The sequence below is a fragment of the Streptomyces sp. CS113 genome (assembly GCF_002188365.1).
GTDB lineage: Bacteria > Actinomycetota > Actinomycetes > Streptomycetales > Streptomycetaceae > Streptomyces > Streptomyces tendae.
Genome location: NZ_KZ195574.1, coordinates 5588849 through 6050221, shown reverse-complemented (window position 1 = coordinate 6050221; position 461373 = coordinate 5588849). Strand labels below are relative to the sequence as shown.

Below are 461373 nucleotides of genomic sequence, written 5' to 3'. Positions count from 1 at the left end.
CGCCCCGCAGGAGTCCGAGGAAGACGGCCAGGACCCCGGCTCGGGCTCTCCGCTGCGCCGCGGCGACCAGGGCCCGGAGGTCGTGGAGCTTCAGCAGCGCCTGGCCGAGTTGGAGTTCTACCGGGGCGACTTCAACGGCAACTACAACCGCCAGGTCGAGGACGCGGTCCGGCACTACCAGTGGTACCGCGGCATCTACTCCGACGGGGTCGGCGTCTACGGCCCGGACACCCGCCGCAGGCTGGAGTCGGAGACCCGGGAGCCGTAGGGGCGGCGGGCCGCTCGGCGGCCGGCGTCAGCCGATGTGCAGGCGCAGGGTGCCGTCCGGGCCGGCCTCGACCCGGACCCGCGTCAGGTCCTCGACGACCACGTCCGGCCCGTGGAACCCGGCGCGCGGTCCGACCCCCACGACCCGCATCCCGGCGGCGCGCGCGGCCGCGATGCCCGCGCCGGAGTCCTCGAAGGCGATGCAGTCGGCGGGGGCGATGCCCAGCTCGGCGGCGCCCTTGAGGAAGCCCTCCGGGTCGGGCTTGCTCGCGCCGACCGACTCGGCGGTGACCCGGACGTCCGGCTGGTCGAGCCCGGCTGCGGCCATCCGCGCGGTGGACAGGGCCACGTCGGCCGAGGTCACCAGGGCGTGCGGCAGGCCGCGCAGCGAGGCGAGGAAGTCCGAAGCGCCGGGGATCGCGACGACGCCCTCGGTGTCGGCGGTCTCCTCCGCGAGCATGCGCGCGTTGTCGGCGTGGTTCTGCTCCATGGGCCGGTCCGGCAGCAGCAGCGCCATCGAGGCGTAGCCCTGCCGTCCGTGGACGACCTTCATGACCTCGTCGCCGTCCAGCCCGTGCCGGTCGGCCCAGCGCCGCCAGACGCGCTCGACGGCGGCGTCCGAGTTGACGAGGGTGCCGTCCATGTCGAGCAGCAGGGCACGGGCGGGCAGAACGGTGCTGGCGGTGGCCGTCATCGGCAGACTCCAAGGCGCGAGGCGGAAACAAGGCGGCCCCGCCCGCCGGTCAGGGAGAACGGGCGGGAGCCACTTTGTTCACCCACGGTACAAAACAGACCGGGGTTCGCGCCACCGGCGCACCTCACTGGCGCCCACCTGCGCACGCCACCGGCCCCGCCAGAACCCGGCGCCCAGCCCCGGTCCGGTCCGGCACAGGCCCAGGCCAGGGCCCAGGCCAGGGCCCAGGCCCCGGCGACCGACGCTCAGCCGGCGATCGCCTCCCACAGGCTCCACACACCGAGGCCCAGCATGAGCACCGCCGCGATCTTCGTGATCAGCCCCAGCGGCACCCGCTTCATCAGGGCCTTCCCGCCGACGATGCCGAGCCCGGCCACCGCCCACAGCGCGAGCACCGCGCCGAGACCGACGGAGAGCGGGTCGTCGTAGCGGGCCGCGAGGTTGGCCGTCATGATCTGCGTCAGGTCACCGAACTCGGCGACCAGGATGAGCATGAACCCGGCCCCGGCGACCTTCCAGAAGGACTGGTCCTCCGGCTTGCGGATCTCCTCGTCCTCGTCGTCCTTCTTCACCAGGAGCACGGCGGCGCCGCCCAGGAACAGCACCCCGGTCACCGCGTGCACGATCTGCTGGGGCAGCAGCGTCAGCACGCTGCCGGCCGCGACCGCGAGCACCACGTGCAGCAGGAAGGCGGCTGCCACCCCCGCGAAGACGTACGAGGCGCGGTAGCGGGTGCCGAGGACGAGGCCGGCGAGGGCGGTCTTGTCCGGCAGTTCGGCGAGGAAGACGACACCGAAGACGACGGCCGTCACGGTCAGGCTGATCAAGATTCCTCAATCGGTCGGGGCCACCCCGCCGAAAGTGCTGATTCGCGCGGCTTTCACGATCTCCGCGACGTGCGACACCTCGGCACGGCAGCACACGGTCCACCCCTGCCGTACGACACGGGCGTGCACTGCTTGCCGAAGGTCTCGCTGGCCTGCCCCGCTTGCGAGGCCTGCCTCCGGGCGCCGGCTCAGACGAGCTGAGCAGTATGTCGACGGTCCGGCGAAGAGCTACTCCCCTTCTGCGCCGTCCATAGTACGCGAGCCCCCGGGCGGGGCCGAGGGCCGAAAGTCCCGGCCCGGCTCCCGTCACGAGTCTCGCCGCGCTTCTAGACGTGCCATGCACACGTCACTAACTTCTTACCGACCGCACACCCGTGCGCCATGCGGCGTCGCGAGCATTCCCCTGCCCGCGTCCCAACGCCCCCACACTCACAGGGAGTTCGCATGCCGAAGTTCTACGCGCGTCGACGTCTCGGTTTCCTCGCCGCGTTCACCGGGCTCATAGCCTCCGCCGGGCTCCTCAACGGCCCGGCCGCCTCCGCCGCCCTCCCCACCCCCGTCAGCGCGGCCACCGCCCGCACCTACCTCGCCTCCCTCACGGTGGCCACCGAGGACCGCACCGGCTACGACCGCGACCTCTTCCCGCACTGGATCACCCAGTCCGGCACCTGCAACACCCGCGAGACGATCCTCAAGCGCGACGGCACGAACGTCGTCACCGACTCCGCCTGCGCCGCCACCAGCGGCAGCTGGTACTCCCCCTACGACGGCGCCACCTGGTCCGCCTCCTCCGACGTCGACATCGACCACCTGGTGCCGCTCGCCGAGGCCTGGGACTCCGGCGCCGACTCCTGGACCACCTCGCGCCGGCAGTCCTTCGCCAACGACCTGACCCGGCCCCAGCTCCTCGCGGTCACCGACAACGTCAACCAGTCCAAGGGCGACCAGGACCCGGCCACCTGGATGCCCTCGCGCAGCGCCTACCGCTGCACGTACGTGCGTGCCTGGGTGCAGGTGAAGTACTACTACGACCTCTCGGTCGACTCGGCGGAGAAGTCCGCCCTACAGGGCTACCTCGCGAACTGCTGACGCCCGTCCACCGACCGCCCCACAGCCCCTTCCGCCGTCCGTTCGGCCGCCCGTTCCGGCGGCCGTTCGGCGCGGAACCTCCCCGCCGGCCTCCGTCGTTCCGTACCGTACGGGGCGACGGAGGAGAGGATCATCGTGACGGAACTGCGCCTGGGACCACTGCTGAGGTACACCGACGGTTCCCGCGCGACCGTCTGGGTCGAGACGAACGGCCCCTGCACGGCCGAGGTGCGCTGCGCCGACGGCGCCCGGGGCACGGCCCGCAGCTTCCTGATCGCGGGCCACCACTACGCCCTGGTCCAGGTCGACGGCCTGACGCCCGGCACGGCGACGGAGTACGAGGTGCTCCTCGACGGGACCGGCGTGTGGCCGCCGCCCGACTCCCGCTTCCCGCCCTCGGTGATCGCCACGCCCACGGACGACGACGGCATGCGCGTCGCCTTCGGCTCCTGCCGCTGGGCGGCGCCGCCCGCCGGCGGCAAGGACCGCGTGGGGCCGGACGCGCTGGACACCCTCTCCGCCCGCGTCGCGGCCGATCCCGGCGGCGCCCGGCCCGACGTGCTGCTGCTGCTCGGCGACCAGGTGTACGCCGACGAGATCTCCGACGCCACCCGCCAGTGGATCGCCGGCCGGCGTGACCTGGACGCGGGCCCCGGCGACCAGGTCGCGGACTACGAGGAGTACACCCGCCTCTACTACGAGTCCTGGCTCGACCCCGAGGTGCGCTGGCTGCTGTCCACCGTCCCCAGCTGCATGATCTTCGACGACCACGACGTCATCGACGACTGGAACACCTCCGCCGCCTGGCTCGCCGACATGCGGGCCACCGACTGGTGGCAGGAGCGGGTGCTGAGCGGGCTGATGTCGTACTGGGTGTACCAGCAGCTGGGCAACCTGTCCCCGGACGAACTGGCCGCCGACCCGCTCTACACGGCCGTCCGCGAGGCGCCCGACGGCACCGACACCCTGCGGGACTTCGCCGCCCGGGCCGACGCCGATCCCGCCTCCGTCCGCTGGAGCTACCGGCGCGACTTCGGGCGTATACGCGTGCTGATGGTCGACTCCCGCGCGGCCCGCGTCCTGGAGGAGGACCGCCGCACGATGCTCGACCCCGGCGAGGCCGCGTGGCTGCGCGAACAGGTGCTGGACGGGCGGGGCGAGAGCGGGCGCCGGGGCGAGGAGGGGCGTCCGGGCGATGAGGGAGGCGAGAGCGGAGACAGGGAGGGCGACGACGGCAAGAGCGGCGGCAGCGAGGGCGGCGACGGTCGCGGTGCCTACGACCACCTGCTGATCGGCACCTCCCTGCCCTGGCTGCTGCCCCACCTGGTGCACGACGTGGAGGCGTGGAACGCCGCGATGTGCGGCGGTGAACGGGGCCCGCGCTGGGCGCGGCTCGGGGAACGGATCCGGCGCGGGGCCGACCTGGAGCACTGGTCCGCGTTCCCCTCGTCCTTCGACGCCCTCGGCGACCTGATCGCCGAGGCCGGTACCGGGCCGGGGGCGCCCGCGACCGTGAGCGTGCTGTCGGGCGACGTCCACCACGCCTACGTGGCCGAGCCGTCGTGGCCGGGGCGGACACCCGACGCGCGGGTGGCGCAGCTGACCTGCTCCCCCGTCCACAACTCCGTGCCGCTCTCGATCCGCCTCGGCTTCCGCTTCGGCTGGAGCGCCCCGGCGCGCGCCCTCGGGCGACGCATCGCCCGGCACGGACGCTGCACGCCCCCGGCGGTGGGCTGGCGCAGGACGGGCGGGCCCTGGTTCGGCAACCAGATCATGACGCTGACCCTGCGGGGTCGGTCGGCGCGACTGCGCCTGGAACAGGCCCGGGCGAATCGCGACGGGACGACCGTCCTGCGGAAGGTGACGGACCGGGAGTTGGCGTAGACGCACCCGGGCCCCGCAGCGGCCCCCGCGGGCGAGACGCCGCGGTCCGCACGGGGTGAGGCGCCTCGGTCCGCATGGGGCCGGGGCGGTCCGCATGAGGCCGGGGCGGTGCGGGGTATGAATTGAGTCACGTCGGAGGACTGTGCCGCGAGTGTGGGAGCGCTCCCACCTGGCCCGGCGACAGCAGCGGGCGGGTGACTGCACGTCAGGCTATGGCTAAATGTTGAACTTGCAAGCATTCATTAGGCTCACCTAACGTGGGCCGCCCACTCGGTTCCGTCCCCCACCGGCCCGCCCCGGCCGGCCGACCGAAGGAGCACTCACCCATGCCCGGACGCCTCAACAGCGCCACCGCCCAGCCGTACGTACTCGGCCTGTTCCGCATGGTCGTCGGCCTCCTCTTCGCCTGCCACGGCGCCGCCTCGCTCTTCGGCGTCCTCGGTGGCGCGGCGGGGGGCGGCACGATCGACGCGGGCACCTGGCCGGGCTGGTACGCGGCCGTGATCCAGCTGGTCGGCGGCGGCCTCGTCCTGCTGGGCCTCGGCACCCGAGCCGCTGCGGTCGTCTCTTCCGGCTCCATGGCCTACGCGTACTTCAAGGTGCACCAGCCGGGTGCCCTGTGGCCGATGGAGAACGGCGGCGAGGCCTCCGTCATGTTCTGCTGGGCCTTCCTGCTGCTCGCCTTCACCGGTTCCGGTGCCTTCGGCCTGGACCGGCTCCTCGCCCGGCGCACGTCCGAGCAGGAACAGTCCGCCCCGGAGCCGCAGACGCCGGTCGCGGCCTGACCCGACCGCGTGTGAACGCCGGGCGTCGATCACACAAGCCCCCTGTGAACCCTCTGTCACACCCCGGGCGTACGCTGTATGGCTGTCATCGGCCGCTCCTGCCGTCCCCGCGTCTCGCGGCATGGCCCGGCCCACGGGGGAGTAACGGGGAGTTGTGGTGGTCGAAGGTCTGGGAAGCATTGGGTCGCTGGTCAGCAGCCCATGGATCTATGCGCTGGTGGCCGTCTCGGTGCTCCTCGACATCTTCCTGCCGGTGCTGCCCAGCGGTGTCCTCGTGATCACGGCGGCGACCGCGGCGGCGGCGGGTTCGGGAGCGGCGGCCGCCGGGCGGGTTCCGCAGGACGTGCCCGACATCGTCGTCCTCACGCTCTGCGCGGCGACCGCCTCCGTCGTCGGCGACTTTGCCGTGTACCGCCTCGCCTGGCGCGGCGGGGCACGGCTGGACCGCGCGATCGCCCGTTCCCGGCGGCTGACCTCCGCGCAGGAACGTCTCGGCGGCGCCCTGGCCCGCGGCGGCGGCGCCCTCGTCGTCCTGGCCCGGTTCGCCCCGGCCGGTCGCTCGGTCGTCTCACTCGTCGCCGGGGCGGCACATCGCCGCGTCCGCGAGTTCCTCCCCTGGTCGGCGCTGGCCGGGCTGGCCTGGGCCGCGTACAGCGTCGCCCTCGGCTACTTCGGCGGCCAGTGGCTGGGCGCGACCTGGCTGGCGACGGGGGTGTCGCTCGTGGCGCTGTTCGGCGCGGGGGCGGGCGCGGCGTACCTGATGCGCAGGCAGCCCAGGGCGACGGAGGCCTCGTAACGCCGCCGTCCTCCTGAGGACGGCGGTCCCGCCGCGCGGTTCGGCCGCGTGAGGACGGAAGTCGCGCGGCGCCGTTCGGCCGCGTCAGGACGGGAGTCCCGCGGCGCCGTTCGCCCCGTGAAGGCGGCGTGGCATCGCCGAGCGGCGTCAGGAGGCGCGTCGCGCTCCGGCGCCTCCCCGTATCTCCAGGCTCGCGAGCAGCTCGGCGGTGGCCTGGGCGACGGCCTCGACGGCGTCGTCGAAGACCTCCCGGTTGTGCGCGGCGGGCACGCGGAAACCGGAGACCTTCCGTACGTACTGAAGGGCGGCGGCCCTGATCTCGTCCTCGGTGGCCTCCTCGGCCAGCACGGGCGGACGCAGGGTCTTGATGCTGCGGCACATGACGTCAGTCTCCCCTCTCCAGGTCCACCCGCCAGTCGTTCGACCGGATCCAGTGGCCCTTCGGATACTCGAAGTCGACCTGCCCGAGGAGCGTGAACCCGGCCCCTCGGCAGACCGCGTTGGAGGCGGCGTGCTCGACACTCGGGAACGCGTGCAGATACCGGTGGGACGCGGCCGCGCGCGCCGCCCCGCTCACGGCGCGGGCCGCCCGCACGGCCAGCCCCCGCCCCTGGAACTCCGGCAGCACGCCCCACCCCGTCTCCCAGACCTCGGTGTCACGCCAGGCCCGCTGCCAGTACCCGACGCTGCCGACGGTCTCGCCGCCGTCCGCCAGCGTGACCCGGTACATCTGCCCGTCCCCCGGCTCCAGGTACCGCCGGTGCCGGGCCAGGAGCCGCTCCTCGCTCTCCGGACCGCCGAGATGCGCGGTCATCTCCGGGCTGTTGGTCCTGCGCAGCAGCCAGAGGTCCCCCTCCGCCCAGGGGACCAGGCACACCTGCTCCCCGCCCGCCGCGATCCGCTCGTCCACGCCGTCCATGTCTTTCACGGTAGGGCAGGGGTCTGACAGTGGGGCCGGACCGCGGGAGGGGCTGGGGAGGCGCTGGACCGGGGGGCCACCCTTTCGCGTGAACCACTGAAGGGAACGCGCGCCTCAAAATCGAACAGGCGTATCATTGGCATGTGGCTACGACCTATGATTTCCCCAGTGACCTCCTCGCCGGTCAGGAGGAACTGCATCAGGTCCGGGCCGAGCTGTCGGCCCTGCTGAAGAGACTTCCCTGGTCTGTCGAACCGCTCGACGGATTCAGCGACGACAACGGCTGGCGGAAGGTCGAACGCCCGGCCTCGCCCGGCTGGTCGGAGGACGAGCAGGCCGAGGTCGAGAAGCTCCGCCGGCGCGAGCGCGAGCTGGCCGTCTTCGTCAGCACCCACCGCTACTGGTCGGAGACGACCGGCCCCGACCAGGTGAGCGCCCGGTCCGCGCTGAAGCACACCGCAGAGACCCCGCTCCCGGAGTCACCGCCCGGGGACGCCTGAGCGACGTGGGCGTCCCCCGGGGGCGGGACTCGTGAGCACGGCCGAGGGCCTGGTCTCTACGGGATCTCTCTACCGGATCACTTCGTGCCGAGGAGCTTGTTCATCTCCGTGATCTCGGCGTTCTGCGCGGTGACGATGTCGTCGGCCAGCGCCTTGGCCGGCGCGTAGCGGCCCTCGGCCTTCTCGGTCCCGGCCATCTCGACGGCCCCCTCGTGGTGCTCGACCATCATGGTCAGGAACATCGTGTCGAACGCCCGGCCCGAAACCTTCTCCAGCTCCGCCATGTCCTGGCCGTCCATCATCCCGGGCATGCCCGCGTGCCCCGAGTGGTCCATGCCGGGCATCGGCTCCGTCGCCCCCGCCGAGGCGTTCGAGGCCGCGGGCTCCGGGACTTCCTCGCCCCAGGCCGTCAGCCAGCCGGTCATGGTCGTGATCTCTGGGTCCTGCGCCTTCTCGATGCGGGCGGCGAGGTCCTCGACCTCGGCCGACGCCGACCGGTCCGCGGCCAGCCGCGCCATCTCGAGCGCCTGCCGGTGGTGCGGGATCATGCCCTGCGCGAACGCGACGTCCTGCGAGTTGTGCGCCTTCTCGCCGGTCTCGTTCCCGGAGCTGCTTCCGGCGCCGGCGTCGGCGCTCGCGGACGCGGAGCCGTGCGGGCCCTGGTGAGCGCCGCCGCCACTGTCGTCGCCGTTGCCGCCTCCGCAGGCGGCGAGGAGGAAGGCGGCGGTGGCCGTCGCCGCCACCAGGGCGGTACGGCGCGTGAGGGTACGGATGCTGTTCATGCGTGGACTCCTGCTGTGAAGGGATGGACATGCCGGTGCACCGCGCGGCGCTCGGGCAGCGCGGATGCGGGGCGGTGTCTAGATCCGCAGGAGCTGGAGTTCGGCGAGGGAGGGCGGTGCCCGCGCCCCGTCCGGGGCGTCGACGGCGTGCACGCGTACGGTCCCCTCGCACCCGACGACGGGGACGGGGTCGGGAACGGGCGCCGGCAGCACCGGTCCGTCACCCACCGCGCCGGACGCGCACATCGCGTCGGCGTGCCGGAGATGACCGCCGCCGCAGGAACCGTCGCCCTGCGGGCACCCGGCGTGTGCCTCGCCGCTGTGGGCCGCGCCGCCGTGCGCGACGCCCGCGGCCACCGGTGCGGACGACGCCGACGATGGCGACGATGCCGACGGCTCAGTCTGCGCCGCCGACGCGTGCGGGTGCCCGGCGGAGTGCTCCGGAAGGCCTCCGGCCGGCGCCAGCCCGTGCATGCCGAAGAGTCCGGCGAGCAGTCCGAGCACGCACACGGCCAGCCGCCACCGCACGGGCGGTGGCGGGACGTGCTGCTCGGTACCCCTCACGGACCTCATCCTAGGGAGACCGGGAACGACCGCACGCGTAAGGCCCCCGGAGAGTCTCCGGGGGCCTTGCGCACCGACGACGGTGCCGGTCCTGGTGGGCGCGGACGGTTTCGAACCGCCGACATCCTGCTTGTAAGGCAGGCGCTCTACCCCTGAGCTACGCACCCAGGACGAGTCGACAGCCTACATGGCCCGGGGCGCCGCCCGGCAAACGCGTTCCCGCAGTGACCCGGCAGACGGAACGGCGGCGCGACGGCGGCATGGCGGGGGCATGGTGGCGGCATGGCAGGGGCTCGGCGGGGCATGGCGGCCCCCGGGGGTTAACCCCACCCTGGATCCGGTGGCGGTCCGGATCCCGCCGGGGGCGCGTGCTCCGTACGGTCGAAGAGCCTCGCCGAGCTGGTCTCCGCACACCGCGGAAGGCCCCCGGACGCGGCACCTCGTCGTCCGTTCCAGGGGGAGACCGCCATGCCCGCCCGTACCGTTCCCGTCCGCGCGTTCGCCGCCGTCGGTGCCGTCGCCGTTCTCGTCGCGGGCCTGAGCGCCTGCGCCTCCGCCTCGGACGACAAGGACCCCGAGCACCGGTCGTTCGACCTCCAGGGCCGCACGCTCACCGTCGACACCGACGACTCCGAGCTGGAGATCGTCGCCTCGGACGACCACGCCGCCGGGAAGATCGAGGTGACGCGGTGGTTCTCCGGCTCGGTCGCGGTGGGCTCGGACCCCGAGGTGACCTGGAAGATGGACGGCGACCGGCTGGTGCTGCGGATGCACTGCTCCGGTGTGGTCGCCGACTGCGCGGCCAAGCACCGCGTAGAGGTGCCGCGCGGCATCGCCGTCAACGTGAAGGACGGGGACGGCAGCGTGCGGGCGAGCGGGTTCGAGGACCCGCTGAACATCCGTACCGGCGACGGCTCCGTGCACGTCACCGACTCCTCCGGGCCGCTGGAACTGCGCACCGACGACGGTTCCGTCCGCGCCTCGGTCTCCTCCCGCCAGGTGCGGGCGCACACCGGCGACGGCTCGGTCCGGCTGGAACTCGGCGCCGTCCCGGACCAGGTGGAGTCCCGCACCGGCGACGGCTCCGTGACGATCTCGCTGCCCCGGGCCGCATACAAGGTGTCCACCGACACCGGTGACGGCTCGGTCGACGTGTCCGTGCCCACCGACGACACCAGCGCGCACGTCGTCGACGCCCGGTCCGGTGACGGCAAAATCACCGTCCGAACCGCGAACTGACCACCCCGTGTGTTCGTCCCTTACGGGTGGGAGAATGTACCCGGGCAGGACGGACGACACGGGAGAGTGATGTGACGGCGACGCCATCGCAGCCGTACTCGCCGATGGTGGCGCGCGCACGACGCCTGCCCGACCGCTCCCGTCGGAGCCGGACGCGCGCGGTCCGTGACACCCTCACCCTGATGGGCCTGCCCCTGCTCGCCGTGTCGGTGCTGCCCGCGGCGTTCGCCGGGGGCGGTACCCGGCGGTGGTTCGGCGGGCGGGCCGAGAGCCAGCGGGCCGAGGCCCAGACCGCCAAGGACGACGCGGCCGCCGCCTTCTACGAGCTGGACACCGCCCAGCGTGACCTGCGGATCTCCATAGAGACGATCGCGGCCGTCGACTCCTCCCCCGCCGCCCGGCGCGCGGTCTCCGACTTCGAGGCCCTCGGCCGGCGCATCGACGAGGTCAGCCACCAGTACATCGGCGCCGTCGACGCCCACGACCTGGACCGGGACGACCTGGAGGCGTCGGCCGCCTCCCGCGCCCGCACCGAACTGACCGCCGCCAAGACCGAGCTGGGCCGGGTCAAGCAGGAACTGGACCGCTTCGCCGAAGGCCTCGGCCCCCTCCTCGGCAAGGCCGAGACCCAGCTGGCCCGGCTGGCACCCGCCGTCGAGCGCGCCCGGCAGGCCCTGCTCGCCGCGTCCAACGCCCTGGACGCCGCACGCGGCTCCGGCCTGAAGGCGGACGACCTCGCCACCCGTCTCGCCACCCTCGGCCCGGAGCTGACCCGGCTGAACCAGGGCGCGGGACAGCACGGGGTGCCCCAGACGCTCGAACGGGCCGAACGGGTCACCCGCGAGGCCGAGGCGGTCCGCGCCGAGGCGGAACGGCTGCCCGAGCGCGCCGCCGAGATCGGCCACCGCCTGGTCTCCCTGCGCACCCGCGCCCAGGCACTGACCACCCGCACCGAACAGGTCGAGCCGGTGCTGAGCGAGCTGCGGCGCCGCTTCACCGCCGCCTGCTGGCAGGACCTCCAGCACGTGCCGGACCACGCGACCGAGTCGGTCCGGCAGGCCGAGCGGAAACTGGCCGAGGCGCAGACCGCCCGCGACGAACAGCGCTGGCCCGACGCCACCGCCCTGCTGTCGACGGTACGAGCGCTGCTGAACTCGACCGACGAGGCAGTCTCCGCGGCCGGCGACCGGCTGCGGCAGCTCAACGCCGTGCAGAAGGACCCGCGGCAGGAGATCGAGCGCACCCGCTTCGCGATCCGCGACGCCCAGCGCCTGGCCATGGCCGGCCGCAACACCCCCGAGCCCCGTCACGCGCGCCCCCTGGACGAGGCCGTGGCCCGGCTGGAACGGGCGGTCGCCACGCTGGAGGGCCGGCACCCCGACTACTGGCACTTCCTGACGGAGACGGACGCGGTCCGGGAGACGGTGGCCCACGTGGTCGCGCAGATCCGCGAGGAGCGCGGCGCCGGTCACTGATCTCCGGGGTCGGCCGACCGGGTCCGCCGGTGGGTGATGCCGGTTAATCTGTGCGCATGCCTCGCTACGAGTACCGCTGCCGCAGCTGCGGCGACACCTTCGAACTGAGCCGTCCCATGGCCGAGTCCGCCGCTCCGGCCGCCTGCCCCGCGGGCCACGACGACACGGTGAAGCTGCTGTCGACGGTCGCGGTCGGCGGCTCGTCCTCCGCACCGGCACCGTCGTCGGGCGGCGGTGGTGGCGGGGGTTGCTGCGGCGGCGGCTGCTGCGGCTGAGGCCGGCCCGCTCCCGTCAGCTCCCCAGATAGCGCAGCACGGCCAGCACCCTGCGTGAATAGCCCTCCCCTCCGGTCAGCTCCAGCTTGTCGAAGATCGCGTTGGTGTGCTTTTCCACCGCGCTCTGCGAGATGTGCAGCCGACGGGCGATCGCGGCGTTGGTGTGGCCCTGCGCCATCTCGCCCAGCACGTCCCTCTCCCGCACGGTGAGCCGGGCGAGCAGGTCGGTGTGTGCCGTGCGGCCGAGCAGCTGGCGGACCACCTCCGGGTCGAACGCGGCACGTCCGGCGGCGACCCGCTCCAGTGCGTCCAGGAACTCGTCGACCTGGACCACCCGGTCCTTGAGCAGGTATCCGACCCCTCCCGTCTCCGCCGTGAGCAGCTCGGTCGCGTACCGCTTCTCCACGTACTGCGACAGGACCAGCACTCCGACCTCCGGCCACCGCTCGCGTATCTCCAGGGCGGCGCGCAGGCCCTCGTCCGTGTGCGTGGGCGGCATCCGGACGTCGGCGACGACCACGTCCGGCGGGTCCTCGGCGACCGCCTTCAGCAGCAGCTCGCCGTTGCCGACGGCCGCGAGGACCTGGTGGCCCTCCTCCGCCAGCAGCCGCACCAGCCCCTCCCTCAGCAGGGTCGAGTCCTCGGCGAGGATCAGCCGCATGGCAGCTCCGCGGCGACGAGGGTCGGCCCGCCGGGCGGGCTGACCACGCTGAGGCTGCCGTCGAGGGCGGCGACGCGCCGGGCGAGCCCGAACAGTCCGCTGCCCGCGGCGTTCGCCCCGCCGCAGCCGTCGTCCCGCACGCTCACGTACATCCGTCTCTCCTCTGCTGTGACCGCGACGCTTATACGGGTCGGCGCCGCGTGCTTGACCGCGTTCGTGACCGCCTCGCAGACCACGAAGTACGCGACGGTCGCGACGGCCTGCCCGGGCTCCTCGGCGAGGTCGTACTCCACCCCCACCGGTACGGACGCCCGCTCGGCCACCGTCTCCAGCGCCGCGCGCAGCCCCGCCTCGTCCAGCGTGGTCGGGTAGATCCGCCAGGCCACCTCGCGCAGCTCGTCCAGGGCACGGCGACTCTCGTCGTGGGCCTGGCCCAGCAGCCGGTCCCGGCGGGCGGCGTCCTGACTGCGGCGGGCCCGGCCGAGCAGCATGCCGAGGGCCACGAGGCGCTGCTGCACACCGTCGTGCAGGTCACGCTCGATGCGGCGCCGTTCGTCGTTCACGGCGTCGACGACCGCGGCGCGGCTGGCGGACAGCTCGGCGATCCGTCGCTCCAGCTCCTCCTGGTGGCGGGGGCCGAGGAAGTGCCGCGCCAGCTGCCCCTCCAGTCCGGCCACGCCGAATATTCCCTGTACGGCGAGGAACACGAGGAAGAAGCCGCCCAGACTGCCCAGGACCATCGAACCGGGGTTGCGTATGCCGTCCACCAGGAACCAGCCGTACAGCCCGAAGGTGCCGTATGCCAGGCCGACGGCGGCCGTCAGCATCACGACCCCGCCCAGGACACCCAGGGTCCAGCGGCAGGCGACGTACCGCAGTGCCCGCACGTCCTCGTACGCGGGCGTGACGCGGAGGCCGAGCCACATCCGCAGCCGGACCCGCTCCAGCTCCGCCAGGATCCGCGCGCCCGCGAGGACCGGGCGCAGTACGGCACGGCGCCCTGCCGACCAGGCCGCCACCGGGAGCAGGGCCACGCCGGCCACCAGGGCGAAGAGCAGCTCGACGGCGGCCGCGGCGGTCCCGATGATGAGGCCCACCCCGCACCGCATTGCACGTCGCGCCATATTTCGCATGATCGCGAGGCTAGTCGGGCGCGGTGGCCGCGCACACTGCGGAAAACCGCAATTCCCGCCTGCGGTGTACCGCAGGCGATCATGCGGTCTTCCTCAGGGTCCCTTCAGCCGCGATTTCCTAGCGTGGTCGTCATGACAGCCATCGCAGCGCAGCCGGCCGCGGACAGCGGTGCGGCACCGCAGTGGATCAACGACCTCATGGACGCCCTCGGCGCACCCGGCGCCGGTCTCGCCATCGCTCTGGAGAATCTTTTTCCTCCCCTGCCGAGCGAGGTGATCCTGCCGCTCGCCGGGTTCGCCGCGAGCTCCGGCCGGATGAACCTGATCGCCGTCCTGCTGTGGACGACGGCGGGTTCGGTGATCGGCGCGCTCGCCCTCTACGGGATCGGCGCCCTGCTCGGCCGGGACCGCACGGTGGCGATAGCGGGGAAGCTGCCGCTGGTGAAGGTGTCCGACATAGAGAAGACGGAGGCGTGGTTCCTCCGGCATGGGACCAAGGCGGTGTTCTTCGGCCGGATGATCCCCATCTTCCGCAGCCTGATCTCGGTGCCGGCGGGCGTGGAGCGGATGCGGCTGCCCGTCTTCCTCGCCCTGACGACGCTCGGCAGTGCCATCTGGAACACCGTGTTCGTACTCGCGGGGTACGCACTGGGGGACAACTGGTCGGAGGTTTCGGGCATCGCCTCCACGTACTCGAAGGTGATCCTCGCGGCGGCCGCCCTGGCGCTGGTGGTCTTCATCGGCCTGCGTCTGCTGCGGCCGGGCGCCGGCCACCGGCGGCGGGGCCGCGGGCAGGAGGGGCAACAGGACATACGGCCGCCGGCCGACGACGACGGCCACCCCGGCCCCGGCAGCCGTCCCGGAGGCGGTGCCGGGGACCCGGACGGCGAATTCAGCGAGTCGGCCCCGCCGCACGCAGGAACTCGCGGAGGATCCGCTCCCCGGCCAGGACGCCGCGCTCGGGCAAGGCGCTGATCGTCGGGGCCGTCCATCCGGAGTCGGCCAGTTCGCCGTGGCCCGGGCGCCAGCCGCGGTCGGCGGCGAGGAGCAGGTCGGCGTCGAGGAGCGAGTCGCCGGCGGCGAGGGTGAGTTCGGCCCCGGTGCGGCGTGCGACCTCGCGCACTGCGGCGCTCTTGGTGAGCGGCTTGGGGACGGCGTAGATCTTGCGGCCCTGAAGGGAGACGGTCCAACCGCGGTTCTCGGCCCACACGGCGAGTTCCTTCACCCAGTCCTCGGGCAGCAGCTCGCGTTCGACGACCAGGTAGGCGAAGAGGTCCTCGGCGACCCGGTGCTTGCGCACCCACAGCGGGTCGGCGCTGTTCATCAGGTGGTCGCGGACCTCGGCCAGGGAGGCGCATTCGTCGGCCAGCCGTGCGGTCACCCGGGCGTGCCAGCCGGGGTCGGAGACGCCGTCCACCAGCAGGTGGCCGCCGTTGGCGCAGATCGCGTACTTCGGCGGCGGTCCGGGGAGGTTGATCCGCTGGTACTGCTTGCGGGTCCGGGTGGTGGTCGGCACGAAGACCGCCGAGTCACCGAGGTCCGTCAGCAGCTGGGCGGCCGTCTCGGTCAGGTAGGAGAGGGGTCTGCTCTCGTAGACCTCCACGCACAGCAGGCGGGGTGCCCTCAGATCGGGCATGGTCAGTCCGAGCGCGGCGGCGGAGTAGATGAGCGTGCGGTCGAGGTCGCTGGCGACGAGCACCGTCATCAGAGCGTCACCGCCTTGCCGTCGGCGCCGGTGGCGCCCCGCGTGTACTGGGGGTGGATCAGACCGACGCAGGTGTACGGGAGGTCGGCGACCTCCTCCACCGGTACGCCCCGCTGTTCGGCCAGCAGGCGGACGTGGTCCAGGTCGGCGCCGGCCCCGGCCCGGGCCAGGACCTTCCACGGGACGCGGCGCAGCATCACCCGCGTGGTCTCGCCGACGCCGGGCTTGACGAGGTTCACGTCGTGGATGCCGTACTCCTCGCTGATGCGCTCGACGGCGGCCCAGCCTTCCCAGGTGGGGGCGCGGTCGGCGGAGAGGAGGTCCTTCGCCTGGGCGTCGACCGCTTCCGTGACCTCGGGGAAGCAGGCGGAGACGGCGTCGAGGAAGGCCGGTGACAGATCGGCGCCCGCGAGTTCGCGGTAGAACTTCGCGCCGTGGAAGTCGTGCGGGCCGACCAGGTCGGCGCGGAGCACGGTGCGGGATATCAGTCCGGAGACGGTGGAGTTGAGGCAGGCGGAGGGGATGAGGAAGTCGTCACGGGTGCCGTAGGTGCGTACGCAGGAGCCGGGGTCGGCCAGGACGGCGATCTCCGGGTCGAAGCCGGTGATGCCGTCGGAGTCCTCGAAGGCGCGGAGGGCGGCCGCGAGTTCGCGGGTGATGGCGCCCTTGCCGGTCCAGCCGTCGACGAAGACGACGTCGGCGGGGTCGTGGTGCTCGGCCAGCCAGCGCAGCGCGTTGGCGTCGATGCCGCGGCCCCGGACGATCGACACGGCGTAGTGAGGGAGGTCGAGACCATGGCGGAACTGCGCCCAGCGGCGCATCAGAACACCGACGGGTGTGCCCGCGCGGGCGAGGGAGACCAGGACGGGGCGGGGCGACCGTTCGGCGAGGACGATCTCGGTGACGGCGCCGACGGCGCGCGCCAGCCGCGCGGCGGAGGTCTTGAGCGCCGCGTGGAACAGCTGCTGGTACTGATCGCTGGGCTGGTACTCCACGGGCAGCGACTCGGCGTAGTGCGCGCCGCCGCTCTGGATCGCCTCCTCGCGTTCCTCGGTCGGCGCCTCCAGCGTCACGTCCGAGAGGTCCTGGAGCAGCCAGCCGACCTCGTCGGGCGCGTACGAGGAGAAGTCGGGGCCGCGCAGGGGCTCGGGCAGCATGGAGGGCCTTTCGGGGGCGTGCGGGGAGCGTGGGACGTACGAGGGGACGACCGCGAGCAGGACGTGCGGGACGTGGGCGGCGAGCCGGGCCGTCAGTCCGTCCGGGGCGTGCAGCGCGGGGGTGTCGGCGGCGGAGTCGACGACGGCGACGACGGCGTCGAAGCCCGCACCCGCGACGTTGTAGGCGTAGCGCTCGCCGGGGCCGTCGGCGGGGTCGTCGTGCGCGGGGAAGACCAGGCGGGTGCGTATGGCGTAGCCGGGGTCGTCGACGGCGAGGACGGGAGAGCGGGTGGTGGTGGAGTAGCGCACGGCGACGTCACCGCGGACGGTCTGCTCCAGCGCCTGGGCCAGGCGGAGCGGGGCGTACATGAGTTCCTCGAAGCCGAGGACGAGGACACGGCGGGCGCCGGCGGGCAGCGCCTCGGCGATCCGTGCGGCCATCGCGGGCAGGGCGGCCTCCAGTCGGGCCCGGTGGGCCGGGGTGAAGCCGTGCCGTCCGCCGTCGGGCACGTCGTGGGGCCAATGCAGCTCGACGCGCCGCACGGTTCCGGACGGCGCGGCGACCGGGACCCGGCCGGCCGGACCGGTGGCCGGGGCCGTGGTGGGTTCCGTGGTCGCCTCCGCGGCCGCCGTCTCGTGGCGGGCGACCAGTTCCTGGCCCTTCTCCAGCACGCCGGGGGGCAGTTGGACGGTGCCGGAGGCGGTGGTCACCAGGTCCACGCGGGCACCGATCTCGCGGGCGAAGTCGTCCAGCCGGCCGGCGTCCGCGGGCGAGCGCATGTCGACCAGGGCCACCACGACGTACCGCTTGCGGGGATAGCGCTCGTGCAGGGCGCGGACGGTGTTGAGCACCGTGTTGCCGGTGGAGAACTCGTCGTCGACGAGGACCAGCGGTCCGTCCCCGGCCAGCAGCGCGGGGTCCTCCGGCAGCAGGAGGTGGGAGGTGGCGTGCGAGTGGGACTCCTCGAAGCCGCCCGCCCGGGCGACCGTGGCGACCGGACGGCGGGTGGAGTGCAGGTAGGGGGCGGAGTCCAGGCCGTCGGCGACGGAGTGGCCGAGTCCGGTGGCCGTCTCCGCGTAGCCGAGGACGACCGCGCGTGCGGCCGCTTCGGCACCGAGCAGGTCGCGGACGCGCCGGCCGAGGGCGACGCCGTGGCCGTGGACGACGGAGGGCGACTGCGGGACGTGTTTGCCGAGCACGTTGGAGACGAGGAGGTGCGCCCGCTTGGGGTTGCGGCGCAGGGCGAGCCCCAGCAGGCCGGTCAGCGCCTCGTCGCCGGTGAGTGCGACGCCGAGCCGCTCGGCGACCCAGCGGCCGGACCATGTCCCGGCGTGTTCTTCGGCGTGCCCCTCGGCGTGCGCCCTCTCGGTCATGTACTCGTGCCTCCCGTTGTCCGCCGCGGCCCGGGCCCCGGCGTCGGTGATGGATCGCTTGCGTCCGGTCGTCCGGTGTTCAGTCGGCCAGGCCGGCGGCGAGCAGTTCCACGAAGCCGATGTCCTCGTTCGCCACCCCGAAGATCTCGGCGCGCAGCAGGGTTCGCTCGGCCCAGGCGCGGTGGGGCTTCACCTCGTTCATCTTGTTCGTGTAGGCCGACCTCATCACACCTCCGCCGCATCGTTCGGGCCGCAGGATGTCCTGGGCGTCGCTGAACTCCTCGTGGCTGACCACGGACAGCGCGTGCACGGGGAGCACGTGCGAGGGGTGGATGCAGGTCTTGCCCAGCAGGCCGTTGGCCCGGTCCAGGGAGATCTCGCGCAGCAGACCGTCCATGGAGTGCTCGATGAGCTTCTGGCGCAGTTCGACGGCCTGTCCCTCGAGGAAGGGGCTCTGCCGCAGTTGCGGTTTGAACATCCTCTCCTGGACGCGGAAGTACTCCCAGACGGGTCCGGTCACCGTGAACCCGGTGCCGTCGGCGCGGGCGAGCATGTTGACCACGTCGGCGATCACGGAGGCGACGATCTGGACGTCGTAGGCCGTCATGTCGGGGCCCCTGCGCAGCCCGTAGGAGGAGCAGAAGTCGGTCACGCCGAGCCGCAGGGCGAGCACCCGGTCCCGGTACTTGTCGACCGCGCGGAAGATGCCCTCCAGCGTCTGCACCCGGGACTCCCGGTACAGCAGGTCGGGGGACTCGAGCACGGGCATGGCGAAGAGCCTGCGGCCGCTGGTGGCCTCGGCGGCGGTGAGCGCCTCCAGGAAGGGGATGCCGCGTTCCTCGGTGAACTTCGGCAGCACGAACCCGGACAGCAGCCGGACGGCGGGGCCGAGGCGCTGTACGAGGTCGGGGATCTGCTCGGGGGTGCGGACCCGGATGAACAGCAGCGGGGCGTCGTCGGAACGTTTCTCCAGGTCCGTGAGCTGACGGACGAGGTTCGCCTCGCCGACGGGTACGTCGGCGTCGTCGATCGAGTCCTCCAGGCAGAGCACCATCGACACCAGGCCGCGCGCGCCCTGCTTCAGGATGTCGTCGGCGAGGCTCGGCCGGGTGGCGGGGCTGTAGAGCGTGGCTCCCAGGGCCGCGGACAGCAGCCTGGCCGGCGAGTCCGCCGTGAAGGAGCAGGGTTCCTGATGAAAGAGACGCTTCCGCACATCAGGGGCTATCTGTCCGAAATGACGCATGTAATCTCCTCCCCCGTGCTGTCTGGACGACGTGGAATCGTCGAAAGGTGGCCGGTAATAGTACGTAGGTATCCATGTCGGAGGTTCCCACCGGGCATGAATTCCAGGTAACCCGGCCGTGTCGGCGTCGGCGACCCGGGGCGGGCGCACACCGGCCGAGTACCCGCCCCCGCGTTGTCGTGACCAGGACCGAGAGGGCAGGATGACGGCATGACGCACGCGATGCTGAAGGGGTCGAACGTCCCGCTGCAAGCCACCACGGTACGCGCCGTGCTGCGCTGGACTCCCGGGCAGGGGGTTCCCGACGTCGACGCCTCGGCGCTGCTGCTGGGGCCGGACGACCGTGTGCGTTCCGACGAGGACTTCGTCTTCTACAACCAGCCACGGCACCCTTCCGGTCAGGTCTGGCGGCTCGGCAAGAAGCGGGTCGCCGAGGGTCTCACCGACACCATCCAGACGGACCTCTCCGGTGTCGAGCCCTCGGTGGGACGGATCCTGCTGGTCGCTTCCGCGGACGGCGTGGCCTTCGACCGCGTCCGGTCGCTGCGCATCCTGCTGCACGACGCCGCGGCCGACGCGGAACCGCTGGCGTACTTCGACGTCACACCGGAGACCGGCCAGGAGACGGCGCTGATCTGCGGGGAGCTGTACCGGCGCGGGGACGGCTGGAAGTTCCGGGCGCTGGGTGAGGGCTACTCCAACGGGCTCAAGGGCCTGGCGACCGACTTCGGCATCTCGGTGGACGAGTCGGAGGGGGCGGGCGACCCCATGGCGGCCCCTCGGTCCGAACCGGCCCCGTCGGTCCCCGCCAACCCGACCGCGCCCTCCGCGCCGTCCCAGGCCACGCCCGACCAGCCCACGCCCGCCCAGTCCATGCCCGCCCCGCAGGGCGTCGGCCCCGACCACCCGACGGCCGTGCAGCCGCTCCCGGAGGCCTCGCGGCCACTGCCGCCGGAGCAGCCCACCGGCGTACCGGCGCAGCCCGCGTACGGGTATCCGCAGCAGCCGCCGACCACTCAGCCCGCCTACGGCTACCCCCAGCCGGCCGCCGGCCGGCCCGGGTACGGGTATCCGCAGGCGCCCGCGGCGGCGGGGGTCACCGGGGCCCAGTCCGGCTACGGCTATCCGCAGCCGGTCACCGGGGCACCCGATCCGGACTTCCGGCTGCCGCCGCAGGGGCCGCAGTTCCTCGGCCGGTAGCCGCCACGGACCGCCCCCGGCCGTAGGAGGCCCGGCGGTCCTGACCGGTCCGGCCGACGGGGCCCGCCGGGCACGGGCTCATCGCTCCGCCTTGCTCTTGTGCCCCCGGCCCCATTGCAGGCCCCAGCCGTACAGCCGGTCCAGCTCGCCCTGGAAGCCGTACACGAACTTCACCTCGCGGCGGACGAGGATCTCGTCCTTGACGTTCTCGATCATCACCACGGCGCAAGACCGGGCCTGGGGGTGTCGTTCGTCGAGGCCGATCTCAATGCGCGGACCGTTGCTCGGGTAGAGCGTGACGATGGCGTGCGTCCGGTCGAAGGCGGGGGTCTGGTCGTAGATGTAGGCGAACACCAGTAGCCGCTTGATGGCGTCCTTGTGGTCGAGGTTGACGTAGATCGTCTCGCCGGAGGCCGACCCGAAGCGGTCGTCGCCGCTGAGCTTGACGTAGGGCGGGGCGTTCACGTCGCCCAGGAAGCCGCCGAGCGGCTGGACCACGCCGCGGGTGCCGTCCTTCAGTTCGTAGAGGCAGCCGAGGTCGAGGTCCACGTTGACCATGCTCTGGCTGTGGCCGACGACCTCGGGGGGCTTGAGCGCCTTGAAGGGGTGCCGCAGCAGGCTCTCCCGCTGGGTGCCCCCGATGTCCGAGGACCGCATGCGCCAGGCCAGGTTGATGCGCAGATTGCCGGTCGCCGCGCCCTGCTTGGTCAGGGAGACCTGGCTGTGCCGTTTGGTCAGCTGTATGGAGTTGGTCGCCGCGCTGCCCGAGTCGAACTCGGACTCGCGGCCGCGCCACAGCCCGTCCAAGAAGCCCATTCCCGCCCCACCTTCACATCACCGCCGACGGGGCGGCCCCGAGGAGTCGTCCTCGTCGGCCGCCCCGCTCAGAGCGTTCCTCGTCCGGGCCGGGTTCACACCAGGGGTGTGGGCGCACCGGGGGCGCACCCCGGCCCGGGACCTGGGGTTTCACACCCCGGAGGAGACCTCGGCCTTCTCCTGGTCGCCGTCGCCGCCGGCCGCGGCGAGGCGCTTGTTGCGGCGCACCGAGGACCAGAAGGACCAGGCGATGAGGGCGACGCCGACGAGGCCGGTGATGACCTCGTGGATCTCGTACTGGATGGTGACCAGCAGGATGATGGACAGGGCGCCGATGGCGTAGTGGGCGCCGTGCTCCAGGTAGACGTAGTCGTCGAGGGTGCCCTGGCGGACCAGGTAGACCGTGAGCGAACGGACGTACATGGCGCCGATGCCCAGGCCCAGGGCCATCAGGACGATGTCGTTGGTGATGGCGAAGGCGCCGATCACACCGTCGAAGGAGAAGGAGGCGTCCAGAACCTCCAGGTAGAGGAACATGAAGAACGCCGCCTTGCCGGCCAGCTTGACGGCCGACTTGGGCTTGCCCGTGCGCTCGGCCTCTTCCTCGGCCTCGTGCTCGCGTTCCTCCTCCTCTTCGAGTTTGTCCTCGAAGTAGCCGGAGAGACCACCGACGATCATGTACGTGATCAGGCCCGCGATGCCCGCCAGCAGGACGGTCTCCGCCTTGTCGACATGGGCGCCGCCGTGCTGGTGGGCGTGGGCGCCGAAGGTGATCGCGGAGATCAGCAGCACGATCAGGGCGATGCAGACCGACAGCATGTCGACCTTGCCGAGCTTGGCCAGCGGACGCTCCAGCCAGGCCAGCCACTTGATGTCCCGGTCCTCGAAGATGAAGTCGAGGAAGATCATGAGAAGGAACATGCCACCGAACGCGGCGATCGACGGATGGGCGTCCGTCACCAGCTCCTGATAGCGGTCCTTGTCCGTGAGCGCGAGGTCGACGGCCTCGATGGGTCCCAGCTGGGCGCTGATCGCCACGATCACGACCGGGAAGACCAGGCGCATGCCGAACACGGCGATGAGGATGCCGATGGTGAGGAAGATCTTCTGCCAGAAGGCATTCATCTTCTTCAGGATCCCGGCGTTGACCACCGCGTTGTCGAAGGACAGTGAGATCTCCAGGATGGAGAGGATCGCCACGATGCCGAAGGCGGTCCACCCCCCGTAGAAGACCGCCGCGACCAGGCCGAGCGCGGTGACCGCGAACGACCAGCCGAAGGTTTTCAGAAGCACTGGCTACCCAATCGTGTGTGTACGGGGCTCCCCCGCGCCGTACTCGGCTTTACGAAACGTTGACTCCGAAGTCTAGAGCGATACCGCGAAGCCCCGACGCGTACCCCTGCCCCACTGCACGGAACTTCCACTCGCCCTGGTAGCGGTAGAGCTCGCCGAAGATCATCGCGGTCTCCGTGGAGGCGTCCTCGCTGAGGTCGTAGCGGGCCAGCTCCTGGCCGTCGGCCTGGTTGACGACCCGGATGAAGGCGTTGCTGACCTGACCGAAGGTCTGGCCGCGCTCGTCGGCCATGTGGATCGAGACCGGGAAGACGATCTTGTCGCAGTGGGCCGGCACCTGGGAGAGGTCGACCAGCAGCGACTCGTCGTCGCCGTCGCCCTCGCCGGTGAGGTTGTCGCCGGTGTGCTCGATCGAGCCGTCCGGGCTCTTGAGCTGGTTGTAGAAGACGAACCACTCGTCGCCGAGCACCCGGCCGCTGCTGCACACGAGTGCGCTCGCGTCGAGGTCGAAGGGTGCTCCGGTGGTGGAACGCGCGTCCCAGCCGAGTCCGACCAGTACCTGTGTCAGGTTCGGTGCGGCCTTGGACAGGGAGACGTTGCCGCCCTTGGCAAGCGTGACGCCCATGGTGACGGTCCCCTCCCCGGGTGATGGTTCTTGGGTTTCCTGCGCGTCCGGCGCCGCACGTAAACCGTGCGGCGCCGGACGTGTCGAGACCGTGGCCCCGCCGGACGGCCGGGGCGCTCGCCCCGGCCCTCCGGTCGATCGGTCACCGGGACGCTCAGACGTTCACGCCGAAGTCCTGGGCGATGCCGCGCAGGCCCGAGGCGTAGCCCTGGCCGATGGCGCGGAACTTCCACTCCGCGCCGTGGCGGTACAGCTCACCGAAGACCATGGCGGTCTCCGTGGAGGCGTCCTCGCTCAGGTCGTAGCGGGCGATCTCGGCCTCGCCGGCCTGGTTGACGACGCGGATGAACGCGTTGCGGACCTGGCCGAAGGACTGCTGGCGGTTCTCGGCGTCGTAGATCGAGACCGGGAAGACGATCTTCTCGATGTCGGCGGGGACGGTAGCGAGATTGATCTTGATCTGCTCGTCGTCACCCTCGCCCTCACCCGTGATGTTGTCGCCGGTGTGCTCGACCGAGCCGTCCGGGCTCTTCAGGTTGTTGAAGAAGATGAAGTGCGCGTCGCTGGCGACCTTGCCGCCGCTGTTCAGCAGCAGCGCGCTGGCGTCGAGGTCGAAGTCGGTGCCGGTCGTGGTGCGGATGTCCCACCCCAGACCGACGATGACCGCGGTCAGGCCGGGGGCCTCCTTGGTCAGCGAAACGTTGCCGCCCTTGCTGAGGCTGACTCCCACGAGTCCTCCATTGGTGTCCAGGGGCGGGGTGCCCCGTAGTGCGTGGATATCGGATCAACGAGTCGATCCTAGTGACGGGTTCCCGCGCCCCGAAGTCCCCGGAGCCGACAAATCACGTGGTGTCGACGTGTGGCGTCGCCACGCGGTACCCGGCGTCGCCACGCGGTGCCGACCGGCGGGCGCCGGTCACAGGGCGTCGAGGGCCTTCACGTACTCGGTCAGGTCGCGGGCATCCGGCAGACCGTTGCGCACGGTCCAGCGCACGACGCCCTCCTGGTCGATCACGAAGGTGCCGCGGACGGCACAACCCTTGTCCTCGTCGAAGACGCCGTAGGCGCGCGAGACGTTGCCGTGCGGCCAGAAGTCGGACAGCAGCGGGTACTCCAGGCCCTCCTGCTCGGCGAAGACGCGCAGGGTGTGGATGGAGTCGTTGGAGACGGCGAGCACCTGGGTGTCCCGGTCGGAGAACTGCGGCAGGTTGTCGCGCACCTCGCACAGCTCGCCCGTGCACACACCGGTGAAGGCGAAGGGGTAGAAGATCAGCACGACGTTCCGGCGGCCGCGGAACTCGGACAGCCGGACGGTCGCGCCGTGGTTGTCCTTGAGTTCGAAGTCGGGGGCCTTGTCGCCGACCTGGATCGCCATGTCCCGTTCGTCCCTTCCGCAGGAGGTTCTCCGTCAGTGATGCGCTGGGAACACCCTACGCAGGGAAGGTCGCGGACCCGCGGACGGACCGACAGCGGCCGGCCCGTCCGGGGCCCGGATGTCACGGAGCCCGGCGGGCTACCGCTTGGACTTGGCGGCCTTGGGCGTCGCCAGCCGGCTGCCGCTCCAGTCCTTGCCGACGCTGACGCTCTTGGACGCCGTCAGTCCGGCGGTCGTCGAGGCTTCCGAGATGTCACTGGCCTCGACGTACCCGTCACGGCCGGTCTTCGGCGTGAGAAGGAGGATCGACCCGCCCTCTTCGATGTACGTGGTGGCATCCACCAGCGCATCCGTCAGGTCGCCGTCGTCGTCACGGAACCACAGCACGACGGCATCGGCCACGTCCTCGTAGTCCTCGTCCATCAGTTCGCCCTCGACGGCACCCTCAATGGCCTCGCGGAGCTCCTGGTCGACGTCGTCGTCGTAGCCGATCTCCTGGACCACCTGCCCGGGCTGGAAACCCAGCCTGGCGGCAGGGTTCGTCCGCTCCTCCGCGTGGTCCGCGGTCGCGCTCACGGGTTGCCTCCTGATCATGTTTCGGTAGATGTCTTCAGCCACGCGCGTGCGCGAAGCTTGGCCGTAGTCCACACGGGCGGGACGGATCGCGCAAGTACCCGGCGTCTGGGACCGCCGAAACGGTGACGATCCCGGCCGTGTCGCCGCAACTCCAGCCATGCCGTCCAGCCCGAAGGTGACGTACACCACACCTATCTGCCCCGTTTGCGTATTTGGGAACCATGTGTGGGTACGAGACTCGAATGAACGTGCCCCCGATCCTCACGGGAGAACCGGTTACCCCACGGTACAGATGACGATCGCCCCCGCGAGGTCCACGATGGGGAACCAGCGGGGGATTCGGCGCAGACACCGAAAAGGCACCCGGAAAAAACGCCCGGAAAAACGGCCCTCCGACAGCGAAGGAACAGCGTGGCTTCCGCATCCGATCGCAATGATCGCAGTCCGATCATCATTGGCGGCCTCCCGAGTCAGGTTCCTGACTTCGATCCCGAGGAAACCCAGGAGTGGCTCGACTCCCTCGACGCCGCCGTCGACGCGCGCGGCCGGGAGCGGGCCCGCTACCTGATGCTGCGACTGATCGAGCGGGCCCGCGAGAAGCGCGTGGCCGTGCCCGAGATGCGCAGCACGGACTACGTCAACACCATCCCGACCAAGAGCGAGCCGTTCTTCCCGGGCAACGAGGAGATCGAACGCAAGATCCTCAACGCCACCCGCTGGAACGCGGCGGTGATGGTCTCGCGCGCGCAGCGGCCCGGTATCGGCGTCGGCGGCCACATCGCGACCTTCGCCTCCTCCGCCTCCCTGTACGACGTGGGCTTCAACCACTTCTTTCGGGGCAAGGACGAGGGCGACGGCGGCGACCAGGTCTTCTTCCAGGGGCACGCCTCGCCGGGCATCTACGCGCGCGCGTACCTGCTGGACCGGCTCAGCGAGGAGCACCTGGACGGCTTCCGCCAGGAGAAGTCCAAGGCGCCGCACGCGCTGTCCTCGTACCCCCATCCGCGGTCGATGCCGGACTTCTGGGAGTTCCCCACGGTCTCGATGGGCCTCGGCCCGATCGGGGCGATCTTCCAGGCGCGGATGAACCGCTACATGCACGCGCGCGGGATCGCGGACACCTCCAAGTCGCACGTCTGGGCCTTCCTCGGCGACGGCGAGATGGACGAGCCCGAGTCGCTGGGCCAGCTCTCCATCGCCGCCCGCGAGGGCCTGGACAACCTGACCTTCGTGGTCAACTGCAACCTCCAGCGCCTGGACGGCCCGGTGCGCGGCAACGGCAAGATCATCCAGGAGCTGGAGTCGGTCTTCCGGGGTGCCGGCTGGAACGTGATCAAGCTGGTGTGGGACCGCACCTGGGACCCGCTGCTCGCCCAGGACCGCGACGGTGTGCTGGTCAACCGCATGAACACCACCCCGGACGGCCAGTTCCAGACGTACGCCACCGAGTCCGGCGCCTACATCCGCGACCACTTCTTCGGCGACGACCACCGGCTGCGCGCGATGGTCGAGAACATGACCGACGACCAGATCCTGCACCTGGGCCGCGGCGGTCACGACCACCGCAAGATCTACGCGGCGTACAAGGCGGCGCTGGAGCACAAGGGCCAGCCGACGGTCATCCTGGCCAAGACCATCAAGGGCTGGACGCTGGGCCCGAACTTCGAGGGCCGCAACGCCACGCACCAGATGAAGAAGCTGACGGTCGACGACCTGAAGCGCTTCCGCGACCGGCTGCACCTGCCGATCTCCGACAAGGAGCTGGAGTCCGGTCCGCCGCCGTACTACCACCCGGGCCGGGACACCGAGGAGATGCAGTACATGCACGACCGGCGCCTGGGCTGCGGCGGGTACGTGCCGACCCGGGTCGTGCGGTCGAAGCCGCTCGCACTGCCGGACGACAAGACGTACGCGACCGTGAAGAAGGGGTCGGGCCAGCAGTCCATCGCGACGACGATGGCTTTTGTGCGCCTGCTCAAGGACCTCATGCGGGACAAGGAGATCGGCAAGCGTTTCGTGCTGATCGCGCCGGACGAGTACCGCACGTTCGGTATGGACTCGTTCTTCCCTAGTGCGAAGATCTACAACCCGCTCGGCCAGCAGTACGAGTCGGTGGACCGCGATCTGCTGCTGGCCTACAAGGAGGCGCCGAACGGGCAGATGCTGCACGACGGCATCTCGGAGGCGGGCTGCACGGCCTCGCTGATCGCGGCCGGATCGGCGTACGCCACCCACGGCGAGCCGCTCATCCCGGTCTACGTCTTCTACTCGATGTTCGGTTTCCAGCGCACCGGCGACCAGTTCTGGCAGATGGGCGACCAGCTGGCGCGCGGTTTCGTCCTGGGCGCGACCGCCGGCCGTACGACCCTGACCGGTGAGGGCCTCCAGCACGCGGACGGCCACTCGCAGCTGCTGGCCTCGACCAACCCGGCGTGCGTGGCGTACGACCCCGCCTTCGGGTTCGAGATCGCGCACATCGTCAAGGACGGGCTGCGCCGGATGTACGGCGGGGACGAGCGGCACCCGCACGGCGAGGACGTCTTCTACTACCTCACCGTCTACAACGAGCCCATCCGGCACCCGGCCGAGCCCGAGAACGTGGACGTCGAGGGCATCCTCAAGGGCGTGTACCGCTTCAGCGAGGGCACGGGCGGCTCGATCCCGGCGCAGATCATGGCCTCGGGCGTGGCCGTGCCGTGGGCCGTCGAGGCGCAGCGCGTCCTCGCCGAGGAGTGGAACGTGCGCGCCGACGTCTGGTCGGCGACCTCCTGGAACGAGCTGCGGCGCGATGCGGTGGCCTGCGAGGAGCACAACCTGCTGCATCCCGAGGAGGAGCAGCAGGTGCCGTACGTGACCCGCAAGCTGGCGGGCGCGCAGGGGCCGTTCGTGGCGGTGTCCGACTGGATGCGGTCGGTGCCGGACCAGATCGCGCGGTGGGTGCCGGGGACGTACCAGTCGCTGGGCGCGGACGGGTTCGGCTTCGCGGACACGCGCGGGGCGGCGCGGCGGTTCTTCCACATCGACGCGGAGTCGATCGTGGTGGGCGTGCTGAGCGAGCTGGCACGGGAGGGGAAGGTCGACCGGTCGGTGCTGAAGCAGGCGATCGACCGGTACCGGCTGCTCGACGTGACGGCGGCGGACCCGGGAGTGGCCGGCGGGGACGCGTAGGGCGGCCCCGGCCGGGGCGGCACACGGCTCACCCCCGTCCGTAACGGGCGGGGGTGGGAACATCCGGGCGAAGGGTGACGCCGCGCCACGGCTGTGAGGTGCCGTTGCCCGGAGTCGTCGCTCCTACGAGCCGGACGGGTGCCGAAAGCCGGGGCCCCTCGCGGGTGTCGCGCGATCCGGCCCGGTCCGTGACCACGTCCGGCCACGTGAGCGGGGGCGCCTGCGCGATCCGTTTCCGAAGCTCGTCATCATCAACTCCGTGGGCTTCCTGTGGACTCCGAGAACTCCGTGGATCTCCTCTGGAGTCCGAGAACTCCGTGGGCTCCCTGTGGAGTTCGGGTACCCCCGTGCGGAGTGTCATGCCTGCTTCGAACGTGCTGCCTGCGCGCCGCCCCCCTCCGGCAGCGCGCCGCAGCCTCGTGCCCTCCGTGCCCTGCGGAGGACTTGACCCACTGTGAGCTGCGAGGTCCGGCGGAGGGGAGGGTTCGCGGCCCTGTCACCCTGATGGACGAAACGGGTGACGGGGCCGGAGAACTCCCGGGCGGGGATCAGATGTGGCCCACGCCCGCGCCCGCCTCGGCATTCTCGCCGCGCTTGGTGAGGAAGGCGACGAACACCGCCACGACCGCGACCCCGGCGGCGACCAGCGAGGCCAGGCTCATGCCGGAGATGAAGGTGTCGTGGGCGACGTCGGTGATCTTCCCGGCGACCTCGGCGGGGGTGCCCGGCGCGACCGGCGGGACACCGACCCGGACCGCCTCGGAGGCCTGGTCCGCCTGTTCCGGCGTCAGCTCGGGCAGTCCGGCGTCTTTCCAGTTGCCGGCCAGGTCGCTGTCGACCTTGGAGGCCATCACGGCGCCCAGCACGGCGGTGCCGAGGCTGCCGCCGATCTGCATCGCCGCCTGCTGGAGACCGCCGGCCACGCCGGACAGCTCCATCGGGGCGTTGCCGACGATGACCTCGGTGGCGCCGACCATGACGGGCGCGAGGCCGAGGCCGAGGAGGGCGAACCAGATCGACATCAGTCCGCTGCCGGTGTCCGTCTCCAGCGTGGAGATGCCGAACATGGCGACGGCGGTGCACACCATGCCGCCGGCCAGCGGGATGCGCGGGCCGACCTTGGTGATCATCGCGCCGGCCAGCGGCGAGGCGACGATCATCATGCCGGTGAGCGGCAGCAGGTGCAGACCGGCGTCGACCGGGCTCATGCCGTGGACGTTTTGCAGGTAGAAGGTGACGAAGAACAGGCCGCCCATGAAGGCGATGGCCATCAGCACCATCAGGACCACACCCGCCGACAGCGGCACCGAGCGGAACATCGCCAGCGGGATCAGCGGCTCCTTCACCTTGGTCTCCCACACGGAGAACAGGACGAAGCCCACCACCGAGCCGCCTATGTACACCCAGGTCTGGCCGGAGCCCCAGCCCCACTCGGGGGCCTTGATCAGTGCCCAGACGAGGGCGAACATCGAGACCGACAGCAGCACGATGCCGAGCACGTCGAAGGAGCGCGGCGCGTTCTCGGCCCGGTGGTCCAGCAGGATCATGACGCCGAGCACGACGGCGACGATGCCCACCGGCACGTTGATGAAGAACACGGACTGCCAGTTGACGTGCTCGACCAGCACGCCGCCGAGGATCGGGCCGCCCGCGGTGGAGGCGCCGATGACCATGCCCCAGATGCCGATGGCCATGTTGAGCTTCTCGGCCGGGAAGGTGGCCCGCAGCAGGCCGAGCGCGGCCGGCATCAGCAGCGCGCCGAACAGGCCCTGGAAGACCCGGAAGACGATGACCGCGGCGATGCTGCCGGACAGTCCGATGGCGCCGGAGGAGACCGCGAAGCCCGCCACGCCGATGAGGAAGGTCTGCCGGTGGCCGAAGCGGTCACCGAGCTTGCCCGCGGTGATCAGGGCGACCGCGAGCGCGAGGAAGTAGGCGTTGGTGATCCACTGGACGTCCGCGAGGCTGGCGTCCAGGTCGTCCTGGATGGCCGGGTTGGCGATCGCCACGATGGTGCCGTCCAGGGCCACCATCATGACCCCGACCGCGACGGTGACGAGGGTGACCCACGGATGGCCGCGCCATCCCTTGGCGGGCGCTGAACCCGCCGGGGTGCCGTCACCCGGTCCCGGCTTGTCGATGGTGGTCTGACTAGTCATACCGCCGAGGCTAATGACAGCCGCTGACAGTTGACAAACCAATTCACGAGTCAGTAACTGACATGACATCCCCCAGATAGCCTGAACAGGGGAAACCGTTCGAAGGAGACGACTTTTGAAGGTGGCCGGCACGTCGGCGCCCCCGGAGACCGCACCCGCGGCCTCCCGCCCCGGCCTGCGTGAACTCAAGAAGCAGCGCACCCGGGACCTGCTGCTGCGCTCCGCCCTCGGACTGTTCACCGAGCGCGGTTACGAGGAGACGACCGTCGACGACATCGCCGAGGCCGCCGACGTCTCGCAGCGGACCTTCTTCCGCTACTTCGCCTCCAAGGAGGACGCGGCGTTCTTCGTGTCGCGGCTCGCGGAGTCCCACTTCGTCGAGGCCGTGCACGCGCGGCCGCCCGAGGAGGCGCCCCTGGACGCGCTGCGCCTGGCCCTCGTGGAGAGCTGGAGCACCATCGGCGAGGCCGTCGAGCAGCTGGTCCCGCTCGAACTGCACATGCGTTTCTACCGGGTGATCGAGTCGACGCCCGCACTGCTCGCCGCACATCTGCGGCGGGCGACGGAGCTGGAGGAGGAGATCGCCCGCGTCGTCGCCGGCCGCGAGGGTCTCGACCTGGACACGGATCCGCGGCCGCGGGTGGTCGTGGCCGTCTTCGGAGCGGTGATGCGGGTGACCGAACGGATCTGGTCGGCGCGCGACGACGCCAGCCTGGCGGCCCTGCGGGACCTGACGGCCGATTACCTCGATCACGTGGCGCCCGCGCTCACGGGGAACTGGCGTCGCCCCGAAACGTGATCCGTGTCACTGGATTCACGCGAGACCCGCCCGTTCTCCTAGTGTGTCCTCCCAGTGACTTCCTTCGACACCTCCCCGCAGCTGAACGTCTGGCGCGCCCTGCTCGCCCTGGCCGTGGTGTTCGTGATGCTGGCGACCACCGGCTGGACCGCCCTGCGCAACCAGCGGGGCCCCACGGCACTCGAAGCGTCGGTCACGGCCTGGGAGCACGGCCGGATCGACGGACGGCGGCTGCCCGACGCCCAGGCGGCACCCGCCCGGCTGGCCCGCTTCTTCGCCTCGCTCACCGCATGGCAGCGCACCAGCCTGGCCCACCGGTATCCCCTGGCCGTCGGCAACATGAACGGCGCCCCCGTCCAACTGCGCTACCTCGCCAACCGCTCCGCGCTGCACAAGGCGCGGTCGGTGGAGCGCGCCCGCACGCACGACAAGCGCCTCTCCCCCGCCGGGCAGCGCGAGGCAGGCCGGCGGATGCGCAACTACGAGGCGCTGCTGGAACCCGGACGGCACGTCCTCGCCTTCGACCCGGCGGGTTCGGGCAGGGTCGCCGAGGTGTACGGGAACCTGAACCGCGCCGACCGCGTGTCCGTCGTCGTGCCCGGCGTGGACACCGAACTGCTCACCTTCCAGCGCACCGACCGCAAGAAGTACGCGGCGCCGGCCGGCATGGCCAAGTCGCTGTACGCGGCCGAGCGCGCGGCCAGCCCCGGCACCGACACGGCCGTGATCGCCTGGGCCGACTACACCTCCCCCAGCGGTCTCGGCATGGAGGCGGCCACCGCGAACCGCGCCGAGCACGGGGCGGCGCGGCTGAACGCGCTGCTGCGGGCGCTGCCGGGCCGGTCCCCGGTCTCGCTCTTCTGCCACAGCTACGGCTCGGTGGTGTGCGGCCTCGCCGCCCACACGCTGCCCGGCCGGGTCAGTGACATAGCGGTGGCCGGCAGTCCCGGCATGCGGGCCGAGAACGCCTCCCACCTGGACACCTCCGCCCGGGTGTGGGCGATGCGGGACGCCGACGACTGGATCCAGGACGTGCCGTACCTGGAGGTCGGTGGCCTCGGGCACGGCGCCGATCCGGTGTCCGCCGGCTTCGGGGCGCGGGTGCTGTCCGCGCGGGACGCCCAGGGGCACAGCGGCTACTTCGTGCCCGGTACGGACAGCCTGCGGAACTTCGCGGGGATCGGGGTTGGCGCATACCGCACGGTGGCCTGCGCCGACGAAGCCGACACATGCCGGGCGGGTTTGTCCGCGGCGACGGCGGCCGGACGCGCGTAGAGGCGCAGAAACTCCGGTTTGCGCGGGGAGGGGACGGGAAGGCTCGTGCCGCATACGATGAGCCGCATGGGTGACGTACTGGCCGGATTTCATGCCGCCTGGGAGTTCGAGTCCGACTCCGTGCTCATCCGCTACGAACGGGGGATTCGAACACCCAAGCTGTTCCAGGCCCTGGGGGAACGCCGTGTGCCCCTGGAGGCCATCGAGGGCGTGACGCTCACGCCCGGCAGGCGCGGCACCGTCGTGCTGCGCGTCGAACCGCGCGCGGGCGCCGATCCGCTGATCGAGGCGGCGGCCGGACAGCTGAAGGAGGGCGGCGACCCCTACCGGCTGGTGCTGCCCGCCGAACGGGAGACGCTCGCCGAGTACTACGCCGACGAGCTGCGGGCGATGCTGACCGGCTCCGGCAGGACCGAGCGCTACCTGGTGGCACCGCCCGAGGCGCCACTGCACTTCAAGGCGTACGACGGGAAGGCGTCCTTCGACGGGACGGCGGTGTCCTTCCGGTGGTCCTGGACGGGCGCGTCGTCGGCGAAGTGGAAGGCCGGCGACCAGAGCTTCCCGGTCGCCGACCTGGGCGGGGTGGAGTGGCGCTCCCCCGAGGCGTTCGAGGGGTACCTGCGGCTGCTGCCGCGCGACGCCGACGCGGCGGCGGCCCCCGCCGGGTCCGTCGCTCCCGGCGCGCCGGCCGTTCCCCAGGCCGACCAGGATCCCGCGGCGGTCGTGTTCGGGCTCGGGTACGGGCCGGTGCACGAGTCACTGCCGTTCGCGGCGGCGGTGCTGGCGGCGGTGCGGGAGCGGGGCGCGAGCGCCCCGGTGCCGGTCCCCGTGCCGGCGCCCCGGCGGGACCCGGCGGACATCGCCGAGCGGATCCGGCACCTGGGGGAGCTGCACCAGCAGGGGCTGGTGACGGACGAGGAGTTCTCCTCGAAGAAGGCGGAGCTGCTGGCGGAGCTCTAGCGTCTGCCGGGTTCTGTCTCGTTTTCGGGTGCGGCCGCGTCGTGGCTGGTCGCGCCCACGCGGCGGAGCCGCGAAGCGAAACAGCCCCGCGCCCTTGAAGGGCGCGTCCCCTGGGGTGCTTCGCTACTCCCGGCCGGCTGACGTGAACGTCATGTCCGCGTACCGGTCGCCCGCGACCTTGTCCGCGATCGGCTCCAGCAGGGACAGCTCGTCCTCCGTCAGGACGATCCGCGTCGCCGCCGTGTTCTCCTCCACCCGGGCCGGCTTCCGGGTGCCCGGGATCGGGATCACCGGCAGGCCGTGGACCCGGGCCCGCTGCTGGACCCAGGCCAGGGCGATCTGGCCGAGGGTGGCGCCGTGCGCCTCGGCCACCGTGCGGACCGGGGCGAGGAGGGCGGCGTTGGCGGCCGCGTTGTCGCCGGTGAAGCGGGGCTGCTGACGGCGGAAGTCGTCCGGCGTGAGGTCCTGGTCGGCGTCGGCGAAGGAGCCGGTGAGGAAGCCCCGGCCGAGCGGCGAGTACGGGACGAGGGCGACGCCCAGTTCGCGGGCGGCGGGTACGACGCCGGCCTCGATGTCCCGGCTGAACAGCGACCATTCCGACTGCACGGCGGCGATCGGGTGCACCATCCGCGCGGCCCGCAGCTCCTCGCCCGTCACCTCGCTCAGCCCGAGGTGCTTGACCTTGCCCTCGCGCACCAGGTCGGCCATGACGCCGACGGTCTCCTCGATCGGCACGTTCACGTCGCGCCGGTGCATGTAGTAGAGGTCGATCACGTCGAGGTCCAGGCGGCGCAGGCTCGCCTCGACGGCCTCGCGGATGTACGGCGCGTCGTTGCGGATGATCCGCCGGGTCGGCTCGTCCGGCGGGATCGACAGCGCGAACTTGGTCGCGACGACGACCTCCTCGCGGTGGGCCCTGAAGAACGGCGCCAGGAACCGCTCGTTCTCGCCCGCGCCGTACGCGTCGGCCGTGTCGTAGAGCGTCACACCCAGCTCCAGCGCGCGCTCCAGGGTCGCCCGCGAGGCGTCGGTGTCCGTGGGGCCGTAGGCGAAGCTCATGCCCATGCAGCCCAGGCCCTGGACCCCCACCTCGGGGCCGCCCGTGCCGAGCCGGGCCGTCGGCATGCTGCTGTCGGTCATCGGGTTCCCTCCGTGTCACGGGGGCGTCCGGCGTCCCCGTAGAAGCTGATCTTCCGGTCGAGTACGGCGACGGTGTCCTGGAGTTCGGCGATCCGCGTCAGTACGTCGCGCCGGGTGGACTCCAGTAGTTCCCGTCGGTCGGAGTAGGTGCCCTCGCCCTCGCGGACCAGCTCCGCGTACCGCACCATGTCGGCGACCGGCATGCCGGTCATGCGCAGTTTGCCGACGAAGTCGAGCCAGTCCAGGTCGCGGTTGCTGTACCGGCGCTGCCCGGTGTGCGAGCGGTCGATGTGGGACATCAGGCCGATCCGCTCGTACCAGCGCAGCGTGTGGGCCGTCAGGCCGGTGAAGGCGACGACCTCGCTGATGGTGTAGCGGTCCTGCCCGTCGGGGCGCGGGTGGCGCCGGGGCGGGGCCGAGCAGATGTCCGTTCTCGTGGCGTTGCTGGTGGCGTTCGGACCGAGGGTCCCGGCCGTGGTCTGCATCACCGTCATGCCCTCAACGCTATGACCTTGGAGTGCGCTCCAGGCAAGCGCGTACGGCGGGAAATCCACAGGACACGCCGGCTGGCCGGTCACTAGCGTGCGGGCATGAGCCTCGTACGCCGTGCCGTGGTCGAAGACGCGCAGGAAGTGCTCCGCCTGCGACAGGTGATGATCGATTCCGTGCACCCCGGTGCTTCCACCGAGTGGCAGGCGGGGTCCCTGTCCGCCCTGCGGAGCAGACTGGCGGATCCGGAGGGGAGCTTCGCGGCGTTCGTGGTCGACCACCCCGAGCGGCCGGACGCGCTGGCGGCCCTGGTGGTGGGGACGCTGGAGTACCGGATCGGCGGGCCGGGCAGGCCGGGCGGGCTGCTCGGGTACGTGTTCAGCGTCGCCACCGATCCGGACGCCCGGCGCCGCGGGTACGCGCGGGCGTGCATGGACGAGCTGCTGGAGTGGTTCCGCGAGCGGGGCGCCGGGCACGTCATGCTCACGGCCTCCCCCGACGCCGAGCCCCTGTACGCGTCGATGGGCTTCACCCGCGACACGACCCCCTCGATGCGGCTGTATCTCTGAGCCGCTTAGGCTCGACGCCATGTCCTTGAACAGCCTCGCGTCGATCGAGAACTGGCCGGTCCCCACCGCGGCGGCGGGCGTCGTACGGGCCGACGGCACGGTCCTCGGCACCCACGGCCCGGCCGCGCACCGCTTCCCGCTCGCCTCGGTCACCAAGCCGCTCGCGGCCTACGCGGCGCTCGTGGCCTACGAGGAGGGCGCGATCGAGCTGGACGAGCCCGCCGGGCCGCCCGGGGCGACGGTCCGCCACCTGCTCGCGCACACCTCGGGGCTCGCCTTCGACGAGCACCGGGTGACCTCCGCGCCCGGGGAGCGGCGGCTGTACTCCAACGCCGGTTTCGAGCAGCTCGGCGACCACATCGCGAAGGCGGCGGACATGCCGTTCGCCGAGTACGCCCGGCAGGCGGTGCTGGAGCCGCTGGGCATGACGTCCACCACCCTGGAGGGCTCCCCGGCGAAGGACGGCGTGTCCACCGTCGAGGACCTGCTCCGCTTCGCCGCCGAGGTGCAGGCGCCCCGGCTGCTGGACCCGCGCACGGTCGCCGCGGCGATGACGGTCCAGTACCCGGGCACGAAGGGCGTGCTGCCGGGCTACGGCCACCAGAACCCCAACGACTGGGGCCTCGGCTTCGAGATCCGCGACTCCAAGTCCCCGCACTGGACGGGCTCCGCCTCCTCCCCGCGCACCTTCGGCCACTTCGGCCAGTCCGGCACCTTCCTCTGGATCGACCCGGACGCGGGCCTCGCCTGCGCGGCCCTCGCCGACCGTGCCTTCGGCCCCTGGGCGGTCGAGGCCTGGCCGCCCTTCACGGACGGGGTGCTCGCCGAGGCCCGGAGCCGGGCCTAGGGGTGTCGTTTGGATCTTGCCGGGGTCCAAACGACACCCCCTAGGCCATCTCCCACAGCAGCACCTCGGCCCGCGTCACCGCCACCGCGTCCAGCCCTTCGGCGGCCGTGACGCGGGCCGCGTCGCCCGCGCCCAGCTCCTCGTCGCCGAGGCGTACCGCGCCGCGCACCACATGGACGTACACGTACGCCCCGTCCGGCACCGCCGTCCGCTCCCCCGCGCTCAGACGGCGCACGTGGAGCATCGCGCCCGCCTCCGGCACCGCGTACGGGGTGGAGTCGGCGATGCCGCGGACGATCTCGTAGGCGGGTTCGCCGCCGGGCTCGTGCGGGGCCAGCCACATCTGCACGAAGGTGAGGGGGACGGCGGCGTCGTTGCGTTCGACGTGGCGGACGCCGCCCGCCGCGCTGAGGCGTTGCACGTCCCCGGCGCGGACCACCGTCTCGTGGCCCGTGCTGTCGCGGTGGGTCAGCTCGCCCGCCACGACCCAGGTGACGATCTCGGTGTGGCTGTGCGGGTGCTCGTCGAAGCCGGCGCCGGGGGCCAGACGCTCCTCGTTGCAGGCGAGCAGGGCGCCGAAGCGGAGGTTGTCGGGGTCGTAGTGGGGGCCGAAGGAGAAGGCGTGGCGGGAGGCGATGCCCGCGGCCTCGTCGCCCCCGGGGTAGCGCTCGTCGGCGCGGCGTACGTCCATCACGTCGTTCACCGTAGCCCCGGCGGCACACCCGCCCGGCCCGATAAGGCAGTCTTGTCCCCGTGCCCGAACCCGAAACCGGCAAGCCCGACGCCCCCGCCCAGCCCGCCCACCCGCATACCGCGACGCTGAAGCGGCTGGAGCAGTCCTCCGGATCCCTCGCCGCGCAGGCCATCGCACGCATGGACGAGACGCTGCCGTGGTACCGGGCGATGCCACCGGAGAACCGTTCCTGGATCGGGCTGGTCGCCCAGGCCGGCATCGCCGCGTTCACCGAGTGGTTCCGGCGGCCGGACGCGCCCCAGGCCATCTCCACCGACGTCTTCGGCACCGCGCCGCGCGAGCTGACCCGGGCGATCACCCTGCGGCAGACCGTGGAGATGGTGCGGACCACCATCGAGGTGATGGAGTCCGCGATCGACGAGGTCGCCGCGCCCGGTGACGAGCGGGTGCTGCGCGAGGCGCTGCTCGTGTACGCCCGGGAGATCGCCTTCGCGACCGCCCAGGTGTACGCGCAGGCCGCCGAGGCACGCGGTGCCTGGGACGCGCGCCTGGAGTCGCTGGTGGTGAACGCCGTCCTCAGCGGGGAGGCCGACGAGGGGGCCGTGTCGCGGGCCGCCGCCCTCGGGTGGAACTCGCCGGAGCATGTGTGCGTCGTGCTGGGCACCGCGCCCGACGGGGACTCCGAGCTGACCGTGGAGGCCATCCGGCGGGCGGCCCGGCACGCCAAGCTCCAGGTGCTGACCGGGGTGCTCGGGGACCGGCTGGTGGTGATCGCCGGAGGCCGCAACGACCCGCTGGCGGTGGCGAAGTCGCTGATCGGGCCGTTCGCGCAGGGGCCGGTCGTCGCCGGGCCCGTGGTGCCGGACCTGCTGGCCGCGACCCGGTCCGCGCAGGCCGCCGCGGCCGGGCTCAAGGCGTGCACCGCCTGGCAGGACGCGCCGCGTCCGGTACTCGCCGACGATCTGCTGCCGGAGCGCGCGATCGCCTCCGACCCCTCGGCCCGTGAGCAACTGGTGGAGGAGATCTACAGACCGTTGGAGGAAGCGGGAGCGGCGCTCCTCGAGACGCTCAGCGTCTATCTCGAACAGGCGAGCAGTCTGGAGGGCGCCGCCCGGATGCTCTTCGTTCACCCGAACACCGTGCGCTACCGGCTCCGACGTGTGACTGACGTCACCGGATGGTCACCCTCTGATGTACGGTCTGCGTTCACACTGCGGATCGCGCTCATCCTGGGGCGTCTGGCCGACGGAGATCCGCAGCTCTAAGATTTTGTGCAGGGTCCACAAAACCCGCCCCTGTTCTTCGTCCCTGTCCCCACGGGCGGTCATGGCCGTCCTCAAGAGAGAGTGTGAGAGTGCTCGTACTCGTCGCTCCCGGCCAGGGCGCCCAGACGCCCGGCTTCCTGACTGACTGGCTCGCCCTCCCCGGTGCCGCCGACCGCGTCGCCGCGTGGTCGGACGCCATCGGACTCGATCTCGCCCACTTCGGCACCAAGGCCGACGCGGACGAGATCCGAGACACGTCGGTGGCCCAGCCGCTGCTGGTCGCCGCCGGAATCCTGTCCGCCGCGGCACTCGGTGACATTGCCGACATCGCGCCCGGCGCGGTCGCGGGTCACAGCGTCGGCGAGATCACCGCCTCCGTCTTCGCGGGCGTTCTCGACGACACCGCCGCGCTGTCCCTCGTGCGCCGTCGCGGCCTGGCCATGGCCGAGGCCGCCGCGGTCACCGAGACGGGCATGTCGGCGCTGCTCGGGGGCGACCCCGAGGTGAGCGTCGCGCACCTGGAGAAGCTCGGCCTGACCCCGGCGAACGTGAACGGCGCCGGTCAGATCGTGGCGGCGGGCACCATGGAGCAACTGGCCGCGCTGAACGAGGACAAGCCCGAGGGTGTCCGCAAGGTCGTCCCGCTGAAGGTGGCCGGCGCGTTCCACACCCGCCACATGGCCCCCGCGGTGGACAAGCTCGCCGAGGCCGCGAAGGCCCTGACGCCGGCCGACCCGAAGGTGACGTACGTCTCCAACAAGGACGGGCGGGCCGTCGCCTCCGGTACCGAGGTGCTGGACCGGCTGGTCGGCCAGGTCGCCAACCCGGTGCGCTGGGACCTGTGCATGGAGACGTTCAAGGAGCTGGGCGTCACCGCGATCATCGAGGTGTGTCCGGGCGGCACGCTGACCGGGCTGGCCAAGCGGGCCCTGCCCGGCGTGCGGACGCTGGCCCTGAAGACCCCCGACAACCTCGACGCGGCCCGCGAGCTCGTCGCCGAGCACACCCAGGCCTGACAAGGAGCGCGAGAGCATGTCGAAGATCAAGCCCAGCAAGGGCGCCCCGTACGCGCGCATCCTCGGCGTCGGCGGATACCGTCCGACCCGGGTGGTGCCGAACGAGGTGATCCTCGAGAAGATCGACTCGTCCGACGAGTGGATCCGCTCGCGCTCCGGCATCGAGACCCGGCACTGGGCCGGGCCCGAGGAGACCGTCGCCGCGATGTCGGTGGAGGCCTCCGGCAAGGCCCTCGCGGACGCCGGGGTCGACGCCTCGCGGATCGGTGCCGTGGTCGTCTCGACCGTGTCGCACTTCAGCCAGACCCCGGCCATCGCCACCGAGATCGCCGACCGCCTCGGCACGGACAAGGCCGCGGCCTTCGACATCTCGGCCGGCTGCGCGGGCTTCGGCTACGGCCTGACCCTGGCCAAGGGCATGGTCGTCGAGGGCTCGGCGGAGTACGTGCTGGTCATCGGCGTGGAGCGGCTGTCCGACCTGACCGACCTGGAGGACCGGGCCACGGCGTTCCTGTTCGGGGACGGCGCGGGCGCGGTCGTCGTCGGCCCGTCCAAGGAGCCGGCGATCGGCCCGACGGTCTGGGGCTCGGAGGGCGACAAGGCCGAAACGATCAAGCAGACGGTCCCGTGGGACCGTTTCCGGGTCGGCGACATCTCCGCGCTGCCCCTCGACTCCGAGGGCAACGTCAAGTTTCCGGCGATCACGCAGGAGGGCCAGGCGGTGTTCCGCTGGGCCGTGTTCGAGATGGCGAAGGTCGCGCAGCAGGCGCTGGACGCGGCCGGGATCAGCCCGGACGACCTGGACGTCTTCATCCCGCACCAGGCCAACGTGCGGATCATCGACTCGATGGTGAAGACGCTGAAGCTGCCGGATCACGTCACGGTCGCACGTGACATCCGCACCACGGGCAACACCTCGGCCGCCTCGATTCCGCTCGCGATGGAGCGGCTCCTGGCGACCGGCGACGCGAAGAGCGGCGACACCGCACTCGTCATCGGCTTCGGGGCGGGTCTCGTCTACGCCGCGACGGTCGTTACCCTCCCCTAGGCACTCCGTGCCGGATCATGCGGTCCGGAACGGAGAGCAGCAACACCCGCCGCCGACGCGGCGGGCCGCCACACCCTCTGGACAACAAAGAAGGAGCGCCATCATGGCCGCCACTCAGGAAGAGATCGTCGCCGGTCTCGCGGAGATCGTGAACGAGATCGCCGGCATCCCGGTTGAGGACGTCCAGCTGGACAAGTCCTTCACCGACGACCTGGACGTCGACTCGCTGTCCATGGTCGAGGTCGTCGTCGCCGCCGAAGAGCGCTTCGACGTCAAGATCCCGGACGAGGACGTCAAGAACCTCAAGACGGTCGGCGACGCGACGAAGTACATCCTCGACCACCAGGCCTGATCCGCCGATACTCGGGCATACCCCGAGTATCCGGGCAGACTGCCCCGCCACCCGGCGGTGGCGCCGTACGAATCCGTATCCCGTTGGAGAAAGAATTCCCGTGAGCTCGACCAATCGCACCGTGGTCGTCACCGGTATCGGCGCAACCACACCGCTGGGTGGCGACGCAGCCTCGACCTGGGAGGGCCTGGTCGCCGGCAAGTCCGGAGCCAAGCCCCTGGAGCAGGAGTGGGCCGCCGACCAGGCGGTCCGCATCGCCGCGCCGGCCGCCGTGGACCCCTCCGAGGTCATCCCGCGGCCGCAGGCCCGCCGACTGGACCGCTCGGCGCAGTTCGCGCTGATCGCGGCGCAGGAGGCCTGGAAGGACGCCGGGTACGTCGGCAAGGCGGGCGAGAGCCCCGCCGAGGACGGCGCGGCCCACGTCGACCCCGACCGGCTCGGTGCGGTCATCGCCTCCGGCATCGGCGGTGTGACCACGCTGCTCGGCCAGTACGACGTGCTGAAGGAGAAGGGCGTCCGCCGCGTCTCCCCGCACACCGTCCCCATGCTGATGCCGAACGGCCCCTCGGCCAACGTGGGCCTGGCCGTGGGCGCCCGCGCGGGCGTGCACACGCCGGTCTCGGCCTGCGCCTCGGGCGCCGAGGCCATCGGCTACGCCATCGAGATGATCCGCACCGGCCGCGCCGACGTCGTCGTCGCGGGTGGCACGGAGGCGGCGATCCACCCGCTGCCCATCGCCGCGTTCGGCAACATGATGGCGATGTCCAAGAACAACGACGACCCGCAGGGTGCCTCGCGCCCCTTCGACACGGCGCGCGACGGCTTCGTCCTCGGCGAGGGTGCCGGCGTCCTGGTCCTGGAGTCCGCCGAGCACGCCGCCGCGCGCGGTGCCCGGGTCTACGCGGAGGCGGTCGGTCAGGGCATCTCCGCCGACAGCCACGACATCGTGCAGCCGGAGCCGGAGGGCCGCGGCATCTCCGCCGCCCTGCAAAACCTGCTGGACGGCAACGACCTGGACCCGGCCGAGATCGTGCACGTCAACGCGCACGCCACCTCGACGCCCGCCGGTGACATCGCCGAGCTGAAGGCGCTGCGCAAGGTCCTCGGCGACGACGTCGACCACATGGCGGTCTCCGGCACCAAGTCGATGACCGGTCACCTCCTCGGTGGCGCGGGCGGCGTGGAGTCCGTGGCGACCGTGCTCGCGCTGTACCACCGGCTGGCGCCGCCGACCATCAACGTCGAGAACCTCGACCCGGAGGCCGAGGCCAACGCGGACATCGTCCGCGGCGAGGCCCGGAAGCTGCCGGTCGAGGGCCGTATCGCCGCGCTGAACGACTCGTTCGGCTTCGGCGGGCACAACGTGGTCCTCGCGTTCCGGTCGGTCTGAGCGACCGCCGTACGTACCTGACACACAGGTGAAGGGCCCCACCGGTCGGTGGGGCCCTTCACCTGTGCGCGGGGCGGGTCACACCACCTGGTGCAGCCAGCGGACCGGGGCGCCCTCGCCCGCGTGCCGGAAGGGCTCCAGCTCGTCGTCCCAGGGCTTGCCGAGGAGCTTGGCGAGGTCGGACTCCAGGTCCGTCTCGCCGCGCTGGGAGCGGACCAGAGCGGCGCGCAGCCGGTCCTCGGGGATCATGATGTCGCCGTGGATGCCGGTGACGGCGTGGAAGATACCGAGGTCGGGGGTGCAGCTGTAGCGCTCGCCCTCGGCGTTCGCGGAGGGTTCCGCGGTGACCTCGAAGCGGAGCAGCTGCCAGCCGCGCAGTGCGGAGGCCAGCTTGGAGGCGATGCCGGGCTGCCCCTGCCAGGAGAACTCCGAGCGCCAGGTGCCGGGTGCTGCGGGCTGCCGGATCCAGTCCAGGCCCACGCGTGTGCCGAGCACCCCGGCGATGGCCCACTCGACGTGCGGGCAGAGCGCGCGCGGCGCGGAGTGCACGTACAGGACTCCACGTGTCGTCACCGGAACCTCCGGGCTGAGCGGGACATCTCGGAACGGGTGGAACGGGTGCTACGGCCGTGACCGTGCGGGTCACGTTGATGGCGAGGCTACCGTGCGACGGGGCAAGGAGTGTGACGTACCGTCGGTCCCGCCGCCGACAAACCTCCGCCATTCACCCGGCAGGACGCTTGTACGGGTGTGAGCCGTTGCATCGCCGCCCTCGGGAACCCTCGCGCGGTGTCATGGGTTGAGCACGGTGGAGGCACGAGGCGAGGGGTGGGACCGGTATGGGTCGAGGGACGGACCAGCGGACGCGGTACGGCCGTCGCCGGGCGCGTGCCGCGCTCGCCGCCCTGACCGCCGCCGTCCTGGGCGTGGGTCTGGCGGGCTGCGACGCCGTGGACGGCGACTCCCCCGCTCCTTCCGGCAGCTCGTCGAAGCCGACGAGGACGGCGCCCGCCTGGGACACCAGCCCGGCATCCGTCGCCGCCGTGGGCGACTCCATCACGCGCGGCTTCGACGCCTGCGCGGTGCTGTCCGACTGCCCGGAGGTGTCGTGGGCGACCGGCAGCAGCGCGAAGGTCGACTCGCTGGCCGTACGGCTGCTGGGGAAGGCGGACGCGGCCGAGCACAGCTGGAACTACGCGGTGACCGGGGCCCGGATGGCGGACCTGACCGCTCAGGTAACGCGGGCGGCGAAGCGCGAGCCGGAGCTGGTGGCGGTGATGGCCGGGGCGAACGACGCGTGCCGGTCGACGACCTCGGCGATGACGCCGGTGGCGGACTTCCGGGCGCAGTTCGAGGAGGCGATGGCCACCCTGCGCAAGAAGCTCCCCAAGGCGCAGGTGTACGTGTCGAGCATCCCGGACCTCAAGCGGCTGTGGTCCCAGGGGCGCACCAACCCCCTGGGCAAGCAGGTGTGGAAGCTGGGCATCTGCCCGTCGATGCTGGGCGACGCCGACTCCCTGGACTCGGCGGCGACCCTGCGGCGCAACACGGTGCGGGACCGGGTGGAGGACTACAACGAGGTGCTGCGGGAGGTCTGCGCGAAGGACCGGCGGTGCCGCACCGACGACGGCGCGGTGCACGAGTTCCGGTTCGGCACGGACCAGTTGAGCCACTGGGACTGGTTCCACCCGAGTGTGGACGGTCAGGCCCGGCTGGCGGAGATCGCCCACCGCGCGGTCACCGCGAAGAGTCCCTGACCCGGCCGCTGACCTGGGCGTGTCCTAGAGTTCCGCACATGAGCGAACTCTTCGGCACACTTTCCGACGGCACCCCGGTACACCGCTGGACCCTGGAGCGGGCCGGCGTGCGGGTCCGGGTCCTGTCGTACGGCGGGATCGTGCAGTCGGCCGAGGTCCCGGACCGGGACGGGAACACCGCCGACGTGGTGCTGGGGTTCGCGGACCTGGACGGCTATGTGACGCACCCGGAGCCCTACCTCGGCGCGCTGGTCGGGCGGTACGCCAACCGGATCGCGGGCGGGCGCTTCCCGCTGGACGGCCGGACGTACACGCTGGCGCCCAACGAGGGGCCCAACACGCTGCATGGCGGCGCGCGGGGCTTCGACAAGCGTGTGTGGGACGTGGCGGCGGTCGAGGAGGGCGTCCGGCTGAGCCGGGTCTCCCCGCACGGCGAGGAGGGCTTCCCGGGGCGCGTGGAGATGTCGGTGACGTACACGCTGGACGGGGCGGGCGCCCTGCGGATCGCGTACGAGGCGGTCACGGACGCGCCGACCGTGCTGAACCCGACGAACCACAGCTACTTCAACCTGGGCGGCTCCGGGCACGCGGGCGGGCACGAACTGCGGCTGGCCGCCTCCCGGATCACGCCGGTCGACGCCGGCCTGATCCCGACGGGCGCCCTGGACGACGTGACGGACACGCGCTTCGACTTCCGGCGGGCGCGCAAGGTCGGCTCGGGCTACGACCACAACTTCGTCCTCGACAAGGGCGTGACCGCCGCCGCCGAGGAGGTCGCCGAGCTGTACGACCCGGCGTCGGGGCGGGTGCTCACGGTGGCGACGACCGAGCCGGGGCTCCAGCTGTACACCGCCGACCACCTGGGCGAGCCCTTCGCCCCCGGTGACGGGATCGCGCTGGAGACCCAGCACTTCCCCGACTCCCCGAACCGGCCCGGCTTCCCGAGCACGGTGCTGCGGCCGGGCGAGGTGTTCCGTTCGGAGACGGTGTACGGCTTCTCGGTGCGCCGGTAGGTCGCCCCGGGGGCGAGAGGGGGCTGAGCCCCGGCCCGGCCGTCAGGTCCCGGGCCGGGGCTGTTCACGGGGGCGCGCTCGCGGGCGTCCCGGGTCAGACGTTAATCGCCGGGGTGGTCCGGCGGTCCGCGATCGGGTGTCCGCTCAGGAGTTCGTACGAACCCTTCACAAACGGCTACGAGTCGGTCGGTCACGCGCCATGGCGCGTACCCCTTGCGTCACGCGATACTGCCGCCGTCCGGCAGCGCACCCCACAGCGACGGAAGGACCTGGACTCCCTTGAGACCCCTACGTGTTCGGATCGGCGTACTCGGACTGGCCCTGGTGGCGGGACTCGCGGCCCCCACGGCGGCGACGGCGGCACCTCGGGCGGGCAGCGCCGCCCCCGCACCGACCGTCGAGGAGCTGCGGCTCGACGGGGACGTGCCCCGGGAGATCCTGCGGCGTTCCGGGTTCGCCGCGGTGGCACCGGCGTTCGCCCGGGGGCTCGGGCGCACCGGCTCCTACCGCGAGGCGCGTGCCGTGGTGGCGCGCGAGGGCGCGGCGCTGTGGCGGCGGGCGGTGGACCGGGTGCAGGGCCGCGGGCCGGCCCGCGGGGACCTCAGCCGCGACGACGACCGGCCGCTGTACTGGGCGCGGCTCGGGATGACACGCGAACTGCGCGCCTGGGAGCCCGGCTTCGGGCTGAGCGAGCGGCAGCGGGCCGCGCTGCTGACGGAGCTGGAGCGCACCTCGCGCGGTCAGACCGACCTCCGTCTGCCGCGCGGTGGGCACGGTGGGCACGGCAAGGGGGTGAAGCGGGTGCTGCTCACCGGCTTCGACCCCTTCACGCTGGACCGGGACATCCGGATCTCCAACCCGTCCGGCGCCGTCGCGCTCGCCCTGGACGGCACGGTGATCGACACGCCGGACGGTCCCGCCCGGGTGGAGACGGCCGTGTTCCCGGTGCGCTGGGCGGACTTCGGGCAGGGCACGATGGAGCGGGCGCTGCGGCCGTATCTGCCGCGGGTCGACCTGTTCACCACCGTCAGCCAGGGCCGGGTGGGGCGGTTCGACGTGGAGCGGACCAACGGGGCCTGGCGGGGCGGCTTCCCGGACAACGCCAACGTCTCCCGCACGGAGACGGTCCCGGTGACCGACCCGGCCTCGCAGCCGCAGTGGACGACGACCACGCTGCCGTACGCGGCGATCACGGCCGCGGACACGGGCCGCTTCCCCGTGTACGACAACACGAGCGTGACGGAGATCCCCGCGGGAGCCACCGAGGCGGTCGTACGGCCGGACGGGCCCACACCCGGTTCGACGGCCCGGGAGGGCGGCGGCGGGAACTACCTCTCCAACGAGATCGCCTACCGCGCGACGCTGCTGCGCGACCGGCTCGGGCTGCACGGCACGCTGCCGGGCGGGCACGTGCACACGCCGGTGCTGCAATTCGGCGCCGGGAACACCGATCCCGCGACGGGGGCGGTCACCGACCCGGAGTTCGTGCGCAACCGGCTGGACATCGTGGCGCAGACGCGGGCGATCGTGGGCGTGGCGGTCAGTGCCGCGGGGACTGACCGGGGCTGACCGCCGGGTCGGCCAGGCCGTCTTCGGACGGGTCGCCGGCGCCGTCGCGAATCTCCTCGCCCAGCAGTTCCCGGGCGAGGAGCGTGGCACCGGCGACCGCGCCCGGCATCAGGAACACCGCGACGAACGGCACCAGGAAGGAGACGCCCAGCGGGGTACCGAAGCCCCAGACCAGCATCCGGCGGGACCGCAGCAGGGCGAGGCGGTCGCGCAGTTCGACGCCGCGGCGCTGGAGGGCGACGGAGGCCAGTTCCTCCGTGAGGAAGAATCCGGTGACGAAGAACCCGACCACCGGGACCACGGTCTGGCCGACGACCGGGATGAAGCCGAGCGCGAAGAGCAGCACGCCCCAGAGCGCGGCGCGGACCAGGATCCGCAGGCTGTCGCGGCCGGAGATCCACAGCTCGCGCCAGAGCGGCAGGTGGGACGCGGGCGCCGTGCCGTCCGGGGAGACGTCGCGGTCGACGCGCTCGGAGAGGGCCTCGTAGAAGGGCTGGCCGACCAGCAGGGTGACCGCGGTGAAGGTGAGCACGGCCAGGAGCAGGGCGAGGGCGAAGAGCACGGCGGTGAGGAAACCGCGGAAGAGCCCGAGCCAGGGACTCGACCAGTCGTCGGCGAAGGGGGTCGCCCAGCCGACGAAGTCCTCGCCCCACAGCGCGAGCGCGACCAGCACGCCGATGTAGAGGACCAGGGTGATCAGGCCCGGGACGAGCCCGAAGCCGTAGCTCCGGCCGTGCCGGGCCACCCAGCGCTGGCCCTTCAGAAGGTGGCCGAATCCCGCCCCAAGATCACGCATGGGCGGCACTCTACCGGTCGGCGTGCCGGACCGTTTCCGGTCCCGGCACGGCCCCGGTCAGACGAGCGTCACGGTGATGTTGCCGCGGGTCGCCTTGGAGTACGGGCAGACCTGGTGGGCCTTCTCGACCAGCGACCGCGCGGTGGCGGCGTCGACGGACGGGATCGCCGCGGAGATCTCGACGATGATCCCGAAGCCGTCGTCGTTCTTGCCGATGCCGACCTTCGCGGTGACGGTGGAACCGGAGATGTCGGCACCCTCCTGGCGGGCCACGACGCCGAGCGCGCCCTGGAAGCAGGCGCTGTACCCGGCGGCGAACAGCTGCTCCGGGTTGGTGCCGGCGCCGTTGCCGCCCATCTCCTTGGGCGGGTTCACGACGACGTCGAGCTTGCCGTCGTCGGTGGCCACCCGGCCGTCGCGGCCGTTCTCGGCGGTGGCGACGGCGGTGTAGAGGACTTCGGACTGCTGGATGGGCATACGGGTGTCTTCCTCCTCGGTCCGCCGTGACTCGCGCCCACGATCACGACGGATTTCGGAAAGACGCTACCGCATGCCGGAATCTTCGGGAAGTCAGAGCTTGACGATCATCTTCCCGGTGTTGTCGCCGCGCAGGACCCCGAGGAAGGCCTCCAGGTTGTTCTCGATGCCCTCGACGACCGTCTCGCGGTACTTCAGCGCGCCGGAGCGGACCCAGGGACCGACCTCCTCGACGAACTGCGGCTGGAGGTCGTAGTGGTCGCCGACCAGGAAGCCCTCGATGCGGCCGCGGGTCTGGATGAGGCGGGCGAGGTTCTTCGGGCCGGGCGCGGGCTCGGTGTTGTTGTAGACGGAGATCGCGCCGCAGATGGCGATGCGGCCGTTCAGGTTGAGGGAGCCGATGGCGGCCTCCAGGTGGTCGCCGCCGACGTTGTCGAAGTAGACGTCGACGCCGTCCGGGGCGGCGGCGCGCAGCTGCTCGCTCACCGGGCCCTTCTTGTAGTTGAAGGCGGCGTCGAAGCCGTACTCGTCGAGGAGCAGCTTGACCTTCTCGTCCGAGCCTGCCGAGCCGATCACCCGCGAGGCGCCCTTGAGCTTCGCGAGCTGCCCCACCTGGCTGCCGACGGCACCCGCGGCGCCCGAGACGAAGACGGAGTCGCCCTCCTTGAACGCGGCGGTGCGCAGCAGACCGGCGTACGCGGTGAGCCCCGTCATGCCGAGCACGCCCAGGTACGTCGACAGGGGCGCCGCGTCCGGGTCCACCTTGACGGCGTTCTTCGCGTCCACGGCGGCATACTCGCGCCAGCCGAAGAAGTGCAGGACGTGGTCGCCGACGGCGATGCCCTCGGCGTTCGAGGCGACGACCTCGCCGACCGCGCCGCCCAGCATGGGCTTGCCCAGCTCGTAGGGGGCGGCGTAGGACTTGGCGGCGCTCATACGGCCGCGCATGTACGGGTCGACGGAGACGTACAGGTTGCGCACCAGCACCTGCCCGTCGCCCGGGGTGGGGACCTCCGCCTCGACGAGCGCGAAGTCCTCGGGCTTGGGCCAGCCGACCGGGCGGGTGACCAGGTGCCATTCGCGGTTGACGGCGGGGAGGGCGGGGGAGTCGGTCATGGGGCACCTTTCCTGGGGCTTGCTCGGGGGTTTGCCTGCCGAGAATGTTTCATGCTCTGAAACAACCATGCGGCTGAACATTTCAGCTTGTCAAACAAATGGGTACCCTGGATTCCATGGCCACACCACGCGACACGACCCGCCGCCCCGACGCTCTCACCCTGGAAGTCGTCGAGCTGATCGGCGAGGTCGTGGCCCGCTTCCACGCCGACTACGAGGAGGCGGCGGCGGAGCGCGCGCTGACCGGGGCCCAGGCCAAGCTGCTGAGCCTGCTGTCGCTGGAGCCGCTGCCGATGCGGAAGCTGGCCCAGAAGCTGAAGTGCGAGCCGTCGAACGTCACGGGGATCGTGGACCGGCTGGAGGCGCGGGGGCTGGTCGAGCGCCGGCCCGACCCGGGCGACCGCCGGGTGAAGGTCGCGGCGGCGACGGAGGAGGGGCGCCGGGTGGCCCGGGGGTTGCGGGAGTCGCTGCGGTTCGCGCGCGAGCCGCTGGCGGGGCTGTCGGAGGGGGAGCGGGTGGCGCTGCGGGACGCGCTGGTGACGATGCTGCGGGACGACTGAACCGGCGGACGCGTCGCGGGGCGGACGCGTCACGGGGCAGTCCCGCCCCGGGGCGGTGCCCCCGACGGGGACGCGGCGGCACCGCCCGGGGAGCGTCGGGTGGAAGAACCGCTAGGCCGAAGGGCCGTCCGGGGCCGGGGTGGGTACGGCCTCCGCCGCGGGGGCCGGGACGCTCCCGGTGGTGGGCCGTGCCTCGCGCCACGGCAGGAGCGGCGCGCTGGCCACGCACAGCAGGCCGGCGACGAGCAGGGCCCCGCGCACCCCTGCCGCGGCGGCCAGGAGTCCACCGGCGAACATGAAGGCGGCCTGGCAGGTCTTGGCGCCGACGGACCAGGAGGTCGCGACGCGGGCCATGAAGGCGTCCGGCGTGGCCGCCATGCGGTACGTGGCGAACGACGGGTTGAAGACCCCGGCCGAGAAGAGCAGACCGAAGTCGACGGCCACGACGACGAGCAGGCCGAGGGCGCCGGAGGGCACCAGCGGCATGAGGATCACCCAGAACGAGCGCGCGACGCCGGAGAGCAGCAGCACGCGGCGCTCGCCGAAGCGCCGGGTGAGCAGCGGGGTCAGGCGGGCGCCCAGCACGCCGCCCAGACAGGGCGCTCCCAGGGCGAGGCCGTACTGCCACGGTGCCAGGCCGAGGTCGTCCAGCATGAGGACGGCCATCAGCGGCGAGGTCATCATGATGGACCCGCCGAAGAGCAGGGAGTTGAAGAAGAGCGGCCGCAGTCCCGGGTGCCGCAGGAGGTACTGCCACCCGGCGGCGATGTCACGTCCCGGGTGAGCGGTGCCGGCGCGTACCGGGGGCGCGGGTTCGGGCTGCCGGATGCGCCGGATGCCGAGCGCCGACCCGAGGAAGGAGAGCGCGTCGACCACCAGCGTGGCGGCCGCGCCCAGGGCCCCGATCAGCAGCCCGCCGACGGGCGGGCCCGCGCTGACGCTGATCCATCTGGTCGTCTCGAACGCGCTGTTGGCGCGGAGCCGGTGCTCGGGCAGGACGAGCGCCTTCAGATGCGCCCCGCTCGCCGCGTCGAACGCGACGGCCGCCGCCGTCTGGAGGACGCCGACGACGCACAGGTGGGCGAAGGTGAGCCGGTCGAAGGCCATGGCGACCGGGACGCTCGCCAGCACCGCGCAGCGGAGCAGGTCGGTGGCGATCATGACCGGCCGCTTGTACCGGTGCTCGATCCGCACGCCGAGCGGCAGGGCGATCACCCCGCTGGCCACCGCGGACAACGCGGCGAGCACGGAGACCTCCAGCGCCGAGCAGTCCAGTACCAGGAGGGCGATCAGCGGCAGCGCCCCCATGCCGACGGCACTGCCCACCGCGCTGACGGCGAAGGCGCCCCACAGTCGCCGGAAGTCCTCTCCCAGCGCGCTCCGCCGTACCAATCGAACCCCCTGGGGTATGAGGCCGCTCAGCGTAGCGACTCGGGCTTTCGCCCCACGACGCGTTCAGGCCGCCGTCGGTGGATCGGAGGCCCGGCACGGCGGGCTCAGGTGCACCACCACAGGAAGCGGTCGCAGGTTTCCGTCGGGGTCGGGTCGGGGGACTCCGGCGGGGCGGGGGTCGTCGCCGGGGGTGGGTCGTCGCTGGACTCGGGGGGCGACGGGTCCGGGTCCGCGGGGTCGGCCGGGTCCGGGGGCTGGGGGCGGGAGGCCGACGGTGGGGCGGAGTCGGTCGCCGTCCCGGACTCCGTCGTCTTCGGGGAGGACGACGGGGACGCCGACACCGTTGTCGACGCGGACGCGTCGGGGGGCGGTGTGGCCGAGGTCGCGGTCGTTCCCGCGGGGTCGTCGACCGGGACCGCCGACGCCTCGCCCACCTCGCGGGTCGCCTCGCCGTCCGTCGTCTCGCCGGCCGCTGCCGCCGGTTTCTCCGGGGAGTGCGGGGCGTCCGTGCCGAGTTCGGCGAGGCTCAGTCCCCCGGCCGCCAGGACGAAGCCCGCGGCGACGAGCAGGGTCCGGCGGCGGCGCCTGCGGTGTGCGGCGGCCTTGCGGTCGCGGCGGCTGGACCGGGCGCCGGGGGTGGCGTCGTCCGCGCCGTCGTCGGGGTCCTCGTCGGGCGCCGCCGCCTCGGCCGCGAGGGGCGGCGGGGTGTGCTCACCCACCGTCAGGTGAGGGTCGGAGGCGCTCGGTTCGTGGGCGGGCGTGCCGCACCCCGGGCAGGCGAGGGCGCCGTTGAGGTGCCGTCGGCACGGGTGGCAGTAGTCCATGACGCGGGAAGGTTAAGTTCCGGGACGGGCGCGTTCCTAGAGGCCACTGTGAAAGTTGTGTGGGGAAGCACTTCGCCGACGCCTCTCCCCCGCCTCGAAACTGCCGAAACCGTTATGGGTCCGACCCATTGACACTCCCCGCACCCCGTCCTTACTGTCACGCCAGCATTTCGAACGAGTGACGAAATATCGAACAGAGTGAAGGGCAGCCGCCGTGCGCATCACCGGAATCAGCACACACGTGGTCGGGACGCCGTGGCGCAACCTGACCTACGTCCAGGTGCACACCGACGAGGGCGTCACCGGAGTCGGCGAGACCCGGATGCTGGGGCACACCGACGCCCTCCTCGGCTACCTGAAGGAGGCCGAGGCCAACCACATTCTCGGTTCCGACCCGTTCGCTGTCGAGGACCTGGTCCGCCGCATGAAGTACGGCGACTACGGCCGCGCGGGCGAGATCGTGATGTCCGGCATCGCGGTCGTCGAGATGGCGTGCTGGGACATCAAGGGCAAGGCCCTCGGGGTCCCCGTGTGGCAGCTGCTGGGCGGGAAGGTCACCGACAGGGTCAAGGCGTACGCCAACGGGTGGTACACCACCGAGCGGACGCCGGAGGCCTACCACAAGGCCGCGCAGGGGGTCATGGAGCGCGGGTACCGGGCGCTGAAGATCGACCCGTTCGGTACCGGGCACTTCGAGCTGGACCAGCAGCAGACGAACTACGCGGTCTCCCTGATCGAGGCCGTGCGGGACGCCATCGGGCCCGACGCCGAGCTGATGCTGGAGATGCACGGCCGGTTCTCGCCCTCCACCGCCGTCCGGCTCGCGCGGGAACTCGCGCCGTTCAAGCCGGCCTGGCTGGAGGAGCCGGTCCCGCCGGAGAACCTCAAGGCGCTGAAGAAGGTCGCCGAGAAGGTGGAGATCCCGGTCGCCACCGGTGAGCGCATCCACGACCGGATCGAGTTCCGCGAGCTGTTCGAGGACCAGTCGGTGGACGTCATCCAGCCCGACGTCGGCCACATCGGCGGTATTTGGGAGACCAGGAAGCTGGCCGCGACCGCCGAGACGCACTACACGCTCATCGCCCCGCACAACGTCGGCGGCTCCGTGCTCACCGCGGCCTCCCTCCAGGTCGGGTTCACCTCGCCGAACTTCAAGATCCTCGAGCACTTCAACGACTTCGCGGACGCGGAGATCAAGAAGGTCGTGAAGGGCGCGCCGCAGGTGGACCCGGAGGACGGGTGCTTCCACCTCTCCGACGCGCCCGGTCTCGGCGTCGAGCTGGACACCGACGCGGCGGCCGAGTTCCCGCAGCAGCAGGCCCGGTTCGACCTGTGGGCCGAGGGCTGGGAGCAGCGCAAGCCCAAGGCGGGCGGGGCATGAGCGGCGCCGTCGTCGTCGAGGCGCCGGGCGAGCACCGGCTCGTGCCGCACGAGCCGCGTGAACCGGGGCCGGGCGAGGCGCTGGTGCGGGTGCACGCCGCCGGGATCTGCGGCAGCGACCGCGAGGTCTACCAGGGCAACCGGCCCGAGGGATACGTGCGTTACCCGCTCACCCCCGGGCACGAGTGGTCCGGGACCGTGGAGCGGGTCGGTGCCGGGGTGCCGCAGGCGCTGGCCGGCCGGAAGGTCGTGGGCGAGGGGTTCCGCAACTGCCAGGTGTGCGACCGCTGTCACGCGGGCGAGACGACGCTGTGCACGGCCGGGTACGAGGAGACCGGGTTCACCCAGCCGGGCGCCATGGCGCCGACGCTGACGCTGCCCGCCCGACTGCTGCACGCCCTGCCCGACGACGCCGACCTCACCGCCGCCGCCCTGCTGGAGCCCGCGGCCTGCATCGCCGCCGCCGCGCTGAAGGCGAACGCCCGGCCCGGCGAGCGGGTCGCCGTGGTCGGCACGGGCACGCTCGGCATGTTCGCCGTGCAGTTCCTGCGCGCCGCCTCCCCCGCCGAGCTGCTGGTCGTCGGCACGCGCGGGGACCGGGAGGCGCTGTCGCGGCGGTTCGGCGCGACCGACTTCAGGACCAAGGACCGGCCGCTGCCGGACGACTTCGACGTCGTGATCGAGACCGCCGGGTCCGCGGACGCCGCGCGCACGGCCGCCGCGCTGCTGCGCCGCGGCGGGCGCCTGGTGCTGACCGGCATCCCGGCGCCGGGCGCCGACGGCCTCGACCCGACCGACCTGGTCGTACGGCAGCTGGAGGTGCACACGGTCTTCGGGGCGCCGCCGGACGCCTGGGCGCACACGGTGCGGGTCTTCGCGGCCGGGCTGCTCGATCCGCGGCCGCTGGTGACGCACGAACTGCCGCTCGCCGACTTCTCGGAGGCCATCGAGCTGGTGGGTTCCGGCGACCCGAAGGTCGGCAAGGTGCTGCTGCGCCCGGACGCCCTGCCCTGAGCCGTACGCCGGTGCGGGGGCGACCTGACGGCCTCCGCACCGGCGTACACCCAACGCAACGGACGTCGCACGCCCGGGCCGGCCACGCCCACGGCCGCGAACTTCGTCCGACATATCGAACACTAAGGAACGCTTGTGACCGACGCTTCCGCCACGGCCGCCGCACGCAGGCCCGGTGAGCAGGCCCTCACCGCCCTCGGCCTGGCCGCGCCCGCTCCCGACCCCACCGACGTCTCGCCGCACTCCTTCCCGGGCGGCGGCCGCTGGCGCACCGAGATCCCGTCCTGCGAGGGTCCGGAGGCGCTGGGGGTGGTGCTCAAGGAATCCTCGCGGCTCGACGTGCCGATCCACCGGATCAGCCAGGGCAGCGGGGTGTGGATGCTGACCGACGCCGAGATCACCGAGATGGTCGAGGCCACAGCCGAACGCGACATCGAGCTCTGCCTGTTCACCGGCCCGCGCGGCACCTGGGACATCGGCGGCTCCACCCGGACCGACTCGGGCGGCGCGGGCCTGAGGGCGCGCGGCCACGCCGCGGTCGCCGGGTGCGTCGAGGACGCGGTGCGGGCGAGCGAGCTGGGCGTCAAGTGCCTCCTCGTCGCCGACGAGGGCGTGCTGTGGACGCTGCACCGGGCCCGCGCCGCCGGCATCCTGCCCGCCGACACCACGCTGAAGCTCTCCGCGCTCGTCGGTCCGGTCAACCCGGCCTCGTACGCGGTGTACGAGCGGCTCGGCGCCGACTCCATCAACGTGCCCAGCGACCTGACGCCGGAGCACCTGACCGAAATACGTCGGGTTTCGGCCGCGCCGATGGACATGTACATCGAGGCTCCCGACGACCTCGGCGGCTACGTCCGCATGTACGAGGTCGCCGAACTGATCCGGCGCGGCGCGCCGCTGTACCTGAAGTTCGGCCTGTCCAAGGCGCCCGGGATCTATCCGTACGGCCACCACCTGCGGGAACTGACGCTGGCCACCGCGAAGGAGCGGGTGCGGCGCGGCCGGCTCGCCCTCGACCTGCTCGCCCGGCACGGTGCGGACGGCGACATGGCGCCGCTCGGCACCCGGCTGCCGGGTCCGCTCAACCGGTTCGAGATCTCGTCATAACGTTCCGGAAACTCCCTTCTCAAAAGACGACACGACCGCGCACAATCCCACACACCTGCCTCGCCGACCCAGCCCTCACCTCAAGGATGATGACCATGCGCAACCGCAGAGCCGCACTCGCCGCGATAGCCTCCGCCGCCTCGCTCGCCCTCACCCTGACCGCCTGCGGCCAGAGCGGCGAGGGCGGCAGCGAGGAGGACAAGTCGGGCAGCGACGGCGCCACCGTCGGCATCGCGATGCCGACCAAGTCCTCCGAGCGCTGGATCACCGACGGCGCCAACGTCGAGAAGGAACTGAAGGCCAAGGGCTTCAAGACCAAGCTGGTCTTCGGCGAGGACGACCCGGACCAGCAGGTCTCGCAGATCGAGAACATGATCACGCAGGGCGTGGACGCGCTGATCGTGGCCGCGATCGACAACAAGTCCCTCGGCAACGTCATGCAGCAGGCCAAGGACGCCGACATCCCGGTCATCTCCTACGACCGGCTGATCCTCGGCACGGAGAACGTCGACTACTACGCCTCGTTCGACAACGAGAAGGTCGGCGAGCTGCAAGGCGGCTACATCGTCGACAAGCTCGGCCTGAAGGCGGGCAAGAAGGGCCCCTTCAACATCGAGCTGTTCGCCGGCTCCAACGACGACAACAACACCCGGTACTTCTTCAACGGCGCGATGAAGGTCCTGAAGCCGTACATGGACAAGGGCCAGCTGGTCGTCCGCTCCAAGCAGACCGACCTCAACCAGGTCACCACCCTGCGCTGGGACGGCGGCACCGCCCAGAAGCGCATGGACGACCTGCTCACCTCCAGCTACCGCAGCGCCCGGGTCGACGCGGTGCTCTCGCCCTACGACGGCATCTCCATCGGCATCCTGTCCGCCCTGAAGTCGGACGGCTACGGCTCCGGCAGCAAGGCCATGCCGGTCGTCACCGGCCAGGACGCCGAGATCGCCTCGGTGAAGTCGATCAAGGCGGGCCAGCAGACCCAGACCGTCTTCAAGGACCTGCGCGAGCTCGCCAAGGTCGCCGCGAACATGGTCGACGCGGTCCTGGACGACAAGAAGCCCGAGGTCAACGACACCAAGTCGTACGACAACGGTGCCAAGGTCGTCCCCGCCTACCTGCTCCAGCCGGTCAGCGTCGACAAGAGCAACTGGGAGAAGGTCCTCGTCGACGGCGGCTACTACTCCGCGGACAAGCTCAACTAACCGGGCCCCCTCAAGGATTGGAAGGCACGACCATGGCGGGACCCGTCCTGGAAATGCGCTCGATCGTCAAGACCTTTCCCGGTGTCAAAGCGCTGTCGGACGTCACGCTGACCGTTCGCCAGGGCGAGGTCCACGCCATCTGCGGGGAGAACGGCGCCGGCAAGTCCACCCTGATGAAGGTGCTCTCCGGAGTACATCCGCACGGCAGTTACGAAGGTGACGTCCTCTTCGAGGGCGAGACCTGCCGGTTCAAGGACATCCGGGCGAGCGAGCAGCACGGCATCGTGATCATCCACCAGGAGCTGGCCCTGGTGCCGTACCTGTCGATCGCGGAGAACATCTTCCTCGGCAACGAGCACGCCAAGCGCGGACTGATCAACTGGAACGACACCCTCAGGCACGCCACCGAACTGCTGCGCCGGGTCGGTCTCGACGAGCACCCCGAGACCCGCGTCGCCGACATCGGCGTGGGCAAGCAGCAGCTGGTGGAGATCGCCAAGGCGCTGTCGAAGAAGGTGAAGCTGCTCATCCTCGACGAGCCCACGGCGGCGCTCAACGACGAGGACAGCGGCAAACTCCTCGACCTGATCCTTCAGTTGAAGGAGCAGGGCATCACCTCGATCATCATCTCGCACAAGCTGAACGAGATCCGCCGGGTCGCCGACTCGGTCACGATCATCCGCGACGGGCGCTCCATCGAGACGCTCGACGTGAAGGCCGCGGAGACGACCGAGGACCGGATCATCAGCGGGATGGTCGGCCGCGACCTGGAGAACCGCTTCCCGGAGCGGACCCCGCACCAGCCCGAGGAGGGCACGGCCCCGGCCCTGGAGATCCGCAACTGGACCGTGCACCACCCCATCGACCAGCAGCGCAAGGTCGTCGACGACGTCTCGATCGAGGTGCGGCGCGGCGAGATCGTCGGCATCGCCGGACTCATGGGCGCCGGCCGCACCGAACTGGCGATGAGCGTCTTCGGCCGCACCTACGGCCGGCACGCGGGCGGCACGGTGCTCAGGGACGGCAGGGAGATCCGTACGAAGACCGTCCCCGAGGCGGTCGGGCACGGGATCGCCTACGTCACCGAGGACCGCAAGCACTACGGCCTCAACCTCATCGACACCATCAACCGGAACATCTCGCTCACCGCGCTGGGCAAGGTCTCCAAGCGGGGCGTGGTCGACGAGCACGGCGAGCGGCAGGTCGCCGAGGACTACCGCAAGTCGATGAACATCAAGGCGCCGACCGTCTTCGAGCCGGTCGGCAAGCTGTCCGGCGGGAACCAGCAGAAGGTCGTCCTCAGCAAATGGATCTTCGCGGGTCCCGAGGTGCTGATCCTGGACGAGCCCACCCGCGGCATCGACGTGGGCGCCAAGTACGAGATCTACACGGTCATCGACCGCCTGGCGGCCGAGGGCAAGGCGGTCGTGTTCATCTCGTCCGAACTGCCGGAGCTGCTCGGCATGTGCGACCGCATCTACACGATGGCCGCGGGGCGGCTGACCGGTGAGTTCTCGCGGGCCGAGGCCTCACAGGAAGCGCTGATGCGGCAGATGACGAAGGACAAGATGGACCGGAAGGACGAAGAGGTAAGCCGATGAGCACCGACGTGACCGCCAAGACCCCGGCACCGGCGCCGCCCGGCGATGAGGGTTCGGCCTCCGGCGGCGGACTGCTGCACCTGATGCTCGACGGCATGCGCCGCAACATGCGCCAGTACGGCATGCTGATGGCCCTCGGCCTGATCGTGGTGCTGTTCGCGGTGTGGTCCGACGGCGACCTGCTGCTGCCGCGCAACGTCTCCAACCTGGTGTTGCAGAACAGCTACATCCTGATCCTCGCGATCGGCATGATGCTCGTCATCATCGCGGGCCACATCGACCTGTCGGTGGGCTCACTGACCGCCTTCGTCGGCGCGACGGCCGCCGTCCTGATGGTCAACCACGACCTGCCCTGGCCGGTGGCGGTGATCCTCTGCCTGGCCATCGGTGCCGCCGCCGGCGCCGTACAGGGCTTCTTCATCGCCTACCTCGGCATACCGTCGTTCATCGTGACCCTCGCGGGCATGCTGCTCTTCCGCGGTCTGACGGAGATCTTCCTCAAGGGCCAGACCCTCGGCCCGTTCCCGAAGGACCTCCAGAAGATCGCCAACGGCTTCCTGCCCGAGGTCGGCCCGAACACCAACTACCACAACCTCACCCTGCTGCTGGGCTTCGCCCTGATCGCCTTCGTGGTCTACCAGGAGGTCCGCGACCGCAAGCGGCAGCAGGAGTTCGCCCTCGAGGTGCCGCCGCTCAACCTGTTCCTGCTCAAGCTGGTCGCGCTGATCGCCGCGGTCCTCGTGGTCACGCTGCTGCTGGCCAGCTACAAGGGCGCCCCGATCGTGCTGCTCATCCTGGGCGTGCTGGTGGTCGGCTTCGGCTACCTGATGCGCAACGCGATCATCGGCCGCCACATCTACGCCATCGGCGGCAACCTGCCGGCGGCCAAGCTGTCGGGCGTGAAGGACAAGAAGGTCACCTTCCTGGTCTTCCTGAACATGGGCATGCTCGCGGCCCTGGCGGGTCTGGTCTTCGCCGCCCGCTTCAACGCGGCCTCGCCCAAGGCGGGCCTCAACTTCGAGCTGGAGGCCATCGCCGCCTCGTTCATCGGCGGCGCGTCGATGAGCGGCGGCGTCGGCACGGTCCTCGGCGCGATCATCGGCGGTCTGGTCCTGGGCGTGCTGAACAACGGCATGAACCTCGTCGGCATCGGCACCGACTGGCAGCAGGTCATCAAGGGCGCGGTGCTGCTGGCGGCGGTCGGGTTCGACGTGTGGAACAAGCGCAGGGTCGGTTCGTAACGGATCTCGGGCCCCGCCACTCACGGCGGGGCCCGCTTCTTCTCACGGAAGTACAGGAGCCGCACGTATGGAACTGAGCAGACGAACGGTCATCGCGTCGGCGGCGGCGGCCGGGGTGGCCGCCACCGCGGTCGGCGGCACGGCGCACGCGTCGGGAGGCAGGAAACCCGTGAAGGAACTCTTCGGCAAACTGGCCGACGGAACGAAGGTGTACCGCTGGTCGCTGGAGAACGGCGGCACGCGGATGAAGGTGCTGTCGTACGGCGGCGTCGTGCAGTCGCTGGAGATCCCGGACCGCCGGGGCCGCTACGCCAACGTGTCGCTGGGCTTCGACAACCTCGACGACTACGTCGCCCGCAGCCCGCACTTCGGCGCCCTGATCGGGCGGTACGGCAACCGCATCGCCAAGGGCCGCTTCACCCTGGACGGCAAGGAGTACCAGCTCTCCGTCAACGACGGGGAGAACTCCCTGCACGGCGGCGCCCTGGGCTTCGACTACCGGGTGTGGGACGTCGAGCCCTTCACCCACGGCTCGGACACCGGCCTGGTGCTCCACTACACCAGCGTCGACGGCGAGATGGGCTACCCGGGCACGCTCCGGGCGAAGGTGACGTACACCCTCACCCGGCGCGGCGACTGGCGCATCGACTACGAGGCCACCACCGACAAGGCCACCGTCGTCAACCTCACCAGCCACGTCTACTGGAACCTGGCCGGCGAGGGCAGCGGCACGATCGAGGACCACGAGCTGTCGATCGCCGCCTCCCGCTACACGCCCACCGACGCGGGTCTGATCCCCACCGGCGAGCTGGCCCGGGTCTCCGGCACGCCCTTCGACTTCCGGCGCTCCAAGCCGATCGGCCGGGACATCCGGGACGCCCACCCGCAGCTGGTCACCGCCAAGGGCTTCGACCACAACTGGGTGCTCGACAAGGGCATCACCGACCGCCCCGAGCACATCGCCACCCTGCGCGAGAACGCCTCCGGCCGCACCCTGCGCATCGCCACCGACCAGCCCGGGCTCCAGTTCTACTCGGGCAACTTCCTCGACGGCACCCTGACCGGCACCGGCGGCTCCCTCTACCGCCAGGGCGACGCCCTGTGCCTGGAGACGCAGCACTACCCGGACTCGCCGAACCAGCCGTCGTTCCCGTCGACGGTGCTGCGGCCCGGCGAGACGTACCGGACGTCGACGGTGCACTCGTTCGACGCCTAGGCGACGGCGGGGCGCGGGCACACTTTCTTCACACGTGTTGAACGGTGCCCCGTCCGCCTCCGTATACGAGGGCGGCCCGTGTCCCCCGCACGGGCCGCCCACTTACGGAGGTCCACTTGTCCGGCAACGTCACCTCGTTGTTCCGCAGCACCGCGGCGCACAGCCCCTCGATGGCGGCGCTGGCGCGGGAGAGCGGCGAGGCGGCGGGGGCGGGACCGGTGGACTTCTGCATCCCCTGCAACCCGTACTTCCCCACCCCGGCGATGTTCGAGGAGATGGCCGCCCGGCTGCGCGACATCGTCACGTACTACCCGAGCAGCGCCGACACCATCACCGCCGAGCTGTGCAGTCTGCTCCAGCTCCCGCCGCAGTGCGTGGCGATGGGCAACGGCTCCACCGAGCTGATCACCTGGATCGACCACCTGCTGGTCCGGGAGTCCCTCGCCGTCCCCGTCCCCACCTTCGGCCGCTGGACCGACCAGCCCATGGAGACCGGCAAGCGGGTCGACATGTTCCCGCTCCAGGAGGCCGGCGGCTTCGCCCTCGACCTCGCCCGGTACGCCGAGTTCGTCCGGGCCAGGGGCACCCGGGCCGTGGTCGTCTGCAACCCCAACAACCCCGACGGCGGCTATCTGCACAAGCAGGCGCTGGTGCAGTTCATGGACGCGATGGCCGACCGGGACCTCGTCGTGATCGACGAGTCCTTCCTGGAGTTCGCCGACGCGGAGGCCGAACCCAGCGTGGTGCAGGAGGCGATGCTGCGGCCCAACGTCGTCGTGCTGCGCAGCCTCGGCAAGAACTTCGGACTGCACGGCATCCGCTTCGGCTACCTCGTCGCCAACCCCGCGCTCGCGGGCCGGGTGCGCGCCATGCTGCCCAAGTGGAACCTCAACTCCTTCGCGGAGCACGTGGTGTTCATGCTGCGCGACCACGGCCCCGAGTACGCGCGGAGCCTGCACCAGGTGCGCCGCGACCGCCTGGAGATGGCCGCCCAGCTGTCCGCGCTGCCCGGCCTGACCGTCTACCCCTCCCAGGGCAACTTCCTCTTCGTGCGGCTTCCGGTCGGCGCGGAGGGCACCGCCGTGCGCGACCGCATGCTCACCGAGCACCGGGTGCTGGTCCGGGAGTGCGGCAACAAGATCGGTTCGTCCAGCCGCTTCCTGCGTCTCGTGGTGCGCCCCCAGGCGGACGTGCGTCGCCTGGTGTCCGGCCTGGAACAGGTGCTCTACGGGGCCGGGAGGGGAGCCGCCGTGCCCGGGCCGGCCACCGGTACCGGCTACAGCTCGGGCACGGCGGCGGTGGACCGCCTGATGTACGAGACCAACGGCTCCGGCATGCGCGCGATCACCGCCCAGACCGCCGGTGCCGGTGCCCCGGGGCTCGCCGCCACTCCGTCCCCCGGCACCGGCACCGGCACGGGTACCGGGGTTCCGCTCCCCGCCGCGGTGCCCGTCGCGGTGCCCGGCGGTGTGCCCGTCGGGGTGCCCGTCGCTCCGGCGGCGGCCACCGTGCCCGGCCCGCCGCCGGTGCCGCAGCCGGTGCCGGTGCCCCAGCCGGTGCCGTACCCCGGGCCGGTGCCGGTCCCCCACCCGGCACCGGTCCCGCAGCCCGCGCCCGCGCCGGTTCCGGCGCCCGCCGCGGCCGCCGCGTATCCACCGCCCGTCGGCCCCACCCCGCCCGGCGTCCCGGCCCGCGGGGGCCTCACCGCCGCCCAGGTCCGGGGCACCAACGGTCTGGAGTCGGTCCCGGCCACGGGCTGGCCGAACGCGGCGGGCATGGGCCAGGCGGGCTGATCCCGCCGGGCTCCCCTACCCGGCCGCGGCGGCCTGGGTGTCCGACGGCGTCGGGCAGGGCGAGCCCGTCGGGGAGGCCGTGGGGTCGGCAGAGGCGGACGGGGATTCCGGTGCCGTGGCGCAGTCGTCCGTCGGGGTCGGCGACGGGTCCGGGCCGGTCGGGTCCGGCGAGGGGTCCGGGGACTCGGTGGGCGGCGCGGAGGTGCCCGGGTGCGTCGGGAGCGACGGCGACGAGGACGGGTCCGGTGCCGTGGACGGCACGGGGCGGGACGGGGACGGCCCGGGGGTGCCCGGCGTGGTGCCCGGGTCCGGGCCGATGTCGATGCCGTCCTGGCCGCCTCCGCCGCCGTTCCCGCCGCCGTTGCCGCCACCGCCTCCGCTGCCTCCGCTGCCTCCGTCGACGGGCTCGGTCGCCGGGGTGTCGCCGCCCGCGCCGGGGCTCTTCGGGACGACGCCCTTGCCGTCGGGGACGGGGTGGACTCCCCGGCTGTAGAACTCCAGCCAGTGCCGGACCAGTTCGAGGTAGGTCCGGGAGTTGTTGTAGCTGAGGACCGCTCGGTCCAGGTCCGCCGCCCGGCCCAGGTCCCGGTCGCCGGCGCACAGGTAGTGCCCGGCCGCCAGCGCCGCGTCGAAGATGTTGTTCGGGTCGGCGCGGCCGTCCCGGTTGCCGTCGGCGCCCCAGCGGGCCCAGGTGGAGGGCAGGAACTGCATCGGGCCCACCGCCCGGTCGTACACCGTGTCGCCGTCGTGGGCGCCGCCGTCGGTGTCCCGGATCAGGGCGAAGCCCCGGCCGTTGAGGGGCGGTCCGGTGATACGGCCGAGGGTCGTGCCGTTCCGGTCCACCGCGCCGCCGCGTGCCTGGCCGGACTCGACCTTGCCGATCGCCGCGAGCAGTTCCCAGGGCAGCCGGCAGCCCGGGTCCGTCCCGCCGACGGCGGTCTCGGCGGCACGGTAGGCGCGCAGCACGGTGGCCGGGATGCCCGACTGGGCGCGGATCTCCGGCCCGAGCGCGGGCGAGACCGCCGGTCCGCCCTCACGTGTCCTCAGGGGCGGGAGTTCGGTGTGGTAGGAGCCGTCACCCGGCGGGGCGAGTGCGGCGAACGGGCCGTCCGTCGTCGGCAGGCTCAGGTCGTCGGCCGCCGGCCCGGCGTGGGTGTCCTCCGGGTCGCCGGTGAGGCCGGGGGCCTGGGACGCGGTGAGGGCCGCCATGGCCGCCACCGCGAGGGCGGTCGTGCGCAGTCCCTTGCGGGCCCGCCCGCGGTACAGGCGTCGGGCACGGCGTACGGACATGGTCGTCACTCCTGTCGGATCCGTCGGGGATGCGGGGGCGGGGGGCGCTCGTGCGGTCGGTCGTGCGGGCGGTCGTGCGGGCGGTCGGTCGTGCGGGGGGGGCGCGGTCGTGCGGTTCAGCGGCCGAAGGTGTCCAGGGCGGAGACCCGCCAGCGTCCGTCGCGGTGCACGACGTCGACGGCGAGCATGGCCGCCGCGTACACGCCCTCGTCCTGGGCGGCCGCCCCGTCCGCCGTGCTCTTCTTGTCCGCCGCGGCCTTCTTCCCGGTGGTGGCGACGCTGCTCTGGTCGGCGTAGACGAGGACCCGGGCCCGGTCGCCGTCGATCCGTTCGACCGCGCTCTCGGTGACCGTCGTGGTGATCACCGCCTTCTGCTCGTCGGCCCGGGCGCGGACGTCGGCGAGCAGGTCGCGGTGCTGGTCGACGGCCTTGCCCGTCAGGAGGTCCTTGGCCGCCTCGTCGAGGGCGCCGGGGTCCGCGTGGTCGTAGGAGAAGAGCCGGTCGACGGCCTTGGCCACCTGTCCCTTGATCTCGCTGGTGCGGGCGAGGTCGGTCAGCGCGGTGTTGCTCCGCGCGGGCTCGGACCTGAGCCCCTCCGCCTTCGCGTGCGCCCAGCCCGCGAAGCCGCCGAGGAGCACCGTGAGCGCGCAGAGCAGCGCGAGGAGCGGGGGGCGGCGGCGCGGCCCGGCCCCGGTGGCCTTCGGGGCCGCCCCGTCCGTGGCCGGATCGGCGGTGGCGGTCTCCGTGGGCTCCAGTACGGCGGTGGCGCCGCGCTTACCGGTGCCCAGTGGCGTGTCCTCGGTGCGTTCCGGGTGCCCGGCGGAGGCGGCGGCGGGCCGGGTCTCACGGGCCTGGCGGCGCCGCTGGCGGTTGATGTGGTGACGGGTCGTCGACATGGTGCGGTGTCCTCCTTGCTGCGGCCGGCTTCGCGGTACGGAACCCGGTCAGCCGGTCGATGTGCCGCCGACGGGTGCCTGTCCCAGGGCGCTCAGCTTCCACCGGCCGCCGGTCCGGGTGAGTTCGCCGAGCATGCGGCTGTCCTTGTCGCTCTTCGCCCCGTCGGCCGCCTTGACGGTGACGCGCAGGGCGACCAGCACCCGGGCGCGTCCGGCGCGGTCGTCGAGTTCGGTGACCGCGCCGGACAGCACCCGGGCGGTGCTCACCGTCTTGGCCTCCTTCACCTGGGCGGCGAACTCGTCGCGTCCGGAGGCGAGTTGTTCGTGCAGTTCGCCGGTGGTCGACGATTCCCACAGGTCCAGGCCGCGGTTCAGTTCGCGGTGGTCGAGCGTGTTGAGGTTCTGCACGGCCTGCTCACCGGCGGAGAGTGCCGCGTCCCGCTGGGCGGCGTAGGCGGCCTGCTCGTCGTGGGCCGCGCCGTACCAGTCCTGACCGGCCCAGGCGGCGAACCCGCCCGCCACGAGGGTGAGGGCGAGGGCCAGGGCCGCCAGCGGCCGGGAACGGCCGGCGTCGAGGAGGCGGACCGCGCGTTTCATGGGTGCTCCAGTCTCCCGCGCATGCTCAGCGGGCCTTGATGTCGACGATCCGCCACCGGTCGCCGTCGAGCCGTGCCGTGACGGTGAGTTGGGCCGCCGCGGTGGTGGCCTCGGCGGCGCCCTTGCCCTTTCCGTCGCCGCGGTGGGAGGTCTGGTCGAGGAAGACCAGCAGGCGGGCCCGGTCGCCTTCGAGTTCGATCACTCCGGTGCGGACGGCCCGGGTGCTCAGGGTGACGCGCTGCTCGGTGAGGTCGTCGCGGACCCGGGCGAAGAGGGTCTCGTACTGGCGGGCGGCGCGGCCGTCGAGGACGGTGCGTGCGGAGCGTTCGGCGGCCGCGGTGCCGTCCGGCGTGTAGGAGAAGATCCGGGCGAGGGCGTCGCCGACGTCGCCCGCGACGCGGGTGGTGGCCTCGGTGTCGGTCAGCGCGCGGTTCTGGGCGGGTGCGGCCGACCGCACTTGGTGGGCCGCGTAGAAGAACCCGCAGCCACCGAGGACGAGGACCGCGGCGGTCCCGGCCAGGACCGCCTTCCGCAGGCGCCCGTACGACACGCCCTTCGCGTCGGCCGCGTCGGGCGCGTCCCCGGCGTCCCGGCCGGGCGCGTCCCGCTCCGGCGCGTCCCGGTCAGCCGCGTCCCCGCCGAGCGCGTCCCCGCCGGGCGGGTCCGCGAGGGGCGGGGCCGGGTCCGTGTCGGGCTCCGGTGGAGGGGGTCTGCGCAGCAGCCACGTCGGTGTCATCACTCCTCGCCCTTCCCTTCCGCCACCGGTACGGCGCTCAGTGCCCGCACCTTCCACTCCCCCTCGCCCGTGCGGGCCAGGACCGCCTCCAGGCGTTTGCGGTCGGTGGACGGCTTCTTCGCCCCGGCCGGGGTGACCTGGACGCGTACGGTGGCGATGAGCTTGGCCGTGCCGGACCGGGTGTCGAGGGCGGTGACGGCGGCGTCGGTGACGGTGCCGCGCGCCGAGGTTCCGGCCGCCGCCTCGGTGTCGCCGAGTTCCTCGCGCAGCGGCCCGGTGGAGACGGCACGCCAGTCCCGGATGCTCCGCTCCGCCCGCTGCCGGGTGGAGGCGTCGAGGGTGGTGAGCACGGCGATGCCGTCCCGCCCGTCGGCGAGTGCCTCGTCCCGTTCCCGGCCGTGGGCGAGCGCGTCGTCGGTGCGGGCCTGCGCGTACGTCCACGCGCCGGTGCCGCAGACGCCGAGGGCCAGCACGAGCCCCGCCGCGGTGAGGATCCCGGCCCGCCTCATCGCGTGCTCCCGGTGGCCGGGGCGAGGAGGCCGGTCAGGCCGGCCGGTGCCTCACCGCTCTGTCCCGGCAGGGCGAGCGCGCCGGGGAGGGCCGCCGGGGTGCCGTCCTCGACCGGGGTGGTCCGGCCGCCGCTGCCGGAGGGCAGGGAGCCCGGTCTGGCCGGGTCGGGCACCGCGCCGCCCTTCGGGGCGTTGGCCGAGCCGCGCACGTTCTTCCCGCTCGACGCCGGGGCGGTGCAGGCCGCGCCGGTGTTGAGGGCGGGGGCGGTGCCGAGGTCGAGGCCGTTGCGGTAGCGCGTGGCGCCGTAGCCGTCGGTGCAGGGCAGGGGGCTGAAGAAGGTGACGGCCAGGCCGAGGTTCAGCTTGCCCCCGTCGACGGCGCTGGCGCCCGCGGCGACGGCCGCCGGGTACTTCACCAGCAGCTCCTCGATGCCGCGCTGCCGGGTGACGGCGACCTCGGAGGTGGTGAGGAGGTTGGCGAGGACGACGCCGAGGCTGGGGTCGAGGTCCCGCAGCAGGCCGCTGACCTGGGTGGCGGCCTCGGGGGTGACCGCGAGCAGGCGGCGCAGGTCGGCGTCGGAGCCCTTGAGTGCGGCGGCCAGGTCCTTGGCCCCGACGGCGAAGTCGCGGATGGCCTGCGCCTCCTCGGCCTGGGTGCGCAGGACGGTCTCGCCGTCGTTGATGAGGAGGGTGGTGGACGGCAGGGCGCGGTCGGCCGCCTCGACGAAGTCGCTGCCGCTGTCGAGCAGCACCTGGAGGTCGTCGCCGTGGCCTTCGAAGGCCTTGCCGAACTCGTCGACGACCGTGCGCAGATCCTCCAGCGGGACCGAGCTGACGAGGTCGTCGACGCTGGTGAGGACGTCGGTGACGGGTGCGGGCACCTCGGTGTCGGCCTGTTCGATGCGGGTGCCGTCGGCGAGGTAGGGCGAGCCGTCGCTCTCCGGCCGCAGGTCGATGTACTGCTCGCCGACGGCGGACAGCCCGGCGACCACGGCCTTGGTGTCGGCGGGGATGCGGGGCGCGGACTTCTTGATGCGCAGCTCCGCGACGACGCCCTCGGCGGTGAGGCCGATCGGCCCGACGCGGCCCACCGAGACGCCCCGGTAGGTGACGTCGGAGTGGGTGAACAGGCCGCCGGTGCGCGGGAGTCGGACGTCCACGGTGTAGTAGTCGGCGACGCCGACGTACCGGCCGAGGTCGGCGTAGCGGATGCCGAGGTAGGACAGGGCGAGGACGGCGATGAGGAGGAAGGCGAGGTTCTTCAGCCGTACGGCCAGGGTGATCACCCGCGGTCACCCCCGGACTCGGACACGGAGGGCAGCGGCAGCGGAGCTGAGGACCGCTTCTTCGCCGGCGTGTTCTCGGGCACCAGCGGCGGGATCACCTGGGTGCCCGGCTGGGCGACGATGCCGAGGTACGCGTTGAGGTAGTCGCCCTTCACCCCGCGCAGCACCTCGTCGGTGAACGGGTACGTCAGCAGCACCTGGAGCGAGTCGGGCAGGTCCGTGCCCGCGTCGGCGAGCGCCTTCAGCGTCGGCGCGACGGCCTTGAGGTCGGCGATCATGTCGTCCTTGCTCGCGTTGATGGTGGAGACGGCGACGCCGGACAGCGTGTCCAGGGAGCGCAGCATGGTCAGCAGGGAGCCGCGCTGTTTCTCCAGGGTCTTCAGTCCGGGCGAGAGGTCGGTGAGGACGGTGCCGACGTCGTCCTTGCGGGTGGCGAGGGTCGAGGAGAGCCGGTTGACGGCGTCGAGGGCGTCGGTGATGTCTCCGCGGTGGTCGTCGAGGTCGCCGACCAGCGTGTTGACCCGCTTCAGCAGGGAGCGGACCTCGGGTTCGCGGCCGCCGAGCGCGGCGTTGAGTTCCCGGGTGATGGTCTTGAGCTGGTTGACGCCGCCACCGTTGAGGAGCAGGGAGAGCGCGCCGAACACCTCCTCGACCTCGGTGTTGCGGCTGGTGCGGGCCAGCGGGATGACGCTGCCGTCCGTCAGCCGGCCGGTGCCGGTCTCCTTGGCGGGCGCGACGAGCTGCACGTACTTCTCGCCCAGCAGGCTGGACTGTTCGAGCCGTGCGGTGGCGTCGGCGGGCAGCCGCACGTCGCCGTTGATCTCCATGGTGACGCGGGCCGACCAGTCGTCCTCGCCGAGTTCGATGCCGGTGATCCGGCCGACGGCGACGTCGTTGACCCGGACCGCGGCGTGCGGGACGAGGCTGAGCACGTCCTGGAGTTCCGCGGTGACGGTGTAGGGGTGGTCGCCGAGGTCGGCGCCGCCGGGCAGCGGCAGGTCCTCGATGCCGTCGAAGCCGCTCGGTACGACGGTGACCCCGCCGAGGGTCAGGGCGAGGGCGAGACCGAGGGCGACCAGCCCGCCGGCGGTGAGGCCCGCGGCCCGGCCCGCGCCGATCCTGCCGCGCCTCATCGCCCGTCCCCCTTCTCCTCGCCGGGCGCGTCGCCCGAGGCACCGCCGGATGCGTCGCCGGTCGCACCGGCCACGGGCAGCGGCAGCAGCGGGCCGCCCATGCTGATCTCGTTGAGGTTGCCGCGGCCGTCGAGGGTGCGGGTGTCGGGGTTGTAGGCGTTCACGACGTTGCCCGCGGCCAGCGGTGCCACGTCCAGTGCCTCGGCCAGCGAGGCCCGTTGCTCGACCAGGGTCTGCGTGAGGGGGACGAGCCGGTCGACGTTCTTCTTCAGCTCGCCCCGGTTGTCCTCGATGAAGGTCTTCACCTGGCCGAGGGCCTTGCCGAGTTCCTCCAGCGCGCCGGTGAGGTCGTCCTTGTTGTCGGCGAAGAAGCTGACGACCTCGTCCAGGCGTTCCTGCGCGGTGCGCACGTCGGTGTCCTTGTTCTTGAGCATGGTGGTGAAGGTCTGGAGGCTGGAGAGCGTCTTGAACAGGTCGCCGCTGCTGCCGTCGAGGGTCTTGGCGGCCTTGCCGAACTCCTCCACGCTGTCGCCGATGGCCTCGCCGTTGCCGTCGAGGTTGTCGGCGCCGGTCCTCAGCAGCTCGGACAGGGCGCCGTCGGCGTTGGCGCCGTCCGGGCCGAGGGCATCGCCGAGTTCGGTGATCGAGGCGTAGATCTGGTCGATCTCGACGGGGACATGGGTGCGGGAGACGGGCAGGACGGCGCCGTCGGCGAGGGCGGGGCCCGTGCGGTAGGCGGGGGTGAGCTGCACATAGCGGTCGGCGACGACGCTGGGCGCGACGACGACGGCCCGCGCGTCCTCGGGGACCTTGATCCCCTCGTCCAGGCGCAGGCCGACGCGGACCCGGGTGCCCTCGGGGTCCACCGACTCCACCTCGCCGACCCGTACCCCGAGGATGCGCAGGTCGGACCCGGCGTAGACGCCGATGGCGCGGTCGAAGTAGGCGGTGACGCGGGTGCCGTCGGCTGCGAGGACCCGGGCGGCGACCAGGCCGCCGGCGGCGAGCACCACGAGGGCGAGCACTCCGGTGAGGATCTTTCGGCGTCGGGTCATCACGCACCGCTCCCCTGGGCCGCCGCGGGCTGTTCCGGCGGCAGGCATCCGGTCTCGGGCTGGGAGGTCGCGGGCAGGTAGTCGCGGGGCACGACGCCGCAGAGGTAGCTGTCGAACCAGCGGCCGTTGCCCAGGGTGTTGCCGACCAGGCGGTAGTACGGGCCGACCAGCGCGAGGGTCTCGCCGAGCTGGGTGTTGTTCTTCTCCAGGACGCTGGTGACGCGGCCGAGCGCCTTGAGGGTGGGGCCGAGCTGCTTCTCGTTGTCCTTGACGAGGCCGCCGAGTTCGGTGCCGAGGTCCTGGCTGCCCTTGAGCAGGGCGCTGATGGCGGTGCGGCGGTCGCGGAGTTCGCCGAGCAGCGGGCCGCCGTCCTCGATGAGGGTCTCGAAACCGGACTTGTTGTTCTCCAGCGTCTTGGTGAACTCGGCGCTGCCCTTGAGGAGTTCGGAGAGCTTCGCGTCCCGTTTGGAGATCGACTCGGACAGGTCGGACAGGCCGGTGGCCGCCTTGCGCACGTGCGGCGGGGAGTCCTTGAAGGTGTCGGAGATGGTCTCGAAGCTCTCCGCGAGTTTCCCGGTGTCGATGTCGTCGACGGTGCCGCTGAGGTCCTGGAAGGCCTGGGTCACGTCGTAGGGGGAGGTGGTGCGGGCGAGCGGGATGCGGCTGCCGGGGTCCTGCCGGCCGGAGCCGAGCGGGTCGAGCGCCAGGTACTTGTCGCCGAGGACGGTCTTGATGGCGATGGCGGCGGTCGTCCGGTCGCCGAGCCAGGCGTCCTCGACCTCGAAGGTGACCTTGACCTTGGCGCCGTCGAGCGCGACGCCGGTGACCTGGCCGACCTTGACACCGGCGATGCGCACCTCGTCGCCCTCGTCCAGGCCGGCGGCCTCGGAGAAGTCGGCGCTGTAGGCGGTGCCGCCGCCGAACGGCAGCCGGTCGACGTGGTAGGCGAGGAGGGCGATCAGGGTGAGGACGAGCAGTCCGGCGACGCCGACGGCGACCGGGTTGCGCTCCTTGACCGGCTTGAACAGCGGCTTCCCGCGGGGGCGCTTCATCCGCGGCACCTCGATTCGGTGATCGCGATGCCGGTCGGCGGCTTCGAGCCGTCGGAGGTGGTCACTCCGCTCACGCGTGCCTCGCAGAGGTAGAGGTTGAACCACGATCCGTAGGAGGACAGCCGGGTCAGGGCGGACATCTTGGCCGGGGTCTTCGCCAGGAAGTCCTCGATCTGCGGGGTGTGTTCGCCGAGGTTGGCGGAGAGCCGGCCCAGTTCCCGGATGTCCTTCTTGAGGGGGGCGCGTCCGTCCTCCAGGAGGTCCGCGGTGACGGTGGTCAGGTCGCCCATGGCGGCGACGGCCTCGCCGAGGGGTTTGCGGTCCTGGTTGAAGCCGCTGACGAGTTTCTGGAGGGTGACGACGAGGTCGTCGAAGCCGTCCTCGCGCTCGTTGAGGGTGTCCAGGACGGTGGTGAGGTTCTCCACGACCTGGCCGATCACCTTGTCCTTGGCGGCGACGGTCGTGCCCAGCGAGCCGATGTGCCGGATCAGGCTGTCGACGGTGGCGCCCTCGCCCTGGAGCACCTGCACGATCGATCCGGCGAGTTCGTTGACGTCCTTCGGGGAGAGGCCCTCGAACAGCGGCTTGAAGCCGTTGAAGAGCAGGGTCAGGTCGAGCGCGGGCGTGGTGCGGTCCAGGGGGACGGTGCCGCCGTCCGGGAGGGTGCCGGTGAGGTCGCCGCTGCCGCGTTCGAGGGAGACGTAGCGCTGGCCGACCATGTTGAGGTACTTCACGGCGGCGGTGGTCGAGCGGGGCAGCCTGCGGTCGTCGCGGACGGTGAAGGTGACCTGGGCGGTGCGCCGGTGCACCACGCGTACGTCGGTCACCTCGCCGACCGTCACCCCGGAGATCCGCACGCTGTCGCCGTCGGTGAGCCCGGTGACGTCGGTGAACAGCGCCTTGTAGGTGCCGGTGCCGGGGCCGGAGTCGACACTGGTGCCGGCGACGCTCAGGCCGAGCACGGTGGTGGCGAGGGCGGTGACCACCACGAAGACGAGGGACTTGACCAGCGGTCCGGTCAGCGGACGGCGCCGGGTGTGCGCGTGGTCGGCGCCGGTCATCGCAGGGTCACCTCCGTACCGCGGTAGACGGGGCCGACGAGCAGGCTGCTCCAGTCGGGCAGGTCGCCGGGGCTCTTCTCGGCGGCGGGGGCGAGGAGTTCGTTGACGAGGTCGTTCTCCTGCGGGGAGTTGGCGGGCCCGAGGTCCTGCTCGGCCGCGGGGGTGGCGGCCCGCGCGGTGGGCCGGGGCAGGGTGCCGAGATAGGGCACGGAGGGGCAGCGGGGGCCGCCGCCGGAGTCGTACACCGGGGTGTCGCGACCGGGGCGGTAGGCGCCGCGCGAGGCGACGGTGGTGACGTCGACGTGGATGCCGGGCCGGTCGGTGCCCTTGCCGAGCGCCTTGTCCATGGCGGGCACGAAGTCGGCGAGGGTGCGCAGGGTGCACGGGAAGGCCGAAGAGTACTCGGCGAGCAGTTCCAGGGTGGGGCGGCTGGTGTCGCCGAGCCGGATGATGTTGTCCCTGTTCTTGCGCAGGAAGGCCGTCACGTCCTCGGCCGTCCGGGTCGTGGCACCGAGGGTGGCGGCGAGTTCCGCCTCCTGCTCGGCGAGGGTGCCGCTGGTGGTGGTGAAGTCGGTGAGCGCCGTGATGATGTCGGGCGCCGCGTCCGCGTAGACATGGCTGACCTTCACGAGTTCCTTGAGGTCGCGGTTGAGGGCGGGCAGGTTGGGGTTGAACTCGGCCAGGTGCTCGTCCAGCAGGGTGAGTGTGTCGCCGAGCCGTTCGCCGCGCCCTTCGAGGGCCTGCGAGACGGCGGACAGGGTCGCGGAGAGCTTCTGCGGCTGGACGGCGGTGAGCATCGGCAGGACGTCGTCGAGCACCTGCTGGAGTTCGATGGCGTTCGCGGACCGGTCCTGGGGGACGACGGCTCCGGCGGCCAGCGGCTCGGGCGAGGGGTCCGCGGGCGGTACGAGGGCCACGAACCGCTCGCCGAACAGGGTGGTGGGCAGCATCTGCGCGCGGACGTCGGACGGTACGTCGTCCAGCGCGCCGGGCTTCAGGGCGAGGGTGAGCCGGGCGCCGTCGCCGGTGGCGTCGATGGCGCGGACCTCGCCGACGACGACGCCGCGCAGTTTCACCTCGGCGCCCGGGTGCATCTGGTTGCCGGCGCTGCCGGTCTCGACGACCACGGGGTCGGAGTCGGTAAACCTCTTGTCGTAGACGGCGACGGCCAGCCAGATCAGCAGGGCGGGCACCAGCACGAACACGATTCCGGCGAGCCGGCGGCGCAGTGTGTGTCCATCCGGTCGGCTCATCTCACCCCGCCACCTTCACGGTCGTGGTCGCGCCCCACAGGGCCAGCGACAGGAAGAAGTCGGTGACGCTGATCAGCACGATGGCGTTGCGCACGGACCGGCCGACGGCGACGCCGACTCCGGCGGGGCCGCCGGAGGCGCGGTAGCCGTAGTAGCAGTGGGCGACGATCACCATCACGCTGAAGATCAGCACCTTCAGGACGGAGAGCAGCACGTCCGTCGGGGACAGGAAGAGGTTGAAGTAGTGGTCGTACGTCCCCCGGGACTGGCCGTTGAACAGGACGGTCACGTAGCGGGAGGCGAGGAAGGAGGAGAGCAGCCCGATGGCGTAGAGCGGGATGATGGCGACGACGCCGGCGATGATGCGGGTGGTGACGAGGTACGGCATGGAGCGGATGCCCATGCCCTCCAGGGCGTCGACCTCCTCGTTGATGCGCATGGCGCCGAGCTGGGCGGTGAAGCCCGCCCCGACGGTCGCGGACAGGGCGAGTCCGGCGACCAGGGGGGCGATCTCGCGGGTGTTGAAGTAGGCGGAGACGAAGCCGGTGAACGCGGCGGTGCCGATCTGGTCGAGGGCCGCGTAGCCCTGGAGTCCGACGACGGTCCCGGTGAAGAGCGTCATCGCGATCATCACGCCGATGGTGCCGCCGATGACGCCCAGGCCGCCGGAGCCGAAGGCCACCTCGGCCAGCAGCCGCTGCACCTCCTTGAGGTAGCGGCGCAGGGTCCGCGGGATCCACAGCAGGGCCCGTACGTAAAAGAGGAGTTGGTCGCCGGAGCGGTCGAGCCAGACGAGTGGGGAGGCCATCGGTCCTCAGCCTCCCTTCGGCGGGACGATCTGGAGGTAGACGGCCGTCATCACCATGTTGACGAAGAAGAGCAGCAGGAAGGTGATGACGACGGACTGGTTGACGGCGTCGCCGACGCCCTTGGGGCCGCCGCGCGGGTTGAGGCCCCGGTAGGCGGCGACGATGCCCGCGATGAACCCGAAGACCAGCGCCTTGAGTTCGCTGACGTAGAGGTCGGGCAGCTGGGCGAGGGCGGAGAAGCTGGAGAGGTAGGCGCCGGGGGTTCCGCCCTGCATGATGACGTTGAAGAAGTAGCCGCCGAGGATGCCGACGACGGAGACCAGGCCGTTGAGCAGGACCGCGACGCCCATGGCGGCCAGCACCCGGGGCACGACCAGGCGCTGCACCGGCGATACGCCCATGACCTCCATCGCGTCGAGTTCCTCGCGGATCTTGCGGGAGCCGAGGTCGGCGCAGATCGCCGAGCCGCCGGCGCCGGCGATGAGCAGGGCGACGATGAGCGGGCTGGCCTGCTGGACGACGGCGAGGACGCTGGCGCCGCCGGTGAACGACTGGGCGCCCAGCTGCTCGGTCAGGGAGCCGACCTGGAGGGCGATGACGGCGCCGAACGGGATCGAGACCAGGGCGGCGGGCAGGATGGTGACGCTGGCGACGAACCAGAACTGCTCGACGAACTCGCGGAACTGGAAGGGTCTTCGGAAGACGGCCCGGACGACTTCGGCGGCGAGTGCGAAGAGCCGTCCGGTCTGCCGCAGGGCGCCGGTGATCACGCGCCGCTCCCGGCGGCGGGCATCGGCAGCGTGGCGGCCTCGGAGTTCTTGGCGTAGGTGTCCCGGATGGCGGACCGCGCGGCGGGCGGCAGTGTGTCGATCATGTCCAGGACGCGCCGGCGTCGGCGGGCCACGGCCTGGCGCGGCGGCAGGCCGGGCGAGGGCTCCAGCTGCGGCACGATCACCCGGGGCGCGGCGGGGGCCGCGGGGGCGGCGTCCGCCTCGGCGGCGAGGGTGGCCGCGTCCTTCTCCTCGGACATCCCGATGGGTCCCTCGCGCCGGCCGCCGAGGAACTGGGACACGACCGGCTCGTCACTGGTGAGCAGGACCTCGCGCGGGCCGAAGGTGACGAGTTGGCGCAGGAAGAGCATCCCCATGTTGTCGGGCACGGTGGCGGCGATGTCGAGGTTGTGGGTGACGATCAGCATCGTCGCGTCGAGCTGCGCGTTCAGGTCGATCAGCAGCTGGGAGATGTAGGCGGTGCGGACCGGGTCGAGCCCGGAGTCCGGTTCGTCGCACAGGATGATCTGCGGGTCGAGGACGAGCGCGCGGGCCAGTCCGGCCCGCTTGCGCATGCCTCCGCTGATCTCTCCCGGCAGCTTTCCCTCCGCGCCCAGCAGCCCGACGACCTCGATCCGCTCCATGACGATGCGGCGGATCTCCGACTCCTTCTTGCGGGTGTGCTCGCGCAGCGGGAAGGCGATGTTGTCGAAAAGGGACATGGACCCGAAGAGGGCGCCGTCCTGGAACATGAGACCGAACAGTTTACGGGTCTCGTAGATGTCTCTTTCCGGACTGTTCACCATGTCCACCCCGTTGATGAGGACACGGCCCTTCTCGGGTTTGAGCAGCCCTATGAGCGACTTCAGGAAAACGGTCTTACCGGTTCCGGACGGGCCCAGCATGACGCTGACCTCTCCGGCCGGAAGAGTGAGTGACACGTCCCGCCAGATGCTCTGCTTACCGAAGGACTTGGTCAGGCCCTCGACCACCACTTCGATTCCCATATCACCTCCAGCGGACGCCAATCGGATACGCGCTGCGGGCCCGCACGTTAAGTCGGCCCCGAGCGCACTGACAACGGGTGCGGCACGGATCTCCGGCGCCCCCGCCGAACTTGTCACCGCGCTGACAACCCGCCCGGCCCGTACTTGTCTCCGGGGAGACAGGGCAGGGTCTCGCGGTTCCGGGGGGTGTGGATTCCGCGGGACCCCGACGGCGGACACCCTCTCCCGACGGGAGGACGGGCCGGAACGTGTCCGCCATGGCTCCGGCCGACGGGGGCCACCGACCTGGAACCGAGCACCGCACCGGCACGTTACGGCCGAGTAACCTCGGCGGGCAACACCGGAATCGGAGATTTCCGCGATACCGGCCCCGGCCCTCCGGAACCTGTCAGGGAAGACACAAGAACCACCCGGGAACTTGTCATCGAGTGAGCACGGGAACCCCGGCGCGTGCGACGCTCACGGGGCGGCGGCGGCACGGGGCGGACGTTTCGACCTTGGCAGCAGGTGACTAAGCCGAATCGCGTTTCACTCACCCCGGAAACAGCTTGTTCCACTTTTCAAAGAATCATGGACTTCCGCATTGTTCGGCTATGTTTCCGGCGAGTAACGTCACGGCGCAATGCAGGTCAACCCTCAAGGAGACCGAGTCATGAAGAAGAGCATCAGAAGGTCGGCCCTCGTGGTGTGTGCGGCCGCGTCGGCGCTCGGCCTCGCCGCCGCCCCGTCCTCGGCGGTGCCCTCCACGGTGTGGACGGTCAACCCCTCGCCGGCCGCCTTCAAGGCCGTGAACGTCGGCAACATCGTGCTCACCGCCACCATCCCCATGACGTGCACGACCTCGACCGCGGCCGGGACGATGGCGAGCGCCACCGGCAACCCCGGGGACGTCGCCGACATCACCACCATGAACTTCGGCGCGTCCGGCTCGCCGTGCACCAGCGTCCTGGGCAACGTCACCACCACGTCGGTCACCCCCTGGGACGTCGTCGCGGTGGACTACAACGCCTCCACCGGTGTCACCACGGGCTACGTCGGCAACGTCAAGGCCAACGTGACCGCCGGAGCCTGCAAGTTCACCGTGACGGGCAAGGCCTCGGCCACCTACACCAACTCCACCGGTGTCCTGGCGGTCAACAGCACCGCCGGTGAACTGGCGGTCAGCAACCCCGTCAACTGCGGTGCGATCGTCACGACCGCCACCAAGCCCACCTTCAAGGGCAACTACGCCGTCACGGTGGCGAGCACCGGCGCCATCCCCACCATCGTCGGCTCCAACCCGTAGGCCGCCGACCGGTCCCGTCCGCCCGGCCGGCACCCCGGCCGGGCGTTCGCAGGCCCCGCGCCCCGCGCCCCGTGCCCGAGCAGACCGGCGCCTTGTCCGAGCCATCCGAGCGGAGTCGCATGAAAGCCAAGCCAGCCGCCGCCCCGCGGCCGTCCCGGGCCCGTGCCCGCACCACGTCGATCGCCGCGTTCGTCGTGCTCGCCGCCCTGGTCCCGACCACGGCCACCGCCTCGGGCACCCAGGAGGTCGAGGCCGAGCTCCCCTACGTCTGCGCCCTCCCCTCGGGGCAACTGCCCGCGACGGTCCGGGTCTCGGCGGAGTTCCCGGAGCGGGCCGAGGCGGGCGAGGCGTTCACGCCGTCCGACGTCACCACCACCGTGGAACTCCCGGCGGAGGCGGTCGCGGACCTCACCGCGCAGGGCGCGGCCGAGGTACGGGCGGCCACCCGGCTCGCCGTCGGCGTCGCCCAGAACGCGGCCACGGCCACGGCGACCTGGCGGGGCGGGTCCGAACCGGTCGCGCTGCCCGGATCGGGGCCGCTGACGCTGGTCGCGCGGGGCGACGTGCCCTCGGTGGCCGGCCGGAGCGACGGCGACCTGACGTTCTCCGCGGGTGCCCTCGCGATCGACCTGGCGCTCGGGGCGGCCGACCCGGCCGCCGCGGACCCCGGCTCGCTGACCGTCGACTGCGCCCTCGCCGAGGACGCGCCCGGCCAGGGGCTGCTGGCCACCGTGCCGGTCGGCACGGACGAACAGGCACCGAGCGGTTCGCCGTCCTCCTCGGGGCCGGCCGAGTCCTCCGGGGCGCCGGACGACGACGGACAGCCGGACGGGCCGGGGGACGGGCGGCCGGAGCGGCAGTCCGAGCGCTCGCCGAAGGTGCTGGAGAACACCCCCGGCGCCGCCGCCGACCGCGACGACGTCCCGCCGTGCCGCTACGACGAGCAGCACCCGCCCACGGACGTGTCGCTCAACGCCTACGTCACCGGCTACGCCAACGTGAAGAAGATGAAGGGCGCCGCCTACCTCCCGCCGTCCTGCGTGCTGATCGAGCAGGGACTGCCCGTGCCGGGTCCGCCCGACCCGGAGTACCTGATCTTCGACACCCTGTCGTACGCGAACTTCCACTACCGGGAGCGCAAGCAGACACCGCCCTTCGAAGCGACCTTCCTGTCCTTCGACTTCGCCCCGGTGAAGGCCACCATGGTGCTGGAGCAGACGGCTCCCCTGCGGATCGACTCGCGCATGAAGATACGGCTCTCCGACTTCACCACGATCACCGACACCTACGTCCGGGCCCCGCTGGTCCTGCACGTCCTGGACCTCGAGGTCAACGGAACACCCCTGGACGTCGGTTCGGAATGCCGGACCGAGACGTCCCTCACCTCCGAGGACCCGGACCCCGCGAACTTCCCCGGTGACCACCTGGTGCTGTACGGCCGGGGCGAGCAGCTCATCGGCCTGCCGGCCACCGGCTACCTGCTCCTGAGCGGCGGTGCCCTGTCCGGCGAGGCGACCATCCCCGCCTTCACCGGCTGCGGCAGCGACGGTGAGGACCTCGACCGCCTGCTCACCGCCTCCGTCTCGGGTCCGGGCAACCACATCAAGCAGGTCCAGGGCCAGACGTGCGCGATCGCCGCCCCCGTCTTCCCGAGCCCTGAGAACGAAGGCCAGTGCACCGAGGACCTCCAGCCCTACGAGATCCCCGTCGCCGAGCGCTGATCCCCGTCCCACACCTCCACGGAAGGCCACCACCATGTCCCGGATCTCCACCCGCACCCGGCTCGCCACCGTGTCCGCGCTGACCGCGCTCGGCGCCTTCGCCTCGCTGGGCTCGGCGACCGCGGCCGATCCCGCGCTGAACGGCGAGTGGGCGCCCTTCACCCGCTGCCCCGTGGACGCCCCGGCGATGCTGGCGGCCGACGGCTTCGAGAAGACCCCGCAGTGTGTGGTGTCCACCTCGGCGAGCGGCACCATCAAGCTGGGCGACACCACCGTGACGACCGGCAGGACCAACCTCCAGATGGGCATCGTCCAGAACGCGGACGGCACCAGCAGGGTGGTCGCCCCCGCCTCCGGCGCGCTGGTCGCCGAGCCCGCCACGGTGCCCGGCGGGCTGCTCGGCCTGATGTGCCCGAGCGACATATTCGTCATCACGGGCATCTGCGAGTCGCTGGAGAACTCCAGCCTCAACAAGATCACCGCGACCATGGAGTCGGTCGGCGCACCGTACGCCTTCGACCAGACCGCGGGTGTCCTCACCGATCTGCCCATCGTCGCGCTGCCGGTCCGCATCCACCTGGAGAACCCGCTGCTGGGCGACAAGTGCTACATCGGGACGGCCGCCAACCCGATCGTGCTGCGCCCGGAGAACCGCACCTTCCCCGAGTTCGGCATGACCTTCTACCAGGGTGACGGCACCGAGGACGCGGCCGGCGAGATGAGCCGGATCAACCTCACCGGCGCCACCCAGAACGACAGCACCTTCGCGGTGCCCGGCGCCACCGGCTGCGGCCTGAACGTCGGTCTGATCAACCTCGCGGTGAACGCGAAGACCGGGCTGCCCTCCGCCGCCGGCCACAACAGCGTCACGCTCAACGACACCCGGACCCACCTCACCGGACTCAACGCGCCCGGCACCGTCGTCCCCGACGCCGGCAAGGTGCTGGCCGAGAACTGGCACTCCGCCGTCAAGTAACAGGCGCGGGCCCACACAACGATGGCACGTTTCCTCCCCAAGAGATGTACATCACACCGAAGTTGATTTACCGTCTGCTTGCCAGACCGGTGAACGCTTCGGACCGGTCCAGGCTCCGCCCGCCGAGGGCGGGGCCCGGTCGGCCCATCCCCACCGGACATGTCGACGGCAAGGGATCACTCATGCCCTCAATCGCGCGTCCCTCGGTGCTCGGTGAACCGCTCGACCCTCTCCCCAAGAAGTTCGCGTCCTTCATGCGCCCCCTCCTGCCGGGGCTGCTGAACGAGATACGCACCGAGGTCACCCGCAGCTACCCGGTGTACGGCCGGCTGCTCAACGGCCCGGACGGGGACGCGATCCGCCAGGGGGTCGAACAGGCCCTCACCGCCTTCGTGGACCGGGTGGCCGACCCCTCCAGCAGCTCGGAGCTGCGGGACGAACTGCTGCGCAGGTTCGGCCGGGTGGAGGCCTACGAGGGCCGCGACCTCGAAGTCCTCCAGGGCGCCTACCGGCTAGGCGCCCGCATCGCGCTGCGCCGGGCCAAGACCCTGGGACGGCAGTACAGCCTCTCCCCCTCGCTGATCCTCGCCTTCGCCGACGCCCTGTTCGCCTACGTCGAGGAACTGGAGGCGATCACCCGCGAGGGGTACGCCGAGGTCCGGGAGCGGGCCGCCTCCGAGGAGTCCGCGTTACGAAGACAGTTACTGCACTTCCTGCTGGCCGCCTCCCCGCTGCCCCGGACGGCCGTCTCCGAACTGTGCAAGGCCGCCGCGTGGGAGCTGCCCCGGTCCTGCTTCCTCGTCGCCCTGCGGTCTCCGGCGCCGGAGCACATCCAGGCGGGACTCGACCGGGACGTCCTCGCCGACCTGGACATCCCGCAGCCGCACCTGCTGGTGCCCGGTGACCTCACCCCCGCCCGCCTGGACATGCTCCGCACCGCCCTGGCCGGCACCCGCGCCGCGCTGGGCCTGACCGTGCCGATCACCCAGGCCGCCGACTCCGTCCGCTGGGCCCGCCGGGTGTTGCAGCTCGTCGACGACGATGTCGTGCCCGACGCCCCACTGGTCCGCTGCGAGGACCACCTGACGACCCTGTGGCTGCTGTCCGACCCCGCCCTGGTCGACCGGATCGCGGCCCGTGAACTGGCCCCGCTCGACGAGTTGCCCGCCAGGCGCCGCGACCGCCTGGTGGAGACCCTGCGCGTGCACGTGTCCACCCGGGCGCCCGCGGAGCAGGTCGGCGAGATGCTGGGCGTGCACGCGCAGACCGTCCGCTACCGGCTGCGGACGCTGGACACCCACCTGGGCGACCGGCTCGCCGACCCCGACCACCGCTTCGCCATCGAGGTGGCCCTGCGCTCGCTCCATCTGCGGGGCCACGACGACCCGGAGTGACGGCTGCGGCCGGCGTGCGCGCGGGCACCGGCGTGCGGCTCAGTACGCGACGGGCCAGCCGCTGCTCCAGTCCAGCAGGTTGATGCCGAGCTTGGGGGTGCCGTTGTCGTTGCCGTCGTAGTAGTGGTAGACGATCAGGTCGCCGTCCACGTCGTTCATGATCGACTGACCGCCGGGGCCGATGACGCTGCCGTGCGACTCCAGGACCGGCGTCCCGCCGCCCGCCGTCATCGAGACGCCGCTGCGGTCGCGGTAGGGCCCGGTGACGCTCGGCGCCCGGCCGACCTTGACCTTGTAGGTGGAGCCGGTGCCGGCGCAGCAGGTGTCGTACGAGGCGAAGAGGTAGTAGTACCCGTTCCGCTTGACGACGTACGGCGCCTCGACGGCCTTGGTGCCCGTCGGCCGGGAGGCGAGAGAGCGGCGGGCGGTGTCGGAGGCGAGCTGCTTGCCGGTGGCCGGGTCGATCCGGATCATCTTGATGCCGGTCCACCAGCTGCCGAAGGACAGCCACCAGGTGCCGTCGTCGTCGACGAAGAGGTTCGGGTCGATGGCGTTGTAGTCGCTTGCGGAGTTCGACGTGTAGACGATGCCGTAGTCGCTCCAGCTGCCCGGCGCCCCGGTGGTGGAGCCCGCGAGTCCGATGGCGGAGGTGTTGGAGCCGAAGGACGAGACGGAGTAGTACATCAGGTACTTCCCGCCGTGGTACGAGATGTCCGGCGCCCATGCCTCCGGGACGGACGAGTAGCGGGACCACCAGCCGGGCCGGGAGCCGAAGGCGTCGGCGCCCGCGGCGAAGGCGGTGCGGTCCGAGGACGACTTGCCGCTGATGCCGCCGCCGGTGGCGTAGAGCCGGTACTGCCCGGACGGGGTGCGGATCATCGTCGGGTCGTGGGTGACGACGGAGCCGGTGACCCGGCCGGGGTTCGGGTAGGCCGACGCCGTGGAGGGGACGAGGGCGAGCAGGGCGGCGGTGGGGAGGGCGAGGAGTGCGGTTCGTCTGCGACGCATGGGGGGCTCCTGTTCCACATCTCGTGTTCTGTATGTCGAACAACGGTCGTGTTGTCGGACGTTGCGCAGTGACGGAACCTAGAGTCGAAGCGCTTGCGCGTCAATGTCCTTGGCACCAGCGGCAGTTGCTGTCCGGAAAACGCCGGCTGGAGCCCCGTCGTGGCCGGCGACTACGTCGCTCCCGCGCGCGGAGCGCACATATGCCACCGGCTTGGCCCAGGGTGAAGTGAACACGTGTGCCTGTGATCGCTGGTCGGGGTGGCGGTCGCGAGTTCGTCGGGTGTGTGTGCGGCTGTCGTACGTATGGTCCTTCGCAGGGTTCGGGACAGCACGGTGTCCTGGCTGCGGCAGTGAAGGGGGCGACATGGCGCAGGTGAGGGCGGAGGGCGGTCATGCCCGGTACACCTATCGGTTGCGGGTGTCGTCCACGGCTCAGGCCCTGCTGGCCGCCGAGTGGGGCCGGTGCCGCTGGGTGTGGAACGAGTGCGTCGCCAAGTCCAGGGCCGTGCACCTGCACAACAGGGCCACCGGTGAGAAGACCATGTGCGGTCCGGCCCGACTGGACAGGATGCTGACCGAGGCCCGCGCCCGGACGCCGTGGCTGCGGGAGGGCTCCTGCGTTCCCCAGCAGCAGATCATCCGCGACTTCGGCCGCTCCCGCGCCAAAGCCCAGCGGGACATCGCCGGGCGTCTGCCCGTGGCGCGCCGGGCCGGGATGCCAACGTGGAAGACACGGCGTGAGGCGTCGGCGACCCTGAACTACACGCGGCGCGGGTTCCAGCTGAAGGATGGCCGACTGCACCTGGCAGGCGGCATCGTCCTGAACGTGGTGTGGTCGCGGGAGCTGCCCGACGAGCCGTCCTCCGTACGCGTGTACCAGGACAACCTCGGGCACTGGTACTGCTCCTTCGTCGTCCCCGCCCAGGTCCAGCCCCTGCCCGCGACGGGGCGCGTCCTCGGCGTCGACTGGGGTGTGAAGGAGACCGCGACCACCACGTCCGACGCGCACGACCTGCCGCACCCCGCGCACGGTGGGAAGGCGCGGGAGAGGCTGACCCGGTACGACCGGATGATGGCCCGCCGCAGGCCGAAGAAGGGAACCCCCGCATCGAGGGGCTACCGGACGGCGATGAAGCTGCGGGCGAAGGCGTACAAGAAGGTCGCCCGACAACGTGCGGACACCGGCCGCAAGTGGGCCAAGAAGGTCGTCCGCGACCACGATGTGGTCGCGGTCGAGGACTTCCGCCCGAAGTTCCTGACCAGGACAAACATGGCCCGCAAGGCCGCGGACGCCGCCATCGGCGCCACCAAGACGGCTCTGATCGAGATGGGCCGCAAACACGGGCGGGACATCCGCCTGGTCCACCCCGCGTACACCACGATGGACTGCGCGCAGTGCGGAGCGAGAGCCAAGCACGCCCTGCCGCTGGGTGAACGCACCCACACCTGCACCGCGTGCGGAACCACAGCCCCACGGGACAAGAACTCCGCACGCGTCATGCTCGTCCGGGCTGGTCTCAACCCGGCTGGTGCCGATGGTGGAAGACCTCCTGGAGCGCCGCTCCAGGAGGCAGCCTGAGCCAGGAATCCCCTCCCCCAGGGAGGGGAGGGTTCAAACCGGCCGGTTCCCACCAGGCCACGGCCTACGGGTTCTCCCAGGCCGCCGGTTCCGCCGCCAGCTCCCGCACCGGGTCCGGCAGCGCGTCCGCCGCGAGGTCCGCGACCGTCACGCCCTCCAGGATCCTGCGCACATTGGCGCGCAGCGCCACCCACAGCGGCAGCAGCGGTCCCGCCGTGCCCGTGTACACCAGCGCCGTCGGCCGCTCCCCGCGCACGGAGACGATCGGGCCGTCCACCGCCCGGATCACGTCCGCCACCGTGATGGCCGACGCCCCGCGCGCCAGCCGGTACCCGCCGCCCCCGCCGCGCCGGCTCTCCACCACGCCGCCGCGCCTGAGGTCCCCGAGGATCCCCTCCAGAAATTTGTGCGGAATGTCCTGTGCGGCGGCCACGTCCTCCGCCCTGACCGGGCAATCGTCCTGCCGGACGGCCAGTTCCACCACCGCCCGCACCGCGTAGTCCGCACGCGCCGAGATCCTCATGCCGACCATTGTGGCGCGCGCTGGGACAATGGCCCGGCACAGGCGTCCCGCACGACTGGCGGGACCAGAGGTACGCGCGCAACAGGAGAGGCTCCCTTGGAGCTCAGCAGGCCCAGCAAGCTCGGCAGACGAGCGTTCAGCGCCCTCGCGGGCACCACCGTCCTCGGTCTCGCGCTGGGCGGCAGCGTGAGCAGCGCGGCGCTGCCCGCCTCCGGCGCTCCGGGCCCCGTGCCCACCGGGCCGCCGCCCGGTCCGCCCGGCGCCGACGGCCGGCGCCACCGGGTCGGCCTGGACCGGTACTCCCTGCTGGTGGACGGCAGGCGGCTGGTCCTGTGGTCCGGCGAGCTGCACCCCTTCCGGCTGCCGAGCCCGTCCCTGTGGCGGGACGTGCTCCAGAAGATGCGGGCGTACGGCCACAACGCGGTCAGCGTGCGCCTCGCCTGGAACCAGCACTCCCCCGCCCCCGGCCGGTACGACTTCACCGGCGTCCGCGACCTCGGCCTGTTCCTGCGCACGGCCGCCGAGTGCGGTCTGTACGTCGTCCTGCACCCCGGCCCCCGCATCGGCGCCGGCGTGGACGCCGGGGGCCTGCCCGGCTGGCTGACGACGGTCGACGGACGGGCCGGGACCACCGATCCCGCCTATCTGCGCCACGCCGACGAGTGGCTGGGCCGGGTCAACGAGATCGCCGCCCGGCACCAGTTCACCCGGGGCACCGGCACCGTGCTGCTCTACCGGGCCGACACCCCCGGGCGCGCCGACCTGGACCACCTGCGCGCGCGGCTCCGCGCCGACGGCATCGAGGTGCCGCTGCTGCACGCCGACTCCCCGCTGGCCTGGGAGGAACCGGAGGGGGCCCGGGACGCCGCCGAGGCCCGGCGGGTCCACTTCGACCGCCTGGCGCACGGGAGCACGCTGCACAACGTCCGCATGGCGTTCGGCGGCACCTCGTGGGGGTGGCTGCCCGCGCCGTCGGCGCCCTCCCCGACGTACGACCCCACCGCGGCGATCGACGAGGCTCGCCGGCCGACGGACAAGCTCGCGCCGCTCCACCAGCTCGGTCAACTCCTGCGCCACGTGCCCGACTTCGCGCGGATGACCGAGGCTTCGGCGGTGCGGGCCGCGGACGCCCGGATCCGGGTGCGGCACCTGGCCAACCCGGACACCGGCGCGCACGCCTACGTCCTGCGCAACGACTCCGCCGCCGACGTCACCTCGACGGTGCCGATGGGCGGGAGCGACGTGGAGGTCACCGTCCCCGCCCGGGACGCCAAGCTGCTCGCCACCGGCCTCCACCTGGGCTCGGGGCGCAGGCTCGCGTACGCCACCGTGCAGCCCATGCTGTCGCTGAGCGTCGGGAAGCTGGACGTCGCCGCGTTCGTCGGGCGCGCGGGCGAGACGGCGCACCTGGTCCTCGACTGTCCCCACGAGCCGTGGCCGACCCGGCTGGACGAGGAGGCCGCCTGGACCTTCGACCACGGCAAGCTGCACGTGATGGTGCCGCTGAAGGAGGACCGCCTGACCCGGCTGCGGGTGCGCAGCGGCGAGACCGACCGCACCCTGCTCCTCCTCTTCGCCGACGACGCCGCCTCGCTGCGGCTGTGGCCGTACGAGACCCCGTCGGGCCGGGTCCTGGTGCGCGGCCCCGAGTTGCTGCGCGAGGCCGCGCTGGACGGTCCCGTGATCCGGCTGACCGGCGACACGGTCGACGAGCGCGAACTGGAGGTGTGGGCACCGCCCGGCATCACCGACGTCACCTGGAACGGCGAGCGGGTGCAGTCGGGCCTCGGCCGCGCCCTGAGCCTGATGACCGTGTGGCCGCTGCCCGGCGTGCCCGACCTGGTCCTGCCCGCGCTCGACGGCTGGCGGCGGCGCACGGAGAACTTCGAGGTCCGGCCCGACTACGGCGACGAGGGCTGGACGGTCGCCGACCGGCGCACGTCGCTCAGCACGACCCCGGTCCCCGACGGGCAGCCGGTGCTCTTCGCCGACGACTACGGCTTCCACTACGGCGACGTCTGGTACCGCGGCCGGCTCACCGGCGCCGCGGGCCTGGAGTCGGTGTCCCTGTCGTACCGCACGGGCGCGCACGGCCTGCTGATGGCCTGGCTGGACGGGGAGCCGCTGGGCAGCCACCGGCCGGGCGGGGCGGACGACGGGCAGGGCACCTGGGCGGCCACGGCGGACTTCCGGCTGCCGCGGGCCCTGCGCGCAGGGGGCAACGAGGACGGTGAACCCGTTCTGTCCGTCCTGGTCCGGCGCACCCAGCACGGGCAGGACGCGTACCGGGCGGCCCGCGGTCTGGCCTCGGCCCGCTTCGAGGGTGCCGCGCCCGACGTCCGCTGGCGGATCATCGGGGCGGCCGCGCCCGACCCGGTGCGCGGCCCGCTCAACCACGGCGGCCTGTACGGGGAGCGCCACGGCTGGCACCTGCCGGGGTACGACGACGGCGCGTGGGAGCCGGGGTCCCCGGCGGCCGCCTCGGCCGCGGACCGGCGCCAGGGCGTGACCTGGTACCGGACCACGTTCCGGCTGGACGTCCCGCCCCGGACCGACGCCTCCATCGGGCTGGTCGTCGGCGGCACCCGGGCCCGCGACGTGCGCGTCCAGGTCTTCCTGAACGGCTGGAACATGGGCGAGTACGTGGGCGGCGGCACGGGCGCCCCGCACACCTTCGTCCTCCCGAACGGCATCCTGCGCACCCGCGCCGCCGCCAACACCCTGGCCCTCGCGGTCCTGACCGACGGCGGTACGGCGCCGGACCCGGGCCCGGTCCGCCTGGACCTGCTGGGCAGCGCGGCCGGAGGCGTCGCGGTGAGGCCCGTCCCCTCCCCCGGCCGGCGCCGCGGCTGAACCGGGCCCGCCACCGAATGCGGCTCAGCGCAGCCGGATCACGTTCCAGGACAGCGGCTCCAGGGCGGCGGTGAGCCTGCCGTCCTCCAGGGCCGTGCCGGTCACCGGGTGCGGGGCGACGCGCTCGGGGTCGGCGAGGGTGTTGCGGGCGTCGGGGTCGGCGTCCGCGAGGGCGCTGTGCTCGACGACCTCCGTCAGGTGCAGGCCGCCGAGGGCGACCTCCAGCGGGAGGGCCTCGGTGCGGGAGCGGTTGACGGCGAAGACGGTGACCGAGCCGTCCTCGGCGCGCACGGCGGTGGCGTGCAGCAGGTCGGCCTCGCCGTACTTCGCGGTGTCGTACGTCGGGGAGTCCACACGGACGTCGAGGACCTCGCCGCGGCCGTACTTCGAGGCCTGGGAGAAGGGGAAGAACGTCGTCTGGCGCCAGGCCGGGCCGCCCGGCTCGGTCATGATCGGGGCGATGACGTTGACGAGCTGGGCGAGGCAGGCCACGGTGACGCGGTCGGCGTGCCGCAGCAGGGCGATCAGGAGCGAGCCGAAGACGACCGCGTCCAGGACGCTGTAGTTGTCCTCGAGGATGCGGGGCGCCTCCGGCCAGTCCAGGACGCTCACCTGGGCCTCGGTCCGGCTCATGTACCAGACGTTCCACTCGTCGAAGGAGAGGTTGATCCTCTTCTTGGACTTGAGGCGGGCGCCGACGTGGTCGCAGGTGGCGACGACGTTCTCGATGAAGGACTCCATGTCCACGGCGGAGGCGAGGAAGGAGTCGACGTCGCCGTCGTGCGGCTCGTAGTAGGCGTGCAGGGAGATGTGGTCGACCAGGTCGTAGGTCTCCTCCAGGACGGTCGCCTCCCAGGTGGCGAAGGTCTCCATCGCCTGGCTCGACGAACCGCAGGCGACGAGTTCGACGTCCGGGTCGATCTGGCGCATGGCGCGGGCGGTCTCGGCGGCGACGCGGCCGTACTCCTCGGCGGTCTTGTGGCCGGTCTGCCAGGGGCCGTCCATCTCGTTGCCGAGGCACCACAGCCGGATGCCGAAGGGGTCCTTGTCGCCGTGCTCGGCGCGCAGGTCGGACAGGGCCGTGCCGGCGGGGTGGTTGGCGTACTCCTGGAGTTCCAGGGCCTCCGCCACGCCCCGCGTGCCGAGGTTGACGGCCATCATGGGTTCGGCCTGGGGGCCGATCTTCTTCAGGAAGGCGATGTACTCCGAGAGGCCGAAGCGGTTGGTCTCGGTGGAGCGCCAGGCGAGGTCGAGGCGGCGCGGGCGGTCCTCCACCGGGCCGACCGAGTCCTCCCACTTGTAGCCGGAGACGAAGTTGCCGCCGGGGTAGCGGACGGCGGTGACGCCGAGTTCCCGGACCAGCTCCAGCACGTCCTGGCGCAGGCCGTCGGCGTCCGCGGCGGGGTGGCCGGGTTCGAAGACGCCGGTGTACACGCAGCGTCCGAGGTGTTCGACGAAGGAGCCGAAGAGGCGGGGGTTGACGGCGCCGACGGTGAAGGCGGGGTCGAGGGTGAAGCGGGCGGTACGCATCTTTTCCTTTCGGGACTTCGGGACCTTGGAACTTCGGGACTGAGTGGGGCGCTACTGGCCGGCGAGACCCGTGTGCGCCACGCCCGCCACGATCTGGCGCTGGAAGAAGACGAAGACGACGATCAGCGGCAGGCCGGCCATCAGGCCGCCGGCCATGAGCTGGGCCCACTGGATGCCGTAGGAGTTCATGACGGTCGCGATGCCGTTGGGCATGGTCATCAGGTCGGGGTTGTTGGTGACCATGTAGGGCCACAGGAAGTTGTTCCAGGAGCTGATGAAGGTGAAGATGCCGACCGCCGCGAGCGACGGGCGGGACAGCGGCACGATGATCGTGAAGAAGACCCGCCAGCGGCCCGCGCCGTCGATGAACGCGGCCTCCTCCAGCTCGCGCGGGATGCCCTGGAAGAACTTGTAGAGGATGTAGACCATCGCGGCGGGCGCGCACTGCGGCAGGATCATGCCCCAGTAGGTGTCGACCATCCCCATCTGCTGGACGGTGGTGAACAGCGGGACGCCGAGCACGGCCGGGGAGACCATGAGGCCCGTCATCACCACGCCCATCAGGACGCCCTTGCCGCGGAACTCGGTGCGGGCGAAGCCGTATCCGGCGAGCGCGGCGACCAGCAGCACGATCGCCGTCACGCACACCGACACGACCAGCGAGTTGACGAACCAGTTGGTGATGTTGCCGGTCTCGAAGAGGGCCTTCCAGGCCTGGCCGGTCCAGTCGTGCGGCAGCCAGTGCGTGGGCACCTCGACCGCCTCGGTCTCCGACTTGAGCGAGGTGAACAGGGCCCAGACGAGCGGGGCGAGGAACACCGCGGCGACGGCGGTGCCGAGGAGCGTGAGCACGATCTGGCCGGGGGTCCAGCTCCGGCGGGGGCGGGTGCGGATCCGCGGTGCGGCGGTGGTCATCGGCCGCCCTCCTCACGGTTGCGCAGCAGCCACATCCGGGCGAGGGCGACGGCCGCGATGAGCACGAAGAAGATGATGGAGATCGCGGAGGCGTAGCCCACGCGGTAGCTGGTGAAGCCCTGTTCGAGCGTGTACTGCACGAAGGTGCGGGTCGAGTCCTCCGGGCCGGGCCCGAAGTCCTGCATGACGACGGCCTGGTCGAAGACCTGGAGGGAGGCGAGGATCTGGAGGGCGACGACGAGACCGGTGATGTGGCGCAGCATCGGCAGGGTGATGCGGACCGTGCGGTGCCAGGCGTTCGCGCCGTCCAGCTTGGCGGCCTCGTAGAGGTGGGCGGGGATGCCCTGGAGCGCGGCGAGGTAGAGCAGGAAGCTGAAGCCGACGGTCCACCACAGGGTGGTGATGACGACCGCGAGCATGGCGTACGACTTGTCGGTCAGCCACGGTGTTTCGAGGCCGAAGACGTGGTTGACCATGCCGGTGCCGGGGTTGAACAGCCACTGCCACAGGTTGGCGGCGACGGTGGACGGCAGCAGGAACGGCAGGAAGAAGCAGAGCCGCCACAGCCACTTGCCGCGCTCGATGTGGTGGGCCAGCATCGCGAGCAGGAAGGCGAGGACGGTGATGCAGGGCACGACGAGCAGCGTGAAGTACGCGCTGTGCCCGAGCGCGTCCCACATCAGGGGGTCCTTCAGGGCCTCGCGGTAATTGTCGAGGCCGACGAAGCGCGCGCTGTCGCCGGAGATGTTGGCGTCGGTGAAGCTGAGGTAGAGGCCGCGCAGCAGGGGCCAGACCACGAAGAGGGCGAAGAGCGCGAGGAACGGGGCGACGAACCAGCCGCCGTGCTGGAAGCCCTGCCCGCGGCGGATGCCCACGCCCGCGGCCGCGGTCTTCGCCCGCGCCGGGCGGATGATCGTTTCAGCGCTGGTGGCGGTCATGCGCCGGCCCTTCCCTGTGCGGCGGTACGGCCGTCCATGGGGTTCTTCCTGGCGAGCAGTTCGGTGAGCGTGCCCTTCATCCGGCGGGCGGCGGCCTCGGGCTTCGCGGAGCCCGTCGTCGAGGAGACGACCACCGGGCCGACCCGCTGGGCGAGGATGCCGGTGGAGCCGGCGAACCACACCTTGGGCTCGGTGGCCTGGTGGTCCATGGCCGAGACGTACTCGTTCTGCGGCTTCAGCTTCCGGTACGCGGCCGTGGACAGCGTCGGCGTGTAGGCGGGGATGTGGCCGCCGGCCGCCCACTGCCGGGCGTGCTGGACGACGTAGGCGGCGAGCCGGTGCGCGCCCTCGTTGGCGGCGCCGCCGCGGCCGGCCTGGTGCGGCAGGACGAAGGAGTGGGACTCGGCGTGGGTGGCCCGCCTGCCGAAGACGGGCGGCAGCGGGGTGGCGCCGTAGTCGAGCTTCGCGGTGTCGAAGACCGGCACGGACCAGTTGCCCTCCCAGGCGAAGGGGGAGCCGTTGACGAACTGCTCGGCGCCCGCGGTGCCGCCGAAGGAGGGGTTGGCGTAGCCGTCGGCGACGTGCTTGCGCAGGAACTCCAGGACCTGGACGGCCTTGTCGGTGTCGAAGGTGACCTCGGTCTTCGCGTCGTTGAACCAGGTGCCGCCGAGCTGGGTGTAGAAGGCGACGAAGAACCACCACTGGAAGTTCTGGTCGTTGTGCCACAGGCCGATGGTCTGCAACCCCTTCGCGGTGGCCTTCCTGGCCTCCTTGAGCACGTCGAACCACTCGTCGGCGGAGGTGACGGGGACCATCCGGCCGTCGTCGCCGAGCAGGCCCGCCTTCTTCAGTACGTCCTTGCGGTAGAAGCAGAGCTGGACGTGGATGTCGAGCGGCAGCGCGTAGAGCTTGCCGTCGACGACGGCGCGCTTCCACAGCTCCGGGTTGAAGTCCTGCTCGCGCACGCCGTACTCGGCGAGCAGCGCGGGGTCCCACGGGTCGAGGAGGCGGCCGGGCGAGAAGCCGGTGACCCGGCCGAGGTGCATGACGCCGAGGTCGGGTGCGCGGTTGCCGGCGGCGGCCATGGCGAGCTTGGTGTAGAAGGGGCTGCCCCACTGGAGGGTGGAGTCCTTCACGTCGATGCCGGGGTGGTCCTTACGGAAGGAGTCCAGCATCGCGATCATGTTGTAGCCGTCGCCGCCGCTGAAGAGGTTCCAGTAGCTCACCCGGGTGTCCGCGCCGGAGGCGAGCGCGTCGGCGCCGGTGCCGAGCGCCGCGAAGCCGAAGCTGCCCGCGACCGTCAGACCGCCGGCCGCGGCCAGAAAGTGCCTGCGATTCAGGCCAGGTCGTCCCATACCTTGCCCCATTCGTGTTCGATATCTCGAATGTCGCTCGTAACTTCGAACGGGAAACGTAGGTGGGAAGCGCTTGCGCGTCAATGGTTCGGGCAAGATCTCGGACGGGACTTTCCCGAAGGGCGCGGAGACGGCCTCCAACCTGCCGTGGAACTGGCCCCCGGGGCATGCGTCTTGGCATATTGCAGGGGTGACCGGAGGACGGCCTGGGGGACGAGGAGACAGCGGTGCGGACCAGGAAGGAGATGCGTCGTCTCGCTGACGCCCTCATCGACCCCATCCAGGTGGCCGTACCGGCCGACCCCGAGGTGCTGTTCGAGGCGCTCGTCGCCTCCGTCAGCGCGTGGCGGGGACGGGAGGTGCTCGTGCACCGGGCGGCCTTCCCGCCGCACACCGCGAGCGGGCTGTGGCTCGAGCGCGAGAGCCACGACGACGTGGTGGTGGACGAACGCGCGGCCGTCTGGCACCAGATCGTGATCCTGTGCCACGAGGTGTGGCACATGAACCGCCGCCGGGCCGAGGGCACGGCGGAGGCGGACGGCGGGACGGGCGACCGGTCCCGGCCGGTGGCGGCGCGCACCGACTTCTCCCTGGCCGAGGAGCAGGAGGCGGACCGCTTCGGCATGCTGATGGGCAGTCGGCTGCGCACCTGGCTGAACGCCTCGACCGACTCGGTGTTCGCGGCCGAGAGCGGCGGCCCGGCCAGCCCGCAGAGCCTCGCCGGCCGCATCGGCGCAGCGCTCAACTACCGCGGGACGGCCCGATGAACAGCCTGATCAACTACGTGAGCTGCGGGGCCCTCTGGCTCGGCCTCGCGGTGAAGGCGCCCGACCTGCTGCGGCACCGGCGCGACCCGTACCTGAGAGCCATCTGCGCGGTGCTGGGACTGGCCGGGCTCTGCTTCCTGCTCGGGGCGCCGCCGACGGTCGGAGCGGTCAACCGGCTCAGCGGCGTGCCCAATCTCGCGGCGCCGCTCACCTACGCGGCGATCACCGGGTACTGCGCCGCCTCGCAGGTCCTGGTCGTCCACTGGCGCGGCGGGCCCCGGGTGCGGCGCACCGCACGCCGGTGGACGCTCGCCTACGCCGCCGTGGTCCTCGGCATCGCGGTGACCTTCGCGCTCGGCGACGCGCCCGTGGAGCGCCGCGTCGATCTGGACACCTACTACGCGACGACCCCGTTCATCGGCCAGATGATCCTGCTGTACCTGCTGGCGCACCTGACCGCGGTGTCCGTCACCACGGTGTCCGCGCTGCGCTGGGCCCGGCAGGTGCGCGGCGCGCTGCGGGCGGGGCTGACGCTGCTCGGGGCGGGTGCGCTGTGCGGCGCCGGTTACAGCCTGGCCAAGCTCGTCGCGGTGACCGCCCGCTGGTCCGGGCACGACTGGTCGGCGCTCGACACCGCCGTCTCCCCGGTCGCCGCCGGTCTCGGGGCCCTGCTGATCGTCGTCGGCGTGCTGGTGCCGCTGGTGGCGCCGCGGGTGTCGGAGTGGCGTCGGGCGGCACGCGCGTACGCCCGGCTCGGGCCGCTGGAGCGGGCCCTGGACGACCTGCTCGTCCGCCGGGCGCTGCGGCTGCCGCGCCCGCGGTTCGCCTCCCCCGCCACCCTCCTGATGTGGCGCCGGACGAGTATCCACAACGCACTCGGTCACCTGGACGCGTACGGCGACCGGGACCTGTACGACCGGACCCGCGCCGACGCCCTGGCGGCCACGGGGGATCCCGGACTGGCCGGGGCGCGGGCCTGGGCCGCGGTGATCCTCGACGCGCTGCGGCAGGAGGCCGCTGCCGGGACGGTGCCGCCACCGGTCCCCGGGTCCGGACCCCCGCCCGCCCCGTCCCCGGACCCCGCGACCCTCGCGAGGATCGCGGACGTGCTCGCCGGGGCCGAGCGGGCACCGGCCGCGTGCGCCGTGCCGCGCCGCAGGACCACGGCGGGCACGGCGTGACGGGCGACGGGTCCGCGGGCGGTCGCGGCGGCGGCCGGCCCGGCCGCGGCGCAGGAGCCCCGCACGTGAGGAGTGGTCGGACGTGAGTCTCGTCGTCTACCTGGCGGCCCTGGTGTTCGGCATGACCTCCGTCCTGCTGTTCCGCCGTCCGCGCACCGCCGTGAGCAATCCGCTGACCCTGTCCACGTGCGTGGCGATCGTCCTCGGTGCCCTGGTCTTCGTGTGCGCGGCCCCGGCCACCCTCGGCACCGTCAACGACCTCACCGGTGTCCCCAACTTCGGCGCCCCGCTGACCTACGGCATGCTCTCCGCGTACAGCTGCGCCGTGCTGGTGCTGCTGATCAACTGGCGGGGCGGCCCCCGGCCGGTGGTGCGGCGCGCGGTGCTGCGCAGCATCGCCGCCTACGGTCTGCTGGTGGTCGCCATCGTCGTGCTGTTCCTGCTCGCCGACGCGGACACCGAGCGGCTGACCGACCTCGACACGTACTACGCGGGCACCCCGTTCATGCGGGAGATGATCCTCCTCTACCTGCTCGGGCACAGCGCGGCGATGCTGGTGATGTGCGCCGTCTGCGTCAAGTGGAGCCGCGAGGTGGACGGTCTGCTGCGGGTGGGGCTGCGGCTCATCGTGCTCGGCGGGCTGCTGGACCTGATGGGGTTCCAGCTCACCAAGTACACGGCCGTGGCGGCGCGGTGGGCCGGTCACGACCTCGACTTCCTGTCCACCACGGTGGCACCGCCGATGGCGTCGCTGGCGGCGCTGGTGTGTTCCGTGGGGTTCGCCCTGCCCAGGCTGCTGCCGTCCGTGCTCGCCCACTGGCGGGGGCTGGACGACTACCGGCGGCTGGGCCCGCTGTGGTCGCTGGTGAAGTCGGCGTCCACGGCTCCCGGGCAGCCGTCCGCGTGGTGGCAGCTCCCCCGGGCCCGGCTCCAGTGGCGTGAGGTCTCCATCCACGACGCCCTGCTCACCCTGGCGCCGTACTTCGACCACCGGGTCCGCGAGCGGGCCCGGGAGGCCGCCCTGCGGGCGGGCCGCTCCGCCCACGAGGCCCGGCTGGCGGCGGAGGCGGCGATGCTCGCGGACGCCGCGCGCCGGGCCGCCGCCCACGAGGAACCGCCCGAGGCCACCGGTTCCTACCGGCTGCACGCCACCGAGGTGCCCGGCCCGAGCGGGCTGGTGGAACTGTCCCAGGCGCTGGAGCGCCCGCCCGGCCGTGCCGCCGCCCCCGGCGGCACGAACCCGTCGTCCCTGACCGGAACCCTGAACGAACCCGAGGAGCCCCATGTCGCGTAGAGCTGTCGTCGTCGGTGCCGGACTCGCCGGGATGCTGGCCGCGGCCGTCCTGGCCGACGCGGGCGTGGCGGAGGTCGTCGTGCTGGACCGCGACGAGCTGCCCGACGGTCCCCGTCAGCGCCGCGGGCTGCCCCAGGGGCGCCACGCCCACCTGCTCATGACGGGCGGGCTGAGGGCGATGGAGGAGATCGTGCCCGGTGTGGGCAAGCGGCTGCTCGCCGCCGGGGCCCACGAGATATCCCTCAGCTCGGGCGTGCTGGCCCGCGCCCCCGAGGGCTGGCTGCGCCGGTGGCGGCGCGAGGGGCCCGTCATGCTCACCTGCACCCGGGCCCTGGTGGACTGGACGGTACGGGCCGCGGTGCTCGAACACCCGCGGGTCGAGGTGCGCCGGGCGGCCGCGGTCGGCCTGACCGGGTCCGCGGGGCGAGTGCGGGGCGTGCGGGTCTCGGGGCCCGACGGGGAGGCGGACCTGGAGGCGGACCTGGTCGTCGACGCGAGCGGACGCGGTACGCGGATCGTCACCTGGCTGGCGGGGCTCGGGCTGTCCGGCGTCCGGACCCGGACCGTGGACTCGGGGCTGGTCAACGCTTCGCGCGTGTACCGGGTACCGGCCGGGGCGGAGCGGTTCCCGCTGACGATCGTGCAGGCCGACCCGTACGTGTCCCGGCCGGGCCGGAGCGCCATGGTCATGCCGGTCGAGGGGGACCGCTGGCTGGTCAGCTGCGGCGGCACGCGCGGGGGCGAGCCGCCGGCCGACGCCGAGGGCTTCCTGCGGTACACGCTCGACCTGCCGGACCCGATCGTCGGCCGGCTGATCTCCGGCGCCGAACCGCTCACCGACGTGCACGTGAGCCGGTCCACCAGCAACGTGCGGCACTACCTGGACAAGGCACCGCACTGGCCGGAGGGCCTGGTGGTCCTCGGCGACGCGCTCGGCACCTTCAACCCGGCCTACGGGCAGGGCATGTCGGTGGCCGCCTTCGGCGCCCGCGTCCTGGGCCGGGAGCTGGCGCGGGCCGACGGTCCCGACGCGCCCGGCCTGGCCCGACGGGTGCTGCGGGGCGCGGCGCGTCCGGTGGACGCGGCCTGGGCGATGGCCGTCGGGCAGGACGTCCTCTACCCGGCCACGCGCGGCGGGCGGCCGGGGATCGCCGACCGTGCGGTGACGGCGTACACGCGGCGCATGACCAGGGCGGCAGCCGGTTCCTTCGCGGCGGCCTCGGCGATCTGGGACGTCACCAGCATGCGCACCCCGCCGACCCGGATGTTCCACCCCGCCGCGGCCCTGGCCGCCCTCACCGGCTCTCCGCTGCCCGCACTGACGGGCCCCCCGCTGACCCCCGCCGAGCGCGAGGTGCTCGACGGCCTCGACCGCACGGGGGCGTGAGCGGGCCGGCCGGGGCCCTCACCCCGCGAAGGCCGGCTGCGCCACCCCGCGCCCCGCCCCCGGCACCACCAGCAGCGAGCCCGCCAGGGGGTGCGGGGCCGGCAGGCCGACGCGGGCCGTGGTGACGTACAGGTCGGTGAGGTCCGGGCCACCGAAGGCGCAGGCCGTGACGCGGGGGACGGGGAGGGTGATCACCCGGTCCAGGTCGCCGGAGGGGGTGTAGCGGCGTACCGCGCCGCCGTCCCACAGGGCGGTCCACACGCAGCCGTCGGCGTCGACGCACAGACCGTCGGGGAAGCCCGCGCCCTCCTCGATCACGGCCAGCGGACGGCGGCCGGTGACCCGGCCGTCCGCGGTGACGTCGAAGACGTCGATACGGCGGGTCGGGGTGTCGGCGTAGTACATCAGCGTGCCGTCGGGGCTCCAGCCGGTGCCGTTGCTCACCGTCACGTCGTCGAGCACGGTCTCGGCGGTGCCGTCGCCGGCGAACCGGGTCAGCGTGCCGCCGCCCGGTGCCTCGTCGTAGCGCATGGTGCCCGCCCACAGGCTGCCGTCGGGGGCGACGGCGGCGTCGTTGCCGCGGCGGCCGGGGACGGGCTCCCGGTGCAGCCAGCGGAAGGTGTCGTCGGGGTCGACCAGGCCGATCCCGTCCCGCAGGTTGAGGACCAGGCCGCCGCCCGCGCGGGGCTTGACGGCGCCCACGTGCTGGTCGGTGTGGCGCAGCGTGCGCCGTCCGGTGGCCGGGTCGTAGGTGTGCACGCGGGAGTTCAGGATGTCGAGCCACAGGAGGCGGCCCGTCGCCGGGTCCCAGGTGGGGCCCTCGCCAAGGGTCGCCTCCGCGTGGACGGCCACTTCGAAGGCCGTGCCGGTCGCCGTCATGCCGCACTCCTGTGGCCGAGCCGCTCGGAGAGGTCGGCGGCGCCCTTGACGGCCAGCTGCTCCAGTTCGGCGCGGCGTTCCTCGCTCCAGCGGATCATAGGCACCGAGATCGACAGCGCGGCGACGACGCGGCCGGTGCGGTCGCGGACCGGGGCGGCGACACAGGAGACGTCCGGGTTGGACTCGCGGCTCTCCACGGCGGTGCCGCGCTCGCGGATCGCGGCCAGGGCCTCGCGCAGGGCGGCCGGGTCGGTGATGCTGTTCGGGGTCATCGCGGTCAGCTCGGCGCCGTCCGGGAAGCGCGCGGCGACCTCCGGCTCGGGCAGCGAGGCCAGCAGCATCTTGCCGACGGACGTGCAGTGCGCGGGCAGCCGCCGTCCGGCCGCGGAGACCATGCGCACCGCGTGCGTGGAGTCGACCTTGGCGATGTAGATGACGTCGGTGTCCTCCAGGATCGCCACGTGCACCGTCTCGTCGCAGGTCTCGGCGACGGTCCGGGCGACCTGCTGGCCCTCGGCGGCGAGGTCGAGGTGCTCGGCGTAGCGGGCGCCGAGCTGGTACGGCCGCACACCGAGCCGGTACCGTCCGGACTGCCCGGGGACGGGGACGATGTACTTGCGGGCGGCGAGCGTGGTGACCAGCTCGTGCACGGTGGTGCGCGGCAGCTGGAGCCTGCGCACGATGTCGGGGGCGGAGAGCGTGCCGTCCCCGTCGAGGAAGAGCTCCAGTATGTCGAGAGCCCGGGTCACGGCCGGCACGAGGCGTCCCATGTCCAGCCCCCTCCCTGAGTGTGTTCGAGATTTCAACAGGCGGTCGGAATAGCGAACACAGGCTACTCATATCGCGTTTGCCTGGGCAATGGCCGGGTGATGATGGGTGCCATGCCGACCGGAAAGCAACCCGCAGCTCCGTTCACCCCGCGCGACTTCCAGCTCGTCCTGCTGCGCCGCATGGCCGACCACAATCCCGGCCCGGTGGAGGACGCCCGCCGCGAGCTGGGTGCGTCGGCCGCTCAGCTGCGCGAGGCCAACCGGCGCTGGCAGGCGATGCTCCGCTCACCCCGGTCCCGCTCGGCCGCCGCCCGCTACCGCTCCGTCCTGGGCGAACCGGAGTCGGTGGCGCCGCGCCGGATCGGCGACCTGGAGTGCGAGGCCCGGCAGTGGGCGCTGCCCCTGTGGCCCACGCTGCGTTTCGAGGTGCTCGTCGCGGACAAGGGCGTCGTCTGGAACGAGTGGCTGGTGCGCGCCCCCGGCGCCAAGGGACCCGAGCTGCGCACCCTGGACGACCTCACGCCCTGGTCGTGCACGGTGGACGAGGCGGCCCGCGCCTTCGCCCCCGCCCGGCCACTCCAGGGCTCGGCCCCGACCCGGTGGGGGCTGGCCTTCACCGCCCCGGACCGGGACGGCGTACGGCACGAGGTGGTCGCGGAGTTCACCTGGGGCCTGCTCCAGCGCACGGCGGTCGGCGCATAGCGAAGGCCCCGGTCAGCGTTCGTCCTCCGGGTCCCAGTCCAGCAGCCGGACCTTGGCGACCGTACGGACGTGGCGGCGCATCGCGGTCGCGGCCTGCCGGGGCTGCCGGGCGGCCACGGCGTCCAGGATCGCCTGGTGCTGGGCCAGGGAGCGGCCGGGGCGGCCGGGCTGGCGCAGCGACTCGGTGCGGCTCTCGGCGATCTGGTGGGCGATGGAGCGCATGAACTCGGCGAGCAGGCTGCTGTGCGCCGCCGCCGTCACCGCCGCATGGAACAGCCGGTCCCCCTCGACACCGTGCCCGCCCCCGTCGATCTCCTCGGCCATCACGTCCAGCGCGGCCCGCATCGCGGCGAGGTCGTCCTCCGTGCGGCGCTCGGCGGCCAGTTCGGCGAGCTTGGTCTCCAGCGCCTCGCGGGCCTCCAGGACGTCCGGGAGGCGCCGGCGGCGTTCGACCATCGCCTCGACCGGTTCGACGTCGAGGCTGTCGCGGACCAGATAGGTCCCGCCGCCGTGCCGTGCCTCCACCAGGCCCTGGACCTCCAGGACCACGATCGCCTGCTTCACCGAGGCGCGGCTGACGCCGAGGCGCTGGGCGAGGTCCCGTTCGGGCGGAAGCCGGTCGCCGGCCCGCAGGCCGCCGTCCGTGACGTACTGGCGCAGCCGCTCCAGCACCTGTTCGTACAGGCGCTGCTTGGTCATGGGCCGCAGGGCGTCGGTCATGAGATCCCCCTCCCGACGGGAGCGTAGCACCGGGCGGGGAGGTGGCCCGGTGGCCGAGTGGCTGGACCAATTATTGCGCGACCCCTTGACGGGACCCCGGGCCGGGCCCACGCTGACCAGCCAACCGCAGCACTCCAAGTGGCTCAGCCACTCGACCACTCATACAGACAGTCAGGTCAGCACTCGGGAGCCCCCGCATGTCCCCCGAACTCATCTCGATCCTCGTCCTCGTCGTGGTGTTCGTCATCGCCACCACCCGCTCCGTCAACATGGGCGCGCTCGCCTTCGCCGCCGCGTTCGGGGTGGGCACGCTCGTCGCCGACCTCGACGCGGACGGCATCTTCGCCGGTTTCCCCGGCGACCTGTTCGTCGTCCTCGTGGGCGTCACCTACCTGTTCGCCATCGCCCGGGCCAACGGCACCACCGACTGGCTGGTGCACGCGGCCGTCCGGCTGGTGCGGGGGCGGGTCGCGCTGATCCCGTGGGTGATGTTCGCGCTCACCGGCGCGCTCACGGCGATCGGGGCGGTCAGTCCGGCCGCGGTCGCGATCGTCGCGCCGGTCGCCCTGAGCTTCGCCACCCGGTACTCGATCAGCCCGCTGCTCATGGGCACGATGGTGGTGCACGGCGCGCAGGCCGGCGGGTTCTCGCCGATCAGCATCTACGGCTCGATCGTCAACGGCATCGTGGAGCGCGAGAAGCTCCCCGGCAGCGAGATCGGCCTCTTCCTCGCCTCGCTGGTCGCCAACCTCCTCATCGCGGCCGTGCTGTTCGCGGTGCTCGGCGGGCGGAAGCTGTGGGCGCGCGGGGCGGTGGCACCGGAGGACGGCGGCGTCCCCGGGAAGGGCGCGGCAGCCGCCGGGACGGGCAGCGGCTCGGGGGCCGACACCGGCACGGGCGGCACGGGCACCGATACGGGCGGCGGGGGCACCGGCACCGGTACCGGCGGCACCGCCCCCGCCGCCGTGGCCGTCCGCCCCGAGCAGGAGACCGGCGGTGCCGAGGGCACCGGCATCCGGCTCAACCCCGCCCGGATCGCCACCCTCGCCGCTCTGGTGGCCCTGGTCGTGGCCGTCCTCGGCTTCGACCTGGACGCGGGTCTGACCGCGGTCACCCTCGCCGTCGTACTGAGCACCGCCTGGCCGGACGACAGCCGCCGCGCCGTCGGCGAGATCGCCTGGTCCACGGTGCTGCTGATCTGCGGTGTCCTCACCTACGTCGGCGTACTGGAGGAGATGGGCACCATCACCTGGGCCGGTGAGGGCGTCGGCGGCATCGGCGTCCCGCTGCTGGCCGCCGTACTGCTCTGCTACATCGGCGCCGTCGTCTCGGCCTTCGCCTCCTCCGTGGGCATCATGGGCGCGCTGATCCCGCTGGCGGTGCCGTTCCTCGCGCAGGGCGAGATCGGGGCGGTCGGCATGGTGGCGGCGCTCGCGGTGTCGGCGACGGTGGTGGACGTCAGCCCGTTCTCGACCAACGGCGCGCTGGTCCTGGCCGCGGCCCCGGACGTGGACCGCGACCGCTTCTTCCGGCAACTGATGATCTACGGCGGGATCGTGGTGGCCGCCGTGCCGGTGCTGGCCTGGCTGGTGCTGGTCGTGCCCGGATTCGGGTAGCCCCGCCTCGCGGATCCGGCGCGATCCGGCGCGATCCGCCGCGATCCGCCGCGATCCGCCGCGATCCGCCGCGATCCGGCAGCCTTGAACGACAGCACTCGGGCAGCACCCTTCGGGCGACCGCTCTCGGGCAACAGCTCTCGGGCAGCAGCCATCGGGCAACAGCTAAAGGAGTACGACGCGTGTCCTCTCTCTTCCCGGCCCTCTCCCCGGCCCCGACCGGCGCTCCGGCCGGCCGGCCCGCCCTGCGGTTCGGCGAGCGCTCCCTGACGTACGCGGAACTCGCCGCCGCGGCGGGCGCCACGGCCGGGAGGATCGGCGGCGCCGGCCGGGTCGCGGTGTGGGCCACCCCGGCGCTGGAGACCGCCGTCGCCGTGGTCGCGGCGCTGCTGGCCGGGGTCGCGGCCGTGCCGCTCAACCCGAAGTCGGGCGACAAGGAACTCGCGCACATCCTCACGGACAGCGCGCCCTCCCTGGTCCTGGCGCCCCCGGGCGCCGAACTCCCGCCCGCGCTCGGCACCCTGGAGCGCGTCGACGTCGACGCGGCGGCCCGCGGGGCCGTCCCCGAGGACCGCGCCGAGGAGGACGACCCCGCGCTCGTCGTCTACACCTCCGGCACCACCGGACCGCCCAAGGGCGCCGTCATCCCCCGGCGGGCGCTCGCGACGACCCTGGACGCGCTCGCCGACGCGTGGCAGTGGACCGGCGACGACGTGCTGGTGCAGGGGCTGCCGCTGTTCCACGTGCACGGGCTGGTCCTCGGCGTCCTCGGCCCGCTGCGCCGGGGCGGGTCCGTGCGGCACCTGGGCCGGTTCTCCACCGAGGGCGCGGCGCGGGAGCTGAACGACGGCGCGACCATGCTGTTCGGCGTGCCGACGATGTACCACCGGATCGCCGAGACGCTCCCCGGCGACCCGGAGCTGGCGAAGGCCCTCGCCGGGGCGAGGCTGCTGGTGTCGGGGTCGGCCGCGCTGCCGGTGCACGACCACGAGCGCATCGCCGCCGCTACCGGCCGCCGGGTGATCGAGCGGTACGGCATGACCGAGACGCTGATGAACACCAGTGTGCGGGCCGACGGCGAGCCGCGCGCCGGGACGGTGGGCGTGCCGCTGCCCGGCGTGGAACTGCGGCTGGTGGAGGAGGACGGCACGCCGATCGCGGAGCCGGACGGGGAGAGCGTCGGCGAGATCCAGGTGCGCGGCCCGAACCTGTTCACGGAGTACCTCAACCGCCCCGACGCCACCGCCGCCGCCTTCACCCCGGACGGCTTCTTCCGCACCGGCGACATGGCAGTGCGCGACCCCGACGGCTACGTCCGCATCGTCGGCCGCAAGGCCACCGACCTGATCAAGAGCGGCGGGTACAAGATCGGGGCCGGGGAGATCGAGAACGCGCTGCTCGAACACCCGGGGGTGCGGGAGGCCGCGGTCACCGGGGAGCCCGACCCGGACCTCGGGGAGCGCATCGTGGCCTGGATCGTCCCGGCCGACCCCGCCGCGCCGCCCGCCCTCGGCACGCTGGCCGACCACGTCGCCGGACGGCTCGCCCCGCACAAGCGGCCCCGCGTGGTGCGCTACCTCGACGCGCTGCCCCGCAACGACATGGGGAAGATCATGAAGCGGGCGCTGGACCATGACTGAGCGCCGCACCGCGCGGGAGTTCCTCACCCTGGTGACCGACGACTCCACCTTCGCCGAACTCCCCCACCAGGACGGCCCGTGGACGCCCGACGGCCCCCTCGGCTGGCCCGGCTACGACGCCTCGCGGGCCCGCGCCGCCGAGCGCACCGGCGAGGCGGAGTCCGTCGTCTGCGGCACCGGCCGCGTCGAGGGCACCCGGGCCGTGCTCGTCTCCTTCGAGTTCGGCTTCCTCGGCGGCTCGCTGGGTCACCGCACCGGCGACCGGCTGGCGGCGGCGTACACGTACGCCCGTGAACACCGGCTGCCGGTGGTGCCGTTGGTCGCGACCGGCGGCAGCCGGATGCAGGAGGGGATGCTCGCGCTGACCCAGCTCCAGCGGGTGGCCCGGCAGTCGGCGCTCACCCGGGCGGCCGGTCTGGCGCAGATCGCGGTGGTGCGGGACCCGGCGACCGGCGGCGGCTGGGCGACGCTGGGCGCGGGCGCCGACGTCGTCCTCGCCCTGCCCGGCGCGCAGGTCGGCTTCGCGGGCTCGCGGGTCCGGCCGCCGGACGCGGACCCGGCGGCGTACACGGCCGAGGCGCAGGTGGCGGCGGGCAGCGCGGACGCCGTCGTGCCGCCCGGGGAGCTGCGCGCCACGCTGGGGCGGTGGCTGCGGCTGCTGACGGCGCCGTCCGGGGACCCGGCGCCGGTGCCGGAGCCGCTGGGCGACCGGGACCTGCCGGTCAGCGGCTGGGAGGCGGTGCGGCGGGCCCGCGCTCCCGGACGCCCGCGCGCCGGGGCGTACCTGGACGCCTACTTCACCGAGCGCGTCTCCCTGTCCGGCGACCGCTGCGGCGGCCGGGACCCGGAGGGCATGCTCTGCGGCTTCGGCGCGCACGCGGGGCGCACGGTCGCGTACGCCGCCCAGACGGGCACGGCGACCCGGCCGGCCGGGTACCGCACCGCCACCCGGCTGATCCGCCTCGCGGACCGGCTCGGCATCCCGGTGCTGACCCTGGTGGACACACCGGGCGCGGCCAACGACGCGGCGGCGGAGCGGGACGGGGCGGGTCCGGCGATCGCGGACCTGTTCGGCGCCGTCGCCTCGGTGCGCACCCCGGTCACCACGCTGGTGATCGGCGAGGGCGGTTCGGGCGGGGCGCTGGCCCTGGCGGCGCCCGGCAGCACCTGGGCGACGCCGGACAGCTACTTCTCCGTCATCGCGCCGGAGCACGCGTCGGCGATCCTGAAGCGCCCGCCGACGGAGGCGGAGGCGACGGCCGGTCAACTGCGGCTGCGACCGCAGGACTTGGCCGCGCTTGGCGTGATCCGAACAAGCGAGCAGGTGTTCCCTGGAACAGGTGATCGTCGCTCTGAGGAGCGCATGTGACTGAAGGGACCAACGATACTTACGGTGTGCAAGCAACGGGCTGCAGACCGTAGTTGAGGCACATGTCCCGAGTAGTCCCAGCGGGGCCCGGCGGGTCCCGCACCTGAACAGCGCAAGGAGCTGCACGATCATGAACCTTCTCACCGACATCCTCGCCGGCCTCGTCCACTTCGTCGGCTGGCTGGTCTGACGGTCCGAGAAACCGACGGCGCCGCCTCCCCGTCCCAGGGAGGCGGCGCCGTCCGCGTGCGTGCGAGCGTGCGTGCGTGCATGCGTGCGAGCGGCTGGGGCCTACCGCACGGCCACCGCCCGTACGATCTCCTGCGTGACCGAGCCGCCCCGGTCGTCGCGCGCCGAGGCCCGCAGCGAGACGTGCTCCGCGTCCCGCGGCACGCTCAGCGTCCCGTACCAGGACGCCTCCCCGCCGCCGTCACCGCCGCGCAGCCGGACCTGGTGCCAGCTCTTCCCGTCGTCGTACGACACGTCGAGCTTCCCGCCGCCGATCGTCCCGGTGTCCGGGGCGCCCGCCACGTACCCGGCGCCGAGCCCGATCCGCAGCTTCTTCCCGCCGCGCACCTTCCCCGCGAGGTCGGTGTCCACGTCGAAGGAGAGGTTGATCAGCGGCAGGTAGGTCCACCGGTCCTGCGGTGTGGCCGCCGACCGGAAGGTCCACTCCGCGTGGCCCTTCGTCGCCGTCGGCCAGCGGGCGGCGTCCAGCGCGGTGTCGGTGACGAGCCGGTACGTGTGCTCGTCGGCGGGCATGTCCCACGCGTAGGCGGTGGAACCCGTGCGCTCGTCGACCGGTTCGCCGTCCCGGTACACCGCCGTGGTCTGCGACATGCCGCTGCCCTCGCTCCACACGTCGCCGAAGCCGGTGTGGTCGGGTCCCGAGTCGCCCCAGCCGGGGGCGTTGAACTGGAGCTGGTTCCCGGCGCGCTGCTGTCCCCAGCCGAGCCCGGTGCCGAGGTAGGGGTGCCACACCGGCTTGAACCAGTTCAGCTCCGCGTGCGAGCCGCCCCGGTGGTCGGACAGTCCGCCGCGCTCCTCCAGTGCCCCGTCGGCGCTGGTCACGGTCTCGTGCCAGAGCTGGCCGGGTCCGGTGGACACGTACTCGGTGCGCTCGGCCGGGTAGTCGATCCGCTCCCGGAAACCGAGGCCGATCGGGAAGGTGCCGGTGATCGAGTACCGGAACTCGCCGCCGCTCGACGGCTTGTCGCCGTGGTACTTGGCGTGCAGCACGGCGAGGTCGCGGTGGCCCGGTTCGTAGGTGAGGTCCCGGTCGGGCACGGCGCCCTCGTGTCCTTCGGACAGGTCGTACACGTAGGGCGTGTTGCGGGTGCCGGTCATGTCGACCCGGCCGGCCCGCCGCAGCCGTTGCGCGTCGGCCGCGGAGACCGTGGCGATCTGGAGCGGCCGGTCGGCGTTGTCGTCGGTGCCCCAGTACGACATCAGCCGTCCGGGGGCGTCGTCGGTCACGAACAGCGCCTTGGCGCCGGCGTCCTGCGCGGCCCGGGCGAGCGCGGTCGGTTCGGTCCCCCCGGTAAGCCGGGCGAGGACCGCCTTGCCGCGCACGCCGTCCGGGAAGGGCCCGTCACCGACGTCACCGACGTCGACCAGGGGCAGCCGGGTGCGGCCCTCGAGGAGGGTGCCGCCGGACTGGACGGTGGCCTCGCCGATCCCCTTCACCTCGAGCAGCGGCTTGCCGAGCCGCCACACGGTCCGGTACTCGAAGCCGCCCTCGGTGACCTTCTCGGTGGGCGCGGCGAAGACGCTGTCGTACGTCAGCGGCACCTGGACGGCGCCGAACAGGTCGGAGCCGTTCGCGCTGCGGTCGTACTCCATGAGCAGCTGGCGGGTCTCGGTGCGCCTGCGGACGTCGGCGTCGACCTCGCGCAGCTCGCGGCCGTCCAGGGTGATCTCGCGGTCCCGGTCGACGACGACCTCGGGGGCGGCGAGGAAGCCCAGGCCGAGGGAGTCGGCGCCGTGACTGCCGCGTACGTCGAGGAAGGACGCCAGGCTGTACGTCCCGGGCTCGAGCCGCAGTTCCAGGGTGCCGGACTCCCCGACGTGGGCCGGGTAGGGGTCGACGCCCCCGGTGAGCCGCTGGACGGTCAGGTCGGCCGGGGTCGCGGCGCCGGAGCGGTCCTTGACGTGCACGGTGAGCGTGTACCGCTCGCCCTCCTTGACCAGCCCGAACGCGGTGTGCGCGAGGGGCTTCCCGCTCGCGTCGGCCGCCACGACCTGCCCGCTCGTGTTGCCGACCGGCGCCTTGGACCCGTCCCCGGTGACCGTGGTCGAGGCGGTGCCGTGCGCGGGCACGGTGAGGGAGGTTTCGGCGAGGGTGGCGACTCCCTCGGGGGCGCCCCGCACCGACAGCTTCAGCTCGACGTCCGCGTCGGAGGAGTTAGTGTAGGCGACGGTCCTGGTGACCGGCTCGTTGGCGTCGTACGGCCAGGAGTAGAAGCCGAGGTCGGCACTGCCGGTGGCGGTGACGCCGGCGTCGACCGCGTCGGGCACGCTGACCCGGCCCGCGCCCAACTGGTAGACGGAGGCGTCCAGTTCCTTCGAGGTGGACATCAGCGCGTCCTTGAGCCGCGCGCCGGTCCAGTCCGGATGCTCCTCGGCGAGCAGGGCGGCGGCCCCGGCTATGTGCGGCGTCGCCATCGACGTACCGTCCATGCTGGTGTAGTCGCCGCTGCCCTCGGCCAGCCGGGAGCGGGCGGCGAGGATGCCGACGCCCGGGGCCGACAGGTCGGGCTTGAGCGCGTTGTCCCCGTACCGGGGTCCGGCGCTGGTGAACCAGGCGGCCTGGTCGGCGGAGTCGACGGCGCCCACGGTGAGGGCGGCGTCGGCCGCGCCGGGCGAGCCCACGGAGGACGGGGTTCCGGTGTTCCCGGCCGCGATCACGAACAGGGCGCCGGTCTCGCGGGACAGGGTGTTGACGGCCTCGGCCATCGGGTCGGTGCCGTCGCTGGGTTCGGTGGAGCCGAGGCTCATGGAGACGATGTCGGCGTCCACGTCCCGTGCGGCCCACTCCATGCCCGCGATGATCTCCGACTCGCTGCCGAAGCCCTCGTCGTCGAGGACCTTGCCGACGGCGAGCGTGGCGCCGGGCGCGACGCCCTTCTCCTTGCCGTCGGAGGCCGCGCCGCTGCCGCCCACGGTGGAGGTGACGTGCGTGCCGTGGCCGTGCCGGTCGGCGACCTCCTCACCGGGGATGAAGCTCTTGCTCTGCGCGATCCGGCCCGCGAGGTCGGGGTGCCCGGCGTCCACGCCGCTGTCCAGCACGGCCACGGTGACGCCCTTGCCGGTCAGCCCGGCCTCCCAGGCCTGCGGCGTGCCGATCTGCGCGTTGGACTCGGCCATGTCCGCGGTGACCCGTCCGTCGAGCCACACACCGTCGACACCGGCGCCGCCACGGGTGAATTCCCGCCAGAATTCCCGTCCCTTGTCGGCCTCGACGGCGGCCCCGCGCACGCTGGGCAGCGACCGGGTCCGCTCGGCGCCCCGCGGGGTGGCGGCCCGCGCGCCCTTGCCGTAGGTCACGATCAGCGGCAGCGCGCCGGTCTCGCCGTCGGCGAGCCCCTGCTTCAGCAACTCCCCCACGTCGAAGAGCCGTTGGTCGAGGCTGCCGTCGCGCAGGTACGGCAGGGCCTCGTCCGGCACGACGGTGGTCCGGCCGCCGGAGCTGCTGGTGCGCACGGCGCCGGTGGCGCCCTCGGGCCGCTCGACGGTGACGGTCTTCCGGCCGCCGCCGAGGTCGGTGACGGTCACCCGGTCGCCGGTGACGAGGGTGACGGTGCGGGCCGCGTCGGCCGCACCGGCCGTACGGGCGGCCGCCGTGCGGGCATGCGCCGGGTCCGGGGGCGGGTCCTGCGCCGCGGCCGCCGTCCCGGCCGGCAGCAGCGCGATCACGAGCCCCGCCGACAGGAGGGCCGCCCCACGTCTGACTGGTCCTGTGCTCATCCACGTCTCTCTTCGTGTCGTCCTAGAGTGCTGTGACGAGTGCTGTGAGCAGTCTCAGGGGGCTTGTGGGACACAGGAGTTGACCGGGGGCGGCGGTTAGTCGCCTTGGCGGGTTTCCGCCAGCGGCCGAACGGACCGGTGGCCGGGGACGGGACACGGCCGAGTACCGTCCGTCACAATGGTGCTGCGCACGGACACGTACGGCACACGGGGAGCGAGCGACGTCATGGACGAGTTGGTCGAGTTCACGACCGAGGACGGCGTGCGGGTGGTCGTCGAGGGCGTCGAGGACGAGGACGGCGCGCGGCTGGTCTCGCGCGGCGACGGCCCGGCCCGCGCGGCCCGCACCTTCGAGGACTCCCTGGACGGGGTGCGCGCGGCGGCCGCGTCCGCGCTGCGGGTCTTCCGGGACGGCTCGCTCAGACCCGACGCCGTGGAGCTGGAGTTCGGGGTCAAGCTGAGCGCGGAGGCCGGCGCGGTCATCGCGAAGGGCTCGGCGGAGGGCCATCTGGTGGTGCGGCTGAGCTGGTCGCCCGAGCCGTCCCCGACGCGTCCCGAACCGCGGCCGCCCCTCGCGCGCCCCGAACCGCAGCCGTCCCCGGCGCGTCCCCAGGCCCCGGACGCCGCCGCGCTGTCATGAGCGGTGCCGCGTGGCACGCCCGCGTCGAGTGCGGCAAGGAGGTGGGCGCCGGATTCCTGGTCTCCGCCCGCCGGTTGCTCACCTGTGCCCATGTCGTCCGGTGGGCCGACCGCGCGCCGGTGACGGTGACCTTCCCGGGGCACCGCGAGCTGGGCGAGCTGTCCGGCACGGTCGCCGTGCACGGCGGCTGGCGGGACGGCGCCGCCGACCTCGGCGACCTGGCCGTACTGGAACTGGACCGGGACGTGCCGCTCGCCCCGGCCGTCTTCGCCCGGCCCGGCACCGAGCGGACCGCGCCCGTGCCCGAGCTGATCGCCTACGGCTTCCCCAAGGGGTACGACGAGGGCATGCTCGCCTCCTACCGGGCCCTGCCGGGGCCGCTCATCTCCGGCGAATGGGTCCAGTTGGAGGCGCTCACGGCGCACGGGCAGCCGCTGGCCGCCGGGTTCAGCGGCGCGGCGCTGGCGCTGGCCGACGGCACGGTCGTCGGCATGGTCTCGGCCGTCGCCGGCGCCCGGGACGTGCGCGTCGGCCGGATGCTGCCCGTCGAGGTGATGGCGCGCTACTGGCCGGAGCTGGGCGAGCTGGTCCCCACCCCCGGGCACCGGGCGGACGCCCGCAGGCGGCTGTACGCGCTGGTGCGCCGGGCCGAGGAGAGCGGCCCGGACTGCGACCCGAGCCGGCTGTACCTCTCCGCCATGGACGACTTCGACCCGCCGCTGCCGCAGGGCGGTTTCGCCTCCCTGCGGGAGGCCGCCGCATACGTGCAGTGGGAGGTGCCGGACCCGGCGGCCGTGGCCCGGTTCGCCGACCGGCTGGCACAGCGGCTGGACGCCCCGCCGCCGCGCCCCGCGAGCTGGTCCCCGATCGTCGTGGAGATCGACCGCAGCGGTGCCGGTGCCGACCAGGTCACCGTGGAGGTCTCCGCCTACCGGGACGGGCAGCGCCGCCCGGTGGGCTCGCGCCGGCTGGCCCGCGGCGCGGTGCGCTCCTTCGTCCAGGAACGCATCGACGAGGCGTTCACCCAGCTCGATCCCGGCGCCGACGAGCTGCTCGCCTTCGTGCTGCCGCGCGAGTGGCTGAACGAGCCGGTGGCGCACTGGGAGTGCGGCGCGGACGACTCCACGCCGCTGGGCTGCGCCTACCCGCTCGTGGTGACCGACCGGTACCGCCACCGCAGCGGACGCCTGCGCCACCAGCTGCGGAAGAAGTGGCACCGGCTCGGATCCGGTCCGGGCGGCAGGCTGCACCGCGTGGACTGCGACACCCGGGAGCGGCCGGCCGGACTGCGCAAGCGCCTGCGCGACGAGGCGGAACTGGCCGGTTTCGCCACCCCGCCCTCGGCCGTGCCGGAGTACTTCGAGGTCGGCCTCAACCTCCCGGTCCCCGTGCTGCTGTGGCCGCGCCGGGACTGCCCCGGCGACGAGGGACCCGACGGCCGCTGCGCCGGCACGGCATTCCTCGACCGGCTGGCGGAGTCCGTGGCGGGCGTGCCACCGGCCGAACTCCCGCGCCTGGTCATGGAGTTGCGGGAGACGGCGGACGCGTCGGACGACCCGGAGGAGCACTGGGCACGCGACGTCCAGCTCCTGTGGGACGACCCCCGCTGCTTCGCCGAACCGTCCGCCCTGCTCCACTCCCCGGTCGGCTGACCGCCCGCCCCGCCCCCACACCGACCCCGATGCCGCACCCCGACCGCGACGAACCGCCCGCCGGACCGAACGACCGGCCGACCGCCGGACCCGACGACCTGCCGACCGCCGGACCCAATGACCTGCCGACCGCCGGACCGCATGACCCACCGACCGCCGGACCGACCGCCCGACCGGCCCCGTACAGACCGACGTACGGACCGCCATACCGACCGCCGAACCGACCGCCGAACCGACCGCCGAACCGACCGCCCGGAGAGAAGAACCCATGCCCCTGTGGCCCGTCTACACCGGCGCGCCTGCCCCCCACGACGGCATCACCCGGCTGCCTCCGCCCCCGCCCTGGCGGGCCTTCGACGGCGGTCCGGTGCTCGATCCGCCGGACGCAGACGGCGACCCGGCGGCCGCCTCGCCCGACCGCGCCCACCGGGCCGCGACCTACCAGGCCACCGAGGACACGGTGCAGCTGGTCAACGCGGCCCTGTACCTGCGGCGTCCGCTGCTGGTCACCGGGCCGCCCGGCACCGGGAAGTCGTCGCTCGCCTACGCGGTCGCCCGTGAGCTGCGGCTCGGCCCGGTCCTCAGGTGGAACATCACCAGCCGCAGCACCCTGGGCGACGGCCTGTACACCTACGACCCGCTCTCCCGCCTGTACGCGGCGCGCCACATCCCGCAGCCGTCCGGCGCCTCCGCCGACGCCCCCGCCGCCGCCACGGGTGTCGAGGACCATCTGCGCCTGGGCCCGCTCGGCACCGCCCTGCTGCCGTACGCGCGACCGCGTGCCCTGCTCATCGACGAGATCGACAAGAGCGATCTCGACCTGCCGAACGACCTGCTGCACGTCCTGGAGGAGGGCCAGTACGAGATCCCCGAACTCGTCCGGGCCTCCCGGGACACCCCCGGCGGCCACGCCGAGGTCCTGGTCGACGGTGCCGACCAGCGGGTGCCGGTGGAGCGCGGCCGGGTCCGCTGCCACGCCTTCCCGTTCGTCGTGCTGACCAGCAACGGCGAGCGCGAGTTCCCGCCCGCCTTCCTGCGCCGCTGCGTCTCGCTGCGGCTGCGGCAGCCCGACGACGACCACCTCGCCGAGATCGTCCGCGCCCACCTGGGCGAGCCCGACGGATACGCGCGACAGCTGATCCACCGGTTCCTGTCCCGGGTGGGCAGCGGGGAACTGGCCACGGACCAGCTGCTCAACGCCATCTACCTGGCCCGTTCCTCCGGTCTGGGCGCCGACTCCCTGGACGGGCTGGCCGAGCAGCTGATGCCGTACCTCGGCCGGTCCGCACAGCCCGACGCCTTCTGATGCCCACCGACCGGCCCGGCGCACCGGACCCCCCGCCCCTGCCCCGCCTCGCCGACATCCTCGGCCGGGCGGCGGGCACCGGTGCCCGGCCGACCCCGCTGGAGCTGGCCGAACTCCTCTGGCTGGCCGGGCAGATGGAGCCGGCGGCGGACCCGCCGGACGGCCCGGGGCCCGGGCGGCGGGCCGCCGAGCCGCCACCGGGCCCCGAAGACGGCCCGGACGAGCACCCGGAGCAGGACCGCGGAGGCGACCGGCGACAGCACCGGGAACCGGGCCGGGGGCGGCGCGAGCAGCGGGCCGGGGACGGCGACCGGGAGCCAGGGCCGGGGCAGCGGCCCCGGTACGACCTGCCCGGCGGGCCCGCCCCCTCCGCCGCGGCCCCCCGCACCCCCTTGCGCCTGCCGTCCCCGGCCCCCGCCCCGGGCACCTCGGCGGCGCAGCCGCACAGCGCGCTGCTCGCACCGGCCCCGCCGATGCTGCGCCGCACGCTGGCGTTGCAGCGTTCCCTGCGCCCGCTGAAGCGCCGCAGCGACGCGCCCGTCGGCCACGAGGTGGACGAGTCCGCGACCGCCGACCGCATCGCGCGCCTCGGCGCCGGACCCGAGTGGTGGCTGCCGGTGCTGCGCCCCGTACGGGAGCGGTGGCTGCGGCTGCACCTGGTGCACGACGCGGGTCCCACGATGCCCGTCTGGCAGCCCCTCGTCCGCGAACTGCACGCCGCGCTCGCCCAGTCGGGCGTCTTCCGCACCGTCGCCCTGCACCGCGCGGAGGCCGACGGCACCGTCCGCGGGGACGGGGCCCAGATCCCCGCCGACGGCCGTACGGTGATGCTGCTGATCAGCGACTGCATGGGACCGCAGTGGCGCGAGGGCCCGGCCGGCACCCGGTGGTTCGGCACGCTGCGCCGCTGGGCGCGCCGCACGCCCCTGGCCGTTCTCCAGCCGCTGCCCGAGCAGTTGTGGCGGGACACCGCGCTGCCGCCGGTGCCGGGCCTGCTGTCCGCCCCGCACCGGGCCGCGCCCAGCGCCTCGCTCGCCTTCACGCCGTACGACACCGCCGCGCCCCGGGCCCCCGAGGGCGCGGCCCATGTCCCCGTGCTGGAGCCGGGGCCCGAGTGGCTGGCGAACTGGGCGGCGCTGGTGGCGAGTCCGGGCGGCAGGCCCTACCCGGGCGCGGCCGCCGCGCTGCACCGTCCGCTGCCGGCCGACGCCGACGACCGCACCGACCTCGCGCGGCTGTCGGCCGAGGAACTCGTCCTGCGCTTTCGCGCGGGCGCCTCCCCGCAGGCCTACCGGCTGGCCGGGCACCTCGCGCTGGGACGCCCCGACCTGCCGGTGATGCGGCTGGTGCAGGCCGCGGTCGAACCGGACCCGCGGCCCCAGCACCTGGCCGAGGTCATCCTCGGCGGACTGCTCACCACGGTCCCCGGGCCGCTGGGCTCCTACGCCTTCCGCCCCGGCGTGCGCGAGCTGCTGCTGCGCGGGCTGCCCCGCACCGCCCGCGACCGCACCCACGAACTGCTGCTGCGCACCGGCGGCCTGATCGACGAACGGGCGGGGCGCTCGCCCGGCGAGTTCCGGGCGCTGATCCCGTCCCGGGAGGGCACCGAGCGGGCCGACGCGAACGAGTCGTTCGCGGCGATCAGCGAGGAGAGCGCCCGGCAGCTGACGGTGCGGGAGCGGCCCGCCGTCCCGTCGCCCTTCCCGCCCGCCCTGGGCTCCCGCTACCGGCCCACGCGCCGGCTCACCCCGGCCGGGAGGATCTGGCTGGCCGAGGACACCGGTCCGCAAGGGACCGCGTCCGGCCCGACGGCGACCAGGGGGACGGTGGCGATCCGGCTGCACGGCGCGGACCCCGACCCGGCCTCGCGCCGTGCGTTCCTGCGGGACGCCGGGCGCCTGACGCGGCTCTCCCACCCGAACCTGGTGACCGTCCTGGACGCCGGCGTGGAGGACGACGTCCCGTACGTCGTCATGGAGCACCTCGACGGCATAGCGCTGAGCGCCCTGACCCGGTCCGAGGACCGGCGGCTTCCGGTGCCGCTGACGGTGTCAGTGGGGGCGCAGCTGGCACGGGCGCTCACCGCCCTGCACGGGGCGGGGGTCGCGCACGGCGGCCTGAAGGCGTCCCGGGTGGTCCTCCTGCCGGACGGCACGGTCCGGCTCAGCCTCTTCGAACCGGGGCTGGCCGCGGGCCCGGCGGGACGCTCCGCGGACCTGCGCGCCCTGTGCGACCTCCTGCTGCGGCTGACGTCGGGGGCCTCGCGCCTGACCGTCCCGATCGACTCCCGCCGCCTGGACCGGCTGCCCCGCGCGCTGCGCATCCACTACGCGCACGCCTTCGACCAGCTGATGTCGCCCTCGTCGGCGACGCAGGCCCGCGGTCTCGAACTGCTCGCGGACCCGCACCTGCTCACCCGGGCGCAGGAGGCGTACGAACCGCGCCGGTACCGCGCCCTGGGCCCGCTGAAGGTCGGTCTCCCGGACGGTTCGGCCCGCCCCGGCCCCGACGTGCGCGCGCTGCTCGCGATGCTGCTGCTCAAGCACGGCCGCACGGTGACGCACGAGGAGCTGCGGTGGGGGCTGTGGGACCCGGGCGACGAGCCCCGCAACCCGCGGGCCGAGGTGGCCCGGCTGGCGGCGCGTCTCGCGGACGTCCTGGGCCCGGGCGTCCTCGCGACGTCCGCCCACGGCTACGCCCTGCACACCAGCGCCGACGAGCTGGACCTGGTGCGCTGCGACGAGCTGGTGCGGCACGCCGACGCGGCCGGTCTGCGGGACGCGCTCGCCGAGGCCCACGGCCTGGTGACCGAGGCGCTGGCGCTGTGGCACGGGGCCGAGCCCCTGGCGGACGTGCCCGGCCCCGCCGCGCGCACCGCCCGCACCCGCCTGGTGCGGCTGCGGCTCGCCCTGCACACCAGGCGCGCCGAGCTGGACCTGGCCCTCGGCGAGTACGACCGGGCCGCCACCGACCTGGCCCTCCTGCTGCGGGACCACCCGCACCGGGAGGACTTCCGGCGCCTGTACCTGATCGCGCTGCGCCGCCAGGGCCGGGGCGAGGAGGCGCTGGAGGTGTACGAGGAGTACGAGCTGTCCGGCGGGCGCAGTCCGGCCCTGACCGCGCTGGGCCGGGAGCTGCGCGAGGAGCACGCCGCACCGGCGGACGACGCGCCGTGGGCGGAGTACGAGGAGCCGGACGGCCCCGGGTCGGTGGTGTCCGCGCCGGACGAGTTGCCGGAGGGTCCCTTCCCGACCGAGGACGACCTCTGGACGCCCCTGCTGGACGACGAGGCCGGGCACGGCAGGGCACCGTCCCCGGCGGAGCTGGACGAGAGGGAGGAACGGGAAGCGAACCGGGCCGCGCTGCGTGAGGCGCTGCGGGACGAGGGGCTGGCACCGGAACCGGAACTGGACGAGGAACCGGACCCGGACGAACCGGACCCGGACGAACCGGACCCGGAGGAGCCGGACCCCGACTTCGACACCGGCCTGCGCACCTGCGTCCGGTTCTCCTTCGCCGACCGCCCGGCGGACCCGCGCCCCCCGGCGGCCCTGCACGGCGTGGTCGCGGACCTGCTGGCGGACAGCGGCTTGGACGGCGCCTCCTACGAACTCCTGGACGACCGCGGCGGCCTGCTGGTGCTGCTGGCACCGCGTGCGGAGGCCGCGCCGCTGCTGAGGGCGACCGTGACGGGCCTGCCCGGGCCGGCGGCGCGCGTGGCCGGCCCGCGGCTGCGGGTGGAGTTCTGGCAGGTGGCGTTCGGGCTGGACGGCTCCGGGGAGCAGTCGCTGGGCCGCGCCGACGCCGAGTCGGTCGGCGCGGTCCTGGACGCCTCCCCCGCGCGGGCGGTCGTCGCCCTCTCCGACACCTTCTACTACGACGAGGTGTGCGAGGAGGGACAGGACGGGCCCGCGTTCCCGCCGGACCTCTTCCGGCCGCTGCCCGGCGGCACCGGCTGGTACCGCCTGGTCGGCGATGCCGGGACCGCGGAGGTGCGGACGGCCGCCGGGAAGCGCTGAGCGCGTCGCGCGCCCCCCGTTCAGCGGCCCCCCGCCCGGCCCCCTCCAGCGGGCGCCCGCCCGCGCCGGCGCGCACGATCGGAGCCTGAAGGCCGTCCACCGGGCGGTCCCGCACGGTCCGCGCTCTCGGGAGGATTCGCCATGACCGCCAGTACTGCCAATACCGCCAGTCTGGAGGCGCTGCGCCGCTGCCACTTCGCCGTCGACCTGGGCGCGGCGCGGACCCGCGTCTACGTGAAGGGGGCCGGGCTCGTCGTCGACCAGCCGTCCGCCGCGGCGGTCAACACCCGCACGGGCGCGCTCATCGCGGTCGGCGAGTTCGCGGAGAAGATGACCGGCCGCACCCCCGGCTACATCCGCGTCGTACGGCCCGTCTCCGGCGGCACGGTGGTCGACATCGAGATGGCCCAGCGCATGCTGCGCCACCTGCTCGACGACCGGATCCGCCGCGCCCTGCGCCGCAAGCCCCGGCTGCGGGCCGCCGTCTGCACGCCGCACGACGCCGACCCGCTCTCCCAGCGCGCGGCGATCGAGACGCTGGTCGGGCTCGGCGCACGCCGGGTGGAGCTGGTCGACACGCTCATCGCGGCGGCGGTCGGCTGCGGACTGCCGGTGGAGCAGCCCGAGGCAACCATGATCATGGTGTGCGGCGCGCACGCCACACAGGTCGCGGTGCTCTCCCTCGGCTCGATCGTGACCGCCGAGCGCATCCCGGTGGGCGGTGAGGCCGTGGACCACGCGATCGTGCAGCTGCTGCGCCACCAGCACGAGCTGGTGCTGCCCAGCCAGTCCGTGCGCCCGCTGCAACTCGCGCTGTCCGGCAACGGGCTGACCCCGCAAGGGCCGTCGACCACCGAGATCCACGGCCGGGACGTCGCGACCGGGCTGGCCCGCAGTGTGCGGGTGGACACCGCCACGGTGCGCAACGCCATCCAGACGCCGCTGACGGCCGTGCTCGACGGCATCGGCAAGGTGCTGCGGGACTGCCCGCCGGACCTGGTCGCGGACCTCGCCGACCGCGGGATCATGATGGTCGGCGGGAGCGCGCTGCTGCCGGGCTTCGACCAGATGCTGCGCCAGGCCACCGGCATGCCGGTGCACATCGCGGAGCGGCCCGACGTGTGCGCGGTCCAGGGCCTCGGCAGCATGCTGGAGGGCCGGGTCGAGCCGCTCGTCCTGCACCCGACGACCGCCGACTCCGACTCCCACGCCGACTGACCCGCCCCGGGGACCCGAGGGAGCCGGACGCATGACCGCGCGGCCCGCGCCCCGGCTGACCCGCCTCTTGGAAGCCCTCCTGGGCGTCGGCACCGCCCTCGATCTGCGGGACGTCCTGGAGCACATCGTGGACGGCGCCGCCGAACTGACCGGCGCCGGCCGCGCGGCCCTGGTCGTCGCGGACCCCGGCGAGAGCGGCCTCGCCGAGATCCGCACCCCGGGCCCCGATCCGGTACCCGGGACGGCGCCCCTGCTGCGGGTGCCGATCCATGTACGGGACGAGGAATTCGGCGAGCTGCGGCTGACCGGGCGGCCCGGGGCGGCCCCGTTCACCGTCGAGGACGAGCAGCTGCTGCGGGTCCTGGCCACCCAGGCCGGTGTCTCGATCGGCAACGCCCGGCTGTACGAGACGGCCCGGCAGCGCGAGCGCTGGATCGAGGGCGCGGCGGCCGTCACCACCGCGCTGCTCACCGAGGAGGGCGCCGGTGACGCGCTGACCACGGTGGCCGAACGGGCCCGGCTGCTCGCCGGCGCCTCCGCGGGCGTCATCCTGCACCCGACCGCCGAGGGCGGCATGGCGATCGTGACCGCCTCGTCGCCCGACGACCCGGACGGCATGCTCGGCGCGACCATCACGCCGGGCAGCCCCGTACTGGAACAGCTCCTGGGCGGCGAGCCGGTGTTCATCGAGGACTCGGCGTCCGACCCCCGGATGACGACGCACGTACGGCACCGGTTCGGGCCGAGCATGATGCTGCCCCTCCAGGCGGGCGGGCGGCTCATCGGCACCCTCGCCCTGCCCCGCCGGCGCGGCGGGCCCCCGTACACGGACCTGGAACGGCTGCTCGCGACCCAGTTCGCCTCGCAGGCGGCGCTCGCCCTCGCCCTGGCCGACGCCCGGCGCGGCCGGGAGCGGCTGGCGGTCTACGAGGACCGTGACCGCATCGCCCGCGACCTGCACGACCTGGTGGTGCAGCGGCTGTTCGCCACCGGCATGATGCTGGAGTCCACCCGGCGCCGCCCGGGCGCCGACGACGTCCGCGACCTCCTCGGCCGCGCGGTGGACGAGCTGCGCTCCACGGTCCGCGAGGTCCGCACCACCATCTTCGCGCTCCAGCAGCCCCCGGCCGACCCGCCGACCGGACTGCGCGGCCGGGTGCTGCGCGAGACGGCGTCCGCCGCCGCCCGGCTCGGTTTCGCGCCGTCCACGCACTTCGCGGGCGCCGTCGACACCCGGGTGCCCGACCGGGTCGCCGACCGCCTCCTGACCGCCCTCCGCGACGCCCTGGCCGACGCGTCGGCGCGCCCGGGCGTCTCCCGCGTCGAGGTCGCCGTGGAGACGCCCGCCAGGTCGCCGGCGGGCCGCGACGGGGTACGTCTGAGGGTCGTCGACGACGGCGAGGGCGGCCCGGAGGAGGGGCGCGGGACGACGGTCACCTGGTGGGCACCGCTCTAGCGGACGCGGGGTGCCGGTCTCCCGGACGGGGTACCCGGGCCGTGACCGCCCGGCAGGAGGAGGTACCACGATGAGCGAGCCGACCCCGTCCCAGGCCGAGGGCGAACGCGACGACGAACCGGACACCCCGGACGTCCCGCACACCACTCCCTCCCAGGCCGAGGGCGAACGCGACGACGCAGTCGAGAGCGTCGAGGAGGAGCCGGAAGGCCGGTGACACGTCTCACCCGCACACGCGGGCGGCCCGCCACCGCCGGGCCAGTTGTTCAGCCGCCCGAAACGGGCTGCTGAACAACTCGGGACCCGCTCGAATCGACAGCGCAGGCCCTTCAGATCGCTCGGCGGCGAAACGATCGGGGCGGGCGCTTGTGTGGGCGGGGCAACGCGTACCGACCCCGTGTTGCGAGCGGCCCCCCGCGCCGCCCGTCCCACGGGAGGAAGACGTATGGCGGACGGCAGCCGGACGCCGGCATGGTGACGCATCCGCTGACGTACGACCCGGTGGTCGAGGCCCGGACGCTGCCGCGGGTCCGCCCGCCGGGTGCCCTGCGGACGCCGCCGCCGGGCAGGGCGCTGGTGCTGGTCCCGGACGCCGGGCCGCTGCGCACGGTCCGCCCGGGGGAGCCGGTGCCCGAACTCCGGGCGGGCGTGTACCGGCGGATGTTCCTGGTGGACACGACGGCGCACCGGCTCGTTCTCGATCTGCGGCCGGCCGGACGGGGGGCGTCCGCTCCGTTCCACTGCCGGGTGGAGCTGATGTGCCGGGTGGCCGACCCCGGCGCCGTGGTGGCGCGGGGCATTCGCGACATGAGCGCCGCCTGGGACGGACCTCTGCGCGCACGGCTGCGGGACATCGCGCGCGGACATGGCACCGGCCCGCACCGGAACGTACAGGACGCGTTGAACGCCGCCCTGCGGGACTTCACCGGGGACGCGGACGTCCGGCTGTACGGAGCCCGGGCCGAGCTGCTCCCCCGCCGGGAGCCGTCCGCCGGCGCCGGGGGAAGCCGCGTGCGCGGACTGCCGCGCCCCGGCCCCGCCGCGGCGCCGGGGCTCGACGGACCCCGCCTGCTTCCGGGCGAGGTGGTGGCCCGCGAGGAGGAGCCGCTGCCGCCGCCCCGGCCGACCCGGCCACCGGACGTGCCGCCACCCAGACCGACCCGGCCACCGGAGGCGCCGACGCCCCCGCCACCCCCTCCGTCCGCGCCAACCGCGCCACCTCCGCCGTCCGCGCCGTTCGCGCCGTCCGCGCCGTCCTCGCCCGAGCGTCGGGTGAGCAGGGTGCGGGGCGCCGGAACGGCGGACGGTGGGCGCCGCGACGGATCACACGACGGCCGCCGCGACGGCCGACGCGACAGACGACGTGACGGACGGGGCGGTGGACGAACGTGATCATTCCGCCCAGGCCCGCCCTCCCGCCGGGCAGCCCTCGCTCCCGGCCCGGCCATCTGACCTGGTCGGCCGCCGACGGCAGGCTCCAGGCCCTCGTCGTGTGGACGGAACGCCACCCTGGCCACGGCGAGGACGCCGAACCGCTCGCGGTGTACCACCTGCCCACCGCGAACGGGTTGCTGGCCGTCTTCGACGGCTCGGGCGGCTCCGGAGCGGCCCCTGCCTGGCGCGCACCCGACGGCGCGACGTACACCAGCGCCTGGGCCGGTGCCCGGGTCGCCCGGCTTGCCACGGAGTGCTGGTTCCAGCACGTCCCGGCCCTGGGAGCGGAGGACTCCCTGCCGCACCTGAAGCGCTGGCTGCGGACCATGCTGCACGCGGCTCCGACCGGAGCACGGAGCAAGATCACCGGGTCCATGCGCCGCGTCCTGCCCACGACGCTGGCCGCGGTCCGGTACCGGGCCCACGGCGAGGGCGTCCACTGGCAGGCGATCTGGGCCGGCGACTCCCGGGCGTACGCCCTGCTGCCCGCCGGCGGTCTGCACGCGCTCACCCGCGACGACACCCGGGAGACCGACGCGCTCGCGCAGCTCCGGCAGGACCCGCCGATGACGAACGTGATCTGCGCGGACCGCGACTTCACCCTCTCCGCCCACGGCGGCGAGTTCCGCGAGCCGTGCGTCCTGCTGGCCGCCACCGACGGATTCTTCGGCTACGTGCACACGCCCGCGCAGTTCGAGTGCGTCCTGCTCGACACGCTCGGGCGGGCCCGGGACATGGGGGACTGGGCCGGGCTGCTGCGCCGGGCCATCCAGCCGGCCACGGGGGACGACGCGTCGCTCTCGCTCGCGGCCCTCGGCTTCGAGGGCTTCGGACAGCTGCGCGAGGCCTTCGCCGAGCGGCACGCGGACGTCGTACGCGGCGGGTACCTGGACGTCCCGCGGGACGGCGGTCCGCAGGCGGTGCGCGGCTGGCAGGACCGGACCTGGGGGACGTACCGGCCCTCGTACGAGAAGTTCATGCCGGAGGTGCGGGAGTGAGGCCGGGAGATGTCATCGGGGGGTACCGGGTCGTCACCGAGCCGACCAACGCGGACGGCGGCAAATGCGTGTGGGCCTTCGCCGAGAAGGACGGCAAGGAGTACTTCCTCAAGCGCTTCCTGGAACCCAAGCGCCCCCGCGAGGGCTCCGCGGGCAGCGCCGCGAGCCGGCGCATCCGGCTGGAGACGTGCCGGGAGTTCGAGGAACGGCACCGGAGCATCATGAAGCTGCTGCGTCCCGACGCCGGCGGCGCGGGCAACCTGGTCCTCGCCACGGACTTCTTCCACGCGGGCAGCACCTACTACAAGGTGACCGAACGCATCGACACCGCCGGCCTGGAGGACCCGCACTCCCTCGGCCCGAAGCAGAAGGCGGTCCTGCTGAGGACGCTGGCGACCAGCCTGCGGCTGCTGCACGACATCGACGTGGTGCACGGCGATCTGAAGACGGCCAACGTGCTGGTCCAGAAGCGGAAGGCCGCCGCGTTCCACACGGCCAAGCTCATCGACTTCGACGACTCGTACCTCTCCGGCCGCCCTCCGGCCCGCGAGGAGATCGCGGGAGACTCGCTGTACGGCGCACCGGAGTGGCGGCGCTATGTGCGGGGCGACGAGTCCGTACAGGCCCGGGACCTGACGACGGCCGTGGACGTGTTCGCGCTGGGCCTGCTGACGCACCTCTATCTGACCGGCTCGCTGCCCGCGTACCCCGGCCGCTACGGGTCCCCGGCGGACGCGGTGAACGCGGCCGGCCCCCTGGTCGCCGACGAACGGCTCGGCACTCCGACGCAGGCCCTGATCGCGGCCATGACCTCGGCCGACCCGGGGGCCCGGCCCACCGTCGCCGCGTTCCTGGAGGCGTTGAAGGACGCCGGGCTGTGCACCCTCCACAGCACCCCGCAGCCACGCCCGGCCGCCTCCGTCCCGGGCGGGGAGCACGCCGGTCCCACGGCGTCCGACGGACCCCGCCGGAGCCGGGTGCAGTTCAACCCGCCGGACCGCTCCGTACGCCGGCCGCCGACGGTGGCGGACGACGCGCCGAGGAAGTCCAGGGTCAGGATCAATCTCGGCCGCCACCGGGACGACCTCCCCGGCCCCCGCCCCGCCCCGTAACCACCCCCTACCTCCCTACCCCCCTGCGAATCCGAGGAGCAACGCGTGAGCGCGGAGATCGAGAAGTACCACGGCAACCTGAAGTACGCCGTCGACATCGTGATGTGCATCGACGCCACGGGCAGCATGTATCCCGTCCTGGACATCGTGAAGAACAACTCGCTCCGGTTCCATCAGCGGCTGAACGAGGTGATGGCGAGGAAGAGCAAGGAGATCAGCCAGCTGCGGCTGCGGATCATCGCCTTCCGGGACTTCGGGGACGACCCCTCCGACGCGATCGAGCAGACGGAGTTCCTGCGCCTGCCCCAGCAGGTGGCGGAGTTCGAGAACTTCGTACGGAACCTGGAGGCGGGCGGCGGCGGGGACATCCCCGAGTCCGGTCTCGAGGCGCTGGCCCTGGCCATCAACTCCCCCTGGGAGACCGGGCTCGACCGGCGGCGTCACGTCATCGTCATGTTCACCGACGCTCCCGCGCACCCGCTCGGCACGGTGGGGGTCGGCGCGCAGACGTATCCGCGGAACATCCCGCGCTCCATGGACGAGCTCTTCGAGCAGTGGGGATACGCCCGCAGCCAGACGGCCGTGATGGAGCAGTCGGCGAAGCGGCTCGTCCTCTTCGCTCCCGAGGAGGAGCCCTGGCAGGAGGCGATCGGGGAGGAGTGGGACCTCACGCTGCACTTCCCCTCCAGGGCCGGGGAGGGACTGGAGGAGTTCGAGATGGACGAGATCATCGAGACGATCGCGAACAGCCTGTGAGTTTCCGGCTGCGGGGCGACGGCGTCCGGCTGGACTTCGACGGGCGGCGGTGGCTGGTCTTCTCCTGGAGCCGACGGGACGGCGCGGCGGGCGGCGTCGCGGGCGGTGTCGCGGGCGGCATCGCCGGCGGTGTCGGCGGCCGCCTGTACGTGGAGCCCGCGTCTTGTCTCTCGGTCGCGGGCCGGCTGTCGGACCACGACGGAAGCCTGCGGCTGACGTTCCGGTTCCGGCCCTCGGGAGCGAGCGTCGGCGACGTCGCGGCGGAGATCGTCGTGGGCGCCGACCAGGCGGAGCCGGCCTGGCAGTTCGTGCAGTGGTTCGCCCACACGTACCGCGTCGAGGACGTCTCCGCCTCCTGGTGGGACGACGCCGAGCCGTCCGCCGGCGAGCCGGAGCGGAGCCGGGACTGGCTCAGCGCGCCCGTCTCACCGGCGACGCGCGACCTGTTCCGCTCGGTCATGGCTCGCCTGACCGTCGCGGACGCGTGACTTCGGGGAGGCAGGGTGGCCGGGCCGACCTGGCGGTGCGCGGACTGCGACACCTACAACGACGCCGCGCTGCGGGTGTGCCACGTCTGTGAGACGCCGCGCGCGGCGATACGCCGGGACGCTCCCGAGCCGTCCTCCGCGAAGAGGGCCGCACCGAGGAAGCCCGCCGGCGCGAAGAAGGCCGTACCGGCGAAGAGGGGCGGCGGCGCAAAGAAGTCCGCACCGAAGAAGACCACGGCCGCCAAGAAGCCGGCCCCGGCGAAGAAGTCCGCTCCCGCCAAGAAGTCCGCCACCGCCAAGCGGGCGCCCCTCACGGAGCTGCCCGTCACGGGCGGCAGGAGAACGCCGCCTCACCTGCGCCGGGACGTGACCGGCACGGGCAGCCCGACCGTGCCGGGACTCGCGTGGGAGTGCCCCCTCTGCGCGTACCGCGTGGTCGACGCCATGAGGTGCGACAGGTGCGGCACGCGTTGGTCGGTCACCGCCAGGTCCTTGCACGAGGCGGCCCTCGCGGCAAGCGGTCCCGTCCCGGTCAGGACACCCCCCAGGGAAGCGACCCGCGGGGAGATGGTGGCGGGGTGCGGCTGCCTGCTGTTCCTCGCGGCGGTCGTCATCACCCCGATCGTCCTGCTGATCCTCAACTGGTCGGCCGTGACCTCGTTCGTGACCGGCGCCGACTCCTCGAAGCCCTCCCCGGCGCCCTCGGCGAGCGGCCCCTGCCCGAAGCCGATGGCCGAGATGTTGCCGGCGGGGACCGGGGCGCGGCTCGTCGCCGCCTACAGCAGGGACGACCTGGAGGAGCGGTACGCCTTCTGCCGGACCACGGCGGGGAAGGTCTTCTACTTCGCCAGGATGAAGGACGGCGAACCGTACGGCGACCCCACGGAAGCGAGGAAGTCCGAGAACGGCTACGTGGTGGATTTCGTGCCGCAGGGGACCAGTTACCACTTCCGCGACGGCGAAGTGGCGGCCTACGACGAGGACGGCAAGGAGATCTGGACGGGAGAGCTCGTCCCCGAGGCGACCGCCGACTGACGGTCGGGGTACTTCACGGTGTCAGGAAAATCTCGCACTGCCAAAGGTACTTGCCGCGTGGATAGCGTCATGGCCGGCGACGGGGCAGCGGCTCCGCGCCACCCCCACCACCAGCGCGGGCCATGGATGCACGCCGCAAGAACGCAAGGAGAAGGTGCGTGTTTGAACGCATAGCCGAACTGGCGGTCCGCCGGTCCCGGCTGGTACTCGTCGTCGCGGCCGTGGCCGTGGTCCTCATGGGAGCTCTGGGCGCCGGCGCGTTCGGCAAACTCCTGCCCGGCGGCTTCGACGACCCGTCCTCCCAGTCCAGCAGGGCCACAACGGTCATCACCGACAAGTTCGGCGGCGAGTCGAACCTGGTCCTGCTGGTCAGTGCCCCCGAGGGCGGCGTCGACGGCGCGAGTGCCCGGCGGCAGGGCGAGGACCTGGCGGCCGGTCTCCGGAAGGAGGAGACGGTCGCCAACGTGATCTCGTACTGGGACACGGGCAACCCGGAACTGCGCTCCGAGGACGGCGGGCAGGCGATGGTGCTCGCCCATGTGAAGGGCGGTGACACCAAGGAGCGCGAGAACGCCAAGGAGATCATCGACGAGTACACCGGCGCGCGGGACGGCGGGCTCACCGTCGAGGCCGGCGGCACCGCGGCCGTGGGCGACGACATGGGAACGTACTCCGGCGAGGACCTCGTCCTCGCCGAGTCGATCGCCCTGCCGCTGACCCTCCTGCTGCTCCTGTTCGTCTTCGGCAGTGTGGTGTCGGCCCTGCTGCCGCTGGCCGTCGGGCTCATCGCGATCGTGGGGACGTTCGCGGAGCTCTTCCTCCTCGGCAGCGTCACCAGCATCTCCGTCACCGCCACCAATCTGACCACCGCCCTGGGCCTCGGTCTCGGCATCGACTACGCGCTGCTGATGGTCAGCCGGTTCCGCGAACAGCTCGCGAAGGGCGCGAGCGTGGAGGACGCGGTCCGGCACACCGTGCACACCGCGGGCCGCACGGTCGCCTTCTCCGCCGCCACGGTGGCGGTCGCGCTGGCGGCGCTGCTGGTGTTCCCGCAGTACTTCCTGCGCTCGTTCGGGTACGCCGGTGTCGGTGTGGTCGCCATCGCCGCCGTCAGCACCCTGTTCGTGATGCCGGCCCTGCTCAACGTCCTGGGGCACCGGGTCAACAAGGGCCGGCTGCCGTGGGCGGGGAAGGCGGAGCGGCGGGACGACTCCCGGGTGCCCTTCTGGGGGCGGCTGGCCCGCACGGCCCTGCGGCGTCCCGCGCTCACCGCGCTGCCGGTGCTCGCGGTGCTGCTGCTGGCGGCGAGCCCGCTGCTGGGCATCTCCATCGGCATCGCGGACGAGCGCTCACTGCCCGAGGACGCGGGAAGCCGCCAGGTCTCGGCCCAGTTGGCGCAGAACTTCCACGGCAGCGACGCGGCGGCCGTCCACGTGGTCATGGACGTGTCCGTGGACCCGGCACCGCTCGGCTCGTACGCGGGCAGGCTCTCGCGGCTCGACGGCGTCGTCCGCGTCGAGGCGTCCACCGGGACCTACACCGGCGGGCAGGCCGCGGCGCCCGGTCCGCGCAACGCCGCGCTCGGTCGCCCCGAGGCGCAGCGGATCAACGTGGTGAGCGATCTCGCGCCGATGTCGGACGCGGCCCAGGACCTGGTCAGGGACGTACGGGCGGTCGCGGCGCCCGAGGGGACGGACCCCCTGGTGGGCGGCAGGGACGCCGCGCTGGTCGACTCCAAGGACTCCATCACCGGCCTGATTCCGCTCGCCGGGGGCCTGATCGCGCTCACCACCTTCGTCCTGCTGTTCCTGTTCACCGGCAGCGTGGTGCAGCCACTGCGGGCGCTGGTGCTCAACATCGTCAGTCTGGGAGCGGCCCTGGGCGTCATGACGTGGATGTTCCAGGACGGACACTTCTCCGGCCTGTTCGGCTTCACGCCGCAGCCGATGGAGGTGTCGATGACGCTGCTGATGTTCTGCATCGCCTTCGGCCTCTCGATGGACTACGAGGTGTTCGTCACCAGCCGCATCAAGGAGCTGCACGACCAGGGCGCGGACAACGGGACCGCGGTGGTCGACGGGCTCGGGCACACGGGACGCATCGTCAGCGCGGCGGCCTGCCTGCTGGCGGTGAGCTTCTTCGCCTTCGGAACCGCCGGGATCAGCTACATGCAGATGTTCGGTCTGGGCAGCGGACTGGCCATCCTCATCGACGCCGTCGCCGTCCGGGGCGTGCTCGTGCCCGCCGCGATGCGCCTGCTCGGCCGTTCGGCCTGGTACGCCCCGCCGTTCCTGCGGAAGGTCCACGACCGCTTCGGCCTCAGCGAGGCCGGCCACGCGCCGGCGCCCGCGCCGGAGCGCACGTACGAGAAGGACCCGACGGGCGTCTGACCGCGCGGGACACCCCGGGCACGGCAGCGTCGCCGAACGCGGCGCGGCCGTGCCCGGGGTGTCCCGACTCAGTAGTCGCGCCACTCGTCCTGCACGTATTCGAGCACCGCGGGATCCATCAGGGTGCTCGGCCGTACGTCGGTGCGGCGGCGGTCGACGGGGAACACGGTGGCCGCCTTCAGCACCGCCCCGTCCAGGTAGCGCAGCTTCGGCGTGTCCGGGGCGAGCCGCAGCGGCGGGGCCTCGGTTCCGGGGCGGGCGAGGACGAAGCCCCAGTTGCCGAAGCTCGGCACGTCGATCTGGAACTCCGTCGTCGCGTACCCGGCGGTCTCGATGGTCTTCGCGATCGACCAGTAGGTCTTGGGGGCGAAGAACGGCGATCCGCTCTGCACCATGACCTGGCCGTGCGGCGCCAGCACCCGGCGGAGCAGATCGTAGAACTCCACCGAGTACAGCTTCGCCAGCGACGCCGAGTCCGGGTCCGGGAAGTCGATGATCACCGTGTCGTACTGCTGCCGGGCCTCGCGCAGCCAGGTGAAGGCGTCCGCGTTGACGACCTTGGCCCGCGGATCGTCCAGCGCACCGTGATTGAGCTTGCGCAGCGGCTCGAAGGTGCGCGCCAACCGGGTCATCGCCGGGTCCAGTTCGACCAGGGTGACGTGCCGCACGCCCTCGTGGCGCAGCACCTCGCGCAGCGCGAGCCCGTCCCCGCCGCCCATGACCAGCACGTCGGAGTGGGGGCCGGACAGCGCGGGGTGGACCAGCGACTCGTGGTAGCGGTACTCGTCGACCGAGCTGAACTGGAGGTCGCCGTTGAGGAAGAGCCGTACGTCGGGCTCCCCGGTGAAGGCGGTGGAGCGGGTGACCACGATGTCCTGGTACTGCGTGGTCTCGGAGTGGATGATCGGGTCCGCGTACATGTGCTGGCGCGCCGTCACCTCCAGGTCGTCCGCCAGCACATACGTCGTACCGAGCGCGGCGAGCACCACGGTGACGCCGGCCAGCAGCCCGGCCTTGACCAGCCGGCCGGTCTGGCGGCGGAAGATGAACACCACCACGATGACCCCGGCGACCGCGTTGACCACGCCGACCACCAGCGCGCCCTTCAACTGGCCGAAGGTCGGCAGCAGGAACAGCGGGAAGCACAGGCCGCCGACGAGGGCGCCGATGTAGTCGACGGCGAACATGTCGGCGACGGCGCTGCTCGCCTCCTGGGTGCGGATGCGCTGGAGCAGCGTCATCAGCAGCGGGATCTCGGCGCCGATGAGCAGGCCCACCACCAGGGACACCACGATCATCGCGGGCATGTAGAGCTGGAGCCAGGCGAAGGCCGCGTACAGCATCAGGACGGACAGGCCACCGACCAGCGCGAGTACTCCCTCCACCACCGCGAAGGCGACGACGGGGCGGTGGCGCAGCGGTTTGGCGGCCAGCGAGCCCACGCCCATGGCGAAGACCATCACGGAGATGACCACGGAGGTCTGGAGCACCGAGTTGCCGATGAGGTAGCTGCCCAGCGCGGTCAGGGCCAGTTCGTAGACGAGGCCGCAGGCGGCGCAGAGGAAGACGGCGAGCAGCAGCAGGAACCGGGCCCCCCGGGTGTGCTGGCCGGCCGGGGGGCTCGGGGGCGCCGCGACGGCGCGGTCGTCCAGGGCGGAACTCATGGGGGGTGGCCTCGCGGTGGTCCTGGGAGGTGGTGGTCGGTAGCCCTAGGAGAGGGCCGCGCCGACCATGGCGGCGGTGCCCAGGTACATGCCGGCCTGGACCCAGGCGGCGGGGTGCGGCCGGTGGTCGTCGCCGTCGTCGAGGGCCACCGCGCCCATCTGGCCCGGCGTCAGCAGGCCGATGACGATGCCGACCAGCGTCATCACCAGCACCCCGGCCAGACCGTAGAGGAGCGTGCTGAACAGGCCGTATCCCAGGCCCTCTTCGGACTCGCTGGCCTGGATGGCCGACATGATGACCAGCCCGACGGCGACGGACTGGCTGCCGAGGAGCACGGCCGCGCCGCGGTTGCGGTCCCGCCACACCACGTGGAAGAGCTTGCCGGGCGTGACGAGGTCGAGGGCGCCGAAGCCGACGGCCATCACGGCGAGGCCCACGACCCCGTAGAGCAGGGCCTGCCCGGCCGACTCGAAGATCTCGGTCACTGCGTTGCCTTTCTGGAGGGCGTCGTCAGATGCGGGGAGGGGCGCCGGACGTCACTTGCCGGAGCCGGGGCCGCCGCCGCGGAAGCTGCTCGGGTTGGGCCAGTAGGTGAGGTGCTGGTGATGCCGGCGGTAGCCGTTGCGGTAGTCCTCGATCTCGATCGTGCTGCCGTTGCGGTACGGCGAGACGGTGACCATGTCGTCGCCGTAGCGCAGGAACTCCTTGCCGTCGCCGGACGCCCGGTCGAGGGCGTCGCGGTGGCCGTCGATCGCGTCGGCGACCTTGGCCGGCGAGCTGTCCCGGTCGAGCCATCCGCTCCCGCCGGCGGAGTACGTCTTGCCGATCCAGCTGCGCGGGACGCCGTCCTCCCCGTCGCTGGAGCAGGCGGAGAGCAGGACCGTGACCAGCACGGCCGCCACCGCCCCGGGAAGGATTCGGGCGCTGTTCATCGAGCCTCCAGCCGGCTGTGCGTCGATACGATGTGCCCGTCCTGCGGGTAGCTGTGCCAGGTGCGCCAGGCCAGCCCCGGGCCGGATCCCTCGTCGCACGCCTCGACGACCACCGCCGTCACCGCTTCCGGGGACCCGGGGAAGACCCCGCTCAGGCTGTGTTCCGCCTCGTCGGCGCGGCTCAGGGCGTCCGCGACCCGGGTGCTGAACTCCCCGGGGCCCAGGCATTCCGTGACGGCGCTGAAGTCGTACGTCCACCCCGCGGGCCGCCGGGTGAGCGTCGTCGGCAGTCCCCTGACCGCCTCGGGCAGGCACGCCACGGTCTCCCGCACCGGGCCCGCGAAGACCTGGTGGGACGCGCCGAGCAGCCTCAGTCGCACGGCGAGCCCGCCCACGGACACCTCGCGTTCGGCAAGCGCCGGCAGTTCGGTCAGGTCCAGGGAGAAGCAGAGCTGATCCGCGGCCGTATCCAGGAAGGCAGCTTGCAGAGATACGGCGTGCATGCGGCCCCCCGGTCCGATAGTGCTACGAGCGGCGCCGAGTATGACACATGCGTCAGCGATGACTGGAAGGCGGCCCTGGATCAGTCCCGGGTTCGTGCTTACAAGAGCGATTCATCCCTTACGTGCGGCATTTTCGGGCTCGTCAATAATCTGGCTAGGGAGGGAAAGCTCTCGGACGAGCAGGAGACCTTCCGCCACGACAACAACAGTTGGTACGACGCCGCGTACGCCGATCCCTCGACCGTCGACCCCCACGTCTACGACGACGAGATCAACCCTGGCGCGGCGGCATGGTTCAAGCCGTCCGCCACTCATCTCCTCGCTCGCGTCTCCGGCTACCTGGAGATCCTGTCCTCGCACGGTGTCGACTGCCGGGCTCTGCGTTCCGCGGGGCTGGAGCGCGCCCGCGAGGGATACAGCGTCGTACTGGGTGTCGAGACGAGTGAGGGGACGCCCCGTGACCGGGCCACACGCGTCCGTCGGCGCAGCGCGAAGAAGTGGCCGAAGGTGATCTCCTCCTCCCCGTCGGCACCAAAGCGGCAGACGTCCGACGTACCGGACTTCTCGACGGACGGGGCCTGGCTGGAATGCCAATGCGGGGCCGAAACCAACCGTCAGCCCCCAGCGAGGATTCAGTAGGTTGGTGCGGTGAGCGATCAACGGATTCTTGAGATGGCCTGGCGGCGCCTCACGATCTGGCTGGAGGCGAACGCCCCGGTCTCCTATGCCTCCCTACTGCCGCCTGTTCCGGAGCAGGCGATTGAGGCTGCCGACGACCGGCTGAGGCAGCATGTCGGCTTCGGGCTTCCCGCTGAGCTTGGCGCTCTCTGGCGGCTGTGTGGCGGTGTGGAACACCAGTACATCGAGGCCAATGAAGCAGAGGGCGAGGTTGGCTCGGGGGCGTTCCTGCCTGGCGGAATTCTGCTCGGCCCAGCTGAAGCTCTCAGGGCACGGCTGCCCGAGACCGGCCGCGGCGACTCGTGGGGCGCCCCGGTAGTGCCGTGGCTGACCGGCGACGAAGCCGGTCCCGAGTCCGGGCACTACGTGGGCGCGGTCGGCGTAGGCCGCTGGTCGATGCCGGACAACCTGGCCTGCGACAAGCCGGGCCATCCGTCGATCGCCGCCTATCTCGATGCCGTGCACCGCACGCTCACCGATGGGCCGGCCGATGCCATGGGCCCGGATGTGCCCGGCCTGGTGTGGGGCTGCCTGCTCTGGGACGACCCCGAGGCGCCTCTGCTGGACGATGCGCTGGAGCACTGGCACCCCGTCCATTGACCCCTGCGCCCGGGGCCCGCCTGGCCGGCGGACCCCGGGCAGCGGCGCCGTGGCTACGGCTTCTTCATCTCGCAGACGAGGCTCGCCGCGCCGGTGTTGCAGCCCCCGAACCACAGCCGCCCGGGATCGACGGCGAACGCGTCGCCGTCGATGACGCGCATCCGGGCCAGGAACTCATTGCCGTACTTGTTCATCGCGCCCTGGTTGACGTACCCGGACATCGAGGAACGGCCGCACTTCTCGCTGAATGTCGGTGCGTCGTAGCGGGTGTCGTCCAGGAGGTGTTCACTGCCGTCGTCGGCCTTGGCCGCCACGGTCTGGATGCACTCGCCGCCTCCGGCCTTGCCGGCAGGGTTCAGGCCGCCGGCGGCAGCGGGCAGTCCGACGGTCTCGTATGCCGAGGCGAACGGCACCTCGTCACAGTTCACCTTGTCCGGATTCGGCAGGGGAACCTGCGGACGGAACTCCGGGTGCAGGAAGGTCTTCGGATGAGGCACGAATCCCTTGGTCGGGACGTACCCGTCGGTTCGGCTGCCTCCGTAGTAGCCGCAGACCCGGGCACGGATCTTCTTCTTGGTCCACGTGGAGTTCACACGGCCGTTGTCCGCGTCGGGACGGTAGTGCATCGGCTCGGCGATCGTCCCCAAGCCCTTGACACCGGACTTGTTCTGCACCATCCACAGGTGAGCCGCTGCGGCCGGGTAACGGGCGGCATCCATCTGGTACTCGGGAACGTACTGCGTCAGCACACATCCCGGATCGCCGTAGGATGCGACCTTGTCGCAGCGCACATCGATGCCGGGTGAGCGGGCATCGCCGGCGTCGATGTCGTCGTCCTTGCCTTCGACCGGCACGTACTCGCTCTCCGGGTTGTAGACGAACCAGACCGGCAGCTCCCTGGACAAGCCGGCGTCGGTGGGGCCGACGCCGTCCGTGGAGCCGTCCCACTTGTGCGAGGCGGTACCCGTTGCCATGTGGGAGTCGACCGGGCTACTGTCGCCGCCACCCTCCCAGCTGAGGTCGCCGTAGAAGTCGAAGTTCCGCACGTCCCGGCCGTCAGTGGCGCCTTCGCACGCGCCGCTGAAGCACATCGAGTCGATGTGGGCGATGGGGTTGCCGTCACCGAACAGTACCGACCTGTCGTCCCCGGGGAAGTCGTTGTAGACCGGGTTCATCTGGATCCACGTCTTGATCGTCCCGTCGTGCGGGTCGGTCTTGACCTGGAAAGCGATCTCGAAACTGGCATGGTACTCAGCGGTCTTGACGCCGTGGAGGTAGTACTCCTTCCCATAGTCCAGGTCGTAGAAGACGCATGCTTCGTTACGGGTGATCAGCGACTTCTGGGCCTCGCCGGACAACGACGGCTGGCACCAGGAGCCGGTGACGATCGGATCGGGGTAGGTCGGGGCCCGCATTTTGTTCCGCTCGGCCAGTTCCTTCGCGGCCTTACGGGTTCCTTCGAGCGATCGCTCGTCCTTCGGAGTGATGGTGACCGTCTCACCGCCCTTGCTCACGGTCCGGGACGAGCTGCCCTGTTTCCAGTCCGCGTCCGGGTGGCGTTGCGGTTCGTTGAGGTACGCGGCGGCGTCGGAGTTGAGGTCCGGCTGCGGCAACTTGATGTCGATCTTCTGTGCGCGGTTGTAATCCCGATTCCCGGCGGTAAACCCGTAGTCCCTGATCGGGCCCACGTTGCCGGCCCGGTCCACGGTGCGCGTCTGTGTCACATGGTTGCCGTCCGCAGCCGGGGTTGCGGTGTATGAGGCTTCCGGTGCTAGGGCCCTGGCTGTAGGCGTGGTGGTGCGTACCGATGCCCAGCCGTGGTCCTCCGGGTCGTCCTCGTACGGGTCGAGGCGGTACTGCACCTCGTACGGGGACGCGTCGCCGGTCGTGACGTCGAAGGTGCCCGCGATGCCGGCGCCGCCGCCGCCCCAGTTCTCCGGGTAGGTGGCGGAGGTGATCGAGGCCGGCTCGCCGGGTGCGGTGGTGTCGACGACGAACTGGGTCCACCCGGACCAGCTCAGGTTGTAGTGGGTGCCGTCGTAGGGGTTGGTGCGGAACTTGTAGGTCCTTCCGTCCTTGAGCTGGCCAGCCGGTACGGTGACGGACGCCGGCTTGCCCGAGGCGACGAAGGCGGAGACGAGCAGGCCCTCCCCCGCCGGCGTGGCGATCGGGGTGTCGGTGGCGGCGTCGTAGACCTGGAAGGTGCCGTTGACGGTGTCACCGTCCGGGTCGGTGAAGGTGTCCCGCAGGGTCGGGGTGGTGGTGTTCACGGCCCACACCCCCGCGTACGACCGGAACGGGCCGCCCGCCTGTCGGTTCGTGCCGTCGGAGGGACGGTAGTTGTACGTCACCGACAGCTTGGGCTGATTGGCCGTGGCGTTCGCGGAGTTGACCCGCTTCCACGCGTCGACCGAGTCGGTGGCGGCGCGCAGGCCCATGTGACCGCGGGTGGCCTTGGCCGAGGCCCAGGTCTGCACGAGGGTGTCGACATCGGCGTTGATCCAGCCGTCCGGCTGCGTGGCCGCGCAGGACGGGTTGCCCTTGGTCTCGGTGGAGGAGTGGTACTGGTCGTTCCACGCGGGCTGGGCCGTCCACCGCGAGGACGTCGAGGGCGCGCCGGTGTCCCATACGGTCCAACCCTGGGCGGCGCAGTCGGTGTCGCCAGAGTGGAAGTTGTACAGCGCCAGGTTGGTGTCGACGATCAGCGCGTCCTGGATCGGCGTGGTGTTCCACGTGATGAAGGAGCGGGCAGTGCGCGGGGTGCCGTTGGCGTTGGTGGTGCCGGGGTTGCCGAAGTCGAGTTCGACATCGGTGGACCAGTCGACGGTCTCACCCTGCTGCACGTAGGTGTCGAAGGTGTTGGTCAGCGCGGAGGTGGACGGGTCGACGGTGACCGGGTACTGGGTGTCCGGGTCGGCGAGGAAACCGGCGTCCGGGGAGACGACCAGGTCGATCTCGCCGTTGCCCTTGTCGACGACCTCCATGTCGACACGGACCCGGTTGGTGTGCTCGCCGGACCTCTTGTCGACGGCGGAGTCCCACATCACCGGGGCGGGCATCACTGCGCGCCCGGCGCCGGTGGCAGCGTCGGTAAAGGTGACCGAGCCGTCGTTGTTCGCCTTCGCCTTCAGGCCCTTCGCCTTGACGGGGAGGGTGTAGGAGTAGGCGCCGGAGGGCCGCTCTCCGATCTCCACGAACTGCTCGAACCCGGTACGGGTGGCCTCGACGATGACATCGGCGCCGGGCACCGCGTTCTCGTAACGGGCGCGGGGACCGTCCAGCTCGGGCTCCGGCAGACCTCCCTTCCACCCCAGCGTCACCTGGTCGTCCCCGGTACCGAGGGTGACCAGGTCCCGGGCGGTGCCGTCCTGCGCGGCGCGCAGCGACTTGGGCAACGTGCCGCCCTTGCCGCCCAGCCGCAGACCGTTCGGATGCGCCTTGGCGGTGATGGTGCCGTCAGCGGCCTTGGTGAGGGTGGCGTCGACCTTCCGCCACGCGCCGTCCTGCCAGGTCCGCTCCGGACCGGCGGTCAGCTCGGAGGTCAGTGTGCCGTCCGGGTTGGCCACCGTGTAAGTGGTCGCCGACGTCTCGTCGGTGACGACGGTCTTCTTCCCGGTCCGCTCCGCCTCGGCCAGCGCCCACGCCCGCGAGCCCTTGGCGTGCGTGGCAGCCCAGGCCCGGTCCGACGCCTCGATGTCCGCCTTCGAGGGTTCTACGCCACCGACCGAGGATTCCCCGTCACCCGGGGTGGGGGCCGCGACGGCCTGCCCGGTCAGGGCGATACCGGCCTGCGCGGTCAGCAGTAGAGCGGCGATCGCCGCCACGTGTCCGAGGCGTCTGGGTCTTGGCCCCGAGCGGGATCTCTGGTGTTGTTGCACGGTGTACCGCGTCCTCCCTATGGAACTCCTGTGCGAAGAAGTGCACGAGGAGGGACTCTAGGAAGGGAGATCCACTCGGTGAATGAACTATCCAGCCGAGTAAGATCACGCCAAAATCGGCGGCGCTGGAACGGCGGAGCCGCCAAGAGTCCGCCGCCTCAAACGTAAGCAGCATCACAAGGCTCGCCTCTTCCCGACCCGCTCGTCGCCAAGGCTTGGCCCGTCCCGCCACCAGTCCGGCTTGCCACCTGCCTACAGCGGCCGCACCCTGCCCTATTCGGCCAAACCGCTCCGGGACACGCCATCCGCAACCGGTGCGAACCCGCCACAGCACCCCATCGAAACCGCCCGGATCTGGGACGCCCGCCCGGGCGCGCTGCGGTTGTTGCTGCGTGTCCACCCGGACTACGTGCGAATCCGGCCTTCTTGCCCAGGGTCCCGGCGAAGTCGTCTTGTAGCCCTGTGGCGTGGGGTTCTATGGGTGGACGGGGATGCGCGGACGTGTTCCGGTCCGGTTGGATGGAGGTTCCTGCGCCGTACCGTCCGACCAGGGGATCACGCCCCCGCTATGTCGTCGTCTCGCATCGCCGCGCCTGTTCGCACGCCTGTCGCAGTTCACGAGCTCCTCGTCCAGTTACTCGGCCGGATCCCTGATCCACACCGTGGCGGTGTGCGGTGGCGGCCGGAGCACGCGGGTTCACCGCGGACGCGGACCGCCTCGATGCGGTGCTGGGCGCCTGGGCGGTGACCAGAACCGCGCTCGTCGCGGACCGCAGGGTGATCGCCATCGAGGCAAGACCGTCGGGGGCGCACGCGACGGCGGCTCCTGCGCCCCGCACCTGGTCGCCGCCCTCCGATCAGAAGTCGTTGTTCGCACAGCTCAAGTCGCTTCCCTGCACGTCGGTACCCGCTGTCACCAGGACGGACCAAGGACACGGACGCCGCGTCACCCGCACGATCAAGGTCGACGACGTGCCGGCGTGGGTCGAGTTCAGCGGAGCCGTACAAGTCGCCCAACTGCGGCGTACCGCCACCAGGATGGGCCGACGGACCGTCGAGACCGTCTATCTGATCACCGGCGCGGACGCGGCCGCCGCCTCGCCGGTAGTCCTGGCCGCATGGGTGCAGTCGTACTGGCAGATCGAGAACCGCCTGCTCGTCGTCGCCCTCCTCGCCTTCCTCAACTGACCGCGGCCCCGCTCTCCCGCTGAGAGGGCGGGACGTCGACGGCCGACGGCTCGGACCAGCGAACGTCAGTGGACTCCTCGGACACGGTCAGCCGGCCGCCGACCGGACGGGCCAGGAAGCGGATGGAGAACTCCTGCCGTACCTCGCCGTCGTCGTAGGCGAAGACATGCCGGGGGTTCGAGTACGTGCCGACGATCCCGACCACTTCGACGTCGAGGCCGGTCTCCTCCCGGGTCTCCCGGACTGCGCACTCGGGGCGTGGGACACCCAAGGAGTGCCGACGTGCCACACGCTACCGCCCCGGTGGACCTCCAGACGATGCGCGAGACAGCCGCTCTGTTGCTCGCCCCTGACGCGGAGCCGCCGTCCCCGGAAGAGCTGAAGAAGCTGCATCAGATGCTCGATGGCATGGCACACGTGGCCATCCCCGAGAACGAGGTGGCAAGTGGCGGCCTCCCCAAGGACGACATCCCTCGTGCCTGCGCTCTGGCCTGCGTCGGAGAGGCCCGCATGCGCCTCCGGCTCCCGCCCGGCGAGACGTTCGAGCGTCAGTTGGCCCTCACGACGAAGCTCGCCTGCTCGGTTCGCGCGCTGGCCGACCACTGCCAGACCCTGGGCTGCGCCTCGTGAGCCTCAACGACTGGCCGGTGCCGCCGCCCTTCCTGTGGGCGGGCGAGCAGTGCTCGGAACTGCTGTGGCTGTGCGCGTCGGCGTACACCGCCGACGAGAGCGACCCAGGCCGGGACCACGCGGCGCGACTCCAGGTGACCCTGAGCCGTCATGTGGCGGACGAACACCCCGCGGACGTGCCCGAGCCGCACACCGACGACTGCCCGCAGCGCGAGAGCTACTCCCGTCGCGCTGATGTCCGTGACGAGAAGCTGTGGGCCGAACACCGCGCGCGGGGTCTGTTCCTGCCGCCCGTCGCCGCACGGCTGCTGTAGGCCCCCCAGATTCCCCGCCCCCTTCCGGAGGGCGGGCCACGCCTCCAACCGGAGGCGACGTCCACAACAAGGGGAAGAAGTGACCCTCGCGTTGGAGCATCCCGTGGGCACCACGGACCCCGCCGCCCTCGTCGGCCCCAAGGTGACCGACCGACTCGCCCGCCGCACGACGCCCCTCGTGCAGGACTCCAGCCGTCCGGTGTCACAGCCGGGCGGCTGGCCCTATGAGCGGAGCACCACGTGACAGACACGGCGATCGCGCTCGGCCACTGCGCGGTCGGTGTCGACGTGTCGCCGAAGCAGCTGGCCGCCGCACGCGAGCGGTGGGGTCAGGCGCCGGGGCTGGACCTGCGCCAGGTGGAGGCCGCCAACTTCCTGCGGGAGGACCGAGACGGCTTCGACGCCGTGTACTCGGTGTATGGCGCGGTCTGGTTCACCGACCCGGCTCGGTTGCTGCCTGCGATCCGTGAGCGGCTGCACCCGGGGGTCGGCTGGTGTTCTCCCAGCGCCCGCCAGCAGAGGGCCAGCCAACGATCTCCGTGGAGGTCGGAGGACCCTTGCCAGAGGTGGGTTTCAGCTCGCGCCGCAGGTGAGAACGTTCCTGCGGCCAGGCGCACGAGTGGGGCGGGTGGGACTCGAACCCACGGCCGACGGATTATGAGTCCGCTGCTCTAACCGGCTGAGCTACCGCCCCATAGCGGCGTGTCGCGTACAGGTGTGCGCGCCGTCTGCCGCAGCATAGCCGCTCATACGATCTCCTGCCTCGGATGGTCGGCTTCCACGGCTGCCTTCATGACCTTGAAGACTCCGCAGCGTGCCGCATGGTTCCCGGGACTTGAGAACACGTGAGGGGCACATGAAAAAGGACCCCGAAGGGTCCTCGTTCACGGTGCTCCCCCGACTGGACTCGAACCAGTAACCTGCCGGTTAACAGCCGGCTGCTCTGCCAATTGAGCTACGGAGGACCGAGCTCCCCGGACTGGACTCGAACCAGTAACCTGCCGGTTAACAGCCGGCTGCTCTGCCAATTGAGCTACCGAGGAATGTCGGTGTCGCATCGAACGCGTCTGCCTGGGTATTCGCCAGGGGGCGCGCGCTCGCTGCGACACATACATTAGCGCAAGCAGGGGGGTGCTCCGCCAATCGGTACTCGCCAGCACCCCCGGAGCCAGTGAAGGGAAGGGTGGCCGCCATGCGATACCGGCTCACGTTCGTCGTCGGACTAGCGGTGGGTTACGTGCTCGGCACGAAGGCCGGGCGGGAGCGTTACGAGCAGTTGCGGAAGTCCGCACAGCAGGTCGCGCAGAACCCGGCCGTGCGCAACACCGCGGAGTCCGCGGCCCAGCAGGGCAGGCACTTCGCCGACAAGGCGTACCACGTGGTGAGCGACAAGGTCGGCGACCGGATGCCCGACTCGGTGGCCCACCGGGTCCGCTCGCTGCGGGAGCGCGGCAGCAACGGCAGCGGTCCGGACGACTGGGGCACGAGCAACACCTGAGGCCCCCGGGCGGTACGGGCACCGCCCCCGGTGCGGCAGAATTTCGGGTATGGGGATAGTCGCCGGGTTGGACAGTTCGCCCGATTTCACTCGTATCGTCGTCTGCGATTCGGACACGGGTGCCGTGCTGCGCCAGGGCTACGCGCCGCACCCGCTGGAGAGCCCCGAGGGCGGGGGCCGGCCCGCAGACGTCGATCCGCAGGCCTGGCTGCTGTCCCTCGGGGAGGCGGCCGGCGGCGGGCTCCTCGAGGGAGTGCAGGCCATCGGCGTGTCGGCGCAGGCCAACTCGGTCGTGCCGCTGGACGCGCAGGGCAACACCGTGCGCCCGGCCATGGTCGGCGGCGACAAGCGCTCCCAGGTGGCGGCGGCCGACCTGATCGACGCGCTCGGCGGGCGTGAGGCGTGGGCGCAGGCGGTGGGCTCGGTGCCGCAGACCGGGCAGGCGGTGACCAAGCTGCGCTGGCTGGCGCGGACCGAGCCGGACGCCGCCGCGCGGACCGCCGTACTGCTCCAGGCCCACGACTGGCTGGTGTGGCAACTGCTCGGGCGGCCCGCCCGGCGGACCACCGACCGGGGCGGGGCCTCGGGCACCGGCTACTGGTCGGCGGCGACCGGCGGTTACCGGCCGGACCTGGTGGAGCTGGCGCTCGGGCACCAGGCGATGCTGCCGGAGGTGATCGGCCCGGCCGACGCGGCCGGCACCACGCCGGAAGGGCTGCTGATCTCCGCCGGCACCGGGGAGACCCAGGCCGCCGCCTTCGGGCTCGGGATCGGGCTGGGCGACGCGGTGGTGTCGCTGGGCGCGTCCGGGTCCGTGATGGCCGTCCACCCGGAGGCGCTCGTCGACCAGTACGGAATGATCACCTCCCTCGCCGACGCCACCGGTATGCACCTGCCGGTCGTCACCACCCTGAACGCCGTACGGGCCCTGCGCGGCACCGCCGAACTGCTCGGGGTGCCGGACCTGGAGAGCCTGTCCGAGCTGGCGATGAAGTCCACGCCGGGATCGCACGGGCTGGTGCTGCTCCCCTATCTGGAGGGCGAGCGGACCCCGAACCTGCCGCACACCGCCGGGACCCTGGCCGGCCTGCGGCGCGAGTCGATGCGGCCCGAGCACCTGGCGCGGGCCGCGTTCGAGGGGATGCTGTGCGGTCTCGCCGACGCCCTGGACGTGCTGCGCGGGCGGGGCGTCGACGTGCGGCGGGTGTTCCTGCTGGGCGCGGCGGCCGAGCTGCCGGCCGTGCAGGCGGCGGCACCGGCGCTGTTCGGGACGCAGGTCGTGGTGCCCCAGCCGGCGGACTACGCGGCGATCGGCTCGGCCCGCCAGGCGGCCTGGGCGCTGGGCGTCTCCCAGGGCACGCTGGACCCGCGCACTCCCCCGGTCTGGCAGGGCCCGGTGGCGCAGGTCCTGGAGCCGGGCGAGGAGCTGGCGGTGGGGCAGGCGGTGCGCCAGCAGTACGTGTCGGTGCGCGAGCAGACGCACCCGGGCGCGCTGTGAAGCGGAGGCTTACCGCCCGTAGGCCGGAATTTGCCGTGCTCTTGGGTTAATCGGTTGAGGTAACGCGGGTGGAGTGCCCGACGATAGGGGCCAGGGGCAACCAACCGCGGCCCCTGTCGCCGACTCCGAGAGACTCAGTGTGCTCATACGACTACTGCGGACCTATCTCAGGCCCTACAAGAAGCCCATCGCCCTGCTGGTGGCGCTGCAATTCCTGCAAACCTGTGCCTCCCTCTACCTGCCGACGCTGAACGCGGACATCATCGACGACGGCGTCGTGAAGGGTGACTCGGGCTACATCCTGAGCTACGGCGCCCTGATGATCGGCATCTCGCTGGCCCAGGTGGTCTGCAACATCGGCGCCGTCTTCTACGGCGCGCGCACCGCGGCCGCCCTCGGCCGGGACGTGCGCGGTGCCGTCTTCGACCGGGTGCAGTCCTTCTCGGCGCGCGAGGTGGGCCACTTCGGCGCCCCCTCGCTGATCACCCGGACCACCAACGACGTGCAGCAGGTCCAGATGCTGGCCCTGATGACGTTCACGCTGATGGTGTCGGCGCCGATCATGTGTGTGGGCGGCATCGTGATGGCGCTCGGTCTGGACGTGCCGCTGTCCGGGGTGCTGCTCGGGGTGGTACCGGTGCTGGCGGTCTGCGTCACGCTGATCGTGCGGAAGCTGCGCCCGCTGTTCCGGAAGATGCAGGTGCGCCTCGACACGGTGAACCGGGTGCTGCGCGAGCAGATCACCGGCAACCGCGTCATCCGCGCCTTCGTGCGCGACGAGTACGAACAGCAGCGCTTCCGGAAGGCCAACACCGAGCTGACCGACGTGGCCCTCGGCACCGGCAACCTGCTGGCGCTGATGTTCCCGGTGGTCATGACGGTGGTGAACCTGTCGTCGATCGCGGTGGTGTGGTTCGGCGCCCACCGGATCGACAGCGGCGGGATGCAGATCGGCGACCTGACGGCGTTCCTCGCCTACCTGATGCAGATCGTCATGTCCGTGATGATGGCCACCTTCATGTTCATGATGATCCCGCGCGCGGAGGTCTGCGCCGAGCGCATCCAGGAGGTCCTGGGGACCGAGAGCAGCGTGGTGCCGCCGGTGGCTCCGGTCACCGAGCTGCGCCGGCACGGGCACCTGGAGATCCGGGAGGCGGGCTTCCGTTACCCGGGGGCCGAGGAGCCGGTGCTCAGGCACATCGATCTGACGGCGAAGCCGGGCGAGACGACCGCCGTCATCGGCTCGACCGGCAGCGGCAAGTCGACCCTGCTGGGCCTGGTCCCCCGGCTCTTCGACGCCACCGACGGGGAGGTCCTGGTCAACGGGGTGGACGTGCGGACCGTGGACCCGAAGACGCTGGCCAAGGTGGTGAGCCTGGTGCCGCAGAAGCCGTACCTCTTCGCCGGCACCGTCGCGACCAACCTGCGCTACGGCAATCCGGACGCCACGGACGAGGAGCTGTGGCACGCGCTGGCGGTGGCGCAGGCCAAGGAGTTCGTCTCCGAGCTGGAGGGCGGGCTCGACGCGCCGATCGCGCAGGGCGGCACCAACGTGTCGGGCGGTCAGCGCCAGCGGCTCGCGATCGCCCGGACGCTGGTCCAGCGCCCGGAGATCTACCTCTTCGACGACTCCTTCTCCGCCCTCGACTACGCCACCGACGCGGCGCTGCGGGCCGAGCTGGCCCAGGAGACCGCCGAGGCGACGGTGGTGATCGTGGCGCAGCGGGTGGCGACCATCCGGGACGCGGACCGGATCGTCGTGCTGGACGAGGGACGGGTCGTCGGCGTGGGCCGGCACCACGAGCTGATGGCGGACAACGAGACCTACCGGGAGATCGTGCTCTCCCAGCTGACGGAAGCGGAGGCTGCCTGATGGCCGGGCCTGCGGGTCGCATGATGGCCGGGGGCGGCCCCGACCAGCGATCGATGGACTTCAAGGGGTCGGGCAAACGGCTCGTCGCCCAGTTCCGGCCGGAGCGGGCGACGCTGTTCACGCTGCTGGCGTGCGTGGTCGTCAGCGTCGGCCTCAACGTGGTCGGGCCGAAGATCCTCGGCCGGGCCACCGACCTGGTCTTCGCGGGCATCGTCGGGCGGGACATGCCGTCCGGGGCCACGAAGGAGCAGGTCCTCGCCTCCATGCGGGAGCGCGGTGACGGCAAGGTCGCCGACATGCTGCGCGGCACGGACTTCACCCCGGGCCGGGGCATCGACTTCGGCGCGGTCGGCGAGGTGCTGCTGATCGCGCTGGCGACGTTCGCGGTGGCGGGACTGCTGATGGCGGTGGCCACCCGGCTGGTGAACCGGGCGGTGAACCGGACGATGTTCCGGCTGCGCGAGGACGTGCAGACGAAGCTGTCCCGGCTGCCGCTGTCCTACTTCGACAAGCGCCAGCGCGGCGAGGTGCTCAGCCGCGCCACCAACGACATCGACAACATCGGGCAGACGCTCCAGCAGTCGATGGGCCAGCTGATCAACTCGCTGCTCACCATCATCGGCGTGCTGGCGATGATGTTCTACGTCTCCTGGATCCTGGCGCTGGTCGCGCTGGTGACCGTGCCGCTGTCGTTCGTGGTGGCCACGCGGGTGGGCAAGCGGTCGCAGCCGCAGTTCGTGCAGCAGTGGCGCTCCACGGGGCAGTTGAACGCCCACATCGAGGAGATGTACACCGGGCACGCGCTGGTGAAGGTGTTCGGGCGGCAGGAGGAGTCGGCGAAGCAGTTCGCCGAGCAGAACGACGCACTGTACGAGGCCGGGTTCAAGGCGCAGTTCAACAGCGGGATCATGCAGCCGCTGATGATGTTCGTGTCCAACCTGAACTACGTGCTGGTCGCGGTGGTCGGCGGCCTGCGGGTGGCCTCGGGCCAGCTGTCCATCGGCGACGTGCAGGCCTTCATCCAGTACTCCCGGCAGTTCTCGATGCCGCTGACGCAGGTCGCGTCGATGGCGAACCTGGTGCAGTCGGGCGTGGCGTCGGCGGAGCGGATCTTCGAGCTGCTGGACGCCGAGGAGCAGTCGGCGGACCCGATCCCGGGCGCCCGGCCCGAGGACCTGCGCGGCCGGGTGGAGCTGGAGCACGTGTCCTTCCGCTACGACCCGGAGAAACCGCTGATCGAGGACCTGTCCCTGGCGGTGGAGCCGGGCCACACGGTCGCGATCGTCGGTCCGACGGGCGCGGGCAAGACCACGCTGGTCAACCTGCTGATGCGGTTCTACGAGGTGTCCGGCGGCCGGATCACCCTGGACGGCGTCGACATCGCCAAGATGTCCCGGGACGAGCTGCGGGCCGGCATCGGCATGGTCCTCCAGGACACCTGGCTGTTCGGCGGCACCATCGCGGAGAACATCGCCTACGGGGCGTCGCGCGAGGTCACCCGCGGGGAGATCGAGGAGGCCGCGCGGGCCGCGCACGCCGACCGGTTCGTACGGACGCTGCCCGACGGCTACGACACGGTGATCGACGACGAGGGCACGGGGGTGAGCGCGGGTGAGAAGCAGCTGATCACCATCGCGCGGGCGTTCCTGTCCGACCCGGTGATCCTGGTGCTCGACGAGGCGACGTCGTCCGTGGACACCCGGACGGAGGTGCTGATCCAGAAGGCGATGGCGAAGCTGGCGCACGGGCGGACGTCGTTCGTGATCGCGCACCGGCTGTCGACGATCCGGGACGCGGACACGATTCTGGTGATGGAGGACGGGGCGATCGTGGAGCAGGGGGCGCACGCGGAGCTGCTGGCCTCGGACGGGGCGTATGCGCGGCTGTACAAGGCGCAGTTCGCGGAGGCGGTGGCCGAGGTGGGGTGAAGACGGGGTGAGGGGTCAGTCCAGGTAGCCCCTCAGCTGGTCCGCGTAGGCGTGGTCGCGGAGTTTGTTGAGGGTTTTGGACTCGATCTGGCGGATGCGTTCGCGGGTGACGCCGAAGAGGCGGCCTATCTCCTCCAGGGTGCGGGGGCGGCCGTCGGCCAGGCCGTAGCGGAGCTGGACGACCTTGCGTTCGCGTTCGCCGAGGGTGGAGAGCACCGCCTCCAGGTGCTGGCGCAGCAGCAGGAAGGCGGCCGACTCGACGGGGCTGGCGGCGTCGCCGTCCTCGATGAGGTCGCCGAGGGCGACGTCGTCCTCCTCGCCGACCGGGGCGTGCAACGACACCGGCTCCTGCGCCAGGCGCAGCACCTCGCCGACCCGCTCGGGCGCCAGGTCCAGGTGGGCGGCGACCTCCTGCGGGGTCGGCTCGTAGCCCCGTTCCTGGAGCATCCGGCGCTGGACGCGGACCACCCGGTTGATCAGCTCCACGACGTGGACCGGGACGCGGATGGTGCGGGCCTGGTCGGCCAGGGCTCGGGACATGGCCTGGCGGATCCACCAGGTGGCGTAGGTGGAGAACTTGTAGCCCCGGGCGTAGTCGAACTTCTCGACCGCCCGGATCAGGCCCAGGTTCCCCTCCTGGACCAGGTCCAGCATGGTCAGCCCGCGGCCGACGTACCGTTTGGCCACCGACACCACGAGCCGCAGGTTGGCCTCGATCAGGCGGCGCTTGGCGAGGCGGCCCAGGACGACGAGCCGGTCCAGGTCGAGGGCGAGGCGGCTGTCCAGGTCGGGGGTGTGCCGCAGCTTCTCCTCGGCGAACAGCCCGGCCTCCACCCGCCGGGCGAGGTCGACCTCCTCGGCCGCGGACAGCAGCGGGATCCGCCCGATCTCGCGCAGGTACTGCCGGAACAGGTCGGAGGAGGGCCCGCCGGACTCGGTACGGGTGGGCGGCGGCGGTTCGGGAGGCTCGGGAACGTCCCCGGGGACGCCGGGGTGGTGCCCGGCCGCCCCGGCACCGGGCTGCGCGGGCATCGCGACGAGCACACCGCGCTCGGCGTCGGGCTCCGCGGCGCCGGTACCGGTGTCGTTCTGGGTGAGCGTCTGGGTCTGCACGGGGGCGACCTCCAGGATGGACGCGGCCGGCGGGGGCCGGCGGCGGTACGTCGGGGGCGGAGCCGGCTCGCTCGCCGCCGTCCGCCTCGCACGCGTGCACTCAGGTACCGCCCCCAGTGTGGGGTACGACACATCGCCGCCACGAGGGGCGTGCGGTGACTTTTTGCGTCCGGGCCGTGACCGAGGGGTTACTCCCGGGAAACCGGGATGCCGAGCGGCACCCGGCTCTGACACGATCCCGGGATGTCCGCCTCCCTGTACGAGACCCACATAACGGTGCGCTGCCCGGAGCCCGGCGAGGCCGAGCGGCTCGGCCGCTGGGCCGGGGCGGCCGGGCTGAAGCTGACGCACATCGTGCTCGCCCGGGGGCGGACGCCGTACCAGCCGATGCTGACGCTGCGGGGTTCGCGGACCTACGCGCAGGAGGCGGCGCGCGCCGACTCGACGGTGGAGCGGCTGCGGGCGGACGGCTTCCGGCCGGTCCGCGTCAAGATCGAGTCGTCGCCGTGGGCCGCCGAGGTGCCGCGCCTGCCGTGCTCGGACGGCCGGTACTTCGAGCACCACGTCAAGCTGCTGCTGGCGGCCGGCACGGACCCGGCGGCGCTGGCGGAGCGCGTGGTGCCGCACGGCGCCCACCTGTCGTGGAACGCCCGGCGGGTGCGCGACGACGCCACCCACGAGCGGTTCGTCACCCAGCGCTGCCACGGGGTGGACGCCGAGGGGGCGGGTCGCGCGCTGGACGGACTGCTGGACGCGCTGGCGCCGCTGCGGGTGCTGGAGGTGGAGCGGGAGTTCGTCCTCTACGACAGCGATGTGTCGGTGGACGAGGGCTGGCTGGTCGAGGGCCGGCTGGACGAGGGCCGTCCGGCGGGGCGGCCGGAGGGGGTACGGCGATGAGCAGGCAGGCGTGGCAGGGCTTCGGCTGGGCGAACGACAGGGTCCCGCGGGCGCCCCTGGACGACGAGACCCGGCGGGCCGAGCAGCTGCCCAGGACGCTGCTGCCGGTGCCGGGGGACGACGTGACCCAGCGGCCGGTGTTCGACCCGGCGCTGAAGCAGCACAGGAACGCCTACCGGGCCACCGATCCGAGCTTCACGGACCCGGAGCGGGGCACCGCGTGGCGGGCGGCCCGACGGCGCGCCCTGGACCGGGTGCTGGGCGCCGTCGCGGACTCGGAGTGGGTGGACTCGCTGGTGCTGCGCGGCAGCATGCTCATGTCGACGTGGTTCGAGGCGCAGGCCCGGGAGCCCGGTGACCTGGACTTCGTGGTGGTCCCCCAGTCCTGGCGGATCGACGACCGCCGCACCGAGCGGATGCTGACGGCGCTCGCCGAGGCGGCCGGGGCCCGGGCCGGCACCGGGGCCGACGAGGTGCCGGTCGGCATCTCGGCCCAGGGCGCCGTGGTCGAGGACATCTGGACCTACGACCGGGTGCCGGGCCTGCGCATGGTGCTGCCCTGGGGAGCGCCGGGGCTGCCGGGCGGGCACGTCCAGCTCGACTTCGTGTTCGGGGAGCGGCTTCCGGAGCCGCCCGAGCCGGTGGAGCTGTCGGGCGGGGCGATGCTGTACGCCGCGACGCCGGGTCTGTCGCTCGCCTGGAAGCTGATGTGGCTGATCAACGACATGCACGGGCAGGGCAAGGACCTGTACGACGCCGTGCTGCTGGCCGAGCGGCATCCACTGAGCCGTGACCTGCTGCACGAGGTGTTCCGGCTGTCGGGCGAGTGGCCGTACCACCGCGAGCACATCCTTCTGGAGGACGTGGTGGAGGCGGCCGGGTACGTGGAGTGGAACCACTTCGTCACCGAGTACCCGCGGTTCCGGGACCGCGAGGACGAGTTCGCCGAGCGGCTGGTACGGGCGGTGACTCCGGCGTTCGGCCGGGAGGGCGGCTGATCCCGCCGCCGCGTCTCACAGCGCGGCGGCGCCGTGTTCGCGCAGGTTCTGGTCGTACTGCTGGAGGATCCACAGCTCGTTCTGCACGGCGGCCAGTTCGGCGGGGTCGCCGTGGCCGGAGAGGCGGGTGAGGCGGCCGGTGATGTCGCGGATGCGGCGCTCGACGGCGCGGCGGCGGACGGTGACCAGCTGGGCGCCCGCGTACACCTCGTCGACGCCCTTCACACCGCGGTGGAGCATGATCGCCTCGACCGCGAGTTCGGTGACCATGGCGCGGACGGCGTCGTCGGGGGCGGCCTCGCGGACCCGGACCAGGTAGTCCTGCGGGTCCTGGACGCCGAACTCGGCGCCGCCCGCTTCCATGATCGCCTCGCGTACGGCGGCGTAGGGCGGGGCGGTGAACTCGTCGACGCCGTACGCGTCGAAGGCCGGGGAGACCAGCTCGGGGCGCTGGAGGGCGAGCTTGAGCAGCTCGCGCTCGGTGGCGAAGACCGGGTTGCGGAGGTTGAGGGCGGGGCCCCGGGGGGAGGTCCGGGCGGGTCCGGCCTGCTGCTGCGGGCCGCCGCCGCGCTGCCGCTGGTCGGGGGCGGGGCCCTTGCCGCCGCGGTCGCGGGCCCAGCGGGCGAGCTGGGCGATCCGCTTGACGACGAACTGGGTGTCGAGGATGCCGAGCATCCCGGCGAGCTGCACGGCGACCTCGTGCTGGGCGCCGCTGTTCTTGATCCGGGCGACGACCGGGGCGGCCTCGTCCAGGGCCGACGCGCGGCCGGCCGGGGTGTCCAGGTCGTAGCGGGCCACGATCTGGCGCAGGGCGAACTCGAAGAGCGGGGTGCGCGGCTCGACCAGGTCGGCGACGGCGTCGTCGCCCTTGGCCAGGCGCAGGTCGCAGGGGTCCATGCCGTCGGGGGCGACGGCGATGTAGGTCTCGGCGGCGAACTTCTGGTCGTCCTCGAAGGCGCGCAGGGCCGCCTTCTGGCCGGCCGCGTCGCCGTCGAAGGTGAAGATCACGCGGGCCGAGCCGTTGTCCATGAGGAGCCGGCGCAGGATCTTGATGTGGTCGCCGCCGAAGGCGGTGCCGCAGGTGGCGATGGCGGTGGTGACCCCGGCGAGGTGGCAGGCCATGACGTCGGTGTAGCCCTCGACGACCACGGCGCGGGACGCCTTCGCGATGTCCTTCTTGGCGAGGTCGATGCCGTAGAGGACCTGGGACTTCTTGTAGATCGCGGTGTCGGGGGTGTTCAGGTACTTGGGGCCGTTGTCCGACTCGTAGAGCTTGCGGGCGCCGAAGCCGACGACGTCGCCGCCGATGTCGCGGATGGGCCACATCAGCCGGCCGCGGAAGCGGTCGATGGGGCCGCGGCGGCCCTCCTGGGAGAGGCCGGAGAGCAGCAGCTCCTTGTCGCTGAAGCCCTTGCCGCGCAGGAAGCGGGTGAGGTGGTCCCAGCCCTGGGGGCTGTAGCCGACGCCGAAGTGCTCGGCGGCGGCCTGGTCGAAGCCGCGGTCGGCGAGGAAGGCGCGGCCGGTGTCCGCCTCGGACCCGGTCGCCAGCTGCTCCGCGTACCACTGGGCGGCGATCTTGTGGGCCTCGACCAGGCGGATGCGCTCGCCGCGCTGGTGGGAGGGGTTGTACCCGCCCTCCTCGTAGCGCAGGGTGATGCCGGCCTGGCCGGCCAGGCGCTCGACCGCCTCCGAGAAGGTGAGGTGGTCGATCTTCATCACGAACGTGATGGTGTCGCCGCCCTCCTGGCAGCCGAAGCAGTGGAAGAACCCCTTGCTCGGACTGACCTGGAAGGACGGCGACTTCTCGTCGTGGAAGGGGCACAGCCCCTTCAGATTGCCGCCCCCGGCGCCTCGCAGCTGGAGGTACTCCGAGACGACGGCGTCGATCGGGACCGCGTCCCGTACCGCCTTCACGTCCTCGTCGTTGATCCGTCCTGCCACGCGTGAAGTCTACGGGGGCGGACCGACAGCTATGCGACGAGGCTTTCGAGCGATACGTGCGGGTTCGCCAGGGCCTCCGTGTCCACCCGGGTCTTCGCGCGGATCAGCTGCTGGATCGGCTCCGTGACGTCCCACACGTTGACGTTCATCCCGGCCAGCACCCGGCCCTCCTTCACCCAGAAGGCGATGAACTCGCGCTTCGCCGCGTCCCCGCGGATCACCACCTGGTCGTACGACCCGGCCGGCGCCCAGCCGGAGTACTCCATGCCCAGGTCGTACTGGTCGGTGAAGAAGTAGGGCACGCGGTCGTGGGCGAGGCCCTTGCCAAGCATCGCGCGGGCGGCGGCCGGGCCGCCGTTGAGGGCGTTGGCCCAGTGCTCCACGCGCAGGCTGGTGTCGAAGAGGGCGTGGTGGAAGGAGGCCACGTCGCCCGCCGCGTAGACGTCGGGGTCACAGGTGCGCAGGTGGTCGTCGACGACGATGCCGCCGCCCTGGGCCCGGTCGGCGATCTCCAGCCCGGCCGCCTGGGCGAGCGCGGTGCGCGGGGCGGCGCCGATCGCGGCGAGCACGTCGTGCGCGGGGTGCTCCTCGCCGTCGTCGGTGCGGGCGGCCAGCACCATGCCGTCCTGGCCGACGATCTCGGTCAGCCGCACGCCGAAGCGGAAGCGGACCCCGTGCGCCTCGTGCAGCTCGGCGAAGACGGCGCCCAGCTCGGGTCCGAGGACGCCGTGCAGCGGGGTCGGGGACGGCTCGATGACGGTGACCTCCGCCCCGTACTCGCGGGCCGCGGCCGCGACCTCCAGGCCGATCCAGCCCGCGCCGGCGATCACGAGGTGCCCGTTGTCCCGGCCGAGGGAGGCGAGGACGCCCTTGAGCCGCTCGGCGTGGGCCAGGCGGCGCAGGTGGTGGACGCCCGCGAGGCCGGTGCCGGGGACGTCCAGCCGGCGGGGCTCGGCGCCGGTCGCGATGAGCAGCTTGTCGTACCTGACGTGGGTGCCGTCGTCGCCGTAGTGCACGGTCTTGGCGGCGCGGTCGATCGCGACGACGGTCTGGCCGAGGTGCAGCTCGATGTCGTGCCGCGCGTACCAGGCGGGTTCGTGCACGAAGACGCTGTCGCGCTCCTCCTTGCCCAGGAGGTAGCCCTTGGACAGCGGCGGGCGCTCGTAGGGGTGGTCGCGTTCGTCGCAGACGAGGATCACCCGGCCGGTGAAGCCCTCCGTGCGGAGTGTCTCGGCCGCCTTCGCTCCCGCCAGGCCGCCTCCGACGATGACGAATGTCTGATCCGCGTCGACCACTTGTTTGCCTCCTCGTCAGGGTGCCGCCACATGCGAGCGTCCCGCACGCGGCGTGGTGCGGGAAGGGGGAACGACCCGATCAGGCCACGACCTGCCGCGTTCCGACCGCCCGAGTGCCGCTTTTCGGGCGATCGGGGCGCCGCCGGCTCCCGCCCGTCCCGCCGACCAGTCTCATGGATGCCCCGTCAGGCGGGCGTGAAGCGAGCGGGCCGAGGTGTCGGTGAGGGAGGCGATCTGGTCGACGATCACCCGTTTGCGGGCCCGGTCGTCGGCGGCCGCGTCGAACAGGGCACGGAACTGGGGGTCGAGCCCGTCGGGTGCGCGGGCGGTCAGCGCCTCGGCCAGCTCCGCGACGACGATCCGCTGGTCGGCGCGGAGCCGCTCCTGCTCGGTGCGCTGCATGACGTAGCGGACGGCGACCGCCTTCAGGACGGCGCACTCCATGCGGGTCTCGCGGGGCACGACCAGCTCGGCGGTGTACCGGGTGAGCCGCCCGCCGCCGTACGCCGCCCGGGTGGCGGCCTCGGCCGCCAGGCAGAAGCGGCCGATCAGCTGACTGGTGGCGTCCTTCAGCCGCGCCTGCGCGACCGCCGAGCCGTCGTAGCCGTGCGGCCACCAGTCCTGGGCGAGGAGCCGGTCGAGGGCGGCGGCGAGTTCGGCGTGGTCGGTGCCGGCGGGGACGTACCGTCCGACGGCCACCTGGAAGACCGCCTCGCGTTCGGGGTCGGCCAGCAGGCAGTTCGGGTCGATGTGCCCGGCGTGCAGGCCGTCCTCGACGTCGTGCACCGAGTACGCCACGTCGTCGGCCCAGTCCATGACCTGCGCCTCGAAGCAGGTGCGGGCGCCGGGGGCGTCCTCGCGGAGCCAGGCGAAGACGGGCCGGTCGTCGTCGTACACGCCGAACTTGGGCGAGGCCGGGTCGCTGGGGTGGGCGCCGCGCGGCCAGGGGTACTTGGTGGCCGCGTCGAGGGTGGCGCGGGTCAGGTTGAGGCCGACGGGGCCGCGCTCGGTGAACCGCTTGGGCTCGATGCGGGTGAGCAGCCGGAGTGACTGGGCGTTGCCCTCGAAGCCGCCGCAGTCCTCGGCGAAGGTGTTGAGGGCCTGTTCGCCGTTGTGCCCGAAGGGCGGGTGGCCCAGGTCGTGGGCGAGGCAGGCCGCCTCGACGAGGTCGGGGTCGCAGCCGAGGGCGGCGCCCAGCTCCCGGCCGACCTGGGCGCACTCCAGGGAGTGGGTGAGGCGGGTGCGGGGGCTGGCGTCCCAGACGGGGCTGCCCTCCCCCGGCGCGACGACCTGGGTCTTCCCGGCGAGGCGGCGCAGGGCGCCGGAGTGCAGGATGCGGGCGCGGTCGCGCTGGAAGGCGGTGCGGCCGGGGCGTTTGTCGGGTTCGGGGGCGTAGCGGGCCACTGACGTGGGGTCGTACGGGGTGGGGGGTGCGGTGCCTTCCATGTCATGAACAGTAAGGGGAAGGTGTGACAGGTGGGGGGCCTACTCGTCTGCCGGGTGCGGTTATCGGGCGAGTGCGGGTTCGGTTGTGGCCGGTCGCGCCCACGCGGCGGAGCCGCAGGTCGACTCGCCCCGCGCCCCTTTGACCGCGTTGAACTCGCCGCCTCCGTCAAGTGCCCGGTCATAGCGGTGCAGCAGCAAGTGGGCCATCGACGGGTGGGTGCCCAGGGGCTCGGAGGCGATCCACGGGGCCGCTGCCGCGCACTCGGTCGCGAAGCGGCCCGGGGCGGTGAAGCAGGCGGCGACGGCCACCCGTCGGTAGCCCCGAGCCGTCAAGGTGCGCACGGCCTCCGGGACCGTCGGGGCCGCCGCCGAGGCGTACGCGGGGACGACCGGGACGCCGAGGCGGGCGGCGAGGAGCGCTGCCGTGCGGGCCGTGTCCGCGCGGGACTCCGGGTCCCGGGAGCCCGCCGAGGCGAGGACGACGGCGTGGTCCGGGCCCGCGTGGGTGGGCCAGCCGGCCTCCGTGAGGCGGGCGTGCAGGGCGTCCACCAGGAGGGGGTGCGGGCCGAGCGGGGCGGCCACGCGGGTGCGGGCCGGGGAGAGCGCGGCCGTCTCCGGGATGTCCCGCTTGACGTGGTGGCCGCGGCTGAGCAGGAGCGGGACGAGGACCGCAGTCCCGTCGCCGAGGCCGGCGAGCGTGTCCGGCAGCAGGGGCGCGTTCAGCTCGACGTGGCCCAGGTGCACCGGCAGGGCGGGGCGCAGGGCGCGGACCCGGTCGAGGAGGGCCCGTACGGTGCTGAGCGCGCGCGGGTCGCGGCTGCCGTGCGCGACGACGACCAGGGCGGGGGCGCCCCCGGTGGCCGCCGCGGTCCTGTTGCTCGTCACTGTCGTCACTGTCGTCGCCGTCATGCACCGAGGGTGGCGGCCGGAGATTGCCTCCCCGTTGCGTCGGTGTCACGGGGATTTTCCGTCGGTCCACCCGGCGCGGGACCGTCCGTGTGAGCGGGCGGTGAACCGGACGGCCGCCCCGGACGTCCCTGGTGGCAGGAACCGACCGGGGAGGGGACCGTCCGCATGCGCCGCTGGAGGCTTCGCAGACCGCGTCTTCCGCGCACCCGCAAGGGCCGGCGGCGGCTGCTGCGGGTGGTGGTGGCCGGGTGCGTGCTGGCCCTGCTGCCGAGCGCCTGGCTGCGGGTGGTGACGGACGACCGGCTGCGCACCGTCGCCGACGTGCCGCGCACCGAGGTCGCCGTCGTCTTCGGGGCCGGGCTGTGGGACGGGGAGCCGTCGCCGTACCTCGCGCACCGGCTGGACGCGGCGGCGCGGCTGTACCGGGCGGGGCGGATCGAGGTGGTGCTGGTGACCGGGGACAACAGCCGCGAGGAGTACGACGAGCCGGACGCCATGCGCGCCTACCTGGTCCGGCACGGTGTCCCGGACGGGCGGATCGTCAGCGACTACGCGGGCTTCGACACCTGGGACTCCTGCGTTCGGGCGAAGCGGATCTTCGGCGTCGACCGGGCGGTGCTGATCAGCCAGGGCTTCCACATCCGCCGGGCGGTCGCCCTGTGCCAGGAGGCGGGGGTGGTCTCGTACGGCGTCGGGGTCGACGACGAGCACGACGTGACCTGGTACTACGGGGGCGCCCGGGAGATCCTCGCCGCGGGCAAGGCGGCGCTGGACGCGCTCTTCGAGCCGGACCCGCACTTCCTCGGGCCGAGGGAGCCGGGGGTGGCGCGGGCCCTGGCCGACGCCGGATGACGCGTCCCTCACCGCGGCCCGGCGGCGGCGGGGAGGTCGCCGTCCCCGCCGCGTAACAGGGCGCCGCCCGGTCGCGTAACACGGAAGCCGCAGGCTGGGCGGCATGCAGAGCACCGGCACGCGGAACCCCGCCACCACCCCCACGCACTGCCCGTACTGCGCTTTGCAGTGCGGGATGAACTTGACGCCGGTCGAGGGCGGGACCGTCGAGGTCTCCGAGCGCGCGGACTTCCCGGTGAACCGGGGCGCGCTGTGCGGCAAGGGCCGTGCGGCGGCGGCGGTGCTGGCGCCGGGGGCGCGGCTGACCTCGCCGCTGGTGCGCTCGGGCGACGGCGCGCTGGTGCCGGCCGGCTGGGAGGAGGCGCTGGACCGGATCGCCGGGAACCTGGAGCGCACACGGGCGCGGTACGGCGCGGACGCGCTCGGGGTGTTCGGCGGCGGCGGGCTGACCAACGAGAAGGCGTACGCGCTGGGCAAGTTCGCCCGGGTGGTGCTGGGCACCTCGCAGATCGACTACAACGGGCGGTTCTGCATGTCGTCGGCCGCGGCGGCCGGGACACGGGCCTTCGGGCTCGACCGGGGGCTGCCGTTCCCGCTGGAGGACATCCCGCGGACCGGGTGCGTGATCCTCGTCGGGTCGAACCCGGCGGAGACGATGCCGCCGTCCCTGCGCTACTTCACCGAGCTGCGGGAGAACGGCGGCACCCTGATCGTCGTCGACCCGCGCCGGACGAAGACCGCCGAACAGGCCGACCTGCACCTCGCGCCCCGGCCCGGGACCGACCTCGCGCTCGCGCTGGGCATGCTGCACCTGGTGGTCGCCGAGGGGCGGGTCGACGCGGCGTACGTCGAGGAGCGCACGTCCGGCTGGGAGGAGGCGCGGGCGGCGGCGATGGCGCACTGGCCGGAGTACGTGGAGCGGATCACGGGGGTGTCCGTTCCCGAACTGCGGGAGGCGGTACGGCTGTTCTGCGCGCCCGAGGCGGCGATGGTGCTCACCGCGCGCGGCCCCGAGCAGCAGGCCAAGGGCACGGACACGGTGGGCGCGTGGATCAACCTGTGCCTGGCGACCGGGCGGGCCGGGCGGCCGCTGTCCGGGTACGGCTGTCTGACCGGGCAGGGCAACGGGCAGGGCGGGCGCGAACACGGGCAGAAGGCCGACCAGTTGCCGGGCTACCGCAAGCTGACCGACCCGGCGGCGCGCCGGCACGTCGCCGAAGTGTGGGGCGTGGACCCCGACGCGCTGCCGGGGCCGGGGCGCAGCGCGTACGAGCTGCTGGACGCGCTGGGCACGGACGTCAGGTCGCTGCTGGTGATGGGGTCCAACCCGGTGGTGTCGGCACCTCGCGCCGCGCACGTCGAGGAGCGGCTGCGGTCGCTGGACTTCCTGGCCGTGTGCGACGTGGTGCTCTCCGAGACGGCGGAACTCGCGGACGTCGTCCTGCCGGTGACGCAGTGGGCGGAGGAGACGGGGACCACGACGAGCCTGGAGGGCCGGGTGCTGCTGCGGCGGCGCGCGCTCACGCCGCCGGACGGGGTCCGAAGCGACCTGGACGTGCTGCACGGGCTGGCCGGGCGGCTCGGCGTGGAGAAGGGGTTCCCGACCGATCCCGAGGAGGTCTTCGAGGAGCTGCGCCGGGCGAGCGCGGGCGGCCCGGCGGACTACTCCGGAATCGACTACCGCCGCCTGACCGAGGAGAACGGCGTCTTCTGGCCCTGCCCGGCGCCAACCGGGGCCGACGCCACGGACGCCGCCGACGCCGACACCGACAGGGAGGCCCGCACCGGCAGGGACACCCCCACCGGCAACGACACCGGCACAGGCAGCGGCGGCGGCACCGGCGCGGGCGCCGAGGCCGGCCTGCCCACCGCGCCCCACCCCGGCACCCCCCGTCTCTTCCTCGACCGCTTCGCCACCGACGACGGCCGGGCCCGCTTCGTGCCCGTGGCGCACCGGCCGAGCGCCGAGGAACCGGACGACGAGTACCCCGTGCTCCTGACCACGGGCCGGGTCGTGGCGCAGTACCAGTCCGGGGCGCAGACCCGGCGGGTGCCCGAGCTGAACGCCGCCGCGCCGGGCCCGTTCGTGGAACTGCACCCGCGGCTCGCGGCACGGCTGGGGGCGGCCGAGGGCGACCCGCTGGCGGTGGTGTCCCGGCGGGGGCGGGCGGTGGCGCCGGCCCGCATCACCACCGGCATCCGGCCCGACACCGTGTTCATGCCGTTCCACTGGCCGGGCGAGGGCCGCGCCAACACGCTGACCAACCCCGCCCTGGACCCGACCTCGCGGATGCCGGAGTTCAAGGTGTGCGCGGTGCGGGTGGAAACGGTGACGTCCTAGCGGCGTCATCCTCTCCCCTCATGATCTCCACGCGAGCGCTATGGACATGTCATGTCCAGGATTCTTGAATCCGAGTCAGCACCAGCGCCCGCAGGCGCGCCGAGAGCGCGCCCGTCCCGAGGAGATCGATGAGCCGAATACGGCACGTCAGAGGTTCCCGTCTCGTCCTGGCCGGTACCGCCGCCACCACCGCGACCCTGCTGATCGCCGCCCTCGCCCCCGGCGCCGCGGCCGCCGGCCGCCCGACCCCGGCCACGGCCCTGGACCACGCGGCGGCGGCCCTGTCGGACCACGCCGCCGCCCTGGGTCTGACGGACGCCCAGGACACCGAGGTCCGCGACGTCGTCGTCGACGAGGACGGCACCCAGCACGTCCGCTACGACCGCACCTATCGCGAAATCCCGGTCCTCGGCGGTGACTTCGTCGTCCACCTCGCCCCCGACGGCGGCTTCCGGGGCGCCGACCGCGCGACGAGGGCGCCGCTCTCGCTGCCCACCGTCACCCCGAGGCTGTCGGCGCCCGGGGCCGCCGACCTGGCCGCGAACGCGCTGCGCGCCGCCAGCCCGGGCGAGTTGCTGAAGAAGCTCACTGCCAAACCCGAGCTGGTCGTCGACGCCCTGCACGGCGCCCCGAAGCTGGCCTGGCGGACCGACGCGGCGGCGCTGGACTCCCTCGGCAACCCGGTCGCGCGCACCGTGCTGACCGACGCGGGCACGGGCGCCCGTATCGACGCCTGGGACACCATCGAGTCGGCGTCCGGCGACGGCGCGTCGCTGTACGGCGGCACGGTGCCGCTGGAGACGACGCCGTCCGGTTCGGCGTACCGGCTCGAGGACCCGACGCGCGGCGGCACGTACACGGGTGACGCGGAGAACCGGACCGACCTGTGCTTCCTCACCCTCTGCCTGGTGCGGGCGCCCGCGACGCCGTTCACCGACGCCGACAACCACTGGGGCACCGGGAAGGCGGACGACCGCGCCTCGGCCGCGGTGGACGCGCAGTACGGCACCGACGCCACCTGGGACTACTACGAGGACGTCCACGGGCGCAGCGGCATCGCGGGCGACGGCAAGGGCTCGTACAACCGCGTGCACTACGGCACCCGGTACAACAACGCCTTCTGGGACGACGGCTGCTTCTGCATGACGTACGGCGACGGTGACGGGACGACCTTCGGGCCGCTGGTCTCGCTGGACGTCGCCGCGCACGAGATGTCGCACGGGGTGACGTCGAAGACGGCGGCGCTGACGTACTCGGGCGAGTCCGGCGGCCTGAACGAGGCGACCTCCGACGTCTTCGGCACGCTCGTGGAGTGGCACGCGGACAACTCCGCCGACCCCGGGGACTACCTGATCGGCGAGAAGGTCGTCCGGGACGGATTCGGCCGCGACGCCCTGCGCTACATGGACCGGCCGAGCCGGGACGGCAGCTCGGCCGACTGCTGGAGCACCGCGGTGGGCGACATGGACGTCCACTACTCCTCCGGCGTCGCCAACCACTTCGCCTACCTGCTGGCCGAGGGCAGCGGTGCGCGGACCGTGGGCGGCGTGGCCTACTCCTCCCCGACCTGCGACGGCTCCACGGTCTCCGGCATCGGCCGGGACAAGCTGGGCGACATCTGGTACCGGGCGCTGACGGTGTACATGACCTCGTCCACCGACTACGCGGGCGCCCGCGCCGCCACCCTGCGCGCGGCCGGTGACCTGTACGGCGCCGACAGCGCCGAGTACGCCGCGGTCGGCGCGGCGTGGAGCGCGGTGGCCGTGGGCTGACCCCCGGCCGTCCGGCGCCCGTCCCCACCGCGCTCGCTTACGCTTGCGGCGAGAGCACGGACGAGGGGACGGAACCCGATGAGCCTGAGGCAGTTCGAGTACGCCCTGGCCGTCGCCGAGGAGGGCTCGGTGACGGCCGCGGCCGAGGCGCTGCGCGTCGCCCAGCCCTCGGTGTCCCAGCAGATCCGCGGGCTGGAGCGGGACCTGGGCGTGGAGCTGTTCTCCCGCACCCCGACCGGCCTGGTGCCCACGGTGGCCGGCCGCGCCTTCCTGCGGGACGCGGAGATCGCGGTGAACGCGGCGCGCCGGGCACGGGCGACGGCGCGGGCCGGCTCCGAGGAGCTGGCGGGCGAGCTGGTCGTCGCGGTGCAGATGGGCCTGGGCACCCGGCAGCTGCCGGGCGCCCTGAGCGCGCTGCGCCGCCGCTTCCCGCGCCTGGAGGTCACCGTCTTCGAGGAGCCGAACCCCACCGAGCTGGAGCGGCTGGCGCGCGGGGGCGTGATCGATCTCGCCCTCATGGCCGGGCCCTGCGACGAGGGCCTGTACGACGGCCACCACCTCGGTGACGAGGAGTTCGTCGTGGTGCTGGCGGCCGGGCACCCGCAGCTCGCCGCGGACCGGGTCGCGCTGCGGGACCTGGAGCACGAGCCGTGGGTGCGCTTCGATCCCGCCAGCGCGCTCGACGGCGTCCTGGTGGAGGTGCTGCGGGAGAACGGGCTGGCCCCGACCACGGTCGCCCGCCTCTCCCAGACCGCGACGGCCGTGCGCTGGGCGGCCCAGGGGCTCGGGGTGACGTTCGTCCCGGCCTCCGCGGTGCCCCCCGGTCACGAGCACCTGGTGCGCCCGGTGTCCCCGGCCGTGTCCCAGCCCGTCGTCGCCGCGGTCCGGCCCGGCGCGGGCCCCGCGGAGACGGCGCTGCTGGAGTTCCTGCGCCAGGAGACCTGGTACCGGTTCGCTCAGAGCTGGGTGGCGCCGCCGTCCACGGCCAGCTCGGCGCCGGTCGTGTAGGTGGCGTCGAAGGCGAGGAAGGCGGCGGCCCGGGCGATCTCCTCGGGGGTGCCGAAGCGCCGCATGGGGTTGTCCGCGACCCGTTCCGCCTTGAACCGCTCGGCCTCCTCGGCGGTCATCACCGCGTCCAGGGCTCCGGTGTCGACGGGGCCGGGACTGACCGCGTTGACCCGGATGCCGCGGGGCAGCAGCTCGCGGGAGAAGCTGCGGGCCATCGAGCGCAGCGCCGCCTTCCCGGCCGCGTAGACGCTGGTGTCCGCCAGCCCGATGACGTTGGCGACCGAGGTGGTGAGGACGACGCCGGCGCCCGTGCTCAGCAGCGGGGCGAGCTTCTGCACGGTGAACCAGGCGCCCTTGACGTTGATCGCGAACAGCTCGTCGTAGGCCTCCTCGGTCGTCGACTCGAGCGGCGTGAGGGTCGCGACGCCGGCGTTGACGAACAGGGCGTCGACGGTGCCGAGTTCGGCCTTCACCCGGTCGGCGAGCGCGTCCAGGTCCGGCAGTGCGGCCACGTCGCCGCGGACGGCCACCGCGTTGTCGCCGAGCCGCTCCAGCGCGGCGTCGAGCGTGGCCTGCGAACGGCCGGTGATCACGACGCGGGCTCCGTCGGCCACCAGCAGCTCCGCCATCGCGAGACCCATTCCACTGCCGCCACCCGTGATCACGGCGTTCTTGTTGCTGTACCTACCCATTTCCGGACCCCTTTTTCGCAGACTTTTCCAGCTTCATTTTTTCGGGGTATCACCCCTGGAATGTCAGCCCCTGGGATATTCCCCGCCGTCCACCGCGAGGCTGGTTCCGGTCACCCAGCCCGCGCGGTCGGACACCAGGAACAGCACCGCGTGGGCGATGTCCTCGGGCGAGCCGTCGCGCCCCAGCGGGGCGGTGCCGCTCGGAGCCGGTCCGGCGTCGAGACGCGCCCAGTGCTCCCGGGTCTCCTCGCCGCCGGGGGTGGAGGTCCGGCCGGGGCTGACGGTGTTGACCCGGACGCCGGAGGGGGCCAGCGTCGCGGCCAGTCCGGTGCTGTAGTTGTCCAGCGCCGCCTTCGCCGCCTGGTAGTGCAGGAACGGGGGCGCGGGGGGCGCGACCGCGGCCGAGGAGATGTGCACGATCGCCCCCGAACGCCGTTCCCGCATGCCGGGCACCAGCAGCGAGTTCAGCCGGACCGCCGCGAGGAGGTTGAGGTTCAGGGTGTCCAGCCACTCCTCGTCGGGGATGACCAGGCCGTCCTTGTGGGGCCGCGCCCCGCCCGCGTTGTGGACCAGGATGTCGACCCCGCCGAGCGCGTCGTGCGCGGCCCCGGCGAGCGCCTCGGCCCCGGCGAGGGTCCGCACGTCCGCCTGCACGAAGCGCGCCCCCTCCGGCGCCGGACCCGTCGCCGACCTGGCGGTCGTGATCACCTCGGCGCCGGCGTCCAGGAGCCCGCGGACGATCGCCGCTCCGATTCCCCGCGTACCGCCGGTGACCAGCGCCCGCTTTCCCGCAAGCTCCCCGTTTCCCGCGAGTCCCCTGTTTTCCGACGCGTTTTCCTGCCCGGCCATGGCCTTTTCCCTTTCGCCTTCGCATGATGACTCCCACACGGTAGGCCCGGAAATCGAAGGGGAGCAAAGACGAAAATGCAGCGGCTGCCATAGGAAGCTCCTATGGCAGCCGGGCGGCGTTCCCGTGGGCGATCGTGGCGTCTCACATGCCGTCGTAGGGGCGCTTCTCCTTCGCCTCCCGCAGGGCCCGGCCCCACCACACCAGCTGGTCGAGCATCGTCTTGGCCGCCGCGTCCGGACCGGACGGGTCCTTGAGCCTGCCCTCGTCGTCGAAGGACGCGCCGGCGTTGTGGAAGGAGACGGTGTCGCGGACGGTGACGGCGTGCAGTTCCGCGAAGACCTGGCGCAGGTGCTCGGCGGCCCGCAGGCCGCCGGCCAGACCGCCGTAGGAGACCAGGCCGACGGGCTTGGCCCGCCACTCGGTGAAGTGCCAGTCGATGACGTTCTTCAGACCCGCCGGGAAGGAGTGGTTGTACTCGGGGGTCAGCACGACGAACGCGTCGGCGTCCGCCAGTTTCGGGGTGACCTCCGCCAGCGCGGCGGTCGCTTCCGGGGTCGGGGCGAGGGTCGTGGGCAGCTCGGTTCCGGCGACGTCCACCACTTCGGGGACCAGGTCGTCGTGGGCCCGGAGGTGGTCCAGGAGCCAGTCGGCGACGACGGGGCCGAAGCGGCCGTGGCGGTTGCTGCCGACGAGCAGGGTGACGCGGAGCGGTGCGGTCGTCGTGTTCACGGTGGTCGTGGTGTTCATCGTGTTCATGCGGGAGAGCCTGGTACCTCAAGTTTGCTCGAGGTCAAGCCGCCTCGCTCCCGGGTCCGTTCGGCGGCACCGGTCACCCGTTCACACCCGCCCGGGGGGCGGGCCGGGGCCGGTGCCACTTTCCTCGGTAGGGCAGGGGCCACCGAAGAGCTCAAAGGAGCACCGATGCGACGTACCGCCCGCCTGCTGACCGGTACCGCGCTCGCCGCCGCGGCCGTCGGTCTGACCACCGCGGCCGCCGCGGCCCCGGTGTACGCCGGGGATGCCGTCGCCACCGGCGGCCTGACGGTGTATCCGTCCTCGGTCGTGCCGGGCGAGCGGGCCGTGGTGACGACCGCGGTGTGCGGAGAGGGCGGCTCGGCGGCGGGTGACGCCAGCGCGGTCGGCGCGGGCGCGTTCCCGCTGGCACCCGGCACCGGTGAGGGCGGGGCGACGGGGCACTTCGAGGTGCCGCCGAGCGCCCAGCCGGGGACGTACGAGATCGTCGCGACCTGCGGGGACGACCAGCGGCGGGTGACGGGCGACCTGGTGGTCACGCTGACCTCGGCCGCCGAGCAGGTGTACCCCAGAGGAAGCGTGAAGACGGGGGTCGGCGGCGCTCTTGGCCCCGACCCCGTGCAGACCGCGGCCGGCGTGGCGGCTCTCGCCGTCGCCGCCGCGGGCGGTACCTGGCTCCTGCATCGCCGGGCGAGAGGCGACGGGATCTGACGGGCACCCTCCGCTGCCCGTCCGCCGGTACCGCACTTCCCCACCCCCTCCGGGTCCGACGCCCCTCGCGGCCCGGAGGGGGCCGGGGGTCCCAGGGATCCGAGGGAGAGGGGACGTCATGCGCAGGGTCAAGGACACCGCGATAGCGGCCGTCACCGCGGTCGCCCTCTGTTCGGGGGCGTGGCTGCTGCTCGGCGGCGAGCACCCCGACGCCCCGCCGCAGCCGTCGGCCGCGCAGGCAGGCACTGCCGGCCAGGCCGACCGGGGTGACCGGGGCGACCGGGGCGCCGCCGCACCCGCGCTGCCGCCCTCCCCGCCGGACCGCGTCCGCATCCCGGCGATCGGCGTGGACGCCCCGCTGACGGGCCTGGGCCTGACCGGCACGGGCAGCCTGGACGTGCCGCCCGCCGAGCGGAAGAACCTCGCCGGCTGGTACGAGGCCGGCACCACCCCGGGCGAGACGGGCACCGCGATCGTCGCCGGGCACGTCGACAACGCCGAGGGGCCCGCCGTCTTCTACCGCCTCGGCGCCCTGGAGAAGGGCGCCCGGATCGAGATCGACCGGCGCGACGGAGGTATCGCGGTCTTCACCGTGGACGCGGTGGAGGTCTACGCCGCCGACGCCTTCCCCGACGAGAAGGTCTACGGCGCCGCCGACCGCCCCGAACTGCGCGTCATCACCTGCGGCGGCCCCTACTCACGCAGTACCGGGTACCAGGGCAACGTGGTCGTCTTCGCCCACCTGACCGGGAGCCGGTGACGGGTCCAGCACGTGCGCCCTTCCCCACGCGCCGAGCGGCACCAGCGCCTCGTTGAGCGCGACGCCCCGGGCGGTCAGCGAGTACTCCACGCGGGGCGGCACCTCGCCGTACTCCTCGCGGTGCACGATGCCGTCGGCCTCCAGCTCCCGCAGCTGCGCGGCGAGCACCTTCTCGGTGACGCCCGGCAGTGCGCGGCGCAGCGCGCCGAAGCGGTGCATCCCCTCGCCGAGCGCCCACAGGATCAGTACCTTCCACCTCCCGCCGATCACGTCGATCGCCGCGTCGACGCCGCAGTGGTACGCCCCCGGCCGCCGTGCCGTCCCCATATCCGTCTCCCCGTCCCTGCCCGCTGCCTGCACGCTATGGCCGGGGTAACCGCCCACTCGCAAGTACGTACTTGAGCGGCCGGCCGCCCCGGCGGAGCCTGATCACCATGACTGACACAACAGCTGACGCCCGTATTCCGCTCACCGTCCTCGGCGCCGGCGCCATGGGCACCGCCCTCGTCCGCGCCTGGCTCGCCGCGGGCCACCCCGTGACCGTCTGGAACCGCACCCCCGCCCGCGCCGAGGCCCTCGCCGCGCAGGGGGCGACGGTCGCGGGGAGCGCCGCCGAGGCGGTGTCCGCAAGCCGTCTCGTCATCGCCTGCCTACTCGACGACGCCTCGGTCGGCGCGGCCCTCGACGGGGCCGACCTGACCGGACGGGACCTGGTGAACCTCACCACCGGGACGCCCGCCGAGGGCCGCGCCCGCGCCGTGTGGGCGACGGAGCGCGGGGCCCGCTTCCTGGGCGGCGGGATCATGGCCGTACCACCGATGATCGGGTCCCCCGAGTCCGGCGGACACGTCCTCTACAGCGGCTCCGCCGATCTGTTCGAGGAGCACCGGGAGACACTCGCCGTGCCGGCCGGCACGCGCTTCGTCGGTACGGACCCGGGGTTCGCGGCGCTGCACGACGTGGCGCTGCTGAGCGCGATGTACGGCATGTTCGCGGGCATGGCGCACGCCTTCGCGCTGATCGGCCCGGAGGACGTCGACCCGAGGGACTTCGCGCCGCTGCTGGTGTCGTGGCTCGGCGCGATGTCCGGTTCGGCGCACCAGGCCGCCGAGCACCTGGCGAGCGGCGACTACGGCAAGGGCGTCGTCTCCAACCTGGCGATGCAGGTGGCGGGAAGCGCGACGCTGCTGCGCACGGCGGAGGAGCAGCAGGTGAGCACGGAGCTGCTGACGCCGTACCTGGCCCTGATGGAGCGGCGGCTCGCCGAGGGGCACGGGGAGGAGGACACGACCGGTGTGGTGGAACTGCTGAACCTGCGCCGGGCCGCGACGGACCGCCCTTAGGGCCTGTCTGACAATTCCCGTCTGACAGGCCCTAGGCCACCCACTGTTCCCACGCCAGGTTCGCCACCAGGGCGAAGACGACCGTCAGCAGGACGACGCGGACGAAGCCGCTGCCCTTCTTGAGGGCGGTGTGGGCGCCGAACATGCCGCCGGCCAGGTTGAAGACGGCCATCAGGACGGCCAGCTGCCACAGCACCGCCCCCTGCCAGGCGAAGGTGGCGAGGGCGCCCGCGTTGGTGCAGCAGTTGACGATCTTGGCGGTGGCGGAGGCAGTCACCAGGTCCAGGTGGAGCAGGGCGGTGAGGGCCAGGACCAGGAAGGTTCCGGTGCCGGGCCCGATGAGGCCGTCGTAGAAGCCGATGCCGAGGCCCGCGAGACCGATCGCGGCGAGGATCTGCCGGCGGGTGGCCGGGCCGGTGGCGGGCGCGGTGCCGAAGGCGGGGCGCAGGATCACGAAGGCCGCGACCGCGAGCAGCACCACCATGATCACCGGTTTCAGGACCTCGGTGCTCATCCCGGCGGCGAAGAAGGCGCCGCCCGAGGACCCGGCCAGCGCCGCCAGGCCGATGCGTACGGCGGTGCGCACGTCCACCGGCGCCTTGCGGGCGTACGTCACCGCCGCGCCCGTGGTGCCGACGATGGCGACGGCCTTGTTGGTGCCGAGCGCGTGCGCGGCCGGGGTGCCGGCGGGCAGGCCGAGCAGGAGCGCCGGGAGGAGCAGCAGGCCGCCCCCGCCGACCACGGCGTCGATCCAGCCGGCCGCGAGTGCGGCGAGGCAGAGCAGGACGACCGTGGTCAGCGATATGTCGGGCATGATCGCGACCCTATGGACGGGATGGATGTGCCGTCCATGGAGATGAGGGACTTCTGAGGTTCACGCCCGGTTCAGGCCCCGGCGTCGACGACGGCACGGACCACGGCGGCGACCTCCGCGCGCTCGGTGGGCCGCGGGTCGACGGAGTTGTGGATGGAGAATCCCTCGACCAGCGCGTCCAGGGCCCGTGCGGTGAGCGGGTCGAAGTGCCTGGCCAGGGAGGACCGGCTGGCCTGCATCCAGGAGCGCATGACGGCGCGCACCTCGGGATGGCGGGTGGCGAAGGCGTAGAGCTCGTAGCTGAGCAGGAGGTTGCGGTCGGTCCCCCAGACCTTGCCGCAGATGATCTCGACGACCGCCTCCTCGGCCTCCTGCCGGGTCCGCGCGGCCTCCAGAAGGGCGCCGTAACGGGTGGAGACGGTCTCCGCGAGCCGGGTGAAGGCGGCGGTCAGCAGGTGCTGCATGTCGTCGAAGTAGTAGGTGAGTGACCCGAGCGGCACGCCCGCCGCCTCCGCGATCTTGCGGAAGGTCACCTTGATGGCGCCGTGCTCCGCGACCACGTCGAGCGCGGCGTCGAGGATGCGTTCGCGGCGCCGGGGGTCGTTGGGGCCACGAGTGCTGCCTGTCATCGCCGTTGTCCGCCCTTGTCTGCTCGGCCTGTTCGGTGTGCTCGGCCTGTTCGGTGTGCTCGGCCTGTTCGGTCTGCTCGGCCTGCTCTGTCTGCGCTGTCTGCGCTGTCTGCGCTGTCTTCTCGGTCGTCGATCCAGTGTGTACATTTGTGCATACTCGGTGGGCGCCGCGGGACCGTCGCCCGTCCGTCCCTCATTGTCTCCAACACCGGCGGAGCCCTTCCTTGACAGACCGTGCCGTGCGCCGTCGCCGCCGGGCGCTGTACCTCTTCTTCTTCCTCAACGGCATCGCCATGTCCTCATGGATCACGCGCACCCCGGACGTCCGTGACGGGCTCGGCCTGTCCACCGGGCAGATGGGGCTGGTGCTGTTCGGTCTGTCCGTCGGCTCGATGGCCGGCATCCTCTGCTCCGGCCGTTTCGTGTCGCGGTTCGGGACCAGGCCCGTGACGGCGTTCGGCACCCTGTGCGTCGTCGCGAGCGTGGTCGTCGTCGGCGCGGGCAGCGGCATCGGCTCCGCGCCCCTGGTCACCGCGGGGCTGTGCCTCTTCGGCGTGGGCGTCGGGTCGGGCGAGGTCGCGATCAACGTGGACGGTGCCGACGTGGAGCGGATCACCGGCAGGCCGGTGCTGCCCACGCTGCACGGGTGCTTCAGCCTGGGCACCGTCATCGGCGGCCTGGCCGGCATGGCGGCCACCGCCGCGGCGTTCCCCGCCCACTGGCACCTCCTGGCGGTGGCCGCGGTGACGGCCGCGATCTTCGGGTACGCCATCGGTGCCGTCCCCGCCGGGACCGGGGTCAGGGCCGCGGCGCCCGCTGCGGACTCCACGCGGCCCGCGGCCCCGCAGGTGTGGCGGGACCGGCGGCTCCTGATGATCGGGGCCATCGTCCTGGCCATGGCCCTCGCCGAGGGCGCCGCCAACGACTGGCTGCCGCTGCTCATGGTCGACGGTCACGGTCTCGACGCCGCCGTCGGCTCGCTCGTCTTCGTGGGGTTCGCCGCCGCGATGACCCTGGGACGCTTCGGCGGCACCTTCTTCCTCGATCGGTACAGCCGGGCCGCCGTCGTGCGGGCCAGCGCGGTCTCCGGGGCCATCGGTCTCTGCCTGGTCATCTTCTCCGACAACGCCGTCGTGGCCGCGGCCGCCGTCCTGTTCTGGGGACTGGGCGCGTCCCTGGGCTTCCCGGTGGCCCTGTCGGCGGCGGGCGACTCGGGGCCCGACGAGACCGCCCGGGTCGGCCTGGTGGCGACCATCGGCTACATCGCGTTCCTGGTCGGGCCACCCACCCTCGGCTTCCTGGGCGACCACTACGGACTGCGTCCGGCGATGCTCGTGGTCCTGGCGTTCGTCGCCACGGCCGTCCTCGCGGCCCCCGCCGCCGGTACCCGCGCCTCCGCTCACCGCACGTCCGGTCCCGCCCCCGCCGCACCCGCCGTGGAGCGGCAGGAGCAGCGCGCCGAAGGATGACCGCCCGGCCGGCGCCCGTCGGCGACGCCCGGCGCCCGAGCCCCTCACACGGGCCGGCCGGCCCCGCTGAGGGCAGCGTTCCCCGTGGGAAACAGAGGGGATGCGGCCGGGTAACACCCGCACCGCACGCTCGGTGCCATGACCTCGAAAACGCGTGTGGTGGTGATCGGCGCCGGACTCGCGGGCGTGACGCTCGCCCGGCGGCTCGGTGAGCTGGGCACGCCCGCGCTGACGCTCGGCGACGAGGAGCACCGCCCGTACAACCGGGTACTGCTCGCCGAGGTGCTGGCCGGACGGTACGGCGCCGAGGTGATCGCCCTGCCGTCGCCCGCCGGGCTGCTGCGCGGCCGGGTCACCGGCATCGACCGGGCGGGGCGGACGGTGCGCTGCGCCGACGGGTCGGTGATCGCCTACGACACGCTGGTCCTGGCCACCGGCTCCAACGCCGTGCTGCCGCCCCTGCGCGGTCTGTTCACCCCGGACCGCGTGCTGCCCGAGGGCGTGCACGCCTTCCGGACGATGGACGACTGCCTCGGGTTGTCGAAGGCGGTGCGGCCGGGGGCCAGGGCCGTCGTCATCGGCGGCGGGCTGCTCGGCGTGTCCGCCGCCCGCGCGCTGGCCGTCCGGGGTGCCCAGGTCGTCCTCGCCCAGCAGTCCGAGCGGCTGATGGAGCGGCAGCTCGACCCGGCGGCCTCCGCGCTGGTCCGGCGGCACCTGGAGGGCCTCGGCGTGGAGGTGCACACCGAGTGCCGGGTACGGGACGTGCGCAGCGTCGGCGGGGCGGTGCGGTCCGTGGAGATGGGCGACGGGTACGCCCTCGGCGCCGACCTGGTGGTCCTCGCCTGCGGGGTCCGGCCACGGGTCGGGCTCGCCCGGGAGGCGGGCCTGGAGATCGGCAAGGGCGTCCTCGTCGACGACGAGCTGCGCACCTCGGACCCGCACGTCCGCGCCGTCGGCGACTGCGCCCAGCACGCCGGCCGCGTGTACGGGCTGGCCGCGCCCGCCCTGGAACAGGCGCAGGTGCTGGCCGAACTGCTCGCCGGCGACGGCACCGCCCGTTACCACGGCACCCGCTCACTGACCCGGCTCACCCTTGCCGGGGCCGGCGGCTCCTTCGACCCCTTCGACCTCGCCGCGTTCGGCGAGACCGACCCCCGCCCCGGTGACGACGTCGTGCAGCTCGCCGACGCCACCCGGGGCACCTACCGCAAGGTCGTCGTCCGTGACGACCGGCTGGTCGGCGGGGTCCTGGTCGGCGAACTCGGCACCGTCGGCGCGCTGGCGCGCGCCTGGGAGGGAGCAGAGCCGCTCCCCTCCGACGGCGGCCCCCTGCTCCACCTGCTCACCCAAGACGGAGGCTCCTGATGACCGCCACCCCGGGGAACCCCCCGACGATCGTTCTGGTCGGCCACGGCATGGTCGGCCAGCGCTTCCTGGAGGCCCTCGCCGAGCGCGGCCTGACCGGCACGCACCGCGTGGTCGTGCTGTGCGAGGAGCCGCGCCCCGCCTACGACCGCGTCCAGCTCACCTCGTACTTCTCGGGGAGGACCCCCGAGGACCTGTCGATGACCGACCCGGCCTTCATCGCGGAGCACGGCATCGAGCTGCGCGTCGGGGACCCGGCGGAGACGATCGACCGGGAGGCGCGCAGGGTGACCGCCCGCTCGGGGCTGGTCGTCGAGTACGACACCCTCGTCCTGGCCACCGGCTCCTACCCGTTCGTCCCGCCGGTGCCCGGCAAGGACGCCGAGGGCTGCTTCGTCTACCGCACGATCGAGGACCTGCTCGCCATCGAGGAGTACGCGAAAACGCGGGCGACGACCGGCGCCGTGGTCGGCGGCGGGCTGCTCGGCCTGGAGGCGGCCGGCGCGCTCAAGGGCCTCGGACTCACCTCGCACATCGTGGAGTTCGCGCCCCGCCTGATGCCCGTCCAGGTCGACGAGGGCGGCGGCGCGGCGCTGCTGCGGACCATCGAGGAGATGGGCCTGTCCGTCCACACGGGCGTCGGCACCCAGGAGATCGTGACCGGCGACGACGGCGCCGTCACCGGCATGAAGCTGTCCGACGGCTCCGAACTCGCCACCGACCTGGTGGTGTTCAGCGCCGGTGTCCGCCCCCGCGACCAGCTGGCCCGGGACTGCGGGCTGGCGGTCGGCGAGCGCGGCGGCATCGCGGTCGACGAGCGGTGCCGCACGGTCACCGATCCGCACGTGTTCGCGATCGGCGAGTGCGCGCTGGCGGCCGACGGCCGGGTGTACGGGCTGGTGGCGCCCGGATACGAGCAGGCCGCGACGGCGGCCGCCACCATCGCCGCCGAGGACGCCTCCTTCACCGGCGCCGACCTGTCCACCAAGCTGAAGCTGCTCGGTGTGGACGTGGCGTCCTTCGGCGACGCGCACGGCACCGCCGAGGACTGCCTGGACGTCGTCTACTCCGACTCCCGCGCCGGCCTGTACAAGAAGCTGGTCGTCGGCCGCGACGGCACGCTGCTCGGCGGCGTCCTGGTCGGCGACGCGGAGGCGTACGGCACCCTGCGCGCCTTCACCGGTTCCATCCCGCCGGTCTCCCCCGAGTCCCTGGTGCTGCCCGCCGGTGCCGGGGCCCCGGCGCAGCTCGGCCCGGCCGCGCTGCCCGACGACGCGGTGATCTGCTCCTGCCACAACGTCACCAAGGGCACGGTCCGCGGCGCGGTGACCGAGCACTCCTGCACCACCGTGCCCGAGGTGAAGAAGTGCACCCGGGCCGGCACCGGCTGCGGCTCCTGCGTCAAGGTGCTCGGCCAGCTGGTCACCGCCGAGCTGGAGGCGAGCGGCGTCGAGGTCGACAAGGGCCTGTGCGGCTGCTTCGCGCAGACCCGCGAGGAGCTGTACGAGATCGTCCGGGCCCTGCGGATCACCTCCTACCGTGAGCTGCTCGACCGGCACGGCCGGGACGGCGCCCGGGGCGGCGAGGGCTGCGAGGTGTGCAAGCCGGCGGTCGGCTCGGTCATCGCCTCGCTGGCCCCGGCGATCGGCGCGAGCGGTTACGTCCTGGACGGCGAGCAGGCGGCGCTCCAGGACACCAACGACCACTTCCTCGCCAACCTCCAGCGCAACGGCTCCTACTCCGTCGTGCCGCGCATCCCGGGCGGTGAGATCGCGCCGGAGAAGCTGATCGTCATCGGCGAGATCGCCCGGGACTTCGGGCTCTACACGAAGATCACCGGCGGCCAGCGCATCGACATGTTCGGCGCCCGCGTCGAGCAGCTGCCGCTGATCTGGGCGCGGCTGGTGGACGCCGGCTTCGAGTCGGGGCACGCGTACGGGAAGTCGCTGCGCACGGTGAAGTCCTGCGTGGGGCAGACCTGGTGCCGCTACGGCGTGCAGGACTCGGTGCGGATGGCGATCGACCTGGAGCTGCGCTACCGGGGCCTGCGCTCCCCGCACAAGCTCAAGTCGGCGGTCTCCGGGTGCGCCCGGGAGTGCGCCGAGGCCCAGTCGAAGGACTTCGGCGTGATCGCCACCGCCAACGGCTGGAACCTGTACGTCGGCGGCAACGGCGGCGCCACCCCGCGCCACGCGGACCTGCTCGCGCAGGACCTCTCCGACGCCGAACTGGTCCGCCTGATCGACCGGTTCCTGATGTTCTACATCCGCACCGCCGACAAGCTGGAGCGCACCTCCACCTGGCTGGAGCGCCTCCCCGGCGGCCTGGACCACGTACGGGACGTCGTCGTGCACGACTCGCTCGGCATCTGCGACGAGCTGGAGTCCCTGATGCGGGCCCACGTCGCGCACTACCGCGACGAGTGGGCCGAGACGGTCAACGACCCGGAGAAGCTGGCCCGGTTCGTGTCCTTCGTGAACGCCCCCGACACCCCCGACCCGGTCGTGGGCTTCGTGCCCGAGCGCGACCAGCTGAAGCCCGACCTGCCGCTGCTGGACATCGGCCTGCGGCGCCCCTCGCAAGACGACCTCCTGGAAGGAAGCACCCGGCGATGACCCTGGCACCCGAGACGCTCGTTCCCGAGACGGCCGGCCTCACGGTCCGGCTGCGGCTGGCGGACGGCTGGTTCGCGGCCTGCGACCTCGGCGCCCTGCTCCCGGGCCGCGGCGTGGCGGCCCTGCTCCCGGACGGCGGCCAGGTGGCCCTGTTCCGCGACCGGGACGGCGGGCTGTACGCCATCGACAACCGCGACCCGTTCACCGGCGCGGCCGTCCTCTCCCGCGGCCTGACCGGCACCCACCGGGGCCGCCCGTTCGTCGCCTCCCCGCTGCTCAAGCAGCGCTTCGACCTCACGACCGGCGAGTGCCTGGACGACGCGGCGGTGCGGGTCGAGACGTACGAGGTGAAGGCCGCCTGATCCATCCTTCTTGACTGATCGTTTCAGATAAGCCTAGGCTGCGGAGCGTGGCCAGGACCAAGGAGTTCGATCCGGACGCCGCGCTGCGGGCAGCCCTGGAGCTGTTCTGGCGGCGCGGCTACGAGGCGACGTCGATGTCCGACCTCGTCGAGCACCTCGGCGTCGGGCGCGCCAGCATCTACGCGACCTTCGGCAACAAGCGCGAGCTGTACCTGAAGGCGCTGGCGCATTACGAGCAGGGGCTGCTCCCGGACCTGCTGGCGGACCTGTCCCGGCCGGGCCCCGCCCTGCCGGGCGTGCGGTCCCTGGTGCGGCGCTACGCCGCGGAGGCGAGTGCCGACGACTCGCGGCTGCACGGCTGTTTCGTCACCAACACCGCCGCCGAGCTGGCCCCGCACGACGCGGACGCCGCCCGGCGGGTCGAGCGGAACTGGGACCAGCTGGAGACCGTGCTGCACACGGCGCTGGCCCGGGCCCGCGCCGAGGGCGACCTGCCCGCCGGGCGCGATCCGCTGGCCCTCGCCCGGATGCTGCTGGTGCTGCTCCAGGGCATGCGGGTGGTCGGCAAGGCCTCGCCGGACCCGGCCAGGATGCGGGACGCGGCGGAACAGGCGCTCGCACTGCTCGACTGAGACCCGGACGCACCCCTCTGCGGAGGGGTGTTTTCACGGCCAGATACTGAACCGGTCGGTCAAGAAAAACGTTCAAGAGCTTCGTTGAAGAAGTTCGGTCAGGAAAAGGGGAGATTCATGACCACCCAGCGCTTCACCGGCAGGACCGCCCTCGTCACCGGCGCGGGCTCCGGCATCGGACGGGCCGTCGCCCTGGCCCTGGCCGCCGAGGGCGCGCACGTCGTCGTCGCCGGGCGCGCCCGGGGACCGCTCGACGAGACGGCCGCCCTGATCGAGGAGGCGGGCGGCAAGGCGCTGGCCGTCACCGCCGACGTCACCCGGCGCGAGGACGTGGACGCCCTGGTGGCCGCGGCGGTGGACCACTTCGGTTCCCTCGACGTGGCCGTGAACAACGCGGGCGTCTTCCGCGGCGGGGTGCCCGTCGCCGACCTGCCCGAGGAGGACTGGCACGCGCAGCTCGACATCAACGTCACCGGCGTGTTCCTCGCCCTGCGGGCGGAGGTCCGGCACATGCGCGCCCAGCCGGGGGGCGGCACGATCGTGAACATCGCCTCCACCTTCGGGGCGCACAAGCGCAGCCCCGGCGCCGCGGCCTACGCGGCGACCAAGGCGGCCGTCTCGGCCCTCACCCGGGGCGCCGCCCTGGACCACATCGGGGACGGGGTCCGCATCAACGCCGTCAGCCCCGGCGCCACGGCGACCTCCATGTCCCTGCGGCCGGGCGAGTCGGAGGCCGGGCGGGCCGAGCGGATGCGGGAGGAGACGCCGCTCGGCCGGGTCTCGGCGGTGGCGGAGGTCGCGGCGGCCGTGCTGTACCTGGCGTCGGACGACGCGGCGTCGGTGGTGGGCACCGACCTGGTGGTGGACGGCGGCCAAACGGCCTGACCCGCGGCGCGGGCCCCGCGCGGCGGCCGTCACTCGGCGGCCCCCGCGCGGGCCGGCCCCGGAGCCGCTCAGGGCAGCAGCGCCTCGTAGATGACGCCGGTCAGCCGCTCGGAGGCGGCCCACAGCCGCTCCCCCATCGCGTCGTCGGTGGTCCAGGACGCCCGCCGGGACGGTGCGGGCGATCCGCGCCACATCGCGAAGGACGGGCCGGTGAAGGAGTCGGAGGGCACGCCGGGCGCGGTCGCCGCGTACAGGACGGGCAGCGCGCCGTCCTCGGCGGACTGGGCGACGACCCGGCTCCCGAGCCGCGCCAGCCGCTCGGCGAGGCGGCGCCCCTCGGCCCGGGGCCCGGCCGCGTGGAGCCCGGTCTCGGCGTATCCGGGGTGGGCGGCGACCGCGCGGACGTCCGAGGCGCCCTCCCGGGCCGCGAGCCGGCGCGCCAGTTCGTGGGTGAAGAGCAGGTTGGCGGACTTCGAGCGGGCGTAGGCGGTCCAGCGCCCGTACCGGCGCACGTTGTTGAGGTCGCGCGGATCGACGTTGGCCAGCAGGTGCAGGAGGCTGGAGACGGTCACGATCCGGGCGCCGGGCGCGGCCAGCAGGGAGGGCAGCAGCAGCCCGGTGAGCGCGAAGTGCCCCAGGTGGTTGACGCCGAACTGGGTCTCGAAGCCGTCCGTCGTCGTGCTGTGCGGCAGCGCCATCACCCCGGCGTTGTTGACGAGGAGATCCACCCGCTCGTACGGCAGCCCGTAGGCGAACTCCCGGACCGAGGCCAGGTCCCCGAGGTCCAGCCGCGCCGGTTCCACGGCGGCGGCGGGCACCTCGCCGAGCAGGCGCTCCACGGCCGCCCTCCCCCGCTCCTCGCTGCGGCAGGCGAGCACCACGGACGCCCCCTTGCGCGCCAGCTCCCGGGCGATCACGTAGCCGAGGCCGCCGTTGGCCCCGGTGACGACGGCGACGCGCCCGTCCAGGTCGGGGATGTCGCCCGTGTTCCAGCCGGTCATCCGCGGCTCCTTCGCTGGTCCGGACCCGTCTCACCGTACGCGCCCGGCGGCCCTGAGCGGAGAGCTACCGTCCAGTCACGTCACGTTCCCATCACGAGTCCTCCATATCCCCACCACATCTCGGCCACCTCAATAGCTTCGTCACCTCATATCCGCCCATCCACACCATTCCCGGGACTCTCGATGAAGCTGCTCCGCAAGCCCGCCGCCGTGACCGTCGCCGCACTGGCCCTGGCCGCCCTGCCGGCCGCCGCCGCCCAGGCGCACGACGGCGCCCACCCCTTCAAGAACTGCACCGAGGCGTACGAGAACGGCTACTCCAACATCAAGGAGGGCGACGAGCACTACGGCGAGCACCTGGACCGCGACCAGGACGGCGTGGGCTGCGACAAGCCGCCGGCCGGCTTCGTGCCCGCGAGCGACAAGGACACCGACGACGACGCGGGCGCCGGGAGCGGCAAGGACTCCGGGAGCGAGCAGGGCGGCGGGGACGAGGCCGCCGGGCAGCAGGGCACCGACCTGGCCGAGACCGGCGGCGACGACAGCACGCCGTACCTCGCGGCGGCCGGCGGGGCCGTCGTGCTCGCGGGCGGCGGACTGCTGCTGGCCGCACGTCGGCGCCGGGGCGACGGCGCGGCCTGACCCGGCCCGCGCCGCGCTCCCGACCCGCGATCCCGGCCCGCGCCGCGATCCCGGCGCACCCCCGGAGCCCCGTCCGCTCAGCGGCGGGGCTCCGGCGGCTTGAGGCTGAAGGCGGCGCTGCTCAGCCAGCGCCGTGCGGCCCGGGCCACCGGGCGCTCCACGAACCGCTGCACGACGTAGGAGAGCGCGACCAGGGCGGCGACGGTGACGCAGACCACCACCCACGGGTGGGCCCGGTCGCCGAAGCGGTGCAGGACGTTGACGCCGATGGCGTCGTGCAGCAGGTACAGCGGGAAGGTCAGCGTGCCCGCGACGGTCAGCCCGCGCCAGCGCAGGCGGCTGGTCCAGCCGAGCGCGACGGCGGCGATCAGCAGGAAGAACACCGTGATCACCACGACCAGCCAGGCGCGCTCCGGCTGCCAGGAGTCCCAGTTGAGGCGGCCCCCGTCGGGCGTCAGCAGGTAGTGCAGCGCCACCAGCCACGACATGGCGACGATCCCCCACAGCAGCGGGGTCGGCCGGTAGCGGTACATCAGGTAGAAGGCCATGCCCGCGATGAAGTACGGCGCGGACGGCGGGTTCGCCAGCAGCGTGAGCAGGTGGATGTCGGCACTGGGGGCCAGCACCGCGGCGACCGTCCACAGGCCGCAGTAGATCACCACGCGCTGGTAGGTCAGGCCCTTCCACACCACCACCGCGAAGGTGAGGTAGAAGCACAGCTCGGGCCAGAGCGTCCAGTAGACGGAGTCGAGGTGCTCCACCCCGAGCGGGGTCTGGAGCATCGTCAGGTTGGCGAAGAGCACGCGCGGGTGCGGGTGTCCGAACGGGTTGTCGGCGAAGTAGATCACGCAGGCCGTGATCGCGATGGCCGCCCAGTACATCGGGTAGAGCCGGGTGACGCGGGAGATGAAGAAGTCGCGCGGGGTGCGGCCCCAGGCGCTCATGCAGATGACGAAACCGCTGATCAGGAAGAAGAGTTCGACGCCGAGCCGGCCGTAGGCGAAGTAGCCGTGGGCCTCGGGGAAGACGTCCTCGACGGGGCGGTCCCAGATGGTCTGCATCGTCGAGGGCGCCTGGCCGACGAAGTGGAAGAAGACCACGGACAGGGCGGCCAGGAAACGCAGTCCGTCCAGGGCCGCGAGCCGGTTCCTGCGGACGGGGGGTCCGGCCTCGGGGACCCGTTCCCGCGGCCCGCCGCGGGGGCCGGGCACCGCGTCGGCGGCTCTGCCCCCGGTCCCGTCCCCGGTTCCGTCACGGGTGATCGTGCCGACCGGTTCTCTGTGATCCGTCTGCGTCATCCAACCACCGTTCCGGCTGCCGGCCACTGTCCGCTGCCAGGGCCCTCCCACTCTGCTGACAGCTTGCTGCTGCTCCATACACAGGAATTCACACCGTTGAACGTGTCACAAAAGGCGGCACCCCCGCACGGGTGCCGCCTTTTCTGGTGGACCGGAGCCGCCGCCGATCGGTGAGGGTGGTCGGGTGACAGACGGCGGCTCCGGGGCCTTTGCCCCCTTTCGGGGGTTACCGGTGGTCGCTGCCCTTCGACCGCGACGCCGCCCGGCCCGCCTCCAGGCGCGCCACCGGGATCCGGAAGGGGGAGCAGGAGACGTAGTCCAGACCCACCTCGTGGAAGAAGTGGACCGACTCCGGGTCGCCGCCGTGCTCGCCGCAGACACCGAGCTTCAGGTCGGGACGCGTGGCGCGGCCGGCCTGCGCGGCGGCGGCGACCAGGGAGCCGACGCCGTCCTTGTCGATGGTCTCGAACGGGGAGACGCCGAAGATGCCCTTCTCCAGGTAGGCCGTGAAGAAGCTGGCCTCGACGTCGTCGCGGCTGAAGCCCCACACGGTCTGGGTCAGGTCGTTGGTGCCGAAGGAGAAGAACTCCGCGGCCTCGGCGATCTGGCCGGCGGTCAGCGCGGCGCGCGGCAGCTCGATCATGGTGCCGATCGACAGCTTGAGCTTGGCGCCGGTGGCCGCCTCGACCTCGGCGATGACCTGGTCGGCCTCCTCGCGGACGATCTCCAGCTCCTGGACGGTGCCGACCAGCGGGATCATGATCTCGGCGCGCGGGTCGCCCTTGGCGGCCTTGCGCTCGGCGGCGGCCTCGGCGATGGCGCGGACCTGCATGGTGAACAGGCCGGGGATGACCAGTCCGAGGCGCACCCCGCGCAGGCCCAGCATCGGGTTCTGCTCGTGCAGCCGGTGCACGGCCTGGAGCAGGCGCAGCTCGTTCTCGTGCGGCTCCTGGCGGGACTCGGCGAGCGCCACGCGCACCGACAGCTCGGTGATGTCGGGCAGGAACTCGTGCAGCGGCGGGTCGAGGAGGCGGACGGTGACCGGGAGGCCGTCCATCGACTCGAAGAGCTGGACGAAGTCCTGCTTCTGGAGCGGCAGCAGCTCCTTCAGGGACTCCTCGCGCACCGCCTCGGTGTCGGCCAGGATCAGCCGCTCGACCAGCTCGCGCCGGTCGCCGAGGAACATGTGCTCGGTGCGGCACAGGCCGATGCCCTGGGCGCCGAACCGGCGGGCGCGCAGCGCGTCCTCGGCGTTGTCGGCGTTGGCGCGCACCCGCAGCCGGCGCTTGCGGTCGGCGAAGGCCATGATCCGGTGCACGGCCTCGACCAGCTCGTCGGCGTCCTCGGCGCCCGCGTGCATGCGGCCCTCGAAGTACTCGACGACCGGGGAGGGCACGACCGGCACTTCGCCGAGGTAGACCTTGCCGGAGGAGCCGTCGATGGAGACGACGTCGCCCTCCTCGACGACGTGCCCGCCGGGCACGGTCATCCGGCGGCGCTTGGTGTCGACCTCCAGCTCCTCGGCGCCGCAGACACAGGTCTTGCCCATGCCGCGCGCGACCACGGCCGCGTGGGAGGTCTTGCCGCCGCGCGAGGTCAGGATGCCCTCGGCGGCGATCATGCCGTCCAGGTCGTCCGGGTTGGTCTCGCGGCGGATCAGGATGACCTTCTCGCCGGACCGGGACCACTTGACGGCGGTGTACGAGTCGAAGACGGCCTTGCCGACCGCGGCGCCCGGCGAGGCGGCGATGCCCCGGCCGACCTGCTCGACCTTCGCCTCGTCGTCGAAGCGGGGGAACATCAGCTGGGCGAGCTGGGCGCCGTTGACCCGCTGGAGGGCCTCGGCCTCGTCGATCAGGCCCTGGTCGACGAGCTGGGTGGCGATGCGGAAGGCGGCGCCCGCGGTGCGCTTGCCGACGCGGGTCTGGAGCATCCACAGCTGGCCGCGCTCGATGGTGAACTCGATGTCGCACAGGTCCAGGTAGTGGTTCTCCAGCGTCTCCATGATCTGCATCAGCTGGTCGTACGACTTCTTGTCGATCCGCTCCAGCTCCGCCAGCGCGACGGTGTTGCGGATGCCGGCGACGACGTCCTCACCCTGGGCGTTCTGGAGGTAGTCGCCGTAGACGCCCTGGTGGCCGCTGGCGGGGTCGCGCGTGAAGGCGACACCCGTGCCGGAGTCGGGGCCGAGGTTGCCGAAGACCATCGAGCAGACGTTGACGGCGGTGCCGAGATCGTGCGGGATGCGCTCCTGGCGGCGGTAGAGCTTGGCGCGCTCGCCGTTCCAGGACTCGAAGACCGCCTTGATGGCGAGGTCCATCTGCTCGCGCGGGTCCTGCGGGAAGTCCCGGCCGGCCTCGGTCTTGACGATCTTCTTGAACTTGGTGACGAGCTTCTTGAGGTCGGCGGCCTCCAGCTCGGTGTCGACCGCGACCTTCTTGGCCGTCTTGGCCGCCTCCAGCGCCTCCTCGAAGAGGTCGCCGTCGACGCCGAGGACGGTCTTGCCGAACATCTGGATCAGGCGGCGGTAGGAGTCCCACGCGAAGCGGTCGTCGCCGGCCTGCTTGGCCAGGCCCTGCACCGACTTGTCGGAGAGGCCGATGTTGAGGACGGTGTCCATCATGCCGGGCATGGAGAACTTGGCCCCGGAGCGCACCGACACGAGGAGGGGGTCGTCGGCCTGGCCGAGCTTCTTGCCCATCTTCGCCTCGAGGGCGTCGAGGTGCGCACTCACCTCGTCACGCAGTGCCGCGGGCTCCTCGCCGCTGTCGAGGTAGGTCTTGCAGGCCTCGGTGGTGATCGTGAAGCCGGGCGGGACCGGGAGACCCAGGTTGGTCATCTCGGCGAGGTTGGCACCCTTGCCGCCGAGGAGGTCCTTGAGGTCCTTGTTGCCCTCGGTGAAGTCGTAAACGAACTTCGCTGCGTTCGCTACCTGGGGATCTTTGTTTTCCGACACGGGTCTCGACTCCTCGAGGACGCGGTGGCTGCCCTGACGGCGAGGAATGTACCCAGATCAAAGGCACCTGGGTACGTCCACTTGCGCGTCATGCGCCCGTAACCACTCGTCCGCCAGCGGATCGAAAGTCAAGGCTTGGCAAGCGACCGACCGCTTGTGTTTTCACTTCTTGAACGCGCTGACTCTCGTACGCGCACTTTGTCGCTCACATGAGCGCCATTCTCCACGTATGAGTTCGCTCGCTGAACGATCAACGCGTGGCACTCAGTGCCACACCTTGGAGAAGTGGAGTCGCCCACAATCCGCTCATCTGAGCGCAGCTCTTATCAGAGGTGGCGAGAATCACGCTCCCACAGGCCGCCGGATTTCACCATGCGGACCGGCGGACGGACCCGGTGAACGGACGGCCCGCGGCGGACGTACGAGAGTCCGGCGGGTCCCGGCCCCCTCGCCGGGGCCCGCCCTCCACCGGGTTTCGTACGGAAGGACCTTCGGGTGCCCGTCATCACGCCTTTTCGCCGGCCGCCGCGGCTCCCGGACGACGCTCCCGACGACCCCGGCACCCCCGGCGCGGCCGGTCCCGCCCCGCTGGAGGCGCTCAGGGCCCGGCTCGCCCACTGGCGCTCGTGGCGCACCCGGCGCCCGCGCGCCGCGCTCGCCGTCCGCCGGGTCACGACGGCCTTTTCGGCCATTCTGGTTCTCGGCGCCCTCCTGCTGCCCAACACCCTCGTCGCCCTGGAGCCCAACCGCTTCGCGCGGCTCCCGGGGGAGGCGGTCGTCGCGGCGGTGCTGCTGCTCTGCCTGCCGCGTGTGCCGCGCCTGGTGGCGGCGGCGCTGTTCGGCACCGCCCTCGGGGCGCTGACCGTGCTGAACCTGCTCGACATGGGCTTCACCGAGTACCTGGGCCGCAGTTTCAACCTGGTCCTGGACTGGGGCCTGCTGGACGACGCGCAGTCCTTCGTGGCGGACTCGATGGGCGGGGCGGCGGCGACCTGGGCCGCGGTGGGCGCCGTCGTGCTGGCGGTCCTGCTGCTGGTGCTCATGGCGCTGGCGGCGGTCCGGCTCGGCGAGCTGCTCGCCGCGCACCGGGAGCGGGCGGCCCGGGGCGCGCTGATGGCGGCCACCGTGTGGATGACCTCCGCGGCGCTGGGCGTGCAGACCTTCGGCGTACCGGTCGCCACCACGAGCGCCTCCAAGGCGGCCCGGGCCCAGGCGCACCGGGTGGTGGACACGCTGCGGGACGAGGCGGCCTTCGCGAAGGAGGCGAAGGCGGACCGCTTCGGCGCCACGCCCGGCGACCAGCTGGTGCCGGACCTGCGCGGCAAGGACATGATCTTCACGTTCATCGAGAGCTACGGCCGCAGCGCGATCGAGGACCCGGTGATGGCACCGGGTGTCGGCCGGACGCTGGACGCGAGCACCGCGTCGCTCGCGAAGGCGGGCTTCCACGCCCGCAGCGGCTGGCTGACGTCGGCGACCTACGGCGGCAGCAGCTGGCTCGGCCACTCCACCTTCCTGTCCGGCCTGTGGGTGGACAACCAGCAGCGCTACCGCACCGTCACGTCCGGCGACCACCTCACCCTCACCAAGGCGTTCGCGAAGACCGGGGACTGGGACACGGTCGGGGTCATGCCCGGGGTGCAGAAGGCCTGGCCGGAGGCGGACTGGTACGGCCTGGACAAGGTGTACGACGCCTTCGACGTGGGCTACCGGGGGCCCAAGTTCAGCTGGTCCACGATGCCCGACCAGTACGCGCTGGAGGCGTTCCAGCGCCTGGAGCACGGCAGGAAGCGCGACCGGCCGCTGATGGCGGAGGTCATCCTCACCTCCAGCCACCAGCCCTGGGCGCCGATCCCGCGGATGGTCGGCTGGGACGAGGTCGGCGACGGGTCGGTGTACGACGGCATCGAGGCGTCGGGCGTCAAGGCGTCCGACGTCATCACGGACTCCACCCGCTCCAAGGAGGAGTACGGCAGGTCGATCCAGTACTCGGTCACCAGCCTCACCCAGTGGCTGGAGCGCTACGGCACCGACGACACCGTCCTGGTCTTCCTCGGCGACCACCAGCCGCTGGCCCGCGTCAGCGGCGACGGCGCGAGCCGGGACGTCCCGGTGTCGATCGTCGCCAAGGACCCGAAGGTGCTCGACGCGATCGACGACTGGGACTGGACGGAGGGCCTCGAACCGGCGAAGGACGCCCCGGTGTGGCGGATGAGTTCCTTCCGGGAACGCTTCCTGACGGCGTACGGCTCGGTCCCGCACCCCACCGGGGCCGGGGACTGATCGGCGGCCGTCAGCCGCCGGAGGTGTCCAGCTCCGCGTCCTCGCCGATGCCCGCGCAGTCGTAGGGGTCCTTCAGCCAGCCGTCCGGGAGGACCACCCGGTTGTTGCCGGAGGTGCGGCCGCGGGGGCCGTCGGCGCCGGTGGGCCAGGGCTGGTCGAGGTCCAGCTCGTCCAGTCCGGCGCGCAGCGCTGCCAGCGAGGAGGTGATCGCGAGCCGCTTGCGCATCTCGGAGCCGACGGCGAAGCCCTTGAGGTACCAGGCGACGTGCTTGCGGAAGTCGATGACGCCGCGCGCCTCGTCGCCGATCCACTCCCCCAGCAGCGTGGCGTGCCGCACCATCACGTCGGCGACCTCGCGCAGGGTGGGCCGTACGAAGGAGTCGGTGCGGCCCTCGAAGGCGGCGACCAGGTCGGCGAAGAGCCACGGCCGCCCGAGGCACCCGCGCCCGACCACGACGCCGTCGCAGCCGGTCTCCCGCACCATGCGCAGCGCGTCCTCGGCGCACCAGATGTCGCCGTTGCCGAGGACGGGGATCTCCGGGACGTGCTCCTTGAGGCGGGCGATGGCGTCCCAGTCGGCGGTGCCGCCGTAGTGCTGGGCGGTGGTGCGCCCGTGCAGCGCGATCGCGCTCACGCCCTCCTCGACGGCGATGCGGCCGGCGTCCAGGTAGGTGAGGTGGTCGTCGTCGATGCCCTTGCGCATCTTCATGGTGACGGGCAGGTCACCGGCGCCGGTGACGGCCTCGCGGACGATGGCGCGCAGCAGGTTCCGCTTGTACGGCAGCGCCGAGCCGCCGCCCTTGCGGGTCACCTTCGGCACCGGGCAGCCGAAGTTCAGGTCGATGTGGTCGGCCAGGTCCTCCTCCGCGATCATGCGGACGGCCTTGCCGACGGTCACCGGGTCGACGCCGTACAGCTGGATCGAGCGCGGGGTCTCGGTCGCGTCGAAGTGGATCAGCTGCATGGTCTTCTCGTTGCGCTCGACCAGCGCCCGGGTGGTGATCATCTCGCTCACGAACAGGCCCTTGCCCCCGCTGAACTCCCTGCACAGGGTGCGGAAGGGCGCGTTGGTGATCCCGGCCATCGGGGCCAGCACCACGGGCGGCGCGACGGTGTGCGGGCCGATCCGCAGGGGCGCGGCGGTGCGGTCGGGGGCGGGCGTGGTGAGCGTGGACATTCCCCCATTGTCACGCACGCGGGGAGATCATGTATCAGTCATTAGTTAGTCGCACTATCGAAATGCGCGTACGATGGAGTTCATGCCCGAGCTGACCCATCGCCGCCGCATGCTCGTGCTCGCCATCTGCTGCATGAGCCTGCTGATCGTGAGTATCGACAACACGATCCTCAACGTCGCCCTCCCCTCCATGCAGCGCGACCTGCACGCGAGCACCTCAGGCCTCCAGTGGGCGATCGACGCGTACACGCTGGTGCTGGCCGCGCTGCTGATGCTGTCCGGCTCCACGGCCGACCGGATCGGCCGCAAACGGGTCTTCATGACCGGTCTGGTGCTCTTCACCCTCGGCTCGCTGCTGTGCTCGCTGGCCCCGGACCTGTCTTCGCTCATCGTCTTCCGGATGATGCAGGCGGTGGGCGGTTCGATGCTCAACCCGGTGGCGATGTCGATCATCACCAACACCTTCACCGACCCGCGCGAGCGCGCCCGCGCGATCGGTGTCTGGGGCGCGGTGGTCGGCATATCCATGGCCGCGGGGCCGCTGGTGGGCGGGGTGCTCGTGGAGTCCGTCGGCTGGCGCTCGATCTTCTGGGTCAACCTGCCGGTGGGCCTGGCCGCCCTCCTGCTCACCCTCCGCTTCGTCCCCGAGTCCCGCGCGCCGAAGGCCCGTCGGCCCGATCCGCTGGGCCAGCTGATGGTGATCGTGCTGTTCGGTTCCCTGACGTACGCGATCATCGAGGCGCCGAACGCCGGGTTCACGACCGTGCTGCCCTTCGCGGTGCTGGCCCTCGCCGCGCTGATCGGCCTCCTCGTCCACGAGCCCCGTCGCACCGACCCCCTGGTCGAGCTGCGCTTCTTCCGGTCGGCGCCGTTCAGCGGGGCCACGGTGATCGCGGTCAGCGCCTTCGCCGCGCTGGGCGGCTTCCTGTTCCTGTCCACGCTCTACCTCCAGAACGTGCGCGGACTGAGCGCCCTGGAGGCCGGCCTGTGGATGCTGCCGATGGCCGTGCCGACCTTCCTGTGCGCCCCGCTCTCCGGGCGCCTGGTCGGCAGCCGGGGACCGCGCCTGCCCCTGCTGATCGCGGGCGGCGCGCTGACCGTGAGCGGCACGCTGTTCGCCGCCTTCGAGGCGGAGACCTCCGACGTCACGCTCTTCGTCGGCTACGTCCTGTTCGGCATCGGCTTCGGCTTCGTCAACGCGCCCATCACCAACACCGCGGTCTCCGGCATGCCCCGCGCCCAGGCCGGGGTCGCGGCGGCCGTCGCCTCCACCAGCCGCCAGCTGGGCCAGACGCTCGGCGTGGCGGTGGTCGGCGCGGTCCTGGCGGCGGGCGTGAACGCCTCGTCGTACCGCGACACCTTCGTCTCCGCCGCCCGCCCCGGCTGGTGGATCCTGGCCGCCTGCGGCCTCGCGGTCCTCGTCCTGGGCGCCGTCACGAGCGGCCGCTGGGCCCGCGGCACGGCGGAACGGACGGCCGAGCGCCTGGAGTCGCCGGAGGTGCGGGAGGCGGCGCGGACGGGGGCGTGACGGCTCCTCAGACGTAGTCGAAGTACCGGTCGGCCCAGACCGCCCGCATGTCGCCGTCCTCGTCGTCCTCGCCGTCCTCGCCGTCCTCGCCGTCCTCGTCGTCCTCGTCGTCCCCGCCGCCGTACCCGAGCGCCGCGAGTGTCTCCACGAAGAGCCGTCCGTGACCGCGAACCTTCCGTACGCACTGGTGTCCTGATACCGGCCGACGCTGCCGGACGGCCCGAACCGCCGCTCCAGGGCGCCCGTGAGGAGGGCGAAGCGGCGGGCGGTGGCCTTCGCGTCGAAGTCCCGGGGCCGTTCCCGGTGGTCCGGGTCGTCGTGTTCGCTCAGCAGCGTCCGGATCTCGTCCAGGGGGAGCACGCACACGCCTTTCGGCCGACGACGGCGGACCCGCGCATCATCCCGTCGCGCCCTGCTGCCCCGCACCCGGTTTCGGCACCGGCAGCCGCTCCGCCACCTTCGGCCAGTACTTCACGATCGCGTCCTCCACGCCCGGCAGCGCCCGCTGGCCCGCCAGGGCCAGCGCGATCGCCGCGGCCACGCCCGTCCACGCGACCGGGCCCAGCGGGGTGCAGCCGAAGAGGCGGCTGGCGCCCGGGGTCTGGACGAGGGCGACCAGGGCGGCGGCCGAGCCGAGGGACGTGACCTGCACCAGGCGGCTGTCGCGGCGGTCGGCGAGGGTCTGGGCGAGCTGCGTGCCGACGACGGCGCACAGGGCCATGGTCGTCGAGCGGCGCCGCGTACCCGGCGTGAAGCGGCCGAGCAGCCAGGCCGCGGTCGCCCCGAGCGCCGTGGTCAGGGCCCGGTGCCGGATCTGCCGGATGAGGGGCTCGCCCAGCACCGCCGTGCCGAGCGGCGCGCCCGCGTCGGCGGCCTCCTGCTCCGGGTCGCCGGTCTTCGTCACCGCGACGGCCATCGCGGGGAACAGGTCGGTGAAGAGGTTGACCAGCAGCATCTGGCGGGTGGACAGCGGGGCGGCGCCGCCCAGCACCGTGCCGAGGATGCCGAAGCCGACCTCGCCCGCGTTGCCGCCGATCAGGATGGCGATGGCGTCGGCGACGCTGTGCCACAGCGCCCGGCCCTCCCGCACCGCCTCCACCAGGACCAGCAGGTCGTCGCCGGTCACCACCAGGTCGGCGGCGTTGCGGGCGGCGGCCGAGCCGCGGGCGCTGATGCCGACGCCGATGTCGGCGGCCCGGATCGCGGCGGCGTCGTTGGCTCCGTCGCCGACCATGCCGACGACCCGCCCGGCGTCCCGCAGCGACTCGACGACCTGGAGTTTCTGCTCGGGCGCCACCCGGGCCACCACGTCCGCGTCGCGCAGCATCCGGGAGCGGACGGTGCGGTCGGCGGCGGCGAGTTCGTCGCCGGTGACCACGACCGCGTCCTCGGGCCAGCCCAGGTCGACGGCGATGGCGTGGGCGGTCTGCGGATGGTCGCCGGTCAGCACCACGGGCCGTACGCCCGCCTCGCGCAGCCCGCGCACCAGCGCCGGGGAGGTCTCGCGGGGCACGTCGGCGAGCGCCAGCAGTCCGGTGAACTCCAGCTTCGACGGCGGCTGTTCGAGCACGTCGGCGGCCTTCTCGCCCCTCGCCAGGGGCCGCCGCGCCACGGCGATGATGCGCAGTCCGTCGCGGGCGAGGCGCTGCGCCACCTCGGCGGTGTGCGCGGGCAGGTCGGCGCAGGCGGGCAGCACCGTCTCCGGGGCGCCCTTGACCACCAGCGCGGCGGGGCCGGTGCCGCCCTCGCGTCCGACGGCTGCGGCGTAGCCCCGGGAGGTCTCGAAGGGCAGGCCCTCCTCCTGCGTCCAGCCGGGGTCGTCCCCGGCCGCGTCCAGGACGGCCTCGTCGGTGGCGTGGGTGGGCCGGGCGCCGTCGCCGTTCAGCCGGGGGCAGGCGCGGGCGGCGGTCCGGACGGCGTCGGCGGTCTCCGGGTCGCCCACCCGGCGGACGGTGCCGTCGGGGCCCGCGACCCGCGACAGCCGCAGCCTGTTCTCGGTGAGGGTGCCCGTCTTGTCGAAGCAGACGGTGTCCATCCGGCCGAGCGCCTCCAGGGTGCGCGGGGTGCGCACGAGGACGCCCCGGCGGCTGAGCCGGCGGGCCGCCGCGAGCTGGGCCACGGTCGCCACCAGCGGCAGTCCCTCGGGGACCGCGGCCACCGCCACCGACACGCCGCCGGCGACGGCCTGCCGGATCGGCGCCCCGCGCAGCAGCGACAGCCCGGTCACCGCGGCGCCGCCCGCCAGGGTCAGCGGCAGCGCCTTGCGGGTCAGCTCCTGGAGCCTGGCCTGCACCCCGGCCGCCGACGGCGTACGGGCCGCCAGCGCGACCGCCCGCGCCGCCTCGGTGTGGTCGCCGGTGTCGACGACGACGGCCCGGGCCCGCCCGGCCACCACGGTGGTGCCCTCGAAGACCATGCAGTACCGCTCGGCGACGGGGGCGCGGGGGGCCGGGTCCACGCACTTGTCCACCGGCAGCGACTCACCGGTCAGTGCGGACTCGTCCACCTCCAGGCCGTCCTCCCACAGCAGCCGGGCGTCGGCGGGCACCACGTCGTCCGCCTTCAGTTCGATCACGTGACCGGGGTGCAGCTTGGCCGCGTCCACGATCCGCGGCTCGCCCTGCCCCTGGGTCCCCCCGGCACCCTCCGCACGGTCTCCGACCGGCACCGAAACCCCGCCGGTCCGCGACGGGCCTTCCCCGGCCGGGACCGAGGGCCCGCCGCCGTCCGGTCCGGGCCGCGTGCCGTCCGGACCGGGCCGCGTGCCGTCCGCCGGGGCTCCGCCGTCGCCGGGCCGCCCCGGTCCGGGACTCTCCGCCAGGCGGGCCTTCTGCTTCTGCTCCGCCAGCAGCCCGGACAGCGCCCGTTCGGCGCGCAGCCGCTGGAAGCCGCCGACCAGGGCGTTCAGGTCGAGGGCGCCGACGACGAGCAGCGCGTCCACGACCGACCCGAGGATGGCGGATGCGGCGGAGCCGACCGCGAGCACCGGGGTGAGCGGGTCGTCCAGCTCCCCGCGTACGGCGCGGGCCAACTGCCACGACCAGCGGACCGGCGCCAGCACGGGCACCCGGCCCGCCCGGTCGGCGGCCGCGCGCAGCCGGGCGGTGGCCTGTTCCACGACGGTCGGCTCGGGCTCGCGCTCCCGCTCGAGACGCTCCCGTACGTCGTCCGGGTCGAGCGCGTGCCACGCCACCCGGGCCCGGGGGTGCGGGGCGCGGGCCATCGCCACGCCGATCGCGGCCCGCGTCCCGGACAGCAGGGCCAGCGCCGCGCTCGCGTCCACCGGCGCGTGCCGCATTCCCAGCAGCGACGACACGCCGCCCCGGCTCCTGCCGCGCGCCTCGCCGACCGCCACCAGCAGCCCGGACAGCGCGGCACCCGACCTGGCCAGCGTCTGCGACCGGCGCCCGACCGCGCGGGACACCGGTACCGCCCGCAGCACCCGCCACACGTCGGCGAGCCCCTGCGGTGCGAGGACGTCCGCGCCCCAGGCCACCGGGCAGTCCGCGTCGGCCAGCGCGACGGCCACGTCCCCGGCGAGCAGCCCGGCCGAGACGGAGCCGTCGTCGCCGGGCAGCGGCCGTACGACGGTGATGACGCCGCCCTCGGCGCGCAGTTCGGCCACCACGTCCGCGAGCGGGCGGCGGGCGCCGACGACCTGGTCGGCGAGGCCGGTGAAGTCGGCCAGCGCCGGGTCCTCGACCATGACCACGCGCAGTCCCGCCCGCCGCGCCGCGTCCAGCACGTCCTCGGTCCACGGGTCGGCGCCCGCGTCCGGCACCCGCAGCGCGCTGGGGTGCAGCACGACCGTGCGGGCCATCTCCAGCTGCCGCAGCCGCCCGGGGTCGCGCACGAGCACACCGGTGCGGGACAGCGCGGCGCTCAGTACGGCGTGGAAGGCGGCGGGCCCGTAGCGCGCGGCCTTCGGCGAACCGGCGAGTACCGCCTCCGCCGCCTCGGCCAGGTCGTGCTTGACCAGCAGGGTCGCGGCGGCGCCCGCCACACTGCCCGCGGAGGCGTGGGCGGCGTAGTCCTGGGCCGGGGAGGTGCGCGGCTCCGGACGCAGGGCGGGTACGGCGGGCAGGCTGACCCGGCCGGGGACGCAGAGCTGGTCGTGCACGACCTCGAAGGCGGCTCCCCGGGCCACCGCCTCCGTCAACTGGCAGACGCGCAGCGCCCCGTCGAGCACCAGCGAGGTGGGGCTCTGCCCGGCGCCGTGGACGGCGGCGTTGGCGGCGGCCAGCGCCACGTCCATGCGGTGGTCGCCGAGCCGCTCGCGCAGCCAGGCCCGGAAGGCCGGGTTCTCGCGCAGCAGCGTCGCGACGGCGGTGACCAGGCGGGGCGAGGGCGGCAGCCGCAGCCGCGCACCGGTCACGGCGGCGGCGATGCCCAGCACGTCGGCACCGAGCACGGCCGCCGCGACCCGCACGGGGGCCGGGTCGCCGGGGTGGTCGGGCTCGTCCACCGGGTCGGCCGCCGGGCCGTCCGAGGCGGCGAGGTCGGTCTGGTCCACGCGGGTGAGGCCGTGGCGTTCGGCGAGTTCGGCGGCGTGGTCCACGACGCGGTCGGTGAGCGTGTCCTCGGTCGCGGTCACCACCAGCCGGGCCAGGCCGGTGTCCCAATAGGCGAGCAGGACGTCCGGGTGCTCGGCCAGTGCCGCCGCCACCCGGCGCGCCACCCGCTCCGTACCGCCCGCCCGGCGCACCCGCTCCGTGGCGGCCGGGCGCAGCGCGAGGTGCGCCCGGGGTCCGGCCCGCCAGTCCCGTGCTCCGCCGGGCAGCGCCGCGCGGGCCACGCGGGCCGCCCGGGCCGCGAAGTCGGCGCCGCGCACCCCGGCCCGCGCGGTGCCCGCCGCCGCACCGGCCGCGGCGCCCACGGCGGGCGCGGTGCCGCGCGCGAGGAGCCGGGGGCCGGCCAGCACCAGCCCCGTGACGGCGTCCTGGGAACGCGTCAGCAGTCCACCGACCATGGCGCTCCCTCAGCCAGACGTACGGCTGCGCGACGCGGCGGCCGTCTTGCGGGTACGGCTCCCCCGGGAGGCGGAGGGCCGACTGGAGGACGCCTTGCTCCCCGACTGGCTCTTGGCCCGAGTGGGGGAGGCGGTCTTCTTCGCGGTGGCCTTCGTCGCGGTGGTCTTCTTCGCGGCGGTCTTCTTCGCCGTGGTCGTCTTCTTCGCGGCGGACTTCTTCGCGGCGGTGGACTTGGCTGCCGTCGACTTGGCTGCCGTCGACTTGGCGGCGGTCTTCTTGGCGCCGCCGGTCCGCTTCGCCGCGGCCGTCCTGGAGGTGCCGGCCGCCTTGGCCGTACCCGCCGTACCCGCCGTACCCGCCGTACCCGACTTCCCCGTACCCGACTTCGCCGTATCCGTCTGCCCCGCCCCCGCGGTACCGCCCTTGCCCGCGCTCCCGTTCCCGTTCCCGTTCCGGTCCTGTCCGCGCTGCTGCGTCAGCCAGGCCACCGCCGCCCCGGTGACCGCCACCGGCCACTCCACCAGACCGGCGACGCCGAGCACCCCGGCGCCCGTGTAGACGAGCACGCGCCGCCCGCGCGGCGACACCGCCCCGATCCGGTCCAGCGCACCTTCGGCGGCCCTGCCCACCGTCTCGGCACCCGGCACCTTCCGCACCGCCGAAGCGGCCGCGTGCAACGGCCGCGGAAGTGTCCGCGCCGACTTCTGCTCAGCCATGACTCTTCGTCCTCGCCCTGTCCGTGCTGTGGGAACCCGCGGCCCCCGGGCCGTGGAAACCCCGGGAACATCACCTTCCGCATATCTCCGGGTTCCCGCACCTCGGGCACTCATCCGGACGAAGTCGGCCCGCGCTCCAGAGCGATCGCGTGCAGCCTCTCCAGCCGCTCCCGGGACACCTCGTCGGCCGGTGCGTACGTCACCATCCGGGGCCCGGCCTCCGGTCCGAGCCACAGGTCGGTGTGGTCGACGCGGATCCGCCCGACGTACCGGTTGACGAACTCCTTGCACTTGCTGCGGTGCGCGACGACCTCGTGCCGCTCCCAGACCTCGCGGAAGTCCGGCGACTGCGTGCGCAGCCGCTTGAGCAGCATCTTCCAGGCGGGCTCGGCGAGATGACCGGCCATGGTGGCGCGGAACCGGGCCGCCATCAGCCGCTGGGTCTCCTCCAGGTGCACGATCGAGGAGCGCCAGTCCTCGTGGGTGAAGGAGAGGACCATGCAGTTGCGGTCCTCGGGCGGCACCGCCTCCAGGTCGCACAGCAGCAGCCCGTACGTCCGGTTGTGGGCGAGGATGTCGTACCGGCTGTTCTGCACACAGGCGGGATACGGCTCGAACTGCTCCAGCAGGGCGCGCACCCCCGGGGTGATGGCCGGGCACACCTGCGCGGGCGTCGGGTCGACGGCCCCCGCCAGCCGGAAGAGGTGGGCGCGCTCGGAGGGGTCGAGCAGCAGCGCGCGGGCGAGGGCGTCGAGGACCTGCACGGAGACCTGGATGTCCCGGGCCTGCTCCAGCCAGGTGTACCAGGTGACGCCGACGGCCGAGAGCTGGGCGACCTCCTCGCGCCGCAGCCCCGGGGTACGGCGCCGGCGTCCGCGGGGCAGCCCGACCTGCTCGGGCGCGATGCGCTCGCGGCGGCTGCGCAGGAAGGCGGCCAGCTCGTGCCGCCGGATCTCCGAGCCGGTGTCCCTGGGCGGGGTCTGGACGGCCGTCTCCCGACCCGTCATCGTCGTCATGCCTCCAGGATGCCGCGCCCGGCAACCTGTTGCCGGGTACTTCTACTACCAGCATAAGAAGACTCTGGTACCACCCTGGAAACGGTCGCAGGCTCGACCACGTGACCGAAACCATCACTTCACGTCCCGTCCGAACGGGCACCCCGGACGCGCCGCCCGCACTCGGCGGCCTCGGACTCTTCACGGTGCTGCTGGGTGCGGCACTCCCGCTCGTCGACTTCTTCATCGTCAACGTCGCCCTGCCCACCATCGGCGCGGACCTCTCCGCGGGCGAGGCGGTCCTGGAACTGGTCGTCGCCGGATACGGGGTCGCGTACGCCGTCCTGCTGGTCCTCGGCGGCCGGCTCGGCGACCTGCTCGGCCGGCGCCGCCTGTTCCTGGGCGGCATGGCGGCCTTCGGGCTGACCTCGCTGGCCTGCGGGCTCGCGCCGGACGCCTGGTCGCTGGTGGCCGCGCGGGTGGCGCAGGGCGCCTCGGCCGCCGCGATGCTGCCGCAGGTGCTGGCGACCATCCAGGCGACCACGACCGGTCCCCGGCGCGCGAAGGCCATGAGCCTGTACGGGGCGACGGCCGGCCTGTCGATGGTGGCCGGGCAGATCCTGGGCGGCGTCCTGGTGGCCGCCGACATCGCCGGCACCGGCTGGCGTTCCGTCTTCCTGGTGAACGTGCCGGTCGTCCTCGTGGGCCTGTTCCTCGCGGCCCGCGCGGTCCCGGAGACCCGCTCCGCGCGCCCCGAGCCGGTGGACCTCCCCGGCACCTTCCTGCTGGCCGCCTCGATCCTGACCCTGCTGGTCCCGCTGACCGAGGGCCGGGCGGCGGGCTGGCCGCTGTGGACGTGGCTGTCGCTGGCGGCGTTCCCGTTCGCGGCGGCGGCGTTCTACGCGGTGGAGCGCCGGGCGGACCGCGCGGGCCGTACACCGCTGGTCCCGCCGAGCCTGTTCGCGATCGTCTCGCTGCGCCGCGGCCTGCTGCTGATCGTGCCGTTCTCGATCGGCTTCAGCGGCTTCATGTTCGTCATCGCGGTGGCGTTGCAGCAGGGCGCGGGCCTGGGCCCGGTGGCCGCGGGGCTCGCCCTGGCCCCGCTCGCGGTGGTGTTCTTCCTCTTCTCGCTCGCCGGCCCCCGCCTGGTCGCCCGCTACGGCACCCGTGTCGTACCCGTCGGCGCCGCCCTCCAGGGGGTGGGCCTGGTCCTGATGACACTGGCCGCGTGGCGTTCCTGGCCCGACCTCGGCCTGGTCGAACTCCTGCCGGGCGCGGCGGTCGCGGGCGCGGGCCAGGCACTTCAGCTCCCGGTCGTCCTCCGGTTGGTCCTCTCGGAGGTGCCCGCCGAACGCGCCGGCGTGGGGGGTGGCGTCATGGTCACCACCCAGCAGTCGTCACTGGCCCTGGGCGTGGCCACCCTGGGCACCCTGTTCCTGTCGCTGACCCCGGGGATGGGCATGCGGGACGCCCTGGTGACCACGCTGCTGGTCCAGCTCGCCGGGGTGGCGCTGACGGGCCTGCTGAGCCTGCGCCTCCCCCGGACGATCGCCTGACGACCGCCCGATCCGCACCTCCACACCCGTCACTTGGTCCAGACCTCTTGACGAAAGGTCTGGACCACAGCACTGTCATGCCTACGACACAAGATGACTCTCCCTCACCGACCCCCACCGGGAGGCCCGGCATGATCCGCCGCACAATCCGTCTACTGGCCGCCGCACTGGCGGCCACCGTTCTGTTCCCCCTGGGAGTCGCCACCGCGTCGGCGGCTCCCGAGGGCACCGCCCCCGACGGCGCGGCCGCAGACACCTGCGCCGTGAAGTCGAAGCCCGCCGGCAAGGTCCTCCAGGGCTACTGGGAGAACTGGGACGGAGCCGCCAACGGCGTCCATCCGCCCTTCGGCTGGACCCCGATCACCAACCCCCAGATCGCCGCCCACGGCTACAACGTGCTCAACGCGGCCTTCCCGGTGATCCTCTCCGACGGGACGGCCCTGTGGGAGGACGGCATGGACACCGGCGTGAAGGTGGCGACGCCCGCCGAGATGTGCGCGGCCAAGGCGTCCGGGCAGACGCTGCTGCTCTCCATCGGCGGCGCGACGGCCGGCATCGACCTCAACTCGACCGCGGTCGCGGACCGTTTCGTCGACACGATCGTGCCGATCCTGAAGAAGTACAACTTCGACGGCATCGACATAGACATCGAGACCGGCCTGACCGGCAGCGGCAACATCAACCAGCTCTCCGCCTCCCAGTCCAACCTGATCCGCATCATCGACGGCGTCCTGGCCCGCATGCCCTCGAACTTCGGCCTCACGATGGCCCCGGAGACGGCGTACGTCACCGGCGGCAGCGTCGTCTACGGCTCGATCTGGGGCGCGTACCTGCCGATCATCAAGAAGTACGCGGACAACGGCCGCCTGTGGTGGCTGAACATGCAGTACTACAACGGCAGCATGTACGGCTGTTCCGGCGACTCCTACGCGGCCGGCACCGTGCAGGGCTTCACCGCCCAGACCGACTGCCTGGACAAGGGCCTGGTCATCCAGGGCACCACGATCCGGGTGCCCTACGACAAGCAGGTCCCGGGCCTGCCCGCCCAGCCCGGCGCGGGCGGCGGCCACATGTCCCCGTCCCTGGTCTCCCAGGCCTGGAACCACTACAACGGCGCCCTCAAGGGCCTGATGACCTGGTCCCTCAACTGGGACGGCTCGAAGAACTGGACCTTCGGGAACAACGTGAAGGCACTCCAGGGCCGCTGAGCCGGGGGCTGAACCTGTAATCCAGGCCCCTGAACGCCGAAACGCCCACCCCCCTCCCGACCGAGTCGGGTGGTGGGTGGGCACAGGCCCCGGGGGTCCAGGGGGCGGAGCCCCCTGGTACCTCAACGCAAACGGACGTTCAGCACCCAACCAGCCGAGACGCGAGGTACCCCTCGATCTGGTCCAGTGACACGCGCTCCTGCTTCATCGTGTCCCGCTCGCGCACGGTCACCGCGTTGTCGTCCAGCGTGTCGAAGTCGACGGTCACGCAGAACGGCGTCCCGATCTCGTCCTGACGCCGGTACCGCCGCCCGATCGCACCCGCGTCGTCGAACTCGATGTTCCAGTGCTGCCGCAGCGCCTGCGCCAGCCCCTTCGCCTTCGGCGACAGGTCGGGGTTGCGGGACAGCGGCAGCACGGCGACCTTCACCGGCGACAGCCGCGGGTCGAGCCGCAGCACGGTCCGCTTCTCCAGCTTGCCCTTGGCGTTCGGCGCCTCGTCCTCGATGTACGCGTCGAGCAGGAAGGCGAGCATCGCGCGCCCGACACCGGCCGCCGGCTCGATGACGTACGGCGTCCAGCGCTCCTGGGCCTCCTGGTCGTAGTAGGAGAGGTCCTGGCCGGAGGCCTTGGCGTGCGAGGAGAGGTCGTAGTCGGTGCGGTTGGCGACACCCTCCAGCTCGCCCCACTCACTGCCGCCGAAGGAGAAGCGGTACTCGATGTCGGCGGTGCGCTTGGAGTAGTGGGAGAGCTTCTCCGCGGGGTGCTCGTACCACCGCATGTTCTCCTCGCGCAGGCCGAGACCGGTGTACCAGTTCCAGCGCTGCTCCATCCAGTACTCCTGCCACTTCTCGTCCTCGCCCGGCTTGACGAAGAACTCCATCTCCATCTGCTCGAACTCGCGGGTGCGGAAGATGAAGTTGCCGGGCGTGATCTCGTTGCGGAAGGACTTGCCCATCTGGGCGATGCCGAACGGCGGCTTGCGGCGCGAAGTGGTCTGCACCTGGGCGAAGTTGGTGAAGATGCCCTGGGCGGTCTCGGGCCGCAGGTAGGCGACGGAGCCGCTGTCCTGGGTCGGGCCGAGGTGGGTGGAGAGCAGACCGGAGAACTGCTTGGGCTCGGTGAAGGTGCCCTTGTTGCCGCAGTTGGGGCAGTTGAGGTCGGCCAGGCCGTTCTCCGGGGCGTGGCCCTTCTTCTCCTCGTACGCCTCCTCCAGGTGGTCCGCGCGGAACCGCTTGTGGCAGGAGGTGCACTCGGTCAGCGGGTCCGTGAAGGTGGCGACGTGACCGGAGGCCACCCAGACCTCGGGGGCCAGGATCACGGAGGAGTCGAGACCGACGACGTCCTCGCGCGAGGTGACCATGTAGCGCCACCACTGGCGCTTGAGGTTCTCCTTGAGCTCGACACCCAGCGGACCGTAGTCCCAGGCGGCGCGCTGACCGCCGTAGATCTCACTGCACGGGAATACGAAGCCACGGCGCTTGCTCAGGCTGACGATGGTGTCGATCTTGTCGGCGGCCACGGTGCTCTCTTCATTACGACGACGGGCGACGAAGCGAGATGCTTCCAGAGAATGCTTCAGGTTACCGGCGTGGGTCGCCCCACGGCCAAATCGGGGCCTCCCAGCTGCGGAATCGCACGCTTGTTGACAACGGTTTCCATATTTGTTGAAAATGGGTGTCATGAACGTACGACGACGCCGCATATCCGGCATAGCAGTCACCGCGGCCACCGCCCTCGGCCTCGGGACCCTCTCCGCCTGCTCCAGCGACAGCTCGGCAGCGGGCAATACCGACAAGTTCGACGTCGTCGCGTCGTTCTACCCGATGGAGTACCTCGCCGAGCAGATCGGCGGGGACCACGTGAACGTCACCACGCTCACCGAGCCCGGCCAGGAGCCGCACGACCTGGAGCTGAGCGCCAAGCAGACCGCCCAGATGGGCGAGGCGGACGCGGTGCTCTACCTCAAGTCCCTCCAGCCCGCCGTGGACGAGGCCATCGCCCAGTCCGACGTGAAGACGAAGATCGACGCGGCCACGCTGACGAAGCTCGAGGACCACGGCGACGTGGAGCACGACCACGGCCACGGCGGCGAGGAGCACGCCGACGAGCACGCCGAGGAGGAGCACGCCGAGGGCGGCGAGCACGCGCTCGACCCGCACGTCTGGCTGGACCCGGTGAAGTACGCCGAGATCGCCCAGGGTGTCGCCGAGTCCTTCGAGAAGGCCGACCCGGACCACGCGGACGACTACCGCAAGAACGCCGAGGCGCTGGCGAAGAAGCTGGGCGGCCTCGACACGGCGTACAAGGACGGGCTGAAGAACACGGCCACCAAGGTCTTCTTCACCAACCACGCCGCCTTCGGCTACCTCGCCGAGCGCTACGGCCTCACCCAGGAGGCCATCAACGGCCTCGACCCGGAGAGCGAGCCCAGCCCCGCCCGGATCAAGGAGCTCCAGCAGGAGGCCAAGGCCGACGGCGTCACCACCGTCTTCTACGAGACACTGGTGTCCGACAAGACCGCGAAGACCCTCGCCAAGGACGCGGGCCTGAAGACGGACGTCCTCGATCCGCTGGAGGGCATCACCGACAAGTCCAAGGGCGAGGACTACGTCGGGGTCATGGAGGCCAACCTCAAGGCGCTGGAAACCGCCCTCGGCGCCAAGTAGGCAGCCCGGCCGGGCAGCCCGACCGGGCGGCCCGGCCCGTTCGATCGTTACGGAGGACATCGTGAGCGACGAGTCCGTCATATCCCTGCGCGGCGTCCGCGCCGAGCTGGGCTCACGCCCCGTCCTGCGCGGCATCGACCTCACCGTGCGGCGCGGCCAGGTGGTCGCGCTGCTCGGCGCCAACGGCTCGGGCAAGTCCACGGCCGTGCGCACGATCATCGGCCAGGTGCCGGTGACGGACGGGGAGATCGAGCTGTTCGGCACCCCCAGGCGCCGCTTCCGCGACTGGGCGCGCGTGGGCTACGTCCCGCAGCGCACCACGGCCGCGGGCGGCGTCCCCGCCACGGTGACCGAGGTGGTCTCCTCGGGCCGGCTCTCCCGGGCCCGCTTCGGCGTCCTGCGCAAAGCGGACCACGAGGCCGTACGCCGCGCCCTCGACCTGGTCGGCATGGCGGACCGCGCCAAGGACTCGGTGAACGCCCTCTCCGGCGGCCAGCACCAGCGCGTGCTGATCGCCCGCGCGCTCGCCGCCGAGCCCGAACTGCTGATCATGGACGAGCCGATGGCGGGCGTCGACCTGGCCAGCCAGGAGGTGCTGGCGGAAACCCTGCGGGGGCAGGTCGCGGCCGGCACCACCGTCCTCCTGGTCCTGCACGAGCTGGGCCCGCTGGAGCCGCTGATCGACCGGGCCGTGGTGCTCCGCGACGGCTGCGTCCTGCACGACGGCCCGCCGCCCGAGGCGGTCGGCCAGCACGCGCTGCCCGGCCACGACCACGTCCACCCGCACGCACCGGCGGGCGCCGAACCGATCCGCACCGGCCTGCTGAGCTGAGAAGGCGACGACCATGGAAATCCTGAACTACGCCTTCATGCAGCGGGCGCTGCTCGCCGCCGTCCTGGTCGGCATCACCGCCCCGGCCATCGGCATCTACCTGGTCCAGCGCCGTCAGGCCCTGATGGGCGACGGCATCGGCCACGTGGCGATGACCGGCGTCGGCCTCGGCTTCCTGCTCTCCTGGTCCCCGGTGTGGATGGCGACCCTGGTCTCCGTCCTCGGCGCGGTCCTCATGGAGCTGATCCGCTGGTACGGCAAGACCCGCGGCGACATCGCCCTCGCCATGCTCTTCTACGGCGGCATGGCGGGCGGCGTGATGTTCATCAACCTCGCGCCGGGCGGTTCCAACGCCAACCTCACCTCGTACCTCTTCGGCTCCCTGTCGACGGTCTCCGAGTCCGACGTCACCGCGATCTGCGTGCTGGCCGCCTTCGTGGTCCTCGTCACCGTGGGGCTGCGCCGCCAGCTGTTCGCCGTCAGCCAGGACGAGGAGTTCGCCCGGGTCACCGGCCTGCCGGTGCGCGTGCTGAACCTGCTGACGGCCGTGACGGCGGCGGTCACGGTGACCGTCGCGATGCGCGTCGTCGGCCTGCTCCTGGTCTCCGCGCTGATGGTGGTCCCGGTGGCCGCCGCCCAGCAGCTCACCCGCAGCTTCGCCGCCACCTTCGCGATCTCCGTCGCGCTCGGTGTGAGCGTGACCATCGGCGGCACGGTCACCTCGTACTACCAGGACGTGCCGCCCGGCGCGACGATCGTGCTGCTCACCATCGGCGCGTTCATCCTGCTGAGCCTGCTGGCCGCGCCGCTGGCCAGGCGACGCGCGCGGGCACTCGCCGCCGCGCGGCCCGCCGAGGATCCGGCGGAGTGCAAGATTCCGGCCACCAGGGGGGCCGCCGACGAGGTCGGCGTCTGACCGCGGGCCGACCGGGCTGGCACAATGGCCCGGCAAGCCGCGAAGACGTGAGGAGGAATCCAGTGACCACCGCTGGACCGCCCGTGAAGGGCCGCGCCACCCGGCAGCGGGCTGCCGTGTCGGCCGCCCTTCAGGAGGTCGAGGAGTTCCGCAGCGCACAGGAACTCCACGACATGCTCAAGCACAAGGGCGACGCGGTCGGGCTCACCACCGTCTACCGCACCCTTCAGTCCCTCGCCGACGCCGGCGAGGTCGACGTCCTGCGCACCGCCGAGGGCGAGTCCGTCTACCGGCGCTGCTCCACCGGCGACCATCACCACCACCTGGTCTGCCGCGCCTGCGGCAAGGCCGTCGAGGTGGAGGGCCCCGCCGTCGAGAAGTGGGCCGAGGCCATCGCCGCGGAGCACGGCTACGTCAACGTCGCGCACACGGTGGAGATCTTCGGCACCTGCGCCGACTGCGCGGTGGCCTCCGGCGGTTGAGCGGGGTGGGGCCGGGGCTGCGCCCCGGGCCCCTGTATCGGCCTGAACGGCCTCGTCCTCAAACGCCGGACGGGCTGGATTTGCCTTCCATGGCCAGGAGCTCCTCGTTGGGGATGGCGCCGCCGAAGCGGCGGTCCCGGGAGGCGAACTCCAGACAGGCCCGCCACAGGTCGCGCCGGTCGAAGTCGGGCCACAGGACGTCCTGGAAGACCATCTCCGCGTACGCGCTCTGCCAGAGCAGGTAGTTCGACGTCCGCTGCTCGCCGCTCGGCCGCAGGAACAGGTCCACGTCCGGCATGTCCGGGTAGTACAGGTACTTCGCGAGCGTCTTCTCGTTCACCTTCGACGGGTCGAGCTTCCCGGCCCGCACGTCCTCGGCGAGGGCCTGCGCCGCGTCGGCGATCTCGGCCCGCCCGCCGTAGTTCATGCAGAAGTACAGCGTGAGCCGGTCGTTGTCCTTGGTCTGCTCCTGCGCGACCTGGAGCTCCTTGGCCACCGACTTCCACAGCTTGGGCATCCGCCCCGCCCAGCGCACCCGCACCCCCAGCTCGTCGAGGGTGTCGCGGGACTTGCGGATGAAGTCGCGGTTGAAGTTCATCAGGAAGCGCACCTCTTCCGGCGAGCGCTTCCAGTTCTCGGTGGAGAAGGCGTACAGGGAGATGTTCCCCACGCCCATCTCGATCGCGCCCTGGAGCACGTCCATGACCTGCTCGGCGCCGACCTTGTGCCCCTCGGTGCGCGGCAACCCGCGCTCCTTGGCCCACCGGCCGTTGCCGTCCATGACGATCGCCACATGCTCCGGGACCAGCTCACCGAGCTTCGGGGGCCGCGCGCCGGAGGGGTGCGGCTCCGGCGTCCTGTACTCCCGGCGCTGCCGCCCCAGAATCCCGCGTACGGCCATCTCAGTTCTCTCCTACTTCTACTTCTCGACGTACCGCAGGGAGCGAAGTCCCCGCTCCAGGTGCCAGTGCAGGTAGGCGGAGACCAGTCCGCTCCCCTCCCGCACGTACCGCGGCTCGGCCGCGTCCGCCGTGCCCCAGTCTCCCGCAAGCAGCGCCCCGAGCAGTTCCAGGGCCTGCGGTGAGGGTACGACGCTGCCGGGCACGCGGCAGTCGACGCAGACGGAGCCGCCCGAGCCGACCGAGAAGAACCGGTTCGGACCGGGCAGACCGCACTTCGCGCAGTCCCCGAAGGTCGGGGCGTACCCGTTCACGGCCAGCGAGCGCAGCAGGAACGCGTCCAGCACCAGGTTCGGCGCGTGCTCGCCCCGGGCGAGGGTCCTGAGCGCGCCGACCAGCAGCAGGTACTGCTGCACCGCCGGCTCGCCCTCGTGGTCGGTGAACCGCTCGGCCGTCTCCAGCATGGCGGTCCCCGCGGTGTACCGCGCGTAGTCGGTCACGATCCCGCCACCGTACGGCGCGATCGTCTCGCTCTGCGTGCACAGCGGCAGCCCGCGCCCGACCAGCTCGCTGTTCTTCGAGAAGAACTGCACGTCCACGTGCGAGAACGGCTCCAGCCGCGCGCCGAACTTCGACTTCGTGCGCCGCACCCCGCGCGCCACGGCGCGTACGCGCCCGTGACCGCGCGTGAGCAGGGTGATGATCCGGTCCGCCTCACCCAGCTTCTGGGTGCGCAGCACGATGCCGTCGTCGCGGAACAGACTCATGCCGCCCATTCTCGCGCATGCTTCAAGGCACCTCGCCACGGCTCCGGGCGTTGGTGTACGCCGTCGCCGCGCTGAGCCGCTCCGACGCGGTGGCGTGGCGTACGTCACCCGGCTCGGCGTCCCACTCCCGCCCCCCGCCGTACGGCCGCATCTGCACGTACGGCCCCTCGTGCCCCATGACGACCCCGACCCGTCCGCTGCGGGTGTCCACGGCGTAGACCCCGACGGGCGGTGTCGTCGTCATCGCAGCACCGCCGCGAGGCGCTGCGCGGTCTCGACGGAACACCGGCCCAATTCGACGAGTGGGCAGGGTGCCTCCCGCGCAAGACTCACCGGGTCGAGCCCGAGTGAGGGCAGAACAATTCCTGCCTCCGCGAGCGCCGCGCGCAATTCTTTCACCGTGTCCTCCGCTCCTTCGACGCAGAGCGCCGAGTGCCGTGCTTCCATCGCGTTCCCTTTCCTTTACGGTTTCACTCTTCGTGTCCCCAGAATGCCGTGACGTGCCTACACTCGGCAGGAGTACGTGCACTACAAGTGCGGGTCAGCGCATGGGGGTTGGTTATGGCCAATGGTTCACGGCAGGCCGCGTGGGAGTTCTTCGGAGCGGAACTCAAACGTCGGCGGGAGGACGCCGGAATCACGCAAGTTGAGCTGGGAGCACGGGTTTTCGTCTCCGGTGGCTACATCGGCCAGTTCGAACAGGCAATTAGGAAACCACAGTTGGATGTGGCCCAGCGGATCGACCAGACACTACAAACCGACGGTATTTTCGAGCGACTGTGCCGGAAGCTCATTGATGATCCCCGGTATGCGGATTACTTCGCCGGGGTGGTCGAGCTGGAGCGGCTGGCGTCGGCGGTCTGCGACTTCGAGCCGACCGTGATTCCCGGGCTCCTCCAGACACCCGGCTATGCCAGGGCGCTCACCCTGGCCACACACCCCTTCTCGGCCGACGCGTTCGTCGAGGACAGGGTCGCGGCCCGCATGGAGCGGTCGCAAATCCTCGGCGACGCTACACGCCCCGTGTATTGGGCGGTGGTGCACGAGACCGTGCTCCGACTTCCGGTCGGCGGTCCTGAAGTGGCGGCGGCGGCGCTGGAGCACATGAGCGTGCTGGCCGCCGAACGCCAGGTACTGCTCCAGGTCTTACCCTTCTCGGCGGGCGCCCCTGCCAACAGTGGGTCCCTCAGGCTCATGGAGTTCGAGGACGCCCCGCCAACCGCCTATACAGAGACGTCGTTTTCAGGGAGCCTGCTGGACGATCCGGCGGTGGTGCACCGTGCCCGCCGAGCCTACGATCTGATCAGGGGCGCCGCACTGTCGCCGGAGACGTCCCTCGCCCTGGTCCGATCGGCGGCTGAGGAATTCAGACGATGCGCGAGTACGACCTGAGCTACGCCCGCTGGCGCAAGAGCACGTACAGCAACGGTGACGGCGGCAACTGCCTCGAAGTCACCGACGGAGTCCCCGGTGTCATACCCGTCCGGGACAGCAAGGTGGCCGACGGTCCCGTGATCGTCGTCGGGTCGGCGGCCTGGACGGAGTTCGTCCGCACCGTTGTTCAGTCCCGCCGAGCGGGTGTCTGAACAACTCGTCCGGCGCTTGAGTGGCCCCATGCTCACGCGCCGATCCGCCCTCGCCCTGTCCGCAGCCGCCACGACGCTTCTGACGCTGTCCGCCTGCGGCGGCGATGACGGGGAAGCCGCCGACCGGAAACCGACCCGGGCCGCTTCCTCCGCCCCGGCGGGCTCGGGGCAGCCGTCGGCGGCCGCCTCCTCGGCCGAGCCCGCGACCCCGGCGCAGCTGCTGCCGGCCTACCGGATCGCCTACGGCATGAGCAGCTCCCCGATGTGCAGCCACGTCGCCTGGGACGACCCGGGGTGCGGGAAGGACCTGACCGCCGCCGGGGAGCTCGCCGGTGCCATGGCCGAGAGCGTCAAACGGGACTTCCCGGACGGTCAGTACACGGACGTCGAGGACTCCGCGGGGCAGGTGGTGAAGGCGGTGAACACCGTCCGCAAGCTCGGCTGCTACGGCATGGGTTCCACACCGCCCAAGACCGACTCGGCCAAGCTGCGGGAGCTGTGCCCGTCCATGAGCACCATCGCCTCCCTCGCCTGGCTCAACTTCGAGAGCAACGTGACCCTCCCCTAGTCCGCACGACGCTCTCCCTAGGGGGCAACCCCCCGTAAATATCGGGATGTTGCCCGGATGTGGTGCCGCCCGGGCTTCCGCGAGGCTCCTCGCATGACGCAGCGCAAGCGAAGCAGAAGCATCCGCAACGCCGCCATCGTCGGCGTGTCCACCGCCCTCCTCGGCGTCACCGCGCCGGTGACCGCCTCCGCGGCGGCCGGGAGCACACCCGATGCCCTCACCTGGTCCGCCTGCGAGGGCACGGGGCTCGACCCCCGGCAGGAGTGCGCCACCCTCGACGTGCCGATGGACTACGCCGATCCCGACGGCCCCCGTATCGAGATGGCCGTCTCCCGCATCCCCGCCGAGAAGCCGGACGCCCGGCGCGGGGCCCTGCTGCTCATCGCCGGCGGGCCGGGCGGGTCGAGCCTCAACGACCCGTCGGGGAAGGGGCGGAAGCTCCCCCAGGATGTCCGCGACACCCACGACCTCATCGGGTTCGCACCGCGCGGCCTCGCGCCGTCCACTCCCGCCGACTGCGGGCTGGAGTACGGCGACCTAGCCACCTCCAGGCTGCGCCCCTGGCCCGCCCCCGACGGTTCGGTGGACGGGAACATGACCACCGCCCGGCGAATGGCCGACGCCTGTGCGCGCAACGGCGGCGAGCTGATCAAACACCTCAGCACCGCCAACGAGGCCCGCGACATCGACCGTCTCCGGGCCGCGCTCGGCGAGCGGAGGATCTCGGCGTGGGGAGTGTCGTACGGGACGTACGTCGGGTCCGTGTACGCGCAGTTGTTCCCGCACCGCACCGACCGGATCGTGCTGGACAGCGTCGACAACCCGGACCCGGCTCTGGTCAACCGTGCCTGGCTCGCGGCGCACGAGCGGGGCGTCGAGGACACCTTCCCGCACTTCGCCGCGTGGGCGTCGCAGCCCGGCAACCCGGACCGTGTGGCGGACCGGGCCGCCGACGTGCGGCCGCTGTTCCTGCGGCTCGCCGCCCGGCTCGACCGGGAGCCGATCCCGTGGCCCGGCGCCAATCCCGAGGAGCTGAACGGCAACGTGCTGCGCCAGACCATGCTGGACAGCTTCGCCGCCCCCAGCCGCTACCCGACGCTCGCCCGGCTGATGCGGGCCGCGGCCGAGGGCACCGTGCCGCCCGCGCCCCAGGCGCCGCCCGAGGCCGTGCTCCAGAACGTCGCCGCCGTGGGCGCCGGGGTGCTCTGCAACGACGTGGCATGGCCCAAGGGCCAGGCCGGATACGAGAAGGACGTCGCCGAGAGCCGCGCCAAGTACCCGCTCACCGCCGGGATGCCCCGCAACGCGATGCTCTGCGCGGCCTGGCCGTACCCGCCGCGTGAGGCACCGGTGCGGATCACCGACCGGGGGCCGTCCAACGTACTGCTCGTGCAGAACGAGCGGGACGTCAACACCCCGCTCGCCGGCGCGCTGCGGATGCGCGAGGCCCTCGGTCGCCGCGCCGTCATGGTGACCGTGGACTCCACCGGCCACGACGCCTACCTGGCCAACGGCAACGCCTGCGGGGACGCCACGGTCTCCCGCTTCCTGGCGACCGGGCAGCGGCCGGGCTCGGACGTCTACTGCGACTGAGACGTCTGCTGCGGCTGACCCGCGCCCGGCGTCACCAGGCCCGACTCGTAGGCCACGATCACGAGTTGGGCCCGGTCCCGTGCTTCCAGCTTGCCCATGATGCGGCTGACGTGGGTCTTCGCGGTGAGCGGGCTCAGGCCCAGGGCCTCGGCGATCTCCGTGTTGTTGAGGCCCCGGGCCACCAGGGTGAGGACCTGGCGTTCCCGCTCCGACAGGCAGTCGGGGCCCGATCCGGGCGGGTGGAGGGCCGACGGGCTGCGCAGGAAGCGCTCGATCAGGCGGGCCGTCGGGCCGGGTGAGAGAAGGGCGTCGCCCGCCGTCACCGTGCGGATGGCGTCCAGGAGTTCGGCCGGCTTCGTGTCCTTGACCAGGAATCCGGAGGCGCCCGCGTGGAGCGCCTCGACGATGTTCTCGTCGGTGTCGTAGGTGGTGAGGACCAGCACGCGGACCCCGGCGAGGTCCTCGTCGGCGGCGATCAGCCGGGTCGCCTCGATGCCGTCCAGGTCGGGCATGCGTACGTCCATGACGACCAGGTCGGCGCGCCGGGCGCGGGCCAGCTCCACGGCCTCGCGGCCGGTGCCGGCCTCGCCGACCACCTCCATGTCGGGGGCCGACGCCACCAGCAGGGCGAACGCCGCCCGGACGAGGTTCTGGTCGTCCGCCAGCAGCACGCGTATCGTCATCCGGTCTTCTCCGAGGTGATCGTCGTGGTCGTCGTCAGGGACGCGGCGGGCGTGGGCAGTACGGCCGTCACCTCGAAGCCGTCGGTGTCCTCGCGCGGTCCGGCGTCGAGTGTGCCACCGACGCTGCGGGCCCGCTCCCGCATGCCGACGAGGCCGAAGCCGGGGGTGCCCGCCGGGTCGGGTCCGGTGCCGTCGTCGGTGACGGACAGGCGCAGGACGCCCGGCCCGGCGTGCACCTCGACGAGGACGGACGGTTGTGGCCCCGCGTGCCGCACGACGTTGGTCAGCGCCTCCTGCGTGATGCGGTAGACGGCGGCGCCGACCGCGGGCGGTACCTCGTCGGCGTCCACCGACAGGTCCACGTGCGCTCCGGCGAGCCGGGCGCTCTCCGCCAGGTCGGACAGGCCGCGCAGTCCGGGCAGCGGGCCGCGGGCGTCGGGGACGGCGGCGGCGTCCTGCGCCCTGAGCACTTCGAGGGTGGTGCGCAGTTCGCCGCGCGCCGAGCGGCAGGTCTCGGCGATGTCGTCGAGCGCCTCGGCGACGGCCGCCCGGTCCAGGCGTTCGGGGTCGGCGGTCAGCACGTGGGCGGCGACCGAGGTCTGCACCCCGATGAGGGTGATGCTGTGCGCCAGCAGGTCGTGCAGGTCCCGGGCGACCCGCAGGCGCTCCTCGGCGACGCGCCGCCGGGCCTCCTCCTCGCGGGTGCGTTCGGCGCGTTCGGCGCGTTCCACGATGGAGGCGACGTACTGGCGGTAGTAGCGGACGTCGATGCCGCAGAAGAGGATGGCGATGACCCAGCCGGAGATGCGGATCAGTTCGAGGGCCTGGTGGGTGTTGACGGTGAGCATGATGCTCACCGAGACGGTGAGGACCGCGATGCCGGTCAGGATGGTGCGCAGGGGGCGGCCGGTGACGGCCAGCGTGTAGAGCGCCACGTAGGAGGCGGGGCCCACGGCGGCGTGGTTGTTGTCCAGCGCGTGGTAGGGCGCGACCAGGGCCACCAGCGCGGCGAGGACCAGCAGCGGGTGGCGCCGCCGCCACACGATCGGGAGGTGCGCGGCGGCCAGCAGCGTCCAGCCGAGCGCGTCCGGGCGGCGGCCCTCGTCGGTGAACAGCGCCAGGCAGACGGCGACGCCGAGGAGCACCGCGGCCAGTACGGCGTCGTTGCGGGTGCCGTGGGCGGCGGTGAGGGGATCACGGTTGATGACCGCCATGATCCGCTCGCCGATCCGGGGACGGGACCTTGCCTCGGTGGGTGCCTGCACGCGTCCATACTCCGCGACGGACGCGCCCCTCCGGGAGGGGAGGGGCGCGTTCCGGTGGCCGGGCACCTCAGACACCGACGGGCTCCCGCGCGTCGTCCGGCGCGGAACGGCCGGGCTCCCGGGACAGCCGCCCCGGCCACCACACCCGGCGCCGCAGCGCGACACTGGCGCTGGTGACCAGGTAGGTGCGGACGAGGAAGGTGTCGAGCAGGACACCGACCGCGATGACGAAGCCCAGCTCGACCAGCTGCACCATCGGCATGCTGGTGAGCACGGCGAAGGTGGCCGCGAGGACCAGCCCGGCCGAGGCGATGACGCCGCCCGTGGTGCGCAGCGCGGACAGGGCGGCCTCGGTGGGCTGGGCGCCGTTCAGGGACTCCTCGCGCATCCGGTGCATCAGGAAGATGCCGTAGTCGACGCCGAGGGCGACCAGGAAGACGAAGGAGAGCAGGCCGAGCCCGGGGTCGGTGCCCTCGAAGCCGAAGAGGGGCTCGAAGACGAGGCCGCCGATGCCGAGGGCCGCTCCCCACACGGCGACGACGGCGGCGACCAGGATCAGCGGCGCGACCAGCGAGCGCAGCAGCACCGTGAGGATCAGCAGGACCGACAGGAGCACGATCGGTACGACGATGACGGTGTCCCGGGCGTTGGTGTCCTCCAGGTCGATCTGCTGGGCACTGGGGCCGCCGACGTAGGAGCCGTCGAGCTTGTCGCGCAGGGCCTCGATGGTGGCGGTCTCGGCGGCCGACTGGGGCGGTGCGGTGGCCAGGACGGTCAGCTCGGTCCAGCCGCCGCCGCTGCGCCCGGCCTCGGCGCTCTCGACGCCCTTGGTCGCGCGGATCTCGGTGAGCGCGGCCTCGGCGCGGCCGGTGGGGCTGATGACACTGATCGGCTGGGTGCCGGATTCCGGGTAGGCGTCGGCGAGGGTCTCCATCGCGGCGATCGCGTCGGGGCGGGTGGTGAAGGAGTCCTCCTGCTTGAGGTTGCCGGACAGGGCGAAGGTGCCCAGCGCGAGTGCGCCGAGCAGGACGGCGCCGCCCACCAGGACGGTGCGGGGCCGGCGTTCGGCGGAGCCGCCCATCGCGGTGAACAGCGAGCGGCGGGCCTTGGGCGTGCTGCCGTAGCGGGGCACCAGCGGCCAGAAGACCCGGCGGCCCAGCAGCACCAGCAGCGCGGGCAGCAGGGTCAGCATGGCGGCCAGCGCGCACAGCACGCCGACGGTGCCGAGCGGCCCCATGCCGCGGCTGGAGTTGAGGTCGGCGGCGAGCAGGCACAGGAGGCCGGCGGCGACGGTGCCGGAGGAGGCGAGCACGGCGGGCCCGCAGCCGCGCAGGGCGGCGAGCATCGCGTCGTACGGCCGCTCGATGCGGCGCAGTTCCTCGCGGTAGCGGGAGACCAGCAGCAGCGCGTAGTCGGTGCCGACGCCGAAGACGAGGATCGTCATGATGCCGCTGCTCTGGCCGGAGACGGCGGTGCCGAAGGTCTGGTTGAGGCCGTAGGCGACGCCCATGGAGAGGTAGTCGGCGAGTCCGGCGACGGCGAGCGGGACGAGCCACAGGAAGGGGCTGCGGTAGATGAGGATCAGCAGGAGCGCGACCACGGCCGCGGTGGTGTAGAGCAGGGGGCCGTCGAGGGAGTTGTAGACCTCGGAGGCGTCGGTGGCGAGCGCGCCGGAGCCGCCGACCTCGACGCCGAGCCCGTCGCCCCCTCGGGCGATGTCCCGTACGTCGTTGACGAGTGCGTCGCGGGCCTTCTCGTCCGTGCCGGGCTCGGTGGAGGCCACCGGGTACATGAGGGTGGTGCCGTCCTTGGACGGGATGCCCTGCGGGCGGCCGGTGAGTTCGTGCGCGGCGGCGATCTCGGCGACCTGCCCGGCGGCGGTCTCCCGGTCGGCGGCGGTCAGGCCGGTGTCGCGGTGGTAGACGAGGACCATCTCGGTGGCCTCGCCGCCCGGCAGCCGCTCCTGGATCTTGGCGACCTGCGTCGAGTCGGCGCTCGCGGGCAGGTAGTCGACGGCCCGGTCGCGCTGCACGTCGCCGAGTTTCGCCGCGAACGGCGAGGCGATCGCCAGCACGGCGATCCACAGTGCGAGCACCAGCCAGGGCACGGCCCGCCGCCGCCCCGCTCCTGTCGTTGTGGCCCCCATCTGGCGGGCCTCCCTCCGGTGGGTGTCTGGGTGTGTCTCCAGACTTCCGGCGGCGGGGTGCCGGCGCGTCGGGCGTAAGGGCGAGCCTCGGGCTACTGCCCGGGGAGACGTGGGGCCGTCGTTACTCCCCGGGGAGTACGGCGGCCCTCAGGCCCGGTCGACCATCCAGTTGCCGTCCTCCTCGTCGTCGACGCGCACCTCCAGTTCGCGCAGGCCCATGCCCGCGTCCCAGAGTTCCCTGAAGCGCTTGAGCCGGTCCCGTACGTAGTCCTGGCGCGCGGTGAGCCGGGTGCGCACGTTGACGTCCCGCAGGTCCTGCTCGATCTCGAACGACACCTCCTCGTCGTAGAGGATGAAGTCGTTGGTGGTGCCGCGCTGGAGGTGCGGGGGCAGTTCCGGCAGGACCGCGGCGCGGACGTCGATGCGGCGCAGTTCCTGCTCCTCGCACAGCCGCAGCAGCCGGTCGTCCAGTTCGCGGGCGCTCTCCAGCAGGAACAGGCGGCGTACCGCGACGCCCTGTTCGTCGATGGCCGCCTGCTGGGCGTCGAGGTAGCGCCCGGCGGGCTCGCTGTTCCAGAACTGCCGGTCGACGGAGGTGCTGGTGGCGAGGATGGAGTGCTCGGCGGCCTTGGTGAGGGTGAGCATCCAGTCGTGGTTCTCGCCGGGGCACTCGGCGCTCAGGTTGGTGAGGTCCGCCATGTGGCCGACCACCCGGGACATCTCCATGTGCACGAACGTGTGCAGGATGGAGGGGCTGGGCAGCAGGACGTCGGCGAAGCCCTTGGCCAGGTCGGGCACGCTGTCGATGCGGACCGGGTCCAGTGTGCGGGCGGCCTCGGCGGTCCGGTGGTCGACCTGGCTGACGTGCGTCTCGACGAGTTGCTTGACGTCCTCGGTGTGCCGGGTCAGGCCCGACTTCAGCTCGGTGTCGTACCGGCGGAGTCCGTCGCGTACGGCGGCGGTGTTCTCGGCGAGGGCGTCCTCCACCCGGCGGGTGTGCTCGTCCAGCCGGGTGTGCTCCGCCGGCCGGTCCGGTGCCGGGCGCGGGGCCAGGCCGAGGACGTACTGGACGGCCAGCGCGGCGGCGGCGCACAGCACGGCGGCCACGAACTGCCGCACGGTGCCATCGTCCGGGTCGAGGAGGGCCGCGACGCTCCAGAAGAGGCCGCCGACGACCAGGGCGACCAGCAGCATGCGGGCCCAGGGGGACTCCCCCCTCGGGTCGATCGGGTTGGTCGTGCGGGGCGTGTCGTCGGGTCGGGGTGACGGTGCCGTGCTCATCTCGCTCTCTCCCCCCGTTGGGATACGCGTCGGATCGTGCGGGGATGTGCGTGCGGTGACGGGCGTGCGGTGCTGCGCGTGCCGGACGGCGGGCCGCGGTCAGGGAGCCGGTTCCACCTCCCGGTGGGCTGCGGGAATGGCGTGCAGGGTGAGCTGGTCGCGGATGCGCTGCACCAGGGCCTGCCACTGCCGGGTGAAGCCGGGGCGCTCCTCCAGCGGGTCCCACAGCGCGGCCAGTTCGCGGCCGACCCGGGCGCCGGGCATCCACAGGTGCAGCAGATGGTCGACGGCCGGGCGCAGCGTCCGCACGACCGTGCCGGCGTCCTGGGCGGCCGAGGCGCCGAGACGGAGGCCGTCGAGCATGCGGACGACGGTGGTGAGCAGCCAGTCGTGCAGGGCGAGGTCGTCGCAGAGCGCGGCCAGTTCGGCGCCGGTGGTGTCCTCGGGCACGCGCAGGCGTACGGTGCGCAGTTCGTCCTCGGCGAGGGTGAACCGTTCCAGCGAGGGGCCCTCGCCGGGGGCGGCGGGCAGCGCCGCCCAGCGCAGCCGGGTGGGCCGGGAGCGGAACGGCGGGCGCTGGTCCAGCAGGGGGTGGCGCAGCACCCGGGTGAGCAGGCCGTCGGCGATGAGTCCGACGTCGAGGTCGCCGTGGCGGGGGCCGCCGAGGACGCCCTGGGCGACCGCCTCGTGCGGGAGCTTGCCGAGCGGTTCGACGACTCCGGGCCGCACCAGGTACTCGCCCCAGGGCCGCCGCTGGTCGGGGCCGGTGCCGGGCAGGCGGCAGTGCGCGGAGGTCTGGAGCACACGGCCCTCGGTGAGCGCGGCGTGCGCGGTGACGGTGCCGACGGCGCGGACGCGGGCGCCGTTGGCGCTGGGCAGCGGGCAGTCGACGCCGGTGAGGGTCTCGGGGGAACGCGCGTAGAGGCCGGGGCGCTCGGAGAGCAGGACGCGTTCGTCGGCGCGCAGGCCGAGGAGCTGGGCGGCGGAACGGATGTCGAGGGCCTGCCGGGCGGGCAGCAGACAGGTGCGGATCTCGCCGCAGGCGAGGACGGCGGGCGGGGTGCTCTGCCGCGGCGCCATGTCAGGGCCCCGAGTAGTACACGTAGGAGATGCGGTCGGCGACCGAGTCGGGGACGGCCATGCGTTCCTTCCCGGAGCGGTCGGCGACCTGCGCCAGTGCACCCGGGTCGACCTCGATCTGGTCGAGGATCACGCGGACGGCGTGCTCGACGGGCAGGAACCGGGTGGGCAGGACGGAGCAGGTGCGGTAGGCGGCGAAGGGGTCCGCGCGCTCGTTGAGCCTCAGCAGGGTGGGCAGCTCGTCCCACGTGTCGGGGAAGCCGCCGGCGGTGTGCGGCTGGGGGGCGAGGACCGCCTCGCCCTCGCTGCGCAGGAGTCCGAGGCGGGCGAGCTGCCACACGGCGGCGAGGAAGGGGCAGGACCACAGGCGCTGCCCGTCGGCGTCGTCGCTCCACAGCTCGACGTCGAGGAAGACGGAGTGGCGGCGGGCGGCGGTCTCGTGCGGGGGCTGCCAGACCACGGCCCGCTTCATGGCCTGCGGGGCGCGGGCGACGGGGCTGCGTTCGCCGTTGGCGAGCCAGCCGGTCTGCGCGGCCGGCGGCCGCAGGCCGTAGCTGCCGGGCGGCGGCGACTCGACGATGCGGGCGGCGACCGCCTCGGCGACGGGCACCTTGCCGGTGACGGCGCAGCCGGACTCGCGGGCCAGGTAGTCGACGGTCAGTCCGGCCCGCTCCGCCTCCGCGAGGAGCATGGGGACCACCTCGGCGGGGGTGGAGAAGCGGGTGAAGTAGTCGTCGATGAGGAAGCAGGTGCTGATCCGGGGCCGTTTGCCGCCGGCCCGGGCGGTGGCGGCGGTGCGGGCCGCCTCCACCCAGGGCCGTACTTCGGCGAAGTGCGCGCGCAGCCGTTCGGGTCCGGCCTCGAAGTCCTCCATGTAGAGGTGGCCCAGCTCCACGGAGAGGTGGGCCAGCGGCACCGACTGGGTGCGCGGCTCGGCGGCGGTCTCGCGGAACACGGGCTCCGTCACAGCCGCCCCCAGTGGGTGTCGTCCGTCAGGCGCCGGGCGATCTCCTCCAGCGCCTCCAGGGTCTCCTTGTTCGCTATCTGGGTGGAGAGGACGTCTTCCTCGGTGATGAGCTGCTCCTGCCACTGGAGGATGGGTTCCAGCGGCACGATGCCGAGGACGACGCTGTCGCCGATGCGCTGTTCGGCGGCGAGCCGGCGCAGCGCCTCGTCGCACGCCTGCATCCAGGTGGCCTGGGCGGTCGAACCCTGGGCCCACAGGGGCGACTCGGGGTCGGGCACGGCGGCCCGCACGAAGCGGATCGCGGCGCGCAGGTCGTCCTCGTCGTGACCGCGCTCGACACCGCCGCCGATGATGCCGTGCTCGGCGTGCACGAGTCCGGAGGCGGCGATGACGTGCTGGCGGGTCCAGCGGTGGAAGACCAGCCAGCGGAAGGGGATGTTGCGCATCCGGGGATGGGCGGTGGCGTCGAGGACCATGTCCACGGCGTAGCTGCGGCCGGCGCTGAGGTCGACGAAGGTGACGTCGAACTCGTTGTTGAGCTTGAGCAGCAGGTCGACGCAGCGCTCCAGGGCCTCCTCGCCGGTGGCGAACTCGCCGCCGCCCGCGTCGCCCGGGAACAGCACCAGGCGGCCGGACTGGTTGGGGCGGGCGCGCAGCAGGGGGTGCTCGGTCTGCCGCCAGACGTCGATGCGGACCGGTTCGGCGGTCTCGCCCTCCAGGTAGGAGTGCAGGCCGTGTTCCTCGGTGCCGCGCATGGCGCCGGGCACGTCGAAGACGGCGGCGGCGGTGGGCGAGCCGAAGTCGAAGTCGACGTAGGCGACGTGGTCACCGGTGAGTGCGCGCTGGTAGGCCAGGTTGGCACTGGTCACCGAGCGTCCCGTGCCTCCCTTGTCGGAGGCGGCGAAGACCAGCACGCTCACACCTCCTGGGCGGCGGCGCCCCTGGCCTGGGCCAGGGTGTCGAGTTCCTGGAGCACGGGCAGGGCCAGGGCGAACGCGGTCGCGGGCCGTTCGTCCACCATGCCGCGGGCGTGGTCGAGGCGGCTCTCGATACTTCGCATGGCCCTGGCTCTGCTGCCGTCGGCGGCGGCGGGTGCCTCCAGCTGCTCCTTGCCGAACAGGTGGGTGGCCTCGCTGAGCAGTTCCCGGGCCAGTTCGGCCAGGTCGGGGCTGCGGATGGGCTCCTGCTCGTACAGGATGCGGGCGGCGACGAGGCACTCGGTGACGCGCTCGGTGATGCTCCAGGACATGCGCAGTCCGGCGTCCTGGGCCTCGGGGTAGACGGCCTGGATGTTGTCCCAGAGGCCGGCGCCCTCCTCCTCGTCGATGCGCCGCTTCCACAGGTGCTCGAAGGACTGCTCGGCGAGGCGGAGCAGGCGGTCCTGGGCGCCGATGTTCCGGGAGAGTTCGGCGAGCTGGATGATCCGCTTGAGGAGCTGGGCGGAGAAGTCGGTCATCCGCCACAGGAGTTGGCCGCCGGCGCGTTCGGATCCGGCGAGCGGCATGGTGACGCCGGGGGTGTGCAGCAGCAGGGTCGGGTCGTTCTTGGTCATGCGGCTGGTGACCCGGCCCCGGTCGGCGAGGCGCTCCATGATGGCGACGGTGCGGGTGAGGTCGTCGTCGGTGGCCTTCCGGCGGACCAGGTCGTGGACGAGGATGGCCGCGACGGTCAGCGAGAAGTACTCGGACTCCAGGCGCAGGCCGGTGGTCTGCCAGGGCAGGTCCTCCAGGGGCCAGCGCTCGCCGCCGAAGCGGGCGATCGCGGACCAGTACTGCTGGCTCAGCTCCCAGCGCAGGCGCAGCATCTCGGCGAGTTTCTGCTGGTCCTCGTCGAGCAGGCCGAGGGTGAGGGTGCGGTCGGAGAAGAGGTCCTGGATGCCGTCGAGGGCGACGACGGTGAAGTACACGTAGGGCAGCCGGTCGGCGATGCCGTCGGGCTGGCCGGGGACGTCGACGGTCAGGTCGGTGATCTTCGGGGCGTCCTTGACGATGCCCCAGGCCCAGCCGCACTCGAAGAGCTGGCTCTCGTCGCGGATGCCCTCGTCGACCTGGATGCCCCGGGAGAGGCTCTCGATGATGGTGGCGCGCAGCGGGCGTAACCGGCGGGAGAACTGCTGGAGGACGATCCGGTCGGACTGCCCGCCCTGGCCGATGACCTGGATCAGCCGCTTGCCCTGCTCCGACTCGGCGTCGAAGACGTTCACGGAGAAGGACCGCAGCAGGCTGACCATCGCGGAGGTCAGCCGGGCGTTGGTGGCCTCCCGCAGCTCGGCGATGGCCCTGAGGACCTCGGGCCGGGTGGTGGTGCCCTCGTAGACCTTGAGGAAGCCGAGGGTCGCCAGGCAGAGCGTGACGGACATGGAGTAGGAGTCGACCACGCCCAGCTGGCGCTGTTCGTGGCTGACCGTGCCGCCGGACTCGGAGGGCCGGAAGTAGTGGCCGCCGGAGAAGGTGGGGCTGTCGTCCGTGCCGGTGTGGGTGCGCATGAACTGGGTCAGCGCGGCGATCAGGTTGGGCGGGATCTCCAGCCGGCTGCCGACCCGGTCGAGGGCGCGCAGGACGTCACGTTCGGTGGTGTCCGGCTGGTCGAGCCGGAAGGCGGGGACCTCGGTGGCCGGATACAGCAGGCAGAGCAGGCGTTCGGCGTCGGCGACGCTGCTCAGTCCGTCGGTGTCCCCCCGGACGAGCTTCCCGTCGTCGAACGAATGACGGGCCATGGCCTGCCAGATGTCCAGCAGGTGCTGCCGTGGCTTGATCTGCATCCCCGCACCCCTCGTACAGAACTCGTTGCCCGGTGTTCGGCACGTCCCCGTCGCGATGGTCCCCGTTGAGCATGTCCCCGTTCCTACGGGGCGGCAATCGCCGAATTGCGCCGTCCCAGGGCGAGGAGCATGCCTTCGTGCCCCGGCCGCACCGAGTGGTGCAGATCGTGGATCTCCAGCTCCCCGGTGAACGACTCCAGGCTCAGTCGGACCGTTTCCTCGTTCACCCGGTAGGCCGGGTAGTCGTGGGCGCCGACGCGGTAGCCGACGGACTCCTTCATGAAGGCGGCGGCGAACGGCGCGCCCTGGTCGAGGGCGTTCATGAAGCAGCGCACGCCCCGGTGGAACTCCTCGGGCGCCTCGGACATGGAGTCGGCGACGAAGAACATGGTCCCCAGGGACCAGCGCCGGTCCCCGCCCTCCAGGTCGAACAGGTTGCCGCGCTCCACGCGGACGATCTCGCCGACCCGTGGCCTGGGCTCCACCGCGGCGTAGGCGGGAACCTTGCGCAGCTCGTCCCAGAAGGGGTCCCAGGCGATGTCGTACCCGGCCGGGGAGACCTGCTTCTCCAGGTATTCGACGTTCGGGCGGGCGTATTCCAGCAGGAGCAGCTTCTCGCACCAGGGGAGCATGGACAGGGCCGGGTACAGGTTGGCCCCGGCGCCGACGTCGATGCCGCGCGCGGAGCGCGGGGGGGCTCCCTCGAAGCAGCGGGTGAAGTAGTCGCGCATCAACCGGACGATCAGCAGGTCCACTTCGAGTGGCGTCCGGTAGTTGTTGTCGACGTACACCTCTGGATCGAACTTCGACCAAGGCGCGTCGGCGTTGCGATCCATAGTCGTCACCCTGCCACGTTCCATTCGATTTTGGACAAACCCCCACTACCGTTCACAGTAAGTGACCCGACCACTACGGAACAGTGGGGGAATACGCCATCCTCTTCCGCCCGGCGCACGTCGGGCGCATGGTCGCACACCCGAACTCGCCCTTGCATGCGGGAAGTTGGACGCTCACTCTAGCCAGAAGCAGACACTGGCCGCCACATGAGTCCTTCACTCGACCGTGTGCGGCCCGGATGCCCACGAGTTGACGCAGTCTGATCAGGGGGTTGCATGACCGCCGAACCGCTGGAACGTTCCCTCGACCACCACGACCAGCTCACCCGCCCCGGCCTGCCACCGGACGACCTGCCACTGGACCTGCGCACGGCACGGGAGTCCGACCTGCCGGAACTGCGGCGGCTGGACGAGGAGGTCTTCCAGGATTTCGCCTATCCCGGGTTCCTGCTGCGCCAGCTCTTCGACATGTACGAGGAGCACTTCCTCGTCCTCGACGACGGCACGGGCCGGCTGCGCGGCTACGTGCTGGCGGCCACCCGGACGCTCGGCACGGACAGCTGGATACTCGGGCTGTGCGTGACCCTGGACCGGCGCCGCCACGGGCTGGGCCGGGAGCTGATGAGGGAGGTGCTGAGCCGGTTGCGCCGGGACGGCATACAGGTGGTCCGCCTCACCGTGGAGCCCGCCAACCTCGCCGCCATCTTCCTCTACCGCTCCCTGGGCTTCCGCCCCGAGGAGCCCGACGGCGGCCTGCGTCCGGACTACTTCGGACCGGGCATGCACCGCCAGATCATGCGCCTGGATCTCGCGCCGGACCAGGGCCTGCCCTAGGAGCGCGTGCCCGCCGAATCCAGGAGGCGGGCGACGTCGTCGGAGCAGAGGGTCAGGGCCGCGCCGACGGTGGCCAGGGCGTCGCGCTCGGCGGGGGTGTAGGGGCCGTCGGCCAGGGCGATGCGGGCACCCTGGAGCAGGATCGACTCGCGGCCGACGGCGGCGAGGTGCGGTGCCAGCGGGTCGAGCGCCTCGTGCAGTTCTATCGCCAGGCCCGGCACGCAGGGTTCGCCGCGGACCCGGCCGGTGTCCGCCTCCAGTGCCTCGACCAGCGCGTTCAGCTGGTCCTCGGTGCAGTCCTCGAAGCCGGCCGCGCGCACCGCGACGGTCGCGGTCTCCAGCGAGGTGCGGGAGCAGGTGCCGCCCGCGGTGAGGACCGCCAGGGCGACGGTGTGCACGGCGTCGCGGAGCATCGCGGAGAAGCGCGTGGTGGTCGGGTGGTCGAGGACGTCGGTGCCGTAGTGGCGGCGGCAGGCCGCGCACTCGACGGTCGGCGCGGACTCGCCGCGGGGCAGGACGGGCACACCGAGCAGGGTGAAGCGGCGGCGGCCGGTGAGCCGCGCGTAGTTGCGGTCGCCGCCGCAGCCGGGGCAGAAGAACTCGCCGTCGCCGACGGGCGTCCACGCGGTGCGGGTGCCCAGGATGCGTGGCAGCCGGGCAGCTCGTCCGTTCGGTCCCCGTCCAGGCAGCACGTCGCACCTCCATAACGGCGCGACAGCATCGTCGCGCTGGCGTGATGTTAGCCACATCACCGACGTGGAGTCAGTACCCAGGACGAGACCTTCCGTGACCATCACAGATATATGGCCGGTATATGACGGGGTCCCGCCCACCGGTTTCCGGCGGGCGGGACCTCAAACCGCTGATTCGGCTGGTCAGCGAGTCGCGCGGTTGACGGCGGAGACGACGGCCTTCAGCGAGGCGCGCGTGGTGTTCGCGTCGATTCCGATGCCCCACAGCACCTTGTCGCCGATGGCGCACTCGATGTAGGAGGCGGCCTGCGCGGAGGCCCCCTCGCTCATCGTGTGCTCCTGGTAGTCCAGCAGCCGTACGTCGATGCCGACGCCCTGGAGCGCGTGGAAGAACGCCGAGATCGGGCCGTTGCCGGTGCCGACCAGGGTGGTCTCCGCACCGTCGACCGTGGCGTCGACGGTGAGGGTGTCGACGCCGTCGCGGTCGGTGGTGGTCTGCCCGTTGGCCACCTGGATGCGGCCCCAGGGGTTGTCCGGGTTGGGCAGGTACTCGTCCTGGAAGACGTCCCAGATCGCGGTCGGGGTGATCTCGCCGCCCTCGGCGTCGGTCTTGGCCTGGATGAGCTTCGAGAACTCGATCTGCATCCGGCGCGGCAGGTCCAGGCTGTGGTCGTTCTTCAGGACGTAGGCGATGCCGCCCTTGCCGGACTGCGAGTTGACGCGGATGACCGCCTCGTAGGAGCGGCCGACGTCCTTGGGGTCGATGGGCAGGTACGGCACGGCCCACTCGATGTCGTCGACGGTGACGCCCTTGGCCTTGGCGTCGGCCTCCATGGCGTCGAAGCCCTTCTTGATGGCGTCCTGGTGGGAGCCGGAGAAGGACGTGTAGACCAGGTCGCCCACGTACGGGTGGCGCGGGTGGACCTCCATCTGGTTGCAGTACTCCCACGTGCGACGGATCTCGTCGATGTCGGAGAAGTCGATCTGCGGGTCGACGCCCTGGGAGAACAGGTTCATGCCCAGGGTGACCAGGTCGACGTTGCCGGTGCGCTCGCCCTGCCCGAACAGGCAGCCCTCGACGCGGTCGGCGCCGGCCATCAGCGCCAGCTCGGCCGCCGCCACCGCCGTACCGCGGTCGTTGTGCGGGTGGACGGACAGGCAGACGTGCTCGCGGCGGGACAGGTTGCGGCCCATCCACTCGAAGCGGTCGGCGTGCGTGGACGGCGTCGAACGCTCCACCGTGGCGGGCAGGTTGAGGATGATCTCGCGGCCGGGGCCGGGCTGGTAGGTGTCCATCACCGCCTCGCAGACCTCCAGGGCGAAGTCCAGCTCGGTGTCGGTGAAGATCTCCGGGCTGTACTGGTAGCCGAACTCGGTCTCGGGGCCCAGCAGTTTCTCGGCGTACTCCATGACCAGGCGGGTGCCGTCGACCGCGATCTGCTTGATGTCGTCCCTCGAGGCGCGGAAGACGACCCGGCGGAAGACCGGGGCGGTCGCGTTGTACAGGTGGACGGTGGCCCGCTTGGCGCCCTTCAGGGACTCCACCGTGCGCTCGATCAGGTCCTCGCGGGCCTGGGTCAGTACGGAGATGGTGACGTCGTCCGGGATGGCGCCGGGCTCCTCGATGATGGAGCGCACGAAGTCGAAGTCGGTCTGGCCGGAGGCCGGGAAGCCGACCTCGATCTCCTTGTAGCCCATCTTGACCAGCAGGTCGAACATGGCGCGCTTGCGGACCGGCGACATGGGGTCGATCAGGGCCTGGTTGCCGTCGCGCAGGTCGGTCGAGAGCCAGCGGGGAGCGGTGGTGATCCGCTGGTCCGGCCAGGTGCGGTCGGCGATGCCGACCTGGTCGTAGCCGCGGTACTTGCCGGTCGGCATGGGGCTGGGCTGCTGGCGGTTGGCCATGATGGCGTGGGCTCCTCGTGATGTCCGCGGATCTCGGCGGTGTCCGCGTCGTCCGCGTGTCCGGAAGGACGGCCGACGGCACCACCAAGCTCCGCGGGGAGGGAGTCGGCCTCTACAGGCCCTCGCCGCGGCAGCTAAGGAGAAGCAGCCCGAATCGCATGATGCCCAGCACCTTAGCCGAGTCACGCGGGTCACGCGGGTCCGTATCAGTATGCGGGACCGAGGGGGCAAGCGGGACAAAAAGTGCCGTATACCACTCCCGGCCGGGCCGCGGGGACACCTTGGCGCCCCTGTGCATCAATCGTGGTTGCGGGTGGTGACAGTGCGGTCACGCAGTGCGAGAGTGCCGGACATGACGACATACGGGGGCTTCCGGCCCGTCTTCTGCACCATCGTCCCGCCCCACGTCCTCGACCGGCTCGCCCGGAACGCGGACCCGGTGCTGGCCGGGCCCGCCCGCCGCACCCTCCAGCGCGACGCCCTGGAGCGCACCCGCCGCGGCCTGACCACGGTCATCGGCGCGCCCTCGGTGGCCCCGCGCGCGGGTGCCGAGCCCGAGAAGCCGCAGCGCACGATCTACGACGCCCGGCACGGCACCGACCTGCCCGGCCGCGAGGTGCGCGGCGAGGGCGAGGAGCCCGGCCAGGACGCCACCGTCAACCGTGCCTACGCGGGTCTGGGCGCCACCTTCGAGCACTACCTCACGGTGTACCGGCGCAACTCCATCGACGGTCAGGGCCTGCCGCTGGACGCGACCGTGCACTACGACCGCGAGTACAACAACGCCTTCTGGAACGGCGAGCAGATGGTCTTCGGCGACGGGGACGGGGAGATCTTCCTCGACTTCACCATCGCCCTGGACGTGATCGGCCACGAGCTGACCCACGGCGTCACCCAGCACACCGCCAACCTGACCTACTACGGCCAGCCCGGCGCCCTGAACGAGTCGGTGTCGGACGTCTTCGGCTCCCTCATCAAGCAGTACTCGCTCGGCCAGACCGCCGCGGACGCCGACTGGCTGATCGGCGCCGGGCTGCTCACCCCGCGCGTCACGGGCGAGGCGCTGCGTTCCATGAAGGCGCCGGGCACGGCCTACGACGACGACGTGCTCGGCAAGGACCCGCAGCCCGCGACGATGGACGACTTCGTGCGCACCGGCCGCGACAACGGCGGTGTGCACATCAACTCCGGCATCCCCAATCACGCCTTCTACCTGCTCGCCACCGCGCTCGGCGGGCACGCCTGGGAGCGGGCCGGGCAGATCTGGTACGACGTGCTGACCGGCGGCGAGCTGGCCGAGGACGCGCTGTTCGCGGACTTCGCGGCGCTGACGCTGAAGGCCGCCCGGGAGCGCTACGGCGACGGGGACGAACTGGAGGCGGTCGGCAAGGCCTGGGAGCAGGTCGGGGTGCGGACGCCGTAGTTCCGTACTAGACACGGGTCCATGCGGATTCAGGTGAGGCGCACAGGAGGCTTCGCGGGCATCGAACGCCACGCGGAGGTCGAGACCGGGGGACGCCCCGACGCGGACGAGTGGCACGCCCTGGCCGAACGGGCGGTCGCCGACGGCCGGACCACCCCGCCGGTCGGGGTGCCGGACGGGTTCAGCTACCAGCTCACCGTGGACGGGAGGACCGTGTACGCCGCCGACCCGCGGCTGACGGAGGAGCAGCGCGCGCTGATCTCCCGGGTGCTGAAGGAGGGTGCGTAGGCCGGCCGAGTCGGTTGTCGCGCACGGGCGTTGACTTCCGTTACCGGGGGTACGGATGATCCGCGCATGGCGACTGACGCGATGCCGTCGAACCCGATGCCGTCCAACCCGATGCCGCGGTTCCCGGACGGCTTCCTGTGGGGCGTGTCCACGTCCGCGCACCAGATCGAGGGCGCGGCCGGGCTGCGGGCGCCGTCCGTGTGGGACGCCTTCACGGCCGAGCCCGGCCGGGTGAAGGACGGCTCGACGGCGGCGGTGGCCTGCGACCACTACCACCGCTACCGCGAGGACGTGGCCCTGCTCGCGGACCTCGGCGTGGACGCCTACCGCTTCTCGGTCTCCTGGCCCCGGGTGGACTCCCCCGGCGGCCTGGACTTCTACGACCGCCTGGTGGACGAGCTGTGCGCGGCGGGCGTGCGCCCGGTCCCGACGCTCTTCCACTGGGACCTGCCGGCGGGTCTGGACTGGCTGGAGCGGGACACGGCCGCCCGGTTCGCGCAGTACGTGTCGGTCGTCGCGGGGCGCCTCGGCGACCGGGTCGGCAAGTGGATCACCCTCAACGAGCCCGCCGAGCACACCCTCCTCGGCCACGCCCTGGGCATCCACGCCCCCGGCCGCGAGCTGCTGTTCGACGCCCTCCCGGCCGCCCACCACCAGCTCCTGGCGCACGGCCTGGCCGTACGGGCGCTGCGCGCGGCGGGCGCGACGGACGTCGGGATCGCCAACTCGCACGGCCCAACCTGGCCCGCCTCGGACGACCCGGCCGACCGGGAGGCGGCGGAGTTCTACGACCTCCTGCTGAACCGGATGTTCGCCGACCCGCTCCTGACCGGGCGGTACCCGGAGGGCATCGGCGAGCTCATGCCCGGTTCCGCCGAACGGGTCGCGGCCGACCTGGAGATCATCGCCGAGCCGCTGGACTGGTACGGCGTGAACTACTACGCGCCGACCCGGGTGGGCGCCCCGCGGGGCGCGGAGATCGAGTTCGGCGGGGTGACGCTCCCGGCCGAACTGCCCTTCTCGGTGCGCGAGATCGACGGCAGGCCGCTCACGGACTTCGGCTGGCCCGTGGTCCCGGAGGGGCTGACGGAGCTGCTCACCGGTTTCCGCGACCGCTACGGCGACCGGCTCCCACCGGTCGTGATCACCGAGAACGGCTGCTCCTACGAGGGCCTCGACGACCGGGACCGCATCACCTACCTCGACGGGCACGTGCGCGCCCTGCACCGGGCGATCGAGGCGGGTGTCGACGTGCGCGGTTACTTCGTGTGGTCGCTCCTGGACAATTTCGAGTGGGCCGAGGGGTACGCCCGCCGCTTCGGACTGGTCCACGTGGACTTCGAGACGCTCCGGCGCACGCCCAAGGCGTCGTACGGCTGGTTCCGGGATCTGCTCCGCGGGCAGCGGCGGGTACCGGTCGGATAAACCCCTCGGTGCTGTCGGCGGGGAGTCGTACGCTGGAGGCAGCAGACACACCCGTCACGCGGCGACGCCGCAGAGGAGGACGAGCAGGCCTAGAGCGCCGGCCCATGACTCAGACACCCTCAGCCCACACCCCCGCGCAGGGGCAGGCGAGCGCACGGATCAGCGTCCCCGCCCAGCACCCCATGGTGACCGTACTGGGCTCCGGAGACTCCCTCCTGCGCGTGATCGAGAAGGCCTTCCCGGCGGCCGACATCCATGTCCGGGGCAATGAGATCAGCGCCGTCGGCGACACCCATGAGGTCGCCCTCGTACAGCGCGTGTTCGACGAGATGATGCTGGTGCTGCGCACCGGACAGCCGATGACGGAGGACGCAGTGGAACGCTCGATCGCCATGCTCAAGGCGAGCGAGAACGGGGAGAGCGACGGCCAGGAGACCCCGGCCGAGGTGCTCACGCAGAACATCCTGTCCTCGCGCGGCCGCACGATCCGCCCCAAGACGCTCAACCAGAAGCGGTACGTCGACGCGATCGACAAGCACACCATCGTCTTCGGCATCGGCCCCGCGGGCACCGGCAAGACCTACCTGGCGATGGCCAAGGCGGTGCAGGCCCTCCAGTCCAAGCAGGTCAACCGCATCATCCTGACCCGCCCGGCGGTCGAGGCCGGTGAGCGGCTCGGCTTCCTGCCGGGCACGCTCTACGAGAAGATCGACCCGTATCTGCGCCCGCTGTACGACGCGCTGCACGACATGCTCGACCCCGACTCGATCCCGCGGCTGATGGCGGCGGGCACGATCGAGGTCGCGCCGCTGGCGTACATGCGCGGCCGCACGCTGAACGACGCCTTCATCATCCTGGACGAGGCCCAGAACACCAGCCCCGAGCAGATGAAGATGTTCCTCACCCGGCTCGGCTTCGAGTCGAAGATCGTGATCACGGGTGACGTGACCCAGGTCGACCTGCCGGGCGGCACGAAGTCGGGTCTGCGGCAGGTGCAGGAGATCCTGGAGGGCGTCGAGGACGTCCACTTCTCCCGGCTCACGTCGCACGACGTCGTCCGGCACAAGCTGGTGGGCCGTATCGTCGACGCCTACGAGCAGTACGACAGCAGGAACGGCACCGAGAACGGCGGCCACAACGGCGGCCGGACACCGAGACACGGTGCCAAGGCCAAGGGGAAGTAGACCAGCACGACCATGTCGATCGACGTCAACAACGAGTCCGGAACCGAGGTCGACGAGCAGGCGATCCTCGACATCGCCCGCTATGCGCTCGCGCGGATGCGCATCCACCCGCTCTCCGAGCTCTCGGTGATCGTCGTGGACGCCGGCGCCATGGAGCAGCTGCACATCCAGTGGATGGACCTGCCGGGGCCCACCGACGTGATGTCCTTCCCGATGGACGAGCTGCGTCCGCCGTCCAAGGACGAGGAGGAGGCTCCGCAGGGGCTGCTCGGCGACATCGTGCTCTGCCCGGAGGTGGCCGCCAAGCAGGGCGCCGAGGCGCCGACGGAGCACTCCATGGACGAGGAGCTCCAGCTCCTGACCGTCCACGGGGTGCTGCACCTGCTCGGGTACGACCACGAGGAGCCGGACGAGAAGGCCGAGATGTTCGGTCTTCAGGCCGCGATCGTGGACGGCTGGCGTGCGGAGCGGGGCCTGACCGGCCCCTCCCCGGCCCCGACGGTCTCATGAGCCTCCCGCTCGTCGCCGGTGCCGTCGCCCTGGTGGTGGTCGCCTGGCTGGCCGCGTGCGCGGAGGCGGGGCTCGCCAGGGTCTCCAGCTTCCGCGCCGAGGAGGCGGTGCGGTCCGGGCGCCGGGGCGGCGAGAAGCTCGCCCAGGTCGCCGCGGACCCGACGCGCTACCTCAACGTGGCGCTGCTGGTCCGCGTCGCCTGCGAGATGGCGGCCGCCGCGCTGGTCACGTACGCCTGCCTGCGGGAGTTCGCGCACACCACCGAGGCCCTGCTCATCGCGATCGCGGTGATGGTGCTCGTCTCCTACGTCGCCGTCGGGGTGTCCCCGCGCACCATCGGGCGCCAGCACCCGCTGAACACGGCGACCGCGGCGGCGTACGTGCTGCTGCCGCTGGCCCGGATCATGGGCCCGATCCCCTCGCTGCTCATCCTCATCGGCAACGCGCTCACGCCCGGCAAGGGCTTCCGCCGCGGCCCCTTCGCCTCGGAGGCGGAGCTGCGGGCGCTGGTGGACTACGCCGAGAAGGAGTCCCTGATCGAGGCCGAGGAGCGCCGCATGGTGCACTCGGTGTTCGAGCTGGGCGACACCCTCGTGCGGGAGGTCATGGTGCCGCGCACCGACCTCGTCGTCATCGAGCGCTACAAGACCATCCGGCAGGCCCTCACCCTCGCCCTGCGCTCCGGTTTCTCCCGGATACCGGTGACCGGCGACAGCGAGGACGACGTCGTCGGCATCGTCTACCTGAAGGACCTGGTCCGCAGGACGCACATCAGCCGGGACGCGGAGAGCGACCTGGTCTCCACCGCGATGCGCCCGGCGTCCTTCGTGCCGGACACCAAGAACGCCGGTGACCTGCTGCGCGAGATGCAGAAGGAACGCAACCACGTCGCCGTCGTCATCGACGAGTACGGCGGCACGGCCGGCATCGTCACCATCGAGGACATCCTGGAGGAGATCGTCGGCGAGATCACCGACGAGTACGACCGGGAGCTGCCGCCGGTGGAGGTGCTGGGCGGGGACCGCTTCCGGGTCACCGCGCGCCTGGACATCGGCGACCTGGGCGAGCTGTACGGCCTGGACGAGTACGACGACGAGGACGTGGAGACGGTGGGCGGTCTGCTCGCCAAGGCGCTGGGCCGGGTCCCGATCGCCGGGGCCTCGTCGATCGTCGAGCTGCCCGACGGCCGGGAGCTGCGGCTGACGGCGGAGGCCGCGGCCGGCCGCCGGAACAAGATCGTGACGGTGCTGGTGGAGCCGGTGACCGCGGCGAAGCCGGCCGAGGAGGCGGTGCCGGAATGACCCCCGGGGAGCTGCGCGACTTCTGCCTGTCCTTCAACGCGGCGGTGGAGGACTTCCCCTTCAGTCCGGAGATCTCGGTCTTCAAGGTGCTGGGGAAGATGTTCGCGCTCACCTCCCTGGACGGGCGGCCGCTCACGGTCAACCTCAAGTGCGATCCGGACGACGCGCTCCGGCTGCGCGCCGACCACCCGGGGCTGATCGTTCCCGGGTGGCACATGAACAAGCGGCACTGGAACACGGTGACGGTGGGCGCCGGGCCGGACGCGGCACGGCTCCCGGACCGTGTCGTCCGGGAGCTCGTGGAGGACTCGTACGACCTCGTCGTCGCGGGACTGCCGCGTGCCGAACGGCTCCGTCTCGACCGCCCCTGAGGGCCGGCGCGGGGCGATGTACCCGGTGGCGGGGTGAGCGGTCCGGCACCCGGCGGGGCTCCGTATGCTCACCCCATGACCACCGAGACTCCCGGCCTCGACCCCGAGGACCGCAAGATCGTCACCCTCGCCCGCTCGGCCCGCGCCCGCAACGGCGTGCCCGAGGGCGCGGCCGTACGCGACGAGACCGGCCGCACGTACGTCGCCGGGACCGTCGACCTGGACTCCCTCAAGCTCAGCGCCCTGCGTACGGCGGTGGCGATGGCGGTGGCGTCCGGCGCGAAGTCGCTGGAGGCGGCGGCCGTGGTGACGGAGGCTGAGTCGGCGTCGGAGGAGGACCGGGCGGCGGTACGGGACCTGGGCGGGGCGGGGACGCCGGTCCTGGTGGCCGCGCCGGACGGCACGGTCCGCGCCACGGTGAGCGCGGGCTGACCGCCGCGGGCCCGGCGGACGACCACGGTGGTGCGGCGGGGCTCCGGGGATCAGGGACAATGGGCGCCATGAGCGTTCGTACCCAGTCATCCGAAGAACCGGCCGAGGCTGTTCACCGGGCCGGCTTCGCCTGCTTCGTGGGCCGTCCCAACGCGGGCAAGTCCACCCTCACGAACGCTCTGGTCGGGAAGAAGGTGGCGATCACCTCGAACCGCCCGCAGACCACCCGGCACACGGTGCGGGGCATCGTGCACCGCGAGGACGCGCAGCTGATCCTGGTGGACACCCCGGGGCTGCACAAGCCGCGCACGCTGCTGGGCGAGCGGCTGAACGACGTGGTGCGCACCACGTGGGCCGAGGTGGACGTGATCGGCTTCTGCCTGCCGGCGAACGAGAAGCTGGGTCCCGGTGACCGCTTCATCGCCAAGGAGCTGGCGGGGATCCGGAAGGCCCCGAAGGTCGCGATCGTCACCAAGACCGACCTGGTGGACTCCAAGACGCTGGCCGAGCAGCTGATCGCGGTCGACCAGCTGGGCAAGGAGCTGGGGTTCACCTGGGCGGAGATCGTCCCGGTGTCCGCCACGGCGAACCAGCAGGTGGACCTGCTCGCCGACCTCCTCACCCCGCTGCTGCCCGAGGGCCCGGCGCTCTACCCCGAGGGCGACCTGACGGACGAACCGGAGCAGGTCATGGTCGCCGAGCTGATCCGGGAGGCCGCGCTGGAGGGCGTGAGGGACGAGCTGCCGCACTCCATCGCGGTGGTCGTCGAGGAGATGCTCCCGCGCGAGGACCGCCCCGCGGACAAGCCGCTCCTGGACATCCACGCCAACGTCTACATCGAGCGCCCCAGCCAGAAGGGCATCATCATCGGCCCCAAGGGCAAGCGCCTGAAGGACGTCGGCATCAAGTCCCGCAAGCAGATCGAGGCGCTCCTCGGTACCCCGGTCTTCCTCGACCTGCACGTCAAGGTCGCCAAGGACTGGCAGCGCGACCCGAAGCAGCTGCGGCGCCTCGGGTTCTGAGCCGCCCCGGCGGCTCCCGCCGTCAGGGCGTCGGAGGGCGGAAGCCGACGGTGGGGACCGCGCGGCGCAGCGGCCACGGGGCCACCAGGTCGTCCGGGACCAGGCCGGCCAGGAACGCGTAGCGGCTGAGGGCGGCCGGGTCCTGGTCCTCCAGCGACTGGACCTTGCGCCACCAGGTCGCGATCTCGCCCCAGCCGGGCGCCGACAGCGAGCCGCCGAACTCCTGGACGGAGAGGGCGGCGGTCAGTCCGGCGAAGGCCAGGCGGTCGGCGAGCGGCCAGCCGGCCAGGGTGCCGGTGACGAAGCCGGCCACGAACACGTCCCCGGCGCCGGTCGGGTCCAGGGCCTCGACCTCGATGGCCGGGACCTCGGCGCTCTCCCCCGTGCGCCGGTCCACCGCGTAGGCGCCGTCCGCGCCGAGGGTGACCACGGCGAGCGGCACGTGCTCGGTCAGGGCGTGCGCGGCGGCGCGGGGGCAGGTGGCGCCGGTGTAGCGCATGGCCTCCTCCGCGTTGGGCAGGAAGGCCTCGCAGTGCGCCAGGTCGGGCAGCGCGGCCAGGTCCCAGGCGCCGGTGTCGTCCCAGCCGACGTCGGCGAAGACCCGGGTGCCGCGGGCGGCGGCCCGGGCGATCCACGGGGCTGCGGCCCCGGGCGCGAGGGAGGCGACGGCGGCGCGGGCGCCGGGCGGGCAGTCGGGGGACGGTTCCTCGGGCGGCGGCTCGTGGCCGTGGGAGACCATCGTGCGCTCCCCCTCGTACGCCATGGAGACCGTCACCGGCGAGTGCCAGCCGGGCACGGTGCGCGAGGGGGCCAGGTCGATGCCCTCGCCCCGGGACAGGGCGTCCCAGCAGTAGTCGCCGTAGTGGTCGTCGCCGAACGCGGCGGCCAGCGAGGTGCGCAGGCCGAGGCGGGCCAGCGCGGTCGCCATGTTGGCGATGCCGCCCGGGCTGGAACCCATCCCCCTTGCCCAGGACTCGGTCCCGCGCACCGGGGCGGAGTCGAGCCCGGTGAAGATCACGTCGAGGAAGACCGTACCGGTCAGATACACGTCCCAGGGCGGGTCCTGGGGGGTGCGCAGGGCGGCCAGGGGATCGACCTGGGGGTGGCGGTGCGATCCCTCGGGCGGGACGTGGCGGTGCGTTCGCTCGTCGGCCGGCATGACCGGAACGTCGGTCGCGTCGGGCACGTCGGTGGACACGGTGGACGCTGTCACGGTGCGCTCCCTGGCATGGTGCGGACCCCGCCAGTGTGCACCACGCCACCGACAGTGCGGTGGCGCCGGCCGCGTGGCGCCGGCCGCGTGGCGTCGGACCGTCACCGGCCCGGTGCCGCCGCGTGGCGTCCGGCCCTCGCCGGTCCCCGTGCTGCCGCGTGGCGTCCGGCCCTCGCCGGTCCCCGTGCCGCCGCGTGGCGTCCGGCCCTCGCCGGTCCCCGGTGCCGCCGCCCGACGTCGGACTGTCGCCGGTCCCGGGTGCCGCCGCGTGGGGTCAGGCCGTGGCAGGGCCCGAGTGCGCGGTCCGGGCGGCGCCCGGGGTGGTCTCCGGCGCGGGGGACGCAGCCGCCCTGGCCGGCCGGGCGCGGACCCGGTCGTTGCGTCCGCCGCCGCGCACCAGCAGCACGCTCAGCGCGGCCAGGAAGCCGACGACGGTCAGCCCGACCAGGCCGCCCTTGGTCGAGCCGGTCGTGTCCTCGATGATGCCGAAGGCGGTGGGGGCGACGAACCCGCCGAGGTTGCCGATGGAGTTGATCAGCGCGATGCCGGGGGCCGCGGCGCGGGCGTCGAGATAGCTCTGCGGGATGGTCCAGAAGACCGGGGAGGCCGGTTTGAAACCCATCGCGGCCAGGCACAGCGCGCCGAGCCCGACCCAGGGCGAGACGAACACGGCCAGCAGGGTGCCGCAGCCGCCGAGCAGGAGCAGGACCACCAGCACGGGCCGGCGCTTGCCGATGCGGTCGGAGACCCGGCCGCTGACGAACAGGGCGGCCAGCGCGCACAGCCACGGCACGGCGGTCAGCAGCCCCACCTGGAAGTCGCTCACCCCGCCGATGTCGTCCACGATCGACGGCAGCCAGAAGGTCACCGCGTACAGGGCGACGTTGATGGCGAAGTAGATCCACAGGAAGAGCAGCATCTGGGGGTCGGCGAGCAGCTTCCAGCGGGAGACCCTGGCCGCCTTTCCGCCGCGCCGCGCGTCCCGTGCGTCCTGCTCGGCGTCGATGGCCGCGACGAGGCCGGACTTCTCCTCGTCGGTCAGCCACGTCGCCTGCTCGACGCCCGAGTCGAGGAAGCGGTAGACGACGAAGCCGAGGACGACGGAGAAGACACCCTCGATGAAGAACATCCACTGCCAGCCCGCGTGGCCCCAGATCCCGTGCATCTCCATCAGCGCGCCGGAGACGGGCCCGACGATGACGGTGGCGGTGCCGGAACCCATCAGGAAGATCGAGGTGGCCCGGCCCCGGTGGGAGTCGGGGAGCCAGCGGCTGAAGTAGTAGATGACGGCCGGGAAGAAGCCCGCCTCGGCGACGCCGAGCAGGAAGCGCAGGGCGTAGAACATCTCCACGCTGTCGACGAAGGCCATCGCGGTGGCGACGACACCCCAGCTGATCATGATGCGGGTGAGCCACACCTTGGGCCCGAACCGCTCCATCAGCATGTTGGAGGGGACTTCGAAGATGGCGTACGCGATGAAGAAGATGCCGGCGCCGAGGCCGAACGCGGCGGCCGACAGGCCGACGTCGGCGCGGAGTTCGTCCTGGGCGAAGCCCAGGTTGACGCGGTCCATGTAGTTCGCCACGAACATGACGAAGAAGAGGGGGACCACGCGGCGGAAGATCTTGCGGACGGCGGACTGTACGGCGGGGGAATGCACCTCGGGGACTTCAGCGGACACGAGCGGCTCCGGTCGTGGCAGGGAGGGGGGAGGGGAACGGCTTCACCAACGCGGAACGGACGGGGTGACCCACTCCGGGTCGGCGACCCGCATCGCCGCCGCGTCGTCGCGGTCGCGGAGCGTGCCGTCGTCGTCGAGCCAGCGCCGGTGCAGGAACGCCAGGCGCTCGCGGTCGAGTTCGACGCCGAGGCCGGGGGCGTCGGAGACGGCGACCTTGCCGCCGTCGAAGGTGAGCCGTTCGGTGAGCACGTCCTCGGACTGCCAGGGGTAGTGGGAGTCGCAGGCGTGGTGGAGGTCGGGCACGGTGGCCGCGACGTGGGTCATGGCGGCGAGGCTGATGCCCAGGTGGGTGTTGGAGTGCATGGAGACGCCGACGCCGAAGGTGCGGCAGACGGCGGCCAGTTGCTGGGTGTTGCGCAGTCCGCCCCAGTAGTGGTGGTCGGAGAGCACGACCTGTACGGCGCCCTTGGTGAACGCCTCCTGGATCTCGGCGAACGTGGTCACGCACATGTTGGTCGCGAGCGGCACGCCGGTTCGCGCGGCGACCTCGGCCATCGCCGGGGTGCCGAGCGCGGGGTCCTCCAGGTACTCCAGGACGTCCCCGAGTTCCGCCGCGACCTTCAGGGAGGTCTCCACCGACCAGGCGCCGTTGGGGTCCAGGCGCAGGGGGTGCCCGGGGAACGCCTCGGCGAGGGCCTTGACCGCGGCGATCTCCTCGTCCGGGGGGAAGACGCCGCCCTTGAGCTTGAAGGAGGTGAAGCCGTACCGCTCGGTGAAGGCGCGGGCCTGGGCGACGACGCCGGCCGGGTCGACGGCGGCGCCCCAGTCGTCCTTCTCGCTCGCCACGCCCTCGGGGTGGTCGGACCACTTGTAGAAGAGGTAGGCGCTGTACTCGACGGCGTCGCGGACCTTGCCGCCGAGCAGCGCGTGCACGGGCAGCCCGAGCGCCTTGCCGAGGGCGTCGAGGCAGGCGACCTCAAAGCCGGAGACGACGGACAGGCGCAGCTTGTCGGCGGTCTGGACGCCGCGCAGCCCGCCGACGTCGACCTGTCCGGAGACCCGGGAGGAGTCGACGGCGACCTCGTCGGCGAGGGTGAACAGGCCGTTCAGGTCGGATACCTGACGGCCCACCAGCTTGTCGGCGAACGGACGGGCCAGCTCGAGGTACTTGGCGTCGCCGTAGGTCTCGCCGACGCCGGTGACGCCGTCGGCGGTCTCCACCTCGACGATCAGGCGGGGGGTGTAGGGCTGGTGCACGCCCTGGGTGTTGAGCAGGGGCGGGTCGGCGACCAGGATCGGCGTCAGGCGGACGGCCGTGATGGTGAGGTCGCGGGTCACAGGGCGGCTCCTACGAGGTCGAGTCCGGTGGTGAGCAGGGTCTTGAGGGCGGCGAGGTCGCCGGGCGACGGGTCGGTGAGGGGAGCGCGGACGGGGCCGACGGGGCAGCCGCGCAGCCGGGCCGCCGCCTTCACCAGGGACACGGCGTAGCCGGGGACGCGGTCGCGCAGTTCGACGAGCGGGACGTAGAAGTCGCGCAGCAGCTTGTCGACCGTGCCGGTGTCGCCGCCGCGCAGGGCGGCGAGGAAGGCGTTCGCGATCTCGGGCGCGAAGGCGTGCACGGCGGAGGAGTAGGCCGGGACGCCGACGGCGGCGTAGGCGCGGGCCTGGACCTCGGCGGTGGCGGCGCCGTTGAAGAACAGGAAGTCGTCGGGCGCGGCGAGGACCGTGCGCTGGAGGCGGTCGAGGTCGCTGTGGCCGTCCTTGAGGCCGATCACGCCGGGGACGCGGGCGAGGCGCCGGACGGACTCGGCGGTGTAGGCGACCTGGCCGCGCTGGTAGGCGATGAGCGGGAGCCGGGTGCCCGCGGCGATCCGCTCCACCTGGGCGACCAGTCCGTCCTGCGGGGCGGCGGTGAGGTAGTGCGGCATGACGAGGAGGGCGTCGGCCCCGGCCTCCTCGGCGACGCGGGCGAACCGCAGGGCCTGCGCCCAGCCGTAGCCGGTTCCGGCGACGACCGGCACGCTCCCGGCCGTCTCCTCGACGGCGATGGCGACCGCCTGCCGGTACTCGTCCTCGTCCAGGGAGAAGAACTCGCCGGTGCCGCAGGCGGGGAAGAGGGCTCCGGGACCGGCGGCGAGCCGTTCGGCGACGTAGGCCCGGTATCCGTCGGCGTCGAAGGAGCCGTCCTCGTGGAAGCTGGTCAGCGGGAAGGACAGCACGCTCGCCGTCATGCCTTCGCGCAGCCGCCGGACGACGGCCGCCCGACCGGTGTCGGGGTCGGGGCCGGGGTCGGGGCCGGGGCCCGCACTCGTCATCTCCATCAACTCTCACTGTCTCCGTATGTAGATGGCGTCTACGTATGGAGATGGAGATTAGAGAGGTGACCGTCGGGCGTCAATGGGTCGTGGGCATCCGTTTACGATCGGCCCATGTCGGAGAGTGGGGACGCGACGCCGGGCGGCGTCCGCGAGGTGAAGTCCGCGGCGCGCACGGTGGAGCTGCTGGAGGTGCTGGCCGCCCGCGGGGACCGCCCGGCCCGGCTCCAGGAGCTGGCGGACGGGCTGGGTGTGCCGCGCAGTTCGATGTACGCGCTGCTGCAAACCCTGATCTCGCGCGGCTGGGTCCGCACCGACGTCACCGGCTCGCTCTACGGCATCGGCATCCACGCCCTGCTCACCGGCACCAGCTATCTGGACTCCGACCCCCGGGTGCGGGCGGTGCGGCCGTATCTCGACGAGGCGTCCGAGGCGCTGGGCGAGACCATCCACCTGGGGCGGCTGGACGGGCACGACGTGGCGTACCTGGCCACCCGGGAGTCGCACGAGTACCTGCGCACGATCAGCCGGGTGGGACGCCGGCTGCCCGCCCACGTGGGCGCCCTCGGCAAGGCGCTGCTGGCGGAGCGGCCGGACGCGGACCTGCCCGAGGGGCCGTACGAAGTGTTCACCCCGAACACGCACACCAGCAGGGAGGCCCTGGCGGCCGATCTCGCCCGGACCAGGGAGCGCGGGTACTCCGTCGACCGCGAGGAGGGCGTGGCCGGCATCGTCGGTTTCGGCTTCGCGCTGCGCTACGACGTCCCGGCGCTGGACGCGGTCAGCTGCTCGGTGCCGGTGGCCCGGCTGACGCCGGATCACGAGGCGCGGATCGTGGCGGTGATGCGGGAGACCAGGGCCAAACTGGAGGCGACGGTTCCGTCCGGAGGCGGCTCGGTCCACTGGCGATAGCGCCCGCTGCTACCCAGCTTCCAAACCCCCAAACAGGTATGTGACCTAGATCACACCGACTCGCCTGTTTCGGGGCTCCTTCCGCTTGATACAAATTGCCCGCGCGCCCCTCTCGGTCGACGGTCGTCGCTCCCTCCCTTCCCACCGTCCTTTCGCATGCCCTGGGAACGCCCGTGTTCGCCCCCCGCACCACCCCCTGGCCCCTCGTCGCCCTTTTCACGGCCGGGTACCTGCCTCCGTACCTGCTGCCCACCACCGTCGGCAGACTCGACACCAGTCTTCCGCTGTCCACCACGCAGGCGGGCGCCGTCGGCAGCGCGCTGCTGCTGAGTTCGGCGACCGCGGGCTTCCTGCTGGCCTCCCGGGTGCAGCGCCTCGGCGCCCGGACACTGGCCCGGCTCGGCCTCGCGCTCGCCGTCCTCGGCTACGGCGCCGCCGCACTCACCACCGCCGTCCCGGCCGTCGTCGTCGGCGCGGTCGTGGGCGGCTTCGGATCGGGCACGGCCATGACGGTCGCCGCCACCCGGATCGCCGCCGAGAAGGACCCCCACCGCGCCTCCACGGCGGGCCTGCTGAGCGTGTCCGCGCTGGCCGGCGCGGTGTACCTGACGGTGCCGCACCTCGGCCGGGCGCACGGGCTGCCGCTGGCCGCGATCGCCCTGACGGCGCTGGCGGTGTGGCCGCTGACCGGCCGCCTGCCGGGCGCGGCGGCCGACACCCCGGCCGCACCCGGCACCGTCACCGCCCCGCTCCCCCACCGCCGTTCGGGACTGGTCCTGGCCGTCACGGTGCTGTGCTGGTCCCTGGCCCAGAACTCCCTGTGGGGCGTCAGCGGCCGGATCGGGCTGACGCAGGCCGGGCTGGGCGACGCCGCCCTCGGGGTCGTGTTCGCCGTCGCGCTGGGCGCGGGCCTGGTGGGCGTGCTGGTGGCGGGTGCGCTCGGGCCGCGGCTGGGCCGGGCGATGCCCGTCGGCGCCGGCACGGTGCTCATCGCGGGCTGCATCGCGGTGAGCGCGTCGGCGACGACCCCGACGGCCTTCGCGACCGGCGAGATCGCCTGGAACACCGTCTACCCGGTCGTGCTGTCGTACCTGATCGGCCTCGCCGCCTCGCTCGACGCACGCGGCCGGTGGGCGGTGCTCGTCGGCTCGGCGTCCTCGCTGGGCACCGCGGCCGGGCCGCTGGCCGGCAGCGTCCTGTCCGCGCAGGCCGGTTACGCGGGCATGGGGATGATCCTGGCCGCCGGGCTGCTGCTGGTCGCCGCACCGCTGACCGCGGTCGCGCTGCACACCGCGGGCCGCCCGCTGCTGCCCGGTGCGATCCGCCGCCGCGGCGGCACCCCGGCCGCGCTGGTCGCCGCCGCTACGGGCACGCCGAGCGGTGCGGTGCCCGAGGTCGGTGCCGTGGAGCAGCCGGTCGTGGAGATCGACGTGGAGGCCCCGGCGGTGGCCGTCCAGGGCGCCTACGACACGGCGGGACCCCGGCAGGCGGTGGCCGCGCCGGGGTCCGGGACGGGCTGAGCCCTACGCGGCGCAGCCGCTACGCGGCGGGGAACTCGTACGCCTCGACCTCCGCGAGGTACCGCGCGCGCAGTTCCTCGTCGTCCTCCAGGAAGGAGGCGAGGAACGAGTTGCGGGCCAGCTCCCGCAGCCGCTCCCCGGTCAGGCCGAGGGCCTGGCGCACGGCGTCGAAGTTGTCGCCCGCGTAGCCGCCGAAGTAGGCCGGGTCGTCGGAGTTCACCGTGCACATCAGGCCCGCGTCGAGCATCGCGGGCAGCGGGTGGTCGGCGAGGGTGTCGACCGTGCGCAGCCGCACGTTGGACAGCGGGCACAGGGTGAGCGGGACGCGTTCGCGCACCAGCCGCTCGACCAGCGCCGGGTCCTCCACCGAGCGCAGTCCGTGGTCGATCCGCTCGACGCCGAGGACGTCGAGGGCCTCGACGACGTACGCGGGCGGCCCCTCCTCGCCGGCGTGCGCGACCCGGCGCAGGCCGAGGGCGGCGGCGGCCTCGTACACCTCGCGGAACTTCACCGGCGGGTGGCCGACCTCGGCGGAGTCGAGGCCGACGCCGGTGATGCGCTCGAGGTACGGCCCCGCCGCGTCCAGCGTCCGCATCGCCGACTCGGCGGACTCGTCGCGCAGGAAGCAGAGGATCAGCCGGGTGGAGACGCCGTGGTTCTCCCGACTGGCGCCCAGTGCCCGCCACAGCCCCTCCACCACGGTGCCCATCTCCACGCCCCGGGCGAGGTGGGCCTGCGGGTCGAAGAAGATCTCGGCGTGCCGGACGCCCTGGGCGGCGGCGCGGGCGAGGTAGGCGTTGGCCAGGTCCTCGAAGTCCCGCTCGGTGCGCAGGACGGCCATCAGCTCGTAGTACAGGTTCAGGAAGGACTGGAGGTCCGCGAAGCGGTACGCCTCGCGCAGCGCCTCCTCGTCCGCGTACGGCAGGGACACGCCGTTGCGGGCGGCCAGCGCGAAGGCCAGCTCGGGCTCCAGAGTGCCTTCGATGTGGAGGTGCAGTTCAGCTTTGGGCAGGGGCATCAGAGCATCGTACGGCGGTTTCACCGACGTTTCGGAACCGGTACGCGGGTGAGGTCGCGGGCCACGGTCAGCTCGCCCGCGTAACCGGCCGCGCGTGCCTGCCGTTCGAACTCCTCGGGGTCGGAGTAGCGCTGGCTGAAGTGGGTGAGCACCAGGTGCCGTACGCCCGCGTCCCGGGCCACCCCGGCGGCCTGGCCGGCGGTGAGGTGGCCGTGGTCGGTGGCGAGGGTCTCGTCCTCGTCGAGGAAGGTGGACTCGATGACCAGCAGGTCGCATCCCTCGGCGAGCGCGTGCACGCCCTCGCAGAGCCGGGTGTCCATGACGAACGCGAACCGCTGGCCGCGGCGGACCTCGCTGACCTCGTCCAGCGGGACGCCGTGCAGCGAGCCGTCGCGCTGGATGCGGCCGACGTCGGGGCCCTTGATGCCGTGCGCGGCCAGGCGGTCGGGCAGCATGCGGCGGCCGTCGGGCTCGGTGAGCCGGTAGCCGTACGACTCGACGGGGTGCGACAGCTTGCGGGCGTCCAGGGTGTAGGCCGGGGTGACCGCGAGGGGGCCGTCGGCGTCGACCGGGGCCTCGGTGAGGGCGACGGTCTCGCGGTAGGCGGTGGCGTACCGCAGGCGCTCGAAGAACCGCTGCCCGGAGCGCGGGTAGTGGGCGGTGATCTCGTGCGGGACCCGGTCCAGGTTGATGCGCTGGATCACCCCGGCGAGGCCCAGGCTGTGGTCGCCGTGGAAGTGCGTGACGCAGATCCGGTGCAGGTCGTGGGCGGCGACCCCGGCGCGCAGCATCTGGCGCTGCGTGCCCTCGCCGGGGTCGAACAGGATGCCCTCGCCGTCCCAGCGGAGCAGGTAGCCGTTGTGGTTGCGGTGCCGGGTCGGGACCTGGCTGGCGGTGCCGAGGACGACGAGTTCGCGTACGGACATGGTGGGTGGCGGTCCGGTCCTGCCCGGGTTATCCGGGGGGCCATTCGAGGCCGCGGCCGCCGAGTACGTGGGCGTGCGCGTGCCAGACGGTCTGCCCGGCGCCGCTGCCGGTGTTGAAGACGGTGCGGTAGCTGTCCAGCTTCTCGTCGTCGGCGACGGCCTGGGTCTCGCGCAGCACGTCGGCGGCGAGCTGCGGGGCCTCGGCGGCGAGGGCGGCGGCGTCCTTGTGGTGTGCCTTGGGGATCACCAGGACGTGGGTGGGGGCCTGGGGGTTGATGTCCCGGAACGCGACGGTCGTCTCCGTCTCGCGGACGATCGTCGCGGGAATCTGCCCTGCGACGATCTTGCAGAACAGACAGTCGTCCTGGGGTTCGCCAGCCACTTGGCTCTCCTCACGCCGGTGATCTTCTGAGGGCATGGTATCCGCCGTAGCTGCGGGCAGTCGTGCCGCTGGGGCGACGGGGGTCCCCCCTCTCGAGCGAAGCCGAGAGGGGGGAGGGTGGGCGCTGGGGGTACCTCCCAGGCCGTTCAGGCACTGGGGGAGGCACCCCGCTGCGCCGGGCCGCGACACCCGCCTCCGGCCGACTACGGCAGGCTCGGCGGCGTCTTCGCCGGAGTCTCCTCCAGCGCCGCCAGCGCCAGCGCGATCGCCTCGTCCAGCTGGGGATCGCGGCCCGCCGCGTGGTCCTGCGGGCGTTGGGGGACCTCGACGTCGGGGTCGACGCCGTGGTTCTCCACGCCCCAGCCGTACCCCTCCAGCCAGAACGCGTACTTCGGCTGCGTGATCAGCGTCCCGTCCACCAGCCGGTAGCGGCTGTCGATGCCGATGACGCCGCCCCAGGTGCGCACGCCGACGACCGGGCCGATGCCGAGCGCCTTGATCGCGGCGTTGACGATGTCGCCGTCCGAGCCGGAGAACTCGTTGGCGACCGCGACGACCGGCCCGCGCGGCGCGTCCTGCGGGTAGCTGGTCGGCCGCATGCCGCGCGGCAGGTCCCAGCCCACGATGCGCCGGGCCAGCTTCTCCACCACGAGCTGGGAGGTGTGCCCGCCGCGGTTCTCGCGGACGTCGACGACCAGGCCCTCCCGGGCCACCTCGACGCGCAGGTCGCGGTGGATCTGGGCCCAGCCGGGCGCCTGCATGTCGGGGACGTGCAGGTAGCCGAGCCGGCCGCCGGACTTGTCGTGGACGTAGGCGCGCCGGTCGGCGACCCAGGCGTGGTAGCGCAGCGGCTCCTCGTCGGCGAGCGGGACGACGACGGCGTGCCGCACCTCGCCGCCGCCGGACGGCGAGACGGTCAGCTCGACCGGCTTGCCCGCCGTACCGACGAGCAGCGGGCCGGGACCGGTGACCGGGTCCACGGCCTGCCCCGCGACCGCGACGATCGCGTCCCCGGCGCGCACCGCGACCCCGGGCGCGGCGAGCGGGGAGCGGGCGTCGGGGTCGGAGGTCTCGGACGGCAGGACCCGGTCGACGCGCCAGGTGCCGTCCTCGTGGCGGGAGAGGTCGGCGCCGAGCAGCCCCTGCCGCGCTCCGGAGCCGTGGCCGCCGCGCGGGGTGACGTAGGCGTGCGAGGTGCCGAGCTCGCCGTGCACCTCCCACAGCAGGTCCACCAGGTCGTCGTGGGTGGCGACGCGGTCCAGGACGGGCCGGTAGCGGTCCAGGACGCCGTCCCAGTCGACGCCGTTCATGTCGGCCCGCCAGAAGTGGTCCCGCATGATGCGGCCGGTCTCCTCGAACATCTGCCGCCACTCGGCGGCCGGTTCGACTCGCTGGCGGACCCGGGCCAGGTCGACGGTGACGTTGGTGTCGCTGTCCTCGTCGCCGGAGGCCCGCCGGTCGCTGGGCACGACCTTGAGCCGGCCGTCGGTCCACAGCAGCACCCGCTTGCCGTCGCCGCTGACCTCGTAGTGGTCGGCGTCGCCGCCGAGGTGCTCGACGCGCTGCTGGGCGAGGTCGTAGCGCTCCAGCTCGGTGTTGGGGTCGGGGTCCTCCGGGGTGGCGCGGGAGGCGCCGAGGACGCCGGTGAGCGGGTGGCGCAGCCACAGGACGCCGTCCTTGGCGGCGCGCAGCCGGGAGTAGCGGGCGGCCTCGACCGGGAAGGGCACGATGCGGTCGGCGAGGCCCTCGATGTCGATCCGGGTGGTGGGGGTGCCCTCGCTGTCGGGGGTCTCCTCGCGGTCCGGCGTCTCGAAGGGGCGGCCGTGCCGCTGCGGGCCGAACGGCGAGGGCGTGGTCGCGGCGAGGGTGATCAGGTAGGGCCGGGCGCCCTCGACGAAGGCCAGGTCGAAGACGTGCTCGTCGTAGACCGGGTCGAAGGAGCGGGTGGAGAGGAACGCGAGGTGCTTGCCGTCCAGGGTGAAGGCCGGCGAGTAGTCCTTGAAGCGCAGCGGCGTCGCCTCGCTCACCGACAGGTCGGTGGTGTTGGCGAGCTTGAGCTGGCGCAGCGGCTCCGGACCCGGGTGCGACCAGGCGAGCCAGGCCGAGTCCGGCGAGAAGACCAGGCCGGACGCGTCGCCGTCCTCGCTGCGGTCGACCTCCCGGACCTCGCCGCTCTCGCGCTCGACGAGCAGGATCCGTCCGTCGTGCGAGGCGACGGCGACACGGCTGCCGTCGGGGGCCGCGGCGAGGTTCAGCACCCGGCCGAGCTGTCCGGCGGCCAGGCGCCGCGCGGTGGCGCCGGGGGCGAGCCCGGTGGCGGGCGCGAACTCCAGGGCGTCGTCGCCCTCGGCGTCCGTCACCCACACCACCCACTCCTCGCCCTCGGCGCGGAAGCTGCGCGGCAGCCGGTTGCGCACACCGGGGGTGGCCGCGAGCGCGCGGGCGGGCCCGGAGCGGTGGGTGACCCAGTGCACGCCGCCGCGTACGGCGACGGCGCTGCCGCGCGCGGTGTGGTCGGGGGACGCGGAGCCGAACCAGCGGCCGGCGTTAACCGGGTAGGGCTGGAGGTCGACGCGGGCGCCGCCGAGCCGGATGTCCAGGCGGCGCGGCTCGGCGCCGTCGAGGTCGTCCAGCGTCCACAGTTCACCGGCGGACGAGTAGACGACGCGGGTGCCGTCGGTGGCGGCGTGCCGGGCGTAGAAGCTGTCGAGGGGCGTGTGCCGGCGCAGGTCGTCGCCGTCGGCGAGGGAGGAGTAGAGGGCGCCGGTGCCCTCGTGGTCGGAGAGGAAGGCGATGCGGTCGCCGACCCAGAAGGGGTACTCGATGTTGCCGTCGAGGTCGGCGTGCAGGCGGACGAACTCGCCGTCGTCCTCGCGGTCGATCCACAGCTTGCCCGCGGTGCCGCCCCGGTAGCGCTTCCACCAGGCGGCCTCGCGGCCCATCGGGGCGGACAGCAGCACGGTGTGCGGGCCCTGGGCGACGTCGCCGACGGGGCCGTAGGGCAGGGTGGTCGCGGGTCCGCCGTCGAGCGGGACGGCGCGGGCCCAGCTGCGGCGCAGGCTGGCCTGGCCGTAGGTGCTGAGGGCGAGGACGCGGCCGTCGGCGGTCCAGCCGCGTACCTGGGTCCTGATGCTGCCCCAGTGGGTGAGGCGCTTGGCCGGGCCGCCGTCGACGGGCGCGGCGTGCACCTCGGGCGCGCCGTCACGGGTGGAGGTCCAGGCGACCGTGGTGCCGTCGGGCGAGATGCGCGGGTGGTTCACCGGCACGTTGTCGGCGCTGACCCGCCAGGCGCGGCCGCCGTCGAGCGGGGCGAGCCACACGTCGTCCTCGGCGGTGAAGGCGACCAACTCGCCGTGCGGGTGCGGAAAGCGGAGGTAGGCAGGCGCTGCGGGCTGAGTCACCCCCATACCCTATGCAGGGGCGCCGCCCGCCGACAGAGGTTTGGATCACTTCCCGGCCGCGGACCCCGTCCGGCTACTTGCCCTCCACCGGCCGGCAGTGCGGGTCGTCCGGGCACCAGATGGTCCGGGTGACGGTCACGGTGGGCCCCGGCCCGTTCTGGGAGGGCCGGTTGGCGGGCGGCGCGCTGGTGGCGTCGCAGTCGCCCAGCCCCTTGACCCGGAACCACTCCTTGCCGTCCACCTTCGCGGTCAGGTTCCCGCGCACGCAGGCGCCGTTGACGACCTTGGTGACCTTGCCGTCGACGGTGATGTCCTGGCCGGTGTCCGTCCTGCCCTCGCAGTCGACGGAAGCGACAGCTTCCTCGGTGGCCGAGGCGGTGGTGCCCTTGTCCCCGAAGGAGGCGGTGCAGGTGAGCCATTGCACCTTCGCCTTCTGCCGCTCCAGTTCCCGGGTGACGGTCTGGTCGGTCGTGTACGCCACCGAAGCGGAGCTGAGCCCGCCCGGGTCGCACGCGACGAGACCGCCGACGGCGACGGCCGAGCCGACAGCCACCGGAATCATGCGCCGAATCCGTCTCAAAGCCCCCATGGAGGGCAGCCTGCCACCGCACCGGGACCGGCGGTAGGGCGCATACGGCCACTCCTCACTACCGTGGGCGCCATGGGCGACGACCGCAGGCAGCGCAGGCTCGTGGTGGACGAACGCACCACCTGGCTGTGGAGCCACCGGCAGAAACGCGGGCGCGACGGCGTCTGGCGGGACGCGCTCACGCTGTACCGGGACGGCGTCCGGGTCCGGTTCGTCTTCCGCGCGGGCGCGCCCGGCTCGGGCCGGTGGACCACGGAGGGCGGCTCCTGGTACGAGGGCTGCGTGGGCGACGGCCGCGGCCACCTGCTCAACCTGCGCGAACCCGGTGTCGTACGGGCGCTGGTGGAGGAGGCCGGGCGGCGCGGGCTGCTGCCCGGGCGCGGGGACGGAGACGGCGAAGGGCGCGGGGACGGGGAAGGGGCAGGGCCGGTGGAACTGGACGGCTGGGACCTGTTCCCGGCCGTGGCCGCCGCCGTCGACGGCTGACCGGGCGGGGTCAGGACCAGCGGCCGGTGCGGGCCAGGAGCACGGCGGTCGCGGCGGTGCCCGCGGTGGAGGTGCGCAGGACGCTGCGGCCCAGCCGGTAGGGCGCCGCGCCGGCCTTGGCGAACAGGGCCAACTCGTCCGGGGACACCCCGCCTTCGGGGCCGACCACCAGCACGATGTCGCCGGAGGAGGGAAGTCCGGCGTCGGACAGGGGGACGTCGCCGCTCTCGTGGAGTACGGCGGCGAAGTCGGCGTCGGCCAGAAGTGAGGCAACCTGCTTGCTGCTCGCCGCGTCCGCGACGTCGGGGAAGCGGACCCGGCGGGACTGCTTGCCGGCCTCCCGGGCCGTCGCCCGCCACTTGCCGAGCGCCTTCAGACCGCGCTCGCCCTTCCACTGGGTGATGCACCGGGACGCCGCCCAGGGCACGATCGCGTCGACCCCGACCTCCGTCATCGTCTCGACGGCCAGCTCACCGCGGTCGCCCTTGGGCAGGGCCTGGACGACGGTGATGCGGGGCTGCTCGGCGGGCTCCTCGCGCACACCGTCCGGGACGGTGACGACCAGGCGGTCCTTGCCCTCGGCGGCTTTCACGACGCCCTCGGCCCAGTGGCCGTTCCCGTCGGTGAGGACGACGTCCTCGCCCGCCCGCAGCCGCTTCACGGAGACGGCGTGCCGTCCTTCGGGGCCGTCCAGGACGTACTCCCCCGCGGGCAGGTCCTCCGGCCGCAGGGAGTCGACCACGAACACCGGTGCCGTCATCGGGCGCCGCCTCCCGTCGCATAGCCCGACCGCCCCGACAACGCTGTCCCGGCGGTGGCGAGTTCGGCCAGCAGCACCTCCACCAGCTGTCCGGCGGGCAGCTCCCGGGCCATCCGGTGGCCCTGCCCCGCCCACAGCGCCATGCCCTGCGCGTCGCCCGCCTTCGCCGCCGCCTTGCGCACCGGCGCGGTGAGGTGGTGCACCTCGGGGTAGGCGGCGGGGGCGTAGGGGCCGTGCTCGCGCAGGAAGCGGTTGACCAGGGCGCGGGCCGGGCGGCCGGAGAAGGCGCGGGTGAGTTCGGTGCGGACGAACAGCGGGTTGGTCAGCGCCTGCTTGTGCAGGTCGTGCGCGCCGGACTCCGGGGTGGCCAGGAAGGCGGTGCCGAGCTGGGCCGCGCTCGCGCCGGCGGCGAGGACGGCGGCGATCTGGGTGCCGCGCATGAGGCCGCCGGCGGCGACGATCGGCAGGCTCACCGCCTCCCGGACCTGGGCGACCAGCGACAGCAGACCGGTTCCCGAGCCGCCGGTCTCCGGGTTGTCCCGGTGGGTGCCCTGGTGGCCGCCTGCCTCGACGCCCTGGGCGATCACCGCGTCGGCCCCGGACTGCTCGACGGCCCGGGCCTCGTCCACGGTGGTCGCGCCGACCAGGGCGAAGGTGCCCACGCGGTGCAGGGAGTCGACGACCTCCCGGCTCGGGACGCCGAAGTGGAAGGACACCACCGGTACCGGGTTGTCCAGCAGTACGGCGAGTTTGGTGTCGTAGCCGTCGTCCCGGCCGCAGTCGGGGTCGCCCAGCTCCGTCTCGTACCAGGCGGCCTCACCGGCCAGCTGGTGGGCGTAGACGTCCACGGCGGCGGGGTCGGCCGCCTCCGGGTGCGGGAGGAAGAGGTTGACGCCGAAGGGCCGGCTCGTCAGTCCCCGCAGATGCTTGATCTCCTGGTACATCCCGTCCGCGGTCTTGTACCCGGCGGCCAGGAAGCCCAGCCCGCCCGCCTCGGACACCGCGGCCGCGAGCTGCGGCACGGAGACGCCGCCCGCCATGGGCGCCTGCACGATCGGGTAGGGGAAGAGATCGGTCAGTGCGGAGGACATGACGGCATGTTGTCACGTCCTCCGCACAAGTCCGAATCCGGGCTTCCGTTGGCATACGCCAGAAGCATCCGCATCCCCGGAAGGACCTCAGCGCCCGTTGAAGGCGTCCTTCAGGCGCGAGAACAACCCCTGCTGCCCCGGCTGGAACTGACCCGTCGGCCGTTCCTCGCCGCGGAGCTTGGCCAGCTCGCGCAGGAGGCGTTCCTGTTCGGGGTCGAGCTTGCCGGGGGTGGTGACCTCGACGTGCACGATGAGGTCGCCCCGGCCGCCGCCGCGCAGGTGGGTGACGCCCCGGCCGTGCTTCGGGATCGACTGGCCGGACTGGGTGCCCGGGCGGATGTCGACCTCCTCCATGCCGTCGAGCGTCTCCAGCGGCACCTTCGTGCCGAGGGCCGCCGCCGTCATCGGGATGGTGACCGTGCAGTGCAGGTCGTCGCCGCGCCGCTGGAAGGTCGAGTGCGGCAGCTCGTGGATCTCGACGTACAGGTCGCCGGCCGGACCGCCGCCGGGGCCGACCTCGCCCTCGCCCGCGAGCTGGATCCGGGTGCCGTTGTCGACACCGGCCGGGATCTTCACGGTCAGGGTGCGCCGGGAGCGGACCCGGCCGTCGCCCGCGCACTCGGGGCACGGGGTCGGGACCACGGTGCCGAAGCCCTGGCACTGGGGGCAGGGCCGCGAGGTCATGACCTGGCCCAGGAAGGACCGGGTGACCTGCGAGACCTCACCGCGGCCGCGGCACATGTCACACGTCTGGGCCGACGTGCCGGGCGCCGCGCCCTCGCCGTTGCAGGTGTTGCAGACGACGGCCGTGTCGACCTGGATGTCCTTGGTCGTACCGAACGCGGCCTCGTCCAGCTCGACCTCGATGCGGATCATCGCGTCCTGGCCCCGGCGGGTGCGCGAGCGCGGCCCGCGCTGCGACGCCGTACCGAAGAACGCGTCCATGATGTCCGAGAAGTTCCCGAAGCCACCCGCGCCGAAGCCGCCCGCGCCACCGCCGGCGGCCTGCGACAGGGGGTCGCCGCCGAGGTCGTAGACCTGCTTCTTCTGCGGGTCCGACAGCACCTCGTAGGCGGCGTTGATCTCCTTGAACCGCTCCTGGGTCTTCGGATCGGGGTTGACGTCCGGGTGCAGCTCGCGCGCGAGCCTCCGGAACGCCTTCTTGATCTCGTCCTGGGAAGCGTCGCGGCGCACGCCGAGTACGGCGTAGTAGTCCGTGGCCACCTACGACTCCGCCAGGATCTGTCCGACGTACCGTGCCACTGCGCGTACCGCTCCCATCGTTCCCGGGTAGTCCATGCGGGTCGGTCCGACCACGCCGAGCTTGGCAACCGCCTCGCCGCCCGAACCGTAGCCGACCGACACGACGGACGTTGAGTTGAGTCCCTCGTGGGCGTTCTCATGACCGATCCGTACGGTCACGCCCGGATCCTTCGCCTCGCCGAGCAGCTTGAGGAGCACGACCTGCTCCTCAAGTGCCTCCAGCACCGGCCGGATCACCAAGGGGAAGTCGTGCCCGAAGCGGGTCAGATTGGCGGTGCCGCCGATCATCAACCGCTCCTCGTTCTCCTCGACCAGCGTCTCCAGGAGAGTGGAGAGCACGGTGGAGACCGTACCGCGATCCTCGGCCTCGAACGCCTCCGCCAGATCTTCCACCAGAGACGGCACATCCGTGAAACGCCGTCCCGCGACCCGGCTGTTGAGCCGCGCCCGCAGATCGGCCAGCGACGCCTCGCCGAACGGCGCCGGGCAGTCGACCATCCGCTGCTCGACCCGGCCGGTGTCCGTGATCAGCACGAGCATCAGGCGCGCGGGCGCGAGCGAGAGCAGCTCCACGTGCCGCACGGTCGAGCGGGTCAGCGAGGGGTACTGCACGACGGCGACCTGCCGGGTGAGCTGCGCGAGCAGCCGCACCGTGCGGGCCACCACGTCGTCGAGGTCGACGGCGCCCTCCAGGAAGTTCTGGATGGCACGCCGCTCGGGAGCGGTCATCGGCTTGACGCCGGCCAGCTTGTCGACGAAGAGCCGGTAGCCCTTGTCGGTCGGGATGCGCCCCGCGCTGGTGTGCGGCTGGGCGATGAACCCCTCGTCCTCCAGGGCCGCCATGTCGTTGCGCACGGTGGCCGGGGAGACGCCGAGGTTGTGCCGCTCGGTGAGGGCCTTGGAACCGACCGGTTCCTCGGTGCCGACGTAGTCCTGGACGATGGCGCGCAGCACCTTCAGCCTGCGTTCACTGAGCATTCGGCGCGCACCTCCAGCTGTCGTCCGCCCGTTTCGGCCTGTCTTACCTGTCTGTCCTGGCACTCATGGCTCGCGAGTGCCAGACTTCCCCGGCCCAGTGTACGGCCGTGGGGTACGCCCGCGGCAAGGCCGGGACCAAGCCGTTAGCGTCGTCGCCGTGACGGTGACTTGGGCAGAGCTGGGCTGGGAGCGGCTGGCGGACGGCGTGGGGCGGTGCCGGCTGCCGGGCTGGGACTGCACGGCGGGGCTGGTGCTCGGCCCGGACGCGGCGCTGATGGTGGACGCGGGGTCGAGCCTGGACGAGGGCACCCGGTTGCGCGAGGAGGCTCGGCGGCTCGCCGGACGCCGTGTGACACATCTCGCGCTGACCCACCCGCACTTCGACCACGTCTTCGGCGCGGCGGCCTTCCCCGACGCGGAGGTGTACGGCGCGGCCGGCACGGACGCGTTGTTCGCGCCGGGCGGACAGGGACGCCAGGCGCTGCGCGCGGACGCGGTGGCGGAGGGCCTGGACCCCCGGCGGGCGGCCGAGGCGGCCGACGCGCTCGTCCCCGTCCGGCACGAGGTCCGCGGCGAGCGTGGGCTCGGCCTGGGCGGTGGACGGCAGGTCCGGCTGGCCGACGTGGGCCCGGGGCACACCGGGCACGACCTCGCGGTGCTGGTGCCGGGCACCCCGGCGGTCGTCTTCTGCGGCGACCTGGTCGAGGAGTCCGGCGAGCCGCAGGCGGGCCCCGACGCCGTACCGGAGCACTGGCCGGCCGCCCTGGACCGGCTGCTGGAGCTGGGCGGCGACGACGCGCTGTACGTCCCCGGTCACGGAGCGGTGGTGGACGCGGCCTTCGTCCGGGCCCAACGGGACGCGCTGGCCGCCCGGTTCGGCGTGTCGCGCTGATCACGGGGCGGGTGTTCCTCGTATCGTCGGCAGAATGCGCCAGTACTCCGCCGACCTGACCCCTCCGTGGAAGAAACCGCAGCCCGTTCCCGAGGTACCGGCCGATCCCGGCCTGGTGGTCGAGGAGCCCGGCACCGGGTTCTGCGGCGCCGTGATCGGCTGCGAGGCGGGCACGGTGACCCTGGAGGACCGCTTCGGCAAGCACCGGGTGTTCCCCATGGAACCGCGCGGCTTCCTGCTCGAGGGGCGGGTGGTGACGCTGGTCCGCCCGTCCTCCCCCGGCCCCGCGCGGTCCGCCCCCTCGCGTACGGCGTCCGGTTCGGTCGCCGTCCCCGGTGCCCGCGCGCGGGTGGCGCGCGCCGGGCGCATCTACGTCGAGGGGCGGCACGACGCCGAACTGGTCGAGAAGGTCTGGGGCGACGACCTGCGCATCGAGGGCGTCGTCGTGGAGTACCTGGGCGGCGTGGACGACCTCCCGTCGATCGTCGCCGACTTCGCCCCGGGCCCGGACGCCCGGCTGGGCGTCCTGGTGGACCACCTGGTCCCGGGTTCGAAGGAGTGGCGGATCGCCCAGTCGGTGACGAGCGAGCACGCGCTGGTGGTGGGCCACCCGTACATCGACATCTGGGAGGCGGTGAAGCCGGCAGCGGTCGGCATCGAAGCCTGGCCCCGGGTGCCGCACGGCCAGGACTGGAAGACGGGGGTGTGCCGGGCGCTGGGCTGGCCGTCGGAGAACACCGGGGCGGTGTGGCAGGCGATCCTGGCGCGGGTCGGGTCGTACAAGGACCTGGAGCCGGAGTTGCTGGGCCGGGTCGAGGAACTGATCGATTTCGTGACGGCGTGACGTTGTTTCACCCGGCCGGTGAATCCAGCCCCTCCGGCGTTTGAGGAGCGGGGGTCCGGGGGCAGCGCCCCCGGGTCGGGACGGGAAGGGGCGGCGGGGCGAGGAAACCCCGTCAGTCCACCAGATCCCGCACCACCGCGTCCGCCAGCAACCGCCCGCGCAGCGTGAGCACCGCACTCCCCGCCTCGTACGGCCCCTCCTCCAGCAGCCCCTCCGACAGTGCCCGCCGCGCCGCCGCGAGCCCCGCCTCCCGCAGCAGCGCCAGCGGCACACCCTCCCGCAGCCGCAGCTCCAGCAGAACCCGCTCCACCCGCCGGTCCTCGTCCGTCAGGACCTCACGCCCGGCACCCGGCGACTTCCCCGCCGCCAGCGCCCCCGCGTACGCCCCCGGATGCTTCACGTTCCACCACCGCACGCCCCCCACGTGGGAGTGCGCGCCCGGTCCCGCGCCCCACCAGTCGGCGCCCCGCCAGTACAGCTCGTTGTGCAGGCAGCGCCCCGCGTCGGAGGTGGCCCAGTTCGACACCTCGTACCAGTCGTAGCCCGCCGCCGCGAGGGTCTCCTCGGCGATCAGGTACCGGTCGGCGTGCACGTCGTCGTCGGTCATCGGGACCTCGCCGCGCCGGATCCGCCGGGCCAGCTGGGTGCCCTCCTCGACGATCAGGGCGTACGCCGAGACGTGGTCCGGGCCGGCGCCGAGCGCGGCGTCCAGGGAGGCGCGCCAGTCGTCGTCGGACTCGCCGGGGGTGCCGTAGATCAGGTCGAGGTTGACGTGGTCGAAGCCGGCCGCGCGGGCCTCGGCGACGCAGGCCTCGGGGCGGCCGGGGGTGTGGGTGCGGTCCAGGATCTTCAGGACGTGCTGCTTGGCGCTCTGCATGCCGAAGGAGATCCGGTTGAAGCCGCCCTCGCGGAGGGTGGCGAGGTACGCCGGGTCGACGGACTCCGGGTTCGCCTCCGTGGTGATCTCCGCGTCCGGCGCCAGGCCGAACTCGTCGCGGATCGCGCCCAGCATCCGCACCAGGTCACCGGCGGCCAGCAGGGTGGGCGTACCGCCGCCGACGAAGACCGTGCGGACCTCGCGGGGGTCGTCGCCGAGCACCTTGCGGGCCAGGCGGACCTCGTCGACGAGTGTGTCGGCGTAGTTGTCGCGGGAGGCGAGGACACCGCCGGTGCCGCGCAGCTCGGTCGCCGTGTAGGTGTTGAAGTCGCAGTACCCGCAGCGGGTCGCGCAGTACGGGACGTGCAGGTAGAAGCCGAGGGGGCGGTCGGCGGCCCCGGCGAGCGCGGACGCGGGCAGGGCGCCGTCGGCGGGGACGGGCTCGCCGTCGGGGAGTGCGGAGGGCATGCGTTCCATTGTCCCGTACGGCCGCGGTTACCGGGTTGCCCGGCTGCTCGGCTGCCTGGCTGCCCGAGTTGCCTGGCTGCTCGGCTGCTCGGCTGCCTGGCTGCCCGGTCGTCTGGTCGCTCCGTCGCCCGTCGCCCGGTCGCTGCGTCGATCCGTCGCCCGGTCGCTGCGGCGCTCGGCGCTACTGGGCCTGGAGTACCAGCAGGGCCAGGTCGTCCTCCGGGGGGCGCGGCCCGAACTCGTGCACCAGCCGCCTGATCCGCTCGGCTACCAGCTCGGCGTCCAGGCCGGTGCACCCGGCCAGCGCCGTGGCGAGCCCGTCGCCGTCGTCGAACTGGCGGGAGCCGCTGCGCCGCTCCGTGATCCCGTCCGTGACGCACAGCAGGGTGTCGCCTGAGCGCAGCTCGAAGGTCTCGCTGGTGTACGTGGCGTCCTCGACGACGCCGAGCAGCGTCTGCGGACACGCGACCGCGGACACCGTGCCGTCGGGCCCGAGCAGCAGCGGCAGCGGGTGTCCGGCCGAGGCGAGGGTGCAGCGGACGCCGCCGTCGAAGGGGACCAGCTCGCCGTAGAGGAGGGAGAGGAAGCGGGTCTGCGGTCCGTCGCCCGGGGCAACCGGTGGGCCGCCCGCGGCGACCAGGGCGCGGGCGGCGGCGTCGGCGGCCTCGGTGGCGTCGTCGAGGAGGAGCTGGTTGAGGCGGTCGAGGACGTCGGGGACGCCGTACTGCTCGCGGGCCAGCAGCCGCAGCCAGGGCCGGGCGAGACCGATGACGACGGCGGCCTCGGGGCCCTTGCCCTGGACGTCGCCCACGGCGAAGCACCAGCGGCCGTCGCCGGCCGGGAAGAGGTCGTAGAAGTCGCCGCTGGGGCCGCCTTTGTCGCGGGGTTCGTAGACGAGGGCGCTGCGTACGCCGGGGATCTCCGCGACGGCACCGGGCAGCAGGCCGCGCTGGAGCACGGCGCTGATGGTGGCCTGCCGGGCGTACTGGCGGGCGGCGCCGATGGCGAGCGCCACCCGGCGGCTGAGATCCTCGACCAAACCGGTGATCTCGTCGGGGAAACCGGGCGAGCCGGGGGCCCCGGGGCTGCCGGCCCGCCCGATGACCAGGGTGCCCAGGGGCCTGCCGCCGGCGACCAGGCGGTAGGCGAGCGCGGTGCCGTGCGTGCCGTCCGGGCCGAGCGCCCCGCCGGGCCAGGGGTGGCCGACGGGGCCGGAGCGCCAGGGATCGCGCGGGCGGGGCGGGTCCTTCTCCAGGGCGGCGCGCAGTTCGTCCAGGTGCCCCTCGCCCGCGTGCCACACGCGGGCCAGCCGGGCGCCGACGGCGGCCCCGGTGTCGTCGGTCCAGGCGCCCCGGCCCAGGGACTCGTCCTCCAGCCACACCCCGCACCAGTCGGCGAGCCGGGGCACGATCAGCTGTCCGGTGAGGGAGGCGACCAGGTCTTCGTCGAGCTGCCCGGCCAGGAGGTCGCTGGCCTCGGCGAGGAAGGACAGCGCGCCGCGGCCCAGCCACTCGCGGTCGCGGACCCCGCGCCGGGCGGTGCCGACCTCGCCGTCCCACGGATCCGGCCACCCCGCGGGGCCGGACCGGCCGGAACACTCCCCGCGCCCACGGCTGGCGTCCGCGTCCGGCCCGAAGCTCTGGCCCCCACTTACATACGGCCCGGCGCCCTGCCCCGCACCCGCGCCCGCTCCCACACCCTGGCCCGCACCCGCACCCGCACCCGGTCCTACGCCCTGCCCCGCGCCCGCGTCGACCGCACGACCGGGGGCGTCCTTCCGACGGCCCGTCTCCTCCGACCACCCGAGGTCGTCCGCATCCACGTCGGCCACACTGCCGACGTCGGCAGCCCCACGCCCCGAGGCCGACGCCGGGTCCTCCGGCCTTTCGAGGCCCTCCGCGTCCGGGCCGGGCGAGGCTCCCGCGCCGTCGCGGCCGTCATGGGCCACGTGGCCGCACTGATCGTCCTCGTCCACGTGACCGCACGGGCCGGCCTCGCCGACCCGCACGGTGTTTCGGGTCTCGCCGGCCCTGGCGTCCTCGCCGTTCACGTCCTCCGCGCCGTCCGCGCAGGCCGTGCCGTCCGGCCACTCGCCCGGCCGCCGGATGCCGGGCGACCCGGGGCGCCGTGCGGCGCACCCTCCCACGTACATCCCGGTCTGTCCCGCGCTGTCCGTGCCCGCGGCCGACAGCCGTGCCCACACCGTTTTGATGCCCGGGCGGTAGGTGATGCCCCAGGCCTCCGCCAGCGCGGCGACCAGTCGCAGGCCGCGCCCGTACTCGGCGGGGTCGTGCGGCATCTCGGGGTCGGTGCTCCGCGGCGCGCGGGACGGGTGCTGGTCCGTGGCCTCGACGACGAGCGCGCCCGTCTCCTCCATCCGGAGGCCCACCTCGACGTCGGTGCCCGCGTGCACCACGGCGTTGGTGACCAGCTCGCTGACGACGACCAGGGCGTCGGCGGCGAGGTGCTCCGTCAGCTGCTCCGCGCCGGGCAGGCCGAGCGCCGACCAGTCGGCGAGCGCGGCCCGCGCCATCGCGCGTGCCGCGCCCGGCGCCAGGGAGCTGCCGAGCAGGCTCACGCGCGCCCGCGCACACCCCTCGGAGCCCTCGGAGCCCGCTACGGATGCCTCAACGGCGTGCGCGGGCGCCGCGCTGGCGCGGGAGGCGGTCTCCCGCTGCGTCGGAATGGCCCCCATGGACGTCTCCCCGGGCAGTTCGTGCGAGTTTCTCGCAGTCGATGCCGACAGAGTGACAGACCGGCCCCGCCCATAAGCACGGAGTTACCGAAGTGGGCCGCCATGGGTGAGAACCGTGCTAGGCGAACGTTCGAAGACGGCCGGAACACGACCGGAAACCGGACGCCTTCGAACATCCGAACATCAGCGGGAGTGCGCGGCAATCCGCCGGAGGACGCGGCAATCCGCGGCAGGGGCAGCGCCGCGCCTCCGCGCCCTACGCCTCGCGCGAGCCCTCGTACATCTCCTCGATCAGGTTCTTGTACTCCCGCTCCACCACCGGCCGCTTCAGCTTCAGGCTCGGGGTGATCTCGCCGTGTTCCACGTCGAGGTCGCGGGGCAGCAGGCGGAACTTCTTGATGGTCTGCCAGCGCTGGAGACCCTCGTTGAGCTGCTTGACGTAGCCGTCGACCATCTCGACGGTCGCGGGCGCCGCGACGATCTCGGCGTACGGCTTGCCCTCCAGGCCGTTCTCCTTGGCCCACTCGGTGATCGCGATCTCGTCGAGGGCGATGAGCGCGGTGCAGAAGTTCCGGTCGGCGCCGTGCACCAGGATGTTCGAGACGTAGGGGCAGACCGCCTTGAACTGGCCCTCGACCTCGGCCGGCGCGATGTACTTGCCGCCGGACGTCTTGATGAGGTCCTTCTTGCGGTCGGTGATGCGCAGGTAGCCGTCGGGCGACAGCTCGCCGATGTCGCCGGTGTGGAACCAGCCGTCGGCCTCCAGGACCTCGGCGGTCTTCTCGGGCAGCTTGTGGTAGCCCTCCATGATGCCGGGGCCGCGCAGCAGGATCTCGCCGTCGTCCGCGATGCGCACCTCGGTGCCGGGCAGCGGCTTGCCGACGGTGCCGGTGCGGTAGGCCTCGCCGGGGTTGACGAAGGAGGCGGCGGAGGACTCGGTGAGGCCGTAGCCCTCCAGGATGTGGATGCCGGCCCCGGCGAAGAAGTAGCCGATCTCCGGCGCGAGGGCGGCCGAGCCCGACACGCAGGCGCGCAGGCGGCCGCCGAAGGCCTCGCGGATCTTGGCGTAGACGAGCCGGTCGGCGACGGCGTGCTTGGTGCGCAGGCCGGCGGGGGCGCTCGCGGTACCGGTGCGCTTGAAGTTGTCCTGGGTGACCTTGGCGTACTCGCGGGCGATGCCGGCGGCCCACTGGAAGATCTTGTACTTGGCCCCGCCGCCCGCCCGGGCCTTGGCGGCGACGCCGTTGTAGACCTTCTCGAAGATGCGGGGCACGGCCGCCATGTAGGTCGGCTGGACCACCGGCAGGTTCTCGATGATCTTGTCGACCCGGCCGTCGACGGCGGTGACGTGACCGGCCTCGATCTGCCCGGAGGTCAGCACCTTGCCGAAGACGTGCGCGAGCGGCAGCCAGAGGTACTGGACGTCGTCCTTGGTGACCAGGCCGGTCGCGGCGATCGCCTTGGCCATGTAGGACCAGCAGTCGTGCGGGAGCCGGACGCCCTTGGGCCGGCCGGTGGTGCCGGAGGTGTAGATGAGGGTGGCGAGCTGGTCCTTGGTGAGCGCGCCGACCCGCTCCTTGATCAGTTGCGGCTCCTGCTCCAGGCGGGCCGCACCCCGGCGCTCCAGGTCGTCGAGGGTGAGGACCCAGTCCTCGGAGGTGTCCGCGCCGGCCGCGTCGACCACGACCACATGGGTGAGGTTGGGCAGCTCCGCCTTCTTCTCCCTCGCCTTGGCCAGCTGCGCGGCGTCCTCCGCGATCAGCACCCGGCTCTCGGAGTCGGAGAGGATGTACGCCGACTCGTCGGCGTTGGTCTGCGGGTAGACGGTGGTGGTCGCCGCGCCCGCGCACATGATGCCGAGGTCGGCGAGGATCCACTCCAGCCGGGTGGAGGAGGCCAGCGCCACCCGCTGCTCCGGCTGCACGCCCAGCTCGACGAGGCCGGCCGCGATCGCGTAGACCCGCTCGGCGGCCTGCGTCCAGGTCAGCGACTTCCACTCGTCCGGGCCCTCGCCCGAGGCCGGCGGCACCGGGTAGCGGTACGCCTCGGCGTCCGGCGTGGCGGCCACCCGCTCCAGGAAGAGTCCCGCCACGGAGGGCGGACGGTTCTCGATCAGTGTCTGTGTGTCGCTCACGACATCCTCCGGGCCCGCGACGTTGCGGCTGGCTCGTTGCGGCTGGCTCAGGTGTGGCTGGTTCACTCTCGGGCGGTGTTCAACGGTGTTGAGGTCGTGACGCGGACCGTTGTCCGATCACTTGTTTAACTCACGAGTAACTACGGGGCAGGCATCAGGGTAAAGGGCGACCGGCCCCCGCGTAAGAGTCCGCGCCCTGTCACTTCCTACAGATACGCGCCCGCGACATGCGAAGGGACCCGCCGCACTTTCGTACTACGGGCCCCTCGGTGTCCGTTTCGCCCGGACCTGGCGTGCGGCGCGGCGGTTACTTCTTGCCCTTGCCCGACCCCGCGCTGTCATCACTCGACAGCACCGCGATGAAGGCCTCCTGCGGAACCTCCACGGAACCCACCATCTTCATCCGCTTCTTGCCTTCCTTCTGCTTCTCCAGCAGCTTCCGCTTACGGGAGATGTCACCGCCGTAGCACTTGGCGAGGACGTCCTTGCGGATGGCGCGGATGGTCTCGCGGGCGATCACCCGGGAGCCGATGGCGGCCTGGATGGGCACCTCGAAGGCCTGCCGCGGGATCAGCTCGCGCAGCTTGGCGACGAGCCGCACGCCGTACGCGTAGGCCGCGTCCTTGTGGGTGATCGCCGAGAAGGCGTCCACCTTGTCGCCGTGCAGCAGGATGTCGACCTTGACCAGGCTGGAGGTCTGCTCGCCGGTGGGCTCGTAGTCCAGCGAGGCGTAGCCGCGCGTCTTCGACTTCAGCTGGTCGAAGAAGTCGAAGACGATCTCCGCGAGGGGGAGGGTGTAGCGGATCTCCACCCGGTCCTCGGAGAGGTAGTCCATGCCGAGCAGCGTGCCGCGCCGGGTCTGGCACAGCTCCATGATCGAGCCGATGAACTCGGTCGGCGCGAGGATCGTGGCCCGCACGACCGGCTCGTAGACCTCGTCGATCTTCCCCTCGGGGAACTCGCTCGGGTTGGTGACCGTGTGCTCAGTGCCGTCCTCCATGATCACGCGGTAGACCACGTTGGGGGCGGTGGCGATCAGGTCGAGGCTGAACTCGCGCTCCAGCCGCTCGCGGATCACGTCCAGGTGGAGCAGGCCGAGGAAGCCGACGCGGAAGCCGAAGCCGAGGGCGGCGGAGGTCTCCGGCTCGTAGACCAGGGCGGCGTCGTTGAGCTGGAGCTTGTCCAGTGCCTCGCGCAGCAGGGGGTAGTCGGAGCCGTCCAGCGGATACAGACCGGAGAAGACCATGGGCCTGGGGTCCTTGTAGCCGCCGAGGGCCTCCGTGGCGCCCTTGTGCATGCTGGTGACGGTGTCGCCGACCTTGGACTGGCGGACGTCCTTCACACCGGTGATCAGGTAGCCCACCTCGCCGACGCCCAGGCCGTCGGCGGAGAGCATCTCCGGCGAGTTGGTGCCGATCTCCAGCAGCTCGTGGGTGGCGCCGGTGGACATCATCCGGATCCGCTCGCGCTTGTTGAGCTGGCCGTCGATGACACGGACGTACGTCACGACACCGCGGTAGGAGTCGTAGACGGAGTCGAAGATCATCGCGCGGGCGGGGGCGTCCTTGACTCCGACCGGGGCCGGGACCTCGGCGACGACCTTGTCCAGCAGCGCGTCGACGCCGAGGCCGGTCTTGGCGGAGACCTTGAGGACGTCGTCGGGCTCGCAGCCGACCAGGTTGGCCAGCTCCTCGGCGAACTTCTCCGGCTGCGCGGCCGGCAGGTCGATCTTGTTCAGCACGGGGATGATCGTGAGGTCGTTCTCCATCGCCAGGTACAGGTTGGCGAGGGTCTGGGCCTCGATGCCCTGGGCGGCGTCGACGAGGAGGATGGTGCCCTCGCACGCGGCCAGCGACCGCGACACCTCGTAGGTGAAGTCGACGTGCCCCGGCGTGTCGATCATGTTGAGGATGTGCGTGGAGCCCTTGTCGTGGGACGGGGCCCACGGCAACCGCACCGCCTGGGACTTGATCGTGATGCCGCGCTCGCGCTCGATGTCCATGCGGTCGAGGTACTGGGCGCGCATCTGCCGCTGCTCGACCACACCGGTCAGCTGGAGCATCCGGTCGGCGAGCGTGGACTTGCCGTGGTCGATGTGCGCGATGATGCAGAAGTTGCGGATCAGCGCCGGGTCGGTACGGCTCGGCTCGGGCACATGGCTGGGGATCGCGGGCACGCAGGGTCCTGATTCTTGAGGCGTCCGCAGTGTCTGCGGTCTCGGGTCTCGGGTCGGATCGATACGTAGCCTCCATGGTCCCACGGGTGGGGAGCCGGTATGGGTTTGGGACCCTTCCCGACCCGCTGGTAGTGTGGGTGGCTGTGTCTCTTGCCCTCTCAGCGCGAGGCACTCCTTCAAGAAATCACCGGCACGGGACCCTCGCGGCCTCGTGCCTGAACCTGCAAAGGCTCATTCGTGGCGAACATCAAGTCCCAGATCAAGCGGAACAAGACCAACGAGAAGGCCCGGCTGCGCAACAAGGCCGTCAAGTCCTCTCTGAAGACCGCGATCCGCAAGGCCCGCGAGGCCGCTGCCGCGGGTGACGTCGAGAAGGCCACCGAGTACCAGCGCGTCGCTTCGCGCCAGCTCGACAAGGCCGTCTCCAAGGGCGTCATCCACAAGAACCAGGCCGCCAACAAGAAGTCGGCGCTGGCGCAGAAGGTCGGCGCCCTCAAGGGCTGAACCCCTTATCTGGTCTGATCGCCGGAAGGACCCAGAGCGGGCCCTCTCTCATCCGCTCCCGTCCGGCACCCAGGATCCATGCGCGGCCTGCGTTCGCCACGCGGGCATGGATCCGCGAGCTTGATCCGGAGGCCCCGGTCGGCCGTCCTTCCCCAGGACGGACGCCGGGGCCTTCGGTGTTTCCCCGGCCAGGGGTTCCGAGGGGGTGCTTACGACCGTCCCCGTGAACGCGCCGCCCGCGCGATGGTCACCACGGCCTTCTCCAGGGCGTACTCGGGGTCCTCCCCGGCGCCCTTCACCCCCGCGTCGGCCTCGGCCACCGCGCGCAGCGCGACGGAGACGCCGTCCGGGGTCCAGCCCCGCATCTGCTGCCGGACCCGGTCGATCTTCCAGGGTGGCATCCCCAGCTCGCGGGCCAGGTCCGCGGGGCGTCCGCCGCGGGCGGAGGACAGCTTGCCGATGGCCCGCACGCCCTGCGCCAGCGCGCTGGTGATCAGCACCGGTGCCACGCCGGTCGCCAGCGACCAGCGCAGTGCTTCCAGGGCCTCCGCCGCACGCCCCTCGACCGCCCGGTCGGCGACCGTGAAGCTGGATGCCTCCGCCCGACCGGTGTAGTACCGCCCGACGACCGCCTCGTCGACGGTCCCCTCGACGTCGGCGGTCAGCTGGGAGACCGCGGAGGCCAGCTCCCGCAGGTCGCTGCCGATCGCGTCGACCAGGGCCTGGCACGCCTCGGGGGTGGCGGACCGCCCGGCCGTACGGAACTCGGAGCGCACGAAGGCCAGCCGGTCGGCGGGCTTCGTCATCTTCGGGCAGGCCACCTCCCGCGCCCCCGCCTTGCGGGCGGCGTCGAGCACGCCCTTGCCCTTGGCACCGCCCGCGTGGAGCAGGACGAGGGTGATCTCCTCGGCGGGCGCGCCGAGGTAGCCCTTGACGTCCTTGACCGTGTCGGCGGACAGGTCCTGCGCATTGCGTACGACCACGACTTTGCGCTCGGCGAAGAGCGAGGGGCTGGTGAGCTCGGCGAGGGTGCCGGGCTGCAACTGGTCGGGGGTGAGGTCGCGTACGTCCGTGTCGGCGTCGGCGGCCTTGGCGGCGGCCACCACCTCCTGCACGGCACGGTCGAGCAGGAGGTCCTCCTGGCCCACGGCAAGGGTCACCGGGGCGAGAGGGTCGTCGTTCGCAGTCTTCCTGGCCATCGCGACAAGCATCGCACGCACCACTGACAACGCCGGACGGGCGCTGCCGGTCCGGCTGCCGCGGGAGGGGCCCTACGGCTCCTCGCGCCAGCCCTCCCACTCCCCGGCGAACGCGTCCAGCTCGCCGGGGTCCAGCGCTTCGCACTCGTCGTGCAGGAGGACGAGCCACTGGGCGTCCTCGGCGTCGTCCTCGCCGGCCAGGGCGTCCCGCAGGATGCGCGGTTCCTCGTCGGTCCCGAACCGCTCCCCGAGTGCCTGGGCCGCCTCCTCCGCGGCGTCGCGGTCGGGCAGTACCAGCACATGTCTCACGTCGCTCACGGGTGCCATTGTCGGTCAGCCCCGGGCGCGGTCAGCCCTTGGGCCCGGTCAGCCCTTGGGCACGGTCTGCACGTCGAGGTCGATGCGGATGCTGGGGCCGACCACGGCGATGCCGCGGGCCAGCATCGTCTGCCAGCTCACCGTGAAGTCGTCGCGGTGCAGCTCGGTGGTGGCGCGGCAGGCCGCCCGCGTCTCGCCCTCCATGCCGTTGCCGAGTCCGAGGTACTCGGTGTCCAGCGTGACCGTGCGCGTCACACCGTGCAGCGACAACGCGCCGGTCACGGCCCACCGGTTACCGCCGCGGTGGGTGAACCGGTCGCTGTAGAACTCCAGGGTCGGAAACCGCTCCACGTCCAGGAAGTCGGCCGAGCGCAGGTGGTCGTCGCGCATCTTCACGTTGGTGTCGATGGACGCCGCGTCGATCACCACGTGCATCGCGGACTGCTGCATGTCGTCGGCGATCCGCACCGCGCCCGCGAAGGAGTTGAACCGGCCGTGGATCCGGGCCAGCCCGATGTGCCGGGCGGTGAACGCGATCGAGGAGTGCGCCGGCTCGATCTCCCAGTCACCCGGCGCGGGCAGCTCCGGCGGCTGGGCCACCTGGAGCGTCACGTCGCCGAGCGAGGCCAGCGAGTCCTCGACGACCGTCGCGGAGGCACGGTACGGCGTGTACCCCTCGGCGGACACGGCGAGCCGGTACTCCCCCGCCGGCACCGTCGCCACGAACGATCCGAAGGGGTCCGTACCGCCGCCGACCACCTTGCGCCCCATGGCGTCACTGACCGTGAACTCGGCGCCCGGCACCGGGGCGTTGACGGGGTCGAGGACGCGGCAGCTCAGCACCCCCGCGTCCGGCGGGGTGTGCACCGCCGCCAGGGGACCCGTCCGTTGCATCCGCTTCGTTCGGCTTCCCAGCAAGCGGCCGATCATCTGCGACATCCTCTGCGCGACATGAAAAAAACTAGTTGACGGAGAAACATTCGATCACCGATGTGGCTTTCGAGGCAACACGGGACCACATCGCGGGAAACCGTCACATGTGCAGGGAGTGGACGGGAGTGGCCCCGTGTGGCCCGGTTTCGGCACACCGGACACGACGTCTCACGGCCGGGGTGCTGGCGGCGCGGCCCGGACGGCACGGGCGACCGTGCTCGTCCCGGGCCTCCGGTCTTCCAGGCCCCCCGGTCTTCCGTCACCGGGCGGCTGTCACCCCTGCCAGTACAGGCCCCGGACCTTCGCGCTCGTGACGGTGATCGGCGTCTCGTCGCCGGAGTCGGGCGGGTAGTAGACGACCTCGAAGCGCAGCCGTTCGTCGCCGACGATCGAGCCGCTGTTCCCGAAGTCCGGGAAGCTGTCACCGCTGGTGCCCACCCGCTCGACGATCGGCCCGGTCCATCGGGTGCCGTCCGGACGCAGGTGGTAGAAGCGGCCCTGGAGCGTGGCGCCGGGCGGCACGTCCGCTCGAAGGTAGGCCGTGGCCTGGTAGTGGGACGCGCCGGTCAGCAGGTCCACGCCGTCCACGGTGAGTGTCGTCCACCGCCGGGGCGCGATCTCCTGGTCGTCGCCGTCGGATCGGCTGATGGCTCGCGGCATGTCTTCCTCCTCGGAGTCGCCGGGCGTCCAGCCGGCGGGGTGGGTGAGGCGTTCTTCGACCCGGGCGCGCATCGACGCCATGGTGAAGCCGCGCGGGTCGACCTTCCCGGGCTGCCACTCGAGGTGGCCGATGACGGACCGCTCGTTCCAGTTGTGGTGGCGGCACACGGCCGCGGCTGCCCGCTCGATCGCGTCCAACTGCGCGGCGGGCCACGGGTCCTTGCCGTCGCCGAGGTTCTCGCACTCGAAGCCGTAGAAGTGCCGGTTGCCGTCGGTGTTGGCCTCGTTGTCCCGAGGCAGCGCCTTCTCCTCGACGACGGCCCGCAGGACGTCGTCGTCGCCGAGACCGGCGTGGTTGGCCCGCCCGTAGCCGACCAGATGGACCCTGCCGTCCTTGGTGATGACGCCGTGGCACAGCGGGCCGGGCAAGCCCGCGTAGCCCTTGCGGCAGATCTCCACGGTGGCCGCGCTGCCCCGGGTCACGGTGTGATGGATCATCACCCCGTTGACGGGGCCCCAGGGACCCTTGTGGTTGCGATTATGGTCCCGCCAGTCGCCCACCTCGACGACGGTGAGACCCTCCGCCCTCAGTGCCTTGAGGAAACTGCCCGCGGTCATGGGGGTGGCCATCAGCGACACTCCGGCCACGACCACGTGGCCTGCCGGCCGTCCGCACCGGGCCGGTGCACGACGGTGTGCCCCGGCGTGGGGGGTTGGGGCATGGGTTTCTCCTTCTGCCGGTGGGGCGGGCCTCCCGTCGCCGAACCCCGTCGTGTCGTGGCGGTGGCGGCGGCGGTCGGGAGTGGCCCGTGAGGCCGTGGACTGGTGGTCGGGGGCCGACCGTTGCCGGGCGCGTCGGCTGCGCGACACGGTGACGTCTTCCGCGCCTTCTTCCGTGCCGTACTGAAAATTCCCGGCGCCCGCCCTGCCTACGCCTCCGCGCAGCGCGCGGCAGAGACCGGAACGGCTTGATCCGGCCAACACCGCTCCGCGCGGGAGAATCTCGTGCGGCGCGTGATGATCAACATGCACGACCTCGTCGGCCGCACCAGCTACTTCGTCATCCGCTTCCACGGCCCGGAAGGCGCCGCGAACGACGAACTCACCTCTCGTCTGGTGGACTCCGCCACCACGCGCACGCTGTCCTGGCCGAAGGGGACCGAGATCGAGGTCGTGCCCCAGCCCCTCACCGGTGCGGACGGACCGCACCGTCTGGTCATCGGGACGGTACCCACCACCGCGAAGCAGGTCGCCTGCCACTGGAAGGACGGCACCACCACCCTGGCCGACCGGGCCCCCGACAACACCCCCGTGCGCGGCACGAACGCCGTGATCCGGTCCGTCCGCGGCTACCCCACGGCGAACTGGTTCGCCTGCGCGGCACCGGGCTCCGCCGCCTACGAGTCCGCGGAGGTGACCAAGTAACGATGATCGGAGCGGCAGGCCGTCCCGCCGGGGCTGCCGGAGCGGCTGGCTCCCGACCCGCTCGCCGCGGGGTTCGCACGCAGGCGCTCAGTCCCCCGCCACCCGCAGCTCCCTCCCCGTACCGGTGACCGCCAAGGCCCCGTCCCGGTCCGTGCGCAGTACCGTCGCGCCCTGGGCGCGCAGGGCCGCGACCGTGCCGGGGGCCGGGTGGCCGTAGGTATTGCCCTCGCCGCAGCTGATGACGGCCAGGCGTGGGGCGACCTGACGGAGGAACGCGAAGTCCTGGTGGGCGGAGCCGTGGTGGGCCACCTTCAGCACGTCGACGCCTTCCAGGGCCGCTGCCGCCGGGGAGCGGGCCAACTCGCGCTGGGCCGGGGGTTCCAGGTCGCCCAGGAGGAGCAGGCGGATGCCCGCCGTGCGGACCAGGAGGGCGACGCTGGCGTCGTTGGGGCCGCCTTCCGTGCCCGGTGCCGTGGTGGTCGGCGGGCTCGGCGGGGGCCACACCACCTGCCAGGACAGCGGGCCGGAGCGCCGTTGTTCTCCGGCGGACGCGTGGCGCAGGGGGATGTGTCGGGCCGTTGCCTGTCGCCGGACGAACTCGGCCTGGTCGGCGGGCTCTTCGAGGGCGGTTGTCTCGATCGCGCCCACCGAGCGGCCGCGCAGTACTCCGGGCAGTCCGGCCACGTGGTCGGCGTGGTAGTGGGTCAGCAGCACGAGGGGGACGCGGGTGATGCCGAGGGAGCGCAGGCAGTGGTCGACCGGAGCGGGGTCGGGGCCCGCGTCCACGACGACGGCCGTCCCCTCCCCCGCCGCGAGGACCAGCGCGTCGCCCTGGCCGACGTCGCACATCACCATCCGCCAGTCCGGTGGGGGCCAGCCCTTGATCACCCGGGCCAGCGGGGGCGGCTGCACCACCACCAGGATCAGGAGCAGGGCGCAGAGGCCGCACCACCAGGGGTGCCGCAGCAGGCGTCGGCCGGCCAGCAGCACGCCCACCGTGACCAGGGCGAGCAGCCCCGCCCCGGCCCAGCTGCCCGGCCAGTCCACTCCCGCGCCCGGCAGCCGGGCACCGGTGCGGGCGATTCCCGCGATCCACTCGGCCGGCCAGCCTCCGCACCAGGCAAGGCTCTCGGCCAGCGGCATCGCCACCGGCGCCGTCGCCAGTGCCGCGAAGCCGAGCACGGTGGCCGGGGCCACCGCGAACTCCGCCAGCAGGTTGCACGGCACCCCCACCAGGCTCACCCGCGCCGACAGCACCGCGACGACCGGCGCGCACAGGGCCTGCGCGGCGCCCGCGGCGGCCAGCGCCTCCGCGAGCCGGGGCGGCACCCGGCGTCGGCGCAAAGACGCGCTCCACCGCGGAGCCAGCGTGAGCAACGCCCCCGTGGCCAGCACGGAGAGCAGGAAGCCGTAACTCCGGGCCAGCCAGGGGTCGTAGAGCACCAGGAGCAGTACCGCCGTCGCGAGGGCCGGCAGAAGTGACCTGCGGCGTCCGGTGGCCAGGGCGAGCAGGGCGACGGACCCGCAGGCCGCCGCCCGCAGCACGCTCGGGTCGGGACGGCACACGACGACGAAGGCCAACGCGAGCAGGCCGCCGAGCAGCGCGGTCGTGCGCAGGGGGATGCCGAGGCGGGGCGCCAGGCCTCGGCGCTCGCTGCGCTGGGCCAGGCCCGGCGGGCCGAGGAGCAGGGCGAGCACGATGGTGAAGTTGGCGCCGGACACCGCGAGCGTGTGCGTCAGGTCGGTTTCCTTGAATGCCTCCTCCAGCTCGGGCGTGACGCGTGAGGTGTCGCCGACGACCAGGCCCGGCAGCAGCGCCCTCGCGTCCGTCGGCAGGTCCTCGGTCGCCTCGCGCAGACCGGACCGCAGTCGGCCCGCCAGGCGTTGCGCCGTCGAGGGCTTCGCCGTCGTCTCCGGTGCCTGCCGGCCGGCCCGGACACGCAGCACCGCGGCGATCCGGTCGCCGCGCGTCCTCGGGGGCGACAGGCGGGCGGTGACGTTGAACCGGGTAGTTGGCAACAGGCTCAGCCAGCGGGAGGAGGCGGCCCGGGTACGGGAGTCGCCGACATCCACGAGGACGAGGACCGGCGTTCGGGCCGTCACCGTCTTCCCGCCCCTCTCCGTCACCCGCCGCACGTCGGCCTCGATCAGCACCGTGGGCGGCACGGCGCGGTTGCCCCGGACCCGCGGCCGGGTGAGCCGGGGGTCGGCCGTGGCCTCGACCTCGGCGGTGACGGTGGCGTACCGCCTCGCCAGCTCCGGCACGGGTCCCCGGCGCAGGTCCGCCCCGTGCAGGGCGGCCGAGGCGGCGGAGGCGGCGACGCAGAGCAACAGGGCGGCGGCCGCCGGTGCGTGGGGCCGGTCGCGCACCGGCCTCAGCAGCAGTGCCCCGGCCAGGAGGAGAGCGCCCGTCACCACGCCCACCGCCCAGCCCGTCGGCGCGCCCGGCGCCAGCGCCGCCGTCGCCCACGCCGCCAGAGCGGGTGGCACCAGGCGCAGGTCGGCGGGGCCCTCCTGCCGGGGGTGGGCCGCGCCCAGCCGGTGGCCGGAGGCGGCGTGCACGGCGGCGCGCGGGGACGCCGCACGCCGGTCCCCCGGCCTGTCCGGCCCTTCCGGCCCGTCGGGTCGGTCCGGTCGATCCGACCGATCCGACCGATCCGGTCGATCCGGTCGATCCGGTCGATCCGGTCGATTCAGCCGGTCCAGCCGGTTCGCTTCCGTCACGTCCGTGTTCATGGCCGTACGAGGTCCCGCAGGTCGGCGAAGCGGCGCTCGCCGATGCCGTTGACCTCGCGCAGTTCGTCCACCGAGCGGAAACCGCCGTGCTGGGTGCGGTAGTCGATGATGTGCTGGGCGAGGACCGGGCCGACGCCCGGGAGGGTGTCGAGCTGGTCGGTGGTCGCCGTGTTGAGGGACACCGGTGCCGCGGGCCCCGCCGCCCCCGTCGGCCCACCCGGGGCGGGACCCCCTCCCGGCCGGGGCGCGGGCACGGGCGCCGCTCCGACGATCACCTGTTCGCCGTCCACCAGGAAGCGGGCGCGGTTCAGCCCGTCGGTCTTCGTGCCGGGCCGCACGCCCCCGGCAGCCCGCAGGGCGTCGGCGACGCGGGAACCGGGCGGGAGGCTGTGGATACCCGGCTTGCGGACCTTTCCGCCGACGTCCACCACGATCTCGGGCCCGGCCGTGGCCGTCGGCGCGGCCTGGGAGCCGGGCTCGCCCGTCGTCGCGCGGTCCGCGGCCGTCGGCCCCGGTTTCCCGGCTCCGTATGCCGCCGCCTCCCGCACCACCTCGGGTGCCGCCACCGACTGGGTGCGGCCGGACCAGAAGTGCTGCACCGCGAAGACCGCCGCGACGACGAGCAGCACCGTGAGCGCGCCCACGCTGCGCCGCTCCAGGCCGCATCGGGTCCGCAGCCACAGCGGCATCCGCTCCCGCAGTGCCTGCCCGGCCCGCTCCCGCAGTGCCTGCCCGGCCGGCTCCCGCCAAGTCGGCGCGATTCCGCCGGAGTCACCGACGTCCGCGTCGCCGGGGGTCTCGGGGCCGGGCGGCGGAGGCCCCTTCCCCGGCTCGCCCCGCGCCTCTTCGTGTCCCGTCTGCTCGACCCGCTCCCCGAACAGCGCCTCCGCCCTCCGCCGCAGTTCCTCCGGCGGAGCGTGCCGGCGGCCGTGCCGGGTGTGGGAGCGGGAGCGGGGGCGGGCGTGGGCGCGGGAGCCCGGTGCGCGGCGGTGCGCGAGGCGGCCGTCGGAGGCCGGGGCGCGGCCCGGGCCGCTGGTCGCGGACGTGGTGCGTGAGCGTGATCGAAGAGCCATGCGACGAGGATCGGGCCCCTGGACGCCCTCGCGATGATCATGGTCGTTTTCCGGGGATCATCCCCGGGTTGTGGACAACTGCGCCCCCCACACGGGTTACCCGGCCGCCCTCACCGCGACGAGACCACGACCCCCAGCAGCCCCGGCCCCGTGTGCGCGCCGATCACCGCGCCGACCTCGCTCACGTGCAGGTCGGCCAGCCCGGACAGCCGGTTCCGCAGGCGGTCCGCGAGGGCCGACGCCCGGTCGGGGGCGGCGAGATGGTGGACGGCGATGTCGACGGGTGCGCTGCTCGCACGATCGGCGGCGATCTCCTCCAGCCGGGCGATGGCCTTGGACGCCGTCCGCACCTTCTCCAGGGGTTCGATGCGGCCGCCCTCCAGTTGCAGCAGCGGCTTGACGGCGAGCGCGGAGCCGAACAGCGCCTGGGCCGCCCCGATCCGGCCGCCGCGACGCAGGTAGTCGAGGGTGTCGACGTAGAAGTAGGCGGAGGTGCCCGCGGCGCGCTTCTCCGCGGCCGTGACGGCCTCGTCCACCGTGCCGCCCGCCTCCGCCGTCTCCGCGGCGGCGAGCGCGCAGAAGCCGAGGGCCATCGCGATCATCCCGGTGTCCACGACCCTGACCGGGACGGCGGCCTCACGCGCCGCGACGACGGCCGCGTCGTGCGTGCCGGAGAGTTCGGCGGACAGGTGGAGGGAGACGATGCCGTCGGCGCCGGACTCGGCGATCCTGCGGTAGGTCTCGGCGAAGAGCCCGGGACTGGGGCGCGAGGTGGTGACCGGCCGGCGTTTCTGTAGGGCCTGGGCCAGGGAGCGGGTCGAGATCTCGGTGCCCTCCTCCAGGGCCCGGTCGCCCAGGACCACGGTCAGGGGTACCGCGGTGATGCCGTGCCGCTCCATCGTCCGGGCCGGAAGGTAGGCCGTTGAATCCGTGACGATAGCGACATGGCGGGACATGAGCTGGAGGTTACCTGGCGTAGTGCCCGTACGGCAGTCCGGCCCCGGCCACCGGGCGTTCACAGGACCGCAACGGGCCGCCGGGGCCGGTCAGGTCGTGCTCTCCGGGCGGGCGTTCTTCTGCCAGGGGTACACGGGGCGCGCGGCGGGCGGGGTGATGGCGGGGCGCGCGGCGTCCTCCTCCGCCGGTCCTTGAGCGGGCGCGTCAGGCCAGGTCTGGCGGCTGGACGGGGTGTCGGCGGAGGGCGCCTCGGGCCAGGACGGCGGCGCGGCGGCGGGCTCCGTCTCCGTCCAGTGCCGCAGCGCACCCGCCTCCACGTCGATCTGCGCGCTCAGCGAGTCCAGGTCGTCGTCCGCGAAGCGGCGGGCGCGGTCGCGGGCCGCCCAGCGCAGGGCGTCCGCCGACCGGATGATGCGCTCGGTGCGCTCACGCAGCCCGGGCAGGCGCTCGGCGAGGGTGGCGCGGTCCGGCTCGGACTCCAGCCGCCGCAGCTCGCCGTCCAGCTCGAAGCCGTGCGCGCTGAGCCGCTCGAAGAGCGCGAGGGACTCCTTGAGGGACTCGTCCTCGGCCACGCGCGCGTGCAGCGCGTCCTGCGTGGACCTCATGGAGGTGCGCAGACTCAGCCGCAGCTGTGCCAGCTCGGCCGCCGGACCCACCTGGACGAGGGACTTGGCCCGCAGGGTGTGGTCCTCGACGGTGCGGCGGGCCTGTGTGATGCCGCGGTCGACGCTGCGCTTGGCGGCGCCGACGGCCTTCACCGTGGCGTAGACGCCCAGCACCACGGCGAGCAGGAAGAGCAGGGCGAACACGGTGAGCGCTGCTTCCACGGGCTCCTCCTTCGGACGTCCGGCCCGCGCACCGGCGGCCCACGGCGCAGGTCGCGCCGCTCTTCCACGGTAAACGCAACGGGCAGGCCCAGGGTTCCGCAAGGACCCCGAACCTGCCCGTACCCACCCCGTAGGGGACGCCCTGGACGCCCCGGGATGCCCCGGGGCGTCCAGGGCGCCCCGGACGCCCGGGGCGTCCCGGTCAGCGCCTACGCGGGCACGATGTTCACCAGCTTCGGCGCCCGCACGATCACCTTGCGGATCCCCGCCCCGCCCAGCGCGGCCACGACCTTCTCGTCGGCCAGCGCGGCCTTCTCCAGGTCGTCCTCGGAGATGGAGGGTGCGACCTCCAGCCGTGCCTTGACCTTGCCCTTGATCTGGACGACGCAGGTCACGGTCTCGTCGACGACGTAGGCGGGGTCGGCGACCGGGAAGTCCTCGTGGACCACGGACGACTCGTGCCCCAGCTTGCGCCACAGCTCCTCGGCGACGTGCGGGGCCAGCGGCGCGACCAGCAGCACCAGGCGCTCGGCGACGGACCGCGGGACCGGGCCCCCGGCCTTGGTCAGGTGGTTGTTCAGCTCGGTGACCTTGGCGATGGCGGTGTTGAACCGCATGCCCTCCAGGTCCTGCCGTACGCCGTCGACGGCCTTGTGCAGGGCGCGCAGGGTGCCGGCGTCGATGTCGCTCTCCGCGACGTCGGCCACGGACAGCTCGCCGGTGTTCTCGTCGACGACGTTGCGCCACAGCCGCTGCAACAGCCGGAACTGGCCGACCACCGCGCGCGTGTCCCACGGCCGGGAGACGTCCAGCGGGCCCATCGCCATCTCGTACAGGCGCAGCGTGTCGGCGCCGTACTCGGCGCAGATCTCGTCGGGGGTGACCGCGTTCTTCAGGGACTTGCCCATCTTGCCCAGCAGCCGGGAGACCTTCTCGCCCTGGTAGAAGTAGGCGCCGTCGCGCTCCTCGACCTCGGCGGCGGGCACCGCGATGCCGCGGCTGTCGCGATAGACGTAGGCCTGGATCATGCCCTGGTTGAACAGCTTGTGGAACGGCTCGGCCGAGGAGACGTGCCCCAGGTCGAAGAGCACCTTGGACCAGAAGCGCGCGTACAGCAGGTGCAGCACGGCGTGCTCGGCGCCGCCGACGTACAGGTCGACGCCGCCGTGCGGCAGGCCCTCGCGCGGGCCCATCCAGTACTGCTCGATCTCGGGGTCGACCAGCCGCTCGCCGTTGTGCGGGTCCAGGTAGCGCAGCTCGTACCAGCAGGAGCCGGCCCAGTTGGGCATGGTGTTGGTCTCGCGGCGGTACTTGCGCGGGCCGCGGCCGTCGCCCAGGTCCAGGGTGACGTTGACCCAGTCCTCGTTGCGCGACAGCGGGGTCTCGGGCTTGGTGTCGGCGTCGTCCGGGTCGAAGGTGCGCGGGGAGTAGTCCTCGACCTCGGGCAGCTCCAGCGGCAGCATCGACGCGGGCAGGGGGTGGGCGATGCCGTCCTCGTCGTAGACGATCGGGAAGGGCTCGCCCCAGTAGCGCTGGCGGCTGAACAGCCAGTCGCGCAGGCGGAAGTTGACGGTGCCCTCACCGGCGCCGGTGCGCTCCAGCCACTCGGTGATGCGCTCCTTGGCCTCGACGACGGACAGGCCGTCCAGGCTGACGCCGTCGCCCGCGGAGCCGGTGCCGGACGCGTCGGTGCTGGACGAGTTCATGATCTTCGCGTCGTAGGAGGAGAAGGCGTCCTCCCACGTCGAGGTGTCGGTGCCGCGGCCGTCGGTCGGCTCGACGATGCAGCGGATCGGCAGCTCGAAGGCGCGGGCGAACTCGAAGTCGCGCTGGTCGCCCGCCGGGACGGCCATGATCGCGCCGGTGCCGTAGCCCATCAGCACGTAGTCGGCGACGAAGACCGGGACCCGCTCGCCGTTGACCGGGTTGGTGGCGTACGCGCCGATGAAGACGCCCGTCTTGTCCTTGGCCTCGGCCTGCCGCTCGACGTCCGACTTCGAGGCGGCCTGCGCGCGGTACGCGGCGACGGCCTCGGTCGGGGTGGCGTGACCGCCGGTCCACGCGTCGCGCGTGCCCTCGGGCCAGGCGTCCGGGGTGAACTTCTCGACCAGCGGGTGCTCGGGCGCCAGCACCATGTAGGTCGCGCCGAACAGGGTGTCGGGGCGGGTGGTGAAGACGGTGATGCGCTCGCCGTCGACGGGGAAGTCGACGCGGGCGCCCTCGGAGCGGCCGATCCAGTTGCGCTGCTGCAACTTGATGGCCTCGGGCCAGTCCAGCTCGTCCAGGTCGTCCAGCAGCCGGTCGGCGTAGGCGGTGATGCGCATGTTCCACTGGCGCAGCTTGGACTTGAAGACGGGGAAGTTGCCGCGCTCGGAGCGGCCGTCGGCGGTGACCTCCTCGTTGGCCAGCACGGTACCCAGCCCGGGGCACCAGTTGACCGGCGCGTCGGAGGCGTAGGCCAGGCGGAACTCGCCCAGGACGTCGGCGCGCTCGGCCTCGCTCAGGGTGTCCCAGGCGCGCCCGGGGTGGCCCGGGACCGCCCGCTCACCGGAGGCGAACTGGGCGACCAGCTCGGCGATCGGGCGGGCCTTCCCCGCCTCGTCGTCGTACCAGGAGTTGAAGATCTGGAGGAAGATCCACTGGGTCCACTTGTAGTACTCGGGGTCGATCGTGGCGAACGACCGGCGCTTGTCGTGGCCCAGACCCAGCCGGCGCAGCTGGCTCTGCATGTTCTTCATGTTGGCTTCGGTGGACACGCGCGGGTGCGTGCCGGTCTGCACGGCGTACTGCTCGGCGGGCAGGCCGAAGGCGTCGAAGCCCAGGGTGTGCAGGACGTTGTGGCCGGTCATCCGCTGGAAGCGGGCGAAGACATCGGTGGCGATGTAGCCCAGCGGGTGGCCGACGTGCAGGCCCGCACCGGAGGGGTACGGGAACATGTCCATGATGAACTTCTTGGGCTTGGCGACCAGCTCCGGGTCGCCCGCCAGGTCACCCTTGGGGTTCGGCGCGGCGTACGTCCCCTCGGCGTCCCAGAAGTCCTGCCAGCGTGCCTCGATCTCGGCGGCCATGGCAGCCGTGTAGCGGTGCGGCGCGGCGTCGGCCGACACAGGGGCGGTCGCCGCGGGGTTCGTCTCGCTCATGATCCTCAAAGCTCCATCGATCGTCTCTGCCAGCGGCTGCGACCTTCATGACCAGCGGCTGCGAGGGCCGGGAAATGAAAAATCCCCTCGCACAGGAGGGGACGCCGCGCCGATTCCGGCCACCGGACTACGACCGGGGCCGGGACTGATCAGCGCGGCTCGCTAAGCAGAAGGCGTACGGCACGCATGGCGTCAGGGTACCGCAGTCGCCGATCGGGCCGCGACGGGCTTCCGGCCGGCGTCCGCCCGACCGGAATCCGGGGCCCGGAATCCGGAAGCCGGATCCGAACCTGAACCAAGGTCAAAGGTTACTTCGCGTAACGACCGCTAAGGGACACCAGCACGAGCGCGCTGTCATTTGATAACAACGCAATAACTCAAACCTCCTACCCACGGGTATGGCGCCACTTAGAGTGCGGCAGCGGGACCGCTTTCCCGAACCGCTCCGGAGTTGCCCCCATGAACCCTCCCCCGATCCACCCTCGCGACACCAGCTCACCGCCTCCCGTCACGTCCCTGACGTGCGGAGGTCCGTCGTCATGACGAACGACAGCACGGCGGACGACACCTTCGCCCACTTCCTGGACTTCGGCGCGGGCGTCCTCTCCCTCGTCTTCCTCAGCTGCTCGGTGATCTGGGGTCTGCTCGCCCAGGACCGGATCGTCCTCGACACCCGGCAGCGGATCCTGGCCCAGGCGGTGCACCGGACCACCGCGGTCGCCTCGGTCGTCTTCCTGCTGGTGCACATCGTGGTCAAGCTGGCCCTGGACCACACCACCTGGGTCGCCGCGGTCCTCCCGTTCGGGCTGCTGGCCACGGAGGACGAGGCGTTCGGCGGCCGGGCCGTCCTCATCGGCTTCGGCACCCTGGCCAGCATGCTCATGATCTTCGTGGGGGTCACCGGAGCGCTGCGCAACCGCTTCGCCTCCCCGGCCCCCGTCGCGGCCCGCTGGCGGGCCATGCACATGCTGGCCTACCCGGCGTGGTGCCTGGCCCTGGTGCACGGGCTCTACGCGGGTCGCGCGGCGAAGCCGGTCTTCGTGGTGCTGTACGCCCTGTCCGTGGTCGGCGTCATGGCGGCCCTGGCACTGCGTGCGGCGCCCCGTCCGGTCAAGCGCGAGGTCGCCGACCGGATCGCCGCCCTCCTCGGAACCGGGGAGCGGCCCGGCCGCGAGGAGCGGGCGGAGGACCGGCCGAGGGACACCGCGGCCCTGCCGGGCTACGAGCGCTCCACGGGGTACCCCTCGCGCGGCGCGGCCCCGTCCGCCCCGCGGTACGAACCCGCGGAGCGCCTGGCTCCCCCGGAGCCCGCGGGCGGCTTCGCGGCGGCCTACCGCGCCGTGTCCGGCCCCTCGGGCGCGGGCCGGCCGCCGCTGACGGCGGACCCGGCCGGGTCCGCCCGGCTGCCGTCGGACCTGCTGCCCACCGAGGCGATGCCGGTCGTGGACGGCGGCGGCAGCACCTCGGGCAGCTGGCCGATACCGTCGCCGCCCCCGGTCGGCGAGGCGCCGCCGTCGGTCTACGACCCGCTCAACGACACGGGACACACCATCCCGGTCTACGGCGGCACGGACCCCGCGGACCACTCCGCGAACTACTCCGCGCAGTACTCCGCGCCCCCCTCCTCGGGCTACGGCTCGAGTGACGTGTACGACACCCGTGAGACGAACGCGGTCTACGACACGTACTACCCCAGCGACACGTACAACAGCGGTCCCGCCCCTGAACCAACCCCCGGTGTGCCGTCGTCGTCCCACGACTTCGACGCACCGGGTTCCGGTGAACCCTGGAACACGCCTTCCGGAGGCTTGAAGTGAACGAGGCCCTGCCCGACGTCCCCGAGGTCCGCGTGGTCGGACTTCCCCAGCTCACGTCGGGCTTCGACCTTGTCGAGCGCCTGGATCTGCCGATGCACCTCAAGGTGCACGGTCCGCTCGAACCGATGGGCGGGGAGCAGCTCGCGCAGCTCTCCGAACGCATCAGCCTGAAGGGCCGCGGCGGCGCGGGCTTCCCCTTCCACAAGAAACTGCGCTCGGTCGCCGAGGCGGCGATCAAGCGCGGCGTGCGCCCGGTCGTGGTCGTCAACGGCAGCGAGGACGAACCGGCCTGCCGCAAGGACACGGTGCTGATCAACCGCGCCCCGCACCTGATCCTGGACGGCGCGCTGCTGTGTGCCGAGGCCATGGGCGCCCGCACGCTGGTCATCGGCGTCACCCGCGAGTCCACGCAGCGGTCCATGGAGGCCGCCCTCGCCGAACGCGGCCTGAGCAACGGCCGCCGGTCCGCGCTCCGCGCGCGCGTGCAGCGCAATCCGGTGCGCATGGTCACCGGCGCGGCGGCCTCGCTGATCCGCTCCATCGACGGCGGCCCGGCGATGCCGCCCGGCCGCAAGGTGAGCGCCTCCAGGAGCGGCGTCGGCGGCGCGCCGACCCTGCTGTCCAACGCCGAGACCTTCGCCCAGCTGGCCATCGCCGCCCGCATCGGCCCGGAGCGCTACGGCAACACCGGCCTGTACGACGAGCCGGGCACCGTGATGCTCACGGTCTCCGGCGCGGTGGCCCGGCCGATGGTCATCGAGGTCCCGACGGGCGTGCCGCTGCGCTACGTCCTCCAGCTGGCCGGCGCCCCGCCGGTGCCGCAGGGCGTGCTGACCGGCGGCTACCACGGCAAGTGGATCGACGCGGCGACCGTCGACGAGGCGATCGTCTCCCGCAACTCGCTGCAACAGGTGGGCGGCTCGCTCGGCGCGGGCGCGATCCTGCCGATCAGTCAGGACACCTGCCCGCTGGGCGAGTCGCTGCGGGTGGCGCAGTGGCTGGCCGAGGAGAGCGCGGGCCAGTGCGGGCCCTGCTACCTCGGTCTGCCGGCCGCCGCGCGCGGCCTTGAGGACATCCTGAACGGCGGCGGTCCGGCCGCCCTGGAGGCGGTCAAGCAGGTCGCGCGGAACGTGAAGCGGCGCGGTGCCTGCTCGCACCCGGACGGCTCGGCGATGTTCCTGGAGTCGACCGTCAAGGCGTTCACGGACGACCTGGCCGCGCATGTCCTCGGCAACGGCTGCGGACGGCCCGTGGAGGGCGTCCTGCCGCTCTTCGAGGGGGGCAGGACGCCGACCGGAGTCCCGGGCGGCGGCGAGGAGAACGGCCCCAGCCGTCAGAAGATCTACGTCGACTGGACGCTGTGCCGGGGGCACGGGCTGTGCGCGGACATCCTCCCGGAGGTCTTCCAGCTCGGCGCCGACGGCTTCCCGACCGTCGCGCAGGCCGAGGTGCCGCGGTTCGCGGAGGCCAAGGCGGTGCGGGCGGTGCGCCGCTGCCCGGCGCTGGCACTGCGCATCGAGGAGGACACCCGCGGGCAGGCCCCGGCCGCGCGCAGCAACCTGCCGGTGCTGTCCCAGGGCCGCGGCCGCCGGGCGCTCGGCCGCTGAGGCAGGGAACGGCGAAACCCCCCGGATCCGCGATCCGGGGGGTTTCGCTGTGTTGTGGAGCTAAGGAGAATTGAACTCCTGACCTCCTGCATGCCATGCAGGCGCTCTACCAACTGAGCTATAGCCCCTTGCCCTTCATCCGCCCGGTCTCCCCGGCGGCGACGCCAACATTACACGGTCCACCGGGGCGAACGCCAAATCGTTTCCGTTCCGTCCGGTTCGTCCTATGCCGTCACGAACGAGTAGAAGCGTTTGAGCGTGCAGTGCTCTTCGAGGAGCCGGCCGTAGATCGGCTCGCCCTCGAGTTCGCGGTACGTCTCGATGGGGTCGCCTTTTATGATCAGCGCCCGCGCGCATTCCTCGCACCAGTACTGGTAGTCCGGGTTGACCGGCTCCATGTCGCGCACGATGGGCGTACCGCTGCCGCACCAGTCGCACTTCCGCCTGTGTGCACCCATCGATCAGCTCCAGCTGTGGCCGCAGGCCGTGCACACGTAAGAGATCCCGCCGTTGTCGCCGAGGACTTGGGCCACATGACCGGAACCGCAGGAAGGGCAGCTGAGGCGGGTGACCGTGTTCCGTGCCACCGCTCCGCCGAGGAGGTGACCGACCTCCTCGAGGATGCTCCCAGGCATCGCCACTCCCTCCCGTCGGGCCGCGGTCCCCTTCCGGCCGTTTGATTCTGCCACGGCCGGGCCGACCCGGTCAGCGACGCCTCAGTACCGGTCCGGACACGGAGTTCCACCGACGTATACGCCGGTGGGACGCGGGTTGCTCAAGCGGACGCAGACGAAAAATCCCGCCCCCCGAAGGGGACGGGATTCGTCCGTGGGCTGTGGAGCTAAGGAGAATTGAACTCCTGACCTCCTGCATGCCATGCAGGCGCTCTACCAACTGAGCTATAGCCCCTGGTGCCACGCGACCCGAGTCGCATGGTCCTGCTCTCCGTCCGCTCCGCTCGGCGGGGCGAACAAGAAGAACTTTAGCCTGCGACCTGCCGGAAAGTGAAATCGCGGTTCAGACGTCGTCGCCGATCACCGGTTCCGGCAGGGTGCCGGCGTTGTGCTCCAGCAGGCGCCAGCCGCGGGCGCCCTCGCCCAGGACGGACCAGCAGCAGTTGGTCAGGCCGCCGAGGCTCTCCCAGCTGTGCGGTTCCAGGCCCAGCAGGCGGCCGATGGTGGTGCGGATCGTGCCGCCGTGGCTGACCACGACGAGGGTGCCGTCCTCGGGGAGCTTCTCGGCGTGCCGGAGCACCACGGGGGCGGCGCGGTCGGCGACCTCGGTCTCCAGCTCGCCGCCGCCGCGGCGCACGGGCTCGCCGCGCTTCCAGGCCGCGTACTCGTCGCCGTGCCGGGCGATGATCTCGTCGTGGGTCAGGCCCTGCCAGACGCCCGCGTAGGTCTCCCGCAGGCCCTCCTCCAGGGTCACCTCGAGGCCGGTGAGCACGGACAGCTCGGCGGCCGTGTTCGCGGCGCGCACGAGGTCGGAGGCGACGATCGCGTCCGGCCGCAGGTGCACGAGCAGTCCGGCCGCGCGGCGGGCCTGGGCGACGCCGGTCTCGGTCAGCTCGACGTCCGTGCTGCCCTGGAAGCGGCGCTCCACGTTCCACGCGGTCTGGCCGTGCCGCCACAGGATGACGCGGCGGCCGCGGCCCGGCCTGCCCGCCGTCACCTCGCCGGTGGCGCTCATCGCCAGTCCTCGTCGGTGCGCGTCGCCTCCTCGGCGGCCTGGAGCTTCGCGTGCTCCTCCGCCTTGCCGCGGGTCTCCTTGGCGTCGGCGGGCAGCTCCAGCTCGGGGCAGTCCTTCCACAGCCGCTCCAGGGCGTAGAAGACGCGCTCCTCGCTGTGCTGGACGTGGACGACGATGTCGACGTAGTCGAGCAGGACCCAGCGGGCCTCGCGGTCGCCCTCGCGGCGCACCGGCTTGGCGCCGAGTTCCTTGTTCAGCCGCTCCTCGATCTCGTCGACGATCGACTTGACCTGGCGGTCGTTGGGCGCGGAGGCCAGCAGGAAGGCGTCCGTGATCGACAGCACGTCGCTGACGTCGTAGGCGATGATGTCGTGCGCGAGCTTGTCGGCCGCCGCCTGGGCGGCGGCGTTGATGAGTTCGATGGAGCGGTCGGTCGCGGTCACTGCCTGGCTTTCGGGTCGGCGGTCGGTTGACCTCAAGGGTCTCACGACCGCCGACACGGGCCCACGCGGAAAACCGTCCGCCGCGCTCCGCCCCCTACGACGCCGGCTTGTAGTCCTGGCCGAGCACCACCGAGACCCGCGCGTTCGCGGAGACCTTCCCCTGGGAGACGGCGTCGGTGGGCAGGCCCAGGGTCTTGGCGACCTGGACGGCGTTCTCCTTGTCGGCGGCCTCCGCGTAGACGACCTCGGAGGTGGCCTCGGTGCCGGATGCGGTGCCGCCCGACACGAAGGTGAAGCCGCCGTTGAGGAGGACGACGCGGGCCTTGCCGGTGCGGTCCCCGACGCCGGTGGCGTTGCGGACCGAGACGCTGACGGCCGCGTCCTTGTCGGGGCTCTTGGCGGTGCCGCCGAGGACGTCCTTGACCACGCTGTCGCTGGTCTCGGCGCTGAGTCCGCCGTCGTCCTGGACGGGCAGCAGCGCGGTCTTGAAGTCGCCGCCCTTGGCGCGGTCGGAGAGCCCGGCAAGGAAGGTGCCGAGGTCCTTCTCGGTCAGCGGCGGGTCGAGGATCAGCCCGAGGGTCTGGACGGTGGTCGTCGCGCCCTGCGGGTCGGAGGACAGCTTGCGCAGCACCCCCTGCATGACCTGCCCGAACCGCTGGAGCTGGGCGTTCGCCTCCTCGCCCTTGGCGCTGTAGGTGGCGTAGGCGACGGCCATCTTGCCGCTGAGGGTCTGGCCCTCGCCCTTGTGCACGAGGGGCGCGGCGCCCTTGTCCTTGGACTCCGGGTCGGGGACGTCGGCGTCGGTGTCGACGTCGATGTTGCCGACCAGGTCGACGAGGATCTGGAGGTAGGGCGTGTCCAGCCGCCAGGTGCCCTCGATGTCGGTGCCGAGGGCGGAGTCGAGGGCGGTGCGGGTGGCGTCGGGGCCCTCGTCGCCGACGGACTTGGCGAGGGTGGTGGTGCTGCCGTCGTCGCCGGTCAGGGCGAGCGCGTTGGGCACCAGCACGGCGGTGCCCTGCTTGGTGGTGGTGTTGTTCACGAGCAGCGCCGTGGAGGTGCCGCCGCCCTTGGTGTCGTGCAGGTGGACGGCGATCACGTCGCGCTTCTGGGCACCGGCCGTCGTCGCGCTGCCGGTCTTGTCGTCGGAGGAGGACACGCCGGGCAGCTTCCCGGCGTACCAGAGGTAGCCGACGCCGCCGACCGCGACCAGCGCCAGGACGACGACCAGGGCGACGATGCGCGAGCGGGCGCGGCGTCGGGCCTCCTCGCGGCGTTCGGTGCGGTTCTCCGTGAACTTCATCCAGTCGATGACGTCCTCGGAGTCGCCGGCCGGCTCCTCGACGAAGGCGAACTGCTCGGTCCGGTAGTCCCCGCCGGGTTCGGCGGCGCCGGGGTGCTCCGTGCTCTCCCGCTCCTCGGGCGGGCCCGCCTGCTGCGGGATGTGGGCGGTCTGCTCGGCGACCCGGGGCTGCGGGCCGCTCGTCGCGGCCCGGCCGTACGGGTCGTACGGCTGCTGCGCCGGCTGCTGACCGGTGTCGTGGCCGCCCTGGGAGCCGTAGGGGTCGTAGGGCTGCTGGACGGGCTGGTGGCCGCCGGTGGCGTACGGGTCGTAGCCGTAGCCCTGCTGCCCGTACTGCTGCCGGCCGTACTGCTGCTGCCCGTACTGCTCCCCCGGCTGCCCGTACTGCTGCCCCTGCTGCTGCGCGTACGGGTCGTACTGCTGCTGGTGGCCGGGCTGGGCGTGGCCCGGGGCCTGCCCGTACCCCTGCCCCTGGTCCTGGGCCTGGGCCTGGGCCTGGCGGTACACGGGGCGGCCGTACTCGTCGTAGCCGACGAGTTCGTACTGGTCGTCGCCGTGTCCCGCGTCGTATCCGTCGTTCACCGGTGCCCCTCTCGGCTCACTCGCCGCGGTACAGGTGGCGTTTGTCGATATAGCGCACGACTCCGTCGGGCACCAGGTACCAGACGGGATCGCCCTTGGCGACTCTCGCACGGCAGTCCGTGGAGGAGATGGCGAGGGCGGGGACCTCGACGAGCGAGACGCCGCCCTTGGGGAGCCCGGCGTCCGTGAGGGTGTGTCCCGGCCGGGTGACGCCGATGAAGTGGGCGAGGGAGAACAGCTCCTCGCTGTCGCGCCAGGTGAGGATCTGGGCGAGGGCGTCGGCCCCGGTGATGAAGAACAGGTCCGCGTCCGGGTTGAGGGCGCGCAGGTCGCGCAGGGTGTCGACGGTGTAGGTGGGGCCGCCGCGGTCGATGTCGATGCGGCTGACGGAGAACTGCGGGTTCTCGACGGTCGCGACGACCGTCATCAGATAGCGGTCCTCGGCCGCGGAGACCGCGCGGTGGCTCTTCTGCCACGGCTGCCCGGTCGGTACGAACACCACCTCGTCGAGCTGGAACTGCGCCGCGACCTCGCTGGCGGCCACGAGGTGGCCGTGGTGGATCGGGTCGAAGGTGCCGCCCATGACGCCCAGACGTCGCTTGCCCGGCGACGGGCTGCCGCCCGGACCGTTGACCGGGCCGGTGGCGCGGGCGGGCACCGCGTTCTGCGTGCCGCGCGCCGGCGCGTGCGCCGGGCCGGTAGGCGTGTCGTGCTCTCCCATGCGAGCAGACCCTACCGGCCCGCCCGGAGCGACCCGGTCGCGCCCACTGGGCCGCGGGCTCAGCGGTCGCGGTTGAACCGGGTGGTGATCCACAGCAGGAGCATCAGGATGACGAACGCGCCGATGCCGGTGACGTAGGGGCTGAGGCTCGCGTGGTTGCCGCCGTGCTCCTCGCCGCCCTCGGCGGCGAGGGTGGCGAACTGGGCGGCGCTGAGGGGAAGGCTCATCTTCGGCAGGACCTATCCGGTGTGGGCGGGACAAGACGTCCGCTCATCGTATGCGGGCGCCCCGGGGGCGATCACGCCGACTCCGCCGTTGGGGACGGGCCGGAACCGGGGCGCGGCGGCTCCGGGGGAACCTTCGGATCTCCTCAGTCGTCCTTCTGCTTGTAGCCCCGCAGCAGGAACCACCCGGTCAGTACACAGCCCACCACCATGACGATCAGGACGATCCGGAGCAGATTTCCCGGCCCCTGCTGCTCGGCGGCGGTCGCGGCCCCGGCGAGCCAGTCGGTGTGGGGGATGTGCTGCATGGCGTGGACTCCTTAGACGTACTGCCCGTCCACGGTATCTCCGCCTAGGCTGGGCCCGGCCCGGGGGGCGCAAAGGACCGCACAAGGGTTCGCAAAAACCATACGTACGTCCAGGTCACACATACGCGCATGGGGGAAGAGATGTCCGACGGCCACCACAACGGGCACGAGCACGTGCCGAGCAGGCAGCGCAGGCGCTTCCCCGGGATCTCCTCGCGTGCGTACGAGCATCCGGCCGACCGCAGCGCGCTGGTGGCGCTGCGCAAGCTGAGCGGCTTCGACACGGTCTTCAAGGCGCTCAGCGGCCTGCTGCCCGAGCGGAGCCTCAGGCTGCTGTTCCTGTCCGACTCGGTGCGCGTCTCGGACCGGCAGTTCGCCCATCTGAACGTCATGCTGCGCGACGCCTGCTACATCCTGGACCTGGAGAAGGTCCCGCCGATGTACGTCAACCAGGACCCGGTGCCGAACGCGATGTGCATCGGCCTGGACGAGCCGATCATCGTCGTCACCACGGGCCTGGTCGAGCTGCTCGACGAGGAGGAGATGCGGGCGGTCGTCGGGCACGAGGTGGGGCACGCCCTGTCCGGCCACGCGGTCTACCGCACCATCCTGCTCTTCCTGACCTCCCTCGCCGTCCGGGTCGCCTGGATCCCCCTGGGGAACGTGGCGATCATGGCGATCGTGACCGCGCTGCGCGAGTGGTTCCGCAAGTCGGAGCTGTCCGCCGACCGCGCCGGTCTGCTGGTCGGCCAGGACCTCCAGGCCTCCATGCGGGGCCTGATGAAGATCGCGGGCGGCAACCACCTGCACGAGATGAACGTGGACGCGTTCCTGGAGCAGGCCGAGGAGTACGAGGCGGGCGGCGACCTGCGCGACTCGGTGCTGAAGATCCTGAACGTGCTGCCCCGCTCGCACCCCTTCACCACGGTGCGGGCCGCCGAGCTGAAGAAGTGGGCGGCCTCCCGCGACTACCAGCGGGTCATGGACGGCCACTACCCGCGGCGCGACGAGGACAAGGACACCTCGGTGCGGGACTCCTTCCGGGAGTCGGCGTCCCACTACGCCACGCATGTGCGCAGCTCCAAGGACCCGCTGATGAAGCTGGTCAACGACATCGCGGGCGGGGCCGGCGACCTCGGTGACCGGATGCGCCGGGGCTTCGGCGGCTTCACGGGCTCCTCGTCGAGGCCGCCCCAGGACGGGGACGGCCCGGCGGAGGGGCAGGCAGGCCCCGAGGGGCCCGAGGGGCCTCAGGGACCGGGGTCCGGTGGCGACGGCCCGGAGTCGCCGCGGGACGGCTCCCCGCGCGACGGCGCCTGACAGGGCCCGGCTCATACCTTCGGCTGGGCGCCGTCCGCGAGGGTGCCGCACAGGGCCGTGGCGTCGTCCGAGGTGTACGGGTCGGTGCCGGCGGGGACGCCGGCCCCGGCCTGCTGGCCGGCCAGGAGCGGGCGGAGGTGGTTCGCCGAGTCGCCGGCGCAGGACAGCGGCCCGGCCTGGACGGAGGAGGCGACCAGGTGGGTCTGGTGCAGCCGCAGGTCGTCCCGGTCGAAGCGGAAGTGCAGCTCGCGCCGGACGGTGAACAGCGACGCCTCGGCCCGGGCGTCGTGGGCCGGCCGCAGCGCGTACACCATGGTGTGGTCGGCGGTGACCTCCAGCGTGGACGCGTCGCTCTCCACGACGCGCAGGCTGCCGTCCACCCGGATCCCGGGGTCGGCCAGCTCGGCGCGGGCCGGGTCGAAGCGGATCAGCCATCCGGTGGGGGCGTGCCGGCCGTCCGCGGCGGGCTTCTCGAAGCTCTCGTCGAACTGGCGGAGCTGGTCCGGGTCGAGCAGCACCCGCACCGAGCGGACCTCCCCGCCGCCGACCACGCCCGGGTCGAGCGCCGAGCGCACGATGTAGTTCTTGGCGGTGTCGAGCGCGTTGAACACCTGGTCCTCGGAGAAGTGCGCCGTGCGCCGGGCTCCCGGCAGCGGGACGCCCTGGGCGGCGGTCCTGAAGTGTGCGGCGGGGCTGCGCGCGTACAGCAGGGCGGCGTCGGCGGCGCCGGGCACCTTCTCCCGCGGGGCGAGCGGGACGACGGTCATCCGCGCCGGCTCGGCCGCCCGCTGCCCGGCGGGGCTCTGGTAGGGGTGGCGTACACCCATGTAGACGGCGGTGCCGAAGGCGACGGCGATCAGCACGACGAGGATCAGCGCCTGCCGGGACAGCCCGGCCCGGCGCAGGGGCGGGCGGCGCCGCACGGCGGGAGCGTGGTCGGTGATGCGCTCCTGGGCGGAGAGCTCCTGGAGCCGGGCAGCGCGCACGAACGACTCGTCGAAGACGACGGATCGGTACTCGTCCTCGCCGCCTCCGGGAGCACCGTCGGGCGCTCCTCCGGGCGGACCGCCAAGCCCTGCCATACCTTCAGAGTGAGTCTGCGGAAGGTCGGGTAAACGCGCCGCCACAGGTCAAGTTGGGACAGCTTGCCGACGCCCCGGGAGCGGGTCAGGGGCTGCGCGGAATCACCGACACGGCGGGCTGGGAGTAGTCGGCGGAGGCCGAGGGCGTCGCGGCGCCGCCCTGCTCCGGACCGGTGGAGGCGGGGGGCGGCACCTGCTGCGTGCCGCCGCCCGAGGACGCGCCCCGGTAGACGGCGACGAAGGCCAGCGCGACCATCCCGATGCCCATCGCCAGGGCGAGCAGCCAGGCGACCGGGCGGTGCCAGCGGACCTGCTTGCCGTAGGCCGCGGGAGCGCCGTACGGGCGGTCCAGGAGGTCGCGGTCGTCGTCCGGGTCGTCGAGGTCGGGATCATGGCCGAAATCGCCGTACCCGTCGTCGAAGCGCTCGGCTCTGCTGCGGCCGCGGCGGGCCGCTTCCGCCTCGGTGGCCTCCGCTCTGGCCTGCGCGGCGGCCAGCAGGCGTTCGACGGCGGTCGGCTCGTGCACCGCCGCCGCCTGGACGAAGGCCTCGTCGAAGACCACGGAGGCGAACTCTTCGTCCGACACCCCGCGGTCCTGGTCGTCGTCGGGCTCCCAGCCGTCCGGGAACGGCGTGCCCCCCACGTCCTCCGGCACGGCTCCAGAGTAGACCTGGGGGGTCGTTTTGGGCAGACGGCGGGGAAATTCATCCGGTGGGTGAGATGCCCCGATCGGTGCTCCCGCGGTGCGCCCCCGGGCGGGCCCGGGCGGGGGCGCCGTCAGCGCCGTACGTGCCCGTCGCCGGTGACGATGTACTTCGTGCTGGTCAGCTCCGGCAGCCCCATGGGGCCGCGGGCGTGCAGCTTCTGCGTGGAGATGCCGATCTCGGCGCCGAAGCCGAACTGGCCGCCGTCGGTGAAGCGGGTGGAGGTGTTGACGGCGACCGTGGTGGAGTCGACCAGCTGGGTGAAGCGCCGGGCGGCCTGCTGCGAGGTCGTCACGATGGCCTCGGTGTGGCCGGAGGTCCACAGCCGGATGTGCTCGACGGCCTTGTCGAGGGAGTCGACCACGGCCGCGGCGATGTCGTACGACAGGTACTCGGTCTCCCAGTCCTCCGGCGTGGCCTCGACGGCCGTCGCCTTGGAGTCCTTGGCGTACGCCATCACACGCTCGTCGGCGTGCACCGTGACCCCGGCCTCGGCGAGGGCGTCCAGCGCGCGGGGCAGGAAGTCGGCGGCGACGTCCTGGTGGACCAGGAGGGTCTCGGCGGCGTTGCAGACGCTGACGCGCTGGGCCTTGGAGTTGATCAGGATGTCGACGGCCATGTCGAGGTCGGCCTGCGCGTCGACGTAGACGTGGCAGTTGCCGGTGCCGGTCTCGATGACGGGGACGGTGGACTCCTGGACGACCGTGTTGATCAGCGAGGCGCCGCCGCGCGGGATCAGCACGTCGACCAGGCCGCGGGCCCGCATCAGCTCGCGCACGCTCTCGCGGCTCTCGCCGGGCACCAGCTGCACGGCGTCGGCGGGCAGCCCGGCCCCGCCCACGGCGTCGCGGACCACCCGGACCAGGGCGGTGTTCGACTGGTAGGCGGAGGAGGAGCCGCGCAGCAGCACCGCGTTGCCGGACTTCAGGCAGAGGGCGGCGGCGTCGACCGTGACGTTGGGCCGGCCCTCGTAGATGATGCCGACCACACCGAGCGGCACCCGGACCTGGCGCAGGTCGATGCCGTTGGGCAGCGTCGAGCCGCGCACGACCTCGCCGACCGGGTCGGGCAGCGCGACCACGTCGCGCACGTCGGAGGCGATGGCGCGGACCCGCTCGGGGGTGAGCGTGAGCCGGTCGATGATGGCCTCGCTGGTCCCGGCGGCGCGGGCCTTGGCCACGTCCTGGGCGTTGGCCTCGACGATCTCGCTGGTGCGGACCTCCAGCGCGTCGGCGACGGCGAGCAGCGCGTCGTCCTTGGCGGCCCGCGGCAGCGGCGCGAGGTCGGCCGCGGCGGACTTGGCCCGGTAGGCGGCCCGGGTGACGGGTGACATCGAGTCGTACGGCGAGAGCGTGGTCATGGGGGAAGGGTAGTGCGCGCGGTTCGGCTCCCACCTGCCGTTCCACCCCGCGAGATGGGTCGGAAGGAGGCGCGGGACGGGTCGGAACGGGGCGCGGGACCGGTCGGGAGGCGGGTCAGAACGGGTGGACGCCGACGGGTGTCGCCGGTGCGGGGCCGTACCCCGCGGCGATGCGCTGGTGGTAGGTGGCCCGGTCGATGACCTCCAGGCCGACGATCTCCCAGGGCGGCAGCCCCGCGGTCTGCCGGTGCTCGCCCCACAGGCGCAGGGCGACGGCGGCGGCGTCGTGCAGGTCGCGGGCCTCCTCCCAGTACCGGATCTCCGCGTGGTCGTCGGCGTAGCGGCTGGTCAGCAGGAAGGGGTGGTCGTGCGCGAGCTGTTCGAGCGCCCGGCGCACCTCGGGGAGCGGGGCGCGCGCGCCGGAGACGCTGAGGGTGACGTGCCACAGGCGCGGGGTGTGTTCGGGCTCCTCGCCGCGGAAGCGGTCGCCGGCCGCGACGCTGGTCAGGGCGCGTTCCTCGCCGCCCGCGCGGTTCGCGCCCCGGGCGCCTCCGGAGCGCGCGCCCGTGCCGCTGCGGGCGGCCGCGCCACCGCGGGAGGCGGTGCCACCGCGGGGCGCCGCCGTCCCAGGGCGTACTCCGCTCACGACGGCCTCCTTCACGCACACGGCTCGGCCCGGTGGTCGGCCGGGCTTGTCCCTGAGGAAAGTTGAGCAGGCCGCGCGAGATCGCGGGGCGGTTTTGCGGAACGTACACCGCCGATTCGGGGACGTTTCGACCCATTACGGGTGCAGGATCACCAGATCGTCCCTGTGTACGACCTCACGTTCGTACGCGGGTCCGAGTTCGCGTGCCAGTTCCCGGGTGGAGCGGCCGAGCAGCCGGGGCATCTCCTTGGCGTCGAAGCCGACCAGTCCCCGGGCCACGGCCCGGCCCGCGGCGTCCCGCAGCTCGACGGGGTCGCCCGCGGCGAACTCGCCCTCGACGCCCGCGATCCCGGCCGGCAGCAGCGATTTGCGGCCCTCGACGACCGCCCGTACCGCCCCGTCGTCGAGGACGAGCGCCCCCTGCGGGGTGGAGGCGTGCTGGAGCCACAGCAGCCGGTCGGCGGAGCGCCTGCCGGTGGCGTGGAAGTAGGTGCCGGTGTCGCCGCCGGTCAGGGCGTCGGCCGCGTGCACCGCGCTGGTCAGCACCACCGGGATGCCGGCGGCGGCGGCGATCCGGGCCGCCTCGACCTTGGTGACCATGCCGCCGGTGCCGACCCCGGCCTTGCCCGCGCTGCCGATGTCGACGCCCGCGAGGTCGGCCATGTCCCGCACCTCGGCCAGCCGCGAGGTGCCGGGCCTGCTCGGGTCGCCGTCGTACACGCCGTCCACGTCGGACAGCAGCACCAGCAGGTCGGCGCGGACCAGGTGGGCGACGAGGGCGGCGAGGCGGTCGTTGTCGCCGAAGCGGATCTCGTCGGTGGCGACGGTGTCGTTCTCGTTGACGATCGGGAAGGCACCCATCGCCAGCAGCTTGTCCAGGGTGCGGGAGGCGTTGCGGTGGTGGGCGCGGCGGCTCATGTCGTCGCTGGTCAGCAGCACCTGGCCGACACGGACTCCGTAGCGCGCGAAGGAGGCGGTGTAGCGGGCGACCAGCAGGCCCTGGCCGACGCTGGCGGCGGCCTGCTGGCGGGCCAGGTCCCGCGGGCGGCGGCGCAGGCCCAGCGGGGCGAGGCCGGCGGCGATGGCGCCGGAGGAGACGAGGACGATCTCCTTGTCCGTGCCCCGCACCTTGGCGAGCACGTCGACGAGCGCGTCGACCCGGTCGGCGTCCAGGCCGCCCGCCGCGGTGGTCAGCGAGGAGGACCCGACCTTGACGACGATCCTGCGGGCCTCGCCCACGGCCTGCCTTGCCCCTGCCACGGCCCCGTCCGCCTCTCCCGTCGACACGCGCCGATCCCTGCGCTCGCCAGGCAATCTACGCGAAGGGGAACGCGCGCCGCACCGGAGTTCACGCCGCGGACGCGGGGCCCGGGGCCCCGTCGGGTGCGAGCCGTGCCGGGGCGCGGGGGACAACACGCGCGTGTCGTCCGGCGGTCACCGGGCGTTAACCCGGTTGTCCGATGCGCGACGAGCCTGGAGCGACCGCAGTGCCCCTTCCCCTGCCCCGCCGCCGTCTCCCCCGCCTGCCCGGGCCCTCCCGGCGGTCCCGCCGCCTCCGCCTCGGCCTGCCCGGGCGGCGGACCGCCGTGAAGCTGCTGGTCCTGGGCGTGCTGGCGGCCGCCTTCGCCGCCCAGGCCCTCGGCGCGCTGCTGCCGCACGTGCCGCTGCTGCTCGCGGCGAGCGCCGGTTCGCTGGCCGCCGAGGCGGCGCTGTACCGGTGGCAGCGGGGCATGGTGTCGCTGTTCGCCAAGTCGCACGCCGATGTCACCGTCCGGCACGTGCTGCGCGACCTGCTGCTGGTGGTGGGCCTGCTGCGGCTCGGCGAACAGCATCGCGAGGGGGCGTACGCGCCGCTCGTCGCCGGGCTGCTCGTCTTCTACGCGCTGCACTGGGCGATCCAGGCGGTGTCCGTCCTGGTCCGGCGCACCCGGACACTGCCGGTGGTGACCCGGAACATCGACGCCTCCGCGCTGCGGCTGACCCCGGCGCCCCCGGTGCTGCTGCGCCGCCCCGGGCACCGGCTGGCGGTCTTCGGGCTGCCCGCGACGGCCGGACTGCTGGCCACGGCGGCGACCGATGCGCCGGTGTACGGGGCGGGTGGGCTCGCGCTGTCCCTGGCGCTGGCGCTGACGGGTCTGGGCGCGCTGCTGCTGCGGCTGCTGCCCGGGCGCAGGCCCGCCGGTGAGCAGGAGGTGCTCGACTGGTTCGAGGCGTGGCTGACCCGGTACCGGCCGACGGTCGGCCTGTACTTCTCGGGCGGGGCGTCCTCGGCGTACCAGGCGAACATGTGGCTGGAGCCGCTGGCGCGGCTGGACGGGCGGCCGGTGATCGTGCTGCGGGAGCGGCACATGGTGCAGCGGATCGCGGCGACCGACCTCCCGGTGGTGTGCCTGCCGAAGGTGTCGACGCTGATGCGCCTGGAGCACTCGACGCTGCGCGTCCTCCTGCACCCCTCCAACTCCGGGAAGACCTCGCAGGTCCTGCGCATCCCGACCATCAAGCACGCCTTCGTCAACCACGGCGAGAGCGACAAGCTGTCCTCGTGCAACCCGTACGCGAAGGCATACGACGAGGTGTGGGTGGCGGGTCCGGCGGCGCGCGAGCGGTACGCGCTCGCGGAGGTCGGTGTCGAGGACAAGGACGTGGTGGAGATCGGCCGCCCGCAGCTGCACGCCGTACGGCCGTACGCGGGGCCGCCCGCGCCCGGGGCGTTCACGACCGTCCTGTACGCGCCGACCTGGGAGGGCTGGGACGGCAATCCCGGCAACACCTCGGTGGTCGAGGCCGGGGAGAACCTGGTGCGGGCGCTGCTCGCGGACCCGGGCGTACGGCTGCTGTACAAGCCGCACCCGCTGACGGGGTCGGTGGACCCGCGGGCCCGGGCCGCCGATCTGCGCATCCGCGAGCTGGTGCGGGCGGCGAACCGGGAGCGGGGCGGGCCGCGCCCGGACGCGTCGGCGGCCACCGCCCTGGCCGGGCGGGCGGCGGAGCTGGACCGGCTCACCACGGCCGGTTTCCGACCGGCGGCGGACCAGGCGGAGCGGATGCTGCGGCAGCCGGTCCCGGAGGCCGGGCGGGCGGCGGCCGTACGGCGGGCCGAGGCCGCGTGGGAGGAGGCGTACTGGGCGTCGCTGCCCGCGTGGGAGCACCAGGTCGTCACGGACGCCCGGCCGCCGCTGTACGCCTGCTTCAACCGGGCCGACCTGCTGATCAGCGACGTGTCGAGTGTGATCAGCGACTTCCTGGCGAGCGGCAAGCCGTACGCGGTCGCCAACACCAGCACGCTGGCCGAGGACGTGTTCCGCAAGTCCTTCCCGACGGTGGCGGCGGCGACCGTGCTGACGCCGGACGCGTCCGGGGTGCCGGGGCTGCTGGAGGCGGTGCGCCGTCCGGAGCGGGACGAACTGGCCGGGGAGCGTGCCGCGTTGGCCCTGCGGCTGCTGGGTCCGGCCGAGCCGGCCTCCCAGGAGCGCTTCGCCGGCGCGGTGCGGAGCCTGTGCGAGGCGGCGGTCCGGCACCGGACCAGGATGGCGGAGCGGCTCGCCACGGAGCTGCCCTTCCCCGGCCCGCGCCGGGAACCCGCCCGGTCGTCCACCCCGGCGGCCACCCCGTCCGCGGTCTCCTCCACGCCCCCCTCTGGGACTCCCTCCACGGCCTCCTCCGCGGCCCCGGACCCGCACGGCCACGCCTGAGCGCCGTCTGCGGGCCGTGGCGTGCGCCGCGCCTGTCACAGCCTGGTCACGAATCACACCCTGCGGGAGGGCCGGTCCGGCAGTGGGCCGGTCTCCGACGGCACCGGCCCGGACCCGCGGCCGGTGCCGCCCGAGGGCGGGACGGGCACCGGCCGCGGACCGACGCGTCGTATGCGGCCGCGCCCTCGCCGCCCCGGGGCGGCCCCGCTCCTCGTGCCGGGTGCCGCCCGTGACCAGCCAGCTCACCGCCGGGCCCGCCGGGCCCGCCCCGCCGGGTGCGGACGCGCCGACGGGCCGCGGAACTCGAGTCGGGCACTTGGGGCGGAAACCGACGCAAGTCGGTAAAGGGGACAGCGGGACCGAATGTGAGGAAGTTCTCCAGCCGCTTCGACCCGCCCCATTCGGGCGGCCGGTCCTGCCATTTCCCGGTGTGGCGGGGCACAGGGCGCCCGGCTACCGTGCCCGCGGAAACTCCGCGTGAATCCTTTACGCTGATGCGGCGGCGCGCTCCAGACCCGAACGGTGTCCGGAGCGCGTTCCGGTCCCAGCCCGCGGTCCCGTGGTCAGTTCTCGGAACAGGTTGTAAGGATGCCCAAGCTCTCTCTCGTTGTCCCCGTGTACAAGGTGCAGGGCTATCTGCCCGAGTGCCTTGACTCCATACTCGGGCAGGACTGCACGGACTTCGAGATCGTCGCGGTCGACGACTGCTCGCCGGACGGGTCAGGGGCCATTCTCGACGAGTACGCGAAACGCGACGACCGGATTCATGTGATTCACCTCACGGAAAACGTGGGTCTGGGACGCGCGCGCAACGCCGGACTGGAAAAGGCCACCGGCGATTACGTGTTGTTCCTGGACAGTGACGACACGTTGTCGGACGGTGCGTTGTCGGCCATTCGGGACCGCATCGAGGCCACGGGCGATCCCGAGATCCTGATCTTCGACTACGCGCGCACCTACTGGGACGGCCGCGTCCGTCCGAACCTGCGGGCCGAGCTGCTGAAGGAGAAGGGCCCGGACACCTTCTCCCTGGCCGAGCGCCCGCAACTGCTCGACCTGCTCCAGATCGTGTGGAACAAGGCCTACCGGCGGGACTTCATCGCCCGGACCGGGCTCACCTTCCCGCCCGGGTACTACGAGGACGCCCCCTGGACGTTCTGCTCGCTGATCAGCACCGAGCGGATCGCCGTCCTCGACCGGGTCTGCGTGCACTACCGGCAGCGGCGCGAGGGCGGCAACATCCTCAAGACGGTCAGCCGCAAGCACTTCGACGTCTTCGACCAGTACCAGCGGGTCTTCGACTACCTCGACGCGCACGAGGAACTCGCCGAGTGGCGCGCCCCGTTGTTCCGCAAGATGGTCGACCACTACCTGACCGTCCTGGAGCGTCCGGGCCGCCTGCCGCAGGACGCGCGCGCGGAGTTCTTCCACCGCGCCTCGGCCGACTACCGCGCCCGGGTGCCGAAGGGCTTCACCCGCCCCGGCGGCGGCCGCGGCCACAAGTACGGGATGCTGGAGCGCGACGCCTACACGACGATGGTCAGCGCCCTGGCGGCGGTGAAGTTCCGCCAGCAGGTCAAGACCCGCACCCGCACCGCGCTCAACCGCTCCAAGCGCGGCGCGATGGGCGCCTTCTACCAGTCGCAGCTCAGGCTGCCGCTCGACGACAACCTGGTGCTGTTCTCCGCCTACTGGAGCCGCAGCGTCTCCTGCAACCCCGCCGCGATCGACGCCGAACTGGCCCGGCTGGCCCCGCACATGCGCCGGGTGTGGGCGATCCGCGCGGACAACGCGGCCCGGGTACCCAAGGGCGTGCAGGTCGTCCGCGTGGGCTCACGCGAGTACTGGGCGGCCCTGGCCCGCGCCAAGTACCTGGTGAACAACGTGAACTTCGCGGACTCCGTGATCAAGCGCGAGGGCCAGATCCACGTGCAGACCCACCACGGCACGCCGCTGAAGACGATGGGCCTGGACCAGCAGAAGTACCCGGCCTCCACCGACATGGACTTCGAGAAGCTCCTGGAGCGGTGCGACCGCTGGGACTACAGCATCAGCGCCAACCAGTTCTCCACCGTGGTCTGGGAGCGGGTCTACCCCTGCTCGTACACCACGCTGGAGACCGGCTACCCGCGCAACGACGTCCTCGTCAACGCCGGCTCCGAGGAGGTGCGCGCGGCCCGCGCCGCGCTCGGGCTGGCCGACGGCACCAAGGCGTTCCTGTACATGCCGACGCACCGCGAGTACCAGCCGGGCTTCACCCCGCCCCTGGACCTCGGCAGGTTCGCCCGCGAACTCGGCCCCGACGTGACCCTGCTGGTGCGCGGCCACTACTTCTACGGCAACTCCCCGCACGTGAACGAACTGCGCCGCACCGGCCGCGTCGTCGACGTCTCCGGGCACGCCCGGGTGGAGGAGCTGTACCTCGCGGCCGACGCCCTGATCACGGACTACTCCTCGGCGATGTTCGACTACGCCGTCCTCGACCGCCCGATCATCAGCTACGTCCCCGACTGGGACGTGTACTCCGCGGTCCGCGGCACCTACTTCGACCTGCTCCAGGAGCCGCCCGGCGCGGTCGCCACCACGCAGACGGAACTGCTGCGGCTTCTCTCCTCCGGCGCGTACGACAGCCCGGAGACGACCGGGCGCCGGGACACCTTCCGCCGGCGTTTCTGCGAATTCGACGACGGACACGCAGCCGAACGGGTGGTGCGACGCGTCTTCCTCGGTGAAGAGAGCCTGCCGCCCGTCGTCCCCTTCGACGAACGTCACCACGCCCCGACCCCCGCCCAGGCGCTCGAACTGGTCGAGCGGGCCTGACCCCGAAAGGAGATCACCAAGCCATGGCCCCTCGGCTCAGTGTCATCGTCCCCATCTACGACGTGGAGCGTTATCTCCCCGCCTGTCTGGACTCGCTCGCGGCGCAGACCTTCCGCGACTTCGAGGTCGTGATGGTGGACGACGGTTCACCCGACGGCTCCGCCGCCATCGCCGAGGAGTACGCCTCCCGCGACTCGCGCTTCAAGCTCATACGCAAGGAGAACGGCGGTCTCGGTGCCGCCCGCAACACGGGCATGGCCCACCTGGCGCCCGAGTCCGAGTTCCTGACCTTCGTCGACAGCGACGACCTGATCCCGCCGGACGCCTACCGGCTCATGGTCGGCAGCCTCGACGAGAGCGGCTCGGACTTCGCCACCGGCAACGTCTACCACCTCAGGGGCGAGAAGTCCTGGCAGGTGCCGCTGATGCGGATGCTGGCCGGCGAGGCCCGGCTGGGCACCCACATATCCCGCTACGCCAAGCTCGTCGCCGACCGCATCGCCTGCAACAAGGTGTTCCGCCGCACGTTCTGGGAGAAGCACGGCTTCGCCTTCCCCGAGGGCCGGCTGTACGAGGACACCCCGGTCACCATGCGGGCCCACTACCTGGCCGAGAGCGTCGACGTCATCTCGGAGCCCTGCTACTACTGGCGGCTGCGCGAGGGCGAGTCCGCGCCGTCGATCACCCAGCGGCGCACCGACCCGGCGGGTGTGCGCGACCGCGTCACCTCCGTGATGGAGATCAGCGCCTTCCTCGCCGAGCAGCCCGGCGAGACCTACGCCCGCCTCAAGCGCGAGTACGACACCCGGGTCCTCCGCGACGACCTGCGGCTCTTCCTCAACGTGGTGCCGGACGGCGACGAGGAGTACCGGGCCGAGTTCCTGCGTTCGGCGAACCGCTTCCTCGACAGCATCGACCCGAAGGTCGTCATGGACCTCCCGGCCGAGCTGCGCGTGCAGTGGCTGCTGGTGCGCAAGCACCAGATGGAGGAGCTGATCGCGCTGCTGGCCGGCCAGCGCCGCCGGGAGACGCCCGAGGTCAGCGGCCTGGTCCGCAAGTACGCCTCCTTCCCCTCCCTGGAGGGTGCGGATCTGCACCTGCCCAAGGGGGCGCTGCGGATCGACCAGCACCTGAACATGCGCGCCCCGCTGCAAGAGGTGAGCTGGTCCGGCGGCAAGCTCGTGCTGTCCGGCAACGCCTGGATCGACAAGATCGACCTGCCCACGCGCAAGGCCTCGGTCAAGGTGCTCCAGCTGCGCAAGGACCGCTCGCGGCGCCGCATCCTGCTGCCGGCCCGCAACCTGCCGCGTCCCGAGGTCACCACCGACTCCGGCCAGGACCGCTACAACTACGAGTGGGCCGGCTGGGAGGTCACCATCGACCCCGCCCGGCTCCGCAAGGGCGGCGAGTGGCAGGAGGCCGTGTGGCACGTGGGCCTGGGCATCTTCGCCTCCGGCCTGGTGCGCCGCCACGCGGTCCACTCCAGCGGCGGCGCGTCCTGCAACTTCCCGCCGTACCACTGGCTGAGCCCGGACTTCCGGATGCTGCCGACCGTGGAGCGCGGGGCGCTGAAGCTGCGGATCGAGAAGGTCCGCGCCCTGATCACCGGCCGCACCCTCCAGGGCGACCGGGTCAAGGTCACCGGTGAGATCCGCGAGCCCCTCGCGGCGGACGAGCAGGTGGTCCTGCGGGTCAAGAACCAGAAGGGCGCCGAGACCCTCGACTACCCGGTCACCGTGGAGCGCACCGGCGCCGGGCAGGCCTTCTCGGTCGAGGTGCCGATCGCGGACGTGGCGCTGATCTTCCACGAGGGCGTCGACGAGAAGGCCCAGCCGGAGAAGCGGACCTGGTCCACGGTGCTGGTCGCGACCGACGCCCACGGCAAGGAGCGCCGCTTCGGCACCGTGATGCAGGAGGGCCTGGCCGACGCGGAGTTCGCGCTGCCCACCTCGCTCGGCACCCAGTCGCACCTGGTGGAGCTGGCCGTGGTGGCGGGCCACACCGGGTTCCTGAAGTTCTCCGGGCGCACCCGCCGCGCGGTGATCGACACCGCCACGGTGCGCGACGGGAAGATCGCCCTCACCGGCCACGCCGACCCGCGGCTGTCCGGCTCCCGCTTCCTGCTCAAGCCGCGCAACCGCTACGAGGAGCGCTTCGTCGAGACCCGGTGGCTGGACGGCGGCCGCTTCGAGGTGTCCTTCGACCCCTCCCGCCTCGGCGGCGCGGGCGACGTCCCGCTGCGGGCCGGCCGCTGGAACCTCTTCCTGCGGCCCGACGAGGAGGGCGTGCCCGACGTCGCCTTCGTCACCGACCGGCTGGTCGCCGACTCGTTCCCGGTCCAGGCCGAGCTGAACGGCCGGCGCTACTGGCTGGAGAACCGCTGGGGCGACTTCCCGCAGCTCAACGCCCGTTCCGAGCTGAGCGACCTGGAGCGCGGCCCGTACCGCCAGAAGGAGCTGCGCCGGACGGTGTACGAGCCGCTGTTCCAGCAGCCGCTCAAGGACCAGGTCTTCTACCTGAGCTACAACGGCAAGCAGTTCTCGGACAGCCCGCGCGCGATGTACGAGGAGCTGGTGCGGCGCGGCTCGGACCTGAAGCACCTGTGGGCGGTCCGCGACGGCCAGGTCAACCTGCCGGACGGGATCGAGAAGGTCCGCATGTGGGGCACGGAGTGGTACGAGGCGCTGGCCTCCAGCCGCTACATCGTCACCAACGGCCACCTTCCGGACTGGATCGTGCGCCGCCCGGGCCAGTCGATCGTGCAGACCTGGCACGGCACGATGCTGAAGAAGATCGGGCACGACATCGACACCCTGCACTTCGACCGGCGCTACCAGGAGAAGCTGGCGCTGGAGGCCAAGCAGTGGAGCCTGCTGGTGTCCTCCAACCGCTTCAGCACGCCGATCCTGAAGCGGGCGTTCTCCTACGACGGTGAGATCCAGGAGGCGGGCTACCCCCGCAACGACTACCTGTACACCGCCGACCGGGACGAGATCACAGCACGGGTGAGGAAAGCGCTCGGCCTGCCCGAGGGCAAGAAGGTCGTGCTGTACGCGCCGACCTGGCGCGACGACCAGTCGCACAGCGCCGGGCAGTACCTGTTCGACCTGCGCATCGACCTCGAGGACGCCCAGCGGCGCCTCGGCGACGACCACGTGCTGCTGATCCGCCGCCACTCCAACGTGGTGGACGCGGTGCCGGGCGCGGGCAACGGCTTCGTGTGGGACGCCTCGGAGTACCCGGACATCGTCGACCTGTACATCGCCGCGGACATCATGATCACGGACTACTCGTCGGTGATGTTCGACTACGCGCACCTGAAGCGGCCGATGCTGTTCTTCACGTACGACCTGGAGCACTACCGGGACACGCTGCGCGGGTTCTACTTCGACTTCGAGCAGGACTCCCCCGGTCCGCTGATCGACAACTCCAAGGAGCTGGTCGACGCGATCCGGGACATCGACCAGGTGCGGGAGGAGTACCAGGAGCGGTTCGACCGCTTCCACCACCTGTTCTGCGACCTGGACGACGGCAACGCGTCCGCGCGGGTCGTCGACCGGATGATCGAGCAGGCCCGGGAGGGCTGACCCGCCGTCTGGCAGGCGAAAGGGGCGGGCCCGGAGGATCGATCCTCCGGGCCCGCCCCTTTCGCCTGCGGCCCGCTCAGAGCCGTACGCTCTTCACCGCGAGCTGGCAGGCGGCCGTGAAGTAGGGCCGCAGCTCGGTGCGCCGGCGGGTGGGCGGCAGCGGGGCGGGCGTCTGGCCCAGCGCCCGGCGGGACTTGCGCACCGCGCGGGTCAGCACGGTCGGCCCGGCGGCCACGGCCTCGCTGATCACCGGGCGGGGGAAGGTGAACACGTTGATCGGCTGGAGTACGTCGGTGCCCAGCTTGGCCAGCGGCACCCGGGGCGCGTCGGGCGCGGTGCGCAGCGACAGGTCCCAGATGACTTCCTTCTCCTCGTCAGTCTCGCCGTGCTCACCGTGCTCGCGCACCAGGGTGGCGCAGTCCAGGTCCACGGCCACCCAGCCATCGCCCTCGTCGCGCAGCGGGAAGGTCAGCACCCGCTCCTTGTCCCGGCGGTGCACGGCCTCCACCACGGCGCCCGCGGCGGGCCGCGCGCCCCACAGTGCGGCGCGTACGGCGATGGTCCGCTCGTCGACGCTGACCGGGCCGACCTCGGCGTGCACGTCACGCAGCGCGCTGCGCAGCCGCAGCCCGCCGTCCTCGTGCAGGTGGGGCAGCAGCAGCGCGAGGGACGGCCCCTGCGGGCGCGGCAGCTCCACGGCGAGCAGGTCCCGGGTGTCGCAGCCGTAGCCGTCGGTGGTCAGTCCGACCTCGCGCTCGCCCTCGCGGGTGGCCAGGGCCAGCTCCCAGGTGCCGTGGGGCACCCCGGCGTCCCAGGGCACGACGGCCTCGCCCCCGGCGGAGAACGGGAAGCGGTGCTCCGCGCCGCCGGCGCCGCCCTTGCGCAGTACGAGGTCGGCCTGCCCGGCGCTCGCCGGCAGCGTGCCCACGGCGACGTGGACGGAGCCCTCGCGGTCGACCCGGGCGGTGGCGTGGCGGGGCAGCTCCTTGCGGGCGAAGGCCTCCTCGAGGATGGCCTCGAAGCGTTCGCGGCTGGCCCGCTCGTGGAATTGCTCGGCGTTGCGGATGCCGGCGGCGGCCATCTTCAGGCGCAGTTCGTCGTCCTGGACCAGGCGCCGGATCGCGTCGGCCATCGCGTCCACGTCACCGCGCGGGACGATCAGTCCGTCCTCGCCGTCGGTGAGGATGTTGCGCGGTCCGTGGTCGGCGTCCGTGGCGACGACGGGCAGTCCGGCGGCCATCGCCTCCACGAGGACGTTGCCGAACGCCTCCCGCTTGGAGGGCAGGACGAAGATCGATGCCTTGCCGAACTCCGGGGTGACGGGCGAGGTCTGGCCCATCAGCAGGATGCTGTTGGACAGCCCCAGTTCCTCGATGCGGGCCCGCAGCTTCTTCTTCTCGGCGCCGTGGCCGTAGATGCGCAGGGTCCACTCCGGGGCGACGGCGTGGACCTTGGCGAAGGCCTCGATCAGCAGGGCGTGGTTCTTGTTGTCGGTCAGGTGACCGGCGGAGACCACCACCTTGTTGGTGCCGCTGGAGCGGATCGTGGAGGCGGGCACGCAGTTGGGCATCACCGCGAGGCGGTTGCGCACCGCGGGCACCTGCCGGGCGAGCGCGGCGACCTCCTCCGGGGTGAGCGCCGTGAGGGCGTCCAGGTGCCGGTAGGCCGGGAAGAGCCGCTGCTTGATGTCCGTGGCGTAGATGGCGGGCATCGAGTGTTCCTGGGTGACCTTCAGGAAGTCACCGGGCGCCTGCGCCAGCATGATCGTGTTGCGCGGGCTGGAGCTGACCACGACGTCGGCGTCGGTGGTGTCGAAGTACTCCAGCAGCCGCAGCTCCGCGAGCCGGCTCACCACCGGCGTCTTGGCACCGGCGTTGAGCGGGTAGATCAGCGGGAACTTGTCGGACAGCGGGTTGTCCACGTCGGACACCGGGGAGTGCGGCCGCATGTCGGTGAGCGCCCGCACCTTCACTCGCGGGTCCAGCGGGAAGTACGACTCGTCGCGCACCTTGCGCAGCGCCACGATCTCGACGTCGTGCCGCTCGGCCAGCGCCCCGGCGAGGTTCTGCGTGGCGCTGACCACGCCTCCCATGTGACACAGGTCCCGAACCAGGAATGCGATCTTCACTTTGCGGCTTCTCTCTGCTCCCGGGAGCGGCTGGTCAGGCCGTCCCCCCGCCCCTGACCACGCACGGGTGGTCACATCCTTCTCACAAAGTACACATGGTTCCCGGGCGGCAGATCACGGCCCCGACACACCTGTGTAACCCTGTGAACAGCAAGATGCCGCCCGCGGGACTCCGGTTCCACGGGCGGCCGTGCGCGGTGCTGCCGAAAGGGCGTCAGAACGGCTCGAAGCCGTCGAACTCCTGCTGGGCCTCGTCCCGTTCGGCGTCGCGGTCGCGGCGTCGCTGGGCGGCCGGGCGGGGCGCCTCGAAGCGGTGGTCCTCGCCGCGGCGGCCGAGCATCTCGGCGCCCGCCGTGACCGAGGGCTCCCAGTCGAAGACGACCGCGTTGTCCTCGGGGCCGATGGCGACGCCGTCGCCGTTGCGGGCGCCCGCCTTCATCAGCTTCTCCTCGACACCGAGGCGGTTGAGCCGGTCGGCGAGGTAGCCGACGGCCTCGTCGTTGTTGAAGTCGGTCTGGCGCACCCAGCGTTCGGGCTTCTCGCCGCGCACCCGGAACAGGCCGTCCTCCTCGCGGGTGACGGTGAAGCCCGCGTCGTCCACGGCCTTGGGCCGGATGACGATCCGCGTGGCCTCCTCCTTGGGCCGGGCGGCACGCGCTCCGGCGACCAGCTCGGCCAGCGCGAAGGACAGCTCCCTGAGGCCCATGTGGGCCACGGCCGACACCTCGAAGACCCGGTAGCCGCGCGCCTCGAGGTCCGGCCGGACCATCTCGGCGAGGTCCTTGCCGTCGGGCACGTCGATCTTGTTGAGGACGACGATCCGGGGCCGGTGGTCCAGGCCGCCGTACTCGCGCAGTTCGGCCTCGATGACGTCCAGGTCGGAGAGCGGGTCGCGCTCGGACTCCAGCGTCGCCGTGTCCAGGACGTGCACCAGCACGCTGCACCGCTCCACGTGCCGCAGGAACTCCAGGCCCAGGCCCCGGCCCTGGCTGGCGCCGGGGATGAGACCGGGGACGTCCGCGACGGTGTACACCGTCTCGCCGGCCGTCACCACGCCCAGGTTGGGCACGAGCGTCGTGAAGGGGTAGTCGGCGATCTTCGGCTTGGCCGCGCTCAGCACGGAGATCAGCGAGGACTTGCCGGCGCTCGGGTAGCCGACCAGCGCCACGTCGGCGACGGTCTTCAGCTCCAGCTGGACGTCCTGGAGGTCGCCGGGCTCGCCGAGCAGCGCGAACCCGGGGGCCTTGCGCCGCGCGGAGGCCAGCGCCGCGTTGCCGAGGCCGCCCCGGCCGCCCTGCGCGGCGACGTAGGAGGTGCCGTGGCCGACGAGGTCGGCGAGCACGTTGCCCGCCTTGTCGAGGACGACGGTGCCGTCGGGCACGGGCAGGACCAGGTCCTGGCCGTCCTTGCCGGAGCGGTTGCCGCCCTCGCCGGGCTTGCCGTTGGTGGCCTTGCGGTGCGGGGAGTGGTGGTAGTCGAGGAGCGTGGTCACCGACTGGTCGACGGTGAGGATCACGTCGCCGCCCCGGCCGCCGTTGCCGCCGTCCGGGCCGCCCAGCGGCTTGAACTTCTCACGGTGGACGGAGGCACAGCCGTGGCCCCCGTTACCCGCGGCGACGTGCAGTTCGACGCGGTCCACGAAGGTGGTCATGGGATGTGCCTCCAGTTACTGCCTACTGCGGGGATGTCTCTTGGGTAACACGCGAAAGGCGGACCCGCTTCCCCTCGGGGAAGTGAGGCCCGCCTCGCGAAAGTGTCCGGTCAGGCGACCGGAACGATGTTCACGACCTTGCGGCCACGGTGGGTGCCGAACTGCACCGCACCGGCCTGGAGCGCGAACAGCGTGTCGTCGCCGCCACGGCCGACGCCGGAGCCCGGGTGGAAGTGGGTGCCGCGCTGGCGGACCAGGATCTCACCCGCGTTGACGGCCTGACCGCCGAAGCGCTTCACGCCGAGCCGCTGGGCATTCGAGTCGCGACCGTTCCGGGTGGACGATGCGCCCTTCTTGTGTGCCATGTCTCCTCAGTCCCTTACTTCGCAGCCGCGGGGATCTCAGTGACCTTGATCGCCGTGTACTGCTGGCGGTGGCCCTGACGACGGCGGTAGCCGGTCTTGTTCTTGTAGCGCAGAATGTCGATCTTCTGGCCCTTGTGGTGGTCCACGACCTCGGCCTGGACCTTGATGCCGGCCAGCACCCACGGGTCGCTGGTCACAGCGTCGCCGTCGACGACGAGCAGGGTCGAGAGCTCGACCGTGTCGCCGACCTGGGCGGTGGAAATCTTGTCAACCTCAACGATGTCGCCGACAGCAACCTTGTGCTGGCGACCACCGCTGCGCACGATGGCGTACACGCGGATCTCACTCTCTCGCTCGGAACGGCACCCCCGCAGTCCAGCCACCCGGTGACACACGGGCAGCCTCTCCCGGCCGGAGCCCACGAGGGCCCGCACCCGGAGGGAATGAGGTTTACGGGGATGTGACGCGTCAGTCGACACGCCGACGGTCAAGATTACGGGGCCGCACGACAGGGGTCAAACCGGGCCCCGGGCCCTTGACGGCGCCCATCCGCTGCCGCGCACGTCAACCGGAGACCGTCGCGACGTACTCCGCGTACGCCTCCCCCGCCCCCGCGGGCGTCAGGTCGAGGTGCTCCAGGATCGTGTACCGGCCGGGCCGGGTCTGCGGCGCGAACCCCACGGCCCGCACGAACTCCTCGTCGCCGAAGCCGATCTCCCTAGCCACTACGGGCAGCCCGTGCCGGCGCAGCGTGTCCGCCATCAGCAGGGCGCCCTCCCGGTCGCCGCGCAGGTACGTCGCGAAGGCCGCGCCGATGCCCACCTGCTCGCCGTGGCTGGCCGCGCGCCGGGGATACAGCAGGTCGAGGGCGTGGCTGATCTCGTGGCAGGCGCCGGAGGAGGGGCGGGTGTGCCCGGCGATGGTCATGGCGATCCCGGACAGCACCAGGCCCTCGGTCAGCACGGTCAGGAAACTGTCGTCGCCGCAGCCGCCCGGGTGGCGCAGCACGGCCTCGCCGGCCTGCCGGGCCAGCGCTGCGGCGAGGCCGTCGACCTTCTCGCCGTTCACCCGGTGGGCGAGCTCCCAGTCGGCGACCGCGGAGACGTTGGAGACGGCGTCGCCGATCCCGGAGCGCACGAACCGGATCGGCGCCTCCCGGATCACCGCCAGGTCGACGACGAGCGCGATGGGCGTCGGCACGCCGTAGGAGCCGCGGCCCGCGTCGTTGTCGAGGATGGAGACCGGCGAGCAGATGCCGTCGTGGGACAGGTTGGTGGCCACCGCGACCATGGGCAGGCCCACGCGGGCCGCGGCGAACTTGGCGCAGTCGATGACCTTGCCGCCGCCCAGACCGACGACCGCGTCGTAGCGCCCCGACTTCATGCCGTCGGCCAGCCGCACCGCGTCGTCGATCGTGCCGCCGCCGACCTCGAACCAGTCGGCTCCGGGCAGGGACGGCTCGAGCCGCCTGCGCAGCCGGGCCCCCGAGCCGTCGCTGATCGCCACGGCCAGCTTCCCGGACTGCGAGATCCGCTGGTCCGCGAGGACGCTCGCCAGGTCGTCCAGGGCGCCCGGCCGGACGTCCACGACGAGCGGCGAGGGGATGAGCCTCGTCAGTACCGGCACGTGGTCTCCTCTCACCTCGCCGGGGCCTCCGGCTGTCACTGATGATGCGCCCGGGGGCGGCCGGGGAAACGTGCGGCCCCGGCCGAACGGAATCCGTTCGGCCGGGGCCACACGTTTTGCGACAGGTGCCGGACCGGGCTGGTGCCGGATCAGCCCTCGTCGGTGGCGGCCGTGACCGACGACGGTGCCTGCTGGGCGGCCGCCGCGGTCTTCTTCGACGCCGTCTTCTTGGCCGTGGCCTTCTTGGCGGTCGTCGTCTTGGCCGCCTTCTTGGCCGTGGCCTTCTTCGCGGTCGTCGTCTTCTTGGCCGCGGTCTTCTTGGTGGCGGCCTTCTTCGCCGTCGCCTTCTTGGCCGTCTTGCGGGCCGCCGCCTTCTTGGCCGGGGCGGCCTCCTCGGCGGCCTCCTCGGCCGTCGGCTGTGCCTCCGGCGCCTCCTCCGCCGGGGCCGACGGGACGACCACGACGGCCGCCTCCTCGGACGCGGTGGACGTGGTGGGCTTGCGCACCGCGCGGCGCCGCGGACGGGCCGGGGCGGCGCTCTCGGCCGGCTCGGCGGCGGCCGGGGCCGCCTCCGGTGCCTGCTCGGGCTCCGGCGCGGACGGCTCGGACACCGTGGTGGTCTCCGGGACCGTCAGCACGGCGGCCTCGGCCCCCTCGGGCGAACCGGCCGGTGCGGACACCTTCCGGGTGGCCCGACGGCGGGTACGGCCCTTGGGCGCGGCCTCCTCCGACGCGGGCGCCGGAGCCTCGGCCGGAGCGGCCGGGGCCGGAGCCGGGGCGCCGGAGACCGCGTCCTCGACGGCGGCGGGCTCGGCCAGCACCTCGGCGGCGGGCTCGCGCCGCACGGGACGCTCGACCTCGTCCCGCACCGTGACGTCCTGCGCCGTCGGCACCTCGGCGGGTGCGGCCGCTGCCTTGGCGGCCTCCCCCTTCGCCGCCTTGGGGGCACCCGCGGGCGCGGACGCCCGACGGCTGGCGCGACGCCGGCCGCGACCGCGCGTGGCGGCGGCCTCGGCCTCGGCGGCGCTGCTGTACAGCTCCTCGTCGGCGCTGAAGTCGGGAGCCGGGAGGGCGACCGGCTCGGCCACCTCGGCGGCCACCTCGGTCTCGGACTCGGCGTCCGCCTCCTGCTCGGCCGTCGGGCCGGTCTCGACCCCGGCGACGGCCTCGTGCTCGTGCGGCTGCTCGGCACCGGCCCGCGCCCGCTTGCGGCGCTTGCCACCGCCGCCGCCCGCGGCGGACGTCGGCTGGTCGAGGTGGACGATGACACCGCGGCCGTTGCAGTGGACGCAGGTCTCCGAGAACGACTCCAGCAGCCCCTGGCCGACCCTCTTGCGGGTCATCTGCACCAGGCCCAGCGAGGTCACCTCGGCGACCTGGTGCTTGGTCCGGTCCCGGCCCAGGCACTCCAGCAGGCGCCGCAGCACCAGGTCCCGGTTGGACTCGAGCACCATGTCGATGAAGTCGATGACGATGATGCCGCCGAGGTCGCGCAGCCTGAGCTGGCGCACGATCTCCTCGGCCGCCTCCAGGTTGTTCCTGGTGACCGTCTCCTCGAGGTTGCCGCCCTGACCGGTGAACTTGCCGGTGTTGACGTCGATGACGACCATCGCCTCGGTCCGGTCGATCACCAGCGAACCGCCGCTGGGCAGCCAGACCTTGCGGTCCAGCGCCTTGGCGAGCTGTTCGTCGATCCGGTACGTGGCGAAGACGTCGACCTCGCTGGTCCACCTGGACAGCCGCTCGGCGAGGTCCGGCGCCACGTGGGACACGTAGCCGTGGATGGTCTGCCAGGCGTCGTCGCCGCTGACGACGACCTTGGAGAAGTCCTCGTTGAAGATGTCGCGCACGACGCGGACGGTCATGTCCGGCTCGCCGTACAGCAGCGTGGGCGCGCTGGAGCTGCCGCCCTTGGCCTTCTTCTGGATGTCCTCCCACTGCGCCTGGAGCCGCTCGACGTCGCGGCGCAGCTCGTCCTCGCTGGCGCCCTCGGCGGCGGTGCGCACGATGACGCCCGCGTCCTCGGGGACGATCTTCTTGAGGATGGTCTTGAGGCGGGAGCGCTCGGTGTCGGGCAGCTTGCGGCTGATGCCGGTCATCGAGCCCTCGGGCACGTAGACCAGGTAGCGGCCGGGCAGCGAGACCTGGCTGGTCAGGCGGGCGCCCTTGTGGCCGATCGGGTCCTTGGTGACCTGCACGAGGACCGACTGGCCGGACTTGAGAGCGGACTCGATGCGGCGCGGCCCGTTGGCCATGCCCAGCGCCTCGAAGTTGACCTCACCGGCGTACAGGACGGCGTTGCGGCCCTTGCCGATGTCGATGAAGGCGGCCTCCATCGACGGCAGCACGTTCTGCACCTTGCCGAGGTAGACGTTGCCGACGTACGAGGTGGCCTGCTCCTTGTTGACGTAGTGCTCGACGAGCACCCCGTCCTCCAGGACGCCGATCTGGGTGCGCTCGCCGTACTGGCGGACGACCATGACCCGCTCGACGGCCTCGCGGCGGGCCAGGAACTCGGCCTCGGTGATGATCGGCACCCGGCGGCGGCCCTGCTCGCGGCCCTCGCGGCGGCGCTGCTTCTTGGCCTCCAGCCGGGTCGAGCCCTTGATGGACTGCACCTCGTCGGACGGCTCGGGCTTCGGGCGGGGCTCGCGGACCTTGACGACGGTGCGCTCGGGGTCGTCGGAGGAGGAATCGGCCTCGCCCGAGCCGTCCCCGGCCCGGCGGCGACGGCGACGGCGGCGACGGCTGCTGCTGGAACCGCTCTCGCCGGACGCCTCCTCGCTCTCCTCGGCGTCCTCCTCCGCCTGCTCGGCGGTGTCCTCGGCGTCCTGCTCGGCGGCCGTGTGCTCGCTCTCGCCGTCCGTCAGGTCGCCGTCGGCGGCGTCACCGCGGCGACGGCGGCGGCCGCCCCGGCGACGGCGGCGGCGCGACCCGGACTCCTCGTAGCCCTCGGCGTCGTCGTGGTCGTCGCCCGACTCGTCGGACTCGGGCTCGGTGTCGGCCTCGGCGTCGGTGTCCTCGGCGTCCGCCTGGGGCTCGTCCTGGGTGACGGCGGCGGTGGCCCGCTCCTCGGCGGCCTCCTCGGCGGCGGCACCCCGGCGCTTGCGGCGGCGGCGCGACCCGGCGGGCTGCTCCTCCGGAGCCTCCGCGCTCTCCTCGACCGGCTTCGCGGGCTCGGCACCGGCGGCCTCTGCGGCGGCCTCGGCCGCGGCCCGCTCGGGGGTCTGGAACTGGGGCTCGGCGAACACGGGCGCCTGGAACACGGCGACCGCGGGACGCTTCGGGCGCTTGGGCGCGTCCGCCTCGTCGGACGCGGCGGCGGTCTGCGCCGGGGCGGCGAAACCGGTGGCGGCCTTGCGGGTGGACCGGCGGCGCGCACGGCGCGGCGCGGCGTCCTCACCGGACGGGGCCGCCTCGGCGGGCTCCTCGGCCTCGGCGGGCGCGGCGGCCTCTGCGGTCTTCGTCGTCTTCGCGGGCTCGGGGGCCGCGGCGGCCTCGGGCGCGCTCGTTTCGGCGGCGGCCTCGGCGGGCGACTCGGCCGGGGCGGTCACGCGGCGCGTGGCACGACGGCGGGTCCGGCCCTTGGGCGCGGCGCTCTCGCCCTCGGCCTCGGTTTCCGTCTCCTGCGTCCCGGCGGCGGGCGCGGGCGCCTCGGCGGCCTCCGGGGCCACCGCTGCGGCGGGCTCGGTGGCGGCCGGCTCGCTGGCCGAGGTCACGCTGCGCGTGGCACGGCGGCGGGTACGCCCCTTGGGCGCGGCGCTCTCGGCGCTGGCCTCGGCGGGCTCCTCGGCCTGCGCCGGTGCCTCGGCGGCGGGGGCCGCGGGGACGACGGTCTCGGCCGCCTCCACCGCCGCGGGCGTCCCGGCGGGCGCGGAGGCCCGGCGTACCGCGCGGCGCCGCGGCCGGGCGGGGGCCGCGGGCTCCGTGGCCGGCTCGGGGGCCTCGGCCACCTCGGCGGGGGCCGCCTCGGCCGGGGCCACGGTCTCCGCCGGCGCCTCGGAGGCACCGGACGGCGGGCCCGCCGGGCGGGACGCGGCCCTGCGCCGACGGCGCGGCGGCAGGGTGTCGCTGGGGGTGTTCGATGCGGAGTCGGTCGAAGCGGTCGACGACTCGGTGGGTTCGGTCGGTTCGAGCATGCGGGGGTTTCTCCCGTCAGGCTCCCGGGCGCCGCGCCTGGTCCGGCATCGACATGTCGACCGCCGGTGACGTCCGCGGCTCGCGCGGTGCGCGGTCGCCGCCGTCCGGGGCGCGGGCGCCGCTCGGAAGCTCATCCGTGTCTTGTCTCGCCGGTTCCGTACCCCTTGTCGGGCACGGCCTGGCGAAAGTCTTGTGGTCGGTGCGCTGCCCGACCCAGGTGGCTCCCGAGTTCGAGGGCGGCGCTACGACGTCCGTCCCTACGCGGAACCTTCCTTACGCCGGCGCCTTCGCGGCGGCGGAAGCGGCGGCCGGTTGCGGCTCGGGCGCTTCTGCCTCGCGGTCGGGCGCGAGCGGGTCGGTCACCGCACCGGTCTCTTCATCGAACAGCCCCTGCGCCAGCCTGGTCACCGCTGCGGGGACCGGCGGCGCCAGGTCGGCCACGGCGCGAAGACCGGACAGGACGTCGTCGGGTCGTACGGCAGGCGTCACGTGCCGAACAACCAGCCGCAGTATCGCACAGGGCCGGTCGGTCGGCCTATCAGCCGGTGAACCGTGCGTGGTGACGCTCTCCAGGTGCGCGACGGCGGAGCGGGTGTCGAAGGTACGGACACCGTTCTTCGTACGGCGCTGGACCTCCACCGCCGGGGCCGCGTTGAACGCCGCGACGGCGGCCTCGGCCTCGGCGGACTCCACACCGGCCAGCCGCAGCTCCCACACGGAGGCCGTCAGCCGGTCGGCGAGCCCGGAGGTCCGGGCCTCGACCGCGTCGACGACGTCGAGCCCGGCGGGCAGCGACGCGTCGAGGAGCAGTCGCAGCCGCTCCGGATCGCGCGCTTCGGTGAGCGCGATCTCCAGGTACTCCGCCTCACTGCCCGTGCCGGTGGGTGCGGCATTGGCGTACGACACCTTCGGGTGCGGGGTGAACCCCGCCGAGTACGCCATCGGCACCTCGGCGCGGCGCAGCGCACGCTCGAAGGCGCGCTGGAAGTCACGGTGGCTGGTGAACCGGAGGCGGCCGCGCTTGGTGTAACGCAGTCGGATGCGCTGCACCGCGGGAACGGGCGGCGGGCCTACGGGCTGTCGCTTGCCCAGTGTCGTTCAGTCCTTCGTGAGAGCGGTCGTACTGCTACCAAGAGTACGTGCCTCGGCGGCGGATGGTTCCCGACGGTCCACCGGATGCCGCTCGGCGGGCTCCCCGAACAGCATGCGGCGCACGTCGGCGCGGGCCTGCCGTACGGAGTGCCGCGCCGAGGCCAGCGCCTGCCGGGCCGCCCGCCGCGCACCGCGCCCCGCCTCGGCCAGCGGCCGCAGGACGGTGTCCCGCACGGCGTGCCCCACCGGGGTCAGCACACTCCGGTACACCCAGCGCGCCGGTTCGGCCACGGTCCACCGCAGGACGGTGGCGAAGAACCGCCCGACGGCGCGCGAGAGGTGCCCGGCGACCCGCCAGGCGTGTCCGAGGGCGTCCGCCACCTCCCGTCCGACGACGGCGAGGAACCGGCCGACCGGAGCGAGTACCCACCGCCACACGGCGAGGGCCGGCAGCACCAGCAGCACCCGGAGAGTCCAGTACAGGACGAACCCCACACCGGTGACGACCAGTCCCACTCCCCGCGCCACCTGCCGGCCGCACCAGGCGAGCGCGTGCCCGACCGGGGTCAGCACCCACCGGTACAGCCACACCGCCGGTACGACGGCCAGATACCGCCCGAGCCAGGCGAGACCGGCGTACAGCCCGCGCCCGATCACCGCGAGCACCGCGCCCACCCGGGTGAAGCACCAGGCGAGCGCGTGCCCGACCGGCGTCAGCACCCACCGGTACAGCCACACCGCGGGCACCACGAGCAGCACGTGCCCGAGCCACCCCACGCCCTTGGCGAGCGGCACGACGACGTACCGCCACAGCCCGACCAGCGGCCACACGAAGACGGCCCGCCCGAGCCACGCCAGCGCCCGCCCGACGGGACGCAGCACCGTGTCCCGCAGGAACCGCCCCGCGACGACCAGCGCGTCCCACACCATGCGCACCGGCACGACCAGCACCAGCACCACGACCCGCACCGGAATCCGGACCGCCACGGCCAGACACCCCTCGGCGTCCGACCGCCGCACCGGCTCTTCCCTCGGCCCCGCGTCGGGCACCTTCTCCACGTCCACCATGCCCCCAAGGACGCCGCGGGACCTGGTGCGGATCCCGTTCGGCGTTCTCACTCAGGTCCCGGTGACCGGCACAAGGGTCAGGTACGCGATGCCGAGGACGTCGCGGTAGCCGTTGACCCAGGACGACCGCTGGCCGTCGACCCGCTCCCGGGTCTCGGCGGCCAGGGGGTGGTCCGGGTGGGCGGCGAGCCAGAGCTCCGTGTCGTGGCGGTAGCCGGACTCGAACTCCTCCCACTCCTCACCGCTCGCCGACTCGATCCAGGCCGGGCGGAAGCCCGACTCGACGACGAGGTCGACCAGCGGTCCGAGCTCGAGGTGATCGCCGGCGTGCGCTCCGGGCCACATCGCCGCGAGTTCCGCCTCCGACGGCGCGCGCTCCCAGAACCCCTCGCCGAGCACGACACGGCCGCCCGGGCGGACCAGACGGCGCAGCTCGCGCAGCACGACACCGGGGTCGTACGGCTGACCCGGGTCGCACAGGGCCTGGCCGGATCCCAGGCAGAGCACCGCGTCCACGGGTCCGCGCGACGTGCCGAGGGCCGACTCCTCCACGAACTCGACCCGGTCGGCGAGTCCGCGCTCCTTCGCGAGGTCCCGGCCCCTGGCCAGGTCTTCGGCGTTGATGTCCAGACCCACGCCGGTCGCCCCGGGGACGGACTCCAGAACACGGAGCAGCAGTTCACCCCAGCCGCAGCCTATGTCGAGGACGGTTGCGGGCGAGGCGGCGGCGAGCCGCGCGACCATGCGCCCGGCGCGGTCTTCGGAAAGCGGCCCGTGGAAGGTCAGACTGCCGAGACGCGGAGGAAGATCAGAAGATGTCATGCGACGGACGTTAGTTCGTCCCGGGTGGCATGCCGAGCGATTAAGTCGCGGCCCGCAAGGAGAGGAACAGCCGACGTCGCTCGCGGTCGATGCCCGTGACACGACCGCGAGCTCCTGGCCCACCTCATTGCCCGATCAGCCGGCCGGTGCGGTGTTCTTGACCGTCAGCGGCAGCAGCTTCTTGCCGGTTGGGCCGACCTGGATCTCGGTGTCCATCGCCGGGCACACCCCGCAGTCGAAGCACGGGGTCCAGCGGCAGTCGTCGACCTCGGTCTCGTCGAGGGCGTCCTGCCAGTCCTCCCAGAGCCACTCCTTGTCGAGGCCGGAGTCGAGGTGGTCCCAGGGGAGGACCTCCTCGTAGCCGCGCTCGCGGGTGGTGTACCAGTCGACGTCGACGCCGGTGGGCTCCAGGGCCTTGTCGGCGCAGGCCATCCAGCGGTCGTAGGAGAAGTGCTCGCGCCAGCCGTCGAAGCGGCCGCCGTCGTCGTAGACGGCGCGGATGACGGCGCCCAGGCGGCGGTCGCCGCGGGAGAGGAGGCCCTCGACGATGCCGGGCTTGCCGTCGTGGTAGCGGAAGCCGATGGAGCGGCCGTACTTCTTGTCGCCGCGGATCTTGTCGCGGAGCTTCTGGAGGCGGGCGTCCGTCTCCTCCGCCGACAGTTGCGGGGCCCACTGGAACGGGGTGTGGGGCTTGGGGACGAAGCCGCCGATGGAGACCGTGCAGCGGATGTCACCGGAGCCGGAGACCTCGCGGCCCTTGGCGATGACGCGGGTGGCCATGTCGGCGATCTGGAGGACGTCGTCGTCGGTCTCGGTGGGCAGGCCGCACATGAAGTACAGCTTCACCTGGCGCCAGCCGTTGCCGTAGGCGGTGGCGACGGTCCTGATGAGGTCGTCCTCGGAGACCATCTTGTTGATGACCTTGCGGATGCGCTCGGAGCCGCCCTCGGGGGCGAAGGTGAGGCCGGAGCGGCGGCCGTTGCGGGTCAGCTCGTTGGCCAGGTCGATGTTGAAGGCGTCGACGCGGGTGGAGGGGAGGGACAGGCCGATCTTGTCCTCCTCGTACCGGTCGGCGAGGCCCTTGGCGACGTCGGCGATCTCCGTGTGGTCGGCGGAGGAGAGGGAGAGCAGGCCGACCTCCTCGAAGCCGGTCGCCTTGAGGCCCTTGTCGACCATCTCGCCGATGCCGGTGATGGAGCGCTCGCGCACCGGGCGGGTGATCATGCCGGCCTGGCAGAAGCGGCAGCCGCGGGTGCAGCCGCGGAAGATCTCCACCGACATGCGCTCGTGGACGGTCTCGGCGAGCGGGACGAGGGGCTGCTTGGGGTAGGGCCACTCGTCGAGGTCCATGACGGTGTGCTTGCTGACGCGCCACGGGACGCCGGAGCGGTTGGGCACGACGCGGGCGATACGGCCGTCGGGGAGGTACTCGACGTCGTAGAAGGCGGGGACGTAGACGCCGCCGGTCTTGGAGAGGCGGAGCAGGAGTTCCTCGCGGCCTCCCGGGCGGCCCTCGGCCTTCCAGGCGCGGATGATCGCGGTGACCTCCAGGACGGCCTGCTCGCCGTCGCCGATGACCGCGCAGTCGATGAAGTCCGCGATCGGCTCGGGGTTGAAGGCAGCGTGGCCGCCGGCCAGGACGATCGGGTCGTCGATGCCGCGGTCCGCCGCCTCCAGGGGGATGCCCGCCAGATCGAGGGCGGTGAGCATGTTGGTGTAGCCCAGCTCCGTGGAGAAGGAGAGGCCGAACACGTCGAAGGCGCCGACCGGGCGGTGGCTGTCGACGGTGAACTGCGGGACGGAGTGCTCCCGCATCAGCTCCTCGAGGTCCGGCCAGACGCTGTAGGTGCGCTCGGCGAGGACGCCCTGCTGCTCGTTGAGTACCTCGTAGAGGATCATGACGCCCTGGTTGGGCAGGCCGACCTCGTAGGCGTCGGGGTACATCAGGGCCCAGCGGACGTCGCAGGATTCCCAGTCCTTGACCGTGGAGTTCAGCTCTCCGCCGACGTATTGGATCGGCTTCTGCACATGCGGGAGCAGCGCTTCGAGCTGCGGAAACACGGACTCGGCGGCCGGGGAGGCTTCGGCAGGCATCTCACGGGACCTTCGTGTGCTGACAAGGGGGACCATCCAGCCTAACCCGGCCGGACCGGTCCCCCTTACCGCGCGGCCCCGGGGCCCGTACCGCTCACGCCCCGGACGCCCGACCGCTCACTCCTCGGTCGTCCGACCGCTCACGCCCCGGGCGTCGGACCGCTCACGCCCCGGGCGCCGGACTACGCCGACATCGGTCTCTGCACGGTGATCGACTGGAGCAGCCCGACCGCTATCCACACGGCGAACATGGAGGAGCCGCCGTAGGAGACGAAGGGCAGGGGCAGACCGGTTACCGGCATGATGCCGAGGGTCATGCCGACGTTCTCGAAGGTCTGGAACGCGAACCAGGCGACGATCCCGGCGGCCACGACCGTGCCGTACAGGTCGGGCGTGCTGCGGGCGATGCGGCAGGCGCGCCAGAGGACGACGCCGAGCAGGGCGATGATGAGGCCCGCGCCGAGGAAGCCCAGTTCCTCGCCGGCGACGGTGAAGACGAAGTCGGTCTGCTGCTCGGGGACGAACCGGCCGGTGGTCTGGGAGCCCTCGAAGAGTCCTGAGCCGGTGAGTCCGCCGGAGCCGATGGCGATGCGGGCCTGGTTGGTGTTGTAGCCGACGCCCGCGGGGTCGAGGGCGGGGTTGGCGAAGGCGGCGAAGCGGGCGATCTGGTAGTCGTCCAGGATGCCGAGCTGCCAGACGGCGAGCGCGCCCGCGGTGCCGGCGCCGAGCAGGCCGAAGATCCAGCGGTTGCTGGCGCCGGAGGCGAGCAGGATGCCGAGCACGATGATGACCATGACCATGACCGACCCGAGGTCGGGCATGAGCATCACGATGAGCATCGGCACGGTGGCCAGGCCCAGGGCCTGGAGCACGGTGCGGTGGTCGGGGTGCGGCCGGTCCCCCGCGTCGACGCGTGCGGCCAGCAGCATCGCCATGCCCAGGATGATCGTGATCTTCACGAACTCCGAGGGTTGCAGCGAGAAGCCGCCGGGGAGCTTGATCCAGGAGTGGGCGCCGTTGATGGTCGAGCCGAGCGGGGTGAGCACCAGCAGGATCAGGAAGACGGAGGCGCCGTAGAGGACGGGCACGGCGGTGCGCAGGGCGCGGTGGCCGAGCCAGACGGTGGCGACCATCAGGGCGAGCCCGATGCCGGTGTTCAGCAGGTGCCGGGTGAGGAAGTAGTACTGGTCGCCCTGGTTGAGTTCGGTGCGGTTGCGGGTCGCCGAGTAGACGAGCAGCGAGCCCATGAGGGAGAGCGCCACGGCGGCCAGCAGTATCGGCCAGTCGAGGCGCCGTGCCATGGAGTCCCGGGCGAAGAGGCGGGTCCAGCCGGCTTTGTCGGGGCCGTAGCCGGAGACCTGGAAGCTGTTGCCGGTCATGCGCGTGCCCTCCGGCTTCGTCCCCTGCCGCCCGGCCGCGCGCCGCGCCCGGAGCCGCGGGCGCCGCCTCGGCGCCGGTGGCGCCGGGTGTCGCGGTTCTCCCCGTTCTGGTTGGGGGTGGTCGCGGGCTGGTCGCCCTCCTCGACGGGGGCGTACTCCTCGTCCGGGGAGGCCTTCTCGTCGGGCTGGAGCTCCTTGACGATGTCCTTCGGCATCTTCGGCGAGAGGATGGTGCCGTCCGTCTTGATCTTCGGGAGGCTCGCCTGCGGCTTGGGCAGCAGGGCCTTCTTCGGGTCGATGTCGCCGTCGTCGGAGACGCCGTACAGCGCGTCGTAGATGTTGCGGACGGCGGGTCCCGAGGCGCCGGAGCCGGTGCCGCCCTGGGAGATCGTCATGACGATCGAGTAGTCCTTGGTGTACGTGGCGAACCAGGACGTGGTCTGCTTGCCGTAGACCTCGGCGGTACCGGTCTTGGCGTGCATCGGGATCTTGTCCTGCGGCCAGCCGACCTGGGCGAACCGCCAGGCCGCGGTGCCCCGGGTGGCGACGCCGGCGAGGGCGTCGTCCATCTTGGCCAGCGTGGTCTTGCTTATGGGCAGCTTGCCGTGCGCGGTGGGCTCGATCTCGCGGACGCTCTTGCCGTCGGGGCTGACGACGGCCTTGCCGATGCTCGGGTCGTAGAGGGTGCCGCCGTTGGAGATGGCCGCGTAGATGGTGGCCATCTGGATGGGGGTGACGAGGGTGTCGCCCTGGCCGATGGAGTAGTTGATGGAGTCACCGGCGCGCATCTTGTTGCCCTCGAGGCAGTTCTCGTACGCGATCTTCTCGACGTAGGAGCCGTCCTTCTTGCCGGACTTGCACCAGGCGTCCTTGTTGGCCTCCCAGTAGTCCTGCTTCCACTGGCGGTCGGGGACGCGGCCGGTGACCTCGTTGGGGAGGTCGATGCCGGTCTTGGCGCCGAGGCCGAACTGGTGGGCGGCCTTGTAGAAGTAGTCGTTGGCGTTCTTGGGGTTCATCCCGCCGTCCTTCTTCCACTCCTGGTGGGACAGGCGGTAGAAGACGGTGTCGCAGGAGAGTTCCAGGGCGCGGCCGATGCTGATCATGCCTTCGTTGGCCGACTCGAAGTTCTTGAAGACCTGGCCGCCGACGTTGTAGGCGCTGGAGCAGTCGTAGTTGCCGTCGAAGTCGTAGCCGGCCTCGACCGCGGCGGCCGAGGAGACGACCTTGAAGATGGAGCCGGGGGCGGCCTGGCCCTGGGTGGCGCGGTTGAGCAGCGGGTAGTTGGAGTCCTTGCCGGTGAGCTGCTTGTAGTCCTTGGCGGAGATGCCGCCGACCCAGGCGTTGGGGTCGTAGTCGGGGTTGGAGGCCATGGCGACGACGCGGCCGGTCTTGGCCTCCATCACCACGACCGCTCCGGCGTCGGCCTCGTAGGTCCGGTTGGTGTTGCGGTCCATCTCCTTGCGGGCGGCCTTCATCGCCTCGTTCAGCTCGTACTCGGCGACCCGCTGGACGCGGGCGTCGATGCTGGTGACGAGGTTGGAGCCGGGGGTGCCGGCGTCGGACTCGGCCTCGCCGATGACGCGGCCGAGGTTGTCGACCTCGTAGCGGGTGACGCCGGCCTTGCCGCGCAGTGCCTTGTCGTACTGGCGCTCCAGGCCGGAGCGGCCGACCTGGTCGGAGCGCAGGTAGGGCGAGTCGGTGTCCTGGGCCTTCTGCAGTTCCTCGTCGGTGACCGGCGAGAGGTAGCCGAGGACCTGGGCGGTGTTGGACTTGCCGGGGGCGGCGTAGCGGCGTACGGCCATGGGTTCGGCGGTGATGCCGGGGAAGTCCTCGGCGCGTTCGCGGATTTGCAGGGCCTGCTTGACGGTGGCCTCGTCGGTGACCGGGATCGGCTGGTAGGGCGAGCCGTTCCAGCAGGGCTGGGGGGTCTTGGCGTCGCAGAGCCGGACCTTGTCGATGACGTCCTGGGGCTGCATGCCGAGGACGCCGGCGAGCTTGGTGAGGACGGCCTTGCCGTCGTCCTTCATCTTGAGCAGGTCGGTGCGGGAGGCGGAGACGACGAGCCGGGTCTCGTTGTCGGCGAGGGCGACGCCGCGGGCGTCCAGGATCGAGCCGCGGGTGGCGGGCTGGACGACCTGCTGGACGTGGTTGCCGGAGGCCTCCTCGGCGTATTCGTCGCCCTGGCGGATCTGGAGGTACCAGAGGCGGCCGCCGAGGGTGGCGAGGAGGGAGAGGACGAGGATCTGGATGACGACGAGCCGGGTCTGGACGCGGGTGCTGCGGCCGGTCTCCGGAATGTTAGTCATGGGCGCGGCCCGTCCGGTCGAGGGTGGTGGTGGGCGACGGGTGGGAGTCGGTCACTGCTGCCGCCTCCTCCTGACGAAGCGGGTACTGGTGTGCTGGCGTGCCGTCACAGCCGCTTGACCCCCTTGATGCGTCCGGCGCGGGCCACGCGGGCGCGGGCCGTCTTCACCCGCAGTGCGTTGCGCTGTCTGCCGATGCGCAGACCGGTGCCTCCGGAGAGCCAGCCGGAGGAGATGTCGGGGCTCTGGGCGGCGGAGTTGGTGTCGGCCAACGGGTCGTGCTCGGCGCGCCGGGCGAGCGCCATGATGCCGGGGACGACGAAGGGCGCGAGCAGCAGGTCGTACAGGGCGGCCGTGAACAGCAGGCTGGGCAGGCCGACGTGGCGGGCGGCGGTGTCGCCGACGAGGGCGCCGACGCCCGCGTAGAGCAGGGTGGTGCCGACGGCGGCGGCGCCCACGACGACCAGCGGGCCGGTGGCCGAGCGGAGCCGTCCGTTGTCCGGTTTGGCCAGGCCGGCGAGGTAGCCGATGACGCACAGGACGAGGGCGTAGCGGCCGGCGGCGTGGTCGGCGGGCGGGGCGAGGTCGGCGAGGAGTCCGGCGCCGAAGCCGACGAGGGCGCCGCCGACGTGGCCGTAGACCAGGGCGAGGCCGAGGACGGTGAGCAGCAGCAGGTCGGGGACGGCGCCGGGCAGGTGGAGGCGGGCGAGGACGCTGACCTGGATCACCAGGGCGACGACGACGAGGGCGACGGACAGCAGGATCCGGTTGACGCGCATGGGGTGAAGGCTCCTACGGCTCGGTCTGCTCGTTCTGCTGCTCTGTCTGGTCGTTCTGGCCGGTGGCGTCGCCCTGGCCGGTCGCCTCGTCCTGCCCGGCCCCGTCGTTCTGGGCCTGGCCCTCGGGGTCGGCCCCGGGCGTGACGGTGACCGTGACGGTCGGCGTGGGCTTGGGCTGCTTCTTCTCCGGGAGCACCGTGTCGCGCGGGTCCTTCGCCGGGGCCTGGACGACGACGCCGACGATGTCGAGCTTGGTGAAGCTGACGAACGGCGTGACGTCGAGGATGCGGGTGAGGTCGCCGCCGTTGGGGTCGACGCGGGTGATGGTGCCGACGGGCACGCCGGGCACGAACGGCTTGTCGGCCTGGGAGCCGAAGGTGACCAGGCGGTCGCCCTTCTTGACGTCGGCCTTGCCGTTGAGGAGTTCGACGCGCAGGGGGCGGCTGCCCTGGCCGGAGGCGAAGCCGAGTTCGTCGCCGGACTCCATCCGGGTGCCGACGGTGAAGTCCGGGTCGTTGGCGAGCAGCACGGTGGCGGTGTTCGGGCCGACGGTGGTGACGCGTCCGACGAGGCCGTCGCCGTTGAGGACGGTCATGTCGCGCTTGACGCCGTCGTTGGTGCCGGCGTCAATGGTGATGGTCCAGGAGAAGCCCTGGGCCGCTCCTATGGCGATGACCTGGGCGCCCTTGATGCCGTACTGCCCGGCCCCGGCGAGCCCGAGCATCTTGTCGAACTGCTTCAGCCGGCTGCGGCCGCGCTCGTCGCTGCCGAGCTTCGCCTTCAGGGCCGCGTTCTCCGTCTCCAGCCGCGAGAGCCGGTCGTGCCGGTCGCCGGAGTCCCGGATCGCGGAGACCGCGTTGCCGACCGGGTCGACCGCGGAGGAGACCCCGTTCTCGATCGGGCCGAAGACGTTGGCGGCGGCCTGCCGGGCACCGTCGACCGGGGAGTCCTCCCCACCGCGGATGTCCACCGTGATCAGCGCGAACGCGATGGCGATCAGCAGCACCAGGAGCAGCCGGCTCTCTTTCGTGTCCCTCACGTGCGGCGGCCGTGCCTTCCTCGTCGAAATTCGGGAATCTCGGAATGTACGTGGCGGTGTTCAGGAATTCAGCAGATTCGGTACGTCGGGCGCTTCACGCGCATCCGGTACCGCAACCCTCTATATCAACGATCCGCCGCACGAGAGGAGATCGTCTCGTACGGCGGAACCGAAGTGTTACGTCATCTGCGGGGCGAGGCGTCCAGCACCTGCTGGAGTGCCTCGAACTCCTCGACGCACTTGCCGCTGCCGAGCGCCACGCTGTCCAGCGGGTCCTCGGCGATGTGGATCGGCATCCCGGTCTCCCGGCGCAGCCGTTCGTCGAGCCCGCGCAGCAGCGCGCCGCCGCCGGTCAGGACGATGCCCCGGTCCATGATGTCGCCGGACAGCTCCGGCGGACACTTGTCGAGGGTCGTCTTGACGGCGTCGACGATGGCGTTGACCGGCTCCTCGATCGCCTTGCGCACTTCGCCGGCGGAGATGACGACGGTCTTGGGCAGCCCGGACACGAGGTCCCGGCCGCGGATTTCGGTGTGCTCGTCAGCGTCGAGGTCGTACGCCGAACCGATCGTGATCTTGATCTGTTCGGCCGTGCGCTCACCCAGCAGAAGGCTGTACTCCTTCTTCACGTGCTGGATGATCGCGTTGTCCAGCTCGTCACCCGCGACGCGGATGGACTGGGCCGTGACGATGCCGCCGAGCGAGATGACCGCGACCTCCGTGGTGCCGCCGCCGATGTCCACCACCATGTTGCCCGTGGCCTCGTGGACCGGCAGGCCGGAGCCGATGGCCGCGGCCATGGGCTCCTCGATGATGTGCACCTGCCGGGCGCCGGCCTGGGACGACGCCTCGATGACGGCGCGGCGCTCGACGCCGGTGATGCCCGAGGGCACACAGACGACGACCCGCGGACGAGCCAGATAACGCCGCTTGTGGATCTTCAGGATGAAGTAGCGGAGCATCCGCTCGGTGATCTCGAAGTCGGCGATGACGCCGTCCTTCAGCGGGCGCACGGCAACGATGTTGCCGGGCGTGCGCCCGATCATCTTCTTCGCTTCGGCGCCGACCGCGAGGATGCCACCGGTGTTGGTGTTGATCGCGACGACGGACGGCTCGTTGAGTACGATCCCGCGACCCCTGACGTACACCAGCGTGTTGGCGGTCCCGAGGTCGACAGCCATGTCACGGCCGATGAACGACATTGAGTTCCCCATCAGGATTCGACTGGCCTTCCCAGGAGCTTTTGAGGGCTTTTCAGGTAGGCGAAGTGGGTGCAGTGACGCGTGGAGGCTTCTATCGTAGACGCGCTTTCGCGAACACTGCGCGAGGGTCTTCGCCATTGTCAGCAGATGGCGCACCGCCTCGCTTGTGGAGACGGGCCAACGGTGGGATCCGTTCCCCCGATCAGGCGCGCATATGCCACAGGGCGGTCGCTTTTGCGCGACCGCCCCGGCTCCGCCCGGTCCATTCGGCTAACGTGACGTCAGAAAAAAGACGCTCCCGGCGTGTCCCGAAGCCGGATCAGACCCGGCCGGGGAAGAAGATCTTCAGCTCGCGCTCGGCGGACTCCTCGGAGTCGGAGGCGTGGATCAGGTTCTCGCGGACGATCACGCCGTAGTCCCCGCGGATGGAGCCCGGCGCGGCGGCGATCGGGTCGGTGGGGCCGGCCAGCGCGCGCACGCCCTCGATGACCCGCTCGCCCTCGACGACCATCGCCACGACCGGCCCGGACGCCATGAACTCGACCAGCGGCTCGTAGAAGGGCTTGCCCTTGTGCTCGCCGTAGTGCTGCTCCAGCGTGTCGGTGTCCAGGGTGCGCAGTTCCAGCGCGGTGATCTGCCAGCCGGCCTTGCGCTCGATACGGCTGATGATCTCGCCGGTCAGGCCACGACGGACGGCGTCGGGCTTGAGGAGGACGAGGCTGCGCTGGGTCACGAGGGCTCCCTTGGAGGTGTGCGGTCATGCGGGTGATGAATGAGGTTACCGGGCGTGTCGTGGCGCCCGTCACGCAGCGTCAGGCACACCGGGGCCGTCGGTCCGGTCGCGCCCGTCAGGCGGGGTCGGGCGCGGCGGCCTCGGCCTGGGCGGCGAACCTCGCCTTCGCCTCGTCGATCTTCCGCCCGTAGTGCACGGAGGCCCACCACAGGGCGGCGAAGATCGCGCCGAGGAAGAACATAGTCGGCACGACGAAGCCGGAGGCGATCAGCGCGACCTGGAGCGCCCAGCCGAGGGCGACCCCGCCGGGCCGGGTGATGACCCCGCACAGCAGCACGCTGAGGACCATCGCGATGCCGCTGACCGTCCACACCGTCCCCACCGCCAGGTCCGGGTCCTTCATGGCGACCAGTCCGGCGAAGCCGATCACGAAGAACTCGCCGATCAGCGTCGAAGCACAAAGCGTACGCACGGTTACTCAGCCCCTCCTCAGGAGCAGTCGGGCCTCGCCGACGGTGATGACGGAACCGGTGACGAGCACACCGCCGCCCGCGAACTCGCCCTCCTCCTCGGCCAGCGTGATCGCGGCCTCCAGGGCGTCCGGCAGCCGGGGCTCGACCTGGACGCGGTCGTCGCCGAAGACCTCGACGGCGATCGCGGCCAGCTCGTCGGCGTCCATGGCGCGGTGGCTGGAGTTCTGGGTGACGACGACCTCGGCGAAGACCGGTTCGAAGGCTTCCAGCAGCCCCCGCACGTTCTTGTCGGCGCTGGCGCCGACCACCCCGATGAGCCGGCTGAACTGGAAGGCCTCCCCGACCGCCTCGGCGGTGACCCGGGCTCCGGCCGGGTTGTGCGCGGCGTCGAGCACCACGGTCGGCGAGCGCCGCACCACCTCCATCCGCCCCGGCGAGGCGACGGAGGCGAAGGCCTTGCGCACGGTGTCGACGTCCAGCGGCTCGGGGCGCTGCGCGCCGACGCCGAAGAACGCCTCGACGGCGGCCAGCGCCACCGCCGCGTTGTGCGCCTGGTGGGCGCCGTGCAGCGGCAGGTAGACCTCGGTGTACTCGCCGCCGAGTCCGCGCAGCGTCACCAGCTGCCCGCCGACGGCGACCTCGCGGGCCACGACGCCGAACTCCAGTCCCTCGCGGGCCACGGTGGCGTTGACGTCGACGGCCTTCTTCAGCATCACCTGCGCCGCGTCCACCGGCTGCTGGGCCAGGATCACGGTGGCGTCCTGCTTGATGATCCCGGACTTCTCGACCGCGATCTCGCCGGGCGTCCCGCCGAGCCGGTCGGTGTGGTCCAGGTCGATCGGGGTGACGACGGCGACGTCCCCGTCGATGACGTTGGTGGCGTCCCAGGAGCCGCCCATCCCGACCTCGACGACGGCCACGTCCACGGGCGCGTCGGCGAAGGCGGCGTACGCCATGCCGGTCAGCACCTCGAAGAAGGAGAGCCGGTACTCCTGCTGCCCGTCGACCATCTCGACGTACGGCTTGATGTCCTCGTACGTCTCGACGAACCGCTCGGCGGAGATCGGCGCCCCGTCCAGGCTGATCCGCTCGGTGATCGACTGCACGTGCGGCGAGGTGTACCGCCCGGTGCGCAGCTCGAAGGCGCCGAGCAGGGCCTCGATCATGCGGGCCGTGGAGGTCTTGCCGTTGGTCCCGGTGATGTGGATGGAGGGGTACGAGCGCTGCGGCTCGCCCAGTACGTCCATCAGCGCGGCGATCCTGGTGACGGACGGCTCCAGCTTGGTCTCGCCCCAGCGGGTCGCCAGCTCCGTCTCGACGGCGCGCAGGGCCGCGTCCACCTCGGGGTCCTCGGGGCGCCCGGGGACGTCGGCCTCCGGGGGGCCGCCCTGGGTGCGCAGGGTGCGGCTGCCGGCCTCGATGACGGCGAGGTCGGGGTCGCGGGTGGTCTCCGCGTCGATGATCTCGTCGAAGGAGTCGAGGGGGTCGGAGGGGTCGGGCTGGTCGTTCTCGCCGGGGATGTCACTCACGGGCACCAGTCTACGTACCCGCCGCCCCGTAACCGCGGGCAGTCGTGCCGCCTGGGGCGGCACGGGTGGGCGCGGCGGCACCCCGTCAGCGCCCGGCTGCGCGACTCCCTGTGGGGCGCCAACGGAGGGGTGGCTCGGATTCGCGGGCGAGTGCGACGCCGTCGTGGCCGGTCGCGCAGTTCCCCGCGCCCCTGAGGGACGTGAACGCTCCCGGTGCCTGCAACGGCGCCGGGAGCGTTCACGTCAGGGCGACTACGCCTGCGGCAGCTTCTCCAGCTGGGCGGTGATGCGGGCGATGTCCTCGTCCGCCTTGGCCAGGCGGCCGCGGATCTTGTCCACGACGTGGTCCGGCGCCTTGGCCAGGAACGCCTCGTTGCCGAGCTTGGCGTTGGCCTGGGCCTTCTCCTTCTCCGCCGCCGCGAGGTCCTTCGCCAGCCGCTTGCGCTCCGCGGCGAAGTCGATGACCCCGGAGAGGTCGAGGGCCACCTCGACCCCCGCGACCGGCAGCGTCGCCGTCGCGGCGAAACCGTCACCCTCCGGCTGGAGCCGCAGCAGCTGCCGGACGGCCGCCTCGTGGGCCGCGAGCGCGCTGCCCGCGAGGGTCAGCCGGGCCGGGACCCGCTGGCCGGGCTGGAGCCCCTGGTCGGCACGGAAGCGCCGGACCTCGGTGATCACCGACTGGACGGTCTCGATCTCCCGCTCGGCGTCGGCGTCCCGGAAGCCCCCCGGGGCGTCAGCCCCAGGAACAAACACAGCGGTCGGCCACTCGGCGATGACGACCGACTCGCCACCCGTGAGCGTCGTCCACAGCGTCTCGGTGACGAAGGGGACGACCGGGTGGAGGAGACGCAGCGTCACGTCCAGGACCTCGCCCAGGACCCGCTTCGAGACCTCGGCCGCCTCGCCGCCCGCCTGGAAGGTGGTCTTGGACAGCTCGACGTACCAGTCGAAGACCTCGTCCCAGGCGAAGTGGAACAGGGCGTCGGAGAGCTTCGCGAACTGGTAGTCCTCGTAGTACGCGTCGACCTCGGCGACCACCGAGTTCAGGCGGGAGAGGATCCAGCGGTCGGTCGAGGACATCTTCGACGCGTCCGGCAGCGGGCCGTCCACCGTCGCGCCGTTCATCAGCGCGAAGCGGGTGGCGTTCCAGATCTTGTTGGCGAAGTTCCGGGAGCCCTGGACCCAGTCCTCGCCGATCGGGACGTCGACGCCCGGGTTGGCGCCGCGCGCGAGGGTGAAGCGCAGGGCGTCGGAGCCGTACTTGTCCATCCAGTCCAGCGGGTTGACCACGTTCCCGAAGGACTTGGACATCTTCTTGCCGTTCTGGTCACGGACCATGCCGTGCAGGGCGATGGTGTGGAACGGCGGGGTGCCGTCCATCGCGTAGAGGCCGAACATCATCATCCGGGCGACCCAGAAGAAGAGGATGTCGTAGCCGGTGACCAGGACCGAGTTCGGGTAGAACTTCGCGAGCGACTCGGTCTGCTCGGGCCAGCCGAGCGTGGAGAAGGGCCACAGGCCGGAGGAGAACCAGGTGTCCAGGACGTCGGAGTCCTGGTACCAGCCCTCGCCGGCCGGCGGCTCCTCGTCCGGGCCGACGCAGACGACCTCACCGTTCGGCCCGTACCAGACGGGGATGCGGTGGCCCCACCACAGCTGGCGCGAGATGCACCAGTCGTGGAGGTTGTCGACCCAGTCGAAGTACCGCTTCTCCATCTCCTGCGGGTGGATCTTGACCTTGCCGTCGCGGACCGCGTCGCCGGCGGCCTTGGCCAGCGGGCCGACCTTGACCCACCACTGCATGGACAGGCGCGGCTCGATGGTGGTCTTGCAGCGCGAGCAGTGGCCGACGGAGTGGACGTAGGGCCGCTTCTCGGCGACGATCCGGCCCTCGGCGCGCAGCGCGGCGACGATGGCGGAGCGGGCCTCGAGCCGGTCCTGGCCCTGGAAGGGGCCGTGGGCGGTGATGACGGCGTGCTCGTCCATCACGGCGATGGCGGGCAGGCCGTGCCGCTGGCCGATCTCGAAGTCGTTCGGGTCGTGGGCGGGCGTCACCTTGACCGCGCCGGTGCCGAACTCGGGGTCGACGTGCTCGTCGGCGACGACCGGGATGGAGCGGTCCGTCAGCGGCAGCTTGATGAGCTTGCCGACCAGGTGCTTGTAGCGCTCGTCCTCGGGGTGGACGGCGACGGCGGTGTCACCGAGCATCGTCTCCGCGCGGGTGGTGGCGACGACGATGGTCTCGTCGCCCTCCCCGTACTTCATGGAGACCAGCTCGCCGTCGTCGTCCTGGTACTCGACCTCGATGTCGGAGATCGCGGTCAGACAGCGCGGGCACCAGTTGATGATTCGCTCGGCGCGGTAGATCAGCTCGTCGTCGTAGAGCCGCTTGAAGATGGTCTGGACGGCCTGGGAGAGCCCCTCGTCCATGGTGAACCGCTCACGCGACCACGCGACGCCGTCTCCCAGGCGGCGCATCTGGCCGCTGATCTGCCCGCCGGACTCGCTCTTCCACTGCCAGACGCGCTCGACGAAGGCCTCCCGGCCGAGGTCGTGCCGGGACTTGCCCTCCTTGCCCAGCTCGCGCTCGACGACGTTCTGCGTGGCGATGCCGGCGTGGTCCATGCCGGGCTGCCACAGCGTCTCGTACCCCTGCATGCGCTTGCGGCGGGTCAGGGCGTCGATGAGCGTGTGCTCGAAGGCGTGCCCGAGGTGCAGGCTGCCCGTGACGTTCGGCGGCGGGATGACGACGGTGTACGGCGGCTTCTCACTCTTCGCGTCGGCCTCGAAGTAACCCCGTTCCACCCAGCGCTCGTACAGCTGCCCCTCTACCTCGGCCGGCGTGTACTGGGTCGGCAGTTCGGTGCTGGGTGCGGGCTGCGGCTGCTGAGAGTTCTCGGTCACGGGGGTCAGTTTACGGGCGTCACGCCCCTGTCCCGAAACGCGTTTCTTCTGTAACGGTGCGGCCCCCGGTGACCTGCGCACGCCAGGTCTGAGTCAGGATGTCAGCACCACGTAAAGCATCTGAGGGGGAACCCAACAATGAGCCACAACCAGCCGGGCCCGTACGGCGGGCAGCCCCAGCAGCCCGGACCGTACGGCCAGCCGAGACCGTACGGCCAGCAGCCGCCGCAGGCCCCCCAGCCCGGCTACGGCTACCCCCAGCAGACCCCTCCCCCGCAGCAGCCGGGCTACGGCTACCCGCAGCAGCCCCAGCAGGGCGGCGTCCCGCCGCAGACTCCCCCCTACGGCCAGCAGCCCCCGTACGGCCAGCAGCCCCCTTACGGCCAGCAGCCGCCCTACGGTCAGCAGCCGTACGGCATGCCGCAGCCCCCGGCGCCGGGCGGCGGCGGCAAGAAGAAGGCCGGTCTGATCATCGGCGCGGTGGCGGTCGTCGCGGCGATCGGTGTGGGCGCCTACTTCGTGATCGGCGGAGGCGGCGGCGCGGGCGGCCTGGAGGACGACGGCGCACACAAGCTGACGACGCCGGCGACGGTACTCACCGATTACAAGCGCGCCAGCGACGAGGCCGCCGACACGGGCTCGGACACCGTCAAGGACCTGGAGAAGAGCGGCGTCAAGGACGGCACGAGCGTGACCGGGTTCTACACCACCGCGGACCTCACGGGGTACGACCCTTCGGACCCGAGCACCGCCCCCGACCCCAGTGAAATGGCGACCGCCAAGGGCATCACCTACATCGGTGCGTACGGGAAGATCTCAGACCCCGAGACAGTGCTCGACAAGTTCTTCGCCGAGTTCAAGAAGGAGTCCGAGAAGAACTCGTCTTCCTCCTCCGAGACGGGTGGCGGCAAGGCCGTGGGCGAACCCGAGTCGGTCGACATCGACGGCGCGGTCATGAAGTGCCAGGGCGTCGAGGGCACCAACCCGGTCTCCAAGAAGGAGAAGACCGACTGGATCTGCGCCTGGGCCGACTACAGCACCATCGCCCTGGTCTCCCCCGGCGACGCCACCAAGGGTGTGACGAAGGACGTCGCCGTCGACATCACCACCAAGCTCCGCAAGGAGATCCGCGTCAAGGCCTGACGCGAAGCGACAACGTGGAAGGGGCCCGGTCGAGCGACCGGGCCCCTTCCACGTGTTCGTACGGTGCGGCTACGCCGTCTTCTGCTCGCCCGGGCCGCGCCCCCGCGAATCCCGGGGGATCAGCGTCGGGTTGACGTTGGAGAGGACCACGTCGGCCGTGATGACGACGCGGGCCACGTCCTTGCGGGACGGCACCTCGTACATCACGCCCTGGAGGACCTCCTCCATGATGGCGCGCAGGCCGCGGGCTCCGGTCTGGCGGAGGATGGCCTGGTCGGCGATGGCCTCCAGGGCCTCGCGCTCGAAGTCCAGCTCGACGCCGTCGAGTTCGAAGAGGCGCTCGTACTGCTTGACGAGGGCGTTGCGCGGCTCGACCAGGATCTGGAGGAGCGCCTCGCGGTCGAGGTTGTGGACGGAGGTGATGACGGGCAGTCGGCCGATGAACTCGGGGATCATGCCGAACTTGACCAGGTCCTCCGGCATGACCTGCTCGAACTGGTCCTTGGACTCGATCTCCCGCTTGGAGCGGATCTGCGCGCCGAATCCGATGCCCTTGGCGCCGGCCCGGCCCTCGATGATCTTCTCCAGGCCCGCGAAGGCACCGCCCACGATGAACAGCACGTTCGTCGTGTCGATCTGGATGAACTCCTGGTGCGGGTGCTTGCGGCCGCCCTGCGGCGGGACGGAGGCGGTGGTGCCCTCCAGGATCTTCAGCAGGGCCTGCTGGACGCCCTCGCCCGACACGTCGCGGGTGATGGAGGGGTTCTCACTCTTCCGCGCGACCTTGTCGATCTCGTCGATGTAGATGATCCCGGTCTCGGCCTTCTTGACGTCGTAGTCCGCGGCCTGGATCAGCTTGAGCAGGATGTTCTCGACGTCCTCGCCGACGTACCCGGCCTCGGTGAGCGCCGTGGCGTCGGCGATCGCGAAGGGCACGTTCAGCATGCGGGCGAGGGTCTGGGCGAGGAGGGTCTTGCCGGAGCCCGTGGGGCCCAGCAGGAGGATGTTGGACTTCGCCAACTCGATGGCGTCCTCGCGGCCTTGGGCGCCGCCGTTCTCGCCGGCCTGGACCCGCTTGTAGTGGTTGTACACCGCGACGGAGAGGGCCTTCTTGGCCGCTTCCTGGCCGACCACGTAGCTCTCGAGGAACTCGTAGATCTCGCGGGGCTTCGGAAGCTCCTCCCAGCGGACCTCGCTGGTCTCGGCCAGCTCTTCCTCGATGATCTCGTTGCAGAGATCGATGCACTCGTCGCAGATGTACACACCGGGCCCTGCGATGAGCTTCTTGACCTGCTTCTGGCTCTTCCCGCAGAACGAGCACTTGAGCAGATCGCCGCCGTCACCGATGCGTGCCACGGTGTGCTTCCCCTTCGCCTGGGAGACTCCCGGACGTCGACGTCACGTCAACGGCGGGCGGACTCCTGGTGCTGCCTTATGTCCGACGGTACCTTGCCGGGCCCCTCGTCCGGGCCCCCCTTGGCACGGTTCCCTTTGACGTGAATCGCGTCAAACCGTGCCAAGGAGCGGCAGACGATACAGCCTCCCGCCTAGCGGAGAGAGGAGTTGTCCATCTTCCGGGTGGTGATGATCTGGTCGATCAGGCCGTAGCTCAGCGCGTCCTCGGCCGTGAGGATCTTGTCGCGCTCGATGTCCTCGCGGATCTTCTCGACCGGCGTGGTGGAGTGCTTGGCCAGCATCTCCTCCAGCTGCGAGCGCATCCGGAGGATCTCGTTGGCGGCGATCTCCAGGTCGGAGACCTGACCGCGGCCGGTCTCGCTGTACGGCTGGTGGATCAGCACGCGGGCGTTCGGGAGGGCCATGCGCTTGCCCGGGGTGCCGGCGGCCAGCAGGACGGCCGCGGCGGAGGCCGCCTGGCCCATGCAGACCGTCTGGATGTCCGGCTTCACGTACTGCATCGTGTCGTAGATGGCCGTGAGCGCCGTGAAGGAGCCGCCGGGGCTGTTGATGTAGACCGAGATGTCCCGGTCGGGGTCCATCGACTCCAGGCACAGCAGCTGCGCCATGACGTCGTTGGCGGAGGCGTCGTCGATCTGGACGCCGAGGAAGATCACCCGCTCCTCGAAGAGCTTCGCGTACGGGTCGTACTCGCGCACACCCTGCGAGGTGCGCTCGACGAAGCGCGGGATCACGTAGCGGGACTCGGCGGACGGGCCGGTGTACTCGGCACGCGTGCGGTCGTACAGGCCGCTGCCGGGGAAGTCGTTCACAGTGTCTCCTGTAAAGGGGCTGAGGCGGTCGGCTCGGGGCGGGGGATGGCTCAGGCGCCCGTGCCACCGCCGCCCGGCATGCCGGCGGCCGTGGGGATGACGTCGTCGATGAGGCCGTACTCCTTGGCCTCGAACGCGTCGAACCAGCGGTCGCGGTCCGAGTCGCGGGTGATCTGCTCGACCGTCTGGCCGGTGTGCTGCGAGGTCAGCTCGGCCATGCGCTTCTTGGTGTGCAGCAGCCGCTCGGCGTGGATCTTGATGTCCGAGGCCGAACCGGCGAGGCCGGCGGAGGGCTGGTGGATGAGGATCTCGGCGTTCGGCAGCGCGAAGCGCTTGCCGGGGGTGCCCGCGCTGAGCAGGAACTGCCCCATCGAGGCCGCGAGACCCATCGCGATCGTCACCACGTCGTTCTTGATGAACTGCATGGTGTCGTAGATCGCCATGCCCGCCGTGATCGAACCACCCGGGCTGTTGATGTACAGGAAGATGTCCTTGTCCGGGTCGGCGGCAAGGAGCAGCAGCTGTGCGGTGATCTTGTTGGCGATGTCGTCGTCGACCGGCTGGCCGAGGAAGATGATCCGCTCGCCGAGCAGTCGGTTGTAGACCTGGTCGCCGAGGCCGCCACCGATAGAGGGCTCGCCGGCGGCTGAGGGCATCAGATTCGTCACGTATCCACCTGCTCGTCTTACGACGGCGCCGGGCCGTCTCACGTTTCCCTGCGGGGCTGGAGCCGCTTTCCGGGACTCCCCTGCCCTCGTATTCATGGACCCTAACGCGGTGACCCTGCGGTGCCATCCCGGTTCTGCGGGTGTTCGCCGGGGGCGTAGCGCTCCGGGGGCGGGCTCGTCCCCGGGTGCGGGTGCGTCGTGGTTGATCGCGCCCACCCGGCGGAACCGCACCTCGATACGGCCCCGCGCCCCTTTGGCGGGCCGTCCAGCCCTAGCCAGAACGGGCCCCGGCGCTGGTCGTCCGGGGCCCGTTCTGCGTCCGTCTGGGGAGACGCGAGGGGGGTCAGCCCTCGGTCTTCTCCTCGGCCTTGTCGTCGGCCTGCTCGGCGTCGGCGGCCTCGGTGGCGTCGGCCTCGGCGGCCTCCGTCTCCTCGTCCTCCTCGTCGTCCAGGTCGACGATCTCGCCGTTGGTGTCCTTGACCGTGGCCTTCTCGACCACGGCGGCCAGGGCCTTGCCGCGGGCGACCTCGCCGACGAGGAGCGGGACCTGGCCCTGCTCGACGACGGCCTGGGCGAACTGGTCGGGGGACATGCCGGAGGAGGCGGCACGGCGCATGAGGTGCTCGGTCAGCTCTTCCTGGCTGACGTTGAGGTTCTCCTGCTTGACCAGCTCGTCGAGGACGAACTGGGTCTTGATGCCCTTGACCGCGGCCTCGCGGGTCTCGGTCTCGAACTCCTCGGCGGTCTTGCCCTGGAGCTCGAGGTACTTCTCGAGGTCGAGGCCCATCTGGCCGAGCTGGTGGTGCTCGAGGTTGTGCTTGCGGGTGTTGATCTCGTCCTCGAGCAGCTTCTCGGGGACCGGGACCTCGACCAGCTCGAGCAGCTTGTCCAGGACGCGCTCCTGGGCCTGCGTGGCCTGGTCGTACTGCTTCATGTTGGCCAGGCGCTTGCGGCTGTCGGCCTGAAGCTCCTCCAGCGTGTCGAACTCCGACGCGAGCTGCGCGAAGTCGTCGTCCAGCTCGGGCAGCTCGCGCGCGGCGACCTGGCTGACCTTGACGGTGACCTCGGCCTCCTTGCCGGCCGCCGAGCCGCCCTTGAGCTCGGAGGTGAAGGTGGCCTCGCCACCGGCCTCCAGGCCCTTCACGGCGTCGTCGATGCCGTCCAGCAGCTCGCCGGAGCCGATGGTGTAGGAGACGCCGTCGGCGACGCCGTCCTCGAGGACCTCGCCGTCGACCTTGGCCTGGAGGTCGAGGGTGAGCACGTCGCCGTCCTCGGCGGCGCGCTCGACCGGGGAGGTGGACGCGAAGCGCTCGCGCAGCTGCTCCACGGACTTCTCGACGTCCTCGTCGGTGACCTCGACGGCGTCGACCTCGACCTCGATGCCGGAGTAGTCCGGGATCTCGATGGAGGGGCGGATGTCGACCTCGGCGGTGAAGTTCAGCGTCTCGCCGTCCTTCAGCTCCGTGATGTCGACCTCGGGCTGGCCGAGCGGGTTCAGCTCGGCCTCGTTGACCGCGTCGGTGTAGAACTTGGGAAGCGCGTCGTTGACCGCCTCCTCCAGCACCGCACCGCGGCCGAACCGCTGGTCGATGACCCGGGCCGGGATCTTGCCCTTGCGGAAGCCCTTCACCGTGACCTGCTGGTTGATCTTCTTGTACGCCGCGTCGAGGCTGTCCTTGAGCTCCTCGAAGGGCACCTCGACAGTGAGCCGAACCCGGGTCGGGTTCAGGGTCTCCACGGCGCTCTTCACGGTTCGGTCTCCTTGGTGGCTGACTTCTTGGGTTCTGCCGGAACCAGAGTGTCCGGCAAATTTCGCCGCCCGGAGACTTCAGACGCTGATGACACACGGGCGTGCAGCTTGCATAGTAACGGCAGCGACTACACGGCCCAAAAGGCGATCACTCGGCGATCACTCGGTGGTCGGTCGGTGGTCGGGGTGGCGGGATTTGAACCCACGGCCTTCCGCTCCCAAAGCGGACGCGCTACCAAGCTGCGCCACACCCCGTCTGGTGCGACACGTAGGGTACATGCCGCCAGGCACCGGGGACCGCTGAGTTTCCCGAGCGTCCGTGCCGGTCCGGCGCGGACCGGAAGGGGTGTGCGTCGAGGGGGGACGACCCGCTACGATGCATGCAGTGCCGCGGTCACCGACCTGCGGCGCCAGCCGTGCGGGCGTAGCTCAATGGTAGAGCCCCAGTCTTCCAAACTGGCTACGCGGGTTCGATTCCCGTCGCCCGCTCCGAGAGGCCTCCGGCCCGGTCCCCCAGGGGATCGGGCCGGAGGCCTTTGTGCGGCCCTAGAACTGGATCGAGTTGATGGTGTCGGCTATCGAGTCCAGGAAGCGCTGGATGTCGTCGGCCATGCCGGTCGAGGCCAGGAAGAAGCCGAAGAGGACCGCGACGACCGCCGGTCCCGCCTTGATCGAGCCTCCCCGCAGCAGCACCACGAGGATGATCCCCAAAAGCAGCACCACTGACAGTGAAATGGCCACAACTGATCACACCCTCGGTCGGTCCGCGCTCCCGCCCGGAGGTGCGGCACCGCACACCCCCGCCAGAACCATCGTGCCACCAACCGGGCCCGGTCATGCGGCAGGTGACAGATCGTCCGGCCGGTTCTGTGGTGGTGTGCTGCCCCGCGCACGCGGACCCACCCCTCCACCGCGCCTCGTACGGAATTTCGACGGAACACCCGTACGGGGAATTCGAGGTGCTTCGTTTCCATGTCCACACACCGCGTTCGCAGATATTTCGAATTGTCGCGGCGGACACATCGGTACCGACATCGACGAGGGCACCGGCCGCACCTCGGAGGATGCGTCGACAGGGTCATCACAGGGAGATCACAGGATCACCCAGGAAGCCCGTAAGGGCATTGAAGCGGACATTCCAGCGGAGTCGCCCGCCGGACTTATGCGCCGGTTAGTCGTGATGTGTCGTGACAAGTGGGGCGCTCCGGAAGGAGCTTGGACCCGCGGCGGCGGGCGGCGGTGTGGGGGCCGTCACGCGTCCGCAGAGGCCGAGTTGCCGAAATACGGGGGTACTCGAACGGTACTCACACCGTACCCAAGACCCGAATTGCAGGAATGACGTCGAGGGTTTTACGGAATCACACGGAGAACGCTAGGGTGCCTCAGATGTTCTACGCTGCCTCGTCCCCCACCAGAGCAGCGAGGTCCTGCGACCACTCGCCGAGTTCCCGGCGGGGGGTTGCATGACTAGCTCGCTGCGACCTCACGGCGACCGGAAGTCGCCGTCCCCGCCCTCCCCGCCGAGCCGGCAGCGCGACGCGTTCTTCGACAACGCCAAGTACCTGGCGATCGTGCTGGTCGGTGTGGGCCACGCCTGGGGACAGATCCTGGACGGGAACCGGACCGTGGAGACCCTCTACCGGGTCCTGTACACGTTCCACATGCCGGCGTTCATCATCGTCTCCGGCTACTTCTCGCGCAGTTTCGACCTGAGCCCCAAGCGCGTCAAACGGCTGATCACCGGTGTCGCCGTCCCGTACCTCGTCTTCGAGGTGGCCTACACGCTGCACCGCCGCGTCAGCGAGGACCCGCAGAGCGACTTCAGCCTGCTGGACCCCACCTACCTCCTGTGGTTCCTGTGCGCGCTGTTCGTCTGGCGGCTGACCACCCCGATCTGGCAGACGGTCCGTTGGCCGCTGCCGATCTCCCTCGGCATCGCCGCGCTCGCCTCCGTGACGCCCAGCGTCGGCAACGACCTCAACATGCAGCGGGTGCTCCAGTTCCTGCCGTGCTTCGTGCTGGGCCTGGTGCTGCGCCCCGAGCACTTCCAGCTGGTGCGGCGCCGCTCGGTGCGGATCTGGTCCGTGCCGGTGGTCGCGGCGGCGCTGGTGATCGGCTGGTGGTCGGTGCCGCGCATGGAGACCGGCTGGTTCTACCGCAACGCCGCCATGCAGGACACGGGCGCCCCCTGGTGGTCCGGGCCCGTCCTGACGCTCGCGCTCTTCGGCTGCTCCGTGGTGCTGTCCGCGTGCTTCTTCGCCTGGGTGCCCGGTCGGCGGATGTGGTTCACGGCCCTCGGCGCCGGCACGATCTACGGCTACCTGCTGCACGGCTTCCTGGTGAAGGAGGGCAGCTACACCGGCTGGTTCCAGCACTCCTTCCTGGACACGCCGCTCGGTGAGATCGGGCTCACCGTCCTCGGCGCCTCCGTCGTCACCCTGCTGTGCACCAAGCCCGTCCAGCGGGTGCTGCGGTACGTGGTCGAACCGAGGATGGACTGGGCCTTCAAGCGCGATCCCGGTGACGCCGCCCGGGGCCGTGAGAAGCGCGACCCGGCCGGTACCGGGGCACGCGGGACGTCCACCGAGCCCGCCGCGTCGAACGCCGGCGGCGAGAAGGTGTCCGTCTAGGACCCTGGGTCACCTCTGGCCGAGAAGTGCGCGCATCCGCGTGTACTTCTCGGTCAGTCGTGTGCGGGTGGCCTCGTCGAGGACGGCCAGCCGCGCGGGGTCGGCGTTGTGCGCCAGGTCCGCCTCCTTGACCAGCCGCGCGCCGGGGGTGGCCAGGATCCGCGCGGCGTACGCCTCGGGCGGCTCCCCCGCCCGCTTGGTGAGGGCCAGGACGATGTCCTTGGTACGGCGGCTCAGCGGCGCCTCGGCCAGCCACCCCTCGGTCAGCGCGTCGTCCTCCACGGCGTCGTGCAGCCAGGCGGCCGCGATCTGCTCGTCGTCGCCGCCGCGCACCCGTACGCCCTCGGCGACGGCCCGCAGGTGTTCGGCGTACGGCCGGCCCGCCTTGTCGGTCTGTCCGGCGTGGGCGGCGCGGGCGGTGGCCTCGACCTCGGCCAGGGAGAGCGGCGGGGCGGGCGGTCCGGAGCCGTGGGGCAGGGACGGCGGGGGCGGCATGGACGGCATGGGCCCAGTATGCGGCGCGGGCCTCAGTCCGTGGCCGGCGCGGACTGGGCGGTCGGGCCCTCCCGGCAGATCAGCAGCAGCGCCCGGTCGTCGTTGACGTCCTTGGCGACCGCCTCGATCAGGTGCCAGGCCGCGCCGTGGAAGCCGCCCGCGACATAGCGGTCGGCCTCACCGGTGAGGCGGTCGATGCCCTCGGCGATGTCCCGGTCGGAGGTCTCCACCAGGCCGTCCGTGAACAGCATCAGCACGTCCCCGGGCCGCAGCGAGCCCTTCACCTGGTCGAACTGCGCACCGTCGTAGACACCGAGCAGCGGGCCCTCGGCCGACTTCTCCTCCCAGCGGCCGGTGCCCGCGCTGAGCTGGAGGCCCGGCGGATGACCGGCCGAGTACAGCTCGTAGTCGCCGGAGTCGAGGTCCAGGACGAGGTGGATGGAGGTGGCGAAGCCCTCGTCCCAGTCCTGGCGCAGCAGATAGCCGTTGGCGGCCGGCAGGAAGGCGTGCGGGGGCAGGCTGCCGAGGAGTCCGCCGAAGGCCCCCGACAGCAGCAGGGCGCGCGAGGCCGCGTCCATGCCCTTGCCGGAGACGTCGGTGAGGACGACCTCCAGGGTCCGGCCGCCGTTGGTGCGGGCCGCGACGACGAAGTCGCCGGAGAAGGACTGCCCGCCCGCCGGGCGCAGCGCCATCTCGCGGTGCCAGCCCTTCGGCAGCTGGGGCAGCTTGCTCTGGACCCGGATGCGTTCGCGCAGGTCGAAGAGCATGGTGCCGCCGCGCCGCCAGGGCACGCCCACCCGGCTGCGGAACTGCGCGACGAGGAGTCCGAAGAAGCCGCAGGCCGCGACCACCAGGACCACGCCGGGGGTGACCCGGGAGGGGCCCTCGGTGTACGGGCCGAGCTGCACGGACTCCACGATCAGCGCGGTGGCCGCCGCGGCGTACAGGCCGAGCAGGCTCGCCGGGCGCAGCAGCAGGCCGCCGGCGACGATCGGGATGACGAGCGCGGAGGGCGAACACCACACGGAGTTGGCCATGGTGGTGGCGGCGATGACGGGGATCGTCAGCAGCAGTCCGGCGAGCGCGATCCAGTCCGAACCGTCGCCGCGGAAGTAGTCGACGGCGGCTCGGCGCATGCCGACGCGGGCCCGGTGCCACTGCTTCTTCCACCGGGCCGCGAACGTCTCGGCCTCCGCGCGCCGCTGTCGTCCTGCTGCCATTAGTTCGGGACCCTATCCATCGAACCGGCCGCTTGGCACGGGAGGTCCTACTTGTCCCCCGTCCGAGGCCGGACTTCACAGTGAACTTCACGAACGGCTTCCGCGCCGCAACCCTGCGGAAATTGCCTCGCCCGTCTCGTGCGGCCCTGGTACGCATGCTGCATGGAACGGTCCACGAGTGATGACGACGGTGTGACGGCGGAGCCGAGGGTTCTGCGGCGCGACGAGTGGGACACCTGGTACGGGACGCTGATCCGTGCCTTCAGCGGGGTCCCGGAGCCCGCCGAGGAGTTGGCCCTGTACCGGGAGCTGACGCAGGTCGACCGGTCGATCGGTGTCTGGGAAGGGGAGCGTGGGGGCGACGGCGAGGGCGGTGCGTGCGTCGGGACGGCGGGGGCCTTCGCCTTCCGGATGACCGTGCCGGGCGGTACGCGGGTGCCCGCGGCGGGCGTGACGATGGTGAGCGTCGCCGCCACCCACCGGCGCCGGGGCGTCCTGACCTCGATGATGCGGCGGCAGCTGGACGACGTACACGCCTGGGGCGAGCCGCTGGCCGTACTGACGGCCTCCGAGCCGGCGATCTACGGCCGGTTCGGGTACGGCGCCGCGACCTTCGCGCTCAACGCGGAGATCGACACGAGCCGGGTCCGGCTGTCGGTGCCGGCCGGCACGGATGACGTACGGCTGCGGTACGAGGCGCCCGCGGACGTGCTCGACGCGTGCGAGGCGGTGTACGCGCGGCTGGTGCCGGGGCGGCCCGGGATGCTGGCCCGGCGGCCCGGCTGGGAGCGGCTGGCGCTGCTGGACCCGGAGAGCGGGCGGGACGGCGCCTCGCCCTTGCAGTGCGTGCTCGCCCGGCGGGACGGCGAGGTCACCGGGTACGCGCGGTTCCGGGTACGGCCGGCCTGGGGGTCCGAGGGTGCCAAGGGCAGGGTGGTCCTCGACGACCTGGCGGGCCTCGACCCGGCGACCGAGGCGGCGCTGTGGCGCTTCCTGTTCGGCATCGACCTGACCTCCACGCTGGCGGTGCGGGGGCGGCCGGTCGACGAGGCGTGGCAGTACCAGGTGTCGGACGTCCGACGGTGCCGGCCGGAGCTGCGGGACTCGTTGTACGTACGGCTGGTGGACGTGGGGGCGGCGCTCGCGGCGCGGACCTACCAGGCGCCGGTGGACGTGGTGTTCGAGGTCGAGGACGCGTTCTGCCCCTGGAACGCGGGGCGTTGGCGGCTGAGCGGCGACGCGAAGGGGGCGTCGTGCGAGCGTACGTCGGACGCGGCCGATCTCGCGTTGTCCGTACGGGAGTTGGGGGCGGCGTATCTCGGGGGTGTGAGCCTCGGGTCGCTGGGCGCGGCCGGGCGGGTGCGCGAGGTGCGGTCCGGGGCGCTGGCGTCGGCGTCGGTGGGCTTCGGGTCGGACGTGGCGCCGTGGCTGCCGCACGGGTTCTGAGCGCGGACTCCTACCGCTTCTGACAGGTCGGGCACCAGAAGAGGTTGCGGGCGGCGAGGTCGGCGGTGCGGACCGGGTTGCCGCAGAGGTGGCAGGGCTGGTTCGCCCGGCGGTAGACGTAGACCTCGCCGCCGTGGTCGTCGACGCGGGGCGGGCGGCCCATGGCCTCGGGGGTGTGCTCGGGGCGGACGGTGTCGATGCGGTTGTTCCGCACGCCCTCGCGCATGAGGGCGGTGAGGTCCTGCCAGATCGCGTCCCACTCGGCGCGGGTGAGGTCCTTGCCGGGGCGGTAGGGGTCGATGCCGTGCCGGAAGAGGACCTCGGCGCGGTAGACGTTGCCGACGCCGGCGATGACCTTCTGGTCCATGAGCAGGGCGGCGACGGTGGTGCGGCTGCGGGAGATCCGGCGGTAGGCGGCCGCGGGGTCGGCGTCCGGGCGCAGGGGGTCGGGGCCGAGGCGGTCGTGTATCGCCTGCTTCTCCGGGGCCGTGATCAGGGCGCAGGTGGTGGGGCCGCGGAGGTCGACGTACGCGGTGTCGTTCGCGAGGCGGAGGCGGACGGTGTCCGTGGGCGGGGGCGCGGGGGTCGGGCCGAAGGCGACCTTGCCGAAGAGGCCGAGGTGGATGTGGACCCAGGCGGGGCTTTCCGTCGTGTCCTCGGCTGCGTGCCCGGCTGCGTGCCCGGCTGCGCCGAAGCCCAGGAAGAGGTGTTTGCCGTGGGCGTCGGCGGTGGTCAGGACGGTGCGGTCGAGGAGGGCGGCGGAGTCGGCGAACTTGCCCTGGGGGCTGGTGACGTGGACTGCCGTCCGGGCGAAGGCGGCGGTGTAGTCCTGGGCCAGCCGGTGGATCGTGTGCCCCTCTGGCACGGGCCTGTCCTTTCCTTGCCTTGGGTCTTTTCGTCGCCTTTGCCCACCCGCCCACCCGACTCGGTGGGCCGAGAGGCTCGACTCGCCGCGGGGCTCCGCCCCGCACCCCGGCGGGGACTCCGTCCCCTGCACCCCTGCGGGCCCGCTTTCCCGCCCGGCGAATTCATGCCGGTCCGCAGTCCCGCCCGGTGAGTTCACGCCGGTCGACTTCACCGTCCGGCGAGTTCACGCTGGTGCGCAGTCCCGCTTGGCGAGTTCTCACCGGTCCGCTTTCCCGCTCGGTGAGTTCACGCCGGTCCACTGTCCCGCCTGGTGAGTTCACGCCGGTCCACAGTCCCGCCCGGCGAGTTCACGCCGGTCCGCTTTCCCGCTCGGTGAGTTCACGACTGCCCACTCACCGCACGGTGAGTTCACGCCGGGGTGCCCCCGGTGTGGTAGGCCGGGGGCGGGGGTGGGCCGGGGGTGTTACTGCTGGGGGTGGTGGGGCGGGATGGGTGGGAGGTCGCCCCTCGTCTCGTAGGACGTGAGCATGTCGATGCGGCGGATGTGGCGTTCGTCGCCGGAGAACGGGGTGGCGAGGAAGGTCTCGACGAACTTCGTCGCCTCGTCCTGCGTGTGCATGCGGGCTCCGACCGCGACGACGTTGGCGTCGTTGTGCTGGCGGCCCAGCGACGCCGTCTCCTCGCTCCAGGCCAGCGCCGCGCGCACGCCCTTCACCTTGTTCGCCGCGATCTGCTCGCCGTTGCCGGAGCCGCCGATCACGATGCCGAGGGCGTCGGGGTCCGCGGCCGTGCGCTCGGCGGCGCGCAGGCAGAAGGGCGGGTAGTCGTCCTGGGCGTCGTAGATGTGCGGGCCGCAGTCGACGGGCTCGTGCCCCGCCGTCTTGAGCCATTCGACGAGGTGGTTCTTGAGTTCGTAGCCCGCATGGTCCGAGCCGAGATACACGCGCATGCGTCGAGTGTGACACGCGGACCGAGAGGCGGACGCTTCGGGTGGCGGCCATGAGAAAGGCTCGTGAAACTATGGAAGCTCAGGGAAAGCTCAAGTAACGATCCGGATTCAAAGGTTCCCGAATCTGTTCACCTCCGTTTCACTGGTCCGGCTCGTACACCGCTCGTACGGGAAAGTGCTCGACCGGCGCAAAGGAAACCCTCCCCCCATGACTTCGCAGCCGACCTTGACCAAGCCCGAGGAGGAGCCCGTGGGCCCCTCCCGACCCGGGTCCGGGCTTCAGGCCGGGCTCAAGAACCGCCATCTCTCGATGATCGCCATCGGCGGCGTCATCGGGGCCGGGCTGTTCGTGGGCTCCAGCTCCGGGATCGCCACCGCGGGACCCGGCATCCTCCTCTCGTACGCCCTCGTCGGCACGCTCGTGGTGCTGGTGATGCGGATGCTCGGGGAGATGTCGGCCGCGAATCCGACCTCCGGGTCGTTCTCCGCCCATGCCGACCGGGCGCTCGGGCCCTGGGCCGGGTTCTCCATCGGCTGGCTCTACTGGTTCTTCTGGGTCGTGGTGCTGGCCGTGGAGGCGACGGCCGGGGCGAAGATCCTGGAAGGGTGGATCCCCGCCGTGCCGCAGTGGGGGTGGGCGCTGATCGTGATGGTCGTGCTGACCGCCACCAACCTCGCCTCCGTCGGCTCCTACGGCGAGTTCGAGTTCTGGTTCGCCGGGATCAAGGTCGTCGCCATCGCCGCGTTCATCGTCGTCGGCGGGCTGGCCGTCTTCGGCGTACTGCCCGGCGTGGACAGCGAGCAGGCCGGGCTGGGGAACCTGACGGAACACGGCGGGTTCCTGCCGAACGGGGCCGGGGCCATCCTCACCGGTGTGCTGCTCGTGGTGTTCTCCTTCATGGGCAGCGAGATCCCCACCCTCGCCGCCGGTGAGTCCGAGGACCCGCAGCGGGCCGTCACCAAGGCGACCAACAGCATCATCTGGCGCATCGCCGTCTTCTACCTCGGGTCCATCTTCGTGGTGATCGCGCTGCTGCCCTGGGACGCGCAGTCGATCGTCGACCAGGGCTCGTACGTCGCCGCGCTGGACTCTCTCGGCATCGCGAACGCCGGTCAGATCATGAACTTCATCGTGCTGACGTCCGTGCTGTCCTGCCTGAACTCCGGGCTCTACACCGCTTCCCGCATGGCCTTCTCGCTCGGTGAGCGCGGTGACGCGCCGCGGGCCTTCGCCCGGACCACCCGGCGCGGGGTGCCGCGGACGGCGATCCTGGTCTCCGTGGTGTTCGGCTTCGTCGCCGTCTTCTTCAACTACGAGTTCCCGGACTCCGTCTTCCTCTTCCTGGTCAACTCCTCCGGCGCCGTGGCCCTCTTCGTGTGGCTGGTGATCTGCTTCTCGCAGCTGCGGATGCGCCGGATCATCCAGGCCGAGGCGCCGGAGAAGCTGGTGGTGCGGATGTGGCTGTTCCCCTATCTGACCTGGGCCGCCGCCGCTCTGATCGTCTTCGTGCTGGGCTACATGCTGACCGACACCGAGCACGACGGGCGCACCACCGTGCTGCTGTCGCTGCTCGTCGCCGCGCTGGTGCTGGTCGTCGCCTTCGTCAAGCAGCGGATCGCCAAGCGCCGGATCGCCGCGGGCGGGGCCGTGGCCGAGAAGGACTGACCCGCCCGGGACGTACGAGAGGGGCCCGCCGGATCGCTGCTGCGCTCCGGCGGGCCCCTCTCGTGGGCCTGCGGTGTGCTACCGCTTGTCGACCAGCTTCCAGGCGGTGGGGAGGACGCCCATCGCCAGCGCGGCCTTGAGCGCGTCGCCGATCAGGAACGGGGTGAGGCCGGCCGCGATCGCGGCGGTGAGGGACATGTCGGCGGCGAGGGCCAGGTAGGGCACGCCGACGGCGTAGATGATCGCCTCGCCGAGCAGCATCGTGCCGGCCGTGCGCAGCACCGAGCGGTCGGCGCCGCGGCGGGCCAGCGCGCCCACGACGGTGACGGCGAGCAGCATGCCGAAGACGTAGCCGAGGGAGGGGGCGGCGGTGCCGGAGCCGCCCTCCGCGAACCACGGCATGCCCGCCATGCCGACCAGGGCGTACAGCGCGAGGGAGAGCAGGCCGCGGCGGGCGCCGAGCGTGGTGCCGACGAGCAGTGCCGCGAAGGTCTGGCCGGTCACCGGCACCGGGGAGCCGGGCACGGGCACCGCGATCTGGGCCGCGACGCCGGTGAGTACGGCGCCGCCCGCCACGAGCGCGACGTCCCGGACTCGGGAGGAGGGGATGAGGTCGGCGAGGACCTGCCCGGAGCGGCGGGCGGATACGGCAGCGGTGCTCATGGGGACTCCGCGGTGGTGTGGACATGTCGGGACACCGCGACGCTATCCCAGCGTCCGGGGGCCGATCACCAGCAGCGCTCGACAAAGGCCCGCTCGTCGGCTTGGTGGGCTCCCGACAAAGGGCGCGGGATACACCCGGACTCGGGTGACACCGGTCACCGAGGGGGTGAGGCGGGCGTCACCAGTAAGCGGAACGTTGCATTCGGATGGACACGTTCCGTATCCGGTCCGTCCGTATCGTGGGCAGCCGCTGTCGTCCCGCGGCACGAGACCCGAGACTGTGGGCGTTTTTGCCCTGTCCCAAGCCCCCCACGCATTGGACGAGCCGCTCGATGTCCAACAGCACCACCACCGAGGCGCCCCGGCAGCCGGTGGACACCTCCCTCTCCCACGGCCTCAAGCAGCGCCACCTGTCGATGATCGCCCTCGGCGGGGTGATCGGCGCGGGGCTGTTCGTCGGCTCGGGCGCCGGTATCGCCGCCGCCGGGCCCTCGATCGTCGTCGCCTACACCCTCTCCGGTCTCCTCGTGATGCTGGTGATGCGGATGCTGGGCGAGATGTCCGCCGCGTATCCGTCCTCCGGTTCCTTCTCCGCCCATGCCGAGCGGGCGATCGGCCCGTGGGCCGGCTTCACGGCGGGCTGGGCGTTCTGGGTGCTGCTGTGCACGGCCGTCGGCCTGGAGGGCATCGGCGCCGCGCAGATCGTGCACGGCTGGCTGCCGGGCACGCCCGAGTGGGCGTGGGTGGCGCTGTTCATGGTGGTGTTCTGCGGCACGAACCTGGCCGCCGTGAAGAACTTCGGCGAGTTCGAGTTCTGGTTCGCCGCCCTCAAGGTCGGCGCGATCTCGCTGTTCCTGGTGCTGGGCGTGCTGGCGATCTGCGGCGTCCTGCCGGGCACCGACTCCCCCGGCACCTCCCACCTGGGCGACTTCCTGCCCCACGGCGGCAACGGCCTGATCATCGGCCTGCTCGCCTCGGTGTTCGCCTACGGCGGCCTGGAGACGGTGACCATCGCGGCGGCCGAGTCGGAGAACCCGGTCAAGGGCGTGGCGAGCGCCGTACGGACGGCGATGTGGCGCATCGCGCTGTTCTACATCGGCTCGATGGCGGTCATCGTGACCCTGGTCCCGTGGGACTCCGAGGAGGTCGTGGAGAAGGGCCCGTACGTCGCCGCCCTCGACGAACTCGGCATTCCCGGCGCCGGGCAGCTCATGAACGTCGTCGTGCTGGTCGCGCTGCTGAGCGCGATGAACGCCAACATCTACGGCGCCTCCCGCATCGGCTACTCGCTGGTCGAGCGCGGCCAGGGCCCGAAGGCGCTCGGTCGGGTATCGGGCGGGGTGCCGAGGATCGCGGTGCTGGTCTCCTCCCTCTTCGGTTTCGGCTGCGTCCTGCTCAGCTACTGGCGGCCGGACGACGTCTTCTCCTGGCTGCTGAACATGATCGGCGCGGTCATCCTGGTCGTCTGGATCTTCATCGCCGCCGCGCAGCTGCGGCTGCGGCGCCGCCTGGAGCGGGAGGCGCCCGAGAAGCTGGTCGTGCGCATGTGGGGCTTCCCGTGGCTGACCTGGGTGGCGCTGGCGGGCATGGCCGCGGTCTTCGTGCTGATGGCCCGCGAGCCGGACACCCGGGTGCAGCTGTACTCGACGGGCGGGATGACGCTGGCCCTGGCGGCCGTCGGCTACGCCCGGCAGCGGCGGGGGGCGGCCCGCCGCTAGCCCGGCGTCCGGACTTCTCGCGAGGGCCCCCGCACGGACACGTGCGGGGGCCCTTTCGGCTGCGTCGGACCGCCCCTCCATGCTCCCGAAGCCTCTTGCTGCTAGCGTGCAGTTGCAAGGCTTTTGCAATAAGAGGCCGGAGGGGATCCGCCATGTCCGTCTACACGCTTCCTGAACTGCCGTACGACTACTCCGCGCTGGCTCCCGTGATCAGTCCCGAGATCATCGAGCTGCACCACGACAAGCACCACGCGGCGTACGTCAAGGGCGCCAACGACACGCTGGAGCAGCTCGCCGAGGCGCGGGACAAGGAGACGTGGGGCTCGATCAACGGCCTGGAGAAGAACCTGGCCTTCCACCTCTCCGGCCACATCCTGCACTCGATCTACTGGCACAACATGACCGGCGACGGCGGCGGCGAGCCCCTGGCCGCCGACGGTGTCGGTGGCCTCGCCGACGCGATCGCCGAGTCCTTCGGCTCCTTCGCCGGTTTCAAGGCCCAGCTCACCAAGGCCGCCGCGACCACCCAGGGCTCGGGCTGGGGCGTCCTCGCCTACGAGCCGCTGAGCGGGCGCCTGATCGTCGAGCAGATCTACGACCACCAGGGCAACGTCGGCCAGGGCTCCACCCCGATCCTGGTCTTCGACGCCTGGGAGCACGCCTTCTACTTGCAGTACAAGAACCAGAAGGTCGACTTCATCGAGGCCATGTGGGCCGTCGTCAACTGGCAGGACGTGGCCAGGCGCTACGAGGCCGCCAAGTCCCGCACCAACACCCTGCTGCTGGCCCCCTGAGAGCCGGCCCCGATCGTCCTGCCTCGTGATCGTCTTCTCAACCTTCACCGGGCAGGCGGCATGAGGAGAGCCCCCGCGAGGACGTGACTCGCGGGGGCTCTCCGTTTTCCCGGCGGTCCTACCGTCTCCCCCGGCGGTCCTTGCCGTCTCCTCCGGCGGTCCTGCCGTCTCCCTCGGCGGTCCTCGCCGTCTCGCCCGTCGGGCACCGTCTGGGCAGGGCGGTGCCGCTTTGCTAGCTTCGAGCACATGGTTGCCCAGGCCCGGAACTTCACGTCGCGTCGCTATGTCGACCTGCGACGCCAGGGCACCGCCACCTGTCGCCGTCCTCGCGTGAGCTGACGGGGCACCACACCCGGGTGCACCCGTCGCACGAGTCAGCGGATCCGTGAGGCGGGCGGGGTGGAACCGGCGCGCCTCCGTCCGTCCAGACGGCGCAGTGTCGGACCGTTCCGGAGGAGACCCCCCCCCATGCCCCGTACCGCGGCACCCCTGGCCGCTTCCCCCCTGCCGCGCGGCACCGACCGCGGCCGGCGGGCCACCGCCGGCGTCGTCCTGCGCTCCGTGCTGGAGCACGGGCCGGTGGCGCGCAGCACCATCGCCCGGCTGACCGGGCTGTCCCCGGCGTCCGTGACGGACTACTGCGCGCACTTCACCCGGCTCGGACTGGTCCGCGAGGCCGAGCCGCCCCGGCGGACGAAGGGGGCGGGCCGTCCGCACGTGCCCCTGGACCTCGACGACTCGCGGTTCGTGGTCGGCGGGGTGCACGTGGCCGTCCCCTACACCACGGTCGCGCTGCTCGATCTGCGCGGCCGGGTGGTGCGGCAGCGGGAACTGAGGCACGAGCGGACCGACCCGTCGTGGGTGCTGGACCGCGCGGCGCGGGCCCTGACGGCGCTGCTGGCCGAGGTCCGGGACGTCCGTCCGCTCGGGGTGGGGGTGGCGGCCGGCGGCTGGGTCGACCGGGACTCCGGCGTGATCGTGGAGCACGGGCTGCTGGGCTGGCGGGACGTGCCGGTGCGGGAGATGCTCGGCACGCGCACCGGGCTTCCGGTCCATGCCGACGGCCACGCACGGGCGTTGGTCAACGGCGAGCGGCTCTTCGGTCGGGCCCGGGGCAGCGGGAGCGTGCTGCACCTCTTCGTCGGCAACGTGGTGGACGCGGCGTTCGCCACCCACGACGAGGTGCACCACGGGCCGCGGTCGCAGGCGGGCACGATCGCGCACCTGCCGGTGCCGGGCGGCGACGAGCCGTGCGCGTGCGGCGGCACCGGCTGCCTCCAGGCGGAGCTGGGCGAGCGGACCCTGTGCCGCCGGGCCCGCGCGGCCGGGATCACCGACGGGGCCAATCCGCGGCACGTGCTCGCCGCGGCGAACGCGGGCGACCCGGTGGCCACCGCGCTGCTGCTGGAGCGGTCGCGGGCCACCGGGCGGGCGGCGGGGCTGCTGGCGGACGTCCTCAACCCGGAGACGGTGGTGGTGACCGAGATCGGCGCCATGCACCGGGAGGACTGCCTGGCCGCGTTGCGGGAGGCGGTCGGCACGGAGCGCGCGGCGGACGTCTTCCCGACGAGTTTTCCCGATTCCGTGCTGGCCGTCGCCGGTGGCTCGGTCGTTCTGGACGTGCTGTACCGGGATCCGCTGGGCGCTTCACCTGAGGCCAATTAATTCAGAGACGCGGAATGTTGACACGGATCACCGAAGACCGGAAGCATTCACCCCATGAGCTGTCGCACCCTCTGTTGCTGACGCCCCGGCGCGCCCGGAGCGCGTATCTCACTGCGTGAATTCCCTTTTCCGTCGCCGGAATTCCGCATGCCGCACTGCCCGGCACCACCTCGCTGTGCCGTTTCCGTCTTCCCGGCTGCCGCCGTGCCCCGCCCGCATGAATCCCCGCATGAATCCCCGTATGAATCTCCGTATGAATCTCCGTATGAATCTCCGTATGAATCAGGGAGTCCTCCCATGCCCCCTCCGCCTGCCCCAGGCCTCGACCGCCGCCACTTCCTCACCTCGCTGATCGGCGCCTCGGCCGCCGTCGCCGGGCTCGGCGGCTGCGCCGGCGGCAGTGCCGCCGCCGAGACGAAGGGCGCCTCCACCGCTCCGCTCGCCGACAAGGTGCCCGAGGGCACCAGCCTGAAGATCGCCTCCTATCAGAACACCCAGCAGATCCAGTTCGAACTGGCCGGGCTGAAGGTCCCGTTCGAGGTGTCGGACTGGCTGAACATCGGTGCGGGCCCCGATGTCATCAACGCCTTCCGGGCGAACTCCCTGGACCTCGCCAACAACGCGGGAATTCCGCCGATCCAGGCCTACTACCAGGGTTTCCAGGCGAAGATCGTCGCGGTCAACGTCACTCGTAGACCGAACTACCTGTTCGCCACGAAGCCCGGCAGCGACATCCGCACCCTGGCGGATTTCGAAGGCCGGAAACTGGCCTTCTCCCAGGGGCAGGCGCAGGGCGTCGTGCTGCTGCGGGCGCTCAAGAAGGCCGGGCTCGCCTACGACCAGGTGGAGCTGGTGCCGCTGACCAGCAACCAGTTCCTGACCGCGCTCCAGTCCGGGCAGGTGGACATCGCCCCGCTCGCCAACAGCCAGGCCCCCGCCTATCTGAACCAGTACGGGTCCAAGGGCGCGCACACCATCGAGACCGACGTGGTCGACCTGCTCAGCCTGCTGTGGGCACCGCAGTCCGTACTGAACGACCGCGCGAAGGCCGCCGCCGTCGCCGCCTACATCCCGCAGTGGGTCAAGGGCCTCGTCTGGACGTGGGAGCACCCGGACCGGTGGAACGAGGAGTACTACGTCAAGACGCAGAACCTGACCCTCGCGCAGGCGCGGGCCGTCACCGACCTGGCCAACAAGCCGCTGTTCTCGCCCAGCTGGGACGAGGCGATCGCGTGGGAGCAGGAGACGGCGGACCTGCTGGCGGAGGGCGGCTTCGTGAAGGAGTTCGACGTGACGCCGCTCTTCGACCGTCGCTTCGAGGCCATCGCGGCACGGGCCGCGACGGCGGAGTACCGGAGGTGAGCGCCGTGACCACCCTCGCGACCGCCGAGAGCGCGGTCACCGTCGCCGAGGACGCCCACCAGGTGCGCAGGCGCCGCCGCCTCTCGCCCGGGAAGCGGTGGCCGGCCGCCCGGCTCGCCGGACCGCTGCTGGTGGTCGTCCTGTGGACGGCCGCGTCCGCCGCCGGCACGCTGGACCCCGGCGCGATCCCGGCGCCCTGGACGGTGGCGGAGACGGCCGGCCGGCTGTGGTCGGACGGGACGCTCGCCACCGACGTCGTCACCTCGCTGCGCCGGGCGGCGATCGGGTTCTCGATCGGGCTGGGCGCCGGGGTGCTGCTGGCGCTGGCCGCCGGGCTCAGCCGGGTGGGCGACGCCCTGATCGACGGGACGGTGCAGCTCAACCGGGCCGTTCCGACGCTGGGCCTGATCCCGCTGTTCATCCTGTGGCTGGGCATCGGGGAGACCTTCAAGATCGCCATCATCGCGATCGTCGTGTACATCCCGATGTACCTGAACACGCACGCCGCGCTGTCCGGCATCGACAGCCGCTACGTCGAACTGGCCGAGGTGCAGGGGCTGTCCCGGCTGCGGTTCATCCGCCAGGTGGTCATCCCCGGCTCGCTGCCCGGCTTCTTCGTGGGACTCCGGCTCAGTGTCACCGGCTCCTGGCTGGGCCTGGTGGTGCTGGAACAGATCAACGCCACCAGCGGTCTCGGCTACCTGATGTTCCAGGCCCAGAACTACGGCCAGACGGACGTGATCCTCGTCGGTCTGCTGATCTACGGGGTCTTCGGTCTGGTCTCCGACAGCGTGGTCCGTCTGATCGAGCGGAGGGTGCTGTCGTGGCGACGCACACTGAGCGGCTGACCCGTCCGGCCGTCCGGCTGCACGGGCTGACCAGGTCGTTCAAGGGCCGTACGGTGCTCGACGGCATCGATCTCGACCTGCCCGCCGGCCAGTTCACCGCGCTGCTGGGGCACAGCGGGTCCGGCAAGAGCACGCTGCTGCGGGCCGTGGCCGGACTGGACCATGGCGTCGAGGGCGAAGGGCGGCTGTCCGCGCCGGAGCGGGTGTCGGTGGTCTTCCAGGACTCCCGGCTGCTGCCCTGGTCCCGGGTGCTGGACAACGTGCTGCTCGGCGCGGAGGGCGGCAAGGCCGCCGAGCGCGGCCGGGCCGCCCTGGCCGAGGTGGGTCTCGCGGGACGCGAACGGGCCTGGCCCGGGGAGCTGTCCGGCGGCGAGGCGCAGCGGGCGGCGCTGGCCCGGGCCCTGGTGCGGGAGCCGCAGCTGCTCCTCGCCGACGAGCCGTTCGGCGCGCTCGACGCCCTGACCCGGATCAGGATGCACACCCTGCTGCGGGAGCTGTGGAAGCGCCACCGGCCCACGGTGCTGCTGGTCACCCACGACGTCGACGAGGCGATCGTGCTCGCCGACCGGGTGCTGGTGCTGGAGAACGGCCGTATCGGCCTCGACCTGACCATCGACCGCCCCCATCCGCGCTCCTACCGGGAGCCGAAGCTGGGCGAGTACCGGGAGCGGCTGCTGGCCGCCCTCGGCGTGACGGAGGACCACTGATGACCCGCCGCCTGCACCTGAACGCGTTCCTGATGAACACCGGACACCACGAGGCGTCGTGGCGGCTGCCGGAGAGCGACCCGTACGCCCATGTGAGCCTCGCGCACTACGTGGACCTGGCCCGGACCGCCGAACGGGGCACGTTCGACTCGCTGTTCCTGGCCGACGGCCCGCAGCTGTGGAACAACCTGGCGCAGCGGCCCGCCGGCGCGCTGGAACCGCTCACCCTGCTGACCGCGCTGGCCACGGCGACCGAGCACATCGGGCTGATCGCCACGGCGTCCACGTCCTACAACTCGCCCTACAACCTGGCCCGCAGGTTCGCCTCGCTGGACATCGTCAGCGGCGGCCGGGCGGGCTGGAACATCGTCACCACCGCGGGGGCCGAGGCGGCCCGCAACTTCGGTCTGGACGCCGAGCCCGCGCACGCCGAACGCTACGCACGCGCCGCCGAGTTCCTGGACGTGGCGCTGAAGCTGTGGGACAGCTGGGAGGACGACGCGGTCCTCGCCGACAAGGCGGCCGGTGTGTGGGGCGACGACGCCCGCATCCACCCGCCGCGCCACAAGGGGACGTACTTCGGCGTCGAGGGCGCGCTCAACGTGCCCCGCACCCCGCAGGGCTACCCGTTGCTGGTGCAGGCCGGGTCCTCCACGGACGGCAAGGTCTTCGCGGCCCGGTACGCGGAGGCGGTGTTCACCGCGCAGCAGACGCTCGGGGACGCGCAGGCCTTCTACGCCGACATCAAGTCCCGCACCCGGCTCGCGGGGCGCGACCCCGGCCACCTCAAGGTGCTGCCGGGCATCGTGCCGGTGATCGGGTCCACCGAGGCGGAGGCACGCGCCGCGGAGCAGGTCCTGGACGACCACATCGTGCCCGCGCACGGCGTACGGCGCCTGGAGGACCTGCTGCGGCTGGAGCCCGGCACCCTGGACCTGGACGGTCCGCTGCCGGACGACCTGCCGCCGGAGAGCGCCGTCGAGGGCGCCAAGAGCCGCTACACGCTGATCGTGGAGCTGGCCCGGCGCGAGCGCCTGACCGTGCGGCAGCTGATCGGACGGCTCGGCGGCGGGCGCGGTCACCAGACCTTCACCGGGACGCCGGAGCAGGTGGCCGACCGGATCGAGGCGTGGTTCACGCGCGGCGCGGCCGACGGCTTCAACATCATGCCGCCGGTGCTGCCCTCGGGCCTGGAGACCTTCGTGGACCACGTCGTCCCGATCCTGCGCGAGCGCGGCCTGCTGCGCACCGCGTACGGACCCCGGCAGACCCTGCGCGAGCGCTACGGCCTGCCCCGGCCCCGCAACCAGTACGTCAGCGACGTCGCCGACGTCCCCGGCCCGGCCACGGCCGGGGCGCCGGGCGCACTCACCCGCATCTGAGAGAGGAACCCGCCATGAGCGATCCGCGGATCACCAGGATCACCTCCCGTATCGGCGCCAAGGTGTCCGGCGTCGACATCGCCCGGCCGCTGGACGCGGCCACCGTCACCGCGCTGGGGGCCGCCCTCGCCGAGCACAAGGCGCTGGTCTTCGACGACGTGGACCTCGACGACGAGGGCCAGCAGGCGTTCGTGCGCGCCTTCGGGGAGCTCACCACCGCCCACCCGACCGTCGGCGCCGTGGACGGCGCGCCGAACGTGCTGCCGGTCGACAGCGAGCGGGGCCGGGCCAACCACTGGCACACCGACGTCACCTTCGTCCTCAACCCGCCGCAGGCGACCTCGCTGCGCAGCCTGACGGTCCCGCCGTACGGCGGCGAGACGCTGATCGCGTCCTCGGCGGGCGCCTACCGCGACCTGCCCGAGCCGCTGCGGCGGCTGGCCGACGGCCTGTGGGCGGAGCACACCAACGACTACGACTACGCGGTCGCGGACGAGGACATCGACGCGGAGAAGGCCGCGCACCGGTCCCGGTTCACCTCGATCACGTACCGCACGGCCCACCCGGTGGTGCGGGTCCACCCGCTGACCGGCGAGCGCGGACTGTTCATCGGCGGGTTCGCGCAGCGGATCGTGGGCCTGTCGGTGGGCGAGTCGCGCAAGCTGCTCGAACTGCTCCAGTCCTACGTCACCCGCCCGGAGAACGTGCTGCGGCACCGCTGGTCGGAGAACCAGCTGGTGCTGTTCGACAACCGCATCACCCAGCACTACGCCGTCGACAACTACGACGGCCGGCCGCGCCGGCTGCACCGGGTGACGCTGGCCGGTCCCGTGCCGGTGGGCATCGAGGGCAAGGAGAGCTGGTCGATCGAGGGCGACGCCTCGCACTACACCCCGGTCGCCGCGTAACGGCGGCCCGGACCCGGCCCCTGTGGGCGCAGGGGTAGAGCGCCTCCTCCGGGGGAAGTGACCCACCGCTCACCCGAGGAGGCGCTCATGGCGTACGTACGGTGTCCGAACTGCGGCGACACGATGCACGAGTTCCGCGACCTGGAGGGGGACGAGGAGAAGGCGGCGGCGCGGCGGGCGCTCGGCGAGCTGCCGGCCGGGGAGGTCTTCGTCGCCAAGGCCTACCACCGCTGTACGTACAACGGCTGCCGCCGGATCCAGCGCAAGGACCGGTGGTGGGTCGGCGCGACGCTGCCCGAGGAGGACTGACCGCCCGCCCCGTTTCCCCGCGTCCCCGAGGAGGGGGCGCGGGGAGACGCGTGTCCTGCTCAGAGGTTGCTGAAGTCCGGGCCCTTGGTGCGGGTGCGCTTGATCTCGTAGAAGCCCGGCACGGAGGCCACGGCCAGGGTGCCGTCCCAGAGCTTGGCGGCGTCCTCGCCCTTGGGGGCGGGGGTGACGACCGGGCCGAAGAAGGCGAGCTGCTCGCCGTCGGCGCCGGGCACGGCGATGACCGGGGTGCCGACCTCCTGGCCGACCTTGTCGATGCCCTCCTTGTGGGAGGCGCGCAGCTGGGGCTCGTAGGGGGTGTCGTCCCAGTGGTCCATGAGGGACTCGGGCAGGCCGACGTCCTTCAGGGCCGCGGCGACGGTGTCCCGGCCGGGGCCCTCCTCCCGGTTGTGGATGCGGGTGCCGAGCGCCGTGTAGAGGTCGCCGAGGACCTCGCGGCCGTGCTCCTGCTGGGCCGCGATGACGACGCGGACCGGGCCCCAGGCCTTGACCTCCAGCATCTCGCGGTACTCCGCGGGCAGCTCGTCGAGCTTGTCCTCGTTGAGGACGGCGAGGCTCATCAGGTGCCAGTGGACCTCGATGTCCCGGACCTTCTCCACCTCCAGGACCCAGCGCGAGGTCATCCAGGCCCAGGGGCACAGGGGGTCGAACCAGAAGTCGACGGGCGTCTTCTCCGACATGTCTCTCCTCATGAGGCGGTGCGGACGGGCGTTTCTCCGGGCAACCGGCCGTCCGGTCCACTCATTCCCGGCTGCCGTGCGTCAGGGGCGCATGGCAGGATCGGTGCTGTCCGCATACTGAACACCACGTGACACCACGTATACCGATACCGAACACCATCCGAGGGAGTGCCGCCCGTGCCCGGTGAGAATCTGTCCCGCGACGAGGCCCGGGAGCGGGCCGCCCTGCTGTCCGTCGACGGGTACGAGGTGTCCCTCGACGTGCGCTCGGCCGTCGGTGCCGCGCAGGGCGAGGGGCCGCGCACGTTCCGGTCCGTCACCACGATCCGCTTCCGCTGCAACGAGCCCGGCGCGAGCAGCTTCGCCGACCTGGTCGCGCCGAGCGTCACCGCCGTCAGCCTGAACGGCCGCGACCTCGACCCGAGCGAGGTCTTCGACGGTGCCCGGATCGCCCTGGAGGACCTGGCCGCCGACAACGAGCTGGTGGTCGACGCCCAGTGCGCGTACTCCCGCACCGGCGAGGGACTGCACCGCTTCGTCGACCCGGAGGACGGCGAGGTGTACCTGTACACCCAGTACGAGCCGGCCGACTCGCGCCGGGTCTTCGCCAACTTCGAGCAGCCGGACCTCAAGGCGCCCTTCCGCTTCGAGGTGCGCGCGCCCGAGGAGTGGACGGTGTGGTCCAACGGCGCGGGTGAGCGTGCCGACAGTGTGTGGCGGTTCGCGGAGACGAAGCCGATCTCGACGTACATCACCTGTGTCGTGGCCGGTCCGTACCACTACGTGACCGACTCCTACGAGCGCGTCTTCGAGGACGGCACCCGGCTGGAGATCCCGCTCGGCGCCCTGTGCCGCAAGGGTCTGGCGCCGCACTTCGACGCGGACGACGTCTTCCTGATCACCAAGCAGGGGCTGGACTTCTTCCACGACCACTTCGACTACCCGTACCCCTTCGGGAAGTACGACCAGGCGTTCGTGCCCGAGTACAACCTCGGCGCGATGGAGAACCCGGGGATGGTGACGTTCCGGGAGGAGTACATCTTCCGCGGGAAGGTGACGCGGGCGTCGTACGAGGGCCGCGCCAACACGATCCTGCACGAGATGGCGCACATGTGGTTCGGCGACCTGGTCACCATGGAGTGGTGGGACGACCTGTGGCTGAAGGAGTCCTTCGCCGACTTCATGGGCGCGTTCGCGAACGTCGGCGCGACCCGCTTCAAGGACGCCTGGATCACCTTCGCCAACCGCCGCAAGGCCTGGGCCTACCGCGCCGACCAGCTCCCCTCCACCCACCCGATCACGGCCGACATCCGTGACCTGGAGGACGCCAAGCTCAACTTCGACGGCATCACCTACGCCAAGGGCGCCTCCGTGCTCAAGCAGCTGGTGGCGTACGTCGGGCAGGACGCCTTCATGGAGGGCGCCCGGCGCTACTTCAAGCGGCACGCGTACGGCAACACCCGGCTGGGTGATCTGCTGTCGGTCCTGGAGGAGACCAGCGGCCGGGACATGGCGGCCTGGTCGCGCTCCTGGCTCCAGACGGCCGGCCTCAACTCGCTGACGCCGCAGGTGCTGCTGAGCGCGACGGGCACGGTCGACGAGCTGGCGGTCGTGCAGGAGGCCGCGGAATCGCACCCCGAACTGCGCCCGCACCGCGTCGCGGTGGGCCTGTACCGGCGCACGGCCGAGGGCGCGCTTGAGCGGTACGCGCGCGCCGAGGTGGACGTCGAGGGCCCGCGCACGGTGGTGGCGGAGCTGGCCGGTGCCGAGGCGCCCGAGCTGGTCCTGGTCAACGACGACGACCTCACGTACTGCAAGACGCGGTTCGACGCCACCTCGCTGGCGACGCTGCGCGAGCACCTGGGTGCCCTGACCGACCCGCTGGCCCGTGCCCTGTGCTGGTCGGCGCTGTGGAACATGACGCGGGACGCGCTGCTGCCCACCCGGGACTTCGCGGAGCTGGTGCTGCGGTTCGCCGGGCGCGAGTCCGACATCGGCGTCCTGCAAATGCTGCACGCCTGGACCGGCTCGGCGCTGGTGCACTACGCCGCGCCCGACTGGCGGGAGACCGGCGGGCGGCTGCTCGGCGAGGGCGCGCTGCGCGAGCTGCGGGACGCGGCGCCGGGCAGCGAGCAGCAGCTGGCGTGGGCGCGGTTCTTCGCGTCGGTGGCGTCCGAGGAGGCGGACCTGGCGCTGCTCCGGGGGCTGCTGGAGGGCACCGAGAAGATCGACGGCCTGGACGTGGACCAGGAGCTGCGCTGGGTCTTCCTCGCCCCGCTGGCGGCCCACGGCAAGGCCGACGAGGGCGTCCTGGCCGCCGAGCTGGCCCGCGACGACACGGCCTCCGGCAAGCGGCACCAGGTGCGCTGCCTGGCCTCGCGTCCGTCGGCCGCGGTGAAGGCGCAGGCGTGGGCGCAGGTCGTGGAGTCCGACGCGCTGTCGAACGCGCTGGTGGAGGCGACCATCGCCGGCTTCGGGCAGCCCTCGCAGCGGGAGCTGCTCGCGCCGTACGGCGAGAAGTACTTCGCGGCGATCGAGCGGGTGTGGGCCGAGCGGTCCATCCAGATCGGGATGGACGTGGTCCGGGGCCTGTTCCCGTCGCTGCGGGACTCCCGGGACACGCTGGACGCGACCGACGCGTGGCTGGCGGCGCACGCGGACGCGGCGCCGGCGCTGCGCCGGCTGGTGCTGGAGGCGCGGGACGACCTGGCGCGGGCTTTGCGGGCGCAGGCTTGTGACGCGGCCTCCGACGGTCGGTGAGTTGTCGGGCTCGGTTGTTCGTCGGGTGCGGGTGCGGGTGCGTTGCGGCTTGTCGCGCCCGCGCGGCGGAGCCGCACATCGATACGGCCCCGCGCCCCTCAGGGGCGTTGCTCTGCCCTTCGCCGAAAATCCTGGCCAATGATTGAGCGTTCCGTCGTCGTTACGGAATCCGGGCAATAGCAGCCGTAACCCCTGGTCCCACCCTTTCGGACCAGGGGTTTCGGCATCCGAACACCCGTCCTTTAGTCCGGCCTTGTCCCGGTTCGGCGATGGGCGTGTAACAGGGGTTAAGGGGCGGATCGGGCGCGGGAAATTGCCGGTCATGACGCACAACACCCCGCTCTCCCCCCGCCCCCGCCCGCTCCACGAACTGGCCGACGGCCGGCGTCGGCTGATGACGTCCGCCCAGCTGCGGGCGCACGGTGTCACCGCCGCCCAGGCCGGCGAGCAGTGCCGGCCCGGCGGCCCCTGGCAGCAGCTCCTGCCGAACGTCGTCCTGCTGCACCCCGGCCCACCGACCAGTGACGAGCGGCTGCACGCGGTCCTGCTCTACGCGGCACGGGACCGCACCTGCGGCACGGCATCCGGCGTGACCGCCTCGGTGCCGGTCCAGCCGGGCGGGGAGCAGCCGCCGATGCCCGCGTACGCGGAGGCGATGATCACCGGCCTGGCCGCGCTGACGCTGCACGGCTTCTCCGCCGCTCCCCCGCTGTCGTCCCTGGACCTGATCGACGTCCTGGTCCCGCGGCTGCGCCGGCTGCGCACGACGGGGTGTGCGCGCATCGTCCGCACGGCCGCCCTGCCGACCGCCGTCGAGGTGACCGGGGTTCCGGTGGCGCCGGTGGCGCGGGCCCTGGCGGACGCGGTGGCCGAGCTGACCGACCCGGCCACGGTCCGCCGGCTGCTGACGGAGGCGGTGCGCGGCGGGCACTGCGAACCGGCCGCGGTGGTACGGGAGCTGAACCGGGCCCGGCTGCTCAGCCGCCCGCACGTGGTGGACGCCGTGGACTCGCTGGTCGCCGAGGGGCGGGCGCTGGCCGAGCAGCGGTTGTACCGGATGGTGCGCGAGCACGGCCTGCCCGAACCGGTCTGGAACGTCGACCTGCGGCTGCCCGGCGGCCCCCACCTGGGCGGCGTGGACGCCTTCTGGCCCGAGCACGCGGTGGCGCTGGAGCTGGACACGCGGGCGCACCGGCAGCAGGAGGACGACGCCGTCTGGGCGGAGCACGCGCGCAAGCGCGAGCACTTGGAGCGGCTGGGGATCACCGTCGTGCACGTCACCCCGCGCAAGCTGCGGGACTGCCCGGACCACCAGGCGACCGTCGTGCGCACGGCGCTGATGGCGGCCGGGGACCGGGAGCCCGCGGCGTACGTCGTGGTGCTGCCCCGCTAGATCACGGTCACTCGGTGCAGAACTCGGCCTCGATCACGGCCTCGCCGTCGCCGGACCAGTCGCCGTTGAAGTTGAAGGCGAGCGCGTGCCGGCCGTCCCGGGTCGTCACCGCCTCCGAGGAGGAGCCGTGGATGCCGCCGGCGTGCCCCCAGACCGTCACCCCGCAGTCGAGCTCCCGCTTGATCAGGCCGAGGCCGTACTCGGCGCCGTCCATCGCGGGGACGGTGTCCGTCATCTCGGCCAGCTGCCCGGCGGGCAGCAGCCTGCCGCGGAACAGGGCGGTGTAGAAGCGGTTCAGATCGGCCGAGCTGGAGACGGCCTCGCCCGACGCGCCGGCGATGGACGGGTTGAGCCGCGTGACGTCGTACGCCGGACCGGTCGCGGTGGCGGCCAGCTTGGAGTAGGCGCGGCTGCTGGGGCGGGGCAGGCCGGTGCGGGTGCCGGGGAAGGAGGTGGCGCGCAGGTCCAGCGGCTCGATGATCCGGCGGCGCACCTCCTCGCCGTACGGGCGGCCGGTGGCCTCTTCGATCACCAGGCCGGCCAGGACGTAGTTGGTGTTGGAGTAGGTCCAGGAGGTGCCGGGCGCGAAGTACGGTGCGTGGGCCGTGGCGATGGCGACCAGTTCGCGCGGGGTCACCGTGTCGTAGCGGTGCTCGAAGAAGCCGTCCTTGAGGAAGTGGTCGCGGGCGAATCCCTCGTCCTCCGTGTAGTTGTAGACGCCGCTGGTGTGGTTGAGGAGCTGGCGCAGGGTGATCCGGGCGCCGTCGTGGCCGTGGCCCGTGACCACGCCCGGCAGCCACTGGTCCACCGTGTCGTCGAGGGAGAGCCGTCCCTCGGCCTCCAGTTGGAGCAGCACGGTGGCGACGAAGGTCTTGGTGATGCTGCCGACCCGGTAGCGGTCCTGCTCGGAGCGCGGCTGGCCGGTGCGCAGATCGCCCACTCCGGCGGTCGCGGACCAGGTGCCGCGGCGGTCGCGGGCGGTCGCCGTGACGCCGGGCACGCCGTCCTCGACGGCGGCCTGGAGGGCCCGGCGGGTCGCGTCGTGGCCGCCGGTGGCGGCGGGCGCGGCCGCGGCGGGCCCCGCGACGGCCGCCGACAGGGCCACGGCGGTGGCCGCGAGCAGGGCGGCTCGTACACGTACGGTCATGTCTTCCCCCATCCTCGGTACTGCTCGGTCCCGGGAGAGACCGCACCGACCGCAAGAGGGTTGCCGTGGTCCGGGACGGTTGAACGTGATTCGGCCCCTTTTCACCCGCACCGGTGCCGTGCGGTGTCGTGGGGTGCCGGGCGGGCGGCACCGCGGGGTCCCCGGGATTGTCCGGGGCCGCCCCTTGTGTCCCCGATGACGTATGGCGGAAGTACGCCATGCCTTCGTCCCGCCCCGGACAACTCTCCCCAATCAGTGATCCCTTGAGTAAAGCTGAGCGGTCGTCCGGGATCGGATTCCGGACTGTCTCGGCCAAGGCCGATCGGGCTTGGCCGTACCGCTCGTTCCTTCACCCCAAGGGATGCCGATGACCAACAGCCCCCAGCGCGAACCGATACCGGGCGCGAGACGCGCGGCCCGCCTGGCCGTGGCCACGGGCCTCGCCGCCGCGCTCGCCGCGGTCGGGCCGGTGCCCGCGGCACTCGCCGCCGACGGTCCCGCGACGACCGCGCCTCCCGTCGACGCCTCGGTCAAGTCCGCCCACGACAAGCTCGGTTCCGACGACGCGGACCTGCTCGCCGAGGCGAAGGCCGACGGCGAGAAGAACGTCACGATGATGGTCGCCACCGCCCCGGGCCGGACCGAGCAGGTGGCGAAGGAGCTGGACGGGGTCGCCGGCGGCACCGTCGGCCGCACCTACGACGAGCTGGGCTACGTACGCGCCACCGTCCCCACCGCCAAGGCGGACTCGGCGATCGCGGCCGCCGCGAAGCTCTCCTCCGTGCACGGCATCGACCTGCGCGACGAGATTCCGCTGGACGACCCGACGCCGAGCGCCGACATGGCGAAGGGCGCCGCGCACCAGGGCCGTTCCTACCCGGCGCCGAACCGCCGGACCCCGGCGAAGAACCCGTACAACCCGTCCTTCGAGACGGGCGCCGTCGACTTCGTGGAGAAGAACCCGAAGTCGGACGGCCGCGGCGTCACCATCGGCATCCTCGACTCCGGCGTCGACCTCGGCCACCCGGCGCTGCGGAAGACCACCACCGGCGAGCGCAAGATCGTCGACTGGGTCACCGCCACCGACCCGGTCGTCGACGGCGACCGCACCTGGCGCCCGATGACCACCTCGGTCTCCGGGCCCACCTTCACCTTCGGCGGGCAGACCTGGACGGCGCCCGCGGGCGCGTACCGGGTCAGCACCTTCCTGGAGTCGTACACCACCGGCGGTGACGCCAAGGGCGACGCCAACCGGGACGGCGACACCACCGACTCCTGGGGCGTCCTGTACGACGCGAAGGCCGGCACGGTCCGCGTCGACCTGAACAACAACCACGACTTCTCCGACGACACCCCGATGAAGCCCTACAAGGACGGCTTCCAGGTCGGGTACTTCGGCACCGACGACCCGAAGACGGACGTGGCCGAGCGCCAGCCCTTCGTGGTCGAGGTCCGCAAGGACGTCGTCTACGACTCCGCCGGCGCCAAGGCGGACTTCGTCAACATAGGCGTCATCGAGTCCGAGCACGGCACGCACGTCGCCGGGCTCGCCGCCGCCAACGGGCTGTTCGGCGGCCGCATGGACGGTGCCGCACCCGGCGCGCAGATCGTGTCGTCCCGCGCCTGCACCTGGAGCGGCGGCTGCACCAACGTCGCGCTGACCGAGGGCATGATCGACCTCGTCGTCAACCGCGGCGTCGACATCGTCAACATGTCGATCGGCGGCCTGCCCGCCCTCAACGACGGCAACAACGCCCGCTCCGAGCTGTACACCCGCCTCATCGACACCTACGGCGTGCAGCTGGTCATCTCCGCGGGCAACGACGGCCCCGGCGCCAACACCATCGGCGACCCCGGCCTCGCCGACAAGGTGATCTCGGTCGGCGCCTCCATCTCCCGCGAGACCTGGGCCGCCGACTACGGCTCCGCGGTGCGGACCAAGTACCAGATGATGCCGTTCTCCTCGCGCGGCCCGCGTGAGGACGGCGGCTTCGCGCCGACGCTGACCGCGCCCGGCGCCGCGGTCAACTCCATCCAGACCTGGCTGCCCGGCGCCCCGGTCCCCGAGGCGGGCTACGACCTGCCCGCCGGTTACGGCATGCTCCAGGGCACCTCGATGGCCTCCCCGCAGGCCGCGGGCGCCTCGGCGCTGCTGCTGTCGGCGGCGAAGCAGGCCCGCGTCGACCTCACCCCGGCGAAGCTGCGCACGGCGCTGACCTCCACCGCCGACCACATCAAGGGCGTGCAGGCGTACGAGGAGGGCGCGGGTCTCATCAACATCCCCGACGCCTGGAAGTCGATCCGGCGCGGTGCGAGCGCCCACGAGTACACGGTGAAGGCGCCGGTCGACACCGCGATCGACCAGTTCCTCGAGACCCCGGGCTACGGCACCGGCCTCTACGACCGCGAGGGCGGCCTGAAGGCCGGGCAGAAGAAGACGTACGAGATCACGCTCACCCGCACCACCGGCGCCGACCGGCCGGTCCGGCACGAGCTGGACTTCGAGAACAACGCGGGGCACACCTTCCGGATCGCCGGACGGGACGAGGTGTACCTGCCGCTGAACCGGCCGGTCACCGTCGAGGTCGAGGCGCGGCCCGGTTCCGCCGGTCTCAAGAGCGCGATCCTGGAGGTCGACGACCCGCGCACCCAGGGCGTCGACAAGCAGGTCCTGACCACGGTCGTCGTCTCCGCCCCGCTGACGTACGACTTCTCCGCGAAGAGCTCGGTGCAGCGCAACGACACCACGTCGTACTTCGTGACCGTCCCCGAGGGCGCGAAGGCGCTGGAGGTGGCGATCGGCGGGCTCGAGACCGGGAGCCAGACCCGGTTCATCTCCATCCACCCGTACGGCGTCCCGTCCGACAACACCTCGACGCCGTACTGCTACAACAACTACCTCGACGGCAACGGCTGCCGCCCCGACGTGCGCGCGTACGCCGACCCGCAGCCCGGCGTCTGGGAGGTCGAGGTCGAGGCCCGGCGCACCTCGCCGCTGCTCGACAACCCCTACGAGCTGGACGTCACCGTGCTCGGCGCGGACTTCGACCCGGAGGTCGTGACCGTGCCCGAGGCCAAGGCCGGCGCCCCGGCCGACGCCTCCTGGACGGTGACCAACCGGTACGCCCCGCTCGACGGAAAGCTGGTCGGCGGCCCGCTCGGCTCGTCCGAGACGTCCCGCCCGACGATCAAGCAGGGTGAGACGGCCACCTCCACGGTCGAGGTGCCCGAGGGCGCCGAGTCGCTGGACGTCGCCATCGGGGGCGTCTCCGACGCGGCCGCCGACCTGGACCTGACGGTCTACGGCGCGGACGGCGCCGTCGTCGCCCAGTCCGCCGACGGCGACTCGGAGGAGTCGGTCTCCCTCGCGAAGCCGGCCGCCGGTACGTACACCGTCGAGGTCGCGGGCTACTCGGTGCCCTCGGGCAGCACGGAGTACGACTACCGGGACGTGTACTTCGCCGCCACCCTCGGCTCGGTGACGGTGGACGACTCGGCGACGGTGAGGCTCGGCACGGGCGTCTCCGCCACGGTCTCCGGCAGCGTCACGGCGCTGGCCGCCGCCCCCGAGGGCCGCGAGTTCTTCGGCCGGGTCCAGCTGGTCAACGCCCGCGGCACGGTCGCGGGCCTCGGCAGCGTACGGATCGGCAAGGTCGTGCCGTAGTCCGGTGCGGTACGGGCGGCGGGGGCGGGCGCGCCGGGTCGGGCGCCCGCCCCTTTCGCCTGCCCCGGGTGGTCAGTCGCAGGTGAGGGTGCGGGACTCGGGGAGGACGGCGGTGATCCGGGCGCGGGCGGTGGCGATGTTCCGCTCGCCGGTGATCACCGTGTCCGCGGCGGGCCGGTCCCGCAGGGCGCCGACCAGCACCCGGTCGCCGGGGGCGAGGGTGGCGAGGCCGTCGTCCAGGACGAACGTCGTCGTCGGTCCGGTGCTCCCCCCGGGGGCGTAGGCGTGCGTGACGCGCAGGGTGATCCGGTGCCGCGCCGTGCCCGGCACCGGTTCGGCGGCGGTCACCGTGCCCTCGGCGACCAGCCGGGCGCAGGCGAGGTAGCGGGGGGTGCCGAAGACCACGGCGGCCTCCTGGCCCGCGGCCGGGCTCGACGGCCGCGCCGCGGACTTGTCGGCCGCGCTGCTCGCCGCGTCCTCGGAGGCACCGCTGCCGCTCTGCACGACCAGCCAGCCCAGGCCCGTGACGACGACCCCGGCGCAGGCCGCCGCGAGGACGCCCAGGGCGAGGCGGAAGGGGCGGCGGCGCCGGGCCGGTGGTGCCGCCGCCTTCGGGCGCTCTTGCGGGACGGGCTCGCCCAGGGCGTCGCCGAGCAGGTGCAGCTGCTCCCGCAGCAGCGCCACGTCGGCCGTCGCCGACCGGTGCTCGCCCCGGGCGTCCGCCCCCGCGTCCGGCGGCAGCGGCTCGCCCGTGATCGCGGCCATCAGCGCGTCGTACCCGTCGTCGTACCCACCGGGGTGCTGTTCGGCGGCCATCTCACACCACCTCGTCCTCGTGCAGGCGGGCGCGCAGGGCCCGTACCGCCGTGTGCAGCCTGCTCTTGACCGTGCCCTCGGGGATGCCCAGCTCCTCGGCGATGCCGCGCACCGGCAGGTCGGCGTAGAAGCGCAGGACGAGGACCTGGCGCTGGGCGTCCGGCAGCTCGTCCAGGCCCTGCGCGACGGCGAGGGACAGGACGCTGGCGTCCTCGTCGCCGGGGTGCTCCGTCTGGCGCAGCGCGGCCAGCCGTTCGCCGAGCCGGTCCTGACGGCGCCTGGCCCGGTGCCAGTCCATGGCCAGGTTGGAGGCGACGACCGCCGCCCAGGCCGACACGTCGCGGGGCGCCTCGCGGCCACTGGCCGTCCGTTCCAGCAGCCGCAGGCGGACCTGCTGCACCCCGTCCGGCAGGTCCGCCTGCGGCACCCCGCCCAGCGCGAGCACCGCCCGCACCCGGCGTTCCTGTGCCGCGTCCAGGGGGTCGTCGCGTACGTCGTCCCCCTGGCCGCGGCGGGCCCTTCTGCGCAGCAAAGCCATTCCTCCCCCGGCCACGTTTCCCCTAGGACGCGCGAGGAGCCCGAAACGTTCGCCCCGGCGGCCGCCTTTCGGCGCGAGGCGTATGTCACATCGTCGTGTGGGGCGGGAAGGGATGGGCAGGGGCGGACCGAGCCTCGGCGTCCCAAGGCGCGGGCACATCGCGCAAAGGATTGGACAGGCGGGCCGGGCTTCGCCCCATGATGGAAAAGTCTCGGCCGAGCAAAGCGCGCGTGAAGACACGCGTACGAACGGAGAAGGAGTCACCGTGAGGGTCGGAATCGTCGGAGCCACCGGTCAGGTCGGCACGGTCATGCGCAGGATCCTCACGGAGCGCGACTTCCCGGTCACCGAGCTGCGCCTGTTCGCCTCGGCGCGCAGCGCGGGCAAGGAGCTGGACGGCGTGACGGTGGAGGACGCGGCCACCGCCGACTACTCCGGGCTCGACATCGTGCTGTTCTCGGCGGGCGGCGCGACCTCCAAGGCGCTGGCCGAAAAGGTCGCCTCGCAGGGTCCCGTCGTGATCGACAACTCCTCCGCCTGGCGCCGCGACCCCGAGGTGCCCCTGGTGGTGTCCGAGGTGAACCCGCACGCGATCGCCGACCGCCCCAAGGGCATCATCGCCAACCCGAACTGCACCACGATGGCCGCGATGCCGGTGCTGCGCCCGCTGCACGCGGAGGCGGGGCTCGAAGCCCTCGTCGTCGCCACCTACCAGGCGGTGTCCGGCTCCGGCCTGGCCGGCGTGGACGAGCTGTTCGAGCAGGTCCAGAAGGTCGGCGCGGACGCCCCCAAGCTGACCCACGACGGTTCGGCGGTGGAGTTCCCGAAGCCGGACAAGTACGTGGCGCCGATCGCGTACAACGTGCTGCCGCTGGCCGGCTCCCTCGTCGACGACGGCCTGCACGAGACGGACGAGGAGCAGAAGCTCCGCAACGAGTCCCGCAAGATCCTGGAGATCCCGGAGCTGAAGGTGTCCGGCACCTGCGTGCGCGTGCCCGTCTTCAGCGGCCACTCCCTCCAGATCAACGCCCGGTTCGCCCGCCCGATCAGCGTGGCGCGCGCCAAGGAGCTGCTGGCCGGCGCCCCCGGCGTGGCGCTCACCGAGGTGCCGACGCCGCTGGAGGCGGCCGGCCAGGACCCGTCGTACGTGGGCCGGATCCGCCAGGACGAGACCGTGGACAACGGCCTCGCCCTGTTCGTCTCCAACGACAACCTGCGCAAGGGCGCGGCCCTGAACGCGGTGCAGATCGCGGAGCTGGTGGCGGCGGAGCTGTCCGCCAAGTAGTCCACCGCTTCCCAGGGGGGGCGGTCACCCGGTACGGGGTGGCCGCCCCTCTGCCGTGTGCCGCCCGGTCGATGCGGAGTGTGGCAATCCGGCCCGCCGGTCGTGCCGATCGTGTGAAGATCACGCCATGACGGTGATGACGAAGGGCGGCAATCTGCCCGTTCCCGCGGCCGCCCTCCAGGTGGCGGTGACCTGGCGGCAGGGCGCCCGGGTGCCGGACGTGGACGTTTCGGCCCTGCTGCTCGACGCGACGGGCCGGGTCCGCTCGGACGCCGACCTCGTCTTCTACAACCAGCCGGCGCACCCGTCGGGCGCCGTGCGCCACCTGGGCAAGGGCCAGGGGGCCGACGGCACGGGCGCCGACTGGCTGTGGCTGGACCTCGCGGCCGTCGAACTCGGAATGGACCGGGTCGTGGTGGCCGCGTCCACCGACGCAGGAACGTTCGGGCAGGTGCCCTTCCTGGATGTCCGGGTCGCGCTGCCGGACGGGCAGCAGGTCGCCTCCTTCACCATCGGGGACGCCTCCACGGAGACCGCGTTCGTCTTCGGCGAGTTCTACCGCAGGAACGGCGGCTGGAAGTTCCGCGCGGTGGGGCAGGGGTACGCCTCGGGTCTGGCCGGGCTCGCCACGGACTTCGGCATCTCGGTCGCCGAGGACCCCGCGCCGGTACCCGTGGCACCGCCGCCCGCGGCGCCTGCGCACCCGGCACCGGTCGCCGCGTCCTTCCCGGCCCCGCCCGCCGACCGCCTGGCGGCGGAGCTGGCGCTCTCCTTCCCGCCGTTCACGCACCGCGCCTCGGGCAAGGAGCGCGTCACCTGCCCGCCGAACCTGCCGCCCGGCGCCCGTGTGGTCGTCGAAATCGAGTGCAGGGACAGCATCTCGGTGCACATCGACTCCTGTGACGCGTACGGACGCGCCGACCGGGATCTGCTGTCGACGTACGAGGACGAGGTGCACGCCCGCACGTTCGCCACCGTCCCCGAGGACCGCCCGCTGTCCCTGGTGGTGCGCGCCGACACGCCCTGGACGCTGCGGGTGCTGCCGCTCGCCCATGCCCGGCGCCTGGTGCACAGCCTCAACGGCAGGGGTCCGGACCTACTGGTGTACGAGGGTTCCGCGGGCGTGCTGTCCTTCGTCCACCAGGGACAGAGCAACTTCGTCGTCTGGCACTATTTCACCTCGGACGACCCCGAGTGGCAGGACGACGAGGAGGACCTCCTCGTCAACGAGGTCGGCCGCCTCGACGTACTGGCACCCGTCCGAGCCCCCGGTCTCCTGCGCATCGAGGCCGACGGCCCGTGGCGGATCGGGGCGGGCGGCTGAGCCGGGCGGGTCTCAGCCGCGGCGCACCTCGTACAGGAAGCAGCCGTACTCGACGGCCCGGACGTGGACGAACGCCACGGCCGGGTCGTCGAACGCCTCCCGGAGGGCGGGCGCGAAGGCGTCGGCGCCCTCGACCAGCCGCCCGCCCAGGATGTGCCCGTCGGCGGAGTAGCGGCGCAGGGTGCGGTGCGCGTGGGTGAAGGCGAGGCCCTCGCCGTCGGGTCCCGCGCACTCCTCGGCGTGGACGAAGACGGGCCCCTGCTCGTCGTAGGCGCCCGGGTCGGCGCCCGTCCGTGCCGCCCAGCGGCGCAGCGGGGCGTAGGAGACGAGCGCGATCCGCTCACCGGCGCGGCTGCGGCGCAGGCAGCAGCGCAGCGGGGCGCCGCCCTCGTCGTCGGTCGTGGGCGCGGGGACGCGGCCCGCGTCGTCGGTGGCGCGGAGTTCCTCGAGGACGCCCGGCGGGATGGGCTGTGCGGTGTGGCCGTTCATGGGTCCAGGCTCGCGCGCGGGCGCGCCGGGCACCGGCGGGAAATGGACATCGCGTTCCGTCCCGGCCACGTGGAAGGATGGCGCAACCCACACATAACGAGGAGATGACCGCGTGCCTGGCACAAACCTGACTCGCGAAGAGGCGCGGCAGCGGGCGACGCTGCTGACCGTTGACTCGTACGAGATCGATCTCGACCTCACCGGCGCGCAGGAGGGCGGCACCTACCGGTCCGTGACCACGGTGCGCTTCGACGTCGCCGAAGGCGGCGGCGAGTCCTTCATCGACCTGGTCGCGCCGACGGTCCACGAGGTGACGCTGAACGGCGACGCCCTCGATGCCGCCGAGGTGTTCCAGGACTCCCGCATCGCCCTGCCGGGCCTGCTGCCGGGACGCAACATCCTGCGCGTGGTCGCGGACTGCGCGTACACCAACACCGGCGAGGGCCTGCACCGGTTCGTCGACCCGGTGGACGACCAGGCGTACCTGTACACCCAGTTCGAGGTGCCCGACGCGCGCCGTGTCTTCGCGAGTTTCGAGCAGCCGGACCTGAAGGCGACGTTCCAGTTCACCGTGAAGGCCCCCGAGGGCTGGACGGTCGTCTCCAACTCGCCGACGCCCGAGCCGAAGGACAACGTCTGGGAGTTCGAGCCGACCCCGCGCATCTCGTCGTACATCACGGCGCTGATCGTCGGCCCGTACCACTCGGTGCACAGTGTGTACGAGAAGGACGGCCAGTCCGTGCCGCTCGGCATCTACTGCCGTCCCTCGCTGGCCGAGCACCTCGACGCGGACGCGATCTTCGAGGTCACCCGGCAGGGCTTCGACTGGTTCCAGGAGAAGTTCGACTACGCGTACCCGTTCAAGAAGTACGACCAGCTCTTCGTGCCGGAGTTCAACGCGGGCGCGATGGAGAACGCGGGCGCGGTGACCATCCGCGACCAGTACGTCTTCCGCTCGAAGGTGACGGACGCCGCGTACGAGGTGCGCGCCGCCACGATCCTGCACGAGCTGGCGCACATGTGGTTCGGCGACCTGGTCACCATGGAGTGGTGGAACGACCTGTGGCTGAACGAGTCGTTCGCCACCTACGCCGAGGCCGCCTGCCAGGCCGACGCGCCGGGGTCGAAGTGGCCGCACTCGTGGACGACGTTCGCCAACCAGATGAAGACCTGGGCGTACCGGCAGGACCAGCTGCCGTCCACGCACCCGATCATGGCGGACATCAGCGACCTGGACGACGTGCTCGTCAACTTCGACGGCATCACGTACGCCAAGGGCGCCAGCGTCCTCAAGCAGCTCGTGGCGTACGTCGGTGAGGACGCGTTCTTCCGGGGCGTGCAGGCGTACTTCAAGCGGCACGCGTTCGGCAACACCCGCCTGTCCGACCTGCTGGGCGCGCTGGAGGAGACCTCCGGCCGCGACCTGAAGACCTGGTCGAAGGCGTGGCTGGAGACGGCCGGCATCAACGTGCTCCGCCCGGAGATCGAGACGGACGGCGAGGGTGTCATCACCTCCTTCGCCATCCGCCAGGAGGCCCCGGCGCTCCCGGCGGGTGCGAAGGGCGAGCCCACCCTCCGCCCCCACCGCATCGCGATCGGCGCCTACGACCTCGACGGTGCCGGCAAGCTGGTGCGCGGGGAGCGCGTCGAGCTGGACGTCGACGGTGAGCTGACGGCCGTGCCGCAGCTGGTGGGCAAGGCCCGCCCGGCGGTGCTCCTCCTGAACGACGACGACCTGTCGTACGCCAAGGTGCGCCTGGACGAGCAGTCGCTGGCCGTGGTCACCGAGCACCTGGGCGACTTCGCGGAGTCCCTTCCCCGCGCCCTGTGCTGGGCGTCGGCGTGGGACATGACCCGGGACGCGGAGCTGGCGACCCGCGACTACCTGTCGCTGGTGCTGTCCGGCATCGGCAAGGAGTCCGACATCGGTGTCGTGCAGTCGCTGCACCGCCAGGTGAAGCTGGCCATCGACCAGTACGCCGCCCCCACCGCCCGCGAGGCGCTGCTGACCCGCTGGACCGAGGCCACGCTGGCCCACCTGCGGGCCGCCGAGGCGGGCAGCGACCACCAGCTGGCCTGGGCGCGGGCGTTCGCGGCGACGGCCAGGACGCCGGAGCAGCTCGATCTGCTGGACGCGCTGCTCGACGGCACGCAGACGATCGAGGGCCTGGCCGTCGACACCGAGCTGCGCTGGGCGTTCGTGCAGCGGCTGGCGGCCGTGGGCCGGTTCGGCGGCTCGGAGATCGCCGCGGAGTACGAGCGGGACAAGACCGCGGCCGGTGAGCGCCACGCGGCCACCGCGCGGGCCGCCCGTCCGACCGAGGCGGCCAAGGCGGAGGCCTGGGAGTCGGTCGTGGAGTCCGACAAGCTGCCGAACGCCGTCCAGGAGGCGGTCATCGCCGGCTTCGTCCAGACCGACCAGCGCGAGCTGCTGGCGTCGTACACGGAGCGGTACTTCGAGGCGCTGAAGGGCGTCTGGGAGTCCCGCTCGCACGAGATGGCCCAGCAGATCGCGGTCGGCCTGTACCCGGCGGTGCAGGTGTCCGAGGAGACCCTGGACCGCACGGACGCGTGGCTGGCCTCCGCCGAGCCGAACGCGGCCCTGCGCCGGCTGGTCTCGGAGTCCCGCTCCGGCGTCGAACGCGCCCTGCGGGCGCAGGCGGCGGACGCGGCGGCGGCCGAGTAGGCGCGCCGCACTACGCGGTCAGTCGCGTACGAGGGGGCGTCCGGTGCGCGCGTCGCGCCGGGCGCCCCCTCGCGTGCGCTCGGGCGGGTGTTCAGTGACGCGCCTCCGCCACCGCCCCCAGGGCCGCCGGCACAGTGGTGATCGCGGGGGCGGCCAAGGAGCCGGTTCCAGGCAGGCGGTCACCGAGCAGGCAGTCCGTACGAGGGGGCGTCCGGTGCGCGAATTGCGCCGGGCGCCCCCTCGCGTGCGCTCGGGCGGGTGTTCAGGGACGCGCCTCCGCCACCGCCCGCAGGGCCGCCAGCACGGTGGTGATCGCGGGGGCCTCCTGCGCGCCCCTGCGCACGGCCGCGACCACGTGCCGCACGGGGCGGTCCTCGCGCAGCTCGCGCATCACCACCCCGTCCCGGGGGACGGCCGCCATGCGCGGGACCAGGGCGACGCCCATGCCCGCCTCGACCATGGCGAGGATCGCCGGCCAGCCGGCCGCCGCGTGCCCCTGGTGCGGCCGGAACCCGGCGGCCGCGCAGGCGCCGCGGGTGATGTCGGACCAGGGCCCGCTGCCGCCGAAGATCCACGGTTCGGCGGCGAGGTCGGCCAGCCGCAGCCGCTCCACGCGGGCCAGCGGATGGTCGCCGGGCAGGGCGACGTCCAGCGGATCGGCGAGCAGCGGAACACGGGTGAAGCGCGGGTCGACGGCGCTCGGCGCCTGCGCGGCCAGCGACAGCGCGAGGTCCACCTCCCCGGCGGCCAGCAGCTCGTACGCCTCCTGCGCCTCGGCCTCCCGCACCCGCACCGCGATCCCGGGGCGGGAGGCGCGCAGCGCGGTGACGGCCGGTACGACGAGGGCGGGGACGGCGGTGGAGAAGGCACCGACCCGGACCTCGCCCGCCTCCCCCCGGAGGTGGGCCGCCAACTCGGCGTCGGCGCGCTCCAGTTGCTCGAACACCGCTTCGGCGTGCCGCAGCACCAGCCGGGCCGCGTCCGTCAGCCGGACCCTTCTGCCGTGCGCCTGGAGCAGCTCCACCCCGAGCTGTTTGGAGAGGTTCGTGAGCTGCTGGGAGACGGCGGACGGCGTCATGTGCAGCGCCTCGGCCGTCGCGGTCACCGTGCCCTTCTCGCGCAGCGTCCGCAGGATACGCAGCTTGCGGAGGTCCCAGTCGGCCATGGCGGCAACCTACCGGCGGACCCGGCGGCCTACCGGCTGGCCCCCGCGCCCAGGACGACGCCGCCGAGGATCAGCGCCATGCAGCCCGCCTGCGCCCAGCCGGTGGGCTCGGCGAGCAGGGCCCAGGAGAGCAGGGCGACGCACACCGGCTGGAGGTAGTAGACGACCCCGGCGCGGGACGGTCCGATCAGGGAGACCGCCTTGTTCCAGGCGAAAAAGGCGACGGCGGAGGAGGCGACGCCGACGTACAGGAGCGGCCAGACGGTACCCGGTGTCGGCCGGAAGCCGCCCTGCACGGCGAGGCTGACGCCCTGCGCGGGCAGCAGCAGCACGGTGCCGAACAGGAACGTGGTGAAGAGGAACCCCGCCCCGTCCAGCCCCGCGGGCCTGCGGCGCAGCAGCGCGCTGTACGAGCCGAAGCAGCAGGCGGCGGCGATCATCCACAGGTCGCCGGCCGAGAAGGCCGCCCCGTCCCCTCCGACGAGCAGCGCGACGCCCGCGCAGGCGACGGCCAGTCCGGCGATCCGGCGGGCGCCGAGCCGTACGCCGCCCGCCCGTTCGCAGAGGGCCATGAGCACCGGGGACGCCGCCATGATCATGCCCATGTTGGCGGCGGGGGTGGTGACGCCGGCCTGGTTGACGAGGGTGTTGTAGACGGTCACGCCGAGCAGGGAGGCGAGGGCCACGAAGCCGAGGTGGCGCCGGACCAGCTCGCGCTGCCGCCAGGCCCGCCGGGCGCCGAAGGGGGCGACGACGGCGAGGGCGACCACCCAGCGCCAGAACGCGTGCTGGACGGGCGGCACGCTGTCGCCCAGGGCCCGCGAGGTGACGAAGCTGCCGGACCAGACGAGGGTGGCGAGGACGGCGAGCGCGAGCCCGAGGGCGACGGGCGCCGTCGGCCGGGCCGGGCCGGCGGTCGGCGCCGGGGCTTCGGCGGGGCGCGGGGTGGTGCGGCGGGCGGCTGTGGCCACGAAGGTCCTTTTCCGGTCGGGGGCCTGGCGGGCCTACCGTCGCAGGGCCGGACCCGTCAGGTCCATCGAATCTTTCCGACTGTTCTGTGAAGCAGAACTGAAAGATGAAGCGGTCGCGACGGCCGCCGGGCCCGCCGCCCGTGCGCGCGGCGCCCACTGCCCCGCGAGGGTCGCTCCGAACGCCAGCCCCATGCCCGCCAGTTGCACCGGACCGAGCGCCTCCCCGAGCGCCGCCCAGCCGATCACGGCGGCGGTCAGCGGCGAGAGCGGGCCGAGGAAGGTGACCTGGGTGGCGGAGAGCCGGCCGATGCCGCGGAACCAGAGCCAGTACGCCAGCGCCGTGTTGGCCAGCGCCAGGTAGAGGTAGCCGCCGACGGCCGGGCCGTCCAGGGCGGGCGGGGCCCCCTCGACCAGGAGGGCGAGCGGGGCGAGGAGCAGGCCGCCCGCGGTCAGCTGCCAGGCGGTGAGGGCGAGCGGGCCGACGCCGGCGGGGCGGCCCCAGCGCCCCGCCAGCACGGTGCCGGTGGACATGGAGGCGGTGGAGGCGACGGCCGCCGACACGCCGAGCGGGTCCAGTCCCCCGACCGCCTCCAGCACCACCAGGCTGACGCCGAACGCGGCGACGACGCCGGTGAGCACGGACCGGGCGGTGGGGCGCTGCCCGAGCAGCAGGGCCGAGAGCCCGACGACGAGGAGCGGGCCGGCCGAGCCGACGACGGCGGCCATTCCGCCGGGCATCCGGTAGGCGGCGAGGAACAGCAGCGGGAAGAAGGCCCCGATGTTCAGCGCGCCCAGCACCGCCGCCTTCCCCCACCAGGCGCCGCGCGGCAGCACCCGGGCGAGGGCGAGCAGCAGCAGACCGGCGGGCAGGGCCCGCATCAGCCCGGTGAACAGGGGCCGGTCGGGCGGCAGGAACTCGGTGGTCACGGCGTAGGTGCTGCCCCAGGAGACGGGTGCGAGGGCGGTGAGCGCGATGACGGCGGGGCGGGTGGCGGTCATGGGGGCACCCTTCGGGGAGCGAAAGAAGCTCGAGTGAAAGTAGCTTACTGGCAAGCTAGTTTGCGTCAAGCTACTTTCTTGCGGCCGAGCGGAAGCGCCCCGATACTCGTCCCATGACTGAACGTCCGCCCCAGCCTCCCCCGCCGTCCGGACCGCGCAAGGACCCCGTCGACGTGATCATCGACCAGTGGGCGGCGGTGCGGCCCGACCTGGACACGGCCGGCATGGAGGTGTTCGGCCGGGTCTTCCGGCTGGCGCGCGCCATGGGCGACCGGATGGAGCAGGCGTACGCGCGCTTCGGCATCTCGCGCGGGGAGTTCGACGCCCTGGCGACCCTGCGCCGCTCCGGCGAGCCGTACACGCTCTCGCCGCGGCAGCTCTCGGCCACGCTGATGCTCACCACCGGCGGCATGACCGGGCGGCTGGACAAGCTGGAACGGGCCGGGCTGCTGCGCCGCTCCCCCGACCCGCACGACCGCCGGGGGCTGCAAGTCACGCTCACCGACCGGGGTCTCGAGCTGATCGACGAGGCGGTCGGCGCGGGCCTCGACGCCCAGACCGAGGCACTGGCCTCCCTCGACGCGGAACGGGCCGGTCAGCTGGCGGGCCTGCTGCGGGACCTCCTCGCCGGTACGGAGAAGTAGGGGGCGCCGGCGCGAACACAAGGGCGCCGTCCCCTCCGCGTACGTGCGGTGGGGCGGCGCCCTCGGTGAAGCGGGGGGGCGGGAGGTCAGGCCTTCGCGCCGACCTTCGCCTTCGCCTTGGTCTTGGCCTTGGAGCCGGGGGTCGACACCCGGTGGTCCGGGTGGGACCGGTCCAGGACCATGATCAGACCCGCGATGATCGCGAACAGGGCGATCGGGGCCAGGACGTAGAGACCCAGCGTCTCGACGACGCTCAGGCCGGTGCCGGGGTCGTCGCCGTCGTCGCGCGTCAGCGCGAGCGCGGGGGACGACATGAGCAGCATCATCAGCGTCGTACCGGCTGCCAGGGCGCCGGCGCGCAGGGCGTTCTTCTTGTCCACGGTGCCAAGTTAGCGAACGGTCCGCGCGCCCGCGCGCCCGGGGTGCCCGTACGGGGCCCGCGGGCGTCCGGCACGGCCGCCCCGCTCAGCCGTCCCGGTCGCCGCCGCGTCGCCGTACGGCATCTCCTACGGCCTCTGCCGCGGGGTCGCGCACGACGTCGATCAGGGCGTGCAGCCGGGGCGAGCCGGCCAGGTCCTCCAGCGTCACCGGGCGGCCCTCGGCGTCGGCGACGGGCAGCCGCCAGTTGGGGTACTGGTCCCAGGTGCCGGGCAGGTTCTGCGGGCGGCGGTCGCCGACGGCGTCCGGCAGCCAGATGCCGACCATGCGGGCGGGGGTGCGCAGCAGGAAGCGGTGCACGGCCTGGATCTCCGCCTCCTCGGCGGGCGTCCCGGTGTCGCCGCCGGTGCCGTGCAGCAGCCCGAGCCGGGTCAGTACGTGGAGCCACTCCGCGGTGTCCGCGGCCGCCCCGGCGCGTTCTTCCTCCAGCGGGCGGGTGAGCAGGCCCAGCCGGTCGCGGAGTTCGACGTGCTCGCCGGTAAGGCGGGCGGCGGTGGACGGCAGGTCGTGGGTGGTGGCGGTGGCCAGGCAGTCGGCGCGCCACCGTTCGGGCGGCAGGGGGCGGCCGTCGCCGGTCCAGTCCCGTTCGAACCACAGCACCGAGGTGCCCAGGACCCCGCGTTCGCGCAGCGCCTCGCGCACTCCGGGCTCCACGGTGCCCAGATCCTCGCCGATGACGACGGCCCCGGCCCGATGGGCCTCCAGGACCAGGACGGCGAGCATGGCCTCGGCGTCGTAGTGGACGTAGGTGCCCTCGGTGGGCGGCCGGCCCTCGGGCACCCACCAGAGCCGGAACAGGCCCATGACGTGGTCGACGCGCAGCGCCCCGGCGTACCGGAACAGGCCGCGCAGCAGTCCCCGGAACGGCGCGTACCCGGACGCGGCCAGGCGGTCCGGGCGCCAGGGCGGCAATCCCCAGTCCTGGCCGCGGGAGTTGAAGGCGTCGGGCGGCGCTCCCACCGACATCCCGGCGGCGAAGTAATCCTGTTGGGCCCACGAGTCGGCGCCGCGCGGGTGCACGCCGACGGCGAGGTCGTGGACGATCCCGACCGGCATGCCGGCCTCGCGGGCGGTGCGCTGGGCGGCGGTGAGCTGGGTGTCGGTGAGCCAGGTGAGCCGGGAGTGGAAGTCGACGCGGTCCATCAGCTCGCGGCGGGCCCGGTCGGTGTCGGCCGAGCGGGGGTCGCGCAGACCCTCCGGCCAGCGGTGCCAGTCCGAGCCGTGGACCTCGGCGAGCGCGCACCAGGTGGCGTGGTCCTCCAGGGCGGTGCCCTGTTCGGCGAGGTAGTCGCAGTAGGCGGCGCGGCGGCCGGGGCCCAGGGGGACCTCGTGGAGCAGTTCCAGGGCCTCGCGCTTCAGCTCCCACACGGCGTCCCGGTCGATCAGGGCGTCCTTCTCCAGGACGCCCTCGCGCAGCCGCCCGGCCCGCTCCCGCAGCGTCCGGGCGCGCTGCTGGTCGGTGACGTACGCGAACTCGGGCACGTCCTCGATCCGCAGGTGCACCGGGTCCGGGAAGCGGCGCGAGGACGGCCGGTACGGCGACGGGTCGGTGGGGGCGCCGGGTACGGCCGCGTGCAACGGGTTGACCTGGACGAATCCGGCGCCGAGGGAGCGACCGGCCCAGGCGGCGAGTTCACCGAGGTCGCCGAGGTCGCCCATGCCCCAGGAGCGGCGGGAGAGGACGGAGTAGAGCTGGACGAGAAGCCCGTGGGAGCGGGCGGTGGGAGCGGGCAGCCGGGCGGGCGCGACGATCAGACGGGCCTGGGCGGTACGGCCGTCGGGCGCGGTGGCGGTCAGCCGGTGCACCCCGTGCGCGAGCCCCTCGACCCCGTCGCGGCGCTCGCCCTGCTCGGTCTCGACGCGCAGCCGGGTGCCCGCGGGCAGGGCGGCCAGCGCGGCCGGGGTGCCGCCGCCGGCCCAGCGGACGACGGTGGGCGGCAGCAGCCGTTCGCGCAGCTCGGTCTCGCGGGCGGCGAGCGCGGCCCGTAGGGCCCCGGGGCCGCTCGTGTCCACGCCGAGGGCGGCCAGCGCGAGGGTGACGGCGGTGGCCGAGGCCGGGACGGTGCGGTCCGGGGAGGGGCGGTAGGAGGTGGCGACGCCGTGCAGGGCGGCGAGCCTGGTCAGATCCTCGGGAAGGTCCTCGGCGGGCGGCTCGGCCGGCTGGGCTGCGGGCATCTGCTTCCTCTACGACCTCGTGGGTTCCGGGACGGCGAAGGAGGGGCCGCCCTGCTCCGGCACGTCGGCCGTGAGTTCGGGCGAGGACTCGCTGGTCAGCGGCACGGCGTCGGCGAACGGCGACTCACTGGTGAGGGGCTCGGCGTCGGGCAGCGGCGGTTCGCTGGTCAGCGGGGTCTCGGCGCAGCTGCCGGTGGCGCCGAAGACGCAGTAGTGCGGGGTCTCGGAGGCGGCGGAGGGCTCCGCCCAGGGAGTGGACGGCTCCGCCACGGGTTTGGAGGGGGCCGGCAGCAGAAGGGGTGCCAGTGCAGCCACGGGGGTCTCCTTTGGATCAGGCTCTGGGTCGGACGGTGGCTCGAACGATGGTTCGGGCTCGTGATCGGGCTCTTGATCGGGCTCTGGTTGGGGCTCTGGTTCGGGCTCCGGGTGAGGCGTCGCGCCGAGCGCGCTTGTGGCGAGTTACGCCAGCCCCTACCCAGTCCGCGGCCGGACAGACGCCCCAATACCGCCAACGTGACCCTGGTCACACCCACCCCCTTCTGAATGCCTACAGACCCGGCCAAAAAAACACGTAACCCGGGCACGGATCACCCAAACCGGTCACGCGTGCGCACCCCGCTCCGACACTCCCCGCTCCAGCTATTCACTCAGTACATGTACTCGGTGAATACTGAGCCGCATGAGCACCCGTCACATCCTCCTGGGTCTGCTCGCTTCGGGGCCGAGCCACGGTTACGACCTCAAGCGACGCCACGACGAACGCTTCCCCCAGGCCCGCCCGCTGGCGTTCGGGCAGGTCTACACGACCCTCCAGCGTCTGGTCCGGGACGGGCTGGCCGAGGTCGACGGCACCGCCTCGGACGGCGGTCCCGAGCGGACCGCGTACCGCGCCACGGACGAGGGTGCGCGCGAACTGGCGCGCTGGGCGGGCGAGATCGCGCCGCCCGCGCCCTTCGTGACCAACGAGATCTTCGCCAAGGTCGTCGTCTCGATTCTCACCGACGGCGACGCGGGCGCCCTTCTGCTGGCCCAGCGCGCCGCCCACATGGGCCGGATGCGGGAACTCACGGCGCTCAAGACGGCCCCGGACACGGACCTCACGACCGTGCTCTCGGCCGACTACGCCCTCACCCACCTGGACGCCGACCTCCGTTGGATGACCACGACGGCGGCCCGGCTCACCACCCTGACCACGGAGGTCCGTACGGCATGACACACGGGGACACGCACATGGCCTCGCACGGCACCGGGGCGCAGCCGCTGCTCACGGCCCGCGAACTGGTGAAGGCGCACGGCAGGACCGAGGCCCTGCGCGGCGCCTCCCTCGACCTGCGGGCCGGGGAGATCCTCGCCGTCACCGGGACCAGCGGCAGCGGGAAGTCGACGCTGCTGCACTGCCTGGCCGGGATCGTCCGGCCGGACGCCGGTTCGGTGACGTACGGCGGCCTGCGGCTGGACCAGCTGCCGGAGAAGCGGCTGAGCGAGCTGCGGCGCACCGACTTCGGCGTGGTCTTCCAGTTCGGACAGCTGATCCCGGAGCTGACGGCACTGGACAACGTGGCGCTGCCGCTGCTCCTGGCCGGCACCGCCCGCACCGAGGCCCGGACGCGGGCGGCGGCATGGCTGGAGCGGTTCGGGGTGCGCGGGCAGGAGGAGCTGCGGCCGGGCGAGATGAGCGGCGGGCAGGCGCAGCGGGCGGCGCTGGCCCGCGCGCTGGTCACCGGGCCGAAGGCGGTGTTCGCGGACGAGCCGACCGGTGCGCTGGACTCACTGGCGACCGAGGAGGTGATGACCGCGCTGGCGCACACGGCCCGGGAGTCGGGCACCGCGGTGCTGCTGGTCACGCACGACGCCCAGGTGGCCGCGTACGCGGACCGCGAGGTCCGGCTGCGGGACGGCGCCGTGTCCCCGCTGGAGGTGACGGCGTGAGCACGCTGACCTCCGACCTGCGACTGGCCCGGCAGCTCGTCCACGGCTCGGACCGCAAGGAGTGGTGGCGGATCGCGCTGACGGCGGCGGGCGCGGCGGCGGCGACGGGCTTCGCCCTGGCGGCGGTCGCGCTCGCGTCGGTCCCGGCCGGTTACTCCGTCTCCCACTTCCACGGCCTGCTGTCCGGTTCCGGCACCCGCGACGGGGTCATCAGCGGTCTGCTCCTGCTGCTGGTGCCGGTGCTGGCCTTCCTCGGCCAGTGCGCGCGGATCGGTGCCGTGCACCGCGACCGGCGGCTGGCCGGACTGCGGCTGGCCGGAGCGGCCCCGGGGCAGGTGCGCCGGATCGCCGCGCTGGAGACCGGGCTGGCGTGTCTGCTGGGCTCGGCGGTGGCGACGGTCTTCTCCGTCCTGTTCGTACTGCGGTTGTGGAGCGGTCCGACCGCCGCGACCTGGCTGGGCTTCGTCCTGGTCGCGGTCGGCGTCCCGGCGCTGGGCGCGGTGGCGGGTGCGGTGGCACTGCGCCGGGTGGTGGCCTCGCCGCTGGGCCGGGTGCGCCGGGTGGCCCGGAGCACGGGCCGTGGACCGGGGCTGCTGTTCCTGAGCGGACTGGCGGTGCTGGTGGCAGTGGCACCGCTCGCCCTGAACGAGGGGCACGTCGCGGGCGACCGCTTCGGCTGGCGCACCCCGTTGACCGTCTTCTGCCTCGTGGTCGCGCTGGGCGCGGGTGTGGTGTGGCTGGCCGGTGCCACGGCGCGGTTCACGGGCGGCCTGCTGGCCGTGCGGGCCCGCACGGCGGCGCCGCTCCTCGCGGCGGAACGGCTGCGCGACGACCCGTGGGCCCCGGCCCGCACCCATGCCGCGGTCCTGCTGGTGACGGTCGCCGGTACGGCCTTCCTCTGCGTCCGGCACGCCATGCTCACCGACCTGCGTGCCACGGAGCCGGGGAACCGCGCCGCCGACATGGCGTACTACACGACCGGCCTGGACCTGACCGGCGCGGCCGTCCTCGTCGCCCTGGCGATCGCCCTGTCCGGCCTCGCCGTGGGCACCGCCGAGTCCCTGACCACCCGCCGCCGGACCCTGGCCGCCCAGGTCGCCGCCGGGGTCCCCCGCACGGTCCTGCACCGCGCCCTCCTCCTGGAGACCGCCCTCCCCCTGGCCCCCGCCCTGCTGCTGGCCGGCGCCGGGGGCCTGGCCATCGGCGTCTGGTACGCCTCCCTCACCGGCGACGGCTCCCTCCCGTGGACGGCCCTCCTGGTCGCCCCGGCGGTGTACGCGTCCTGCCTGCTCTCGGCGGCCACGTCCCTGCCCCTCCTGGACCGGTCGGTACGGCCGGGGGAGCTGCGGTACGTGTGACGGTGCCGGGACACGAGTCCGGTCGCCGTGACCGAACGCGGCGGACGGGTGTCACACCTGCGCGTAGCCACCGTCGGCGAAGAACTCGGCACCATTGACGTAACTCGACGCGTCCGAGGCGAGGAACGTCGTCAGGGCGGCGATCTCCTCGGGTTCGGCGAGCCGGCCGAGCGGGACTTCGCCTTCGGCCTGCTGGAGAGCCTCGGGCGGGAGCAGCTCCAGCAGACCGGGGGTGCGCGTCGCGCCCGGGGACACGACGTTGACCCGGAAGCCGTGCGTGCGCGAGCTGAGGGCCCAGCCACGGGCGAGGTTGCGGATGGCGGCCTTCGACGCCCCGTAGACCTCGAGTCCCTGGGTGGGCCGTGTCGAGGCGGTCGAACCCGTCAGGATCACCGAAGCGTTGGAGCTGAGCAGCGGCAGCGCCTGCTGCAAGGTGAAGATCGTTCCCTTGACGTTGACGGCGAACATCGAGTCGATCAGTTCCTCCGTCACCTCCCCGAACGGAGCCACGGTGCCGATGCCGGCGTTGGCGACCAGCACGTCGATGCGGCCGGCCCGGTCGCGCACCGTGCCGTAGAACGCGTCGAGGTCCGCGGGCACGGAGACATCACAGACCACGCCGGTCACGGCAGGTCCGAGCTCGGCGGTCGCGGCCTCGAGCGCGTCCTTGCGGCGACCGGTGACGAAGACCCTGGCGCCCTCGTCGCGGAAGGCGCGTGCGGTCGCGAATCCGATGCCGGTGCTGCCCCCGGTGACCACGGCGATCTTGCCCGTGAGTGATGTGCCCATTCGTCCCACCTCGTTTGATTGGCCCTTCAGGTAGTCGCAACACTAATTGTTACGACAGCCTGTCGCAACCTTCGTTGTTACGACTGCGTCGTCGTAACATGAAGCGTTGCGGCCGGGAGGAGGGACTCATGAGCGCCAACAGCAGGTTGACCATTGCCGCCCACGCGCTGGCCTGGATCGGCCTCTACCAGCGCCAGGGCCATGAGGTCGCCACCTCCGAGCAGATCGCGGCCAGCGCGAACACCAACCCCGTGGTGATCAGGCGGCTGCTGGGCGAGCTGCGCAGGTCCGGGCTCGTGGAGTCCCGACGGGGTGTGGGCGCGGGCTGGTCGCTGGCGCGCGAGCTGGGGTCGATGACCCTGCTCGACGTGTACGAGGCAGTGGAACCCGGCCCGCTGTTCGCGATGCACCGCACCACCCCGGACCAGGGATGCGTGGTGGGTCACGGCATCCAGCCGGCGATGCAGGGCATCTACGAGGGCATCGAGGAGACCGTGCGGCAGGAGCTGGCCCGCGTCACGCTCGACGACGTACTCCGGAACGTGCTCGCGACACCTCGCTAGCCTCCCCGTCGGGCGCCGAAGACGGTTGCCCGCCGACCGCGAAGTGAGGGTGACGGGCATGGTCCGTGACCCGTTCTTCCTGCCGGTCGCGGTTCAGACGGTGGGGAGGATGCCGCCGTCGACGCGGAACTGCGCGCCGGTGAGCCACTTCGCGCGGCCGGAGGCGAGGAAGGCGATCATCTCGGCGACGTCCTCGGGATCCCCGGGGCGGCCCAGGGGGACCTTCAGGTGGTCCACAAGCTGCCGGGTGACCTCGTCGGTGGTCGTGCCCTGCTGCTCGGCCATGTGGCGCAGGTGGGCGGTGGCGCCGTCGGTGACGACGAAGCCGGGAAGGACGCACACCACGCGCACGCCGTGCTCACCGACCTCGGTGGCCAGCTCACGGCTGTAGGTGTTCAGCGCGGCCTTGGCGGCGGCGTAGGACGCCTCGGTGCGCTGGGGCAGTTGGCTGGCGATCGAGGAGACGTGCACCACCACGCCGGAGCCTCGCTCGACCATCCCCGGCACCAGAGCCCGGTCCAGGCGCACCGCGCCGAGGAGGTTCATCTCCAGGTCCGCCCGCCAGGACGCGTCGGAGCGGCTCAGGGTCGGAGCCGGCGCGCTCGCCGCTCCGGCGTTGTTCACGAGTACGTCCACACCGCCCACGTGCTCGACGACGCGGCGACCGAGGTCGGCCACGCCCTGCTCGGTGGACAGGTCGGCGGCGAGGAACGTGGCGCCGCTGTCCACGGCGGGCGGGGTGCGGGAGGCCGTCAGCACGGTCGCGCCGGCGGAGACGAACCGGCGCACGGTCGCCTCGCCCAGTCCGCGGCTGCCACCGGTGACCAGCACGCGCAGGCCGTCCAGACTCCTGTCGGTGTTCGGCACGGGAGATCCCCTCAGTAAAGTGAACCTGACTCCGGAAACCGTACACCTAAACGGAGTCGGACTCACCTTATGGAGGTTTCGTTGACGACAGCACGCCCGTTGCGCCGGGACGCGCGGCGCAACCGCGAGGCACTGCTGGCCGCGGCCCGCGAGGCGTTCCTCGACGGCGACACCGACGCGCACGTGGAGGACATCGCGCGCAGCGCCGGGGTGGCCGTCGGGACGCTCTACCGCCACTTCGAGACCCGCGACGCACTGATCGAGGAGGTCTACCGCAAGGAGGTCGACGATCTGTGTGCCGCCCCCGACCAGCTGCTGGGTCAGTACGCTCCGGCGGAGGCCCTGCGCCGCTTCCTGCTGCTGCTCGTCGACCACGCCGCTGTGGGCAAGGGGATGTCCGTGGCACTGGAGAGCATCATGGCCGGCGAGTCACCGGTCTTCGAGGACGCCCGCTCCCGCATGGGCGACGCCCTCACCCGGCTGCTCGACGCCGGCATCGCGGCCGGCACCGTCCGCGACGACGTCTCCGGCCCCACCCTGCTGCGGGCCCTCGGCGGCGTCTGCGCCCTGCGCGTGAGGGAAGGCTGGCTGGACGAGGCCCGGACCATCGCCGGCCTCCTCCTCGACGGCCTGCGACACGGTGCTCCGCGCACGGCGTGAGGAAGCGCATGACGTCACTGCCGCATCGCCTCGTCCAGACGCTCGACCGGTTCAACGCCGCTCACCCCTGGGACCACAACGCCCACTACCACCGCTGGATCCTGCGGCAGCTCCCCCGCCGGTTCGGCAGCGCGCTGGACGTCGGTTGCGGCACCGGTGACCTGGTCCGCCTGCTCGCCGCCCGCGCCGACGAGGTCCACGGCGTCGACTCCGATCCCGTGATCACCTCGCGGGCGCGCACACTGACCCCGGAGGGGACGGCGGTGTCCTTCAGCGTCGCGGACGCCCCGACGGGACTGCCCGCAGGGCCGTACGACGTCATCACCTGCGTCGCCACCCTCCACCACCTGCCGTTGACCGAGGCCCTCGACGCCTTCCGCAGCCGCCTCGCTCCCGGCGGCACCCTGGTCGTCGTCGGCCTCTACCGGCCGCGGACCGCCACGGACCACCTGCTGGGCGCGGCCGCCGTCCTCCCCAATGCCGCCATCGGATGGCTCAAGAACGAAGGCCGGAGCGCCGCCCCGCCCACCTCGATGACCGCCCGGACCCGCCCCGCCGGCATGCCGTTCGCCGACATCGCCGAAGCGGCCCGCACAGTGCTGCCCGGCACCCGGCTGCGCCGGCGCCTCTTCTGGCGCTGCACACTCACGTGGCGCCGCCCCTGAGCGGCCTGCCGGCCCGACTCCCCCGCGAACCTCGCCCACGCCTGCGGCGCGAGCCGGAGCAGCGGTCCGTCGGCGGCGTTCTTGCCCTCCGGCAAGGAGGCCGCGTTGCCCGAGCCGGTCGGGATCGCCCCGGACGCCGCGCCGCCGAAGAAGAACTGGGTGCGCTGAGCCGAAGCAAGCGGAGGCCCGGACGTCAGGCGGAAATGCCGTCGATCCGGGCCATGGCGTCCTCCGCGCCGTACGGCTGCAAGTACGGCAACCAGCGCGGGTCCCGGTGGCCGGTGCCGATGATGCGCCAGGCCAGACCGGTGGGCGGGGCCGGTTTGTGGCGCAGGCGCCAGCCCAGCTCGACCAGATGGCGGTCGGCCTTGACGTGGTTGCAGCGGCGGCAGGACGCCACCACGTTGTCCCACGCGTGCAGACCCCCGCGGCTGCGCGGGATGACGTGGTCGACGCTGGTGGCGACGGCACCGCAGTACATGCAGCGGCCTCCGTCGCGGGCGAACAGGGCACGGCGGGTGAGCGGGACGGGGCCCCGGTAGGGCACCCGCACGAACCGCTTGAGCCGGACCACGCTGGGTGCGGGCACGGTGACGGTCGCGCTGTGCAGAAAGGCGCCGGACTCCTCGAGGCACACGGCCTTGTTCTCCAGGACGAGGACGAGCGCGCGGCGGAGCGGTACGACGCCGAGTGGCTCGTACGACGCGTTGAGGACCAGGACATGCGGCACGGGTGCCTCCTTGGGCGTCGGCGGCGCGTGGCTCGCGCCGGGACGATCTGGTTCAGTCTCCCCTCATGCCTGGTCGTAGCGCCACCATGTCCCGGTAACGGGCTGGGAGTGTTTTCGACCACACGGCGCCGGTGGCCGCGGGCGTGACCAGTTCAGGCGTGGGTGAGCAGTGTCTCGCCCGCCCGTTTCGGGCCGAACCGCGTCCGGTGCCCCGTTAGTGTGGTGCATCTGCCCGTCCGGTGACCTTTCCGTGACCTTGGACCGGACCTCGGACCGGACCGCGCAGGACGGGCCGCCGCATCTGGAGGTTTCCGCCGTGTCCCTGTCCGCCGCCGTCCCGCCCCTGCTGGCCGCCGGTTCGTCGCCCTCGCCGTCGCCGTCCCCGACGGCCCCGACCGTGCCCTCCTTGAAGGAAGCCCACGAGAGCGCGACCAACGCCGCGGGCTGGGTCGAGGAGAACTGGTCGACGTGGCTCGCGATCGGACTGCGGGTGCTGCTGATCGTGGTGATCGCGCTGGTGCTGCGCGCCGTGGTGCGGCGGGCGATCACCAAGCTCATAGAGCGGATGAACCGCAGGACCGGGTCGTCGACCGGCACCGCGCTGAGCGGACTGCTGGTCAACGCCGAGCGGCGCCGGCAGCGCTCGGAGGCCATCGGGTCCGTACTGCGCTCGGTGGCGAGCTTCCTCATCCTCGGCACCGCCGCCCTGATGGTGCTCGGCACCTTCCAGATCAACCTCGCGCCGCTGCTGGCCTCCGCCGGTGTCGCCGGCGTCGCCATCGGTTTCGGCGCCCGCAACCTGGTCACCGACTTCCTGTCCGGCGTCTTCATGATCCTGGAGGACCAGTACGGCGTCGGCGACAGCATCGACGCGGGGGTGGCCTCCGGCGAGGTCATCGAGGTCGGGCTGCGGGTGACCAAGCTGCGCGGCGTCGACGGCGAGATCTGGTACGTCCGCAACGGCGAGGTCAAGCGCATCGGCAACCTCTCCCAGGGCTGGTCCACGGCCGGCGTCGACGTGACCGTCCGCTCCGACCAGGACCTGGACCAGGTGAAGGAGACCCTCTCCGCGGTCGGCGAGCGGATGAGCAAGGAAGAGCCCTGGAACGAGATGCTCTGGGGGCCGATCGAGACCCTCGGGCTGGATTCCGTCCTGCTGGACTCGATGGTGGTGCGGGTGTCCGCGAAGACCATGCCCGGCAAGTCGCTCACCGTCGAGCGCGAGCTGCGCTGGCGCATCAAGCGGGCCTTCGACGCGGCCGGCATCGCGATCGTCGGCGGCGCCACCGTCCCGCTGGAGGGCGCCCCGGCCCTCGCCGACCCGGCGGCGGGCGTCGCGGCGCCGTCGGCGTACGCGAGCACCGTCTCGCCGCAGTCCATGGCGGCCTCCCCCATTCCGCCGCCCAGCACCAGCAAGTAACCGGCCCGGCCCGCCCGCCCCGCGCTTGCCGCCCCCGAGGTAACGACTGCGTTGCCTCGGGGGCGGTCTCTTGACGGCTCCTCGCGGGCGGGCCTACGTTCTCCAGCCAACAGGAAACTTTCCTAACAGACGCGCCACGGGCGTCCCGCCGGAACGTTTCCCGTGATCCACGCGGTGGACTTCCCCCACCGCCCCTGAAAAGCTGAGCGGTCGAGAGGCAGGTGTGGACACGCATGGCAGGAACCGCCGGTACGCCGGGCACCCCGCGCGTCCTGCGCGCCATGAACGACCGGGCCGCCCTCGACCTCCTGCTGGAGCACGGGCCGCTGTCCCGGACCCGGATCGGCAAGCTGACCGGGCTGTCGAAGCCGACCGCCTCGCAACTGTTGGCCCGGCTGGAGGCGGCGGGGCTGGTCCTGGCGGGGGGCACGACCGAGGGGCGTCCGGGGCCCGGCGCCCAGCTCTACGAGGTGAACCCGGCCGCCGCGTACGCCGCGGGGCTCGACGTCACCCCGGGCCGCCTCCTGGCGGCGGTCGCCGACGCCACCGGGCGCACGGTCGGCCGGTACGAGCTGCCCACCCCGGGCCGCCGCCCCGCAGTCCCCGTCGTGCAGCAGGTCACCGACGCGCTCGACGGCGCGGTGAAGGCGGCCGGGCTCGCCCGCGGCGACCTCCACCGCCTCGTCATCGGCACGCCCGGCGCCTTCGACCCGGGGACCGGGCGGCTGCGCTACGCCTCCCACCTGCCCGGCTGGCACTCCCCCGCCCTCCTGGACGAACTCGCCGCCGCCCTGCCGATGCCGGTGGAGTACGAGAACGACGTGAACCTCGCCGCCGTCGCCGAACAGCGCCTCGGCGCGGCCCGGGGACACGAGGACTTCGTCCTGCTGTGGAACCAGGAGGGCCTGGGTGCCGCCCTGGTCCTCGGCGGCCGGCTGCACCGCGGCTGGACCGGCGGCGCCGGCGAGGTCGGGTTCCTGCCGGTGCCGGGGGCCCCGCTGGTCCGCAAGGTCAGCCGTACCGGCAGCGGCGGCTTCCAGGAGCTGGCCGGTTCCCAGGCCCTGCCGGGACTGGCCCGGGAGCTGGGGGTCGCCGACGTGCCCTCGGGGCCGTACACCGAGGCCGCCGCCGCCCTGGTGGCCCGCGCGGCACGGGCCGACGCCGACGACGCCCCGCACCGCCGGCTGCTCCAGACCTACGCCACCCGCCTGGCCACCGGCCTCGCCTCCCTCGTCTCGGTCCTCGACCCCGAGCTGGTGGTCCTCAGCGGCACCTCGCTCACCGCCGGCGGCGAGGCGCTGCGCGACCTGGTCCGGGACGAGCTGGAGGAACTGGCCGCCTCCCGGCCCCGGCTCGCCGTCGGTGACGTGACCGAGCACCCCGTCCTGCGCGGCGCACTGGAGAGCGCGCTCGCGACCACCCGCGACGAGGTCTTCGACACCTCGCGCTGACCCCCGCGCCCCCGCGCCCCTGACTCACCTCACCCACTCGCTCGCCCCACCCCTCGCCCCGTCCCTGCCCGACCCTGCCCCTGGGAGCCCCGCCATGACCGGAATATCCAGAAAAGCGACGTACGCGGTCGTCGCCTCCGCCTCCCTCGCCCTGCTCGCCACCGCCTGTACCGGCCAGTCCGAATCCGGCGCCTCCGACGACCCGAACGCCGAGACCACCATCACCTTCTGGCACGGCTGGAGCGCGCCCGCCGAGGTGAAGGCCGTCCAGGCCAACGTGGACCGCTTCGAGAAGGCGCACCCCAACATCAAGGTGAAGGTCGTCGGCAACATCAACGACGACAAGCTCAACCAGGCCCTGCGCGCGGGCGGGTCGAGCGGCCCCGACGTGGTGTCCTCGTTCACCACGTCCAACATCGGCAAGTTCTGCTCCTCGGGCGCCTTCCTCGACCTGAAGCCGTTCGTCGAGAAGTCGAAGCTCGACCTGGACGCGCTCATCCCGAAGCCGATGCTGGACTACACCCAGTTCGAGGGCACGCGCTGCGCCCTGCCCCTGCTCGGCGACGCCTACGGCCTCTACTACAACAAGGACGCCTTCGAGGCGGCCGGGATCAAGGCCCCGCCGAAGACCTGGTCCGAGTTCGCCCAGGTGGCGAAGAAGCTGACGAAGACCAAGGGCGACGGGTACCAGCAGCTCGGCTTCATGCCGAACTACCACGGCTACGAGACCGTCGTCGACCACTACATGTCCCAGTGGGACCACGCCTACTTCGACCAGGACGGCAGGTCCAGCGTCGCCGAGGACCCGGCGTTCGCGGAGATGTTCACGTACCAGAAGAAGCTCGTCGACGACCTCGGCGGCTTCGAGAAGCTGGAGAAGTACCGCAACACCTTCGGTGACGAGTGGGGCGCCAAGCACCCCTTCCAGACCGGCCAGGTGGCCATGCAGCTGGACGGCGAGTGGCGGCTCGGCATGGCGAAGGACGCGGGCGTCGACTTCGAGATCGGCACCGCGCCGATGCCCGTCGCCGACGACGAGGTGGCCGAGTACGGCAAGGGCTTCCTGTCCGGCACCGTCATGGGCATCGCCCCGCAGAGCAAGAAGCAGAACGCCGCGTGGGAGCTGGTGAAGTACATGACGACCGACACCGGGGCCGTCGTCGCCTTCGCCAACGCTATCCGCAACGTGCCCTCCACCTTCCCGGCCCTCAAGTCCCCCGACCTGAAGACCGATCCGGCGTTCAAGACCTTCCTGGACATCGCCCAGCACCCCGAGTCGAACTCCCCGCCCGCCTCCGTCAACGGCGCCACCTACCAGCTGACCCTCCAGGACTTCGGCTACCAGTACGAGTCGGGCAAGGTGAAGGACCTCAAGGCCGGTCTGGAGAAGACCGCCGCGCAGATCGACCGCGACATCGCGCAGGCGAAGTAGCGGTCCATGGCCACCAACACGCTCCGCGCGAAGCGCCGTTCCTCGGCGCTTCGGACGGCGGCCTTCATGTCGCCGTGGCTCGTCGGGTTCGGCGTCTTCTTCGCCTATCCCCTGGTGTCCACCGTGTACTTCTCGCTGATGAAGTACGACGGCTTCGGCGTCCCGGAGTTCCGGGGCCTGGAGAACTGGGCGTACGTCTTCCAGGACTACCCGCTGTTCTGGCCCGCCCTGCGCAACACCCTCTGGCTGGTCCTGGTGATGGTGACCTGCCGGGTGGTGTTCGGGCTCGGGGTCGGGCTGCTCATCACGAAGATCAGGACGGGCGCCGGGGTCTTCCGGACCCTCTTCTACCTGCCCTACCTCGCGCCGCCCGTCGCCGCGACGCTGGCCTTCGTCTTCCTCCTCAACCCCGGTACGGGGCCGGTCAACTCGGTCCTGGAGGGGCTGGGAGTACCGGCGCCCGGCTGGTTCACGGACTCCGCCTGGTCCAAGCCGGCGCTGACCGCGCTCGCCGTGTGGGGTGTGGGCGACCTCATGGTGATCTTCATGGCGGCGCTGCTCGACGTGCCGAAGGAGCAGTACGAGGCGGCCGAGCTGGACGGGGCCTCGGCCTGGCAGCGGTTCCGGTTCGTGACGCTGCCGAACATCTCGCCGATCGTGCTGTTCGCCGTGGTCACGGGCGTGATCCAGACCATGCAGTACTACACGCAGCCGCTGGTCGCCGGGAAGGTCGCCTCCGGGATCATCGGCGGCTCCGGGCAGTCCTTCGAGCCCGGCTATCCCGACAAGTCGACCCTCACCCTCCCCCAGCTCGTCTACAACCTCGGCTTCCAGCGCTTCGACTACGGCTCCGCCTGTGTGGTCGCGCTCGTACTGTTCGCTCTCGCCATGGCGTTCACGGCGCTGCTGATGCGCCGCCGGGGCGGTCTGATCCAGGCAGGTGACCGATGACCACCCAGGTACCGACGGCTCGAGTGCCGGTCCGGCCCACCGCGGCCGGCGGCCCGCCGCCCACCGAGGAGCGCACCGCCCGCCGGCGCGTGCTGCTGCACTGGATCGCCGTCCACTCCCTCGGCGTGGCCGCCGCGCTCTTCTTCACGCTGCCGTTCGTGTTCGTGGTGCTCACCTCGCTGATGAGCGACCAGCAGGCCCTCACCCGGGATCTGTGGCCGCACACCTGGGAGTGGGGCAACTACCGCGCCGTCCTGGACACGCCCGGCTTCCTCACCTGGTGGAAGAACACGCTGTTGTACGCGGGCCTCGGCACCGTGCTCACCGTGGCGTCCTCGATCCCGGTGGCGTACGCGCTGGCCAAGTTCCGCTTCCGGGGGCGGCACCTGTCCCTGATGCTGGTGATCTCGATGATGATGCTGCCCCCGCAGGTGATCATCATCCCGATGTACCTGTTCTGGGCGAAGCAGCTGGACCTGTCCGGCACGCTGTGGCCGCTGATCATCCCGATGGCCTTCGGCGACGCCTTCTCCATCTTCCTGCTGCGCCAGTTCCTTCTGACCATCCCGGACGAGTACCTGGACGCGGCGAAGGTCGACGGCTGCGGGGAGCTGCGCACCCTGCTGAAGGTCGTCCTGCCGATGGCGAAGCCGGGCATCGCGGCGGTAGCCCTCTTCCAGTTCTTCTACGCCTGGAACGACTACTTCGGCCCCCAGATCTACGCCTCCGAGAACCCCGGCGCCTGGACCCTCTCCTACGGCCTGGAGTCCTTCAAGGGCGCCCACCACACCGACTGGAACCTCACCATGGCCGCGACCGTGCTGGTCATGGCCCCCGTGATCCTCGTGTTCTTCTTCGCGCAGAAGGCGTTCGTCGAGGGCGTCACACTGACCGGAGTAAAGGGTTGATGACTGCATGAAACTCACCGTGGTCGGCGGCGGTTCGACCTACACGCCCGAACTGATCGACGGCTTCGCCCGGTTGCGGGACACCCTGCCCGTCGAGGAACTCGTCCTCGTCGACCCGGCGGCGGACCGGCTGGAGCTGGTGGGCGGCCTCGCCCGGCGCATCTTCGCCAAACAGGGCCACGACGGGCGCGTGGTCACCACCTCCGACCTGGACGCGGCCGTCGACGGCGCCGACGCCGTACTGCTCCAGCTGCGCGTCGGCGGACAGGCGGCCAGGCAGCAGGACGAGACCTGGCCGCTGGAGTGCGGCTGCGTCGGGCAGGAAACGACCGGCGCGGGCGGGCTCGCCAAGGCACTGCGCACCGTGCCGGTGGTGCTGGACATCGCCGAGCGGGTGCGCCGGGCCAACCCGGACGCCTGGATCATCGACTTCACCAACCCGGTCGGCATCGTCACCCGCGCCCTGCTCCAGGCCGGGCACCGGGCGGTCGGGCTGTGCAACGTGGCGATCGGACTGCAACGGAAGTTCGCCGGGCTGCTCGGGGTGACGCCCGCCGACGTCCACCTGGACCACGTCGGCCTCAACCACCTCACCTGGGAGACCGGCGTGCGGCTCGGCGGCCAAGAGGGCGAGGACGTGCTGCCCCGCCTGCTGGCCGAGCACGGGGAGGCGGTCGCCGCCGACCTGCGCCTGCCCCGCCCGCTCCTGGACCGCCTGGGCGTCGTCCCCTCCTACTACCTGCGCTACTACTACGCCCACGACGAGGTCGTCGACGAGCTGCGCACCAAGCCGTCGCGGGCCGCCGAGGTCGCGGAGATGGAGCGGCAGCTCCTCGAGATGTACGGCGACCCGGCCCTGGACGAGAAGCCCGAGCTGCTCGCCAAGCGCGGCGGCGCCTACTACTCCGAGGCCGCCGTCGACCTCGCCGCCGCCCTGCTCGGCGGTACGGGCTCCCCGTACCAGGTGGTGAACACCTACAACCGGGGCACGCTGCCCTTCCTGCCCGACGACGCGGTGATCGAGGTGCCGGCGGCGGTGGGCGGCAAGGGCGCCGCCCCGCTGCCGGTGGCGGACGTGGACCCGCTGTACGCGGGGCTCATGGCGAACGTGACCGCGTACGAGGACCTGGCCCTGGACGCGGCCCTGCGCGGCGGCCGGGACCGGGTGTTCCGGGCGCTGCTCGCCCACCCCCTCGTGGGTCAGTACGCCTACGCCGAGCGGCTCACCGACCGGCTGATCGCGCACAACCGGGAGCACCTGGCGTGGGCCTGAGCGCGAGTGTCCTCGCCGTCGACGCGGGCAACAGCAAGACCGACGTGGCCGTGGTGGCGGCCGACGGGGAGGTCCTCGGCACGGCCCGCGGCGGGGCCTTCCGGCCGCCGGCCGTGGGTGTCGAGCGGGCCGTGGACGCCCTGGCGGACGCGGTGGCACGGGCCTTCGCCGCGGCCGGTGTCACCTGCGTCGACCACGTGTCGGCGTGCCTGGCCAACGCCGACCTGCCCGTGGAGGAGGAGCAGTTGGCCGCCGCGCTGCACGCGCGCGCGTGGGGTACGGGTGTCGAGGTCCGCAACGACACGTTCGCGGTCCTGCGGGCGGGCGTCGCCGAGCCGCTGGGGGTCGCCGTCGTGTGCGGGGCGGGCGTGAACTGCGTCGGCATGCGCCCCGACGGCCGCACCGCCCGCTTCCCGGCCATCGGCCGCATCTCCGGCGACTGGGGCGGCGGCTGGGGGCTGGCCGAGGAGGCGCTGTGGCACGCCGCGCGCGCGGAGGACGGCCGGGGCGGGCCGACGGAGCTGGCCCGCACACTGCCGGCGCACTTCGGGCTGGACTCGATGTACGCCCTCATCGAGGCCCTGCACCTGCGGCGGGTCGAGCCGGTGCGGCGGCACGAGCTGACCCCCGTGCTGTTCGCCACGGCGGCCGGCGGCGACCCGGTCGCGCGGTCGATCGTGGACCGGCAGGCCGACGAGGTGGTGGCCATGGCCGTGGTCGCGCTGACCCGCCTCGACCTGCTGGAAGAACCCGCGCCGGTCCTGCTGGGCGGCAGCGTGCTGGCGGCCCGGCACCCGCTGCTCGACGGGCGGATCCGGGAGCTGCTGGCCGCCCGTGCCCCCAAGGCCGTGCCCCGGGTGGTGACGGCCCCGCCCGTGCTGGGCGCGGTGCTGCTGGGCCTCGACCACGTGGGTGCCGGGCCCGGGGCCGGGGAGCGGGCCCGCGCGTACTTCGCCGCCTGAGCCGCCACGGCCGCCACGGGAACCGAACCGGTTCCCGTGGCGTATTCATGGGCAGGGGTGGTGCGGTGCACCGGGATCACATCAAGATCGGGTGAAGGCCGGTGCGAATGTCGGTGCGGACAGCGATACTTGCGGCGACGGATGACCATGGGGGAGGTCAGCAGTGAATCGACCGCCGGAGGGCAGCGCGGCACCGCCGCCGGAGACGGAGCCGCGGCGCACCGCCTTCGCCGAGGGCGTGGACCGGCTGCGCGCGGCCGCGGTCACCGAGCCGGGGCGGCTGCGCATCATCGGCGCGCTGCTCGCCGTGCTCGTCGTCGCCTTCGGCACCGTCACCGCCTGGCAGATGAACGCGCGGACCACCGCGGCCGACGACGTGCTGACCCGCAGCCAGCCGCTCAGCTCCGCCGCGGCCGACATCTACCGCTCCCTCGCCGAGGCCAACACCGCGGCCTCCAGCGGCTTCCTGGCCGGCGGCCAGGAGACGGAGGACTCCCGCACCCGCTACGACAACGGCATCCGTACGGCCGCCGAGGGGCTGGTGACGGCCGCCGCGAACTCCGAGCCGAAGTCCCCCGCGGCGACGACCATCGCGAAGCTCAACCGCCTGCTGCCCGAGTACAAGGGCCTGGTCGAGCGCGCCCGCACCTACAACCGGCAGGGCTTCCCGGTCGGCGGCGCCTACCTGCGCTACGCCAACGAGAAGATGCAGAAGGAGATGCTCCCGGCGGCGGAGGACCTCTACAAGAAGGAGAACCAGCGGCTGGGCGCCGACTACGGCGACGCCAAGCCCTACCCGTGGGCGGCGATCGCCCTCGGCGTGGTCCTGCTCGCCGCGCTGGCCTGGGCCCAGCACCGCAACTACCGGCGCACCAACCGCGTCCTCAACCACGGCCTGGTCGCCGCCACCGCCGCCTCCGCGGTGGTGCTGCTCTGGCTGGCCGTCGGGCACACCGTCGCGCGGTCGAACCTGACCGACTCCTACGAGCACGGCGTGCGCTCCCTCAACGCGCTGAACGAGGCCCGCATCGCCTCCCTCAAGGCCCGGGGCAACGAGAACCTGACCCTGGTCTCCCGCGGCGCCGAGACGACCAAGGTGGGCGACAGGACGCACGACTCCTACGACCTGGCCTTCGGCAAGAACATCGACAGCCTCGGCAAGGCCCTGGCCGAGGCGGGGCGGCTCGCCGACGACACGTCCGGCGCACAGCCCGTCGACACGGCGAACGGCAACATGACGGAGTGGAAGAAGCGCCACGCCTCGGCCCGTACGCAGGACGAGAACGGCAACTACCAGCAGGCGCTGAACCTGGTGATCGGCGGCGACGGCGCCACGGTGGAGTGCTTCGACGGCGTCGACGAGGCCCTCGCCACCGCCCTGAAGCACGAGAAGGCGGAGTTCGAGCAGGCGGCGGGCGACGGCCTGGACGCGATGGGCTACCTGCCGCAGGGCGCGGGCGTGCTCGCCGCGCTGGGTGCGGCCGGCGCGCTCATAGGCATCGGCCGCAGGCTGTCGGAGTACCGGTGAGGCGGGGCACGGGCCCGGCGGGCCGGTGGGAAGGGGTGCCCGTGAAGCCCGTGGAGGCAGGACCCGTGAGAGGGGGCGTGAGGATGCGTGCGGGACGGTTGCGGACCGGTCTGAAGGGCTGGGGCGGTGTCGGGGCGATGGCCTTCGCCTGCGTCCTCGCGGTGCTGGCGGCCCTGCTCCTGCCGATGGTGCCCTGGCACGGCACGGGCGGTGGCGGCGGCGGTGCGGACGACGACGGCCGCGGTGTCGCGCACGGCAGCCAGGCGCGGGCCGCGCAGGAGTGCACGGACCCGCAGAAGCAGACCCTCGCCCCGTCCGGGGACGGCGGGCCCACCATCGACGAGATCCGCGCCCGCGAGGGCGAGAAGCGCAAACTGGTCGTCGGCGTCGACCAGAACAGCTACCGGTGGGGCTACCGCGACCCGAACAGCGGCGGCGACGCCGAACTGGAGGGCTTCGACATCGACCTGGCGCACCGGATCGCGAAGGACATCCTCGGCGACGAGGACGCCGTGCAGTTCAAGGCGATACCCACCGACCAGCGCGTCCCCGCGATCCAGGACGGCCGGGTCGACATGGTGGTCCGCACGATGACCATCAACTGCGACCGGCTGGAGGACGTCGCGTTCTCCGCCCCCTACTTCAGGACCGGCCAGCAGGTGCTGGCACCCAAGTCCTCGAAGATCACCGGGTACAACGGCACGCTGGCCGGCAAGGAGATCTGCACGGCGGCCGGTTCGACGGCGCTGAGCACGCTGGAGCAGGACCAGCAGGACGGCAGGCTCGCCGAGGGCGTCGACCTGCGCACCACCGTCCCCAACCAACTCGACTGCCTGGTGCGGCTCCAGCTCGGCGAGGTCGACGCGGTCGTCACCGACGGCGCACTCGCCGCGAGCCAGGCCGCGCAGGACCCGACGGTCGAGCTGAAGGGCGACGCCTTCACCACCGAGTACTACGGCGTGGCGATGAAGAAGGACGCCGACGATCTGGTACGCCGGGTCAACCGGGTCCTCGAGGAGTGGCGCGCGGACCGGGCCGGCGGCTGGCAGCACTCGTACGAGGAGTGGCTGTCGGAGACCATGGACGACGCGGCGAAGTCGCTGCCGCCGACCCCGCAGTACCTGCGCACGAGCTGACCGGCGGCGGCGCGGGAGAAGACAGAGCACACGCACGGCACACGCAAGTCCGCGACGGCGAGAGGTGATCGATGGGCGACACGGGACCCACCGGGCCGGTGATGGACCGGGACGAGGTGGACCGTGCGCTGGCGCGGCTCGGCGCGGAGCACGAGGCGATCGAGACCTCGCTCCTCGCCCTCCAGGACCACGCGGGCCGCAGACTCCTCGAGGGCGCCGAGCTGACCGGCGTCACCGCCGAGCGCTGGAGTGCCGCGGAGGCGTCGATCACGCTGCTGTGGACCTACTTCGACGCGTACACGGGCGCGCTGCGCACCGCCCGCGAGATCCGCTCCCGGCGCCGCTGGTCCAGCCGCGAGGACCTGGCGGAGCTGACGGAGCTGCTGCGCGGCGAGGCCGTCACGGTGGCCGGCTCGGCCGCCACCGCCAACGCGCCCACCCCGCACGGCGGCCCCGGCCGGCTCAGCGAGCGGTACTCGCTGGTGACGCTGGTCGAGCGGATGAACCAGCTCTACGCGACCTCCCTGGACATGGTGGTCGCCGCCGACGCGGTCTGGTCGGCGCTGCCCGCCCGGATCGATTTACTCGCCGCCGAACTGGGGCGCACCCGCAAGCTGGCGCACTCCGTCGGCGTGCGCCCGGGCGAGCACCCGGCGGGCGACGACCTGGAGCGGATCACCCGCACCCTGACCCGGCTGCGCGAGCAGGTGGTCAGCGACCCGCTGGCCTTCTGGACGCCCGCCCAGGGCAGTTCGGCGCCGGGCGGCGGCCGTCCCGACACCACGGTGTACGACCGGGAGGCGCGCGCCCTCGAGGAGGTGCGCCGCGAGATCGACGCGGTGCTGGCCGTGCGCCAGGACGCCGAGCAGCGGATCGTGCGGCTGCGGGACGTGCTCTCGCGCGCGGACCGCACGCTCGCCGAGGCCCGCACCGCGCGCGGCGAGGTGCTGGCGAAGATCGCCGCGACCGAGGTGCCGGTGGTCGGCGGGCCGCCGATCGTGCTCCAGGAGCAGCTCGCGGCGGCCGCCGAGTACCGCAGGCACGCCCAGTGGCACCGGCTGTCGCCGCTCCTGGAGTCCCTGGAGGAGAAGGCGGAGGACGAACTGCTGCGGGCCCGGGAGTCGCTGACGGCGGTCACCGCGCCGCTCGCGGTCCGTGCCGAGCTGCGCGGCCGGCTCGACGCGTACAAGGCGAAGATGGCCCGGCTGGGCCACGCCGAGGATCCCGAGCTGGCCGAGAAGTACGAGAAGGCGCGCCGCATGCTGTGGAGCGCGCCCTGCGACCTGCGCGTCGCCGAGCAGGCCGTACTGCGCTACCAGCACGCGGCGGCCGAACTGCTCGGCGCCGCCCGGCGCGTGCCCGGCCAGGGCGGACCGGTGGACCGGACGGGACCGGGCGCATGAGCGGTGACCTGAGCGACGAGGGGGAGGCAGCGTCATGAGCGAGGCAGGGCGGACGTGTCAGCGTCCCGGCTGCGACGGGACCTACGAGGACATGGGCGGCGGCGAGCTGTACTGCGACACGTGCGGTCTCGCGCCGGTCGTCGCCGCGGGCGGCGCGCTCGGCTCGACACCGACCGGCGTGACCGGGGGCGGCGGCGGGGGCCGGGGTTCGCGCGGGTCGCGCGGTTCGTCGGGCAGCGGCGGCGGTTCGCGCTCCAGCGCCCGCAGCTCCCGTACGTCCTCGCAGTCGTCGAAGTCCCGGCGTTCCGTGTCCGGGCGGCTCTCCCGGGCCGTCTCGGGCCGCTCCACGGGCCGTTCGGTGTCGGTGCGCAGCTCCGGTTCGGGCGCCGCCTCCACCGGGCGCGGACGGCTCGGCGTCGGTCTCGTCGAGGTACCGGCGGTGCCGCGGCCCGACCCGCGCGAGATGGTGATGGACCACCCCGAGGTGCCCGAACGCAAGCGGTTCTGCTCGCGCTCGGACTGCGGGGCGCCGGTCGGGCGTTCGCGCGGCGAGCGGCCGGGCCGCACGGAGGGCTTCTGCACCAAGTGCGGCCACCCGTACTCGTTCGTGCCCAAGCTGACGGCCGGGGACGTGGTGCACGGCCAGTACGAGGTGGTGGGCTGCCTCGCGCACGGCGGCCTCGGCTGGATCTACCTCGCCGTCGACAAGGCGGTCTCCGACCGCTGGGTGGTCCTCAAGGGCCTGCTGGACACCGGCGACCAGGACGCGATGGCGGCGGCGATCTCCGAGCGGCGCTTCCTCGCCGAGATCGAGCACGCCAACATCGTGCGGATCTACAACTTCGTCGAGCACCTCGACCAGCGCACCGGCTCCCTCGACGGCTACATCGTCATGGAGTACGTCGGCGGCAAGTCGCTCAAGGAGATCGCCAACGCCCGGCGCTCCCCCCAGGGCCGCCGCGACCCGCTGCCGGTCGAGCAGGCCTGCGCGTACGGCATCGAGGCGCTGGAGGCGCTCGGCCACCTGCACAGCCGCAAGCTGCTGTACTGCGACTTCAAGGTCGACAACGCCATCCAGACCGAGGACCAGCTCAAGCTCATAGACATGGGCGCGGTGCGCCGCATGGACGACGACGAGTCGGCCATCTACGGCACGGTGGGCTACCAGGCCCCGGAGGTCGCCGACGTCGGCCCGTCGGTGGCGTCCGACCTGTACACGGTCGGGCGGACCCTCGCCGTGCTGTCGTTCGACTTCCAGGGCTACACCACCGTGTACGCGGACTCGCTGCCCGACCCGGACACCATCGAGGTCTTCCGGCAGTACGAGTCGTTCTACCGGCTGCTGGTGCGGGCCACCGACCCGGACCCGGCCCGCAGGTTCGCCTCCGCGCAGGAGATGGCGGAGCAGTTGACGGGCGTGCTGCGCGAGGTGGTCTCGCTCCAGACGGGCCGCGCGAGGCCCGCCGTCTCCACGCTGTTCGGGCCCGAGGTGCGGGTCACGGACACGGAGCTGTTCCCGCGCCTGGACGGCGAGGTGTCGCGGCTGGGGGCCAGGGTGCCCCCGGCGAGAGGACGGCGGGGCGGCTCCGGTGCGGCCCTGCCGGGCGGAGCGGGACCCGCGCCCGCGCTGCCGGGCGGGTCCGGTCCCGCCGTCGGCGCGCCGGGCGGGACCGTCGCGCACGCCCCGCCGCTCGGCGCGGGTACGGGGGCGGTTACGGGAGCGGGGGCGCCGGGTACGCCGGTGGCCGCGTCCGGGGGCGCGAGCGCCTCGCTGCCGGGTGCGGTCAGCTCGGTCGGCGGTCTCGGCACCGGGGCCGCCGGCCTGGTCAAGGACGCCGACGCGCCCACCGCCTCGCTGGCGCTGCCGGTCCCCCGGGTCGACGCCGGCGACCCCAACGCGGGGTTCCTGGCGGGCCTCATGGCGTCCGCGCCGGCCGAGCTGCTCACCGCGCTGGCCGCGGCCCCGGCGCCGTCGACCGAGACCCGGCTGCGGCAGATCCGGGCCCGCCTGGAGAACGGCGACGCGTCCGGCGCGCTGGCGGCGCTGGAGACCCTGGAGGGTGAACGCCCCGACGACTGGCGGGTGGTCTGGTACCGCGGTCTCGCCGCGCTGGTGACCGGCGCCCACGAGGACGCCGCGCTGGCCTTCGACGCGATCTACGACGCCTTCCCCGGCGAGATCGCGCCCAAGCTGGCGCTCGGCCTGTGCGCGGAGGTGCTGGGGCAGCTCGACAACGCCGCCGAGTACTACCGGCTGGTGTGGTCCTCCGACCCGAGCCATGTCAGCGCGGCGTTCGGTCTGGCCCGGGTGCAGCTGGCCGCGGGCGACCGGGCCGGTGCCGTACGGACGTTGGAGTCGGTGCCGGAGTCGTCCGTCCACTGCACCGGGGCGCGGGTGGCGGCCGTACGGGCGCGGCTGCGGCAGCGCACCGCGGCCGCGGGCGACCTGCGGTTCCTGGACGACCTGATCGCCGCCGCGCGGCAGGTCGAGGCCCTGGACGTGTACGGTCTGGATCCGGCACGGCGCGAGCAGCTGTCGGCCGAGGTCCTCGGTTGCGCGCTGGACTGGGTACTCTCCGGAGGTCGGGGTTCCGTCCCTCCCGCCGCCGGGGGACGGACGCTGCTCGGCAGCGGCCTGGACGAACGCGGCCTGCGTTTCGGCCTGGAGCGTTCGTACCGCACGCTGGCCCGGCTGGCGCGGGGCGGCGAGGAGAGGATCGACCTGGTGGAACGTGCCAATCGTTACCGCCCCCGGACGTGGGTGTAGTTGATGTCGCAGATGCCCCAGCAGGCCGCTGTGCCGAAGTGCCCGAGCTGCGAGGAACCCCTCGAGTCGGGTGACCGTTTCTGCGGTGCGTGCGGATACGACCTGTCCGTCGTGCCCGCGCGGCCCGAGGACAGTCCGACCCTGGCCATCCACGGCGTGGGGCCCGCGCCGGACGACGTGGACTGGCCCGTGGCCCGGGACTCGGACGGCCACGGCCACCCCGCCCCCGTGCACGCGGCGGCCGAACTGCCGGGCACCGACTCGGGCGGCTCCCCGCTGCCGCCGCCCCCGCCCGCTCCACCCGCGGCGCCGCCCTCGGCCCCGGCGGCTCCGGCGGCTCCGGCGGTGGCCCCGGCCGGGTCGCCCGCGCCCGGGGTGCGGTTCGACCGGCCCGGCGAGCCCGACGAGTACCCGTTGCAGGCGCCCGACCCGCGGCTGACCGCCGAACAGGCCCGGGTGCCCGGACAGGCCCAGATGCCCCGACAGGCCCCGGCTCCCGAACCGGCCGCGGCCTCCCGGCAGCCCGCTCCCGCCGGACCTGCCGAGGCCGAGAAGGTGTGCGTGGCCTGCCGCGCGGGCCGGGTCGACGACGACGGCTACTGCGAGAACTGCGGGCACGCCCAGCCCCGCGAACGCGACCACATGGAGCAGGAGTCGGGGCCGATCGCCGCCGTCAGCGACCGCGGCCTGCGCCACCACCGCAACGAGGACGCGTTCTCGGTGGGCTGCACCGCGCTGCCCGACGGCGCGCCCGCCTCCGTGGCGATCGTCTGCGACGGCGTGTCCTCGGCGACCCGCCCCGACGACGCCTCCCTCGCCGCGTCCCGGGCGGCCGGCGAGACGCTGCTCGGCGCCCTGCCGCGCGGCACGCACCCGCAGCAGGCCATGCACGACGCCATCCTCGCCGCCTCGCAGGCCGTCAACGCGCTGGCCGACGAGCCCGCCACCGCCCTCGAGCAGGCCCCGCACCAGAACGCGCCCGCCTGCACCCTGGTCGGCGCCGTGGTCACCGCGGGCCTGCTGGTCGTCGGCTGGGTCGGCGACAGCCGCGTCTACTGGGTCCCGGCCGACCGCTCCACCCCGCCCGCCCGGCTCACCGAGGACGACTCGTGGGCCGCGCAGATGGTCGCCGCCGGTCTGATGAGCGAGGCGGAGGCCTACGCCGACGAGCGCGCCCACGCGATCACCGGCTGGCTGGGCGCCGACGCCTACGAACTGGAGCCGCACACCGCGTCCTTCAAGCCGGACCGCCCCGGTGTGGTCGTGGTCTGCACGGACGGCCTGTGGAACTACGCGGAGTCCGCCGAGGAGATGGCCGAGGCCGTGCCCCTGGACGCCGCCGCCCGTCCGCTGCACGGCGCCCGCGTGCTGGTGGGCCACGCCCTGGACGGCGGGGGCCACGACAACGTAACAGTGGCCCTCCTGCCGTTCCCGGCCCCGTCCCAGGGGGCAGGATCGGCCTGAGGCCCCCGCACGGTCACGGGTGGAGGGGCGGCCTCGCGGACCGCAGGGGGCGGTCCGCGCCAGCGAGCCAGGACCCCCGCCACTGGGGGGACGTAGAGGGGGATGCGATCCGGCATGGCCAATTTCTCGAAGTCGAACGTGCCGCAGTTCGCGGTGGACGTCTACCAGAACGAGTACCTGCCCGAGGGCGGCCGTGAGGTCAACGCCATCGTCACGGTCACCGCGACCGGCGGCGGCACGGTCGGGAGCGCGGTCGCCGCGCCCCACCTGTACTCGCCCGGCCAGGGACCGTCCGCCGCCGTGGCGTTGATGGTCGACTGCTCCGGCTCGATGGACTACCCGCCGACCAAGATGCGCAACGCCCGCGACGCCACGTCCGCGGCGATCGACACCCTGCGCGACGGCGTGCACTTCGCCGTGGTCGGCGGCACACACGTGGCCAAGGAGGTCTACCCGGGCGGTGGCCGGCTCGCCGTCGCGGGCGACACCACCCGGGCGCAGGCCAAGCAGGCGCTGCGCAGCCTCGGCGCGGGCGGCGGCACCGCCATCGGCACCTGGCTGCGGCTGGCCGACCGGCTGCTGTCCACCGCGGACGTCGCCATCCGGCACGGCATCCTGCTCACCGACGGCCGCAACGAGCACGAGTCGCCCGAGGATCTCAAGGCCGCGCTCGACGCCTGCGCCGGGCGTTTCACCTGCGACGCCCGCGGCGTGGGCACCGACTGGGAAGTGAAAGAAGTCACAGGGATCGCCTCCGCCCTGCTCGGCACCGCCGACATCGTCGCCGATCCGGCGGGCCTGGCCGCCGACTTCACGCAGATGATGGAGACGGCCATGGGCAAGGAGGTCGCGGACGTGGCGCTGCGGCTGTGGACCCCGGTCGGCACCACCGTGAAGTTCGTCAAGCAGGTCGCCCCGACGGTCGAGGAGCTGACCGGCCGCCGCACCGAGGCGGGACCGCGGGCCGGTGACTACCCCACCGGTTCCTGGGGCGACGAGTCCCGTGACTACCACGTCTGCGTGGAGGTACCGGCCGCGGGCCTCGGCCAGGAGATGCTGGCCGCCCGGGTCTCGCTCGTCATCCCGGAGCCCGACGGGTCCGTTCAGAACCTCGGCGCGCAGGGTCTCGTACGGGCCGTGTGGACGGACGACATGACGGCCTCCACGTCGATCAACCCGCAAGTCGCCCACTACACCGGGCAGGCAGAACTGGCACAAGCCATCCAGCAAGGGCTCGATCTGCGCAAAGCGGGAGACATCGACGGAGCAACGGCCAAACTGGGCCGCGCGGTTCAGCTCGCCGGTGCCTCCGGAAACGCCGATACGGCGAAACTGCTCGCGAAGGTGGTGGACGTAGTGGACGCGGCGGCAGGTACTGTGCGACTGAAAGCGAAGGTCGAGGAGGCCGACGAGATGACTCTCGAGACCCGGTCGACCAAGACTGTTCGTGTAAAGAAGTGACGCACAACAACCGCGCGACACGCCCGCAAGAGAGGGAAGCTCCGACATGCCGACCTGCCCGAACGGACACCAGTCGGGTTCCGACGACTGGTGCGAGGTCTGCGGTCACCGCATGGCCGGTGCCGTGCCGCCCCCTCCGCCGCCACCGCCGACCGCCGGCGGTTACGGCTTCCCGCCGCCCGCCGGTCCGGGCGGTCCCGGCGGGCCGGGCGGCGCTCCCGGTGGCGGTCCGGGCGGTCCCGGAGGCCCCGGTGGCGAGCCGCAGTTGTGCCCGCAGTGCCGCACGCCGCGTGAGGGCGGTGCGCCGTTCTGCGAGGAGTGCCGGTGGAACTTCCTGACCAACACCGCCACCTCGTACACCCCCGCCGCCCCGCGCCCGCCGGCGTCCGGCGGCCCGGCGCCCGCACCGCACTTCGGGCAGCCGCCCTCGGGTCCGTCGTACGGCGGCGGTGACGCGTACGACTACCAGGGCTCCCGCCCGTCCCAGGTGAACCGTCCCGCGGAACCGATCCCTCCGGGCCCGCCGCCCTTCGGCGCCGACCCGTCGGGTCGCGGTGGCGGCCCGGGCGGCCCGGGTGGCCCCACGGGCGGTCCGGGCGGCCCCTTCGGCCCCGGCGGGCCCGGAGGTGCTGACAGGCCTGGTGGGCCTGGTGGGTCCGGTGGCTTCGGCGGGCCCGACGGACCCAACCGTCCCGGTGGTTTCGGCGGACCGGGCGGCCCTGACGGACCCGGCGGTTTCGGCGGACCTGGCGGCCCCAACGGTCCCGGGGGCCCGGGTGGCCCCAACGGTCCGGGCGGTCCGGGTAGCCCTGGCGGTCCCGGTGGCTTCGGCGGCCCGGGTGGCCCCAACGGTCCGGGTGGCCCGGGTGGCCCCAACGGCCCCGGTGGCCCCGGTGGCCCCGGTGGTTTCAACGGCCCGGGCGGCCCCGGCGGCCCGGGCGGCCCCTCCGGCCCTCCGGCCCCTCCCGGTTTCGGCAGCGACCCGTCGCGTCCGGTGCCGCCTCCGCCCGGACCCGTCCCGCCCCCGCCCGGTGGCGGTCCCGGCGGTCCCGGTGGCCCCGGTGGCGCTCCGCAGGGATACCAGGCCGGTCCGCCGGCCCCGCCCGCCTTCCCGCAGGAGACCAACCGCCCGCAGCAGGGCGGCCCGTCCTTCGGCGGTGACGACGACTGGGTGCTCTCCCCGCCGTCGTCGACCGGACCGGGCGGACCGGGTGGACCGGCAGGTCCGGGCGGCGGTCCGAACGGCCGGGGCCCGGCCCAGGGCGGCGGCTACGGCTACCCGCAGCCCGGCGCCACCCAGGCCCCGCCCGGCCAGGGCTTCCCGCAGCAGCCGCAGCGGTCGACGACCTGGTCGGCGACGATCGGCCCGGACCGCGAGTACTTCATGGCGATGATGCAGCGCTCCGGCCCCGAGGCCGCGGGCCTGAACCTGCCCGCGTACTCGCCCGAGCAGCAGCGCACGCTCACCGGCAACCAGATCACCATCGGCCGCCGCCGGCACTCCACCGGCGACACCCCGGACATCGATCTGGCCGTGCCGCCGGAGGACCCGGGCGTCTCGCACCAGCACGCGGTGCTGGTGCAGCAGCCGGACGGCAGCTGGGCGGTCGTCGACCAGAACTCGACGAACGGCACGACGGTCAACGGCGGCGAGGAGCCGATCCAGCCCTTCGTGCCGGTGCCGCTCCAGGACGGCGACCGGGTGCACGTCGGCGCCTGGACGACGATCACGATCCGCCGGGGCTAGGCGGACGGCTCGGGTCGGCGCGACCGGCACGCGCCGTCAGGCGAACGGCCAGGCGTAGGGGCCCTCGGGGTCGTCCAGCCACGCCCAGGCCCGTTCGCCGCTGACGGTGATGCCGTAGCGCTCGCGGCGCGGGGCGTCCTCGCGGTCCCACAGCGCGTACGCCTCCTGCGGATCGAGCCCGCCCCGGCTCAGCGCCAGCAGGAAGCGGAACAGGTCGTCCTCCCGGGCCCGGCGCGGTACGCCGCCCAGGCCCGGCGTCTCGGCCTCGGCGCGCTCCGCGCCCCGCAGCGGCACGAAGTACGCGGGCGTGTGCAGGAACCGCCCCTCGGCATGCCCGGCGTCGCGGACGGTGAGGACGACGAGGCCGGTGGCCAGCGGGGTCAGGATCCGGCCGCCGGGGCGGCACTGGGCCAGCCAGGCACGCGGCACCGAGGCCAGCGTGCAGGTGGCGAGGATCCGGTCGTAGGGGGCGCGCTCGGGGACGCCGCGGGCGCCGTCGCCCGTGACGACGGCCGGGTGGTACCCGGCGGTGTCCAGGTGCCGGCGGGCCGACTCGGTGATCTCGGGGTCCAGGTCGACGGTGGTGACCAGGTCGTCGGCGCCGAGGCGGTGGGCGAGCAGGGCGGCGTTGTAACCGGTGCCGGCGCCGATCTCCAGGACCCGGTGGCCCTCGCTCACGTCCAGTTCCACCAGCATCATCGCCATCAGCGCGGGCTGGCTGCTGGAGGAGAGCAGTTCGCCGTCGCGCAGCCGGGTCGCCAGTGGGGCGTCGGCGTACGCGCCGAGCACCCAGCGCTCGCGGGCGTGGCGGTCGGGGTGCTCGCCCCACCGGCGTTCGTACCCGCCGCGGACGCCGACGTAGTAGTACGGCACGAAGAGGTGGCGCGGGACCTGCCGGAACGCCTCCCGCCACACCGGGTCGGCCGCCCACGCGCCGCTCAGCTCGATCTCCCGCACCAGCTCCGCCCGCGCGGAGGCGGCGAGGCTGTCCAGGTCCTCGTACCCGCCCATGTCTCCACAGTACGGGCCGGGCGCGCACGGCGGGCAGGGTCCCGGAGCGGTCCTAGGCCTCGAGTCCTATGTCCCCGTGTCTGAGACCATGGACGGCGTGAATGAGATTCGGCGCGGCACGCTTCAGGAGCAGACCTTCTACGAGCAGGTCGGCGGGGAGGAGACCTTCCGCCGGCTCGTCCACCGCTTCTACGAGGGGGTTGCCGAGGACCCGATCCTGCGGCCGATGTACCCGGAGGAGGACCTGGGTCCGGCCGAGGACCGTTTCGCGCTGTTCCTCATGCAGTACTGGGGCGGCCCGACGACGTACAGCGACAACCGGGGCCACCCGCGGCTGCGGATGCGGCACGCGCCCTTCGCCGTCGACCGGGCCGCGCACGACGCCTGGCTGAAGCACATGCGGGTCGCGCTGGACGAGCTGGGCCTGTCCGAGGAGCACGAGCAGACGCTGTGGAAGTACCTGACGTACGCGGCGGCCTCGATGATCAACACCCCGGGCTGATCCCGCCGCCGGCGGACTGACGGACGTATTCCGGTCAGCCGACGCCGGATTCCGGTCACAATCCGGTCAAGTCCCAGTCCCAGGCGCTTACTTCCGCGCCTTCCCCTCTGACAGCATCCCGGAGACGTCTGCACGACAGCGGCGGGGGGCCGGGTGGCAGGGTACGGGGGGCTCGTCGGGTTCGTCCTGCTGCGGGCGCGCGCGCACCGGCTGCTGCTGGCCGCGGCCCTGCTCACGGTCCTGCTGACCACCACGGTGCTGGCCGCCCTGACCGCCTACTCGGGCGCCGTCGGCGACGCGGCCCTGCGGCACGCACTGGCCGACGCGCGCACCGGGGCCGACGCCGCGCTGATCGTGAAGGCCGACGTACCGGCCGAGCAGCGGCCGGCCGCCGACGCCACGGTGCGCGAGGGCGCCGCGAGGACCTTCGACGGGCTGCCGCGCACGGTACGGACCCTGGTGCGCTCGGGCCCGTACGCGCTGCCCGGCTCCCTGCGGCCCCCCACCGAGCGGTCCGGCGACCCGGACCTGACGTTCTTCGCGGCACTCGACCCGACGCAGGTCCGCATCGACGAGGGCCGGATGCCCGCGAACGATGGCGCGGACGCCGACGGCACCGTCGAGGTGGCGGTGCCGGTGGCCGCCGCCGAGCGCATCGGTGTCGGCACGGGCGACCGGCTCACGCTCACCGACCGGCTCGACGGTCCCGCCGTCCGCGTCGTGGTGAGCGGTCTGTACCGGCCGGCCGACGCCGGGTCACCGTACTGGCGGCTCGACGACCTGGCCGGGCGCGGCGTCCAGGAGGGCGGCTTCACGACGTACGGGCCGCTGCTCGCCCCGCCCGGGGCGCTGAGCGGCGGCCGGGTCGGCGCGGGGTCGTCCGGGTGGCTGGTGACGGCGGACTACTCCTCGCTGACGAGCGGACGGACCCGGGACCTCGGGGACGCGGCCCGGGACGGCACGGCGTGGCTGCGCGAGCAGAAGGTGCTCAGCGGCACCACCGCGGCGACCACGGAGCTGCCCGCGATCCTGGAGCGTCTCGACCGTTCGCTGGCGGTGTCCCGTTCCACCCTCCTGGTCATCGCGCTGCAACTGGTGCTGCTCGCGGGCGGTGCCCTGCTGCTGGTGGCGCGGCTGCTGAGCGTGGAGCGGGCGGGCGAGCTGCGGCTGCTGCGGGCGCGCGGCGCCTCCCGGGCCCGGCTGGCGGCGGGTTCGGCGCTGGAGGCGCTGCTGCTGGCGGTGCCCGCGCTGATCTGCGCGCCGCTGCTGGCGGGACCGCTGGTCGGGCTGCTGGCCGGGCAGGGCGCCCTGGCCCGGATCGGGCTCGGCTGGGAACCGGCGGCCGGCGGCAGCGGCACGGTGTGGCTGGTGACGGCGGTCGCGGCGTTCGGGTGCACGCTGGCCGTGGCACTGCCCGCGCTGACCCTGGCGCCGGAGGCGGGCGGACGGCCCCGGGCGCTGCCGGGCCGGCTGCGGGCCGGCGCGGACGTGGGCCTGCTGGTGATCGCCGGTATCGCCTACTGGCAGCTGGACCGGCAGACCTCCGCCGCCGGGACGGGCAAGGCCGAGGGCGCGGGTGCGGGTGCGGGCGCGGGTGCGGGTGCGGGCGGTCTGGGGGTCGATCCGCTGTTCGTGGCGACGCCCACGCTGGCGCTGCTGGCCGGGACGGTACTGACGCTGCGGCTGCTGCCGCTGGTGGCGCGGCTCGCGGAACGCCGGGCGGCGAGCGGGCGCGGGCTCGCGGCGGCGCTGGCGGGCTGGCAGCTGAGCCGCCGGCCGATGCGCGGGGCGGGGCCGGTGCTGCTGCTGGTGCTCGCCGTGGCGCTGGGCACGATGGCGATCGGGCAGGGTGCCTCGTGGTCCCGTTCGCAGGACGACCAGGCCGACTTCCGCACGGGTGCGCCGATCCGGATGCAGGCCTCGGGCACGCCGGGACCGGGCCGCACCGACCTGATCGCGGGCGTCACGGGCGTGGCGGAGGTCGCCCCGGCGGCCCGGTCCGAGGTCACCCTGTCCGGCGACCGGACGGCGACGGTGCTCGCGCTGGACACCTCGCACGCGGCGGGGTCGATGCTGCTGCGGCCGGACCTGGCCGACGCGTCGCCGCGCGAGCTGCTGTCCGGGATGGCGCCGGGCCGGCCGTCGAAGGGCGCGCGGATCCCGGCGGACACGGCCCGGCTGGCGCTGGCCGCGACCCTGACCGTCCCGGACGCCGTCCCGGACACCGGGCCTGGCACGGGAGCGGACACAGGGCCGGACGCGGGACCGGACACGGGACCGGACACGGGCGGCTCCCGGTCGGCGGACGTGACGGTCACCGTCGAGGACCGCTGGGGCACCCCGTACCGGCTGGACGCCGGATCGCTGGCCGCCGACGGCCGGGAGCACACGCTCGGCCTGGACGTCTCCGCCGGACCGCTCACCCTGACCGGCGTCGAGTTCACGGTGGTCCAGCCCGGCGGCCGGGGCGAGGAACACCGCCTGACGGTACGGCGGGTGACCGCCACCGCCCCCGACGGGACCGTACGCCGGGTGCCGTTGCCGGACGCCTGGACGGCCAAGGCGGAGCTGTCGCCGCCGCCCCCCGTGGGGGACGCGGGCAGCGCGCCGTCCAAGCCCCGCCTGCTCGGCTCCGAGCCGCTCGGCGTCGAGTACTTCACGGGCCGCTCGGACGGCGGTTGGCAGCTCGCCACCCTGACCGTGCGGCTGCGGGTCGCGCAGCCGAAGGCGGCCGAGGTGACCGCCGTGGCCACCGACCGCTTCCTCGACTCCTCGGGCGCCCGCACCGGGCAGCGCGTCACGGTGCTGATCGGCGGCCACGACGTCCGGGTGCGGATCGTCCGCTCGGTGCGCGAGCTGCCGGGCACCGGTCCCGAGACCCCCTCGGCGCAGTTCGGCGGCGCCCTGCTGGTCGACCTGCCGTCGGTCAACCGGCGGCTGCAAAGCGCGTACGGCGCCGTCCTCGCGCCCACCGAGTGGTGGCTGCGGACCGGGCCGGGGAGGACCGGCGAGGCGGCGGCGGGCCTGCGGGCGTTCCCGGACACCGCCCCGGCCCGGGTGCTGGTGCGCGACGAGGTCGCCGAGCGGCTGCGTGACGACCCGTTCGGCGCCGGCCCCGGGGCGGCGTTCGCCGCGGCGACCCTGGTGGCGGTGGCGCTCGCCGCGGTCGGCTTCGCGGTGAGCGCGGCCGGGTCGCTGCGCGAGCGCGGCACCGAGTTCTCCGTGCTGCGTGCCCTGGGCGCCTCACGCCGCCGCCTGGCCCGCACGGTCGCCGCCGAGCAGGGCGTGCTGACCGGCCTGGCGCTGCTGACCGGCGCGGCCCTGGGCGCCGTCCTGACCCGGGCGGTGATCCCGCTGACCGTGCTGACCCCGCAGGCCACCCGCCCCGTGCCGGACGTCCACGTGGCGCTGCCGGCCGACCGCATCGTCCTGCTGCTGGCCGGCACGGCCGTCGTCCCGCTCCTGGTCACCGCGACCCTGGCGCTGCGCCGCACCGACACGACGGTGACCCTCAAGGACGGAGGTACCGGTCGGTGAACCCCGTGACCGCGCCCTGGGTGCGGACCCGGCTGCGGGCCGCGCCCGGCGCCGCCGTCGCGCTGGCGGTGCTGGTGGCGCTGACCGCGTGCCTGGCCGCCGCGTTCCCCCGGGCGCTGGACCGGTACACGGACGCCGGTCTGCGCCAGACCGTCGAGCGGGCCCCGGTCGACGAGAGCGGCATCCTGGTGACCGCCGGGCCCGACCTCGACGCGGGGGTGGCCCACACGGAGGAGAGCGTCCGGCCCGAACGCCTCGCCGAGCTCTACCGGTCCACCCTCGACACGGTCGGACCTCCCCTGGTCATCGACGAGAAGCGGTCCTCCTACGGGGTCCGCACCACCGAACCCCTGCCGTCGCCGGACAGGTGGCTCCCCCGGCCCGACGGCCTCCCCGCGGAGATGCTCCTCGCCGCCCCGCACGGTCTCGCCGACCACGCCCGGCTGCGCTCCGGCCGACTGCCCGAGGTCACCGGCGGGGAGGCGAGCGTCAGGACCGCCGAGGTGCAGGCCGCGGTGACCGAGGAGACGGCCCGCATCCTGCACATCGAGGTGGGCTCGGTCATCCACCTGCCGGGCAGCCACGGCCTCACCGTCCGCGTCACCGGCATCGTCGTCCCCGAGGAGGCCGACAGCCCCTACTGGTCCGTCGTCTCCCTGCTGCGCACCCCTTCCCTGCGGCGGATGCCGGGGCCGATGGGGGTCTCCAACCCCAGCTACTGGGTCGGCGGCCTGCTGCTCGCCCCCGAGGCGGCACCCGCGCTGCTGGGCGCGACCCCCACGGTCCGCTACTGGCACCTGGCCCCCGACCCGGACGCCCTGCACAGCCGCGACGTCGACGCACTCGCGTCCGCCGTGGCCTCCCTGGAGTCCGGTCCGGGCCTGGAGCGGCTGCACGCGACGATCAGCCCCCTCACGGACGTCGCGACCGGACTCGACGCCGCCTTCACCGCGTACGAGGGACTCCGCGGCGACATCGGCCCGCTGGTCCTCGTCGCCGCGTCCGGCGCGGGCACGGTCGCCGTCGTCGTCCTGCTGCTGGCGGGCGGCCTGGCCACCGACCGGCGCCGCGCCGAGCTGGCCCTGCTGCGGGCCCGCGGCGCCTCCGTACGGGGCATGGCGGGGCGGCTGCTCGCCGAGACGGCCGTCGTCGCCGTGCCCGCGGGCGCCCTCGGCCTCGGCGCGGCCCTGCTCGCGCTGCCCGGCGCCCGGCTGCTCCCCGCGCTGTGGGCCGCGGGCGCGGTCACCGCCGTGGCCTGCCTGGCGCTGCCGCTGCGGGCCGTCGCCGCGCACCACGCCGTGCGGATCCACGCCGTGCGGATCCACGACGGCCGCCGGGACACGGCGTCCCCGCGTGCGTCCCGGCGCCGTACGGTCGCCGAACTGACCGTCGTGGTCCTCGCGCTCGGCGCGGTCGAGCTGCTGCGCCGGCGCGGGACGGCGGACGGCGCCGGCGGCCTGGTGGCGATGGCGCCGGTCCTGGTCGGGGTGGTCGCCGCGCTGGTACTGGTGCGCCTGTACCCGCTGCCCCTGCGCGCGCTGGCCCGCCCGGCCCGGCGGTTGCGGGGCGCCGTCGGACCGCTCGCGCTGGCCCGGGCCGGCCGCACCTCGGCCTCCACCGTGCTGCCGCTGCTCGCGCTGCTGACCGCGTTCACCGTGGCGGCGTTCGGCGGTTCGGTCCTCAGCGGCGTCGCCGACGCCCGCGACCGGGCGGCGCTGATCTCCGTCGGCGCCGACGGCCGGGTGGAGGCGGAAACCGCGCTGCCCGCCGGGCTGACCGGCCGCCTCGGGCAGGTGCCCGGGGTGCGGAAGGTCACCGAGGTCGGCCTCGACTACCGGGCCAGGACCGCCGACGGCCGCCAGTCCCTGCCGCTCGCGGCGGTGGACCCGGGCGACTACGCGGCGCTGGCCGGGCGGACGCGCCTCGGCGCGTTCCCCGCGGGCGAGCTGAGACGGCCGGACAGCTCCGAGGACGGCGCCGAGGACGCGGTGCTGCCCGCGCTGGCCTCCCCCACCGTCGCCGAACGGTTCGGCGACGGCGCCTTCCAGGTGCGCCTGGCCGACGGCGGCTTCGCCACACTGCGGATCGTCGCGGTCCGCGACCGCACCCCCGCCGTGTACGGCGACGACTTCCTCGTCGTGGACCGTGCCGGGCTGCCGGCCGCGGCCACCCGGCCGAACGTACTGCTGCTGACCGGCGACGGCGACGGCCTGGACGAGGGCGCGGTGCGCCGGGCCGCGGACGGCGCCGGCACCGTCCACCTGCGGTCCGAGGAGCGCGGCAGGTTCGTGGACTCCCCGTTGCAGTCCGGCGCGGAACGCGTCTACACGACCGCGGTGGCCGCCGGTGCCGGCTACGCGGCGCTGGCCCTGCTGCTGTCCCTGGCGAGCGCCGCACCGGAACGCGCCGCGCTCCTCGCCCGGCTGCGCACCATGGGCCTCACCCGCGCCCAGGGCCGCCGCCTGCTCGTCCTGGAGTCGCTCCCGCAGGCCCTGCCCGCGGCCCTGGGCGGCGTCCTGACCGGCTGGGCCGCCGTACGGCTGCTCTCCCCCGGCATCGACCTGACGACCATCGCGGTGTCGTCGACGGCGTCCCCGGCGGGGCGCGCGGAGCTGAGCGCCGACCCGTGGTCGCTGGCCGTCCCGGCGGTGGCGGTGCTGGTCCTGACGGTGGGGGTGGCGGCGCTCCAGGCGTGGTGGTCGGGCCGCCGCGGAGCGGTGGCGGAACTCCGGGCGGGCGACGCGCGGTGAGGGCCCGGCCCAGGGAAACACGGCGGACCGCGGACACGGAGACGGACGCGGATGCGGACACGGAGGAGAGCCGATGACGACCAACCCCACCCTCGCGGACCTGGCCGACCGCGCCACCGCGTCCCGGGACCGGCCCGCGTACGGCCACGACGCCCTGATCACCTGCGACCGCCTGGTGCGGATCTTCAGCGCGGACGGGGTGGAGGTGCAGGCCTTGCAGGGGCTCGACCTGCTGGTCCGGGAGGGCGAGCTGATGGCACTGGTCGGTGCCTCGGGCAGCGGCAAGTCCACGCTGATGAACATCCTGGCCGGTCTGGACACGCCGACCGCCGGGGCGGCCCGGGTCGCGGGGCGCGACCTGCTCGCGATGTCGGCGAAGGACCGCCTGGCCTACCGCCGTTCGGTGGTCGGCTTCGTGTGGCAGCAGACATCCCGGAACCTGATGCCGTACCTGACCGCCGCACAGAACGTCGCGCTGCCCATGCAGCTGGCCGGCACCGGCGGACGCCGGGCGGCGCGCACCCGGCGCGCGCTGGAGCTCCTGGACCTGATGGGTATCGCGGAGTGCCGCGACCGGCGTCCGCGGCAGCTGTCCGGCGGGCAGCAGCAGCGGGTCGCCATCGCCGTGGCCCTCGCGGGCGACCCGTCCGTGCTGCTCGCGGACGAGCCGACGGGCGAGCTGGACTCCCACACCGCGGAACAGATCTTCGCCGCGTTCCGCACGGCGAACGAGCAGTTGGGCACCACGGTCGTCATCGTCACCCACGACCAGGCGGTGGCCGGCGAGGTCCGCCGCACCGTCGCCATCCGCGACGGCCGCACCTCCACGGAGGTGCTGCGCCGCAGCGAGGTGGACGCCGAGACCGGCCACGAGAGGGTCGTCGCCCGCGAGTACGCCATGCTCGACCGCGCCGGCCGGCTCCAGCTGCCCGCCGACTACACCGCGGCCCTCGGCATGCGCGACCGCGTCGCGCTGGAACTGGAGTCCGACCACATCGCCGTACGCCCAGACGACAGCGAGGCCGGGCACTGAGCGGCGATCCGGACGGTTCGGAGGGTCCGGAGGGTCCGGAGGGTCCGGAGGGTCCGACCAGCACCCCGGCCGGCCCGCACGGCCAGAGCGGCCGGCCAGAGCGGCCCGCACGGCTTAGCGCACGCTGATGCCCAGGGCCCCGGTTCCCGCCCGCCGCAGCGCGACGGAGCCGAAGGGCGTGCGCAGCCGCAGCCACGCGCCGGAGGAGAAGAGCGTCGGCGCGCCCTCGCCCCCGCCCGCGCCGGAACCCGGCGCTCCGGAGGGCCGCAGGAACCCGAGGGACTGGGCCGCGTGCACGGCCCGTACCGGCAGCCCGGTCTCCCCGACCGTCCGGGACCAGATGTCCCGCCCGATGCGGTCGAGTTCGGCCCGCGTACGGTCCTCGGCCGCCAGTTCCTCGGTACGCGCCCGGAACTCCGCCACCGCCGCGGCGACCAGCGCGCGCAGCGCGTCCGGTGCGGGCAGCCCCGCCTCGGTCCGCCAGCCCCCGCGCGGAGGCAGCACCCCGGCCCAGGGCGGGCCGGTCACCGCGTCCGGCACCCCGGAGGTGGCCGCCTGCTCGTCCACGGTCTCCAGCAGCTCACCGGCGGAGACGGTCACGTCGAGCGTGACGTCGAGCCCGTTCTCGTACGGCTTGGCCAGCCGTACCGCGCGCACGGCCAGCACCTCGAAGGAGGGCGGCCGCCCGAAGACGGCCAGGGCCGTGCCGGCCGCCTGGAGGCGCACCGCGGCCGAACGGTCGTAGTGGAGCAGCCGGGAGAGGAAGGCGGCGAGATCCGCGGCCTCCCCCTCGTCGGCCAGGTGGAGCACCGTCATGCGGCGACGGCCTCCTCCTTGGTGTCCGTGTACTCCTGGAGGAACTCCCGTTCCTCGGCGGTGATCCGCCGGGGCCGCTGCCCCTCGAAGTCGAACGGCACGATCACCGTGGAGGCGCGGACGTAGATCTCGTCGCCGTCCTTCACCTCGTAGGTGAGGGTGAAGGAGGCGGCCCTGATCTCCGTGACCCACAGCTCGATGTCGACCGGGTGGTGCCGGTGGACGAGCTGCCGCTTGTAGTCGATCTCGTGGCGCGCCACCACCGACCCCTGCTTGAAGTCCTTCTCCGGGCGGAACAGGAAGTCGATACGGGCCTCCTCCAGGTAGCGGAGGAAGACCACGTTGTTGACGTGGCCGTACGCGTCCATGTCCGCCCAGCGCAGTGGGCAGCGGTAGATGTGCCGCAAGATCAGCCCCGGGTCAGCTTCTTGTAGGTGGCGCGGTGCGGGCGGGCGGCGTCGGCGCCGAGCCGCTCGACCTTGTTCTTCTCGTACGACTCGAAGTTGCCCTCGAACCAGAACCACTTGGACTCGCCCTCGTAGGCGAGGATGTGCGTGGCCACCCGGTCCAGGAACCACCGGTCGTGGGAGACGACGACGGCGCAGCCGGGGAACTCGAGCAGGGCGTTCTCGAGGCTGCTGAGCGTCTCGACATCGAGGTCGTTGGTCGGCTCGTCGAGGAGGAGCAGGTTGCCGCCCTGCTTGAGGGTGAGCGCCAGGTTCAGCCGGTTGCGCTCGCCGCCGGAGAGGACCCCGGCCGCCTTCTGCTGGTCCGGCCCCTTGAACCCGAAGGCGGAGACGTAGGCACGCGACGGCATCTCCACCTGCCCGACGTTGATGTAGTCCAGCTCGTCGGAGACGACGGCCCACAGCGTCTTCTTCGGGTCGATGTGCTCGCGGCTCTGGTCGACGTAGGAGATCTTGACGGTGTCGCCGACCTTGATGTCGCCGGAGTCCGGCTCCTCCAGGCCCTGGATCATCTTGAACAGCGTGGTCTTGCCCGCGCCGTTGGGCCCGATGACCCCGACGATGCCGTTGCGCGGCAGCGTGAAGGAAAGATCGTCGATGAGGACCTTCTCCCCGAAGGCCTTGCTGAGGTTGTTCACCTCGACGACGACGTTGCCGAGCCGCGGGCCCGGCGGGATCTGGATCTCCTCGAAGTCCAGCTTCCGCATCTTGTCGGCCTCGGCGGCCATCTCCTCGTACCGCGCGAGGCGGGCCTTGGACTTGGCCTGCCGCCCCTTGGCGTTGGAGCGCACCCACTCCAGCTCGTCCTTGAGGCGCTTCTGCCGCTTGGCGTCCTTCTGGCCCTCGACCTTGAGGCGGGTGGCCTTGGTCTCCAGGTACTTGGAGTAGTTGCCCTCGTAGCCGTGCAGGCGGCCGCGGTCGACCTCGCAGATCCAGCCGGCGACGTTGTCCAGGAAGTACCGGTCGTGGGTCACGGCCACGACGGTGCCCTCGTACTTGGCGAGGTGCTGCTCCAGCCAGTTGACGGACTCGGCGTCGAGGTGGTTCGTCGGCTCGTCGAGGAGCAGCAGGTCGGGCGCCTCCAGCAGCAGCTTGCACAGCGCCACACGCCGCTTCTCACCACCGGACAGATTGACCACGGGCCAGTCGCCGGGCGGGCAGCCCAGCGCGTCCATGGCCTGCTCCAGCTGGGCGTCGAGGTCCCAGGCGTTGGCGTGGTCGAGCTCCTCCTGGAGCTTGCCCATCTCCTCGAGCAGCGCGTCCGAGTAGTCGGTCGCCATTTGCTCGGCGATCTCGTTGAACCGGTCGAGCTTGCCCTTGACCTCGGCGACACCCTCCTGGACGTTCTCCAGGACGGTCTTCTCGTCGTTGAGCGGCGGCTCCTGAAGCAGGATCCCGACGGTGTAGCCCGGGGACAGGAAGGCGTCCCCGTTCGACGGCTGCTCCAGTCCCGCCATGATCTTCAGAACGGTGGACTTACCGGCACCGTTCGGTCCGACCACACCGATCTTCGCGCCGGGCAGGAAGCTCAGGGTGACGTCATCAAGGATCACCTTGTCGCCGTGCGCCTTGCGCGCCTTGCGCATGGTGTAAATGTACTCAGCCAAGAGAAACCGTCCGGCAGCTTGATCAGGCAGTGGTCAGATACACCCCATCTTGCCGCACCGCCACCCCTGCGCGGAAACGCGTTCCCTGCGGGGCTCCTGACCTGGCCTTTCCTGGATGCCCCCGGAGCCTCACCTGTCACTGTCGGTCGCCACCGATCGGCCTCGGGCACCCTCGCACGGCCCAGAGACGGCCCAGCCGGACGCGTGGTCGAGGCCTCTCCAGTGTCAGTCCCTGCGGCTATGGTGCGTCCGCCATGAAGGGCGACGCTCTGGGGAGGGCCTGTGGGAGCCAAGACGGGACTGCTGGTGTGCGCCGACGGGGACGCCGCGGGAATGCTGCGTCAAGTGGGGGCGGCTGACCCTGTACGGACGAAGGCCATGCTGCGGCGGCTCTATCCGGGCTGCGAGATCGATGAGTGCGAGGGTTCGAACCTCTCGGACGGCGTGTACCCGCCGCAAGGGACGGTGTACGCGGCCAGCTGGCCCGGCGTGGAGGTCGTGGGCGACCAGAGTCTGATGATCGACAGCCCCTCCGAGCTTCCGGAACACCTGGTGGCGGCGAGCGCCGGCCGACGGCTCGTCCTGCATGCCATGCACAGCGTCGTCGACTGGCTGACGTTCGCCGTGTGGGAGGACGGACGCCTCGTCCGCTCGCTGAGCCTCTCGCCGGACAGCGGAATCACCGAGAACATCGGCGAACCGCTCCCCTTCGAACTGCCCTACTGGGCCGGAGACCGTCCGGCGGACATCGTCCCCTGGCCCGGCGAGGAGGAAGAGCCGTATGCCCTGCCCTTCCACCCCATGGAGCTGGGCGAGGACGCGTTGCGCGCGCTCTGCGGCTTCGTCCAAGAGGGCCGACCCGAATCTGACGACGTCGACGCGGATGCCATCAGACTGCATGGCTTCCATGTGAGGGAGCCGCATGGGCCCGACTCCGCCTTACAGGAGGCAGAACTACGCAGGGCCGCGGCAGACATGGACCCGCCACGCTTCTACACCCTGGGACCTGACGGCGAACTGATCGAGCGGTCAGGCCCTTGACCCGATCAAGTTTTTTCTGCTGAGTCTCCGCGGAGCTCCTTCACCGGGTGATCGGGATCTCGTAGATGATCTCGCAGTGAGCCGCGGGCACCACGATGTCGGCTGTCTCCACGGGCCGACCATCGTCGCTGTAGTACGTCCGCTGGATGTGCGTGACGAGGGCCGCTTTCTGGACGCCGAGTAGCGACGCCTCTTCGGCGGTCGCCTGCCTGGGCTCCGGCTGCTCGACGGCATGGCTCACCGTGATGCCGATCGCGGCCATCCGGTTCACGACGCCCGCTCCCGCGTGCGGTCCACCCTCAGGGAGAACAACGAGAGTGCCGGCGGTGAGGTCGTACGGCTCCCAACTCGTCGACAACTGCACGGGCCTGCCGTCCGCCAGAACCTCGTACGCCGTCCGCACGCACAGCTCACCCTCGCCGATCCCGAGACGCGCCGCGATGTCTGCGGGGGCCGACACCTTGGCGTCCGTCCGGCTCTCCCAATCCCCTTGCCTACCCACGGCCTTCATATCGGCCCGGAAGGGCGACCCGCTCGGCTGCTCACGCGCCGAGGACCTCACCACTCTCACCCGCTGCCGGGGCTCGGCAACGTAGGTACCCGACCCGGCTCGGCCCTCCAGCACACCTTGGGAGATCAGCAGCTCCTGCGCCCGACGGACCACGTTCTCACCGACACCGCACTCCTGGCCGATCTGCACGCGGGAAGGCAGGCGGTCTCCCGGCTCCCACAGGTGCTCCGCGATCCGCCGCCGGAGTTCGTCGGCGATGCGGAGATAGGGCGGCTGCTCAGGCATATGGAAAATCTAGTCCACTAGCTCTAATTTAGTTAACTAGCTTCACTCAAAGTGATCGCTGGATGACGGAGGCTGCCCTGTGCCCGCTTCGGGAGTTAGCGCGGCGGCCCTCGCTGCCCGGCTGTCCGCCCTTGGACTTCCTGCGCGAGTGGAGAAACACCCCCGGCACACGTCGGTGGAAGCGGAGGTGCCGGACACGCTCTCCGCCGAGTCATGGCGGGAGGTCCTGGACGTGGTGGCTGAGGCTGACCGATTCGGGCTCCTCGCCACCAGCTTGAACGACCGCACCTTATGGGCGGTCGTACGCAAAGCGGCCCACACGACGGGCGATGCCGGGGGACCGAGCCATCAGCGATAGGAGCTGAACAGCGTGCTCAACCGTATCCGCCGTGCCTTCTCCCTCACCAGGGCGCGGAACTCCACAAGAGGCAGGCACCGCCGCCCTCCAGCGCCCTCCTGCACCCCGCCTATCACTCCCGCCTCCCACACGTCCGTTGCCGCCTCGATCTTCGTCGCGAGCTTGACGCCCGCCGACGCGGCGCCCCACCGAACCCCGCTCAGGGGAGAGGACGTCGCACTCGTCCGCCCCTACGTGCTGGCGCCAGAAAAGAAGATCGGGGCACGACCGATGGTCATCGCTCCTCACCTGCCGGCGGATGCCTGGTCGGTACTCACGGGAGCCCGCTGATGCCATCTCGTCGACATCCACACATCACGGGCTCCTCGCCCACCCCCTACCGCTCGACCGCTTGCCGGACCGGCACGCACACCATCTGCGCCGAGTCGTGCCCGGACCCAATGCCCACCGACATCCCGGTGGTCTGGGAAAGGTGCGACTGCCCGTGCCATTCGACCGTGGGTCTGACCACGCCGGTGGAGGTGACGCGGTGAACGCCTGGTCCCCACGCGGCGCGCTGGTCTCCAACATCGAGATCACCGCGACCACTGTGCAGCGCGGTGACGTCATTCAACTGGGCGGCCATGCCTGCCGGGTGCGAGACCTCTTCCAGCTCCCCCAGGGAGCGAAGCAACTGGTCTTCGAGTCGGGCGAGCTGCTGACCATGCACGCGCGTACCCGGCTCGTCGCCGTGCGAATGCTGAGAAGGTGGTGACCTGCTTCATGCGCTCACGCCACCACGACATCGCCCACGATCTCCGACAGCAGATCACCACCGGCCGCATCCAGCCCAGCGAACGCCTTCCGTCCGAAGCCGACCTCGCCGACCGGTACAAGGTCAGCACAGCGACTCTGCGAAGAGCCCTCGCCGTGCTCCAGAGCGAAGGCCTCATCGAGAAAATCCACGGGAAAGGCAACTTCGTCCGCCGCCCTCACCGCAAGATCATGTATGTCGGCGGCTGGGGCATCCTGGACCCGTGGACTGCCGCCGAGCCAGCCATGCGCGTCACCATCCGCAGCGCGACCATTCAAGCCCCAGGGCACCTGGCGGCCTTGCTGAAGATGTCCACGGGAAGCCCCATCGCGGAGTTGTCCTGTCTCAGCGCTGACAGGGAATCGCCGCATGGCATTGCCCGCACCTACGTGCCCCGCGATCTGGTCTCAGCCGGAGTGCTCCTCGACGACGACTCCACATGCCGAGAGACAGCCACCAGATTCGCCCATGTCGGCCCGCCGCCTGCCGCTGTGAGAGAGACGGTCTGCGCCCGACTCCCGGCCCCCGCCGAAGCATCGGCCCTCCGGATCAGCCTCGGGTCGGTCGTCCTCTCTATCACGCGCATCGCCACCGACTCCGCCGGCCGCGTCGTCGAAGCGACACTCATGGCCTTCCCAAGCGATCGGGTCGATGCCGTCTTCAGCACACAACAGATGAACGATGAGGGGCAGGCCCAGGCATGACAGTGCCGCACGAACTGAGGCTCCTCCCATGGACGGGCCCGGAAGGAAAGCCCTGCTACCTGAGCACTGATGACGAGGGCGGCTACCTGTCCCGTCTCGCAGACAACGTCAAAGCAGCTCAACTTGGCACGGCGGCTGAACTTGTGGAGCGCGCCTCCGAAATCATCAACGAGCAGGAGGTGGCCGTTGAGGAGCTCCGCCACCTGGCCAAGGACCTTGCCGGAGCTCTGCGAGATGTCGTTCGCGTCGCGACCAGCCGCGGCCACCTCTTGGCGGTGAATGAACCGAGAGGCCCATCTACTTGATCACCGGATCCGCTGACCGGCGGGATTGACGAAGCCCACGGCTCTGATCAGCTCGGATGCCGTGGGCTTCTGTCGTAGCCGTTGGTGTCGGGTGACTTTAAACGGCCTAGACAACATTTTGCGCCGCCGCCGTGAGCCGGGTCCGCTAGCATCCCGGCTTTGAGGGGGCATACATGGCACTGGGCCGTACGGGAGCGCGGCGCATAGTCGTCGACGGCGCGATCTACCGCTGGCGGCTGCGACGCACACCCACCTACAGCCAGGCTCTCTGCTGATCGCCATGCACTTACGCCGTGGAGCATGCTGATTGTCCCGGGACAACTCTCGTCGTCACCACGAACCAACCTCACCTCAGCAACTTGCTTGAAGGCTTGGGAAACCCGGTCCTGCCCTCCGATGTCGCCAATGCCATTGCATCCGCTCTACGAAAGGGTTGGATGCCCACTCGCGCGGGATCGCCGTTTCACCTCAACCAGTCCGCAGGCTTCTCTGCCTTGCCCTGAGCTGGCTGGCGGTGAGCACCGCCTTAGGAGTTCGGTGCTGATCGCCTGTCCACCCGTGCTGCGCGGGGCGGCCGTGGCCGTGTCAGACCGCACGGAGCCGCCGCTGTCCGCTGTCGTTGATGTCAGCCATGGATGTCACCTCACACCGGCTGGGGTCACTTGCGCCGCTTGCGTGTCTTCGCCTTGCGTTCGGCTTCCTTGCGCTTCTCGATGGTGTACGACGACCACTCGCCACGGTGCAGGTTGCATCGCGACGCACCGACCATCGCCAGCCGCCGGCACCGAGTGCCCTTCTCCGTGAGCGCTCCACACCTGGACTGCGTACGAGCCACGTCTCCCACCCCCGGTCTCGACCGTCGTGCGGACCAGTGCAGGATTGCTGGGCACATGTCCTCTGTGGAAGGCGCACTGCTCCCCGCAGCGGCGCACGGCGACCCAAGGAGGTTGCTCGGGGGCGCACGCTTTCCAACTGTGTTGGTGCGTCGCAGTGTCGCGCACAGGGCCGTTCACCTGCGGTCACGAGCGGCCCGCTCGTGGGTTGCAGCCGCCCCGTGGTCTCACCTGAACGGCCGTGAACGGGGCTGAATGACACAGAAGCTGAGACGGAGCCCGCACATAACCCGGGTGACGGTTGGATGCGGTCGGCGCTAGCGTGCGGCGGTGATCAGTAATGAGGGAGCTCGCCTGGGTGCGGAGGCCGCACATCACCTGGCGCAGACGGGCCTCTATGAGTTCGAGGCGGGGTTGACGGAGGCCGAGTTCACGCGCATTGAGCGCGAGTACGGCTTCGAGTTCGCGGACGATCACCGAGCATTCCTTGCGGCCGGGCTCCCGATCAACGTCCCTCCCGAGGACGGGCAGACCTGGTCCAGGCCCTGGCCGGCGTGGCGCGGCGGCGATTTGGACAGCGTGCGTCGACAGCTCGACTGGCCGGTCGAGGGTGTTCTGCTCGATGTTGAGCACAACGCGTTCTGGTACGAGGGTTGGGGCGAGCGTCCAGCCGATGGAACGGCGGCACTGGGTACGGCTCGGCGTCATCTGGCGGAGGTGCCGGTGATGGTGCCCGTGTATGCCCACCGGTACCTACCTGCCGGCCGGGGAAGCTTCGGGCATCCGGTGCTCTCGATGTGGCAGACCGACGTCATCTATTACGGCTTGGACCTGGCCGACCACATGCACCAAGAGTTCGACGAGGCGCGAGGCGAGGTCGACGAAAGTTGGAACCCGCAAGCGACGTCCCTCTTCTGGCGGGACCTTCTCTGACTCTTCGAGGAACCCGGGCAGGCGGCGGACGCTCTCAGCTTGGGAAGCTGCGGGCGGTTCGGGCGCTGACCTGCGCTGATGGTTGACCTGCACCCTCGCCGGTGCCGCTGGCCTTCACCGTGACTCCCCGCTCGATCTGGTGCGCTTGTGGTGCGGGGCCGACGGACAACGTGGCCGTGGCTACAGTCGGTTTATGCAGTGGATCGCCTTGATCAGCACCATAGTTGGCGCGGTGATCGCCACAGGATCCGCCATGCTTTTGGACCGTCAACGGTGGAAGCGGGAGCGCTTGGATCGCGAGACGCAAACGTGTCGCACTCTTTATGGGGACTACCTGGCCGGCCTGTCTGAAGCCCGTCACGTCTGCGGTAACGTGGCTCGGGACTCGGACATGGAACCCTCGACGCGCCGCACGATGGCCCGCGAAGCGTTCGGGCCGTGCATCGGCTTGAGGTACCAGATGACCATCAGTGCGCCCAGTCGGGTCGTAGAGGCTTCAGAGGATGCCTTCCGCCGCCTGCGTGACCTTCGGGATCGGGTGATGGAGGGAGTTCTGGTCACCGATCCCGTGTACCTGGAGGGTCGCCGAACTTACGACGATGCCCTTGCTGCGCTCCGGGCACGCATGAGAGAGGACCTGGATACCAGTGAAGACGGCACTGCGCCCTGAGTTTGGGAAGCGCGTGTCTTTTGGCGGCACATGTGGTGCTGACCTGGGGCGGAGTGGTGATGGAGCCCTGGGTGCCCCGAGGTCAGCCCCTGTTGATCCCCGTTGTTCCCCGCAGGATCTGGCACGGGTCTGGCATGAGACTGTCAGACGCACGAAATGTTGTACGCCGCGCGTCAGCCAGATTCGGATCAGAGGAAGCCGGCAAAGAGGGATAGCGCTGGACAGGATCGGATCAAAAACCCTTGAGAGGGAGGCTGACCAGGAGAGGAGCGGATCAGCCTGATTGGTCGGGTGCAGGCGTCCGCAGCGCGGTCCGACCTGGGAAGTAGCTCCAGAGCCTGTGAGGCTGAGACGATCGAGGCAGCGACGGAGGCCGATATGGCCCTAAATCCCTGTGTCCACAACACAGTTGGATCGTTAGCCCTTGATCACACTGGAGCCGCTTCATGTCCAGTTCACCTGCACGTCTTGGAACATTCGCGACATCCACGCTCTTTTTTGCATGTTGCGCCGATGGTCGGTGGGCTCCACCACCAGCGGTGATCATGGTCGTAGTACTTGTGTTAGCGCTGGCTGCTTACGCTGGCCTTGGCTGTGTCGATCCGAGCCCCCTCGCGGTGCTGGCCGCGATCATAGCCGAGCGGCTGGTCGGTCGTCGCTCTGGTGACAGAGAGGCAGACCAGGGCCTGTAACCATGGGCCGACGCGCCAGGAGCATCGACGGCAGTGCAGGACCACGGCTGCGGGAGCTAGTGGAATACCTGCGTGAGCTTAAGGCGGCCACCCGCGTCACTTACCGTGAGATGGCGAGACGTACAGGGCCCAAGCCGTATTACTGCGGGGCATCGACGCTTAGCCAAGCGGTTACCGGCGCCCGGCTTCCTCGGCTCCAGGTTGTGGAAGCCTACGCGCGTGCAGTTGGTGACCCCGCTGACCAAGACGCACGTCAGCTTCGTGTCCGACGCGCTCGGCAGCTGTGGAAGGCTGCGGCCATCGAGCAGGCGCGTCCGCTTCGGACAGGTCGCGGACGCCGGCTCCGACAGATCCGTACGCCGGAAGCTCTTGGCCAAGGCCTAGCGCGGCTTCGAACGCGGGCAGGCCAGCCTTCTCTGCGCGCGATCGAACGGGTGACCGCTGTTCATGGCCACCGCGTGCCGAGATCGACGTGTCAGTTGATCTTGGCTGGCCAGGTCTTGCCCACCTCGGAACAGCTAAGGGCTCTCCTGACCGCCCTCGACGTCACCGAAGCGGCCTCCTCGGGCTGGCTTATCGCGTTGAACCGCATTGTGGCCAGAAGATTCCCCGAACTGTTCTGGTCTGGGGGGTGCGTGTGTCCAGATGGCGACCCTGCCGTAATGGCATTCCTTGAACGCCGCGACAAGGACGAAAGGATCAAGCGAAAGACCGGCCAACTACGCCAGGACGAAGACTACGACGAGTGGTTGGAGGCGCGTGTTGCCAGGGCCTTCTACCGGCGTCGATGGGACTACTTGGATGAGGATGAGTTGGCACGGTATGAGTGGATCGGAGGACACACCCCGCTCGGTGGGTCTGGATGACATGACGGGAGGCCACCGGCGAGCGATGACAGCCTGTTTACGGCCTGTGGCCTCCCTCCGTCCCTCGCGCTCTTGGAGAGCCGACAAACGAGGAAGAGGCCGCCACTGAGGTTCCTTCGGGCGTCGGCCCGAAGGAAGACCGCACCGTTCCGCGTGTGGTTGGCGCCTCGACGGAGCGGTGCGACATCACCAGCACACATCACTGGATTTTCCGGAGTACCTGTTGAACAAGCACCCCATCGGGCTCCCCTCCGCGGGAAGCCATCCGCCACACCCTACGCCCGTGTGGCGCCGCCGTGGCCGCCGTTATATGCGCATCGTTCTCATGAACGCACTGAAGGGCGCTGCGTACACATTCGGTGGCGCCGCTGTCACCTGGCTGATCTGGTGGGTCCAGACAGGCTGACATCTCACTGCGAGCGCTGGTTGCGCCGAGCGCATCTGGCGCAGCCCGGACCAATCGGATACTGATCATTAGCCGGTCTACTGATCACCCTTTCCGCTGACCAGCGGTCCTGAAGAAGCTCACGGCTCCGACCAGTTCGGATGCCGTGGGCTTCTGTCGTTGCCGGTCGGCGTCGGCTGACCTTGGACGGCCCAGAAACGACCCAAGTCTCCGCCAGCAGGGACCAGCTCACCCGTTCGACGGCGCCGGTCTCGCCACTCGAGCGGCACGGGAGCGACCGGGATTGCTCTTCGTGGGGCCAGGTGAAGGTGCGGTCCGGTTCGAGGTGGGCCTCTCCCCAGTGGATGATGTGGATCCCGTTCTCTGCGTCGGCGGTGAAGAACACGCACACGAGCCTGGTAGAGGCTCCTAGCTCCTCGAAGGCTTCGTGCAGCCCTAAGTACTCCTCCGTCGCCAGGCCGCCATCGACCTCGAATGAGCCGTCCGGCGGCTGCGGCCCGTGCGCCTGGAACAACCGCCGGCGAGTGGGTGACACGTTAGCGGGCAACCGGGCACGGTCCAGAGGCTTCGACTTGTCCGCGTACCCGAAGGGGAAGAGTGCGTGATCATTGATCACCGCATACTCGTACCCGCGAACGTCCCGTACCGACTCCCCCAGCCCCCGGGCCGTCTCCGCCAGGTTCTCGCGCACCACCCCTGCGAGGGCGGCCCCGTAAGGACTCCGCTTTTCAACCCCGCGGCGAGGTGTGCGGCATGCGCCTTCGAATGTGCCTTGGCCGGTTACACGGAACAGCAGCAGTGACCGCGCCGGCATGCTGCCCAAACCGTTCAATAGCCCAGGCCGACGGCCCGACCACATGATCACCCGATACAGACATCCCCCTCTCTGCCCGATCACCCCACCTCCAACTGTCTGACACGCACACGAAGAGGACACAAGAGGGCGATCCGGCCACGGGGCGGGCACGGTTCCTCGTTACACAGCACAGCCACAACTGATCAACGGGGGCCGTGACCTGCGGTCGCCCTATCGATCAACGTCCTGAGCCGCTGCCGAGCCGTCGGCATTTGTCGACGTTGGCCATCGTAGAGCGCCCTTCCACGGCCCGAGGACGGCCCGGAAGGGCGCTCGTGCGTTTCGGGAGACAACTGCTACACAAGTTCGGCTCGGCGATGTGTCCGTCCGCCTCGACCACAAGGGCTGCACATGGCTGCCGATGTGTACTGCTGTTCGTGGTCGTCGATGTCAGCGTTGGATGTCACTACTTCGCGGCATGGGCACGAAGATCCACAAGGGGGAAATCCGGCCGCGACGTCCCGCGAGCCTGCGTCACCCCTCACCCACCGCATGAGCGGTTGACCAAGTACCAGGAAACCATCCCGTATGGACCGAGCAGCTGTCATACTCCCCTCGCGCTAACAGCATCAAATACGTCTGGCGCGGGAGCGCTTCCAGCTGCCGCAATAGTAGCGGCGTGCGCCCTCCTGTTCACTATCGCTTCCTTTTGGTGGCTTAACGCACGCCAGGGCAGCCTAAAGTCGTACGCCCCACATTCTTTTGCTGCCGCTGTAACACAAACGAAGACGCTGATCCGCATCCCCCTCATATTCTTCAATACCGGCCCTAAGCCGATCATCGTGCAAAACCTGCGCCTTTCCCTCCCGGATGCAGGGCAAGAAGGGCTCACACTCCCCTGGAGCACCACTCGCGACAGGATTAGACCAGAGAGGAATGACGACCCTCGACTTCCGAGCGTCTTCGTGGTTGGCGGGAGGGCCGCCGAGCAAGTTTTTGCAGAATTCAGCTCTCCTTTTCCTGGATTCGTACCCGAACATAGAGAATACAGAGTCACGGTCGAATGCAAACTCGGCCACAAGGGGAGCTGGATTGCACTTCTAGATTTCCCGATTCAGCTAGGCAACATCAGCAGTCCAGCTACATCACCTACAGCAATGAGCCTAACCAAGTAATGGATGAAGATCGCGCTAAAGCAAGTGCTGAACTCGAAGCCCTGGGGCGCAAGGCCATCTCTAGCTAACTCGCGCAAACCTAAGCGACGAAATATTGAGAATGGAATAATCATGCCCATCCCTTCCCTCCCTCGATTCCTCTACTTGGACGAGAGGGGGCTCGGAGAATACCTTTCTGTGGTAGAGGAAGGGCTTTCCGATGAGTCCAAGAGGCGGCGACTGCTAAGTGCAGCCGGTGTAGATTCTTCAACGTTTGGTGAAGCGATGGGAGGTGAGTCCAGCTCCGAAGAAGAGCGGATCGTACGCGAGACGGCTAGCCAGCGCTTCATTCGATTGGTTACCGCGCTGGACTCGGCGGCTACTCGATGGAGTTATCGCGACATTACCGATCTCGGAGAGTCCATCGACGAACTAGGTGTGATGGACCTCGTGCATCTGCAGTGCGAGGTAGAGATTCCCCCCTTCGTTCAAATGTTCAGCCAGCCGGATCAACTGGATGGCATGCTGGATATGCTGGAGGCCCTTCGCCCTATGGCATCAATGATGGGCGATAACCTCGATGGCTTCCCCGGCGAAAGTGAAACCACCGCCATTCGCGGCTTCAGTAAAGCGATGAAATCGGACGTGGTCGTGGTGGGTGACCAAGATGATGATGGACCTAAGATCACCGGGAAGCTAAATAAAGAATACATTCGGGATGCCATTGAAGGTGAAGTCTTCGTCCTGGGCAAGGTATCTAAAAAATTGAAGGAAGGCGAAAGTCATTCCCTTCTTGCAATTCCCGGCGCATCTTTGATGAACCGCAAACAGCGCCGACAGGCTGCCTCGCAAGAGCAAACAGACGAAAACGCCCTCGTCGGCCCAGCCTTGACTCTGGATATTCTCGCGATTTATCGCTGATGCAGGCAGCCCAGGTCGGCGGAGCGGCTTTGGGCTGGAGCTGATCTGGCGCGAGTGATCATGGCCCATTCCGCTAGCCCGCGGATCGGACAGGTTTGTGAGCCTGCCCGTTAGTGCCCGATTTTGGGCCAAGATCTTCGAGGCTCGCGCCAAATTATCTACCTAAAGCCGTGGAGCCGAACGCCCCAGCCCCAGAGGGTGTCTCCCTATTTCATGCCCGCAGCCGCCGGGCGCGGCCAGCCGGGGCGAAGACAGGAGGCGGGCTGCGCCGTAGAGGCGGCGCGCGCCCGCGCCGTGCGCGGGCCTTGATGAAGTAGGGAAAGTCTTATCCCGCTGGGATGAGTTGCTTGCCGTCGTGGCTTCGTACGTGAGGGCCAGCCCCATCTAGGGCGTCCAGGAGTCTGATCGCGTAGACCTCGGTCATGCGGTCGCTGACCTCGTCGGTTGTGAGCCAGGAGACGGCTGTGGACTCGCTTGAGGTGCGTTCGGTGCCGCCGGAGGGCTTGCAGCGGAAGACCAGGGCGACGATGCCTCGGGTGGTGTTCTTGTAAACGCCGGTGAGTTCGTCTGACGCCTGGCTGACCAACATCGAAGCCGACATGGCGCGCGGGCCGCGGACGTCACCCTGCCCTGGCTGACCCCGACCGGTCCCAAGGTCACTCACCGGTTCCTCTTCACCAGCGGTATCGGCGCAGCCATCTGGAGCCAGGCGTTCAACGACCAGTCCTGGAAGCCCGCCCTCGCCTCCGCCGGCATCATTCTGGCCCCCGAGAAGGGCAAGCGCTACGCCGCCGCCCGCGAGCACGGCATGCACGCGCTCCGGCACTTCTACGCCTCAGTCCTCCTGGACGCCGGGGAGAGCATTAAGGCTCTGAGCCTCTACCTCGGCCACAGCGACACGGGGTTCACTCTCTGGGTGTGAACGCACCTCATGCCGTCCAGCGAGACGCGGACCCGGAAAGCCATCTCCGCGATGTACCGGGCCGCCAGTCACGCTCACGACGGCCCAGAGACGGCCCAGGCTGCCTGAGACGGCCCCTCATTGGCGGGAAACCTGCTGGTGAGGGGCCTTTTCATGCCTCCTCGTGGTAAGTAACACGCCATCTTGCCGCACCGCCGCCCCTGGGCGGAAACGCGTTCCGGCCGGAAGCTGTGACCTGGGGTTTCGTGTGCTGCGCTACCGTGCCGCCGTGATCAGTGCGACGGAGCGTCCCCTTCTCTTCCTCGACGTGGACGGTCCTCTGATCCCCTTCGGATCGTCGACCGGCGCCGCGGTCCCTGACGACGCGGGGAATCCGCTGCTGGGCCGGCTCGACCCCGGGGTCGGGGCGCGGCTCATGGCGTTGGGCTGTGAGCTTGTCTGGGCGACGAGTTGGATGGAGGAGGCCAACACGGTTGTCGCCCCTCGTATCGGGTTGCCGAGGCTGCCGGTGGTGGGGTGGCCGGAGCCGGCTGCCCGGGCGGGTCCGCGCGGGCTGCACTGGAAGACCCGAGCCCTGGTCGAGTGGGCCCACGCCCGGCCCTTCATCTGGGTCGACGACGAGATCGGCGCCCTGGACCACCAGTGGGTCGGGGCCGCTCACCCCGGCCCGTACCTGCTCCACCGTGTCGATCCGGCCGAGGGCCTCACCGACGCCGACTTCGCCGTGCTCGGCGTTACTGCTCGTTCCTTCGGCGGATGAAGAGGAGGACCGCTCCGCCGATCACCACGAGGCCGATGGCCGCGCCGCCGATCAGGGGGGTCGCGTTGGAGCTGCCGGTTTCGGCGAGGTTGGGGTTGGGGGCGGGTGAGGGGGTGACGACCGTGGTGGGAACCGGTTCGCTGAGGGTGTGGGTGGTGTCGGCCAGGGTGGCGCTCTGGGTGCGGCAGTCGAGGACGCCGGTGAAGCGCTGTTCGAAGCCGGCCGGGCCGCGGATCGTGAAGTCGTAGGCGCGGTCCTCCGGCAGCGGGACCGGCACCGTCCGGGTCTCGCCCGGCGCGATGGTGTACTCGGTGTCCAGCAGTTCGAAGGTGAAGGGCGCGTCGCCCTTGTTGAGCGCGGTGATGTCGAGGGTGCCCTCGGCGCAGTTCTTCTCGGCGGACAGGGCGGGTATCGCGCCCTCGGCGGCCCAGGTGGCGGTCGCCGTCGCCGCGACCGTCGACTCGCTGGAACCGGCCAGGATCTGTGTCTGGCTGCGGCTCTCGGAGGCGAAGGCGCGGCCGACCGGCACGGTCGTCGACGCCTGGACGGACAGCTGGGCGGTGCCGGCCTCCGCGTCCTCGGGCACGTCGAAGAAGATCTGGGTGCCGTCGCCGACCTCGGTGACGGGCTCGCCCTTCTTGTCGACGACCCGTACGGCGCCCTTGGCTGCGGCGTCCACCGGGGGTGTCACCGTCGCGCCGCCCGCGTTGGTGTGGACCGTCACCGGGCCGAGCCGCTCACCGGGGCGGCCCGAGACGGCCGGTGGGTCGAGGGTGAGGGACGCCGTGGGCTCGGCCAGCTCGCGGGCGTTCTTCTCCAGGTAGTCGGCGAGCCGCTCGGCCTGCGGGTCGACGGCCTCGACGTCCGTGTCGTCCGAGTAGCGCCAGATGGCGACCTGGGTTCCGGCCGCCGCGTCCTCCTCGGTGAGTCCGCCGCGGACGCCCGCCTTCTTCGCGAGCGCGGCCAGGTCGTTGACCTGCGGGTAGGAGTTCCCCAGGATCCAGCGGACGCGGCCGGCGTCCTTGTTGGTGCCCAGCGACGTCCCGCTCCAGGGGGTCTCCTGGTACTTCGCGTCCTTCTGCGTCGGGTTCTGGATGTCGACGCAGTACGTTTGCAGCATGCCGCCGCCCTCGACGGACATCTCGAACAGCCCGGCCGGCACCTGATGGTCGCCGTCCTCGCCGTGGATGACCGCGGTGCCGTGCGTCTTCAGGCCGCCTATCGTGGCCGTCGCCCCGCCCTGGCCGCGTGCACCGTCACGCGCGCCGTCCTGGGCGGCGGCCGGTGCCGCACCGGTGACCACACCGGCGACGGCGAGCGCGGAGGCCAGCGCCCCGGCGGCGATACGCGCCGCCCCTCGACCGGGCAGAGACGGCGCAGCGAGCGAAGAAAACACCAAATTCCCCTTCGAGCAGGACCCGTTGGCGTGGGGGGAACGGTCCCACCAGCAGAATCAGCAGCCACACAAGGCTCGTTCGGCATCCTAAGGACATGCCGGACCGGGCTTGCCGGTGATCGTCGCCCGCGCGCTGATCCGAATCGGAATCGTTATCGCCGAGAGCGTGTTTGAGCAGGGCTTATCGACAAATCCACCCGCGGTCGCCTCCGGGCGCGTACCTGGCGGGTACCTGGCGGGCCTCGGTGTCATCCCACCGGGACCGGCTCCGGTCGCTGTTCGGGGGTGGCGGGAACGGTCGGCTGCGCCGCGGACTCGCCCACTGACTCGCCCGCCTGCTCCCCCGCGGGTCCACCCGCGGGCTCGCCGCTCGATTCTCCGGGCGACTCCCCGGGCGATTCCCCTGCCGGCACCTCCCAGTTGGGTTCCGGCTGGGGCGGGGAGGCCGACGCCTCCGCCCTGCCGGTGCGCCGGAACGCCGCCGTGCCGCGGGCGAGGTCGTGGCCGATCGCCACCGCGTCGATGTCGGCCGAGGTCCGGCTCTGCCCCTCGCGCACATCGGTGCGCACCTTCAGCCTGCCCTGCACGACGACGGGGTCGCCCACCGCCAGTGACCCCGAGGCGTTGGCGGCCAGCTGCCGGTTGGCCCACACGGTGAAGAAGTTGGTGTGCCCGTCCGTCCAGGCGCTCTTCTCGCGGTCCCAGTAGCGCGAGGTGACCGCGAGCCGGAAGCGCACCGACGGTCCGTTCACCAGGTGTCGGAAGACGGGCTGGGTGGCCACGTTGCCCACCGCGCAGATCATCGTCTCGTTCATGGCGAGTCCTCCCTCCCGCACGGGCCTGTCCCGTACGGCGGCCGGGGCGACCGCGTCCGTCGCGATCGCCGTGGTGGCCAGATTGCCCGCCGTCGGGCCGGTCCGCCCGGGGCTGTGGACCGGCCCGGCGCCTGTGGAGAACTCCGCCACCCGCAAGGGTGGTCACCGTGGGTGCGGGCCGCTACCTCGTCGCGGTCCCCACTCCCACCCCCGCCCCCGTGACCCGCGCGTACTGTTCCCGCACCTCGCGGTAGCGCAGCAGTTCGGCCGCCAGGGGATCCAGCACCCTGGCCCGGCCGCACCCCGCGGCCGCCTCCCGCAACAGGCGTTCCGCCTCGTGGCCGTAGCGCCGGGCGGGTCCGCGGGCCGCGAGGCGGCAGCTCCACTCGATGAGGGGGCCGCCGACGATACCGGCCAGCATCAGCAGCACCGGTACGCCCAGGTTCGGGGGCACGATGCCGATGATCTGACCGAGCAGCCACAGGCCGCCCACCACCTGGAGCAGTGTCATGGTCGCCTGAGCGAGGACGGCCACCGGCCACCACCCGGGCCGCGGCGGACGTCCCGGCGGCAGCCCCGCGCGCACCGCCAGTTCGTCGAGGGCCTCGGGCAGTCCCTGGGCGCCGCGGACGGCCGCCTCCCGCATCGCCTGCGCCCACGGTGCCGGCAGCCCGGCCGACGCCCGGTCCGAGACCGTACGCACCGCCTGTTCGACGCGCTGCCGGGCCGTGGCCTCCTCGTCCGCCTGGGAGCGCGTGGACAGCCGTCCCGTGACGGGGTCGCGCCGGTCGTGGTACCAGCGCCACAGCCGCAGCCAGGGGGTTCCGCACGCCCGGTTGGCGTGGCGCAGCCAGGCGCGTTCGGCCGCCTCGCCCGCCGCGGTGGCGCCCACCGCGTCGGCCAGCCGGTCCGCGAACTCCTCCCGCGCCTCCTCGCTGAGCCCGGTGCGCCGCCCGGTGACGTACACCGGGCGCAGGTGCCGGGCGGCGGCGTCCACGTCGGCCGCGATACGGCGGGCCGGGGCCTGCCGTTCGGCGACGAACTGGCCGAGCGTCTCGCGCAGTTCGCCGATGCCCTCCCCGGTGAGCGCGGACAGGGCGAGCACGGTGGCGCCCGGTTCGCCGTACTCGCCCAGCGCGATGCCGTCCTCGTCGAGCAGCCGCCGCAGGTCGTCGAGGACCTGCTCGGCGGCCTCCCCGGGCAGCCGGTCGACCTGGTTGAGGACGACGAAGGTGACCTCGGCGTGGCCCGCCATCGGCCGCAGGTAGCGCTCGTGGATCAGGGCGTCCGCGTACTTCTCCGGGTCGACGACCCAGACGACGGCGTCGACCAGGGCCAGGATGCGGTCCACCTGCTCACGGTGCTGCACGGCCGCCGAGTCGTGGTCGGGCAGGTCGATCAGGACCAGTCCGCGCAGCGGCGACTCGGAGTCCGGGTGCTGGAGCGGACGGCGGCGCAGCCGGCCCGGGATGCCGAGCCGGTCGAGGAGGCTGGCGGCGCCGTCGCTCCAACTGCACGCGATGGGCGCGGCGGTGGTCGGCCGACGGACGCCGGTCTCGGAGATCGTCACCCCGGCGAGGGTGTTGAACAGCTGCGACTTGCCACTGCCGGTAGCGCCCGCGATGGCGACGACGGTGTGCTGCCCGGAGAGCCTGCGCCGCGCGGCGGCCTCGTCCAGGACCCGGCCCGCCTCGGCCAGGGTCCCGCTGTCGAGCCGGGTCCTGGAGAGCCCCACCAGTTCACGCAGCGCGTCCAGGCGCGACCTGAGGTTCCCGTCGTAGGCGAGCGGCATCAGCGCGGCCGAGGAGGAGGCGGGCCTGCTCGATAGGACGGCGAACTGCTCGGGCCCGCCGTTCTCGTCCACCCGCCGTGCGATCAGTCCGTCGCCCCAGGCGCCGTCCCCGTCCCCGGACCCCCCCGTACCTGCCGACCCGCCCGACCCGCCCGACCCGCCCGACCCGCCGGTCGAGCCTTCCGTACGGTCCGCGCGAGGGTGCGCCCCGGTGGTCTCGTCCCGTACGCGCGCGTGGGAGCTGTCCGAGCGCTCGCTCCGGCGCCCCCGCAGACGCCTTCCGCGCCCCGCGTCCTCGGCCACGTCCCCCTCCCCCGCCGCGCCGTCACCCGCGACGCGCTCACGGGCGGCATGCTCACGGGCGGTTGCCTGCTCGGCAGGGTCTTCCCCGCCTCGGCGGTCCTGCCCACCTCGACCGTCCCGCCCGCCTCGGCTGTCCCCGTGGTCTCGATCCTCCCCCCGCCGGTCTCTGCCGTCTCGCCCCTCCCGGCCAGCCCGGCCATCCCGGCCATACCTACCAGCCTGCTCATCCCCTCCGCCCCGATCGTCTCCGCCGACCCGGCCACCCCCGTCGTCACGGCCGTCCCGGTCATCGCGGCCGTCACGGAAGCCCGGTGCGTCGGCCGCACGTTCCGCCCGATCCGCCCGAGCCCTCCGCTCCGTGCGGTCCGCACGATCCGCGCGGTCCCTGGGGTCCGTACCGTCCGCACCGTCCGTACGGTCCGCGTGATCCGCGCCGTCGGCGCGGTTCGTGCGCTCCGTCTCCTTCGTCGCAGGCTCGGTGTGCTCGGTGTGCTCGGTGGGGTCCTGGTCAGTGACGGCGGTCACCGGTCACCTCTCCTTCTGCAGTACGGACAGCGCGGCGATGAGCTCTGCCTGTGGTTCGGGGTGCACCTCGAGACCGTCGAGCGGCGCCAGCCTGCGCTCGCGCTCGACGTGCATCACCCGGTCGACGTGTTCTTCGAGCAGCCGCCCGCCCCGGTCGCGCAGCCGCAGCGCGCCGTGGGCGCCGATCCTCTCGGCGAGCCGCTCGCCGGCGACACGCGCGCGCCGCCCGCCCAGCAGCACGGTGGCGACCAGGCCGGCCACCACCCCGGGGTCCGGTGCCAGGTTCCGGTCCAGCTCGCGCACCTCCTCCTCGGCGTACTCCTCCAGCTCGCGCCGCCAGCGCCGTACGGCCAGCCCGATGCGGTGCTCGGCGCTCTCCGGCGCGGGGGCGTGGCCCGCGAGTTCGGGGGCGTCCGCCGCCGGTTCGTGGCGCCAGGCCTCGTCGACCCGCTCGTCGGCAGCCGTGACGGCGCACAGCAGCAGGGCGCTCAGGCTCTCCACCAGCGAGTCGAGGAGCTCTTCCGGAGAACAGTCCAGGGGGAAGGCCCGCCAGCGCTTCAGCGCGTCCCCGGCGAGCACCGCGCCCGCCTGCAACCGCCCCCGCACGCGCGCGTGCTCATCGTCGTAGGCGCCGTCGACGGCGGCGGTGAGCCGCAGCGCAGCGGCGTACTGTGCGGCGGTGGCTCCGGCCAGCTCGGGCATCCGGGACTTGAGCGAGTCCAGGATGCCGTGCGCCGTGCGGGCCATGGCGTGGTGCCGGGCGTCGAGTTCCTGCGCCCGGTGGACGAGCCAGGAGCGCAGCGGCGCCACGGCGCTGGCCGGCAGCAGTCCGCCGCCCCAGGCCGACTCGGGCAGTTCGGGGACGGTGAAGCGCGGGACGTCGCCGAGCCCGGCCTTGGTGAGCAGCGCCCCGTACTGCCGCGACACCTCGGACACCACCTGGTGGGGCACCCGGTCGAGCACGGTGACCAGGGTGGCGTCGTACTCCTTGGCGGTGCGCAGCAGGTGCCAGGGCACCGCGTCGGCGTACCGCGCGGCCGTGGTGACCATCACCCAGATGTCGGCGGCGCAGATCAGTTCGGCCGCCAGGACGCGGTTGTCGGCGACGAGGGAGTCGACGTCGGGCGCGTCCAGGAGGGCGATGCCGGGCGGCAGGGTGTCGGCGGTCTCGACCCGCAGCACGCGCGCGGGGTTCTCGCCGGGCAGCAGCAGGTCGTCGTCGGGGTCCCGGTGGGGCACCCACACGCGCGTGAGGTCGGGCAGCACCCGCATGCCGCTGAACCAGTGATGGTCCTCCGGGTGGCACACCAGGACCGGCGTGCGTGTCGTGGGCCGCAGCACACCCGCCTCGCTGACCCGCCGTCCCACCAGGGAGTTGACCAGGGTGGACTTCCCGGCGCCGGTGGATCCGCCCACCACGGCGAGCAGCGGCGCCTCGGGATCCTTCAGGCGGGGCATCAGGTAGTCGTCGAGCTGGGCGAGCAGTTCGTCGCGGTTGGCACGCGCGCGTGGGGCCCCCGCCAGGGGCAGCGGGAAGCGTGCGGCCGCGACACGGTCGCGCAGGGCGGAGAGTGCGTCGAGCAGCTGAGGCCGTACGTCCAAGGTCACCACATGTGAAGAATGCCCAATTTTGAGGGAATTCTGAAGCATATGAGCATGATGAGCATGTCTGCGCGCCGATCGGACACTCCGGGCGGATGGGACTACTGGGACGCGAGGACAGTCCAGGCATAACGAGTGGACAACACCCGATGCGCGAGGCGCCAAAAACGATGCACGATTCGTACCTGCCTGCGATTATCGGGATCGCTTCACCGAACCTCCACATCGAGCCACGGAGGGGAAGCATCCGGGACATGGAGCCGGGAGCCCTATCCTTGTCCCCGGCGAGGTCACGGACCGGTTCACAGCCGGACACCAGGACCGAGGCCCCACATCAGGCCCCCGTAGCTCAGTGGATAGAGCAGGCGCCTTCTAAGCGCTTGGCCGCAGGTTCGAGTCCTGCCGGGGGCGCTCACTCATGTGTTGACGGGTTGATCAACGGCCCGAGCGACCGCAACGGCCCGTTCCCCGGTCCGGGTGTGACACGCCCCGGTCCGGGTGTGACACGATCGGCTGCCGATCGTGGCGCCCGCCGGGACGCCACCGCTTGCCGGGCGGGGAGGGACTGGACGACGTGCGACTGCGCTGCGCGGTACTCGACGACTTCCAGCAGGTGGCGACCGAGATCGCGGACTGGTCCCCGGTCGCGGACGACGTGGACGTCGTGTCCTACGCCACCCACTTCCCGGACGAGGACGCCCTCGCCGCGGCGCTCGCGGACGCCGACATCGTGGTCACCCTGCGCGAACGCGTGCCGTTCCCCGGCTCGTTGCTCGCCCGGCTGCCCCGGCTGAAGCTCCTCGTCGCCTCCGGCATGCGCAACAGCGTGATCGACTACGCCGCCGCCGAGGCGCACGGCGTCACCGTCTGCGGTACGGCCTCCTCCTCCACCCCGCCCGTCGAGCTGACCTGGGCCCTGCTGCTGGGTCTGGCCCGCGGCATCGTCCAGGAGGGCAACGGACTGCGCGAGGGCGGCCCCTGGCAGCAGACGGTGGGCGCCGACCTGCACGGCCGCCGGCTCGGCCTGCTGGGCCTGGGGAAGATCGGCGGGCGGGTGGCACAGGTCGGCCTGGCCTTCGGCATGCGGGTGAGCGCCTGGAGCCAGAACCTCACCCGGGAGCGCACCGACGAAGTCGGCGCCGAGCTGGCCCGTTCCAAGGAAGAGCTCCTGAGCACCGCCGACTTCGTCTCCGTCCACCTGGCGCTGGGCGAGCGCACCCGCGGCCTGCTCGGCCCCGCCGAACTGGCCCTGCTCAAGCCGACCGCCTACCTGGTCAACACCTCGCGCGCGGCGATCGTCGACCAGGAGGCGCTGCTCGCCGCACTGCACGAGGGCCGCATCGCCGGCGCGGGCGTGGACGTCTTCGACACCGAGCCGCTGCCCGCCGGCCACCCGATGCGCACCGCTCCGCGCCTGCTCGCGACGCCCCACCTGGGCTATGTCTCGCGCGCCAACTACGCCACGTACTACGGCCAGGCCGTCGAGGCGATCGCCGCCTACCTCGCGGGTTCCCCCGTACGGCGGCTGCCGGTGCCGGCGCCTGCGGCACCGAACCCGGCGTAGGGCCGCTCAGGCGGAGCCCGTCCGGGCGGAGTCCGCCGGGCGCGCGTAGATTCCGTCGCTCCGGCGCAGGTGACCGAAGTCCACCAGGTGGCGCCGGAGCGTCACATGGTCGACCTCGCCGTCCTCGCACCAGGCGCGCAGCTTCTCGTCGACGGTGCGTTCCGGGTACTCCACACCGGGCACGAAGGTCTGCTCGGCGATGTGCCGCAGCACCACCTTCTTGCGCGTCCATCGTGCGGGGAGACGCACCAGCCGGCCGTCCCTGACGAAGGTCCGCACGATCATGCCGTCCCGGGCGTCGCCGCCCGCCGCGCCGGTGTCCGGGGACGGCTGGAGCGGCGGGAGCGGCTGGAGCGGCTGTGACGACTGGGACGATTGAGACAGCTGCGGCTGCTGGGACAGCTGCGACTGCTGGGGCGGCTGGGACGACTCGGGATCCTCGACGGGCGAGTCGGATCGGTCATTCGGCATGCCGGGAGGCTAGTGGACCCACGGGGGCGCACGAGAACGGTTTTTCCGGCCCCGCCCCGGACGCTCAAAAAGGGTGATCCACACATTCCCCCCGTGACCCGCCGCGACCGGGTGCGTTGAACCGGCAGTGCGGCGGCGCGTCCTGCCGCCGCGCTCCCCGAGTCAGAAGGAGAACGTGATGTCTCGCATCGCGAAGGCCGCCGGCGTCGCCCTCGGCGCCGGTGCCGTGGTGCTCAGCGGCACCGGCATGGCCATGGCGGACGCGGGCGCGGCGGGCGCGGCCGTCGGCTCGCCCGGTGTCCTGTCCGGCAACGTCGTCCAGATCCCGGTGCACGTGCCGGTCAACCTCTGCGGCAACACCATCGACGTGATCGGCCTGCTGAACCCGGCCTTCGGCAACGCCTGCGAAAACGGCGACGACGACGGCGACAAGAGCGGCGGCTACGGCGGCTGAGTCCCCCCAGGCACCGAGGAGCCCCGGCCTTCCCGGCCGGGGCTCTTCCCGCACTCGGGCTCCCGTACCCGGGCCCCCGTACCCGGGCTCCCGCGCTCGGGCCCGCGCCCGAACTCGTCCCCGTGTCCCCGTGTCGCCGTGTCCGGGACGGACGCGCTCAGGCGTACCGGTAGATCCGGCCGACGTCCTCCAGCTCGTCCGGTGTCACGTCCCACGGCGGCAGCCTCTCGTGCCGGGCGACGATCCGCCCGCGCTGCGCGCTGCCCCGGCCGGGCGGCTCGGCGGGCAGGTAGCGGGCGCCGCGGTGGCGGGCCTGCCAGCGCGACCACTGGAGGTCGACGAAGGCGTGGTGCAGCCAGAACACCGGGTCGTTGACGGAGGCGCCGCCGACCATGGCGCCGCCGACCCAGCGGTGCACGCGGTTGTGGTTGCGCCAGGAGACCTCGCCCCGCCCGGTCCCCCACCCCTCCAGCTTGTTGCGGAACCCCTTGCGCACGGTGGAGTCGTAGGGCGAGGTGTCGTACGCCGGGTCGTCCAGCGCCCACTCCAGGTCGCTCTTCGAGGGCAGGCCGAGGGGATCGCCCGCGCGCCCCAGGTCCCGGGTGAGGTACTCCGTGTCGGTGACGTTCACCTTGAGGGTCCAGTTGCCCCCGGCGTGGGCGAAGGGACCGGTGGTGACCCGGTGGTCGGAACGCCTCCCGGTGCCGCCCAGGAGGTCGGCGGTCCAGGGCGTCGACTTGGCGCCGCGGTCCTTGGTCCAGTCCCAGTACGGCACGGTGACCGCGTCGTCCACCCGGCGCAGCGCCTCTTCCAGGTCCAGCAGGAACCGGCGGTGCCAGGGCAGGAAGGACGGTGCCATGTGCGCCGTGCGCAGTCCGTCCTCGCCGTCGGAGACGTAGTACTCGATGTGGGTGCGCACGAACTCGTCGTACTCGCCGCGTCGTTTGATCTCCAGCAGCGCGTTCACGAACCGTCGCTTCTCGGTGCGGGTCAGCGTGCTGACGTCCTTACGCGTGTACGCCATGCCGCCCCCCGGAGTGCTGGTCGTGGCCGATGGACGGGGTGTCGCGCAGGTGCTCGCCGGGGCCGAGTTCGTCGACCGCGCCGCGGGCCGCGGCAAGCGGGGTGGGGTACGACCGGTAGTGGTCGACCATGCTCAGCCAGCTGCCGTCGGCCCGGCGCATCAGGTGCAGCGGACGGCCGTCCACGGTGACCTGCCAGGTGCCGGCGCCCACCGCCCGGCCCGCGGCGGAGCGGACTCCGCGGATGCGCCGGCCCCGGTAGGTCTCGTCGAAGGCGGTGCTCTCGGCCCCGTCGGCGGACTCGGCGGACTGGGCGGACTCGACGGCGTGCGGCCCGGGGTGCCCGGGGCGGGCGGGTCGCGGTCCGGTCGTCGCGGCCTCGGCGGCCTCGGCGGCTCCGGAGGGCCGAGAGGCGGCGATCAGGGGCGCCAGGCCGACGGCGAGGGCCGGGGCGAGCAGCCCCCGCATCACCTGCCTCCGCGTACCGGACGAGGGCCCGCCGCTCGCCGTATCCTCCGCCGCGTACGCCCGCTCCGTGCCTCTCTCCGTCGCGCCGTTCACCGTCGCGCCCGTGTTGCCGGCCATGGCTCACTCCTCGTCCGGTTCCGTTGGTCCGCACCGCTAACCGGACGGCGGGCCCCTCGGTCACCGCACGCAGGGCCAGTCGGAGCAGCACCGCCCGGTCGCACGAGGCCGCCGCGCGGGTTACCGGCCCGGTCCGACGCCCAGGTCGGCCACCGGAACCGTCTGGACCACCGGGGCGAGCACACCGACCTCGGGAAGCTTCGGCGCCGGCAGGCCGAGGGCCTCGGGGTTCGGCGCGGTGAGCGGGGCGTCCAGGGACAGCCCGGGCGCCAGGGTGCGCAGCTCGGCGGCGGGGGCGTCGACACCGGCGTGGTCGAAGTCGTCGCCGAGGATGTGCGGCAGCGGCTGGCGCACGTCGACGCCGGGCAGCCCGCCGCGCACCGGCAGCTGCGGCAGCGTCCGCTCCGGCAGCAGCCGCCCCTCGACATACCGCGGTCCCTCCGGTGCGCCCGCCGTCGGCACGGGCAGCTCGCCCGCCACCTCGGGCAGTTCCATGCCGAGGGCCGTCTCCGCGCCGCCCAGCGGCACCGGCACGGGAACGGCGCGGGCCGCGGCGGCGGGGGTCGCGGCCACCCCCACGGCGGCGGCCACACCGGTGACCACGGCGGCCAGGGTTCGTCTGGTGGTCGGCTTCATGACAGGCACGGTCCCTTTCGAGAAGGCGGGAGGTACGGCTTCGGGAAGGCGGGAGAGACTGCTCCGGAAGGCGGAGGTACGGCGGAGTTAGGGCGGAGGTACGGCGGGGAGCGGGGAGGCTCAGCCGCCCAGCGGGAGGCCGCCCAGCAGGCCGTTCGCGGAGTTCAGCTTGGTGGTCGCGCCCTTCACGGTGTGCAGCACGGAGTCCTTGTTCTCGGTGTCCAGCGCGTCGGACCGCCCTTCCGACTGGTGCTTGATCGGCATGATGTCGATGGGCTCCGCGGTCAGCGCGTTCACGGCGCCGTTGAGGCTGGTGGGCGTGAGGGCTGCGGCGTCGGAGGCGTCGTAGGCGAACGCGGGCGCGGCGGAGCCGGCGGCGATCAGGGAACCGGCGACGACGGCGGCGGCCTTGAGGGACTTCATGGTGTTCCTTTCTTCGGCGACCCGTGTCACCGGAGGTATTGCTGACGACCTCCCTAACGACCTGCGCCGGAGCCGGAAACTCCGCCGTCCGGAAGACATATGAGATCTCCGGACACGCGAAGGGCCGTCCCACCTCCGGCAGGGAGGTGCGACGGCCCGGGAAACGCGGAGTGAGGGAGGCCCGGTGTCAGGAGGGGTCCGCGGGCGCGGCGACCTCCGGCGTGGCGGCCTCAGGCGTGGTGGCCTCCGGCGCGGTCGGTACGCCGGGCAGGCCGGCCAGGTCCGCGGCGGGCAGCCCGTTGCCGACCATCGTGGCGGCGACGACGTTGACGATGCCGGTCATCAGGTCCTTGACGGCCGGGCTCACCTGTTCGGCGGTGCCGGAGGTGGTGGCCTTCACCAGGGCGTCGATCTGCTTCTGGAGCGCGGCCTCCGCGGCGGCGGACAGGTCGGTGGCGGCCGCGGTGCCGTCGTCGCTCTGGGCCGTGACGGGCGCGGGCAGCGTGACCGGGGTGTCGGTCCCGGCCTCCGGCGCGGTGACGGCCGGCGGCTGGGCCGGGGTGGTCGTGCCGGGGGTGGTCGTGCCGGGGGTGGTCGCCACGTCGTCGGCGTCCGCGTCCGCGGCGTCCGCCTTGGCGAGGGCGTCCTTGACGGCGGCGGAGAGCTTGTCCGCGTCGGTGGCGGAGAGCTGGCCGTTGTCGGCCTTGAGGACGGCGCTGAGCATGTCGGTGACGGGCGTGAGCACTCCGCCCAGGCCGGCCAGGCTGCCGACCTGGCTTTGCAGTTCCTCCGCGTCGGGGAGGGGTGCGTGGGACGCCGCGTGGGTGCGTTCCCGGACCGAGTCGCCGTCGGCCGCCATCACCGCCGGACCGGAGAGGCCGATCAGCAGGCCGGCGCAGAGAGCGGAGGTGGCGATTCGCCGTGCGGGCAGACGCATGGGGGTTCCTTTCGGTGGTGCGTCGGATGTTGTGCCCACCGTGGAAGCGCCCTTGGCGCTCTGCAACGCAGGCGGCGAGCCCGTGCGCCCGCCCGCCCTTCTCACCGGCCGCGTCTTACCTGGTGAGACACCCTGTCAAGGGCCGTGCGCCGTGTCGCCGCCCGGACCCCCCATTCGGGGCAGCACACCGCCGTCCGCGCGGCAACGCGAACCGGCCGCCCGCTCGCGGAGGAACCGCGGTACGGACGGCCGGTACGGAGAGTGGTGAGCCGACGTCAGTCGTTCTCGCACTCGTTGCCGAACGCCGGGTTCAGCAGACCGATGATGTCGATGGTGTTACCGCAGACGTTGACCGGGATGTGGACCGGGACCTGCACCACGTTGCCGGACAGGACGCCCGGGGAGTGGGCGGCGGCGGCCTGCGCGCCGCTGTCGGCGGCGGCGACACCGGCGGTGCCCGCCACCGCGGCGGCGGCGACGGAGGTCAGGGCCAGGCCCTTCGCGATACGCGACATGGAGAAGTGCTCCTTGGGGTTGTACACACATCCGGGCGGCTGCCCGGCGCAGTGTCAACGCGTGGCGCGAGCGCGAGTTGTGCCGCCAAAGGGGTGATCTCGCGAAAGACCGGCGTTCACAAATCCAACACACTTACCCGGTTTCACCGTATTAGTACGGATAGCAGCTAGAGTCCCGCACCATTCGACCCATTCGACGCACCCGTATGCCGCGTCGCGGCCGGCGCCCCGCGGCCGGGCGCGTTCCCGCCCGTCCCGAGCAATCTCCGTGAGCGAGGAAACGCGCATGCACCTGTCACCGACCGGCTCGCGGCCACGGGTTCTGCACGTCACCCAACCGGCGGACGGCGGGGTCGCCCGGGTGGTGGCGGAGCTGACCCGGGCTCAGCTCGCCGCCGGACTGCGGGTCGTGGTCGCCTGTCCCGCCGGGGGCCTCGCCGGCCGGCTGCGGGCGCTGGGCGCCGACGTGCGGCACTGGCCGGCCACCCGTTCGCCGGGCCCGGCGCTGGTGGCGGAGGTACGGCGGCTGTGCCGCGTGATCGAGGACGTACGGCCCGACCTGGTGCACGCGCACAGTGCGAAGGCCGGTCTGGCCGGACGGCTCGCCGTACGGGGCCGGATCCCCACCGTGTTCCAGCCGCACGCCTGGTCGTTCGAGGCGGTCGGCGGGTCCGCCGCACGCCTCGCGCTGGGCTGGGAGCGGTGGTCGGGGCGGTGGACGGCGCGGACGGTGTGCGTGAGCGAGGCGGAACGGCTGCGGGGGGTGCGGGCCGGGCTGCGCGGGCCCTGGTCCGTCGTCCCGAACGGCGTCGACCTCGCCCGCTTCCCCGCCGACGTGCCCGGGTACGGCCACGACGACCCGGCCGGTCCGCGCCTGCGGCACGGCGTCGCCGCGGACACCCCGCTGGTGGTCTGTGTGGGGCGGCTGTGCCGGCAGAAGGGGCAGGACGTGCTGCTGGGCGCCTGGGAGTCGGTGCGCGCGCGGGTGCCCGACGCCCGGCTGGTCCTGGTCGGTGACGGCCCGGACCGCGCCCGGCTCGCGGCGCGGGCCCCGGCGTCCGTGCTGTTCACGGGGGCCGTCGACGACGCCGCCGCCTGGTACCGGGCCGCCGACCTGGTCGTCCTGCCGTCGCGCTGGGAGGGCATGGCGCTGGCCCCGCTGGAGGCGATGGCCTGCGGGCGGCCGGTGGTGGTGACCGACGTGGACGGTGCCCGCGAGGGCCTGCCGCCCGCGCTGGTGCCGCACTGCTTGGTGCCGCCCGGGGATCCCGCGGCGCTGGCCGACGCCACCGCCGCGCTGCTGCTCGACGCGCCGCTGCGCGCCTCGCTCGGCCGCCGGGGGCGGGCGCACGTCCGGTCCGCGCACGACGTACGGCACACGGCCGCGGCGATCGCGGCCCTCTACCGCGACCTCCTCGACGGCGTGCCCGACGACGATCTCCTCGACGGCGACCCGCTCGACGGCTTCCCCGACGACGGACTTCCCGACGGCGAGCCGCTCGACGGCCCTCCCGACGGCGGCCTTCCCGACGGCGACCTGCACGACGACCTTCCCGACGGCGGCCTCCTCGATGGCTTCCCCGACGACGTACGGCCCGCGGCCACGGCCACGCCCGCGGCCGCGGCCGTGGCGCGCGGCGCCGACGCGGTCGGCGGCGTCCGCGGCAGACCGCCCACCGCACCGCGCCTCCTCCCCGGCGAGCCGCCCGCGGCCGCGGGGCGGTCCGCCGTCGTGCCCATCGAGTGCAGGGAGTCCACCCACCCGTGACCGCGGAAAGCACCGTCCCCTCCCCCGCCGGCCCCTCGCGCGACCTCGGCTCCTCCCCCGTCTCGGTGCTGCCGCGGCGCGACGGCGCCCCGGGCCCCCGGCTGCCCGCCCGGCGCCCCGCCCCGCGCCCGGACTCCCCGCTGCCGCTGCTCGTCACCGACGGCGCGGCGGCCCTGCCGGGCTCGCTGGTCCTCACCGGCACCCCGCACCAACCGCTGCTCGCGGCCCTGCTGGTGGCCGCCTCGCTGCTGCTGCGCCCCCGGCCGCGCCCGGCCCGGCGGACCTCCGGCGCGCTGGACGACCTGCCCGCCCTGTGCGCCCGGGTCGCGGTGGTCTGGCTGGCGCTGGCGGCGCTCGTCGCGGCGTACGCTCCGCCGCACGCGCTGTCCGTACGCACCCTGTGCGCCGGTTTCCTGCTGCACGCGGTGACGGGCTGCGCCGGACGGGGCGCCGTGCACCGCACGCACCGTACGGCGCTGCTGAACCGCCCCCGCGCCGCCCTCGTCGTCGGACCGGCCGCGACCGCGCAGCGCGTGGCCGCGGCGCTGCTGCGCCACCCGCGCTGCGGGGTGCGCCCCGTCGGCGTGGTCACCGGCGACGCGGGCGGCGCCGCGGGCCTGCCCGTGCTGTCCACCGGCGAGGAGGTGCGGCGGGCGGTCGTGCAGAACGGCGTACGGGACGTGCTGGCCGTGGACCCCTCCGTACGGGTGGGGCAGGCGGCACTGCTGCGGGCGCTGGCCGCGTCGGGCTGCACGGTGTGGGAGCTGGACGCCGAGGCCCCCGCGTACGCCGACGCCCCCGTCCGCCCCGGCGGTGACCGGATCGCCGGGTTCTCCTGCCGGCGACTGGCACCGGCGGCGCGGCGACCGGGCGGCGCGGGCAAGCGGGTCCTGGACGTGACGGTGTCCGGGGCACTGTTGCTGCTGCTGAGCCCCCTGCTGCTGGCCTGTGCGGCGGTACTGCGGGTGGTGGGCGGTCCCGGCGTGCTGTTCCGGCAGGAGCGGGTCGGGGAGGGCGGCCGGCCCTTCACGCTGCTGAAGTTCCGCACCCACCGTCCGGCCGACGAGCACGAGTCGGCGACCCGGTGGAGCGTGGCGGACGAACGCCGGATGCCGTGGTTCTGCCGGTTCCTGCGGCGCACCTCGCTGGACGAGCTGCTCCAGCTGTGGAACGTCTTCCGGGGCGACATGAGCCTGGTCGGCCCGCGTCCCGAACGCCCGTACTTCGTGGCCCGGTTCAGCCAGGCCCACCCCGGCTACGCGGCCCGCCACCGGATGCCCGCCGGGATCACGGGCCTGGCCCAGATCAACGGGCTGCGCGGGGACACGTCCATCGAGGACCGGGCCCGCTTCGACAACGCCTACATCGACGACTGGTCGCTGTGGCAGGACGTCTGCATCCTGCTGCGCACGGCCGCCGCGCTCGTGCGCCCCACGGGGAGCTGACCTGGTGGCCCACGCCCCGACCGTCAGTCCGACGGTACAGCTGCGGCGGCTGCCGCCGGTGCTGGCCGTGGTCGCCGTCGTCGCGCTGCTCGCGCTGCCGCTCGCCCCGGGCGGCGGGGGCGGCGCGCATCCGGCCGACGTGGTCTGCGCACCGGTGGTGCTGTACTGCGCGCTGCGGCTGGTGCGGGACCGGCGGCGGCCCCTGTCCCGTACGGCGGCCGTGGTGCTCGGGCTGCCCGTGCTGGGCCTGGCCGTCGCCGCGGTGGGCGCCGTGTCGCCCGGGGCGGCGGCGGCCGGTCTCGGCCGCTACCTCCAGGTCTTCGTCCTGGTCCCGGCCGCCGTCCTGCTGCTCGTCCGCGACCGGGGCGACGTACGGCTGCTCACCTGGTCGATGGTGGGGCTGGCGCTGTGGCAGGGGGCGGTCGGGGTGCACCAGTACGCCACCGCGACCGGCGCCTCCTACCAGGGCGAGCCAATCCGGGCGGTGGGCACCTTCGGGCCGCAGGACGTGATGGGGATGGCGACCGTGGTCTCCCTGGGGCTGGTCTGCGCGGTGGGGCTGGCGCTGGGCCGGACGCCGGTGCGGCAGCGGCTGTTCGCCGCCGGGTGCGCGCTCGTCCTGCTGCTGCCGCTCACCCTGTCGTTCAGCCGCGGGGCGTGGATCGCGACGGCAGTGACGTGCGCGGTGCAGCGGCTGCTCGCGGGGGTGCGCAGGGCGCTGGCGGTGGGGGCGGCCGTGGTCGCGGCCGCGGTGGTGCTGGTGGGCGGCTTCGGGATCGGTACGGCGATGCTCCAGGAGCGGGTCGCCAGCATTACGGAGGTCACCGACGCCCCCGACCAGTCGGTGACCGACCGCTACACGATGTGGGCGGCGGCGGCCGGGATGTGGCGGGAGCGGCCGCTGACCGGCGTGGGGCTGAAGGGCTTTCCCGAACACCGTGACACCCACGCCTCGTTGGCGCTGTCCTCGGGCAGCGAGACCGACGGCGCCGGGGCCGGATACCGCAGGCAGCCGCTGCTGTCCCCGCACAACATGTACCTGCTGGTGCTGGCCGAGCAGGGGTTGACCGGGCTGCTGTGCCTCGCCGGGAGCTGGCTCGCGCTGCTCGTGCTGGGCCTGCGCAGGCTGCGTGCCGTCCGCCGGGAGCAGGGGGCGGTGCCGGACTGCGCGTTCGTCGCCTGCGGGCTGCTGGTGTGGCAGCTGACCGACTTCGCGTACGCCGACATCGGCGGCCCGTCGACGGTGCTGACGGCGGTGTGCTTCGGCCTGGCGGCCTGGTGGGCGCTCGGCTCCCGCGCGCAGGGGGTGGCGGGGCGGTGACGACGCGCGGGACGAGGGGGACGGGCGGTGCGGACGGTACGGTCGGCGACGCCGTCCCACCGGCCCGCGCCGCCTCCACGCCCTCCACGCCCTCCACCGGCAGAACCGGTATCGGCACCGACACCGGTATCGGCACCCGCACCGGCACCGGCACCCGAGTCACCGCACCGCGCCCGGACGCCGCGGGCGCCGCCGAGGAGGGCCGGTCCTCCGGCAGGTTCCTCGCCCGTGCCGCGCTGGTCACGGCCGTGCTGTCGGTGGCCGGGTCGGTGCTCGGGCTGGCCCGGGACCAGGCGCTGGCCCGGCTGTTCGGGGCCGGGAGCGAGACGGACGCCTTCCTGGTGGCGTGGACGGTGCCCGAGTTCGCGGCGACGCTGCTCATCGAGGACGGGCTGGCCTTCGCGCTGGTCCCGATGTTCAGCCTGGCCCTGGCCCGCCGCGCGCAGGGCGACCCCGGCGACCCGGTCCGCGCGCTGGTCGCCTCGACGCTGCCCCGGCTGGCCTTGGCCTTCGCCGCGGCCGGTGTGCTGGTCGCCGTTTCCGCGCCGGTGCTGGTCCGGGCCCTGGCGCCGGGGCTGCCCGACCAGGCCCTCGCCGTGGACTGCACGCGGCTCACCGCCACCTGCGTGGTCAGCTTCGGGCTCGCCGGGTACTTCAGCGCGGCGCTGCGGGCGCACCGCCGGTTCCTGGCACCGGCGGCGATCTACGTGGCGTACAACACCGGCATCATCACGGCGATGTTCGTGCTCGGCGGGCGCTGGGGGGTGCGCTCGGCGGCGGTCGGGGTCGCGGTGGGCGGGGTCCTGATGGTGGCGGCACAACTGCCGTCGCTGCTCGGGCGGCTGCGCCACCGGGACGGCGGGCCGGATGCGCCGGGCACCGCGCACGGCACGCGCCCGCCAGACACCCCGCCCGGCACGCACCCACCAGGCACCCCACCCGACACGCGCCCGCCGAGCCCCCCACCCGGCACGCACCCGCCAAGCCCCCCTCCCCACACGCGCCCGCCGAGCCCCCCTCCGGACACCCGCCCGCCGCCGGGCACCGCGGACGGTGCGCGTCCCCTCGCCCTCGCCCTGTTCGGCACCGTGCTGCTGTTCGCCCTGTGCCGCCAGTCCCAGGTGCTCATCGAGCGGTTCCTGGCCTCGGGCCTCCCCTCCGGGGCCATCTCGCACCTGAACTACGCGCAGAAGGTCGCCCAGATCCCGATGACGCTGTCGTTGATGCTGTGCACGGTCACCTTCCCGGTGGTGGCCCGCGCGCTGGCCGACGGCGACACGGAGCGGGCCCGCGACCGGGTCGAGCGGGACGTGGCGCTGGCTGCCTGCCTGGTGCTCCTCGGCGCGGCCACCGTCGTCGCCTGCGCACCGCAGATCATCCACCTGCTCTTCCAGCGCGGCGCGTTCACGGCGGCCGACACGGCGGCGACCGCAAGCGTCATGCGCGTGTACGCCCTCGGGCTGCTCGGCCAGACCGTGGTGGGCGCGCTGGCCCGCTCCTACTTCTCGGCGGGCCGCGCCTCCTGGTACCCGTTCGGCGCGATGGCCGTCGGGGTCGTCGCCACCGCCGTGGTCGGCGCCCGCGCGGTCGGCCCTTGGGGCGTGACCGGCATCGCCGCCGCGAACGCCGCCGGCATCACCGTCACCGCCGCCCTGCTGCTCGCCGGGATGGGCCCGCGCAGCGTGCCGGTGCGGATCCGGCGGGTCCTGGGCGACCTGGGCCGGCCGGTCCTCGCGGCGGCCGTCGCGACCGGCGCGGGCGCACTGGCCGCGGCCCGGGTCACCGGCGCGTCGGGCCCGTCGGGCGCCTCGGCCGACGGCGCGCAGGCCGCCCTCCCGCTGGCCGTCGGCGCCGCGACCGTCGGCGGTGTCTTCGTCGCCCTCTGCCTGGTCCTGGGCGTCCGGGGGCTCGGTACCGCCCTGGCGCCGGTCCGCCCCGCCCGTTTCCTCCACCCCGTCACACGAAGGCTCCCTCATGGCCGTTTCCGCTTCCGGTTCCCCTTCCGCGACCACGACGACCGTTGACGCCCGCCCCGGCACCGTCCCCTGGATCGCCATGTACCACTCGGTCGGCGACTGCTCGGACGACCCGTACCGCATCACGGTCACGCCCGACCGGCTGGACGCGCAGCTGGGCTGGCTGCGGCGGCGCGGGCTGCGCGGCGTGCCGGTCGCCGAGCTGCTGGCCGAGCGCGCCCGGGGCGGCGGCCGGGACCTGGTGGGGCTGACCTTCGACGACGGGTACGCCGACTTCGTCGAGCACGCGCTGCCGTGCCTGCGCCGCTGGGGCTGCGGGGCGACCCTCTTCGTACTGCCGGGACGGCTCGGCGGCGACAACGCCTGGGACCCGCTGGGCCCGCGCAAGCCGCTGCTGACCGCCGACGGCATCCGCCGCGCCGCCGCCGAGGGCGTCGAGATCGGCTCGCACGGCCTCACCCACGTCGACCTGACCACGGCGGACGACCCCACCCTGGCCGCCGAGACCACCGAAAGCCGGGCGCTGCTGGCCGAGTTGACCGGCACGCCGGTCTCCGGCTTCTGCTATCCGTACGGCACGGTCGACGCCCGCGCCGCCGGCGCCGTGCGCGCCGCCGGTTACACCTACGCCTGCTCCATCGACCCCGGCCCGCTGACCGGCCCGTACGCCGTGCCGCGCGTGCACGTGGGGCAGCGGGACACCCCCGTACGGCTGCTCCTGAAGACACGGCTGCACCGCCTGCGCCGCCGGGCCGCCGCGGGAGTGTGAGGTGTCCGACGTGAAGGCCCTGCACATCATCACCGGTCTCGGCGTCGGCGGCGCCGAGCAGCAGCTGCGGCTGATCCTGCGTCACCTGCCCGTGGACTGCGACGTCGTGACGCTCACCAACCCGGGCCCGGTCGCCGAGGGGCTGCTGGCCGACGGCGTGAACGTCGTCCACCTCGGCATGACCGGCAACCGCGACCTGGCAGCGCTGCCCCGCCTGGCCCGCCTCATCCGCACCGGCGGCTACGACCTCGTGCACACCCACCTCTACCGCGCCTGCCTCTACGGCCGCCTCGCCGCCCGCCTAGCCGGGGTGCGCGCGGTCGTCGCCACCGAACACTCCCTCGGCGACTCCCAGATGGAGGGCCGCCCGCTCACGCCGGGCGTCCGCGCCCTGTACCTGGCCGGGGAGCGCCTGGGCAGCGCCACGGTCGCCGTCTCCCCCACCGTCGCCGACCGGCTGCGGCGCTGGGGCGTGCCCGCACCCCGCATCGAGGTGGTGCCCAACGGCATCGACCTGACCCGCTTCCGCTTCGACCCGGTCCAGCGGCTGCGCACCCGGCGCCGCCTCGGCCTGCCCGAGGGCGCGTACGTCGTGGGCGGCATCGGGCGGCTGACGGCGGCCAAACGCTTCGACGTCCTGGTCCGGGCCCTCGCCCTGCTGCCGCCCGACTGCTGGCTGCTGCTGGTCGGCGGCGGCCCCCAGGAGCACCTGCTGCGCCGCACCGCCCGCGAGGCGGGGGTCGCCGACCGCGTCCTGCTCACCGGCGAACGGCCCTACCTCCCCGACGGCTCCCCCGGCCCGGACCTGCCCGCGCTGGCCGCCGCGATGGACGTCCTCGCGTCGCCGTCGCCGGAGGAGGCCTTCGGCCTGGCCGCCGTGGAGGGGCTCGCGTCGGGGCTGCCGGTGCTGTACGCCTCCTGCCCGGCGATCGAGGACCTGCCCTCCGGGTCCGCGCCCACGGCACGGCGCGTCGTCGGCGGCGCGGAGGAGTTCGCGCGCGCCCTCGCCGGTACCCGCGCGTCCCACGACCCGGTCCCCGGCACGCGCACCGCCCCACAAGCGGCCCGGCACTACTGCGTCACCCGCAGCGCGGCCCGGCTGATGGACGTGTACGCGACCGCCCTCACCCGACCGCTGCCCCCGTCCTCGCCCCCGTCCCCGGCATCCCAGGGAGTCAGTTCCGCATGACCGAGCCCCTCACCCAGTCCCCGGCCGCGCCCGCGACGGACGACGAGCCCCCGCCCCCCGCGCGGCGGGACCGCGTCCGGGCCGCCCTGCGCCACCTCCCGCGCCGCCTGCGCTCCCTGCCGCCCTGGTCCCCGCTCGCGGCCGGTGTCCTGGCCGGCGGGCTGCTCGGCGCCGGGTACGGCCTGGTCGCCACCCCGCAGTACACGGCGACGAGTTACGTCGTCGCCGTCCCCGCGGACGCCTCCGACCCGGCGGCCGCGCTGGGCTTCGCGCAGGCCTACGGCCGGGTCGCCACCCAGCTCGCGGTGCTCGGGGACGCGCAGATGTGGGCCCACGTGCCGGTGGCGACGCTGGAGCGGAGCGTGCGCACCGCGACCTCGCCGGACGCGCCGATGGTCTCGGTGACGGCCACTTCCGCCGACCCGGAGGAGGCCGCCGACATGGCCAACGCCGTCGCCCGCGCGCTGACCCGGCACGCGGCGGCCGCCGCCGACGACACCCACGTGGAGCTGCGGCAGTTCGCCCGCGCCACCGAGCCCACCGAGGCGTCCTCGGCGTCCGCCCCGGTGACGGGCCTGGTGGGCGCGAGCGCGGGCGGACTCCTCGGCGGCCTCGCCCTGCTGGTCCGGCCGCGCCGCACCGCACGGGAGCCAGGACGTGCGGCGGCGGCCGTACCGGGACCGGCGTCGGCGGCCGACGTCCGCGGACAGCTGTGACGTACCCGGCGTACCCGGCGTACCCGGGACCGCCGCACCCGGGCACTCTCCCGCCCGGCCACACCGTCGAACTGGTCACCGACGAGGACGCCTTCGCCGCGCTGGCCCCGCAGTGGCGGCGGCTGTACGGCCGGTGCGCCGCCGCGACCCCGTTCCAGAGCCACGCCTGGCTGCTCTCCTGGTGGCGCTCGTACGGCTCGGCCGGCCGGCTGCGGCTGGTGCTGGCCCGCGAGGGCCGCGAACTGGTCGCCGCCGCGCCGCTGATGTGCGTACGGAGCCCGGTCCCGGCGCTGGTGCCGCTGGGCGGGGCGATCTCGGACTACGGGGACGTCCTGCTGGACGACGAGCGGGGCCCGGACGCGGAGGCCGCGCTCACCGCGGGCCTCGCCGCGCTGGCCCGCACCGCACTGGTCGACCTGCGCGAGGTACGGCCGGGCGCCGCCGCCGAACGGCTCTACGCCCGCTGGCGCGGGCCCCGGTACCGGCTCGCGGACTCGCTCTGCCTGGAACTGCCCGCACTTCCGATGGACGGCCTGGTCGCCCGGCTGCCCTCGGCCAAGGCCAGGCAGCGGGTGCGGGCCCAACTGCGCCGCCTGGACGCGCTCGGCGTCAAGAGCAGGCCCGTCCTGCCCGACGAGGCGGACGCGGCGGTGCGGCGCCTCCTCGACCTGCACCGGTTGCAGTGGCGGGGCCGGAAGGTGACCGGCGAGCACCTGCGGCCCCGCTTCCGCGAGCACCTGGTGCGGGCGGTGGCACCGATGGTGCGGACCGGGGACGCGGTGGTCACCGAGTTCCGGATGGCCGACGAGGTGGTGGCCGTGGACGTCACGCTGCTGTCCCACCGGATGGCCGGAGGCTATCTGTACGGCGCGCATCCCCGGCTGCGGGAGCGGAGGGCGGACGTGGCGGTGATGCTGCTGGACGCGTGCGCCGAGTACGCCCGTGCCCCGGGGCGCTCCACGCTGAGCCTGCTGCGGGGCGACGAACCGTACAAGCACCACTGGCGCCCGGAGCGGGTGCCGAACCAGCGGCTGCTGCTGGCCCGCCGCCGCACCGCCCCGCTGCTGGCGGCGGTCCTGGCCGACGCCGCCGCACGACGGCGGGGCAAGGAGCTGCTGCGGCGACGGGCGGAGCGGAAGGAGCACGACGGTGGCGGCGGCTGACCGGGCCCGCCGCCACCGTGGCGCCCGTGGCACCCGTGGCACTCGTGGCGCCCTCGGTGCGCCGCTACTTGTCGCGCGCGTACCAGTCGAGGCGCATGCACAGCTTCCCGCCGAGCCAGTACTCGACCCAGTCGCCCAGCTCCAGCGGCGAGCAGCCGGCCGGGGGCTCGGGCGCGGTGGACGGCGCCGGGGGCACGGGCGGTGCGGTGGGCGGGGTGGTCTCCTGGGGCGTAGGGACCGTCGGCTCGGGCTCGTCGGTGCGGCCGAAGAGCACGGACCGGTAGACGGCCGTGGACCGGGGGTTGTCGTCGCACTGCCACACGCCGTGCGGGCAGTAGTCGGTGACCGTGTTGTACACCGGCTTGTGCTCGTCCATCCAGGCGAGCATGCGCCGCATGTAGGCGGCGTTGTCGCCGTTGCGGAACAGCCCCCATTCCGGGTAGGAGACGGGCTTGTTGTGCGCCTTCGCGAAGTCCACGTGCGCCTGGAGCCCGTACGGCTCCTTCACCTGTTCGTCGAACGACATGCCGCGCGGCTGGTCGTAGGAGTCCATGCCGACGATGTCGACGGTGGCGTCGCCGGGATAGCACCGCGTCCAGGGCACGGCGTCCCGGCCGCGGCTCGGCGCGAAGTCGAACCGGAACTTCTGGCCGGGCACCGCGCGCATGGTGGTGACGATCCGGTTCCAGTACGTCTTCCAGGCCTCGGGGTCCGGCCCGCAGCGGTGGGTGTAGGTGGTGCCGTTCATCTCCCAGCCCAGCACCAGGACCGTGTCCGGGACCTTGAGGGCGACCAGGCGTTCGGCGAGGGCGCGGAAGTGGTGGTCGAAGCGGCCGGCGGCGCCCTGGCGCAGCAGGTCGCGCACCTCGTCGTCGTCGACGTGCTCCTCGTTGCGCTCCATCATGGGCACGTTGAGGACGAGCATCCGGTCGGCCTTGCGGGTGCGCCAGTCGGCCCACACGTCGAGGAAGCCGGGGGCGCCCTCGATGTTGCTCCAGCGGTCGCCGGGCAGGTAGGTGTGGCCGACGCGGAGTTCGGCGCCGCCCAGCCAGTGGCTCAGTGCGGCCATCCGGGCCACGCCGCGGGGGCCGTAGTCGAGGTAGGCGCCGAAGGCGGGTGTCTTCGCCGGGACTCCGGCCGCCGGTGCTCCGGCCGCGGGAGCGGGAGCGCCGGCCGCCGGTGCTCCGGCCGCGGGGGCCGCGGGTGCGGGTACCGGCGGGGTCGGTTCGGCGGCGGCCGTGGAGCCCGCCGCGGCCACCAGGGCCGCCGCCGCGACCGCCGCCGCGACGCCTGCCGGCCGCCTGGACCGGTTCCGTGACTGCCGTACGGGCATACCGGCTCCTTTCCTCGCCGTGAATTTCGCTTACTTACTGACACCCAGTCATATGAGTCGCCATCACGCCACCGCCGTTACGGCTTTCGAGTGCGGCGATCGCCCGCACCGGTGAACCGGTCCGAGAACCGGTCCGAAGACGAAGGAAGTCTCCCGTGTCGCTGTTCGACACCCGTGTCCCCGCCGTTCTGCTGCGGACCGACCGGAATCCCTTTCACCACGGCACGCTGGGCGCCGTGCGTTCGCTCGGCCGTGCGGGAGTGGACGTGCACGTGGTCGCCGACTGCGCGCACAGCCCCGTCCGCGCCTCCCGTTACGTGACCGCGCTGCACACTCCCCCGCCGCCCGGCGCGTCGCCGCAGGACATCGCGGCGGCCCTGGGCCGTGTCGCCGCGCGGATCGCGCGGCCCGCCGTGCTGATCGCGATGGACGACGCGTGCGCCGTGGCGGTGGCCCGGGCGCGGACCGAACTGGCGCCCTCGTTCCTGCTGCCCGACCAGCCGGGAGAGCTGCCCGCACGCGTGGCCGACAAGGCGGAACTGGCCGCCGTGTGCGCGTCCCTGGACGTCCCGCACCCCGAGACCCTGGTCCCCGACGGCCCGGCGGAGGCGGCGCGGGCGGCGTGGCGGCTCGGCCTGCCGGTGGTGGCGAAGTGGAGCCGGCCCTGGCTGGTGCCCCCGGGCGGCGGGCTGCGCAGCACGGTGCTGGTGCGTTCGGCGCGGGAGGCCGGGGAGCTCTACCTGCGGGCCGAGGAGGCGGGCAGCCGGCTGCTGCTCCAGGCGTACCTGCCGCCGGGCGCCGACCGGGACTGGTTCTGCCACGGCTACGCCGACCGCTCGGGCACGGTCCGGGCGGGCGGTTGCGGCCGCAAGACACGGGCCAGGCCGCGCGGCGCCGGTCTGACGGCGGTGGGCCGCTGGACGCCGAACCCGCGGGTGCAGGCGCTCGCCGAGCGGGTCACCGCGGAGCTGGGCTACCGGGGCGTCTTCGACCTCGACTTCCGTCGCTGCGGCACGACGGGCCGCTACCACCTGCTGGACTTCAACCCGCGGCCCGGTGCCCAGTTCCGGCTGTTCGCCGACACCGCGGGACTGGACGTCGTACGGGCCCTGCACCTGGACCTGACCCACCGCCCACTGCCGCAGGGGGCACCGCGGCCGGGGCGGGTGTTCGTGGTGGAGAACTACGCGCCGCTGAGCGCCCTGCGCGCGGCACACTGGGAACGCGGGGAACGCGGGGAACGCGGGGGGTGCGAGCCGGCCTGGCACGCCCGGGACGACCGGGCGCCGGGCCGGGCGCTGTGGGCGCTGTGGGGCCGCCATGTGGCCGCCCGGCTGCGGGAGCGCGCGCTGCGGGTCCGCGACGCCCGGCCCGACTCCGTGGCCCCGGCTCGCGCCCGCGTCGTGCGCCAGGCGTCCGCCCCCGCCGCGGACCGCACCGGCGTCTGTGACCGCCCGGACGAGGACCGGGCCGGCCGCCCCTGAGGCCGGACGACGCGTCGCCCCCGGCGGCCCGTGGGGAGGGCCGCCGGGGGCGACGGGACGAGCGGGGGTGGGCTCAGCGGCCCGAGAGGGCCCGGCCCCTGCGGTAGAGGATCGCTCCGCCCGCGATCAGCACGGCACCGGCGGCCGCGGCGCCCAGCGTGCCCTCGCTGCCGGTCTCGGCCAGGACGGGCGGCTGCTCCGTCTGGGGAGCCGGCGGGGTGTGCTCCTCCTGGGGCGGCGGCGGGGGCTCCTCCTCGCCGGAGGGCGGCGGCTCCTCGTGGGTGGGCGGCGGGGGCTCCTCCTCGCCGTAGCCGGGCGGGGTGGTGGGGGGCGGCGGCTCCTCCTCGCCGTAGCCGGGGGGCTCCTCGGCGTCGTTCTCGCACTCGTTCCCGAAGACCGGGTTCAGCGCGGCGATGACGTCGACGGTGTTGCCGCAGAGGTTGACCGGCACGTCGACCGGGATCTGCGTGTTGTTGCCGGACACGGCGCCGGGCGAGCCCCCGGTCGCGCCGTCCGCGTGGGACCCGCCGGACGACGAGGTCGAGGTGGAGGACGAGGCCGAGGTGTCCTCGCCGTACCCGCCGCCGTCGCTCTTGCCGTCGGTCTTCTCGTCCGAGGCGTTCTCGCACTCGTTGCCGAAGGCCGGGTTCAGGGCGGCGATCACGTCGACGGTGTTGCCGCAGGCGTTCACGGGCACGTCGACGGGGACCTGGAGGGCGTTGCCGGACACGGCGCCCGGCGAGTTCGTGGCGGCCCCGTCCGCATGCGAGTCGGCTAGGGCGGGGCTGCCGCACAGGGAAAGGATGCCCGTCGCGGCGGCAGCCGCGACCATCCCCCTGCTCAGGGTCTGTCGCACTCTGGTTGTCTTCCTGCTTGGAGAGATGAGAGATGAGAGATGGCCGGAGGAAACTCCGGGGGGACGGGCTGCAGAAAGGGGAAAAGCCGGCCCCGAACCAAACGAGTTGGCCAAGGCCGGCCGTGACGCAGCCGGTCGGTGCGGAACGACGTCAGTCGTTCTCGCACTCGTTGCCGAACGCCGGGTTCAGCAGACCAACGACGTTGATGCTGTTGCCGCACACGTTGACGGGAACGTGCACGGGAACCTGGACGACATTGCCGGACAGGACGCCCGGGGAGCCTACGGCGGCACCCTCGGCGCCGGCGTCGGCGAAGGCCGGGGCGGCCATGCCGAGGGCCATGATCGCGCCCGCGACGACAGCAGCGCTCTTCTTCATGAACTTTCCCTTCTCTGCGGTCATGCCTGAATGACGGCCGAAACCGCGCGAGCACAGCATTGACGGCTCGCACCATGACCTGCAGCCTGCAAACGAGGAATTGACGGCCGGAGAAACTACCGAACGTGGGACACCCCGAAATTCACTCGGATGCCTCACGATCCGGTCCGGCCGTTCCCCCAGGAGAGCGACGAAGTCGATCCGCTCCCCGGCGAAATCCCGTCCCGTTCACGGCCGGGCGGCCCGCGCGGAAGTCAGCGGGCCGCCCGTACCGGGCGGGGCTGGGTTCAGCGGCCCTCGCCGTTCGCCGACAGCACCGACAGGTCCTCGAGGACGTGCGACAGGGCGCCGTCCCGCTTGGCCTGCGTGGAGTTGTCCGCGCACTGCTGGTTCAGGTCGTCCGCCAGGACGTTGATGTCCTGGATCGGCACGAGGTTGATGACGGCGACGTTGACGTCCTCGACACCGAGGCACGGCTTGTTCAGCGTGCCCTCGACCAGCGACAGCTGGGGGCTCATGTCGCCGTCGGTGGCCGAGTTGCCGAACGCCGAGGAGGCGCCGTTGCCGTTGGCCACGGCCGGCCCGTTGTCGTCCCCGATGGCCAGGGCCTGGGGAGCGGCGGCAGCCGACATGCCGATCACAGAAGCGGCAGCCGCCGCGGCGACCATTGCCTTCTTGAGCACTTCGCGTTCCTTTCGTCGTAGCGACGCACTGTCCTACGGCCTCATCAACCCGGTGCGCGATGATTGGTTGCGGGCGTTCACCCGGTTGGCCCGCACGGGATCTCGCAAGGACCGCGAAAATCGCCGGAATCCCGGGGGGAAACGCGGACCCGTACACATTTCCCGTTGTCCGCCGACGGAGTGAACGGGAGAAACCCGCCCGGACTCACGGAGTTGACCAGTGAGCTCCGGTGGACGGGGTTTCCTCAGAAAGGACTGGCCAGTGATCAAGAAGGTAGTTGCCTACGCGGCGATCGCCGCCTCCGTCATGGGCGCCTCCGCTGCCGCGGCACCGCAGGCGATGGCGATCGGCGACGACAGCGGGCCCGTCTCCGCCAATGGGAACGGCGCCTCGCAGTACTTCGGCAACTCGATGACCACGGGCAACATGAGCCCGCAGATGGCACTCATCCAGGGCTCGTTCAACAAGCCGTGCATCGCGGTCAGCGACATCCCGGTCAGCGTCATCGGTCTCGTGCCGATCCAGGACCTCAACGTCCTGGGCGACGACATGAACCAGCAGTGTGCCGAGAACTCCACGCAGGCCAAGCGCGACGGTGCGCTGGCCCACCTGCTGGAGGACGTCTCGATCCTGTCCTCCAACGGCGAGGGCTGACGGCAGCGGGCGCCGAGAGCGCCGGGGCGGGTCGCCGAGGACATCGGCGGCCCGCCCCTTTCGCATGCCTTCCGCCCCTGCGGGGGATCAGCTTCCCGGCGTCGCGTACAGCGCCTCGATCTCGTCCGCGTACGCCGCGACGGCCGCGTGCCGCTTCACCTTCAGGGAGGGGGTCAGCAGCCCGTTCTCCTCGGTGAACTCGCCCTCGACCAGCCGGAAGGCCCGGATCGACTCGGCCCGGGAGACGGCCGCGTTGGCGTGGTCCACGGCCTTCTGGACGTCGGCGCGCATCCTGTCGTCGCGCACCAGCTCGGAGATCGGCGTGCCGGCGGGCAGCTTCCGTACCGCCAGCCAGTGGGCGACGGCCTCCGGGTCCAGGGTGATCAGCGCGGCGACGAAGGGGCGGTTGTCGCCGACGACCAGGCACTGGGCGACGGGCGGGCGGCTGCGCAGCCGGTCCTCCAGGACGGCCGGGGAGACGTTCTTGCCGCCGGAGGTGACCAGGAGGTCCTTCTTGCGGCCGGTGATGGTGAGGTAGCCGTCGGCGTCGAGGGAGCCGAGGTCGCCGGTGGCGAACCAGCCGTCGGTGAGGGCCGCGGCGGTGGCCTCGGGGTTGCCCCGGTAGGAGCCGAAGACGATGCCGCCCTTGACCAGTACCTCGCCGTCGTCCGCGAGGCGCACGGCGGTGCCGGGGACCGGCGGGCCGACGGTGCCGGGGCGGGGGCCGAGCGGCGGGACGATGGTGGCGGCGGCGGTGGTCTCGGTCAGGCCGTAGCCCTCGTAGATCATGATTCCGGCGGCGTAGAAGAACAGGTTGAGGTCGCTCTCCAGCGGGGAGCCGCCGCTGATGGCGTAGCGCATCCGGCCGCCCAGTTCCTTGCGCACCCGCCGGTAGACCAGCAGGTCGTACAGGGCCCAGCCGGCCCACAGGCCGAGGGTGGGGCCCTTGCCCCGGCCGAGGAAGCGTTCCAGGTGCGCGGCGCCGAAGCGGACGGCGAGGCGGTGGGCGCGTTCGAAGGAGGCGCCGCGGCCGATCTTCTCGGCGGTGGCCCGGCCGGTGTCGTGGATCTTCTCGAACAGGTACGGGACGCCGACCAGGAAGGTCGGGCGGAACGATTTGAGCGCCGGGCGGAGTTCGTCGGGCCGGATGCTCGGGAAGTGGCCGATCTCGATGCGGGCCAGCAGGCAGGAGATCTGGATGGTGCGGCCCAGGATGTGGGCGAGCGGCAGGAAGAGGAGGGTCGAGGCGGTCTGGCCGGTGACCTCCTTGAAGATGGGGTGCAGCAGCTCGACCGTGTTGGCGGCCTCCGCGTGCAGGTTGGCGTGGGTGAGGACGCAGCCCTTGGGGCGGCCGGTGGTGCCGGAGGTGTAGCAGACGGTGGCGACCGTGTCCGGGGTGAGGGCGGTGCGGCGCTTGGTGACCTCGTCGTCGCCCACGCCCCGGCCGAGGGCGGTGAGGTCGTCGAGGGCGCCGGCGTCCAGTTCCCAGACCTGCGGGCGCCGGGGGTGCTCGGCCGTGCCGGTCAGGACGGTGGCGGTGTTCGCGGCGGTCTCGGTGACGGCGTACCGGGCGCCGGAGTCGCGGACGATCCACTCGACCTGGTCGGCCGAGGAGGTGGCGTACACGGGGACGGTCTGGCCGCCGGCCGTCCAGATCGCGAAGTCCAGGACGGTCCACTCGTAGCGGGTGCGGGACATGACGGCGACCCGCCCGCCGGGTTCCAGACCGGCCGCGATCAGCCCCTTGGCCACGGCGGTGACCTCGCGGGCGAACTCGGCGGCGGTGACGGGCCGCCAGGCCCCGTCCACCTGGCGGCGCAGGACCACCGCGTCGGGGGCCTCGGCCGCGTTGGTGAACGGGATGTCGGCGGTGCTGCCCTCGGCGGGGCGGGGCGCGAGGGCGGCGGTGCGGGCCTCGCGGACGGTGCCGTGCGCGTCCGCGACGGTCTCGGTCCTCGTGCGGGACGCCAGGTCACCGCGCCTTCTCGCCCGTTTCAGGTCCCTGCGTACGCCCATGACGGCTCCCGGTCGCGGATCGGACTGATGCGCTGTCGCGTGCACTCCTGCGAACTTACTTCGGAGTAAACTTACTCACGCGTAAGGAAACGTCAATGGGCGGGCCCGCCCCGTCGGGTCAGGCCAGCCGGTTCGCCTCCTCGATCGCCTCGGCCAGGTCGCGCAGGTCCTCGTCCTCCGTGCGGTCCGCCAGGCCGTCGGCGCGCTCGGACAGTTCGGAGAGACCGGGCGCCCCGGGCAGGGAGGCGCCGTAGTCGTCGCCGTGGTCGTAGCCGCCGTCCGGGGTCCGGAGCGCGTCGGCGAAGTAGGCCGCGGTCGCCGTCACCCGCAGCCCGCGGTCCGCGTCCCAGACGGAGTCGTCGAGGGCGTCGGTCTCCACGTCGCCGGACTCCTCGTGCGGGTCCCGGCTGTCGGGGTCGAGCCAGCGGACGGTGGCCGTGGCGAGGTGGCCGTCGGCGCCGGACCTGGTGCGGACGGCGTACAGGGCGGTGACCGTGTGGCCGGGGCCGACCTCGCCGCCGTCGACGCGGTCGTCGCGGAAGTCCTCGTCGGCGACCCGGCGGTTGTCGTAGCCGACGAGGCGGAACTCGGCGACGGTCTCCGGGTCGAAGGCGACCTGGGCCTTGGCGTCGCGCGCGGTCAGCTCGATGTGGCGCGGAAGCTGCTCGCAGAAGACCTCGCGGGCGTCCCGCGGGTTCGAGACGTACGTGGTGTGGCCGTCGCCCTCGTCGGCGAGGCGTTCCATCAGGGCGTCGCCGTAGTCGCTGCCGACGCCGACGCCGAAGAGGGTGATGCCGTGCTCGCGCCGCTCGGTGGCGACGCGTTCGAGGATGCTGTCCGCGTCGGTGTCGCCGGTGTTGGCGAGGGCGTCGGAGACGAGGACGACGCGGTTGGTGGCGCCCTCGCGGCGGCCCTCGACGGCGGTCTCGTAGCCGGTCTCCACGCCCGCGCCGAGGTTGGTGGACTCCATGGGCTCCAGCTCGTCGATCGCGTCGTGGACGCGGTCGCGGTCGTCACCGAGCCGGGTCATGGGCAGCACGGTCTCGGCCTCGTCGCTGAAGGTGACGATCGCCACCGAGTCGTCGTCGCGGAGCCGGTCGGTCATGGTGCCGAGGGCCTCCTGGGCGAGGTCGAGGCGACCGGGTTCGGCCATGGAGCCGGAGACGTCGATGACGAAGGTCAGGGCGGCCGGCGGGCGTTCGCCCTGCCGCTCGGCGGAGCGGGTGGCCAGGCCCACGCGGACCAGCGACCAGTCCTCGTCGTCGGTGCGGGCGCCGTCCACGGTCACCGAGAAGCCGTCGCCGTCGGGCCGTTCGTAGTCCTGGCGGAAGCTGTTGACGAACTCCTCCGGGCGGACCGTGGACGGGTCGGGCAGCCGGCCCTCGGACAGGGTGCGGCGGGCGTAGCCGTAGGAGGCGGTGTCGACGTCGAGGGCGAAGGTGGACAGGTGGTCGGGGTCGGGCGCGATGTCGCGGGAGTCGCCGTTCTTCGCCCCCTCGCCCCCCTCGCCCTCGCCGCGCGGGCGGTCGGGGGCGGGCACCGGGGCCGAGCCGCCCCGGGAGTCGGTCGCGGTGTCCTTCGCCCCGTGCGACGCGTCGTCCCCTCCGCCGCAGCCGGTGAGCAGCAGCCCGCCCGCCAGGGTCAGCGCGAGCAGTGCGGTGCTGCCGCGTCGCCCCCGCTCCCCGTGGATCCCGTACCGGTTCATCGTCCGTCCCCCTGTGCTTGTTCGGCGCCGGTGTACGTGACTGTGACGGGGCGGCGGGGCGAAACGTGCGGCACGGGGTGTTACGGCTGTGTCTCGAAGCGGGAACGGGGGCGGGACGCCGAGACCGGTAGGTGATCCTCCCTTGGCCTACGACACGATGTCCTTGCGGGCGAAGCCCCGGAAGGCCAGGGCGAACAGCACCAGCGCGTACGTGACCGAGACCGCCGTGCCCTGGATCATGCCCGACCACTCAGGGTTCGGCTGGACGGCGTCGGCCCAGGCGAACTGCCAGTGCGCGGGCAGGAAGTCGCGCCAGTGGCCGAGCGCCGTCACGGCGTCCAGGACGTTGCCGACGATGGTGAGGCCGACGGCGCCGCCGACCGCGCCCAGCGGTGCGTCGGTCCGGGTCGACAGCCAGAACGCGAGCGCGGCGGTGACCAGTTGGGACACGAAGATGTACGCCACGACCACCACCAGGCGCTGCGCGGCCGTGCCCGGGGCGAGCGAGCCGCCGGTGGGGATGGCCAGCGGCCCCCAGCCGTAGGCGACCGTGCCCACGGCCAGCGCCACCAGGGGCAGCAGCACCATCGCGGCCAGGCTCAGCCCGAGCCCGACGGCCAGCTTGGACGCGAGCAGCCGGGCGCGCGGCACCGGCGCGGCGAGCAGGTAGCGCAGGGAGGACCAGCTCGCCTCGGAGGCCACGGTGTCCCCGCAGAACAGGGCGACCGGGACGACCAGCAGGAAGCCCGCCGAGACGAACAGGTTGACGGCGGCGAAGTTGGCGCCGGAGGCGGTCGCGGTGTCCATCAGGGTGATGCGGTCGCCGGGGCCCTCCGGCTCGCCGCCGATCGCGAAGGCGACGACGAGGACGAACGGCAGCACGGCGAGGATCGCGCCCATGACCAGGGTGCGGCGCCGCTTGAGCTGGCGCACCAGCTCCACCCGCAGGGGCAGCGTCCGGCCCGCCCGGTAGCCGGACGCGGAGTCGGACGCCGACGCCGGTCCGGGCGCGGGTCCGGTCGTGGCCGGCTTGGTGGGCGTGCTCATGCGGAACCTCCGATCAGGGTGAGGAAGGCGTCCTCCAGGCGGCGGTGCGGGCCGACCGACGCCACCGGGATCTCCAGCCGCACCAGTTCGGCGACCAGGCCGGGCGCGGTGCCGCCGGGGTCGAGGCGGACCAGGAGCCCGTCGTCGGTGTGCACGACCGAGGCGACGCCGGGCAGGGCGGCGACCTTGTCCACGAGCGGTTCGTCCACGGGCAGGCCGGTGCCGACCAGGAGGGTGTCGCCGGAGCCGATGATCTCGGCGACCGGGCCCGCCTGGACCAGCCGGCCCCGGTCCATGACCACGAGGTGGGTGCAGGACTGCTCGACCTCGGCCAGCAGGTGGCTGGAGACGATCACGGTGCGCCCGGCCGCCGCGTAGCGGATCATCACCTCGCGCATCTCGCGGATCTGCGGCGGGTCCAGGCCGTTGGTCGGCTCGTCGAGGATGAGCAGGTCGGGCAGGCCGAGCATGGCCTGGGCGATGGCGAGCCGCTGGCGCATGCCCTGGGAGTAGGTGCGCACCGCGCGGGCGAGCGCGTCGCCGAGACCGGCGATCTGAAGGGCCTCGTCCAGGTGGGCGTCCTCGGGCGGGCGGCCGGTCGCCCGCCAGTACAGCTCCAGGTTCTCCCGCCCCGACAGGTGCGGCAGGAAGCCCGCGCCCTCGACGAAGGCGCCGACCCGGGACAGCACCGGGGCGCCGGGCCGGATGGCGTGGCCGAAGACCCGGATCTCGCCGTCGTCCGGCTTGATCAGGCCCATCAGCATCCGCAGGGTGGTGGTCTTGCCCGCGCCGTTGGGTCCGAGCAGGCCGAGCACCTGCCCCTTCGCCACGCGGAACGACAGCTCCCGCACCGCGTACCGCTCGGTGGACCCGGCGTAGCGCTTGCTCAGGCCGGTGATCTCCAGGGGCACGTCGGCGAGGGCCGGGTCGGGTGCGGGCGCGGTGGTGCGGCGGCGGCCGGTCCACAGCAGGGCCAGGGCGACGGCGGCACCGGCCAGGGGCAGCCACCACACCCAGGCGGGCAGCGGCGCGGCGGCGGTCGTCACGCCGGGGGCGGTCGGCACCGACAGGTCGCCCTCGAGGGAGACGGCGTACGTCGCCGGGGCGGCCGGGGAGGCGTACCCGAGGTCGGTGGAGGCGAGGACCAGGCGCAGGCGGTGGCCCTTCTGCACCTCGTGGTCGACCGCCGGGAGGGTGACCGTCACGTCCTTGCCGGCCTTGGCGTCCTCGACGCGGACGGGCGTGACCAGCTGGGAGGGGAGCACGGGTGAGGTGCCGCCGGGTCCGACGTCGTACACCTTGGCGAACAGGACGGCGTCCTCGCTGGTGGAGCGGACGTGCACGGTGGCCGTCGGCGATCCGGTGATCCGCAGGTCGTCGCCGACCGGGGCGGACTCGAACGCGGCGTACTGGCCGGGGAAGTCCAGGGAGATGCCGACGCCGAGCGAGGAGAGCTGGGAGAGCCCGCCGGCGCCGCCGATGCCGGGGAGGGCGGAGACGGCGGGCGGGTTGGCCCCGGCCGGGTTGTCGACGCGCTGCTCGCGGCCGCGCAGGGGCACGGAGCGCTGTCCGTTCGCCAGACCCGGGTACCGGTCGGCGCTCGCGCCGCGCAACTGGGCCTGTCCGTCGGTGGAGTCGACGCCTCCGGTGCGGGTGACGCGGAAGGCCGGGCCGGTGCCGGCGCCCTGGTCGTCCTTGAGGTAGCGGTCGAACCAGGCGTCGACGCGGGCCTCGACGCGGTCGTTCTCCAGGTCGCCGCCGTCGTGCCCGCCCGCGATCCAGTCGACGTCCACCGGGGCGCCGTTCGCCCGGATCGCCTTCGCCGCGGCGTCGGCCTGGCCGAGCGGGAAGAGGGAGTCGGTCTGGCCCTGCGTCAGCAGCGTCGGCACCGTGATCCGCTCGGCCACCGCCTGCGGGCTGCGCGCTTCGAGGAGCTTCACGGCCTCGGCGTCGGGCGTGCCGGACTCGGCGACCCGCTGGTACATGCGGCACAGGTCCGCCTCGAACCGGTCGCAGCCGCCGCCGGAGTTGACGAAGATGCCGGCCCACAGCTTCTTGAAGACGCCGTTCGGGAAGAGTGCGTCCGCCAGGTTCCAATAGGTGATGGCCGGGGCGACGGCGTCCACCCGGGTGTCGTGCCCGGCGGCGAGCAGGGCGACCGCGCCGCCGTAGGAGCCGCCCGCGACGCCCACGCGCGGGTCGCCGTCCCCGTCCAGCGCGACCTGGGGCTGGTCCGCGAGCCAGTCGATCAGCCGGGACACGTCGGCGACCTCGCCGTCCGGCGCGTTCAGCCCGATCTTCCCCGTGGACTTCCCGAAGCCGCGGGCCGACCAGGTCAGGACCGCGTACCCGTCCCGCGCCAGGTCCTCGGCCTGCTCCCGTACGTCGTCCTTGCTGCCGCCGAAGCCGTGCGCCAGCAGGACGGCCGGGCGGCGGCCGCCGGAGCCCGCCGTGAAGTACGAGGTGTCCAGGCGCACGCCGTCGCCCACCGCCATGACCCGGTCGGCGCGCCGCACCGGGGCCGGGTCGTCACCGGCGACGGCCGTCCACGTCCCGGCGCCGGCGAGCACGACGACGGCGGCCGCGGCGGAGAGCATCCGCCGCGGCCCCCGTAGCAGCCCTCGCACGCGGGGCAGTCGAAGATCCATGGGTCAACGGTACGGGCCGCCACCGACGGCGGAGGCCGCCCCGGGGCTGAACCGGCGGCCCTCCCACGGAAGTACGGGGCCGCCCGCGCGTACCACGGGCGCGGTAGGCCGGCCGGGGTCCTGCGGGGCCCCCGCAGGCGGTCGCGCCCCGCGGGCGGTCACGGTCCGGCGGGCTCGCGGACGTCCTGCGGGACCGTCACCAGCCAGCGGGTGTCGCGGCGCGGGCGCAGGTACAGCGCCCAGTACAGGGTGGCGACGGCGGCGATGGAGCCGGTCAGCAGCAGGTGGCTCGCCTCCTGCTGGGTCAGGACGTAGGCGAGGACCGCGATCAGCAGGACCGGCACCGCCGGCCACAGGGGCATGCGCCACGCGTGCGCGTGCCGGTGCGCGCCGCGCCGGGACAGCAGGGCGGCGACCGCGACCAGCAGGTACATCGCGGTCACGGAGACGCCGGTGACGCCGTACAGGGTGTCGAGGTTGACGTAGCACAGCGCGGCGCCCGGCACGCCGACGGCGAGGGTGGCGACCCACGGGGAGCCGAACCGGCCGAGCCTGGCGAAGAGTCCGTTGACCGGGGCGGGCCAGGCCTTGTCGCGGGCGGAGGCGAACAGCACGCGCGAGTTCTGGATGACCATGACGATGCCCGCGTTGACGATGGCGAGCGCCACGCACAGGCTCACGAAGGTGCCGACGGCGGAGTTGGACCAGGCGGTGACCATGGCGCTGATGTCGCCGCCGGTCAGTTCGGCCAGGTCGGAGGCGCCGAAGGTGATGGCAACGACCGGGACCAGGATGATCACGGTGGAGATGGCGAGGGTGGCCAGCACCGTGCGGGCGACGTTGCGGCGCGGGTTCTCCAACTCCTCGGAGAGGTAGACGGCGGTGGAGAAGCCCTGCGTGATGAAGAGGGCGATGGCGAGCCCGGAGACGACCAGCATGGCCGTCACGGGGTCCGCACCGCCGCCCGTGCCGCCCACCTCCATCGACACCAGGCTGCCGGGCCCGCGCTCGGCGTGGGTGAAGCCCAGCACCGCGACGACGGCCGCGGCGATGACCTCCAGGACCAGGAAGACGCCGGTGATCCAGGCGTTGGCGCGCAGGTCGAGCAGCCCGGCGAGGGTGGCGAGCAGCATGACGCCGGCGCCCGCCAGCGAGGGGTCGAGGTGCAGGACCGGTTCGAGGTAGTCGGCGGTGCCCATGGCGATCACCGGGGGCACGATCATGACGACCAGCAGGGACAGCACGAAGACCAGCCAGCCCGCCAGGCGCCCGGCCATCGTCGACACCATGGCGTACTCGCCGCCCGCGCTGGGGACCAGCGTGCCCAGCTCCGAGTAGCAGAACGCCACGGCGACACAGAGCAGCGAGCCGATGGCGATGGTCAGGGCGGTGGCGGTGCCGAGCGAGCCGAAGAGGTCGGGGACGACCACGAAGAGCGTGGAGGCGGGGGTCACGCACGAGAGCGTCAGGAGGGTGCCGCCGACGACCCCGATGGAGCGCTTGAGCGTCCGTGACTCCACAGGGGCGGCCGCGGGTGCCGGAACGTCCGGGGGCGCGGCGGCGGTCTCGGCGGGGCGGAGCGTGTCGGTCATGGAGCGGTTCCGATCGACTCGTGCGGCGTGGGTCGCGAGGGAGCGCTATCGCCTCCGGCGGCTGGGTCGTACGTGGTTCTGTTTCGCTCCCGACGCCAGATGGAATCCCGACGAAAACCGCCGCGTCAATGGGTGTTTACCTACGGAAACCGTTGTTCGCCACCGTCCATACATCCGGAAACAGCAACATGCCCCTTGACGCAACGGGCCTTTGAGGCATGCGGGAACCGTAGGGGGCGGGGCAAAAAAACGTGCCGCCGTCCGGTATCCGGACGCTGTCGGTGGGGGCCGGTAGAGTCCGCCGCACAGTTGAATCACAGGAACGCAGCAACGGGTGGGGACTCATGAAGCTGAAGTACACCGCGGCCTGGGTGGGGCTGACGGCGGCCGCGATGATCGCGGCGACCGCGTGCGGCTCGGACGGCGCGAGGACGGCGGCGGAGACGGCCGACAAGGCCGTGGACAAGGCGGACACGATCATGGCGGCCCTCACCCGGGCCACCGACCGGACCGAGAAGCTGGGCTCTGCCGAGGTCAGGACGACGACCGAGCTGGACGCGACCGGCGGCGAGCCGATCTCCATGGACGGCACGTACTCCTGGGGGGACGGCGCGGCCATGGACGTCGAGATGGACACCGCCGCCGCGCAGATGAGCGCCCTCCAGGACGACCCCACGACGCGGGTCGTGATGGTCGACGGCGCCTACTACTACGACGTCGATCCCCAGCCGAACGGCCCGATCGCGGGCAAGGAGTGGATGCGCGTCGACGTCTCCGCCGTGGCGGGCGAGGCGGGCGCCGACAACATGGCGGCCAACGCCGACCCGACGGCGACGCTGCGCTACCTGACGGCCTCCACGGAGGTGGAGGACCTCGGTGAGGAGACCGTCCTCGGCAAGAAGGCCACGCACTACCGGGGCAGCGTCGGCGCGGAGCACATCGAGAAGTCCAAGCTCACCGAGGCCGAGAAGAAGGCGGCCCTCGCCGCCCTGGAGGCCGGCGGCGGAAAGCTGACCTGCGACATCTGGGTCGACGGCAAGGACCTGCCGGTGCGGATCTCGCAGACCGGCGCCGGGATGACCGTGAACATGGACTTCGTGAAGTTCGGCGCCACCGAGAAGATCACGGCTCCGCCCGCCGCCCAGACCGGCGACCTCACCGAGCAGGTCAGGAAGCAGCGGGACGCGGCGATCGGCCAGTAGCCCGCCGACGCCCCCGGTCCGCCGCGCCGTTCGGCGGGCCGGGGGCGTCCACGCGGCGTCAGTGGTTGCGCGGGAAGCCCAGGTCCACGCCCGCCGGGGCGTCGGACGGGTCCGGCCAGCGGGTGGTGACGACCTTGCCGCGGGTGTAGAAGTGCGTGCCGTCGTTGCCGTAGATGTGGTGGTCGCCGAAGAGCGAGTCCTTCCAGCCGCCGAAGGAGTGGTAGCCCACCGGGACCGGGATCGGCACGTTGACGCCGACCATGCCGGCCTCGATCTCCAGCTGGAAGCGGCGGGCCGCGCCGCCGTCCCGGGTGAAGATCGCGGTGCCGTTGCCGAACGGCGAGGCGTTGATGAGGGCCACGCCCTCCTCGTACGTCTCGGCGCGCAGCACGCACAGGACCGGGCCGAAGATCTCGTCCTGGTACGCCTTCGCGCTGGTCGGCACCCGGTCGAGCAGGGAGATGCCGATCCAGTGGCCGTCCTCGTGGCCGTCGACGGTGTAGCCGGTGCCGTCCAGGACGACCTCGCAGCCCTCGGCCGCCGCGCCCGCGACGTAGGAGGCGACCTTGTCGCGGTGCGCCTTGGTGATCAGCGGGCCCATTTCGGAGGACGGGTCGGTGCCGGGGCCGATCTTGATCTTCTCGGCGCGCTCGCGGATCTTCTCGACCAGTTCGTCGCCGACGGCGCCGACCGCGACGACCGCGGAGATCGCCATGCAGCGCTCGCCGGCCGAGCCGTAGGCCGCGCTCACGGCCGCGTCGGCGGCGGCGTCGAGGTCGGCGTCGGGCAGCACCAGCATGTGGTTCTTGGCGCCGCCGAGCGCCTGGACGCGCTTGCCGTTGGCGGAGGCGGTGGTGTGGATGTAGCGGGCGATCGGGGTGGAGCCGACGAAGGAGACCGCCTTGACGTCCGGGTGCTCCAGAAGGCGGTCCACGGCCACCTTGTCGCCGTGCACGACGTTGAAGACGCCGTCCGGCAGACCGGCCTCGGAGAGCAGCTCGGCGACCTTCACGGCGGCCGACGGGTCCTTCTCGCTCGGCTTGAGCACGAAGGTGTTGCCGCAGGCGATGGCGATCGGGAACATCCACAGCGGCACCATCGCCGGGAAGTTGAACGGCGTGATGCCCGCGACCACGCCGAGCGGCTGCCGGATCGAGGACACGTCGACGCGCGTGGCGACCTGCGTCGACAGCTCGCCCTTGAGCTGGACGGTGATCCCGCAGGCCAGGTCGACGATCTCCAGGCCGCGCGCGACCTCGCCGAGCGCGTCGGAGTGCACCTTGCCGTGCTCGGCGGTGATCAGCTCGGCGATCTCGTCGCGGTGCGCGTCCAGCAGCGCCCGGAACTTGAAGAGGATCGAGGTCCGCTGCGCCAGGGACGACTGACCCCAGGTCAGGTACGCCTCCTTGGCGGCGGCGACCGCGGCGTCCACCTCGTCGACGGAGGCGAAGGCGACCTTGGTGGTGACCTCGCCGGTCGCCGGGTTCGTCACCGGCCCGTACGTGCCCGAGGCGCCTTCGGCGGTCTTGCCGCCGATCCAGTGGTTGACGATGTTCGTCATGACCGAGAACTCCTTCACAGATGGCGGCGACGGGTCCAGACGTGCCGTTGGTGCAGCTCGCGCTGCTCGTGCAGCTCACGGGCCGGGACCGGCGACGGTCGGGTCGCGGTCGCGGCCATGACTCCATCCCAGCAGCCCGCGGCCGCGGGCGGGCCCGACACTGTGTCTGCGGTTCGGGTGTCCGCGTAGACACGTGGGGCAGTGTGGGCGGTGCGCGCCGGGGCGCGACGCGGGGACCTCCGGCGCGGAGCCGGTGCGAGCGGGGAGTTGGCGCTCGTGCCTCGCTCCTGCCAGGGCGAGGCCGCCTTCCCGCGCCGGAGGCGTTCGGTGGGGGAACCGGCGACCGGGCCGAGTGCTCTCGGGTCGTGCGCCATCGCGTTCCCTTCTTGCCCGCCCTTGCGTCTCCCCGGTTTCTAGCCCTGTGCGTGCGGCCTGTCAATGTTTTGTCCGGACATTCGGACGACGTGATCCGGGTGGCGGCCCGGGGACCCCCCGGCGGGCGCACGAGGGGACGTACGGCGGAGCACGACCGACCGCCACAGTCAACGCGCCGCGCCTGAACGACGGCGTACGCCTGTGTGGCACTCGTGTCACAAAAGCGCCCTCCGGGTCACACATGTCACGGGCGCACGGGGCTTCCGTCACACCCGGGAACGGCCCCTGACCGCCCCGCGCCCGGCGTCGTTCACCCGGAACAGGCTTGGTGATCGCCAGCGGAGCGCCCGGCTCCCCCCGGCGGCCGTCCCCGGCCGCCGCCGCGGCGCACGCAGGGAGGTGCAACGAGTGACCGACCGAAGGCTCTGGTCCTACAAGGACATCGCGGCCCACATCCACGTCCAGCCGGACACCGTGCGGTCGTACCGCAAGCACGGGCTGCTGCCCCCGCCCGACCACGTGGAGGGCGGAAAGCCGTACTGGTACGCGGAGACGGTCCGGGCCTGGGTGGCGTCCCGCCCGCG

Annotated in this window: 386 protein-coding genes, 9 tRNA genes and 8 pseudogenes (2 of these 403 only partly in view); 196 read left to right on the top strand and 207 right to left on the bottom strand. The window is 72.6% G+C overall.

All coding sequences use genetic code 11. The features are described 5' to 3' along the window. A protein-coding gene (locus B9W62_RS27060; RefSeq protein WP_087809597.1) for a peptidoglycan-binding domain-containing protein crosses the window boundary here: on the top strand, positions 1-268 show its 3' end. The gene continues 968 nt to the left of window position 1, outside the view; only the last 268 of its 1236 coding nucleotides appear in the window; its start codon lies beyond the left edge, outside the window; it ends in the stop codon at positions 266-268. A gap of 27 nt (positions 269-295) precedes the next feature. On the opposite strand, the gene B9W62_RS27055 is transcribed toward B9W62_RS27060, so the two are convergent. Both B9W62_RS27055 and B9W62_RS27050 read right to left on the bottom strand, forming a co-directional pair. Beyond that, on the bottom strand, positions 296-961 hold the full coding sequence (locus B9W62_RS27055; RefSeq protein WP_087809596.1) for an HAD-IA family hydrolase: 666 nt from the start codon (positions 959-961) through the stop codon (positions 296-298). Positions 962-1206: 245 nt separating this feature from the next. Next, positions 1207-1788, bottom strand: coding sequence for a TMEM165/GDT1 family protein (locus B9W62_RS27050; RefSeq protein ID WP_087809595.1), 582 nt, complete (start codon positions 1786-1788; stop codon positions 1207-1209). A gap of 444 nt (positions 1789-2232) precedes the next feature. On the opposite strand from B9W62_RS27050, the gene B9W62_RS27045 reads away from it, so the two are divergent. The 4 genes from B9W62_RS27045 to B9W62_RS27030 all read left to right on the top strand — a co-directional run bounded on the left by B9W62_RS27045 (position 2233) and on the right by B9W62_RS27030 (position 6342). Next, the gene (locus B9W62_RS27045; protein ID WP_087809594.1) at positions 2233-2877 is read left to right on the top strand and encodes an HNH endonuclease family protein; all 645 of its coding nucleotides are present in this window, start codon (positions 2233-2235) and stop codon (positions 2875-2877) included. A gap of 135 nt (positions 2878-3012) precedes the next feature. After that, entirely contained in the window at positions 3013-4761 is a 1749-nt protein-coding gene (locus B9W62_RS27040; protein ID WP_087809593.1) for an alkaline phosphatase D family protein, read from the top strand. A 326-nt stretch (positions 4762-5087) separates the two neighbouring features. Beyond that, positions 5088-5546: a DoxX family protein gene (locus B9W62_RS27035; protein WP_087809592.1), complete on the top strand. Its 459-nt coding sequence runs from the start codon at positions 5088-5090 to the stop codon at positions 5544-5546. A gap of 157 nt (positions 5547-5703) precedes the next feature. Beyond that, positions 5704-6342, top strand: a complete 639-nt coding sequence (locus B9W62_RS27030) for a DedA family protein (RefSeq protein ID WP_087812125.1) — start codon at positions 5704-5706, stop codon at positions 6340-6342. 147 nt (positions 6343-6489) lie between these two features. Here the strand turns inward: B9W62_RS27030 and B9W62_RS27025 are convergent, their stop codons facing one another. Both B9W62_RS27025 and B9W62_RS27020 read right to left on the bottom strand, forming a co-directional pair. After that, on the bottom strand, positions 6490-6723 hold the full coding sequence (locus B9W62_RS27025; protein ID WP_087809591.1) for a DUF2277 domain-containing protein: 234 nt from the start codon (positions 6721-6723) through the stop codon (positions 6490-6492). 4 nt (positions 6724-6727) lie between these two features. Next, positions 6728-7261: a GNAT family N-acetyltransferase gene (locus B9W62_RS27020; protein WP_087809590.1), complete on the bottom strand. Its 534-nt coding sequence runs from the start codon at positions 7259-7261 to the stop codon at positions 6728-6730. A 143-nt stretch (positions 7262-7404) separates the two neighbouring features. Between B9W62_RS27020 and B9W62_RS27015 the strand changes: the two genes are divergently transcribed. Beyond that, the gene (locus B9W62_RS27015) at positions 7405-7761 is read left to right on the top strand and encodes a hypothetical protein (RefSeq protein WP_087809589.1); all 357 of its coding nucleotides are present in this window, start codon (positions 7405-7407) and stop codon (positions 7759-7761) included. A gap of 77 nt (positions 7762-7838) precedes the next feature. On the opposite strand, the gene B9W62_RS27010 is transcribed toward B9W62_RS27015, so the two are convergent. From B9W62_RS27010 to B9W62_RS27000, 3 genes are all read right to left on the bottom strand, one after another. Continuing rightward, positions 7839-8543: a DUF305 domain-containing protein gene (locus tag B9W62_RS27010; protein ID WP_087809588.1), complete on the bottom strand. Its 705-nt coding sequence runs from the start codon at positions 8541-8543 to the stop codon at positions 7839-7841. Between the two features lie 78 nt (positions 8544-8621). Continuing rightward, positions 8622-9116 carry a DUF6153 family protein gene (locus B9W62_RS27005; protein WP_179235692.1) on the bottom strand — a complete coding sequence of 165 codons (495 nt, stop codon included), beginning with the start codon at positions 9114-9116 and terminating at the stop codon, positions 8622-8624. An 83-nt stretch (positions 9117-9199) separates the two neighbouring features. After that, positions 9200-9274: transfer RNA gene (locus B9W62_RS27000), tRNA-Val, on the bottom strand. 301 nt (positions 9275-9575) lie between these two features. Between B9W62_RS27000 and B9W62_RS26995 the strand changes: the two genes are divergently transcribed. From B9W62_RS26995 to B9W62_RS26985, 3 genes are all read left to right on the top strand, one after another. Beyond that, positions 9576-10346: a DUF4097 family beta strand repeat-containing protein gene (locus B9W62_RS26995; RefSeq protein ID WP_087809587.1), complete on the top strand. Its 771-nt coding sequence runs from the start codon at positions 9576-9578 to the stop codon at positions 10344-10346. A gap of 71 nt (positions 10347-10417) precedes the next feature. Then, the gene (locus B9W62_RS26990) at positions 10418-11821 is read left to right on the top strand and encodes a coiled-coil domain-containing protein (protein WP_087809586.1); all 1404 of its coding nucleotides are present in this window, start codon (positions 10418-10420) and stop codon (positions 11819-11821) included. A gap of 56 nt (positions 11822-11877) precedes the next feature. Next, positions 11878-12096, top strand: coding sequence for an FmdB family zinc ribbon protein (locus B9W62_RS26985; RefSeq protein WP_087809585.1), 219 nt, complete (start codon positions 11878-11880; stop codon positions 12094-12096). Positions 12097-12112: 16 nt separating this feature from the next. Here B9W62_RS26985 and B9W62_RS26980 read toward each other — a convergent pair whose 3' ends face one another. Continuing rightward, positions 12113-12757, bottom strand: a complete 645-nt coding sequence (locus tag B9W62_RS26980) for a response regulator transcription factor (RefSeq protein ID WP_179235691.1) — start codon at positions 12755-12757, stop codon at positions 12113-12115. Then, on the bottom strand, positions 12748-13890 hold the full coding sequence (locus tag B9W62_RS26975) for a sensor histidine kinase (RefSeq protein ID WP_256976599.1): 1143 nt from the start codon (positions 13888-13890) through the stop codon (positions 12748-12750). The genes B9W62_RS26980 and B9W62_RS26975 overlap by 10 nt, the downstream gene beginning before the upstream one ends. 132 nt (positions 13891-14022) lie before the next feature. Here B9W62_RS26975 and B9W62_RS26970 point away from each other — a divergent pair, with 132 nt between their 5' ends. Next, positions 14023-14865 carry a DedA family protein gene (locus tag B9W62_RS26970; protein ID WP_179235690.1) on the top strand — a complete coding sequence of 281 codons (843 nt, stop codon included), beginning with the start codon at positions 14023-14025 and terminating at the stop codon, positions 14863-14865. Here B9W62_RS26970 and B9W62_RS26965 read toward each other — a convergent pair. The 3 genes from B9W62_RS26965 to B9W62_RS26955 form a co-directional block, all read right to left on the bottom strand. Beyond that, positions 14783-15595 (bottom strand): HAD family hydrolase, encoded by an 813-nt coding sequence (locus B9W62_RS26965; protein WP_087809582.1) that lies wholly within the window; start codon positions 15593-15595, stop codon positions 14783-14785. The two genes, B9W62_RS26970 and B9W62_RS26965, sit on opposite strands and share 83 nt — an antisense overlap. After that, positions 15595-18126, bottom strand: coding sequence for a phosphoribosyltransferase (locus B9W62_RS26960; RefSeq protein ID WP_087809581.1), 2532 nt, complete (start codon positions 18124-18126; stop codon positions 15595-15597). Before B9W62_RS26960 ends, B9W62_RS26965 begins: the two co-directional genes overlap by 1 nt. Positions 18127-18205: 79 nt before the next feature. Next, positions 18206-19369, bottom strand: a complete 1164-nt coding sequence (locus B9W62_RS26955) for an HpcH/HpaI aldolase/citrate lyase family protein (protein ID WP_087809580.1) — start codon at positions 19367-19369, stop codon at positions 18206-18208. Positions 19370-19579: 210 nt separating this feature from the next. Between B9W62_RS26955 and B9W62_RS26950 the strand changes: the two genes are divergently transcribed. Continuing rightward, on the top strand, positions 19580-20569 hold the full coding sequence (locus B9W62_RS26950) for a TerD family protein (RefSeq protein WP_087809579.1): 990 nt from the start codon (positions 19580-19582) through the stop codon (positions 20567-20569). Positions 20570-20647: 78 nt separating this feature from the next. Here B9W62_RS26950 and B9W62_RS26945 read toward each other — a convergent pair whose 3' ends face one another. From B9W62_RS26945 to B9W62_RS26920, 6 genes are all read right to left on the bottom strand, one after another. Beyond that, positions 20648-21385 (bottom strand): TerD family protein, encoded by a 738-nt coding sequence (locus tag B9W62_RS26945; RefSeq protein ID WP_087809578.1) that lies wholly within the window; start codon positions 21383-21385, stop codon positions 20648-20650. A 150-nt stretch (positions 21386-21535) separates the two neighbouring features. Next, positions 21536-22678 (bottom strand): DUF475 domain-containing protein, encoded by a 1143-nt coding sequence (locus B9W62_RS26940; protein WP_087809577.1) that lies wholly within the window; start codon positions 22676-22678, stop codon positions 21536-21538. A 49-nt stretch (positions 22679-22727) separates the two neighbouring features. Next, the gene (locus B9W62_RS26935; RefSeq protein ID WP_052842814.1) at positions 22728-23303 is read right to left on the bottom strand and encodes a TerD family protein; all 576 of its coding nucleotides are present in this window, start codon (positions 23301-23303) and stop codon (positions 22728-22730) included. 154 nt (positions 23304-23457) lie between these two features. Then, positions 23458-24033 (bottom strand): calcium homeostasis/redox stress adaptation protein, encoded by a 576-nt coding sequence (locus B9W62_RS26930; protein WP_003976436.1) that lies wholly within the window; start codon positions 24031-24033, stop codon positions 23458-23460. Between the two features lie 186 nt (positions 24034-24219). Continuing rightward, positions 24220-24678 (bottom strand): peroxiredoxin, encoded by a 459-nt coding sequence (locus B9W62_RS26925; protein ID WP_087809576.1) that lies wholly within the window; start codon positions 24676-24678, stop codon positions 24220-24222. A gap of 138 nt (positions 24679-24816) precedes the next feature. Then, positions 24817-25254 carry a DUF3052 domain-containing protein gene (locus B9W62_RS26920; protein WP_179235689.1) on the bottom strand — a complete coding sequence of 146 codons (438 nt, stop codon included), beginning with the start codon at positions 25252-25254 and terminating at the stop codon, positions 24817-24819. 411 nt (positions 25255-25665) lie between these two features. On the opposite strand from B9W62_RS26920, the gene aceE reads away from it, so the two are divergent. After that, a complete protein-coding gene (gene aceE / locus B9W62_RS26910; protein ID WP_087809573.1) occupies positions 25666-28422 on the top strand; it encodes a pyruvate dehydrogenase (acetyl-transferring), homodimeric type in 2757 nt (918 codons plus the stop codon). 548 nt (positions 28423-28970) lie between these two features. Here aceE and B9W62_RS26905 read toward each other — a convergent pair. Further along, positions 28971-30581, bottom strand: a complete 1611-nt coding sequence (locus tag B9W62_RS26905) for an MFS transporter (protein WP_087809572.1) — start codon at positions 30579-30581, stop codon at positions 28971-28973. Between the two features lie 115 nt (positions 30582-30696). Between B9W62_RS26905 and B9W62_RS26900 the strand changes: the two genes are divergently transcribed. The 3 genes from B9W62_RS26900 to B9W62_RS26890 all read left to right on the top strand — a co-directional run bounded on the left by B9W62_RS26900 (position 30697) and on the right by B9W62_RS26890 (position 33615). Next, positions 30697-31380, top strand: a complete 684-nt coding sequence (locus B9W62_RS26900) for a TetR family transcriptional regulator (protein WP_087809571.1) — start codon at positions 30697-30699, stop codon at positions 31378-31380. A gap of 54 nt (positions 31381-31434) precedes the next feature. Next, positions 31435-32655 (top strand): alpha/beta hydrolase family protein, encoded by a 1221-nt coding sequence (locus tag B9W62_RS26895; RefSeq protein WP_087809570.1) that lies wholly within the window; start codon positions 31435-31437, stop codon positions 32653-32655. A 66-nt stretch (positions 32656-32721) separates the two neighbouring features. After that, positions 32722-33615, top strand: a complete 894-nt coding sequence (locus tag B9W62_RS26890) for a DUF4429 domain-containing protein (RefSeq protein WP_087809569.1) — start codon at positions 32722-32724, stop codon at positions 33613-33615. Between the two features lie 123 nt (positions 33616-33738). On the opposite strand, the gene B9W62_RS26885 is transcribed toward B9W62_RS26890, so the two are convergent. Both B9W62_RS26885 and B9W62_RS26880 read right to left on the bottom strand, forming a co-directional pair. Then, positions 33739-34755 (bottom strand): aldo/keto reductase, encoded by a 1017-nt coding sequence (locus tag B9W62_RS26885; RefSeq protein ID WP_087809568.1) that lies wholly within the window; start codon positions 34753-34755, stop codon positions 33739-33741. Then, positions 34752-35249 (bottom strand): MerR family transcriptional regulator, encoded by a 498-nt coding sequence (locus tag B9W62_RS26880; protein ID WP_179235688.1) that lies wholly within the window; start codon positions 35247-35249, stop codon positions 34752-34754. The genes B9W62_RS26885 and B9W62_RS26880 overlap by 4 nt, the downstream gene beginning before the upstream one ends. A 96-nt stretch (positions 35250-35345) precedes the next feature. On the opposite strand from B9W62_RS26880, the gene B9W62_RS26875 reads away from it, so the two are divergent. Beyond that, entirely contained in the window at positions 35346-35813 is a 468-nt protein-coding gene (locus B9W62_RS26875) for a GNAT family N-acetyltransferase (protein WP_087809566.1), read from the top strand. A 19-nt stretch (positions 35814-35832) separates the two neighbouring features. Continuing rightward, positions 35833-36660, top strand: a complete 828-nt coding sequence (locus B9W62_RS26870; RefSeq protein WP_087809565.1) for a serine hydrolase domain-containing protein — start codon at positions 35833-35835, stop codon at positions 36658-36660. A gap of 40 nt (positions 36661-36700) precedes the next feature. Here the strand turns inward: B9W62_RS26870 and B9W62_RS26865 are convergent, their stop codons facing one another. After that, a complete protein-coding gene (locus B9W62_RS26865; RefSeq protein ID WP_087809564.1) occupies positions 36701-37351 on the bottom strand; it encodes a pirin family protein in 651 nt (216 codons plus the stop codon). Between the two features lie 62 nt (positions 37352-37413). On the opposite strand from B9W62_RS26865, the gene fasR reads away from it, so the two are divergent. The 5 genes from fasR (at position 37414) to B9W62_RS26840 (ending at position 42425) form a co-directional block, all read left to right on the top strand. After that, entirely contained in the window at positions 37414-38619 is a 1206-nt protein-coding gene (gene fasR, locus B9W62_RS26860; RefSeq protein ID WP_087809563.1) for a fatty acid biosynthesis transcriptional regulator FasR, read from the top strand. 89 nt (positions 38620-38708) lie between these two features. Then, positions 38709-39635: an ACP S-malonyltransferase gene (locus tag B9W62_RS26855; protein ID WP_087809562.1), complete on the top strand. Its 927-nt coding sequence runs from the start codon at positions 38709-38711 to the stop codon at positions 39633-39635. A gap of 16 nt (positions 39636-39651) precedes the next feature. Beyond that, positions 39652-40683 carry a ketoacyl-ACP synthase III gene (locus B9W62_RS26850; RefSeq protein ID WP_087809561.1) on the top strand — a complete coding sequence of 344 codons (1032 nt, stop codon included), beginning with the start codon at positions 39652-39654 and terminating at the stop codon, positions 40681-40683. 103 nt (positions 40684-40786) lie between these two features. Further along, entirely contained in the window at positions 40787-41035 is a 249-nt protein-coding gene (locus tag B9W62_RS26845) for an acyl carrier protein (protein ID WP_052842858.1), read from the top strand. 100 nt (positions 41036-41135) lie between these two features. After that, complete coding sequence (locus B9W62_RS26840) at positions 41136-42425, top strand: beta-ketoacyl-[acyl-carrier-protein] synthase family protein (RefSeq protein ID WP_087809560.1); 1290 nt, start codon at positions 41136-41138, stop codon at positions 42423-42425. A gap of 78 nt (positions 42426-42503) precedes the next feature. Here the strand turns inward: B9W62_RS26840 and B9W62_RS26835 are convergent, their stop codons facing one another. Then, positions 42504-42998, bottom strand: coding sequence for a DUF3145 domain-containing protein (locus B9W62_RS26835; protein WP_059299262.1), 495 nt, complete (start codon positions 42996-42998; stop codon positions 42504-42506). A gap of 266 nt (positions 42999-43264) precedes the next feature. On the opposite strand from B9W62_RS26835, the gene B9W62_RS26830 reads away from it, so the two are divergent. The 3 genes from B9W62_RS26830 (at position 43265) to B9W62_RS26820 (ending at position 46764) form a co-directional block, all read left to right on the top strand. Next, positions 43265-44182: an SGNH/GDSL hydrolase family protein gene (locus tag B9W62_RS26830; RefSeq protein ID WP_087809559.1), complete on the top strand. Its 918-nt coding sequence runs from the start codon at positions 43265-43267 to the stop codon at positions 44180-44182. Positions 44183-44220: 38 nt separating this feature from the next. Beyond that, entirely contained in the window at positions 44221-45195 is a 975-nt protein-coding gene (locus B9W62_RS26825) for an aldose epimerase family protein (RefSeq protein ID WP_087809558.1), read from the top strand. A 279-nt stretch (positions 45196-45474) separates the two neighbouring features. Next, positions 45475-46764: a pyroglutamyl-peptidase I gene (locus B9W62_RS26820; RefSeq protein ID WP_179235687.1), complete on the top strand. Its 1290-nt coding sequence runs from the start codon at positions 45475-45477 to the stop codon at positions 46762-46764. On the opposite strand, the gene B9W62_RS26815 is transcribed toward B9W62_RS26820, so the two are convergent. The 3 genes from B9W62_RS26815 to B9W62_RS26805 form a co-directional block, all read right to left on the bottom strand. Further along, entirely contained in the window at positions 46736-47560 is an 825-nt protein-coding gene (locus B9W62_RS26815; RefSeq protein WP_087809556.1) for an EI24 domain-containing protein, read from the bottom strand. The two genes, B9W62_RS26820 and B9W62_RS26815, sit on opposite strands and share 29 nt — an antisense overlap. Positions 47561-47617: 57 nt before the next feature. Then, positions 47618-48037: an organic hydroperoxide resistance protein gene (locus B9W62_RS26810; protein ID WP_087809555.1), complete on the bottom strand. Its 420-nt coding sequence runs from the start codon at positions 48035-48037 to the stop codon at positions 47618-47620. Positions 48038-48130: 93 nt separating this feature from the next. Then, positions 48131-49153, bottom strand: a complete 1023-nt coding sequence (locus B9W62_RS26805) for an NADP-dependent oxidoreductase (protein WP_087809554.1) — start codon at positions 49151-49153, stop codon at positions 48131-48133. A gap of 116 nt (positions 49154-49269) precedes the next feature. Here B9W62_RS26805 and B9W62_RS26800 point away from each other — a divergent pair, with 116 nt between their 5' ends. Continuing rightward, a complete protein-coding gene (locus tag B9W62_RS26800; protein WP_087809553.1) occupies positions 49270-49713 on the top strand; it encodes a MarR family winged helix-turn-helix transcriptional regulator in 444 nt (147 codons plus the stop codon). A 111-nt stretch (positions 49714-49824) separates the two neighbouring features. On the opposite strand, the gene B9W62_RS26795 is transcribed toward B9W62_RS26800, so the two are convergent. Both B9W62_RS26795 and B9W62_RS26790 read right to left on the bottom strand, forming a co-directional pair. Beyond that, positions 49825-51105: an MFS transporter gene (locus B9W62_RS26795; protein ID WP_087809552.1), complete on the bottom strand. Its 1281-nt coding sequence runs from the start codon at positions 51103-51105 to the stop codon at positions 49825-49827. Positions 51106-51209: 104 nt separating this feature from the next. Beyond that, positions 51210-51929 (bottom strand): SCO2400 family protein, encoded by a 720-nt coding sequence (locus B9W62_RS26790; protein ID WP_087809551.1) that lies wholly within the window; start codon positions 51927-51929, stop codon positions 51210-51212. 214 nt (positions 51930-52143) lie between these two features. Between B9W62_RS26790 and B9W62_RS26785 the strand changes: the two genes are divergently transcribed. The 8 genes from B9W62_RS26785 (at position 52144) to B9W62_RS26750 (ending at position 62486) form a co-directional block, all read left to right on the top strand. Next, positions 52144-53310: a mandelate racemase/muconate lactonizing enzyme family protein gene (locus tag B9W62_RS26785; RefSeq protein ID WP_087809550.1), complete on the top strand. Its 1167-nt coding sequence runs from the start codon at positions 52144-52146 to the stop codon at positions 53308-53310. Continuing rightward, positions 53307-54323, top strand: a complete 1017-nt coding sequence (locus B9W62_RS26780) for a zinc-dependent alcohol dehydrogenase (RefSeq protein ID WP_087809549.1) — start codon at positions 53307-53309, stop codon at positions 54321-54323. The genes B9W62_RS26785 and B9W62_RS26780 overlap by 4 nt, the downstream gene beginning before the upstream one ends. Before the next feature lie 135 nt (positions 54324-54458). Further along, positions 54459-55430 (top strand): hypothetical protein, encoded by a 972-nt coding sequence (locus tag B9W62_RS26775; RefSeq protein WP_087809548.1) that lies wholly within the window; start codon positions 54459-54461, stop codon positions 55428-55430. 95 nt (positions 55431-55525) lie between these two features. Further along, positions 55526-56635 (top strand): multiple monosaccharide ABC transporter substrate-binding protein, encoded by a 1110-nt coding sequence (gene chvE / locus B9W62_RS26770; protein ID WP_087812122.1) that lies wholly within the window; start codon positions 55526-55528, stop codon positions 56633-56635. A gap of 32 nt (positions 56636-56667) precedes the next feature. Then, positions 56668-58236 carry a multiple monosaccharide ABC transporter ATP-binding protein gene (mmsA, locus tag B9W62_RS26765; protein ID WP_087809547.1) on the top strand — a complete coding sequence of 523 codons (1569 nt, stop codon included), beginning with the start codon at positions 56668-56670 and terminating at the stop codon, positions 58234-58236. Further along, positions 58233-59477, top strand: coding sequence for a multiple monosaccharide ABC transporter permease (gene mmsB, locus B9W62_RS26760; RefSeq protein ID WP_087809546.1), 1245 nt, complete (start codon positions 58233-58235; stop codon positions 59475-59477). The genes mmsA (B9W62_RS26765) and mmsB overlap by 4 nt, the downstream gene beginning before the upstream one ends. Positions 59478-59544: 67 nt before the next feature. Continuing rightward, positions 59545-60693, top strand: a complete 1149-nt coding sequence (locus B9W62_RS26755) for an aldose epimerase family protein (protein WP_179235686.1) — start codon at positions 59545-59547, stop codon at positions 60691-60693. A 116-nt stretch (positions 60694-60809) separates the two neighbouring features. Further along, positions 60810-62486: a pyridoxal phosphate-dependent aminotransferase gene (locus B9W62_RS26750; protein WP_087809545.1), complete on the top strand. Its 1677-nt coding sequence runs from the start codon at positions 60810-60812 to the stop codon at positions 62484-62486. Positions 62487-62501: 15 nt separating this feature from the next. Here the strand turns inward: B9W62_RS26750 and B9W62_RS26745 are convergent, their stop codons facing one another. The 14 genes from B9W62_RS26745 to B9W62_RS26680 form a co-directional block, all read right to left on the bottom strand. Then, entirely contained in the window at positions 62502-63776 is a 1275-nt protein-coding gene (locus B9W62_RS26745) for a lytic transglycosylase domain-containing protein (RefSeq protein ID WP_087809544.1), read from the bottom strand. 116 nt (positions 63777-63892) lie between these two features. Beyond that, on the bottom strand, positions 63893-64672 hold the full coding sequence (locus tag B9W62_RS26740) for a hypothetical protein (protein ID WP_087809543.1): 780 nt from the start codon (positions 64670-64672) through the stop codon (positions 63893-63895). A 48-nt stretch (positions 64673-64720) separates the two neighbouring features. Then, entirely contained in the window at positions 64721-65269 is a 549-nt protein-coding gene (locus tag B9W62_RS26735) for a nuclear transport factor 2 family protein (protein WP_087809542.1), read from the bottom strand. Positions 65270-65294: 25 nt separating this feature from the next. After that, entirely contained in the window at positions 65295-66005 is a 711-nt protein-coding gene (locus B9W62_RS26730; protein ID WP_087809541.1) for a hypothetical protein, read from the bottom strand. After that, a complete protein-coding gene (locus B9W62_RS26725; RefSeq protein ID WP_087809540.1) occupies positions 66005-66514 on the bottom strand; it encodes a hypothetical protein in 510 nt (169 codons plus the stop codon). Before B9W62_RS26725 ends, B9W62_RS26730 begins: the two co-directional genes overlap by 1 nt. Further along, on the bottom strand, positions 66511-67800 hold the full coding sequence (locus tag B9W62_RS26720; RefSeq protein WP_087809539.1) for an MlaD family protein: 1290 nt from the start codon (positions 67798-67800) through the stop codon (positions 66511-66513). Before B9W62_RS26720 ends, B9W62_RS26725 begins: the two co-directional genes overlap by 4 nt. After that, positions 67797-68933, bottom strand: a complete 1137-nt coding sequence (locus B9W62_RS26715) for an MCE family protein (RefSeq protein WP_087809538.1) — start codon at positions 68931-68933, stop codon at positions 67797-67799. Before B9W62_RS26715 ends, B9W62_RS26720 begins: the two co-directional genes overlap by 4 nt. Then, positions 68930-69988 carry an MCE family protein gene (locus B9W62_RS26710; RefSeq protein WP_256976594.1) on the bottom strand — a complete coding sequence of 353 codons (1059 nt, stop codon included), beginning with the start codon at positions 69986-69988 and terminating at the stop codon, positions 68930-68932. Before B9W62_RS26710 ends, B9W62_RS26715 begins: the two co-directional genes overlap by 4 nt. Beyond that, entirely contained in the window at positions 69988-71040 is a 1053-nt protein-coding gene (locus tag B9W62_RS26705) for an MCE family protein (protein ID WP_087809537.1), read from the bottom strand. The genes B9W62_RS26710 and B9W62_RS26705 overlap by 1 nt, the downstream gene beginning before the upstream one ends. Then, positions 71037-72101, bottom strand: a complete 1065-nt coding sequence (locus B9W62_RS26700; protein ID WP_087809536.1) for an MCE family protein — start codon at positions 72099-72101, stop codon at positions 71037-71039. Before B9W62_RS26700 ends, B9W62_RS26705 begins: the two co-directional genes overlap by 4 nt. After that, positions 72098-73354: an MCE family protein gene (locus B9W62_RS26695; RefSeq protein ID WP_087809535.1), complete on the bottom strand. Its 1257-nt coding sequence runs from the start codon at positions 73352-73354 to the stop codon at positions 72098-72100. The genes B9W62_RS26700 and B9W62_RS26695 overlap by 4 nt, the downstream gene beginning before the upstream one ends. Position 73355: 1 nt before the next feature. Then, entirely contained in the window at positions 73356-74162 is an 807-nt protein-coding gene (locus B9W62_RS26690) for an MlaE family ABC transporter permease (RefSeq protein ID WP_007388461.1), read from the bottom strand. Positions 74163-74168: 6 nt separating this feature from the next. Continuing rightward, a complete protein-coding gene (locus B9W62_RS26685) occupies positions 74169-74933 on the bottom strand; it encodes an MlaE family ABC transporter permease (RefSeq protein ID WP_059299236.1) in 765 nt (254 codons plus the stop codon). Next, entirely contained in the window at positions 74930-75940 is a 1011-nt protein-coding gene (locus tag B9W62_RS26680) for an ABC transporter ATP-binding protein (protein ID WP_179235685.1), read from the bottom strand. The genes B9W62_RS26685 and B9W62_RS26680 overlap by 4 nt, the downstream gene beginning before the upstream one ends. 652 nt (positions 75941-76592) lie before the next feature. Here B9W62_RS26680 and B9W62_RS26675 point away from each other — a divergent pair. The 4 genes from B9W62_RS26675 (at position 76593) to B9W62_RS26660 (ending at position 81316) form a co-directional block, all read left to right on the top strand. Next, on the top strand, positions 76593-77225 hold the full coding sequence (locus B9W62_RS26675; protein ID WP_087809533.1) for a hypothetical protein: 633 nt from the start codon (positions 76593-76595) through the stop codon (positions 77223-77225). A 119-nt stretch (positions 77226-77344) separates the two neighbouring features. Further along, on the top strand, positions 77345-78946 hold the full coding sequence (locus B9W62_RS26670; protein WP_087809532.1) for a DUF6801 domain-containing protein: 1602 nt from the start codon (positions 77345-77347) through the stop codon (positions 78944-78946). A 34-nt stretch (positions 78947-78980) separates the two neighbouring features. Then, on the top strand, positions 78981-79922 hold the full coding sequence (locus B9W62_RS26665; RefSeq protein WP_087809531.1) for a hypothetical protein: 942 nt from the start codon (positions 78981-78983) through the stop codon (positions 79920-79922). 182 nt (positions 79923-80104) lie between these two features. After that, entirely contained in the window at positions 80105-81316 is a 1212-nt protein-coding gene (locus tag B9W62_RS26660) for a PucR-like N-terminal domain-containing protein (protein ID WP_087809530.1), read from the top strand. Positions 81317-81355: 39 nt separating this feature from the next. On the opposite strand, the gene B9W62_RS26655 is transcribed toward B9W62_RS26660, so the two are convergent. Beyond that, the gene (locus B9W62_RS26655; protein WP_087809529.1) at positions 81356-82324 is read right to left on the bottom strand and encodes an arabinan endo-1,5-alpha-L-arabinosidase; all 969 of its coding nucleotides are present in this window, start codon (positions 82322-82324) and stop codon (positions 81356-81358) included. A 364-nt stretch (positions 82325-82688) separates the two neighbouring features. Between B9W62_RS26655 and B9W62_RS26650 the strand changes: the two genes are divergently transcribed. Next, positions 82689-83903: an RNA-guided endonuclease InsQ/TnpB family protein gene (locus B9W62_RS26650; protein WP_087809528.1), complete on the top strand. Its 1215-nt coding sequence runs from the start codon at positions 82689-82691 to the stop codon at positions 83901-83903. Between the two features lie 64 nt (positions 83904-83967). On the opposite strand, the gene B9W62_RS26645 is transcribed toward B9W62_RS26650, so the two are convergent. Further along, positions 83968-84426: an RrF2 family transcriptional regulator gene (locus B9W62_RS26645; protein WP_087812120.1), complete on the bottom strand. Its 459-nt coding sequence runs from the start codon at positions 84424-84426 to the stop codon at positions 83968-83970. A gap of 96 nt (positions 84427-84522) precedes the next feature. On the opposite strand from B9W62_RS26645, the gene B9W62_RS26640 reads away from it, so the two are divergent. Continuing rightward, positions 84523-87279 carry a beta-galactosidase gene (locus tag B9W62_RS26640; protein ID WP_087809527.1) on the top strand — a complete coding sequence of 919 codons (2757 nt, stop codon included), beginning with the start codon at positions 84523-84525 and terminating at the stop codon, positions 87277-87279. Positions 87280-87303: 24 nt separating this feature from the next. On the opposite strand, the gene B9W62_RS26635 is transcribed toward B9W62_RS26640, so the two are convergent. The 4 genes from B9W62_RS26635 to B9W62_RS26620 are packed head-to-tail and all read right to left on the bottom strand — an operon-like array spanning position 87304 to position 92017. Then, complete coding sequence (locus B9W62_RS26635; protein ID WP_087809526.1) at positions 87304-88809, bottom strand: arabinosylfuranosidase ArfA; 1506 nt, start codon at positions 88807-88809, stop codon at positions 87304-87306. A gap of 51 nt (positions 88810-88860) precedes the next feature. Continuing rightward, positions 88861-89724 (bottom strand): carbohydrate ABC transporter permease, encoded by an 864-nt coding sequence (locus B9W62_RS26630; protein WP_087809525.1) that lies wholly within the window; start codon positions 89722-89724, stop codon positions 88861-88863. Beyond that, positions 89721-90662, bottom strand: coding sequence for a carbohydrate ABC transporter permease (locus B9W62_RS26625; protein ID WP_087809524.1), 942 nt, complete (start codon positions 90660-90662; stop codon positions 89721-89723). Before B9W62_RS26625 ends, B9W62_RS26630 begins: the two co-directional genes overlap by 4 nt. Next, complete coding sequence (locus tag B9W62_RS26620; protein WP_087809523.1) at positions 90659-92017, bottom strand: extracellular solute-binding protein; 1359 nt, start codon at positions 92015-92017, stop codon at positions 90659-90661. The genes B9W62_RS26625 and B9W62_RS26620 overlap by 4 nt, the downstream gene beginning before the upstream one ends. Before the next feature lie 245 nt (positions 92018-92262). On the opposite strand from B9W62_RS26620, the gene B9W62_RS26615 reads away from it, so the two are divergent. The 4 genes from B9W62_RS26615 (at position 92263) to B9W62_RS26600 (ending at position 96646) form a co-directional block, all read left to right on the top strand. Then, positions 92263-92784 carry a toxin gene (locus B9W62_RS26615; RefSeq protein ID WP_256976590.1) on the top strand — a complete coding sequence of 174 codons (522 nt, stop codon included), beginning with the start codon at positions 92263-92265 and terminating at the stop codon, positions 92782-92784. Further along, positions 92781-93965 carry an MAB_1171c family putative transporter gene (locus B9W62_RS26610; protein WP_087809521.1) on the top strand — a complete coding sequence of 395 codons (1185 nt, stop codon included), beginning with the start codon at positions 92781-92783 and terminating at the stop codon, positions 93963-93965. The genes B9W62_RS26615 and B9W62_RS26610 overlap by 4 nt, the downstream gene beginning before the upstream one ends. 82 nt (positions 93966-94047) lie before the next feature. Further along, entirely contained in the window at positions 94048-95259 is a 1212-nt protein-coding gene (locus tag B9W62_RS26605) for an MAB_1171c family putative transporter (RefSeq protein ID WP_087809520.1), read from the top strand. After that, positions 95249-96646: an FAD-dependent monooxygenase gene (locus B9W62_RS26600; protein ID WP_087809519.1), complete on the top strand. Its 1398-nt coding sequence runs from the start codon at positions 95249-95251 to the stop codon at positions 96644-96646. The genes B9W62_RS26605 and B9W62_RS26600 overlap by 11 nt, the downstream gene beginning before the upstream one ends. Positions 96647-96664: 18 nt before the next feature. Here B9W62_RS26600 and B9W62_RS26595 read toward each other — a convergent pair whose 3' ends face one another. Both B9W62_RS26595 and B9W62_RS26590 read right to left on the bottom strand, forming a co-directional pair. Continuing rightward, positions 96665-97525 (bottom strand): SMP-30/gluconolactonase/LRE family protein, encoded by an 861-nt coding sequence (locus B9W62_RS26595; RefSeq protein ID WP_087809518.1) that lies wholly within the window; start codon positions 97523-97525, stop codon positions 96665-96667. After that, positions 97522-98295 (bottom strand): IclR family transcriptional regulator, encoded by a 774-nt coding sequence (locus B9W62_RS26590; RefSeq protein WP_052842408.1) that lies wholly within the window; start codon positions 98293-98295, stop codon positions 97522-97524. The genes B9W62_RS26595 and B9W62_RS26590 overlap by 4 nt, the downstream gene beginning before the upstream one ends. Positions 98296-98394: 99 nt before the next feature. Between B9W62_RS26590 and B9W62_RS26585 the strand changes: the two genes are divergently transcribed. Continuing rightward, positions 98395-98997 carry a hypothetical protein gene (locus B9W62_RS26585; protein WP_087809517.1) on the top strand — a complete coding sequence of 201 codons (603 nt, stop codon included), beginning with the start codon at positions 98395-98397 and terminating at the stop codon, positions 98995-98997. A 12-nt stretch (positions 98998-99009) separates the two neighbouring features. Here B9W62_RS26585 and B9W62_RS26580 read toward each other — a convergent pair whose 3' ends face one another. Then, positions 99010-99717 carry a FadR/GntR family transcriptional regulator gene (locus B9W62_RS26580; protein WP_087809516.1) on the bottom strand — a complete coding sequence of 236 codons (708 nt, stop codon included), beginning with the start codon at positions 99715-99717 and terminating at the stop codon, positions 99010-99012. Between the two features lie 197 nt (positions 99718-99914). On the opposite strand from B9W62_RS26580, the gene B9W62_RS26575 reads away from it, so the two are divergent. The 3 genes from B9W62_RS26575 to B9W62_RS26565 all read left to right on the top strand — a co-directional run bounded on the left by B9W62_RS26575 (position 99915) and on the right by B9W62_RS26565 (position 104342). After that, positions 99915-101333 carry an SLC13 family permease gene (locus B9W62_RS26575; RefSeq protein ID WP_087809515.1) on the top strand — a complete coding sequence of 473 codons (1419 nt, stop codon included), beginning with the start codon at positions 99915-99917 and terminating at the stop codon, positions 101331-101333. A 182-nt stretch (positions 101334-101515) separates the two neighbouring features. Next, positions 101516-102973: an acyl-CoA synthetase gene (locus tag B9W62_RS26570; RefSeq protein ID WP_087809514.1), complete on the top strand. Its 1458-nt coding sequence runs from the start codon at positions 101516-101518 to the stop codon at positions 102971-102973. Then, positions 102966-104342 carry a carboxyl transferase domain-containing protein gene (locus tag B9W62_RS26565; protein ID WP_087809513.1) on the top strand — a complete coding sequence of 459 codons (1377 nt, stop codon included), beginning with the start codon at positions 102966-102968 and terminating at the stop codon, positions 104340-104342. Before B9W62_RS26570 ends, B9W62_RS26565 begins: the two co-directional genes overlap by 8 nt. A gap of 291 nt (positions 104343-104633) precedes the next feature. Here the strand turns inward: B9W62_RS26565 and B9W62_RS26560 are convergent, their stop codons facing one another. Next, a complete protein-coding gene (locus B9W62_RS26560; RefSeq protein WP_087809512.1) occupies positions 104634-108308 on the bottom strand; it encodes a S8 family serine peptidase in 3675 nt (1224 codons plus the stop codon). A gap of 226 nt (positions 108309-108534) precedes the next feature. Between B9W62_RS26560 and B9W62_RS26555 the strand changes: the two genes are divergently transcribed. The 14 genes from B9W62_RS26555 (at position 108535) to B9W62_RS26485 (ending at position 126812) form a co-directional block, all read left to right on the top strand. Further along, on the top strand, positions 108535-108948 hold the full coding sequence (locus B9W62_RS26555; RefSeq protein ID WP_306426474.1) for a CU044_2847 family protein: 414 nt from the start codon (positions 108535-108537) through the stop codon (positions 108946-108948). After that, the gene (locus B9W62_RS26550; protein ID WP_087809510.1) at positions 108945-110600 is read left to right on the top strand and encodes a VMAP-C domain-containing protein; all 1656 of its coding nucleotides are present in this window, start codon (positions 108945-108947) and stop codon (positions 110598-110600) included. The genes B9W62_RS26555 and B9W62_RS26550 overlap by 4 nt, the downstream gene beginning before the upstream one ends. A gap of 268 nt (positions 110601-110868) precedes the next feature. Beyond that, positions 110869-111906, top strand: a complete 1038-nt coding sequence (locus tag B9W62_RS26545) for an AAA family ATPase (protein ID WP_087809509.1) — start codon at positions 110869-110871, stop codon at positions 111904-111906. Continuing rightward, positions 111906-115925 carry an SAV_2336 N-terminal domain-related protein gene (locus tag B9W62_RS26540; protein ID WP_087809508.1) on the top strand — a complete coding sequence of 1340 codons (4020 nt, stop codon included), beginning with the start codon at positions 111906-111908 and terminating at the stop codon, positions 115923-115925. The genes B9W62_RS26545 and B9W62_RS26540 overlap by 1 nt, the downstream gene beginning before the upstream one ends. Before the next feature lie 141 nt (positions 115926-116066). Next, positions 116067-117143 carry a rod shape-determining protein gene (locus tag B9W62_RS26535; protein WP_087809507.1) on the top strand — a complete coding sequence of 359 codons (1077 nt, stop codon included), beginning with the start codon at positions 116067-116069 and terminating at the stop codon, positions 117141-117143. Positions 117144-117174: 31 nt separating this feature from the next. Beyond that, positions 117175-118599 (top strand): GAF domain-containing sensor histidine kinase, encoded by a 1425-nt coding sequence (locus B9W62_RS26530; RefSeq protein ID WP_087809506.1) that lies wholly within the window; start codon positions 117175-117177, stop codon positions 118597-118599. A gap of 70 nt (positions 118600-118669) precedes the next feature. Continuing rightward, positions 118670-118816: a hypothetical protein gene (locus B9W62_RS26525; protein WP_179235684.1), complete on the top strand. Its 147-nt coding sequence runs from the start codon at positions 118670-118672 to the stop codon at positions 118814-118816. A gap of 254 nt (positions 118817-119070) precedes the next feature. Beyond that, entirely contained in the window at positions 119071-119991 is a 921-nt protein-coding gene (locus tag B9W62_RS26520; RefSeq protein ID WP_087809504.1) for a hypothetical protein, read from the top strand. Next, positions 119988-121031 (top strand): protein phosphatase 2C domain-containing protein, encoded by a 1044-nt coding sequence (locus tag B9W62_RS26515; protein WP_256976589.1) that lies wholly within the window; start codon positions 119988-119990, stop codon positions 121029-121031. Before B9W62_RS26520 ends, B9W62_RS26515 begins: the two co-directional genes overlap by 4 nt. Further along, on the top strand, positions 121028-122143 hold the full coding sequence (locus B9W62_RS26510) for a protein kinase domain-containing protein (protein WP_087809503.1): 1116 nt from the start codon (positions 121028-121030) through the stop codon (positions 122141-122143). The genes B9W62_RS26515 and B9W62_RS26510 overlap by 4 nt, the downstream gene beginning before the upstream one ends. A 45-nt stretch (positions 122144-122188) precedes the next feature. Next, a complete protein-coding gene (locus tag B9W62_RS26505; RefSeq protein WP_087809502.1) occupies positions 122189-122899 on the top strand; it encodes a vWA domain-containing protein in 711 nt (236 codons plus the stop codon). Continuing rightward, on the top strand, positions 122896-123387 hold the full coding sequence (locus B9W62_RS26500; protein ID WP_087809501.1) for a hypothetical protein: 492 nt from the start codon (positions 122896-122898) through the stop codon (positions 123385-123387). Before B9W62_RS26505 ends, B9W62_RS26500 begins: the two co-directional genes overlap by 4 nt. A gap of 15 nt (positions 123388-123402) precedes the next feature. Continuing rightward, positions 123403-124422: a hypothetical protein gene (locus tag B9W62_RS40315; RefSeq protein WP_179235683.1), complete on the top strand. Its 1020-nt coding sequence runs from the start codon at positions 123403-123405 to the stop codon at positions 124420-124422. Between the two features lie 158 nt (positions 124423-124580). Further along, positions 124581-126812 carry an MMPL family transporter gene (locus B9W62_RS26485; RefSeq protein WP_087809498.1) on the top strand — a complete coding sequence of 744 codons (2232 nt, stop codon included), beginning with the start codon at positions 124581-124583 and terminating at the stop codon, positions 126810-126812. 68 nt (positions 126813-126880) lie between these two features. Here B9W62_RS26485 and B9W62_RS26480 read toward each other — a convergent pair whose 3' ends face one another. From B9W62_RS26480 to B9W62_RS26465, 4 genes are read right to left on the bottom strand one after another with little or no spacing between them, the layout of a single operon-like run. Continuing rightward, the gene (locus tag B9W62_RS26480; protein WP_087809497.1) at positions 126881-128476 is read right to left on the bottom strand and encodes a polyamine aminopropyltransferase; all 1596 of its coding nucleotides are present in this window, start codon (positions 128474-128476) and stop codon (positions 126881-126883) included. Positions 128477-128521: 45 nt separating this feature from the next. Beyond that, positions 128522-128962: a DUF350 domain-containing protein gene (locus tag B9W62_RS26475; RefSeq protein WP_087809496.1), complete on the bottom strand. Its 441-nt coding sequence runs from the start codon at positions 128960-128962 to the stop codon at positions 128522-128524. 51 nt (positions 128963-129013) lie between these two features. Then, a complete protein-coding gene (locus tag B9W62_RS26470) occupies positions 129014-129409 on the bottom strand; it encodes a DUF4247 domain-containing protein (protein ID WP_087809495.1) in 396 nt (131 codons plus the stop codon). Beyond that, positions 129406-129912 (bottom strand): DUF2617 family protein, encoded by a 507-nt coding sequence (locus B9W62_RS26465; protein WP_087809494.1) that lies wholly within the window; start codon positions 129910-129912, stop codon positions 129406-129408. The genes B9W62_RS26470 and B9W62_RS26465 overlap by 4 nt, the downstream gene beginning before the upstream one ends. A 75-nt stretch (positions 129913-129987) precedes the next feature. On the opposite strand from B9W62_RS26465, the pseudogene B9W62_RS26460 reads away from it, so the two are divergent. Both B9W62_RS26460 and B9W62_RS26455 read left to right on the top strand, forming a co-directional pair. Then, positions 129988-130302 (top strand): annotated as a pseudogene (locus tag B9W62_RS26460) (hypothetical protein); the annotation flags it as partial. Positions 130303-130560: 258 nt separating this feature from the next. Further along, positions 130561-131190, top strand: a complete 630-nt coding sequence (locus tag B9W62_RS26455) for an SMI1/KNR4 family protein (RefSeq protein ID WP_179235682.1) — start codon at positions 130561-130563, stop codon at positions 131188-131190. Between the two features lie 53 nt (positions 131191-131243). On the opposite strand, the gene B9W62_RS41135 is transcribed toward B9W62_RS26455, so the two are convergent. After that, complete coding sequence (locus B9W62_RS41135; protein ID WP_306426458.1) at positions 131244-135014, bottom strand: DNRLRE domain-containing protein; 3771 nt, start codon at positions 135012-135014, stop codon at positions 131244-131246. 729 nt (positions 135015-135743) lie between these two features. On the opposite strand from B9W62_RS41135, the gene B9W62_RS26440 reads away from it, so the two are divergent. Further along, positions 135744-136256, top strand: a complete 513-nt coding sequence (locus tag B9W62_RS26440) for a hypothetical protein (RefSeq protein WP_179235681.1) — start codon at positions 135744-135746, stop codon at positions 136254-136256. Here B9W62_RS26440 and B9W62_RS26435 read toward each other — a convergent pair. Beyond that, a pseudogene (locus tag B9W62_RS26435) lies at positions 136249-136515 on the bottom strand (NUDIX hydrolase); the annotation flags it as partial. The gene B9W62_RS26440 and the pseudogene B9W62_RS26435 overlap by 8 nt on opposite strands. Positions 136516-136538: 23 nt before the next feature. Here B9W62_RS26435 and B9W62_RS26430 point away from each other — a divergent pair. The 4 genes and pseudogenes from B9W62_RS26430 to B9W62_RS40875 all read left to right on the top strand — a co-directional run. Next, entirely contained in the window at positions 136539-136886 is a 348-nt protein-coding gene (locus tag B9W62_RS26430) for a DUF6415 family natural product biosynthesis protein (protein ID WP_256976588.1), read from the top strand. Further along, entirely contained in the window at positions 136883-137200 is a 318-nt protein-coding gene (locus tag B9W62_RS26425; RefSeq protein ID WP_087809490.1) for a hypothetical protein, read from the top strand. Before B9W62_RS26430 ends, B9W62_RS26425 begins: the two co-directional genes overlap by 4 nt. Positions 137201-137303: 103 nt before the next feature. Beyond that, the gene (locus B9W62_RS40310) at positions 137304-137444 is read left to right on the top strand and encodes a hypothetical protein (RefSeq protein ID WP_218781991.1); all 141 of its coding nucleotides are present in this window, start codon (positions 137304-137306) and stop codon (positions 137442-137444) included. Beyond that, positions 137441-137626: pseudogene (locus B9W62_RS40875) on the top strand (class I SAM-dependent methyltransferase); the annotation flags it as partial. The gene B9W62_RS40310 and the pseudogene B9W62_RS40875, both read left to right, overlap by 4 nt. A 194-nt stretch (positions 137627-137820) precedes the next feature. Here B9W62_RS40875 and B9W62_RS26415 read toward each other — a convergent pair. From B9W62_RS26415 to B9W62_RS26405, 3 genes are all read right to left on the bottom strand, one after another. Further along, positions 137821-137894, bottom strand: a tRNA-Ile gene (locus B9W62_RS26415). A 198-nt stretch (positions 137895-138092) separates the two neighbouring features. Beyond that, positions 138093-138165, bottom strand: a tRNA-Asn gene (locus B9W62_RS26410). Positions 138166-138170: 5 nt separating this feature from the next. Beyond that, a tRNA-Asn gene (locus B9W62_RS26405) sits at positions 138171-138243 on the bottom strand. Between the two features lie 149 nt (positions 138244-138392). On the opposite strand from B9W62_RS26405, the gene B9W62_RS26400 reads away from it, so the two are divergent. From B9W62_RS26400 to B9W62_RS26385, 4 genes are all read left to right on the top strand, one after another. Beyond that, positions 138393-138698 carry a YtxH domain-containing protein gene (locus B9W62_RS26400; protein ID WP_016326153.1) on the top strand — a complete coding sequence of 102 codons (306 nt, stop codon included), beginning with the start codon at positions 138393-138395 and terminating at the stop codon, positions 138696-138698. Positions 138699-138747: 49 nt separating this feature from the next. Further along, positions 138748-140196 (top strand): xylulokinase, encoded by a 1449-nt coding sequence (locus tag B9W62_RS26395; RefSeq protein WP_087809489.1) that lies wholly within the window; start codon positions 138748-138750, stop codon positions 140194-140196. 139 nt (positions 140197-140335) lie between these two features. Continuing rightward, positions 140336-142069 (top strand): ABC transporter ATP-binding protein, encoded by a 1734-nt coding sequence (locus B9W62_RS26390; RefSeq protein WP_087809488.1) that lies wholly within the window; start codon positions 140336-140338, stop codon positions 142067-142069. After that, positions 142069-143997 carry an ABC transporter ATP-binding protein gene (locus B9W62_RS26385; protein ID WP_087809487.1) on the top strand — a complete coding sequence of 643 codons (1929 nt, stop codon included), beginning with the start codon at positions 142069-142071 and terminating at the stop codon, positions 143995-143997. The genes B9W62_RS26390 and B9W62_RS26385 overlap by 1 nt, the downstream gene beginning before the upstream one ends. 15 nt (positions 143998-144012) lie before the next feature. On the opposite strand, the pseudogene B9W62_RS26380 reads toward B9W62_RS26385, so the two are convergent. After that, positions 144013-145202 (bottom strand): annotated as a pseudogene (locus B9W62_RS26380) (RNA polymerase sigma factor). Between the two features lie 151 nt (positions 145203-145353). Between B9W62_RS26380 and B9W62_RS26375 the strand changes: the two are divergent. Together B9W62_RS26375 and B9W62_RS26370 are read left to right on the top strand one after the other, a co-directional pair. Then, positions 145354-146007, top strand: a complete 654-nt coding sequence (locus B9W62_RS26375) for a hypothetical protein (RefSeq protein WP_179235679.1) — start codon at positions 145354-145356, stop codon at positions 146005-146007. Further along, positions 146004-147005, top strand: a complete 1002-nt coding sequence (locus tag B9W62_RS26370) for a nucleotidyl transferase AbiEii/AbiGii toxin family protein (RefSeq protein ID WP_087809485.1) — start codon at positions 146004-146006, stop codon at positions 147003-147005. Before B9W62_RS26375 ends, B9W62_RS26370 begins: the two co-directional genes overlap by 4 nt. A gap of 15 nt (positions 147006-147020) precedes the next feature. On the opposite strand, the gene dnaG is transcribed toward B9W62_RS26370, so the two are convergent. From dnaG to B9W62_RS26350, 4 genes are all read right to left on the bottom strand, one after another. Then, complete coding sequence (gene dnaG, locus B9W62_RS26365; protein WP_087809484.1) at positions 147021-148946, bottom strand: DNA primase; 1926 nt, start codon at positions 148944-148946, stop codon at positions 147021-147023. Between the two features lie 29 nt (positions 148947-148975). After that, positions 148976-150241 carry an NAD(P)/FAD-dependent oxidoreductase gene (locus tag B9W62_RS26360; protein WP_087809483.1) on the bottom strand — a complete coding sequence of 422 codons (1266 nt, stop codon included), beginning with the start codon at positions 150239-150241 and terminating at the stop codon, positions 148976-148978. A gap of 171 nt (positions 150242-150412) precedes the next feature. Continuing rightward, complete coding sequence (locus tag B9W62_RS26355) at positions 150413-151687, bottom strand: deoxyguanosinetriphosphate triphosphohydrolase (protein ID WP_087809482.1); 1275 nt, start codon at positions 151685-151687, stop codon at positions 150413-150415. A 60-nt stretch (positions 151688-151747) separates the two neighbouring features. Next, positions 151748-152596: a sirohydrochlorin chelatase gene (locus tag B9W62_RS26350; protein ID WP_179235678.1), complete on the bottom strand. Its 849-nt coding sequence runs from the start codon at positions 152594-152596 to the stop codon at positions 151748-151750. 165 nt (positions 152597-152761) lie between these two features. Here B9W62_RS26350 and B9W62_RS26345 point away from each other — a divergent pair, with 165 nt between their 5' ends. From B9W62_RS26345 to B9W62_RS26330, 4 genes are all read left to right on the top strand, one after another. Then, complete coding sequence (locus tag B9W62_RS26345; protein ID WP_087809480.1) at positions 152762-153448, top strand: SanA/YdcF family protein; 687 nt, start codon at positions 152762-152764, stop codon at positions 153446-153448. A 103-nt stretch (positions 153449-153551) separates the two neighbouring features. After that, positions 153552-155789, top strand: coding sequence for a molybdopterin oxidoreductase family protein (locus B9W62_RS26340; protein WP_087809479.1), 2238 nt, complete (start codon positions 153552-153554; stop codon positions 155787-155789). A gap of 128 nt (positions 155790-155917) precedes the next feature. Beyond that, positions 155918-157561 carry a M4 family metallopeptidase gene (locus B9W62_RS26335; RefSeq protein ID WP_087809478.1) on the top strand — a complete coding sequence of 548 codons (1644 nt, stop codon included), beginning with the start codon at positions 155918-155920 and terminating at the stop codon, positions 157559-157561. A 78-nt stretch (positions 157562-157639) separates the two neighbouring features. Beyond that, entirely contained in the window at positions 157640-158569 is a 930-nt protein-coding gene (locus tag B9W62_RS26330; protein ID WP_087809477.1) for a LysR family transcriptional regulator, read from the top strand. On the opposite strand, the gene B9W62_RS26325 is transcribed toward B9W62_RS26330, so the two are convergent. The 3 genes from B9W62_RS26325 to B9W62_RS26315 form a co-directional block, all read right to left on the bottom strand. Continuing rightward, on the bottom strand, positions 158518-159261 hold the full coding sequence (locus B9W62_RS26325; RefSeq protein WP_087809476.1) for an SDR family oxidoreductase: 744 nt from the start codon (positions 159259-159261) through the stop codon (positions 158518-158520). The genes B9W62_RS26330 and B9W62_RS26325 overlap by 52 nt on opposite strands. A 63-nt stretch (positions 159262-159324) precedes the next feature. Then, the gene (locus B9W62_RS26320) at positions 159325-160110 is read right to left on the bottom strand and encodes an SDR family oxidoreductase (RefSeq protein ID WP_087809475.1); all 786 of its coding nucleotides are present in this window, start codon (positions 160108-160110) and stop codon (positions 159325-159327) included. A 142-nt stretch (positions 160111-160252) separates the two neighbouring features. After that, complete coding sequence (locus B9W62_RS26315) at positions 160253-160858, bottom strand: NADPH-dependent FMN reductase (RefSeq protein ID WP_179236120.1); 606 nt, start codon at positions 160856-160858, stop codon at positions 160253-160255. Between the two features lie 174 nt (positions 160859-161032). On the opposite strand from B9W62_RS26315, the gene B9W62_RS26310 reads away from it, so the two are divergent. Both B9W62_RS26310 and B9W62_RS26305 read left to right on the top strand, forming a co-directional pair. Continuing rightward, positions 161033-161575 carry a hypothetical protein gene (locus B9W62_RS26310; RefSeq protein WP_087809474.1) on the top strand — a complete coding sequence of 181 codons (543 nt, stop codon included), beginning with the start codon at positions 161033-161035 and terminating at the stop codon, positions 161573-161575. A 118-nt stretch (positions 161576-161693) separates the two neighbouring features. Beyond that, a complete protein-coding gene (locus B9W62_RS26305) occupies positions 161694-162335 on the top strand; it encodes a class F sortase (RefSeq protein WP_087809473.1) in 642 nt (213 codons plus the stop codon). On the opposite strand, the gene B9W62_RS26300 is transcribed toward B9W62_RS26305, so the two are convergent. Further along, entirely contained in the window at positions 162273-162662 is a 390-nt protein-coding gene (locus B9W62_RS26300; RefSeq protein WP_087809472.1) for a winged helix-turn-helix transcriptional regulator, read from the bottom strand. The two genes, B9W62_RS26305 and B9W62_RS26300, sit on opposite strands and share 63 nt — an antisense overlap. A gap of 107 nt (positions 162663-162769) precedes the next feature. On the opposite strand from B9W62_RS26300, the gene B9W62_RS26295 reads away from it, so the two are divergent. Beyond that, positions 162770-163678 carry an NAD(P)-dependent oxidoreductase gene (locus B9W62_RS26295; RefSeq protein ID WP_087809471.1) on the top strand — a complete coding sequence of 303 codons (909 nt, stop codon included), beginning with the start codon at positions 162770-162772 and terminating at the stop codon, positions 163676-163678. A gap of 31 nt (positions 163679-163709) precedes the next feature. Here B9W62_RS26295 and B9W62_RS26290 read toward each other — a convergent pair whose 3' ends face one another. Beyond that, positions 163710-164492 carry a sulfite exporter TauE/SafE family protein gene (locus tag B9W62_RS26290; RefSeq protein ID WP_087809470.1) on the bottom strand — a complete coding sequence of 261 codons (783 nt, stop codon included), beginning with the start codon at positions 164490-164492 and terminating at the stop codon, positions 163710-163712. 71 nt (positions 164493-164563) lie between these two features. After that, on the bottom strand, positions 164564-165121 hold the full coding sequence (locus B9W62_RS26285; protein ID WP_087809469.1) for a TetR/AcrR family transcriptional regulator: 558 nt from the start codon (positions 165119-165121) through the stop codon (positions 164564-164566). A gap of 149 nt (positions 165122-165270) precedes the next feature. Between B9W62_RS26285 and B9W62_RS26280 the strand changes: the two genes are divergently transcribed. From B9W62_RS26280 to B9W62_RS26255, 6 genes are all read left to right on the top strand, one after another. Continuing rightward, positions 165271-166590 carry an MFS transporter gene (locus tag B9W62_RS26280; protein ID WP_373433704.1) on the top strand — a complete coding sequence of 440 codons (1320 nt, stop codon included), beginning with the start codon at positions 165271-165273 and terminating at the stop codon, positions 166588-166590. Between the two features lie 138 nt (positions 166591-166728). Then, a complete protein-coding gene (locus B9W62_RS26275) occupies positions 166729-167955 on the top strand; it encodes an NAD(P)/FAD-dependent oxidoreductase (RefSeq protein WP_087809467.1) in 1227 nt (408 codons plus the stop codon). Continuing rightward, positions 167955-170570, top strand: coding sequence for a nitrite reductase large subunit NirB (gene nirB / locus B9W62_RS26270; protein ID WP_087809466.1), 2616 nt, complete (start codon positions 167955-167957; stop codon positions 170568-170570). Before B9W62_RS26275 ends, nirB begins: the two co-directional genes overlap by 1 nt. Then, on the top strand, positions 170567-170932 hold the full coding sequence (gene nirD, locus B9W62_RS26265; protein WP_179235677.1) for a nitrite reductase small subunit NirD: 366 nt from the start codon (positions 170567-170569) through the stop codon (positions 170930-170932). The genes nirB and nirD overlap by 4 nt, the downstream gene beginning before the upstream one ends. A gap of 47 nt (positions 170933-170979) precedes the next feature. After that, complete coding sequence (locus tag B9W62_RS26260) at positions 170980-171564, top strand: TetR/AcrR family transcriptional regulator (RefSeq protein WP_087809465.1); 585 nt, start codon at positions 170980-170982, stop codon at positions 171562-171564. 117 nt (positions 171565-171681) lie between these two features. After that, positions 171682-172449, top strand: coding sequence for an SDR family NAD(P)-dependent oxidoreductase (locus B9W62_RS26255; protein ID WP_087809464.1), 768 nt, complete (start codon positions 171682-171684; stop codon positions 172447-172449). 68 nt (positions 172450-172517) lie between these two features. Here B9W62_RS26255 and B9W62_RS26250 read toward each other — a convergent pair whose 3' ends face one another. Further along, on the bottom strand, positions 172518-173450 hold the full coding sequence (locus B9W62_RS26250) for an oxidoreductase (RefSeq protein WP_087809463.1): 933 nt from the start codon (positions 173448-173450) through the stop codon (positions 172518-172520). A 183-nt stretch (positions 173451-173633) separates the two neighbouring features. On the opposite strand from B9W62_RS26250, the gene B9W62_RS26245 reads away from it, so the two are divergent. Beyond that, positions 173634-174092 carry an excalibur calcium-binding domain-containing protein gene (locus B9W62_RS26245; protein WP_087809462.1) on the top strand — a complete coding sequence of 153 codons (459 nt, stop codon included), beginning with the start codon at positions 173634-173636 and terminating at the stop codon, positions 174090-174092. Positions 174093-174169: 77 nt separating this feature from the next. Here the strand turns inward: B9W62_RS26245 and B9W62_RS26240 are convergent, their stop codons facing one another. Both B9W62_RS26240 and ppdK read right to left on the bottom strand, forming a co-directional pair. Next, positions 174170-175390 (bottom strand): acyltransferase family protein, encoded by a 1221-nt coding sequence (locus B9W62_RS26240; RefSeq protein WP_087809461.1) that lies wholly within the window; start codon positions 175388-175390, stop codon positions 174170-174172. A gap of 226 nt (positions 175391-175616) precedes the next feature. Further along, a complete protein-coding gene (ppdK, locus tag B9W62_RS26235; RefSeq protein ID WP_087809460.1) occupies positions 175617-178346 on the bottom strand; it encodes a pyruvate, phosphate dikinase in 2730 nt (909 codons plus the stop codon). 495 nt (positions 178347-178841) lie between these two features. Here ppdK and B9W62_RS26230 point away from each other — a divergent pair, with 495 nt between their 5' ends. Further along, a complete protein-coding gene (locus B9W62_RS26230) occupies positions 178842-180629 on the top strand; it encodes an alkaline phosphatase family protein (RefSeq protein ID WP_087809459.1) in 1788 nt (595 codons plus the stop codon). A gap of 10 nt (positions 180630-180639) precedes the next feature. Here B9W62_RS26230 and dusB read toward each other — a convergent pair whose 3' ends face one another. Next, a complete protein-coding gene (dusB, locus tag B9W62_RS26225; RefSeq protein ID WP_087809458.1) occupies positions 180640-181806 on the bottom strand; it encodes a tRNA dihydrouridine synthase DusB in 1167 nt (388 codons plus the stop codon). Between the two features lie 82 nt (positions 181807-181888). On the opposite strand from dusB, the gene B9W62_RS26220 reads away from it, so the two are divergent. After that, positions 181889-183334, top strand: coding sequence for an MFS transporter (locus B9W62_RS26220; RefSeq protein WP_087812114.1), 1446 nt, complete (start codon positions 181889-181891; stop codon positions 183332-183334). A gap of 7 nt (positions 183335-183341) precedes the next feature. Here B9W62_RS26220 and B9W62_RS40305 read toward each other — a convergent pair whose 3' ends face one another. The 4 genes from B9W62_RS40305 to B9W62_RS26200 form a co-directional block, all read right to left on the bottom strand. Continuing rightward, the gene (locus B9W62_RS40305; RefSeq protein WP_179235676.1) at positions 183342-183482 is read right to left on the bottom strand and encodes a hypothetical protein; all 141 of its coding nucleotides are present in this window, start codon (positions 183480-183482) and stop codon (positions 183342-183344) included. 249 nt (positions 183483-183731) lie between these two features. Then, complete coding sequence (locus tag B9W62_RS26215; protein WP_087809457.1) at positions 183732-188303, bottom strand: cation-translocating P-type ATPase; 4572 nt, start codon at positions 188301-188303, stop codon at positions 183732-183734. Positions 188304-188312: 9 nt separating this feature from the next. Continuing rightward, a complete protein-coding gene (locus tag B9W62_RS40870) occupies positions 188313-189020 on the bottom strand; it encodes a hypothetical protein (RefSeq protein ID WP_256976584.1) in 708 nt (235 codons plus the stop codon). A 110-nt stretch (positions 189021-189130) separates the two neighbouring features. Beyond that, entirely contained in the window at positions 189131-190027 is an 897-nt protein-coding gene (locus B9W62_RS26200) for an MmyB family transcriptional regulator (protein WP_087812112.1), read from the bottom strand. A 110-nt stretch (positions 190028-190137) separates the two neighbouring features. Between B9W62_RS26200 and B9W62_RS26195 the strand changes: the two genes are divergently transcribed. Both B9W62_RS26195 and B9W62_RS26190 read left to right on the top strand, forming a co-directional pair. Continuing rightward, complete coding sequence (locus tag B9W62_RS26195; RefSeq protein ID WP_087809456.1) at positions 190138-191571, top strand: MFS transporter; 1434 nt, start codon at positions 190138-190140, stop codon at positions 191569-191571. A gap of 131 nt (positions 191572-191702) precedes the next feature. Continuing rightward, a complete protein-coding gene (locus B9W62_RS26190; RefSeq protein ID WP_087809455.1) occupies positions 191703-192779 on the top strand; it encodes a chitinase in 1077 nt (358 codons plus the stop codon). A 139-nt stretch (positions 192780-192918) separates the two neighbouring features. Here the strand turns inward: B9W62_RS26190 and B9W62_RS26185 are convergent, their stop codons facing one another. After that, the gene (locus B9W62_RS26185; protein ID WP_087809454.1) at positions 192919-194301 is read right to left on the bottom strand and encodes a glycine--tRNA ligase; all 1383 of its coding nucleotides are present in this window, start codon (positions 194299-194301) and stop codon (positions 192919-192921) included. 160 nt (positions 194302-194461) lie between these two features. Between B9W62_RS26185 and B9W62_RS26180 the strand changes: the two genes are divergently transcribed. The 4 genes from B9W62_RS26180 to B9W62_RS26165 all read left to right on the top strand — a co-directional run bounded on the left by B9W62_RS26180 (position 194462) and on the right by B9W62_RS26165 (position 197678). After that, on the top strand, positions 194462-195448 hold the full coding sequence (locus tag B9W62_RS26180; protein ID WP_087809453.1) for a zinc ABC transporter substrate-binding protein: 987 nt from the start codon (positions 194462-194464) through the stop codon (positions 195446-195448). 61 nt (positions 195449-195509) lie between these two features. Continuing rightward, on the top strand, positions 195510-196280 hold the full coding sequence (locus B9W62_RS26175; protein WP_087809452.1) for a metal ABC transporter ATP-binding protein: 771 nt from the start codon (positions 195510-195512) through the stop codon (positions 196278-196280). A 13-nt stretch (positions 196281-196293) separates the two neighbouring features. Beyond that, positions 196294-197196 (top strand): metal ABC transporter permease, encoded by a 903-nt coding sequence (locus tag B9W62_RS26170; protein WP_087809451.1) that lies wholly within the window; start codon positions 196294-196296, stop codon positions 197194-197196. Positions 197197-197258: 62 nt separating this feature from the next. Further along, a complete protein-coding gene (locus tag B9W62_RS26165) occupies positions 197259-197678 on the top strand; it encodes a Fur family transcriptional regulator (protein ID WP_087809450.1) in 420 nt (139 codons plus the stop codon). A gap of 58 nt (positions 197679-197736) precedes the next feature. Here B9W62_RS26165 and B9W62_RS26160 read toward each other — a convergent pair whose 3' ends face one another. The 4 genes from B9W62_RS26160 to B9W62_RS26145 are packed head-to-tail and all read right to left on the bottom strand — an operon-like array spanning position 197737 to position 199791. Beyond that, positions 197737-198579: an isoprenyl transferase gene (locus B9W62_RS26160; protein ID WP_087809449.1), complete on the bottom strand. Its 843-nt coding sequence runs from the start codon at positions 198577-198579 to the stop codon at positions 197737-197739. Between the two features lie 18 nt (positions 198580-198597). After that, on the bottom strand, positions 198598-199344 hold the full coding sequence (recO, locus tag B9W62_RS26155; protein WP_030181046.1) for a DNA repair protein RecO: 747 nt from the start codon (positions 199342-199344) through the stop codon (positions 198598-198600). 22 nt (positions 199345-199366) lie between these two features. After that, on the bottom strand, positions 199367-199588 hold the full coding sequence (locus B9W62_RS26150) for a hypothetical protein (protein ID WP_087809447.1): 222 nt from the start codon (positions 199586-199588) through the stop codon (positions 199367-199369). After that, positions 199585-199791, bottom strand: coding sequence for a hypothetical protein (locus B9W62_RS26145; protein WP_087809446.1), 207 nt, complete (start codon positions 199789-199791; stop codon positions 199585-199587). The genes B9W62_RS26150 and B9W62_RS26145 overlap by 4 nt, the downstream gene beginning before the upstream one ends. 114 nt (positions 199792-199905) lie before the next feature. Between B9W62_RS26145 and B9W62_RS26140 the strand changes: the two genes are divergently transcribed. The 4 genes from B9W62_RS26140 to B9W62_RS26125 all read left to right on the top strand — a co-directional run bounded on the left by B9W62_RS26140 (position 199906) and on the right by B9W62_RS26125 (position 203091). Further along, on the top strand, positions 199906-200736 hold the full coding sequence (locus B9W62_RS26140; protein WP_087812111.1) for a helix-turn-helix domain-containing protein: 831 nt from the start codon (positions 199906-199908) through the stop codon (positions 200734-200736). After that, positions 200718-200930, top strand: coding sequence for a DUF397 domain-containing protein (locus tag B9W62_RS26135; RefSeq protein ID WP_087809445.1), 213 nt, complete (start codon positions 200718-200720; stop codon positions 200928-200930). The genes B9W62_RS26140 and B9W62_RS26135 overlap by 19 nt, the downstream gene beginning before the upstream one ends. A 28-nt stretch (positions 200931-200958) precedes the next feature. After that, on the top strand, positions 200959-201498 hold the full coding sequence (locus B9W62_RS26130) for a hypothetical protein (protein ID WP_087809444.1): 540 nt from the start codon (positions 200959-200961) through the stop codon (positions 201496-201498). A gap of 93 nt (positions 201499-201591) precedes the next feature. Then, positions 201592-203091, top strand: coding sequence for an alpha/beta hydrolase (locus tag B9W62_RS26125; RefSeq protein WP_087809443.1), 1500 nt, complete (start codon positions 201592-201594; stop codon positions 203089-203091). On the opposite strand, the gene B9W62_RS26120 is transcribed toward B9W62_RS26125, so the two are convergent. The 9 genes from B9W62_RS26120 to B9W62_RS26080 all read right to left on the bottom strand — a co-directional run bounded on the left by B9W62_RS26120 (position 203079) and on the right by B9W62_RS26080 (position 214134). Continuing rightward, positions 203079-203774, bottom strand: coding sequence for a response regulator transcription factor (locus B9W62_RS26120; RefSeq protein ID WP_179235675.1), 696 nt, complete (start codon positions 203772-203774; stop codon positions 203079-203081). The two genes, B9W62_RS26125 and B9W62_RS26120, sit on opposite strands and share 13 nt — an antisense overlap. Continuing rightward, the gene (locus B9W62_RS26115; protein ID WP_179236118.1) at positions 203771-204988 is read right to left on the bottom strand and encodes a sensor histidine kinase; all 1218 of its coding nucleotides are present in this window, start codon (positions 204986-204988) and stop codon (positions 203771-203773) included. The genes B9W62_RS26120 and B9W62_RS26115 overlap by 4 nt, the downstream gene beginning before the upstream one ends. A gap of 118 nt (positions 204989-205106) precedes the next feature. Beyond that, entirely contained in the window at positions 205107-207185 is a 2079-nt protein-coding gene (locus B9W62_RS26110) for an MMPL family transporter (RefSeq protein WP_087809441.1), read from the bottom strand. 147 nt (positions 207186-207332) lie between these two features. Then, positions 207333-208466, bottom strand: a complete 1134-nt coding sequence (locus B9W62_RS26105) for a hypothetical protein (RefSeq protein WP_087809440.1) — start codon at positions 208464-208466, stop codon at positions 207333-207335. A gap of 99 nt (positions 208467-208565) precedes the next feature. Beyond that, a complete protein-coding gene (locus tag B9W62_RS26100; RefSeq protein ID WP_087809439.1) occupies positions 208566-209546 on the bottom strand; it encodes an SCO2521 family protein in 981 nt (326 codons plus the stop codon). A 1-nt stretch (position 209547) separates the two neighbouring features. Further along, positions 209548-210513, bottom strand: coding sequence for an SCO2522 family protein (locus B9W62_RS26095; RefSeq protein ID WP_179235674.1), 966 nt, complete (start codon positions 210511-210513; stop codon positions 209548-209550). Further along, entirely contained in the window at positions 210510-211427 is a 918-nt protein-coding gene (locus B9W62_RS26090; protein WP_087809438.1) for an SCO2523 family variant P-loop protein, read from the bottom strand. Before B9W62_RS26090 ends, B9W62_RS26095 begins: the two co-directional genes overlap by 4 nt. 2 nt (positions 211428-211429) lie before the next feature. Further along, complete coding sequence (locus tag B9W62_RS26085; protein ID WP_087809437.1) at positions 211430-213274, bottom strand: SCO2524 family protein; 1845 nt, start codon at positions 213272-213274, stop codon at positions 211430-211432. Between the two features lie 83 nt (positions 213275-213357). Then, the gene (locus tag B9W62_RS26080; protein ID WP_087809436.1) at positions 213358-214134 is read right to left on the bottom strand and encodes an SCO2525 family SAM-dependent methyltransferase; all 777 of its coding nucleotides are present in this window, start codon (positions 214132-214134) and stop codon (positions 213358-213360) included. Between the two features lie 252 nt (positions 214135-214386). Between B9W62_RS26080 and B9W62_RS26075 the strand changes: the two genes are divergently transcribed. Then, positions 214387-214944, top strand: coding sequence for a GNAT family N-acetyltransferase (locus tag B9W62_RS26075; protein ID WP_087809435.1), 558 nt, complete (start codon positions 214387-214389; stop codon positions 214942-214944). On the opposite strand, the gene B9W62_RS26070 is transcribed toward B9W62_RS26075, so the two are convergent. Further along, positions 214941-215636, bottom strand: a complete 696-nt coding sequence (locus B9W62_RS26070) for a TerB family tellurite resistance protein (protein WP_087809434.1) — start codon at positions 215634-215636, stop codon at positions 214941-214943. The two genes, B9W62_RS26075 and B9W62_RS26070, sit on opposite strands and share 4 nt — an antisense overlap. Before the next feature lie 183 nt (positions 215637-215819). Beyond that, complete coding sequence (gene leuA, locus B9W62_RS26065; protein ID WP_087809433.1) at positions 215820-217541, bottom strand: 2-isopropylmalate synthase; 1722 nt, start codon at positions 217539-217541, stop codon at positions 215820-215822. Between the two features lie 352 nt (positions 217542-217893). Here leuA and B9W62_RS26055 point away from each other — a divergent pair, with 352 nt between their 5' ends. The 9 genes from B9W62_RS26055 (at position 217894) to era (ending at position 225497) form a co-directional block, all read left to right on the top strand. Then, positions 217894-218964: a M4 family metallopeptidase gene (locus tag B9W62_RS26055; RefSeq protein WP_087809432.1), complete on the top strand. Its 1071-nt coding sequence runs from the start codon at positions 217894-217896 to the stop codon at positions 218962-218964. Between the two features lie 21 nt (positions 218965-218985). After that, positions 218986-219252 carry a protealysin inhibitor emfourin gene (locus tag B9W62_RS26050; RefSeq protein WP_087809431.1) on the top strand — a complete coding sequence of 89 codons (267 nt, stop codon included), beginning with the start codon at positions 218986-218988 and terminating at the stop codon, positions 219250-219252. Between the two features lie 66 nt (positions 219253-219318). Beyond that, positions 219319-220677, top strand: coding sequence for a GH1 family beta-glucosidase (locus B9W62_RS26045; protein WP_087809430.1), 1359 nt, complete (start codon positions 219319-219321; stop codon positions 220675-220677). 104 nt (positions 220678-220781) lie between these two features. Next, entirely contained in the window at positions 220782-221861 is a 1080-nt protein-coding gene (locus B9W62_RS26040) for a PhoH family protein (RefSeq protein ID WP_087809429.1), read from the top strand. A gap of 12 nt (positions 221862-221873) precedes the next feature. Further along, positions 221874-222371 (top strand): rRNA maturation RNase YbeY, encoded by a 498-nt coding sequence (gene ybeY / locus B9W62_RS26035; protein ID WP_087809428.1) that lies wholly within the window; start codon positions 221874-221876, stop codon positions 222369-222371. After that, complete coding sequence (locus tag B9W62_RS26030) at positions 222368-223672, top strand: hemolysin family protein (RefSeq protein ID WP_087809427.1); 1305 nt, start codon at positions 222368-222370, stop codon at positions 223670-223672. Before ybeY ends, B9W62_RS26030 begins: the two co-directional genes overlap by 4 nt. Beyond that, complete coding sequence (locus B9W62_RS26025) at positions 223669-224043, top strand: MmcQ/YjbR family DNA-binding protein (RefSeq protein ID WP_087809426.1); 375 nt, start codon at positions 223669-223671, stop codon at positions 224041-224043. Before B9W62_RS26030 ends, B9W62_RS26025 begins: the two co-directional genes overlap by 4 nt. Positions 224044-224118: 75 nt before the next feature. Beyond that, on the top strand, positions 224119-224475 hold the full coding sequence (locus tag B9W62_RS26020; protein WP_087809425.1) for a cytidine/deoxycytidylate deaminase family protein: 357 nt from the start codon (positions 224119-224121) through the stop codon (positions 224473-224475). Positions 224476-224543: 68 nt separating this feature from the next. Then, the gene (era, locus tag B9W62_RS26015) at positions 224544-225497 is read left to right on the top strand and encodes a GTPase Era (RefSeq protein ID WP_179235673.1); all 954 of its coding nucleotides are present in this window, start codon (positions 224544-224546) and stop codon (positions 225495-225497) included. A 22-nt stretch (positions 225498-225519) separates the two neighbouring features. Here the strand turns inward: era and B9W62_RS26010 are convergent, their stop codons facing one another. The 4 genes from B9W62_RS26010 to B9W62_RS25995 all read right to left on the bottom strand — a co-directional run bounded on the left by B9W62_RS26010 (position 225520) and on the right by B9W62_RS25995 (position 230706). Continuing rightward, complete coding sequence (locus B9W62_RS26010) at positions 225520-226656, bottom strand: carbohydrate kinase family protein (protein WP_256976792.1); 1137 nt, start codon at positions 226654-226656, stop codon at positions 225520-225522. 328 nt (positions 226657-226984) lie between these two features. Continuing rightward, positions 226985-228370 (bottom strand): MFS transporter, encoded by a 1386-nt coding sequence (locus B9W62_RS26005; protein ID WP_087812107.1) that lies wholly within the window; start codon positions 228368-228370, stop codon positions 226985-226987. A gap of 63 nt (positions 228371-228433) precedes the next feature. Continuing rightward, positions 228434-229729 carry a glucarate dehydratase family protein gene (locus tag B9W62_RS26000; RefSeq protein WP_087809422.1) on the bottom strand — a complete coding sequence of 432 codons (1296 nt, stop codon included), beginning with the start codon at positions 229727-229729 and terminating at the stop codon, positions 228434-228436. After that, complete coding sequence (locus B9W62_RS25995; protein WP_087812106.1) at positions 229726-230706, bottom strand: 5-dehydro-4-deoxyglucarate dehydratase; 981 nt, start codon at positions 230704-230706, stop codon at positions 229726-229728. The genes B9W62_RS26000 and B9W62_RS25995 overlap by 4 nt, the downstream gene beginning before the upstream one ends. A 114-nt stretch (positions 230707-230820) precedes the next feature. On the opposite strand from B9W62_RS25995, the gene B9W62_RS25990 reads away from it, so the two are divergent. Then, positions 230821-231618, top strand: a complete 798-nt coding sequence (locus tag B9W62_RS25990; RefSeq protein WP_087809421.1) for an IclR family transcriptional regulator — start codon at positions 230821-230823, stop codon at positions 231616-231618. 173 nt (positions 231619-231791) lie between these two features. Then, positions 231792-233138, top strand: a complete 1347-nt coding sequence (locus tag B9W62_RS25985; protein ID WP_087809420.1) for an MFS transporter — start codon at positions 231792-231794, stop codon at positions 233136-233138. A 19-nt stretch (positions 233139-233157) separates the two neighbouring features. Here B9W62_RS25985 and B9W62_RS25980 read toward each other — a convergent pair whose 3' ends face one another. The 5 genes from B9W62_RS25980 to B9W62_RS25960 all read right to left on the bottom strand — a co-directional run bounded on the left by B9W62_RS25980 (position 233158) and on the right by B9W62_RS25960 (position 239427). Continuing rightward, complete coding sequence (locus B9W62_RS25980; RefSeq protein WP_179235672.1) at positions 233158-234156, bottom strand: adenosine deaminase; 999 nt, start codon at positions 234154-234156, stop codon at positions 233158-233160. Between the two features lie 20 nt (positions 234157-234176). Then, positions 234177-235082 carry a ribonuclease Z gene (locus tag B9W62_RS25975; protein WP_087809417.1) on the bottom strand — a complete coding sequence of 302 codons (906 nt, stop codon included), beginning with the start codon at positions 235080-235082 and terminating at the stop codon, positions 234177-234179. A gap of 28 nt (positions 235083-235110) precedes the next feature. Continuing rightward, on the bottom strand, positions 235111-235464 hold the full coding sequence (locus tag B9W62_RS25970) for a histidine triad nucleotide-binding protein (protein WP_087809415.1): 354 nt from the start codon (positions 235462-235464) through the stop codon (positions 235111-235113). A gap of 203 nt (positions 235465-235667) precedes the next feature. After that, on the bottom strand, positions 235668-238871 hold the full coding sequence (locus tag B9W62_RS25965; RefSeq protein WP_087809414.1) for a S41 family peptidase: 3204 nt from the start codon (positions 238869-238871) through the stop codon (positions 235668-235670). A 67-nt stretch (positions 238872-238938) separates the two neighbouring features. Continuing rightward, positions 238939-239427, bottom strand: coding sequence for a hypothetical protein (locus tag B9W62_RS25960; RefSeq protein WP_179235671.1), 489 nt, complete (start codon positions 239425-239427; stop codon positions 238939-238941). A 99-nt stretch (positions 239428-239526) separates the two neighbouring features. On the opposite strand from B9W62_RS25960, the gene B9W62_RS25955 reads away from it, so the two are divergent. Continuing rightward, positions 239527-239940, top strand: coding sequence for a hypothetical protein (locus B9W62_RS25955; protein ID WP_179235670.1), 414 nt, complete (start codon positions 239527-239529; stop codon positions 239938-239940). Between the two features lie 10 nt (positions 239941-239950). Here B9W62_RS25955 and B9W62_RS25950 read toward each other — a convergent pair whose 3' ends face one another. The 4 genes from B9W62_RS25950 to hrcA all read right to left on the bottom strand — a co-directional run bounded on the left by B9W62_RS25950 (position 239951) and on the right by hrcA (position 244032). After that, positions 239951-240700, bottom strand: coding sequence for a 16S rRNA (uracil(1498)-N(3))-methyltransferase (locus tag B9W62_RS25950; RefSeq protein ID WP_087809411.1), 750 nt, complete (start codon positions 240698-240700; stop codon positions 239951-239953). Continuing rightward, the gene (locus B9W62_RS25945) at positions 240697-241791 is read right to left on the bottom strand and encodes a nitronate monooxygenase (RefSeq protein ID WP_087809409.1); all 1095 of its coding nucleotides are present in this window, start codon (positions 241789-241791) and stop codon (positions 240697-240699) included. The genes B9W62_RS25950 and B9W62_RS25945 overlap by 4 nt, the downstream gene beginning before the upstream one ends. An 87-nt stretch (positions 241792-241878) precedes the next feature. Then, complete coding sequence (dnaJ, locus tag B9W62_RS25940; protein ID WP_003976250.1) at positions 241879-243015, bottom strand: molecular chaperone DnaJ; 1137 nt, start codon at positions 243013-243015, stop codon at positions 241879-241881. Then, positions 243016-244032, bottom strand: a complete 1017-nt coding sequence (hrcA, locus tag B9W62_RS25935) for a heat-inducible transcriptional repressor HrcA (protein WP_030180918.1) — start codon at positions 244030-244032, stop codon at positions 243016-243018. Positions 244033-244189: 157 nt separating this feature from the next. Between hrcA and B9W62_RS25930 the strand changes: the two genes are divergently transcribed. Both B9W62_RS25930 and B9W62_RS25925 read left to right on the top strand, forming a co-directional pair. Continuing rightward, entirely contained in the window at positions 244190-244924 is a 735-nt protein-coding gene (locus B9W62_RS25930) for an MBL fold metallo-hydrolase (RefSeq protein WP_087809407.1), read from the top strand. A 34-nt stretch (positions 244925-244958) separates the two neighbouring features. Next, positions 244959-245768, top strand: a complete 810-nt coding sequence (locus tag B9W62_RS25925) for a DUF3097 domain-containing protein (protein ID WP_087809406.1) — start codon at positions 244959-244961, stop codon at positions 245766-245768. A 112-nt stretch (positions 245769-245880) separates the two neighbouring features. Here the strand turns inward: B9W62_RS25925 and hemW are convergent, their stop codons facing one another. The 4 genes from hemW to lepA all read right to left on the bottom strand — a co-directional run bounded on the left by hemW (position 245881) and on the right by lepA (position 254118). Then, the gene (gene hemW, locus B9W62_RS25920; protein WP_087809405.1) at positions 245881-247113 is read right to left on the bottom strand and encodes a radical SAM family heme chaperone HemW; all 1233 of its coding nucleotides are present in this window, start codon (positions 247111-247113) and stop codon (positions 245881-245883) included. Between the two features lie 181 nt (positions 247114-247294). Beyond that, positions 247295-249808, bottom strand: a complete 2514-nt coding sequence (locus tag B9W62_RS25915; RefSeq protein WP_087809404.1) for a SpoIIE family protein phosphatase — start codon at positions 249806-249808, stop codon at positions 247295-247297. Between the two features lie 256 nt (positions 249809-250064). After that, a complete protein-coding gene (locus B9W62_RS25910; RefSeq protein ID WP_087809402.1) occupies positions 250065-251942 on the bottom strand; it encodes an AMP-dependent synthetase/ligase in 1878 nt (625 codons plus the stop codon). Positions 251943-252249: 307 nt separating this feature from the next. Continuing rightward, positions 252250-254118 carry a translation elongation factor 4 gene (lepA, locus tag B9W62_RS25905; RefSeq protein WP_087809401.1) on the bottom strand — a complete coding sequence of 623 codons (1869 nt, stop codon included), beginning with the start codon at positions 254116-254118 and terminating at the stop codon, positions 252250-252252. Between the two features lie 237 nt (positions 254119-254355). On the opposite strand from lepA, the gene rpsT reads away from it, so the two are divergent. After that, the gene (gene rpsT / locus B9W62_RS25895) at positions 254356-254622 is read left to right on the top strand and encodes a 30S ribosomal protein S20 (protein ID WP_030180898.1); all 267 of its coding nucleotides are present in this window, start codon (positions 254356-254358) and stop codon (positions 254620-254622) included. Positions 254623-254831: 209 nt separating this feature from the next. Here the strand turns inward: rpsT and holA are convergent, their stop codons facing one another. From holA to B9W62_RS41130, 4 genes and pseudogenes are all read right to left on the bottom strand, one after another. Then, on the bottom strand, positions 254832-255821 hold the full coding sequence (gene holA, locus B9W62_RS25890) for a DNA polymerase III subunit delta (protein WP_179235669.1): 990 nt from the start codon (positions 255819-255821) through the stop codon (positions 254832-254834). A gap of 72 nt (positions 255822-255893) precedes the next feature. Next, the gene (locus B9W62_RS25885; RefSeq protein WP_256976581.1) at positions 255894-256139 is read right to left on the bottom strand and encodes a hypothetical protein; all 246 of its coding nucleotides are present in this window, start codon (positions 256137-256139) and stop codon (positions 255894-255896) included. Between the two features lie 48 nt (positions 256140-256187). Further along, positions 256188-257069: a YceI family protein gene (locus tag B9W62_RS25880; protein ID WP_087809394.1), complete on the bottom strand. Its 882-nt coding sequence runs from the start codon at positions 257067-257069 to the stop codon at positions 256188-256190. Positions 257070-257777: 708 nt separating this feature from the next. Beyond that, positions 257778-258350: pseudogene (locus tag B9W62_RS41130) on the bottom strand (N-acetylmuramoyl-L-alanine amidase); the annotation flags it as partial. Positions 258351-258737: 387 nt separating this feature from the next. On the opposite strand from B9W62_RS41130, the gene B9W62_RS25870 reads away from it, so the two are divergent. Further along, on the top strand, positions 258738-259157 hold the full coding sequence (locus B9W62_RS25870) for a hypothetical protein (protein WP_087809393.1): 420 nt from the start codon (positions 258738-258740) through the stop codon (positions 259155-259157). A gap of 87 nt (positions 259158-259244) precedes the next feature. Here B9W62_RS25870 and B9W62_RS25865 read toward each other — a convergent pair whose 3' ends face one another. From B9W62_RS25865 to leuS, 5 genes are all read right to left on the bottom strand, one after another. Further along, entirely contained in the window at positions 259245-261719 is a 2475-nt protein-coding gene (locus B9W62_RS25865) for a ComEC/Rec2 family competence protein (RefSeq protein WP_087809392.1), read from the bottom strand. A 170-nt stretch (positions 261720-261889) separates the two neighbouring features. After that, complete coding sequence (locus B9W62_RS25860) at positions 261890-262966, bottom strand: ComEA family DNA-binding protein (RefSeq protein WP_087809390.1); 1077 nt, start codon at positions 262964-262966, stop codon at positions 261890-261892. A gap of 110 nt (positions 262967-263076) precedes the next feature. After that, entirely contained in the window at positions 263077-263922 is an 846-nt protein-coding gene (locus B9W62_RS25855) for a DegV family protein (protein ID WP_087809388.1), read from the bottom strand. Between the two features lie 90 nt (positions 263923-264012). Then, a complete protein-coding gene (locus B9W62_RS25850; protein ID WP_087809387.1) occupies positions 264013-264750 on the bottom strand; it encodes a hypothetical protein in 738 nt (245 codons plus the stop codon). Positions 264751-264959: 209 nt separating this feature from the next. Next, positions 264960-267890: a leucine--tRNA ligase gene (gene leuS / locus B9W62_RS25845; protein ID WP_087809386.1), complete on the bottom strand. Its 2931-nt coding sequence runs from the start codon at positions 267888-267890 to the stop codon at positions 264960-264962. A 539-nt stretch (positions 267891-268429) separates the two neighbouring features. Between leuS and B9W62_RS25840 the strand changes: the two genes are divergently transcribed. Together B9W62_RS25840 and B9W62_RS25835 are read left to right on the top strand one after the other, a co-directional pair. Further along, entirely contained in the window at positions 268430-269707 is a 1278-nt protein-coding gene (locus B9W62_RS25840; protein WP_087809385.1) for a ferric reductase-like transmembrane domain-containing protein, read from the top strand. Beyond that, positions 269704-271314, top strand: coding sequence for an NADH-quinone oxidoreductase subunit NuoF family protein (locus B9W62_RS25835; RefSeq protein ID WP_179235668.1), 1611 nt, complete (start codon positions 269704-269706; stop codon positions 271312-271314). The genes B9W62_RS25840 and B9W62_RS25835 overlap by 4 nt, the downstream gene beginning before the upstream one ends. A gap of 55 nt (positions 271315-271369) precedes the next feature. Here the strand turns inward: B9W62_RS25835 and B9W62_RS25830 are convergent. The 9 genes from B9W62_RS25830 to B9W62_RS25790 form a co-directional block, all read right to left on the bottom strand. Continuing rightward, positions 271370-271442, bottom strand: a tRNA-Ala gene (locus B9W62_RS25830). A gap of 96 nt (positions 271443-271538) precedes the next feature. Then, complete coding sequence (locus B9W62_RS25825; protein WP_003976229.1) at positions 271539-271772, bottom strand: hypothetical protein; 234 nt, start codon at positions 271770-271772, stop codon at positions 271539-271541. Positions 271773-272150: 378 nt separating this feature from the next. Further along, positions 272151-272223, bottom strand: a tRNA-Ala gene (locus B9W62_RS25820). Positions 272224-272331: 108 nt separating this feature from the next. Continuing rightward, the gene (locus B9W62_RS25815; RefSeq protein ID WP_087809383.1) at positions 272332-273003 is read right to left on the bottom strand and encodes a histidine phosphatase family protein; all 672 of its coding nucleotides are present in this window, start codon (positions 273001-273003) and stop codon (positions 272332-272334) included. Then, positions 273000-273446 (bottom strand): ribosome silencing factor, encoded by a 447-nt coding sequence (rsfS, locus tag B9W62_RS25810; RefSeq protein WP_052838175.1) that lies wholly within the window; start codon positions 273444-273446, stop codon positions 273000-273002. Before rsfS ends, B9W62_RS25815 begins: the two co-directional genes overlap by 4 nt. Positions 273447-273540: 94 nt before the next feature. Beyond that, positions 273541-275328, bottom strand: a complete 1788-nt coding sequence (locus B9W62_RS25805) for an LCP family protein (RefSeq protein ID WP_087809382.1) — start codon at positions 275326-275328, stop codon at positions 273541-273543. A 16-nt stretch (positions 275329-275344) separates the two neighbouring features. Next, positions 275345-276049 carry a nicotinate-nucleotide adenylyltransferase gene (nadD, locus tag B9W62_RS25800; protein WP_087809381.1) on the bottom strand — a complete coding sequence of 235 codons (705 nt, stop codon included), beginning with the start codon at positions 276047-276049 and terminating at the stop codon, positions 275345-275347. A 59-nt stretch (positions 276050-276108) separates the two neighbouring features. Continuing rightward, positions 276109-276276, bottom strand: coding sequence for a hypothetical protein (locus B9W62_RS25795; protein ID WP_087809379.1), 168 nt, complete (start codon positions 276274-276276; stop codon positions 276109-276111). A 143-nt stretch (positions 276277-276419) separates the two neighbouring features. Further along, positions 276420-276581 carry a hypothetical protein gene (locus B9W62_RS25790; protein ID WP_087809377.1) on the bottom strand — a complete coding sequence of 54 codons (162 nt, stop codon included), beginning with the start codon at positions 276579-276581 and terminating at the stop codon, positions 276420-276422. A 141-nt stretch (positions 276582-276722) separates the two neighbouring features. On the opposite strand from B9W62_RS25790, the gene B9W62_RS25785 reads away from it, so the two are divergent. Next, the gene (locus tag B9W62_RS25785; RefSeq protein WP_087809376.1) at positions 276723-277901 is read left to right on the top strand and encodes a M48 family metallopeptidase; all 1179 of its coding nucleotides are present in this window, start codon (positions 276723-276725) and stop codon (positions 277899-277901) included. An 11-nt stretch (positions 277902-277912) separates the two neighbouring features. Here the strand turns inward: B9W62_RS25785 and B9W62_RS25780 are convergent, their stop codons facing one another. The 5 genes from B9W62_RS25780 to proB all read right to left on the bottom strand — a co-directional run bounded on the left by B9W62_RS25780 (position 277913) and on the right by proB (position 282953). After that, positions 277913-278983 carry an SCO2583 family membrane protein gene (locus B9W62_RS25780; RefSeq protein WP_087809375.1) on the bottom strand — a complete coding sequence of 357 codons (1071 nt, stop codon included), beginning with the start codon at positions 278981-278983 and terminating at the stop codon, positions 277913-277915. 85 nt (positions 278984-279068) lie between these two features. Further along, on the bottom strand, positions 279069-279638 hold the full coding sequence (locus B9W62_RS25775; protein ID WP_179235667.1) for an SCO2584 family spore wall biosynthesis protein: 570 nt from the start codon (positions 279636-279638) through the stop codon (positions 279069-279071). 122 nt (positions 279639-279760) lie between these two features. Continuing rightward, the gene (locus B9W62_RS25770) at positions 279761-281047 is read right to left on the bottom strand and encodes a glutamate-5-semialdehyde dehydrogenase (RefSeq protein ID WP_087809374.1); all 1287 of its coding nucleotides are present in this window, start codon (positions 281045-281047) and stop codon (positions 279761-279763) included. Between the two features lie 115 nt (positions 281048-281162). Next, the gene (locus B9W62_RS25765) at positions 281163-281693 is read right to left on the bottom strand and encodes a hypothetical protein (protein ID WP_087812101.1); all 531 of its coding nucleotides are present in this window, start codon (positions 281691-281693) and stop codon (positions 281163-281165) included. Positions 281694-281828: 135 nt separating this feature from the next. After that, positions 281829-282953 carry a glutamate 5-kinase gene (gene proB, locus B9W62_RS25760; protein ID WP_087812100.1) on the bottom strand — a complete coding sequence of 375 codons (1125 nt, stop codon included), beginning with the start codon at positions 282951-282953 and terminating at the stop codon, positions 281829-281831. 200 nt (positions 282954-283153) lie between these two features. On the opposite strand from proB, the gene B9W62_RS25755 reads away from it, so the two are divergent. The 3 genes from B9W62_RS25755 to B9W62_RS25745 all read left to right on the top strand — a co-directional run bounded on the left by B9W62_RS25755 (position 283154) and on the right by B9W62_RS25745 (position 291792). After that, entirely contained in the window at positions 283154-285385 is a 2232-nt protein-coding gene (locus B9W62_RS25755) for a hypothetical protein (protein WP_256976580.1), read from the top strand. A 588-nt stretch (positions 285386-285973) separates the two neighbouring features. Then, a complete protein-coding gene (locus tag B9W62_RS25750) occupies positions 285974-288205 on the top strand; it encodes a bifunctional glycosyltransferase/CDP-glycerol:glycerophosphate glycerophosphotransferase (RefSeq protein ID WP_087809373.1) in 2232 nt (743 codons plus the stop codon). 23 nt (positions 288206-288228) lie between these two features. After that, a complete protein-coding gene (locus B9W62_RS25745; RefSeq protein WP_087809372.1) occupies positions 288229-291792 on the top strand; it encodes a bifunctional glycosyltransferase/CDP-glycerol:glycerophosphate glycerophosphotransferase in 3564 nt (1187 codons plus the stop codon). 76 nt (positions 291793-291868) lie between these two features. Here B9W62_RS25745 and B9W62_RS25740 read toward each other — a convergent pair whose 3' ends face one another. The 19 genes from B9W62_RS25740 to B9W62_RS25650 all read right to left on the bottom strand — a co-directional run bounded on the left by B9W62_RS25740 (position 291869) and on the right by B9W62_RS25650 (position 319119). After that, positions 291869-293920 carry a glycosyltransferase family 4 protein gene (locus B9W62_RS25740; RefSeq protein WP_256976579.1) on the bottom strand — a complete coding sequence of 684 codons (2052 nt, stop codon included), beginning with the start codon at positions 293918-293920 and terminating at the stop codon, positions 291869-291871. 214 nt (positions 293921-294134) lie between these two features. After that, positions 294135-295571 (bottom strand): GTPase ObgE, encoded by a 1437-nt coding sequence (gene obgE / locus B9W62_RS25735; RefSeq protein ID WP_087809369.1) that lies wholly within the window; start codon positions 295569-295571, stop codon positions 294135-294137. Between the two features lie 110 nt (positions 295572-295681). Next, the gene (gene rpmA / locus B9W62_RS25730) at positions 295682-295936 is read right to left on the bottom strand and encodes a 50S ribosomal protein L27 (RefSeq protein ID WP_015033582.1); all 255 of its coding nucleotides are present in this window, start codon (positions 295934-295936) and stop codon (positions 295682-295684) included. Between the two features lie 14 nt (positions 295937-295950). Beyond that, positions 295951-296271, bottom strand: coding sequence for a 50S ribosomal protein L21 (gene rplU, locus B9W62_RS25725; RefSeq protein WP_007449531.1), 321 nt, complete (start codon positions 296269-296271; stop codon positions 295951-295953). Between the two features lie 229 nt (positions 296272-296500). Beyond that, on the bottom strand, positions 296501-297562 hold the full coding sequence (locus B9W62_RS25720) for an iron-containing alcohol dehydrogenase family protein (RefSeq protein WP_179235665.1): 1062 nt from the start codon (positions 297560-297562) through the stop codon (positions 296501-296503). Between the two features lie 149 nt (positions 297563-297711). Further along, entirely contained in the window at positions 297712-301701 is a 3990-nt protein-coding gene (locus B9W62_RS25715) for an Rne/Rng family ribonuclease (protein ID WP_087809368.1), read from the bottom strand. 274 nt (positions 301702-301975) lie between these two features. Beyond that, positions 301976-302752 (bottom strand): TIGR03936 family radical SAM-associated protein, encoded by a 777-nt coding sequence (locus tag B9W62_RS25710; protein WP_087809367.1) that lies wholly within the window; start codon positions 302750-302752, stop codon positions 301976-301978. A 48-nt stretch (positions 302753-302800) separates the two neighbouring features. Further along, positions 302801-303862: a hypothetical protein gene (locus B9W62_RS25705; RefSeq protein WP_087809365.1), complete on the bottom strand. Its 1062-nt coding sequence runs from the start codon at positions 303860-303862 to the stop codon at positions 302801-302803. Between the two features lie 51 nt (positions 303863-303913). After that, positions 303914-304684, bottom strand: coding sequence for an SAM-dependent methyltransferase (locus B9W62_RS25700; RefSeq protein ID WP_087809364.1), 771 nt, complete (start codon positions 304682-304684; stop codon positions 303914-303916). Positions 304685-304819: 135 nt separating this feature from the next. After that, entirely contained in the window at positions 304820-306778 is a 1959-nt protein-coding gene (locus tag B9W62_RS25695) for a TIGR03960 family B12-binding radical SAM protein (RefSeq protein WP_179235664.1), read from the bottom strand. Positions 306779-306960: 182 nt separating this feature from the next. Then, positions 306961-308157 carry a rod shape-determining protein RodA gene (gene rodA / locus B9W62_RS25690; protein ID WP_087809361.1) on the bottom strand — a complete coding sequence of 399 codons (1197 nt, stop codon included), beginning with the start codon at positions 308155-308157 and terminating at the stop codon, positions 306961-306963. Further along, a complete protein-coding gene (gene mrdA, locus B9W62_RS25685) occupies positions 308154-310463 on the bottom strand; it encodes a penicillin-binding protein 2 (RefSeq protein WP_087809360.1) in 2310 nt (769 codons plus the stop codon). The genes rodA and mrdA overlap by 4 nt, the downstream gene beginning before the upstream one ends. A gap of 104 nt (positions 310464-310567) precedes the next feature. Next, positions 310568-311239: a rod shape-determining protein MreD gene (gene mreD, locus B9W62_RS25680; protein WP_087809359.1), complete on the bottom strand. Its 672-nt coding sequence runs from the start codon at positions 311237-311239 to the stop codon at positions 310568-310570. Positions 311240-311252: 13 nt separating this feature from the next. Further along, the gene (gene mreC, locus B9W62_RS25675) at positions 311253-312278 is read right to left on the bottom strand and encodes a rod shape-determining protein MreC (RefSeq protein ID WP_087809357.1); all 1026 of its coding nucleotides are present in this window, start codon (positions 312276-312278) and stop codon (positions 311253-311255) included. Positions 312279-312460: 182 nt separating this feature from the next. Then, complete coding sequence (locus B9W62_RS25670) at positions 312461-313480, bottom strand: rod shape-determining protein (protein ID WP_087809356.1); 1020 nt, start codon at positions 313478-313480, stop codon at positions 312461-312463. Positions 313481-313799: 319 nt separating this feature from the next. Further along, on the bottom strand, positions 313800-314213 hold the full coding sequence (ndk, locus tag B9W62_RS25665; RefSeq protein ID WP_059302344.1) for a nucleoside-diphosphate kinase: 414 nt from the start codon (positions 314211-314213) through the stop codon (positions 313800-313802). A gap of 115 nt (positions 314214-314328) precedes the next feature. Further along, positions 314329-314685 (bottom strand): DUF4233 domain-containing protein, encoded by a 357-nt coding sequence (locus B9W62_RS25660; RefSeq protein WP_087809354.1) that lies wholly within the window; start codon positions 314683-314685, stop codon positions 314329-314331. Positions 314686-314691: 6 nt separating this feature from the next. Continuing rightward, on the bottom strand, positions 314692-316215 hold the full coding sequence (locus B9W62_RS25655; protein ID WP_107424249.1) for a bifunctional tetrahydrofolate synthase/dihydrofolate synthase: 1524 nt from the start codon (positions 316213-316215) through the stop codon (positions 314692-314694). Between the two features lie 252 nt (positions 316216-316467). Next, entirely contained in the window at positions 316468-319119 is a 2652-nt protein-coding gene (locus B9W62_RS25650) for a valine--tRNA ligase (RefSeq protein ID WP_087809352.1), read from the bottom strand. A 138-nt stretch (positions 319120-319257) separates the two neighbouring features. On the opposite strand from B9W62_RS25650, the gene B9W62_RS25645 reads away from it, so the two are divergent. Then, complete coding sequence (locus B9W62_RS25645; RefSeq protein WP_087809350.1) at positions 319258-320262, top strand: hypothetical protein; 1005 nt, start codon at positions 319258-319260, stop codon at positions 320260-320262. 69 nt (positions 320263-320331) lie between these two features. Here B9W62_RS25645 and clpX read toward each other — a convergent pair whose 3' ends face one another. The 5 genes from clpX to B9W62_RS25620 form a co-directional block, all read right to left on the bottom strand. Next, positions 320332-321618 carry an ATP-dependent Clp protease ATP-binding subunit ClpX gene (gene clpX, locus B9W62_RS25640; protein WP_003976182.1) on the bottom strand — a complete coding sequence of 429 codons (1287 nt, stop codon included), beginning with the start codon at positions 321616-321618 and terminating at the stop codon, positions 320332-320334. Between the two features lie 191 nt (positions 321619-321809). After that, positions 321810-322490: an ATP-dependent Clp protease proteolytic subunit gene (locus B9W62_RS25635; RefSeq protein ID WP_064727874.1), complete on the bottom strand. Its 681-nt coding sequence runs from the start codon at positions 322488-322490 to the stop codon at positions 321810-321812. A gap of 50 nt (positions 322491-322540) precedes the next feature. Then, positions 322541-323146, bottom strand: a complete 606-nt coding sequence (locus B9W62_RS25630) for an ATP-dependent Clp protease proteolytic subunit (RefSeq protein WP_051005918.1) — start codon at positions 323144-323146, stop codon at positions 322541-322543. A gap of 355 nt (positions 323147-323501) precedes the next feature. Next, positions 323502-324908 carry a trigger factor gene (tig, locus tag B9W62_RS25625; protein ID WP_087809349.1) on the bottom strand — a complete coding sequence of 469 codons (1407 nt, stop codon included), beginning with the start codon at positions 324906-324908 and terminating at the stop codon, positions 323502-323504. 178 nt (positions 324909-325086) lie between these two features. Then, positions 325087-325163: transfer RNA gene (locus tag B9W62_RS25620), tRNA-Pro, on the bottom strand. A gap of 163 nt (positions 325164-325326) precedes the next feature. Between B9W62_RS25620 and B9W62_RS25615 the strand changes: the two genes are divergently transcribed. After that, positions 325327-325397, top strand: a tRNA-Gly gene (locus B9W62_RS25615). A 57-nt stretch (positions 325398-325454) separates the two neighbouring features. On the opposite strand, the gene B9W62_RS25610 is transcribed toward B9W62_RS25615, so the two are convergent. Next, positions 325455-325649 carry a hypothetical protein gene (locus B9W62_RS25610; RefSeq protein ID WP_003976178.1) on the bottom strand — a complete coding sequence of 65 codons (195 nt, stop codon included), beginning with the start codon at positions 325647-325649 and terminating at the stop codon, positions 325455-325457. A 722-nt stretch (positions 325650-326371) separates the two neighbouring features. On the opposite strand from B9W62_RS25610, the gene B9W62_RS25605 reads away from it, so the two are divergent. Further along, entirely contained in the window at positions 326372-327538 is a 1167-nt protein-coding gene (locus B9W62_RS25605; RefSeq protein WP_087809348.1) for an acyltransferase family protein, read from the top strand. A 9-nt stretch (positions 327539-327547) separates the two neighbouring features. Here the strand turns inward: B9W62_RS25605 and B9W62_RS25600 are convergent, their stop codons facing one another. Further along, complete coding sequence (locus B9W62_RS25600) at positions 327548-328042, bottom strand: HD domain-containing protein (protein ID WP_087809347.1); 495 nt, start codon at positions 328040-328042, stop codon at positions 327548-327550. 23 nt (positions 328043-328065) lie between these two features. Continuing rightward, the gene (locus B9W62_RS25595) at positions 328066-329253 is read right to left on the bottom strand and encodes a PP2C family protein-serine/threonine phosphatase (RefSeq protein WP_087809346.1); all 1188 of its coding nucleotides are present in this window, start codon (positions 329251-329253) and stop codon (positions 328066-328068) included. A 162-nt stretch (positions 329254-329415) separates the two neighbouring features. Between B9W62_RS25595 and B9W62_RS25590 the strand changes: the two genes are divergently transcribed. Beyond that, positions 329416-330699: a GNAT family N-acetyltransferase gene (locus B9W62_RS25590; RefSeq protein ID WP_179235663.1), complete on the top strand. Its 1284-nt coding sequence runs from the start codon at positions 329416-329418 to the stop codon at positions 330697-330699. Between the two features lie 10 nt (positions 330700-330709). Here B9W62_RS25590 and B9W62_RS25585 read toward each other — a convergent pair whose 3' ends face one another. Together B9W62_RS25585 and B9W62_RS25580 are read right to left on the bottom strand one after the other, a co-directional pair. Further along, on the bottom strand, positions 330710-331564 hold the full coding sequence (locus tag B9W62_RS25585) for an Fpg/Nei family DNA glycosylase (RefSeq protein ID WP_087809343.1): 855 nt from the start codon (positions 331562-331564) through the stop codon (positions 330710-330712). 465 nt (positions 331565-332029) lie between these two features. After that, positions 332030-332515, bottom strand: a complete 486-nt coding sequence (locus B9W62_RS25580; protein ID WP_087809342.1) for a ribose-5-phosphate isomerase — start codon at positions 332513-332515, stop codon at positions 332030-332032. A gap of 208 nt (positions 332516-332723) precedes the next feature. Here B9W62_RS25580 and B9W62_RS25575 point away from each other — a divergent pair, with 208 nt between their 5' ends. After that, entirely contained in the window at positions 332724-334181 is a 1458-nt protein-coding gene (locus B9W62_RS25575) for an amino acid permease (protein WP_087809341.1), read from the top strand. Between the two features lie 78 nt (positions 334182-334259). On the opposite strand, the gene B9W62_RS25570 is transcribed toward B9W62_RS25575, so the two are convergent. Beyond that, on the bottom strand, positions 334260-334844 hold the full coding sequence (locus B9W62_RS25570) for a biotin transporter BioY (RefSeq protein ID WP_059302360.1): 585 nt from the start codon (positions 334842-334844) through the stop codon (positions 334260-334262). A gap of 332 nt (positions 334845-335176) precedes the next feature. Between B9W62_RS25570 and B9W62_RS25565 the strand changes: the two genes are divergently transcribed. From B9W62_RS25565 to B9W62_RS25525, 9 genes are all read left to right on the top strand, one after another. Further along, the gene (locus B9W62_RS25565) at positions 335177-336562 is read left to right on the top strand and encodes an amino acid permease (RefSeq protein ID WP_087809340.1); all 1386 of its coding nucleotides are present in this window, start codon (positions 335177-335179) and stop codon (positions 336560-336562) included. A gap of 152 nt (positions 336563-336714) precedes the next feature. Continuing rightward, complete coding sequence (locus tag B9W62_RS25560; protein WP_087809339.1) at positions 336715-337356, top strand: superoxide dismutase; 642 nt, start codon at positions 336715-336717, stop codon at positions 337354-337356. Between the two features lie 468 nt (positions 337357-337824). Continuing rightward, on the top strand, positions 337825-339021 hold the full coding sequence (locus B9W62_RS25555) for an ROK family protein (protein WP_087809338.1): 1197 nt from the start codon (positions 337825-337827) through the stop codon (positions 339019-339021). Between the two features lie 297 nt (positions 339022-339318). Continuing rightward, positions 339319-340383: an ABC transporter substrate-binding protein gene (locus tag B9W62_RS25550; RefSeq protein WP_087809337.1), complete on the top strand. Its 1065-nt coding sequence runs from the start codon at positions 339319-339321 to the stop codon at positions 340381-340383. Next, positions 340380-341231: an ABC transporter permease gene (locus B9W62_RS25545; protein WP_087809336.1), complete on the top strand. Its 852-nt coding sequence runs from the start codon at positions 340380-340382 to the stop codon at positions 341229-341231. Before B9W62_RS25550 ends, B9W62_RS25545 begins: the two co-directional genes overlap by 4 nt. Then, positions 341207-341938 (top strand): ABC transporter ATP-binding protein, encoded by a 732-nt coding sequence (locus B9W62_RS25540; protein ID WP_087809335.1) that lies wholly within the window; start codon positions 341207-341209, stop codon positions 341936-341938. Before B9W62_RS25545 ends, B9W62_RS25540 begins: the two co-directional genes overlap by 25 nt. Further along, a complete protein-coding gene (locus tag B9W62_RS25535; protein WP_087809334.1) occupies positions 341938-343320 on the top strand; it encodes an LLM class flavin-dependent oxidoreductase in 1383 nt (460 codons plus the stop codon). Before B9W62_RS25540 ends, B9W62_RS25535 begins: the two co-directional genes overlap by 1 nt. Positions 343321-343334: 14 nt before the next feature. Further along, positions 343335-344228 (top strand): TauD/TfdA dioxygenase family protein, encoded by an 894-nt coding sequence (locus B9W62_RS25530; protein ID WP_087809333.1) that lies wholly within the window; start codon positions 343335-343337, stop codon positions 344226-344228. 87 nt (positions 344229-344315) lie between these two features. Further along, the gene (locus B9W62_RS25525; protein ID WP_087809332.1) at positions 344316-344537 is read left to right on the top strand and encodes a hypothetical protein; all 222 of its coding nucleotides are present in this window, start codon (positions 344316-344318) and stop codon (positions 344535-344537) included. Positions 344538-344596: 59 nt separating this feature from the next. Here the strand turns inward: B9W62_RS25525 and B9W62_RS25520 are convergent, their stop codons facing one another. Next, positions 344597-345235, bottom strand: a complete 639-nt coding sequence (locus B9W62_RS25520; RefSeq protein ID WP_179235662.1) for a DsbA family protein — start codon at positions 345233-345235, stop codon at positions 344597-344599. 177 nt (positions 345236-345412) lie between these two features. Between B9W62_RS25520 and pepN (B9W62_RS25515) the strand changes: the two genes are divergently transcribed. Then, entirely contained in the window at positions 345413-347995 is a 2583-nt protein-coding gene (gene pepN / locus B9W62_RS25515) for an aminopeptidase N (protein ID WP_179235661.1), read from the top strand. Positions 347996-348317: 322 nt separating this feature from the next. Further along, a complete protein-coding gene (locus B9W62_RS25510) occupies positions 348318-349388 on the top strand; it encodes a hypothetical protein (RefSeq protein ID WP_179235660.1) in 1071 nt (356 codons plus the stop codon). Between the two features lie 7 nt (positions 349389-349395). Here the strand turns inward: B9W62_RS25510 and B9W62_RS25505 are convergent, their stop codons facing one another. Further along, the gene (locus B9W62_RS25505) at positions 349396-350535 is read right to left on the bottom strand and encodes a serine hydrolase domain-containing protein (RefSeq protein WP_087809329.1); all 1140 of its coding nucleotides are present in this window, start codon (positions 350533-350535) and stop codon (positions 349396-349398) included. 367 nt (positions 350536-350902) lie between these two features. On the opposite strand from B9W62_RS25505, the gene B9W62_RS25500 reads away from it, so the two are divergent. Next, positions 350903-354199, top strand: coding sequence for a S8 family serine peptidase (locus B9W62_RS25500; protein ID WP_087809328.1), 3297 nt, complete (start codon positions 350903-350905; stop codon positions 354197-354199). 72 nt (positions 354200-354271) lie between these two features. Here B9W62_RS25500 and B9W62_RS25495 read toward each other — a convergent pair whose 3' ends face one another. Both B9W62_RS25495 and B9W62_RS25490 read right to left on the bottom strand, forming a co-directional pair. After that, positions 354272-355015, bottom strand: a complete 744-nt coding sequence (locus B9W62_RS25495) for a hypothetical protein (RefSeq protein ID WP_087809327.1) — start codon at positions 355013-355015, stop codon at positions 354272-354274. A gap of 1 nt (position 355016) precedes the next feature. Then, on the bottom strand, positions 355017-355553 hold the full coding sequence (locus B9W62_RS25490; protein ID WP_087809326.1) for an RNA polymerase sigma factor: 537 nt from the start codon (positions 355551-355553) through the stop codon (positions 355017-355019). A 265-nt stretch (positions 355554-355818) separates the two neighbouring features. Between B9W62_RS25490 and B9W62_RS25485 the strand changes: the two genes are divergently transcribed. Both B9W62_RS25485 and B9W62_RS25480 read left to right on the top strand, forming a co-directional pair. Continuing rightward, entirely contained in the window at positions 355819-356838 is a 1020-nt protein-coding gene (locus tag B9W62_RS25485; protein WP_087809325.1) for an aspartate-semialdehyde dehydrogenase, read from the top strand. 127 nt (positions 356839-356965) lie between these two features. Further along, positions 356966-358162, top strand: a complete 1197-nt coding sequence (locus tag B9W62_RS25480; protein ID WP_087809324.1) for a TerD family protein — start codon at positions 356966-356968, stop codon at positions 358160-358162. A 12-nt stretch (positions 358163-358174) separates the two neighbouring features. Here the strand turns inward: B9W62_RS25480 and B9W62_RS25475 are convergent, their stop codons facing one another. After that, on the bottom strand, positions 358175-358651 hold the full coding sequence (locus tag B9W62_RS25475; protein ID WP_087809323.1) for a DUF1203 domain-containing protein: 477 nt from the start codon (positions 358649-358651) through the stop codon (positions 358175-358177). A gap of 112 nt (positions 358652-358763) precedes the next feature. On the opposite strand from B9W62_RS25475, the gene pepN (B9W62_RS25470) reads away from it, so the two are divergent. Then, positions 358764-361337 (top strand): aminopeptidase N, encoded by a 2574-nt coding sequence (gene pepN, locus B9W62_RS25470; RefSeq protein WP_087809322.1) that lies wholly within the window; start codon positions 358764-358766, stop codon positions 361335-361337. A gap of 262 nt (positions 361338-361599) precedes the next feature. On the opposite strand, the gene B9W62_RS25465 is transcribed toward pepN (B9W62_RS25470), so the two are convergent. Genes B9W62_RS25465 through B9W62_RS25455 form a run of 3 tightly spaced genes read right to left on the bottom strand, consistent with a single transcriptional unit; the run spans position 361600 to position 364472 of the window. Continuing rightward, positions 361600-362502, bottom strand: coding sequence for a LysR family transcriptional regulator (locus tag B9W62_RS25465; RefSeq protein WP_087809321.1), 903 nt, complete (start codon positions 362500-362502; stop codon positions 361600-361602). 29 nt (positions 362503-362531) lie between these two features. Next, entirely contained in the window at positions 362532-363473 is a 942-nt protein-coding gene (locus tag B9W62_RS25460; RefSeq protein ID WP_087809320.1) for a DMT family transporter, read from the bottom strand. Between the two features lie 33 nt (positions 363474-363506). Further along, positions 363507-364472, bottom strand: coding sequence for an EamA family transporter (locus B9W62_RS25455; RefSeq protein WP_087809319.1), 966 nt, complete (start codon positions 364470-364472; stop codon positions 363507-363509). Positions 364473-364585: 113 nt separating this feature from the next. Between B9W62_RS25455 and B9W62_RS25450 the strand changes: the two genes are divergently transcribed. Beyond that, a complete protein-coding gene (locus tag B9W62_RS25450) occupies positions 364586-365116 on the top strand; it encodes a MarR family winged helix-turn-helix transcriptional regulator (RefSeq protein WP_087809318.1) in 531 nt (176 codons plus the stop codon). 86 nt (positions 365117-365202) lie between these two features. Here the strand turns inward: B9W62_RS25450 and B9W62_RS25445 are convergent, their stop codons facing one another. The 3 genes from B9W62_RS25445 to B9W62_RS25435 form a co-directional block, all read right to left on the bottom strand. Beyond that, positions 365203-365496, bottom strand: a complete 294-nt coding sequence (locus B9W62_RS25445) for a hypothetical protein (protein ID WP_087809317.1) — start codon at positions 365494-365496, stop codon at positions 365203-365205. A gap of 85 nt (positions 365497-365581) precedes the next feature. Beyond that, on the bottom strand, positions 365582-367729 hold the full coding sequence (malQ, locus tag B9W62_RS25440) for a 4-alpha-glucanotransferase (RefSeq protein WP_087809316.1): 2148 nt from the start codon (positions 367727-367729) through the stop codon (positions 365582-365584). A gap of 9 nt (positions 367730-367738) precedes the next feature. Beyond that, on the bottom strand, positions 367739-368044 hold the full coding sequence (locus B9W62_RS25435; RefSeq protein WP_052838118.1) for a hypothetical protein: 306 nt from the start codon (positions 368042-368044) through the stop codon (positions 367739-367741). A gap of 364 nt (positions 368045-368408) precedes the next feature. Between B9W62_RS25435 and B9W62_RS25430 the strand changes: the two genes are divergently transcribed. The 3 genes from B9W62_RS25430 to B9W62_RS25420 are packed head-to-tail and all read left to right on the top strand — an operon-like array spanning position 368409 to position 371016. Next, positions 368409-368942: a PadR family transcriptional regulator gene (locus B9W62_RS25430; protein WP_087809315.1), complete on the top strand. Its 534-nt coding sequence runs from the start codon at positions 368409-368411 to the stop codon at positions 368940-368942. After that, the gene (locus B9W62_RS25425; protein ID WP_256976576.1) at positions 368939-369658 is read left to right on the top strand and encodes an ABC transporter ATP-binding protein; all 720 of its coding nucleotides are present in this window, start codon (positions 368939-368941) and stop codon (positions 369656-369658) included. The genes B9W62_RS25430 and B9W62_RS25425 overlap by 4 nt, the downstream gene beginning before the upstream one ends. Further along, on the top strand, positions 369655-371016 hold the full coding sequence (locus tag B9W62_RS25420) for an FtsX-like permease family protein (RefSeq protein WP_087809313.1): 1362 nt from the start codon (positions 369655-369657) through the stop codon (positions 371014-371016). The genes B9W62_RS25425 and B9W62_RS25420 overlap by 4 nt, the downstream gene beginning before the upstream one ends. Positions 371017-371067: 51 nt before the next feature. On the opposite strand, the gene B9W62_RS25415 is transcribed toward B9W62_RS25420, so the two are convergent. Continuing rightward, a complete protein-coding gene (locus B9W62_RS25415; RefSeq protein WP_087809312.1) occupies positions 371068-371805 on the bottom strand; it encodes an SDR family NAD(P)-dependent oxidoreductase in 738 nt (245 codons plus the stop codon). 128 nt (positions 371806-371933) lie between these two features. On the opposite strand from B9W62_RS25415, the gene B9W62_RS25410 reads away from it, so the two are divergent. Further along, on the top strand, positions 371934-372368 hold the full coding sequence (locus B9W62_RS25410) for an Rrf2 family transcriptional regulator (protein ID WP_087809311.1): 435 nt from the start codon (positions 371934-371936) through the stop codon (positions 372366-372368). Positions 372369-372461: 93 nt separating this feature from the next. Here the strand turns inward: B9W62_RS25410 and B9W62_RS25405 are convergent, their stop codons facing one another. Beyond that, entirely contained in the window at positions 372462-373235 is a 774-nt protein-coding gene (locus B9W62_RS25405) for an oxidoreductase (protein WP_087809310.1), read from the bottom strand. 69 nt (positions 373236-373304) lie between these two features. Here B9W62_RS25405 and B9W62_RS25400 point away from each other — a divergent pair, with 69 nt between their 5' ends. Continuing rightward, on the top strand, positions 373305-373895 hold the full coding sequence (locus B9W62_RS25400; protein WP_179235659.1) for a TetR/AcrR family transcriptional regulator: 591 nt from the start codon (positions 373305-373307) through the stop codon (positions 373893-373895). A gap of 8 nt (positions 373896-373903) precedes the next feature. After that, positions 373904-374560 carry a class I SAM-dependent methyltransferase gene (locus B9W62_RS25395; RefSeq protein WP_087809308.1) on the top strand — a complete coding sequence of 219 codons (657 nt, stop codon included), beginning with the start codon at positions 373904-373906 and terminating at the stop codon, positions 374558-374560. A gap of 193 nt (positions 374561-374753) precedes the next feature. Here B9W62_RS25395 and B9W62_RS25390 read toward each other — a convergent pair whose 3' ends face one another. Continuing rightward, a complete protein-coding gene (locus B9W62_RS25390; protein WP_011028487.1) occupies positions 374754-375290 on the bottom strand; it encodes an HNH endonuclease in 537 nt (178 codons plus the stop codon). Between the two features lie 256 nt (positions 375291-375546). On the opposite strand from B9W62_RS25390, the gene B9W62_RS25385 reads away from it, so the two are divergent. The 14 genes from B9W62_RS25385 to B9W62_RS25320 all read left to right on the top strand — a co-directional run bounded on the left by B9W62_RS25385 (position 375547) and on the right by B9W62_RS25320 (position 395193). Beyond that, positions 375547-376710, top strand: coding sequence for a mechanosensitive ion channel family protein (locus B9W62_RS25385; protein WP_256976791.1), 1164 nt, complete (start codon positions 375547-375549; stop codon positions 376708-376710). A gap of 233 nt (positions 376711-376943) precedes the next feature. Next, positions 376944-378161 (top strand): ROK family transcriptional regulator, encoded by a 1218-nt coding sequence (locus B9W62_RS25380; protein WP_087809306.1) that lies wholly within the window; start codon positions 376944-376946, stop codon positions 378159-378161. A 94-nt stretch (positions 378162-378255) separates the two neighbouring features. Next, positions 378256-379593 (top strand): ABC transporter substrate-binding protein, encoded by a 1338-nt coding sequence (locus tag B9W62_RS25375; protein WP_087809305.1) that lies wholly within the window; start codon positions 378256-378258, stop codon positions 379591-379593. Between the two features lie 6 nt (positions 379594-379599). Next, positions 379600-380544 carry a carbohydrate ABC transporter permease gene (locus B9W62_RS25370; RefSeq protein ID WP_087809304.1) on the top strand — a complete coding sequence of 315 codons (945 nt, stop codon included), beginning with the start codon at positions 379600-379602 and terminating at the stop codon, positions 380542-380544. Beyond that, on the top strand, positions 380541-381452 hold the full coding sequence (locus tag B9W62_RS25365) for a carbohydrate ABC transporter permease (RefSeq protein WP_087809303.1): 912 nt from the start codon (positions 380541-380543) through the stop codon (positions 381450-381452). Before B9W62_RS25370 ends, B9W62_RS25365 begins: the two co-directional genes overlap by 4 nt. Before the next feature lie 7 nt (positions 381453-381459). Then, the gene (locus tag B9W62_RS25360; RefSeq protein ID WP_087809302.1) at positions 381460-382725 is read left to right on the top strand and encodes a 6-phospho-beta-glucosidase; all 1266 of its coding nucleotides are present in this window, start codon (positions 381460-381462) and stop codon (positions 382723-382725) included. Continuing rightward, positions 382716-383687 (top strand): N-acetylglucosamine kinase, encoded by a 972-nt coding sequence (locus B9W62_RS25355; RefSeq protein WP_179235658.1) that lies wholly within the window; start codon positions 382716-382718, stop codon positions 383685-383687. The genes B9W62_RS25360 and B9W62_RS25355 overlap by 10 nt, the downstream gene beginning before the upstream one ends. 163 nt (positions 383688-383850) lie before the next feature. Beyond that, positions 383851-385215, top strand: a complete 1365-nt coding sequence (locus B9W62_RS25350) for a hypothetical protein (RefSeq protein ID WP_107424217.1) — start codon at positions 383851-383853, stop codon at positions 385213-385215. Positions 385216-385298: 83 nt separating this feature from the next. Continuing rightward, complete coding sequence (locus B9W62_RS25345) at positions 385299-386351, top strand: glutamate ABC transporter substrate-binding protein (RefSeq protein WP_087809301.1); 1053 nt, start codon at positions 385299-385301, stop codon at positions 386349-386351. A 71-nt stretch (positions 386352-386422) separates the two neighbouring features. After that, a complete protein-coding gene (locus tag B9W62_RS25340) occupies positions 386423-387754 on the top strand; it encodes a coiled-coil domain-containing protein (RefSeq protein ID WP_087809300.1) in 1332 nt (443 codons plus the stop codon). A gap of 34 nt (positions 387755-387788) precedes the next feature. Further along, positions 387789-390521: a serine/threonine-protein kinase gene (locus B9W62_RS25335; protein ID WP_087809299.1), complete on the top strand. Its 2733-nt coding sequence runs from the start codon at positions 387789-387791 to the stop codon at positions 390519-390521. Positions 390522-390524: 3 nt separating this feature from the next. Continuing rightward, positions 390525-391985 (top strand): PP2C family protein-serine/threonine phosphatase, encoded by a 1461-nt coding sequence (locus tag B9W62_RS25330; RefSeq protein WP_087809298.1) that lies wholly within the window; start codon positions 390525-390527, stop codon positions 391983-391985. A gap of 114 nt (positions 391986-392099) precedes the next feature. Continuing rightward, positions 392100-393446: a vWA domain-containing protein gene (locus tag B9W62_RS25325; RefSeq protein WP_087812094.1), complete on the top strand. Its 1347-nt coding sequence runs from the start codon at positions 392100-392102 to the stop codon at positions 393444-393446. Between the two features lie 46 nt (positions 393447-393492). Then, the gene (locus B9W62_RS25320) at positions 393493-395193 is read left to right on the top strand and encodes an FHA domain-containing protein (RefSeq protein ID WP_087809297.1); all 1701 of its coding nucleotides are present in this window, start codon (positions 393493-393495) and stop codon (positions 395191-395193) included. Between the two features lie 36 nt (positions 395194-395229). Here the strand turns inward: B9W62_RS25320 and B9W62_RS25315 are convergent, their stop codons facing one another. After that, on the bottom strand, positions 395230-396204 hold the full coding sequence (locus tag B9W62_RS25315) for a methyltransferase domain-containing protein (protein WP_087809296.1): 975 nt from the start codon (positions 396202-396204) through the stop codon (positions 395230-395232). Between the two features lie 88 nt (positions 396205-396292). On the opposite strand from B9W62_RS25315, the gene B9W62_RS25310 reads away from it, so the two are divergent. The 4 genes from B9W62_RS25310 (at position 396293) to B9W62_RS25295 (ending at position 404026) form a co-directional block, all read left to right on the top strand. Continuing rightward, positions 396293-396706, top strand: a complete 414-nt coding sequence (locus tag B9W62_RS25310; RefSeq protein ID WP_011028501.1) for a globin — start codon at positions 396293-396295, stop codon at positions 396704-396706. A gap of 153 nt (positions 396707-396859) precedes the next feature. Beyond that, positions 396860-400243, top strand: a complete 3384-nt coding sequence (locus tag B9W62_RS25305) for an ABC transporter permease (protein WP_087809295.1) — start codon at positions 396860-396862, stop codon at positions 400241-400243. Next, the gene (locus tag B9W62_RS25300) at positions 400240-402993 is read left to right on the top strand and encodes an FtsX-like permease family protein (protein ID WP_256976575.1); all 2754 of its coding nucleotides are present in this window, start codon (positions 400240-400242) and stop codon (positions 402991-402993) included. The genes B9W62_RS25305 and B9W62_RS25300 overlap by 4 nt, the downstream gene beginning before the upstream one ends. A 73-nt stretch (positions 402994-403066) precedes the next feature. Next, positions 403067-404026, top strand: coding sequence for an ABC transporter ATP-binding protein (locus B9W62_RS25295; RefSeq protein WP_087809294.1), 960 nt, complete (start codon positions 403067-403069; stop codon positions 404024-404026). A gap of 114 nt (positions 404027-404140) precedes the next feature. Here B9W62_RS25295 and B9W62_RS25290 read toward each other — a convergent pair whose 3' ends face one another. From B9W62_RS25290 to ettA, 3 genes are read right to left on the bottom strand one after another with little or no spacing between them, the layout of a single operon-like run. Then, positions 404141-404842, bottom strand: coding sequence for a DUF8185 domain-containing protein (locus tag B9W62_RS25290; RefSeq protein WP_179235657.1), 702 nt, complete (start codon positions 404840-404842; stop codon positions 404141-404143). Then, positions 404839-405249 carry an acyl-CoA thioesterase gene (locus tag B9W62_RS25285; protein WP_087809293.1) on the bottom strand — a complete coding sequence of 137 codons (411 nt, stop codon included), beginning with the start codon at positions 405247-405249 and terminating at the stop codon, positions 404839-404841. Before B9W62_RS25285 ends, B9W62_RS25290 begins: the two co-directional genes overlap by 4 nt. A 2-nt stretch (positions 405250-405251) precedes the next feature. Continuing rightward, entirely contained in the window at positions 405252-406916 is a 1665-nt protein-coding gene (gene ettA / locus B9W62_RS25280) for an energy-dependent translational throttle protein EttA (protein WP_087809292.1), read from the bottom strand. Between the two features lie 282 nt (positions 406917-407198). On the opposite strand from ettA, the gene B9W62_RS25275 reads away from it, so the two are divergent. Then, positions 407199-407957: a DUF6928 family protein gene (locus B9W62_RS25275; protein ID WP_087809291.1), complete on the top strand. Its 759-nt coding sequence runs from the start codon at positions 407199-407201 to the stop codon at positions 407955-407957. Between the two features lie 40 nt (positions 407958-407997). Here the strand turns inward: B9W62_RS25275 and B9W62_RS25270 are convergent, their stop codons facing one another. Beyond that, positions 407998-408753: a GntR family transcriptional regulator gene (locus tag B9W62_RS25270; protein ID WP_087809290.1), complete on the bottom strand. Its 756-nt coding sequence runs from the start codon at positions 408751-408753 to the stop codon at positions 407998-408000. A 79-nt stretch (positions 408754-408832) separates the two neighbouring features. Between B9W62_RS25270 and B9W62_RS40865 the strand changes: the two genes are divergently transcribed. From B9W62_RS40865 to B9W62_RS40010, 9 genes and pseudogenes are all read left to right on the top strand, one after another. Continuing rightward, the gene (locus B9W62_RS40865) at positions 408833-409111 is read left to right on the top strand and encodes a hypothetical protein (RefSeq protein ID WP_087809289.1); all 279 of its coding nucleotides are present in this window, start codon (positions 408833-408835) and stop codon (positions 409109-409111) included. A gap of 529 nt (positions 409112-409640) precedes the next feature. Beyond that, positions 409641-409865: a hypothetical protein gene (locus B9W62_RS25250; RefSeq protein ID WP_087809286.1), complete on the top strand. Its 225-nt coding sequence runs from the start codon at positions 409641-409643 to the stop codon at positions 409863-409865. 8 nt (positions 409866-409873) lie between these two features. Then, positions 409874-410608: a GntR family transcriptional regulator gene (locus B9W62_RS25245; protein WP_087812091.1), complete on the top strand. Its 735-nt coding sequence runs from the start codon at positions 409874-409876 to the stop codon at positions 410606-410608. Next, positions 410605-410913, top strand: a complete 309-nt coding sequence (locus tag B9W62_RS40860; protein WP_087809285.1) for a hypothetical protein — start codon at positions 410605-410607, stop codon at positions 410911-410913. The genes B9W62_RS25245 and B9W62_RS40860 overlap by 4 nt, the downstream gene beginning before the upstream one ends. A gap of 1163 nt (positions 410914-412076) precedes the next feature. Next, positions 412077-412679 carry a hypothetical protein gene (locus B9W62_RS25230; protein ID WP_087809284.1) on the top strand — a complete coding sequence of 201 codons (603 nt, stop codon included), beginning with the start codon at positions 412077-412079 and terminating at the stop codon, positions 412677-412679. Between the two features lie 193 nt (positions 412680-412872). Further along, a complete protein-coding gene (locus B9W62_RS25225; protein WP_087809283.1) occupies positions 412873-413349 on the top strand; it encodes a hypothetical protein in 477 nt (158 codons plus the stop codon). A gap of 694 nt (positions 413350-414043) precedes the next feature. Continuing rightward, a pseudogene (locus B9W62_RS41240) lies at positions 414044-414211 on the top strand (hypothetical protein); the annotation flags it as partial. 49 nt (positions 414212-414260) lie between these two features. Then, complete coding sequence (locus B9W62_RS40855; RefSeq protein WP_256976574.1) at positions 414261-414425, top strand: hypothetical protein; 165 nt, start codon at positions 414261-414263, stop codon at positions 414423-414425. Positions 414426-417395: 2970 nt separating this feature from the next. After that, positions 417396-418184 carry a DUF6414 family protein gene (locus B9W62_RS40010; protein WP_143665475.1) on the top strand — a complete coding sequence of 263 codons (789 nt, stop codon included), beginning with the start codon at positions 417396-417398 and terminating at the stop codon, positions 418182-418184. A 325-nt stretch (positions 418185-418509) separates the two neighbouring features. On the opposite strand, the pseudogene B9W62_RS40850 reads toward B9W62_RS40010, so the two are convergent. After that, positions 418510-418752, bottom strand: a pseudogene (locus B9W62_RS40850) (NUDIX hydrolase); the annotation flags it as partial. Between the two features lie 48 nt (positions 418753-418800). On the opposite strand from B9W62_RS40850, the pseudogene B9W62_RS40845 reads away from it, so the two are divergent. Continuing rightward, a pseudogene (locus tag B9W62_RS40845) lies at positions 418801-419214 on the top strand (site-specific integrase); the annotation flags it as partial. A gap of 160 nt (positions 419215-419374) precedes the next feature. Beyond that, positions 419375-419866, top strand: coding sequence for an HAD domain-containing protein (locus tag B9W62_RS25200; protein WP_087812090.1), 492 nt, complete (start codon positions 419375-419377; stop codon positions 419864-419866). Here the strand turns inward: B9W62_RS25200 and B9W62_RS25195 are convergent. From B9W62_RS25195 to B9W62_RS25180, 4 genes are all read right to left on the bottom strand, one after another. Next, the gene (locus B9W62_RS25195) at positions 419841-421262 is read right to left on the bottom strand and encodes a Cys-Gln thioester bond-forming surface protein (protein ID WP_087809281.1); all 1422 of its coding nucleotides are present in this window, start codon (positions 421260-421262) and stop codon (positions 419841-419843) included. The two genes, B9W62_RS25200 and B9W62_RS25195, sit on opposite strands and share 26 nt — an antisense overlap. 248 nt (positions 421263-421510) lie before the next feature. After that, entirely contained in the window at positions 421511-422077 is a 567-nt protein-coding gene (locus B9W62_RS25190) for a single-stranded DNA-binding protein (protein ID WP_256976789.1), read from the bottom strand. A gap of 181 nt (positions 422078-422258) precedes the next feature. Further along, entirely contained in the window at positions 422259-424697 is a 2439-nt protein-coding gene (locus B9W62_RS25185) for a YfjP family GTPase (protein ID WP_087809280.1), read from the bottom strand. 3 nt (positions 424698-424700) lie between these two features. After that, positions 424701-426308 (bottom strand): dynamin family protein, encoded by a 1608-nt coding sequence (locus B9W62_RS25180; protein ID WP_087809279.1) that lies wholly within the window; start codon positions 426306-426308, stop codon positions 424701-424703. A 329-nt stretch (positions 426309-426637) separates the two neighbouring features. On the opposite strand from B9W62_RS25180, the gene B9W62_RS25175 reads away from it, so the two are divergent. Together B9W62_RS25175 and B9W62_RS25170 are read left to right on the top strand one after the other, a co-directional pair. Further along, positions 426638-426710, top strand: a tRNA-Arg gene (locus B9W62_RS25175). Positions 426711-426873: 163 nt separating this feature from the next. After that, positions 426874-427863, top strand: coding sequence for a D-2-hydroxyacid dehydrogenase family protein (locus B9W62_RS25170; RefSeq protein WP_087812089.1), 990 nt, complete (start codon positions 426874-426876; stop codon positions 427861-427863). A gap of 6 nt (positions 427864-427869) precedes the next feature. On the opposite strand, the gene B9W62_RS40840 is transcribed toward B9W62_RS25170, so the two are convergent. Beyond that, the gene (locus B9W62_RS40840) at positions 427870-428334 is read right to left on the bottom strand and encodes a DUF2087 domain-containing protein (protein WP_256976573.1); all 465 of its coding nucleotides are present in this window, start codon (positions 428332-428334) and stop codon (positions 427870-427872) included. 178 nt (positions 428335-428512) lie between these two features. On the opposite strand from B9W62_RS40840, the gene chpF reads away from it, so the two are divergent. Then, entirely contained in the window at positions 428513-428788 is a 276-nt protein-coding gene (gene chpF / locus B9W62_RS25155; protein WP_087809277.1) for a chaplin ChpF, read from the top strand. A gap of 157 nt (positions 428789-428945) precedes the next feature. Here the strand turns inward: chpF and B9W62_RS25150 are convergent, their stop codons facing one another. The 6 genes from B9W62_RS25150 to chpG form a co-directional block, all read right to left on the bottom strand. Then, on the bottom strand, positions 428946-429812 hold the full coding sequence (locus B9W62_RS25150; RefSeq protein WP_087809276.1) for a tyrosinase family protein: 867 nt from the start codon (positions 429810-429812) through the stop codon (positions 428946-428948). Continuing rightward, the gene (locus B9W62_RS25145) at positions 429796-430395 is read right to left on the bottom strand and encodes a tyrosinase cofactor (RefSeq protein WP_087809275.1); all 600 of its coding nucleotides are present in this window, start codon (positions 430393-430395) and stop codon (positions 429796-429798) included. The genes B9W62_RS25150 and B9W62_RS25145 overlap by 17 nt, the downstream gene beginning before the upstream one ends. A gap of 120 nt (positions 430396-430515) precedes the next feature. Next, positions 430516-431031 (bottom strand): hypothetical protein, encoded by a 516-nt coding sequence (locus B9W62_RS25140; protein ID WP_087809274.1) that lies wholly within the window; start codon positions 431029-431031, stop codon positions 430516-430518. 120 nt (positions 431032-431151) lie between these two features. Next, complete coding sequence (locus B9W62_RS25135) at positions 431152-431454, bottom strand: hypothetical protein (protein ID WP_087809273.1); 303 nt, start codon at positions 431452-431454, stop codon at positions 431152-431154. Between the two features lie 187 nt (positions 431455-431641). Beyond that, complete coding sequence (locus B9W62_RS25130; protein WP_087809272.1) at positions 431642-432391, bottom strand: hypothetical protein; 750 nt, start codon at positions 432389-432391, stop codon at positions 431642-431644. Positions 432392-432666: 275 nt separating this feature from the next. After that, positions 432667-432906 carry a chaplin ChpG gene (gene chpG, locus B9W62_RS25125; RefSeq protein ID WP_030179666.1) on the bottom strand — a complete coding sequence of 80 codons (240 nt, stop codon included), beginning with the start codon at positions 432904-432906 and terminating at the stop codon, positions 432667-432669. Positions 432907-433192: 286 nt separating this feature from the next. Here chpG and B9W62_RS25120 point away from each other — a divergent pair, with 286 nt between their 5' ends. The 8 genes from B9W62_RS25120 to B9W62_RS25080 all read left to right on the top strand — a co-directional run bounded on the left by B9W62_RS25120 (position 433193) and on the right by B9W62_RS25080 (position 443253). Next, positions 433193-434674, top strand: coding sequence for a glycosyltransferase (locus B9W62_RS25120; protein ID WP_373433703.1), 1482 nt, complete (start codon positions 433193-433195; stop codon positions 434672-434674). Beyond that, positions 434671-436119, top strand: a complete 1449-nt coding sequence (locus B9W62_RS25115; RefSeq protein WP_087809270.1) for an exopolysaccharide biosynthesis polyprenyl glycosylphosphotransferase — start codon at positions 434671-434673, stop codon at positions 436117-436119. The genes B9W62_RS25120 and B9W62_RS25115 overlap by 4 nt, the downstream gene beginning before the upstream one ends. A gap of 4 nt (positions 436120-436123) precedes the next feature. Then, positions 436124-437440 carry an O-antigen ligase family protein gene (locus B9W62_RS25110; protein ID WP_087809269.1) on the top strand — a complete coding sequence of 439 codons (1317 nt, stop codon included), beginning with the start codon at positions 436124-436126 and terminating at the stop codon, positions 437438-437440. After that, positions 437437-439464 carry a murein biosynthesis integral membrane protein MurJ gene (gene murJ / locus B9W62_RS25100; RefSeq protein ID WP_218781990.1) on the top strand — a complete coding sequence of 676 codons (2028 nt, stop codon included), beginning with the start codon at positions 437437-437439 and terminating at the stop codon, positions 439462-439464. Before B9W62_RS25110 ends, murJ begins: the two co-directional genes overlap by 4 nt. Positions 439465-439495: 31 nt before the next feature. Continuing rightward, positions 439496-440185 carry a polysaccharide deacetylase family protein gene (locus tag B9W62_RS25095; RefSeq protein ID WP_087809268.1) on the top strand — a complete coding sequence of 230 codons (690 nt, stop codon included), beginning with the start codon at positions 439496-439498 and terminating at the stop codon, positions 440183-440185. Between the two features lie 10 nt (positions 440186-440195). Beyond that, entirely contained in the window at positions 440196-441374 is a 1179-nt protein-coding gene (locus tag B9W62_RS25090; RefSeq protein ID WP_087812087.1) for a glycosyltransferase family 4 protein, read from the top strand. Continuing rightward, a complete protein-coding gene (locus tag B9W62_RS25085) occupies positions 441371-442090 on the top strand; it encodes a YveK family protein (RefSeq protein WP_087809267.1) in 720 nt (239 codons plus the stop codon). Before B9W62_RS25090 ends, B9W62_RS25085 begins: the two co-directional genes overlap by 4 nt. A 71-nt stretch (positions 442091-442161) precedes the next feature. Further along, positions 442162-443253 (top strand): GNAT family N-acetyltransferase, encoded by a 1092-nt coding sequence (locus B9W62_RS25080; RefSeq protein ID WP_179236104.1) that lies wholly within the window; start codon positions 442162-442164, stop codon positions 443251-443253. A gap of 64 nt (positions 443254-443317) precedes the next feature. On the opposite strand, the gene B9W62_RS25075 is transcribed toward B9W62_RS25080, so the two are convergent. Beyond that, the gene (locus B9W62_RS25075) at positions 443318-444586 is read right to left on the bottom strand and encodes a glycoside hydrolase family 26 protein (RefSeq protein WP_087809265.1); all 1269 of its coding nucleotides are present in this window, start codon (positions 444584-444586) and stop codon (positions 443318-443320) included. A gap of 155 nt (positions 444587-444741) precedes the next feature. Here B9W62_RS25075 and B9W62_RS25070 point away from each other — a divergent pair, with 155 nt between their 5' ends. Beyond that, positions 444742-446070 carry a carboxylate--amine ligase gene (locus B9W62_RS25070; protein WP_087809264.1) on the top strand — a complete coding sequence of 443 codons (1329 nt, stop codon included), beginning with the start codon at positions 444742-444744 and terminating at the stop codon, positions 446068-446070. A 73-nt stretch (positions 446071-446143) separates the two neighbouring features. Here B9W62_RS25070 and chpA read toward each other — a convergent pair whose 3' ends face one another. The 3 genes from chpA to rdlA all read right to left on the bottom strand — a co-directional run bounded on the left by chpA (position 446144) and on the right by rdlA (position 447988). After that, positions 446144-446926 carry an LAXTG-anchored chaplin ChpA gene (chpA, locus tag B9W62_RS25065; RefSeq protein ID WP_256976572.1) on the bottom strand — a complete coding sequence of 261 codons (783 nt, stop codon included), beginning with the start codon at positions 446924-446926 and terminating at the stop codon, positions 446144-446146. Between the two features lie 151 nt (positions 446927-447077). Continuing rightward, positions 447078-447305, bottom strand: a complete 228-nt coding sequence (gene chpD / locus B9W62_RS25060) for a chaplin ChpD (RefSeq protein ID WP_019325477.1) — start codon at positions 447303-447305, stop codon at positions 447078-447080. A gap of 287 nt (positions 447306-447592) precedes the next feature. Beyond that, positions 447593-447988 carry a rodlin RdlA gene (gene rdlA / locus B9W62_RS25055; protein WP_087809262.1) on the bottom strand — a complete coding sequence of 132 codons (396 nt, stop codon included), beginning with the start codon at positions 447986-447988 and terminating at the stop codon, positions 447593-447595. 262 nt (positions 447989-448250) lie between these two features. On the opposite strand from rdlA, the gene rdlB reads away from it, so the two are divergent. Beyond that, a complete protein-coding gene (rdlB, locus tag B9W62_RS25050; protein WP_164271876.1) occupies positions 448251-448643 on the top strand; it encodes a rodlin RdlB in 393 nt (130 codons plus the stop codon). A gap of 87 nt (positions 448644-448730) precedes the next feature. On the opposite strand, the gene B9W62_RS25045 is transcribed toward rdlB, so the two are convergent. From B9W62_RS25045 to B9W62_RS25025, 5 genes are all read right to left on the bottom strand, one after another. Then, positions 448731-450659 carry an AMP-dependent synthetase/ligase gene (locus tag B9W62_RS25045; protein ID WP_087809260.1) on the bottom strand — a complete coding sequence of 643 codons (1929 nt, stop codon included), beginning with the start codon at positions 450657-450659 and terminating at the stop codon, positions 448731-448733. Positions 450660-450777: 118 nt separating this feature from the next. Beyond that, entirely contained in the window at positions 450778-452364 is a 1587-nt protein-coding gene (locus B9W62_RS25040) for a vWA domain-containing protein (protein ID WP_087809259.1), read from the bottom strand. Positions 452365-452511: 147 nt separating this feature from the next. Beyond that, positions 452512-453411 carry an ABC transporter permease gene (locus tag B9W62_RS25035; RefSeq protein WP_087809258.1) on the bottom strand — a complete coding sequence of 300 codons (900 nt, stop codon included), beginning with the start codon at positions 453409-453411 and terminating at the stop codon, positions 452512-452514. Continuing rightward, a complete protein-coding gene (locus tag B9W62_RS25030; RefSeq protein ID WP_179235656.1) occupies positions 453408-456059 on the bottom strand; it encodes a CocE/NonD family hydrolase in 2652 nt (883 codons plus the stop codon). Before B9W62_RS25030 ends, B9W62_RS25035 begins: the two co-directional genes overlap by 4 nt. 158 nt (positions 456060-456217) lie before the next feature. Further along, the gene (locus B9W62_RS25025) at positions 456218-457651 is read right to left on the bottom strand and encodes an APC family permease (protein WP_087809256.1); all 1434 of its coding nucleotides are present in this window, start codon (positions 457649-457651) and stop codon (positions 456218-456220) included. A 344-nt stretch (positions 457652-457995) separates the two neighbouring features. Here B9W62_RS25025 and B9W62_RS25020 point away from each other — a divergent pair, with 344 nt between their 5' ends. Beyond that, on the top strand, positions 457996-458853 hold the full coding sequence (locus tag B9W62_RS25020; RefSeq protein ID WP_087809255.1) for an SCO4651 family lipoprotein: 858 nt from the start codon (positions 457996-457998) through the stop codon (positions 458851-458853). 58 nt (positions 458854-458911) lie between these two features. Here B9W62_RS25020 and mmsA (B9W62_RS25015) read toward each other — a convergent pair whose 3' ends face one another. Continuing rightward, a complete protein-coding gene (gene mmsA / locus B9W62_RS25015) occupies positions 458912-460414 on the bottom strand; it encodes a CoA-acylating methylmalonate-semialdehyde dehydrogenase (RefSeq protein WP_087812086.1) in 1503 nt (500 codons plus the stop codon). 783 nt (positions 460415-461197) lie between these two features. Here mmsA (B9W62_RS25015) and B9W62_RS40300 point away from each other — a divergent pair. Then, a protein-coding gene (locus tag B9W62_RS40300) for a helix-turn-helix transcriptional regulator (RefSeq protein ID WP_133885645.1) crosses the window boundary here: on the top strand, positions 461198-461373 show its 5' portion. Its footprint extends 16 nt past the window's final position; only the first 176 of its 192 coding nucleotides appear in the window; its start codon is at positions 461198-461200; its stop codon lies beyond the right edge, outside the window.

What these genes read in the sequence shown, in the direction of transcription:
- B9W62_RS27055 (WP_087809596.1), bottom strand. Translation starts at nt 961, where the DNA reads ATGACGGCCACCGCCAGCACCGTTCTGCCCGCCCGTGCCCTGCTGCTC.
- B9W62_RS27045 (WP_087809594.1), top strand. Translation starts at nt 2,233, where the DNA reads ATGCCGAAGTTCTACGCGCGTCGACGTCTCGGTTTCCTCGCCGCGTTC.
- B9W62_RS27035 (WP_087809592.1), top strand. Translation starts at nt 5,088, where the DNA reads ATGCCCGGACGCCTCAACAGCGCCACCGCCCAGCCGTACGTACTCGGC.
- B9W62_RS27025 (WP_087809591.1), bottom strand. Translation starts at nt 6,723, where the DNA reads ATGTGCCGCAGCATCAAGACCCTGCGTCCGCCCGTGCTGGCCGAGGAG.
- B9W62_RS27020 (WP_087809590.1), bottom strand. Translation starts at nt 7,261, where the DNA reads ATGGACGGCGTGGACGAGCGGATCGCGGCGGGCGGGGAGCAGGTGTGC.
- B9W62_RS27010 (WP_087809588.1), bottom strand. Translation starts at nt 8,543, where the DNA reads ATGAACAGCATCCGTACCCTCACGCGCCGTACCGCCCTGGTGGCGGCG.
- B9W62_RS27005 (WP_179235692.1), bottom strand. Translation starts at nt 9,116, where the DNA reads ATGAGGTCCGTGAGGGGTACCGAGCAGCACGTCCCGCCACCGCCCGTG.
- B9W62_RS26995 (WP_087809587.1), top strand. Translation starts at nt 9,576, where the DNA reads ATGCCCGCCCGTACCGTTCCCGTCCGCGCGTTCGCCGCCGTCGGTGCC.
- B9W62_RS26985 (WP_087809585.1), top strand. Translation starts at nt 11,878, where the DNA reads ATGCCTCGCTACGAGTACCGCTGCCGCAGCTGCGGCGACACCTTCGAA.
- B9W62_RS26980 (WP_179235691.1), bottom strand. Translation starts at nt 12,757, where the DNA reads ATGCGGCTGATCCTCGCCGAGGACTCGACCCTGCTGAGGGAGGGGCTG.
- B9W62_RS26975 (WP_256976599.1), bottom strand. Translation starts at nt 13,890, where the DNA reads ATGCGAAATATGGCGCGACGTGCAATGCGGTGCGGGGTGGGCCTCATC.
- B9W62_RS26970 (WP_179235690.1), top strand. Translation starts at nt 14,023, where the DNA reads ATGACAGCCATCGCAGCGCAGCCGGCCGCGGACAGCGGTGCGGCACCG.
- B9W62_RS26965 (WP_087809582.1), bottom strand. Translation starts at nt 15,595, where the DNA reads ATGACGGTGCTCGTCGCCAGCGACCTCGACCGCACGCTCATCTACTCC.
- B9W62_RS26960 (WP_087809581.1), bottom strand. Translation starts at nt 18,126, where the DNA reads ATGACCGAGAGGGCGCACGCCGAGGGGCACGCCGAAGAACACGCCGGG.
- B9W62_RS26955 (WP_087809580.1), bottom strand. Translation starts at nt 19,369, where the DNA reads ATGCGTCATTTCGGACAGATAGCCCCTGATGTGCGGAAGCGTCTCTTT.
- B9W62_RS26950 (WP_087809579.1), top strand. Translation starts at nt 19,580, where the DNA reads ATGACGCACGCGATGCTGAAGGGGTCGAACGTCCCGCTGCAAGCCACC.
- B9W62_RS26945 (WP_087809578.1), bottom strand. Translation starts at nt 21,385, where the DNA reads ATGGGCTTCTTGGACGGGCTGTGGCGCGGCCGCGAGTCCGAGTTCGAC.
- B9W62_RS26935 (WP_052842814.1), bottom strand. Translation starts at nt 23,303, where the DNA reads ATGGGCGTCACGCTTGCCAAGGGCGGCAACGTCTCCCTGTCCAAGGCC.
- B9W62_RS26925 (WP_087809576.1), bottom strand. Translation starts at nt 24,678, where the DNA reads ATGGCGATCCAGGTCGGCGACAAGGCCCCCGACTTCGAACTCAAGGAC.
- B9W62_RS26905 (WP_087809572.1), bottom strand. Translation starts at nt 30,581, where the DNA reads ATGACTAGTCAGACCACCATCGACAAGCCGGGACCGGGTGACGGCACC.
- B9W62_RS26890 (WP_087809569.1), top strand. Translation starts at nt 32,722, where the DNA reads ATGGGTGACGTACTGGCCGGATTTCATGCCGCCTGGGAGTTCGAGTCC.
- B9W62_RS26885 (WP_087809568.1), bottom strand. Translation starts at nt 34,755, where the DNA reads ATGACCGACAGCAGCATGCCGACGGCCCGGCTCGGCACGGGCGGCCCC.
- B9W62_RS26880 (WP_179235688.1), bottom strand. Translation starts at nt 35,249, where the DNA reads ATGACGGTGATGCAGACCACGGCCGGGACCCTCGGTCCGAACGCCACC.
- B9W62_RS26875 (WP_087809566.1), top strand. Translation starts at nt 35,346, where the DNA reads ATGAGCCTCGTACGCCGTGCCGTGGTCGAAGACGCGCAGGAAGTGCTC.
- B9W62_RS26870 (WP_087809565.1), top strand. Translation starts at nt 35,833, where the DNA reads ATGTCCTTGAACAGCCTCGCGTCGATCGAGAACTGGCCGGTCCCCACC.
- B9W62_RS26865 (WP_087809564.1), bottom strand. Translation starts at nt 37,351, where the DNA reads ATGGACGTACGCCGCGCCGACGAGCGCTACCCCGGGGGCGACGAGGCC.
- B9W62_RS26850 (WP_087809561.1), top strand. Translation starts at nt 39,652, where the DNA reads ATGTCGAAGATCAAGCCCAGCAAGGGCGCCCCGTACGCGCGCATCCTC.
- B9W62_RS26845 (WP_052842858.1), top strand. Translation starts at nt 40,787, where the DNA reads ATGGCCGCCACTCAGGAAGAGATCGTCGCCGGTCTCGCGGAGATCGTG.
- B9W62_RS26830 (WP_087809559.1), top strand. Translation starts at nt 43,265, where the DNA reads ATGGGTCGAGGGACGGACCAGCGGACGCGGTACGGCCGTCGCCGGGCG.
- B9W62_RS26825 (WP_087809558.1), top strand. Translation starts at nt 44,221, where the DNA reads ATGAGCGAACTCTTCGGCACACTTTCCGACGGCACCCCGGTACACCGC.
- B9W62_RS26815 (WP_087809556.1), bottom strand. Translation starts at nt 47,560, where the DNA reads ATGCGTGATCTTGGGGCGGGATTCGGCCACCTTCTGAAGGGCCAGCGC.
- B9W62_RS26810 (WP_087809555.1), bottom strand. Translation starts at nt 48,037, where the DNA reads ATGCCCATCCAGCAGTCCGAAGTCCTCTACACCGCCGTCGCCACCGCC.
- B9W62_RS26805 (WP_087809554.1), bottom strand. Translation starts at nt 49,153, where the DNA reads ATGACCGACTCCCCCGCCCTCCCCGCCGTCAACCGCGAATGGCACCTG.
- B9W62_RS26800 (WP_087809553.1), top strand. Translation starts at nt 49,270, where the DNA reads ATGGCCACACCACGCGACACGACCCGCCGCCCCGACGCTCTCACCCTG.
- B9W62_RS26790 (WP_087809551.1), bottom strand. Translation starts at nt 51,929, where the DNA reads ATGGACTACTGCCACCCGTGCCGACGGCACCTCAACGGCGCCCTCGCC.
- B9W62_RS26780 (WP_087809549.1), top strand. Translation starts at nt 53,307, where the DNA reads ATGAGCGGCGCCGTCGTCGTCGAGGCGCCGGGCGAGCACCGGCTCGTG.
- chvE (WP_087812122.1), top strand. Translation starts at nt 55,526, where the DNA reads ATGCGCAACCGCAGAGCCGCACTCGCCGCGATAGCCTCCGCCGCCTCG.
- mmsA (WP_087809547.1), top strand. Translation starts at nt 56,668, where the DNA reads ATGGCGGGACCCGTCCTGGAAATGCGCTCGATCGTCAAGACCTTTCCC.
- mmsB (WP_087809546.1), top strand. Translation starts at nt 58,233, where the DNA reads ATGAGCACCGACGTGACCGCCAAGACCCCGGCACCGGCGCCGCCCGGC.
- B9W62_RS26755 (WP_179235686.1), top strand. Translation starts at nt 59,545, where the DNA reads ATGGAACTGAGCAGACGAACGGTCATCGCGTCGGCGGCGGCGGCCGGG.
- B9W62_RS26745 (WP_087809544.1), bottom strand. Translation starts at nt 63,776, where the DNA reads ATGTCCGTACGCCGTGCCCGACGCCTGTACCGCGGGCGGGCCCGCAAG.
- B9W62_RS26740 (WP_087809543.1), bottom strand. Translation starts at nt 64,672, where the DNA reads ATGTCGACGACCCGTCACCACATCAACCGCCAGCGGCGCCGCCAGGCC.
- B9W62_RS26735 (WP_087809542.1), bottom strand. Translation starts at nt 65,269, where the DNA reads ATGAAACGCGCGGTCCGCCTCCTCGACGCCGGCCGTTCCCGGCCGCTG.
- B9W62_RS26730 (WP_087809541.1), bottom strand. Translation starts at nt 66,005, where the DNA reads ATGACACCGACGTGGCTGCTGCGCAGACCCCCTCCACCGGAGCCCGAC.
- B9W62_RS26725 (WP_087809540.1), bottom strand. Translation starts at nt 66,514, where the DNA reads ATGAGGCGGGCCGGGATCCTCACCGCGGCGGGGCTCGTGCTGGCCCTC.
- B9W62_RS26715 (WP_087809538.1), bottom strand. Translation starts at nt 68,933, where the DNA reads ATGAGGCGCGGCAGGATCGGCGCGGGCCGGGCCGCGGGCCTCACCGCC.
- B9W62_RS26710 (WP_256976594.1), bottom strand. Translation starts at nt 69,988, where the DNA reads ATGACCCGACGCCGAAAGATCCTCACCGGAGTGCTCGCCCTCGTGGTG.
- B9W62_RS26705 (WP_087809537.1), bottom strand. Translation starts at nt 71,040, where the DNA reads ATGAAGCGCCCCCGCGGGAAGCCGCTGTTCAAGCCGGTCAAGGAGCGC.
- B9W62_RS26700 (WP_087809536.1), bottom strand. Translation starts at nt 72,101, where the DNA reads ATGACCGGCGCCGACCACGCGCACACCCGGCGCCGTCCGCTGACCGGA.
- B9W62_RS26695 (WP_087809535.1), bottom strand. Translation starts at nt 73,354, where the DNA reads ATGAGCCGACCGGATGGACACACACTGCGCCGCCGGCTCGCCGGAATC.
- B9W62_RS26690 (WP_007388461.1), bottom strand. Translation starts at nt 74,162, where the DNA reads ATGGCCTCCCCACTCGTCTGGCTCGACCGCTCCGGCGACCAACTCCTC.
- B9W62_RS26680 (WP_179235685.1), bottom strand. Translation starts at nt 75,940, where the DNA reads ATGGGAATCGAAGTGGTGGTCGAGGGCCTGACCAAGTCCTTCGGTAAG.
- B9W62_RS26675 (WP_087809533.1), top strand. Translation starts at nt 76,593, where the DNA reads ATGAAGAAGAGCATCAGAAGGTCGGCCCTCGTGGTGTGTGCGGCCGCG.
- B9W62_RS26670 (WP_087809532.1), top strand. Translation starts at nt 77,345, where the DNA reads ATGAAAGCCAAGCCAGCCGCCGCCCCGCGGCCGTCCCGGGCCCGTGCC.
- B9W62_RS26665 (WP_087809531.1), top strand. Translation starts at nt 78,981, where the DNA reads ATGTCCCGGATCTCCACCCGCACCCGGCTCGCCACCGTGTCCGCGCTG.
- B9W62_RS26660 (WP_087809530.1), top strand. Translation starts at nt 80,105, where the DNA reads ATGCCCTCAATCGCGCGTCCCTCGGTGCTCGGTGAACCGCTCGACCCT.
- B9W62_RS26655 (WP_087809529.1), bottom strand. Translation starts at nt 82,324, where the DNA reads ATGCGTCGCAGACGAACCGCACTCCTCGCCCTCCCCACCGCCGCCCTG.
- B9W62_RS26650 (WP_087809528.1), top strand. Translation starts at nt 82,689, where the DNA reads ATGGCGCAGGTGAGGGCGGAGGGCGGTCATGCCCGGTACACCTATCGG.
- B9W62_RS26645 (WP_087812120.1), bottom strand. Translation starts at nt 84,426, where the DNA reads ATGAGGATCTCGGCGCGTGCGGACTACGCGGTGCGGGCGGTGGTGGAA.
- B9W62_RS26635 (WP_087809526.1), bottom strand. Translation starts at nt 88,809, where the DNA reads ATGCGTACCGCCCGCTTCACCCTCGACCCCGCCTTCACCGTCGGCGCC.
- B9W62_RS26630 (WP_087809525.1), bottom strand. Translation starts at nt 89,724, where the DNA reads ATGACCACCGCCGCACCGCGGATCCGCACCCGCCCCCGCCGGAGCTGG.
- B9W62_RS26625 (WP_087809524.1), bottom strand. Translation starts at nt 90,662, where the DNA reads ATGACCGCCACCAGCGCTGAAACGATCATCCGCCCGGCGCGGGCGAAG.
- B9W62_RS26620 (WP_087809523.1), bottom strand. Translation starts at nt 92,017, where the DNA reads ATGGGACGACCTGGCCTGAATCGCAGGCACTTTCTGGCCGCGGCCGGC.
- B9W62_RS26615 (WP_256976590.1), top strand. Translation starts at nt 92,263, where the DNA reads ATGCGTCGTCTCGCTGACGCCCTCATCGACCCCATCCAGGTGGCCGTA.
- B9W62_RS26610 (WP_087809521.1), top strand. Translation starts at nt 92,781, where the DNA reads ATGAACAGCCTGATCAACTACGTGAGCTGCGGGGCCCTCTGGCTCGGC.
- B9W62_RS26600 (WP_087809519.1), top strand. Translation starts at nt 95,249, where the DNA reads ATGTCGCGTAGAGCTGTCGTCGTCGGTGCCGGACTCGCCGGGATGCTG.
- B9W62_RS26595 (WP_087809518.1), bottom strand. Translation starts at nt 97,525, where the DNA reads ATGACGGCGACCGGCACGGCCTTCGAAGTGGCCGTCCACGCGGAGGCG.
- B9W62_RS26590 (WP_052842408.1), bottom strand. Translation starts at nt 98,295, where the DNA reads ATGGGACGCCTCGTGCCGGCCGTGACCCGGGCTCTCGACATACTGGAG.
- B9W62_RS26585 (WP_087809517.1), top strand. Translation starts at nt 98,395, where the DNA reads ATGATGGGTGCCATGCCGACCGGAAAGCAACCCGCAGCTCCGTTCACC.
- B9W62_RS26580 (WP_087809516.1), bottom strand. Translation starts at nt 99,717, where the DNA reads ATGACCGACGCCCTGCGGCCCATGACCAAGCAGCGCCTGTACGAACAG.
- B9W62_RS26575 (WP_087809515.1), top strand. Translation starts at nt 99,915, where the DNA reads ATGTCCCCCGAACTCATCTCGATCCTCGTCCTCGTCGTGGTGTTCGTC.
- B9W62_RS26565 (WP_087809513.1), top strand. Translation starts at nt 102,966, where the DNA reads ATGACTGAGCGCCGCACCGCGCGGGAGTTCCTCACCCTGGTGACCGAC.
- B9W62_RS26560 (WP_087809512.1), bottom strand. Translation starts at nt 108,308, where the DNA reads ATGAGCACAGGACCAGTCAGACGTGGGGCGGCCCTCCTGTCGGCGGGG.
- B9W62_RS26555 (WP_306426474.1), top strand. Translation starts at nt 108,535, where the DNA reads ATGGACGAGTTGGTCGAGTTCACGACCGAGGACGGCGTGCGGGTGGTC.
- B9W62_RS26550 (WP_087809510.1), top strand. Translation starts at nt 108,945, where the DNA reads ATGAGCGGTGCCGCGTGGCACGCCCGCGTCGAGTGCGGCAAGGAGGTG.
- B9W62_RS26545 (WP_087809509.1), top strand. Translation starts at nt 110,869, where the DNA reads ATGCCCCTGTGGCCCGTCTACACCGGCGCGCCTGCCCCCCACGACGGC.
- B9W62_RS26540 (WP_087809508.1), top strand. Translation starts at nt 111,906, where the DNA reads ATGCCCACCGACCGGCCCGGCGCACCGGACCCCCCGCCCCTGCCCCGC.
- B9W62_RS26535 (WP_087809507.1), top strand. Translation starts at nt 116,067, where the DNA reads ATGACCGCCAGTACTGCCAATACCGCCAGTCTGGAGGCGCTGCGCCGC.
- B9W62_RS26530 (WP_087809506.1), top strand. Translation starts at nt 117,175, where the DNA reads ATGACCGCGCGGCCCGCGCCCCGGCTGACCCGCCTCTTGGAAGCCCTC.
- B9W62_RS26525 (WP_179235684.1), top strand. Translation starts at nt 118,670, where the DNA reads ATGAGCGAGCCGACCCCGTCCCAGGCCGAGGGCGAACGCGACGACGAA.
- B9W62_RS26520 (WP_087809504.1), top strand. Translation starts at nt 119,071, where the DNA reads ATGGTGACGCATCCGCTGACGTACGACCCGGTGGTCGAGGCCCGGACG.
- B9W62_RS26480 (WP_087809497.1), bottom strand. Translation starts at nt 128,476, where the DNA reads ATGAGTTCCGCCCTGGACGACCGCGCCGTCGCGGCGCCCCCGAGCCCC.
- B9W62_RS26470 (WP_087809495.1), bottom strand. Translation starts at nt 129,409, where the DNA reads ATGAACAGCGCCCGAATCCTTCCCGGGGCGGTGGCGGCCGTGCTGGTC.
- B9W62_RS26465 (WP_087809494.1), bottom strand. Translation starts at nt 129,912, where the DNA reads ATGCACGCCGTATCTCTGCAAGCTGCCTTCCTGGATACGGCCGCGGAT.
- B9W62_RS26400 (WP_016326153.1), top strand. Translation starts at nt 138,393, where the DNA reads ATGCGATACCGGCTCACGTTCGTCGTCGGACTAGCGGTGGGTTACGTG.
- B9W62_RS26395 (WP_087809489.1), top strand. Translation starts at nt 138,748, where the DNA reads ATGGGGATAGTCGCCGGGTTGGACAGTTCGCCCGATTTCACTCGTATC.
- B9W62_RS26385 (WP_087809487.1), top strand. Translation starts at nt 142,069, where the DNA reads ATGGCCGGGCCTGCGGGTCGCATGATGGCCGGGGGCGGCCCCGACCAG.
- B9W62_RS26375 (WP_179235679.1), top strand. Translation starts at nt 145,354, where the DNA reads ATGTCCGCCTCCCTGTACGAGACCCACATAACGGTGCGCTGCCCGGAG.
- B9W62_RS26370 (WP_087809485.1), top strand. Translation starts at nt 146,004, where the DNA reads ATGAGCAGGCAGGCGTGGCAGGGCTTCGGCTGGGCGAACGACAGGGTC.
- B9W62_RS26355 (WP_087809482.1), bottom strand. Translation starts at nt 151,687, where the DNA reads ATGGAAGGCACCGCACCCCCCACCCCGTACGACCCCACGTCAGTGGCC.
- B9W62_RS26350 (WP_179235678.1), bottom strand. Translation starts at nt 152,596, where the DNA reads ATGACGGCGACGACAGTGACGACAGTGACGAGCAACAGGACCGCGGCG.
- B9W62_RS26345 (WP_087809480.1), top strand. Translation starts at nt 152,762, where the DNA reads ATGCGCCGCTGGAGGCTTCGCAGACCGCGTCTTCCGCGCACCCGCAAG.
- B9W62_RS26340 (WP_087809479.1), top strand. Translation starts at nt 153,552, where the DNA reads ATGCAGAGCACCGGCACGCGGAACCCCGCCACCACCCCCACGCACTGC.
- B9W62_RS26335 (WP_087809478.1), top strand. Translation starts at nt 155,918, where the DNA reads ATGAGCCGAATACGGCACGTCAGAGGTTCCCGTCTCGTCCTGGCCGGT.
- B9W62_RS26330 (WP_087809477.1), top strand. Translation starts at nt 157,640, where the DNA reads ATGAGCCTGAGGCAGTTCGAGTACGCCCTGGCCGTCGCCGAGGAGGGC.
- B9W62_RS26325 (WP_087809476.1), bottom strand. Translation starts at nt 159,261, where the DNA reads ATGGGTAGGTACAGCAACAAGAACGCCGTGATCACGGGTGGCGGCAGT.
- B9W62_RS26320 (WP_087809475.1), bottom strand. Translation starts at nt 160,110, where the DNA reads ATGGCCGGGCAGGAAAACGCGTCGGAAAACAGGGGACTCGCGGGAAAC.
- B9W62_RS26315 (WP_179236120.1), bottom strand. Translation starts at nt 160,858, where the DNA reads ATGAACACCACGACCACCGTGAACACGACGACCGCACCGCTCCGCGTC.
- B9W62_RS26310 (WP_087809474.1), top strand. Translation starts at nt 161,033, where the DNA reads ATGCGACGTACCGCCCGCCTGCTGACCGGTACCGCGCTCGCCGCCGCG.
- B9W62_RS26305 (WP_087809473.1), top strand. Translation starts at nt 161,694, where the DNA reads ATGCGCAGGGTCAAGGACACCGCGATAGCGGCCGTCACCGCGGTCGCC.
- B9W62_RS26300 (WP_087809472.1), bottom strand. Translation starts at nt 162,662, where the DNA reads ATGGGGACGGCACGGCGGCCGGGGGCGTACCACTGCGGCGTCGACGCG.
- B9W62_RS26295 (WP_087809471.1), top strand. Translation starts at nt 162,770, where the DNA reads ATGACTGACACAACAGCTGACGCCCGTATTCCGCTCACCGTCCTCGGC.
- B9W62_RS26290 (WP_087809470.1), bottom strand. Translation starts at nt 164,492, where the DNA reads ATGCCCGACATATCGCTGACCACGGTCGTCCTGCTCTGCCTCGCCGCA.
- B9W62_RS26285 (WP_087809469.1), bottom strand. Translation starts at nt 165,121, where the DNA reads ATGACAGGCAGCACTCGTGGCCCCAACGACCCCCGGCGCCGCGAACGC.
- B9W62_RS26275 (WP_087809467.1), top strand. Translation starts at nt 166,729, where the DNA reads ATGACCTCGAAAACGCGTGTGGTGGTGATCGGCGCCGGACTCGCGGGC.
- nirB (WP_087809466.1), top strand. Translation starts at nt 167,955, where the DNA reads ATGACCGCCACCCCGGGGAACCCCCCGACGATCGTTCTGGTCGGCCAC.
- nirD (WP_179235677.1), top strand. Translation starts at nt 170,567, where the DNA reads ATGACCCTGGCACCCGAGACGCTCGTTCCCGAGACGGCCGGCCTCACG.
- B9W62_RS26255 (WP_087809464.1), top strand. Translation starts at nt 171,682, where the DNA reads ATGACCACCCAGCGCTTCACCGGCAGGACCGCCCTCGTCACCGGCGCG.
- B9W62_RS26250 (WP_087809463.1), bottom strand. Translation starts at nt 173,450, where the DNA reads ATGACCGGCTGGAACACGGGCGACATCCCCGACCTGGACGGGCGCGTC.
- B9W62_RS26245 (WP_087809462.1), top strand. Translation starts at nt 173,634, where the DNA reads ATGAAGCTGCTCCGCAAGCCCGCCGCCGTGACCGTCGCCGCACTGGCC.
- B9W62_RS26240 (WP_087809461.1), bottom strand. Translation starts at nt 175,390, where the DNA reads ATGACGCAGACGGATCACAGAGAACCGGTCGGCACGATCACCCGTGAC.
- dusB (WP_087809458.1), bottom strand. Translation starts at nt 181,806, where the DNA reads ATGTCCACGCTCACCACGCCCGCCCCCGACCGCACCGCCGCGCCCCTG.
- B9W62_RS26220 (WP_087812114.1), top strand. Translation starts at nt 181,889, where the DNA reads ATGCCCGAGCTGACCCATCGCCGCCGCATGCTCGTGCTCGCCATCTGC.
- B9W62_RS26215 (WP_087809457.1), bottom strand. Translation starts at nt 188,303, where the DNA reads ATGGTCGGTGGACTGCTGACGCGTTCCCAGGACGCCGTCACGGGGCTG.
- B9W62_RS40870 (WP_256976584.1), bottom strand. Translation starts at nt 189,020, where the DNA reads ATGGCTGAGCAGAAGTCGGCGCGGACACTTCCGCGGCCGTTGCACGCG.
- B9W62_RS26200 (WP_087812112.1), bottom strand. Translation starts at nt 190,027, where the DNA reads ATGACGGGTCGGGAGACGGCCGTCCAGACCCCGCCCAGGGACACCGGC.
- B9W62_RS26190 (WP_087809455.1), top strand. Translation starts at nt 191,703, where the DNA reads ATGATCCGCCGCACAATCCGTCTACTGGCCGCCGCACTGGCGGCCACC.
- B9W62_RS26180 (WP_087809453.1), top strand. Translation starts at nt 194,462, where the DNA reads ATGAACGTACGACGACGCCGCATATCCGGCATAGCAGTCACCGCGGCC.
- B9W62_RS26170 (WP_087809451.1), top strand. Translation starts at nt 196,294, where the DNA reads ATGGAAATCCTGAACTACGCCTTCATGCAGCGGGCGCTGCTCGCCGCC.
- B9W62_RS26160 (WP_087809449.1), bottom strand. Translation starts at nt 198,579, where the DNA reads ATGGCCGTACGCGGGATTCTGGGGCGGCAGCGCCGGGAGTACAGGACG.
- recO (WP_030181046.1), bottom strand. Translation starts at nt 199,344, where the DNA reads ATGAGTCTGTTCCGCGACGACGGCATCGTGCTGCGCACCCAGAAGCTG.
- B9W62_RS26150 (WP_087809447.1), bottom strand. Translation starts at nt 199,588, where the DNA reads ATGACGACGACACCGCCCGTCGGGGTCTACGCCGTGGACACCCGCAGC.
- B9W62_RS26145 (WP_087809446.1), bottom strand. Translation starts at nt 199,791, where the DNA reads ATGGAAGCACGGCACTCGGCGCTCTGCGTCGAAGGAGCGGAGGACACG.
- B9W62_RS26140 (WP_087812111.1), top strand. Translation starts at nt 199,906, where the DNA reads ATGGCCAATGGTTCACGGCAGGCCGCGTGGGAGTTCTTCGGAGCGGAA.
- B9W62_RS26135 (WP_087809445.1), top strand. Translation starts at nt 200,718, where the DNA reads ATGCGCGAGTACGACCTGAGCTACGCCCGCTGGCGCAAGAGCACGTAC.
- B9W62_RS26130 (WP_087809444.1), top strand. Translation starts at nt 200,959, where the DNA reads ATGCTCACGCGCCGATCCGCCCTCGCCCTGTCCGCAGCCGCCACGACG.
- B9W62_RS26125 (WP_087809443.1), top strand. Translation starts at nt 201,592, where the DNA reads ATGACGCAGCGCAAGCGAAGCAGAAGCATCCGCAACGCCGCCATCGTC.
- B9W62_RS26120 (WP_179235675.1), bottom strand. Translation starts at nt 203,774, where the DNA reads ATGACGATACGCGTGCTGCTGGCGGACGACCAGAACCTCGTCCGGGCG.
- B9W62_RS26115 (WP_179236118.1), bottom strand. Translation starts at nt 204,988, where the DNA reads ATGGCGGTCATCAACCGTGATCCCCTCACCGCCGCCCACGGCACCCGC.
- B9W62_RS26110 (WP_087809441.1), bottom strand. Translation starts at nt 207,185, where the DNA reads ATGGGGGCCACAACGACAGGAGCGGGGCGGCGGCGGGCCGTGCCCTGG.
- B9W62_RS26105 (WP_087809440.1), bottom strand. Translation starts at nt 208,466, where the DNA reads ATGAGCACGGCACCGTCACCCCGACCCGACGACACGCCCCGCACGACC.
- B9W62_RS26100 (WP_087809439.1), bottom strand. Translation starts at nt 209,546, where the DNA reads ATGGCGCCGCGGCAGAGCACCCCGCCCGCCGTCCTCGCCTGCGGCGAG.
- B9W62_RS26085 (WP_087809437.1), bottom strand. Translation starts at nt 213,274, where the DNA reads ATGCAGATCAAGCCACGGCAGCACCTGCTGGACATCTGGCAGGCCATG.
- B9W62_RS26080 (WP_087809436.1), bottom strand. Translation starts at nt 214,134, where the DNA reads ATGGAACGTGGCAGGGTGACGACTATGGATCGCAACGCCGACGCGCCT.
- B9W62_RS26075 (WP_087809435.1), top strand. Translation starts at nt 214,387, where the DNA reads ATGACCGCCGAACCGCTGGAACGTTCCCTCGACCACCACGACCAGCTC.
- leuA (WP_087809433.1), bottom strand. Translation starts at nt 217,541, where the DNA reads ATGGCCAACCGCCAGCAGCCCAGCCCCATGCCGACCGGCAAGTACCGC.
- B9W62_RS26055 (WP_087809432.1), top strand. Translation starts at nt 217,894, where the DNA reads ATGACGACATACGGGGGCTTCCGGCCCGTCTTCTGCACCATCGTCCCG.
- B9W62_RS26050 (WP_087809431.1), top strand. Translation starts at nt 218,986, where the DNA reads ATGCGGATTCAGGTGAGGCGCACAGGAGGCTTCGCGGGCATCGAACGC.
- B9W62_RS26045 (WP_087809430.1), top strand. Translation starts at nt 219,319, where the DNA reads ATGGCGACTGACGCGATGCCGTCGAACCCGATGCCGTCCAACCCGATG.
- B9W62_RS26040 (WP_087809429.1), top strand. Translation starts at nt 220,782, where the DNA reads ATGACTCAGACACCCTCAGCCCACACCCCCGCGCAGGGGCAGGCGAGC.
- ybeY (WP_087809428.1), top strand. Translation starts at nt 221,874, where the DNA reads ATGTCGATCGACGTCAACAACGAGTCCGGAACCGAGGTCGACGAGCAG.
- B9W62_RS26030 (WP_087809427.1), top strand. Translation starts at nt 222,368, where the DNA reads ATGAGCCTCCCGCTCGTCGCCGGTGCCGTCGCCCTGGTGGTGGTCGCC.
- B9W62_RS26025 (WP_087809426.1), top strand. Translation starts at nt 223,669, where the DNA reads ATGACCCCCGGGGAGCTGCGCGACTTCTGCCTGTCCTTCAACGCGGCG.
- B9W62_RS26020 (WP_087809425.1), top strand. Translation starts at nt 224,119, where the DNA reads ATGACCACCGAGACTCCCGGCCTCGACCCCGAGGACCGCAAGATCGTC.
- era (WP_179235673.1), top strand. Translation starts at nt 224,544, where the DNA reads ATGAGCGTTCGTACCCAGTCATCCGAAGAACCGGCCGAGGCTGTTCAC.
- B9W62_RS26010 (WP_256976792.1), bottom strand. Translation starts at nt 226,656, where the DNA reads ATGCCGGCCGACGAGCGAACGCACCGCCACGTCCCGCCCGAGGGATCG.
- B9W62_RS25995 (WP_087812106.1), bottom strand. Translation starts at nt 230,706, where the DNA reads ATGACGAGTGCGGGCCCCGGCCCCGACCCCGGCCCCGACCCCGACACC.
- B9W62_RS25990 (WP_087809421.1), top strand. Translation starts at nt 230,821, where the DNA reads ATGTCGGAGAGTGGGGACGCGACGCCGGGCGGCGTCCGCGAGGTGAAG.
- B9W62_RS25980 (WP_179235672.1), bottom strand. Translation starts at nt 234,156, where the DNA reads ATGCCCCTGCCCAAAGCTGAACTGCACCTCCACATCGAAGGCACTCTG.
- B9W62_RS25975 (WP_087809417.1), bottom strand. Translation starts at nt 235,082, where the DNA reads ATGTCCGTACGCGAACTCGTCGTCCTCGGCACCGCCAGCCAGGTCCCG.
- B9W62_RS25965 (WP_087809414.1), bottom strand. Translation starts at nt 238,871, where the DNA reads ATGGGGGTGACTCAGCCCGCAGCGCCTGCCTACCTCCGCTTTCCGCAC.
- B9W62_RS25960 (WP_179235671.1), bottom strand. Translation starts at nt 239,427, where the DNA reads ATGATTCCGGTGGCTGTCGGCTCGGCCGTCGCCGTCGGCGGTCTCGTC.
- B9W62_RS25955 (WP_179235670.1), top strand. Translation starts at nt 239,527, where the DNA reads ATGGGCGACGACCGCAGGCAGCGCAGGCTCGTGGTGGACGAACGCACC.
- B9W62_RS25950 (WP_087809411.1), bottom strand. Translation starts at nt 240,700, where the DNA reads ATGACGGCACCGGTGTTCGTGGTCGACTCCCTGCGGCCGGAGGACCTG.
- B9W62_RS25945 (WP_087809409.1), bottom strand. Translation starts at nt 241,791, where the DNA reads ATGTCCTCCGCACTGACCGATCTCTTCCCCTACCCGATCGTGCAGGCG.
- hrcA (WP_030180918.1), bottom strand. Translation starts at nt 244,032, where the DNA reads ATGCTCAGTGAACGCAGGCTGAAGGTGCTGCGCGCCATCGTCCAGGAC.
- B9W62_RS25925 (WP_087809406.1), top strand. Translation starts at nt 244,959, where the DNA reads ATGCGCCAGTACTCCGCCGACCTGACCCCTCCGTGGAAGAAACCGCAG.
- hemW (WP_087809405.1), bottom strand. Translation starts at nt 247,113, where the DNA reads ATGCCCTCCGCACTCCCCGACGGCGAGCCCGTCCCCGCCGACGGCGCC.
- B9W62_RS25915 (WP_087809404.1), bottom strand. Translation starts at nt 249,808, where the DNA reads ATGGGGGCCATTCCGACGCAGCGGGAGACCGCCTCCCGCGCCAGCGCG.
- holA (WP_179235669.1), bottom strand. Translation starts at nt 255,821, where the DNA reads ATGGCCAGGAAGACTGCGAACGACGACCCTCTCGCCCCGGTGACCCTT.
- B9W62_RS25880 (WP_087809394.1), bottom strand. Translation starts at nt 257,069, where the DNA reads ATGATCGGCCGCTTGCTGGGAAGCCGAACGAAGCGGATGCAACGGACG.
- B9W62_RS25860 (WP_087809390.1), bottom strand. Translation starts at nt 262,966, where the DNA reads ATGGCTCTTCGATCACGCTCACGCACCACGTCCGCGACCAGCGGCCCG.
- B9W62_RS25855 (WP_087809388.1), bottom strand. Translation starts at nt 263,922, where the DNA reads ATGTCCCGCCATGTCGCTATCGTCACGGATTCAACGGCCTACCTTCCG.
- leuS (WP_087809386.1), bottom strand. Translation starts at nt 267,890, where the DNA reads ATGAGCGAGACGAACCCCGCGGCGACCGCCCCTGTGTCGGCCGACGCC.
- B9W62_RS25840 (WP_087809385.1), top strand. Translation starts at nt 268,430, where the DNA reads ATGACGAACGACAGCACGGCGGACGACACCTTCGCCCACTTCCTGGAC.
- B9W62_RS25825 (WP_003976229.1), bottom strand. Translation starts at nt 271,772, where the DNA reads ATGGGTGCACACAGGCGGAAGTGCGACTGGTGCGGCAGCGGTACGCCC.
- B9W62_RS25815 (WP_087809383.1), bottom strand. Translation starts at nt 273,003, where the DNA reads ATGAGCGCCACCGGCGAGGTGACGGCGGGCAGGCCGGGCCGCGGCCGC.
- nadD (WP_087809381.1), bottom strand. Translation starts at nt 276,049, where the DNA reads ATGGGAGAGCACGACACGCCTACCGGCCCGGCGCACGCGCCGGCGCGC.
- B9W62_RS25795 (WP_087809379.1), bottom strand. Translation starts at nt 276,276, where the DNA reads ATGAGCCTTCCCCTCAGCGCCGCCCAGTTCGCCACCCTCGCCGCCGAG.
- B9W62_RS25790 (WP_087809377.1), bottom strand. Translation starts at nt 276,581, where the DNA reads ATGCAGCACATCCCCCACACCGACTGGCTCGCCGGGGCCGCGACCGCC.
- B9W62_RS25785 (WP_087809376.1), top strand. Translation starts at nt 276,723, where the DNA reads ATGTCCGACGGCCACCACAACGGGCACGAGCACGTGCCGAGCAGGCAG.
- B9W62_RS25780 (WP_087809375.1), bottom strand. Translation starts at nt 278,983, where the DNA reads ATGGCAGGGCTTGGCGGTCCGCCCGGAGGAGCGCCCGACGGTGCTCCC.
- B9W62_RS25770 (WP_087809374.1), bottom strand. Translation starts at nt 281,047, where the DNA reads ATGACCACGCTCTCGCCGTACGACTCGATGTCACCCGTCACCCGGGCC.
- B9W62_RS25755 (WP_256976580.1), top strand. Translation starts at nt 283,154, where the DNA reads ATGCGCGACGAGCCTGGAGCGACCGCAGTGCCCCTTCCCCTGCCCCGC.
- B9W62_RS25750 (WP_087809373.1), top strand. Translation starts at nt 285,974, where the DNA reads ATGCCCAAGCTCTCTCTCGTTGTCCCCGTGTACAAGGTGCAGGGCTAT.
- B9W62_RS25745 (WP_087809372.1), top strand. Translation starts at nt 288,229, where the DNA reads ATGGCCCCTCGGCTCAGTGTCATCGTCCCCATCTACGACGTGGAGCGT.
- obgE (WP_087809369.1), bottom strand. Translation starts at nt 295,571, where the DNA reads ATGACCACCTTCGTGGACCGCGTCGAACTGCACGTCGCCGCGGGTAAC.
- rpmA (WP_015033582.1), bottom strand. Translation starts at nt 295,936, where the DNA reads ATGGCACACAAGAAGGGCGCATCGTCCACCCGGAACGGTCGCGACTCG.
- B9W62_RS25715 (WP_087809368.1), bottom strand. Translation starts at nt 301,701, where the DNA reads ATGCTCGAACCGACCGAACCCACCGAGTCGTCGACCGCTTCGACCGAC.
- B9W62_RS25705 (WP_087809365.1), bottom strand. Translation starts at nt 303,862, where the DNA reads ATGGTGGACGTGGAGAAGGTGCCCGACGCGGGGCCGAGGGAAGAGCCG.
- B9W62_RS25700 (WP_087809364.1), bottom strand. Translation starts at nt 304,684, where the DNA reads ATGACATCTTCTGATCTTCCTCCGCGTCTCGGCAGTCTGACCTTCCAC.
- B9W62_RS25695 (WP_179235664.1), bottom strand. Translation starts at nt 306,778, where the DNA reads ATGCCTGCCGAAGCCTCCCCGGCCGCCGAGTCCGTGTTTCCGCAGCTC.
- rodA (WP_087809361.1), bottom strand. Translation starts at nt 308,157, where the DNA reads ATGACCGGCAACAGCTTCCAGGTCTCCGGCTACGGCCCCGACAAAGCC.
- mrdA (WP_087809360.1), bottom strand. Translation starts at nt 310,463, where the DNA reads ATGACTAACATTCCGGAGACCGGCCGCAGCACCCGCGTCCAGACCCGG.
- mreD (WP_087809359.1), bottom strand. Translation starts at nt 311,239, where the DNA reads ATGCGCGTCAACCGGATCCTGCTGTCCGTCGCCCTCGTCGTCGTCGCC.
- B9W62_RS25670 (WP_087809356.1), bottom strand. Translation starts at nt 313,480, where the DNA reads ATGTCGTTCATCGGCCGTGACATGGCTGTCGACCTCGGGACCGCCAAC.
- B9W62_RS25645 (WP_087809350.1), top strand. Translation starts at nt 319,258, where the DNA reads ATGAGCCACAACCAGCCGGGCCCGTACGGCGGGCAGCCCCAGCAGCCC.
- B9W62_RS25630 (WP_051005918.1), bottom strand. Translation starts at nt 323,146, where the DNA reads ATGCCCTCAGCCGCCGGCGAGCCCTCTATCGGTGGCGGCCTCGGCGAC.
- B9W62_RS25605 (WP_087809348.1), top strand. Translation starts at nt 326,372, where the DNA reads ATGACTAGCTCGCTGCGACCTCACGGCGACCGGAAGTCGCCGTCCCCG.
- B9W62_RS25600 (WP_087809347.1), bottom strand. Translation starts at nt 328,042, where the DNA reads ATGCCGTCCATGCCGCCCCCGCCGTCCCTGCCCCACGGCTCCGGACCG.
- B9W62_RS25595 (WP_087809346.1), bottom strand. Translation starts at nt 329,253, where the DNA reads ATGGCAGCAGGACGACAGCGGCGCGCGGAGGCCGAGACGTTCGCGGCC.
- B9W62_RS25590 (WP_179235663.1), top strand. Translation starts at nt 329,416, where the DNA reads ATGGAACGGTCCACGAGTGATGACGACGGTGTGACGGCGGAGCCGAGG.
- B9W62_RS25580 (WP_087809342.1), bottom strand. Translation starts at nt 332,515, where the DNA reads ATGCGCGTGTATCTCGGCTCGGACCATGCGGGCTACGAACTCAAGAAC.
- B9W62_RS25575 (WP_087809341.1), top strand. Translation starts at nt 332,724, where the DNA reads ATGACTTCGCAGCCGACCTTGACCAAGCCCGAGGAGGAGCCCGTGGGC.
- B9W62_RS25570 (WP_059302360.1), bottom strand. Translation starts at nt 334,844, where the DNA reads ATGAGCACCGCTGCCGTATCCGCCCGCCGCTCCGGGCAGGTCCTCGCC.
- B9W62_RS25565 (WP_087809340.1), top strand. Translation starts at nt 335,177, where the DNA reads ATGTCCAACAGCACCACCACCGAGGCGCCCCGGCAGCCGGTGGACACC.
- B9W62_RS25560 (WP_087809339.1), top strand. Translation starts at nt 336,715, where the DNA reads ATGTCCGTCTACACGCTTCCTGAACTGCCGTACGACTACTCCGCGCTG.
- B9W62_RS25555 (WP_087809338.1), top strand. Translation starts at nt 337,825, where the DNA reads ATGCCCCGTACCGCGGCACCCCTGGCCGCTTCCCCCCTGCCGCGCGGC.
- B9W62_RS25550 (WP_087809337.1), top strand. Translation starts at nt 339,319, where the DNA reads ATGCCCCCTCCGCCTGCCCCAGGCCTCGACCGCCGCCACTTCCTCACC.
- B9W62_RS25535 (WP_087809334.1), top strand. Translation starts at nt 341,938, where the DNA reads ATGACCCGCCGCCTGCACCTGAACGCGTTCCTGATGAACACCGGACAC.
- B9W62_RS25530 (WP_087809333.1), top strand. Translation starts at nt 343,335, where the DNA reads ATGAGCGATCCGCGGATCACCAGGATCACCTCCCGTATCGGCGCCAAG.
- B9W62_RS25525 (WP_087809332.1), top strand. Translation starts at nt 344,316, where the DNA reads ATGGCGTACGTACGGTGTCCGAACTGCGGCGACACGATGCACGAGTTC.
- B9W62_RS25520 (WP_179235662.1), bottom strand. Translation starts at nt 345,235, where the DNA reads ATGTCGGAGAAGACGCCCGTCGACTTCTGGTTCGACCCCCTGTGCCCC.
- B9W62_RS25510 (WP_179235660.1), top strand. Translation starts at nt 348,318, where the DNA reads ATGACGCACAACACCCCGCTCTCCCCCCGCCCCCGCCCGCTCCACGAA.
- B9W62_RS25505 (WP_087809329.1), bottom strand. Translation starts at nt 350,535, where the DNA reads ATGACCGTACGTGTACGAGCCGCCCTGCTCGCGGCCACCGCCGTGGCC.
- B9W62_RS25500 (WP_087809328.1), top strand. Translation starts at nt 350,903, where the DNA reads ATGACCAACAGCCCCCAGCGCGAACCGATACCGGGCGCGAGACGCGCG.
- B9W62_RS25495 (WP_087809327.1), bottom strand. Translation starts at nt 355,015, where the DNA reads ATGGCCGCCGAACAGCACCCCGGTGGGTACGACGACGGGTACGACGCG.
- B9W62_RS25490 (WP_087809326.1), bottom strand. Translation starts at nt 355,553, where the DNA reads ATGGCTTTGCTGCGCAGAAGGGCCCGCCGCGGCCAGGGGGACGACGTA.
- B9W62_RS25480 (WP_087809324.1), top strand. Translation starts at nt 356,966, where the DNA reads ATGACGGTGATGACGAAGGGCGGCAATCTGCCCGTTCCCGCGGCCGCC.
- B9W62_RS25475 (WP_087809323.1), bottom strand. Translation starts at nt 358,651, where the DNA reads ATGAACGGCCACACCGCACAGCCCATCCCGCCGGGCGTCCTCGAGGAA.
- B9W62_RS25465 (WP_087809321.1), bottom strand. Translation starts at nt 362,502, where the DNA reads ATGGCCGACTGGGACCTCCGCAAGCTGCGTATCCTGCGGACGCTGCGC.
- B9W62_RS25455 (WP_087809319.1), bottom strand. Translation starts at nt 364,472, where the DNA reads ATGACCGCCACCCGCCCCGCCGTCATCGCGCTCACCGCCCTCGCACCC.
- B9W62_RS25450 (WP_087809318.1), top strand. Translation starts at nt 364,586, where the DNA reads ATGACTGAACGTCCGCCCCAGCCTCCCCCGCCGTCCGGACCGCGCAAG.
- malQ (WP_087809316.1), bottom strand. Translation starts at nt 367,729, where the DNA reads ATGCCCGCAGCCCAGCCGGCCGAGCCGCCCGCCGAGGACCTTCCCGAG.
- B9W62_RS25430 (WP_087809315.1), top strand. Translation starts at nt 368,409, where the DNA reads ATGAGCACCCGTCACATCCTCCTGGGTCTGCTCGCTTCGGGGCCGAGC.
- B9W62_RS25425 (WP_256976576.1), top strand. Translation starts at nt 368,939, where the DNA reads ATGACACACGGGGACACGCACATGGCCTCGCACGGCACCGGGGCGCAG.
- B9W62_RS25415 (WP_087809312.1), bottom strand. Translation starts at nt 371,805, where the DNA reads ATGGGCACATCACTCACGGGCAAGATCGCCGTGGTCACCGGGGGCAGC.
- B9W62_RS25410 (WP_087809311.1), top strand. Translation starts at nt 371,934, where the DNA reads ATGAGCGCCAACAGCAGGTTGACCATTGCCGCCCACGCGCTGGCCTGG.
- B9W62_RS25400 (WP_179235659.1), top strand. Translation starts at nt 373,305, where the DNA reads ATGGAGGTTTCGTTGACGACAGCACGCCCGTTGCGCCGGGACGCGCGG.
- B9W62_RS25395 (WP_087809308.1), top strand. Translation starts at nt 373,904, where the DNA reads ATGACGTCACTGCCGCATCGCCTCGTCCAGACGCTCGACCGGTTCAAC.
- B9W62_RS25380 (WP_087809306.1), top strand. Translation starts at nt 376,944, where the DNA reads ATGGCAGGAACCGCCGGTACGCCGGGCACCCCGCGCGTCCTGCGCGCC.
- B9W62_RS25375 (WP_087809305.1), top strand. Translation starts at nt 378,256, where the DNA reads ATGACCGGAATATCCAGAAAAGCGACGTACGCGGTCGTCGCCTCCGCC.
- B9W62_RS25370 (WP_087809304.1), top strand. Translation starts at nt 379,600, where the DNA reads ATGGCCACCAACACGCTCCGCGCGAAGCGCCGTTCCTCGGCGCTTCGG.
- B9W62_RS25365 (WP_087809303.1), top strand. Translation starts at nt 380,541, where the DNA reads ATGACCACCCAGGTACCGACGGCTCGAGTGCCGGTCCGGCCCACCGCG.
- B9W62_RS25360 (WP_087809302.1), top strand. Translation starts at nt 381,460, where the DNA reads ATGAAACTCACCGTGGTCGGCGGCGGTTCGACCTACACGCCCGAACTG.
- B9W62_RS25345 (WP_087809301.1), top strand. Translation starts at nt 385,299, where the DNA reads ATGCGTGCGGGACGGTTGCGGACCGGTCTGAAGGGCTGGGGCGGTGTC.
- B9W62_RS25340 (WP_087809300.1), top strand. Translation starts at nt 386,423, where the DNA reads ATGGGCGACACGGGACCCACCGGGCCGGTGATGGACCGGGACGAGGTG.
- B9W62_RS25335 (WP_087809299.1), top strand. Translation starts at nt 387,789, where the DNA reads ATGAGCGAGGCAGGGCGGACGTGTCAGCGTCCCGGCTGCGACGGGACC.
- B9W62_RS25330 (WP_087809298.1), top strand. Translation starts at nt 390,525, where the DNA reads ATGTCGCAGATGCCCCAGCAGGCCGCTGTGCCGAAGTGCCCGAGCTGC.
- B9W62_RS25325 (WP_087812094.1), top strand. Translation starts at nt 392,100, where the DNA reads ATGGCCAATTTCTCGAAGTCGAACGTGCCGCAGTTCGCGGTGGACGTC.
- B9W62_RS25320 (WP_087809297.1), top strand. Translation starts at nt 393,493, where the DNA reads ATGCCGACCTGCCCGAACGGACACCAGTCGGGTTCCGACGACTGGTGC.
- B9W62_RS25315 (WP_087809296.1), bottom strand. Translation starts at nt 396,204, where the DNA reads ATGGGCGGGTACGAGGACCTGGACAGCCTCGCCGCCTCCGCGCGGGCG.
- B9W62_RS25310 (WP_011028501.1), top strand. Translation starts at nt 396,293, where the DNA reads ATGGACGGCGTGAATGAGATTCGGCGCGGCACGCTTCAGGAGCAGACC.
- B9W62_RS25295 (WP_087809294.1), top strand. Translation starts at nt 403,067, where the DNA reads ATGACGACCAACCCCACCCTCGCGGACCTGGCCGACCGCGCCACCGCG.
- B9W62_RS25290 (WP_179235657.1), bottom strand. Translation starts at nt 404,842, where the DNA reads ATGACGGTGCTCCACCTGGCCGACGAGGGGGAGGCCGCGGATCTCGCC.
- B9W62_RS25270 (WP_087809290.1), bottom strand. Translation starts at nt 408,753, where the DNA reads ATGCCTGAGCAGCCGCCCTATCTCCGCATCGCCGACGAACTCCGGCGG.
- B9W62_RS25245 (WP_087812091.1), top strand. Translation starts at nt 409,874, where the DNA reads ATGCGCTCACGCCACCACGACATCGCCCACGATCTCCGACAGCAGATC.
- B9W62_RS40860 (WP_087809285.1), top strand. Translation starts at nt 410,605, where the DNA reads ATGACAGTGCCGCACGAACTGAGGCTCCTCCCATGGACGGGCCCGGAA.
- B9W62_RS25225 (WP_087809283.1), top strand. Translation starts at nt 412,873, where the DNA reads ATGCAGTGGATCGCCTTGATCAGCACCATAGTTGGCGCGGTGATCGCC.
- B9W62_RS40010 (WP_143665475.1), top strand. Translation starts at nt 417,396, where the DNA reads ATGCCCATCCCTTCCCTCCCTCGATTCCTCTACTTGGACGAGAGGGGG.
- B9W62_RS25190 (WP_256976789.1), bottom strand. Translation starts at nt 422,077, where the DNA reads ATGAACGAGACGATGATCTGCGCGGTGGGCAACGTGGCCACCCAGCCC.
- B9W62_RS40840 (WP_256976573.1), bottom strand. Translation starts at nt 428,334, where the DNA reads ATGCCGAATGACCGATCCGACTCGCCCGTCGAGGATCCCGAGTCGTCC.
- chpF (WP_087809277.1), top strand. Translation starts at nt 428,513, where the DNA reads ATGTCTCGCATCGCGAAGGCCGCCGGCGTCGCCCTCGGCGCCGGTGCC.
- B9W62_RS25150 (WP_087809276.1), bottom strand. Translation starts at nt 429,812, where the DNA reads ATGGCGTACACGCGTAAGGACGTCAGCACGCTGACCCGCACCGAGAAG.
- B9W62_RS25145 (WP_087809275.1), bottom strand. Translation starts at nt 430,395, where the DNA reads ATGGCCGGCAACACGGGCGCGACGGTGAACGGCGCGACGGAGAGAGGC.
- B9W62_RS25140 (WP_087809274.1), bottom strand. Translation starts at nt 431,031, where the DNA reads ATGAAGCCGACCACCAGACGAACCCTGGCCGCCGTGGTCACCGGTGTG.
- B9W62_RS25135 (WP_087809273.1), bottom strand. Translation starts at nt 431,454, where the DNA reads ATGAAGTCCCTCAAGGCCGCCGCCGTCGTCGCCGGTTCCCTGATCGCC.
- B9W62_RS25130 (WP_087809272.1), bottom strand. Translation starts at nt 432,391, where the DNA reads ATGCGTCTGCCCGCACGGCGAATCGCCACCTCCGCTCTCTGCGCCGGC.
- chpG (WP_030179666.1), bottom strand. Translation starts at nt 432,906, where the DNA reads ATGTCGCGTATCGCGAAGGGCCTGGCCCTGACCTCCGTCGCCGCCGCC.
- B9W62_RS25120 (WP_373433703.1), top strand. Translation starts at nt 433,193, where the DNA reads ATGCACCTGTCACCGACCGGCTCGCGGCCACGGGTTCTGCACGTCACC.
- B9W62_RS25095 (WP_087809268.1), top strand. Translation starts at nt 439,496, where the DNA reads ATGTACCACTCGGTCGGCGACTGCTCGGACGACCCGTACCGCATCACG.
- B9W62_RS25085 (WP_087809267.1), top strand. Translation starts at nt 441,371, where the DNA reads ATGACCGAGCCCCTCACCCAGTCCCCGGCCGCGCCCGCGACGGACGAC.
- B9W62_RS25075 (WP_087809265.1), bottom strand. Translation starts at nt 444,586, where the DNA reads ATGCCCGTACGGCAGTCACGGAACCGGTCCAGGCGGCCGGCAGGCGTC.
- chpD (WP_019325477.1), bottom strand. Translation starts at nt 447,305, where the DNA reads ATGAAGAAGAGCGCTGCTGTCGTCGCGGGCGCGATCATGGCCCTCGGC.
- B9W62_RS25045 (WP_087809260.1), bottom strand. Translation starts at nt 450,659, where the DNA reads ATGGGCGTACGCAGGGACCTGAAACGGGCGAGAAGGCGCGGTGACCTG.
- B9W62_RS25040 (WP_087809259.1), bottom strand. Translation starts at nt 452,364, where the DNA reads ATGAACCGGTACGGGATCCACGGGGAGCGGGGGCGACGCGGCAGCACC.
- B9W62_RS25035 (WP_087809258.1), bottom strand. Translation starts at nt 453,411, where the DNA reads ATGAGCACGCCCACCAAGCCGGCCACGACCGGACCCGCGCCCGGACCG.
- B9W62_RS25030 (WP_179235656.1), bottom strand. Translation starts at nt 456,059, where the DNA reads ATGGATCTTCGACTGCCCCGCGTGCGAGGGCTGCTACGGGGGCCGCGG.
- B9W62_RS25025 (WP_087809256.1), bottom strand. Translation starts at nt 457,651, where the DNA reads ATGACCGACACGCTCCGCCCCGCCGAGACCGCCGCCGCGCCCCCGGAC.
- B9W62_RS25020 (WP_087809255.1), top strand. Translation starts at nt 457,996, where the DNA reads ATGAAGCTGAAGTACACCGCGGCCTGGGTGGGGCTGACGGCGGCCGCG.
- mmsA (WP_087812086.1), bottom strand. Translation starts at nt 460,414, where the DNA reads ATGACGAACATCGTCAACCACTGGATCGGCGGCAAGACCGCCGAAGGC.